The following is a 448,237-nucleotide window of genomic DNA, read 5'->3' as shown; positions in this document are numbered from 1 at the left end:
CGGATTGCGCAGAGGCGTCGCTCCGACGACGGCTGGATTCGCGCTATTCGCGATGGCGGGTGGCATCCAGGCGGCGGTCGTGAAAAATCTGAAGGTCGATAGTTTTCTGAAGGCGAATTTTGAAAATCTCGTCAAAGCGCAATTCGAATTGCAGGTCCCTGTCGAGCCCAAGACGGGGGATCGCTTCGTCTCTACTCGGTTGGGCGCGATAACGAATTTCAAGAAAGGCCGCGCCTCCTTCGATCGCGAAGGGTTCGAGGACGATGCTTTGCGCGCGGCAGAGCGCGACCTCGAGAGCATTTGCGCGCGATGGAAAAGCGCCACGCCGCCGGATGGCGCGGGGGTCGTCTTGATCGTCGGGGCGACGGACCGTCTTCCTTTGTCAGGCGAGACGAAAGCGCGTTACGAGGCCAATGCCGGTCTCGCGCGGGCGCGCGTCGAGGCCGTGAGAGCGCGTCTCGACGAGGATTGTTGGAAAGCGGGCGCGAAGGCGCCCGATCGAGACAATATTATTGCGCTCGTCTCTGGCCCGCGTGTGACGCCGTCGTCCGCGGAGATTGCGCGAGCGACGCGGCCGCTCGGAGTTCCTTCCGACCGCCGCGTCGATATCTGGCTGATGACGAGCACGTCGGCCGCACGCGAGAAGGCGGACAATGGCGGAGGCTTCGATTTTTGATCGAGTCTACAACCCGCGCCTCACTCCGCCGGCTCGGCCACGCGAGTCTCATAGTTGAGCACGGGGGCGAGCCAGCGCTCGATCTCGGCGGCGGAGACGCCCTTGCGCGCGGCGTAATCCTCCACCTGATCGCGCTCCACTTTGGCGACGCCGAAATAATGCGCCTGCGGATGCGCGAAATAGAGGCCGCTGACCGATGAGGCCGGCGTCATCGCATAGCTCTCTGTCAGCGTGACGCCGGTGCGCTTCGTCGCCTCCAGCAGGCTGAAGAGTGTCGCCTTCTCCGTATGGTCGGGCTGCGCCGGATAGCCGGGCGCCGGGCGAATGCCGCGATAATCCTCGCCGATCAGCTGCTCCGGGGTCAGCGTTTCGTCCGCCGCATAGGCCCAGAACTCGCGGCGCACGCGCGCGTGCATGCGCTCGGCGAAGGCTTCGGCCAGACGATCGGCTAGCGCCTTCACCATGATCGCCCCGTAATCGTCATTGGCGCGGGCGAAGCGCTCGGAAATCTTCGCCTCTTGCGCGCCGGCGGTGACGACGAAGGCGCCGATATAATCCGCCTTGCCGGAGCCCTCCGGCGCGACGAAATCGGCGAGCGCGACATTGGGCTTGCCGTCGCGACGCGTGAGCTGCTGGCGCAGCGTATGCAGCGTCGCGAGCCGCTCGACGCGACCCTCGCCCGTATAGAGCGCAATGTCGTCGCCCACGGCGTTGGCGGGCCAGAAGCCGATGACGGCCTTGGGATTGAACCAGCGTTCTTCCACGATGCGCGTCAGCATCGCCTGCGCATCCTCGAGCAATTGCCGCGCCGCCGGCCCGCGCTCGGGATCGTCGAGCAGAGCGGGATAGCGGCCCTTGAACTCCCATGTCTGGAAGAAGGGCGTCCAATCGATATAGGGAACCAGCTCCGCGACATCATAGGAAGCGAAGACGCGCGCGCCGAGGAATGTCGGCTTGGGCGGCGCATAGGCGGCCCAATCGATCTTCAGCGCATTGGCGCGCGCGGCGGCGAGCGAGACGCGCTGCTTGTCGGCCTGCGCGCGCGCATGAGCCTCGGCGACCTTCTCATATTCCACGCGCGTCTTGGCGACATAGTCCGCGCGCGAAGCTTGCGACATCAGCGCCTGCGCGACGCCCACGGCGCGCGAGGCGTCGGTCACATAGACCGCCTGGCCCTTGGTGTAATTGGGGCTGATCTTCACCGCCGTATGCACGCGGCTCGTCGTGGCGCCGCCGATGAGCAGCGGCGCGTCGAATCCTTCGCGCTCCAGCTCGGAAGCGACGAAGCACATTTCGTCGAGCGAGGGCGTGATGAGGCCGGAGAGGCCGATGATGTCGACCTTTTCGGCCTTCGCCGTCTCGAGAATCTTGGCGGTCGGAACCATCACGCCGAGATCGATGATCTCGAAATTATTGCAGCCGAGCACGACGCCGACGATATTCTTGCCGATGTCGTGGACGTCGCCCTTGACGGTCGCGAGAAGAATCTTGCCGGCCGAGGAGCGGCTCTCCTTATTCGCCTCCATGTAAGGCAGGAGATGCGCGACGGCCTGCTTCATCACGCGCGCCGATTTCACCACTTGCGGCAGGAACATTTTGCCCTGGCCGAAGAGATCGCCGACGACATTCATGCCGGCCATCAGCGGACCTTCGATCACATCGAGCGGACGCGTGCTCGAGAGACGCGCCTCTTCCACATCCTGCTCGATATAATCGGCGACGCCATTGACCAGCGCATATTCCAAACGCTTCTCGACGCTCGCTTCGCGCCACGCCGCGTCCTTCTCCGCCGCCTTCGCGCCCGCGCCTTTGAAGCGCTCGGCCATCTCGACGAGGCGCTCTGTCGCATCGGGGCGGCGGTTCCGCACCACATCCTCGCAGGCCTCGCGCAGCTCTGGGTCGATCTTCTCATAGACGGCGAGCTGGCCGGCGTTGACGATGCCCATATCCATCCCCGCCGCAATGGCGTGATAGAGGAAGACGGAGTGCATCGCCTCGCGCACCGGCTCATTGCCGCGGAAGGAGAAGGAGAGGTTGGACACGCCGCCGGAGACATGCGCATGCGGCAGCGTCGTCTTGATCGCGCGCGCCGCGTCGATGAAATCGACGCCGTAATTGCTGTGCTCGTCTATGCCGGTCGCGACGGCGAAGATGTTGGGATCGAAGATGATGTCCTGCGGCGGAAAGCCCACTTCCTGCGTGAGAATCTTATAGGCGCGGCCGGAGATTTCCACCTTGCGAGCGAAAGTGTCGGCCTGTCCCGCCTCGTCGAAGGCCATGACGACGACGGCGGCGCCATAGCGCTTCACCTTGGTCGCCGCCTCGATGAATTTCTCCTCGCCTTCCTTCAGCGAGATCGAGTTGACGACGCCCTTGCCCTGCAGACATTGCAGGCCGGCCTCGATCACCTCGAATTTCGACGAATCCACCATCACCGGCACGCGGGCGATATCGGGCTCGGCGGCGAGCAGATTCAAGAATTCGACCATCGCCTTTTTCGAATCGAGCAGGCCTTCGTCCATATTGACGTCGATGACCTGCGCGCCATTGGCGACCTGATCGCGCGCCACATCCAGCGCCGCGGCGTAATCGCCGGCGGTAATGAGCTTGCGGAACTTCGCCGAGCCGGTGACATTGGTGCGCTCGCCGACATTGACGAAGGGAATGTCCTTGGTCAGCGTGAAAGGCTCGAGGCCTGCGAGGCGCAGCAGCGGCGCGATCGTCGGAACAGCGCGCGGCGCGACGCCCTTCACGGCGCCGGCGATGGCGGCGATATGCGGCGGCGTCGTGCCGCAGCAGCCGCCGACGACATTGACGAGGCCGGATTTGGCGAATTCGCCGACCAGCTCGGCCATATATTCCGGGCTCTCGTCATAGAGGCCGAATTCATTGGGCAGGCCGGCGTTGGGGAAGGCGCAGATGCGCGTGTCGGCGATGCGCGAAACCTCGGCGATGTGCTGGCGCATCTCGCGCGCGCCGAGCGCGCAATTGAAGCCGATGGAGAAGGGCTTTGCGTGCGCGATCGAGTTCCAGAAGGCGGCGGCCGTCTGGCCGGAGAGCGTGCGGCCGGAAAGATCGGTGATGGTGCCGGAGATCATCACCGGAAAGCGCGTGCCGACCTTCTCGAAAGCATCCTCCACCGCATAGATCGCCGCTTTGGCGTTCAGCGTGTCGAAGATCGTCTCGATCAGGAGAATATCGGCGCCGCCCTCCAGCAGGCCGAGCGCCTCCTCGAGATAGGCGGCGCGCAGATCGTCGAAAGTGACGGCGCGAAAGCCGGGATTGGAGACATCCGGCGAGATGGACGCTGTGCGATTGGTCGGCCCCATGGAGCCGGCGACGAAGCGCGGCACGCCGGTCTCGCGCGCCACCTCGTCGGCCGCCGCGCGGGCGAGGCGCGCGCCTTCGTAATTGAGCTCATAGACGATATGCTCGAGGCCGTAATCGGCCTGCGCGATAGAGGTGCAGGAGAAAGTATTGGTCTCGATAATGTCGGCGCCGGCCTCGAGATAGGCGCGATGAATCGCCTTGATCGCCGCCGGCTGCGTCAGCGTCAGCAGATCATTGTCGCCGCGCAAATCCTTCGCATGATCCTTGAAACGCTCGCCGCGGAAATCGTCCTCGGTGAATTTGTGGCGCTGGATCATCGTGCCCATGGCGCCGTCGAGCACGAGAATGCGCTCGCTCGCCGCCTTCTCCAGCGCCGCCTGAATCTTCGGTCCGTGGGTCTTGTCGAAACTCATGCTGCGGCTTTCTCGGTGACGGGGCGCACGCCCAGAAGATGACAGATCGCGAAGACGAGATCGGCGCGATTATTGGTGTAGAAGTGGAATTCTCTCACGCCGTTCTCGGCGAGGCCCAGCACCTGCTCGGCGGCGACCGCTGCGGCGATGAGCCGGCGCGTGACGGGATCATCGTCCAATCCCTCGAAGCGATGGGCGAGCCAATCGGGCACGCTCGCGCCCGCCTTGCGCGCGAAATTCGCCGTCTGCTTGAAGTTCTGCACCGGCATGATGCCGGGCACGATCGGGATCATGATTCCCCGCGCGCGCGCCTTGTCGAGAAAGCGCAAATAAATATCGTTCTCGAAGAAGAATTGCGTGATGGCGCGCGTCGCGCCGGCGTCGATCTTGGCCTCGAGCGCATCGAGATCGTCGTCGATCGTGCGGCTCTCGGGATGACCTTCGGGATAGGTGGAGACGGAAATTTCGAAATCGCCGATGGCGCGAATGCCGCGCACCAGCTCGGTGGAGCTGCGATAGCCTTGCGGATGCGGCTCGAAGCGCGTGCCGACGCCGGTCGGCGGATCGCCGCGTAGCGCGACGATATGGCGGACGCCGGCGTTCCAATAATCGCGCACGATCTCGTCGATCTCCGCGCGCGCTGCGGAGACGCAGGTCAGATGCGCGGCGGGCAGAATGTCGGTCTCGGCGGCGAGGCGCGCGACGATATTATGCGTGCGCTCGCGCGTGGAGCCGCCGGCGCCGTAAGTGACGGAGACGAATTTGGGCTTCAAAGGCGCGAGCCGCGCGATCGACTCCCACAGCTGCGCCTCCATCTCCGGCGTCTTCGGCGGGAAGAATTCGTAAGAAATATCGAAATGGCCCGGAGGCCACAGGCTGCGATTGTCGGACATCATGCGGTCTCGAAGCTGGCTTTGGGCAAAGGATCGGCGATGACGCGAGGATCGCGCGCCAGCCACAGGGATACGGTGAGCTTCGCGCCGTCGTCGGCGGAAGGCGCGAGATCGCGATGGCGCAGAATCTCCAGCCCGGCCTGCTCCAGCAGCGTCGTGACCTCCTGCTGCGAGAAGCCGAGGCGGCGATGCGCATGCTCGTCGCGCAAGGTCTCCTCGCGATGCGGCGCGAAATCGACGACCAGCAGACGGCCGCCGGGCGCGAGCGTGCGCGCCGCCTCGCGCAGCGCGCGGCCAGGATCGTCGAGATAATGTAGAACCTGATGCACGATGACGAGATCGCAGCTGTTTCGCTCGATCGGCAGCGCATACATGTCGCCCTGGCGCAGCTGCACATTGCGCGCGCCGGCTTTTTCCAGCCGTCCGCGCGCGACGCCGAGCATTGCGGAGGAGAGATCGACGCCAATGGCCTGCTCCGCCTGCGGCGCGAACAGTTCCAGCATGCGGCCGGCGCCGGCGCCGAGATCGAGCAGGCGGCGCAGCGGCGCCTCGCCCACCGCCTCGCGCATGGCGGCCTCCACCTGCGCCTCCGGCACATGCAGCGAGCGTATGGCGTCCCATTCGGGCGCATGCTCGGCGAAATAGCGGGCGGCGGCGTCGGCGCGGGCCTGCCGCACCTCGGCGAGACGAGCGCGGTCGCCGGCGACGCGCGGGTCCAGAGGATCGAGCCAGGAGACGACGCTGCGGGCGATCTCGCCGGGCGCGTCGGCGGAGGCGAGGCGGAAGAAGGCCCAGGCCCCTTCACGGCGGCGCTCCACCAGCCCGGCCTCGACCAGCAGCTTCAAATGGCGGGACACGCGCGGCTGCGACTGGCCGAGAATGGCCACGGCCTCGCTCACCGTCAGCTCGGTCTCGGCCAGCAGGCCGAGCAGGCGCAGACGCGTCTCCTCGCCCGCCGCATTGAGCGCGGCGAGCGCGGGTTCGAGAAGAAGAGGTCGCCTCACATCGGTCATTTGGCGTCGGCCACGGGCTTCGCTGATTAGATATAAAGATATCTATATGCGTCGTCTCGTGGGAAATCAAGACGCCGTCCGCCCCGTGCGGCCGAGCTGGAAAATGCGAGCCGCCAGACATAGATGAGACCGCGTTGGGGTGAGCATGTGGCGTCGGGTAGGACATACGTCTCGAAAATCGGCGCCGCTGCCGGACGCCGCTTATGTCGAGCTGGTCGACATGGTGGCGCGGCCGGTCATGCCGGTGGCCTTCATGGGCATAGCGCTCGCCTCTGTCGGCCTGCTGCTCGCAGCGCGCAAGCACGATTGGGCGTTGCTGGCGCTGACGCTCGCCGGCGTCGCTGTGGATATAGCGAGCGTTTTCCTGGTTCTCGCCTATCAGAGGCGCGCAGCGCAGGCGACGATTCTCGCCGATGAGGCGAGGGCGTGGGAGCGCCGCTACGCCATCGGCCTCTTCTCTTTCGCGGCTCTGCTCGGCGCGATCAATGCGCGCGCGCTCATGATGCCGCATCCCCCGGAATCGTCGCTGGTGCCGATGCTGACTTCGGGCCTCGCCTTCGTCTTCGCCGGCGGCGTCGTGTCCAATGTCGCCTTCCGTCCGCGTCTTTGCGCGGTCGGCCTCGCCTTGTCGGCGACGCCGACGGTCATCGGCCTCGTCGTTCGCGCGACGGAGGCGACCGACATCCACATTCTCTTGGGCTTCGTCCTGCAGGCGGTGCTTCTTTCCGCCTTTGCCGTCGTCGGTCTCTTTTGGGCGGCCGAGACGCATGCGGCGACGCGCCGGCAGATCATCTCCAAGCTCGATTTCGCGAAAATGGCGCGGCATGACGATCTGACCGGCCTCGCCAATCGCGTCGAGCTGCGCGAGCGTTTCGACGAGGCTTCGACGCGCCTCGGGCCGAATGAATATCTGGCGATTCATTGCCTGGACCTCGACCGTTTCAAGGCCGTCAACGACGCCTATGGCCATCTGACCGGCGATCTCCTGCTCTGCGCCGTCACTGCGCGCCTGCTGACCATGGTGCGGCGGGAGGATACGGCGGCGCGGCTCGGCGGCGACGAGTTCGTCATCGTCCAGATCGGCGTCCGCCACCCGGACGAGGCGCTGCTGCTGGCGCGCCGCATCGTCCGTGTCCTCGGCGCGCCCTATGAGATCGAGGGCCGCAGCATTCAGATCGGCGTGAGCATAGGCGTCGCTCTCGCGCCTCGCGACGGGCTGACGCTCGAGCAGCTCGTCACGCGCGCCGATGCGGCGCTCTATCGGATGAAGCGCGGCGGAAGGGGAGGGGTCGTCTTCGCCGAGGAGCCGCCGCCCTCGGCCGCCAATGATTCGTGAGCGCGGAAATGGGCGCCGAAAGCTGCGGCGCCCGCCGCCCCGGCGGGATGCGTCATGCGGCAATTTCCGGCAAAGAGCCGCGCTTTCCGGCGCGTGCGATTGACACGCCGCCGGCCGCATAAGCTAATCGCCCGTCGCCGCTTTCCCGGCGTCGCCCCGAGGAGGCGAAGCAGCTCCCGTGTCGATCAAGGTCGCGCTCCACCATCTCACCCATTACAAATATGACCGGCCGGTCGCCCTCGGGCCGCAGGTGATAAGGCTGCGGCCGGCGCCGCATTGCCGCACCCGCGTGCCGAGCTATTCGCTCAAGATCGCGCCCGCCAATCATTTCATCAACTGGCAGCAGGACCCGCACGGCAATTGGCTGGCGCGCCTCGTCTTTCCAGAGAAGGCGGAGGAATTCCGCGTCGAGGTCGATCTCCATGCCGAGATCGCCGTCTACAATCCCTTCGACTTCTTCGTCGAGCCCTATGCCGAGACCTTCCCCTTCGCCTATCCAGAGGAGCTGCGCGCCGAGCTCGCCTCCTGCCTCGAGGTGGAGCCGCTCGGGCCGCTGGCCAAGGCCTTTGTCGAGAGCGTGCGTCCGCGCGAAGACATCCGGCTGGTCCCTTTCCTCGTCGAGCTCAACGCCCGCCTGCAGCGCGATATTCGCTATGTCATCCGCATGGAGCCCGGCGTGCAGACGCCGGACGAGACGCTCGCGGCCGGCACGGGCTCCTGCCGGGATTCGGCATGGCTGCTCGTGCAGGTTCTGCGCAGCCTCGGCCTCGCGGCGCGTTTCGTCTCCGGCTATCTCATCCAGCTGAAGGCGGACGTCGATCCGATCGAGGGACCGACCGGAACCGATAAGGACTTCACCGATCTGCACGCTTGGGCCGAGCTCTATGTTCCCGGCGCCGGCTGGATCGGCATGGACGCCACCTCCGGCCTCTTCTGCGGCGAGGGGCATCTGCCCTTGTGCAGCGCGCCGCATTATCGCTCCGCCGCGCCGCTCTCCGGCGTCGTCGAGCCGGCCGAGGTCGATTTCGGCTTCGAGATGTGGGTGCAGCGCATTCGCGAGGCGCCGCGCATCACCGCGCCTTTCTCGGACGAATCCTGGAGCCGGCTGGACGCTCTCGGCGAGACGGTCGATGCGGATTTGCAGGCGCAGGACGTGCGCCTCACCATGGGCGGCGAGCCGACCTTCGTCTCCATCGACGATTTCCAGGCGCCGGAATGGACGACCGCCGCCGTCGGCCCCACCAAGCGCGCCCGCGCCGATGATCTCGTGCGGCGCCTGCAGGAGCGTTTCGCCCAAGGCGGCTTCCTGCATTACGGGCAGGGCAAATGGTATCCGGGCGAGAGTCTGCCGCGTTGGGCCTTCGCCATTTATTGGCGCAAGGACGGCAAGCCGGTGTGGCGCGATCCCGAGCTGGTGACGCGCATCGGCTCGACCAAAATCCCCACCGCCCAGCAGAGCGAGGCGTTCGTCACCGATCTCTCCGAGCGTCTGGGGCTGGGGCGGCGCTATGTGATCCCGGCCTATGAAGACCCGTCGCATTGGCTGCTGAAGGAAGGCTCTCTGCCCGTCAATGTCGATCCGCTCGATTCGAAGATCGACGACGCGGAGGAGCGCGTCCGCATGTTGCGGGCCTTCGAGCGCGGCCTCGCCAATCCGGTCGGCTATGTGCTGCCCGTGCAGCGCTGGAACGCCCGCGCCGAGCGGCGCTGGGTGTCGGAGCGCTGGCCCTTGCGGCGCGGCCGGCTGTTCCTCGCACCGGGCGATTCGCCGATCGGCCTGCGCCTGCCGATCAGCTCGCTGCCCTGGATTCCGCCGAGCGCCTATCCCTATAGCTGGCAGCAGGACCCGACCGAAAAGCGCGGCCCGCTGCCGGACCCCGCGCATCTGCTGCAAATCTACGAGAGCCGCGCGCTCGACGATCGTCAGGAGGTCAGCGAGCAGTTCCAGGTCGAAGGCGCAGTGCGCACGGCCCTCGCCATAGAGCCGCGCGACGGCGTGCTCTGTGTGTTCATGCCGCCGGTCTCGACGCTCGAGGATTATCTCGAGCTGCTGACCGCCGTGGAGGCGACCGCCAAGGAGATGGACCTCCCCGTCCATATCGAGGGCTATCCGCCGCCGGTCGATCCGCGCCTCGAGGTCATAAAGGTGACGCCCGATCCCGGCGTCATAGAGGTCAACATCCATCCCGGCGACACATGGCGCGACGCCGTGGCCACCACCACGGGCCTTTACGAGGACGCGCGGCAGGCGCGGCTCACTGCCGATAAATTCCTGATCGATGGCCGCCAGACCGGCTCGGGCGGCGGCAATCATGTCGTGCTCGGCGGCCGCACGCCTTTCGATTCGCCCTTCCTGCGCCGGCCGGACCTGCTCAAGAGCCTCGTGCTCTATTGGCAGCGCCATCCTTCGCTCTCCTATCTCTTCTCGGGCCTCTTCATCGGCCCCACGAGCCAGGCGCCGCGGCTCGACGAGGCGCGTCACGATTCGCTCTATGAGATGGAGATCGCGCTCGCCAATGTGCCGGAGGCGGGGACGACGAATTTCCCGCCCTGGGTCGTCGATCGCCTGTTCCGCAATCTGCTCGTCGACGTCACCGGCAACACGCATCGCGCGGAAATCTGCATCGACAAGCTCTTTTCGCCGGACAGTCCGACAGGGCGGCTCGGCCTCGTCGAGTTCCGCAGCTTCGAGATGCCGCCGGACGCGCGCATGAGCCTCGCCCAGCAATTGCTGCTGCGCGCGCTCGTCGCCTGGTTCTGGCGCGAGCCGCAGAGCGGCGGCCTCGTGCGCTGGGGAACGGCGCTGCACGACCGCTTCATGCTGCCGCATTTCATCTGGCGCGATTTCCTCGACGTTCTCGGCGATCTGCGAGGAGGGGGCTACGCATTCGAGCCGGAATGGTTCGAGGCGCAGAAGGAGTTCCGCTGCCCGCTCGCCGGCCGCGTCGAGCATGGCGGGGTGGAGCTGGAGATACGTCAGGCGCTGGAGCCCTGGCATGTGCTGGGCGAGGAAGGCGTCGCCGGCGGCACGGCGCGCTTCGTCGATTCCTCGGTGGAGCGCGTGGAGGTGAAAGCCAAGGGCTTCGTGCCCGGCCGCCATGTCATCGCCTGCAATGGCCGTCGCGTGCCGATGACCAGCGCCGGCGCCTCGGGGGAGGCGGTGGCGGGCGTGCGCTTCAAGGCGTGGCAGCCGGCCTCCGGCATGCATCCGACCATTCCCATCCACTCGCCGCTGACCTTCGACGTCATAGATAGCTGGAGCGAGCGCTCGCTCGGGGGCTGCGTCTATCACACGGCGCATCCGGGCGGTCGCAACTACGACACGTTTCCGGTAAACTCGCATGAGGCGGAGGCTCGCAGGCTGGCGCGGTTCCAGGATCACGGCCATACGCCCGGCCGGGTGAGGCCGCCGCGCGAGGAGCCGGCGGGAGAGTTCCCGCTGACTTTGGACCTGCGGAGGAGTTGTGCCGGCTGAGCGGACGATCGATGCGAGCACGGGAGAGGCGGCGCGCCGCGTCGCCGCCTGGATCGCCCGCTATGCGCCGCCGGAGGGCGTGCCGGACGAGCTGGTCGGCCCGGACGGACGCGTGCGCCCGCATTGGGCGAGCCTGCTCGACACGCTGGGCGGCCTCAGCCGCGAGGATATCGACGATCGTTTCGCCGCCGCCGGGCGGCGCATCCGCGACATGGGCGTCTCCTATCGTGTGCTCGGCGAGACCAAGGAGCGCACCTGGCCGCTGAGCCGGCTGCCGCTGCTGCTGCCGCAGGCCGAATGGCGGGAGATCGCCGCGGGCGTCGCCCAGCGCGCCGAGCTGCTCGACATGGTGCTGCGCGACGCCTATGGCGAGCAGCGCCTCGTCAAGGAGGGCGCGCTGCCGGCGGCGGTCATCGCCGGCTCGCCGGATTACATCCGCCCGATGAGCGGCGCGACGCCGCCCGGCGGACGCTGGCTGCGCTTCTACGCCGCCGAGATCGGCCGCGGCCCGGATGGGCGCTGGTGGGTGCTGGGCGATCGCGCCCAGGCGCCCTCGGGCGCCGGCTATTCGCTGGAGAATCGGCTGGTGATGGCGCGCACCTTTCCGCGCCTCTACCGCGACATGAAGGTCGAGCGGCTCGCGCCCTTCTTCCGCGATTTTCGCAGCGCGCTCGCCAAGGCCGCGCAGCAGAAGGACCCGCGCATCTGCCTGCTGACGCCCGGCCCGTTCAGCGAATCCTATTCCGAGCAGGTGAGCCTCGCGCGCTATCTCGGCTTTCTTCTGGTCGAGGGCGCCGATCTCGTCACCAGCGAGCGCAAGCTGCATGTGCGCACCATCGCCGGGCTGAAGCGCGTCGACGTCGTGTGGCGCCGCGTCGATGCCGATTGGTGCGATCCGCTGGAGCTGAACGCCGCCTCGCAGCTCGGCGTGCCGGGCCTGCTCGACACGATCCGCGAGGGCAATGTCACCATCGCCAACATGCCGGGCGCGGGCCTCATCGAATCGCGCGCTCTGCTCTCTTTCCTGCCGGCCATCGCCCGCCGGCTGCTCGGCGAGGATCTGCGCCTCGCCAATATCGCGACATGGTGGTGCGGCCAGGACGAGGCACGCGACGCCGTGCTGGCCTCGCTGGAGGACCGCGCCGTCGCGCCCGCCTTCGGCGAGCATCTCGCCGGCTTTCCCGGCCGCCGCGTGGCGCTGGGGGCCGAGTTCGACGCCGCCGAACGCGCGCGCCTCACCGAGGCGATGCGCGCCCGCGGCATGGATTATGTCGGCCAGGAGGTCGTGCAGCTCTCGACGACGCCGGTCTGGCAGGATGGCGCGCTGGTTCCGCGCCCCTTTGCGCTGCGCGTCTTCGCCGCCGCCACGGCGGATGGTTGGCGCGTGATGCCGGGCGGCTTCTGCCGCGTGTCGGATCGTCTCGACGTGCGCGCCATCTCCATGGGGGCGGGCGCGCAATCGGCCGACGTCTGGGTGCTGGGCGACCGGCCGACCGACAATTCCACCCTGCTGCCGATGAGCGACGATGTGGAGATCGTCCGCATGGTCGGCGATCTGCCGAGCCGCGCCGCCGACAATCTCTTCTGGATGGGCCGCTATTTCGAGCGCGCCGAGGCGACGCTGCGGCTGGTGCGCTCGCTGTGCAATCGCCTCACCGAGGCGGACGCCCCCAATTACAGCGGCCGCCAGCCGATCGAGCGGCTGGAGCGCGTGCTGCTCGCCTGGGGCGCCGCGCCGACGCGCGACCCGCGCCTCTCGGCGGCCGAGCTTGCTCTCGCCGCCGCCGGCGGAACCGAGACGGCCGGCTCCGCCCTCTCCATCGCCCGCGCCGCCGAGCACGCCGCCTCCATCGTGCGCGAGCGCCTGTCGCAGGACATTTGGCATCTCGTCCGCCTGCTGGAGGCGCGGCTCGACGATTTCTCGCAAGGCCCCGCCTCGGAGCCGGAAGTGCTCGAGGGCGTCGAGCAATCGCTGCACGTGCTGGCGGCGCTCTCCGGCCTCATCGACGAGAATTTCAACCGCGTCGCCGGCTGGTGCTTTCTCGATCTCGGCAAGCGCGTCGAGCGGGCGATCAACGCCTGCCGCTTCTCCCGCCAATTCGCCGACGAGGGCGCGACCATCGACAGTCTCGACACTCTGCTCGAGCTGATCGATTCGCAAATCACCTATCGCTCCCGCTATCTCGCCGGCGCCGCTCTCGCGCCCGTGCTCGATATGGCGGTGCTCGATCCTTATAATCCGCGCTCGGTCGGCTTTCAGGTGGCCAAGATCGAGGAGCATCTCTCCTCTCTGCCGACCCTGCGTCACGACGGCTTGCTGGAGGCGCCGCGCCGTCTCGCCGTGAAATTGCGCGCCGAGATCGAGGTGGCGAACGCCGCCGAGCTGGACGCCGCCAAAATCTTCGCCATAGAGCAGCGCTTGATGAGCCTTGCGGATGCGCTCGCCTCCCGCTACTTCCTGCAGGGCTCCAACGCGGCGCATTTCGAAGAGCCGATCCGGTTAGCGTGATCTACGACATCACCCATGTGACGACCTACAGCTACGAGGCGCCCGTCGCCGCGGCGCGCTGCGCTTTGCGCCTATTGCCGCGCGACGACGCCGGCCAGCGCGTCGTCTTCGGCCGCATCGACATCACGCCCAGCCCGCACGACTGGCGCGAGCGCGTCGATTTCTACGGCAATCGCGTCGCCGAGGCGCAGCTGGACGCCCCCCATGTGAAGCTCGGCATCGCAATGAGCGCGCGCGTGCGCGTCGAGCGCGCCGCCCCGCCCGAGGAGGCGTCGACGCCGCCGTGGGAGACCGTGCGCGCAGAGGCGCTGGAGACGCCCTCGCTCGGTCCCGACGCGCCGGCGCATTTCATCTTTCCGAGCCGGCTCGCGCCCCTCTACGCGCCCGCGACGGCCTATGCGCGCGAGAGCTTTCCGCCCGGCCGGCCGATGCTGGCCGGCGCGGTGGAGCTGATGCGGCGCATCCATCGCGATTTTCTCTACGATCCCAACGCCACCCATGTCGCAATGCCGCTGGCGCAGGCCTTCGACAAGCGCAGTGGCGTCTGCCAGGATTTCACCCACATCATGATCGCGGCGCTGCGCGGGCTGGGCCTGCCGGCGGCCTATGTCAGCGGCTATATCCGCACCATACCGGCGCCCGGCGCCGCCAAGCTCGAGGGCGCCGACGCCTCCCACGCCTGGATTTCCGTCTGGTGCGGGCGCGAGTTCGGCTGGCTCGGCGTCGATCCGACCAACGCCATTCTGGCTATGAACGACCATGTGGTGATCGCGCGAGGCCGCGATTACGCTGATGTCTCGCCGATCGACGGCGTGATTTTCGCCGCCGGCAAGCAGAAGCTCGACGTCAGCGTCAGCGTCAAGCCGATAGAAGAGGCCGCCTGAGCAGGCGGTCGATCTTCGTCAGCTCGCAATGATGCAGCAGCAGCACCTCATTGGAGGCGGCGAGCTGCACGGCGCTCGCCGTATAGCCCTTGGTGGCGACGACGATTCCGCGCTCGGCCTCCTCATGGGCGATGGCGGCGACGATCTCCTGCACGGCCCTGTTGCCGACCGGCTTCGAATATTTCTTGCACTGGACGACGATCCTGCGTCCGCGCTTCTCCGCGACGATATCGACGCCTTGATCGCCGCTCAGCCGCGTCACCCGCGCGCTCCAGCGCGCCTCGCGCAGCAGGGCGGCGCAGAAATGCTCGTAATCCTCCGGGCTCATCGCCTCGCTATATTGCGGAAAGGCGATCTCCTCATAAGCGAGCACGGCGAGATGCAGCACGCCGACAAAAGCGAGCGCCATCGCCGAGGCGCCGGCGACGTGCGGCCAGAGCCAGCCCGCGGCGGCGGCGCAGACGATGATGAAGGCGAGACAACGTCTCTTTCTGCTGCGCGTCATCGCTGTCGAGATCGCCTTTCGCCCGGCCGAAAAGGGCGGCGCCGCCATGCAAGGGGAGAAAGGTTAATTTGCCGCGAAGAGGGGGCTCTTGCGGTTCCGAGACGATCGGGTGAAGACGCCCTCATGCTGAGGAGCCCGCGAAGCGGGCGTCTCGAAGCACGCGGGCGGCCTCATTGCGTCGCCGACTGGAACCTCCCCCTCGCGCTTCGAGACGCGCCCTTCGGGCGCTCCTCAGCATGAGGGGGAGAGTCGCGCAGCGGTCTCGAAGCCCTGCGACCCTCTCGCTCTGGACATGGCGCGCCATCCGAACCAAAGTGAGCCGGCTCCTGCACCGCACAAAGCCTTGGACGCCGCCTTGCCTTCCGCGCATCCCTTCATCGTCGCCCGCGATCCGCTCGCCCCGCCGCCGGGGCTCGAGGGGGCCGTCGTCGCCATCGGCAATTTCGACGGCCTGCATCGCGGCCATCGCGGCGTCATCGCCCATGCGCAGGCTCTGGCGCAAAAGCTCGGCAAGCCTTGCGCGCTGCTCACTTTCGAGCCGCATCCGGCCGATTGCTTCGCCGGAAAATCGATCATATTCCGGCTCACCCCGCCCGACGCCAAGGCCGCGCTGCTCGCCCGTCTCGGCCTCGACGGCATGGTGATCCTCACCTTCGACAAGGACTTCGCTGCGCGTCCGCCGCGAGAGTTCACCGAGGAGATTCTCCACAAGAGGCTCGGCGTCTCGGCGGCGGTGGCGGGCTATGATTTCTGCTTCGGCGCCAAGCGCGCCGGCAATCCCGAATTTCTGCGCGCCGAAGGCGAGCGCCTCGGCTTCGCCGTGGAGATCGTGCCGCGAATCACGCAGGACGAGGCCGGCAGCCTCGAGGCCGTCTCCTCCACCGCGACGCGCGAGGCGCTCGCCGCCGGCGATGTCGCGCTGGCGACCAAGCTGCTCGGCCATCCCTATTTCGTCGAGGGCGTCGTCACCCGCGGCCGGCAGCTCGGCCGCACGCTCGGCTTTCCGACCGCCAATATTGCGCTCGACCCGTCCAGCAAGCTGCGCCACGGCATTTACGCGGTGACGCTGGAAGTGGACGGCGCGCTGCGCGAAGGCGTCGCCAATTTCGGCCGCCGGCCGACGGTGGAGGCGGAGGGCGCGCCGCTGCTCGAGGTCTTCGTCTTCGATTTCGACGGCGATCTCTATGGCAAGACGGTGGAGGTGGCCTTCATCGGCTTCATCCGCGGCGAGGCGAAATTCCCCTCGCTCGACGCGCTCACCGCGCAAATGCGCGAGGACGCGGCGACGGCGCGAGAGATTCTGGCCGCGAGAGGTTGAGCCACAACGCGGACGGAGAAGCGAGCCTGAAGGCTCGCGGTCCGATGCGCGTCCTGGACCGCGAGCCTTCAGGCTCGCATCGCATCGAGGCCGATCACCCGAGCAGAGCGGCGAGAATCGCTTCGAATTCCTCTTCGAGCGCGCCGGTCGCCGCCGGCTTGCCGGCGCGGGCGTACCAATAGCCGGCGTTGCCGAGGTCGTCTTCCGTGCGATGCAGAAAGGCGTGCACCCACATGGCGTCCGCCGCGCCGGAGCTGTCGACGCATTTATGCGCGCCGTCCCTATCGCCCTTGGCGTTCTTCCACAGCGCGAGCAGCGGCGGCGAGAGGGCGGGGGGCGTCTCTGCGGCGAGGGAGGCGTGGAATTGGGCGGGGGTCATGGGGCCGATGCAGGCTGGCGATGGCGCTCCTGCGAGAGAGCGGAAGGCGTCTTCGGAAAGGCGGCGAACGCCAAGACGCATGCGGCGACTCCGCAAACGGCGATAGCGGCGATCATCGGCAGAGCCGCGCCATTGGCTGTCGCGCCGACAATGAAGGAGGCGAATGTTCCGGCGCCGAATTGCAGCGCCCCCAGCAGCGCCGAGGCCGTGCCGGAGATCGCGCCATAGGATTCCAGCGCCATGACGCTGCAGACGGGCATGACGATAGCCCTGGCGGCGATGATGACGAAGAGCGAGGCGGCGAGCATGCCGAGACTCGCGCCGCCGGCCATATCGACCGCCGCCAGCGAGACGGCCGTCGCGGCATAGACCGCGACGGAAGCGCGCACGATCGTTTGCGGCCGAAAGCGGCCCATCAGGTGCGGCACGGTCTGAGCGGCCGCGATCAGGCCGATGGAGTTGACGGCGAAGACGGCGCTATAGGCGGCGGGCGTCAGTCCGTGCAGCGAAATGAAGACGAAGGAAGAGCCGGCGAGATAGGCGAAAAATCCGGCCTGCGCGAACGCCGCCACCGCCACATAAGGGAGAAAGCGGCGGCTGGCGAGAAGATGCGCGTAATTTCGCACGGCGTCGAGCGGGCGGCTGGCGGCGCGAAGCTCTTCCATGCGGGTCTCCGGCAAGGCGATCCACACGAGGACGAGACCGGCGACGCCGAACAGCGCGAGCGCGCCGAACAGAGCCTGCCATGGCGCGACGGCGATGATCGCCGAGCCCAACAGAGGCGCGAGTATCGGCGCGACGCCGAGGACGAGCATCATCATCGCGATGAGCTTGGCGGCCGTCTGCCCCGTGTACAGGTCGCGCACGATGGCGAGGCCCATCACCATGCCGGCCGAGCCGCCGAGCCCATGGATGAAGCGCCAAGCGGCGAGCTGCTCGGCCGTCCCGGCGGTGATGCTGCCGATGGAGCCGACGATGAACAGCAGGAGTCCGGCGTAAATGACCGGCTTGCGGCCGACGGAGTCGGAGATCGGGCCGTAGAAGAGCTGGCCGATCATGAGGCCGGCGAAGAAGGACATGAGGCTGAATTGCACCTGTCCTTCGCCGACATTCAGATTCGCCGCGATCTGCGGCATGGCCGGCAGATACATATCGATCGACAGTGGTCCCAGAGCGCCGAGGGCTCCGAGTATAGGCGCGATGCGCCTGGAAGACGTGTCTCGCATGAGTGGCGTTTCACCTGTTCGCCAGGCGCTCGTTAAGCGTTCGCGCCGAGCTCGAAGGCTCGAGGAGTGGATCGAGCCGAAGGTTGAAGATGACGGATCGTCCCTATTTAGATCGATCTAAGATATATCTTTATATCGGCGGTGGTCAAGCCTTTCATTCGAGCCCCCTACCACGGAGCCCCGAACGCCTGCTATCTCTCCGCCATGACCCTCATCTACAAGCTTCTCCCCGCTTCCCTCTGGCGTGAGGCCGAGGCGGCGGGCGTTTTCGCGGGCGCCGGGATCGATCTTGCCGACGGCTATATTCATTTCTCGACGCGCGCGCAGGTCGAGGAGACGGCCGCGCGTTATTTCAATGGCGTCGCCGATCTTCTGCTCGTCGCCGTGGAAGCCGAGCCTCTCGGCGATGCGCTGAAGTGGGAGCCCTCGCGCGGCGGCGATCTCTTCCCCCATCTCTACGGAACGCTGCCGGTCGCGCGCGTCGCGAAGGTCGCGGCTTTGCCGATGCGCGCGGATGGCGGCCATGATTTCGCGGGGCTCGTCGAATGATCGAGGTTTTTTTCGGCGATCTCGCCACCGCGCTGTTCCGCCGCCTGCCGCCGGAGACGGCGCATCAGGCGACGATCGCCGCTCTGCAGCTGATGCCGGCGCCGAAGCCGCCGCGCGACGATCCGCGCCTCGCGGTCAGCGCCTTCGGCCTCGATTTTCCCAATCCGATCGGCCTCGCCGCCGGCTTCGACAAAAACGCCGAGGTTCCCGACGCCATGCTGGCCATGGGCTTCGGCTTCGCCGAGGTCGGCACGCTGACGCCCAAGCCGCAGGCCGGCAACGCGCGTCCGCGCGTGTTTCGGCTGCCCGAGGATCGCGGCATCGTCAATCGCTATGGCTTCAACAATGTCGGCCATACGCTCGCCTATGAGCGGCTGCTCGTCCGGCGCTCGCGCGGCGGAATCGTCGGCGTCAACATCGGCGCCAATAAGGACGCCGCCGACCGCATCGCCGATTATGAGCGCGGCATTGCGGCCTTCTCCGAGCTGGCGAGCTATTTCACCGTCAATGTCTCCTCGCCCAACACGCCGGGCCTGCGTGACCTGCAGGAGAAGACCGCGCTCTCGGAGCTGTTGGCGCGCGTGCTCTCGGCGCGCGAGCGGGCCAGGCGGCGACGGCCCGTATTGTTGAAGATCGCGCCGGATCTCTCGCTCGAGCAGCTCGACGACGTGGTGAGCGTCGCGCGCTCCCGCGAGATCGACGGGATGATCGTCTCCAACACGACGTTGGCGCGGCCGGAGACTTTGGCTTCGCCTTTCGCGAAGGAGGCGGGCGGGCTCTCGGGCGCGCCGCTCTTCGATCTCTCGACGAAAATGCTCGCCGAGACGTTTCTGCGCGTCGAAGGGCAGTTTCCGCTCATCGGCGTCGGCGGCGTCGATTCGGCCGCTGCGGCGCTCGCCAAGATCGAGGCCGGGGCGAGCCTGGTGCAGCTCTATAGCGCGCTGGTCTATGAGGGGCCGGGGCTGGTGGGGCGCATCAAGAGCGGGATTTTGGAGACGCTGGAGCGCGAGGGCGTGACGCTGGCGGCGCTCGTCGGACGGCGGGCGCGCGCGAAATAATGGGAGCGCCCCCTCCCTCACCCTCCCCCGCTATTCGCGGGAGAGGGAAGGCGGCGGCGTTTCGCGTAATTTTGATAACGGGCGGAATCTGCTCCCTCTCCCGCGATAGCGGGGGAGGGTCGGGGAGGGGGCCTTCCCGCGCTGACGGAGGCGAAGCATGTCGGACGACGATCCCTTCGATCTACGCCGTTTCGTCGAGGCGCAGGCTCCCGTCATCGAGATGGCGATGGCGGAGCTCGCCGCCGGGCGCAAGCGAACGCATTGGATGTGGTTCGTCTTTCCGCAGCTCGAGGGGCTGGGCTCCAGCGCCATGGCGAAGCGCTATGCGATCAGCTCGGCGGCGGAGGCGCGCGCGTTTCTCGCACATGAGATTTTGGGGGAGAGGCTGCGCGCCTGCACGCGTCTCGTTCTCGCCGCGGAGCGTCCGCTCGCCGAGATTTTCGGCGCGCCTGACGATCTCAAATTCAAATCCTCTATGACGCTCTTCGCCGAAGGGGCGCCGCAGGAGACGCTGTTCGCCGAAGCGATCGCGCGCTGCTGCGGCGGCGCGCCGGATGCGGCGACACTGCGCCGCCTCGCTCAATAGGCGGCGCGGCCCGGGACTGGGCGCGGAGGAGCGCGCAGGGCGCCGTCCGCGCCGATCTCGATGATCGGGCAGGAATAAGGGTGCGAGGGCTCGAAGGCGGGCTCATCCTCGCCGGCGCGATGGACGGCGATGCAGGCGAGCAGCGCGCCGCTCGTCAGCAGGCCGGCCGCGTCGAGATCGGCCAGCGCCGCGCGCGGCGCGACGAGGCGCAGAGGGCCGAGCGCGTCGAGCGTCGCGAGGAAATCGGCGGCGTCGAAAGGCGCGAGGAAATGCAGCGCGGCGCCGGAGAGCAGCGCGGCGAGCGGCCCGGCGACGAGGCCGCCGATCGTGCCCGGCGAGACCAGCGACAGCAGCGGCGCCGAGCCATTGACATGCGCTTTGGCGATGAGGCCGAGGCCGCCGGAGACGAGCCCCGCCTGCTCGAGGAAATGCGGCGCGCCATATTGGTCCAGCGCGCCGATCAGCACTTTTTTGCCGGGCGCGGAGCGCGTCGAGGCGGAAGAGTCATTCTCGCTGCGCGAGCGCGGACCGAAATCGACGGCGCCGTCTATGGTTCCGTCGAGCGAGCCGATGAGCCTTATCGAAGGCGCTTGCGCGGCGACGCCGAAGACCAGCTCCTCGAGGCTCTCGCCGCCGATCGAGGCCGGCGCGATGAGCGCCGCGGCCGCGACGGCGCGCGCGCCGGCCGCCAGAGCGCCGACCGAGAGGCCGAGCGGCGCCGCCACCGGCTCGAGGCCGGCGGAGATGATTCCGATGAGCGCGATCAGCGTCGCGCTGCTCGGCGCGGCGAAGAGAATGATGCGCTCGCCGGGCAGAAAATCGAAGCTGCGCAGATCGGCGCGAAAGGCGGCGACGCGGCGGTCGAGCTCGGCGTGGTCGATCGCCGCGCCGGTCGAGGCGTCGGCGGCGGCGAGGCGCATGGGGCGCAGCCGCGCCGCGCCGGCGATCAGCGCGTCGAGGCCGAACATGGTCAGCGGATGCGCGCGCGAAAGCGCGCGGCCGGAGCTGTCGGCGAGCGTCACGGCTCCGTCCTCCACCACGTCTCGAGCGTGGCGCCAAACAAGGGAGAGTAGCGGGGCAATTTCGACGGCCTCGCGATTTTCGTCGAGTGAGCGATCCATTGCGTCGAGGAGTGATAGAGCGGCACGATGTAGAAACCGGAGAGAAGCGCGCGGTCGTAGGCGCGCACGGCGGCGATGAAATCCTCGCGCCCGCGCGCGGACAGCAGCGCTGCGATGAGCGCGTCTATCGCCGGAGAGGAGGCTCCCGCGAGATTATAGGAGCCTTCTTGCGCGGCGCTTGCGGAGCCCCAGCGCATCCGCTGCTCATTGCCGGGCGAGGCGGAGGCGGTCCAGGTGCCGAACATCACGTCGAATTCGAACTTCTGGCGGCGACGCTGATATTGCACCTCGTCGACGAGGCGCACGCTCGCGGCGACGCCGATGCGCTGCAGCGAGGAGGCGAAGAACAGCGCCAGACGCTCCTGATCGCGATTGGCGACCATGATCTCGAAGGAGAGTGGATCGCCATTCTTCACCAGCCGATTGTCGACGAGCTTGTAGCCGGCCTCGCCGAGCAGCTCCAGCGCGCGGCGGGCGGGCTCGCGGTCGCGGCCGCTGCCGTCATGCACGGGCGGGCGCCAGCGCCCTTCCAGAATGTCCTCGCGCACGGCGCCGGGGAAGGGGGCGAGCAGAGCGCGCTCCGCCTCGCTGGCCGGGCGGCCGGTGGAGGCGAGCTCCGATTCGTCGAAGAAGCTCTTGGTGCGCGTGTAGAGGCCGGAATAGAGATTGGCGTTGATCCATTCGAAATCGAACATCAGGCCCAGCGCCTCGCGCAGCCGCGCGTCCTGGAACATGGGCCGGCGCGTGTTGAAGACGAAGCCTTCCATGCCCTTGGGGCCGGGGCTCGGCAGAGTCTCCACGGCGACGCGCCCGTCGCGCACGGCGGGGAAATCATAGCCGCTGGCCCAGCGCGTCGTGTTGGACTCCTCGCGATAATCGACGACGCCGGCCTTGAAGGCCTCGAACAGCGAATTGGCGTCGCGGAAATAATTCACGTCGATCTGATCGAAATTGTAGAGCCCGCGCTGCATGGGCAGGTCCTTGCCCCAATAGGCGGGGTCGCGCTTCAGCACGAGCCGCGCGCCGGGCTCCACCTCCTCGACCACATAGGGGCCGGAGCCGATCGGCGGCTTCAGCGTGGCGTCGGTGAAATGCTCGATATCGGTGGCGTGCTTCGGCAGCACGGGCAGAAAGCCGAGGATCAGCGGCAGCTCGCGATCATTGGCGCCGGTGAGGTCGAAGCTGATCGTCTGCGCGTCCGGCGTCTCGACGCGCTTGACCAGCCCATAGGCGCTGCGCTGCTGCGGACGGCCCTTGGCCTTCAGCAGATCGAAGGAGAAGCGCACATCCGCCGAGGTGAGCGGCGCGCCATCGGAGAAGCGGGCGCGCGGATCGAGACGAAAGGTCACATGCTCGCGCGAATCATCGACCTCGATCGAGCGCGCCAGCACGCCATAGACGGTGAAGGGCTCGTCGAGCGAGCGCGCCATCAGCCGCTGAATGACATTGCCCTCGAGCCCTTGCGCGGTCGAGCCGGCTTTGAGGTTGAACGGATTGAGGCTGTCGAAGGCGCCCTGCAGGCCGATTCGCAGCCGTCCGCCCTGTTTCGCCTGCGGATCGGCATAGGGCAAATGGTCGAAATCGGCCGGGAGAGCCGGCTCGCCATGCATTGCGAGGCCGTGGCTCTCGGCGGCGAGGGCGCTCGCGCCTTGCGCCCCTGCGAAGAACAAGGGGAAAAGCGTGGCGAGAATTGCGGCGCGAATCGCTCGAATCGTCATGGGCAGACCATATTCCAGGGCGGGTGGACCGGGACAAGACGTCTTGGACGGACTCGGGGTATTCACATATGTTCTTGGAAATACGAGGGCTGCGCAGGCTTGGGCGTCTCGCCGCCCGGCGCGGGGCGGTCTCGCTCGAGGCTCGCGCAGGCCGCTGGAATTCGGCGCGTCGATTTTGTATGAGGCTAGCCGTCTACCTTTCGCCCCGTCCCAGGGCGAAGACCGAGGACGGGGAGGTAAGAGGCTCTTTCCTCGCGCGAATGACGCCCCGTGCGCCCACTCGATCGTGCACTACTCGAAAGGACGACTTATGCCAATTCAATTTCCGCGGATCGTCGCTGCGGTTCTGACGGGGGCTCTCCTCGTTTCGGCGGGCGTGGCGCAGGCTCAGCAGAAGCCGGCTCCCAGGCCTGCGGCGCCGGCTCCCGCCCCCGCCGCTCCGGCTCAGTCGGCCGCCCCCGCGGCGCAGCAGCAGGCTCCGCAAGGGCCGATCAAGGCCGATCTCGTCCCCGTGCAGCCCGAGTGGACCAAGGTCTGCGGCGCGGATCAGCAGACGAAGAAGGAAATCTGCTACACGACGCGCGATTTCGGCGCTCAGGCCGATCAGCCGTTGCTGGCGCTCGCCGTCTATGACCCCAAGGGCGAGGACACCAAGATCATCCGCCTGCTGCTGCCGCCGGGCCTGCTGCTGAAGCCGGGCTTCCGCTTCGCCGTCGGCGCCGGCGCGCTGGACGCCGGCGAGTTCGAGATCTGCTTCCCCAATGGCTGCTTCGCTCAGGCGAAGGTCAAGGCGGCGCTCATCGACCAGATGAAGAAGGCCGACAAGATGACCATTGTGGTCAAGAATCAGGTCAACAATGAAGTGACCTTCCTGCTGCCGCTGACGGGCTTCGGCAAGTCCTTCGACGGCCCGCCCGTCGACCCCAAGGTCCTCGAGGAGCAGCAGAAGAAGCTGCAGGACGAGCTGCAGAAGAAGGCCGACGAAGAGCGCAAGAAGCTCGAGAGCCAGCAGAAGCCGGCCGCGCCCGCCGGGAAGTGACATTCGCAGGCGCCGGCGTTTCGATCCTCCCGATGGGGGCGAGCGCCGGGCCTCGTCCCCTCGGCCGTCATTCGAGGAGCGCAGCGACGACACACAATCCAGGGGCCGCCCCGCGGCTCTGGATTGCTTCGCTTCGCTCGCAATGACGGAGTGGGTTCGCATTCGAGATGACGCCGTCACGCCCGGCGGGCCGTCGGCCCGACCGGGAATTCAGAGCATCGACGCTTCTAGAGCGTTTCCAGTCGAAGTGGACGCCGGTTCGGCGTTGGAAGCGCGTCAAAACAAAGTCTAGAGCCTTTTCCTGTTTCAATGGGACAGGAAAAGGCTCTAGCGGCCGTCTCAGTGCCGCTTGGCCGACTTCACGCGATAATAGCCGTCGGAGGCGCGCTCGAAGGTCTCCTCGACCTGCGGATGACGCACCGGATCGCCGGAATTGTCGGGCAGGAGATTCTGCTCCGAGACATAGGCGACATATTCCGTCTCGGAATTTTCGGCGAACAAATGGTAGAAGGGCTGGTCCTTGCGCGGCCGGACTTCCTCGGGAATGGACAGCCACCATTCTTCCGTATTGGCGAATTCGGGATCGACATCGTAGATCACGCCGCGAAACGGATAGCGACGGTGCTTGACGACCTGCCCGATCGTGAATTTGGCGCTACATTCTCTCGTCATATCGATCGACGCCATTGTTACGCTGCATACCGGAGGAAACGGTAGCGCAGCGCCGCCATTGGCGTCAACGCTGTAAAGCGCGGGCGGCGGACCACCCGCGCGCAGGGCTCAGAAGCCGTAGATCGCCGCATAATCGGGATCATTGGCGGCGACCTGACGGGCGAGATCGACGACGACCTTGCACTGCTTCCAGGTGGCGTCGTCCTGCATGCGGCCGTCGATCATCACCGCGCCGGTGCCGTCCGGCATCGCCTCCAGCACGCGGCGGGCGAAGGCCACTTCCGCCGGATCGGGCGAGAAGACGCGCTTGGCGATGGCGATCTGCGTCGGATGCAGCGACCAGGCGCCCGCGCAGCCGAGCAGGAAGGCGTTGCGGAACTGCGATTCGCAGGCCGGCGAATCGGAGAAATCGCCGAAGGGACCGTAAAACGCCTTGATTCCCGCCGAGGCGCAGGCGTCGACCATCTTGGCGATGGTGTAATGCCACAAATCCTGCTGATAGGAGGGGCGCAGGCCCTGGCCCGGATCGGCGTCCGCCAGCACGCGATAATCGGGATGGCCGCCGCCGACGCGCGTCGTCTTCATCGCCCGCGAGGCGGCGAGATCGGCCGGGCCGAGGCTGATGCCATGCATGCGCGGGCTCGCCGCGGCGATGGCGTCCACATTCTTCACGCCCTCGGCCGTCTCCAGAATGGCGTGAATGAGAATGGGCTTGGTAACGCCATTGCGGGCCTCGAGCTGCGCGAGCAGCTGGTCGAGATAATGAATGTCCCAGGGCCCCTCGACCTTGGGCAGCATCACCACGTCGAGCTTATTGCCGACCGCGGCGACGATCTCGATCAGATCGTCGAGAATCCAGGGCGAGTTCAGCGAATTGATGCGCGTCCACAGGCCGGTGGAGCCGAAATCCGTGGATTTGGCCATCTCGATGAAGCCCTTGCGCGCGGCTTCCTTGGCGTCCGCCGGAATGGCGTCCTCGAGATTGCCGAGCACCACATCCACCTGACGGACGAGCTCCGGCACCTTGGCGCGCAGCTTCTCCAAATGCGGCGGCACGAAATGGATCATCCGCTCGACCTTGACCGGAAGCTCGCGCAAGGGCGCCGGCGCGCCAATGGCGAGCGGGCGGTAGAATTGATTGGGGAGTTTCATCGTGCGGCTCTTTCTCGTAAGGGAGTGGCCGCAGCGATAGCCGGTCTTTTCCGCGGAGGGAATAGGGCGCGCCTGCGCTTCCGTCCTCTCTAAGGCGAGGCTTTCGCCTCGATTTTCGCGAACTGCTAATTTTCTTCTACATGACACAATCTGCGCTTGACGCGGCGGTAACGCGCCATTAGGTTCCGCCCACTTTCGACAGGCAGTAAGTTCACGTCGTCGCAAGCGCCGCGCTCGCGACCCTTCGAACTTATACGCTGTCGGCCTCACCTGAGACTGCCAAGCAGTTGGTAATCATGGGGCGCGCGAGCGTCCTCCAGGAAGGCACGACCCCGGAAACGGGGTCCTCTGCATGAGGAGCGCCTTGGGCCGGAGGGCCGAGGGCGCTCAGCTCGCTTGCGTTCTAGCGAACGTGGGCGGGGTATTCGATTATTCGCCAATTCGCCGGGCGCGCAAATCGTGCGTCTGATCTGGAGCGAAGGAACTGGAATGCCGACGATCAGCCAGTTGATCCGCAAGCCGCGGCAACCGAAGACCTACCGCGAGAAGTCCCGCCATCTCGGGGCCTGCCCCCAGAAGCGCGGCGTCTGCACGCGCGTCTATACGACGACGCCGAAGAAGCCGAACTCGGCTCTCCGCAAGGTCGCCAAGGTGCGCCTGACCAATGGCTTCGAGGTCATCGGCTACATTCCGGGCGAGGGTCATAACCTCCAGGAGCACTCGGTGGTCATGATCCGCGGCGGCCGCGTGAAGGATCTTCCCGGCGTGCGCTATCACATTCTGCGCGGCGTGCTCGACACGCAGGGCGTCAAGGACCGCAAGCAGCGCCGTTCGAAATACGGCGCGAAGCGTCCGAAGTAAGGAGCGAGACAGATGTCGCGTCGCCATCGCGCCGAGAAGCGGGAAATCATCGAGGACGCCAAGTTCGGCGATTCCGTCGTCACCAAGTTCATGAACTCGATCATGTACGACGGCAAGAAGTCGGTCGCCGAGGCGATCGTCTATGGAGCCTTCGACATCATCGAGGCCAAGGCCAAGAGCGATCCTCTGCAGGTGTTCAAGTCGGCGCTCGAGAATGTCGCGCCGGCGATCGAGGTTCGCTCGCGGCGCGTCGGCGGCGCCACCTATCAGGTGCCGGTCGAGGTCCGCAACGAGCGCCGTCAGGCGCTGGCGATCCGCTGGATCATCACGGCGGCGCGCGCCCGCAACGACAAGACGATGGTCGATCGTCTTTCGGCGGAGCTGCTCGACGCCTCCAACAACCGCGGCAATGCGGTGAAGAAGCGCGAGGACACGCACCGCATGGCGGAAGCGAACCGCGCCTTCTCGCACTATCGCTGGTAACCCTTTTCGTCGCCCTCTGATCGAGGACATCTCAAATGCCCCGTAGCCATCCCATCGAAGACTATCGCAACTTCGGCATCATGGCCCACATCGACGCGGGCAAGACGACGACGACCGAGCGTATTCTGTACTACTCCGGCAAGAGCCATAAGATCGGCGAGGTGCATGAAGGCGCCGCGACGATGGATTGGATGGAGCAGGAGCAGGAGCGCGGCATCACGATCACGTCCGCCGCGACGACGACCTTCTGGAACGGCAAGCGCCTGAACATCATCGACACGCCCGGCCACGTCGACTTCACCATCGAGGTGGAGCGTTCGCTGCGCGTGCTCGACGGCGCCGTCTGCGTTCTCGACGGCAATCAGGGCGTCGAGCCGCAGACGGAGACCGTGTGGCGTCAGGCCGACAAATATGCGGTTCCGCGCGTCGTCTTCGTCAATAAGATGGACAAGATCGGCGCCGATTTCTATCGCTGCGTCGACGATATCGTCACCAAGGTCGGCGGCAAGCCGGTCTGCCTGCAGCTGCCGATCGGCTCCGAGAATCTGTTCAAGGGCATTGTCGATCTCGTCCGCATGAAGGCGGTGGTCTGGGACGACGAGGGTCTCGGCGCGAAATATCACGACGAAGAGATTCCGGCTGACCTGCTGGAGAAGGCGAAAGAGTATCGCACCACGCTGATCGAAGCGGCGGTCGAGCTCGACGACGACGCCATGGCCGCCTATCTCGACGGCCAGGAGCCGAGCGAGGAGACGCTGAAGCGCCTCGTCCGCAAGGCCGTGCGTTATACTGCCTTCCATCCGGTGTTCTGCGGCTCGGCCTTCAAGAACAAGGGTGTGCAGCCGCTGCTCGACGCGGTCGTCGATTATCTGCCGTCGCCCGTCGATCGCGAGGCGATCAAGGGTGTGGACATGAACACCGGCGACGAGCTGGTGCGCAATCCGTCCGACAGCGAGCCTTTCTCCATGCTCGCCTTCAAGATCATGGACGATCCCTTCGTCGGCACCATCACCTTCTGCCGCGTCTATTCCGGCAAGATCGAATCGGGCACCACCGTGCTCAACTCGACCAAGGACAAGAAAGAGCGCGTCGGCCGCATGCTGCTGATGCACGCCAATAACCGCGAGGACATCAAGGAGGCCTATGCGGGCGACATCGTCGCTCTCGCCGGCCTCAAGGAGACACGCACCGGCGACACGCTCTGCGATACTCTGAAGCCCGCGATTCTGGAGCGCATGGAGTTCCCGGAGCCGGTCATCGAGATCGCCATCGAGCCGAAGTCCAAGGCCGATCAGGAGAAGCTCGGCATCGCGCTCCAGAAGCTCGCCGCCGAGGATCCGTCCTTCCGCGTCTCGACCGATCAGGAGAGCGGCCAGACCATTCTGAAGGGAATGGGCGAGCTGCATCTCGACATCAAGGTCGATATTCTGAAGCGCACCTATAAGGTCGATGCCAATATCGGCGCGCCGCAGGTCGCCTATCGCGAGCGCCTGACGAAGCGCGTCGAGATCGACTACACGCATAAGAAGCAGACCGGCGGCACCGGCCAGTTCGCCCGCGTCATCATTATTTTCGAGCCGAACGAGCCCGGCGCCGGCAATGTCTTCGAGTCGAAGATCGTCGGCGGCTCGGTGCCGAAGGAATATATCCCCGGCGTCGAGAAGGGCATCAACAGCGTGATGGGGTCCGGCATTCTCGCGGGCTTCCCTGTCGTCGATGTCAAGGCGACGCTGATCGACGGCGGCTTCCACGACGTCGACTCGTCGGTGCTCGCCTTCGAAATCGCTTCGCGCGCCGCGTTCCGCGACGCGCTGCAGAAGGGCGGCTCGGTGCTGCTCGAGCCGATCATGAAGGTCGAGGTGGTGACGCCCGAGGAATATACGGGCTCGGTCATCGGCGACATCAACTCGCGGCGCGGGCAGATCCAAGGTCAGGACATGCGCGGCAATGCGGTCGTCGTCGATGCGATGGTGCCGCTCGCCAACATGTTCGGCTATGTCAATCAGCTGCGTTCCTTCACCCAGGGACGCGCGAACTACACGATGCAATTCGACCACTACGACCAGGTCCCCGAGGCGGAATCGAAGAAGGTTCAGGCGAAATACGCCTGATCGTCTCGACGTCGCGGAATCAGTCTCTAAAGGAGTGTGGCCATGGCCAAGGAAAAATTCTCACGCACGAAGCCGCATTGCAACATCGGCACGATCGGTCACGTGGACCATGGCAAGACGTCGCTGACGGCGGCGATCACCAAGGTTCTGGCCGAGACGGGCGGCGCGACCTTCACGGCCTATGACCAGATCGACAAGGCCCCGGAAGAGCGCGCGCGCGGCATCACCATCTCGACGGCGCATGTCGAGTATGAGACCGCCAATCGTCACTACGCCCACGTCGACTGCCCCGGCCACGCCGATTATGTGAAGAACATGATCACCGGCGCCGCGCAGATGGACGGCGCCATCCTCGTCGTCTCCGCCGCCGATGGCCCGATGCCGCAGACCCGTGAGCACATCCTGCTCGCCCGTCAGGTCGGCGTGCCGGCGCTGGTCGTGTTCCTGAACAAGGTCGACATGGTCGACGATCCCGAGCTGCTCGAGCTCGTCGAGCTCGAGGTTCGCGAGCTTCTGTCGAAATACGAGTTCCCCGGCGACGATATTCCGATCACCAAGGGCTCGGCCCTGGCGGCGCTCGAGAATAAGACGCCCGAGATCGGTCATGACGCGATCCTGAAGCTGATGCAGACGGTCGACGAATATATCCCGCAGCCGGAGCGCCCGAAGGATCAGCCCTTCCTGATGCCGGTCGAGGACGTGTTCTCGATTTCCGGCCGCGGCACGGTGGTGACGGGCCGCGTGGAGCGCGGCATCGTCAAGGTCGGCGAGGAAGTCGAGATCGTCGGCATTCGCCCGACGGTGAAGACGACCGTGACCGGCGTGGAAATGTTCCGCAAGCTGCTCGATCAGGGCGAGGCGGGCGACAATATCGGCGCGTTGCTGCGCGGCACCAAGCGCGAGGACGTGGAGCGCGGCCAGGTTCTGTCGAAGCCGGGCTCTGTGAAGCCGCACACCAAGTTCAAGGCGGAAGCCTATATTCTGACGAAGGAAGAGGGCGGCCGTCATACGCCGTTCTTCACCAACTATCGTCCGCAGTTCTACTTCCGCACGACGGACGTGACCGGCATCGTGACGCTCCCCGAGGGCGTGGAGATGGTGATGCCGGGCGACAATGTGGCGATGGAGGTGAACCTCATCGTTCCGATCGCCATGGAGGAGAAGCTGCGCTTCGCCATCCGCGAAGGCGGCCGCACCGTCGGCGCCGGCGTCGTCGCTTCGATCATCGAATAAGGAATTTGGACCGCGGGGCGTCGCGCCTCGCATTCGTAGAAACGGCCTGCGAGCCTTCACGGCTCGCGGCCCAGAGCGCGCCGCGGCTCGCGGTCCAAGAGGAAGACGCTGATGAACGGACAGAATATCCGGATTCGCCTCAAGGCGTTCGATCACCGGATTCTCGATACGTCGACGAAAGAGATCGTCTCCACCGCCAAGCGCACGGGCGCTCAGGTGCGTGGTCCGATCCCGCTGCCGACCAAGATCGAGAAGTTCACGGTGAACCGCTCGCCGCACATCGACAAGAAATCGCGTGAGCAGTTCGAGATCAGGACTCACAAGCGCGTGCTCGATATCGTCGATCCGACCCCGCAAACGGTGGACGCGCTGATGAAGCTCGATCTCGCCGCCGGCGTCGACGTCGAAATCAAGCTCTAATAAAAATGAACCGGGCGCCTCTCGCGACGAGAGCGATGCGCCTTTCGAAGGAAGAGATCATGCGGTCTGGCGTCATCGCGCAAAAGGTCGGAATGACCCGCGTCTTCACCGAAGCGGGCGAGCATGTGCCGGTCACGGTGCTGAAGCTCGACGGCTGCCAAGTCGTCGCCCATCGGACCAAGGAGCAGAACGGCTATACCGCCGTGCAGCTCGGCATCGGCCACGCCAAGGTGAAGAACGTCTCCAAGGCGGAGCGCGGCCGTTTCGCCATCGCCAAGGTCGAGCCGAAGCTGAAGCTCGCCGAGTTTCGCGTCGAGGAGACGGAGCTGCTTCCCGTCGGCGCCGAGATCACGGCCGATCATTTCGTCGTCGGCCAGTTCGTCGACGTGACCGGCACGACGATCGGCAAGGGCTTCGCCGGCGCGATGAAGCGCTGGAACTTCGGCGGTCTGCGCGCTACTCACGGCGTGTCGATCTCGCATCGCTCGCATGGTTCGACCGGCGGCCGTCAGGACCCCGGCAAGACCTTCAAGAACAAGAAAATGGCCGGGCATATGGGCGTCGACCGCGTGACCACGCAGAATCTGCGTGTCGTGCAGACCGACGTCGAGCGCGGCCTGCTGCTGGTCGAGGGCTCCGTGCCCGGACATGCCGGCGGCTGGATTTTTGTGCGCGACGCGGTGAAGCGGGCGCTGCCGGCCGAGGCGCCGCAGCCCGGCAAATATCGTCTGGCGGAAGCTCCCGCCGCGCAAGAAGACAAGAAGGAGGACTGAGCCGTGGTGCAGATCAGCGTCACGTCGTACGACGGCCAGGATGCCGGCTCGATCGAGCTGGCGGATGAGATTTTCGGGCTCGAGCCGCGCCAGGATCTCATTTTCCGCATGATCCGCTGGCAGCTCGCCAAGCGGCGCGCCGGCACGCATGCGGTGAAGAACCGCGCCGACGTCGCCCGCACGGGCAAGAAGCTGCATAAGCAGAAGGGCACGGGCGGCGCTCGTCATGGATCGCGGCGCGCGCCGCAGTTCATCGGCGGCGGTCGCGCCTTCGGTCCGGTGGTGCGCAGCCATGAGCACGACCTTCCCAAGAAGGTGCGCGTTCTCGCTCTGAAGCACGCGCTCTCGGCCAAGGCCAAGGACGGCGCCATCATCGTCTGGGAGAGCGCCTCGCTCACCGAGCCGAAGACCAAGCTGCTCAAGGCCGGTTTCGACAAGACCGGGCTTTCCAGCGCGCTCATCATCGATGGCGCGGAGCCGCAGGCCAATTTCGCGCTGGCTGCGCGCAATCTGCCGCGGATCGACGTGCTGCCGGTCCAGGGCGTCAATGTCTATGACATTCTGCGCCGGGAGAAGCTGGTGCTGACCCGCGCGGCGATCGATGCGCTGGAGGCGCGCCTGAAATGAGCAAGGATGTGCGCCACTACGACGTGATCGTCTCCCCGGTCATCACCGAGAAGGCGACGATCGCTTCCGAGCAGAACAAAGTGGTCTTCAATGTCGCCAAGACCGCCACCAAGCCGCAGATCAAGGCGGCCGTGGAGGGGCTTTTCGATGTGAAGGTCGAGGCCGTCAACACGCTGCTGCGCAAGGGCAAGCTGCGCGCCTTCAAGGGCGTGCGCGGCCGCCAGTCGGATGTGAAGAAGGCGATCGTCACGCTGGCCGAAGGCCATAAGATCGACGTGACGACGGGACTCTAAAGGCAGGCTCGAGGACAAAACCATGGCGCTGAAGACATTCAAGCCGGTCACGCCGAGCCTTCGTCAGCTCGTCATCGTCGACCGCAGCGATCTCTACAAGGGCAAGCCCGTCAAGACCCTCACCGAGGGCAAGACGTCCAAGGGCGGCCGCAACAACAATGGTCGCGTGACCGTGCGCTTCCGCGGCGGCGGCCACAAGCAGGCCTATCGCCTCGTCGACTTCAAGCGCCGCAAGCTCGATGTCGTCGGCAAGGTGGAGCGGATCGAATATGATCCGAACCGCACCGCCTTCATCGCGCTCATCCGTTATGCGGATGACGAGCTGTCCTACATTCTCGCGCCGCAGCGTCTTTCGGTCGGCGACGAGGTGATCTCGGGCGCTCAGGTCGATGTGAAGCCCGGCAACGCCATGCCGATCGGCAATATTCCGGTCGGCACGATCGTCCACAATGTCGAGATCAAGATCGGCAAAGGCGGCGCGATCGCGCGCTCGGCGGGCAATTATGCGCAGATCGTCGGCCGCGATCAGGGCTATGTGATCATTCGCCTGAACTCGGGCGAGCAGCGCCTCGTGCACGGCCAATGCTTCGCGACCATCGGCGCGGTGTCGAACCCGGACCATATGAACATCTCGCTCGGCAAGGCGGGTCGTTCGCGCTGGCTCGGCCGTCGCCCGCATAACCGCGGCGTCACCATGAACCCGGTCGACCATCCGCACGGCGGCGGCGAAGGCCGCACCTCCGGCGGCCGTCACCCGGTCACGCCCTGGGGCAAGCCGACCAAGGGCAAAAAGACCCGCACGAACAAGAAGACCGAGAAATTCATCGTGTCCTCGCGGCACGCCAAGAAGAAGAAGGGCTGATCCATGGCTCGCTCTATCTGGAAAGGCCCGTTCGTCGACGGCTATCTGCTGAAAAAGGCGGAGACCGCCCGCGCCTCGGGACGTAGCGACATCATCAAGATTTGGAGCCGTCGCTCCACCATTCTGCCGCAGTTCGTGGGTCTCACCTTCGGCGTGCACAATGGCCACAAGCATGTGCCCGTGTCGGTCAGCGAAGACATGATCGGGCACAAGTTCGGCGAATTCTCTCCGACGCGGACCTTTCATGGTCATGCGGCGGACAAGAAGTCGAAGAGGGGCTGACGAACATGTCCAAGCCGAGCAATCCGCGCGCGCTGGCCGACAATGAGGCGAAAGCCGTCGCCAACACGCTGCGCGTCTCCCCGCAGAAGCTCAATCTTCTCGCTCAGCTCATCCGCGGCAAGAAGGTGGATCGCGCTCTCGCCGATCTCGAATTCTCGCGCAAGCGCATCGCTCACGAGGTCAAGAAGACCTTGGAGAGCGCCATCGCCAACGCCGAGAACAATCACGGTCTCGACGTGGACGATCTGATCGTCGCGCAGGCCTTTGTCGGCAAGTCGCTGGTGATGCGGCGCTTCGCGGCGCGCGCCCGTGGCCGCTCGAGCCGCATCGAGAAGCCCTTCGCGAATCTGACGATCATCGTCCGCGAAGTCGAAACGCCGGCGAAAGCCTAAAGGGAGCCAACGATGGGTCAGAAGGTCAATCCGATCGGGCTGCGCCTCGGCGTCAACCGCACCTGGGACTCGCGTTGGTTCGCGAGCAAGGGCGAATACGCCAAGCTCCTGCACGAAGATCTCGCCATTCGCGCTGCGGTGGCCAAGAATCTCAAGCAGGCTGCGGTGTCTCGCATCATCATCGAGCGTCCGCACAAGAAGTGCCGCGTGACGATTCATTCGGCGCGTCCGGGCGTCGTCATCGGCAAGAAGGGCGCCGATATCGACAAGATCCGCAAGCTGGTCGGCAAGCTGACCGGCAGCGAGGTCGTGATCAACATCGTCGAGGTGCGCAAGCCCGAGGTCGAGGCCGCTCTGGTCGCCGATTCGATCGCTCAGCAGCTCGAGCGCCGCGTCGCCTTCCGTCGCGCCATGAAGCGCGCCGTGCAGTCGGCGATCCGGCTCGGGGCGCAGGGCATCCGCATCAATTGCTCGGGCCGTCTCGGCGGCGCGGAGATCGCGCGTCTGGAATGGTATCGCGAGGGCCGCGTGCCGCTGCATACGCTGCGCGCCGACGTCGACTATGGCGTCGCCACCGCTCATACCGCTTATGGCGCTTGCGGCATCAAGGTCTGGATCTTCAAGGGCGAGATCCTCGAGCATGATCCGATGGCGCAGGACAAGCGTCTGGCCGAGCAGGCCGCCGGCGGCGGTGAGCGCGAACATCATGGCGAGCGTCGCCGTCGCGAGCCGCGCGAGCCGCGCGACGCGGCCTAATTTCGAGAGTTCGACATCATGTTGCAACCCAAACGCACCAGGTTCCGCAAGGCCTTCAAAGGCCGCATTCACGGAAACGCCAAGGGCGGCTTTTCGTTGAATTTCGGGCAGTTCGGCCTCAAGGCTCTCGAGCCGGAGCGCATCACCGCGCGCCAGATCGAGGCGGCTCGCCGCGCCATGACGCGCCATATGAAGCGCGCCGGACGCGTGTGGATCCGCATCTTCCCCGACGTGCCGGTTTCCAAAAAGCCGACCGAAGTGCGCATGGGTAAGGGCAAGGGCGCGCCGGAGCTCTGGGCCGTGCGCGTGGCGCCGGGCCGCATCATGTTCGAGGTCGACGGCGTGTCCGGCGAGCTCGCGCGTGAGGCTCTGACGCTCGCCGCCGCGAAGCTGCCGATCAAGACGCGCTTCATCGAACGCATCGCCGAGTGAGGATTGCGACCATGAGCACGAACAAGCAACGCGTCTCCGACCTCCGCGCCCTCTCCTTCGACCAGCTGGACGAGGAAGTGCTGAAGCTGAAGAAAGAGCAGTTCAATCTGCGCTTCCAGCGGGCGACCGGCCAGCTCGAGAACACGGCGCGCGTGCGCGTCGTTCGTCGCGACATCGCCCGCGCCAAATCCATCGCCGCGCAGAAGCGCGCTGAACAACAGAGTTGAGAGAGCGCCAATGCCGAAGCGAATTCTCCAGGGCGTCGTCGTCAGCGACAAGCAGAACAAGACAGTGGTGGTGAAGGTGGAGCGCCGCTTCACCCATCCGCTGTTCAAGAAGACCGTTCGTCGCACGAAAAATTATCATGCGCATGACGAAGCGCAGACCTTCAAGGTCGGCGACGAGGTCACGATCGAGGAGACGGCTCCGATCTCGCGGCTGAAGCGCTGGCGAGTGGTGGAAGCCGCCGACAAGGCCTGATGAGGCCTTCAAAAAGACGAGACGAGTGAGATGGTTTTCTCGGACGAAGTCGGGGGACCGAAACCAGACCGAGACGAAAGGCGGGATAAGCCATGATACAGATGCAGACAAATCTCGATGTCGCCGATAATTCTGGCGCCCGCCGCGTCATGTGCATCAAGGTGCTGGGCGGCTCCAAGCGCAAATACGCCGGCGTCGGCGACATTATCGTCGTCTCGATCAAAGAGGCGATTCCGCGCGGTCGCGTGAAGAAGGGCGACGTGCTCAAGGCGGTCGTGGTGCGCACGGCCAAGGACATCAAGCGCGCCGACGGCTCGGTGATCCGCTTCGATTCCAATGCGGCGGTTCTGATCAACAATCAGAAGGAGCCGATCGGCACGCGCATCTTCGGACCCGTGCCGCGCGAGCTGCGCGCCAAGAACCATATGAAGATCATTTCGCTCGCGCCGGAGGTGCTGTAATGGCCGCGAAAATCAAGAAAGGCGACAAGGTCGTCGTTCTCGCCGGTCGCGACAAGGGCCGCACGGGTCAGGTGATTCAGGTGCTGCCGACGGAAGGTCGCGCCGTGGTCGAGGGCGTCAATCTCGTCAAGCGCCACCAGCGCCAGACGCGCCAGCAGGAGGCGGGGATCGTCACCAAGGCGGCGGCGCTCGACCTGTCCAACATCGCGATCGCCGATCCCAAGGACGGCAAGCCGACGCGCGTCGGTTTCAAGACTCTCGATGACGGCCGCAAGGTCCGCATCGCCAAGCGTTCGGGAGAACAGATCGATGGCTGAGGAAAAGAAGCCGAAAGCCGCCAAGGCTCCGAAGGCGGAAGGCGAGGCCAAGAAGGCCGGCAAGGCGAAATCCGCGCCCGATTCTTCTTCGCATGATGATGGCGAGCGCCGTTCGGCCGGCCCGAAGTCGCTTCCCGAGGGTGCCTATGAGGTGCGGCTGAAGAAGCACTATGACGAAGTCGTTCGCGCCAAGCTCATGGAAGAGTTCGGCTATAAGAACGCTTTCGAGGTGCCGGCGATCGAGAAAATCGTGCTGAACATGGGCGTCGGCGAGGCGGTCAACGACAGCAAGAAGGTGACGGCCGCGGCCGGCGACCTCGCGCTGATCGCGGGCCAGAAGCCGGTGGTGACGCGCGCTCGCAAGGCGATCTCGACCTTCAAGGTGCGCGAGAACATGCCGATCGGCGCCAAGGTCACGCTGCGCAAGACGCGCATGTATGAGTTTCTGGACCGTCTGATCACGATCGCGCTGCCGCGCGTTCGCGATTTCCGCGGCCTCAATCCCAAGTCCTTCGACGGACGCGGCTCCTACGCCCTCGGCATCAAGGAGCATATCGTGTTTCCCGAGATCGACTATGACAAGGCCGAGTCGATCCTCGGCATGGACGTCATCGTCGTGACGACGGCGAAGACGGACGACGAGGCGCGCGCGCTCCTGCGCGCGTTCAATTTCCCGTTCCGGCAGTGAGACGGTAAGTCTCAAACGCGGAAACCGAAGGCATAGAAAATGGCCAAGAAGAGTTCGATCGAGAACAACAAGCGCAGGGCGAAGCTCGCCAAGGCCTATGCGGGCCGCCGCGAGCGGCTGAAGGCGAAGGCGAATGACGAGGCGCTGACCGCCGAGGAGCGGTTCGAGGCGCGTCTCAAGCTCGCCGAGCTGCCGCGCAATTCCGCGGCGATTCGCATTCGCAATCGCTGCGAGGTTTCGGGACGTCCGCGCGCTTTCTACCGCAAGCTGAAGCTGTCGCGCGTGGCGCTGCGTGAGCTCGGCTCGCGCGGCCTCATTCCCGGTCTCGTGAAGTCCAGCTGGTAAGGGAGAGAGCGAATGTCGATCAGCGATCCGTTGGGCGATCTGCTCACCCGTATCCGCAATGCGCAGATGCGCCGCAAGGACAAGGTCCAGACGCCGGGCTCCCGCCTGCGCGGCCATGTTCTCGACGTGCTGAAGGAAGAAGGCTACATCCGCGGCTACACGACCACGGATTTCGGCAATGGCCGCACCGAGTTCGAGATCGAGCTGAAATATTTCGACGGCGAGCCGGTCATCAAGACGATCGAGCGCGTTTCGCGTCCAGGCCGCCGGGTCTATGCGGGCGTCGACAAGACGCCGCGTGTGGCCAATGGCCTCGGCATCACCATCGTGTCGACGCCCAAGGGCGTCATGGCCGATCACAAGGCCCGCGAGAACAATGTCGGCGGCGAGGTGCTTGCCAAGGTCTTCTGACCGAAGCTCGCAGGAATTGGGATAGGACTTCAACCATGTCTCGTATCGGCAAGAAGCCCATCATCGTGCCGGCCGGCGTGACCGCGAAGGTCGACGGCCAGCTCGTTCAGGTGAAGGGCGCGAAGGGCGAGCTGCAGTTCCGGGTTCCCGACGATGTCGCGGTGACTCAGGACGGCAATTCGATCAAGGTCGACCCGCGTTCCAACAGCAAGCGCGCCCGCGCGCTGTGGGGCACGTCGCGCGCCCAGGTGAACAATCTCGTGGTCGGCGTCACCGCCGGCTTCGAGAAGAAGCTCGAGATCAACGGCGTCGGTTACCGCGCCGCGGTCGCCGGCAAGAATCTGCAGCTCGCGCTCGGCTATTCGCACGACGTGAACTATCCGATCCCGGCCGGCATAGCGATCGTGACGCCCAAGCCCACGGAGATCACCATCTCCGGCGTGGACAAGCGCCAGGTCGGTCAGGTCGCCGCCGAGATTCGCGCGTTGCGCGGCCCGGAGCCCTATAAGGGCAAGGGCGTGAAATACGCCGGCGAATTCATCTTCCGCAAGGAAGGCAAGAAGAAGTAAGGACGCGAGCCATGGCAAAGGACGTAAATGCAGCCGCCCGGCGCAAGGCCCGGGTCCGTCGGAGCATTCGCGCGCGCGCCTATGGCCGCCCGCGTCTGTCGGTGTTCCGCTCCTCGGAGCAGATCTATGCGCAGATCATCGACGACGAGAAGGGCGTGACCATCGTCTCCGCCTCGACGCTCGAAAAGGCCAATCGCGAGACGCTGAAGACGGGCGCCAACAAGGAAGCGGCGCATCTCGTCGGCAAGCAGATCGCCGAGCGCGCGGCGGCCAAGGGCATCACGGAAGTGGTGTTCGATCGCGGCGCCTATATCTATCACGGCCGCGTGCAGGCGCTGGCCGAGGGCGCTCGCGAGGGCGGCCTGCAGTTCTGACGCTCTTCTCCCATAAGTGGGAGAAGATGTCGCGCGACGGCGCGGCGAATTCGGGCCGGCGGAGCTTGGCGGGGCGATGGCCGAAAGGCCGTCGCCGACCTTGCGTCGCGAGGCCCCTCTCCTGTATGCGGGAGAGGAACGAACCCCAAGCGAGCGGCGCTATTGCCGCGTAAGTGACGGAAGAGAAAATGGCTCGTGAACCAGAAGGCGGCCGCGGCCGCGACCGGGATCGGGACGACCGCGACAATGAGTTCGTGGATCGCCTCGTCCACATCAATCGCGTCGCCAAAGTGGTGAAGGGCGGTCGGCGTTTCGGCTTCGCCGCGCTCGTCGTCGTCGGCGATCAGAAAGGCCGCGTGGGCTATGGCCACGGCAAGGCGCGCGAAGTGCCGGAGGCGATCCGCAAGGCGACGGAAGCCGCCAAGCGCGCGCTGATCCGCGTGCCGCTGCGCGAAGGCCGCACGCTGCATCACGACGTCAACGGCCGCCATGGCGCGGGCCGAGTCGTTCTGCGCGCCGCGCCTCCCGGGACCGGCATCATCGCCGGCGGCCCGATGCGCGCCGTGTTCGAGACGCTGGGCGTTCACGACGTCGTGGCCAAGAGCCAGGGCTCCTCGAACCCCTACAACATGATTCGCGCGACGTTCGACGCGCTCGAGCGCGAGGATTCGCCGCGTTCGGTCGCCGCTCGTCGTTCTCTCAAGGTCTCCGCGCTGCAGGCGCGCCGTCAGGGCGCCGAAGCCGAAGCCGTCGACGCTTGAGGGGAGGGCTTGCGATGAGCGATAAGAAAATCACCGTCGAGCAGACCGGCAGCGCCATTGGCCGTCCCGAGCGTCAGCACAGAACGCTGACCGGTCTCGGCCTCACGCGCATCGGCAAGCGTCGCACGCTCGAGGACACGCCCGCTGTGCGCGGGATGATCGCGAAAGTCGCGCATCTCGTCAAAATCGTCGACGAGAAGTGAGGGGCGGGACAATGGTGAAGCTCAACGATCTCTCCGACAATCCCGGCTCCAGCAAGAATCGCATGCGCGTCGGCCGCGGCATCGGCTCCGGCAAGGGCAAGACCGCAGGGCGCGGCGTCAAGGGTCAGAAGGCCCGCACCGGCGTCGCTGTGAAAGGCTTCGAGGGCGGCCAGATGCCGCTGCATCGTCGCCTTCCCAAGCGCGGCTTCTACAATCCTTTCTCGACCGACTATAATGAGGTCAATCTCGGCCGCATTCAGCAGGCGCTCGAGGCGGGCAAGCTCGACGTGGCCGCTCCCGTGACGATCGAGGCGCTGATCGCCGCCGGCGTGGTCTCCAAGCCGCGCGACGGCGTGAAGATCCTCGGCAATGGCAAGCTCGAGGCGAAGCTCGCCTTCGAGGTCGCCGCCGCGTCGAAATCGGCGGTCGCCGCGATCGAGGCCGCTGGCGGCACGATCAAGCTGCTGGTCGCGACGGAAGAGCCCGCTTCGGCCTGAAGCCTCCGCCCGGCCCGCGACGCGTAGGCTGGCGCAAGCTCGAGGCGGCGCACTTTCGCCGCCTCGAGGTTAATCGTATCGACCAAAAAACTGGCGATCCGCCCATCCGTCGTGATACGGAGTCGCCTGTGCGAGCCGGCGAGAAGAGGCTAGACTTTTTTTTCGCCGACATCGTGCGATAGACATGCGCCGGGTCTTGCCCCTCGAATGGGCAGGGCCGAAAACAGAGCGCGGCGTCGCGGCGAGCAGCGCTGCGTCGCTTCGACGCTCGTCTAAAAGAAACCGCGCGGCGCGCGACGAGGGAGCCTCGCCCATGGCATCGGCAGCCGAACAGCTTGCGGCCAACGTCAATTTTTCCGCTTTCGGCAAAGCGGATGAGCTCAAAAAACGCATCTGGTTCACGCTCGGGGCGCTGATCGTCTATCGTCTCGGCACTTATGTGCCGTTGCCGGGCATCGACCCGGAGGCCTTCGCGAAGAGCTTCTTCGGCCAGTCGAAGGGCGTGCTCGAGCTGTTCAACATGTTCGCCGGCGGCGCGGTGCAGCGCAGCGCGATCTTCGCGCTCAACATCATGCCCTATATTTCCGCCTCCATCATCATTCAGCTGCTGACGACGGTGATTCCCTCGCTCGAGCAGGTGAAGAAGGAGGGCGAGCAGGGCCGCAAGGTCCTCAATCAATACACGCGCTATCTCACGGTGATTCTCGCGACCTTCCAGGCCTATGGCATGGCGATCGGCCTCGAGGGGCAGCAGGGCGTCGTCACCGAGCCCGGCCTGTTCTTCCGCCTCACGACCGTCTGCACTCTGGTCGGCGGCACCATGTTCCTGATGTGGCTCGGCGAGCAGATCACCTCGCGCGGCATCGGCAATGGCTCGTCGCTCATCATTTTCGCGGGCATTGTCGCAGCCTTTCCGGCGGCCATTCTCAGCACGCTGGAGCTCGGCAAGCAGGGCGCGATCTCGACCGGCGTCATCCTCGGCGTGATGGCGATGTCCTTCTTCGTCATCGCCTTCATCGTGTATATGGAGCGCGCGCAGCGCCGATTGCTGATCACCTATCCCAAGCGGCAGCACGGCAATCGCGTCTATGAGGGGCAGACCTCCTTCCTGCCGCTGAAGCTCAACACCTCCGGCGTCATTCCGCCGATCTTCGCCTCCTCGCTGCTTCTGCTGCCGACGACGATCGCGAATTTCTCGCAGACGCAGGGCACGGACAATATTTTCGCGACCATCTCCGCCTATTTCGGGCACGGACGGCCGCTGTATATGTTGTCCTACGTCGGGCTGATCGTGTTCTTCGCCTTCTTCTACACGGCCATCGTCTTCAATCCGACGGAGACGGCCGACAATCTGAAGAAGCATGGCGGCTTCATCCCGGGCATTCGCCCGGGCGAGCGGACGGCGAAATACATCGACGATGTGCTGATGCGCATCACCGTTCTCGGCGCCGGCTATCTCGCGGTGATCTGCCTGCTGCCGGAAATGCTGATCTCCTACGCCAATCTGCCGTTCTATTTCGGCGGCACCTCGCTGCTCATCGTCGTGAGCGTGACGATGGACACGGTGGCGCAGGTTCACGGCCATCTCCAGGCTCATCAATATGAGGGCCTGATCCGCAAGACCAAACTGCGCGGGCGACGCAAATGAGGCTGGTTCTGCTCGGACCGCCGGGCGCGGGCAAGGGCACGCAATCGGCTCGGCTCGTGGCGAAATATGCGATCCCTCAGCTCTCGACCGGCGACATGCTGCGCGCCGCTGTCGAGGCGAGGACGCCGATCGGCCTCGAGGCGAAGGAAATCATGGATCGTGGCGCGCTGGTGCCCGACGCTGTCGTCGTCGGCATCATCGGCCAGCGGATCAAGGAGAAGGACGCCGCCAATGGCTTCATTCTCGATGGTTTCCCGCGCACGGTGGCGCAGGCCGAGGCGCTCGACCGGCTGCTCGACCGCGAGGGGCTGAAGCTCGATGCGGTCATTGAGCTCAGCGTCGACGAGAATGCGCTGCTCGCCCGCATGCAGAATCGGGTCGACGAGACCCGCGCCCGTGGCGGCGAGGTGCGCGCGGACGACAATCCTTCGGCCTTCAAGACCAGGCTCGACGCCTATCGCACGCAAACGGCGCCAGTGTCCGACTATTATTCCGGCAAGGGCGAGCTGAAGCAGGTCGACGGCATGGAGCCGGTCGACGTCGTGAGCGCGGCGATCGAGCAGGCGTTGAAGCGCTGATCGTTCCCAGCGCCTTCCGCCTCGCGGTCGAGCCGCTCAGCGGAAGGCGCGGAATTCCTCATTCGCAATCGAGCTGGCGTCCGCGCAAATGGCAGCGCAGGCGCGGTCGCGCCTCCGCGTCATAATCGGTGACGATCCATTCGCCGTCGCCGCGCTCGAATGTCGCGAAGCCGAAAGTGGCGGCGACGCCGCGGCCTAGCGCGACCGTCGCCTCGCCGATCGTCGCGCCGTCGAAATTCGCCGGTATGCGCGGGTCCATGGCGGTGCCGCCGACGCCGACGATGAATTGCGCCGGCCGATCCTCCCGAAAGCTCAGAGCCTCGAAGGCGTGGAGATGACCCGACAGGATCGCCTGCACGCTCGCCGGAATAGTGTCATGGGCGGCGGCGGCCAGCGTTTCATTGATGCCGATCGTCTCGCCGATCCGCGATCGAAACAACGAGAAAATCGGCTTGTGGAACGCATACCAGACCGGGCCGGGCGCATCCTTCGCGACAGCGAGCTGGCTGCGCAAGAAAGGCAGCAGCTCTGTGTCCACGGTGCGTTCTTCGGCTTCGGTCGTGTCGAGAACATAGAGGGTCGGATCGGCGATATCGACTCGATAGGCCTGCTCGCGCTCGACGCATTGCGGAGTCTCGCCCAATGGCGAGGGCGAGAGCGCGCGCGTCCAGCCCTGGCCGGCGCGCTTGCAGATCTCGTGATTGCCGCGCACGAGCGCCAAGGGGGCGGCGCGCAGCAGAGGGTCGCCGGGCGCGAAGAAATCCGCCTTCCACGCCTCCCAATTGTCGCCATGCGGCGAGCCGGCGCAGCCCGCCATGCCGGGAAGGCACGCCGTCTCGCGATAATGATAATCGCCGACATGGATCACAATGTCCGGCGCGAATTTCGCGGCGGTCTCGACGATTCGGCGAAAGGGCCAGGCCTCGCTGGAATTGCAATCCTGGACGAATATGCCTTTGAGGCGGCAGCCCGTATCGCCGAGGACGAGCGCCTTTTCGATTCGCGTCGGCGGCGGCCGCAGCGGCGCGCCCGCGACCGTGACGCTCTGCGTTCCTTTCGGAACCGCGACCGCGCAGACGGTGATCGGGAAATCGGCTCCCGGCCGCGCGCGCAGCGCCATGGCGACGGCGCGACCGTCGATCTCGGCCGCGGGGCAGGCGTCGCTCTGCGTTATGGCGCGCGCCTGCCAGCCGTCGGCGCTCGCCTGCAGCCATTGGTAGGCGTCCCCCGCCCTCGCGGGGGCGGTGAAGGACAGCGCTGCGAGCGCGAGCATGCCCACAGCGGCCGCGGGGAGACGCTCTGCTCTTTCATTCGGGTCGAAAGCGTGGGATTTATAGGGCGTTGCCTTGGTCGAGGTCATCTTTTCGCCGGTTTCCGAAAGTTGTCTCGGGCTCGGCCGCTTCGATATCGCGTCGTGAGACGAAATCGGCGCTGGCCGGGCGCCTCGCATGGGCTCACACGGGGGAAGGATACTCCATGAAGAAGATTTTCGTGACGGCGGCGGCGCTGGCCATTGCCGCGTCGCTCGCAGGCTGCAACACGCCCGGCGAGCGCGCGGCGGGCGGCGCCCTCATCGGCGGCGCGGGCGGAGCGGCCATCGGCGCCGCGGCTTCGGGCGGCCGCGCGGGCGGCACGCTCGCGGGCGCCGCGATTGGCGCCGCGACCGGCGCCGTTGTCGGCGCGGCGACCGCCCCGCCGCAGCAGTGCGCCCGCTGGGGCTGGGATTATTACGGCAATCGCGTCTGCGTCGCCTATTACAATTACTGAGATTGCGGGGGACGCGGAGCACAGAGCTTCGCGTCCGCTTTTATTTGAGCCGTCAATTGGCGCGGGCGAGACCCAGCGCGCTGCGCAGCTCCGCCCGTGCGGCGTCTATGTCCTTGCGATAGGCGGGATCGAGCTCCATGATCGCATGCACCGCATAGGCGACGAGACGCGCCGCAGCGACATCGCTCGGGAAATGCACGCCGCAGACGAGCCGATTATGGGCGTAGTCGTCGGCCCGCGCGAGAATTTCGTCGCGACGCTCGGGGACGATGTCGATCAGCGCCAAGCCCATGAGATATCCGACCGTCGTATGGCCGCTCGGATAGGAATCGTCCTTCGCCTTGGTCTTGCAGACGGGGTGCAATGTCTTGTCGACATTGTAAGGCCGGATGCGATGGAAGGCGTCCTTGGCGGCGCCGGTATTGGCGGATTCGTCGGCCTTCAGCCGGGCGCCGAGAGCCTCGACAGCCGGCAGATTCTCCTTGCTGAATTTCTCGCCGAAGACGGTGCGATAGAGGAAGATCGTCTGATTTTCATCGTCGGCCTTGGCGCGCGCGGCCTGCTCCGCGGTGCGCGCAGCCTCGATGCGATGCAGCTCGGCGAGCTCGGCGTCGCTCGTCGGGGAATGCGGAGCGGGCGGGGTCGCGAGAATCTCGAGCGGATGGCTCTGCTCTGGCGTCACAAAGCCCTCGCGCGCGGCTGCGGGCGCGCAGAGCAGAGCGAGAACCGAAAGGAACGCGGCGGTCTTCTTCATATGGGCTGATCCCGGCGGCCGTCATTTTCGATCGCGCGCAGTCCCCGGGCCGCCCGGCCGCGCGCTCGGCGTACGGCTTTCTACCCGATATTTCTTGTCCGTGCGATGACGGCTTCGATCCTCTCTGCGCTCTTGGCGATGCGCCGGCCCGGGCCGATCTCGCGCTTCGGCAGGGCGCCCGCGATTTTTTGGCGCCGGACGAAATGCGAGACGGGTCCATCACGAATGTCCCTCATGCGCCGCAGGAGTTCGGCGCGGTGGAGAACGCTTCATGAAATTGCTCAGATTCCTCCTACTTTCGCTGTTCTGCCTCGCCTTCGCGGGGCTCGCTCGCGCCGAGACGCCGCCGCGCTACAAGGCGGTCGCCTTCGACTATTTCGTGCTCTTCGACGCCAATTCGGTGATCCCGGCGGTCGAGGCGGCCTATCCGGGCAAGGGCGTGGAATTCACCAACCTCTGGCGCGCCAAGCAGTTCGAATATTGCTTTCTGCGCTCGATCACAGGCCGCCATGCGGATTTTTTCGAGGTGACGGGCGATGCGCTCGCCTATGCGGCGCAGGCAATGAAGCTAGATCTGCCCCCGGCGACACGCGAGCGCCTCATGAATGCCTATCTGACGCTCGCTCCCTGGCCGGACACGCTGGACGCTTTGCGCCGGCTGAAGGCCGCTGGCGTGCGCGTCATCACGATCGCGAATTTCAGCGGAAAAATGCTGTCGGCCAATGCGGAGCACGCCGGCCTCACAGGCTATTTCGACGAATTGCTGAGCACGGAGGTCAATGCGACCTACAAGCCCGATCCCAAGGCCTATGCGCTGGGGATGGAGCGGCTGCATCTCGCCAAGGAGGAGATTCTCTTCGCCGCTTTCGGCAGCTGGGACGCCTACGGAGCCAAGGCTTTCGGCTATCCGACCATTTGGGTCAACCGTTTCGGCCTGCCGGCGGAAAAGCTCGGCGTCACGCCGGATGTCGTCGCCCCGGATATGAAAGCGCTGCTGGAGCTGGTTCTCGGCCGCTCGTGAGCGTCAGGCGATCTTCGCATAGACGGCGTCTATGCGCGCGCCGCGATCCGCCCCTGCGACGACGGCCAGCGTCAATCCGCTGGCCTCGGCCGCGCCGCGCGCCAAAGCCTCGAGGCGGCGCGCCTCCGCCTCATCGGGCGCGAAGGCGAAGCCGGTCGGCCCCCAGGAGGTCTGGCCGAGACCCGTGGCGCCCGCCTGCGCCAAACGCGCGAGCAGAGCTTCGACCGCCGCGCTGGTAAAGCGCCGACCGCCCTGCGCTGGCGCAAAATAGTCCCCGACGATCGCCTGAATGGCGGTGATCGCGGCGCCAAACGCCGAAAAATCCGCCTCCGCCGCCGCCGGCAGAGCCTGCATCAGCACCAGCCGGCACAATCGTCCCGCGTCCTCCTCCGAGAATGGCGGCAGCTCGGCGAAGGCCTTGCGCTCCTCGGCGCCGTGCAGGCCGATCGAGGCCGGGTCCGAGACGAGCAGAATGCGCCAATCCTGCGGGAAGGCGAGACGAGAGACCACCGGCGGAGTCATCGTGTCGGCGCCGCGGCCGCCGTCCACCACCAGCCCCCCGCGCGTGAACAGCCCAGCGCCGAGGCCCGACCGCGCGCCGCGTTGCAGCAGAGCCGCATCCGCCTCCACATTCTGTGGCAGATCCTCTATGCGGCGCAGCGCGGCCGCTATGGCCAGCGCCAGCTGCGTGCCCGAGCCGAGGCCGGAATGGGGAGGGATCGCCTCGCCAATATCGAGCCGATAGCGCTTGCCGGGCGCGAGAGCGGCGGTCGCCTTCTCGAGCAGTGCGAGCGCCCGCTCCGCATCGGGGCCGGAAGCCTCCATATTTTCAGCAGGCTGCAGCGTCAGTCGCGTCGCCGGCGCGTCAATGGAGAGGCCGAGCCCGCCGAATTTGCGGCCGAGCGCGCCATTCATGTCCAGGAAGCCGAGATGCAGTCTCGCCGCGGCGACAACGCTCACGCTGATCGGCATGGAGCCTCATTTTCGGACTTTGCGCGGAATATCCGCTATATCTCGCCTCCCGGCGCGGTTTCACGCCGTCGTCGAGGGGGCTCGCGCGCATTCGACTAGGCCGAGTAAGGCGCCGCGCGTGCGAAGGCAAGAGCTCGTGCAGTGAAGGAGAGCTCGTCCGCGCGGACGAGAGAGAGTGAACGAGCGAGAGAGGGGGACGTCATGGCCGAGGAGCGCGCATATTCGCCAGAAGAGATAACCGCTCGCCTCGCCGCCGAGCTTCCGCATTGGCGGCTCGAGAACGGCTGGATTCGGCGTAAGTTCAAGACTCACGGCTGGAAGGGCACGCTGATGGTCGTCAACACGGTCGGCCATCTCGCCGAGGCCGCCTGGCACCATCCCGACATTGCGGCTTCCTACGCCTGGGTCGAGGTGAAGCTGATGACCCATACGGCCAAGGGCGTGACCGACAAGGATTTCGAGCTGGCGCGCAAGATCGAGGACGTCGTGTCCTGGCGTCCCGGCAAGGAGGGCGGCGCGCTCGAGGGAACGCCGGAGACGGATCAGCGCTTCGCCTATATCAAATACGACTGACAGGCTCATTCCCTGGAGACGAGAGTGACGACGACGATTGAATCGTCGCGCGAGCGATTCTTTTCGCTCGTCGCGACGCGGCCGGTCATCATGGGCATCGTCAATGTGACGCCCGATTCCTTTTCCGATGGCGGCCGCTTCTTCGCGCCCGAGGCCGCGCTGGCGCAGGCGCAAAAGCTCGCCGCCGACGGCGCGGACATTGTCGATATCGGCGCCGAATCGACCCGCCCCGGCCATACGCCGCTGACCGCCGAAGAGGAGTGGAGCCGTCTCGCGCCGCTGCTCGAGACGCTGGTCGCGCAATGCGGCGTTCCGGTCTCCATCGACACCTATAAGGCGCAGACGGCGCGCCGGGCGCTCGCCGCCGGCGTGACGATCATCAATGATATCTGGGGCTTGCAGCGCGACCCCGATATGGCTCCGGCGATCGCCGAGGCCGGCGCCGGCGTCGTCGTCATGCACAATCGCGCGGAGGTCGCGCCGGATATCGACATCGTCTCCGACATGCTGTCCTTTTTCGAGCGCTCGCTGGAGATCGCCGCCGCCGCCGGCGTGCCGGAATCGCGCGTGATTCTCGATCCGGGCGTCGGCTTCGGCAAGACACGCGAGCAGGATTTCGCGGCGCTGCGGGGCGTTCCGCAGCTCATGCGATTCGGGCTGCCCGTGCTCATCGGCGTGTCGCGAAAGCGCTTGTTCGGCGCTCTGCTCGGCGCCGAGGTGGATGCGCGCCTCATCGCCACAGTGGCGGCCAATCTGATCGCGGCGCTGGAGGGCGCGCGGATTTTCCGCGTCCATGACGCCGCCGAGCACAAAGCGGCCTTCGCCGTGCTCGACACTCTGACACAGGGAAAAGCACGCATATGACGACGGCTGAAACGCGGGTCGGCTTTGGATTCGGCAGCAATCTCGGGGACAAGCCCGCCAATATTCGCCGCGCGGTCGCTCTGCTGGAGGAACGCGGGATCGCGCGCCTCGACGCCGTGTCGCGCCTCTATCGGACGCCGCCCTGGGGTGATGTCGATCAGGGCGATTTCGCCAATGCTTGCGCGCTCGGCTGGACCCGTTTGTCGCCCTATGAGCTGCTCGCCGCGGTGAAGACGATAGAAGCCGATATGGGCCGCACGCCGACGCGTCGCTGGGGACCGCGGCTGATCGACGTCGACATCCTCTTTCTCGGCGATCACACAATGGACGATCCCGAGCTCACTTTGCCGCATAAGGAGCTGTTTTCGAGAGCTTTCGTGCTGAAGCCGCTGGCGGAGATCGGCCCCGATCTGACGCTCGACGGCGCCTCGGTCGCGCGGGCGGCCGCCGAAGCGGCTGCGGAGGGGATCGGAATTTGGGAGGAAAAGTCTACGGATGCCCGATGAGCCATGGCGCCACAGTTCTCTAGGGTAGTCATGTCATCCATCTGGGCAGGGCTCCGTCCGAGCCTGGAAAATCGATCATAATGCACTGATATAATTATATATAATGATTGATAGAACAAATCTATCAATGAGCTTACGGGTGGGTTGTGGGTCCGACAAGGCGAAGCTGCCCCTGCCCAAAAAAGTTTTCGATACCACTCAATAGATTGCTATATACCACCCTATTGGATATTGTCATTACGAGGCGGAACGGAAATGGTTGCGGCTCGCCGGACGAGGGCGTTTTGGATGTTTTGGCGCTGGGAGGCGCCGGGGGGCTGGGGCTTTCGTTTCGCGCGGCGGTTTCGAGAAAAATTCGTCTCCGAGCAAAGAAGAAGAACGCCGTCGGCGGGTCCTTTTGGAGGGGTCGTCAGGCGGTGAGAACGGGAGGTCGGGAGAGCGGCGCGCCGAGGGCGAGGCCGCGGCAACGACAATCAACCGTTGGAGACGAAGGCGCGTGCCGAGCAGGGAGGCGGGACGCGGCGAAATCGCTTCGAGAATCCCTGGGAGCACTTAGGAGGAATTGAGATGAGCGTAACGACAGAGACATCGGCCGGCGCAGCCGCCGGCTCAGATGCCATCGTGGACCTGAAGGGCATGTGGATCGGCGTTGCCGTCCTCAATGTTTTCTACCTCTTCATCCGCATCTATGAGCAGATCTTCGGCTGGCGCGCGGGCCTCGACTCGTTCGCTCCCGAGTTCCAGACCTATTGGCTGACGATGCTGTGGACGGAAATTCCGCTCGAGCTCGTGGCTGGTCTGGGCCTCGCCGGCTATCTGTGGAAGACCCGCGACCGCAATGTCGACGCGGTTTCTCCGCGTGAGGAGCTTCGCCGTCACGTCGTGCTGCTGCAGTGGCTGACGGTCTACTCGGTGGCCATCTACTGGGGCGCCAGCTTCTTCACGGAGCAGGACGGCACCTGGCATATGACCGTGATTCGCGACACGGACTTCACGCCGTCGCACATCATCGAGTTCTATCTCAGCTATCCGATCTACTCGATCTTCGGCGTCGGCTCGTTCTTCTACGCCAAGACCCGCATTCCGTTCTTCGCGCACGGCTATTCGCTGGCGTTCCTGATCGTGGCCATCGGCCCGTTCATGATCATCCCGAACGTCGGCCTGAACGAGTGGGGCCACACCTTCTGGTTCATGGAAGAGCTGTTCGTCGCTCCGCTGCATTGGGGCTTCGTGTTCTTCGGCTGGATGGCGCTGGGCGTGTTCGGCGTGGTCCTTCAGATCCTGGCCGGCGTGAAGCGCCTGCTGGGCAAGGACGGCGTTGCGGCGCTGATCGGCTGATCGCAGCCTGACACTCGGCCGCCCGCTCTGCGGACGGCCGCCTCCGGCGAATGAAATTTCCGAATGCTCTCGGAACGAAGGCTTCGTTCGGACGGCCGCGCAGCGGCGGTTCGGACGGGGTCTCGGGGAGCGGGGGAGAGGGCGGCCGCCGGGGACGCAAGCTTTAAGGACAATCCGGCGCGAGAGAGCCGGAGGCAGGTCTCGAGACGCCGGCGCGAAGACGCCGGGCGGACAGACACCAAGGAGAAGAGTGATGTCTACATCGAAGAGCGGGGGGGCTATCGGGCCTTTCCATTCTGTCGCGGAAGCGGCGGGATGCGTTAAGACCTCCGATTGGCTGATTCTGACGCTGCTGTTTCTGGCAGTGCTGGGCGGCTATCATATTCACTTCATGCTGACGGCCGGCGACTGGGACTTCTGGGTCGACTGGAAAGACCGTCGTATGTGGCCGACGGTCATCCCGATCCTGGGCGTGACCTTCGCGGCTGCGGCTCAGGCGTTCCTGTGGGAGAACTTCCGTCTCCCGTTCGGCGCGACCTTCGCGGTTCTGGGTCTGCTCATCGGCGAGTGGATCAACCGTTACGTGAACTTCTGGGGCTGGACCTATTTCCCGATCAGCCTGGTGTTCCCGTCCGCTCTGGTCGTTCCGGCTCTGTGGCTGGACATCATCCTGCTGCTGTCGGGCTCCTATGTGATCACGGCTGTGGTCGGCGCCCTGGGCTGGGGTCTGCTGTTCTACCCGAACAACTGGCCGGCGATCGCCGCCTTCCATCAGGCGACGGAGCAGCATGGTCAGCTGATGTCTCTGGCTGATCTGATCGGCCTCCACTTCGTCCGCACCTCGATGCCGGAATACATCCGCATGGTCGAGCGCGGCACGCTGCGCACCTTCGGTAAGGACGTCGTGCCGGTGGCCGCGTTCTTCTCGGGCTTCGTGTCGATGCTCGTGTACTTCCTGTGGTGGTTCGTCGGTAAGTGGTACTCCACCACGAAGGTGATCACCAAGATCTGATCTGCCGCAAGGCGACGGATCGCGATCCCTCACGCGAGGAGGGGCGGCTGCGAAGGGCTCCTTAGAAGAGAGCCCGGGAGAGCCGCTCCGGCAAGGACGACAGCGGACGATCGGCCCGACGGGCCGGTCCGCGAAGAGAAACTTGGGAGGTTGTTCCATGAAACTGTTGGAGAGAATGGCCGTGCTGGCGACGGGACGCGTCGCTCGGCTCTTCGGCCTGGGCATGGCGGCTGCGGTCGCTGCGACGATGGGCTCCGTCGCTCCGGCGTCGGCGCACGGCGAGAAGTCGCAGCAGGCGTTCCTGCGCATGCGCACGCTGAACTGGTATGACGTGAAGTGGTCGAAGACGTCTCTGAACGTCAACGAGTCGCTGGTGCTTTCGGGCAAGGTGCACGTGTTCTCGGCTTGGCCGCAGGCCGTGGCGAACCCGAAGTCGTCGTTCCTGAACGCCGGCGAGCCCGGCCCGGTTCTGGTTCGCACGGCTCAGTTCATCGGCGAGCAGTTCGCTCCGCGTTCGGTTTCGCTCGAGGTTGGCAAGGACTACGCCTTCTCGATCGAGCTGAAGGCGCGCCGCGCCGGCCGTTGGCACGTCCATGCGCAGATCAACGTCGAAGGCGGCGGCCCGATCATCGGACCCGGCCAGTGGATCGAGATCAAGGGCGACATGGCCGACTTCAAGGACCCGGTCACGCTGCTGGACGGCACGACCGTGGACCTCGAGACCTACGGCATCGACCGCATCTACGCCTGGCACTTCCCGTGGATGATCGCGGCTGCGGCCTGGATCCTCTACTGGTTCTTCAAGAAGGGCCTCATCGCTTCCTACCTGCGCGTCAGCGAAGGCAAGGAAGACGAGCAGATCGGTGACGACGACCGTCGCGTCGGCGCTATCGTTCTGGCGGTGACGATCCTCGCGACGATCATCGGCTACGCTGTCACCAACAGCACCTTCCCGCGCACGATCCCGCTTCAGGCCGGCTTGCAGAAGCCGCTGACGCCGATCACCGAGGAAGGCACTGTGGGCGTCGGCTCCAAGGTCGTCACGGCCGATCTCAAGGGCGGCGTCTACAAGGTGCCGGGCCGCGAGCTGACGGTTCAGGTGAAGATCACGAACAAGACGGACGAGCCGCTGAAGCTCGGCGAGTATACGGCGGCGGGTCTCCGCTTCCTGAACCCCGACGTGTTCACGACGAAGCCGGAGTTCCCCGACTATCTGCTGGCGGACCGTGGTCTGTCGACGGATCCGACGCCGATCGCGCCGGGTGAGACGAAGACGATCGAGATCAAGGTGCAGGACGCGCGTTGGGACATCGAGCGTCTCTCCGACCTCGCCTATGACACGGACAGCCAGATCGGCGGTCTGCTGTTCTTCTTCGGCCCGTCGGGCAAGCGCTACGCCACCGAAATCGGCGGCCCGGTCATTCCGAAGTTCGTCGCCGGCGACATGCCCTGATCGAACTCTCTGAAGGCTGAAAATACCGCCGGCCGGGCCTCGCGCCCGGCCGGCTTTCTTTTTGCGATCGGGACTTTTTTCTTCCTCTTACGCGGAGCCTTGCGGGGCGCGCGATGGCGGATTAAGTGCAGTCAGAAACTCTGCGCTCACCGGGGGAAAGCGCATGCCGCGTCGTCGTATCGCGCAAAGGCTCGTGGAAACGCTCTTGCCGGCCGTTCTGGTCGCGTCGGGCGTCGTTCATTCGGCGCTGGCGCGCGGCGATCTTCTTCCCGACAAGGACAGCTGCGTTCTGAAAATCGGCCCCGAGATCATCTATTTCGCGGGCTATCAGCCGGGCGCGGCGCAGCAGAAAAAATTCTGTGAGGACGCCCCGCAATCCGGCGAAACGATCTTCGTCTTCGACTATGCGGCTCCAGAACTGCGCGAGATGAAGGCCGGCTTTCGCATCTTGCTGCCGAGCGAGACCAGCGAGGACGAGCCCAGCTCGGAATCGGCGACCGTCGCCGCGCTGCCTCCGCAAATCTATCCCAAAGGGACATTTTCTTTCGCTCATGTCTTCGCCCAGCCGGGCGATTTCGTCGGCGTCGTCACCATCGACGGCGCGGCCGGCGAGCATTGGACCGCGCGCTTTCCCTTTTCCGTCGGCAAGCGGCGTTTCGAGATCAGCCCTTATTATCTGATCGGCGCCGCCGGCTTGCTCGCATTCGTCCTATTCGTCTCCAGCCGATCGAAGCCTGCAGGCGTCCGGCGCTGACCGAATAGCGCGGCGCGCTCATCTTCTGCTGAAAAAGTATGAATTCGGCGTTTTGCGCGCCGGAGACACGGTTTACAGCATGGTGAAAATATATTAGTCCATAAAATGACTGAATTTATAGACCATAAGAGGAGACCGGTATGAGGAGCGTTTCAATCTCGCGGCGCCGCTTCGGCGCGGTGGTCATGTTCGCCGCGAGCCTGTCGATTTTCGTCGACGCGACGGCGCAGGCGGCGACCTCGCTGCTCAATGTCTCCTATGATCCCACCCGCGAGCTTTATAAGGCGATCAATCCCGCCTTCGCCGCCGATTGGAAGGCGAAGACCGGCGAGACGATCGAGCTCCAGGCCTCTCATGCCGGTTCTGGCGCGCAGGCGCGCGCGGTGATCGACGGCCTCGCGGCCGATGTCGTGACCCTGGCGCTCGCCGCCGACATAGACGCGATTGTGAACAAGACCGGCAAGATCGCGCCCGATTGGCAGAAGAAGCTGCCGAACAACGCCTCGCCCTATACTTCGACGATCGTCTTCCTGGTCCGCAAGGGCAATCCGAAGAAGATCAAGAATTGGGACGATCTCGCCAAGCCCGGCGTCGCGGTCGTCACGCCCAATCCCAAGACCTCCGGCGGCGCGCGCTGGAACTATCTCGGCGCCTGGGGCTATGCGCTCAAGAAATTCGGCGGCGACGAGGCCAAGACCAAGGAATTCGTCAAGGCCATCTATAAGAACGCCCCGGTGCTCGACACCGGCGCGCGCGGCTCGACGATCACCTTCGCTCAGCGCGGTCTCGGCGACGTGCTGATCGCCTGGGAGAACGAGGCCTTCCTCGCCTTCGAGGAATTCGGCAAGGACAAGTTCGAGATCGTCGTTCCTTCGAGCTCGATTCTCGCCGAGCCGCCGGTCGCGGTCGTCGACGGCAATGTCGACGCCAAGGGGACGCGCAAGGCCGCCGAGGCCTATGTGAATTTCCTCTACACGCCGGCTGCGCAGGCGATCATCGCCAAGAATTACTATCGCCCCGCGCATCCCGAATTCGCGGCCAAGGAAGATCTGAAGCGGCTTCCCAAGCTCGAGCTCTTCACCGTCGATCAGGTCTTCGGCGGCTGGACCAATGCGCAGAAGACGCATTTCGCCGATGGCGGCGTCTTCGACGATATTCAGAAGCAGTAAGGCGCAAGGACCTCTCATGAGCGCCGCTGCGCCCGTCGCGAACAAGAAGGCTCGGAGCTTCACGGCTCCGAGCGTCATCCCCGGATTCCGGGTGACTTTCGGCTTCACCATCTTCTATCTGAGCCTCGTCGTCCTGTTTCCTCTTTCGCTGCTGATTTTCCGCGCCTCCTCGCTCGGTCTTTCCGGCCTCTATGGAATAGCGGTGGAGCCGCGCGTCGCCGCGGCGCTGCGCACCAGCTTTTTCATCTCCTTCGCCGCCGCCGCGATCGATGTCGTTTTCGGCCTCATCGCCGCCTGGGTGCTGACGCGCTATGAATTTCCGGGCCGGCGCTTTCTCGACGCCATCGTCGATCTGCCCTTCGCCCTTCCCACGGCGGTCGCCGGCATTGCGCTCGCCGCGCTCTATGCGCCCAATGGCTGGTTGGGCGAGCCGCTCGCCGATTACGACATAAAGATCGCCTTCACGCGCTGGGGCATTCTCGTCGCCCTGGTGTTCGTCGGCCTGCCTTTCGTCGTGCGCACTGTGCAGCCGCTGCTCGCCGAGATCGACTCGGAGCTCGAGGAGGCGTCGGCGACGCTCGGCGCGAGCCGCGCGCAGACGGTGTGGCGCGTGCTGCTGCCGCCGATCCTGCCCGCCTTGCTCACTGGTTTCGCTCTGGCTTTTGCGCGGAGCGTCGGCGAATATGGCTCGGTGATCTTCATCGCCGGCAATCTCGCCTATATTTCGGAAATCGCGCCCTTGCTGATCATCGTCAAGCTCGAGCAGTTCGACTATGCGGGCGCGACGGGCATTGCGACCATCATGCTCGCGATTTCGTTTTCCGTGCTGCTGGCGATCAATCTGATCCAGGCCTGGAGCCAAAAGAGGTTCGGGCATGTCTGAGGCGACCACATCCGCGGCGCTCGCGCCCGCCGTCGCGCTCGCGCCGCCACGCAGCGTGACGGAGGAGACGCCGCTCACGCGCTATGCGCTCATCGGCGTCGCCGTGGCCTTTCTCGGCCTCTTCCTTCTGCTGCCGCTCGCGGTCGTCTTTACCGAGGCGCTGGCCAAAGGCGCAGGGGCTTTCTTCGCGACTTTCGAGGAGCCGGACGCCCGCGCGGCGATCCGCCTCACGCTCATCGTCGCGGCGATCGTCGTGCCGCTCAACGCTTCATTCGGCGTCTGCGCGGCCTGGGCCATCGCCAAATTCTCCTTTCCCGGCAAGAGCGTGCTCATCACGCTCATCGATCTGCCCTTCTCCGTCTCGCCGGTGGTGTCGGGCCTCGTCTATGTGCTGGTCTTCGGCTCGCAGGGGCTGCTCGGCCCTACATTCTCGGCCTGGGGAATTCAGGTCGTCTTCGCCATTCCCGGCATTGTTCTCGCGACGATCTTCGTCACCTTTCCCTTCGTCGCGCGCGAGCTGATCCCGCTCATGCAGGAGCAGGGGACAGTGGAGGAGGAGGCGGCGCTGACGCTCGGGGCGAGCGGCTTTCGTACTTTTCTCACGGTGACATTGCCCAACATCAAATGGGGCCTGCTCTATGGCGTGCTCCTCGCAAACGCCCGCGCCATGGGCGAGTTCGGCGCGGTTTCGGTCGTCTCCGGCCATATTCGCGGCCTGACCAACACGATACCTCTCCAGGTGGAGATCCTCTACAATGAGTATAACATCGTCTCGGCGTTCGCCCTCGCCTCCCTCCTGGCTGGGCTGGCTCTCGTCACTCTTGGAATCAAGACGCTCCTCGAATGGCGCTACGCCGGCCAAATCGCCGGTCGCCGACGTCACTGAGGAGGCGCCGCGCCCACATGGCGTGGAGATCAGGATCGAGCGCGTCGAGAAGGATTTCGGCGACTATCCCGCTTTGCGCGACGTCAATCTGACGATCGCGCCCGGCGAGCTGGTCGCGCTGCTGGGGCCGTCGGGCTCCGGCAAGACAACGCTGCTGCGGGCCATCGCCGGCCTCTCCAATCCCGATCGCGGTCGCATTCTGTTCGATTCGGAGGACGCGACCACTCTGTCGGTGCAGGAGCGGCGCGTCGGCTTCGTGTTCCAGAATTACGCGCTGTTCAAGCATCTGACCGTCGCCGACAACATCGCCTATGGGCTGAAGGTTCGCCCGCGCCGCTCGCGCCCGTCTCGCGCCGAGATCGCCGCGCGTGCGGCCGAGCTGCTGGAATTCGTGCAGCTGGACGGTCTCGGCGGACGTTATCCGGCGCAGCTTTCCGGCGGCCAGCGCCAGCGCGTGGCGCTCGCGCGCGCGCTCGCCATCGAGCCGCGCGTGCTGCTGCTCGACGAGCCCTTCGGCGCCCTCGACGCGCGCGTGCGCAAGGATCTGCGCCGCTGGCTGCGCGACGTGCATCGCCAGACCGGCCTCACCACCGTCTTCGTGACGCATGACCAGGACGAGGCGATGGAGCTCGCCGATCGCGTGGTGGTGCTGGACAAGGGCCGCATCGAGCAGATCGGCACGCCCGACGAGCTCTATGACCGGCCGGCCTCGCCCTTCGTGCTCTCCTTCGTCGGCGAGGCGCTGGCGCTGCCGGTGCAGGTCGCCGACGGCAAGGTGATCTTCCAGGGCAAGGAGCTGCACGTCTCCTCGGAAAATCTGCGCAATGGACCGGCGCGCGTCTATTTCCGCCCCGCCGACATCGCCCTGCATGGCGGCCAGATCGGCGCGCTCGAGGGTCGGGTCGAGGCGGTGCGCCGCACGGCCGCGGGCTTGCGCGCCTCCATCTCCATCCCCGGCTATGATCAGACGGTCGAGGTCGACACGGATGATCGCGCCGGCGCGACGCTCGGCAGCAATGTGCCGCTGTCGCTGAACAATGTGCGGATCTTCTCGACGGCGGCCGAGGAGACCCTCGGCGACGGCGCGGGAATATAGGGCGAGAGCCCGTGCGAATCCTTCTCCCATGCGTGAGAAGGATTTTGGCGCATGGATTGCTTGTTATGCGTGTCTGATCTGGAAGGCGACACGCGCCCTCATGCCCAGGCGAAGGACCTTCGACCTGGGAGACGGCGATGCGAGCGCCGGGACGCAGCCGCGGCATGTGTGAATGGGGCGATTTCGCGGGCGATGCGAAAGCGCTCGACGATCTTCTCGAGGCGGGGAGGTCGGGCTCCTTGCCGCCCTTTCTGCTGCTCTCGCAGCCGGGCGTCGGCGCGACGGATCAAAGGCGCTGCTCGGAGCTGTGGACGCGTGATCGGCGCGCCGCCGCGGTCGCGGCGCGGCTCGCGCTCGATTTCCAGTTCCGCCCCGCCGATGGGCGGAAAATCCGGCTCGGCTATCTCTCCAATGATTTCCACGATCACGCGACCGCGCTGCTGCTGATCGAGACGCTGGAGGCGCATGATCGCGAGCGCTTTTGCGTCAACGCCTATTCCTATGGGGCCGACGACGGCAAGAGCATGCGCCGACGCCTCGTCGGCGCTTTCGACTCTTTCGTCGACATAGAGGCGCTCTCCGATGGCGACGCCGCCCGCGCGATCCATCGCGACGAGGTGGACATTCTCATCGATCTCAAAGGCTTCACCGCCAATGCGCGCAGCGGCATTCTGATGCTGCGGCCGGCGCCCGTGCAGGTGAATTATCTCGGCTATCCCGGCACGCTCGGCGAGGATATCTGCGACTACATCATCACCGATGATTATGTGACGCCCTTCGCATCCGCCGGCGATTATTCCGAATCCTTCGCCTATATGCCGAACAGCTATCAGCCGCATGGCCGCGCCGGACCGATCGGGACGATACCGACGCGCGAGGCCATGGGCCTGCCAGAGCAGGGCGTCGTCTTCTGCTGCTTCAATCAGGCCTATAAATTCACGCCGGAGATGTTCGACGTCTGGTGCCGGCTGCTGGACGCCGTGCCGGGCAGTGTCCTTTGGCTGCTCGGCGCGCCCATGGCGGAGGGCAATCTGCGCAATGAGGCGTGGCGGCGCGGCGTGAACGGCGGCCGGCTGATCTTCGCGCCGGATATGGCGCAGGGCGAGCATCTGGCGCGACTCCAGCTCGCCGATCTGGTGCTCGACACGGCGCCATACAATGCGCACACCACGGCGAGCGATGCGCTCTGGGCGGGCGTGCCGATCGTCACCTGCAGCGGCTCGACCTTTCCTTCGCGCGTCGCCGGCAGCCTGCTGCGCGCCGTCGGCTTGACGGAGCTGATCGCCGCCGATCTCGACGATTATTTCGATCTCGCCTATCGGCTGGCGGTCGATCCCGCCCATCTCGCGGAGCTGAAGGCGAAGCTCGCGCGCAATCGCGCCGACGCGGCGCTCTTCGACGTTCCCGCCTATACGCGCGATCTCGAAGGCCTTTATCGATCCATGTGGAATCGCCGCTCCGCCGGTCTGCCGCCGGCGGCGCTGATTCCGACGGCTTGACGCCTAGTTGGAGATGTTGCCCGGGCCTTCTGGCCGCGTGGGGTCGGCGCCGAGGCCTTGCCGCCCGATCGTGCCCGAGAAATTATATCTCTGGCGTTCGCGGTCTGGTCCCGAGCCGGTCTCGGCCTTCTTCGAGACGACCGGTTGCGGCGGCAAATCTTCTGAGCGTTTCGTTTGCGCCTGCGCCACCGAGCAGATGATCGCCATGGCCAGGACGAGGGTCGATTTCGACGTGAGCATCGCTGTCTCCTTCGGAGAGGCTGGAGACCGACCGGCGCTGTCTCGAAGGCGTTCCTTCGCGCCGGCGCGGCTGCAGCATAGCAATGCGATTTGTATCAGCGGCCACAGCGCAGATTGCGGCGGCTCGTGGCGCTCGGCGCCGAAAATGGACGCGCCTGTCGCAAATCTGCGACAGGCGCGCTGAAAAGCTCTCCACCCGAAAGCCGTTGCCTCCGCCCGCGAGCGGGCGAAGGACAGGGTTTCGTCACCGAACGAGAATATTCTTGAACTGCCAGGGGTCGCTCTCGTCGATATCCTCCGGGAAGAGACCCGGACGGCCGTCGAGCGGCGTCCAATCCGTGTAGACCCCTTCGACCGGGCCGAGATAGGGCGTCTGCACCTCGAGGCAGCGGCGGAAATCCACCTCGTCGGCCTCGACAATGCCGGCGGTAGGGTTTTCCAGCGCCCACACCATGCCGGCCAGCGCGGCCGAGCTGACCTGCAGGCCGGTGGCGTTCTGATAGGGCGCCAGCTCGCGCGTCTCCTCGATGGAGAGGCGGGAGCCGTACCAATAGGCGTTCTTGGCGTGGCCGTAGAGCAGCACGCCGAGCTCGTCTATGCCGTCGACGATCTCGTTCTCGTCGAGAATCTTCCAGCTCGCCTGCATCTTGCCGGCGCGGCCGAACATCTCATGCAGCGACAGAACGGCGTCGTCGGCCGGGTGATAGGCGTAATGGCAGGTCGGCCGATAGACCACCTTGCCGGAATCGTCGCGCACCGTGAGGAAATCGGCGATCGAGATCGACTCGTTATGGGTGACGAGGAAACCGAATTGCGGCCCCGGCGTCGGCGTCCAGCTGCGCACGCGCGTATTGGCGCCCGGCGATTTCAGATAGATCGCCGCGCCGCAGCCGGAGGAATGCGTCCCTGCGATATCCGGCAGCGATTTCTCATGCGTGCCCCAGCCCAGCTCGGCCGGCTGCTGACCCTCGGAGACGAAGCCTTCCACCGACCAGGTGTTGACGAAGACGTCGCGCGGCTTGGGGGTCGTGGCGCGCTGCGTGTCGCGCTCGGCGATATGAATGCCCTTGACGCCGAGCTTTTGCGCCAGCGCGCCCCAATCGGCGCGGCTCTTGGGCTCTTCGATCTTCAGGCCGGTGTCGGCGGCGATGTTCAGCAGCGCCTGCTTCACGAACCAGGACACCATGCCGGGATTGGCGCCGCAGCAGGAGACGGCGGTCGGCCCGCCTGGATTGCGGCGACGCTCCTCCAGCACGGTCTCGCGCAGCGCGTAATTGGTGCGCGATTCATTGCCGAGGGTGGTGTCGAAATAAAAGCCGGTCCAGGGCTCCACCACCGTGTCGACATAGAGGCAGCCCAGCTCGCGGGCGAGCTTCATAATGTCGAGCGAGGAGGTGTCGACCGACAGATTGACGACGAAGCCCTGTCCCTCGCCCTTGGTGAGCAGGGGGGTGAGCACTTCGCGGTAATTGTCCTTGGTCAGCGCGACCTTCTGGAACGCAATGCCGCGAATATCCAGCATCTCGCGATGCGTATCGACAGGATCGATGACGGTGAAACGGCTCTTGTCATAGTCGAAATGGCGTTCGATGAGCGGCAAGATGCCACGTCCGATGGAGCCGAAGCCGATCAGAACGATCGGGCCGGTAATCTTCGCATGGACGGGCCAGTCTGCCATTTCGCTCACCTCTTGGAGTTCGAGACTATTGTGCGGCGCGTTACAGCAAGAGCGGCCGACATAATCAAGGAAAAACGCGGGCGGGGCGTTTTCCTTTTGCCGCTTTGCGGCAAAGAGGGCGCAGGATCAATCGGGAGAAAAACCCATTCGCGTCAGCGCCGCGGCCAGCGCCGGCTCCGGGCGCGCCCCGCTGGTGAAGATCGCGCGGGGCGCGGGCGCCGTCGTTGCGCGGTCGGGGCCGAAGCGCTCCGCCAGCAGCCGATCGGCCTGGCGCGCTATGGCGGGGGCGGGGTCGATCCATTCGACCGGCCATGGCGCGAGGCGCCGGAAAAAATCCAGCAGCAGCGGATAATGCGTGCAGGCGAGCGCGACGACATCCGTCCGCGCGTCGTCGCGCGTGACGAAGCAGGGCGCGATCTCGCGGGCGATGGCCTCCTCGGAAACAGCGGCGCCGCGCATAAATTCCTCGGCGAGCGGGGCGAGGCGCGTCGAGCCGATCAGCGTCACTGCGCAATCTTCCGCGAAGCTGGCGATGAGAGCGCGGGTGTAGTCGCGCGCCACAGTGCCGGGCGTCGCCAGCACGGAGACGAGACGCGAGCGCGAACGCTCGGCGGCGGGCTTTATCGCCGGCACCGTGCCGACGAAGGGAAGCAGCGGCCAGCGCGCCCGCAAATGCGGCAGGGCGAGAGTGGAGGCGGTGTTGCAGGCGATGACGACGAGATCGGGGGCCAGCTCGGCGATCAGCCGTTCCATCACCTCCATGACGCGCGCCACCAGCGCCGTCTCGGAGAGCGGACCATAGGGGAAGCCGGCGTCATCCGCGCAATAGAGCAGCGCCGCATGGGGGCGCAGCTTCGCGACCTCGGTGAAGACGGTGAGGCCGCCGAGCCCGGAGTCGAAGACGAGGATTTTGGGGACGGGGGGCGTCATGAGGGGCGGTCGGCTCGCAGTGTCCTGACGTCCCCGAACCTGCCCCCTCTCCCGCAAAGCGGGGGAGGGATGGGGAGGGGGCCTCTCCCCGAATAGAAACCCGTTCCCCCGCGAAGATCAACCTCGCGTCAGAACGGCAGGTTGAACACGCGCGAGGGCTCCAGCGCGCCTTCCACCACCTCGCCGAAGGCGACGGGCACGCCGCCGCAGGCCGCATAGACGACGCCGCCCGCAGGCGCGTCGCGGCCGCGCAGGATCAGCGAGCCGCCGCGCCGCAGCCGCGCCGCGGCGTCGCGATCGACGACGACGCAGGGCAGCTCGGTGAGGCCCGCCTCGACCGAGAGAAGCGCATTGGCCGCCTCGCCGCCCTCGATCTCGTCCAGCGTGTAGCTGTCCTCCTCGAGGAAAGGGCCCACCCGCGTGCGGCGCAGCGCGGTCACATGGCCGAAGCAGCCGAGCAGCCGCCCGAGATCGCGCGCGATGGAGCGCACATAGGCGCCCTTGCCGCATTCCATGACGAGCTTGGTCTCCTCCTCCGTCGCATCGACGATGGAGAGGCGATGGATGGTGACGGGGCGCGGCTTCAGCTCCACCGTCTCGCCGTCGCGCGCGAGATCATAGGCGCGCTCGCCGGCGATCTTGATGGCGGAATATTGCGGCGGCACTTGCAAAATATCGCCGAGGAAACGCGGCAGCAGCGCCTCGATCTGCGTGATCGTCGGCCGCTCCTCGCTCTCGCGCACGGATTTGCCGTCGGCGTCGTCCGTGTCGGTCTCGACGCCCCAGCGCACGGTGAAGCTATAGGCCTTCTCGCCATCTTGCACGAAAGGCACGGTCTTGGTCGCCTCGCCGAAAGCGATCGGCAATATGCCGGAGGCGAGCGGGTCCAGCGTGCCGGCGTGGCCGGCCTTCTTGCCATTATAGATGCGCTTCAAGCGCGAGACGGCGTGCGTCGAGGTCATGCCGACGGGCTTGTCGAGCACTACCCAGCCGTCGACGACGGCGCGGGTCGATTTTCTTCCGGTCATTGCTGGGCGCCGTTCTCTTCGTCTGTGGGCTGCTCGAGATCGCGGCGCACGCGCTCGGAGTTCAGCAGCGCGTCGATGCGCGCGACATTGTCGAAACTATCGTCGATGCGGAAACGCACCTCCGGGGCGAATTTGAGATTGACGCTATGGGCGATCTCGCCGCGCAGATATTTTTTGTGGCGGTCGAAAGCGCGCAGCACCTCCGGCTCGTCCTTGCCGCCGAGCGGCATGACATAGACGGTGGCGAGCTTCAAATCCGGGCTCATCGTCACGCGCGAAACGGTGACGACATGCTGCTCGAGCACGGGATCTGCGATATCCCCGCGCGAAAGCATCGAAGCGATCTGATGGCGGACGAGCTCGGCGACGCGCAACATGCGCTGCGACGGCTCCGCCCCATGGGCGTGATGGGCTCTGGACATGGATATTCGCGCTGTTCGCGCGCTCCCAACGTTGCGCGGCCGTCACTCGCTTTGCAGTCGAGGACGGCGGCGCGCCGAAGGCTTGTTGAAAGTTCTCGGTGGAGATCAGCGAGACGCGATCACAGCGTCCGCTTGATCTCCTCGACGCGATAGCACTCGATGACGTCGCCGGCGCGCATGTCCTGATAGTTCTCGAAAGCCATGCCGCACTCCTGTCCGGCCTGCACTTCCTTGACCTCGTCCTTGAAGCGCTTGAGCGTCGACAGCTTGCCCTCGTGGACGACGACATTGTCGCGGATGAGACGCACATTGGCGCCGCGCTCCACCGAGCCGTCGGTCACGCGGCAACCCGCCACCTTGCCGACCTTGGAAATGTCGAACACCTCGAGAATCTGCGCATTGCCCAGCATGGTCTCGCGCAGAGTCGGCGCCAGAAGGCCGGACATCGCCGCCTTCACATCGTCCACGAGATTGTAGATGATGTTGTAGTAGCGGATTTCAATGCCGCCGCGCTCGGAGGCCTCGCGCGCTTCCTTATGGGCGCGCACGTTGAAGCCGATGACGACGGCGTTGGACGCTTCGGCGAGGGCGATGTCGGATTCGGAGATGCCGCCGACGCCCGCATGCACGACGCGCGCGCCGACCTCGTCCGTGCCGAGCTTGTCGAGCGCCGCGACGATCGCTTCCACGGAGCCCTGCACGTCGCCCTTGATGACGAGCGGGAACTCCTTGCGGCCGGCGGTCTTCAGCTGGCTCATCATATCGGTGAGCGAGGTGCGGGCGCCGCCGCCGCGCGCGGCCAGCTTGTCGCGACGCTGACGCTCGCGATATTCGGTGATCTCGCGCGCGCGGGCTTCCGTTTCGACGACGGCGACGCGGTCGCCGGCTTCCGGCGTGCCGGAGAAGCCGAGGATCTCGACCGGGAAGGACGGGCCGGCGGTCTGCACCACGACGCCCTTGTCGTCGAGCAGCGCGCGCACGCGGCCCCATTGCGAGCCGGCGACGATGATGTCGCCGACCTCGAGCGTGCCGCGCTGCACCAGCACGGTGGCGACCGGACCACGGCCCTTGTCGAGCCGCGCCTCGATCACCGTGCCCTCGGCGGAGCGCTCGGGATTGGCCTTGAGGTCGAGCACTTCCGACTGCAGCGTGATGGCGTCGAGCAGCTTGTCGAGATTGAGCTTCTCTTTGGCGGAGACCTCTACCTCGAGCGTGTCGCCGCCGAAGGTCTCCGTCTGCACCTCATGCTGCAGCAGCTCGGTGCGCACGCGCTCGGGCTTGGCGTCGGGCTTGTCGATCTTGTTGATCGCGACGATGATCGGAACCTCCGCCGCCTTGGCGTGGTGGATCGCCTCGATCGTCTGCGGCATCACGCCGTCATCCGCCGCCACCACCAGGATCACAATGTCCGTGACCTTGGCGCCGCGGGCGCGCATGGCGGTGAAGGCCGCGTGGCCGGGGGTGTCGATGAAGGTGATCGGCGCGCCATTGGGCGCCTTCACCTGATAGGCGCCGATATGCTGCGTGATGCCGCCCGCCTCGCCAGCCACGACATTGGCGTGGCGGATCGCGTCGAGCAGCGAGGTCTTGCCGTGGTCGACATGGCCCATGATGGTGACGACCGGCGGCCGCGACTCGAGCTCGCCCTCGGCGTCGGGCTCGTCGAACAGGCCCTCCTCGACATCGGACTCGGCGACGCGCTTGACCGCATGGCCGAGCTCCTCGGCGACGAGCTGCGCCGTATCGGCGTCGATGACGTCGGTGATCTTGTGCAGCGCGCCCTGCTTCATCAGCAGGCGAATCACGTCGACGCCGCGCTCCGACATGCGGTTGGCGAGCTCCTGAATGGTGATCGTCTCCGGGAGGATGACCTCGCGGGCGATCTTCTCCTTCTGCTCGGCCTGGCCGAAGGATTTGAGGCGCTGCGTGCGGCGGCGGAACGAGGCGACAGAGCGCGTGCGCTCTTCCTGCTCGGACGTCGCGGTGGAGACGGTGAGGCGGCCGCGGTCCTTCTGCGCGCCGCCGCGCGAGGGCGTCGGACGGGGCGGCGGCGGCGGCGCCTTGACGGCGATGACGCCGACGGGACGGCGGACGACGCGCTTCTCGGCGTCTTCCGTCGCGGTCGCGGCGGGGCGGGGCGCCTCTCCGCCGGCGGTCGGAGCCGGACGCGGCTGGGCTGGGCGTGCGGTGGCGGAGGTCGGAACATGCTCGGGAGCGCCGCCTCCGGCGAGGCGACGGCGCGCCTCTTCCTCGGAACGGCGCTTCGATTCGGCGTCGCGGGCGAGGCGCTCTTCTTCCTCGCGCTTGCGGGCTTCGGCGGCGGCGCGCTCCTCGCGCTCGCGCTCCTCGCGCTCGGCGCGGGCCTTGGCTTCCGCCACCGCGCGGCGACGGTCTTCCTCCTCGCGGGTGCGGGCGTCGACCAGGGCGCGCGCGCGGGCTTCGCGCTCATCGTCGGTCAGCGCGCGCAGCACCATGCCGGCGCCGCGCTTGGGCGCAGGCTGCGGGCGCGGGGTCTCGGCTCTCGGCGGCGGGGGCGGCGGCACGGCGGCGACAGGGGCGGTCGGCGGCGCAGGCGGCGGCGGGGCTGCGGGGGCCGCCGGCGCGGCGGGCGCCGCTGTCGCCGGCTTGGTCTCGACATGTCCGGGGGCGCGACGCTTCACCTTCTCGACCACGACCACCTTGGAGCGGCCGTGGGAGAAGCTCTGGCGCACCATTCCGCCATGCTCGGTCGGACGCTGCTTCAAATGCAACGTCTTCGACGGCGTGACGGTCAGCGTCTTGTCGCCGCTGTTCTCGGTCTCGGTCTCACTCATCCAGTTTCCGATCCTCGGGCTGCGCCTGTTCGGTTGCGTCTTTCAGCGGGCCGAGCTCGTCGGTCCGCTCGCTGTTCAGAGTCTGCGCGTCGCCGGAAGCGCTCTCGCCTCTATAGGCGGCGAGGCGGCGGCAGCGCGCCAAAAAGGCTTGCGTCGGTCCGCCCGGCGCGAGGGCTGCATGTATCACATTTGTGCGGCCCAAAGCCAAATCCAATTGAAGAGAATCGAACAGAGAGATCGTCTCTGTGACCCTCTCGCCGCATCCGCGCGCCGTGGCTGCGCGTCGCGCCGCCTGGGCGAGCTTGCGGCGGCCCTCCGCCGAGCCGTCGCGCGCCTCCAGCACAGCGGCGACCGCGCCTTTCTCCAGCGCCTCGCACACTTTGCCGAAGCCGGCGACCACCGCGCCCGCCTTATTGGCCATCGCCAGCGATTGCAGGCAATCGGCCTCCAGCAGCCGATCGACCTCCGCGGGGAGCGAGGGCGAGGCCGAGACCTCGGCCTTCAATTGGCGCGAGAAGGCGCGCTTCTTCAATGCTTCGGCCACGACATCGGCGCGCGCCGTCACCCAGGCGCCGCGGCCGGGCAGGCGCGACCTGATGTCCGGCGTGAGAACGCCGTCCGGCGCGCGCACGAAGCGGATCATCCCCTCCGGCGCATCGCGCCGGCGGGTGACGATGCAAGTCCGTTCGCTCGCCTCCGCCTCTCTCATTCGCTCGCCGTCCCGTTTCGTCACTGCGCCTCGGTCTGCTGCGCCTCTGCCGGCTCCGCGGCCTCGGCTTCCGCCTCGGGCTCCGGCGCCTCGATCCAGCCGGCGCGCACGCGGGCATCCATGATCAGCGCCTCCGCCTCCTCGCGAGAAATGTCGATCCCGTCGAGGAAGCCGGTCTGCTTGACCGTCTCGCCGTCCTTCTTCTCGGTCCAGCCGACGAGATCGTCGGGCACGCAGCCGGCGAGATCCTCGATCGACTTCACGTCATTCTCGCCGAGCTTGACCAGCATCGCCGTGGTGACGCCCTCGAGCTCCTTGAGCTCGTCGAGCACGCCGAGCTCGACGCGACGCGCCTCGTTTTCCGCCTCGACCCGCTCGAGATAATTGCGGGCGCGGTTTTGAATCTCGGCCGCCGTGTCCTCGTCGAAGCCTTCGATCGTCGCCAGCTCGCCGAGATCGACGAAGGCCAGCTCCTCGACCGATTGAAAACCTTCCGAAGCGAGCAGGCGGCCGACGACCTCATCGACGTCGATGGCGTTCATGAACACTTTGGTGCGCTCGACGAACTCGCGTTGGCGGCGCTCCGATTCCTCGGCCTCGGTCAGAATGTCGATGTCCCAGCCGGTGAGCTGCGAGGCGAGACGCACATTCTGGCCGCGGCGGCCGATGGCAAGCGACAGCTGATCGTCCGGCACCACCACCTCGATGCGCGCGGAGTCTTCGTCGAGAACGACCTTCACGACCTCGGCCGGCTGCAGCGCATTGACGATGAAGGTCGCCGCATCCGCCGACCAGGGAATGATGTCGATGCGCTCGCCCTGCAATTCGCCGACGACGGCCTGCACGCGCGAGCCGCGCATGCCGACGCAGGCGCCGACCGGATCGATGGAGGAATCGCGCGAGATGACGGCGATCTTGGCGCGCGAGCCCGGATCGCGCGCGACCGACTTCACCTCGATGACGCCGTCGTAGATCTCCGGCACTTCCTGGCGGAACAGCTTGGCCATGAATTGCGGATGCGTGCGCGACAGGAAAATCTGCGGACCGCGCTGCTCGCGGCGCACGTCATAGACATAGGCGCGCACGCGATCGCCGGGACGGAAGGTCTCGCGCGGGATCATCTCGTCGCGGCGGATGATCGCCTCGCCGCGGCCGAGATCGACGATCACATTGCCATATTCGACGCGCTTCACGACGCCGTTGACGATCTCGCCGATGCGGTCCTTGAACTCTTCATATTGGCGGTCGCGCTCGGCCTCGCGCACTTTCTGCACGATGATCTGCTTGGCCGATTGCGCGGCGATGCGGCCGAAATCGAAAGGCGGCAGCGTCTCGGAAATCCAATCGCCGACCTGCGCCGCCGGATTGCGCTTGCGCGCGTCCTCGATGGAAATCTGCGTCGCGTCATTGTCGATGAGATCGACGACCAGCAGCAGACGCGAGAAGCGCACCTCGCCGCTCTTCGGATTGATCTCGGCGCGGACCTCGGTCTCCTGCCCATAGCGCGAGCGCGCGGCCTTTTGCAGCGCGTCCTCCATGGAGGCGATGACGATCGAGCGGTCGATCGATTTCTCGCGCGCGACCGCATCGGCGATCTGCAGGATTTCCAACCTGTTGGCGCTGACGGCCATATCTTGCTCCCAAAAACGTCGACCCTACGCGTCGCCGCGACGGCCGGGTCCGCTGCCTTTTTTCTTGAATCCCGTCTGCACGCCGGCCGGAACCAGCGGCTTGGCCTTGTCGCCGCGCGCCATGGCGAAACGGCCCGGCCCACGGCGGGGCCGCGTCTCCTCCCGAGGCGCGGCCTCTCCCTCCTCGCTCGGGCTGTCGTCCTCGAGCTGCGCCTTGCCGGCGCGCAGCGCCTCGCGGATCAGCGCGTCGGTCAGCATCAGCTTGGCCTCGTCGAGATCGCGCAGCGGCATTCGCACAATCTTGTCCTCGTCCGGCGGGGCGTCATTGCGCTCCAGCGTCACCACGGCGTCGCGGCCATCGCCCTCGACGGAGACGATATTGCCCCGAAAGCGCTTGCGGCCAGAGGCGAGCGGCTGCGTCAGCTCGATCTTCGCCTCATGGCCGATCGCGCGATGAAAATCCGAGACTCGCACCAGCGGGCGATCTATGCCGGGGGAGGACAGCTCCAGCCGATAGGCGTCGGAAATCACATCCTCGACGTCCAGCTCCGGCGAGAGCGCTTGGCTCGCCGCCTCGCAATCGTCGATCGTCATGGTTCCGTCGGGCCGCTCGGCCATGATCTGCAGAACCATGCCGTTCTGCGAGAGAATGCGCGCGCGCACGAGACGAAAGCCGAGCTGCGCCAGCACGGGCTCGGCGATATGGGCGATGCGCGCCGCAACGCCCGTATCGCCGCAGAGGCGCGGCTCATCGAGCAGGGAGGGCGCCTCCACGGCGCCGGCGGCGGGCGTTTCTGCCAAGCGGCTCATCCTGTCTTGCGAGAATTTCCGGCCGGTGCAAACAAAAAAGAGCGGGTCCCGGCCGGGCCCCACTCTCAAGCAGCGATCATCCGAGAATGACCGTTATGAGATAGAACGGAACGGCTTATACACCCGGATCGCCCGCCCGCGCAAGAAAAATGCTCCGCGGCGGCGCCTCGGCCCTTCGGCGGGAGCGCCGCCGGGCGTCGCGCTCGAGAAATTGTTTCGAGACTATGCGAGAAGCGATAGGCTTTCTCGCCTTGGAACGAGACGAAATAATGCAAATCCCTTTTTTCCGCGCGCTCGAGGACTCGCAGCGCATTCTCATCGCCGGCTGCGGCGGCGGTTTCGACATCGTCAGCGGCCTGCCGCTCTATGTCTTTCTGAGCAATGCGGGCAAGAGCGTCTATCTCGCCAATCTGTCCTTCGCCCGCGTCGATCTCGCCTCCCGCAAGAAGATCGGTCCCGCAGGGCGGCTTGTCGATTCCGACAGCCGCATGCAGGGCTATTTTCCCGAGCGCCATCTCGTCGACTGGCTCGCGGTCCGTGGCTGCGACCCCAAGGTCTTCACCTTCGAGAAGACCGGCGTGCGACCGTTGCGGCAATCTTATGAGGCGCTGGTCACGCTATTGAAGGTCGATACGATCATTCTCGTCGACGGCGGGACCGACAGTCTGATGAAGGGCGACGAGGCCGCGCTCGGCACGATAGAGGAGGACGCTCTCTCGATCGCCGCCGTTCATCAGCTCGAGGGCGTGCGCAAATTTCTCGTCTGCCTCGGCTTCGGCGTCGATCACTATCACGGCGTCTGCCATCACTCTTTTCTGGAGAACACAGCCGAGCTGATCCGTTCCGGCGGATATCTCGGCTGCGTCTCCGTGTCGTCGGGAACGCCGGAAGGCGACGCGCTGCTCGACGCCGTCGATTTTCTCAACGAGCGCCAGCCCAATTCCAAGAGCATCGTGGCCAAGTCGATCGCCTCGGCGATCCGCGGCGGCTTCGGAAACCGGCACGACACCGAGCGCACCAGGGGAACGGAACTGTTCATAAATGCGCTGATGGCGCTCTATTGGTGCTATGATCTCGCCGCCGTCGCCCGCGGCATGGGCTTTTACGAGGCGATCGCCGGCAGCGAGAGATTTCACGAGATAGAGGATGCGATCCGCATTCATCACGCACACGCGGAAAAGCGAGACTGGAAGAGCTTGCCGCTGTGAGCAGGTTTCGGGAATGGCGCGGCGGTCGTCCATTCTTGACCGCGCCACGGCCTTTTGTTTCACTGCGACACGGCTCGATCGGAGCCCCCGTGTCCGCGGAAAGGGCTGCGCCCGCGCTCATCTCCGAAAGGCGCTTCGAAATTCGCCCTTTCCTGTCTGATCGGCGGACGCAGACTCGGAGGAGGGGGTTCCATGTCCAGCGAACCGCGGGCCGCGCGGGCGGCCGTCCGTTTTTCTTCGCCGTTCCGGCTCAATCTCGAACAGCAACGCAAACGCGCCAAAGAGCTGCTCGCAGAGCTGCGCGCCGGCGACCGGCGATCCCTCGAGCGATTGCGGCTCCGCCATCCCTCGGCTCCGTCGTCGCAGAATGTCCGGCTGAGCGACGCGCAGCTCGTCGTCGCCCGTGAGCTCGGTCTGCCGAGCTGGCCGAAGCTCAAGGCGCATGTAGAGGCGATGGACCGCAGCTGGCGCGACATATCGCGGGGCGATGCGGCGCCGGACCGCGACATGCCGACGCTGCATTTGCGCTGCGGCCGCGACATAAAGGCGAGCCTGCGCGACGCCGGCTTCATCGGCGATTTTCTCGAATATTCCGATCCGCTCTGTCAGGGGCCGGTGCTGGACCGGGCGGACTGGCTCGACGCGCGCGCCGCTTTTCTCGCGGAGAGCTACGGCGCCGGCGTGGGTCGGAGCAAAGCGCAAATCGCCGAAGAGCTCGCCGATGGGGAGGCGGGCTTGCAGTCAGCGGCGTCTCGCTATGAGCGCATCGTCCTCTGGCTCGAGCATGATCCCTATGACCAGCTCATTCTCGCGCGTTGTCTCGCGCAATTCGCCGAGACGCCTCCGCCGCGGCTCGAGCTGATCTCGTTGGAGCGCTATCCCGGCGCCATGCGTTTCATCGGGCTGGGGCAGCTGCCGCCCGAGGCTTTGCGCCTGCTCTGGGAGGAGCGTGCGCCGATCGCCGAGGCGGGTCTGCGCGCCGGCCATGACGCGTGGCGCATGCTGCGCGCGCCCGACCCGAGCCCGCTCGCGGGATTCGCGCGCGCGGCCGCGCCGGCTCTGCCGCAGCTCGCGCGCGCCATTCGGCGCTATTGCCAGGAATTTCCCTGGTCCGACGACGGCCTCGGTCTGACGCAACGTCTCATTCTCGAGCTTTTGGCGGAGCGTCCCCACAAGGTCGGCGAGGCCTTTTCGCGTTTGCTGATGGAGCGCGAGCCGCTTCCCTGGCTCACGGATCTGATGATTCATTCCATTGTGGACGACATGAAGCGCATCGTGGAGCCGATTTTCGTGGGCTCGTTCGAGAGCGAGGATCGCAGCTGGCCCCATGAGCGTCTCACGATCACGCCGCTCGGGCGCGCTGTTCTGGCGAGGGAAACGGATTGGATGTCGCTTCGTCCGCCGTCGCGCTGGCTCGGCGGCGTCTCGATCTCCGACGCGGCGCCGTGCTGGCGCTGGAACGAGGCCCATTCGGAGTTCGCGCTCCGCTGAGCGCTCACCCCAGCAGCGCGACCAGCGGGGCGATCAGCGGCGCGTCGGCGGGCGGCATTTGCGCCGCATCGAGCTCGCTCGGCCGCATCCAGGCGAGCGCCTGGCCCTCGCGGGCGTGCGGCTCGCCGCGCCAGCGCCGGCAGAGATAGAGCGGCATCAAGAGATGAAACGACTCGTAGGCGTGGCTGGCGAAGGTCAGCGGCGCGAGATCGTCCGTCGCCGCCTCTATGCCCAGCTCCTCGGCCAGCTCGCGCACGAGCGCCTGTTCCGGCCGCTCGCCGGGGTCGAGCTTGCCGCCGGGGAACTCCCACAGGCCGGCGAGCTGCTTGCCCTGCGGACGCTGGGCGATCAGCACGCGGCCTTGCGGATCGACGAGAGCCGCGGCGACGACGAGAAGCAGAGACAAGGGGTTCCCCTCAATTGCCGGAGAGCACGACCTCGATCGGATCGGTCTCCTTGCCGGTGACGACAATCTCGTCGTACATCGCGCCGCCCTCGCTGATCAAGCCGCCCTTGGGAAGCCAAGTGAGCTGCGTCGTCACGAAATAGCGGCCCGGCGCGACCTTGTCGAAAGTGAAGCGGCCGGTCGCGCCCGCCTTGGTCGTGCGCGTGTAGGCGGCGTATTCGGCCTCCTGCGTCGGCGTCGGCATGAGCAGGGCCGGGATGAATTTGCGCTTGCCGTAGAATTGCGCGATGCGCGCTTGCGCATAGGCGGTCGCCGGGATGAGCCGCACCACCTCGCCGGCGGCGTAGCGCACATTCGTCTTGCCCTGCTGGTCGCGCAGAAAGGCCTGGCCTTCGATCGTCGCCTTGCCCTCCTGCCTGATGAAGGCGGCCTGGGCGGGATCGAAGCGCATTTCTGGCGCGGCGCTGTTGCAGGCGGAGAGAGCGAGCGGCGCGAGGGCGACGCAGAGGGCGGCGGAACGCATGGGAATGGCCTCGTTGCGGCGAATGCGCGGCCAATGTCGCCGCTTCGTCCGGCCGAGGCAAGGCTCGAGCTGTTTTTAAGGCTTCTTCTCCGGCGGTGAGAGAAAGGCGGCGGCGCAGCTCATTTCCTTGCGCCAATCGACGACATTGCTGCGCTTGTCGTAGCAATCGCGCTTGGCGATCGCTTCCTCGCAATCGGCGCCGCCCATGAACTGATAGGTGACGCAGGCGCCGACGGCGGGCGGCGCCTTCGCGTCCTTCTCGGCCGCGGGCTTCTCGGCGGGCTTCTTCTTGCCGGCGGTCTTTTTCCCGGCCTTTTTCGCTTTGGCTTTCTTGGCGGGAACGTCCACGCTCTTCTCGACCACGACGCCGGAGGCGGCGGCGTAGTCGCGCGCCTCCTCATAGGCGCCGGCGCATCCGGCCAGAGACAATGACGCGCCGAAAGCGGCAATGACCAAAAGCGGGCGGCGCAGGGGCATGATCTTCGTCTCTTCGCCTTGCCGAATCGCCATGTAAGCTAAAAACCGAAACCAATTTCGTCATCGCGCAATGGCGCCTAGGGGCTGCTGCGTGCGCGCATGCGCGCGCAGCATCTCGAGCACGTCGCGCAGGCTGGCGACGACGGCGAGGCAGAGCGCGCGCTCCTCGGCGGAGGGCTGCAGAACGTCGGGCGCCATGATCGTCATCGCGCCGGAGGCGGCGGCCGAGCGCAGGCCGGTCGGCGAATCCTCGAGCGCGAGGCAGCGCCACGGCTCCTTGCCGAGCGCGCGCGCGGCGCGCAGATAGGATTCGGGATGCGGCTTGCCGCGCTGAACATCGTCGCGCGTCACCAGCGCAGAGAAGTGCGAGAGCAGCCCGCAGCGGCTCAGATGATGCTCCGCGGTCGGCCGCCGCGAGGAGGTTGCGATGGCGAGCGGAATATTCATCGCCGTGAGATAATCGACCAGCTCGCGCGCGCCCTCTTTCAGCGGCACGCCGGAACGCGAGGCGCGGGCGACATAGGCGCCGCAGGCTTCGATGCAGGCGTCGAGCGGAAAATCGGCGCCGAAGCGCTCGATCATCATCGTCTCGCAATCCTGCATCGGCTTGCCGATCATGCGATGGCAGAAAGCCTCGGTGATCTCATGGCCGACGGCGCGGCCGGCCGCGATCCAGGCGTCGACATAGAGCCGCTCCGTGTCGAGCAGCGTGCCGTCCATGTCGAAGAGAACCGCTTCTACAGCATGGGGGAAAACCATAGGTCCGCTTCCTCGCCGCCCGAGCCGAGGCGAGTAGAAGCCGATTCTCGAAACGCTGCGATGACGAACAGGTCACGAGCGCATGTCACGCGCGCTCTTTCTCCCGCAGGCGGGAGAAAGAGCGCGCAGGAAGGAAGGGGATCAGCTGCGATAATCGCCGTTGATGGCGACATATTCCTTCGTCAGATCGCAGGTCCACACGCGCGCGGCGCCGGAGCCGAGGCCGATGTCGACATGGATGGCGATCTCGTCGCGCTTCATGATCTGCGAGACTTCCGCCTCATCGTAATCGGGATCGCGCAGGCCCTTATGGGCGACGCGAATGTCGCCGAACCATATGGCCAGCTTGTCGCGGTCGGCGGCCTCGCCGGATTTGCCGACCGCCATTACCACGCGGCCCCAATTGGCGTCCTCGCCGGCCACGGCCGTCTTCACCAGCGGCGAATTGGCGATGGAGAGGGCGATGCGCTTCGCCGCCTTGGCGCTCTCGGCGCCCATCACCGTCACCTCGACGAATTTGCGCGCGCCTTCGCCGTCCTTCACCACCTGATGCGCGAGATCGAGCAGAACCTCGTTCAGCGCGCGGCGGAAATCCTCGAGGCGGCGATCGCTCGCCTTCTCGATATGCGGGGCGCCGCGCTCGGCCGCCGCGCCGGTGGCGAAGAGCAGCAGCGTGTCCGAGGTGGAGGTGTCGCTGTCCACGGTGATGGCGTTGAACGAGCTCTGCACCGATTTCGACAACAGGCTCTGCAGAACCTCGGCGTCGATCGGCGCGTCGGTGAAGACGAAGGAGAGCATGGTCGCCATGTCGGGCGCGATCATGCCCGCGCCCTTGGCGACGCCCGCCAGGCGCACCTCGACGTCGCCGAGCTTGGCCACGCGCGTCGAGAGCTTGGGATAGGTGTCGGTGGTCATGATCGCCGAGGCGGCCTCGCGCCAGGCGTCGCCGCGCGCCTCCGTGACGAGCTTGCCCAGCACAGGCTCGAATTTCGTCGCGTCGAGCGGCTCGCCGATGACGCCTGTGGAGGCGAGGAAGACCTGCTTCTCCGGCACGCGGGCGGCCGCGGCGACGAGCTTGGCGGAGAGCTTCGCCGCCTCCTTGCCGGCCTTGCCGGTAAAGGCGTTGGCGTTGCCAGAGTTGACGAGCAGCGCCCGCGCCTTGCCGCCCTCGAGCCGCGCCCGGCACCAATCGACCGGAGCCGAGGGGCATTTGGAGCGCGTGAACACGCCGGCGACCTGCGTGCCCTCGTCGAAGAGGGCGAGCATGGCGTCGGTGCGCCCGGCGTAGCGTATGCCCGCCTGCGCCACCGCGAAGCGGACGCCGGCGATCGGCGGAATGTCGGGATAGGTCTTGGGGGCGAGCGGCGAAATGGGGGCGGCCTTGGCCATGGCTCGGTATGGGTCCTGAAAGAAGTGGGAGCGAGGAGTTGGGGGCGGTGAGCGGGGCTCGGCGAGCGCAGGGCGCGGCGAGCCGCGCTTCCTGCTCCCTACGCCCCGCTCACTACCGCCTCATGACTATTTCTTCTTCTCGGCCGGCTTGGCCTCGGCGGGCTTGTCGCCCGGCTTGGCTTCGGCCGCCGGAGCCTCTGTGCGCTCGATCTTGGCGCCCTGGCGCAGCTCGACGATGAGGTCCGACTGGGCTTTTTGCGCCACATAGCGGGAGACCTGGTCGCGCACCTGGTCCAGCGGCGGGAAGACTTTCGGGCGCTTCTCGTCCAGCTTGATGATATGCCAGCCGAATTGCGTCTTCACCGGATCGGAGATCTGCCCCGGCTCCAGCTTGAAGGCCGCCTCGCCGAATTCCGGCACCATGCGATCCTTGGTGAACCAGCCGAGATCGCCGCCCTGGGCGCCCGTGTCCTTGGACAGCTCGGTCGCGACCTTGCCGAAATCCTCGCCGCCCTTCACGCGCTTTTGCGCCGCCTTGGCCTCGTCCTCGGTCGTCACCAGAATGTGATGCGCGTGGATCTCGGTCTCGGGCTTCTGATTCTTGGCGGCCTCGTCATAGGTCTTCTTGATGGCGGCCTCGGTGGCGGCGTCCTTGGAGACCTTGCCGAGCAGCGCCTCCATCAGCGCCTTGTCGCGCAAATAGGCGAGCTTCTTGGCGAAATCCGGCGTCTCGCCGAGCTTGTCGCGCTGCGCTTTCTGCACGACGAGCTGCTCGTCGATGAGGAAATCGAGAATATAATTCTCGCGCGCCTTGCCCTCCAGCTGCCGCGGCAGACCCGCGCCCAGATCGTCGAGCGCGATTTTCACGTCTTCGTCGGTGATGTCGACGCCATTGACCTTGGCGAGGACCTTGGCCTGCGCCGGGGCCGCGCCCATCGCCAGCAGAGCGAGGACGCCGATCGCGGCGAGGACGCCCCGGCTGCCGAGACGCGTGGTCTTGAGGTGAGGCATGATGGTCTCCAACAAAAGAGCGACAGGCGGGGAGGCCTGTCGCGAACAGCGTTCCACTAGAGCAAGACTCCGCAAAGGGGAACACGGAAATTTGGGCGCGGAGACGAGGATCGGCGTCGTCTCTATGGAATTGGTCAAGATTATATTGCAAGGGTCGAGGGTCGCGCAACGCCGCTCGCGCCGTAGCCGGGAGGTTCTTCCGGCTCCGCTCGGGAAATCTCCGCCTGCGCGCGAGCCGGGGGAAACATCATGACTCTCGTTCCGCCGCTCCACGGCGACGCCGCGTCGGCCGCCTTCGAGCAGCGCCTCTACGCCAAGGTCACGCGGCGCGCGCTGCCGCTGCTCTTTCTCTGCTACATCCTCGCTTATCTCGATCGCGTGAATGTCGGCTTCGCCAAGCTGCAGATGGTCGGCGATCTGAAGTTCAGCGAGAGCGTCTACGGGCTCGGCGCCGGCGTTTTCTTCATCGGCTATTTCCTGTTCGAGATTCCGAGCAATCTGATCCTCCATCGCGTCGGCGCGCGGCGCTGGATCGCGCGCATTCTCGTCACCTGGGGGCTGGCCTCGGCGGCGACAATGCTCGTCTCGACGCCGCTCATGTTCTACGTCATGCGCTTTCTGCTCGGCGTCGCCGAGGCCGGCTTCTTTCCCGGCGCCATCCTCTATCTCACCTATTGGTTTCCCGCCGCGCGCCGTGGCCGCATCACCGCGCTGCTGATGTTGGCGGTGCCGCTCGCCGGCGTCGTCGGCGGCCCGCTCTCGGGCTGGATATTGCAGAATCTCGACGGCGTTCACGGGCTTTCGGGGTGGCGCTGGATGTTCCTCATCGAAGGGCTGCCGTCCATTGTCGTCGGCGCGATCGTCTTTTTCGCGCTCGAGGACAATATCGAAAAAGCCGGCTGGCTGTCGGACCGCGAGAAGAGGCTGCTCGCCGATAATCTCGCCGCCGATCACGCCGCCCATGCGTCCCATTCCTTCCGCGATGCGATGCGCGACGCCAAAGTCTGGATTTTATGTCTCGTCTATTTCGGAATTGTGATGGGGCTCTATGGCGTCGGTTTCTGGCTGCCGACTCTGGTCCAGGCGACGGGCGTCAGCCGGCCGCTCGACATCGGCCTCTTGTCGGCCGCGCCCTACGCCGTCGCCAGCGTCGCCATGCTCTTGGGCGGAATCAGCGCCGACAAATATCGCGAGCGTCGCTGGCATCTCGCTCTGCCTTGCGCCTTGGGCGCCGTCGGCCTCGTCGCCAGCGGGCTCTTCGCCGCCGACACGGCGACGGCGCTGATCGCGCTCACTGTGGCGAGCGCCGGCACGATGACGGCTTTGCCCTTGTTCTGGAGCTGCCCCACCGCCTTTCTGCGCGGCGTCGCCGCGGCGGGCGGCATAGCGCTCATCAATTCGGTGGGAAATCTCGCCGGTTTCGCCAGCCCCTATATGGTCGGCTTCATCAAGGATCAGACGCAGCGCGCCGATTATGGGCTCTATGCGCTGGCGCTGTTCATGGCCATGAGCGCAATTCTCGTCGTCGTCGCGATTCCGTCACGGCTCGTCGATCGCTGATGGAATGCGTCCCCTCATCCTGAGGCGCTTTTTGCGGAAGGCAAAAGCCTCGAAGGATGCTCCAGAAAGCGGCGCGGTCGGACCCTTCGAGACGCCCGCTTCGCGGGCTCCTCAGGGCGAGGGCGCTGTTTTGCTTTCGGCGCCCAGAATGGACAGGAAAATCGCCCGCGTCGCGCGCTGCGTCTCCACGATCTGCGCCTCGAGATGGGAGATATCCACCGCTTCGCCGCCGCGCAGCAGCAGCTCGACGAGGCCGCGCGGGGCATGCGCCGGATCGAAATCATTGTCGATGGAGAGCCGCAGCAATTGCGTGAGGCTCTGATAGAGGCGCGCGGCTTCGATCAATGTCGCCGCTTCATTCGGGTCCAATAGGGAGAGATCGGAAAGACGCTCCAGCGCCGGCGATGTCATCGTCGAGAGGCACGTCGGATGCGCGTTCGCATGGCGAAGCTGCAAATATTGCGCGATGAACTCCACATCGATCAGCCCGCCCGGCGCCTGCTTCAAATCCCAAAGGCTTCTCGCGGGCTTGTCGCGCTCGAGACGGGCGCGCATGTCGAGGACGTCCTGGCGCAGCTTTTCGACGTCGCGCGGACGCGTCAGCGCGGCGCTGATCGTTTCTTCGACGATCGCCGCGAAATCGCTCGGCCCGGCGACGACGCGCGCGCGCGTCAGCGCCATATGCTCCCAGCTCCACGCCTCATGCGCGTGATAATCCTCGAAGGCCTTCAGGCTCACCGCCAGCGGCCCCTTGCTGCCGGACGGCCGCAGGCGAAAATCGACCTCATAGAGCAGGCCCTGCGCCATTGGCGCAGACAGCGCGGAAATGAGCCGCTGCGTCAGCCGCGCATAATAGGCGGGCGCGGCGAGCGGGCGCTCGCCATCAGATTCCGCGTGCGGATCGGCGTCATAGAGCAGCATGAGATCGAGATCGGAGGCGGCGGTCATCTCGCGTCCGCCGAGCTTGCCCAGCGCGACCACGCAAGCGCGGCCGCCTTCGATGCGTCCATGCGCGCGCGCGAGCTCCGCCTCGACGCGCGGCAGCAGAGCGGCGATGAGGCGTTCGGCGAGCCGCGCATAGGCGAGGCCGGCCTCCGCCACAGAGAGCGCGCCGGTCAGAACGCGCACGCCGATGAGAAACTTCTGCTCCTGTCCGAAGACGCGCGCGGCGTCGAGCGCCTCCTCATAGGAGCGCGTCTCGGCGAGGCTGCGCGCGAGCGCGGCGGCGAGCTCCGATTCATCGGGCAGATGCTCGAAAAAGGCGGGCTCCAGCACGGCGTCGAGCACGCGCGGGCGCCGCGAGATGGTGGCGGCGAGCTTGGGCGCGGCCCCGGTGATCGCCGTCAGCAGGGACAGCAGCGTCGGATTGGCGAGGAGCACGGAAAACAATTGCACGCCGGCCGGAAGCCCGGCGAGCAATTTGTCGAAAGCGAGAAAGGCCTGATCTGCGTTCTCTGTCGCGGCGAGCGCCTCCAGCAGCGCCGGCGTCAGCTCGGTCAGGCGCTCGCGCGCCTTGGTGGAGCGCGTCGCGGCGTAGCGGCCGAAATGCCAGCCGCGTATCGTCTCCGTCACTGTCTTGGGATGCGCGAAGCCGAGACGCGACAGCGTTTCGAGCGTGCCGGGATCGTCCTCGCCGCCGGTGAAGACGAGATTGCCGGTTTGCGAGGAAAGCTGCGGCGCGCTCTCGAAGAGATGTGAATAATGGCCCTGCACCGTCTCGAGATGCGCGACCAGCGCCTGCGTGAAATCCTCGAGCGTGGCGAAACCGGCCATGCGCGCGATGCGCAGCGCCTCCTTCTCGTCGCGCGGCAGAATATGAGTCTGCTTGTCGGCGACCATTTGAATGCGATGCTCGATATCGCGCAGAAAGACATAAGCCGCGCGCAGCTCGTCGCGCACGCGCGGCTCGATCCATCCATTGGCGAGGAGCGCGTCGAGCGTCTCCAATGTCGCGCGGCCGCGCAATGCGGGATTGCGTCCGCCGGTGATGAGCTGCTGCGTCTGCGCGAAAAACTCGATCTCGCGAATGCCGCCGCGGCCGAGCTTGAGATCATGCCCCATCGCGGCGATCTCGCCATGGCCTTTGAAAGCGTGAATCTGCCGCTTGATCGAATGCACGTCGGCGATGGCGGCGAAATCGAAATTCTTGCGCCACACGAATGGCGAAAGCTCTTTCAGAAATGCCTCGCCGGCCAGAATGTCGCCGGCTGCCGCGCGCGCCTTGATGAAGGCGGCGCGCTCCCAATTCTGGCCCATGCTCTCATAGTAAGAGAAGGCCGCCTCGAGCGGTATGGCGATGGGCGTCGCCCCGGGGTCGGGACGCAGGCGCAGATCGACGCGGAACACATAGCCGTCGGGCGTGATCTCCGAGAGAATGCGCACCACGCGCTTCGTCATTTTGACGAAGAGGTCGACATCCTCGCTCGGCTGCGCGACGCGCGCCCGGGCGCGGTCGAAGAGGACGATGATATCTATGTCGGAAGAGTAGTTGAGCTCATAGGCGCCTTCCTTGCCCATGGCGAGGAATATCCAGCCGCAGCCGCGTTCCGGCATGCGCTGGTCATAGAGCTCGAGCTTGCCGGCGGCCGAAGCCTCGCGCAGCGTGAAGGCGATCGCCGCAGAAAGCGCGGCGTCGGCGAGGCGCGTGAGCGCGTCGGTCGCCTGCATCGTGTCCCAGGCTTTGGAGAGATCGGCGAGCGCGACCAGCAGCGCGCCCTCCTGCTTGGCGCGGCGCAATGCGCGCATCAGCTCGGCTTCGTCCGCGACGCCTTTGGCGGCGTTGCGTGTGGCCTCGACGAGCCGCGCGAGGCCGAGGTCGGGGTCGTCCGTGAGCAGACGCGCGAGCCGAGCGGGATCACGGGCGGAGAGATCGGTGAGAAAAGGCGAGGAGCCGAGGACGCCTTCGAGCAGCGGCTGCGCGCCTGCTTGCGCCGCGAGGATGGCGGCGAGCGCGCCATCGACGTCACGCTCCAGCACGCGCGCCAACGCGGCCTCGGCTCGAGCGCGGTCGATCGGCTCGACGATGCGGAGGGCGCGGGAGAGTAGGGAGCGAGCGGAATTCGTCTGCGTCATTTTTTCGTCCGTCGCCAGCGCGCCCTTCCTTCTCCCGCCAAAGGGAGAAGCGGCTGTCTTGGTGTCAAGCGGTTTTTGATCGCCATGGCTGGCCGTCCCAGATGAGGGCGTCCAGGAAAATAGCTTTCGGGGAATGGGCTCGAGCGCTTCGATCAAAGAATAGGGCGCCGTATCAAAAAGATACAATTCCACAGGCGTCGCCATGTCGCCGCGATGTCGCCTCTGGCGTTCTCGCCCGCGCGGGATTACATTGCTTTCGCGGCGCTGCGGGGTGCGTGACGGACTTTAATTCCCCGGGGCCTTATCGATCTCTAAGGGAGCTGTCCCTGGCCTTGCCCGTGGGCTCGGTCACTACGGCGCCCACCTACGTTGTAGGTTCCCGGGATCGATGTCCCACGGCTCACGCGGCCCGCGCTTTCGACATTTCGGACGAAACAACGCCCCAATGACCGTCGACGCCAAGACCGAACTGCGCCGGCGGACGCTCTCCCGCCGCGATCTCGTCTCTCATGAGGAAGCCCACGCCGCCTCGCTCGCCGTCGCCGAGCGCGCGCTGACGCTGGTGCGCCGATTCGCGCACCGCGCCGAAGCGACCGGCGAGGTCGTCTCCGTCTATTGGCCGATCCGCAGCGAGCTGAACACGCGCCCGCTGCTGGAGACTTTGGCGGCGGCGAAGATCGCCACCGCTCTGCCGGTGATGACGGCGGTGAAGCGCCCGCTGATCTTTCGCGCCTTCACGCCCGGCGACGATCTGGTGAAAGGCCCCTTCGGCCTCTCCGAGCCGGCCGAGACACAGCCCGCCTTCGATCCCGACATCGTCTTCTCGCCGCTCGCCGCCTTCGACCGCAAGGGCTATCGGCTGGGCTATGGCGGCGGCATCTATGACGCGACGCTCGCGCAGCTGCGCGCCAGGAAGCGCATCGTCGCCGTCGGCGTCGCCTACGCCTGCCAGGAGACCGATTCCGTGCCCACCGAGCCGCACGATCAGAAGCTGGATTTTCTGCTGACGGAGCGGGAGCTGATCGCGTTTTCGTGAGGCGTCGACGCGTTCGGCCGAATCTCGATGCGAAGGAATCGCGCGCCGAGATTATGCGAATGACTTCACGCTCGTCACATTCCCCATTTCTTCACGAACCAGCTCTTCACCAGATGCGCCAGCACCGAATAGCAGATCAGGAATGAGAAAATCGCCGGCCAATAGAGCGGCGGCAATGGCGTGAAGCCGAAGACGCCGGCGATCGGCGAAAAAGGAAGCGCTGCGCCGATAAGGCAGATGACGAGCGTCGTCAGCAGCAGCGCATTGCTCGCGCGGCTCTCGATGAAGGGTATCCGCGCCGTGCGGATGATATGGATGATGAGCGTCTGCGTCAGCAGCGATTCGACGAACCATCCGCTCTGAAACAGCGCCGGATCGGCCAAGGCGCCGAAGCCGTAGATCATCAGCGCGAAGGTCGCATAATCGAAGATCGAGCTGATCGGCCCGATGAAGAGCACGAATTTTGCGATATTGTCTATGTCCCAGCGGCGCGGCCGCGCGAGATATTCCTCGTCCACATTGTCGGTCGGGATCGCCGTCTGCGAGAAATCATAGAGCAGATTATTGGTGACGACCTGGATCGGCGTCATCGGCAAAAAGGGCAGGAACACGCTCGCGCCGAGCACGCTGAACATATTGCCGAAATTGGAGCTCGCGCCCATCTTGATATATTTGGTGATGTTGGCGAAGACCTTGCGGCCCTCGATCACGCCGTCGCCGAGCACGGCGAGGCTCTTCTCGAGCAGGATGATATCGGCCGTCTCCTTGGCGACGTCGACGGCCGTGTCGACCGAAATTCCGACATCGGCCGCCTTCAGCGCCGGCCCGTCATTGATGCCGTCGCCGAGATAGCCGACCACATGGCCCTTGCGATGCAGCGCGTCGATGACGCGCGCCTTTTGCGGCGGCGACAGCTTGGCGAAAACGCTCGCCTCGGCCGCCAGCGTCGACAGCTCCTCGTCGCCCATCGACTCGATCTGCGACCCCAATGCGATGCGGCCGACCTCGAGCCCGACATCCTTGCAGATCTTGCGCGTCACAATGTCATTGTCGCCGGTCAATATCTTCACCGCGACGCCGGATTTCGCGAGCGCCGCTATGGCCGGCGCCGCGCTCTCCTTGGGCGGATCGAGAAAGGCGATATAGCCGAGCAGCGTCAGCTCGCTCTCATCGGCGATGGAAAAGCTCGCCTGCTCTTGCGGCAGCTGCTTATAGGCGACGGCGACGACGCGAAAGCCGTCTGCGTTCAGCTCTTCCATCTCGCGCCGCGCCGCCTCGAGATGCGAGGGATCGAGCGCGCCGCAATCGGCGGTCGTCTCATAGCGCGACGAGATGGCGAAGAGCTCCTCCACCGCGCCTTTGCAAATGAGAAGATGCGGGCCGTCGTCGCGGCGCACGACGACGGAGAGGCGGCGCCGCTCGAAATCGAAAGGGATCTCGTCGATCTTCTCGAATTGGTGATCGGGCCGCAGCTCCTGCGCCAATTCGTGATGCTCGAGCACGGCGCGATCGAGCAGATTTTTCAGCCCCGATTGAAAATGGCTGTTGAGGAAGGCGAATTCGAGAACGCGATCGGAATCCTCGCCGAATATGTCGAGATGGCGCTTCAATATGATGCGGTCCTGCGTCAGCGTGCCGGTCTTGTCGGTGCAGAGCACATCCATCGCGCCGAAATTCTGGATGGAGACGAGCCGCTTCACGATCACCTTCTTGCGCGCTATGGCGATCGCGCCCTTGGCGAGATTGACGGTGACGATCATCGGCAGCATTTCGGGCGCCAGCCCCACGGCGACGGAGACGGCGAAAAGCAAGGCCTGCAGCCAATCGCCTTTCGTCACGCCATTGATGAGGAAAACCGCCGGCGCCATCACCGCCATGAACAAGACCATCAGCAAAGTGAAGCGCGTCACGCCTTTGTCGAAGCTCGTCTCTACGCGCGCGCCGGCCATTTTGTCGGCCAGCGCGCCGAGGCAGGTGCGCCGCCCCGTCTCGACGACGATAGCCGTCGCATAGCCGCTGACCACATTGGCGCCCATCAGCGCGAGATTTTGCGCGGCGAAAGGATCGCTGGTCGGCGCGGCATGCGCGAATTTCTCCACCGGCATGGATTCGCCGGTCAGCGCCGATTGATTGACGAAGAGATCCTTGGCCTCCAGCAGGCGCAGATCGGCGGGGATCATGTCGCCGGCCGAGAGGCGCACGATATCGCCCGGCGCGAGCCGCTCGATCGGCTCCTCGACGAAATTATCCGCCGTATGCGCGCCCGGCCGGCGCACGGAGGCGTGCGTGCGCACCATCGCCTGCAGGCGCGCGGCGGCCTCATTGGAGCGGTGCTCCTGGAAGAAGGCGAGGCCGACGCTCAGCACGACCATAGCGGCGATGACGACCGAAGCGCGCAGATCGCCGAGCGCGTAAGAGGCGACGGCGAGGGCGAGCAGCAGCGCGTTGAGCGGATTTTTTGCGCGACCGGCGAGCTCGCGCAGCAGGCCGGGGCGCCGCTCATGGGCGATGCGGTTGAGTCCGACGCGCCGCAGCCGATGCGCCGCCTCGCGCGCGCCGAGCCCCGCGCGCGAGCTGTGCAGGGAGGCGAGAACCGTCTCGGCGTCGGCCCGCGCCGCGCGCAGCAGCGCATCGTCTAGCCGCTTCTCGTGCAGGAGGCGCGTCGCCGAAAATCGATGGTTCATCTCTTGCAAATTCCAGAGTCGGGCGGGGAGCGGAAGAAGCGAGGCTGTCTCATCGCGGGCCGGCGAAGGCTCGCGGCATTGCTTCGCTATCAAGCTCAGGTCACGCTTTTTTAACCATGACGAGGCTAGCAAATTCACAAGGCGCCGTCCTCACCTCGCGCGCGTCGCGCCCCAAGGCGCGCGACCTCCTGGATCGTTCCGATATGGGACAAGCGATGACCGAGGCCGCGGCGGCGGCGCAGCAGCCCCGCTGGACATTGAACTATCCGCGGCTGCTCGAGGCGCTGTTCTGGATCACCTCCTTTTCCGGCTCGGTGGTGTTCATCGAGCCCTCGCCCTATGACGGGCTCATTCTGCTGACGCTCATCGTCTGGGTGCTCGGCGGCGTTCGCATCCATCGCGCCGTTCTGCCGGGCGTCGCCCTGCTCATGCTGTGGACGCTCGGCGGCTACATCTCGCTCATTCCCTATTGGAACGAGCCCGATCCCGTCGACTTCATGACGCATACGCTGTTCATCTCGACGACCGGCGTCTTCTATATGCTGTTCTTCTCGGAGAACACGTCGCGGCGCTTCGATCTGTGCATGAGCGGCTATGCGGCGAGTTGCATGCTCGCGGCCCTCATCGCCGTCGGCTCCTGGGCCGGCCTTTTCGGCGATCCGACGACGATGACGCTCGACGGGCGCGCCATGGCGCCTTTCAAGGACCCCAATGTGCTCGGCTCCTATATGGTGCCGGGCGTGCTCTATTTCGTGCAGCGCCTGCTGCTCGGCCGCTGGGCCTATTGGCCGGTGACGCTCGCCGGCCTCGCGCTGTCGGGCGCGGCGCTGTTCACCTCCTTCTCGCGCGGCTCCTGGGGCGCGGCGGTGGTCTCCATCGCGCTGATGACCATCATGTCGGTGATGACCGCCGATTCGCGCAAGATGCGCCTGCGCATCGGCTTCATGGCGCTCGCCGTCGTCGGCGTCGTCGCCGTGGGCGTCGGCGCGGCGCTCACCGAGCCCTCGGTGCGCGAGTTCTTCTTCAAGCGCGCGTCCGCGACGCAGGATTACGACGAAGGCCCGACCGGCCGCTTCGGCAATCAGAAGCGCTCGCTGCCCATGCTGGTGGAACGGCCCAACGGCATGGGTCCGCTGCGCTTTCGCCTCACCTTCGGCCTCGAGCCGCACAACAGCTACATCAACGCCTTCGCCTCCAATGGCTGGCTCGGCGGCTTCGCCTTTCTCGGATTGGTGCTGACGACGACTTTCGTCGGCTTCCGCCTGTCGCTGAAGCGCTCGCCCTATCTGCGGCACGGGCAGCTCATCTGGTCGGCGATGTTCGTGTTCTTTCTGCAGGCGCTGCAGATCGACATCGACCATTGGCGCTATTTCTTCATCTATCTCGGCGCTGTCTGGGGCCTCGAGGTCGGCCGCGTGAAATGGGCCGAGCGCAACGCTGCTATGGCTCGAAGCGAAGCCCGCCCATGATGACATTGGCGGTGAAGTTGGAATTCGCCGTCGAGCTGACGAGGCGCTGCCAGAAATAGCTGCCTTTGATCGAGATGGAGCGGGTGAGCTTGTATTCGAGCTTCACGCCCGCCGTGCCGACCTGCTCGAACGTGTCCGCGCCCTGGTAGTTGTTGGTCTGGTAGCTGCCGGTGGCGGTGATGGTGAAATTGCGGAACATCGCATGAGTCACATCGAATGTGACATTGCGCGAGAGCACGCCGGCCGCGCCTTGCAGCGTCGTCTCGGAGAGCGTCGTTCCGGCGCGCAGCGTCACCGTGGTGAGCGGCGTCGCCGTGTAGATGATGGCGGCGTCGATGAGCGGCCCGCGCAGGCGCGGCAGGCGCGGATCGGCGTAATCGCGCTGCGCATAGCCGCCGGAGGCTTCGCCGGTGACGAGATCGGTGATCTTGAATGTCGTGCCGGCGCGGCCGGAGACGCCGGTGCTGTCGCGCGCATAGCCGTAAGGGTCGAGCCAGCTGTCGTGGACACGCTTGTCGAGCGTCGCCTCGAGATAGGGCTTCATCGATGGCGTGAGCTCATAGGAGATGCGCGGATTGATCCCCGGATCATTATAGCTCGTGCTCATCAGATTGAGCGTCGAGCCGTCGTTGTAATAGGCGTTCTGGAATATCCAGCGATCGAAGGTTCCGCGCATCGTCACATCGAGCCGGCCGAAGCTCTGCGTCACGCCGGCCGCCGTGCCCAGCGAGACGATGAGCGGCCGATTGACGACGGTGACATTGGGCAGGCTGGTGACGAGGCCGGGCGCGCCCGGGCGCTGCGAATCGAGCGTGAACTTACCCTCGAACTTCACCTTGGTGTCGCGGGCGACGTCCCAGCGATAGAAGACATCGCCGACGCCATCGGGGCGATCGGCGTTGTCGACGCTGAAATAATCCACATAGCCGAGCCGCAGATTCCCTTGAATCTCGTCGCGGCTCCATTCCGAGCGCAGCCGCAGGCCGGCGTCGATGCGGAAATATTTCGAGCCCTGGTAGCCGGAGGTCAGGCGATTCGGGTTGGTGTCATAGCCATAGGTCGGCTCGGCATAGGGGTAGAGCCGCAGCGAGCCGACGCCGAGCCCGAGCGGCGCATAGGGATTGGGGTCGACGATAGGCTTCGGCTTCGCCGGAATTTGTGCGGGAAGCGCGACATTGGGCGGCGGCGGCCGCTCGGCCGGCAAGTCCAGCGCGCCGCGAAAGCCGCGCATGCGCAGCCTGGCCTGGCGCTTGATCTTCTCCTTCGCCTGGATGGAGGTCTTATAGGCCTCGAGCGGCGGCAGCGGATGCGCGGGGGAGAGCGGCGGCGGCTTCAAAGGCGCCGGCGGCGGATTGGGCTTGGGCAGGCGCGCGCGCACGCGCGGCAATCCGTAATTGGGCGCGCCGGAGGGGAGTTCCGGGGCGGCGCGGCGCTCCTGCGTCATCGGCTGCAAGACCGAGGGCGGCGCGGCTTCCGGCCCCGGTATGGAGGGAACGGTCGGCAGATCGCGCAGCGGGGTGATGTCGAGCGAGGAGGGCGAGAGCGTCTGGCCCTCTGCCGGACGCAGAGGCGCCACCGCCCCCGGCGCAGCCAGCGACAGGGCGATCAGCGTCGTTGCCGCGGCGCGGCTCTGAAACTTGGCGGAAGCCACTCGTTCCCTCGCGCGGACGCCCGGTCGAAGCGGGCGCGATGGAAACGAGCGTTAAGGAGTTATGGTTAACGGAGGCTTACCAGCGAAGCTCGAGACCCTGGCCTCAGTCGCCCAGCGCGGCCATATAGAGCTCGAGAATCTCTTCCTCTTCCGCGCGCTTATGCTTGTCCTGGCGGCGCAGCGAGACGATCTTGCGCATGATCTTGGGGTCGAAGCCGGTGCTCTTGGCCTCGCCATAGACGTCCTTGATATCGTCGGCGATGGCGCGCTTCTCCTCCTCGAGCCGCTCTATGCGCTCGATGAAGGAGCGCAAATGCCCCCCATTCACCTCGCCGGTCGGATCGATCCCGGCGCTGGCCTCCATCTCTCGGGCGGCGACCCTGTTGCTGGCCATGATCTTCTCCTAAAGGCTCGGGGGAACTTCGGCGCTCTGGCGAAGCCGCGCGGCGTTCGGTTCCGAGCGTCCGCGTCTATCCAGGCGCCCATGTCCAGGACGAAGGCGAGGCATGCCAAGCCGCGGACGTCGCCGTCAAGCGCGCGCGCAAATAATCCCCGCTTTCCTCCCGTCCGAGCTTGACGCCCGCCCCCGCGCCCCCGACATCAAGCCCGCAAAACCCGAAAAAAGGGGAGAGGATCCGCAAATGTACGACGCCGGCGGCGACGGCCGCCTCTATCCGGTCTCGCCGGGCCTGCCGCCGCGGGAGGCGCTGGCCGGCGTGCGCACGCGCCGCATTCTCGCCCTCTGCCTCGATTTTTTCGCCGTGGCGCTGCTGTCGGCGGCGCTGTGGCTCGGATTGCTGGTGCTGAGCTTCGGCCTCTCGGCCTTTCTGCTGCCGCCGCTGTTTCCGCTGGTGGCCTTCTTCTACAACGGCCTCACCGTCTCCGGCTGGCGGCGGGCGACGCCGGGCATGCGCGCCATGGATCTCGAGGTGCGGCTCGCCAATGGCGCGCCGGCGCCCTTCCTCAACGCGGCCGTCCAGGGCGTGCTCTTTTATGTGAGCTGGCTGTTCCCGCCGCTGCTGCTCGTCACCTTCATCACATCGGACAAGCGTTGCCTGCACGACATTCTCGCCGACGTCATCGTTTTGCGCCGCGCCGATTGAGGAGCGAAGCGAAAAAATCTTGGCGCGCCGCGGGCGTCGATTCTAATATCCCGGTCTGTCCGCGCTGGAAGGCGTCGGAGCGTGCGGTATATCGATTTCGGCGACAGGACCAGACAGCGTGACGAGAGAGCCCCGCGACGCGCCGCAATTCTATCTCACCTCGCCGGCGCCGTGCCCCTATCTCCCGGGGCGCGACGAGCGCAAGGTGTTTACCCATTTGATCGGCCGGCGCGCGCCGGCGCTCAACGACACATTGACGCAATCGGGCTTCCGCCGCTCGCAGACCATCGCCTATCGGCCGGCCTGCGAGACCTGCCGGTCCTGCGTCTCGGTGCGCGTGAAGGTCGAAGAGTTCCAGCAATCCAAAGGCTTGCGCCGGGTGGCGCGGCGCAACGCCGATCTCTTCGCCGAGGCGCGCCGCCCCCATGCGGCGAGCGAGCAATATGCGCTCTTCCGCGCCTATGTGGGCGCGCGGCACAATGACGGCGGCATGGCCGATATGAGCATGGTCGACTATCAGATGATGGTCGAGGACAGCCATGTCGAGACGCGGCTGATCGAATATCGCATGCCCGCCGAGAATGGCGGTCCGGGCCGGCTGGTCGCCTGCTGCCTGACCGACTATCTCGCCGATGGCCTGTCGATGGTCTATTCCTTCTACGATCCGTCGATGGACGAGCGCTCGCTCGGCGCCTTCATGATTCTCGACCATGTGGAACGGGTTCGCCGCGCCGCGCTGCCGCATCTCTATCTCGGCTATTGGGTCGATGGCTCCCGCAAAATGGCCTATAAGGCCCGCTTCCTGCCGCAGGAGCGGCTGGGCATGGACGGCTGGAAGCGCGTCGGCTGATTCGTTTCCCGCCGCGTTCCTGAAGGCCAGATGAACGAAGCGGCCATGCGCCGTTCAGCTTCCTCCGATTAACCTTTGCTTCGTCATCGGGAATTGCCGGCCGGCGCTCGGCGCGGCCGAAGGAAGCGAAGGAGAGCGTCCATGGGCGCGAAAATCACGAAAATCGCCGCACTCGCGGTCGCCGGCGTCATCGCTGCGACGACCATCGGCGCCGCCACTCCGGCTCTCGCCGACGGCTGGGGCCATCACGGCGGCTGGGGCCACGGCGGCGGTTGGGGCCATGGCGGCGGTTGGGGCCATGGCGGCTGGGGCCGTCCGGGCTGGGGCTATGGCGGCTATGGCTGGCGCGGCGGCCATCGCGGCTATGGCTGGGGCGCTCCGGTCGCGGCCGGCGTGCTCGGCGCCCTGGCGGTCGGCGCGATCGCCGGCGCCGCCGCGCAGCCCCATTACGGCTACTACGGCTATGGCGGCTGCTATCCGGCCAATCAGCCCGTCCTCGACGATTGGGGCAATGTCGTCGCCTATCGCCGCGTGCAGGTCTGCAACTGATTCGAGCCTGAGATTTCTTTGAATTCGGCGCCCGGTCAGCCAGGGGCGCCGATGCCCGCCGCCGCCTCCCCGCCCCCTCTCGCGCGACGGCGAGTACAGGCCTCCCGGACTCCCCTCCGGGAGGCCTTTTTCGTCAGAGACGGCGCAGCGTCAGCGCCTTGCCTTCCTTGGCGTCGCGACGCCAGAGCCCGTCGGCCTCGAGGTCGAAATGCGCTTTATGGCCCTTGCGGGCGGTGAGCGCGAGGCGGCCGCGCTCCATCGACCAGCCCACCGGATCGAAGATGACGACGCCTTGGTCGCGGCAGGCCGGCGCCAGCTGGGCGCGGAAGCCGCCCGGCCCATGGGCGCGATCGTCGAGCGTGAGCATGCAGCCCGTGTCCTTGTCGCCGGCGCGAAGGATCGCATAGCGGCCGGCGACGCTGGGCGCGGCCGCTGTCGCGGGCGCGGCCTCTATGGCGGCGAACGTCAGGCCGACGAAGGCGAGAAGCTTCGCAGAACGATGAAAAAGCGACATGGAAGGCTCCAAGGAGCATTGAGAATCGAGGAAGAATATTGCCCTGCGCGGGCCTTTCGACAAAGCCTCGAGGCGAAAAAAACGCGCGCGACGCTGTCGGAACCCGCGCGCTTTTCTCAGAACTCTTCCCCGCATGCCGGTCGCGAGGCGGAGCGCGCCGAAGCGTCGGCGGTCGATCTGTCGAGGGTTTTCATGCGCGTTTCCAAAAGTTCTGCCGCTTCCGATATTTGCCGAAGGCGCGTTAACGAATTGCTCTATCTCGGCCATTGGCCGGCCGTCGCGGCGCGACAATTCGACCGCCGCGCCCCGCGACGCTCTTGCGCTTTTGCCACTCGCGCCCCAAAGGACTAATCTCGAGCAAAAGGCCGGGGTTCGCGGCCTTCCTCCACACTGGAGCCGGCAAGATGACCAGCGCCTCTCTCGCTCTCGCCGAACGTTCGGCGCCGCGTTACACGAGCTATCCCACCGCCCCGCATTTCTCTGCGGATATCGGGCCAGAGCAGGCCGCGCGCTGGCTGGCCGAGCTCCCGTCGCAGTCCAATCTGTCGCTCTATCTGCATGTTCCTTTCTGTCCGGCGATCTGCACCTATTGCGGCTGCCACACCAAGGCGCTGCGCCAGGACGCGCCGCTGACCTCCTATAAGGAGACTCTGCTGCGCGAGATCGAGCTGGTCGCGGCCTCGACGCCGGCGCGCCATGTGCGCTCGATCCATTGGGGCGGCGGCACGCCGAGCATGCTCGGCCCCTCGCGCTTTCGCGAGGTGGCGCATGTGCTCGGCGAGCAGTTCGACATCGCCCGCGACGTCGAGCATGCGATCGAGCTCGATCCGCGTCTCGTCGACGCCGCGCTCGCCGACGCGCTGGTCGCCTCCGGCGTCAATCGCGTGTCGCTCGGCGTGCAGGATTTCAACAGCCATGTGCAGAAGGCCGCCGGCCGCGAGCAGCCTTATGAGGTGGTGGAGCGCTGCGTCTCGCTGCTGCGCGCCGCCGGGCTCGAGGCGATCAACTTCGATCTGATGTACGGCCTGCCGGAGCAGAGCGTCGAGGATGTGATCCGCACAGCGAAGCTCGCCGTGGGACTGTCGCCGAGCCGCCTCGCAGTGTTCGGCTATGCGCATGTGCCGTGGTTCGCGGTCCATCAAAAGCTGATCGATCAGGCCGCGCTCGCCGGCGCCAATGAGCGCCTCGCGCAGGCGGAGGCGGTGCGCGCGACGCTGGAAGCCGCCGGCTTCGAGACCATCGGCCTCGATCATTTCGCGCGGCCGCAGGACACGATGGCGCAGGCCGCGCGCGAAGGCCGATTGCATCGCAATTTCCAAGGCTACACGACCGACGCGGCCGATGCGCTCATCGGACTCGGCGTCTCCTCCATCGGCCGGCTGCCGCAGGGCTATGTGGGCAATATCGGCGACACCGGCAATTGGCGCCGTTCCGTCGAGGCGGAGCGCCTGCCCATCTCGCGCGGTCTCGCCTTCACCGCGGAAGACATCGCCCGCGGCGCCGTGATCGAGCGGCTGATGTGTGATTTCTCAGTGGATTTCGGCGCGATCGCCGCGGCGCATGATTTTCGCGAGGACGCATTCGACGACGCCGTGCCACGCCTTGCGACGTTGCGCGACGAAGGCCTCGTCGCGCTCGACGGACGTCGTCTCACGATCGCGCCGCGCGGCCGTCCATTCGCGCGTCTCGCCGCAGCCGCCTTCGACGCCTATCTCGAAGCGAAGGCCGCTCGGCACTCTATCGCTGTGTAGGCGGCGCACCGATCGCCGAACGAAAAAAAACGGCTGCGAGCGATGCGCGCGACGCATCGACTCGTCGCCATCGCTTGTGATATTACCGATATGTTTCTTATCCCCGGCTCAATTTCGTTCGGCCCTGGGCCGGCATTGACAAAGCGACCGTAACCTCGAATTGTCTCAATATGAAATAAGTACTATCGCCTAGGCGATTCCCCCAGCTTTCTTTGCGTCACGTCACGAGACCGCGCGAGCGTCGTCGCGTCTATCATTCCGAGGAATCAGCATAATGCTCGCATCGCCGCTCGTTCTGGTCGGAGCCGACAAGGGCGGAGTCGGCAAGACGACGGTCACGCGGCTGCTGATCGATTTTCTGCAGATGGCGAACCGCGCGGTGCGAGTCTATGACACGCAGGCGCCGACCGGCGCGCTGAAGCGCTTCTATCCCGATATCGCGCAGATCATCGACATTCGCGACGTGCGCCATCAGGCGCGTCTCGTCGAGAGCCTCACCGAACACAACGCCGTCACCATCGTCGACATAAAGGCGGGACAGCTCACGCGCACGCTGCGCTTCATGGAGGATGTCGGCCTGCTCGACGCCTCCGCGCGCGGCGAGGCGCGCGTGATGGTGCTGCATCTCATCGGCGCTTCGGTCGCCTCGCTCTCCGAGATCGAGGAGGTCGAGCCCTTCAAGAGCAAATGCGAGTATCGCATCGTCAAGAACTTCATCAACGCCTCCAACTTTTTTCAAGAGAACGCCCACTTCTCCGAACGCTATCTCGGCGAGAGCGATGCGAGCCGCGAGATCGTCGTGCCGCGTCTCGATCCGCTCGCCTATGAGGCGGTGGAGCTTACCGGGCTGCCATTTTCCGCTTTCGTGTTCGACGAGCCTGCGCGCAACGCCGAAAATCGTCCGCGCTCCTTCGTGCTGCGCGGCTATGTGCGCACATGGCTCGAACGATCATGGACCAATTTCGAGGCCGCGGGGCTACGCAGCTATGTCGCTCCCGTTTCCGAGAAAATCTAATTCCAAGAAGCCGGTAAACGGCGCAACGCAAGGAGACCACCGTGATGAAAGACTTCCGACCTGAAGAAAAGAATGTCGTCTATATCGGAGAAGGTGTGACGCTGACCGGCTCCGTCAAGGCGCAGGACACGATCGTCGTCGACGGCGCCGTCGATGGCGAGATTTCATGCAGCCAGCTGATCGTCGGCCCGTCGGGCGTCGTCAATGGCGCGATCTCCGTTTCCGACGCGGACATTTATGGCCGCATCGGCACGGACATCACCATCAAGCAGCTGCTGATCGTGCGCTCCACCGGCCGCGTCGAAGGCAAGTGGATCTATGGCGAGATCGAGGTCGAGAAGGGCGGCGTGCTGTTCGGCACGGCGGAATCGACCGAAATCCGCTCCGAGCGCAAGCCCGTGAACGCCAAGGACGACAAGGCCTCCTTCAAGAGCTTCGAGAAGCCCGCGCTGGTCGCCTCCAATGACGCCGACGCCGACGCCGCGCCCGTCACCAGCATCTCGTCGCGCGCGCTGCGCGATCGCCGCAAGGCCTGACGTTCGGAGCCGCGAGGCTCGGGACAAAATGGCTCAGGGCAAAGCCGCGCGCAACAGCTTGCCGTTGCGATTGCGCGGCAGCGAATCGAGAAAAGCGATCTGTCGCGGCCGCTTATAGGCCGCGAGATGATCCGCGCAATGGGCGAGGATATCCTCCTCGCCCAGCGTCGCGCCATCGCGCAAGATCACATAGGCTTTGATGATCGTCTGATCGTCGCGGCCCGGACGCTCCGCGACAGCGGCGTCGGCGATGAGCGGATGCGCCAGCAGGCATTTCTCTACTTCCGCCGGCGAGACGCGATAGCCGAGCGCGTTCATCACCTCATCGGCGCGGCCGTGGTGCCACATATAGCCGTCGGCGTCGAACTCGACGAGATCGCCGGAGACGAACCAGTCGCCGCGAAAGGCTTCTCTCTCTTCATCCGGCCGATTCCAATAGCGCAGCATCAAGCCCGGCTCGTCGCGGCGCACGGCGAGCACGCCGGTCTCGCCGCGGCCGAGCGGCTCGGCGCCATCCTCGCGCGGCAGAGCGGCGACGAAGCGCCCCGGCTGCGGGCGGCCCGGCGAGCCCGGCCGCACCGGCACGCTCGGCGCGCTGGAAATGAAGGTCGAAATCTCGCTCATGCCGAAGGCCTCATAGAGCTCGGTCTTGGCGCGCGCGCGCCATTCCTCGAGCAGGCTCGGCGACAGAGCGGCGCCGGCGGTGAGTCCATGCCGCAGGCTCGAGAGATCATGCGTCTCCAGCGCTGCATATTTGAGAATCTGGCGATAGACGCCGGGCACAGCGGCGAAGATGGTCGCGCGATGGCGCGCGATGAGTCGCGGCCAGACTTGCGGATCGGGACGGCCGTTGTAGAGCACCGCCGCGGCGCCATTGGCGAGCGGATCGACCACGCCGACGCCGAGCGTATAAGTCCAGTTCATCGCGCCGGCGTGCAGCATCACATCGTCGGCTGTGAGCCCCTGCCAATGCGAATACATGGGCCGCCGCGCCCAGGCGGCGCGATGCGCATGCAGCACGCCCTTGGGCCGGCTCGTCGTGCCGGAGGTGTAGACGAGATAGGCGGGATCGTCGGCCGCGGTGTCGGCGTAATCGTCCAGCGGCGCGCCTTTCGTCAGCCGCGCGAGATCCTCGCCGCGCAAGACGAAGACGCCGGCGCGCGAATGCGCTTCGCCCTCGAAATCACGGCCGAGCACCAGCGCGGTCGCGCCGCAATCTTCCAGCAGGAAGGAGGCCTCCTCGAAAGTGAGCTGCGAGGAGGCGAGCAGCGCGACATAGCCGGCGGCGATGGCGGCGAAATAGGAGAGGACCGCGCCCGCCTCATTGCCCATGCGAATCATCACCCGCGCGCCGGGCGAAAGGCCGAGATCGCGAAAGCCGGCGGCGAGCGTGCGCACGTCGCGATCGAGCGCGCCATAGGTCCAGCTCGTCTCGCTCTCGTCGCCGACGATGACGATCGCCGTCTTGTCGGGATGAATGCGCGCGTGATCGGCGATGCAATAGCGGGCGAGATTGAAGCGGGCGGGAACGGGCTCGATCATGTGCTCACTAGACTCTCGAGAGCGCGCGCCCGTCAGTCGAACAGGCTCGACACGCTCTCCTCGCGCGCCGTGCGGGCGATGGCCTCGCCGATCAGCGGACCGATCGGGATGAAGCGGATGTTGCGCGCGCCCTGCACGGCGGGCGTCGCCGCGATCGTGTCGGTCAGCACCAGCTCTTTCAGCTTGGAGGCGGCGACGCGCTCGGCCGCCGCGCCGGAGAGCACGCCATGGGTGATATAGGCGGAGACCGAGGTCGCGCCCTGCGCCAGCAGCGCCTCGGCGGCGTTGCACAGAGTGCCGCCCGAATCGACGATATCGTCGACGAGAATGCAATTGCGGCCGGTGACGTCGCCGATGATGTTCATCACCTCCGATTCGCCGGCGCGCTCGCGGCGCTTGTCGACAATGGCCAGCGGCGCGTCGATGCGCTTGGCGAGAGCGCGGGCGCGCACCACGCCGCCCGTGTCCGGCGAGACGACCATGGCGTTGGGCACTTTGGCGTGCGATTTTATGTCCGCCACCATGACCGGCGCCGCGAAGAGATTGTCGGTCGGAATGTCGAAGAAGCCCTGAATCTGCCCGGCGTGGAGATCGACGGTCAGCACGCGGTCGGCGCCCGCGCGGGTGATGAGATTGGCGACGAGCTTGGCCGAGATCGGCGTGCGCGAGGTGCCTTTGCGGTCCTGCCGCGCATAGCCGAAATAGGGGATGACCGCAGTGATGCGGCGCGCCGACGCGCGGCGCAGCGCGTCGATCATGATGAGCAGCTCCATCAGATGATCGTTCGACGGCGCGGAGGTCGACTGGACGACGAAAGTGTCCTGTCCGCGCACATTCTCCTGAATCTCGACGAAGACCTCCATATCGGCGAAGCGCCGCACCTGCGCCCGGCACAAAGGCACGTTGACATAGGCTGCGATCGTCTCGGCGAGCGCGCGATTAGAGTTGCCTGCGAGAATTTTCATCGCCGCCATCGATACGCCTCGACCCTCACCAGTGACACGGCGGCCTCTTAGCAGCGATGCGGCCGTCGGACAATACGGCAGCAATATGACACTGCTCTCTCGTCACGCCTCGCCGCGGCGGCAGACGATCTTGAGATACTCCTGCCCCTCGCGTGGCGCGAGCGTCGTGCGGGCGATCGTCGCCTGTCCGAGGAAGCCGCATTGCGCCTGGCTCGCCGCCTTCGGCCCCAGCACGACGTCTATCGCCGTCTCCGGGCGGCAATCGCTCGGCGAGAGCTTCAGCGAGCAGACGAGGATCATCACCGAATAGAGCATAGGCTTTCTCCCGCGCTCGAGGTCAAATCTCCGAGCTCGCCGTCCCCGCTCTCGCGGGGGCCGGCCGCAACCTTTCCGATGATGAAGCTAGGGCATGTTCCATGCCACTGCGATGAGATAAAAGCGACGGAGCCGCCTTCTTTCCGCTCTGAGACAAAAACTTGCGACCCTGAGACAAAAATGTCACAACTGCAGTCCTCGGCCCAGCTCTCGACGCCCTTCGTCGCCCCCACGCGCGCACGCCTCGCCGGCAGGTTGACGACACTCGTCCCGCTCGCGGCGGCCCATGCCGACGATCTCTATGCGGCGACGCATGAGCAGCCCCGCGCCGAGGAGCGCGAGGCGCTGTGGCGCTATCTCTTCATCGGCCCTTTCCCCGACCGCGCCGCCTTCCGCGCCGCCGTCGAGAGAATGGAGGCCGCGACCGACGCCGTCTGGTTCGCCGCGCTCGACGGCGACGGCCGCGCTGTCGGCTTCCAATCCTATATGAACATCGAGCCGGCCAATCGAGCCGTCGAAGTGGGCGGCGTGCTCTATTCCCCGACTCTGCAGCGCAGCGCCGCGGCGACCGAGGCGCAATATTTATTCGCCGCCCACGCCTTCGAGACGCTCGGCTGCCGCCGCTATGTTTGGAAATGCGACAACGCCAATGAGAAATCCAAGGCGGCGGCGCTACGGCTCGGCTTCTCGCCGGAAGGGCTCTTCCGCCAGCATATGATCGTCAAGGGCCGCAATCGCGACACCGCCTGGTTTTCCATGCTGGACAGCGAATGGCCGGCGCGCCGAGCCGCCTTCGAGGCTTTTCTCGAACCCGGCAATTTCGACGCCTCGGGCCGCCAGAAAACGCCGCTTTCGGCCTTGAACGGGCAGGCCCGCGCGGCAGATAGGGACTGACGGCGGCGCGGCCGAGCCAGGCTCGGACGGATTGCCTCGCCGAACGGATGATGGTTTACAATGAATTGCGAGACGTTCGCGCGGATTTGAAGTTTCCGCCGGCGGTTCTCGCGCAACGCTCTTCGGACGGTCCAAAGACAATGACGACGGCCGGCGCCAGCCTACTCAACAGCCTCGATCTGCCCAAGCCGCCGGGCGAGACGCGCGTCGTCGTGGCCATGTCCGGCGGCGTCGACTCCAGCGTGGTCGCCGCTCTGCTGCGCGAGGAAGGCTATGACGTCGTGGGCGTCACGCTGCAGCTCTACGATCATGGCGAGGCCACGCATCGCAAGGGCGCCTGCTGCGCCGGCCAGGACATTCAAGACGCGCGCCAGGTGGCGGCGCGGCTCGGCATTCCGCATTACGTGCTCGACTATGAGAGCCGCTTCCGCGAGACCGTCATCGACAATTTCGCGCAGAGCTACGCCAGCGGCGAGACGCCGGTCCCCTGCGTCGCCTGCAATCAATTCGTGAAATTCGTCGATCTTTTCGAGACCGCCAAGGACCTTGGCGCCGACGCGCTCGCCACCGGCCATTACATCGCCTCGCGCGAGGACGGCTCCGGCGGCCGCGCGCTCTATCGCGCCTTCGACGCCGCGCGCGATCAGAGCTATTTTCTCTTCGCCACGACGCGCGCGCAGCTCGATATGCTGCGCTTTCCGCTCGGCGAGTACGCCAAATCCGAGGTGCGCGATCTGGCCCGGCGCTTCGGCCTCGACATCGCCGAGAAGCCGGACAGCCAGGACATTTGCTTCGTTCCGAGCGGCCATTACACCGATCTGGTCGAGCGCCTGTCGCCCGGCGCCGCTGTGCCCGGCGACATCGTCCATGTCGATGGGCGCGTGCTCGGCCGCCATGCCGGCGTCATCCATTACACCATCGGCCAGCGGCGCGGCCTCGGCCTCGGCGCCGCCGTCTCCGGCCGCGCGGCCGAGCCGCTCTTCGTGGTGCGGCTCGACGCCGCCAAGGCGCAGGTCGTCGTCGGCCCCCGCGAGGCGCTGGAGACGCGCCGAATCGCCCTGCGCGACGTGAATTGGATCGGCGCGGGCGATCTTTCGGCTCTGCCGGCCGAGGGCCTGCCGATCTCCGCGCGCGTGCGCTCCACCCGTCCGCCGACGCCGGCGCTGCTGCGGCCGCTGCCGGGCGGCGGAGCGGAGGTCGTTTTCGAGACCGGCGAGTTCGGCGTCTCGCCGGGCCAGGCTTGCGTCTTCTATGAGCGCGACGACACGCGCGGCCGCGTGCTCGGCGGCGGCTTCATCGCGCATGCCGAGGCGGAGCCCCCCGCGCCGGAGCCGGCGCTCGAGCTCGATCGGAGTGCGTGATGAGCGATGCGCGTGGCGTTTCCGGGTTCAGCTTTTTCGAGCGCGGCCTCGATCGCCAGGCGATAGAGGCCGCCTACGCCCGCTGGGCGCCCGTCTATGATCTCGTCTTCTCCCATATGCTCGGCCCGGGCCGGCGCGCCGTGGCGACCATCGCCTCGCGCGCCGATGGGCGCATATTGGACGTCGGGGTCGGCACTGGCCTCGAGCTGCCCATGTTCCGCGACAGAGCGCGGGTCGTCGGCGTCGATCTCTCCGAGCACATGCTGCAGCGCGCCTCCGCCCGCGTCGCTCGCGAGGGGCTGAAGAATGTCGCCGGCCTCGCCCGCATGGACGCGAGCCGCCTCGCCTTCTGCGACGCCAGCTTCGCCTGCGTGGTTGCGCCCTATCTGCTGACCGTGGTGCCGGACCCGGAGGAGACGCTGGACGAGCTCGCGCGGGTGGTGCGGCCGGGCGGCGAGATCGTGCTAGTCAATCATGTCAGCTCGCCGGATTGGCCGATGTCGGCGCTGGAGCAGCTCATCGGCGAGAGCTTTTCCGTGACGCTCGGATGGCGCCCGCAATTTCCCTGGTCGATCGTCGGCGATTGGATCGACTCGCGCACCGACATGCGCCTCACCGAGCGCCGCGTGCTGCCGCCCTTCGGCCTGTTCACGCTGACGCGCATCGAACGGCTCGCCCGCTGGGGCGAGCATTCCCGCCGGCCTTATGACGAGCATCGTCGGCCCGTCGAGCACGCTTGAGCGGTCACGCCAGCTCGAGGCGCAAGCGCCGGCCGACGACCTTCGCCTCACGCGCCAGAGTGTCGAGCGTGGCGCTGTCGTTCTTCGGATCGAGCAGCCGGTCGATCTGAGCGCGGCTCGTCTCCATCATCTCGGCCATCCGCATTTTGGCGATTCCTTATCTTCTTCATTTCGGCGGCGAACTGCGCGGCGATCACTTCCTCGATCGCCGCGGCCGAGACTTCCTCCTTCGCGCGCCAGACCGGCGGCTTCTCGACGCTGTGGCCGTCGAGACTATCGAGCGACGCTCTTCCTTCGTTCGCCGCCGCGAATCCGACTATAGTCGGATTCGCGGCGCTCAAGTTACAAGGCGGCCCGACGAAGCCGGGTCGGACGAGGGCGCGCTGCGAATGGCGGCGAAAATGACAAATGACTCGCATAGGGTCGTGAGCCCTCATCCACCCCCGCTTCGCGGGGCCACCTTCTCCCACGAGTGGGAGAAGGTGCGCGCGTTCTGCGAGAGTCCGGCTCGTCACATCGAGGGAAGCTCATGACATTCGGCGCGCAGAACGAGACGGTTCGCTTTCTCATGGCGCAGGGCGAGGATGCGCAGACCATCGTCACGCACATCTCGATCGTCGTGCTGACGAAAGAGCGCGTCTATAAGCTCAAGCGCGACGTCGTCTTTCCCTATCTCGATTTTCACACGCCGCAAATTCGCCTCGCAATGTGCGAGCGCGAATATGCGCTCAATCGCCGCACGGCGCCGCAGCTCTATCTCTCCGCGCGTCGCATCACCCGTGGCGACGACGGCGCTCTCTCATTCGACGGCGATGGCGCGCTCATCGACGCCGTGGTCGAGATGCGACGCTTCGAGGAAGACAATCTGCTCGATAATCTCGCGCTCGCCGGCCGTCTCTCTGCGCCGCTGATCGAGCGCCTCGCCGAGCGCATCGCGCAATTTCACGATGGCGCGGAAGTGATCGAAGGGCGCGGCGGCGCTTCGGCGATGGCCTCGCTGCTCGATCTCGGCGACGCGAGCTCGCTCGCCAAATCGTCGGTCGTCTCGGCGCAGGAGCGTCGCGCGCTGGCCGATGAGCTGCGCGCTGCGGCGCAGACGCATGGCGCGCTGCTCGATCGTCGGCGCGACGCCGGCAAGGTGCGGCGCTGCCATGGCGATCTCACGCTGCGCAATATCTGCCTCGTCGACGGCGAGCCGACGCCTTTCGATTGCATCGAATTTTCCGACGCGCTGGCGACGGTCGATGTGCTCTACGATCTCGCCTTTCTGCTGATGGATCTGCGCCGGCGCGGGCTGGATGCGCTCGCCGCTTTCGCGCTCAATCGCTATCTCGATCATCGCGACGAGGCGGAGGGGCTGCCGCTGCTGCCCTTCTTCATGGCGCTGCGCGCCGCGATCCGCGCCGATGTCGCCGCCGCGCGCGCGCTGGACGCCGACGCCGATCACGCCGCGCTGAATGCGGAGACGCGCGATTATTTCGATCTCGCGCGCGCGCTGCTGAGTCCCGCGACGCCGCGCGTCGTCGCGATCGGCGGGCTCAGCGGCTCCGGCAAGTCCAGCGTCGCGGCGGCTTTGGCGCCGCTCGTCGGCGCCGCGCCGGGCGCGCGAACGCTCAATAGCGATCGGCTGCGCAAGAAGCTGTTCGGCGTCGCGCCGACCGCGCCGCTGCCGCAGGAGGCCTATACGGCGGCGGTCTCCGCCGAGATCTATGAGGCGATGCAGAATGAGGCGTCGCGCGTCGCCTCTTTCGGCTGGTGCGTCATCGTCGACGCCGTTTATGCGCGCGAGAGCGAGCGTGACGCGCTGGAAGCGGCGGAGAAGCGTGCGGGCGTTGCTTTCGCGGGATTTTGGCTCGAAGCCGATGGGCCGCTTCGTGTCTCGCGCGTCGGCGCGCGCAAGGGCGATGTGTCGGACGCGACGCAGGAGATAGCGGCGCGGCAGCGCAATTACGATCTCGGCGAAATGCGATGGACGCGCATCGACGCTGTGCGCGAGGTGGGCGTCATCGCGCAGGAGATCGCCGCGCGACTGCCTCTCTTGCAGCCCTCTCCCGCTTTGCAGGAGAGGGAGTAGGCCTCACGGAATCAGCACCGCCGCGCCCTGCAGACGCCCGTCCCGCAAATCCGCGAGCGCTTCATTGGCTGCGGTGAGCGGATAGCGCACGACATGCGTGTCGATTCCAACCTGTGGCGCGAGCGCCAGAAATTCGCGTGCGTCCTCGCGCGTGAGATTGGCGACGGAGACGAGACGACGCTCCTCCCACAGCCGCGCATAGGGAAAAGCGGGAATGTCGCTCATGTGAATGCCGCCGCAGACGACGGTCCCACCCTTGCGCACTGCGGCGAGCGCGCGCGGAACCAGCGCGCCGACAGGCGCGAAGATGATGGCGGCGTCGAGCTTTTCCGGCGGCGCCTCGTCGGAGCCGCCGGCCCAGACGGCGCCGAGCGAGAGCGCGAATTCACGCGCCGCCACATCGCCGGGGCGCACGAAGGCGAAGATGCGCTGTCCTCGCGCGATCGCGACTTGCGCGATGATATGCGCCGCGGCGCCGAAGCCGTAAATGCCGATGTCGCGCGCCTCGCCCGCCATCTTCAGCGCGCGCCAGCCGATGAGGCCGGCGCAGAGCAGCGGCGCAAGAGCCGCGGCATCGCCATCGGACGGCAGAGGGAAGCAATAGGAGGCGTCGGCGACCGTATGCGTGGCGTAGCCGCCGTCGCGCGTATAGCCGGTGAAGAGCGGATCGTCGCAGAGATTTTCGCGGCCGCTAGAGCAATAGGGGCAGCAGCCGCAAGTGTGGCCGAGCCAGGGGACGCCGACGCGTTCTCCAACAGAAAAGCCCGTGACGCCCGCGCCGATCGCCGCCACGCGGCCGACGATCTCATGGCCGGGAACGATCGGCAGCCTCGGATGCTCGAGCTCGCCGTCGACGACATGGAGATCGGTGCGGCAGACGCCGCAGGCCTCGACAGCGAGCAGCAATTCGCCGGAGCCGGGGCGGGGCAGGGGGCGGCGCTCGACTGCGAGCGGCGTTCCCGGCCGCCGCAGGACCATGGCGGTCATGTCCGTCATGCGATCCTCTTAGAGAAGAACATGCGGCTGTGGCCGGGCGGAAAGTCGGCGATCTCGCCGAAGCGCGTGAAGCCGAAACGCTCATAGAGCGCCGCCGCGCGTGGATCGAAGCTGTCGATGTAGAGGCCGAGGCAGGCGCGCGCGCGGGCTTCGGACTCGGCGCGGCGCAGCAGAGCGGTCCCGAGCCCCATGCCGCGACTCTCCGGCGCGACCCATAAGTGCCTTATGTAGAGCCAACGCCAATGCGAGACGCCGTTGAGCCCGCCGATCAGCGCGCCTTTCTCGTCATGGGCGATGGTGGAGAAGGGCGCCTCGTCGCGCGGGCGGAAGCGCGCGGCGATCTCGCCGCCGAGCGCCGCCGCGACGGCCGGGCTCTCGCGGGCGAGATCGTGGAAGACGACGGCGAGCGTCTCCGCGGCGGGCATGGTTTCTGCCAGCGGTTTGTCGGCAGGCGGTTTCTCGGCAGGCAGTTTCTCGGGAGGAGCTTTTTCGATCATGGACCATCTCCCGCAAAGGCGCGCCGCGGCTTTATTCTGGGCGCTCGCCGTAATTCTCGCAATCGTCCCGGCGGCTCGGGGGCGGGAGGCGGCGCGCCGCCTCGTGGATTATCGGCCTGTCTTTCTCGAATGCCATGGGCCGGAGGGCGAGAAGCGTCTCGCCATTCGCCGCATGCGGCTCGATGGCGAGACGGTCGTGCTGACGGTCGATCCGGCGACGCTGGAGACGCGCCTCGAGACGGAGAGCGTCTGGCGCTGCCTCGAGACGACCGAGGCGGAGCAGAAGGACACGCGCTTTTTGCACGCCTTGCGGCCGCGGCCGGGCGACCCCGACGAGCCGCGCCTCGCCGCCGCCGGGCGAAGCCTGTCGATCAGCGCTGGCCTCGCTCATGGGGCGGGAGCGGGCTCCTTTCTGACCGGCGATCTCTGTCCGAGCCGCCGCCCGCTCGACCGCGAATTTCTGCGCCGATTGGCCGAGCGGACCCCCGGCGCGCCGGTCGCGTTGTCCGTGTCGGGGCTGTGGATCGAGCGCCATGGCGCGGATTTCGACTGGCTGATGGGCGAGGCGGCGAATGGGGCGCTGCGAATCGACTGGGTCGGCCATTCCTACAGCCACCCTTATGTTCCCCGCCTCGCCGATGCGCAGAATTATCTGCTGCGGCCGGGCGTCGATCTCGACTCCGAGATTTTCCGGGTGGAGCGGCTGCTGATCGAGCGCGGCGCGACGCCCTCGGTGTTTTTTCGCTTTCCCGGCCTCGTCGCCGATGCGGGGCTGATGGAGGAGCTGCGCCGCCGCCATCTCATCGCGCTCGGCGCGGACGCCTGGCTGGTGCTGTCGCCGCCGCCGCGGGACGGCTCCATCGTGCTGGTGCATCCCAATGGCAATGAGCCGGCGGGGCTGCGCTTGTTCTCGAGACTGCTGGATCAGGGCCGTTTGCCGCAGCCGTTCCGGCGGATAGAGGAGGCGCCGGAGTGAGCGCGTTTTGCAAAGCCTCTCGCGCTTTGTCATAATCATCGGCGAGGAGACATGCCATGCCCAGCAACCTTTCGCTCGAGCGGGACCTGGAGAGCGCTATCGATCTTCTGGTGTCGAGCGGCCGCTATCGTTCCAAGAGCGAGGTGATCCGCGAAGGCGTCCGGCTGCTTCAAGAGCGCGAAGACCGGATGGCGAAGCTGGACGCCGCGTTGCAGCGCGGCCTCGCCGACGTGCGAGCCGGTCGCACGCATTCCGCCGACGAGGTTTTCGCCGAGCTTCGCGCCCGCTATGGCGGCCGAGCGGCTCCTCGCCAGGAATGAAGCTCGTCTTCTCGGCCGAGGCCCGCGCCGATCTTCTCCACATCGGCGATTTTATCGCGCGCGATAACCCTACGCGTGCGTTTACCTTCGTCGAAGAGCTCGAAGCGCGCTGCCGCGCATTGCCGGCGACGCCTCTGGCCTATCCTCTTCTCCCCGGACGAGAAGCGAGCGGCATTCGCCGCTTGGTCCATGGCAATTATTTGATTTTCTACCAAGTCTTGGACGAGACGGTGTTCGTCCTGCATGTCCTCTGGGGCGCCAGGGACTATGAGTCGTTGCTGTTTCCGAAGCGCTGATCCCGCCCTCTCGGGTAAGCTTCCCCTTACATTGACAAGGGTTCGGCCGCCTCTTATCTCTCGCCCGTCGTCGCGCCGCAGCCGTGAGCGCGAGCGCGCGGCCGCGCCCGCCGACCTTTCGAAAAGAAATTGGCAAATCGAAAGGAACATGTGCGAAAAGGCGGCCTCCGCCGGCTCATCGCCGGAGGCTCATCTAGAAAGGTTTGCGCATGCTCGGCGCTCTCGCCAAGAAGATTTTCGGCTCGGCCAACGACCGCCGGCTCAAGACCTATCAGCCGAAGGTCAAGGCGATCAACGCTTTGGAGCCCGAGCTCGCGGCTTTGTCCGATGAGGCGCTGCGTGGGCGCACCGCCGAGTTCCGCGAAAAGCTCGCCAATGGCGCGCGACTCGACGATCTGCTGGTCCCGGCCTTCGCCACTGTCCGCGAGGCGGCCAAGCGCGTGCTCGGCCAGAGGCATTTCGACGTCCAGCTGATCGGCGGCATGGTCCTGCACGAGGGCGCCATCGCCGAGATGCGCACCGGCGAGGGCAAGACGCTGGTCGCGACGCTCGCCGTCTATCTCAACGCGCTGCCCGGCCGCGGCGTTCATGTCGTCACCGTCAACGACTATCTCGCCCGCCGCGACGCCGAATGGATGGGCCGGGTCTATCGCTTCCTCGGCCTCAGCGTCGGCGTCATCGTCCATGATATTTCCGACGAGGACCGCGCCGAAGCCTACGCCAGCGACATCACCTATGGCACCAACAACGAGTTCGGCTTCGATTATCTGCGCGACAATATGAAGTATGAGCTGGCGCAGATGGTGCAGCGCCCGCATGTCTACGCCATCGTCGACGAGGTGGATTCGATCCTCATCGACGAGGCGCGCACGCCGCTCATCATCTCCGGCCATTCGGACGACAAATCCGATCTCTACAACGCCATCGACAAGCTGATCCCCAAGCTCGACAAGGAAGATTACGAGCTCGACGAGAAGCAGCGCACCGTCAATCTGACGGAGGCCGGCAATGAGCATATGGAGGAGCTGCTGGCCGAGGCCGGCGTGCTCGCCGACGGCGCGCTCTACGAGGCGCAGAACGTCACGCTCGTTCACCACGTCAATCAGGGCTTGCGCGCGCACAAGCTGTTTCAGCGCGACAAGGATTACATCGTCCGCAAGGGCGAGGTCGTCATCATCGACGAGTTCACTGGCCGCATGATGCCGGGCCGGCGCTATTCGGAAGGGCTGCATCAGGCGCTCGAGGCCAAGGAGCGCCAGACCGTCCAGCCGGAGAACGTGACCCTCGCCTCCATCACCTTCCAGAATTATTTCCGCCTCTATGAGAAGCTCGCCGGCATGACCGGCACGGCCTCGACGGAGGCCGACGAGTTCGCCGAGATCTACAAGCTCGACGTGGTCGAGATTCCGACCAATCGCCCGGTGCAGCGCATCGACGAGGACGACGAGGTCTATCGCACCGGCCGCGAGAAGCTCGACGCCATCGCGAGCGAGATCGAGGCGGCGAACGCCAAGATGCAGCCGCTGCTCGTCGGCACGACGTCGATCGAGAAATCCGAGCAGCTCGCCGAATTCCTGCTCTCCAAGGGCTATAAGCAGATCGACTTCTCCGAGCCGGCGAAGGCGCTCGCCAAGCTCTATGAGGCGGCGCGCAGCGGCCAGCCGTCGCGGCAGTTCGCCGTGCTCAATGCGCGCTTCCACGAGCAGGAGGCCTATATCGTCGCCGAGGCCGGCGTGCCGGGCGCGATCACCATCGCCACCAATATGGCCGGCCGCGGCACCGACATTCAGCTCGGCGGCAATATAGAGATGCGCGTCTCGCAGGAATGCGCCGGGCTCGAGGGCGCCGCCCGCGAGGCGAAGGAGGCCGAGATTCGCGCCGAGATCGCCGATTTCAAGGAGAAGGCGCTCACCGCCGGCGGCCTCTACATCATCGGCACGGAGCGTCACGAGAGCCGCCGCATCGACAATCAGCTGCGCGGCCGCTCGGGCCGTCAGGGCGATCCCGGCCGCTCGAAATTCTTCCTGTCGCTGCAGGACGATCTCATGCGCATCTTCGGCTCCGAGCGCATGGAGTCGATGCTGGTGAAGCTCGGCCTGCAGGAGGGCGAGGCGATCGTCCATCCCTGGATCAACAAGGCGCTGGAGAAGGCGCAGCACAAGGTCGAGGCGCGCAACTTCGACATTCGCAAGAACATCCTCAAGTTCGACAATGTCATGAACGACCAGCGCAAGGTGATCTTCGAGCGCCGGCGCGAGATCATGGCGGAGGAGAGCGTCGAGGAGACGGTGAACGAGATGCGCGAGGACGTGGTCGTCGAGCTCGTCGCCAAGCATATTCCGCATGACGCCTACGCCGAGGCCTGGGACGTCGAAGGCCTCTCCGAGGCGGCGCGCGCGCAGCTCAATCTCGATCTGCCGATCGAGGATTGGGCGAAGGAAGAAGGCATCGCCGACGAGGAGATCAAGGAGCGCCTGCTCGCCGCGGCGAACCAGTCCTACGCCGAGCGCGTCGAGCGCAACACCGAGCAGCTCTCGCGCATGATCGAGAAGCAGGTGGTGCTGCAGGCGCTCGATCATCTGTGGCGCGACCATCTCGTCGTGCTCGACCATCTTCGTCAGGTGATCGGCTGGCGCGGCCTGGCGCAGCGCGATCCGCTCAACGAATACAAGTCCGAGGCGCTGGAGCTGTTCCGCAGCCTGATGACGCATTGGGACGAGACCGTCACCTCGCAGCTGATGCGCGTCGAGGTCTCCTTCGAGGCGCCGCCGGCTCCGGCCGAATTGCCGCCCATGGAATATGTGCATCCCGACCCCAACGCCGCGGGCGGCGGCGGAGACGCGCTCGCCGAGCTCAACGCCCGGCTCGCCGCCGCAGATTTTTCGTCGCAGGCGACGAGCGGCGGCGCGGCGGAGGCCGAGGCCGCGCGCGATCCCGCCAATCCCGCGACCTGGGGCAAGGTCGGCCGCAACGAGGCCTGCCCTTGCGGCTCGGGCAAGAAGTTCAAGCACTGCCACGGCGCATTGGTGTGAGAAACGCGACGGGCGTGGCGAGCGGCGTTTCTCACGCTCGCTCGTCGCCGCTCGTCACTCACGACTGACGACTCTCTCTCGGAGCATTCCTCGTGTCGAAGATCGATTTCTCCAAGGTCCTCATCGCGCAAGGCGGCGGACCGACCGCCGTCATCAATCAGTCTCTCGTCGGCGCCGTGCTCGAGTCGCGCAAGTTCCGCGTGGTGGATCGCATCTATGGCGCCTATCATGGCGTGCGCGGAATCGTGAATGAGGATTTCGTCGATCTGACGCAGGAGACGACGCATAATCTCGAGATGGTCGCCTGCACGCCCTCCTCGGCGCTGGGCTCGACGCGCGACAAGCCCGATCTCAAATATTGCCACGAGATATTCGAGGTGCTGCGCGCGCATGAGATCGGCTGCTTTTTCTATATCGGCGGAAACGACAGCTCCGACACGGTGCGCATCGTTTCCGAGGAGGCGATCAAGGCCGATTATCCGCTGCGCGTCGTCCATATTCCGAAGACGATCGACAATGATCTGATGATCAACGACCACACGCCCGGCTTTCCCTCCGCGGCGCGCTGGGTCGCGCAGGCCTTCGCCGGCGCCAATCTCGACAATTGGGCGCTGCCCGGCGTCTATATCGCCGTGGTCATGGGCCGCCATGCCGGCTTTCTCACAGCGGCTTCCGCGCTCGGCAAGAAATTCCCGGACGACGGACCGCATCTCATCTATGTGCCCGAGCGCGCCTTCGACACGGAGCGTTTTCTCGCCGACGTCAAAGCGACGATGGATAAATATGGGCGTTGCGTCGTCGCGGTATCCGAAGGAATCTCCGACGAGAACCATACGCCGATCGCGGTCAAGCTCGCCGAGCAGGTGGAGAAGGACGCGCATGGCAATGTGCATCTGGGCGGCGGCGCTCTCGCCGATATGCTGACCGAGCTCGTCAAGACGAAGCTCGGCTTGAAGCGCGTGCGCGCAGACACTTTCGGCTATGTGCAGCGCAGCTTCGTCGGCTGCGTCTCCGATGTCGATCAGCGCGAGGCGCGCGAGGTGGGCGAGAAGGCGGTGCAGTTCGCGCTATGGGGCGATCGCGACGGCTCCGTGACGATTCACCGCACGGGATTCTACTCTGTGGATTATCGGCTCACGCCGCTCGTGGAGGTCGCCGGCAAGACCAAGGTGATGCCGGCGGAGTTTCTGACAGCGGATGGCACGGATGTCACTGACGCCTTCCGGCTTTATCTGCGTCCTCTGCTCGGCTCGGGAATGCCGGATGCGTACAGGCTCCGCTTGAATCCTGTCGCCAAAAAACTGAGAACGTAACGTCTCGAGACCGTCGCACATTCGGCGACGCCCTGGGTCAAGAGCTTGATTTCCAGGGAATTTACTCTTTAGAAGGGGGAGGCGCCGAGAAAAGGCGCAGGCCCTCTTCCCAAGGCGCGATTCTTGCTTGATTTATATGCGGGCGTCGTGGTTGCATTGCGGGCCGGGACTTATAGACTGGCATCCGCGGTAGACGCCGGAGGCTGGGGGACGGGGGGAGAGCGGCGGGGCGAGCCTGCTTGCACCTTTTGTTAGGCCCTCGCTGATATCGAGTGAGGTTGGTTCGATTCGCCACAGCGGGCCGATCGGTCAGGAGACGAGACATGAGCAAGGTCGGCAGCAGCGATTCGAAGAACACGCTCTACTGCTCATTTTGTGGCAAGAGCCAGCATGAGGTGCGCAAGCTCATCGCGGGCCCGACGGTTTTCATCTGCGACGAATGCGTCGAGCTGTGCATGGACATCATCCGCGAGGAGAACAAGTCCATCGTCAAGCAGCGCGACGGCATTCCGACGCCGCGCGAGATCTGCAAGGTTCTCGACGATTATGTGATCGGTCAGGCGCAGGCCAAGCGCGTGCTGTCGGTCGCCGTGCATAATCACTACAAGCGACTCAATCACGCCGCCAAGCATGGCGACGTCGAGCTGGCGAAATCCAACATTTTGCTCATCGGCCCGACGGGCGTCGGCAAGACGATGCTGGCGCAGACGCTGGCGCGCATCCTCGATGTGCCTTTCACTATGGCCGACGCCACGACGCTCACCGAGGCGGGCTATGTCGGCGAGGATGTCGAGAACATCATCCTCAAGCTGCTGCAGGCCTCCGACTACAATGTCGAGCGCGCGCAGCGCGGCATCGTCTATGTCGACGAGATCGACAAGATCTCGCGCAAATCCGACAATCCGTCGATCACGCGCGATGTGTCGGGCGAGGGCGTGCAGCAGGCGCTGCTGAAGATCATGGAAGGCACCATCGCCTCCGTGCCGCCGCAGGGCGGGCGCAAGCATCCGCAGCAGGAGTTTCTGCAGGTCGACACGACCAACATTCTCTTCATCTGCGGCGGCGCCTTCGCCGGCCTCGAGAAGATCATCTCCTCGCGCGGCCGTGGCACCTCCATCGGCTTCGGCGCCAATGTCCAGGCGCCGGACGAGCGCCGCACCGGCGATATTTTCCGCCATGTGCAGCCGGAGGATCTGCTCAAGTTCGGCCTCATCCCGGAGTTCGTCGGCCGTCTGCCGGTGATCGCCACGCTCGAGGATCTCGACGAGGAGGCGCTGAAGCGCATCCTCACCGAGCCGAAGAATGCGCTGGTCAAGCAGTATCAGCGGCTGTTCGAGATGGAGAGCACCGAGCTCACCTTCCAGGACGAGGCGCTCTCTTCCGTCGCCCGCAAGGCGATCGAGCGCCACACCGGCGCGCGCGGCCTGCGCTCCATCATGGAGGGCATTCTGCTCGACACCATGTTCGAGCTGCCGGGCCTCGAGGGCGTGGAGCAGGTCGTCATCGGCCCCGAGGTCGTCGAGGGCAAGGCGCGTCCGCTCTACATTTACGCCGAGCGTAACGAAAAGAGCGGCGGCGCCAGCGCCTGACGCTTTTTTAGGCGCGGGAGCGCGACTTCTTTCGCAGCTCCCGCCCTTTCTGCCGCATGCGTCTGTTTTTCCAGTATCTTGAATCGTTCTGCCGCTAGGCCCATTTGTTGCGTAATCGCCTTCGACGCCGTTCGCGTGTGAGCGGGTCTCTCGAAAGGCGGATTTCCGCCGGATTGTCGGGCCTGGAACTTGCTAGCGTCCCTTTAACGTCAGAAGCGTCCCTTTGCGTCAGAGCGTCGCCTCGCCCCGCCTCCTCGGCGGGGAGCGAAACGGAACAGGAAAAAAGATATGACGAACGAAAAGCGCAATTCCATCGTTCCCGGCGCAATCGAGAGTTATCCGGTTCTGCCGCTGCGCGACATAGTGGTCTTTCCGCATATGATCGTTCCGCTCTTCGTCGCGCGCGACAAGTCGATCCGCGCGCTGGAAGAGGTGACGAAGTCCGAGCGGCTCATTCTGCTCGCGACGCAGAAGAATGCGGGCGACGACGATCCGGCTCCCGACGCGATCTACTCCATCGGCACGCTCGCCTCCGTGCTGCAGCTGCTGAAGCTGCCCGACGGCACCGTCAAAGTGCTGGTGGAAGGCGTCGGCCGCGCCAAGGTGCGCAATTACACGCGCGTCGATGAATATCACGAGGCCGACGCCGAGGCGCTCGGCGACGAGATCGATCAGCCCGTCGAGGTGGAGGCGCTCGGCCGCTCCGTCATCGCCGAGTTCGACTCTTATGTGAAGCTCAACAAGAAGGTCTCGCCGGAGATCGCCGCCGCCGTCACGCAGATCGACGATTTCTCCAAGCTCGCCGACACGGTCGCCTCGCATCTCTCGGTGAAGATCGCCGAGAAGCAGGATGTGCTGGAGACGATCGCCGTCGCCAAGCGCCTGGAGAAATGCCTCGCGCTGATGGAGAGCGAAATCTCCGTGCTGCAGGTGGAGAAGCGCATCCGCACGCGCGTCAAGCGCCAGATGGAGAAGACGCAGCGCGAGTATTATCTCAACGAGCAGATGAAGGCGATCCAGAAGGAGCTGGGCGACGAGGACGGCAAGGACGATCTCGCCGAGCTCGAGGAGCGCATCAAGAACACCAAGCTCTCCAAGGAGGCGCGCGACAAGGCCGTCGCCGAGTTCAAGAAGCTGCGTCAAATGTCGCCCATGTCCGCGGAAGCGACGGTGGTGCGCAATTATCTCGACTGGCTGCTGGCGTTGCCCTGGGGCAAGAAGTCCAAGATCAAGCGCGATCTCGAGGCTGCGCAGAGCGTGCTCGACGCCGATCATTTCGGCCTCGAGAAGGTCAAGGAGCGCATTCTCGAATATCTCGCCGTGCAGAGCCGCGCCAATAAGCTGACCGGCCCGATCCTGTGCCTCGTCGGCCCGCCCGGCGTCGGCAAGACCTCGCTCGGCAAGTCGATCGCCAAGGCCACGGGCCGCGAGTTCGTGCGCATGTCGCTCGGCGGCGTGCGCGACGAGGCGGAGATCCGCGGCCATCGCCGCACCTATATCGGCTCCATGCCCGGCAAGATCATCCAGTCGATGCGCAAGGCGAAGACGTCCAACCCGCTCTTCCTGCTCGACGAGATCGACAAGATGGGCATGGACTTCCGTGGCGATCCGTCGTCCGCTCTGCTCGAGGTGCTCGATCCCGAGCAGAACGCCACTTTCGCGGATCACTATCTCGAGGTCGATTACGACCTGTCCAATGTCATGTTCGTGACGACGTCGAACACGCTGAACATCCCTGCGCCTCTGATGGACCGCATGGAGCTCATCCGCATCGCCGGCTACACGGAGGACGAGAAGGCCGAGATCGCGCGCAAGCATCTCATTCCGAATGCGGTCAAGAAGCACGGGCTCGCCGCCGACGAATGGTCGATCGACGATGAAGCGCTGCTGACGCTGGTGCGCCGCTACACGCGGGAAGCCGGCGTGCGCAATCTCGAGCGTGAGATCTCCAATCTCGCCCGCAAGGCGGTGAAGGAAATTCTGCTCTCTAAGGAGAAGGGCAAGAAGGTCCATGTCACCAATGACAACATCACCGATTATCTCGGCGTGCATAAGTTCCGCTACGGCGAGGCGGAGCTCGAGGATCAGGTGGGCGTCGTCACCGGCCTCGCCGTCACCGGCGTCGGCGGCGAGCTGCTGACGATCGAAGGCGTGATGATGCCCGGCAAGGGCAAGATGACCGTGACCGGCAATCTGCAGGATGTGATGAAGGAGTCGATCTCCGCCGCCGCATCTTACGTGCGCTCCCGCGCCGTCGATTTCGGCATCGAGCCGCCCTTGTTCGACCGCCGCGACATCCATGTGCATGTGCCGGAAGGCGCGACGCCCAAGGATGGCCCCTCGGCCGGCACGGCGATGGCGACGACGATCGTGTCGATCCTCACCGGCATTCCGGTGCGCCGCGACATCGCCATGACCGGCGAGATCACGCTGCGCGGCCGCGTGCTGCCGATCGGCGGCCTGAAGGAGAAGCTGCTCGCGGCTCTGCGCGGCGGCCTCAAGAAGGTGCTGATCCCGGAAGAGAACGCCAAGGACCTCGCCGATATTCCCGACTCGGTGAAAAATGGCCTCGAGGTCGTGCCGGTCTCGCGAATGGACGAGGTGCTCGCTCATGCGCTCGTGCGTCAGCCGACGCCGATCGTCTGGGAGGAGCCTACGGCTCAGATCGCCAAGACGGTTGTCGAGGACGACGCGGCCGGCGTGCGCGCCCACTGAAGGCTCCGGCCCCTCCGCCTGCGGCTTCGCCGCGGGGGAGGGGCCGCCGTCCTCGGGCTCGGCGGCTCGAAGCCCGGCTCGCCGGGGATTTTCCCATCATCTCGCCCATAGGCGCCCGGAATTCCAGGGATTCCGGCGCTGCCTGTTGTTCTAACCCTTGCTTTTGCTGACATTCCGGCACATCACTCCTCTGTGCCGGGTCCGAACGATTCGACGCCGCTCGATTTTCGGCGCTCAGCCCGTGTCGACGACCGGCTCCCGGCGGAAGCAGAAGGGATGAGACCATGGTCAATAAATTGGAACTGGTCGAGCATGTCGCCGAGGCGACCGAAACCTCGAAGGCCGCCGCCGCCGCCGCCATCGACGCGGTGATCGACGGCATCACCTTGGCCCTCAAGAAGGGCGAAGAGGTGCGGCTCGTCGGTTTCGGCACCTTCTCGGTCAAGAAGCGCGCGGCCGGCAAGGGCCGTAATCCCGCGACCGGCGAAGAGATCAAGATCCCCGCTTCCACGAGCGCCCGCTTCAAGCCCGGCGCCACGCTCAAAGCGGAGCTCAACAAGACCAAGTGAGCCGAGCGAGGCTGGCCTGTCGCGCCGATCTCCCCTTTCGACCGATTTCCAGGCTCGCCGCCGGGGCGCGAACGTCGCCGGCGGCATTGTCGTTTCAAAACGCCTGCGCGACGCGTCTTGCGCGGAGGGGGCGCCCTCCCGTAAACAATGCGGCGTCGATCCCGGTCGGCGCGCGGGCGGTTAGCTCAGTCGGTAGAGCGTCTCGTTTACACCGAGAGGGTCGGCGGTTCGAGTCCGTCACCGCCCACCACGCCGCGCTCCGGGAGAGGCCCCGTCATTCGGCCGCGCCGGGGTGCGCGGGAGGGCGGGAGTTGGCCGCAAGGGATGAGAGACGCAGCGCCGAGAGCATGAGCCGAAATTTCGTCCTTCTCCTCGCCCTGGCCGCATTGCTCGCGGCGCCTCCGGCCCGCGCCGAGGAGATGTCGTTCCATCTCGCGACGACGGCGAGCGCCCGCTGCGCCGACCACTGCCCGCGCGTCATCGTGGCGGAGGGCGAGATCGTCGAGGACACGGCCGACGCCTTTGTCGGTTTTCTGCGCGAGCAGGGACACGAGACCGAGCTGCGCAGCATTGTGCTGCTCGACTCGCCCGGCGGGCGCGTGCTCGCCTCCATGCAGCTCGGCCAGGCGCTGCGCCGGCTGGGCATGGCGGTGATCGTCGCGCGCGTCGAGCCGACGAGCGGGGCGCTCGTTTCCGGCCGCTGCTATTCCGCCTGCGTCTATGCGCTGATGGGCGGCCGCAAGCGGGTGATCCCGCGCCAGAGCCGCGTCGGCGTCCATCGCATGTTCAATTATGTCGATGGCGTCGATCCGACCAGCGGGGAGGTGATGCGCGAGCGCCGCTACGACGACGGCGGCATGCGCCGCACGCTCACCCGCTACAGCGATTCCATGGGCGTTAGCCGCGATCTCATCGCGCTGGCGGAGCGCACCTCGCCGGATCGCGTCCATCTTCTTTCCGCCGCCGAGATCGCCCGCTGGCGGCTCGGCTCGCCAAAGCTGTAAAAGAGCCGTCGAGCGGGGAACTCCTCGGCGCATCCATTCAACCTGCAGGATCGGTCGTTCCATGAAACATATCATCGAAGGTCTCGAGCAGCGGCGCGCCTCGGCGCGTCTCGGCGGCGGCGTCAAGCGCATCGACGCGCAGCATGCGCGCGGCAAGCTCACGGCGCGCGAGCGTATCGAGCTGCTGCTCGATCACGGCTCCTTCGAGGAGTTCGACATGTTTGTCGAACATCGCTGCGCCGATTTCGGCATGGACAAGGGCGAGAAAATTTCCGGCGACGGCGTCGTCACCGGCTGGGGCACGGTCAATGGCCGCGCCGTCTTCGTCTTCGCCAAGGACTTCACCGTTTTCGGCGGCTCGCTCTCCGAGACTCATGCGCAGAAGATCACCAAGCTGCAGGATATGGCGCTGAAGAACAGGGCGCCGATCATCGGCCTGTTCGACGCCGGCGGCGCGCGCATTCAGGAGGGCGTCGCGGCGCTCGGCGGTTATGGCGAGGTGTTCCAGCGCAATGTGATGGCCTCGGGCGTCATCCCGCAGATTTCCGTCATCATGGGTCCTTGCGCCGGCGGCGACGTCTATTCGCCGGCCATGACCGACTTCATCTTCATGGTGCGCGACACGAGCTATATGTTCGTCACCGGCCCGGACGTCGTGAAGACCGTCACCAATGAGACGGTGACGGCCGAGGAGCTCGGCGGCGCCTCGGTGCACACCACCAAGAGCTCCATCGCCGACAAGGCCTTCGACAATGACGTCGAGGCGCTGCTGCAGATGCGCCGGCTCATCGATTTCCTGCCCTCCTCCAATAAGGAGGAGCCGCCGGAGTGGCCGAGCTTCGACGAGGCCGAGCGCCTGGACGCCTCGCTCGACACCCTGGTCCCCGACAATCCGAACAAGCCCTATGATATCAAGGAGCTGATCACGAAGATCGCCGATGAGGGCGATTTCTTCGAGATTCAGGAGACGCACGCTAAGAACATCGTCGTCGGCTTCGGCCGCATCGAGGGCCGCACGGTCGGCTTCGTCGCCAATCAGCCCATGGTGCTGGCCGGCGTGCTCGACATCGACGCCTCCAAAAAGGCGGCGCGATTCGTGCGCTTCTGCGACTGCTTCAATATTCCGATCGTCACCTTCGTCGACGTTCCGGGCTTCCTGCCGGGCACGGCGCAGGAATATGGCGGCCTCATCAAGCACGGCGCGAAGCTGCTCTTCGCCTATGCCGAGGCCACTGTGCCGAAAGTGACGCTCATCACGCGCAAGGCCTTCGGCGGCGCCTATGACGTCATGGCCTCCAAGCATTTGCGCGGCGACGTCAACTACGCCTGGCCCTCGGCGCAGATCGCCGTCATGGGCGCCAAGGGAGCCGTCGAGATCATCTTCCGCGCCGATATCGGCGACGCCGAGAAGATCGCCCAGCGCACCAAGGAATATGAGGACCGCTTCCTGTCGCCCTTCGTCGCCGCCGAGCGCGGCTATATCGACGAGGTCATCATGCCGAGCGCGACGCGCAAGCGCATCGCCCGCGCGCTCGCCCTGCTGCGCCACAAGGAATTGGAAAACCCCTGGAAGAAGCACGACAATATCCCGCTCTGACCTATCCCTTCAGGTAGGTGGGCGCGCCGGCTCCCAGGGTGGGTCGGCGCGCCTTTTCGCTCGAGCGGAGAACAGCCTGCCCCGAAGGCGGGCGCCCTCCGCACAAATTCATTCCAGCGGCAGGCTTTTTTGGGTGACAAAACGCCACGGCTGTCATAATGTCCCCTTCGCCGAGCTGGCTAAAAACATATGAACGCAGAATGCGTTCGACCAATCGCTGGCTGAGGTCCAAGTCGGGGAGGACGCCGGAACTCTGCACGTCTCGCGAGACGCTCCACACTATTCTCGCGGATGGCGCCAAACGACGAGTCCGGTCAAAGGACGGGTACCAAAGAGTGGGGAGAGGCAAGGGCCGTCCCCGCTCTTTGTGTATGTAGAGCTACGATAGAGCTTTTCACTCGATAGATAGCTCCAGCCTATGAAGCGGCTCCCCGCCGCGGCAGCTCCCCCAGAGCCCACTCGCAACTTTCGGAGAAACTCAAAAATGTCCATCAAGCGGATCGGCGCCGGCGCGCGCATGAGCAAGGCCGTCGTTCATGGCGGCGTGATCTATACGGCGGGCCAGGTGGCCGAGGCGGCAAAGGGCGGCGCGGTCGCCGATCAGACGCGCGAGATTCTCGGCCTCATCGACACGATTCTGCAGGAGGCCGGCAGCGAGAAGGCGAAGATTCTCTCGGCGACGATCTATCTCGCCGACATCGCCACTTTCGCCGAGATGAATTCGGTTTGGGACGTCTGGGTCGACAAGAGCAATCCGCCGGCCCGCGCCACTGTCGAGGCGAAGCTCGTGACGCCGGATTACAAGGTCGAGATCGCAATTATCGCGGCGCTGTGACGCCGGTCAGCGGATTGTCGGGATCATAGGCGTAGCGCAGGGTCTCGAAGCGCATGGAGCGGGCGTCCATCAGCAGCAGACGCCCGACCAGCCCCTCGCCGAAGCCGACGATCTCGCGGATCACTTCCAGCGCCATCATCGCGCCGACGATTCCGGTGAGCGCGCCGAGCACGCCGGCCTCCTCGCAGCTCGGCACGGAGCCCGCCGGCGGCGGCGCGGGGAAGAGGCAGCGCAAGGTCGGGTTGGGCCGGCCCGCAGCATCGTTCTCGAAGGGACGCAGCGTCGTCAGCGAGGCGTCGAAGCCGCCGACCGCCGCTGTGACCAGCGGCTTTTTTTCATAGAAGCAGGCGTCCGAGACGAGATAGCGCGTCGCAAAATTATCGGAGCCGTCGGCGATAATGTCGTAATCCGCGATCAGCGCTCGCGCATTCTGCTCGCCGAGGCGCAGCGCATGGGACTCGACATGCACATGCGGATTGAGCCGATGGATGGCGTCCTTGGCGCTGTCCACCTTCAGCCGCCCGACGGCGGTGGTGTGATGGATCACCTGCCGCTGCAGATTGGACAGCGAGACCTCGTCGTCATCGACAATGCCCAGCGCGCCGACGCCGCCCGCCGCGAGATATTGCAGCAAAGGCGCGCCGAGCCCGCCCGCGCCGACGATCAGCACGCGCGCTTTCTTCAGCCGCTGCTGGCCCGGCCCGCCGACCTCGCGCAGAACGATATGGCGAGCGTAGCGCTCGATTTCTTCGGCCGAGAGGCTCATGTCGTTTTTCCTGCGCCGAAGCTCACGCGGCGGCTGTGCTCATCCTGGTATTTAGCAGTTTCGCGCCGAGCGTGAAATCGGAGGAGAAGATGACGCGCCAGACGCGCGGCCGGTTGACGCGCGGTCATAGAGAAGCGATAGGCTTCGCCGCGAGTCCGGTCCGGCTCCGGGTTCGGAAGGGTGGCCGAGTGGTTTAAGGCAGCGGTCTTGAAAACCGCCGTGGGGGAAACTTCACCGTGGGTTCGAATCCCACCCCTTCCGCCAGTTCAACGGCTTACGTCGATTTTTGCGTCCGCATACCGCGCAATCGGCGTGAACGGAAGCGGTTCGCTTCGACACGAGAGTCGGCACAGTTTGTTCTTATGGTGTTCGATGCGTCCTGATCGACTTGTCGGCGTCAAAGAGTGCGCTTGGCCAGTGCTTTAAAGTGGCTATTAGATTAACGCCTCGCCCCTGAGAGGCGTGGGTGGTTTACGACGTGTCGGGAACGCGGCAATGAACTCCGCACTGCGGGATCCTTTAGCCTTGCACGGACCAGGCTGCGCCTCTAGCCTTCGACCGATTCGCGGTTGGGACTGAGGTACGAAAGTGGACGCTCACATGAATGGTGCGTGCGGCCCCGAGAAGTGGCAGCGGACAGGAGCTAGCTTCGAGGCCGTTGCATGACGCTGACTCTTCAAGTCCCCGGAGGCAAAAAGACCCTTCACGACGCGCTTGTCGCCGCTGCCACTGGAGCCACAGGCGGCTTCGCCGCGTTCGCGTTCGCAACCTCTACGGGTATCGATACAGCCCTCGCTGAGCCACCTGTTCGTAAGCTATTGAGTGCTGGAGAGTTTCAGTTGGTAATCGGGCTTGACGCTATCACCGACACGGCAGCGGTCGCCGCGCTCAAGGCCGCGAAGGTCGCGCTTCCGAATGCGTCTATTTCGCTTTTCTACAATCCGAAGGGTGGCGTTCTTTATCATCCCAAGACGATTTTCTTTAAAAGGCCAGCAGGTGGGCGGTGCCTCACGGGCTCGGGTAACCTTACCCTCGGCGGCCTTCGCAATAACTGGGAAGCGTTCTGGAAGGCGGACGTATCTGTCCATGACGCGGCCGCACTTGAGGCTCAGTGGGCCCAGTGGGTGGCCGACCACAAGGACAATCTCCTTCCGGCTGATGACCCGCGAGTCATTGCGCAGGCGGCGCTCAACGCAAAGACGAGGGCGAAGATTCAGAAGGCGGTGAAGGAGACTGATGCCGAGGCGCTTGCTGCGCTGGAGGAGGGAGCAGCCGAGGCCGCCTCGTTGAACCCGTTCTTGATCGCAGAGGTGCCGAAGAACCGGCCCGGCCAGGCTGATTTCGGGATCGACACTTACCAGGGCTTCTTTGGGGTCACGATCGGCAAGCCGCGGGAAGTCACCTTCTATCAGGTCATGCCGGACGGCTCGCTTGCGGCCCCGGAGCACCGGCATGCGGTGGCAGTGAAGAGCAGCAACTACCGCTTTGAGGTCGAGGCGCTGAGTGGGCTATCGCATCCAGCCAACGATCACTTCATCCTGGTGTTCGAGCGAATTGGAAAGTCCGAGTACAGGTACGTGCTTCTGAAGCCGGGCGAGGTAGGTCACGAGAGCGTACAGAAGTTCTTGAACGACAACTACTTCGTCTCCGGCAATTCGAAGCGCAGAGTTGTCGTGACGCAGAGCGACGTCCAAGCTGCCTGGGCTGACAACCCCCTTCTTCTCCACTAGCGGCAGAGCAGCAGTACCTCGGTTGTGCCTTTCGCAGCCTTGTTCAACGACGTCGTGTTGAGCTTCATATGCTCCAGGCTCGCCAGCTGTTCTATCCGGACATCGTTGAAATGCTGCCTCGCGAGGCTGATGACCGCCTCGAGGGCCATGACCCGCGGCCGAGCCTCCACGATTGGGTCGTATCCGGAGTACGAGAGGACGAGCGGCACCCGAAGTGCGGCTACGCCGGCGAAAAGCGCCGAGAATGCTGCCGGAGCCTCGGACTTAATGCAGAATGGCGATTGGTGTCGTCCCTCTCGGTAACCACCGCGACTCTGGACGTCGCCGTTGCCGAGGTTGCTCTTCGTAATGTTGGGATCGTCGCCAAGAGATAGGGTCTCGAGGCTGTGATAGAAGCGGCTGTAGTGATCGCGCGTATATGGCGGGTCCGCGTAGACTACCGACGGCTTGAGCGCTGGCCTAGCGAGCGCCTCTCGGAAGTCTGCTCGGACGGTAGCGTGGTCGCGCCTAGTGACCGCAAGCCCGCGGTACTGCCGCAGGTAGCCCAAGAAAACCGACCGAGCCGAGAGCCCGCGCTCCGCGATAATCTTCTTGACTACGTGGCGCTTCGGTATGCCGGACTTGTCTCTGGGCCGTATCGGTTGGGCGAACTGTTTGCCGATCGAGTTTACCAGGTGGCTCGCGGTGCTCAGAGTGGCAGCCAGCAGAACCGAGCTTTGGCTATCACGCGCGAGGTTAGCGATGGCGTCCAGCTCGGCAGCTTGCGCGTAGCTGAAGTATTGGCCGCCGAAGTGTCGAACGCACACGGTGTCGGCACCTGGTAGCCCAATTGCTTCGATCCTGGTCCTCGTCTCGCGCGCGGCGCCGACGAGTAGCGAACCCGCGGCCAGCTCATCGCCACTCAGGCTTGCAAGGTTGCCCAGTTCAAGGAGCTCACACAGTGGCTCGACGTTGCCGCGTAACGCGTCCAGGGCTGCCTCATTCTCCAGCTTGATAAGCGGATCGACTGCTCGGCGGAGTATCGTTCCGCGCCGATCGTGGTCCAGCGCGGTCTCGACCGACGCCATGGACCAGGTCGGGTCGCCATTCAGGACGGCTTCCGCGAGCACTCGTGCGTATTCCTGGATGTCCACCGCCATAACTCGACGGCGTTGCGATAGGTACCGGGACACGGTCGCCGATCCGGAGAAAAGGTCGCAAACCGGGCCGCCCGACGGGTCGACGCGGTCGACGGCTCGCTCTATGGCTGTCAGGACTCGTAGCTTGCTTCCGAGATAGTGGATCGGTCGGAAGACGTAGCTAGACGCCGCGTCGCCGAACCATTCAGCCTCCCCATTGCGCGCTTTTACCGCCCTGTTTTTCGGCAAGACTTTGCTACCCTTTTAGCCCTAGACTCGAATCAGTCGACGGCCTCCGCGACGACAAGACACCGTGAGGGCTATGAGAAGCAAGTTACGAACTTCTGCAGCACCAGGCGCGCTCCCGCGCATGATGGACGAGAGCAACGGCTTCACCCGCGAGGCAAAGCTGTGCATCGGAGAGGTCCAGACGGGCAATGCCATCGTCCACGGCGAAAACCTCGCGGTCCTCGACTCTCTTGGTGCCGCGATCAAGGGACGCGTGAAGTGCATTTACATAGACCCGCCGTACAACAATGCCGAGGTGTACCGGCACTACGATGACCGGCTCGGTCGGCGCGTCTGGCTGGACCGCATGATTCATCGCATGAAGATGCTGAGGGAGACTTTGACAGTTGACGGGTCCCTCTGGGTCTCGATCGACGACAGTGAGCTGCACAACCTCAGGCAGATCGGTGACGATGTGTTCGGGTCCGAGAACTTTATCTCTTCTGTGGTTTGGAACCACCGCAAGACCAGGGAGAACCGTAGGCCGTTCTCCACGAACCATGAGTACATCCTGTGCTTCGCGAGGAGTGCAGAGGCGTTCAAGCGTTCGAGGAATCTGCTGGCCGCGCCACCGGAAATCCTCGACCGTTACAAGAACCCCGACAACGACCCGAGGGGCGCGTGGCAGTCGGTGTCCGCCAATGTCCAGGACGGTCACGCCACGAAGTCGCAATTCTACACGCTGGTTGCGCCGAACGGACGACTGCATTGCCCGCCGAAGGGGCGCTGCTGGGTTTACAACAAGCCCAAGATGGAGGCCGAAATACGTGACGGCCGCGTCTACTTCGGCCGCGACGGGAATGCTGTGCCGCGCCTTAAGAAGTATTTGAGCGAGGCGAAGATCGGGGTCGCCCCTTCGACGCTGTGGATGGCCGATGAGGTCGGCACCACGGACTCCGCGAAGAAGCACCTGATGGCGCTTCTCACGAAGGAGGCAGTATTCGATACGCCGAAGCCGGAGGGGCTGGTGCAACGCATACTCCACATCGCTAGCAACCCGGGAGACCTTATCCTCGACGCCTATTTGGGCTCCGGGACCACGGCGTCGGTCGCCATGAAGATGGGGCGCAACTTTCTGGGCATCGAGCAGGGGCCTCATATTGCCACCCACTGCGTGAATAGACTTCGGGCCGTTCGCGACGGCGAGGCGGGCGGCATCAGCGCCCTGGTCGGGTGGAAGGGCGGTGGCAGCTGTGCCTTTTACTCCCATCGGTCGAAGCTCACGCGCGTCTGAGTTAGGGCTTCCTTGCCGACATCACCAAGTCACGCGGACACGGTGCTAGCGTTTTACCTGAGCGCCTACAGGCAAAGTGGTTATTGATTGGAATGGCGAGTACGGCGGGATAGGTCAAAAGCCGAAATTCGAACGGCGCCGGTGCCCTCCTAGCTAGACGGCTACCGCAGCAAGCCTCGCGCCCGCGAGCGTCGCTTGCTGCTGCGCGACGCGAGCTCCTCCTCCTTCGCCGCACCATCGCGTCATGACGGCGTCATTCGCTCGTCGCGACCTCGATACTCCCTCTTGTTAGCCATTCCGCCGGGAGCGCGAAGGCCGGCGCCGACGCGACCCTATCAGGGAGTGGAAGTATGCAAAAAATCCATTTTAGATTTGCGGCGGGTTCGTCTGTCCTATTCGGTCTCTTCTTTGCGGTCTCGCTCGGCGCGCAGGCCCACGCCGCACCTGTTTGTCGGCTCGGCGGCGGCGTCAAGCATGTGGTGCATCTCCAGTTCGACAACGTCCATCTGCGCCGCGACAATCCGAATGTTCCCTCGGACCTCGAGCAGATGCCCAATCTGTTGAACTTCCTGGCCAAGAACGGGGTCGTCAGCGGCAATCACTACACGGGCCTCATCTCACACACGGCCGTCGATCTCGTCACGGGCATGACCGGTCTCTATCCCGATCGCAACGGCCTTCCGGTCTCCAACAGCTATCGCGTCTTCGACGGAAGCGGCCATCCGACAGGATCGCATTCGAACTTCGTCTATTGGACTGCCAAGGACGCCACCGACGGCCTGCCGGTGCTGATCTCCGACAACGGCAAGACCGCGCCGGCGCCCTGGGTCGCTTTTACCCGCGCGGGATGCGACGTCGGCGCCTTTTCGGTTGCGGACATCGATTTCGAGACGCTGCCGGGCGATATCGCCACCGTTTTCGGAACTTCGTCGACACAATATTCGACCGTCGTCGCGCAGCTCGCCTCGTCCAATCCCAAGACGAAAGCGCTTCCGGCCGCCAATTGGCTCGGCGTCGCCGTGCATTGCGCGCAGGGCAGTTCGCGCTGCAGCGCCGGCGGCCCCGATGTGCTGTCGGACGAGCCGGGCGGCTATGCAGGCTTCAGCGCGCTCTATGGCGCGAGCAATGTGCAGCCGGTGATTTCGCCCTCGGGTCCGGTCAAGGACCTCGATGGAAATGTCATCGCAGATTCTCAAGGCAACCCGGGCTTTCCGGGCTTCAATCCGACTGTTTCGCAGACTCTCGGATTTGTCGCGACCCTGCTCGAGGCCGGCGTCCCAGTGGTCTACGGCTACATTGCGCCGACCCACGATCAGCGCGGTATCTCCTCCGACACTTCGACGCCGACATTCGGTCCAGGCGAGAAGGGCTATGTCGAGCAGAACAAGATCTATGACGACGCCTTCGGAAAATTCTTCGCGCGCTTGAAGGCCGACGGCATCGACGAGACCAACACAATTTTCCTCGTCACCGCGGATGAGAACGACCATTTCGTCGGCGGAACGCCGACGCCGTCGAATTGCGATGGCGTGACGACGCCCTGTGCTTACGTCTATCCGGGCACAAATAAGCGCAGCGTCGGCGAGCTGACGGTCAATTTCGACTCGACCATTCTGTCGGAGACGGGCGCCGCCCCCTCGGCCTTCCTCGTCCATTCCGATTCGGCGCCCGTCGTCTATCTGGATGGCAATCCGGCGCCGACCGATCCGCTGACGCGTGTCTTCGAGAAGCAGATCGCCGCGCTCACTTGGGCCAATCCGCTGCCGGGCAAGGAAAGCCAAGTCGACCGGCTCGAAGCCTATGTCGCCGATCGCGCAGAGATGAAGCTGCTGCATATGCTGACGGCGAGCGAGGCGCGTAATCCGACGCTGACCCTGTTCGGCGCCGAGGATTATTTCTTCCAGACGACGAGGGGCTCCCTGCCGCTCGCGCCGCTTGGTGACTGCGCGACCAAGCCGACAGACTGCGTGTTCCAGAACAGCGGCTTCGCCTGGAACCACGGCGATGTGCAGCAAGACATCGTGCGCACCTGGTTCGGCCTCGCCGGCCCTGGGCTGAAGAAGGGCGGCCGCAACGATGCGGTGTTCACCGACCATACCGACCTGCGCCCGACTCTGATGACGCTGGTCGGTCTCTCCGACGACTACGTGCATGACGGGCGCGTCATCGTCGAGGCGATCGAGCCGCATGCGCTGTCTCGTACGCTGCGAGGCGAGTCGGGCGAAGGCTATGCTCACCTAGCGCGGGTGTACAAGCAGCTCAACGCCCCTCTCGGCGCGCTCGGCAAAGCGTCGCTCGCCGTCGCGACGCGGGCGATCAACGGCGATGACGCGTCCTACGCCGCCTTTCTCTCGATCCTTCAGCGACTGACGGCGGATCGCGATGCTCTTGCGCTCGAAATCAAGACCGCGCTCGACGGCGCCGCATTCCAGGGCCGTCGGCTGCAGGACGAGCAGGCCGAACGTCTTGCAGGGCGCGCGTCTCGTCTGATCGAAGCCGTGCGCTCCTTGCGGCGGACGCACGAGGCTCGGTGAGCGATGGCGCCGAGACCGAAAAGCTCGTTCGAGGAGCCTACCGCAGCCTTGCGTTGATGAGACGCGCCAGCCTGGCGCCCGCGAGGGCGACCTGCTGCTCCGCGATCCGCTTGGCGTCGGCCTGATAGGCGTCGGTCAGGGCGAATGGCCCTGCACCGTCGCCGATTGGCCCGATATAGACCGCCTGCTCCGCCAACTGCTCGCTCTCTTTCACCCAGGTCGCCGGATCCTCGACCGCTGCTGCAGTAGCATCGGGCAAGGGCAGGGTGGCCGCGAGGGCCTCGGCATCCGACGGGCCGCCGCGATCGCCGAGCAGGCCATCCCAATAAGCATGCAGCTTCGCCCCGCATGTGAACGCGAGGCACACCGTCTCCTTATTGCCGCCCTGATCGCCCTTCGGCATGCCGCGCGAGAACCGCGATGTCGCGTGCAGCGGCTGGTGAACATCGCCGACCAGATGGAGCAGCCACGCGAGATCGTAGGACTTCACGTCGTCACTCGCCGAATTGGACGCGAGGGTCTGACGGAACGCCTCGATCTGCGTCAGCGCGTTCGGCGCCCGAGGCGATTCGCCAGGCGTGCCGTCGGACGAGAACGGCAGGTCGACATAGTGCCAGTAGTCGTGGACAAGGTGGTCGGAATAGCCGACGTTCGCCGTCGCGTCGGTGCCGTCCTGCGCGATCGAGCCCCGCTGGTAGTTGTTGCTCCGCTTGATGTCGTCGGCCCAGGTCGCGGCATGGACGAAGGCGGCGCGATCCTGTTCCGCCGCCGGCACGCCGCGCACCCAATTGTCGAAATTCGGATTGAGCCGCAGGAGTGCGGCAGCGCGCGCTCGCGCGGCGGGCGTCAGGCGATCATAGGCGACCGCTGCGACGGTCATATGGCCCATGTCCCACCAGGCGCGGGCAGTGGTCGTCGACAGAGCGAGGAGCGCGACGGCTGAGGCGGTGCGAAGCAATGTCTTCATCATGATCATTTCCTACTGAAACGTACGCTCCGTCACCGATGCCGGCATTCCGCGACAGGCGGATGACCGCTCAGCGTGCCGGCCGTTCGGAGCGCCTTGGGCTTCCTTCCGGCCGTCTCATAGCGTAAGAACAAAAAAAGAACAACGGAGATGCCGCATGGTCCGCCGGACTTCCCGATCTGACGCCTTCGTCGACAAGCCGCGCCTCCTCGAGGAGCTGCGAGCATGCCGCGAGGCGGTCATTCGGGAGCAGACCCGGATGCGGGTCGGCGGCCCGCTCTATTACGCGGGGGAGACTGTCATTGCGGCGATAGACGCCCTAGCGCTGATGCTCACCGGGCAGCACTTCTATTTTTCAACGCCCATTGCGCCGAGCCGTCAGCCGAAATCACCGGAGTCCTCGGACGGCTCGTGAGCGGCGCGGTGGCGATTGATTGAAAGAGAGATTCGAGCGCGAACATCCGGGAAGCCAGCGCGAGCCACTCGGGAAAATTAACCTAGACCGCCGCTGTAAGACATTCTCATAACACAAAAATCTCGACTCGACACATTTTTGCTGCAATCGTTAAGCCTCAGGCAAATGCCGTGGGGACTTCCCTGCGCGGCGCGCGGGTTGTGACATGGAACCGTTTACGTCCGACCAGAAATCCCTCCATCGTAAGGCGATGGAGGATCAGGATATTCTGAGCGGCCAGTTTTGGGGCGAGCTGCGCGTGTTCCTGGCCGTCGCGAAGGCGCGCTCGTTCAACCGCGCGGCCGAAATGCTCGGGATGAGCCACCCCACGGTCAGCCGGCAGGTCAAGCGATTGCAAGACCTCATGGGGTCGCAGTTGGTCGTGCCGACGAAGCACGGCTTGATTTTCACCGAAAAGGGGGAGTTGCTCGCCCAGTCGGTCTGCAAATTAGACCAGCAGCTCTTCGCGCTCAGCAGCGGCATCAAATCAAAAGCGGGGGAAATAGAAGGCGTCGTTCGCATCAGCATTACGGACGCTCTCAGCTCGATTTTTTTGGCGCCCAGCTTAGAGGCGTTCTCCCGAGAGCATCCTAAAATTCAGGTCCATCTGAAGACGCCGTTCAACATCACGGATCTGAAGGAAAATCAGACGGACATGATGGTCGGCTTCAAAAGCGTGGACACGGGGGATTTGGCGCTTCAGCCGCTCGGAAATTTGCACTTTATTCCGATCGCCGCAAAAACCTACATTCGAAATTTCGGATTGCCGACGCAAGAAAACATCTCAAGTCACCGGTTCATCCAATCGGATTTCTACTCGGCGAGAACTGGTCTCTGGGATAGCTGGCTCGACCTTTGCGAGCGCGGCACGATCGCACACTTCTGCGATCATCCGTTCGCCTACGGCATGCTGGTCAAATCAGGGATGGGGATAGGACTGCTTGCGAGCTATACGGTTCTCGAGCCGAGTTCCGTTCCATTGAACCTCGATGCTCGGATTTCGGTGCCGATGTATTTGATCGCCGTGCGTCAGCGACTCGATTCACGTCCCGTGCGTCTCGTTTTTGATTGGCTCTCATCTGTTCTTGGACCCACCAACCCATGGTTCGGGAAAAAGTTGGAGCTGAACGCGAGGCCATCGGCCTATGACCATGGTTTCCGATTGCTATTCAATATCGACGAATGACGTCAGTGCATTCCATTTTGGGAACGATCCAGTGCGCTAAATTCCAAAATCCGCTCGACTTTTTCCATCAGGTAAGTCCGTTCGAGCGCGTCCATCCCGCTGAGGCGGTCAGATACATGCCGCTGAATCGCCTCCCAATCCGGGCCGTAGAGAGCGACGGCCTCATTGCACAGGTCAGCGAGCAGCGTGCGCTCCTGGTCCGGCGTCGTCGGGTGTTTGTCGTCTGCCATTTTTCCCGCCTTGTTCGAACGTTTTTGAACAACCGATGAAAATAAGCACTGTTCCAGGACTTTTCGCATTCATCCACTATCGGCCATGAAGTTTAGCTCACACTTTCTGGGGCTTAGGACATGGCGGACACTGGCTCTTACAACCACATTCGGGTCGAAGTTATAACCGAGTATGAACAACTCCTCCACGCTTTTGCCGTTCGCAGCATTTGCTTCATGGAGGAGCACGGCGTTCCGGCGCGTCAGACGTTCGATGGCAACGATTATCAGGCGACGCATGTGATCGCCTACGCCAATGACGAACCGATCGGAACCGCGCGTCTGAGGTGGTTTCGGGACTTCGCAAAAATGGAGCGCACCTGCTTCCGAAAGGAGCATCGCGGTCCGCGAGTCCTGCAATATTGCTCTCGGTTCATATTCGATCATGTCGCGCAGAAGGGCTACGAGCGTCTGGTCACCCATGCGAAGCCGAAATACGCGCGAATGTGGCGCAGCGTTCTGGGCTTCGAGCCGGTCGCGGACAAGGAGCCCATGCGCTTCGAAGGGGAGGCCGAGCCCTATCTCGAGCTGGTGAAATATCTCGATCCGCACCCCCGGCCTGTCTCGGATCAAGCGAGCATCGCGGTTCTCTTCAGGGTCGAAGGAAGATGGGACACCCCTTCTCAATACGAGAGCCGGACTTGAACGAAAAACTACAAGAAGACAAGACGATGGATGATTTATACCGAGAATTTTTGCAGGAACTAACGACAATTCATGTCAAAATGATCGAGCGACTATTGAAGGAAGAGCCGGCGCCGATCCTGGCTACATTCTTCATGGACTTGGGCCTGACCTACATTCGTATTTCCGACAATTTGCGAAATTCTACGACTGAAGCAGACGAGCGTAACGCATAAAGCGTAACAGTTGAGTGGAGGCGACGAGAATGGTGCGGCATGCAAAGCCAGGTAAAAATGTGAATGACGACTCTGGGATAAAGCCGATATTGAGCATGCTAGATTACATAAAGCCCGAGGTCGAGAGGATAGACCAGGCAGCATCTTACTTTATCGAAGCTGCTAGATCGCTCCTGCGTGCTCGCGCCGACTTGACTTCGCAGTGCGTTCAATGCGGAGCGATCATCAAAAGTGACGATTCTCATGCGGGAAAGTAGACGCGCTACGCTCCAAACGATCAGCGGAGAGCATTGGAATTCTGCGAGGTCCGATTGAAACGCCACTTTCTGACGACATCAGGAATCTGAGTTTCAAAGCCCGGAAACCGTTGGATGAGGTCCCGTTCGATATGAATAAGCCCGCGGCGCGCGACAACAAACGAAATCCGATCTTGTCGTAGCAGTGTGAGGGTGAATGTCAGGGCGGTGATGAGCGCGTCCTCTGGGTCTAAGCTGTCTGTATGCATGACCTATGATACTATAGCGCGGCTCAGCGAGAATTCCTGATCGGCAGCAATCCACAGCGATCTTAAAAAAGCAAGCCGCCCCACCAGTTTCACTGTTGGGGCGGACAAGAAAGCTTACGTAGTTCAGGATGGGTCGGGCTTTCGCCAAGGGATCTTCATGATCGACAAGCCGAACTTTGTGCGCTCGATGAGCCAGCGGCAAAAATCGATACCAGTCAGCCCGAGAACAAAACCTGTAAGGCCCGGGACAGCGTCCGCGGGTACGAGGGCGGGATCGACGCCGACCTGCCGATAGAGCCAGGACACCCCAGCGCTCACGAGCGGCGAGAAGATCGGGGTGCCGACGAAGCTGAAAGCGCCGCCTGCGAGTCCCGCGACGAGGCGTAGGGGCCAAGGGCCATTGAGCAGCAGAGCGCTTACCCCGGCGCCGGCCATGGAGCCGACGAGCGGTGCGACGTGATAGGTGTCTGGCTCGGACATGTCGCCCTCACTTTCTCGCCATGCCGGCGAGCCCTGCGTCTCTGGCGTGCCGCCAGCGCACATTCGCAGCGTGGCGCTCGCCGCAGCTAGTCAGCGCGACGCGATCACGGCCCCACAGCCGCTCGACCTCGCCGGCGGCGAGCGCGCGTGGCGGCAGCGGCGAGGGTTTCTCGCACGGCTTATCGAGATCGCCGGGTGCCTCGGCGCGCGCCAGCTCGCGCACCGGCTCGGTCAGGCTGCTATCGGGCGAGTCTTTCGAGGCGCATGACGCTGTCGCGAGTAAGGCAAGGGCTACGATCGAGAGCGGCGGACGCATCGACGGCTTCCTTCAGTTGGATTTCGAGATCGAGATTTTTGCGGGCGAGGGCGTTCGATTCGGCGCGGCCTGCGGCGTCGGCCGCGCCGATCGCCGATTCGCGCCGCGCATGCTCGGCGTCGGCCGCGCGTTGGAGCTCGAGGCGCAGCGCTTCCGCGCGCGCCGAGTAGGCGGCGCGCTCATTATGGCCGATGACGAGCCAAGTGAGGCCGGCGGCGACGGCGGCCGCGCCGATCGGCGTGCGGACAGCGGCGAAGAGCGCGTCGAGCGCGCCCTTCACCAGCATGGGGAGGAGGGCGAAGATCGGCATGGCGCGCCCTCAGTTGATCGACTTGCGGCGAATGGCGAGCCAGCCGGCGTAGAGCAACGGGGCGCCTATGCCGACGGCGAGCCCGATCGCAACGGATGCTCCAACGACTTCCGCGGCCGTTTTGATGATCTCGAGCATGGCGCTCACCTCCCGATATTGAGGCCGAACGCCGCGTCGTCGACGCGCGCGGCTTTGACGAGCGACGCGCCGCGCCAGGCGCGCCAGACGAAATAGGCGGCGGCGGCGGAAAGGCCGACGACGGCGAGCAGCGGCCAATAATCGCGCAGCGCCTCTAGGGCGGAGACGCCGCTCTGCACGGCCGTCGCGGCCTCTTGCGCCTGGTCGGCGACATCCTTGATCTGCGACAGAGCGGCCGTGGCGCCGGCGACGGAGACCATTGCGCCGGCGACGCCTTGCTGCGCCTGATCGGCGCCCTTGATCGTGCGCGAGCCGGCCGCGCGAAGGTCGCGCACCGAAGCCGGGGGCTCCGCTGGCTCGACGCTATCCTGCGCCGCCGTGGCGCGCGACGTCTCACGCGTCAGAGCGCGCAGCGCGCGGCGCGCGGCGGCTTGGCGATCGACCAATCCATTTTTGCCGTTATTGATGCGCTTCGTTTGCACGACGACATCGCCGCTATCCGCTGCCGGCATGGCGCCGAGCAGCACAAAGAGAGCGCACGCGCATTCGAGCGCGTGATCTGGATGCATCAGCCAGGCACTCGCGACTTCGGGCGAGACGCCAAGCTTCTTTCCCAGCTCGACGGCATTGTCGTGGCCCGTCGACTGCAAGAGGCCCTTTCCACGGTTGAGCCATCCGTCATCCGTGCCGGCGCGATTGCCCATTCTGCCGCCATAGACCTTGTTCGCCAGCGCGCGCGGATTGTGCGCGAAGAGCGCCGCGCTTTCGACAGTCGGAAAGCGCTTCGACCAGACCTCATGTAGCCGCTCGGCCGAGTAATTCAGATTTTCCTCGAGCGTCGTGAAATTCGCGGTCTCGACGCAAATATGCGCGAGCAGTGCGGCCTGGCGCCGGATCGTCGTGAAGCCCCACGTCGGGAATTGATCGTCCGCATGATCCGCGATCATGCCGATGATTGCGGCGTCCGGCTTCTTCTTCGCGCGCGGGTCTGCGGTCGCGCGGATGACGGCGTTCCAATCGGTCATTATCCACCTCTGGGAAGAGCGCGCATGGGCGCGCGAAAGCGCCGCGAGAATCGCGGGCGCGATGCTGTAATGTCAGGAAAGCGCTGGTCTATACGCGGCTTAGCCGAGCTCGGAGGTCGCCGACGACTGTGAGATGATGGAGCTGCTACGCCGTCGCAGCGACAGCTGCCTTCGCGCGGCGTTGCCAACGCTGGGCGAGACGCCGTCCTTTGGCGATCATGGGCCGTTCGATGGCGTGATACGTGACGGCGGCGAGCGCCGCTGTCACCGCCAAGACTGCGCAGAACATCAGAACGAACGATAAATTATCGTCCATGAGTTTTACGCTGCAGGCGTCGCCGCGAAGCTTGCAGATCGCGTTATTCACTTTGATCGCTGCCTCGATAATGGCGAAGTGCCAGAGATACCCTCCGTAGGAGACCTTGCCGAGCCATGCCATGGGCCTGTTTGCTATTGCCTTCGCGGCGCCGCTGCCGAGCCCGACGACCAGAGCGCCGAAGGCCGCGGCGTAGATGAAGTGGCGCCCGAAGAAGTCTTCCGTCAGGGGCATGCCGAACACGCAACATGCGGAGCCGATCACGCAGGCGACGCCAGCCGCCCTTGGGGTGACGCATTCCTGCAATGCTCGATAGGCGGCGGCGCCGATCAAGAAAGCCGGCAGCTGGCTCGGGAATGCGAAGTAGGTGAAGGATTCCAACAGATAATCACCGCCTTCGGAGCCGACGTAGGCCCGAAACCAGAAGGCCACTCCAATGGCCGCTGCGAAGGCCAGGGCGGTCGAGGCGAGCGATTTCAGGCAAGGCGCGACGAACGGGAAAATGGCGTAGAAGGCCATCTCCGCCGCGATCGACCACCCGCCAGGCACCACGCTATTGACCGTTTGCGGGGCCGCGCCATGCACAAAGGCCACTGTCGACAGAACGTCGCCCCATGAAACGCCATCGGGCGCCCAATATCTCGGGCGCAGGCCGTAGATCCCGAGGTAGGCGACGATGGCGAGCCAAAACATTGGCGCAATTCGGAAAAGTCTCCGCACATAGAATGCGCGAACGCCATCGCGCCGGGCCTCCCATGACGCCATCATGGCGAATCCGCTGACAACGAAGAAGAGCTGGACCCCGTATCGTCCGCTGCTCGCGAGCGCTTGCAGTGGGCCGGTGAAGCCGATGACGGCCTGGCTCACATGGACCGCGATCACTCCCAAGAGGGCATAGCCGCGCAGTGCGTCGATATATTCCAGGCGCTCTGCCGCGCCGCTCGGCCCGCTCATGAACTTCCTTCGATGAAATGCGAAGTCGGGGCAAGCTATGCGATTTACAGGATGTGCCGCAAGCCGGCGCTGCCCGTTTAACCCGGCGCCACACGGTTGAGGTTGCCGTCGAGATGCCAAACCATGCCGAGCCCGAGTTCGAGGCCGGTGTAAGGTGCAGTCGGCGGAGTGAACGCTCCCGTATAGTGGTCGTCGAACCAGATGGCGACTTCGTCGATCGTGCCTGCGAAGACGTAATCGCCGGGCGTAGCGAGATCGATTGTGCCGATGCCGAAGCGCGCGTTTCCGGCGATGCCGCTGACTTCGTTCATGACCGTGCCGATAAGAGCGCCGTCCAAATAGAGGGACGTGAGGAAGCGCGTGACGACAAGAGCCACATGATGCGTGTTGCCATCGGTGACGACTGGATTAGTTCCACCCCCTGACGGTCCAGTGCCGTTGACGTAGACACTGCCGCCGCCGGAAGGCGCGACGTTGCCGACCAGTTTTCCGTCCGTGGCGACGCCGATCCACCCTTTGTTAGGTTGACCGCAGATCACTTGCACCGTGCTGGGCGTGGTGGATGTTTTGAAACGCGCCTCCAGCGTCCAGATGACGCCGGGTGTGATGCTATCGTCAGGGTCAGCCGAAAAGCCATAGCCCCCGGTGAGGCTTTGACCGAAAGAGGTGGGCGACGCCGCTGCATAGGTCGGGCTCGTCCCGGTGAGCGTGGGCAACTGGTAGACAATGCCGTGGAACGAGTCAGAGAAGCGCCGACCCAAAGTCACGCTGCCGGCCTGCGTCTGGTGAACCCCGTCGATGAGATCGAGATTCATCGGCTGACTGTAAAGCGCATTGCGCGCCTTGGCGTATTCGAGCTGAGCCTGCCTGATCTCGTCACGCTGGATGTTATAGCCCCACGACGAGCTGTTGATATTCGGGATCGCGCACAGCAACAGTTGAAACTGCGAGCCGCGCACGACATTGTGAGCCTGCAGATCGGCGATAACCAGGGCCAGATAGCCGGCGTAGGTGGCTCGGTCCATACCGTTGCCAGCGTCCGTGTGACCCTGAAACCAGATGAACGCCTCGAACCCTCCAACCGCATCCAGCACGGCGCGTAGCGAGGCGACGTTGTAAGCGTCGCCGCTCGGAACCCACGTCGATATCCACGATCCTCCGACTGCGTGTCCGACGAGCGCGCAGTTGACGCCGGAAGCCGCGACCTCGCGACGCAGGAACTCAGATGCGAACGTGCTGTCATAGTTTGTGGCGTCGGCAGGAAGCGCCCACGCCGGCGAAGACACTGTGCGGGACGAATCTTCGTAGGTCGCGTAAACTGAGGCATTCGGGCTGATGGAGACGCTGAGTGATGAATTGGTCGCAGTGTCGGTTATGCGCCCAAGCATGCGAACAGCCAGCGATTGTCCGGCGAGACCGATGACGCGGCCCATGCCGATTTTCGTCATCCCGAGTTGCCACGTCGTTCCATCCCCCGACAAGTCCAGATAGAACCAGCCAGTGCGAGCATCGACGCCCTGAATATTCAGCGTCTGCGCGCCGGCGACGCGCGTCAGCGCCGCGCGCCAGGGCGCTTGCAGGATCGTCGAGCCATCTGCCGCTGAACGGCACCGCGCCCAGATTTGGCCCGGCACCGAGACGCTGGCGGTGATAGCCACCTGCCCGAAGCCGAGGCCGCCACCGCCGCCGGAAGCCGTTTGGCGCTGATAGACGCGGTAATCGGCGGCGAGCTGATCCATCGCGAATGTCGCCGGACTAAGAAAGGCGAGGTCGACATTGGTCGCGATTCCGACATCGGCGCCGATGATCTCGGCCATTTTGCGAAACAGATATTTGTTCGGGTGCAGGCCGTCCATGAACCAGACGCCGCGGTTGTTCACCGTGTCGGTTGGCGACGTCCAATAGGGCTCGACGCTCATATCGGGCGACGTCGCGCGCATGAGGTCGACGCAATGGACCTCATAGCGGTCACAGCATTCGACAACGGCCCGTCGCTTGCGTTCCCAATTTTCCGCTTGCGAATAAGCATTCGCCGAATCGATGCGCTTTTGGGGGAGCGAGGTCGCGAAGACGAGAACGGGCTTCAGCAGGGGGGCGATCTTTGCGTCACGCTCCGCCTCCGTCTCCGAGCCGGTGAGATTGGCGCGAACGCGAATATTGTCGTAGCGAGCCTTGAACTTGCGGATGATGTGGCTGATCGCTTGGATGAGCGTCGAGCCCGCATAATCAGCGCTAATATCCGTCTCTGGGACGATTGACTCGCCGGCAATGGCGCCGAAAGTGCCGACCGTGCCGGCCGCGCCGGTGTCATTGCCACCGATCAGCACCACGACAACCCTGGCGCCATAATCCCAGATGCGTTGTAGCTGAGCGTTCGCGGCGAGCTGCGCCGTCGTATAGCCCGAGAAGCCACCAGCGTAGACGCTGACGCCCGTGAGATCGGCCATCGCATCGGCGTATCCCGTATAGTCTGCGGACGAAAGACTGTCGCCGTAGAGCAGGATTTTGTCGGTCGCTTGGAGCTGCAATTGCCGCGGCGCCTTGAATGGCGCGAGCGCGAATTTGGCATTGGCCGTGGCGTTGACCTCGCCCCAGACGCGGCCGACCGTTACGGGCAGGCGGGCGGTTTGCGTCGGCGTCGGATGAAAGGAGGCCGACGCGGTCGAAATGCGCACATATGCGGTATCAGCGGGCGCGACTGCGACGCCCTCGAACAAGTAGGCCAGCAGACTGCCGACGACGCCGCCCACGACGGAGGACAAGAACGTCCCCGTCTTGTCGAAGAAGCAGATGCTGCCGACGAGCGAATGGCCCCAGAGCTTATATGTGATGGCGTCTCCGGCCTCGACGGGCAGGAGGCTCGTGCACACCCAATTCGCGTCGGATGTGAAGACGCCCGTCGGGCCGAAGTATCCGACGTTGGTGGCGTAGTCCATCAGCTCGACGGCTTGGCCGCTATCGACGCGATCAGAGAGCGCTCTCAACGCCTCCCACGTCGCCGCCGACGTCGTGACCAGCTTGACGGTTTGCGCGAGCGTCGGTTGAAACGCGGTGGACGCCGTGGAAACGCGCAGATAGGCGGAACCGGCCGGCGCGCGAATGGCGCCGTCGACCACATCGGCAAGCGGCGCCACCGAGGAGCCGATCTTGGCGGAAATGAACTGCTTGTTTGCGTCGTAAAAGCACACGTTCCCCACGGCGGAGTTGCCGTAGAGCGTGAAGATGATTGTGTCGTCCGGCGCGACCGGCAGGAAGCCGCTATAGATCCAGTTGGTGTCCGAGCTTGCGAGGACGCCGGTCGCTCCAAGATAGCCGGAGCTCGTGGCGCGGCCGATCAGCTCGACCGCCTGACCGCGCGTAGCGAGATAGAGCGGCGCTCCGCTGATCGAGCCTCTGAACGATGAGGGAACGGCGCCGAGCGTGCCGTAACAGAACCGGACGAAAGCCGTGGAAGCCGGCGCTGTGAAGGAGCCGCTATAGATCGCCGAATTCGAGGCGCTCACATGCGTCTCGAGCGCCGTCGCCGACGCATTATAGAAAGTGACGGAGGAGACGCCCGTGTTGCCGAGGCCAGAGAAGACATAGACCTCTCCGGGCGCCGCTTGCAGCATCGGCGACGAGCGCCAATTCGCGTCGGTCGTAGAAAGGGTGCCCGTAGTGGTGACGTATTGAGTAAGCGTCGCCAGCGTGGAGATATCGGCGACGATCGTTTCGGCCTTGCCGAGCTGCGCGGCGATGCTCGGGTCGATTGTCGGGTCGCCTTTCCAGCCCCATCCGCCCAAGCCATCGGACCCAAATGAGCCATTCCGGTCAATCTGGCCGCCGATATCGGCGATCGGAGATTCATCTGCGCCGGGGCTCGAATAGCGGAAGGTCGCATAGTCGACCACAGTGACGGCAACGTTGCTCGCCGCGTATCCCGATCCTCGGAGGGCGCGCACGCTGACCTTATCGCCGGTCGTCAGGCTGTGCGGCGTCTCGGTCACAATCGTCGCGATGTTGGACGCGCGGCTGCGATAAGCGGTCTTGGCGACAATGTCGGAAACAACGTCGGCGCGAACGTTTGCGGGCGCCGTCGTCACTGCGAGCATGTCGCTCTTCAGCGCAAAGATGAGCGCAGCTCCGGTCAGGATTTTCCAGGCTGTTCCGTCATAGCCGTAGAGCTGCGCTTCATCGAGCACATAGGCCGAGAAAATCGCAGTAGGCGTCGTCAACGTCCATGCCGACCCGGACCACTCGGCAACCTTCCCCGCCTGTCCGCTCCAAGCGCCTGTGGCGCCGGCCGGCACAATCCATCTTTGACCCGCCGACGGACTGACGGGAGGCGTGGTGAGCGTGCGCGATTGCACGCCCGTCACCGGCGCTTGGTAGCGCGAAAGGATCTCTGATGCGATAGAAGAGCCGAGCGCACGAAGCTCTGGTTTCGCCGGACGATTGAGCGGCGAATCCGAGACACCGGGAGTCACACGATCGCGAAACGCCGACGCGAACAGCGCCGCCAGATCAGCCATTTCAGCCTCTGCTTTTTGGATTTCGTCAGGAGACGACGATTGTCGCCATATCCGAGAAGGGGCTGACCTCGCCGTAGGGCGACGTGAGCCATGCCTCGACTTGATAGGTCCCGAGCACGAGAGCGTCCGTCTCGCGCGCCCACCGGCCGAGGATCGTATCCGCGATCGACCACGCGCTTTCTGGTGTGGTCACGCGGCGATAGTGGAAATGCGGAATCAGGACGTCATTGCCGGGGTCGGCGATCGACATCTGGATGAACTTCTGGCCGGCCACTGTGACCACCGAAAGGGTCGGCGTCGCCGGCTTATCGATCGCTGGCCCGGCAGGCACGGGAACAGCAACGGTCGGATTGACGGGATCGTTCGGCGGCGTGACGTTATCGAATGCGTCATTCGCCAGCTTGATGACCTTGATCGTTACGCGATTGAGCTGCGGCGTCACCTCGATAGGGCCGTCGAGCCAAAACTTGCCGGAAAGGCCGATCTCTGGACAGTCGAAGCGCAAGACGCGCTTGCGCCTGGCGCGGAGCAGGGACCATCCGCCTATGATCGTGCGCCGCTCTTTGCAGTTCACGCGGCGCATCGAGCGATGTGCGAGCCGATAGCTCTGCGAGAAGCTCTGTATGGCCTCGTGCTGGAGCTGGGCGACCTGCTCTCCGATCGCGTCATAGGCGGCGTCGTCGATCACCGCCGGGCCGTCGTTGTTCTGAAAATTCATCCGCGGCTCGACATAAATGCCGACGAACTTCGACGAGGCGGAATAAGCGCCGCCGACCGGATCACGCGTGACGGCCGAGACGTCGCGAAGGGTGAACGTCACATCGGGCTCGAGATCGTCATAGATCCAGTAGGCCCATTTCCCGAACTCGGTTTGATAGAAGAATCCGTCGCATGAGATATCGATGCGATCCTCGACCGCGCGGCGCTCCTCCGCCGTGTTGAACTGCATATCGCAGCGCGCCCAAGGCTCATTATCGCCGTAGAAGTTCGGCGTCGGCTCATCGCAGCGATCAGCGGCGGCCGCGAAGCTGTCCCAATCGATTTCGTCTTCGGTGTTGCGAAACCCAGCCTCGTGGGTGCGGTGCCAAGCGCGGCAGATCGCCGGATTGCGGGAATATTTCCAGGTGGATTTATCCCCGAAGCTCTGCGTCGGGTCTCGCGGATCGTAAGCGAGCGCTGCGCGCCGAACGAAGCGCCACTTCGGAAAGCCCTCGGGATAGACCTTGAAGCGATCGATCGTCTGATATTTCGTCGCCACCATATAGGCCATGGAGAGGCCGCAGCATTTGTGGTCGGCTCCCCAGTTGATGACGGTGGAGGCGTAATCCGGGCGAACGCCGAGCGGATGATCACCGAAGAATTCCCGCAAGAGCGTCGAAGGCCGGCCGGCATCGGTCGCTTTGCGGAACTCGACAAACACGCTCGGGGCCGTTCCGATCGGCAATTGCTGAATTTGGCCTTGCCAATAGATATAAGAAAAGCGCTGCGTATATTTGATTCCGGAATGCGGCCACTGCACGCCATCGCCGAAATCGACGCTGCCGATCGAGGTCGTCGGCGCGCCATAGGCATAGGCTGCGGAGCCGCTCGAGAGCGGCAGCAGCTCGTTATCGCAATACCAAGCCTCAACTCCATCGATCGGCCCGCAGTCGATGACGGCGGCCATTCCGAGCCAGCTGTTTTCCAGTTCGTAAAAGCTAAAGTCGCCACCGTCCGAGACGAGACCGAAGCCATAGAAACGATTGGCCACCGGCGATGCGCGCGTCATCATCGTCTGCGACGGCGGCAATTGCGGCAGCTGCCCCTGCTGGCGATGGCGCGGCGCGAGCGCCAGGGCGGCTCCAGCGAGCGCGCCGGTGACGATGACCGTGGCGGCGATCGTCGAGAATGTGACCGCGCCGAAGGCGGTGGCCGCTGCGGCCGGCACAGCGACCTCGACGGCCGCCGCGATCAGCGGAACGAGCAGCTGCGGCATGTCAGCCGGTTCTCCACGCTGCGAGCACGACGGGATCGCAGACGATGAGCAGCCGGCCGAACGACGCGGCGACGCAGGCGTGACGCGCGCGCATGGCGAGGGCGGGGGCCGCCTCTTCCTGAGCAATCAAGACGACGTCTCCCTCGCGGGCGTCCCGCGGCGCGATTTCGCGCGCGCCGATCGCTTCGGCGGCTGCATGCACGCCGAGCAGCATCCCGCGCCGCCAGAGCGAGAGCTGTCGCCGTCGCGAGAAGGGCACAGCTACGCCTCGCGCGCGCAAACAATCAGCCACTGGCTCGCTGCATAGAGAGTCCGCACGCAGCGGGTAGGACTCGAAAAAGGCGAGCACGTCGCCGGCGGCGTCAGGAGAAGTCGAGCGGTCGCGAATATTGCACCAACCCCACGCGCTCGAGGCCGCGGTCACCCGCATGGCGCGCGCGCTGATCGATATCGGTGATAAGGCCATGCACGGGCCGCCAGCGCATTGAGCCCAGCGGTTGCATGGTGAGAGTTATCGTCGAGGTTCCATCGTCGTGATTGAGGGACGAGGTGAGCTTGTCCATCTCGCGCGTCGCCTCGAGGCTGACGGCCGCGAGCTTCCATTCCTCGCCGGCGACGCCCGTTCCGAAGGCGAGGATGAATATCTCGGCTTTGCGCCCTCTCACCTCGTCGTCCTGGCTTTCGGCGAGCGCGAAATAGCGAGCATCGAGCCCCGAGAGAACGATCGTCGTGGTCTCTTTCGGGCGCCCATAGCCGAATTCGAGATTGCTGATCGTCCCGACGCCATTCGCGCCGAGAAAGATTCGGTCTCCGACGTCGAGCGAATAGCGACCGGGCCAAACATGCATTGTCTGGCTCTTGAAATAGAAGGTGAAGCCGAGCGTCATATGCGGCGTTGCGTGCTTGTCGTGCATCGCGAGCCAGTCATCGAGATCCATCATCACCACGTATCCTCGATGAAATCGAGCGAGACCACGCCGTGAATTCCGAGATGCAGCGATCCGAGAGTCGTGCGCGCCTGTGTGATATCGACGCGCATGCGAATGACCGGGTCATAGAGCTCGACCTCGTCCCCGGCGACGAGCGCCTCGCGCAGCGGCGGCCAAACGGAAATCATCTTGTCGCCGCTGTCATCGATCTCCTCGAGGTCGAAAATGCCGTAGCCGCGCTCCCCGAGGCCGATGAATTGACCGGCCGAGAGCAGAGCGCCGTCGGGCGGCGTCATGCGAAAGCGTGTGGTCATTTGCTCGGCCGTAGCGGCGACGACGCCGGGCGCCGATACGCCAGCGAAGAGGGACGAATCCGAGAACGTCGTTCCGTCAGAAAACGGCGTCGGATCAGATGGTGAAAGCGGAGCCCGCCGCCAGTCCCACATGGGCATATAGAGCGCGCCGCTCGTCGCGATGATGCGCAACAGGATCGCGCGATATGCGAATATTTTCCAATCATGGATCTGGATATCGACGAGGCGCATCACCCATAGGCCGGCGTCGTTGCGCACGCGTAGCGGGGCGCCAATGGCGGGGCGGGGACCTTGAACGAAGGGCGCCTCGACCATCGGCTCGATCTCCACCGGCGCCAATTGTCGCGGCCACCGCGGTAGAGCTGGATCGACGAAGTTCATGCTCGGTTTTGCCGATCCTGGACGATGTCGAGAATGTTTCGACTATAGTTTTGCAGTGCACCGGAAACCTTGTGGTCGATGAGGATGCTGATTTCCCCGTCGGTCAGGCGCTTTGCGGAGACATCGGTATCCCGCCCGCGCATATTCGTGATCTTGATGGATGTGCCGCGATCGGACGCGTGGGCCGCTGCCGCCCCGCTGCTCGCCATATCGCTGGCCATCTCGATGCCGCGCTCGCCGGCAATCCCCCATTTTCCTTCAGGGATCATGCCGCCGTCGGCGAACATCCCCGCGAACTTGTGCATCGGTGTGATTCGCGCGGGGCCGGAAATGATCTCAGGCCCGCGCTCACCGACGATTCCCCACTTGCCGGAGGGAAGGCTTCCTCCTTCCGCGAACATGCCGCCGAATAGGCTGCCGATGCCGGAGAGGAGACCGCCACCGCTGCCGCCGGCGCCGCCGGAAAACAGTCCGCCGATCGAATTCATGAGCCCAGAGAGGAGATCGCCGATCTTCGAGAACAGCTGGTCGAACACGCTCGTCAGCTTCGAGAACAGGCCGCCGAGGCGCTCGCTGACGCCATCGAAGAGACCGCCACCCTGCGGGGTGCTGGCGTCTGCCGTCGCGCCATTCTCTGACGCCCCCGACTTCGAGAGGAGAGAGCCGACCCCACCACCGGCGGCGCCCGAGACCGTGACGCTGGCGGCGGTGACGTTCATTGCGCCGACCGATTGCACCGCGCCGCCAAGTCCGAGGATAGAGCCAACGGCGCCGACGACGCCATTCTGCGCCGGGGCCGTCGCGAGCGGCGCGCCCGTTTGCGCCGGCTGCGCCGCGCCATTTCCGCCGAGGCCGAAGAGCCCCGACAGCCCGTTGAACGCCTGCCCGAACAAGCCGCCGGGCGCGCCGTTTTTGCCGGCGAGCCCGAACGCCTGTCCGAACATCCCCTCGCCAGTGAGCAGCCCGCGTAGCGCCGAGCTTTCGAGGCTCTTCAGGAGGCTGGAGAGGGTGTCCTTGAGGTTTTTGCCCTGAACGACGACCTGATCGAGCGAGCTGGCGAGCATATCGCCGAACTCGCGCGCGACGGCGTTCACTTCCTGCTGTTTCTGCTTCAGCTCGTCGAGGCGGTCTTTGTAGCGCTGCGTCGCGCCGGCGGCGGCTTCGATCTGCGCGCGCTGTGCATCGGATAGCGTCAGGCCCTCGCGGTCGGCCGTTTCTTTCGCGCGCGCGAGCGCCACGGCCTGCGCGCGCTCGACATTGCCCTTGCCCCAATTCTCGACCTCGGCGCGCGCGAGCGCCTCGGATTGTCGGAGGCTGTCCAGATAGCGCTCGATGGCGCTTTGCCGCTCACTCGCCGCTGCGCCGCGGCTCCCGCCGCCGCCTTTCGCCTCTTCGTCGAGTGCAGACCGAAGCTCGCTCTCCTTGCCGACGTATTCGGCCGAGTTCGGCGAGACGCCTTGTGTCTCCAGTTCGAATTTCTGGCGGGCGAGCTGCTTTTTGCGTTCCGAACCCTGCGCCTCCTTCGCGATTTCTGCGTCGATGCGCGCGACCTGGACTTTCAGCCGCTCGTCGGCGAGCTTCGCCTCTTCGTCGCGCAGTCCCTGATTGATCTCGCGGATTTTGGCGGCGCCGGCCTCGGTCGAGGCGACATTCGCGCGCTCTAGGTCCGCACGCTGGGCTTCGAGGGCGGCGATCGTCTCGCGGTGGCGTGCGACCTCGTCCTTATCGGCGTCATGCGTCGTGTCGATGTTCTTCTTCGTGCGATCGTAGCTTGCGCCGCCTTCGATGGCCTCGTTGGCCTTCTGTGCGGCCATGCCGTAGGCCGCGGCGTTGGCGCGCGCCTTGACGAGCTGGTCATTGAGCTGCGCGACATCGGCCGTGCCTGTCACGAATTCCTTCGTTCCTTCTTCACCAGCCTGCTTCAGGCGGTTGAGGTTCGCGGTCGCATTGCCGAGGCGCGATTCCAGGTCTTTGACCTGCCCGGTCGCGTCCGCGAATTGCGCCGACGCCGCGCGAGCGGCTGTATGCAGGGGATAGAGCTTGTCGTTCGCGTTCTGCAGCGCGTTGGAGAGGGCTTCTCCACTCAATCCCTTCGCCATCTCGGCGCGGATGGAGCGAATAGCCGAGACGGCGCCGAGGAGCTTCTGCGCGGCAGAGCTGCCGGCGAGCGCCAGCTGTTGCAGCGCGCCTTCGAAATCGCCGCTGGCGCGCGCTGCGGCAAGCGCCTCATCGGCGAGCGCGCGCGTTGTGCCGCTCAGAGAATTGTGCGCGGCGTCGAGCAGGACCGCCTCTGACTTTTGCCGCACGAAATCATCTGTGACGAGCTGGAAATAGGTCGAGGCCTGCCGCTGCGCGTTGCCGCTGTCGAGCACGCCCTGCGCCGCCTGGCGCTGGGCTGCCGTAAGGCCGAGGTTTGTGGAGATGAGCGTTTGCAGTGACTGCTCGGGCTGCTTCAGCGCGCCGACGAGCCCCTGCACCATATCGACGCCCTCGGCGCCGAAGGCGTAGCGCTCGGAGCGCGCGAGATCGGCGAATCCGGCCGCTATGTCCGTCGTGACTGCGGGAAGCTTCGCGATCTCCCCGGCGAACTGGCGCGCCTCGTCGGCGGAGAGCGCGGCGCCCTTGCCGACCACATCCCAGGCGCTGGACATTCGCGTGAGCTGCTCGGCCAAATGCCCGACGGCCTCGGTGGCGCCGCCGAACGCATTGACCTGACCGCCGAGCGATAGATCGTCGGCGAGCTGCTGCGCGGCAATATGGACTTCGCGGGCGCGCAGCTCGAGCATCGCGAATGCCGCGGCGGCAGCACCTACGGCAGCCACCGCGATCGTCGGGAGCACGCCGATTGCCGCGGTGAGCCCCTGCAGCGGATTGATGACGCGATCGATCTCGTCGCCGGAAAATCCAGTGTTATTCCATGCGAAATCACGAACGCGGTCGAGCCCGGCGTTGAATTTCTCGACGCTGACACTGGCGCGCTGAAATCCGGCCGACGCGCCATCCGCGCCCGTCGCGATTTCCTTGAGCGGGTTCCCGCGTGCGACGCCGGCTATGTCCTTTTGGAGCTTCGCGACGGATTCGCTCGCGCGGGCGACGCGCTGGCCGGCCTGCTCGAACGCCGCCCCGGTTTGCTGCCCAGCGGCGGCGGCCTGCTTGCCAGCCTCGGCCGCGCCGGCGCCCATGCTGCGGAGCTGCGTCTGCGCCTCGGCGAAGCCGGCCTTGAGGCCGGACGTGTCCGCCTGGAAGCGATAGACGATCGCGCCGACTTCGGCTTCAGCCATTGCTCTTCAGCCTCCCCTGATCGTCGAGCTGCGCGAACAGCGAGGCGACCTCCGCGCGCGTCGGCGCGGTGACGCGCCCGGCTTTCCGAACGCCGCGGCTTTCGAGATAGCCGTCGCAGGCTGCGAAGAATTCCGGCAGCGTCATGCGCCAGAAGTCATCAGGGCGCATGCGCAGATGGCCAAGGCCAATGCTCATCCAGACGCGCCAGCGCTCTCGGCCCCCAAAGGGGGGGCGGCGCCTTCCTGCGCTTCGGGCGAGGCGGCTGCTTCGAGCCCCGACGCCCGGAAGAGCGACTGGATCAGGTCGAACACCTCATTCGGGCGGAGCGTTCGCAGCGCCGCCAAACGCGCAGGCGTCAACTCGAAGTCGTTGCCGTTGAGGATCGCCTCGAGAAATTTGAGAGCCGATCTCGCGCTCACGCCCCGGCCGGCGAAAACCGGCGCCTGCTCGAAGCTATCGACTTCGAACGCGTCCTCGATTTCGGCGAGCGCGCCGAGTCCGAGGCAGATATTGAGCGTCTCCTCGCCGAGCTGCAGAGAGACCGCGCCACGGACCTTGTTCGCCATGGGCCACCTATCACAGCGAGAGGGCAGGCAGCGCGATCGCCGCGAGCGTGAGGTTCGTGATGGTCCCGCTGTTGGCGATCGTCACCGTTCCCGTTGCATCGATATAGGCCTGCGGGATCGGGATCATCTTGTCGCCCGTCGTCGCCGGAATGGTGACCTGGATCGCCGGGATGGTGACCGGCCCGACGCCGGGAACCTTGAAGCTCGTCGGAGACACCGGCTGAATGGTGACGGTGGCTGTGGCGGCATTGGTGTTCTTGGCATGCAAGAATAGGCGTTCGTTCCCCGACGCGCCCGGGATGGTATCGGACGACGTCGCGGCCTGATAGCTCGGCGTCGTGCCGCCGGGGGAGATGTTTTGAATCGTGAGGGCGGACATATCAGCGCTCCTTTAGAAAGCTGCGGCCGGGATCAGGAATAGGTGAAGGTCGGCTGGCCGCTCGACATGAGTTTGACCGTGAAGTCGGTCGCATCGTCGTAGGGACCAGACGATTCGTAGCTGTCGACGAGGAATGTCGCGTCGATCTGAATGCCCGGCGAAGCGAGCCGCATTGTCTGAAGGGTCGAGGTTGCCGCGGCTTGAAACAGCAATTTGGCGGTCGCGTCCTGCTGATATCGCCCGGACGCATCGATCTCGAGCGATTGGACGCCCGCATTGCCAAGAAATTCTTGCCAGCGGCCCTGAGAGTCGGCGGTGGTCACGTCGACGTTGGTGTTGTTCACTTTGAAGCTGCGCGTCCTCAGTCCGGCGACGGGCACGTAGCTGCCGCCGGACAGGATCGAGAGCGCCCAGAGGCGGCCTGCCTGTGCTGTCATGTTCGGATGCTCCTGCGGGAAAATTGCCGCGCTTGACCCGGCCGGCGCGGGGTTCAGGTATGGTCGACGAGCGCGCGCACGGTCACCACGCCGTGAAGCGTCGCGCCGTCGGGATCGCGATAGGGGCCGATCTCATTCGTCACGCGGATCAGCGTGCATTTGAAAGGCGACGCGAGCGTCAGGCTCGCGGTGTGCAGTGTCTGCCGGCAGAGCGCCATAATGGCGCGCGCCGTTCCGGCTTCTGGCGTCTGTGAAGCGGGCTGGTGATAGATGTTCAGGTCGAGAACGACCTCCTGCCCATCTTCCGTCGCCGTCGACCAGTCATTGGAGCGATGCGCGATTTGGACGTAAGGCGTTGGGCAGCTCGACGGCGCCCAGGTCATAACCCTGTTGCCGACGAGCATGCCGGCGAGCGCGCTATTCGCGAGGAGGGCCGAGCGGACCGCCGCGATGAGCGAATTTCCCGCGTCGAGCGGCTGTGACGCTGCCATCGGCGTGAACTATGCGCCAATAGCCCGAGCGACGGAATCGCTCGAAAGTGAACTCGGAAGAGACCTGCCTCGTCTCGCCCCATGTGCCGACGACGACAGATTCGCGGGTCGCCTCGACGAGATAGCAGTCGAGGACTTCCACGCCGAATATCGGCTCGCGTTCATTTGAGGGCGGCCTTGACATAGGCGTCGATGACCTCTGGTCCCTGGCGCCGCGCCTTGTCGCCGGCCGGTCCGAGATAGGGGCGGGCGGCCATGTCGTAGGTGCCGAATTCGAGAGCCATGGCGTAGGGCGCATCCGCCTTGAGATCAACCGTATTCGCGTCTGTTGCTTCCGCCTTGATGCTGGCGGCGAGAAAGCCGAGATCATTCGCGGGCGCCTCTCCATCCGCCGAGGCTCGGTGCATCGTGTCGCCGCGCTTATAGAGCTTGCCGGTCTTTGGACCCTTGAGGATGCTGCGCTGCGCGTCGGCCTGCGCTTTGAGCGCGAGAGCCATGAGCCCGTCGCTCGTGCCCTTCTGAATGGCCGCCATGATGTCGTTTTCGACGCCTTTGGCGATATCGTCGAGAATGTCGACCTCGATCATGCGTTGATCTCCGCCAGATAGACCGTCAGGAACTGACGCTGCTCGGTTTCGTCCGTCACGCCCTGCACATCGAACCGTCGCCCACGCCACATGACGCGGCTGTTGGTCGCGATGTCGGTGCGATAGCGGATCGTCATCTCGTAACGGCGAATCGCATCGTCGCGGCCGGCGCGCTCCACCTGGGCGGCGCTCAGCGGCCGCATCCGCGCCCAGCAGGTCGCGACCTGTGTCCATGTCGTCGTGATGTCGCCGACGCCATCGACGGTTTGCGTCTGCGCGTGGATCGTGACGCGCTCGCGCATCGCGCCGACGTTCGACGCTTTCACTGTAGCCTCACCGCCCGATACGAGCCGAGGATCGCATCGATATGGGCCGGGAGCTTGCCGACCTTGCCTTCGGCAACGGGCTCACGGTTGTCGTACCAGTGCTTGACGAGCATCTTGATCGCCAGGAGCAAATCGTCCGGCACGCCGGAGTAGGGGGCTGCGTCGAACCCGGCCGTGAAGCTGATTTCGATCGCGCTCCTCGGCGCCATGACGATCACAGGCCAGATTTTCCCGAGCACGCGCACGATGCGCCCGCGCATGTCGGAGACCTCGGTGTAATAGATCGACGGATCGACCGTGACGAAGGACCCGTAGGCGTCGCGCAGCTTCATCTGCGTGACCGCCTGAAACGGCCGCTTCGGGATTTCGATGACGCCCGACGGCGAGACCATGGAGAGCGGAGCCTCGCGGACACCATCCCACCACGGGGACGATAGACCGCCGCCGCTCGTCGAATCCGGCCAGCGATCGAAGACGGAGACCCAGCTCTGCGTGAGAAGGGCGAGCCCGGTCTCCTTTTCGACGCGCCGGCGTGCGGCGGCGATCAGCGCCGTGATCAGGATATCGTCGTCGCCGAGGTCGACGCGGGCGTAGGCCTTCGCGTCGGCCAGCGTCACAGGCTCGCTCGCCGCATCGGTGACCAGGCGAAGGCGCGCCGTTTGCGAGATCATGATTGCGGCGCAGCGGGATTGGTGGCCGGCTCGGCGGCGACCGAAGCCGCTGGAGTGGCTGCCGGGATCTGCGTAGCACTTTCGAGCGCAGCCGTGGAGGCGTCCAGATATTCGGCCGTCTTTTCGAGCAAGGCGTCGTACTCGGCCTGCTTCTTGGCGAGATCGGCCGCCAGCTGCGCCTTATCCGCCGCGAGCGAAACGATACTCGTGGCCTGCGCAATCGCGCGCTGAAGGGCGTCGCTGTGGCGCTGCGCCGCGGCGTCGTATCGGTCCTGAGCTTGGGTCATGTGGCTCTCCATTACCTTCCGTTACCTTCCATTAGGCCTTAGGCGGCTTCGGTGCGGCGCCGCTTTGCGCGGCCTTGACTGCTTCTAGGGCGGCTTTCTCTGCCGCCTCCTGGAGGGCCTGCGCCGCCGCGGCGTCCTTGGCGCGGCGCTCGGCCTCTTCGAGTGCGCCTTCCTCGGCGGCGGCGTCGGTCTTGGCGTTGCCCGTCACCACTATGGCGGCGAGCGTCTGTTTGTGGGTCAGGTCGTCGGCGAGCGCGTCGGGGACGTTGTGCTTCACCTCGTCCTTGCGCCACATCTCTGTGTCGTAGCCATTGGGGCTGACGAGCTTGTCGATCAGCATTTTGATCGTCTTGGGCATGAGAGCCTCGAAGCTTGGAAAGCGAGGCGCGCCAGATGGCTGGCGCGCGATGATGCGGCGCGGTCAGATGACCGGCATGATGTTCGGGTAGCCAAGCACGCCCCAGAGCCCGACCAGCGTGCCCGTGCCGTGCGTGCCACCGAATGTGATCGTCGCCTCGAGGTAACGCTTGGAGCCGACGTAATCGACGCGGAAGGGGTCGGTGTCGGCCGCCGCCTTGGCGGCATTGATGAGGCGCACGAAGCCATTGGCGTCCGGCGCCTGCGCGAATGCCGTGCCGGCGAGATTCTCCGCGCCGAAAAGGACAGCGTTCGCGCCGACGACGTTGAACGTCGAATTGTCGTCGGATTCGCGGAGCTTCAGCGCCAGATAGTTGGTGCCGCTGAAGGTGATGCCGCCGGCGCCGACATGGAAGGCGAGCTGAATCGCCTCCCAAATGCGCGAGTTCGTATTGCCGCGATCGATGACGACGGCGCTTGCCGACGAGGTGAGCGTTGCCTCCGCGACCAAGCGCTTCGGCTTGATGATGGAGGAGAGGTTGCGCATCATGGCGATGAGCCTTTCGAAAGAGCGTTGAGGCCGCTGGCCGAAGCCGGCGGCGGTGCTGGCGATCAGGAAACGGCGAACTTCAGCAGCTTGCCGGCCTCGAAATTGTTGATGCCGCCGCCGACGCGCTTCGTCATGTAGAACATCACGAAGGGCTTGTTCGTGAAGGGGTCGCGCAGCGTGCGAATGCCGACACGATCGACGATTCGGTAGAACTGCTTGAAGTCCGCGAAGGCGACCGAATAGGAGGACGATGCGATGTCGGGCATGTCCTCGAACTCGACGAGCGGATAGCCGTAGAAGCTCGCGGGTTGTCCATTCTGAAGGCCCGGCACCCACAGATAATCAGCGTAGAGGGTCTTCAGCTTGCGCATCGCAGCGACGGACCGACGGTTCGCGGCGAAGCGGGCGTTCGGGCGATAGATGTATTTGAGCGCCGCCACGAGGTCCGCGAACACGTCGGCGCCTTGAACGATCGGCGGGCCGGCGGCGGGCGAGGTAAAGCCGCCCGAGGTGCCGGTCGCGACATAGCCGACATTGCCCCACGACCACGAGCCGTCAGCGACGATTGGATAGGCCAGGAAGCCGGTCGGCTTCTTGCTGCCGTCGCCCTTGATGAACGCCGCTCCCTCACCCTGCGCGAAAGCGAGAGAGGCCTCTGAGGCGATCCAATTCTCGGCGTCGATATAGGTGTCGTCGAGGAAGGACTGCGAAGCGCCCGGCATCGCGAACATTTCATGGACCGGGATTTCCGACTCGGCGAGCTGTGAATTCGCGGTTGCGGTGCGGGGATCGGTCTCGCCGCTCCAGCCGAACGTCGTGCCGCGCTTATTCACGGGGAAGCGCACGCGATCGGTGCTGATCTGCGTGACGTTCGCGACCGAGCGCACGGGCGAGACCAGGATCGCGATCTCCGTCATGGTCTGTTCGATCGTCGGTAGGACCGTGAAACCACCGTCAGAGTCCGAGCCAACGGAGAGCGCCTTGGCCTCATAAGCGGCCTTGTTCGCCTCCATCAGATCGCGCGGCTTGTCGTCGCTGCCGTAGCGGCCGCGCAGATAGTCGTCGAACTTCTTGGTGTAGGCTTCGAGCTCGGGCGGCGCCGGCTTCTTCGTGTCCCTTTGGCCCTCGAAGATTGCCTTGCGCTTGATGTCGAGCAGCTCGTCCGTGAGCTTCTTTTCGACCTTGTCGATCGCGTCATTGATGCGGTCGACATGCTCCTTGAGCACGACGTCGTCGATCTTCTTCTTGCGAATCTCCTCCAGCGATTCGTCGTTCTTCTGCCGAAACGCCGCCACCGTGCTCATCAGCTCGTCGGCGAGCCGCTTGAACTCGGGGTTGGTCGGCGCGTCTTCCTTGCGCTCCAGCGGGTTGTAGCCCCCGCGGAGTCGGAAATGCTCCGTCATGTCTTCGATCCTGTGAGATCAGCGGAAGGCGGATTGCAGCTTCCGCATGGCGTCGACCACATCGGTCGACAAGGCCGCCGCCTCCGCCTCACGCGGATCGATCGCGACATTCTCGCCTGCATCGCGCAGGCGCTCTCGGAAAAACGCGACAGCCTTCACGGCGTCGCCGCGCGAGAGGCCGGCGTCACGCAGGCCCCTTTCCCATTCGCGCGGGTTGAACTCTTTCACGGTCGTCACCGTCGCCTGATCGTTCATCGGGAAGGTGACCATCGAGATTTCGAAGAGGCCGACTTCCTTGAGCTGGCGCACGCCGCTCTGCGTGAAATCGGCCTCCATCGTCTTGTAGCCGATCGACATGGAGTCGATGACGCCAGCCTTCATGAGCGCATGGCACTCGGCGGCCTGCTTGATGGACGGGACGAGCAGTGCACCTTTGACGAAGAGGCCCTTGCTGTCCTCGACCGCGTCCGTCCAAACGCCGATCGGTTGCGTTCGGTCATGCTGCCAGAGCATTTTGATGCGCGCGGCCGGGCGTTCGAGCAGGCTCCTGGTGAACGCGCCCGGCATGACGCAATCATAGCCGCTGTCGACATTGCCGAAGGTCGAGGCATAGCCTTCGAAGGTGCCATCATCCTTCACAGCCTTGGCGTCGAACTCGATCGGCAGATGCTTGAGGCCGAGCGCGTGCTTACGTTCGATCATTTCGGAATCCTTGGAACCCAAAGCGCCACACAGCGGCAATTGATGATGTTCCCGGCGCTGCCACGCGGATCGCCGGGGAAGCGCAAGTGCTCTCCGCCGACGACGAAATCGGCGTCCTTGTCGACCGTTTGCCCATCCGCTTCGGCGTGCGCCGGCCTTGTGCGGGCGTCTTCGGTCGCGCCCCACTCCTTGTCGAGCGCGAGCCCTGTCGCCTGAGCTGCTGCCTCCGAGCCGACTTGCGTGGCGGTGTGTGTCTCCGTCCGCGCGATTCCGAGGGCGCGCTTCTGTCCGATCTTGCCGCCGGTCTCGTCGCGCATTCGGCGCGCCAGCACGCGTGGCGGCTCATTCGCTTCCTTCCCGCGCTTCAGCGAGCCGCGGATCAGGCGTTTCAGCGATTGCGAGACGCGCTGCACCATCTCGGCCGCGTGATGCGAGAGCCAGTCGACGACGGTGCGCTCGGCCACATCGAAGAGCGAGAGCAGCTTCAGTTCGAGCGCAGGCTTGCCGGTTGGCTCGAACAGCGCGCCGAGCGCCTTGCCTCCCGTCAGCTCCTCGAGGACGAGTTCCGCGCTCGCCATGGCCGAGACTTGCAGCCGCGCGCGAAGCGCTTTGGCGATGGCTGGTTCGAAGCCGGCCACAACCGCGACGGCGAGATGATCCTGTCCGGTCGCGACATGCGCCGCGGCGACACGTCCGGCGCGGGCGAAAATCTTGCGAAGGTCATGCGCAAGAGCGCGTTCATGAGACGCCGCCAAGCGGATATGGCGGGCAATGCGGCGCTCACGCCGCTGGTTCCTCTGTGCCATCGTCGTCGCCGGCGCCCTCGGTGTCGTCTTCTGGCGCGGCATCGCCCTGCGGCGTCTCGCCCGTCGCCTCGAGCGGGATCAGCGCGGAGGAGACGAGAATTTGGCCGCCAGGCGCCGAACTCGGCTTGTAATCTCCGTAGCCGAGCCGCTCGCGCTTCTCGTCGATCGTCAGAATCGTTGATTTTTCGATCCTGTCCCATTCGGCCGCGCGCTCTTCGGCGAACACCTCGAGGTCGTCGGTGTCGGGCTCGATGCGGATGTCGGTGCCGAACGCCGGGGCGATCCACCACGACATGGCCCGGCACCACTGCGAGAGCAGCGGCAGGATCGTCTCGCGATACCAAGCCTTGTTCGCCTCGGCGTAGTTGGCGAAGGTGTTGTCGCCCGGGATTCCGAGGATCAGCGGCGGCACGCCGAACGCCAGCGCGATCAGGCGCGCCGAGCTGTTCAGGCCCTCCGCAAAATTCATGTCTTTCGGGCTGAAGCCCATTTCCTTCCAATCGAGCCCGCCGTCGAGCAGGAGCGGCCTGCCGGCGTTCTTCGCGCCCGAGAACGATTCTTCGAGCTCGGCCTTCAGACGCTCCCACTGCTCGTCCGTGAGCTTGTCGCTGCCTTCCTTCGGATCATAGACGAGCGCGCCGGAGGGCTGCGCGCCGTTGCGTAGGAGCGCCACATTCCAGCGCAGAGCGCCAGTGTGCGCGTCGATCGAGAACGCCGCGGGGTCGATAGAGGGAAGCCCGCGCCAGTCGTCGGTCGGGTTGTAGTCGCGGACATGCAGGACCGGGACGTTTCCTTTCGAGAGGTCGACCTCGACCGTACGCTCCTTGTCGCCGACCTTGAATGTGTATGCGGCGGCGAATCCATCGGCGCCGGGCCTCACCGCGGTCTTGGCCGGTGACCAGCGATAGAGTTCCTTCGGCCGTTTGCCGAGATCGACGCGCTCGGCGAAAAACTCGCCGGCGAGCATGAGGTCGGAGAGCGTCGCCTGGACGAAGGCCGGGCCATCCTGCGCCGGATTGGGCCGGTTGAGCAGGGCGCGCAGCTCGGGGATTTCGACCTCTTTGTCGCCGCGCATGATCGCGAGCGGCACCGCCGCTGCGGCGCGCGTCGTCTTCCAGATGCAGGCGTTGACGACGGGATTTTGCTGATAGCCCTCCGTGGCGGACTTCTCGAACGATCGGCGCGGCCACTGCGGGAGATTCAGTACTCTTGCGGATATTATCGCGCCGACGGCGGAGGCTTTCGCCTCGTAGGGAGGCGCGGCGGCCGGCGCCGAATGCAGCGCCGGCTCGATTTTTTTCGCCGCCGGCGCGTCTGTCCGGCGGCGAGAGAACGGCCACATTCAGATCACGCAGCCGCGAGAGCGCTCTCGGTCCACCAGCTCTCGACCTGTCGACCATCGCCGGCCTTGTAGCGGACGAGATAGCTCGGATTCGAATAGTCGAATTCGGCGCGCCCGACGACCGTTCCGGTCTCGCCGGACTCGACCAGCTTCACGATCTGCTTCAGCTTGAACTTCAATTCCTGCGACATGCTTCGCTCTCCAATAATGCCGGTCACAGCCGGCGAATCCTCGGCTCCGACCGATGCCCGGTCATGAGATCGGTCAACGCCCACACGGCCGCGTCGAGACGGTCTGGGCTATAGCCAGCCTCGTCGGCGTCGAAGTCCGGCGTCATGGCGCACATCTGATCCTCGAGCTTTGAGAACGATCCGACGTGATGCACGCGGCCCTGCGCGTAGATCATCGAGATAGGCTCGGCGCGGACATATTTGCCGCGCGTCGCGTGCACGGCGCGGAATGGAATTGTCGGGTCGACCTGACGCACGATCTCCTCGACCATCTCGCCGCCTTGGTTGACCTCGGCAACGACGCAGTCGGCGTTGAACATCTGATAGGCCAGCACCGCGCGCCGAGCCCATTCCGCCGGCCGATCGCCGTGCGACGAATGGTCAGCCAGCACATAGCCATGCCCGTCGGCGCAGCGGCCTGCGACGACAATTCCGCATTCGTCCGCCTTCTCGCCTGATGTCGTCGGCGGATCGATCGCGACGACGACGCGCGCGAGGTCGGGATAGGAGCGGACTCGCGTGTCATCGATAACCTTCCGGCTCCACAGCGCGCCGGGGATATCCTCGAGCAGCTCGGCGTTCAGTTCCTGCCGACCGAGACGCGTTCCCTCGTAGCGGCTGATGATCTGCCGAAAGAACCCTTCCGCGAGATTGGCGCGGTTGTCGTAGGTCGAACCCCGCGTGACGACGGTCGCGGGGTTGGCGAGCAGGTCCTTCAGAACCTGGATCGGCTTCGGCGTCGTGGTTACGACGCATTGAGGGTTTTGTCCGAGGCGCAGGCCGAACTGCAGCATGTCCCAGGTGTCTTGCGCGTACTGCCAGGCGCACAGCTCGTCGGCCCAGCCGGCGCCGAATTGCGGGCCGCGCAGCGCCTCGGGGTCTTCGCCCGAATAGAGCGTCGCGATGGCGCCGTTCTTCCAGGTCAGGCGTCGTTTCGACGGCTCGTAGTGCGGCCTATCCCACGACGGCGAGCAGGCGAGAATTCCCGACTCGCCCTCGACCATGACGTCGCGCGCGTCGCCGGCGGTGGGCGCGACGAGCGCGAGTCGTCCGCATGTCTCCTTCTTTGCTCGGACCCACTCGGCGCCGGTCTTCGTCTTTCCGAAGCCGCGCCCGGCGAGCACCAGCCAATAGGACCAATCGCCAGGCGGAGCGAGCTGCTCGGGCCGCGCCCAGGCGCACCAATCGAAGAGGAGAGCCCGCGCCTCACTCGGGCTGAGGCTCGCCAGAACCTTCGCGCGCTGTACCGGCGGCAGCGAGACGAGCGAGGCGATCAGCGAGCTTGGATCGTGCGTCGTCGACTTCGATCGGGGCACCATTCTTCCCCGTGAACTCATGCACGTCGCATTCTTTCCAGCCCATGCGCGCCTTGGCCCAGAAGATGCCGGCGGAGACGACAGGCGTCTGCTCGGCGCGGATCAGCTTGCCGTTGGCGTCGTATTGCGCGGCCGCGCCGACGGCTTGGCGGAAGAGGGACTCGGCGACCTTCGCGTTTGCCCGCACCATGCCGGTGTCGAGCTCGACGCGGAAGTGCTTGTGCAGCGTCTTGAGGTCGATCGGCCGGCCTGTCCGCGGATTGAGGAGCAGCTTGCACATGTCCTCTTGCGGAATGCCGTAGGCGGCGAAGGCCTCGACCTGTCGGCGAGTCTCCTCATTGAACTCGAGCGGCCTGGGGCCAGTTTTCGCCATTCTGTCAGTCCCGCTCCGCGAAGCGTCCCGTGAATTCTTGCCAGCGCAAAATGACCGCGGCGCAATATTTCGGGTCGAGCTCCATTCCGAAGCAGCGCCGCCCGCTCATCTCCGCCGCAATGAATGTCGTGCCGCTCCCAGCGAAAGGCTCGTAGATCGCATCGCCCTGCCGGCTATTGTTCAGGATCGGCCGCTTCATCGCCTCGACCGGCTTCTGCGTGCCATGTGAGGTGGTGCTGTCCGGCGCGCCGACGCCTCCGAGGTGCCACAGGGTCGATTGATCCCGGCCGCCGCTCCACCGAGCTTTTGCGCCCCGTCGGACGGCGTACCAGCAGGGCTCATGCTGCCAGTGATAGTCGCCGCGGCTCAAAGCGAAATGCGGCTTCGCCCAGATGATCTGAGCCCGAAGTTCGAATGACGCAGCGAGCAGACTTTCCGCGACCGTGTGCGTGTGGACACCAGCGTGCCATACGTACGCGACATCGCCGGGGAAAAGCGCCCAGGCCTCTCGCCAGTCGACTCGATCGTCGTTGGACACCTTTCCGGTGCGCGTTGTTTTCGACTGTCCAGCGCGCACTCGCCAGCTTGGGTCGTAATCGACGCCATAGGGCGGGTCGGTCACCATCAGCGTTGGCCGCTCCTCGTCAAGGAGGCGCGCAACATCGGCAGCATCTGTTGAATCCCCGCACAAGAGCCGGTGCTCGCCAAGGCGCCAGACCTCGCCGCGAGATATCTCGCCGATCGCCACGGTAGATACTGCTCTCTTCCCGATGCCCTTCGGCGCTTTGCTGTCGCGCACAGGGCGCTCCAAAAACGTCATCTCGGGAAGATCGAATCCTGTCAGCGTCAGGTCGAAGCCGATCTCACCCAGGGAAGACAGCTCGAATTTCAGAGCGTCCGGGTTCCAGCGACTTTCCTCGCCCGTCCGGTTATCGGCGAGACGATAGGCGCGCGCCTGCTCGGGCGTCAGGTCCGCCGCGACATGGACCGGAACATGCGTGAGGCCCAGGCGCTTCGCCGCGAGCAGGCGAGCATGGCCGACGACGAGCACGCCCTCCTTGTCGACGACGAGCGGCTGGCGCCAGCCGTAGGTTTCGATCGACGCCGCAACTTTTTTGATCGCGGCCTCGGGGATGATGCGCGGATTGCCCTCATACGGACGCACGCGTTCGATCGGCCAAGCCTCGACGGCCAGGTCGGTAACGGAATTTTGCATGACGATGAGCCAAGTTTCCCCGCCGTCGCGCACGGTGGCGGGGTGACCGGATGTCCGGCCGGCTTTCGGTCATGCGAGGTTACGACTCGCGGCTTGGGGCGTTGGCGCGCCCCGGCTCCCGTCCCTTTTCAGGGCTGGAGAATTGGGATTTTCGGGGATTTGGGAGGCGGAAACGATAACGCCCGGCCACTGTTTCCAGCTCCGGGCGCAAAATTTGTCGCTAACAAGATCGCTCGTTTTAGCTCCCATGTCAAGAATGTGGGCGCGGTATCGACCGACTCTGGGTGGATTCAGTTAGAAGGAACACCCACTGAATAGGGGACCGTCGTCTTCAGTCTTTGACCACCGTTGTGAAACGACTTGTTCGCTATGTCACGCCCGCTACCTTCCGTGGAGGACGTGCCTCCCAATTTTGACGGAACGCTTTGCTGCGTTGCGTTGCTCGGGCTGACGGCTTCCGCAGGCGGGGGAGCGACCATCGCCTGTGCAAATGCATTAGAGCTGATACCCACGATCAAAACAGCGATTATAACGGCTCTCATTACGAGTCCTCCGCATGTTAGTGGTTCATTTGGCAACGCGCCGCCTTGATTGCAAGCTCTCCGCTACTTGCATTTTGCATCCTTGACCTCTTTATTGCATGCGTTGCCTTGCTTGGCGCCTAGCGAGATTGCAGCGTCAGGAGTGTTCAATGTTACGTAAAACATCATGCTATGCTCTAGACTTCCAGATATGTCGGGAATAAATGGGTTTATAACCGTCGCTGTTAATGTATATCTTGCATCAATTCCGGGCTTTGCGTCCAACGTAAAAGTATAATATATCTGTCCTATGGCTATGCTTTCGGGTGTCGGAAACATTGTATGTCTATTTTTGGTAAGATCGGCGGCTTTGTCTTGTAGCCAGTGAGCAAGCGTTCGTTCTCCGACGTATATTCGTTGAAATTGTGCGTATTGTGAGTAGCTTTTTGTGTGTTCTACAAGTTGTTGAATCTCATTTGCGGCGTCGAATAGCGTTTTAGAGTTTGAATATGCGAGTGATTTATAACAATAAAAATGTTCATCTGTAGTAGGGTGATAAAAATATGCTCCTGTATATGCTGATGCTGGAGGTATTTTGGGTGTTCCCGGTTTATAAAAGTTCTTTCCTGGGCCAAGATCGGCCACCTGTGCAATTGCCATTGGAGGTGCATACTCGAATGTTCTTGTATCAGAGTATGTTGGGCCGATGTGGAATGTCCGAGAAATATTTAGGTGAGGTCGTTTCCAGTCGTTTTGGATATTTATGCCTAAATTTGTGATATTCTTAACATCGAATCCTATTGCAGCGAATTGTTTGCTATCAATCTCAATGTACGGATAATCTCTCAGAATAGAGCTTGCGTGGTCTGCATCCGATTCGTTAATTGACGTTCCAGATTTTGTTAAAATGTCATGCCATATTTGGCTTCGTAGTCTGTTTTCAACAATAAATGTTGTTACTTCGCAGCGAAGTGATTTAACAACGGTAGGAAGGTCTGGGGAAAGCTCCGCAAATGTCGATGGGTCGTCGAGCGTAAATGGGTCTAAAGCGCATGCGCTCAACGAAATCGACATCAAAAGCGACACTGGCCACGCTTTATTCTTCATAACTATCTCCAAGACAAGCATTGAAATAGCAACGTGTCACATCGCTGTGCAAAACACGCAGGTGCGACATCTTACTACAATGCCACAGCTTTAGGTGTCGCAAAAAAGCCACAGACGTAAAAATTTCTCATGATGAGAGATGCGCGATCTCGTCATACCAGCTTCGCGAGCGTTGTAAGCGCACTCCTAAACTCATGTGCAATCGATGCTTTCCCTCTCGTTGCTCCCAATCTTTCAGCTGATGCGATTTGCGTGAATGTCTGCCCCTCCCCCAAAATCGCGCGCAGGATAAGCGTCGCTCTCCCCCCACACGCAGATCGTACCTTCATCTCAAAATCGACGGCCGCCACTGCTCGATCCATCGCTTTCGCGATCATCGCCTCATGGTCTCCCACGCCGCCGATCCGCTCAGTCGACGCACACCTGCCGCCAATCCGCGCGGCCTCAAGCACGCGCTCGAACAACCGTCCGGCGTCGTATTGTTCGCGGGTAATGCGCCCATAGGCGTATTCGCGCTCCAACGTGTCGCGCGCGACATTCACAGCAACGCGCTGGCGCCGCAGCTTCTCGGCACCGACGGGGTTCGGGTCGTCGACGGCAGCGACGACGATTTCGACTTTCCCTTTCATGCGCTTCGGCGCGCGCGGCAGCGCCGGCCCGGGATGCACAGCCTCCTCGACGTGATCGTATCGCCCGTAGTTCTTGCGCTGCGCCGCCATTATGCCGCCCTCCGAACCATCTCTGTCCATGCCGGGCTCGAGATCGAGACCGCAGATCGATCGCCACCACGCCGCCACACGACGACGTCACGTCGGAACTTCGGACCGGGCAGCGCACTGCCGCCGGGACCAGGGATAGCGCGCCGCATCTCGAGCCGGACGCGCTCGGCGGACCAGCGTCGAACCGGGAACTCCCTCTGCGGGGCGCTCATGCCGCATCCTCGATTTTCGTCAGCTCGATTCCTCGCTCCGCAGCGAATTTCCGAATGGTCCCGCTCTCATCGGGCGGCGGACCCCAGACGTTCCGCATCCACGAGACGGGGGCGCGGCGCCAGCGTTCGATCGCGGCGGCGAGATTCGCCTCTGGCATTTCGACGCCGCCGAAGCCGAGCGGGATCAGGCGCTCGACCGGTCCTGCTGGAAAAGCGCCGGAGCCGAGCGATTCCACGACGATCCGCGCCCAGATTTTCCAGGTCCGAATCGGTTTCTCGCGGGGTCTCCGGGCTTCGGAGGCGAGGCACAGCGAGACGCGCTCTTGCCCGAATTTCCGAACGATTTCGACCATCGGACCGATGACGAGGTCTTGCGGCTGCGCTACGCCGAGCGCAGCGCGACAGGCGTCCTCGACGCGATCGAGTTCGGCTCTTGCGGGCGCAGCGCCGGGGTCGGGCGGCCGTTCGGCTGCAGGACGATCCGATTCCGCGGGCGCGCGGGGGACAGGGCGCTGTGCTTGGAGATTATCTATTTCTCCCTGTCCCTTGTACTGTCCCTGTCCCTTGGAGCTTGTAACAACCGCTGTCACATCGTCCGCGTGGGTCTGTGACAGTCGCTCGCCGCGCGCTTTCCTCTCTGTTACAGAGTTTGTCACTGGCTCGCTCGGCGTCTGTGACGATTGCGCCGCGCGCGGTGTTTGTTCAGTTACATCGATCGTCACTGGCGAGGATGGCCTCTGCGACAATCTCGCGGCGCGCGCTGCTTCCGTTCTGTCACGTTGGCGCTTTTTCGCCTGCCACGACTCGACCGCCTTCTCTGCGACAACGGGATGGTAGAGCCGCCCATCGCTGCACTTGATCCATTTCCAGAGCGCGCCGTCGCGGTGCTTCTTCCATTCGCCGACCGCGCGCCCGAAGCCGGCGAGATTGGACAAGATCGCATCATCGTCCGGTAGGCTCCCCGCGGGCACCTGGTGCCAGGAGGCGCACCAGAGCAGTACTGCGCAGCGGAACTCTTCGGCTGTCGCTTTGGCCGAGATGTCGCTGTCGCGCAGGCGCACAACGTCGAGCGGCATGAAGGCGAAGTCGCGTAGATCGACGTCCGGCGGCACGAGAGGGGCAGGGGTGGTGGTCACCATTTCCGCTCTCCATTGTCGAGGAACGACCGCGCGACGTCGCAATAGAGATGGACTGTCGTCGTCGGCCCGAGCCGGTTTTTCATGAGGATCACCTCGAGGTCGTTCGCCCGGGCCGCCGCGCGCTCGCACGCCTCTGCGTCGCCGTTGAGCACCTTCGGATCGCGCTGGTCATAGTAGGAGGGGCGGTGCAGGCCGATCACGACGTCGGCGTCCTGTTCGATCGAACCCGAGTCGCGCAGGTCGAACAGCTGTGGCCGCTTGTCGTCGCGCTTCTGGTTCTCGCGGCTGAGCTGGGAGAGAAGCACGACGGCGACCTCTAGGCGTTTCGCCATCGCCTTCGCGCCCTTCGTCACTTCGCCGATCTCGTCGACCTTCCTGCCGCGATATCGATCGCCGAAGCCCATGATCTGCAGATAGTCGATGAACACGACGTCGAGCGTCTTGCCGGCGCGCTCGAGGCGCTGCTTCGTGCGTTTGGCGCGGGATTCGATCTGCTCGATCGTGAGGCCGGGCGTTGCGTCGATCGTTACCGCGAATTCGTTGAATCGCTCCTCAACCTTGCGCAGCCGGTTGACCGCTTGCTCGTCGAGCGCGCCGGCGAGAATGTCGCTGTAGGCGAGCGGCGCCACGCCTGCGGCCATCGCGTTGGCCGCCATGCGGGCAGCGAGCTCGCGGCGATCGATCTCGAGCGAATAGATGTCGACCCCGAATTGTGGACGATCGTCCCGCAACCGGGCCACGCGCCGCGCGCTGGCGACGAGGAAAATGGTCTTGCCTGCGCCTGGGTTGCCGGCGACGACATAGAGGCGACCCGCGCGATAGCCGCCGCCGATGACTCGGTCCAGGTCGACGAAGCCCGTCGAGGGGATGATCCGGGCGTTGCCGGCCGCGCGGTCTTCCGCCTCTCGAATGACGTCCGCGAGGCCCGCGCCGAGGGTTGTGCGTTCGGCTTCCGCGCCGATCTGCCCGGCATTGCGCAGGGTGATAATCTGCGCGTCCAGCTCGTCGAGCGTCGCCTGCAGGCGGCCGGTCCCGGAAAAGCGAGCAGAGTCGGAGGCTGCGCGGGCAAGCGCGATTAGCTCGCGCCGCGCCCAGGCGTCTACGATCAATTCGGCATAGCCGGGGGCGTCCGCGATCGTGGTCGCCTCTCGGGCGAGGGTCGCGAGATAGGCGCGCAGCGGCGGCGCGCCCTCGGGCAATTGCAGGTTGGCCAGCTGCGCCCCGACGGTGATGAGCGAGACCTTGCGTCCGGCGCCCGCCAGCTCGAGCATGCTCGAGTAGATTCGCGCGTGAAGCTCCTCGCCGAAGTGACGAGCTTCCAGGAAGCCGACATTGGCGAGCGCGTGCTCGTTGAGGAGCAGTGCGCCGAGGAGAGCTTGCTCGGCCTCGAGGCAGATCGGGAGGGCGGCGTCTAGGGCAGGCGCGTGGGCGTTCATAGGCCGCACCCCGCTTCACAGATATCGAGCATCCCTTGGCCGCGATCCTCCGCGCTCGAAAAGTCGATTTCGGCGAGGGGACGGCGCGACGCATGCACGAACTCTTGATGGCGCATTCCTGGAGCCTGGCGGCATAGCGCATCGATCTCGACTGCGGCCGCAAAGCTGGCCGGGTCGCGCTCCTTAAGGCGACGCCACTCGAAATCTGTCCGGTTCGGACAGAAGATGCATGCGCTCTTTTCGGGCACGGGATAGTCGTGGCGGCGCAGCCATGCCACGCAATCCTGGCGCGTCATGCGCTTTTCGAGCAGCGGATGACGATGAACAGCCCAGCGCGCGAACGCGGCTCCGGCACGAACCACTTCATCGAGAGAGATTCCGATCCACACCTCGACTGTGCCCTTTGGCATGATTTGGCGCGGAAGATACCCGGCGAGCCTCCGCTGCTCCTTCTCGATTGGCTCGATCTTGAATTCTCGCGTGCATTGCCGCCGACCCCGGCCCCCATTGCCCGTGAAAAACGGCGCGCTGGCGAATCGGCGGGAGCCGCCCGGGCCCTCGGTCGCCCGAAGGCGAATGTCGTCGCTGATTTTTCGGCCGGCGCTTACGCGATGGATTGGGAAGGGCAACACGTTCCCCGACGAGAGCCATGCGACCGTCTCAAGGGTCGGCGTTGACTCGTCGCCTGTATCAGCAAAGATCGCGCAGTCCGGCATAGGGCCGATTTCGCCCTGTGCGGCCATGAGGGCAAGCGTTGTCGATTGGATGCCGGCGCCGAGCGAGAGAACGCGCAACTTCGCGCCTTCGACTGGTCCCCACGACCAGCCGCCCCGTCGTGCGCGTGGCGTGGGCGATTGCTGCGAGGTGAGCGCAAAGAGGGCTGTTGTAGTCTCGGGGTTGCGGGCGTTCATGCCGCCTCCTCCGCACGCAGCGCGGCGAGCGCACGGCGGCCGATGAACTCGGAATAGGCGGGCGGCACCGCCTGCGCCATCTCCCAGACGGTCATCCAGTCGATGCCGATGGCCCGTTGCCAGTCCTCACGAGTGCCGCGATCGACGCCCTTGTTCCTGGTCTTATGGCTCGTGTGGCCCGTATGCCCGGCGATCGTGAAGGTTCCCGGCCGCGATTCCGGACCGAAGGGCGCGCCCGGCGGCGGCGCCAGAACGAAGAAATTCATCTCGAACGCGCGCTTGCGATATGTGCTCAACCCGAACATCTCGCCGGTCAGCACCAGATCGCGGCGCAGCGGCGCGAGGGGGACATTCTCGATGCAGAAAAGCCGGCCCGAAGCCTCGAGCATGTTCCGCGTCGGCCCGACCAGATCGGGATGCTCCTCGGCGCGCCCGCGGCTCAGCGTCGCGAGCGAGTAGCGTTGGCATGGCGGACTCGCCCAGATGAAATCGAAGCTCCGCAGATCGAATGGCGGCCGCAGCGCATCCGCCTGGACGAAGCGAAATGGGTAGCGCGGGCGGGGGACGATATCGACGCCGATCACGTCGAAGCCCGCGCGATACAGGCCCATTGCGGCGCCTCCGGCGCAACAGAAGAGATCGAGGGCGAGTGGCCTTGTCATGCCGAACGCACCCGCCGACCACGTGCCACCGCCGGCTTCCGCAGCCATTCGATTTGCGGCGCGCCGCGATATCCCTTCAGCCAGACGAAGACGCCAAAATCGACCTTTCCCCCCTCGACCCTCGTCCCGGAGGCGATGGCGCTCCCTGGCGGCATAGATGGACGAGGGCAGATCGGCATGAGCTTGTAGAGCGGGGACGTTTCGAGTCGCGCTGTACGGCGATCTCCGGCGATCCAGCGCAACGGCAGGATCAGCACGACCATCATCGTCGCCCGCGTCAGGGCCAACTCGAGGAATTCCTCGGCGCGGTCGTATGGCGGATTCGATGCGACGACCTGCGGCTCTCTCCAGCCTGGCGCCGTGCTCGGACACCAGTCGTCGCCGCTGGCAAACCAATCTGCCTGGACGAGCGAAGGGCGAAGGCACAGGACGCCGCGATCATTTCGCACTGTCTGGAAATTCACGGCCTCCTTGTCGTTCCAACGCGGCACGATGTCGGACCCCAGCGCATAGAGCCCTGCCGTTTGGGCTCCGCGCAGGAGTCGCCCCCACCCGCAAGACGGATCGAGCACGACAGTTCCGACCGGGAGGTCGAGCGCGCCAAACAGAGCATTTCCGATCCATTCCGGCTCTACGTAATGGTCGAATTTGTCACGCTCCCAGACGTGACTGTTGCGCGCGCGGGCGGGTGCTTTGGTCATGGCCGCGCTGCCTTCCGAGGCCCTTCGGCCTCTCGCAGTCGAGTCAGCGTGTCGAGAATGGCCTCCTGGACGACTAGCCGCTGGGCGCGGCGCTCAATCGCCTCGGGCGAGCGTTTGAAGTTCTTGCTCTGCGCGCGCTCGAGCCAGTCTTCACCGCCGATGATGATGAGCTGGATTTCCTCGATTTGCTGGATGAGGGTCGCGCTCATGCCGCCCTCGCGCGCGTCGCTTGGCGGGCGCCAGAATTGCGCGCATCATCGATCAGTGCCTTCAGGCCGCCGATTTGCTGCGTGCCGCAAGAGCAATTAGACATTGGCGGCTTCCCCGAAGAAAACGAGATCGCGCGGAGGCACGCGCGCGTAGGTCGCGGCCGCGTAGTCGAAGAGGGCGCAGGCATCCGCCCTGTTATCGTCGCAGCAATCGCGCGGGACGTAGCCGAGCGCCTTGGCCCGATTGAGCACGGCCGCCTTGGTCTCCTTGCGCTCGCCCATGTTCGCGCGCCCGAGAAAGTGCTTTCGGACAGTCGATGGATAGGGTGCCTCGATCCGCATTCCGCGCGCCATGCCCTCGGCGACGGCGACACCGAAGCACATGATCTGCAGGATGACTGCGTCGGCGGATTTCTGTGCGGCGGGATTGAGGAAGTGCTCGATCGCGAGCATATCGAAGCGCTCGAGCGTGAAGCGGTCGCGCAGAAATGCGCGCATGTTGAATGCGGCGATCTCGGGAGGCTCGCCGGGGCGCTTCAGGCGAACGCTACCGGATTGCGGGATCGCACCGGCGTCGCCGAAGGCGAATCCGCAAACCGTCGCGATGTCGAGCGCTGCGATCCGCACTTGAAAACCTCACTGATAGCGGTAGCTGCCGGGAATTTCCTCGGCGGCTGGCTCGGGAGCCGGCTCCGACTTCTGCCGTCGCCGAGAGGGCTTCGTGGCGGTCGAATCGTCGAACTCCGCGTCGGCGCCGTGGAGCGGCTTGATCCCTTCCATGATCGCTTTGCCGTTCGCTTCCAGCTGCGCGATCTCGGCGTCGCGCTCGTCCTGCTCGGCTTTGCGCGCAAGCTCCTCGATGTCGCCGACGTGCTGCTCGCCGAAGAGGCCGTTCTTTTCGAACTCTTCGTGATAGAGGATCAGGCTGCGCCAAAATTCACGCGCTTTGAGGTCGTCCTTTTCGAACATCCGCGCGAGGCCGCAATTGAATTTGAACGCCTTGGCGTGCAGATTGCCGTTCTCCACGGCTTTGGCGATGCGTTCGCCGATTTCACCGTTGATCGACGCCACCTTGGTTTTCGATTGGTTGAATGCCTTCGCGAGAGCGATCATCTGTTTCGTGTTCGCGACCTTTGTCGCCGCCTCTTCGGTCATTTTTTCAGCCCTTCGTTAGAGAAACGAGCTTCGCCCGCAACGTCATGAGCGCGCGCAACTCGCTGTCGACCTGCTTCAAAAGTTCGCGCGCTTCGTCCGGCGTGACCTTGCCGTCGCCCATCGCCACGAAGAGCTGCGTCGTGACGCGACCGTGTTCGTGGGCCTTGTCGGCGGCGATGCGCGAGAGGTCGCCGTCGTCGATCGTGATCGGCATGAAGGCGCCGCCAGCGAGAGCCGCCAGGTCTTCGGCCGCGGCGGTCGAGCCACAGAATTCGGTGAGCTTGCGCACGAAGTCGTAGGACATCTGGTCGGGGCAGGCCGGGTCGCACAGCTCGTAGACACGCGACACCGCGCGCTCGAGCAGGAAGGCCGCGCGCTTCACGCCGCCGGCTTCGTCGACCAGTCGCGTCACGATGTCCTTCGTCGTTCCGTAGTCGCGCTGCTTTGGCATGCCCCGTAATTCCCGCGCTGCATTCTGGGTTGCCCTCCGTCCGTGCGCGTGACCTGAATCGGACGGAACGCGGGCTTTACACGCTTGCGAAAGAGCCCCGGCGCCGGAGCGCCGGGGAAGTTTGGGAGGAAACGCCCAAGGAGGGCTGCCGCACTGAGCGCTGCGGCGCGCGCCATCCGGGAGCACCCGGAACTCATGTCCGCTCGATGAGCGGCTCGTATTCTGTCGCGGCGGCGTCGCGGATCGCCTCGCCGAGGAAGGAAAAGATTGCCGTGAGCATTTCAGGCTGCCTCTTGCTCGGCGCCGAACCGGCATTCGTGCTCGGCGCGCAAGGCTGTCTCGAGGTCTTCGCCAGTGAATGCGCGAACGGCCTCTTGTTCCGACCCTACGTCGAGCTTCATGCAGATGATGCCGATCGCGGCGAGCACATCGTTGATGGTGAGCCCCTCGGCGCTGGCGATATCGCCGTAGGTTGCGCCGCTGGCGCGCAGTTCGAGCACGCGGCGTTCGTTGGGCGCGAGAGGAATGACACGGATCATCGGAGTGCTCCCGCAATCAGTGATGCGAGGAAGGTGACGACTGCAGCGTCGAACGCGAGAACGATTGTGAGGACGAGAGAGTGACGCATCATGCCGCCTCGGTCGGTTGGGCGTGGCTCGTCGGCTCGATTGGATAAATGTCCGGTCGGATTTCGTGGCGCGGAATTCCCGTCAATCGCTCGATCTCAAGAACTCGCTCGACGGGGACGCGCTGCTTGCTGCGCCAGTCTGAAATTGCATTGCGGCTGATGCCGAGACGGCGGGCGAGCGCCGCGGCGCCGCCGTAGGCCTCGATGACGCGATCAACAATCTGCATGGGAAGTCTCCGTGGGAAGGAGTGTAACTTTATGCTTCCCTTTATGTCAATCAATTCTTCCGGCGAAATTTGCCCGGACACACTTCACAATGTGTCAATGGGAACCTTGGGCGCGCGCATACAATGGGCATTGGACCGAGCCGAGCGGAATCAATCCGATCTCGCTAAGGCGGTCGGCGTATCGCGAAATTCAGTGAGCCAGTGGGTCACCGGCAAAACCGAACCCTCCGCGGGCTCGCTGAAAAAAGCGGCGGTCTATTTGAAGGTCGACGTCCATTGGCTGGCGACAGGCGAAGGAGAGCCTCTTCGACAAGGGGCGCCGAAGGGCGAATCTTCAGTCGAGCGCGATTTGGGATTGCCGGACAGCGGAGAAGCGATTCTCGAGGTCGATGTACGTGCGGGCGCCGGCGGGGGCGGCGTGCCTGCCACGGTCTATTACGTCCATGACGGCAATGGGAATGCCTACGAGGCTGAAGGAATCCGGGACCAATGGATTATCCCAAATTCCGTCGTTCGGGAGATGCTGCATGCGGCTCCCAAGCATGTACGTGTCTTTGAGGTGATCGGCGACTCGATGGAGCCGCGGCTCTTGGAGGGAGACCGGGTTTTCGTCGATATTCGCTATCGTGTGCCGAGCCCGGAAGGCATTTTTGCTCTGTGGGATGGAATCGGTGTCGTCATCAAGCGTATTCAAATTGTTAGGGGAAGTGACCCTTTGAAAATTCGAGTCATATCGGCAAACGCGCAGTATGAGCCCTATGAGGCGACGCTCGACGAAGTGAACATCATCGGCCGGTATGTCGGCCGCTTCACGGTGTCATGATGCTCGACTGGCTCTTCAACCGAAAAGCCTATTTAGCGAGACGCGCAGAATATGAGGCGCTAGTCCAGCGCGACGCGGACGATCTCATTGCGCGGTTTGGTGGAGGACAGGCTTACGCAGAAACGCTTTGTCGTGCTCTCCGAGAGCAGGAGACAATCGACGGGAATCGACCCGAGGGACACTGGTATCGCGTCCGCGAGATCATCGCGGAACGCCTCGGAATTACAATCGGGCTTACCGGTCGGGATCGGGCTCAGCATTAACGCTTCACATACGCCCTGATTTCAGTTGACATAAAGGGAAGTATCAAATTACATTGGCTCATCAACCGAGGTGAGCCATGCGTGAGATCGAGTTTCCCTTCGAAGAGCTGCCGCTCGGCAGCGTCAAGACCGTCGACGGTCTCCTCTGCCAGTTCGAGGCCTGCGCCTGGGGGCGCGCCACCATTTCCTATGGCTCCGACGACTGGGCCGTCCTCCGCATCGAAATCGACGCCTCTGCGAAGGTCGACGGCCGCTGGGTCACGCGCTCGGCGATGCTCGATCGCCGCAATCCGCTTTGGCGACTGATCGCCGACGCGCTGCGCCAGCGTGAGAACGATCGAATTCACGAGCGTATCATCGACGATATGCGCGAGGCCGGTGTCGTGCCGTGGAACCCGGCGGTCGAGCACAGCACCCTCAATCACGCTCAGACGGGAGTCTCGCGATGACGGTCCCCGTCAAGACCTCGCCGGCTTTGCGCGCCTCCGACCGTGAGCTGTTTGAAAGCCTGATCCCGGGCTTCAGCGCCATGGTCGACGGCTTCGCGGGCAAGCTCGAAGAGGCCGCGAGCAATCTTCTTTCCGACGCGATCTCCTTCCGGCGCCAGGTCGCGGGGAGTCCTTACGAGCGCCTCGTGCTCGCCGGTCGGTTGCTCGACATGTGCGAGGCCGATGCGGTCGAATTGCTGAACCGGGAAGTCGATCCGCTGACGTTCGATGACGTGCTCGCGTCGATCGAGGGGCTCGCGGGGAAGGTGCGCTCGCTCAAGGAGCGGGCGGAGCTTCCGAAGGCGGCGGAGTGACGATGATGCCGACATGCGCCGATTGCAAGCACTGGGACAACAGCGAGACCGCGCGCGGAAATGATTTCGGCGCGACTGGACTGTGCCGGCGCACGGCGCCTTCCGTCGATTTCGGCACTCGCCTGGCGGCATGGCCGTTCTCCTTCACCGACGATTGCTGTGGCGAGCATTCGCCGATCGTGCGTTGGCCGTTCGATCTGACGCACGGGCGCGATGGATTCGACGATCTTCAATTTTGAGGACTGACGACAATGCAAGAGCCGAAATTCACAAAGGAGCCGCTCCACGTCGTCGACCAGGGCGAAGGGAAATTCCCGATCGTCTGCGGCGAAGGCGGAACAGACGCCTGGGTCGCAATCGTAAACAGCGGTCCAAGCGCGATGGCAAATGCGCAGCTCTTCGCGCGGGCGGCGGCCGTCTATGACGCGCTCGCGGATATGGTCGCTGCATTCAAGCCGTTCACGGCCAAGAGCATCGGCTTCCCTGGAAGCGAGGCGCGTCTCGGGCAGGACGCGCAGATTGCGGCCCACGGGAAAGCAATCGCTGCCCTCGCCGAAGCCCGAAGGGAGATGTGACGATGTCCGGCCTCTCCCAACCCCAACGCGCCGCTGTCGAAGCCGCTGAAGCGGAAATCGCGCGCATCATCACTGCGCTCTGCGCCGAGCACGATCTCCTCGTCGAGAGCGTCGAGGCGCGTGCGGATTCAATCGAAATCGTGGCGTTCAACGTGCGGGAGATCACAGAATGACGATCGCGACGTTCCAGCAAACCTCTCTCAGCGCCGCTGCGGCCGCTGTCGTCGATCGGCTCACATCGAATGGTGTCCAGCGTGTCCCGATCGAAAGCCGAGACCAATGGCTCGCGCTGCGCCAGCAGGATGTGACCGCGTCGGCGGCGGCGGGGCTCCTTGGCGTCAGCAAATACATGACGCCGCTGCGGCTCCACATGCTCAAGACGGGCGAGCTCCAGGAAGATGGCGCGGACGACAAGATAGGCGAGGACTCGATCGAGCTTTCGCCCCTTGGCCGTGGTCTCGCGCTCGAAGAGGTCGGCGCCGATCTATTGCGGCGGTTGAAGCCTGATTGGATCGTGAGAAGATGCAAGGAATATTATCGCGATCCTGCGCTGCGCATCGGCGCCACGCCCGATCTGCTCGTCAATGACCCGGCGCGCGGCTTCGGTCTTGTGCAACAAAAATCCGTCGCGGCGATGATCTTCGAGAAGGATTGGAAAGACGAGAACGGAGAGATCGCTCCGCCGCTCGAATATTTTGTGCAGACGATCGTCGAGGCGCATATGGCCGATGCGCAGTGGGCAGCGATTGGCGCGCTCGTCGTTTCCTATGGCGTAAAATTCCAGCTCGTTCCCGTGGACATTCACGCCGGGGTCTGGGCGCGGGTCAAGCGCGAGGTCGAGGCATTCTGGGAACGCATCGAACATGGCGAGCCGCCGCCGCCCGATTTCGGCAAGGACGGCGAACTGGTTGCGAACCTCTACGCCGATGACGACGGCTCGACCGTCGACCTGTCCAGCAACCCGCGCATCGCTGAGATTGTCACACAGCGCGAGGCGCTGAAGGAACGCGAGGCCGATGGCGGCGCTGCCGCCAAGGAGCGCAAGACGCTCGATGCGGAGATCATATTTGCGCTCGGAAATGCGACGCGCGGGCGGCTTGCGGATGGACGTCTGCTGGAAGCCAAGACTGTGCGGCGCGGGGCCTATGAGGTGGCGCCGAGTTCGTATCGTACAGTTCGCATCAAAAAGGCCTGACCATGGAAGCCGAAGTCCTTTCCCCGAGCGATTACGTCGTGATCCCGGCGGCCGGCGCTCTGGCGCTCACCGTGCCCGAGGGGCGCGCGCTCGCCTTTTTCACGACGCGGAACGCGGTTGACCCCGTGCTCGCGGCGATCCGAAAGGAAATCGACGCATTCGAGGGCAATGTGGAGACCGCCAAGGGACGCAAAGAGATCGCGTCCATGGCGCACAAAATTTCGCAGAGCAAAAGCTACCTCGAGAGCGTCGGGAAAGACCTCGCGGCGGCGCAGAAGGAGATTCCGAAAAAGATCGACGCCGCGCGGAAGACGATCCGCGACACGCTCGACGCTTGGCGGGACGAGGTGCGGGCGCCGCTGACGGAGTGGGAAGAGGCGGAGGAGCGGCGCGTCGGCCGGCACAAAGAGAAAATCCAATGGCTGACGGAAACGTGCATCGGCGTTCAGGCCGTTTCCGCAGCCGATGTCCTGCGCGCCTATTTGCGCGATGTGGACTCCCTCGAAATCGGTCCGGCCTGCGAAGAGTTCATTGCCGAATATGCGGCGGCAAAGGACGGCGCCCGCACGCGCCTGACGGTCGCCATCGCCGCCGCCGAAAAGCGCGAAGCCGAGCAAGCCGAGCTGGCGCGTCTGCGCGAGGAAGCAGTCGCGCGCGAGGCCCGCGAGCGCGACGAGCGCATCGCCCGCGAGGCGGCAGAGCGTGCCCGACAGGAAACCGAGCGCAAAGCCGCCGAGGAGATTGAGCGCTGGGAAGCGGCGGCCCGCGCCGAGAGGGAAGCTATCGAGGCCAAGGCCCGCGCCGAGCGCGACGAGGCGGAGCGCCGGGAGCGCGAGACCGCGCTCAGAGCCGAGGAGGAGCGCCTCGCCGCCGAGCGCCGCGAGCTGGAATTGCGCCGGCAGGCAGAGGAGGCCGAGCAGCGCGCGAGGGCCGCCGGCCTACTCGCCAAGCAAGAATTCGAAGAGAAGCGTGCTCGCGAAACCGCCGAGGCGGTGGCTCGCGAAGCCGACCGCGAGCATCGGGCGACGATCAACAACGCGGCGGCGAAGGCGTTCGTCGAGGCCGGCTTTTCCGAAGACGATGCGCGGGCCGCGGTGATCCTGATTGCGAGCCGGTCGATCCCGCATGTCACGATCAACTATTGAAGGGTGAAAGCATCATGAGCACGCAGGTCATACGCCGAGATCAGGTCGCGGATTTCAAGTCGCAGGTCATGAACCGCGAAAGCGAGTTCCGCATGGCGCTCCCGGCGCACATTCCGGTTGAGAGATTCATGCGAGTGATCAATACGGCGGTCACCGGAAACCCGGACTTGCTCGGCGCCGATCGCGTTTCGCTGTTCCAATCGGCAATGAAGGCGGCGCAGGACGGGCTTTTGCCGGACGGCCGTGACGGCGCGCTGGTGATCTTCAAGAACAAAGTCCAATGGATGCCGATGATCGGCGGCATTCTGAAGAAGGTCCGCAACAGTGGCGAGTTGCTATCGATCAGCGCCTATGTCGCCTACTCGAACGACGAGTTCGAATATTCGCTCGGCGATGAGGAAAAGATCACGCACAAGCCGGCGCTCGACGAGCGCGGTAGGCCAAGGCTCGTTTATGCCATCGCGAAGACAAAGGACGGCGGAATCTATCGCGAGGTGATGACCGTCGCCGAGGTCGAGAAGGTTCGTGCTGTTTCTCGCGCTGGGGCTTCTGGCCCCTGGAAGGACTGGTGGGACGAAATGGCCCGCAAGACCGTCCTACGCCGGCTTTCGAAGCGCCTCCCGATGTCGAGCGATCTCGACGACCTCGTGCGCCGGGACGACGAGCTTTACGAGTTCGATACGGCGAAGACGAATGTGAAGCCCGACGATGAGATGCCGCGCAGTCTATCCGCGCGCCTCGATGCGCTCGCCGGCCCAAGCGAGCCCGCCCATGACCAGGAGACCGGCGAAATCGTGCAAGACGAATCCGAGACCGGCGCCGGGGATGCCGCAGCCCCGTCGTCGCAGGCCGCGGGAACGGACGCTGGCGAACGGGACTCCGCCGCCGCCGCTCCTGCGGCCGACCAATCCGTCGACGAGCCGGACGATCGAACCGAAGACGAAAAGCTCCTCGACGCGGCGCGCGCGAAGTCGCTCGAAGGCCGCCGCGCATTTGATGCTTGGTTCAACCGCCTGCGCCCCGAGCAGATCGATGCGCTCAACCCGCATATGAAGGGGCTGATGGCGGCGGCGAAGCAGGCGGACGGGAGAGCGTGAGAAATGGCCAGGGATCTTGACAACGACCCGCGCGTCACCGCGGCCGAAGAGGCCATCCAGAAAATCCTGCTCGACCTCGAGGAGGAGGTCGGCGCCAGCGTCGATCTCGTTGACGTCGACACGCACAATTTTTGCCAGCTGCGCACGAGCATATTCTTGAACCCCGAGAGAAAGAGGGTTTGATGGCGCTCTCGATTCCTCCCCGTCATGTAACCGACCCAGGCGCTTTGACGCCGGCCGAGGCCGAATTCTTGCGCGCGCTACAGAGCGGAGCGCGCGGTCTCGGAGAGGCCGCGGAGAGCGTCGGCATCAGTCTGAGATCAGCGCAGCGGCGCTCGAGCGTGATCTGCCAAAAGCTGGGCGTTGCAACATGGCGGGAGGCGGTCGCCCTGTGGCGAGGGCAGGCCGCATGACGGCGGAATTCGCCGCCGGCTATCGCGCCGGGCTCCTTTTCGCGATCGATCAAGCGCTGCGGGTCGCCGACGGCGTCGAGGCGCGGGCGACGACGAAGCGCGCCGACGGGGCCGCCAGTGCGCTGCGGGTGCTGGCGGAGGAGTTGCTGCGGGAGATCGGCGGAGAGGCCGAGAGGTCGGCGCTAGACCACGGAAGGGCAATCGAATGACGGAGTTTTCATCGTCCGAGAAGCTCAAGGAAGTTGAGCGCGAACTCGCACAACGTCGCCGCGTCTACCCCCGTCTGATCGACGCGAACAAGATGTCACGCGCCACGGCCGATCGGCAGACGTTGATCCTCGAAGCGATCCGCGACGATTATCGGCGCAAGGCCGAGGAAGAAAGGTTGCCTCTGTGACGACAACTGCACTCACCCTCGTGGAGCACGCGGCGCCCAGCCGATTCCCGGCGCTGCTACAGCGTCCCGACGATCGCGGCGCCATCGCGCATCTGACGCTTTCCGTCACGGAAGAGACGCCGGAAGGCGGCGGCGGCGCGCGCTGGTCGCTCAAGGGCTCGCCAGTCGTCATCGTCATGGCCGAGAAGCTGTTCTCCGGAGCGCGTTGCTCGAAGGCCCGCGACGCTATCTCATGGCCAGCGGTTGCATCGATGTTCGAAGACCTGTTGATGTTGATGCATCGCTTCCCGGTCTCGATCGGTCGTACGGCCGCGGAGTTGTGGGCGGAGCAATATTCCGACCTCATGGCGTCCTATGAAGAGCGGCTCACGCTCGCGCCGATCGGCTCACCGAAAGGCGGCGGTCGATTCAAGGGCACGCTGCGTGACTTCCAGAAGGAAGGCCTCAGCTTCATGGTTGCGCATCGTAAGACGGTGCTCGGTGACGACATGGGATTAGGAAAAACGCCCCAGGCACTGGCGCTGCTCGATCGCCTCGACGATTGGCCGGCGGTGATCATCTGCCAATCGCATGTCATGAAGCATTGGGAGCGGAAGATCGAGGAATTCCTCGAGGCGCGTGACGCGACGCGGCCGCTCGCGGGGCCGGCTGGCGCGATCTCATGGCTTTCGCTGCGTGGGATCAAGGCCGAGCGTGACACGCCGAAGGCCGATCTCTACCTCGCCCATTATCTCATCATGGGCGCCTGGGAGAATTGGCTGCGCACACGTGGCGTCCGGACGATCATCTTCGACGAATGCCAGGAGCTACGTCACCCGGGGACGAGGAAGCACGAGTCCTGCCGAACGCTCGCTCGCAGCGCGAAAACAGCCGTTGGCCTGTCGGGCACGCCGATCTACAACAAAGGAATTGAGGTCTATAACGTCTGGAACACGATCAATCGCGGCTGCCTTGGGACGAAGGTCGATTTCCAGCGGACATGGTGTGTCGAGTCGGGCGACCCGAATTTGGTCGCACAGCCGGACGCGCTGGGGACCTATCTCCGCGACCGCGGGCTCTTACTGCGTCGGACGAAGGCCGAGGTGCTCGGCGAGTTGCCGGAGAAGCAGCGCGTCATCGAACCGATCGACGCGGACAATGCGAAGTTCGCTGAGCTGCTGAAGGAAGCGGTCAAGCTCGCCAAGGATGCGGCGCTCGTCCGTGATCCCTTCGATCGCGGCAAAATGGAAGCCGAGGCGCTCGCAAAGACGAGAATGGCGACTGGCGTCGCCAAAGCGCCCGGCGTCATTGCGTTCCTGCGCGCGCTCCTCGAAGCCGAACAGCCGACGCTCGTCTTCGCGCATCACCACTCCGTCCACGACCTGATCTCGGACGCGCTCGAGGACTTCGGCCCGGTCCGGATCACTGGGCAGGAGACCATGGGCCAGAAGGACACGGCGGTGAAGCGCTTCGCGGCCGGCGACACGAACCTATGCCAAATAGCGCTCCGTGCCGCGACCGGCATCGACGGCCTTCAGGCGCGCGCCCGCGTCGTCGTCTTCGCCGAATTCGACTGGTCTCCGGCGATCCATTGGCAGGCTGAGGACCGGGCGCATCGCATGGGGCAACGAGAGAGCGTGCTCGCCTATTACCTGACGACTGATCTCGGCACAGATCCTGGAATGCTCGAGGTGCTGGCGATCAAGGAGGCGCAGGCGCTCGGCGTCATGCACGACAAGATGGAGGGCGAGGCCGACCATGCTGTCGCCCAGGCGGCCGCCGAGCGGCACAAGGCCGATATTCTCGCGATGCTCAGGGGGCAGAAATGACACCCACAACCGTTTCTCTCGTCGAAGGCCTGCGGGAGGTGATCGCGAGTGGCCGCCTGACCGAGGCTATGATCCCGGACGATTTCCATTGGCTCGAGGCGGCGCTTGAAGAAGCCGAGCGCGACCTCGCCGAGCTCGAAGACAGGCGGCGGTCGACTTCATATTTTGGCGCCGAGACGGGCGAACTCCGGGAAGCTATCGCGACCATCATCCGTTCGAACTCGTCGCCGACCTATGAGCGCGGTGGATTCCACGCCCGCAACGGCGGTCAGGCCGGCTATATCGTCTATGAGCACGATGGGCTGCCGGGAGTGCTGAGCGGAATCCTCGACTTGTTCGGCCTCGTCGATCATCCGATCGCCACCATCCCGCTGAACGAGCCCGTGCTCGTGTTCGACGCGGGGACCGGTGACGTCGCCATTATTGAACTCCGTCGGCCCGGCGAATTTCATCCTTTTGGAAATCCCCGCAATCCGCGCCCGGCGACGCACTGGCGCCGGCTTCCGCCGAAGGGGAAGCGTCCATGAAAGCGGCACTCCCGCGCTGCGCTCGCTGTGGCGCGTTCCCCAATGCAATCGACCTCGGCGCCGGCAATTGCTTCGACAGGCCGAGGGCGGCGTCGTGCCTGTGGCGTCGAGCCCTGCTTAAGTGGCGGATGCCGCGCGCGCGGGAGGTGGTGGCGAGGATCGAGGCGTGGCGGAGGCAGAAAAAAAGAAAGCGACGCAATGGTTGACTGCGCTGGCCGGGGAAGTTGGGCAATCCGCTCCTTATTTCAACTGCGGCGACCAGTGCTGCGGCCACAACGATGAGGCGCGCTGGATCATCGTCGTTTGCCTCGCGCGGAAGTGGCGGGGATCACGGTTTCAATAGAGGAGAATGATCATGGGCTTGATATCTTGGTGGAAAAGTCGCCGCGAGCGGAAAAAGGCCACTGCGGAGCGAGGCCGCGTCGCTGGAGCCTCCGCCGATGTTGCGCGCGCTTCGCGGTCGACCGAGGCGGATGGCCTCGTCGATCATCCCATGTCGCCGCTCAATGTCCTCTCGCCGCTCAATCCGCTTTCGCCCTTGAGCCCCTTGCATTCGAGCAGCGATCCTGCGCCGGCGGTGACGCATGATGATTGCTCGGCGCACAGCCATTCAACTTCGCATGATCATTCCTCGTCGTGGTCGAGCGATTGCGGATCGTCCTCGGGAAGCTTCGACTCGGGCTCGTCGTCATTCGACGGAGGCGGCTCCTTCGGCGGCGGCGGCGATTTTTGATCTAGGAGGATTTCCCGCTATGAGGACGCCCGACGCGAAGCGCATCGCCGACAAATATATCGGTCGCACTGGCGGCGCGCCCGAGCCGGCGCCGCGGATCAAAAACCCCACCCGCATCGGCGGCGAGTTTCTTGGCTCTGACAAACTCCGCCACGTAGCGGTGCTGTTCGAATTCTCAGAAACGATCATCACCAAGGGCCATCGGGGCTTCCTCAGTCGAGGCGATATGGCTGCCGCCGCTTCGGATGCGCAAAAGGCCCTTGCTCAACTTCTCGGCGTCCCGGAGAGCGATCTTCGCAGCGCGGTCGCGCTCTATCTGAAGCAGAGCCGCCCATGACCGCCGGTCGCCTCCCGTGCTGCGTCCCGTTTTGCCGGAGGACGATCGGCGCCGACAAGGGCTATTCGGAATGGGTTTGCCCGAAGCATTGGCGGCTCGTCTCGCGGGAAACCCGCGCCGCCTATGCGCTCGCGCGGCGCCGGGCGCGGAGGATCATCGCGCGCAAGCCGATCTACCGCGAGTATTGGAGGCTGCCTGCCGGTTCGCCGGCGCGGCTTTCCGCGGTCGCGATGTGGCGGCGGGTCGACTCCGTTTGGGAGCGCTGCAAGCGTCAGGCGATCGAGCGGGCGCTCGGGGGAGGGGAGGAACCGTGAGTCGCCGCGACTCTCACTCGACGCCTGTGGAGTTGGAACGCGTCCGCGCGACTGCCGCGGCCGCCATTCTTGGGTTGACCGTGCGCGGCGTCCAAGCGCTCGCTGCGCGAGGGGAGTTGCCCGGGGCGGCAAAAATCGGCAGCCTATGGACCTTCGATCCAGAGAAGCTCCGCCGGCATGTCGCGGCGAAGGAGGCCGAATGCGCGAGCCGAATCTCTATACCCGAGGCGGAGTCTTCTGGCTGCGAGCCACCGTCCGGGGAGTCGAGCATAGAGAAAGCCTACGCACGCGCGATCTCGCGACTGCGCGGCGGCTCCGGGACAAGCGGATCGAAGAGATCGCGGCGGCGCGCTGGCGCGGCGAAAGGCGCCGGACGTGGCTCGAGGCCGTGACAGAATGGGCCGAGCACGAGTCTGGACAAATCGCCCCGTCGACGGCAAAGCGCTACGCCGTCTCGCTTTCGATGGTGAAGCCGCATCTCGCCGCCTACGCGATCGAGAAGGTGGACGGGCAGGCGATAGCGACGATGATTTCGGCGCGCCGGCGGGAAGGGGCGACCCCGGCGACCGTGCGGCGTGATCTGACGGCCGTGTCGCGGGTGCTGGACTTCGCCGAGGCGATGGGCTGGCGGGAAGGCAACCCGACGCTCTCCAAGCGACGACTTCTCAAAGAAAGGCGCGACCCGATCGTTCTACCGGTCGCGCGCGACATCGAGGTCATCATCGCCGCAGCTTCGACGCGCTTCGGCGCCCTCATCCGCGCCGCGCGCCTCACCGGCTGCCGGCAGGACGAACTCGTCCAGGCAACCTGGCGGGGCTTCAACGCGCGGGGCAAAACTCTCGAGGTGATCGGGAAGGGGAACAAGCGCCGGACGATTTCTCTGTCCGAAACGGCGGCGGCACATGTGTCGGCACAGCCCGTCACACTCGGTTGTGACCTGATTTTCTGCCGGGAGGGCGGCGAGGCCTTCTCGCAAGCGGCCTCGGATTTCACCCATGTGCGTCGGGCCGTCATTGCCAAGGCGAAGAAGGAAAAGCAGGAATTTCAACGATTTCGTTTCCACGACCTCCGCCATTTGTTCGCGGTCGAAGCGCTGCGCGGCGGCATGAGCGTCTATTCGCTTTCGAAGCACCTGGGCCATACGAGCGTCAAGACGACGGAGATCTATCTCGAATTCCTGACGCCGGAGGAGGCGGCCCGCGCCAAAGAGGGGTCGGCACAAATGTCGGCACAACCACGGCGGTCTGCCTGACGGTAAATTTGAAATTTCCAAGCAAATTCAATATCATCCTAAATATGCGCGGCAGATTGCTTGTCGGTCTTGAAAACCGCCGTGGGGGAAACTTCACCGTGGGTTCGAATCCCACCCCTTCCGCCAGTGCCGCCGGTTCGGCGGGCGTGTTGTCTCGTGCCTCGCCGATTGAAATTGCGGCGTAATCTTTAGTTCTTCACCCGGGCTTTTTTTCCTCCAGAAGAATTGTCTTTCGGCGCCGCCTCTGACGGATTGTGTGAGACGCCGCGAATACCGTCGGCGATAAATATCGAAGCGGCAGAGCCTTCGAGGAGCGCGAATACGACCCAAATAACGAGCATTACTTTTGGGAACGACAACGCTGCGATGTTACCTTTGTTGTGGTCGTGAGGGTCGCCGAAAGGACGTGGGTATCTCAATTTTAGCTCGAAAAAATTTCCCGGGCACTTAATATCAGATTCAAATGAATCATAATGCCGCCTCAAATACTCTAGCTGATTTTGGGCTGCTTGAACGCCTTCATTGGTTTTTGTACAAAAAAAGATAGCCAGGGCAGACAAAAGAAACATCACCATCAGAATTCCACCGGAGAAAAAGTAGTCGACGGCGTTCTTGTCGATTTCTCTGAGCGCTGTGAGCAACACTCCCTGTGTCGCAAGAATGCCACCGCTCAGCACGATGGACCATTGGTTTCGGTAATTGATGAGATTGTTTTCCCTTTCCATGTTGCGCCACATCGCTTCGTAGATCTTGTGGAGATCGGGTGACGGGCCAGTTGGTGAGGGCGAGGGTAAGGCCGCTAAATTTTCTGGCTGTGAGTTGTTTGTCATGAATTGAACTCGGGTCGGCAAAGGGTTTGTGGCAAGTCGAGCCACTTATATTTGACGAGTAATGAATTCGGGAGTCAAGGTCATGGGGGCTCCGGCTCCAGTGGAGCAGATTTTTAACTCTGTATCATTCAACTCGGCGCGGAGCGCCCACGCCGAAACGCCTGCGGCGGCTGCCCGTAAACGCGTAGAAACGCGCGTCGCATTCGTTCTGGGTCGCGAAAGCCGCTGTCGCGCGCGATTTGCTCGATCGTGTCGGCGCCGTCTTCCAGCGCGCTCTTCGCTCTGTCGAGGCGCAGGCGCTCGATCGCCTTGGCGGGCGTCGCGCCGGTCGCGCGGGAGAAGGCGCGCGCGAAATTGCGTGGGCTCATCGCGGCCTGCGCGGCCAGCTCCTCCACGGTGAGGCGTTGGCGTAGACGCTCGCTCGCCCAGCGCAGCAGCGTCGCGAATTTGTCTTGCCTGCTCTCCAATTCCAGCAGCGCGGAAAATTGCGATTGCCCGCCCGGGCGCCGATGATAGACGACGAGCTGCCGCGCGACGGCGCGCGCGACATCCTCGCCGAGATCGTCGCCGATCATCGCCAGCGCGAGATCTATGCCCGCGGTGATTCCGGCGGAGCTCCAGATCGGCCCGTCGCGCACGAAGATCAAATCCGGCTCCAGCCGAACCTTGGGAAAGCGTCGCTGAAAATCGCCGCTGCGGCTCCAATGCGTCGTCGCTCTGCGGCCGTCGAGCAGCCCGGCCGCCGCCAGCACATAGGCGCCCGAGCATACGCTCGCCACGCGTCGCGCGCGCGTCGCTGCGCGGGCGACGAAAGCCAGCGTGTTTCTGTCCGTGGCGGCGCCGCGCGTGCCGAGGCCGCCGGCGATCAGCAGCGTGTCGCAGCGTCGCGCCGCGGCGAAGCTCGCCGCCGCCATGGCGACGCCGGACGAGGAGCGCACGAGGCCGGAAGCGGCGGCGATCGTTCGTAGCGCATAGGCGCCGGGCGCGATGCGCGCGGCGATCTCGAAAGCGGCGATCGGTCCAGCCGCATCGAGAATCTGAAAGTCGTCGAAGATCAGCAGAGCGATGATCCGCGCGCGCATGGCTCTGTCCGAAAAAGTGGGAAAACCGTCATTTGAGACAGAACCTAGCGGCGCTACTCTGCCTTCGTCAACAAGGGGAGGCTCGCAATGTCCGACCAAAGCCTGCGCATCGTCTTCGCGATTTTTCCGCGGCTCACCCAGCTCGATTTCACCGGGCCTTTCGAGGTGCTGTCGCGACTGCCCGGCGCCGAGGTCGTCGTCGCCTCGCGCGAGGGCGGCGCCGTCGCGTCCGACACGGGTCTCGAATTCGGCTCGACGCGCGCGCTCGTCGGCGTGGAGCGCTGCGATCTCCTCTGCATTCCCGGCGGTCCCGGCGTCGAGGCGGCGTCGGTCGATCGCGAATATCTGGAGCAGATCGCGCGGCTCGCGGAAGGCGCGCGCTATGTGACCTCGGTTTGCAACGGCTCGCTGCTGCTCGGCGCCGCAGGTCTTTTGCGCGGCAAGCGCGCCGCCTGCCATTGGGCCTGGCGCGATCTTCTGCCCTTGTTCGGCGCCGTTCCAGACGCCGCGCGCGTCGTGCGTGACGGCCGCGTCGTCACCGGCGGCGGCGTGACGGCGGGCATTGATTTCGCCTTGACGCTCGCGGCCGATATCGCCGGCGAGCAATTCGCGCGCGCCATTCAATTGTCGATCGAATATGCGCCGGCGCCGCCCTTCGACAGCGGGCGCCCGGAGACGGCGGGCGAAGCGCTGGTCGAATGGGTGACGCCGCGTTTCGCCGAGCGAAAGGCGCGCTTCGCGGGTTTGCATGGCTGAGCGCGGCGCGGCTTCTCCATTGCGGCTTTCTGTGCTCTATCGAGCGCTTCTGTCGCCGCAATGGATGCGCCCATGACCGCCGCCGCCACGCCTGCGCATGTCGTCATAGACGGCTTTCTCGGCGCGGCGCGCGCAGGCGAGCTGATGCAATTCGCGCTGGCGCATGAGAGCGAATTTTCGCAATCGCGTTTCTACACGGCCGAGCGCGCGGCGCGCATCGATACATCGGTGCGCGATTCGTCGCGTCTTCTCGAGCTCGGCCCGCTGCGCGCGGCTTTCGCCGCATCTGTCGATCTGGTCCTCGCGCATCTGACGCGCGAGCTGAATGCTCGTCTGCCGTCCGAAACGAAAAAAGAGATCGAGATGGTGCGCTATGGCGACGGCGGCTTTTTCAAGCGCCACGCCGATGCGCCGCCGCGGCCGGACGGACACGACAGCGTGCGGGTTCTCACGCTCGTCTATTATTTTCACGCGCTGCCACAGCGTTTCGAGGGCGGCGCGCTGCGGCTCTTTTCGACGGATGGTTTTGCGGACATAGCGCCGGCCTATGATCGTCTCGTCGCTTTTCCCTCCGCCGCATCGCATGAGGTGCGGCCGACGCACTGTGCGACAGCGCACTTTTCCGAGGGCAGGTTTTCGATCAATTGCTGGCTGAGGCGAGCGCGCGAAATCGCCGACGATTGTAGCGATCACTTGGAGCCGTTTTTGCCGCTAGGTGATCATTTTAGCGACTGAGACGGTGGATTTACGCATAGCTGCTACCCTCGACCGCATCGGCAGAGAGACGCAGGGCCTCTTCGCGTTTTTGGAGGGTCTCACTTCTCGCGACCGGGTCTCTTGCAATCTCTGGATCGGTTAACTTTAACTCTAGTGTACGACAGACTACGTTCAAATCAAACCAATCCTTCCTTGGAACTCTGGATATGTAGTCCTCAGCGGATCGCCAGTCACGCTCAGCTAAAGCAGCCCTAGCAAGAAGCTGCCAAGCGTCCCATTCGCGTCCCATTGATCGCGCTAATGCACATGTTGAAGCTAGATTTTCTAAATTACCACTTTCTACCTCACATGCGCATTGCAAAAAGTTTAAGACGGCCTTATTTGCTTTTGGCGCTTTTTTTGCTTGCTCTACATATTTAAGGGCCTCCCGAAACTGCCCTTCTCGTAAAAATCTCGATGCTTTATATATTGCATAGTCTCCGTACTCATCGCTACGGTTCTTGAGGTGTGCGACGAGGTCTTCGGCGTCAGCATGATTTCTTGTGCCTCTGAGCGCTCTTACCTTCATCATCACGAGGCCGGTATCACGTAATAATCTGGTATGAGAAATTTTATTCAATGTATCTAAGGCAAGCTTAAATTTGCCATCTCTTAGATAAATCCTTGTAAGGAGCCTTATATTTCGAAGGCGGAATCCTGATGCTTCAAGGCTCCTAGACAGGCACCGCGCTGCACCTTCGAAGTCCCGCTTCTGGTGGTAAAGATAGCTTGCCTCGATGTAATCTGCCGTTAAAAATCCTTTCTTTTTCATCAGTTTAATCATATCATCAGGGTATTCACTTAGTCGAATGCTGCTGTCGGCACCGAAAAATAAAATATTTTCTAAGCTATCGTCGGTTGTTTTCATCTTCATTGCTAATGAGGCCAATGCGTTGCATCTTTTAAAATGAACGCGAGACTCCTCTCCAACTGATCCGATGGCCTCGTAATATTCTCTCTCTATTACAGGCTCGACGCGTGCCGGGGTCAACACGCTGACAAGACGATCAGACAATTCTTCTCCAGATGAAACGACAGCGACGAGCAGCGACTCGATAAGGCCGAAATCTAATGTGCCTTCGTCGAACGATGTTTTCAGCACTAAAGATATTCTACCAAATATCTCATTGTCACCATCAGTGCTTCTGCGCCGGTAGCTACTTGAAACGACGGCCGGAACTTTATAGCGACCCATGTCAGATTGGTCAACAAGCGAAAACTCAACGAGTTCCCAAAGCTCATTTGCCAAGTTTCCGGCTATTTCATCGTTAAAAACATCCTTTATTATTTGGAAGGAAAGCTTTGGAAACCAGCATAGTAGTTTCAGGATGTGACGTTGGAGTTTCGATAGAACACCGCTATCAAACAGCTCGGCTAGGATGCGATCCTGAAATGCGGTGACTGGCTCTGGAGACGCGACGAGTGACTCGATGCTACGTCCGCTATTCACCAGATATGCCACATGGTTCGCCGTGGCAGGATGACCATGAATGTTTTTGGCAAGCTCGGGGAGCCTTTGAGCGTCCAGGTAACGGGGAGAGATGCGTTCACTGAGGATATAGGCTATTGTTTCCTGGTCAAGTTCTTCAAGTCCAAACTGTCTGACATTTTGAAGCTGCGCCATCTCTTCGCGAGGTAGTTGTCTTTCTGAGATCAAAATCAAGCGAATATTAGGTTTAAACTTGAGCTTTTGGAAAAGCGCAGAAAGCCACGGGCGAAGCACGTTTCCTCTATCCCGCAGCCCCCATCGGTGTCGGACGATCACTACCTGATTAAGGGCGGACCAATGTTCCAGCGACGCGATCAGGGTGTCGGCTTGCGCGGAAGGAATGAGTTCATTAAATGCTTTAATTTGATTTGCTGTATCAGCCTCCGAGAGTTGTCCATTAAGATCTTCTAGAAAGCGCAAGTGCCAATCCACAGCGTCGCCAGCCGCAGGAATTTCGAAAATTGGCCCACCCGGTCGCATGCCACGATAAACTTCCGTAACCAACTCGCTGGCGAGCGTTCCTCGGCCCATCCCTTGGACTCCCGTTAGTACCAGCGCGCTCACAATATGACCGGTGGATGCTGAAGCTCGCATAACGGCGAGCGCAATTTCTCTTTTTAGAGCCTCTCGGCCAGGAAATGTCTTAATCTGGTCAGGAAATGCATCTTTGAGATATTTAGCATAAAGGAATTGGATTGACCTTACAGTGTCATTTGGCCGAAATTCACTAGTAGTTGTCATGTAGCGTGTCATCCATGGCGGCAATGTTTTATAGTCAGAGCCATTCAACGGACAAACAAGTATACGTGTTGTCGGATGAACTATAGCCTGAACTTCAGCCAAGGATTTCTCAAAATCAACCCATGCGCTTCTGCTATTAGTTGAATGGAACAAAACAAACAATCCAGCATTTGAAACGCCCGCCTTCATTGCGTCAAGTGTTGCATTCCCAGGAGAAATTGTCCTAATATCGTAGAAAGTTAGGGCGCTATCAAGCGCGGCTATTATTTGTTCGACATAAGCCTTATCGGCGCTCGCGTGTGACATGAAAATCGTCCCGCGAATTGGCTCACTCAGCATGGCAATCGTTCCAGAGATAGAAGAAGTGTATTTTAATATGTTAGCTCTCAAATTTGCTTTCTGCAACAAAAAGGAGCTTTACGAGCGCGCCGACTCGGTTTCGCTTGCGATGTCCCCCTCGCGTCCGCCCCCGCGAATCGCTAAAATCCCCTCCATGGCCAAATCCGACGATCTCTTCGGCGGCGCTCCGCGCAAGCCGGCCGCCGCTCCCGCCGCGAAAGCGCCCAAGGCGCCGGCGGAGTATGACGCCGATTCCATCGAGGTGCTCGAGGGCCTCGAGCCCGTCCGGCGACGGCCGGGCATGTATATCGGCGGCAAGGACGAAGCCGCCATGCATCACCTCTTCGCCGAGGTGCTGGACAACGCCATGGACGAGGCCGTCGCCGGCCACGCCAGCTTCATAGAAGTTACGCTCGAGTCCGGGGGCTGGCTGACGGTCGTCGACAATGGCCGCGGCATTCCCGTCGGCCCGCACCGGAAGTTTCCCAAGAAATCGGCGCTGGAAGTGGTCATGACCATGCTGCACGCCGGCGGCAAGTTCGACTCCGGCGCCTATCAGACCTCCGGCGGCCTGCATGGCGTCGGCGTGTCCGTGGTCAATGCGCTCTCCGAGCGGCTCGAGGTGGAGGTCGTCGCCAGTCAGCAGCTCTATCGCATGATCTTCTCGCGCGGCCTGCCGCAGGGAAAGCTCGAGCAATTGGGCCGCATCGCCAATCGCCGCGGCACCAAGGTGCGCTTCAAGCCGGATGCGGAAATCTTCGGCCCGGCGACGCATTGGCGCCCCGCGCGGCTGTTCCGCATGGCGCGCTCCAAGGCCTATCTCTTCGGCGGCGTCGAGATTCGCTGGCATTGCGCCAAAGAGCTGATCGAGCCGGGCTCGGATGTGCCGGCCGAGGCCGTGCTGCGCTTTCCCGGCGGCTTGCGCGATTATCTCGCGCGCGAGACCGAGGGCAAGGAGCTGGTCGCCGATCAGCCCTTCGTCGGCAAGGTGCAGCGCGAGGGCGGCCATGGCTCGCTCGAATGGGCCATCGCCTGGTTCGCCAATGAGGATGGCTTCTCGCACTCCTATTGCAACACGATTCCGACGCCGGACGGCGGCACGCATGAGGCGGGCTTTCGCCTCGCTCTGCTGCGCGGCTTGAAGGATCACGCCGAGCGCATCGGCCAGGCCAAGCGCGCCGCCAATGTGACGGCGGATGATCTCATGGGCCAGTCGGCGGCGATGATCTCCGTCTTCATTCGCGAGCCGGAATTTCAGGGCCAGAACAAGACGCGGCTGATGAATGTCGAGGCCTCGCGCCTCGTCGAAGGCGCGGTGCGCGACGCTTTCGACCATTGGCTCGCCGGCGCGCCGTCGCAAGCGACCAAGCTGCTCGATTTCGCGGTGGAGCGCTCCGAGGAGCGGCTTCGCCGCCGCGCCGAGAAGGAGCAGGCGAGGAAATCCCCGACGCGCAAATTGCGCCTGCCGGGCAAGCTCGCCGATTGCACCAACACGTCATCGCAAGGCTCGGAGATTTTCATCGTCGAGGGCGATTCCGCCGGCGGCTCCGCCAAGGCGGCGCGCGACCGCGCCAGTCAGGCCGTGCTGCCTCTGCGCGGCAAGATTCTCAATGTCGCATCTGCTGGCCGAGAGAAGCTCGCCGCCAATCAGCAGCTCGCCGATCTCGTGCAGGCGCTCGGCTGCGGAATCGGCTCGCATTATCGCGACGAGGATTTGCGCTACGACAAGATCATCGTGATGACCGACGCCGATGTCGACGGCGCGCATATCGCGTCGCTGCTCATCACTTTCTTCTTTCGGCAAATGCCCAAGCTCATCGACGGCGGCCATCTCTATCTCGCCGTGCCGCCGCTCTACAAGCTGACGCAAGGCGCCAAGACCGTCTATGCGCGCGACGACGCGCATCGCGACGAGCTGGTGAAGAAAGTGCTGACCGGCAAGGGCAAGATCGAGACGAGCCGCTTCAAAGGCCTCGGCGAGATGATGCCGGCGCAGCTCAAGGAAACGACGATGGACGCCAGGAAGCGCACGCTGCTCAAGGTGGTGATTGCCGGCGAGGAGCGCGAGGAGACGGCCGATTGCGTCGAGCGGCTGATGGGCGCCAAGCCCGAGGCGCGCTTCGCCTTCATTCAGGAGCGCGCCGCTTTCGCCACGGAATTGGATGTGTGACGCGGGAACCGCGGACCGGGCGGAGACGTTTACCGTTTCGTGCAATGGAGCATTGGCGACGCGTGATTTGGAAATGATTTTCTCGCCCGCTGGTGGCCATTGGGCTAAGGTCCGCGCCAGTCGAAGCGGGCGGCGGGCGTCGAGAGGTCGAGCTTGACGGACATCGACGGGAGAAGCGAGGCGTCGGCGCCGCAGCGGCGGGACGATCGCGACGAAGCTCTGGCGCTCGAGCGCATGCGAATGGCGCTCGACGCGAGCCTCACCGGAATTTGGGATTGGGACCTCGTCACCGGCGAGGTGCATCTCGACGCGCGCGTGCGCGCGCTGTGGGCGCTGCCGGACGATGCGCCGGGCAGCTTCGAGATTTTCCGCAATGCGATGCCGAAGGACGGCAAGCACAAGGACGGGAACGCGCCGACGAGCGAGGCCGTTCAGGCCGCGCTCGATCCCGGCGCGCTCGGCGATTACGAGGCGGAATATCGCGTCATCGGCCAGACCGACGGCGTCGAGCGCTGGATCGCGGTGCGCGGCCGCACTTTCTTCGAAGGCGGACGCGCCGCGCGCATCATCGGCACGGCGCGCGACATCACCGATCGCAAGCGGCGCGAGGAGCATGTCCATGTGCTGCTGCGCGAGCTGGTGCATCGCTCCAAAAATCTTCTCGCCGTGGTGCAGGCGATGGCGCGGCAGACGGCGGCGGGCGCGCCTTCGCTCGCCGATTTCCAGCGCAAGTTCGCCGCGCGCCTGCAGGCGCTCTCGATGGCGCATGATCTGCTCGTGTCGCAGGACTGGCGCGGCGCGTCCATGGTCGAGCTGGCGCGCGCGCAATTGTCCTATTGCCTCGACGTCGGCTGCGTCGAGGAGCAAACGCGCGCCGGCGGCCCCGATCTGATGCTGAAGCCGGAGGCCGCGCAGAACATCGGCCTCGCATTGCACGAGCTTTCGGTGAATGCGCTGACACATGGCTCGCTGGCGCAGCCGGACGGACGCATAGAGCTGCATTGGCGCCTCGAGGACGGGCGTTTTGTGGTGGAGTGGCGCGAGTTCGGCGGCCCGGTTGTTTCCGAGGCGCCGTCCGAAGGCTTCGGCCATAAGGTCATCAAGCGCCTCGTCGCGCAGGCGCTCGGCGGCGAGGCGAGAATCGGCTTTCCGCCCGACGGCTTCGAATGGACGCTCGCCGTGCCGGCCGCGCAAGCTCTGGCGGAGTGAAAGCGCGCTCCCCTTCTCCCACTTGTGGGAGAAGGTGGCCCTCGCGTCAGCGAGGGTCGGATGAGGGCGGCTGCGGGTTTGCTGCGCTCTGAGTCGTAAATAATGCTGTCGCGGCGCGAGCCCTCATCCGACCCGACTTCGTCGGGCCACCTTCTCCCCCTGCGCGGGAGAAGGGAGCGCGAGCCTATTTTGTTTCCGAGGGCCGAGAGGCCTCAGCGCGCGAAATACGTCTCGATGATGCGCTTGTAGATCGCCGTCAGCCCATCGACATCCGCAACGCAGGCGTGCTCGTCCACCGCATGGATCGACTCGTTGAGGAGGCCGAACTCCAGCACCGGACAATCGCGCGTGATGAAGCGCGCGTCCGAGGTTCCGCCGCTGGTCGAAAGGCCGGGGCGGCGGCCCGTCATCTCCTCGATCGCGCCGGCGACGAGCGCGCTGAAATCGCCCGGCGCGGTGAGGAAGGGCAGCGAATTGCAGGGCAGGAACTCCACCTCCACTTTCGCGCCCGACGCGGCGGTCTCGATCACGCGGCGGATTTCCGCCTGCAGCGTCTCCAGCGTCCACACATTGTTGAAGCGGATGTTGAAGCGCGCGCGCGCCTCGCCCGGAATGACATTGGCGGCCTGATTGCCGATGTCGATCGACGTCACCTCGAGATTGGAGCGGTCGAAATGCTCCGTCCCCTCGTCGAAGACGTGAGTCGACAGAGCGGTGACGATGCGCGCGACGGCGGGCGTCGGGTTTTCGGCGCGATGCGGATGGGCGGAATGGCCCTGCTTGCCGCGCACCACGAGACGCCCGTTGAGCGAGCCGCGCCGGCCGATCTTGATCGTGTCGCCGAGCTCTTTGACATTGGTCGGCTCGCCGACGATGCAATGGTCGAAGACCTCGCCATGGGCCTTCGCCCAATCGAGCATTTTCACCGTGCCATTGACGGCCGGTCCTTCCTCGTCGCCGGTGATGAGGAAGGAGATGGCGCCCTTGGGCGCGCCATGCTCCTTCACATAGTCGATGGCGGCGGCGGCGAAGGCGGCGATGCCGCCCTTCATATCGGAGGCGCCGCGGCCGAAAATCTTGCCGTCGGCGATCTCGCCGGAAAAGGGATCGAAGCGCCAGCGCTCGGGATTGCCGCTCGGCACCACATCCGTATGGCCGGCGAAGACGAGATGCGGCCGGCCCTCGCCGATCTTGGCGAAGAGATTGTCGATGTCCGGCGTGCCTTCCTCTTTGAAGACCAGCCGATGCGTGACGAAGCCCGCCTCCTTCAAGCGCTGCTCGAGCACGCCGAGCGCGCCGGCGTCGGCCGGGGTGACGGAGGGGCAGCGAAGGAGATCGCGGGTGATGGAAAGGGCGGGGGAGAGAGTCATGGACGGAAGTTAGGGAAAGCGGCGGACCTCCGCAATAGGCGCGGGGCGCTCTGTTTCATCCCGGCTTTCGGCCGGCGGCGCGCACGGCGATGAAGGACGGCTCCCTCAGGTTCCAAACGTCGACATTGGCGGGGAAGACCATGTCGCCCGGCGGCAGAATGGCGCAGCGGCCCTCGTAATCGCTGGCCTCGACGATCAGGCCGGCGTCCTCGAAAATGAGGCGCAAGGCGTCGCGGCTGAAACGGAAGAAATCATTGGGATGGGCGTGGATGGGGAAGCACTGATGCGTGCCGATCCAGAACAGGCCGCCCGGCGCCAGCACGCGGGCGATCTCCTTCGCCGCGATCCAGGGCCGCTCCAAATGCTCGAACACGGCGTTGGCGAGGAAGCAGTCGAAGGCGCCGGTCCATTGCGCGGGCAGCGCATGGAGATCGGCGACGACGTCCACATCCTGGCCCTCTCTTATATCCATCTTGAGATAGTCGGCGTCGCGCACCCAGGGAAAATTGGGGCGCGAATGCGTCGCGACGCCGAACGTCGATTGCCGCGTGCCGGCCTCCAGCACGCGCGCGGGCCGGCGCTCGCGCAGCAGATGATCGAAAACCGCCGCGACATCCGCTTCGGGCCGGTAGTCGAGCGGCGGCTTGATCTCCACCAAAAACTCGCGATCCGGCTCGCGCCCCTCGCGCGCGCCGATGCGGATGTAATGCAGCAGCGGATTCTCGCCGGAGGCGGCGACGTCGGGATAACGCGCGAGATAGCCGGTTGTCGAAAACGCCCAGCTCGGATCGCGCCCCTCCTGCGCGCCGAATTCGAGATAATGGCGCGCGGGATCGATGGCGGCGTCGCGGACGTCTGGATATCGGTAGCGATACCAGCCGGCGTTGAAGAAGCGGGACGTCTTGATCGACAACAGGTCGTAGGTGTGGCGAATGCGCCGAAAAAGCGTCTGCTTCATTTCCCAACGCGGATTTCCAACAGGAGCCGCGGACACTACAGGCGCGCGTCGGCGAATCAAGCCCGCTGTCGCCGATGCGGGCGCATTCGGGATGGCTGGCCCAAAAACTGCTTCCTCGCGGCGACGGAGACAAATGTCCGAAAGGGAACAGGAAATGTCCGAGGAGACCGGGGGCTATTTCATCGATTGGGATGGCAAGATGCGGCCCATCGGCCAGCCGGGCAAAGGGCTGCGCTGCGAGGTGGATTTGAAGGCCAAATATGTGATGGTCTTCAACAAATATGGCGGGCTCGATCACGAGTCGACCTGGTACGCCGATGAGGCGGCCGTCGCCAAGGCGGGCCTCAAGGTCGTCCACGCCGATCTCGATTCGCCGATCAAGATTTCCTCGATCGACTGATTTCGCGAGCTTTCCGCGGGGGCGGAGAGGGGGGACGGGGCGCCTGTGGCTGCGGGCGCCCCGATTTTTTTTATCCGATCCGGCGATCAGGCGCCCTGCGGATGCGCCAGCGGCGGATGCTCGACATGGCGGGCGTGCAGCCGGAACGCCAGGATCAGCTCCACAATGCCGAGCGCTATGGCGTAGATGCCGAGCCACCAGGTGAGCACCACCGCGCCGATGACCGGCGTCAGCAGCAGGAACAGGCCGAACACCACGGCCAGCAGGCCGCCCAGCGCCAGCCACCAGCGGCCGTGATCCTCCTTCAGATCGAGCGCCGAGCCGAAGGTCAGCGCGCCGCCGACGACCTCGCCCGCGCCGAACACGGCCACGAAGATGAGAGCGGTGATGCCCGGCCAGAAGGCCGCGAAGGCGCCGGCGGCGATCTTCACCAGACCAGCGAGGAAGAGAAACAGCCACGCTTCGCCCTGCCGCGCGGCGCGCACGGCGGCGACGATCGTCGCTATGCCGTCCACGGCGGCGAAAATCGCGAAGACCAGCACCAGCGACAATATCGTCACGCCGGGCTGGAACACGGCGATGAGGCCGAAGATGATCGCCGCGAGGCCGCGCAGGCCGATGGCCCACCAATTATGGGCGAGAATGGCGTTTTTCGCTTCGAGCTTGTTCAGATCGAACGGGCTGCCGCGAAACGGATCGCCGGATACGCTGCTCGTGCTCATGCTTGGCTCCTCGGAATTTCCATGCCGCGAGGCGACGGCTCGCCGACGGGGGAGCCGTCCCCCCGCATGACATTGGTCCGTTTCGCATTTCGTCCAGGCCTCCGCCGCGGACGGCGAGCCGCATCGTCACGGCGTAATTATTTTCTCGATTTTAACCAAATCGCCACCGCTTTTGCCTAAGCTTCCGATGCGGCCATTTTTTGAATTGCGGGTGACGAACGCCTGAAAGGTCGTTGATCTTGAAGAATAGTCTCATCAGAAAACTACATTCTTTGTTCAGCGTTCCGACCGACGACCTGGAGCTCGTCCGCGCGCAGTTTCGCGCCTTCGCACGGCAGATTCCGCTTCTCTATTTCATCCTGGCGACCAATGCGCTGGCGGTGATGTTCACCTTCGCGAAATTCGGCCATCCCTGGCTGTCCCTCTATGCGCCGAGCGCGCTCTGCGGCCTCTGCCTTCTGCGCGGCGTCGTCTGGTGGCGGATCGGCCGCTCGCGAGTGCCGGACGACATCGCCATCCGCCACATGCAGCGCACCAACAGGCTGGCCTTCTTCATCGCCGTGGCCTTCACCGCCTGGGGCCTGTCGCTCTACACCTTTGGCGACGGCGACGCCTATGCGAAGGCGCAGATCGTCTTCTTCCTCGCCTTGACGATGATCAGCTGCAACTTCTGCCTGATGCATCTGCGCTCGGCGGCGCTCAACGTGACCTTGGTCGGCGTCGCGCCTTTCAGCCTGTTCTTCTTCTTCGCGGACGATGGGCATTTTCGTGCGGCGTCGGTCAATCTGGCGCTCGCCGCCATCGGCATGATCGCGATATTGATGATCTATTACCGCGATTTCGCGCATCTGGTGGCCTCGCGCCGCTCGCTGGCGGAGAAGCAGGCGGAGACGCAGCGGCTCAGCGATGAGAATTCGCGGCTCGCCAATATGGACGCGCTGAGCGGCCTGCCCAATCGCCGCGCGCTGATGACGAGGCTCGACCAGTGCGGCCGTAGCGCTGGCGCGACGCCCACCGCCGTCGTCTATATCGATCTCGACGGCTTCAAGGACGTCAACGACACTTATGGACATTCGACCGGCGACCGGCTGATCGACATAGTCGCCAAGGAGCTCCTCCGCGTTCTGCCGGAGGGCGCGATGCTGGCGCGCGTCGGCGGCGACGAGTTCGCGGCGGTGATCTCGGCCGCCGAGGCCGAGCGCGCGGCGCGCGCCTTCGCCAGCAGCGCGCTCGCGGTTCTGGCGCGGCCCATCCGCATCGGCGATCGCGCGGTGCAGATCGGAGCGAGCGTCGGCGTCTGCTGCACGGAGGCGGACGGCTGCGACGCGCAGGAGCTGTTCCGCCGCGCCGATATCGCAATGTATCACGTCAAGGCCAATGGCAAATCGGGCGTGCGGATCTACACGCCCGATCTCGATCTCGAGCGCCAGCGCCAGCAGGACATAGAGGATCAGCTGCGCCGCGCCCTGCGCGCCGACGAGCTCGAGGTGGTCTATCAGCCCATCGTCGGCGCAACGGAAAATCGCGTCGTCGCCGTCGAGGCGCTGGTGCGCTGGCCGCGTCGGCCGGAGGGCGAGCTCACGCCCGATCAGTTCGTTCCGATCGCCGAGCGCAGCGGGCTCATCAATCAGCTCGGCCTGTTCGTGCTGCGCCGGGCCTGCGAGGATTTTCTCGATGTCGAGGCGATCAAGGTCGCCGTCAATGTCTCGCCCGCGCAGTTCCGCGATCCCGATTTCGAGCGCGCGGTGATGCGGACCTTGCTGGAGACCGGCTTTTCCACCGCGCGTCTCGAGCTCGAGGTGACGGAGGGCTATCTGATCGATCATCCGCAGCGGGCGGCGGCGGTGATCTCCTTCCTGAAGACGCTGGGCGTCGCCGTGGCGCTGGATGATTTCGGCGCCGGCTATACCAGCATCGCCTATCTGCAGAAATACGGCTTCGACCGCATCAAGCTGGACAAATCGCTCGTCGATCGGGTCACGATCGAGAAATCGACCGGCGTGCTCGTCGCCGGCGCCATTCACATGGCCAATGCGCTCGACATGGCGGTGACCGCCGAGGGCGTCGAGACGGAGGAGCAGGCCTATGTGCTGGGCCTCGCCGGCTGCCAGCGCCTGCAGGGCTTTCTGTTCGGCCGGCCGATGCCGCTCGGCGCTTTTCTGGCGATGGCCGCCGCCGCCGCGCCGGCGCCGACGGCGGTCTCGGCCGCTTGACGAAACGGAGGAGCCGCGCGCCTTCGATTTTTATCGGCCGCGCTGGTCCCAGGAGCCGCCCATCGTCTTCACGAGATGGATGTAGTCGAAAAGATCGCTGAGCATGAAATGGCGGTTCTCGATCGTCTTCATATGGGCGACCGTGTGAGCGTCGCCCGCGAGATAGCGGGAGGCCGTGGTTCGAAACTGCTCGGGCAGGCTGAGATTGAACGAAGAAGGCTGCGTGAGCATGCGGCAAATCTGGTCGAAGAGCAGCCGGAAGCGCTCGTCCTCCGGGTCCATGTAGACGTCCCCGAAATCCTCCTTGTAGCGGCCGAAAAGAGCGAGATAATCGTCGCTGTCGGGCTTTTGCTGCATCTTGCTCCTCCCTGCCGGCTCGAATCCCTTCGGCATGAAAGAACGGCGCCACATGCGGCGCCATTTGAGCCCGGCCCCGCAAATCCGCTATAGAGAAGCCGCCGCGCCGCAGCGGCCTTTCCCCCGAGGCGTTCCCGATCGTGACCTTTGGCGCTGCTCCCTCCCTCACTTCCGCTTTCACGCCCTTCGACGCCGGCGCGGAGGTCGTCGCCGCCGCCTTTCTCGGCGAGACGCCCGTGCTGGCGCTCGCCGACGGGCGGCTCGCCCTTCTCGAAGGCGATGCGCCTCGTCACGTCGTCGCCCATGCGGACGGCGCCATATTGGTCGCGGCGAGCGATGGGCGGCGGCTGATAACCGGCGGCGACGACGGCCTCGTCATCGCGTCCGACAGCGCCGGCGGGCTCGAGATCATCGCCGATGAGAAGGGCAAATGGATCGACGCCGTCGCCGCGCGCTTCGATGGGACGCTCGCCTGGTCCGCCGGCCGCGAACTGCGCGCGCGCACGCCAAAGGGCGAGGTCAAGTCGCTGCCGCTGCCGTCGAGCTCGCGCGGGATCGCCTTTTTTCCCAAGGGCTATCGGCTCGCCATCGCCCATTACAATGGCGTCTCGCTATGGTTCCCCAATGCGGGCGCGCCCGAGTTTCTGGAGTGGAAGGGCTCGCATCTCGACGCCGCCGTTTCGCCGGACGGCAAATTCGTGCTCACCTCCATGCAGGAGAACATGCTGCACGGCTGGCGCGTCTCTGACGGCAAGAATATGCGCATGGCCGGCTATCCGGCGAAGACCCGCTCGCTGTCTTGGTCGCATGACGGCAAATGGCTCGCCACCTCCGGCGCCGACGCCTGCGTCGTCTGGCCCTTCCAAGCCAAGGACGGGCCGATGGGCGAGGCGCCGCGCGAATGCGGCGTGCGGGCGGAGGTGAAGGTGACGCGCGTCGCCTTCCATCCGAGCGCGCTCGCCGTGGCGATCGGCTATGAGGATGGCATGGTGCTGCTCTGCCGCCTCACCGACGCCGCCGAGCTGCTGGTGCGCGCGCCGGAACCGGGAGCCCCCACGCGCATTTCGGCTCTGAGCTGGGACGCCAAGGGAACGCGGCTGCTCGTCGGCGCCGAGAATGGCGCGGCCGGCGTGCTGGCGCTGCCGAAGAAATAGGGCCAGAAGAAATAGGGCAAAGAGCGGGAGGCGAGATGGCCGCCCAAATTCCCAAGCTCCTGTCGATCGCCGGCTCCGACCCCAGCGGCGGCGCCGGCGTGCAGGGCGATCTCAAGACATTCTCGGCGCTGGGCTGCTATGGCATGGCGGCGATAACGGCGCTGACCGCGCAGAACACGCGCGGCGTCAGCCTGGTTCATCCGGTTCCCGCGCCGGTCGTCGCCGCGCAGATCGACGCCATTTTCGCCGATATAGAGGCGGATGCGGTCAAGATCGGCATGCTGGCCGAACCCGCCATCGCGCAGGCCGTGGCGGAATCGCTCGCCCGCGCCGGCGCGCGGCGCATAATCCTCGATCCCGTGCTGGTCGCGACGAGCGGCGATTCGCTCTCCTCCGCCGGGCTCATCGAAACGATGATCGCGCGGCTGTTTCCGCTCGCGGCTCTGGTCACGCCCAATCTGCCGGAGGCCGCCGCTCTGCTCGGCGCGAGTGAGGCCGCGACGCCGCAGGAGATGGCGGAGCAGGGAAGGGCGATCGTGGCGCGCGGCGCGCGCGCCGTGCTGATGAAGGGCGGGCATCTCTCGGGCGAGCCGCTCGACATTCTCGTCGCGGGCGAGGAGGTCCATGCGTTCCACGGCGCGCGCGTGGCGACGCGCAATCTTCACGGCACGGGCTGCGCGCTCTCCTCCGCCATAGCGGCGAATCTCGCGCATGGCGCCGAGCTGGTCCCGGCGATTCGCTCGGCCAAGGATTTTCTGACAGAGGCGCTCGGCGCGGCGGATGCGCTCGCGCTCGGCGGCGGGCGCGGGCCGCCGCACCTTCTCCAATCTCTCTGGAAAAGCTGAAATCAGCGCAGGATTTGCGCCGACCGCCGTCCCCTGCCGCGCAGCGAGGCGATGCTGGTGCGATCGAGGATCAGCGCCATGGCGTCGCGCACGTCCAGCATCAGATCGCGAATCGCGCAGGCATCCTCGTCCGGGCAGTCGTTGCAGCGCTGATAGGCGGTGCGGCTGGCGCAGGCGATGGGCGCGAGTGGGCCGTCGAGAATGCGGATGATCTGGCCGACGGTGATCTTGTCGGCCGGACGGGCGAGGTGATAGCCGCCGCCCTTGCCCTTCTTGCTGTTGAGAATGCCGGCGTTGCGCAATTCCAGTAGAATCGCGTCGAGGAACTTGCGCGGGATGTTGTTCTGCGTCGCCATGTCGCCGGCGAGGCACTGCCCTTCGGCGCCGGCGAGATGGATCAGCGCCTTGAGCCCGTATTTCGCTTTGTTGGACAGCATCGGTTCGCAATCTCTCCCGTCCGCGCGCCGCAGTGAGCGCGAGCCTCGCCTCCGGCAAGTCGGCAAACCCCATGGGCTCTCTCGCGATCTGCGCCTCGAGCGAGGCGTTTTCATGATGGCGAAACGCGAGGGGAGCGCGCCGAAACCCATGACGACGAAGCGGATAGAATAGATATATCGACTATCACGCAAGAAGGAAAACGCCAGCATCGAATCCGTCGCGGAGCAGAAAATTTCTGCCGCTGAAAGGGTTCCGCCGCCCCGCCCGCGCTTTTTGCGCCGCCAGCGGATCACTAATTCACTAGAATTCTAGAGTGACGCCGGCTGTCCAGACGAAGCTTTCGCGCCGGCGCGGACGCAGCCGCCCGCGCGCGGGGCGGCGGCCGGGGAAACCGTCGACGCCCATAGGATTTGTCGCTCGCCATTGTGCGTCGCACAGTCCCGCTGGACGGATCGGCGTTTCATCGTTAGGACGTGCGGCTATCCCGGAGAATGTCAATGGCGCGCACGCGCATCTGTCTCGCACGGCACGGCGAAACCAATTGGAATCTCGAGAGGCGCGTTCAGGGGCAGCTGAACATCCCCCTGAATGTGAGAGGGCTGGCGCAGGCCGAGGCGCTGGCGCGCGAGCTCGGCTCCACCCGTTTCGACCGCATCTACAGCAGCGATCTCAAGCGCGCCGTGCAGACCGTCACGCCGCTGGCGCGCCGGCTCGGCCTGCCCATAGAGACGAGCATCGCGCTGCGCGAGAAAGACGACGGCGAATGGCACGGCATGACCTTCGACGACGTCGACCGCGCCTTTCCGAGCGAGCACGCCAAGCATCGCCAGCGACAGGCGGATTTTCTCATTCCGGGCGGCGAGACGCTCGCCGCTTTCGCCGCGCGCGTCGGCGATGAGTTGACCGCCATAGCGGCGCGGCATCCGGGCGAGACGGTGCTCGTCATCGCCCATGCCGGCGTGCTGGACATTGGCTATCGCCTCGCCACTGGCCTCGGCCTCTCCGAGAAGCGCGATCCGCCGGTGCTGCACGCCGCCCCCAATTGGTTTCTCTATGAGGATGGTCGCTGGACGCTCGAGCGCTGGGCGGAGGAGGGCGCGCGCGAGCGCGTGGTCATGCCCTATGACGGGCGCAAGCTGGAGCGCCGTCCGGCGGCGCGGCTGCTGCCGCTGGACGAGCAGAATCGCGTTCTTCTGTTCCGCTATTCGACGCGCCTGTCGCCGGTGTTCGTCGAGCAGGGACATTCGCATTTCTGGGGCTCGATCGGCGGCGCCTTGGAGCCCGGCGAGACCTTCGACGCCGCCGCCCGCCGCGAGCTCGCCGAGGAGACCGGGCTCACCGGCGTCGAGATCGGCGACATCGTCTTCTCGCGCGCGTTTCCGATGCAGCTCGGCGAGGATTGGTTCCAGGCCGACGAGCGCTTCTACGCCATTCGCACGGGCGAGTTCACGCCCGACACCAGCGGCTTCACCGAGATAGAGCGCAGCGACGTGCTCGGCTGGAAATGGTGGAGCGCCGAGGAGATCGCCGCGACGCAGGAGCTGGTGTTCCCCGAGGCGCTGGATTGGCTGCTGGGGAAGATTGTGAGCTGATCTTTGCTTTGCCCTTGGACAAAAAAGCGAGCCTGAAGGCTCGCGGTCCAGGGCGCGCTGTTGGACCGCGCGAGCCTTCAGGCTCGCATAGCCACATCCTCCCTTCGATTTGCGTCAGTCGAAATCCGCCGCCGCGAACTCCGGCAGGCGCTCCGCCCGCGCCGAAAATTCCGCGAGCGCGGGAAAGTCGGCGGCCGCGAGCCGATCCGCCGCGACGCTGCGCGTGAAGCGCCAGGCGACGGCGGCGGTTATGTCCGCTTGCAGCGGGCGCGCGCCGAACAGAAATCCGTCCGCGGCCGCGGCGACTTCCGCCTCCAGCAACCGATAGGCGGCCAAAAGCTGGCCTTCGACGCGCTCGATCCAGGGCGCATGCCGCCGCTCGTCGGGACGCTTCGACTCATAGACGAGCTGCACGGTCTTCTCATTCGCCGCCAGCGCCAGTCCGATGATTCGTTGCGCGCGCAAGAAATGCTCCGGCCGTTCCGGCGTGAGCCTGCGCTCGGCGGGGACGAGACGCTCCAGATATTCGAGGATCAGAGTCGAATCGAGCAGCGTCACGCCTTCATTGGTGACCAGCGTCGGCGCCTTCACGATCGGATTGACTCCGGCGAAGGCGTCGAAATCGCGAAACACCGACAATGGCTCGTGCACGAAAGGCAGGCCGAATGCGTTCAGCGATATGGCGACGCGTCTGACATAGGGCGAATCCAGCATTCCGATGAGACGCATTTTTCAAAATCCTTCTCGCTCGCCCCGGCCCAAAGACGCCATCATTGCGATAAATGCGATAATTCGACGACCATTGCGATTTTCGCGCATAGGGCGAAAATGAGCAATCTCTGCAATGCGCCCGGCGCGGCGTCCCTTTATGCTCGAAATCCATGAAGCAGACGACACGCAATGATTATGCGCGGCGCATCGGGCGCGTCACCGAGGCGATTTTTCGCGATCCCGCGCGATCCCGCTCGCTGGAGGAGTGGGCGTCGCTCGCCAATTTCTCGCCGTTTCATTTTCATCGCATCTATCGCGCCATGCAGGGCGAAAGCGTCGCCGACACGATTCGCCGCGCCCGCCTCACCCTCGCCGCGCGGGCGCTGGCGACGAGCGCGCGCAGCGTCGCCGATATCGCATTGGAGGCGGGCTATGAGAATGCGCAGAGCTTCGCGCGCGCCTTTCGCGGCTTCGTCGCCGTGAGCCCTACGCAATTTCGCGCGACGCATCGCGCCGCCGCCGATTTCACTCTGCCTTGCCCCGTCGTCGTCACGAGAAAGGACGCAGCCATGAATGTCGAGATCGTCGAGCTGGCGCCGATCCGCGCGCATCTCCTCGAGCACAAGGGGCCGGTGGCGTCGATACCGGAGACATGGGCGGGCCTGTGGCGCTGGCATATGCAGGCGGGCCTCGCCGGACGGGCGCTCTATCCGATCGGCGTCTCCTATGGCGACCCGGAAGAAGATTGCGGCTTTCGCTATTGCGCCGGCCTGGTTTTTCCAGAGGGCGTCGCCGCTTCTGGCGAGGTGACGATCGTGGATATGGTCGGCGGGCGCTACGCCTCCTATCGGCATGTCGGCCCTTATAGCGGCATCGCCGCCGCCTTTCAGAAGCTCTATGGCGAATGGCTGCCGACGAGCGGTCATGAGCCGGATGATCGCCCCGCGCTCGAGATCTATCGCAACACGCCCTATGACGCGCCGCCGGAAGGGCTCGTCACCGATCTGCTCATTCCGGTGCGGTGACGACGGACGTCGCATTGAGCCATCGAGTGGCGAGAAGCCAGCAAATCGTGGCCGCCGCCAGCGAGGGGATCAGCAGCGTCAGGTCGAGGGCTATCAACACTCTGAACATGCGTGGCCCGGCTTCCATCATGACGCCGAAGACGATTGTGACGCAGACGTTCGCGACCAATGCGCTGAGCCAAGCGTGAAGGAAATGGCGCTTGCTGTGAGAAAGGGCCAGAAACGCAAAAAGCGCTCCGGTGAGGAACGCTATGGGGAAGCCGATCAAGAACGCCCACTTGATCCAGAATGTCGGGAATCCCACGAGTGACCTGGTCGTCGGGAATAAAGGCAGCAAACTCAGGGCGGTTCCGACGAGCGGACCGGCCAGCGCGAAGGTCGCGACTATCTTCGAGAAATTCTTCCAATACATTGCACAAATCGCTTGCTTCGCAGGTGGACGAGCGCTCGCCAGCCTCGCAATTCGTGATCGGGAAAGCTAGTGCGAAATGCGAAAACGTAGAATACGACTTTCCCCGACATCGAAAAACTGAATGCGCTTGCCGCCGGCGCGTTCGGCGATCGTCGGCCAGAAGGCGCGGGCGGCGGCGTTGTCGCGATGGAAGGACAGCTCCCACCAGCCGACGCGCGTGTGAAACGCCTGCATCGCCGCCTCGCCGCCGCAGCCGGCGCGGCGCAGATGCGGCAGCACGTAGAATTCCGCTATCGAGGCGTCGACCGGATAGCCGGAGATAGAGATGGCGTTGACGAGCGTGAAGCCGGCGGCGGCGCCGTCGGCCTCGATCACATAAGGAGAGCGGCTCGGCTCGCGCCAATAGGAATCGAGAAAGGGATAATTGTCCGGCTCGTCATAGCCCCAAGGGCCGAGCTCGACGAGATAGCGCCGCAAGAGAGCGGCGATCTCTCGCTTGTCCTCGAGCGGCGCCAGCCGCAGTCTCACATCCATGGCTCGCTTTCCTCTTGCGCCTCACGGCGCGGGATTGCTGTGCAGCTGATGAATCTCGTCGATGCGCGCTTCGATTTCCGGCGTGATCGTCACCTCGAGCGAATCCAAATCCTCCTGCAATTGCGCCATCGTCGTCGCGCCGATGATGTTGGAGGTCACGAAGGGACGCGAGGTGACGAAGGCGAGGGCGAGCTTCGCCGGCGAGACGCCGATCTCCTTCGCCAGCGCGAGATAGGCGTCGATCGCCTGCGTGACGCCGGGCTTCTCATAGCGCTGGCCGCGCTCGAACAAAGTGGTGCGCGCGCCGGCGGGACGTGCGCCATTTTGATATTTGCCGGTGAGATAGCCCTGCGCCAGCGGCGAATAAGCGAGCAGGCCGACATCTTCGCGCGTCGCGAATTCGGCGAGGCCGATCTCGAAAGTGCGATTGATGAGATTATAGGCGTTCTGGATCGAGACGACGCGCGGCCCATGGCCCTTCTCCGCCGCGCTCAGAAAGCGCGCGACGCCCCAGCTCGTCTCGTTGGAGAGCGCGACATGGCGAATCTTGCCGGCCTTCACCAGATCGGCGAGCGCCTCCAGCGTTTCCTCTATGGGGATTTCGTCGACCTTCGGCGGCGCGCGATAAATGGTTCCGCCGGCGCCGAACAGCGGCAGCGGGCGATCGGGCCAATGCAGCTGATAGAGATCGACATAATCCGTCTGCAGGCGCTTCAGCGATCCGTCGATCGCATATTCTATGTTCTTGCGATCGAGCCTGGTTCCCTCGGCGTCGGGACGCAGATAGGGGCTCTCGCTGCGGCCCGAGACTTTCGTCGCTAATATCACTCTGTCGCGGTTCTTTCGCGCCGCGAGCCAGGAGCCGATGATGCGCTCGGTCGAGCCCTGCGTCTCGGCGCGCGGCGGGATGGAATAGATTTCCGCCGTGTCGATGAAATTGACGCCGCGATCGAGCGCATGGTCGAGCTGCGCATGTCCCTCGGCCTCGGTGTTCTGCTGGCCCCATGTCATCGTGCCGAGCATGATCGCCGACACGCTGAGATCGGTGCGGCCCAATTTGCGATAATCCATTGCGTTGCGACCTTTCGTTTCAGGCGTTCTGCGTCGTCGCATCGCCGACGATGCGGCCGAGGCCGTTGGGTATGCGCGGGCTGGGCAGAACATAACGGTTGCGGTCGCGCACCATTGTGGCGACGCCCGCGAAATCGAGCTTGCCGGAACCGAGCAGCGGCAATTTGTCGACGATCATGAATTCGGCCGGGACCATCAGCTCCGACGCGCCTTTCGATTTGGCGAAGGCGAGGAATTCGGGACGCGTCGCATCCTTCTGCTGCGTCACCAGCACGATGCGCTCGCCCTTGCGCGGATCGAGCTCGCGCGCCGCCGCCGACAGCGCATTGGGCCACAGCTCCGCGGCGAGCGTCTCCACCGCGGCGAGCGAGATCATTTCGCCGCCGATCTTGGCGAAGCGCTTGGCGCGGCCCTGAATTTTTATATAGCCCTGCGCATCGACAGTGACGATGTCGCCCGTGTCGTGCCAGCCCTCCGCCGGCGGCTTCAGCACGCCGGGATCGTCGGCCAGAAGATAGCCGAGCATCACATTGGGGCCGCGCACGAAGAGACGGCCGCCCTCGGCGACGCCGGGAACAGTCTCGAGGCGCAGCTCCATGCCCGGCAGCAGCCGGCCGACGCTGCCGAAGCGGTTGAACATGGGCGTGTTGAGCGCCAGCGCCGGCGCCGTCTCGGTGACGCCATAGCCCTCGAGAATGCGAATGCCGAATTTCTCGAGATAGACCTCGCGCGTTCCCTGCTTCACCGGCTCGGCGCCGGCGATGACATAACGCAGCGAGCGGAAGTCATAAGAATGCGCGACGCGCGCATAGCCGTTGAGGAATGTGTCGGTGCCGAGCAGCACTGTGGCGTTGGCGTTGTAGACCAGCTCCGGCACGATCTTATAGTGCAGCGGCGAAGGGTAGAAATAGACCGGCACGCCGGAGACGATCGGCAGGATGAAGCCGACATTGAGGCCGAAGCAATGGAACACCGGCAGCACGCTGAACAATTTGTCGGTGCGGCCGAAGTCTATGCGCGCGGCGGCCTGGGCGGCGTTGGCGAGCAGGTTTTTGTGCGAGAGCACCACGCCCTTGGGCGCGCCTTCCGAGCCCGACGTGAAGAGAATGGCCGCCGCATCGTCGGGGCTGCGCTTCTCCAGCGGGCGCTTGTGGCGCAGCAAGGCGGAGAGCTTGTCGGCGCGCGTGATCTCGCCGCGCACATCCTCGAGATAGACGATGCGGAACTCCTTATCGAGCGCGGCGATCAGCGCGTCGAGCTTGCCCTTCTCCACAAAGGCGCGCGAGGTCAGCAGCGTCGTCGCCTGCGCGGATTTGAGGCCCGAGGCGATGTTCGCCGCGCCGGCGGTGAAATTCACCATGGCCGCGACGCGCCCGGCGCCGACGACGGCGAAGATGGTGACGCCGGCGGCGTTGGAATTGGGCAGCATGACGCCGAGCGCCTCGCCCGTCTGCGAGATGCGCTGCAGCTTGCGGCCCAGCGCATGGGCGCCGATCATGATGCGCTTATAGGTGAGCGCGCCGGCGATCGGGTCCTGGATCGCGACGCGGCCGGCGCCATGCTCGCGCGCGGCGTCGACGAGCGCCTGATGCAGCGTGCGGTCGATGGGGCTGGTGCGGAAGACGAGATCGGACATGATCTCATAGAGCGCCGCGCCGGAGGCGATGCGCCGCGCCTTGCCGCGCAATGCGGGATCGACCTCGAGCCGCGTCGGCTCCAGCACGGTCAGCGTGAATTTGGGGAAGAAGCGGCGGCGCGCCTGCTCGCGGGTCAAGCGCGAGAACATCGTCGCTTCCGGCCCCTCGATGCGCACGGGCACGACCCAGGCCCCGGATTTTTCCGCGATGAGTCCGGCGCCGTCATAGACCTTCATCAGGCTGCCGGTGACGGTGAGGCGTCCCTCCGGGAAGATGACCAGTGGATCGCCGTTGCGAACCGCATTGACCAGCGTGCGCGTGCCGAGCGGGCGCGTCGGATCGAGCGGAATGGCGCGCACATAGCGCAGGAAGGGTCGCACCCACCATTTCGTCGCGATCGTCGAGTCGATGGCGAAGACGGGATCGACCGGCAGCACGCAGAGGATCGCCGCGGCGTCGAGGAAGCTCACATGATTGAGCGCGATGATCGGATTCTTGCCCGCCCTGGCGAAATTGGCGAAGCCTTTCACCTCGAGCCGATAGAAGGCGCGGAAGATGATCGACAGGGCGTCACGAAAAGGGGAGACGACGACCGCTTTGTAGATCCATATGGCGGCGAGCGCCATGAGTCCGCCCATGCCGAGAAAGAGATCCGGCACGGAGACGCCCTTGCTCTGCAGCAGCGCGACGGCGAAGGCGCCGCCGGCCATGAAGGCGGCGTTGAGCACATTGACCGCGGCGATGATGCGCGAGCGCTCATGGGCCGGCGCATAGGCCTGCAGCGCGGCGAAGCTCGGCACGATCATCAGCCCGCCGGCGATGGCGAGAGAAGCGAGATCGATGGTCACGCGCCAGGCGCCGGAGAGCTCGAAGAATTCGGCGATCTCGAGCGGCGTCGTCGCCTCCTGCGGCGCGAGCGTCGCGAGAGTCCAGCCGAGATCGAGCGAGGCGCCGGCGATGATCGCCGCGCCGATCGCCGCCGGCAGCAGCACGATGCGTCCCGCCAGCAGGAAGGAGGCGAGGCCGGAGCCCACCGCAATGGCGATAGCGAAGACGGCGAGGAACAAAGTGACGACCAGTTCCGAGCCATGCATCACATGCGTCACCAGCGGCGCCAGCAGCGACATGGCGATGACGCCGACGAGCCAGAAAATTCCCGTCACCACGCCGACGCGCCACAGACGCTTGTCCCTCCACAGCTCACGCAGCAGCACGGCGGTGGAGCGCAGCACATTGGGATCGATGCGCAGATCGGGCGCGGCGCGCTCGGTGGGGGGAATGAGCCGCGCGGCGCCCCAGGCGGCCACGGCCGCGGCGGTGACGCCGATGGTGGTGATGATCGGCTCGCCGCCGCCATGCATGGCGAGGCCGCCGGCGATGGTGCCGGTGAGTATGGCGAGGAAGGTCGCGCCTTCCACCAGCGCATTGCCGGCCGGCAATTCCTCCTGGCGCAGATGATCGGGAAGAATGCCGTATTTCACCGGGCCGAACAGCGCGCCGAGCACGCCGAAGGAAAACAGCGCCGCGAAGAGCACGGGAACGGAAGAGAGCGCGAAGCCGGCGACGGCGATCAGCGCCGCGCCCATCTCGACGAATTTCAAGCGCCGCGCGACCAGCGCCTTGTCGTATTTGTCGGCGATCTGTCCGCCGAGCGCAGAGAGAACGAAATAGGGCGCGATGAAAATGGCGCCGGCCAGCGTGACGAGCGACTCGCCCTCATGCCCGCCGATCTTGAACAATATGAGCAGAACCAGCGCGTTCTTCAGGAAATTATCGTTGAAGGCGGCGAAGAACTGGCACCAGAACAAAGGCGCGAAACGTTTGGTGAGGAGCAGATTGTCGGACATGTGAGAAATTCCGTCGGCGCGCGGCGAGAACATGAAGGTTTCGCCGATTCTGTTTAAGGATGGGTTGGTCGGCGGGCGTTGCGCGCCCGCACATATTACGCCGCGAGAGAGGCTCGCGGCGATGAGATTTTAGGATCGGGCGGCCCCCTCCCTCACCCTCCCCCGCTCTGCGGGAGAGGGAAGGCGGCAAACGCTACGCGAAATCTCCATGAAACGCGCAATCCGCCCCCTCTCCCGCGGAGCGGGGGAGGGTCGGGGAGGGGGCGTCGCACTTTCATCGAAAAGGCGGCTTGAACATTCGCGGCCTCCTGCTATGAACATCGTTCAGGGGCGACCATAGCACGATCTGAACAGCGCTCAAGAGAAAAATGAACGACGTTCAAAAAACTGACTCCAGCGCCGCGGAGCGCTCCGCGTCCAAGACCTCCACGCGCCGCGCCGATCTGCGCGCGCGGCTGGTGGCGGCGGGCCGCGCCGCGATCGCCGAGGGCGGGCTGCAGAATTTGAGGGCGCGCGATCTCGCCGCCGCCGCGGGCTGCGCCGTGGGCGCCATCTACAATGTGTTCGACGATCTCGACGATCTGATCCTGCGCATCGGCGCGGATACGCTCGCGCATCTGGAGCAGGGCCTCGCCGCGCCGCCCGGCCCCGCGCCGGAGCCGGCGGAGGAGCTGCTGCGCCTGTCGCGCTTCTATCTCTCCTTCGCCCGCGCCAATAAGGCGCTGTGGCGGGCGCTGTTCGAGCACAGGCTCGCCGGCGGCCGTCCCGCGCCGGCCTGGTATCTCGAGGATCAGGGCCGGCTTTTCGCTCTGGTCGAGGCGCCCTTGGCGCGGCTGCTGCCGGACGAGCCGGCGGCCTCGCGCGCGCTGCTGGCGCGCACCTTGTTCTCCGCCGTGCATGGCGTCGTCTCGCTCGGCCTCGAGGAGAAGCTCGCGCCAATGTCGGAGGCGGCGCTGGAGGGCGAGCTCGAGCGGCTGGTGCGCGCCTTCGCGGGCGGATTGACCATTCGGCGGCCGGGCGAAGACCCCTGGAAAGATTGATTTCGAGCTATGGCTTGCCTTCCAGAGCCCGACCTGAAATATCGGGTTTGGGAAGTTTAGAGCGCTATCCGACCCAATTGGATCGGATAGCGCTCTAAACGTCTCTCACTGGGCGCGAATTCTGATCGATCGAACGATTCCGTTCGATCGGAAAGCGCGTTAAAAGGCGCCTCGACCCATGCTGCTGTTTCTGCTCTTTTTGGTCGCGATGTGGGCGGGCGCGCAAAATGCGCTGGCCGGCGGCGGCTCCTTTCTCACTCTGCCGACTCTCATGCTCACCGGCATGGACGCCCGCGCCGCCAATGTCACCTCCTGCGTCGCGCTGTTTCCCGCGCAGATCGCCACCGGCTGGGCGGGCCGCGATCTCTCGCGCGGGGCGGCGGGCCTCGGCCTGCGCACGCTGTTCATCATCAGCATCGTCGGCGGGGCGGTGGGCGCGGTCATCCTGCTGCTGACGCCGCCGGCCTTCTTCGCCAAGCTCGTTCCCTGGCTGGTGCTGTTCGCGACCGTGGTGTTCGCCTATGGCAGCTTTCTGCGCAAGCCGGGCGAGGCCGATGCGCAACTTTCGACGCGTGGCGCCGGCGTGGCGCAATTTCTCATCTCGGTCTATGGCGGCTATTTCGGCGGCGGCATCGGCTTTCTGATGGTCGCGGCGCTGACCATGGCGGGGCAGAATGTGCGCATCGCCGCCGCGACCAAAAACGTGCTCGCCGCGGTGATGAACGCCTCCGCCGTGGCGATCTTCCTGTTCTCGCCGGATCTGCACCTCGCGCAGGCGCTCGTCACCTCGCTCGGCGCCACCATAGGCGGGGTCGTGGGCGCGCGCATGCTGCATCACATACCGGATAATTGGCTGCGCATTATCGTGGTCATCATCGGCGCGCTCTTGACCTTCGGCTTGTTCCAGCGCGCGCCGTGAGGCGTTTCGTCGCCGCCGATGGCCGCGAGGCATGGCTGGTCGGCGGGCGTGGCCTTCTTATCTAACCGCATCGGCGAAGCGCCGGCGCATAGGCCGCGGCGCGAAAAGTCGATGGAGGCCGAACTGTCCGACAATCGCAATCGAAGCGCCGCTGTGGCGGCCGCGACCCCCGCCGCTGGCGAGGATTATGACAAGCTCGGGCGCGACGCGCTCGTCTCGCTTTTGCGCAGCGTCATCGAGCAGCGCGACGACGTGCTCTCCAAATATGAGGCGATGGCGGTGCAGGTGGACGAGTCGACCCGCGAGATCGACGACGCCCAGCTCGAGGCCAGGCGCAATGCGCAAAAGGCCGACGGCGACGCCCGCAAGGCGCAAGAGGCCGAAAAGCGCGCCGCCGATCTGCAGCGCCAGCTCGACGACGAGCGCCGCGCCAAGGCGACTCTCGCGGGAGATTTCGCGCGTTATCGCGACAAGGTGACGAGCACGCCGGTGGACGAGCCCTGGAGTCAGCTCTGGCGCGCGATCTCGCAGATCGTCGCGGACGCCGTCGCCTGGGCGCGCGCCAAGATTCCGGCGGACAGCCAATTCCTGCCCTGGTTCGACAAGGGCGTCGATTTCGCCAAGGCCACGGGCCGGCTGCTCGGCGAATGGAGCGTCGCGCTCTATGATTGGGCGCGTCCGCGGGCCATCGAGGGCTATGAATGGGCGAGGCCGCGCGCGATCGATCTGTGGAAAAGGGTGAAAACCGAGATCGAGCGGCGGACCGGCCCGGCAAAATCGTAAAAGGGCGCTGAAAAGCGCCTTTCGGCAAGCGTCGGCACGGCTGGTAAAGCGCGCGCCAATGCGTTAGATTCGCGACATGTACGCCCGTCGCGCCCTCGTCGCCGCCACCCTCTGCGCCACGCTCGGCCTCGCCTCCGCGGCGCAGGCGGCGGCCGCGCGCGGCGCCGTTCTCGCCTGCCGCGATCAAGCGGACATAAAACGCGCCTTCCGCCCGGCCTCGGACAAGGCCGCCAAGGACGACCCCGCCTATTTTCGCGGCAAGCTCCAGGCCGGCCAATGCGTGCAGCTCATGCGCGATCAGAAGGTTGACGTCGATCAGCGCGACGGCCCGCTGTGGTGCGTGCGCCCGTCCGGTGCGCTGGATTGCTTCTGGACGATCGATCGGGCGATCGAGCTCTACCCCGCGCCGCCCCTTCAGCCGGGCGAGCAGCCGTCCAAGAAAAAGGGCTGAATCGGCTTCCTGCGACGCGGCAACGCGCTTCCCTCGAGTTGGTCTGCGGCCTCTCGACTGGTAGAACTGTGCCGGTTACGTAATGATTCTCGCCCCAGGGAGCGACGGAAGCCATGATCCAGCCGACGAAATGGTGGATCGGCCTGCCCGTGCTGGCCGCCTTGTTCACGATCGTCGCGACGTCGGACGTCGAGAAGATCGAAAAAGATTTGGGCGACCGCGTGCGCGCGGCGCTCGACAAATCCCCCGGCGCTGTCGAAGGCGCGCGCGTCGATGTGGACGGGCGCGACATTCGCCTGTCCGGCGTCGCCCTCGCGCCCGCCGCCGTCGCCGAGGCCGTCCGCAGCGTCGAATTGCAAGAGGGCGTGCGCTCGGTCGCGGACGCCACGACGCCGCCGCCCTTCGCCCAGCCTTTCGCCTTTGCGCTCGAGCGCAAGGGCAAGACGCTCGCGCTCTCCGGCAATGCGCCCGTCCCCGGCGAGCGCGTCGCGATTCGCGACGCGGCCGCGGGCAGAGGCCTCGAGCTTGCCGACGCCTCCATCTCGGCGCTGGGCGCGCCCAAGAATTACGCCGCGCTCGCGGCCTATGGCGTCGCTCTGCTGGACGCCATAGGCGACGGCAGAGTGACGGTCAGCGACGCTTCGCTGTCCGTCACCGGCGCCGCCGCCAGCTTCGATGGCTATGATCGCGCCGAGGCGGCGCTGAAAGCCCCGCCCGAGGGCGTCGCGGTGAAGGCGGAGATCGCGCCGCCGCGCGTCTCGCCCTTCGTCTGGAGCGCCGCCAAGGCCGGCGAGCTCGTCTCGCTGTTCGGCTATGCGCCGAGCGAGACGACGCGCGAGGCGCTGTTCACCGAGGCGGCCAGCCTCGGCAAGGCCAGCGATCAGACGCGCGTCGCCGGCGGCGCGCCCGGCGATTTCGCCGCAGCGGCCGGCGCCGCTCTGCGCGAGCTCGCCAAGCTCTCCAGCGGCAAGGCCTCCATCGCCGATGGCGTCGTCTCCATCGAGGGCGCGGGCAAGACCAATGTCGGCGCCTCGGCCGTCGAGGCGAGCCTGCGCGCGGCGCTGCCGAAGAGCTTCGGCCTCGGCAAGGTGAGCGTGGCGGCGGGCGCGGTCTCGCCTTTCGTCTTCACCGCGCGCAAGCAGGAGAGCGGTCTGGCGCTCGCCGGCTTCGCGCCGGACGCGGCGACGCGCGCGCGCATCGCCGAGCAGGCGAAGCGTGATTTCGGCGATGCGGTGGAGGTCGATCTCGCCATAGCGGATGGCGCGCCCAAGGGATTCGCCGAGGCGGCGAGCGTGGCGTTGCGGGCGCTGGCGCGGCTCGACGCGGGCGTCGCGGCGCTGTCCGACCGCAAGCTGGCGCTGGAAGGCGCGGCCTATAACGCCAAGGCGCAATATGACATTCGCGCCCGGCTCTTCCGCGAGCTGCCGGAAGGCTATGAGAACGCCGCGCGGCTCGGCCTCGCGACCAAGGACGAAATTCCGCCGACGCGCCTCTACGCCGCTCTGTCGGAGACGGCGGCTCGAGGGCTCACTTTCGGCGCGGACAATTCGATCGCGGAAACATCCCTCCCGGTCGTCGACGCGCTCGCCTATGTGCTGCTGCGCAGCCCGGGCGCCGCCGTCGATATCGTCGGGCTGTTCGCCGGCGCGGGCTCGAATGCGGAGAATGAGGCCGTCGGCCTGCGTCGCGCCGAGGCCGTTCGCAATTATCTCATCGAGGCGGGGGTCGAAGCGGCGCGACTCTCCGCCTCGGGCGCTGCGGCGGTCGACGAGAGCGGCCGTCGCATCGAATTCTCGATCCGGTGATCCGGGGCTTTCGAGGGAGAACGCCCATGCTCTATCTGCTCGCCGCCTCCACGCAATGGCTCGCCGCCGCGCTCGCGCTGGGGCTCGTCATCGGCTTTTGGACGACGAAAAAAGAGGCCGGCGCGATATTCGCCGGCCATGGCGTCGTGGTGGCCTCGGCCTTCGCGCTCGCCGGCGGCTTTTTGCTCGCCAATCTGCAGACCATTCCCGGCCGCAACGGCCTCCTCTTCGAATTGGGGCTGCTGCTCGCCACGGCCTATCTGATCGGCCTGCCCTTCGGCGGCGGGGTCAGGCTGCTGTTCGGCGCCGCGGCTCCGGCCGCGCCGGCGAAGCGGAAGCCGCATGCGGATGTCTCCCATGTCGCGCTGCGCGGCGCCGCGGCGACGCTGGCGGAAAATGCGCCGGCTCCCGCTCCTGAGCCGATCGCCGCAGCCGAGCCGCCCGCGCCGGAAACCGCGCTCACCGAGGCGCCGGCTCCGGTCGCCGAGCCGCGCCGTCGCGCTGGAGCGCCGCGTCCCGCCGAGAGCGAGCGCAAGACGCCGGGCCAGCGGCCGGAGGGGCTGCCGGGACCGCGCGGCGGCCGCGCCGACGATCTCACCAAGATCAAAGGTCTCGGACCCAAGAGCGTCGAGAAGCTGCACGGGCTCGGCGTCTATCATTTCGATCAGATCGCCGCTTGGTCCTCCGAGAATGTCGCCTGGATCGGCGCGACGCTCGCGGTTCCCGGCCGTCCCGAGCGCGGCCGCTGGGTGGCGCAGGCCAAGGAGCTCGCCGCGGCGACGGAACGGGCGCAGGCCGAATGAGAATCGCGCATCTTCTCGGCGCCTCGCTGCTGCTCTGCCTCGCCTCTGTGGAAGCGCCGGCGCAGGACATGCTGCGCAATGTCGATCTCGCCCAGCCCGCCTATTCGCAGTCCGAGTTCACGCGCGCCGACATAGAAGCGCGCCTCGCGGCGACCAAGCCGGGCGAGACGCTCGATCTCTCCATGCGCAGCCTCAACGGGCTCGATCTTTCCGGCCTCGATCTCTCAGGCGTCAATCTGCGCGCCGCGCGGCTGGTGAAGGCGCGGCTCGCCGAGACCAAGCTCGACGGCGCCATTCTCGATCAGGCCTGGCTGCTGGAGGCCGATCTCTCCGGCGCCAGCCTGCGCGGCGCGCATGTCTTCGCGGCGCAGCTGCAGCGCGCTCGCGCCGAGGGCGCCGATTTCTCCAAGAGCCGGCTCGCCGCCGATCTCTCGGGCGCCGATCTGCGCGGCGCCTCCTTCCGCGGCGCGGATATGTCCGCCGATATGAAGAACCAGTCCATGGGGCTGATGCGCGCCGTGCTGCGTTCCGCCAAGCTCGACGGCGCGCATTTCGACGGCGCAGATCTCTCCCGCGCCGACATGCGTTATGCGCGGGCGCCCGGCGCGATCTTCGACAAGGCCTCGCTGAAGGATGTCGACGCCGCCGGCGCCGATCTCACCGGCGCGCGCTTCGAGGGAACCCGGGCCGAGGGCCTGTCGCTCGATTCCGTGCGCATCGACAGGGGCGCGGCCGCGACGCTGAAAGGCGCGGTCGATTTGGATCGCGCCTATCTGCAATAGCTTTGGCGACGCGCCGAGGCGAAAGACCATAGGGGCGGGGGCTGCCCGATCGCGCCGCCGCCATAGATGAACGAAGGGCGATGACCAGAGAACCCTTCCGCATCGGCGTCGATCTCGGCGGCACCAAGACAGAGGCGATCGCCATGGGTCCCATGGGCGAGACGCTGGCGCGCCGGCGCGCGCCGACGCCCGCGCATGATTACGCCGCCGTTCTGGCGACCATCGGCGGCCTCGTGCTCGATCTCGAGCGCGAGATCGGCGGGCGCGGCAGCGTCGGCGTCGGCACGCCGGGCGTCATCTCTCCGCGCACCGGCCTCGTGAAAAACTCCAACACGACGGGGCTCAACGGCAGACCGCTCGACAAGGATCTCGCGGCGCTGCTCGAGCGCCCGGTGCGGCTCGAGAATGACGCCAATTGCTTCGCCCTGTCGGAGGCCGTGGACGGCGCCGGGGCGGGGGCGCGCGTGGTCTTCGGCGTGATATTGGGAACGGGAGTCGGCGGCGGCGTCGTCGTCGATGGCGAGGTTCTGCAGGGCGTCAACAAGGTGGCGGGCGAATGGGGCCATACGCCGTTGCCCTGGATGACGCCGGACGAATTTCCCGGGCGGCTCTGCTATTGTGGCCATTATGGCTGCGTGGAGACTTTTCTCGCCGGCCCGGCGCTCGCCTATGATTATGGCCAGCGCAGCGGCACCGAGGCGAGCGGCGAGGAGATCGCCGCGCGCGCCGCGGCGGGCGAGGCGGCGGCGCGCCATGCGCTGGAAGTCTATCGAGACCGCCTGTCGCGCGCGCTGGCGGGCATCGTCAATCTGCTCGATCCAGATGTGATCGTGCTCGGCGGCGGCGTGTCCAATATCGATTTCATCTATGAGGGCCTGCGCGATCTGGTCGAGAAGCAGGCGTTCTCGGACGCCATCGACACGCGCATATTGCGCAATGTGCATGGCGACTCGGGCGGTGTGCGCGGCGCGGCCTGGCTGTGGGGCGGGCCGGACCGCGAGAGCTGACGCGCTTTTTCTGATAGGATGGGCGGCGTTCCGTTTCTCGGGAGCCGTTCATGTCGAATTTGCGATGCGTTGAATTAAAGGCCTTCGTGCCGGCGAAGGATTTCGAGCTCTCAAAGCGCTTCTATCAGGAATTGGGTTTCACGCTCGCCTCGGACGGCGATGGCGTCGCCTATTTCCATCACGAGACTGTGAGCTTCCTGCTGCAGAATTTCTACGTGAAGGAATTCGCCGAGAATCTGATGCTGCATCTGCTGGTCGAGGATGTCGACGCGTGGAAGGCGAAGGTCGATGAGAGCGGGATCGGCGCGCGCTATGGCGTCAAAATCTCGGATGTGCAGCGCCAGCCATGGCGGATGCGCGATTTCACATTGGTCGATCCGTCAGGCGTGTTGTGGCGGATCGGGCAGAATGTGGAGTGAGGGGGCTCGCCCTTCAGCGTGTGAATTTCATCGCGGCGAACAGGAAGCCGCCGAGGGCGAGTTGCGTCACGATCAGCCAGCGGAGAATATCGACCTTCAAATCGGCGGCGGTGGTCGCAATCTTGGCTTCGAGCTTCTGCTCCGAGGCCCGCAGCTCCATCTGAAGAGCCGCCAAATCGGCCTTGGTGGTGAACTCCTGGCTCGACGCCTCGGCGAAAGCCTCCGCCGCGGCTTTCGCTTGAGCGTGCGAAAAGCCGCCGGACTCGAGCTTCTCGACGAATTTCAGCGTATCGAATGTGATGGTGGCGCTCATGAGCCCAAGATAGATCGAAGCGCGTCGGAAGAAAAGGCGCCGATCAGCCGGCCGTAGAGCGCCCGCGGACGCGCTACCCCTCCATCGCCTCCAGCTCCGCGATCAGCCCCTCGATCATCTCGAGCCCTATGCCCCAAAAGGCGGGATCGCGCGCGTCGAGACCGAAGGGGGCGAGCAGCTCATTATAGGGCTTGGCGCCGCCGGCCTCGAGCAGGCCGAAATAGCGCTCGGCGAAGCCCGTCTCCGCCTTTTGATAGACGCCATAGAGCGAGTTCACGAGACAATCGCCGAAGGCGTAGGCGTAGACATAGAAGGGCGAATGCACGAAATGCGGAATATAGGCCCAGAAGGATTCGTATCCTTCGCCGAGCCGAATGGCCGGGCCGAGACTGTCGCTCTGCACGCTCATCCACAGCTCGCAGAGCTTGTCGGCGGTCAGCTCGCCCTTCTTGCGCTCGGTGTGCACCTTGCGCTCGAAGGAATAGAAAGCGATCTGCCGCACCACAGTGTTGAGCATGTCCTCCACTTTGGAGGCGAGCAGCGCGCGCTTCTTCTCGACGTCGGTCGTCTGCGCCAAGAGCGAGCGGAAGGTCAGCATCTCGCCGAAGACGGAGGCCGTCTCGGCGAGCGTCAGCGGCGTCGGCGCCATCAGCGCGCCTTGGCGCGAGGCCAGCACCTGATGCACGCCATGGCCGAGCTCATGGGCCAGCGTCATCACATCGCGCGTCTTGCCCTGGAAATTGACCAGAACATAAGGATGCGCCGACGGCACGGTCGGATGCGCGAAGGCGCCGGGCGCCTTGCCCGGCCGCACCGGCGCGTCGATCCAGCTCTTGTCGAAGAAGCGCGAGGCGATCTCCGCCATTTGCGGCGCGAAGCCGCTATAGGCCGTGAGAACGATGTCGCGCGCCTCGTCCCAGCTGTAATTATGCGAGGGGACGGAGGGGAGCGGCGCATTGCGGTCCCAATAGTCCAGCGCCTCCTTGCCGAACCATTTGGCCTTGAGCTTGTAATAGCGATGCGACAGCTTGGGATGCGCTTTCGTCACGCTTTCCACCAGCGCCGCGACGACTTCGGGCTCGACGCGGTTGGAGAGATGGCGCGAATCGGCGACATCCTCGAAGCCGCGCCAACGATCGCCGATCTCCTTGTCCTTGGCGAGCGTGTTGGTGACGAGCGCGAAGGTGCGCAGATTGGCTTTCAGCGTCGCGCCGACGGCGAGCGCGGCTTCGCGCCGCACCTCCTCGCGCGTATCCTGCATTAAATTGAGCGCAGGCTCGATCGTCAGCTCCTTGCCGCCGATCGAAAAGCGCAGCGAGGCGATGGTCTCGTCGAAAAGGCGGTTCCAGGCGGCGCGGCCGGTGACGGATTTCTCGTGGAAGAGACGCTCCAGCTCGTCGGAGAGCTCATAGGGCTTCTCCATGCGAATATCTTCGAGCCAGGGCTTCCAATGCGCGAGCGGCGCCTTCGCCGCCGCGGCGTCGAGAATTGCGTCGTCGATGCGGTTCAGCTCGAGCTGGAAGAACAGCAGCTGCGTGGAAATTTCGGTGATCTTGTCCTGAATGTCGCCATAGAATTTGGCGCGCGCGGGGTCGGTGGTGTCGCCGGCGTAGACCAGACCCGCATAGGACATGATTCGGCCCAACAGGTCCTGTAGCGCCTCATAGCGCCGCACGGCCTCGCCGAGCGTCTCGCTCGCCGTCGCGCCGCTCGCGATCTCGCTCAGGCGGCCGCGATAGGCGGCCGCGAAGGCCGAGGCCTCCTTCTCCGCCGCCGCAATGTCGGCGGCCAGCGCCGGCGAATCCGGCGCGGCGTAGAGATCGGCGAGATTCCATTCGGGGAGCGCGGGGCCGGGGCCGCCGGCCTCGGCCTCGGAGACGGCGTCGCGAAGAGGGGCTTGGACGCGGGCGTGAAGATGCGGCATGGTTCGAACCGGGAGTTGAGGATGAAGGGCGCTTCGCCGAATATCGGGCACGGGACGGAAAAAATGCAAGTCGCAGGCCGCCGAGCCGCTGGCCGCGCAGGAGCTTTTCTCGTCCCCGGCCTTCGGATTCGTCCCGACGGCGAGGCTCACGTTAACGACGCCTTTACCCTGATCTCCGAGCATGGCCGGAAGGTGGCGTCGTCCACATCCTCTATTGCACGCCGCGGATCGTCGCGATCCGCCCGAGCCCACGCCGCGCAGGCCTAAGAGATTTCAAGAGGATCAATGACTTCTACGATTCTGATCGCCGACGACGATCCGGTCCAGCGCCGCTTGCTCGAGGCTTCGGCGCGGCGCTTCGGCTATGAGGTGGAGACTGTCGAGGGCGGCGAGCAGGCGCTGGCGCGGCTGACGCAGAATGGCGCGACGCCGGTCGATCTGCTGATTCTCGATCTCGTCATGCCCGATCTCGACGGCATGGGCGTGCTGACGCGCCTGCGCGACCTCAAGATCGACGTGCCCGTCATCGTGCAGACGGCGAATGGCTCCATAGAGACGGTGATCTCGGCCATGCGCGCCGGCGCGCATGATTTCGTCGTGAAGCCGGTCGGCGCCGAGCGTCTGCAGGTCTCCATCAAGAATGCGTTGTCGGCCGACGCGCTGGCGGGCGAACTGCGCCGCGTCAATCGCCGCAGGGACGGCGCGCTGACCTTCCGCGATCTGGTCTCGCGCAGCGAGGAGATGGCGCGCGTCATTCGCCTCGGCGAGCGCGCCGCCCATTCCAATATTCCCGTGCTCATCGAGGGCGAGTCGGGCGTCGGCAAGGAGATCGTCGCGCGCGCCATTCAGGGCGGCTCGGATCGCCGCGGCAAGGCCTTCGTCACGGTCAATTGCGGGGCGCTGCCGGCCAATCTCGTCGAATCCATTCTCTTCGGCCATGAGAAGGGAGCCTTCACCGGCGCGACCGAGAAGCATGCGGGCAAATTCCTCGAGGCCAATGGCGGCACGCTCTTCCTCGACGAGATCGGCGAATTGCCGCTGGAGACGCAGGTGAAGCTGCTGCGCGCCCTGCAGGAGGGGGAGATCGATCCCGTCGGCGCCAAGCGTCCGGTGCGGGTCGACATTCGCCTCATCTCGGCGACGAATCAGAATCTGATCGAGCAGGTGAAGCGCGGCCAGTTCCGCGAGGATCTGTTCTACCGGCTCAACGTCTTCCCCATCACCATTCCGCCGCTGCGCGCGCGCCGCGACGATATCGGCGATCTGGCGCGCCGCTTCGCCATCCGCTTCGCGGCGGAGGAGAACAAGCGCCTGCGCGGCATATCGCATGAGGCGACGACGCTGCTGGCGAGCTACGACTGGCCGGGCAATGTCCGCCAGCTCGAGAACGCCGTCTTCCGCGCCGTGGTGCTGGCCGACGGCGACGAGCTGACGGTCAACGAGTTCCCGCAGATCGCCGCCCATGTGGAGGGCTTTTCCGCCCGCGTGCCGCCGGCGCCCGCGCCCGTCTCGGCCGGCCCCGCGCCGGAGCGGGAGATCGTGCGCGTCGAGATTCGCGATCCCAATGTGATGGCGCTTCTCGGCCCGCATGGCGACATGCGCCGTCTCGAGGAGCTGGAGGCCGAGGTCATCAAATTCGCCCTCGTCCATTATCGCGGGCAGATGTCGGAGATTGCGCGTCGTCTGGGCATAGGCCGCTCGACGCTCTACCGCAAAATGAAGGAGTACGGGCTCGGCGAGGAGATGGACGAGAATGTCGACGCCGCCTGAAGAGGCGAAGGCGCCGCGAATTTAGGCGTTTCCCGGCTTGCCCAAAAAAGCGCGCGCGGCCATTCTGCGGCCCAGAATGCACCGCGCGCTCTCGGGCGCCGGCGCGCAGAACGGAGACCTTCTCAGTCATGTCCGAGCTCTATGATATCGAAGCGCGCACGATCGACGGCGAAACCGTCAAGATCGGCGACTACGCCGGCAAGGTGATCCTGATCGTCAATGTGGCGAGCCGATGCGGCTTCACGCTGCAATACAATGGCCTCGAGGCGATCTGGAACGAGAACCGCGACAAGGGGTTCGTCATTCTCGGCTTCCCTTGCAACCAGTTCAGCAATCAGGAGCCGGGAACGGACGAGGAGATCAAGACCTTCTGCTCCACCCGCTTCATCGTGACCTTCCCGCTGTTCAGCAAGATCGAGGTGAATGGCGAAAATCAGCACCCGCTCTACAAGCTGCTGAAGGAGAAGGACCCGGGTCCGGCGGAAGACGTGAAGTGGAACTTCACCAAATTCCTCATCGACCGCAAGGGCAATGTGGTGAAGCGCTTCCAGGCCACCAACACGCCGCGCCAGATGGAGCCCGACATTCACGCCCTGCTCGCCGAGGCCTGAGAGGCGGAAAGCGCCCGCCATCGGCTCTAGATGCCGGCGGGCGCGGTGACGAAAGCGCGAGTCTGCGCCATATTGGCCGAGTGGCTCCGCCGATCCGCCGTTCAGCGGCGGTTTCGGGGAGCCCCTCGCGCGCCGCGATCGAGGCGAATATGTCGAGAGGTCGCCTCGGCCATGAGCCCTGTCCGCGAGAATCGCGTCCATGATTTCGAAGCGCGTCGCTTGAACGGCGAAAGCGTGAGCCTCGCCGATTGGGCCGGCCAGGCGCTGCTGATCGTCAATGTCGCGAGCAAATGCGGCTTCACCCCGCAATATCAGGGGCTCGAGGAGCTGTGGCGCGCCTATCGCGACCGTGGCTTCGCCGTGCTCGGCTTTCCCTGCAATCAGTTCGGCCATCAGGAGCCCGGCGACGAGGCCGCCATCGGCGCCTTCTGCTCGGCGAGCTATGACGTCACTTTTCCGCTCTTCGCCAAGATCGACGTGAATGGCGAAAATGCGCATCCGCTCTATCGTTTCTTGAAGGCGCAGGCGCCCGGAGTTTTCGGCACGCAGGCGATCAAATGGAATTTCACCAAATTTCTCGTCGATCGAAACGGCCGCGTCGTGAAGCGCTATGCGCCGACCGATCGGCCGCAGGTGATCGCGGCGGATATAGAGACGCTTCTGGCGGAGGCTGCATGACCATCGCGATCGATATTGCGCGCCGCGACAATGGCGCTCCCAATACCCTCACCTTCGATGTCGTGGTGCGTGACGCCGCGAGCAAGTCGCGCCATCGCGTGACCATGTCGCGCGTGCTCGCCGAGCGATTGGGCGGCGGCGTCTCCAGCGCCGAGCAATGTCTCGACGCGGCCTTTCGATTCCTGCTCGAGCGCGAGCCCAAGGAGCAGATTCTCGGGCAATTCGATGTGAGCGTGATCTCGCTGTATTTTCCCGAATTCGAGCGCGAGCTGCCCAAATATTTGGCGTGAGCGGTCAGCGCTCGTCGCGCGGCGCCCTTATCGTTTCGCCGGGCTTCAGCCGCCGCGGATCGAGCCCCGGATTGGCGGCGAGAATTTCCTTCCAGCGCGCGCCGTCGCCATAGAGCTTCACGGCGATGTCGTGCAGCGTGTCGCCCGCGGCGATGCGATAGAGGTCGTCATGCGCGATGGAGCGCGCGCTCGGCCTTTCGCCCGCCGGCGTTTGCGGCGGCGGCGTCGTCGTCGCGGCGACGGCCGGAGCGGGCGCGTCCCGCACGTCGAACTCGCCGCGCAGCATGCCCATCCAGCAGCTCCAATGAATGACGCCGGCCGCGCGCGGCGTGAACTCGATCGTCTGGACGCCGGGCTTCACGTCGAATTGGAGATCGAGGCTCGGAACGACGATGCGGCGATTGCAGCTGGTGATTTCTTTTCCGTCGATCACCCAATGCACGGGGACGCCCGCGATGAGCGAGAAGCGATTGGGCGAGAAGCCCGTGACCACGACATCCATCTCGATCGTCTGATAGGCGCCGCGCGGCTGCGGTTCCGAAGCCTGCGGCCCCACAGCGGGCGCGGCTGCCGGCGCAGGGGAGGGCGCAGGCGCGGGCGAGAGAATCGAGCGTTCGGCCGCGCCGCGCAATGTTCCGATCATGGATTGCAGATCATAGCCCCAGCCGGTGAGGATCATGCCGCGATTGATCATCACCGCGCCGAGCGCGACGACGATTGCGCCCGAGGCCATCAGCAGGCGATGCGTCAGCGAGGCGGAGACGAGAGTCGACAGCGCGCCGAAGCTCAGCATGACAGGCAGCGTGCCGAGCCCGAAGGCGAGCAGCATTTTCGCGCCCTCGAGCGCGCTGCCGGTTCCCGCCGCCATCACATACATCGCCTGCAGCGGCCCGCAGGCGATCATCAGCCCGTTGAAGAGGCCGATGACGAACGGCCGATGCGAGCCCGCCGCGCGCCGGTCGACAGAGCGCTGCAAGGGCGCGGGCAGAGCGAAGCGAAAGCGGCGCAGCGGCGCGAAAAGGCCGAGCATGTTGAGGCCGAAGACGATGAGAAAAGCGCCGGCCGCGACGCCGGCGACGCCGCGCAGCATGGGCGTGAAGGCGATGAAGGCGCCGACGAGGCCGAACAAGGCGCCGATCGCCGTGTAGGAGATCGTCTTGCCCGCGCCATAGAGCAGATGCGAGCGATAGGACGGGCGCCCCAGCCGCGCGTCATCGGCCGCATAGCTCAGCACCAAGCCGCCGCACATGCCGATGCAATGAAAGCCGGTGAGCAGGCCGAGCAGGAAAATCAGCTCGAGGCTCATATGGCGGCCGATGTCCGGCGCGCCGGCCTCGCCGATCCAATGCGTGTCGATGAAGATCAGCAGAGCGACGCCGGCGAGGCCGAGCAGCACGCCGAGAATCTTGCCGAGGCGGCCGCCGCCGGGCTCCTCCATGGGGACGGCGCGATAGCCCTGGCGCTCGACCGCCGCGCGGATCGCCTTCGGCGTGACGGCGGCGGGGTCATAGACCACGCTCACGCGCTCGGTCGGATAATCGGCCTTCGCGCTCGCGACGCCGGGAAGCTCGCCGACGGCGCGCTCGATGGCCCGCTCGCAGCCGTGGCAATGCATCCCGCGCGCGCGAAAGCCGAGTGTCGCAGAGCCGACGCTCGCCTCCTCCATCCGCCGCTCTCCTTTTCAAATCATATCTGTCCGAGCGCAGGCTCGGGAAAAGGCGCCTGCGACGGAGCGGCGCTGCGACTTTTTGTCTCGGGAGCGGGCGGAGCGGCCACGGCGAAGGCGAGGCCAGGCCATCGGGCCGCGCTCATGTTTTCTCGCCATGGCGCATGACTGCATTTAATTTGGCGACTTGGGAATGCTGTCGTAAGGTCATAAAAGCGACACGCGCCGTCGACGCGGGAAATGTGTCTCCCGCGGCCGGCTGACGGTCCGTCGGAGGTCGTCGATGAAAGTGAATTACAAGCCCTTCATGATATTCGCGATAGTCGCGCTGCTCGCCGTCGCTCTGGCCATGCTGTTCGATCAGCGCAACCAGCGCAGCGCCGGACGCGACATCAACTTCAGCGAATTGCTGGCGCAGATCGATCTCGGCCGCGTCCATGACGTGACCATCGCCGGCAATGAGATCAGCGGGCATTTCGCGGATAATCGCTCCTTCACCACTTACGCGCCCAATGATCCGTCGCTGGTGCAGCGGCTGACCGCGAAGAATGTCGCCATCAGCGCGCGTCCCGCGAGTGACGGCGGCGGCTGGTGGATGACCTTGTTCTTGAATGCGCTGCCGCTCATCGCCTTTCTCGGCGTGTGGATTTTCCTCGCCCGCCAGATGCAGGGCGGCGCCGGCGGCCGCGCGCTCGGCTTCGGCAAGTCCAAGGCCAAGCTGCTGACGGAAACGCAGGGCCGCGTCACTTTCGAGGATGTCGCCGGCGTCGACGAGGCCAAGGAAGATTTGCAGGAGATCGTCGAGTTCCTGCGTGATCCGCAGAAGTTCCAGCGCCTCGGCGGACGCATTCCGCGCGGCGTGCTGCTCGTCGGCCCGCCCGGCACGGGTAAGACTTTGCTCGCCCGCGCCATCGCCGGCGAAGCCAACGTCCCCTTCTTCACTATCTCCGGCTCGGACTTCGTCGAAATGTTCGTCGGCGTCGGCGCCTCCCGCGTGCGCGACATGTTCGAGCAGGCGAAGAAGAACGCGCCCTGCATCATCTTCGTCGATGAGATCGACGCGGTGGGTCGTCACCGCGGCGCTGGCCTCGGCGGCGGCAATGACGAGCGCGAGCAGACCTTGAACCAGCTGCTCGTCGAGATGGACGGTTTCGAGGCCAATGAGGGCATCATCCTCATCGCCGCGACCAACCGCCCCGACGTGCTCGATCCGGCGCTGATGCGTCCCGGCCGCTTCGATCGCCAGATCAATGTGCCGAACCCGGACTTCATCGGCCGCGAGAAGATCCTCAAGGTTCACGCCCGCAAGGTGCCGCTGGCGCCGGATGTGGATCTGAAGGTCGTCGCGCGCGGCACGCCGGGCTTCTCGGGCGCCGATCTGATGAACCTCGTCAATGAGGCCGCTCTGCTGGCGGCGCGTCGCAGCAAGCGCATCGTCACGCGGCAGGAGTTCGAGGATTCGCGCGACAAGATCATGATGGGCGCCGAGCGTCGCACTCTCGTGATGACGGAGGAGGAGAAGCGCCTCACCGCCTTCCACGAGGGCGGCCATGCGCTGGTGCAGCTCAACATGCCGGGCTCTATCCCGATCCACAAGGCGACGATCATCCCGCGCGGCCGCGCGCTGGGCATGGTGCAGGGCCTGCCGGAGCGCGATCAGATCTCGCAGAGCTATGAGCAGCTCAAAGCCATGCTCGCATTGGCGATGGGCGGGCGCGTGGCGGAGGAACTCGTCTTCGGCCACGACAAGGTGACGTCGGGCGCCGCGAGCGACATTCAGCAATGCACGCGCATCGCGCGGGCGATGGTGACGCAGCTCGGCTTCTCCGACAAGCTCGGCACAGTGGCTTACGCCGAGCCGCAGCAGGAGCAGTTCCTCGGCTATTCGATGGGCCGCACGCAGACGCTCTCCGAGGCGACGCAGCAGACGATCGACGCGGAAGTGCGCCGCCTGGTGCAGGAAGGCTATGACGACGCCAAGCGCATCCTCACCGAGAAGCGCGGCGATCTCGACGTGCTGGCCAATGGCCTGCTCGAATTCGAGACGCTGACCGGCGACGAGCTGATCGGCCTGCTGCAGGGCAAGACGCCCGTGCGCGAGGATGTGCCGCCGGCGTCGCCGCCCGCGCGTCCCTCGCCCGTGCCGACGGCCGGCGCGCGTCCCTCGCCAGAGCCGGACGCCGATGGGCTGGAGCCGCATCCGGTGTGATCGGATTTCCTCGAAAGCAAAAAAGCCCGGCGTGAGCCGGGCTTTCTTTTTTCGCGCCTCTCGATGGGGCTCTTGCCTCAGCGTCCCGCCGCGCGCAGCCCGGCGATGCAGCGCGCGAGATTGACGCGCGCGATCGCGTCCCATGCCGCGCACGTCTCCGCGCGGCGAAACACCGGCCTGTCGCCCTGCGCCAGCCCCTCCAGCATCTTCGCTTGATTGGCGGCGAATTCGGCTTCTTCGACGCCGATGGATTCCGAGCGAATCTTCTGCGTGTTGGCGGCGAAGATTTCCCAAGGCGCGGCGAGCGGGCTGAGATCGAGATCGACGAAGAGATCGAGATCGCCGGAGAAGCCCGCGTAATGCTCTGTCGTCGCGCGCGCGCCGGCGTGATCGGACGTCGCCATCACCAGATCTTCGACGGCCTGCGCCTCGCTTCCCGCGAGAATCGTGTGGCGGCGGAAGGCGGCGACGCTGTCGCGCACATTCTGCCGGTCGAGCCGCGTCTTGCCATCCGGGTCGCGCGCCTGATGCACGGCGTCGTGCCAGAAGATGGCGGCGGCGATGAGATCGGGCCGCGTGGCGAGCGAATCGAAACGCTCGAGCCCTGTGAGCAGCTCGTCGATATGCGCCCAGCTGTGATAGGCGCGATGCGGCTGGCGATAGGCTTGGTCGAGCGCCTCATAGGCGCCCGGCTCATGCGCTTCCGCGATTCGCCGCCAATAGCGCAGCCTGCGCGCTTCGTCTGCATTTTCCACTGTCGCGCCCGTCATTTGCTGTCCATCTTCCAAATGGGCGCGCCTCCCGTCCTCGCCGGCGGAGCCGCCTCGAAAGCCGCAAATCGCTGTTCCATGGCCATATAGCAACCACCCCAATGCGGCTCTGCCGACGCCCTCAAATCCGCCGCTACGACGCGGGCGCGGGCGAAGTCCCATTCGGCATGATAGCGCATCATCGTCATATGTTCGTCACGCCATGCGGCGAAAGCGGCGCTCGCCGCGAAGCTCTCGTCTCCGACGAGCGCATAGATGCGCGTCGGCGTCGAGCGTCCGACGACTTGCGCCGTGCCGAGATCGAGCCAGGCGAAGTCAGCGGCGGCGTCGCGCAAATCGCCGGAAGCGAGAATATCCACGCGGAACCATTTACACAGTCCTTCCAGCCGCGATGTGAGATTCACCACGTCCCCGAGAATCGAATAGTCGAAGCGGCGCGCCGAGCCCATGTTGCCGACGCTGCAAGGCCCCAGATTGAGGCCTATGCCCATCGCCGCCTTGCGATAGTCGCGCCGTTCGCGATCGGCCTCGGCGGCGCGCTCGCCGTTGAAGCGCGCGAGCGCGGCGCGCATGTCGAGCGCGGCGTGAACGGCCTTGCGCGGATGATCGGCGACATCGAGCGGCGCATTCCAGAACGCCATGACGGCGTCGCCGATATATTTGTCGACCGTGCCCTCGCGATCGAGAATGGCGTCGGTCATCGGCGTCAGATAGGCGTTCATGAAATGTGTGAGCTCTTGCGCGCTCAGCCCCTCCGAGATGGTCGAGAAATCGCGCAGATCGGAGAACAATACGGTGAGCTCGCGCGTCTCGCCGCCCAGCACCAGCCGCTCGGGGTGCTCGACGAGGCGCTCGACCACGGCGGGCGCGATGAATTTGCCGAAAGCCATATGCACATGGCGCCGCGCGGCTTGATCCTGGCGCCATAGCGCGACGGCGCCGACGCCATAGGCGAGCGCGGCCGAGAGGCTGGGGAAAGCGGCGTCGATCAGCAGGCCGGCGCGGTCGAAGGCGAAAAAGGACGCGGCGAAGAGCGCGCCGATCAAGCCGGTCGTGGCGAGCGCCGAGACCAATGGCGCGACCAGCGGCAGCAGCGCGGCGATGAGGAGGAAGGCGGCGCCGGCGACGACGAGCTCGAGGCCATTGGCCCAGTCGGGCCGCGACAGCAGCGCGCCCGAGAGCAGCGATTCGAGAATTTGCGCATGAATCTCGACGCCCGGAATGGTCGGCTGCAGCGGCGTCGCGCGAATATCGCCGAGCCCGACGGCGGTGGTGCCGATGAAGACGATGCGCCCGTCTATCTCCTCGCGCGGGACGCGATCCTCGAGGAGGGCCGCCGCCGAGACGAGACGTTGCGGCGCCGCGGCGCCATAGCGCGGGCGAATATCCGCTGCGGCGCCGGCGGCGATCTCGAAGGCGCCCACCTTGACCGCATTGACGCCGGTCTGGCGTCCGAAGGCGGTCTCGCCGCTGGCGTTGGAGGAGCGGATGATGATCGTCGAGGCGCCCTGGGCGACGCGCAGCGCCTCGAGGGCGAGGGAGGGCGTGACGCCGCCGGGGCCGAGCGCGAGCAGCGGAATGCGGCGCACCACGCCGTCGCGATCGGGCGCCCAATTGGTCGCGCCGAGGCCGCGCGCCGCCTCCGCCAGCTCCGCGATCGGCGCGATGGCGGCGGGGAAGGCGGCGAGAAAGGCGGAAGGATCGTCGCCGGCCATGGCGACGCCCGCCTTTTGCGGCGGCGCGCGCTTTTGCCCGGCGCCGGAGAGGGTGAGGCCGAGCGCCGTCGGCGCGGCGGCGATGGATTGCGCGAAGATTTGATCGTTGGGAATGGCGCCCGCGGCGATGGCGGCGATCTGCGTCTTGGCGGGCCCCTCCGGCAGGCGTCGCGCATAATGATCGAGGCTGGTCTGATCCGCCTCGGCGAATACGATATCGAAAGCGACGGCCGCCGCGCCCGCCTCGACGAGCTTGTCGAGCAGAGCGGCGAGGCGCGTGCGCGGCCAGGGCCATTGTCCGAAGACGGAGAGGCTGTCCTCGTCCACCGCGATCACGCGCACGGGAAGGCCCGGATCATAAGGGCGCGGGGCGAGGCGCTGATAGGAGTCGAAGACGAAATTGCGCAGATCGTCCAGCGCGGGCGGCTGCAGCCGGCCGAGGGCGACGACGCCGAGCGCCGCGGCGGCCGTCGCGAGAAAATAGGCGGGCCTGCGTCGCCGCGACCGCTTCAATCGCGCCTCCCTTGTGCGTCCGTCGCGGGCGCGAGATGTTCGCCGAAGGCGCGGGTCACGCTGACTCGAAACGCCTCGGGACGCAAGCCGAGCCGGCGCGCGCGGAGACACAGTTCGGCGGTCGCCGACGGTCCCCGAACCGCGAGAGGCGCGACGAGTCGGAGGCGGGACGCATCGTCGCCAGCCTGTCGATGACGCCGAGGGCGGCGTCGAGCGCCATCCCGTCCGGCGGCGCGGCCCGGAAGCGCGGCGCGCCGCGCGGAACCGAGAGGAAGCGGCGCAGCACCAGCAGCAATTCGGCGGCGAGGCGGGTCGCGCCTATGTCGAGCGCCCGGCGCAGGTCGGAGACAATGAGATCGCGCACGAAATCCGCGCCGCGATCGCAGAGCATCAGATAGCTCTCATAGAGGGATTGATGAAAGGGCGAGGGCGCGGCGCCGGCGATCATCTCATGGGGAGCGAGCCCGCAGAGCTCGGCGCAACGCGAAAGAGGGATGAGGGCGAAGGACATTGCGGGCTCGTCTGGCGGGTTGGGCGCTCCTGTCGAGCGCGTATCGCCATATTAGGCCGGCGCGCGGCCGCGTATATGTGCGAGAGCGCACAAAGACGCGCTCAGCCGGCCTGCTCGAGGCAGGCGGTCAGACGCTGCTCCAGCGTCGAGGGGCGCAGCAGCACCAGCCCGCCGCGGATCTTCTCGGCGAGGCCCTCGTGGATCATCGCCTGCACCTCGCGATTGACCTGCTCGCGCCGGCAGCCGATGCGCGCGGCGAGATCATGTTGCAGCGGCGGCGGCGAGATGATCGACTGGCCCTCATGGCCCTTGCGCGGCAGGGCCAGCCGCAGCAGCTCGGCATAGAGCCGGTGGCGCAGATCGAGCACGGAGCGCTCGAACAGCCGCGAGTTGAGATCGCGAATGCGCTTCGTCAGCAGGCGCAGCACTTTCTCGCAGACGGCCGGCTGGCTGAACAGCACGGTCTTGAACACGCTCGACGGCATGATGCACAGCTCGGATTTGGTCAGAGCCGAGACATTGGCGGAGCGCTCGGCCCCGTCGATGGCCGCCATCTCCCCGAAAATCTGGCCGGGATGGAGGTCGCAGAGAATGACCTCCTTGCCCGCCGGCGTGCGGATGAGCACGCGCAGATCGCCGGCGACGATGAAATAGACGTCGGTCGAGCGGTCGTCGTAATCGACGACCAGCTCGCGCTCGTCCACGCGCCGCCAAACGCATTTGCGGGCGATCCGCTCCGCCTCGGCGGGGTCGAGCCCCTCGAAATAAGCAATGCGCAACAAAGAATTCGACACGGTATCGCCCCGCCCAGAGCCACCATCGCAATTTGATGAGTATTTCGTCTCGCGTCGAGGGGCAAGCGCTCAATGTTCGTGGACATAGTTTCCGGGCGCGGCGCAGAGCGGCGGAAAGCCGCGCGTCGCGGCTCCCATTGGCGGCGGCGAAACGCGCTCCGCCGAGCCGCGGGCGGCGAGCCATTCCGCCCAGAGCGGCCACCAGGAGCCTTCCTCCCGCCGCGCCGCGGCCAGCCATTTGTCGGCCGAGACATAATGGTCCCCGGCCCGGCGCAGGCCGACATGAAAGGCGCGGCCGCGATGGCCGGGCTCCGAGACGACGCCGGCGTTATGGCCGCCGGAGGTGAGCGCGAAGGTCAGCTCATTGTCGGTGAAGAGATGGACTTTGTACACCGAGCGCCAGGGCGCGATATGGTCGGTCTCCGTGCCGATGACGAACATCGGCGCGGAAATATCCTTCAGCGCCACCACCTCGCCGTCCACGGCGTAGCGGCCGGCGGTGAGGCGGTTCTCCAGGAACAGCCCGCGCAAATATTGCGAATGCATTCGATAGGGCATGCGCGTCTGATCGGCGCTCCAGGCCATCAGATCATTGGGCTTCTGCCGCTCGCCGAGCAGATATTCGCGCACCGCCTTGGCCCAGACCAGCTCATTGGAGCGCAGCGCCGCGAAGGCGCCGGCCATTTGCCGCGTGTCGAGCACGCCCTGGTCCCACATCATGTCTTCGAGAAAAGCGACCTGGGCGGCGTCGACGAACAGCATCAGCTCGCCCGGCTCGCTGAAATCGGTCTGCGCGGCGAGCAGAGTGATGCTGGCGAGGCGCTCGTCGTGATCGCGCGCCATGGCCGCCGCCGTGATGGAGAGCAGCGTGCCGCCGAGGCAATAGCCGCAGCCATGGACCTTGCGGCCGGGCAGCACGGCGTCGATCGCGTTCAGCGCGGCGAGCACGCCGGAGACGCGGTAATCGTCGAAGGAGAGATCGCGATCTTCCGGCGTCGGATTGCGCCAGGAAATCATGAAGACGGTAAAGCCCTGCGCGACGAGATAGCGCGCCAGCGAATTCTGCGGCCGCAGATCGAGCACGTAATATTTCATGATCCAGGCCGGGACGATCAATATCGGCTCGGCGTGGACGGTCTCTGTCGTGGGGCCATATTGGATGAGCTCGATCAGCTCATTGCGGAAGATCACCTCGCCCGGCGTCGCCGCCACATCGATTCCGACGCGAAAGCCATTGCCGCCATTGGGCTTGTTCAGAAGCGCGCGCGTATAGTCCTCGATGAAGTTTTCCGCGCCGCGCAGGAGATTGGCGCCGCCCTCCTTCATCGTGCGGTCGATGACCGTGGGATTGAGCCAGAAGGCGTTGGAGGGCGAGAACAGCGCCAGCCATTGCTGCGCCATGAAGGCGACGCGGGCGGCGTCATTGGGCGTCATGCCGCGCGCCTCGCGCGTCGCCTGCCGCCACCAATGCTCGCTCGCGAGAAAGCCCTGCTTCCAAAAGGCGAAAGGCGGCGCGTCCCAGGCGGGATCATCGAAGCGCTTGTCGAAAGGCGCGGGCGCGAAGGGCCCCGAGACGGCCTCGCCGCGCGCCGCATGAGCGACGAATTGGGCGTATCGGGCGGCGTCCTGCATCGCGGCGAGCGAGAGCTCGATTTGCCGGCCGGGCGCGCGGGAGAGATGCGTCGCCCAATCGAGCCAGGCCGACATTTGCGCCAGCGGAGAGACGCCTTGCGTGAAGCGCGCCGCAAAGGCGCGGGCCGCGCGATCCAGCGTGTCGAAGGAGGGGATGTCGCCGCTATGGTCGATCTCCCGCGGCGTCGCATCTGCGAGCGGCGGCGTGACGACGGCGGGGGAGACGATGTTCATCGCGGTCGCTCCTGTGGCGGTGAGGGCTAATGTCGACGCGAAATTGATGAAATGATCGTGACGGCGCGCGCAGGGCAATGTAGGACGCCGCCTCTCTGCGTCGAAATCTAAGCCCTGAGCCGGAATTGCGCCATGCGCGATCTGCCGCGCCTGGAGAAAGGGCGCCGCCACCGCATTGCGTCATTGCTCGCTGGCAAATTTCATCTCTATGTCGCGATTCGCAGGACGAAGGCGTCGGCGATCCTTTCGCCTGCCCGATCAGAAATCCATGCGTGCAGACGATCGACGTCGCGCTCCGCCGCGGGCGTGAAGACGACTTTCGGCACGGCTTATCGCCCCGCTGCGCGCCGCGCCTTTAACCGTGCGAGCAATTCTTCGGCCGGAACGGCCTTCGAGGGATCGGCGAGATATTCCGCATGGCCGGGGACGACGACATCGCGCAGCCATGTCTCGAGCGAAGCGTCACGCTCCAGCAGAGCCTGCACGCCCTCGCTCATCAATTCGCTCGCCGAGTCGTATTCGCCGCGGCGCAGCTTCTCTTCCACGACCTCGGCCATGTCGGGCGGCAAGGTGACGCTGAATTGCTGCTTGGCGGCCATGGTGGATCTCCTGCTCGGAGCTTAGCAGAGCCGGGCGGCCGCGCCTATCTCTCCCTACGGCGCTCGCAGCTCGTGCACGCTGAACAGCGCCTCCGCATCTGTCCACACGCGGCCGGGCGCCCAGCCGGCGTCGCTCGCGGTGACGCGGAACTCGTCCACGCCATATTTGTAGCAGTCTTCCGTATGGATCGTCTCGCCGCGCGAGAAGGCGAAGTCGCGGCCGCCGATCTTCGCAGTCTGGCGGCGGCGGCTGACGAGGCGCATTTCTATGCGGCCGGCGCGCGCGTCATAGATCGCCTGATGGCAAAAGCCGGAGAGATCGAAGCCGCCGCCGAGCTCGCGATTTATGCGCGCGAGGAGATTGAGATTGAAGGCCGCCGTCACGCCATGCGCGTCATTATAGGCGGCGATGAGGCGCGACGGGTCTTTCTTCAAATCGACGCCGACGATGAGCCGTCCGCCCGGCCCGAGCAATACGCGCATGGCCAGCAGCAATGCGCGCGCTTCGTCCGGCGTGAAATTGCCGATCGTCGAGCCGGGAAAGAAGCCGATGCGGCGTCGATCGGCGAGCGCCGCGGGCAGTGGCGCCGGCCGCGAGAAATCGGCGACGATGGGGCAGACGCGCAAATGCGGAAAGCGCGCAGAAAGACGCGCGCGCGCTTTCTCCAGCGCGCTGGCGCAGACGTCGATCGGCGCATAGAGCGCGAGGCGCGGCGCGCGCTCGAGCAATAGTTCGGTCTTGCGGCTGGAGCCGGAGCCGAACTCGACCAGCGCCGAGTCCGCATCGGCGCCGCCGAGCATCTCCTCGCCATGCGCGGCGAGAATGTCCGTCTCCACGCGCGTCGGATAATAATCCGGCAGCCGCGTGATCTCGTCGAACAGCTCGCTGCCCGCCGCATCGTAGAAATAGAGACAGGAGAGGCGCTTCTCTGCGCGCGAGAGCCCGTCGAGCACATCCGCCGCGAAGCCGTGGCCCTTCGGCTCCGAAGGCGTCGCGCGATCGATATCATTGGTCATCGGCCCACATCCCTGGCGAGGCGCAGGCCGGCGAACAGCCAGCGCTGGCGCGCATGGAGGAAGTTGCGATAGCTGGCGCGAATATGGCTCTGCGGCGTCGCGCAGCCGCCGCCGCGCAGCACATGCTGGTCGCACATGAATTTGGCGTTGTATTCGCCTATGGCGCCGGCCGGCCGACGATAGCCGGGGTAGGGGAGATAGGCGCCGCCCGTCCATTCCCACACATCGCCGAACAGCTGGCGCGCATGGCCTTGAAAATTCTCCGACGGCGGCAGCGGGCGCAGCGCGTCGTTCTCGAGCAGATTGCCGGCGATCGGCTCCTGCTGCGCCACCGTCTCCCATTCGAATTCGCTGGGCAGGCGCGCGCCGGCCCAGCGGGCGAAGGCGTCGGCCTCGTAGAAGCTCACATGGACGACCGGAGCGGCGGGCTCCAGCGGCCGCAAGCCTTCGAGCGTCATGGCGAGCCAGAGGTCGCCGCGCCGCTCCCAATAGGCCGGCGCCTCCCAGCCTTCGCGCTGGATCGTCTCCCAGCCGTCGAAGAGCCAGAAGGCGGGATCGCCATAGCCGCCATCCTCGATGAACTCCAGCCATTCGGCGTTGGTCACGGGCCGATCGGCGATCTCGAAAGGATGGATCAGCGCATCATGGCGCGGCGTCTCATTGTCGAAGGCGAAACCTCGATCGAAGGCGAAATGCTCATCGTCCGCGTCGCTTCCGATGCGCACGATTCCGCCCGCGTAGCCGATCCAGCGCAGCGGCTCCGGCAGGCCGCAAAGGGCGCGCGGCGGCGCCGCGCGATAGGCCGGCCGCAGCGGATTGGCGGCGAAGAGCGCGAGAATGTCGCTGAGGATCAGCTCCTGATGCTGCTGCTCATGCTGCAGGCCGAGCTCCAGCAGCCGCGCCGCCTCGCTCTGCGGCGCGAGGCCGAGGTCGAAGAGCCGCTCCAGCGCCGCCTCGACATGGCGGCGATAGGCCATGACGCGCTCGAGCGTGGGCTGGCTCAGCAGGCCGCGCTGCGGCCGCGGCTGCCGGGAGCCGGCGCCCTCGTAATAGGAGTTGAAGCAATAGGCGAAGGCGGGATCGAAGAGACGATAGCCGGGCAGAAAGCGCGTCAGCACGAAGTTCTCGAAGAACCAGCTCGTATGGGCGAGATGCCATTTCGTGGGGCTCGCCTCCTCTATCGCCTGCGCCGCCATATCCTCGGGGCCGAGCGGCGCGGCGAGCGCCAGAGTGCGCGCGCGCGTCGCCGCGAGCCGGGCGCGAAATGTTTCGAGGGGAGGCTCGCCATGGGGCGGCGAAGCGAAATCCGTTCGCGCCATCGGCCGCGTCGCCATCGGCTCTCATCCTGGGCAAAGGTCGCGCCGCTGCGGCGCCTCGAGCAGCCGGCATATAGGCCGCGCCGCCGCCCCGGCAATCCGCGCCGCCGCGCCGGCGAGGCTCGTGCGAAGGCGCACAGCCGCGCCGGGTGGCGCCTCCTATGCTCCTCTCACGCTCGATGAGACGAGAGCGCGAAGCGAGGGGACGGGGCCATGAAGACCGAAATCATCAGCAGCGAAACGTCGATCGAGATCATCCGCCGCGCCATGGAGGCCAAGGGCGGTCTGCCGGTCGCCGCGGCGAGCCTTTCCGCCGAGGCCGATCTCTACGCCGCCGGGCTCTCGCCCTTCTGCGCCATTCAGGTGATGCTGTGGCTCGAGGCGAAGCTCGGCGTGGAGTTTCCGAAGTCCATGCTGCAGCGCCGCAGCATGGCGACCATGGCGACGATCGCCGCTCTCATCGGCGATCTGCTGCAGGCCGAGGCCCGCCCGCGGGCGGCGTGATCACCGCACTACGACGCGGGCGCCTTTGGCGACGCGCTTGTAGAGATCGATCACATCCGCATTGAGCATGCGGATGCAGCCGGAAGAGACCGCGCGTCCTATGCTCTCCGGCTCATTGGTTCCGTGAATGCGGAACAAAGTGTCCTTCTGCCCCTGGAACAGATACAGCGCCCGCGCGCCGAGCGGATTTCTCAAGCCCCCGTCCATATGCTCGGGCAGATCGGGGCGGCGCTCCAGCATTTCCGGCGGTGGCGTCCAGCCCGGCCAGAAGGCCTTGCGGCCGATCTTCGCTTCGCCCTTCCAGGCGAAGCCCGTGCGGCCGACGCCGATCGCATATTCCACCGCCTTGCCGTCCTCGAGCGAGAGATAGAGACGCCGCGCGCGCGTGTCGATCGTCAGCGTGCCGGGCTCCTCGGCGGTGGGGTCGCCGATGAAGCGCCGCCGCGTCTGCCGCATGTCGACATCGTCGTCATAGTCGATCGGCGTCGAATAATTCGGATCGGCGTCGGGCGGCAGGGCGGCGAGGCGCTCCCGATCGCGATCGTCACGCTCGCGATTTTCCCTGGCGCGCGCTCGCGGGGCGTCGCGGCGCTCCTCGTCGAACGGCCAATTGGCGCGCGCGCGCTGGCGGCGCGGCTGCGCCTCGTAGTCGGGATCGGCTGTCGCGCCATTTTGCGTCGACTCCGGCCAGAAATAATATTGCGCGGTCGCCGCGCTCGCATTGGCCAGCAGGGCGGCGACGCCGAGGACGAGACGTAGACGAAGCGACATGATGGTCTTTCCGATCGATTCCGACGCTCTTTGTCGAAGACGAAAAAGGCGAAAAGCGGAACGGCGCCGCGACGATGGCGCATCCCCGCCCATGAGCCATATGGAGCGCCGGCGCGGGCGTGACAGGGCCGGCCGACTCGTCGTCGATCATCGCAGAGCCGGGGGCCAAAAGCCACGCTCGTGCCGAAAATGAAAGGACGCGGAAACGAAAAAAGCCCGGCGGCTCGCCGGGCTCTCTCGTCTCGGGGAAAATTGAACGAGGCGCGCTACTTCGGCTGCGGCACGATGCGGAGATAGGGCTTGGGCGCCTTCCAGCCCTCGGGATAGATCGTCTTCGCCTCATCGTCGGAGACCGAGCCGGCGATGATGACGTCGTCGCCCTGCTTCCAATTCACCGGCGTCGCGACGCGATGCTTGGCGGTCAGCTGGATTGAATCCAGCACGCGGATCACCTCGTCGAAATTGCGGCCCGTCGTCATGGGATAGGCGATGACGAGCTTGATCTTCTTGTCCGGCCCGATGATGAACACATTGCGCACGGTCAGATTGTCGGCCGGCGTGCGCGTCGCGGAATCGCCGGAGGCGGCCGCCGGCAACATGCCATAGAGCTTGGAGACATTGAGATCGGCGTCGCCGATGACCGGATAATTCGGCGCCGCGCCTTGGGTTTCTTCTATGTCCTTGGCCCAGGCGGCGTGATTGTCGACCTTGTCGACGCTGAGCCCGATGACCTTGGTTCCGCGCTTGTCGAATTCGGCTTTCACCTTGGCGAGATAGCCGAGCTCTGTCGTGCAGACGGGGGTGAAGTCCTTGGGATGCGAGAACAGGACGACATAAGAATCGCCGATCCAATCATGGAACTTGATGCGTCCCTCGGTCGTGTCGGCTTCGAAATCCGGCGCTGCTTCGCCAATTTGGAGCGGCATATGCGGTACTCCTCGCTCGATGTTCGAACCCACTTCGAGTCGTCGCTGTCGAGATTTGCGGCGGCTGCGCGATCGTGTGCAGAAATCATACCGAAGGAGAAACGGCCTTCAATGCGAATTTTGTCGGCATTTGTACTATGCTGAAACCTTCTCTTTTTCATGACGGCTGCGACATGAGCTGCCGACATCGCGTCGAGACGGAGAATGGCTCCGTCTCATATCGATGAAGAGAAAGAATTTCTTTCTTTCTGCCTCGGATTTCGTCTTGTCGCATCTGCGACAGAGGGCGCGGCGATTGTCAGGGTTCCGCATCCGCCTGACGCGACGGCTCGGCCGCGGCGAAGGCGGGATGGGCGAGGCAATGCGCCTCCACGGCGAGAAGCTTCGGCAGCGTCTCGAGCGGCGTCGAGAAGCGCCGCGCCGCGAAGAGCTGCGGCACGAGGCAAACGTCGGCGAGCGTCGGCTGCGCGCCGAAGCAGAAGGGGCCGGGCTCGACGAGCCGCTCCACCGCCTCGAGCCCGCCCTGCAGAGCCCAATGATGGACCCAGGCGTCGACGCCGGAGTCGTCCTGCCCCAGCCGCTCGCGCAAATAGTCCAGCACACGGCGATTGTTCAGCGGATGAATGTCGCAGGCGATGGCCAGCGCGACTCCGCGGACCTTGGCCGCGAGCAGCGGATCTTTCGGCGTCAGCAGCGGCTGCGGCGCGAGCGCGTCGAGATAATCGATGATCGCCAATGATTGGGTGAGGATCGTCCCATCGTCCAGCTCGAGCGCCGGCGCGAGGCCTTGCGGATTCTTCGCGAGATAATCGGCGCGGCGCTGCTCGCCGCGCGCGAGATGCACGGGGATTCGCTCGAGATTCAAGCCCTTCAGCTCGATCGCGATGCGCACGCGATAGGCGGCCGAGGAGCGGAAATAATCATAGAGCTTCATCGCCGTCGTCTCCGCCGTCCGCTCTGGAATCGCAGGTCGCGCGCAATATGTTGAAGGAGTGCGCCATTCGCAAGGAGGCCGCAATGTCGCCTTCGCCGGAAAATCCGATGGGGACGGATGGTTTCGAATTCGTCGAGTTCGCCCATCCCGAGCCGGCGAAGCTCGCGGCTCTGCTCGAGCAGATGGGCTTCGTCGCCGTCGCGCGCCATCGCTCCAAAGATGTGACGCTCTATCGCCAGGGCGATGTGAATTATGTGCTCAACGCCGAGCCGGACAGCTTCGCCGCGGATTTCGCCCGCACGCATGGGCCTTGCGCCTGCGCCATGGGCTTTCGCGTGGCGGATGCGCGCCTCGCCTATGAGCGCGCGCTCGCCTTGGGCGCGAGCGCGGCGGAGACGAAGATCGGGCCGATGGAATTGAAGATTCCGGCGCTCGTCGGCGTCGGCGGCGCATTGATCTATCTCGTCGATCGCTATGGCGAGCGTGGCTCGATCTTCGACGTCGATTTTCGCTGGACCGGCGCGCGCGATCCGCATCCCGAAGGCGTTGGCCTCACCGTCATCGATCACCTCACCCATAATGTCTTTCGCGGCCATATGGACGAATGGGCCGGTTGGTACGAGCGCTTCTTCTCCTTTCGGCAGATTCGCTATTTCGACATAGAGGGCAAGCTCACCGGCCTGCATTCGCGCGCCATGACCAGCCCCTGCGGGAAGATACGAATTCCGATCAACGAGAGCGTCGACGACAAGAGTCAGATCGAGGAATATCTCGTCGCTTATCGGGGAGAAGGCATTCAGCATGTCGCCTGCGCCTGCGACGACATTTATCGCACGGTGACGGCGCTGCGGGCGCGCGGGCTGCAATTCATGCCGGCGCCGCCGGATTCTTATTACGCGCGTGTCGAGGAGCGGCTTCCCGGCCATGGCGAGCGGCTGGAGCGCTTGCGCGAGCTGGGCATTCTCATCGACGGCGAGGGACGCAAGCTGCTGTTGCAGATTTTCTCGAAGACGGTGATCGGGCCGATCTTCTTCGAGTTCATCGAGCGCAAGGGCGACGAGGGATTCGGCGAAGGTAATTTCCGCGCTCTGTTCCAGTCGATCGAGGACGATCAGGTGAAGCGCGGCGTGCTGCGCGCGGGAGGGTGAGGGGTTTCGACGCTGCGCGGAACCCACCTCCCCCTCAAGGGGGGAGGTCGACCGCCGAAGGCGGGCGGGAGGGGGTGACGCCCGCATCTCGGGAAGCGACCCCACCCCGGACCGCTTTGCGGTCCGACCTTCCTCCTGAAGGGGAGGGTGGAGCGCGCACCGCTATTCGGAGATTGAGCCATGACTCTCCGCTACATGTCCGGCTTCGGCAATGAGTTCGCCAGCGAGGCGCTGCCGGGCGCTCTGCCGATCGGGCAGAACTCGCCGCAGCATTGCCCCTATAAGCTCTATGCGGAGCAATTGTCGGGCTCGCCCTTCACCGCGCCGCGCGGAGCCAACACGCGCAGCTGGCTCTATCGCATTCGCCCGTCGGTGCGGCATTTCGGGCGTTTCGAGCGGCTCGAGCTTCCCTTTTGGACGAGCGCGCCTTCGCGCGAGGAGCATGATCTGCCGCTCGGCCGCTATCGTTGGGGGCCGCCGCCCATGCCCGATGGCGCGGTCACTTTTCTCGCCGGCGTGCGCATGATGACGACGGCCGGCGACGTCGATGCGCAGAGCGGCATGGCGGCGGGGCTCTATTTCGTCACGTGCTCGATGACCGATGATTATTTCTACGACGCCGACGGCGAATTGCTGCTGCTGCCGCAAGAGGGCGCGCTGCGCCTCGTCACCGAATTCGGCGCGATGGAGATCGCGCCCGGCAAGATCGGCGTCGTTCCGCGCGGCGTGAAATTCAAGGCGGAGCCGATCGCCGGGCCGGCGCGCGGGTATCTCTGCGAAAATTACGGCGCGCCTTTCACTCTGCCGAATCGCGGGCCGATCGGCGCCAATTGCCTCGCCAACGCCCGCGATTTCGAGACGCCCGTCGCGGCTTTCGAGGACGTCGAGCGGCCGTGCCGGCTCACGGTGAAATGGGGCGGCAAATTTTTCATCTGCGGGCTCGATCATTCGCCGCTCGACGTCGTCGCCTGGCATGGCGATTACGCGCCCTACAAATATGATCTTCGGCGCTTCGCGCCGGTCGGCGCTCTGCTCTTCGACCATCCCGATCCGTCGATCTTCTGCGTGCTGACGGCGCCCTCGGAGCGCGAAGGGACGGCCAATATCGATTTTCTGATCTTCCCCGAGCGCTGGCTCGTCGCCGAGCATACGTTTCGTCCGCCCTGGTTCCATATGAATGTGATGAGCGAATTCATGGGGCTGATCTATGGGCGCTACGACGCCAAGGCGGAGGGGTTCGCGCCCGGCGGCGTCTCGCTGCACAACAGCATGCTGCCGCATGGGCCGGATGCGCAGAGCTTCGCGCAGGCGAGCGCGGAGGCGCTGGCCCCGCAAAAGCTCGAGGGGACGCTCGCCTTCATGCTGGAGACGCGGCTGCCGCAGCATGTGACGCGCTACGCCGCGCGGCTCGAGACATATCAGAACGACTATGCCGATTGCTGGGCGGGGCTCGCGCGCCGCTTCGACGGGACGCCGTGAGGACAAGCGATGAAGCTCGCTTCTTTGAAAGCCGGACGCGACGGCAGGCTCGTCGTCGTCTCGCGGGATTTGACGCGCGCCACGCAGGCGGCGGCGGTCGCGCCCACTCTGCAGGCGGCGCTCGACGATTGGCCGCGCGCCGCGCCGCGGCTCGCCGAGATCGCCGAGCGGCTGGAGGCGGGGCTGCTCCCGTCCTTTCGCTTTCGCGAGCATGAGTGCGCGTCGCCGCTGCCGCGCGCCTATCAATGGGCCGACGGCTCGGCCTATGTGAATCACGTCGCTCTGGTGCGCAAGGCGCGCGGCGTGGAGATGCCGCCCTCCTTTTGGAGCGATCCGCTGATCTATCAGGGCGGCTCGGACGGGTTTCTCGGCCCGCGCGATCCCATCGCTTTTCTCGAGGAGAAATTCGGCCTCGATCTCGAGGCGGAGGTCGCCGTCGTCGCCGACGATGTTCCGCTCGGCGTGGACGCCCGGTCGGCGCGCGCCCATATCGCGCTCGTCATGCTGGCCAATGACGTGACCTTGCGCGGCCTCACCGCCGGCGAGCTGGCCAAGGGCTTCGGCTTTTTCCAATCCAAGCCCGCCTCGGCCTTTTCTCCTGTCGCCGTGACGCCGGACGAGCTCGGCGCGTCATGGGACGGCGGGCGGCTCTCCGCGCCGCTGCTGTCCTTCGTCAATGGCGCGCCGCTCGGCCGGCCCGACGCCGGCGTCGACATGACCTTCGATTTCGGCTGCCTCATCGCCCATGCGGCGCGCACGCGCGCGCTCGGCGCCGGCGCCATCATCGGCTCCGGCACTGTGTCGAATCGCGCCGCCGACGGCGGGCCGGGCCTGCCGATCGCCGATGGAGGGGTGGGCTATTCCTGCCTCGCCGAGCAGCGCGTCGTCGAGAGTCTCCTCGGCGGCGCGGCGCGCACGCGATTTCTGCTGCCGGGCGACCGCATCCGCATAGAGATGCGCGACGCCGCGGGTCACTCGATCTTCGGCGCGATCGAGCAGGAGGTGGTCGCGGCCAGCGAGATTTAGGGAGACGTTGGGGGATGGTTCGCCCAAGGGCGGCGCTCCCTCCGGGGGAGAAGGGAGCGCCGCGCAGTGGCGGCCGACAAGAGAAGCGAGGCGGCATGGACCGCGTTTGGTCCGCTCGGCGCTCGCTCGAAAGGCGCAGCTCGTCGGAGGGAGGTCCGATCTCCGCCTTTTTCGAGTCGGTCGACAGATTCCGCGAGCCTCGCCGGCCCTGAACCGCTTTTCCGTCGCATGTCCCGCCTCGCATCGGGGGGAGATTCCGCGCCTCGGGGAAAGGCGCGTCGAGGACGAGACATGGGCGACGCAATTGCGGGGTCCGCCATCTGAGACGGCGAGCGCTCGCGGAAGTCCGCTCGAATTGTCGCCGCTCCCGGGAGAAGAGCGCGACAATTCGTGTTTCTTGTTCCTGTGGCCTACGTGACGCCCGCGCTCAGACGCGAGAGAAACGAGGAACGAAGCTTAGGAGACAAGCCGGACGCAGAGCGTCCGGGAGGGCCGCATCGACATCAGACGAAGGCAGGCGGCGCTCGCGAGCGGAGATTGTCCGGGCTCTCATCGAGGTCCCGACCGAGGCGAGAGGCGAAATCGAAACGCGTGGAAATCTCGAAACGATAAACGATATGCGTGATGGTCGCCGGCAAGGTCGGCGCCGCGCTGGCGACGCAGGCGTCGCAGCAGACGACGAAGGGCGTCTTGGGCGCGCCATGGGACTTTTGGAAATCCTGGCAGAAAGCGGCGCGATCCTCGAAGACGCTGACGCCCGCTCCCCCATGGCCGCGATGCGACGCGAAGCCCAGCGCGCCGACGATGATCGTCAGCGTATAGAGCCCCAGCGCCAGTCGCCGGAAAAAGGTCGAGCGTAATCTATCGGCCATGGTGAATGAGAGTTGCACTCATCATTGTCAGAGTCAAGGAGAGCGCGAGCGGCGCTTCACCAAGAAAAGCCGCGCAGCTCGAAGGATCGGGCGATGGAGAGGCCGGCGGTGAATTGATTGCGGGAGCCGATCTCGTTCGGAATCGGGCTCGCGCCGACGCTGCCGGTCAGCCGCTGCAGGCCGCCGTAAATGGTGGCGTTGGTGTCCTTGGTGAAATCATAGCGGAAGGTGGCGAGCCCGCCCGCGGCGGTGAAGCCGCCATTGGCCTCATAGGGCTCGATGCGGCCATTGGCCAGAGATTCGAACGGCGTCACCGAGAAATAGGCGTTGGCGTATCGATTGTCGCCGAGGCTGAGGCGCGGTCCGAAGGAGAGCGTCGCGCGGCCGTCGCCGCCATAGACGTCGGCCCCCAGCGAGGCGACGAAGCCCTTGTGCCCGTCTATGCCCTGCCGCAGCTCGGCGCGCGTGCGGAAATGCTCGCCCTGATATTCGGCGAAGCCGCCGATCTCATGAGTGAGCTCGACAGTGTGCACGCCGGTGAGCCCGTCGCGCTGTCCGCGCTTGAACACGAAATTCGCCACAGGACCGGCGCGAAAGCCGTTGTAGTCGAGAATGGCGAAGCCGAATCCATCGTCGGGCGTCGAGAACAGCTCCGGCTCGCCGATGCGTCGGAAGCTGATCGAGGGAAACGGATAAGGACGCAGCGTGCCAGAGCCCGGAAAGCTCGGCGTCAGCGCGCCCATGACGCCCACCGTCACGATCCAACCTTGATCCGCCGCGGCGAATATGGGGGCGGGGGGCTCCTGCGCGCGCAGATCTCCAGTGCGCAAGTCCCCGGTGCGCAGGTCTTGCGCGCGGACGTCTTGCGTGCGGACGTCTTGCGCGCGCGGCTCGTCGGCATGCGCAAAAGGGGCTGCGCCGGCAAGGCCGACACAGGCGAGAAGGCCGATCATCGCGGCGCGGGCGCGAGGCATGGCGGAACCCTCCTTGCAGCGTAACCAATTCGTCATCATTATCAGCCGCCGGCCGAAGCTGCCAAGTCCGTGGAGACGCGGCCTCTTTTTCGCCGCTATGCATCCACCGGGCGCGATCGGAGCGGAGCGATGGAAAAGGACAGGCTGGCCGCTTTCAGCGACGGCGTCGTCGCGATCATCGTCACCATAATGGTCCTGGAGCTGAAGGCGCCGCATAGCGCGGATTGGTCGGCGCTCATTCCGCTGGCTCCGACTTTCGCCAGCTATGCGCTCAGCTTCGTCTATGTCGCCATCTATTGGAACAATCACCATCATCTGCTCTACGCCGTCTCGCGGGTGGATGGCCGCGTGCTGTGGGCCAACATGCATCTGCTGTTCTGGCTGTCGCTCATCCCCTTCGCCACCGCTTGGATGGCCGACAATGATTTCGCCCGCGCGCCCACCATTCTCTACGGGCTCACGCTGCTGCTGCCGGCGATCGCTTATTATCTGCTGACATTGGCGATATTGCGGGCGGACGGCCCGGCCTCGCCGCTCGCCGGCGCGCTCGGCCGCGAAGTGAAGGGCAGAGCGTCGATCGCGCTGTATTTTTGCGCCATCGCAGGGGGATATTTCGTCTCGCCGCTGCTGGCGCTCGCCATTTATGTGGGCGTGGCGATCATGTGGTTCGCGCCCGATCCGCGCATAGAGAGGACCGTCGCCGGCTCACGAGATCAGCGATAGATCCAGGCGTTGCGGGACAGCACGCCCTCGCCGCCCATCAGCCGCACGGCGGCGTCGCGCACCAGCGCCATCGGCCCGGAGAAATGGCAATTGGCGCCTTGCTCGCGTGAGGCGCGCTGAACGCGGGTCGCCCGCTCGATTCGCGCCGCTTGATAGGCCGCGAGCGCCGTCCCTGCTTCCGCGCGCGCATCGGTGAAGGCGTGGCCGAGCGCTGCGGCGTCCTCTATCGCCTGCGCCGCGCCCTGGGCGAGGAAGGGCACCATGGGATGCGCGGCGTCGCCGAGCAGCGCCACGCGGCCGCGGCCCCAGCGCGTGAGCTCCGGCCGGGCGTAGAGCGGCCAGCGTCGCCAAGCGTCGCCGGCCTCGAGCAGCGCGCGCAGATCGCGGCTCCAGCGCGAAAAGCCCATCGCCTGGACCAGTTCCTCGCCGGAGCGCGTCTCGGCGATGGGGCCGCGATCGGCGCGATCCTCGACAATGGCGACGGCGCTGACGATGCTCGCGTCACGCAGCGGATAATGGACGACATGTCCGCCCGGCCCGAGCCAAATGTGAGTCTCGCGCTCGCGCAGGGCGGCGGGCGCCGAATCGATCGGCATCAGCGTCCGCCAGGCGGTGAGCCGCGCCGAACGGGGCGCGTCGTCTGCGAGGAGGTCGAGCGCATCGCGAATCGTCGAGCGCAGCCCATCGGCGCCGATCAGCGCCGCCGCCTCCAGCGTCGCCTCGCCGATCGCCGGCCGCACGCAATCCGCATCCTGCGTGAAGCCCGCGCAGCGCGCGGCGATGCGCGTCTCGACGCCGAGGCGCTGCGCCTCGTCGAGCAGCGCCTTCTGCAGATCGGCGCGATGGAACACGCGAAAGGGCGCGCCCCAGCGGTCGCGCGCCTCGGCGAGCGGCAGGCGCGCCAGCACGGCGCCGTCGGCGGCGCGGCGAATATTGAGGGCGCGCGGCTCGAGGGCGACGGCGTCCAGCGCCGGCCGCATGCCGAAACCCTGCAGAATTCGCCCGGCGTTGGGCGAGATTTGCAGGCCGGCGCCCACTTCCTCTATGCGCTCGGCCTGCTCGAGGACGAGCGTCCTTTTGCCGGCGCGCGCCAGGGCGATCGCCGCGGCGAGCCCGCCTATGCCGGCGCCGACGACGATGAAGGGAGCGCCCATTCGCGCGGCGTCAGGCGGTCGGGTCGAGGACGGTCTCGGAATGATAGACGCATTCGGCCGGATCGGCCGCGCCATGGCCGAGGGCGGCGTCGAACACATAATGCGTCGAGCAATAGGGACAGACCGCCTCGTCCGCCGCGCCCATGTCGATGAAGACATGCGGATGGTCGAAGGGCGGCAGCGCGCCGATGCACATGAATTCCTTGGAGCCGACCGTGATCTTGGCGACGCCCGGCTGATTGTGGAAGTGCGGTGTGGAATCGTGCGACATGGCGGGGAATCCCTCGAGCGGTCGGTTGGCTGCGCGCAGCTATATTGGAGCCGCGCGGTTTTGGGTAGGGGGAGGAAGGTCGCGGGGGAGGGGAACGGGCGAACGAGCGGCCGAACAGAAAAGTAAGAAATGCCATAAGCTATTGAATATATAGGAAAAAATTAATTGGGAGTGAGCAAATGTCAGAGACGAGCGTCGACGACGATCGAGTGCGCCAGTTCATTGTTTGGGCCGAGCATCGCTCTTACGGCTGGGTCGACAAGAATCGAGCAGACCTGTTGGCGGGAGATCAAAATGGAGCTTTGATTCCAGAAGTAAAGCGCTATGCGATTTGGCAATTATTGATGGAGCAGCGTCGAAAGCCGCTGTATGATGGAGACTACGATCTCGCGGCGGCGGAATGGTACAGCTATATCAAATTTGTGACGGCGAGTTCTGGCGATAACGCAGCGCATGTCGCCGTCACCGCCTATTACTATCTCAAGCGCGCAGTTCCGAACATCGTCCGGCAAAAATTGCGAACCGACAAGAATCATCCCGTTCTGAACGCTAATAAAGGCGTTCGCCGCTGGGGCCACCAGGGGGTCGCGGATGGCGTCGAGATCTGGAAGCAAGATCACCCAGGGGAGCAATTGCGAACGGGAGCATCCGCGCGATCGACCGCGCCGTTCGTTCTCGAAAAGGCCGGATTGAGCGATGCGACCGCACAGAAAATAGGAAGAGGGATCGGCGATTATTTGCAGTCGCATCCTGCAGCGACCACGAGCGCGGGCGACTATGGACGGCGATAGACGGTGTCTATGCCGAACTTCGACCGAAAGGATTTGGCGGAAGCCTAAGTCGTGTATCTGAATTCGGGCAAGGGCGACCCCGCCCGGCCGCGGGGGGAAGAGTCGTCAAAGCCGGGCAGGTCGAAACCCGATGGGAGAGCAGGGCGACTCCCTCACCCCCGCACCCGCACATACTCCCCCGGCGCGTCGCAGAGCGGCTTCAGCTTCCCGTCGCCGGGGATGCGCGCCGGCACGCGCTGCGGCGCTTGCGCGGTGATCCAGGCCAGCCAGTCGCCCCACCAGGAGCCCTTGTTCTCATGGGCGGTCTTCGCCCAATCCTCATAGAGGCCCACGGGCGGGCCGCCGGTCCAATATTGATATTTGTTCTTGGCCGGCGGATTGACCACGCCCGCTATATGGCCGGCGCCGGCGAGCACATAGCGCACCTCGCCGCCGAAATATTTCGCGCCGGTGAAGACGGAGCGCGCCGGCGCGATGTGGTCTTCCTTGGCGGCGAGCTCATAGATCGGAATCTTCACCTTGCGCAGATTGAGCGTGACGCCGTCTATGACCATGCGGCCCTGCGACAGCGCATTCTCTATGTAGCAATAGCGCAGATAGAAGAGATGGTTCGCGCGCGGGATGCGCGTGCAATCGGAGTTCCAGGTGAGGAGATCGAAAGCCGCCGGCTCGACGCCCTTCATGTAATTGTTGACGAAATAGGTCCAGAACAATTCATTCGGACGCAGAAGATTGAAGGTCGTCGCCATTTTGACGCCTTCGAGATAGCCGGTGCGCGACATGGCCTCGTCGAGCGCGGCGAGGCGCGCCTCGTCGATGAAGACCTGCATGTCGCCGGCGTCGGTGAAATCCACCTGCGTCGCCAAAAAGGTCACGCTGTCGATGCGATCGTCGCCCTTTTCGGCCATATAGGCGAGCGTGGCGGCGAGCATTGTGCCGCCGACGCAATAGCCGGCCGCCGCCACATGTTTCGCGCCCGTCGCCTGCTGCACCGCGTCCAGCGCGGCGAGCACGCCTTCCTTCATATAGGCGTCGAAGCCCTTCTCCGCCTGGCTCTCGTCGGGATTGACCCAGGAGATGACGAAGACGGTGAGGCCCTGCGCCGTCGCCCAACGCACGAAGCTCTTCTCGCGATTGAGATCGAGCACATAGAATTTGTTGATCCAGGGCGGCACGATCAGCAGCGGGCGCTCATAGACTGTCTCTGTCGACGGCGCGTATTGGATGAGCTCCATCACCGGCGTGCGATAGACGACCTTGCCGGGTGTCGTCGCCATATCGACGCCGAGCTCGAACTTGCTCTCGTCGCTCTGACGCAGCTTCAGCATGCCGTGGCCGGCGGAGAGATCCTCGGTCAGCATCTTCATGCCGCGCACGAGATTCTCGCCGCGCGCGTCGAGAGTGGCGCGCAGTAGCTCGGGATTTGTCGCGACGAAATTGGAGGGCGACAGCGCGCTGGCGACGAGCCGCGTATAGAAGGCCGCCTTGGCCTTCACCTGCGGGTCGAGCCCTTCTGTGCGCTCCACTGCGTCGCCGGCCCAGCGCGTCGTCAGCGCATAGGATTGGCGCAGCCAGTCGAAGAAGGGATTGTCGTTCCACTCCGGCGCCGCGAAGCGCTTGTCATTGGGGTCCGGCGGCACGATCGGCGGCGTGTCCTCGCCGGAGAAGCGGCGCAGCGTCTGGCTCCAAATATCGGTGAGGCCGGCGACGAGCGTCGCCTGGGCGGCGTAGGCCTGATCCGGCTTGGCCATCCAGCGCTCGGCGACGACGCCCAGCGTCTTGACGGCGTCGGCGACATTGCTGGCCAGCTCGCTGCGCGTGTCGCCGGGCTCCATTCCGCCTATGGCGGCGGCGAGCGCCTTGCGGCCCTGATCGACGAGCCGCGCCAGATTCTCCGCGAAAATCTCGAAATCATGAGCGTTGGGCGCGGCCGTGGTCAGAGCCGGCGGCTTTTGCCGCGCGGCGGCCGGCGCGGGCTGGGGCTCCGGCTCCGGCGCCCGGCGCGCCAGCCGGTCGACGAGCAGGCGACGCTGCTCCTCGGACAATTCCTCCACCGCGCCGGCCAGCAGCGCGGCCGCGGCCTCGAGCGCGGCGTGACGATCGGCCTCTGCATCCTTTGCGACAGCGGGGCGGGGCGCCGGCGCGGCTACGGCCGGGGCGGGCTTCTTCGGTTTTGCTTTCGCCGCCGGTTTCGCCGGAGCCGCCGCCACCGGCTTTTTCACCGCGCCACCGCCTTTGGGCGCGCGGCCCTCCAGCGTGAGCGTCGACGTTCGCTCGCCTGCCGCGGCGCGCCCCTTCGGCGCCGCTGGCGCGGCTCGGGGCTCGACCCGGGGCTCGGCCTCGGGCTCGGCCGCGGCGTGAAGCGGCGGCCGCCGTTTGGCTCCGGCTGGCGAACGTCTTTGTGCGGTCATGGGCTGTCCTGTCCTCGGCGGCTTCGCGCCGCCGGCCTCGTCTCTTCCTTAGAGCATATCCCGCAAAGGTTCGGAAACCGTCTCTCGCGGAGAAAAGCGCTTCCTCCAATACTTAAGCGCGGCGATGCGTCGCGGAAGGGCGGGAGCCCCTAATTCGGCGCCCCCTTATCAAAGCCGCATTGTCGCACTATGACGGAGGCCAGCCTCTGGAGAAGCCGATGATTTGCCGCCTCGCGATCTGCCTCGCCCTGTTCGCCGTCGCCGCGGGCGGCGCGCGCGCGCAGGAAGCGGGGTCCGAGACCGCGGGCGAGTCGGTCGGCAAATTCTTCGAGGGAATGGAGATGCGGCGTCCGCCGCCGGCCCCGGCCGATTTCGTCGAGCGCTCGCGCAATGGGGCGACCGGCTACACGCCCTTCGCCGCGCCGACTCCGGCGGCCGACGTCAAGAAAGACGTCAAGAAGAGCGCCGCCCGCGCCGCCGAGCTCGAGAAAGAGCTCATCGCCGCCGCGGCCGCCAATCGCGCCCGCGGCGCCCGCGTCAAAATTCCCGACGCGCCGAAAGAGCGGCGCGCCGAGACGAAACAGCGCCAGAGTGCGCAATAGCGCGCTAGATTCTTTCGTCGGACGCGAATTCTGGTCGTTTCGAACATTCGTTCGAGCGGACAGCGCTCTAGCTCTTTCGAAAGGGTTTCGCGCCACACTCGTCCGCCGCGCCTCGAAATGGGGTCGGCGGAGCTTTCAACGGAAATAGGCGATGTCGGACTTCTATCGCATCAAGCGGCTTCCCCCTTATGTTTTCGAGCAGGTCAATCGGCTCAAGGCCAAGGCGCGCGCCGGCGGCGCCGATATCATCGATCTCGGCATGGGCAATCCCGATCTGCCCGCGCCGCGCCATGTGATCGAGAAGCTGGTCGAGACGGCCGGCCGTCCGCGCACTGATCGCTATTCGGCCTCCAAGGGCATCGCCGGTCTGCGCCGCGCCCAGGCCGGCTATTACGAGCGCCGCTTCGGCGTGAAGCTCGATCCCGAGACGCAGGTGGTGGCGACGCTCGGCTCCAAGGAAGGCTTCGCCAATATGGCGCAGGCGATCACCGCGCCCGGCGACGTGATCCTTGCGCCCAATCCGTCCTATCCCATTCACGCCTTCGGCTTTCTGATGGCCGGCGGCGTCATCCGCTCCGTGCCGGCCGATCCGACGCCGCAGCTCTTCCATGCGCTGGAAAAGGCGGTCGCCCATTCCATTCCCAAGCCCATCGCCATCGTCGTCTGCTATCCGGCCAATCCGACGGCCACGGTCGCCTCGCTGGATTTCTACAAGGATCTCGTCGCCTTCGCGAAGCGGCACGACATATTCGTGCTCTCCGACATCGCCTATGCGGAGGTCTATTTCGACGATAATCCGCCGCCGTCGATCCTGCAGGTCAATGGCGCGATCGACATAGCCGTCGAATTCTCGTCTCTGTCGAAGACCTTCTCCATGGCCGGCTGGCGCATCGGCTTCGCCGTCGGCAATGAGCGCCTCTGCGCCGCGCTGGCGCGGGTGAAGAGCTATCTCGACTATGGCGCCTTCACGCCGGTGCAGGTGGCGGCGACCGCGGCGCTCAACGGCCCGGACGATTGCATCAAGGAGATGCGCGCCATCTATAAGAAGCGCCGCGACGTGATGGTGGAGAGCTTCGCGCAGGCTGGCTGGCCGATCCCGGCGCCTTCCGCGTCGATGTTCGTCTGGGCGCCGATCCCGGAACGCTTTTCCGGCATGACCAGCCTCGAATTTTCCAAGCTCCTCATCGAGAAGGCGGATGTCGCCGTCGCGCCGGGCGTCGGCTTCGGCGAGCATGGCGAAGGCTATCTGCGTCTCGCTCTGGTCGAGAATGAGCAGCGCATTCGCCAGGCGGCGCGCAATCTGCGCCGCTTCTTCGAGGGCGCGGAGACGACGCTGCACAATGTCGTGCCGCTGCAGGCGCGCGGCTGACGCAGTGAAGGGGAGGGCGGCATGGTTCGCATTTTCGTGGCGATGGCCGCCATTCTCGCCGCCGGCGCGGCTCTCGCGCGGGACGAGCCGCAAGACAAGCAGCAAGACAAGCCGCAGCACACGCAGATCGAGCGCGGCCGCGCCATCGCCAAGGCCAATTGCAGCCGCTGTCATGCGACCGGGACGCGAGGCAAGAGCCCCAATCCGGCCTCACCGCCCTTCCGCACGCTGACCAAGAAATATCCGCTCGAAAATCTCGAGGAGGCGCTGGCCGAAGGCATCGTCGTCGGCCATGGCGGGCTGGACATGCCGCGCTTCGAATTCTCGCCGGCGCAAATCGAGGCGCTGCTCGACTATATTGCGTCGATCCAGCGCAAGTGACGCGCGTGGCGCGAGGCGCATGCGCGCCGGCGCATTGCATGATTTCTTAATGCCTGCTGCGTAATTTCGTCGCATGGAGGATCGAGCGCATGCGGCGGGCATGCGCCCGAAGGCATGACGCCGTTTCTTCATTCCGGCGCCGATCCGGCTGTGCTCGATCGCGGAAGATCTCCGCGAGCCGTCTCTCTCCCATCCGACATTCGCCGCCAGGACATTCATCGTCTCCGAGCGGCTCTTCTCCCGGAGGCACTTCATGCGCCTGTCGATTTCTCGCGCCGCGAGCCTGCTCGCCGCCGTCGCTTTTCTCGCTTTCCTCGCAACCGCCGGCGCCGGGCGCTATATTCTCGACGAGCTGCGCATCGGCGGACACGCCTATCAGACGATCGCCGCGGGCAAGGATCTCGTCGCGGACGCGCTGCCGCCTCCGTTCTCCCTTTTGGAAGCCTATCTCGATGTCGAGCTCGCCGCGACCTACAGGATCGACGCGCGCGAGGCGAAGGCGCGCCTCGCTTCCTTGCGCAAGCAATATGAGGAGCGCCGCGCCTTCTGGTCCAAGTCGAAGCTGCTGCCGGCCGAGCTGTTGACGCTCGCCAAAGGGCCGGCGACCGAGACGGCCGACGCCTTCTGGCGTGAGATCGACGCGTTTCTTCCGGCGCTCGAGCGCGGCGACGGCGCCGGCGTGGCCGCCTCGATGGATCGGCTCGACGCCGGCTTCAGCGCCTATCGCGCATTCGAGACGCGCCAAGTCGAAGCGGCGAACGCTTTCGCCGCTTCGACGGAGAAGGACGCCGCTCTGCTCGGCGATCGCTCCGACATTGCGAGCCTCGCTGCCACGATCGCTATTTTGTGCCTTCTCGCCGGCGCGGGCCTGATCGCCCATCGCCACGTCGTGAGGCCGATCGTCACGCTCGCCAATTACACGTCCAGGCTCGCGCGCGGCCAGACATTGGACAAGCCGCCCGTGATGAGCCGCAGCGACGAGATCGGCGAAATGCGGGATGCGATCGCCATATTCCGCGACAAGCTCGAGGAGGTGCGTCTCGCCGAGACGCGCGCCGCCGAGCAGAACGCCGCCGCCGCCGCCAAGCTGGAAGAAAAAGCCGCCGGCGCGAAATGGTATATCGAGAACCGCGACTTCTTCTTCGCCGAATACACCGCCGCCATGGAGCGCCTCGCCGAGGGCGATCTCGAGGTGCGGCTCGAGAAGGAGTTCATCAAGGATTACGAGAAGCTCCGCGCGCGCTTCAACGCCGCTGTGGAGCGCATGCAGCACACGCTGCGCGGCATTGTGACGACGAGCGGCGCGATCGGCTCCAGCACGCGCGAGATCGCCCGCGCGGCGGAAGATTTGTCGCAGCGCAACGAGCAGCAGGCGGCGACTCTGGCGCAGACGGCCGCGGCCGTCGGCCAGATCACCGACACGGTGCGCAAGGCGGCCGAGAGCGTCGTCCATGCGCGCGAGATCGTCGGCGACGCCAAATCGGACGCGATCAAGGGCGAGAAGATCGTCGGCGACGCCATAGAGGCGATGGGCGGCATAGAGAAATCATCCGAGCAGATCGGCCAGATCATCGGCGTCATCGACGAGATCGCCTTCCAGACCAATCTCCTCGCGCTCAACGCCGGCGTCGAGGCGGCGCGCGCGGGCGAGGCCGGCCGCGGCTTCGCCGTGGTGGCGACGGAAGTGCGCTCGCTCGCCCAGCGCTCGGCGGAGGCCGCCAAGGAGATCAAGGATCTCATCGCCGCCTCCAACACGCGCGTGCAGGATGGCGTCGCGCTGGTGGCCGAGACCGGCGCCTCGCTGCATCGCATCGTCGAGCAGGTCAATCGCATCGACGTCGTCGTCACCGGCATAGCGTCGAGCGCGGAGGCGCAATCGACCGGCCTGCGCGAGGTGAACACGGCGGTGCAGGAGATCGATCAGGTCACGCAGAAGAACGCCGCAATGTCCGAGGAGACCAATGCGGCGACGCGTTCGCTCGCCGAGGACAGCGCCGAGCTGGTGCAGCTCGTCGCGCGCTTCAAGATCGGCGAGGTCGAGACGCGCGCGCCCTCGCGGCCCATGCTGAAGCGCGTCGCGACCACGCGCTCCGGCTCCGCCGTGCGCAAGGAGGCGCCGCAGGAGGAGGAGTGGGCCGAGTTCTGAGGCCCGCTCCCGTCACGAAACCTTACGTCACACGCGGAACTACGCCCTCTCCCGCATAGCGGGGGAGGGTCCGGGAGGGGGCTTCGTCACCCCCGATTCAGCGCCCGAAGCCGCCGCCTCCGCCTCCGCTCCCGCCGCCGCCGAAGCCGCCCCCGCCATAGCCGCCGCCGAAACCGCCGCCGCTCCTGCCGGGGAAGCCGCCGCCCTCGTTCGGCGACGGCGATTGCGGCGCGGCGCTCGGCGTCTGCGCATGCGCCAGCTCCTCCTGGAAGACGCGGCAGCTCTTCTTGCGGTCATAGCGCGCGAAGAAAGGGCTCGGAAAGGCGAGGAATTCCGCGCGGGTGACGCGGCCTTTTCCGGCCATGTCGAAATAGTCGAAGGTCGCCGCGTGAAACACCGGGCTGAGGCGCGGAATGACCTCGAAATCCTGCGCGTCGATGAAGCCGCGCTTGCGCTTGTCGGCGAGGCGGAACATGCGCTCGAGATATTGCTTCCACTGCTCGCAAGTATAGACGCCTCCGGCGCCGCCCCATTCGCTCGACGTGGCGAGCACATCGTCCGGCCCGCCGCCTCCGCCCGCGCGTGGCGCGTCTGCTGGAACGCCGCGCGAGCGATGCTGCGCGAGCGCCGCGCTCGAAACCATGGCCAATAGTCCGACCGTCGCGAGCCGGATCGCCGCATGCCGCATGAGATGACCTCCAAGCCTGGCGCCGTCTCGCCCGCGGCGAGAGCTGGCGGTTCTGCAATAGCACGGCCTTTGTGCGGGCGGCGCGGTTTTCCGCGGCAGACGAAAGCGCCGCGCCGCGCTATAGACGCCTTCCCCGCAGGGACGGAGCCGCCGCGCCATGCCGAGAATCCTAAAGCTTTTTCTGCCGCTCATTCTCTTCTGCGACTTGCTCTTCTGCGCCTTGCCGGCGCGCGCGCAGGAGCGCGCCATGGAGCGCTCCATCGTTCCGCTGAATGTGGTCCATGGCGCCGATGACGGCGGCCGCGCCTATGTCACCATGCGCTTCGGCAATGTGATGGGGCCGATGCGGCTGGACACGGCCGCCTCCACCAGCCGCATCAGGCTCGCGCCCTGGAACGCCGGCTTTCCGGCGCTGGGCGCCAGCGTGTCCACCAGCGCCTCGGGCGTCGCTTCCCGCTGCGAGGATGTGGAGGCGGCTAATGTCGAGCTGAAGGCGGCGCAGGGCAATAATATCGGCCGGGCCAAATATCGCGTCACCCGCTGCGCGACCTCGGACGGCGACGATCTGCTCGGCCTCGATTTCTTCCAAGGCGCGCGCTTCTCGCTCGATCTTACGGGCGGCGAGATGGTCTTCTTTCCCGAGAGCGACGGCGCCGATTGGCGGCCCTTCCGCAGGCTGTGGCCGGATCAGAAGCTCGTCGGCCTCGAGGCGCGCCTCGGCAAGACGGAGGCGGTCGGGCTCTTCGACACGGGAGCCGAAATCTCCGCCGTCGATCGCCGCTTTCTGGAGCGGCACAAGGGGCTGTTCGTCCCGGTGAAGAAAAAGGCCAAGGTGAGCGAGGCCTCCGGCAAGAAGATCGACGCGAAGGTCTATAAGGTCAAGGAGATAGACATAGGCGCGGGACGCGTGCTGAAGGACGTCGTCTTCGTCTCCTATGATTTCGGCCCATTGCGCGAGGCGCTCGGCGGCGAGGCGGCGATCATCCTCGGCTTCGATGTGCTGAGCCGGTTTCGCTGGGAGCTGGATTTCGGGGCGGAGGGGCCGCGGTGGAGGGTTGTGGGGAGGTAGCTTCTTTCTTCGAGAGCGCTTTTCGTCGCTCGACTTTCCTATTTGGATGCTGCATCGGGATCGCAAAGCGTCGCGTCGGGCGGCGTAGATAGTTGCATTTTCACGAGAATTTTGCATTATTTCTGTAATGTGTCGCTCGTGAGAGCGTTTCTCGGCCGTGTCGTCGACGCATTTTTCAAATATTTCGACGGCGACTTCAAAAAGAGATAGTCGATGAGCGTTTCGAGTTCGGATCGAAAAACTGTGTTGATCATCGGCGCTTCCTCGGGCATCGGAAAATGCTGCGCGGAACGGCTGGCGGCTTCGGGCTGGCGCGTTTTCGGCGTATCGAGGTCTGCGCCGCCGGCGGAGGCTTATGAAACGCTGCGCATCGACATAGACGATGACGACTCCGTCCGCGACGGCGTGGCGCTCATTCTCGAGAAAAGCGGTCGCATCGACGCTGTCGTCAATAGCGGGGGCGTCAGCACGCGCGGATCGGTCGAGGATGTTCCTATGGCGGAAGCCCGGCAAATCATGGAGACGAACTTATTCGGCGTGCTGAGGGTGTGCCAGGCGACGCTGCCCGCCATTCGCGCCAGCAAGGGCGTCATCGTCAACATCAGCTCCTTCGGCGGATTGATCGGCACTCAGTTCGGAGGCCATTACGCCGCCTCCAAATTCGCTGTTCGCGGCTTGACGGAAAGCCTGCGTCGGGAACTGGCCCCCTCGGGCGTCCGGGTGGTCGATGTGTCGCCGGGCCTGTTCAAGACGCGGATGACGGAGAATGTCGTCATCTCGGAGGGGACGCTGCATGGCGCCTATGCCGGAGATTTCGCCAAGTTTCTGAAAGGCAAAGACAAGTTTATGAAGAACATGTCAACGCCGGAGCCCGTCGCCGTGCTGATCGAGGAGATTCTGTCCGGCGACCATCCGAAAGGCTATTATTTCGTGGGGCCGTTTTTCCAGCGCATCATGCTGGTTTTGAAGAAAATTCTGCCTCAGAGCGCGTTCGACGCGCTGATCGCCAGAGCGCTCGGGTGAGGGTTCGTCCCGCCGCGGTCCTCGCGCCCTGGCCGCCCTTTGCGCCGGCCGCGGCTTTTCGCTAATAGTCTGAAGGAGCCGTCAGAGGAAAGAAATGTCCCAAATTCCCGACTTCAGCAAAATCGCCTTCGCTCCCGTCGCCGCGACCCCGAAGGAGGCCGCCGAGCCGCGCCGCTGGCTGACGCCCGAGGGCATAGAAGTCAAGAATTCCTACGGGCCGCAGGACATAGACGGGCTCTCCTTCATCGACGGCTATCCCGGCGTCGCGCCTTACGTGCGCGGGCCTTATCCGACCATGTATGTCGCCCAGCCCTGGACCATCCGCCAATATGCGGGCTTCTCCACGGCGGAGGATTCCAACGCCTTCTATCGCCGCAATCTCGCGGCGGGGCAGAAGGGCCTCTCCATCGCCTTCGATCTCGCCACCCATCGCGGCTATGACAGCGATCATCCGCGCGTTTCCGGCGATGTCGGCATGGCGGGCGTCGCCATCGATTCCATCTATGACATGCGCACTTTGTTCGACGGCATTCCGCTCGAGCAGATGAGCGTGTCGATGACGATGAACGGCGCCGTTCTTCCGGTGCTCGCTCTGTTCATCGTGGCGGGCGAGGAGCAGGGCGTGCCGCCGGCGCAGCTCACCGGCACGATTCAGAACGACATCCTCAAAGAATTCATGGTGCGCAACACCTATATCTACCCGCCGTTTCCGTCGATGCGCATCGTCTCGGACATATTCGCCTACACCAGCAAGAATATGCCGAAGTTCAACTCCATCTCCATCTCCGGCTATCACATGCAGGAGGCGGGCGCCTCGGCCGATCTGGAATTGGGCTACACGCTCGCCGATGGCGTCGAATATGTGCGCGCCGGCGTCGCCGCGGGGCTCGATATCGACGCTTTCGCGCCGCGGCTCTCCTTCTTCTTCGCCATCGGCATGAATTTCTTCATGGAGGTGGCGAAGCTGCGCGCCGCGCGCCTGTTGTGGGCGCGGCTGATGAAGGATCTCGGCGCCAAAACCGAGAAGAGCATGACTCTGCGCACCCATTGCCAGACGTCCGGCTGGTCGCTCACCGCGCAGGATGTGTACGTCAACGCCATCCGCACCAGCGTCGAGGCGATGGCGGCGACGCAAGGCCATACGCAATCGTTGCACACAAATGCGCTGGACGAGGCGCTGGCGCTGCCGACCGACTTCTCCGCGCGCATCGCTCGCAACACGCAAATTGTTTTGCAGGAGGAGAGCGGCACCACGCGCATCATCGATCCTTGGGGCGGCTCCTTCTATGTCGAGAAGCTGACCGCCGAGCTGGCCGAGGCGGCGTGGAAGCATATAGAGGAGATCGAGAGCCTCGGCGGCATGGCCAAGGCGATCGCCGCCGGCCTGCCCAAGCAGCGCATCGAGGAAGTCGCCGCCAAGACGCAGGCGCGCATCGACACGGGACAGCAGGTCGTCGTCGGCGTGAATAAGTTCCGCCCCGACAATGACGTCGCCCCGGATGTGCTGAAGGTCGACAATTCCGCCGTGCGCGCCGCGCAGATCGCCAAGCTCCAGCGCCTGCGCGCCGAGCGTGACGAAGCCAAGACGCAAGCCGCGCTCGATGCGCTGACGGAAGGCGCCAAGGGCGACGGCAATCTGCTGGCGCTGGCGATCGAGGCCGCGCGCGCCAAGGCCAGCGTCGGCGAAATCTCTTATGCGCTCGAGAAAGTCTTCGACCGCCATAAGCCCAAGGCCAATGTGATCTCCGGCGTCTATGCGCGCGAGGCGGGCGCCGATTGCGACAAGGTCGCGCGCGTGCGCGGCATGACGGCGGCCTTCGCCGAGAATGAAAAGCGCAAGCCGAAGATACTCGTCGCCAAGCTCGGCCAGGACGGCCATGATCGCGGCCAGAAGGTCATCGCCTCCGCCTTCACGGATTTGGGCTTCGAGGTGGTGATCGGCGATCTCTTCGCGACGCCGGAGGAAGTAGCGAAGCGCGCCGCGGAAGAGAAGGTCCATATCGTCGGCGTGAACACGATGACCGCCGGCCATCTCGCTCTGACGCCGGAATTGCGCGACGCGCTGAAGGCGGCCGGACGCGAGGAGGTGATGATGGTCGTCGGCGGCGTCATTCCCGAGCAGGATTTCCAGGCGCTCTATGACGCCGGCGCCGCCGCGATCTTCCCGCCCGGCACCAATATTCCCGAAGCCGCCGAGAAAGTGCTGCAAGAGCTGAACGTCCGCCTCGGCTATGCGCAGCGGGAGACCGTTCGGCAGTAGGCTCATGAAGCGAGCCTGAAGGCTCGCGGTCCAGGGAGCGCTTTGGACCGCGAGCCTTCAGGCTCGCATCATTTTACACTCTGAATCTTGTCAGCCCGAGGCCGCCTCTGCGGCCGGATCGCCGGGCTCCGTCTCCCAAGCGACGCCGGGAATGGCGACGATGCGCCAGCCGCGCTGGTCCAGACGGCAGACGATCGCCTGCCGCTCCTCCATATAGGCGAGCAGCCGCCGCGCCCGTCCCGGCGAGCGCGTGCCATAGGCGCTGGCGACATCGGCGTCGGACGGGCAGGGGCGATGGTCGAAGGCCGCGCGCGCCAGCGAGAGAAAAACGCCCTGCATATCCTCCGGCAGCGCGCCGGCCATTGCGAGAACCTCGGCCCAGGGCGAATCCTCGGACTCGGCTTCCGCCAGCTCTATGCCGGCATGGGCCACGGCGAGGCGACGGCGGAAGGCGGGCAGGCTCAAGGGCTCGCCGCCGATGCGGCGAATGCGGCAGCGCACCAGAAAATCCTGATAGAGCACGGCGATGGTGCGGAAATTGGCGTCGCTGTCGCTCAAAATCTCGCGCAGCGCCGAATCGATCGCGGCCTGACGCTGTTCGGGCGAAATGCTCGGCGGCGGCTCGGCGGCGGGCGGCGCCGGCGGCGCGCTGCGGGCGAGCCGCGCCAGCACATCGGCGGTCGGCGCGGGCGGCGGCGGCCGGCGCGGCGCCTCGAAGCGCGCTTCATTGGCGCCGGGCGTGAAAATGAGATGCGCGTCATCGGCGCCGGCCTCCGGCAGCGGCAGCAGCCGGGGGCTGACATTGCGCGCCGAAGTTTCCACCGGGCCGATGCGAACGGGCAGCGGACGGCGCGCCATGGCCGGGCCGAGCGCGACGAAATTGCCGCTCTGCAGATCGCGGAACATTTCCGCCTGCCGCCGCTCCATGCCGAGCAGATCGGCGGCGCGCGCCATGTCAATGTCGAGGAAGGTGCGTCCCATGAGGAAATTGGACGCTTCCGCCGCGACATTCTTGGCGAGCTTGGCGAGCCGCTGCGTGGCGATGACGCCGGCGAGACCGCGCTTGCGGCCGCGGCACATCAGATTGGTCATGGCGCCGAGCGAGGCCTTGCGCGCCTCGTCCGACACTTCGCCCGCGACGGCGGGCGCGAAGAGCTGCGCCTCGTCGACCACGACGAGCAGCGGATACCATTGGTCGCGCTCGGCGTCGAAGAGCCCGCCGAGAAAAGCGGCGGCGGCGTGCATCTGCTGTTCGGCGTCCAGCCCCTCGAGATCGAGCACCACGGAGACGCGGTGCTGGCGGGCGCGCGCGGCGATGCGGGTGAGATCGGCGATGCCGCAGCGGGCGTCCACCACCACATGGCCATAACGCTCGGCCAGCGTGACGAAATCGCCTTCGGGATCGATGATTGCCTGCTGCACCCAGGGCGCGCTCTGCTCCAGCAGGCGGCGTAGCAGATGCGATTTGCCGGAGCCGGAATTGCCCTGCACCAGAAGGCGGGTCGCCAGCAGCTCCTCGAGATCGAGCGTCGCGACGCCGCCATCGGCGCGGGTCCCGAGATCGATGGAAACCTTGGCGGGCGCCGTCATCTCGGCGCCGCTCCGGCCGTGAAGGAGGGAAGGATCATGGCGCGGACTTAAACATCGATTCGCGCCGCGCGTTCAACCGCGCCGCTGCGCCTGTGGACAAGAGCGCGCCCGGCGCGGTTTCTCTCCGCCTCGCGCTTTGTGATCGGCCGCGTCGCCGCTTGACATGGCCCATAGTGTTCCGTATACGTTCTCTTGTTCGTCAAATGTTCCTTGCGTGCGTAAACAAGTCCCCTAGAGTTGTAAGTAGCTGCGTCGCATCGAGGCTCGCGGTCGCGAGGCGCCCCAGTGTCGCGCATGGGCGTCTCGCGCCGCGAGCCGAAGCGAGACCGGCGAGACGCCGGCTGCGGGGCCGGCAAGGAGATCATCGCCATGGCGAGCTCGGCGAAACGTCTGATCGAGAAATCGGAGAAGAGCGACTGGCGCCGGGCGGCGCAGCTGAGTCGCGAGGCGATCGGCGCGGTCGTGAATTTTTCCAGCGAGGAGCGTCCGATCGTCGATCCAGCGCGGCGGCGCGGACGCGGCGCGCTCTCCAATGAGAGCGGGCGTTTCGAGCGTGAGCGGCGCGTCGAGACCGACGACGGATGGAATGGGCTGGAGGAGCTCGGCGAGTTCCACACCAATGTCCATGCCGAGCGGGCGAAGACGATCATCACGCGCAACGACTCGCCGGATATTTCCTTCGACCGCTCCATCAATCCCTATCGCGGCTGCGAGCATGGCTGCGTCTATTGCTATGCGCGTCCCAGCCACGCCTATATGGGCCTTTCGCCGGGCCTCGATTTCGAGACGGAGATTTTCGTCAAGGAAGGCGCGGCGCAATTGCTCGAGCGCGAATTGTCGGCGCGCAATTATTCGCCCAAGACCATCGCCATCGGCGCCAACACCGATCCCTATCAGCCGCTCGAGAAGCGCTATCGCGTCACGCGCGGCCTGCTCGAGGTGGCGAGCCGCGCCGATCATCCGATCGGCATTGTGACGAAATCCTCTCTGGTCGTTCGCGACATCGACATTCTCGCGCCCATGGCGCGCAAGGGGCTGGTCAAGGTCGCGATCTCGATGACGACGCTCGATCCAGCCTTGGCGCGGGCGATGGAGCCGCGCGCCGCCTCGCCGGAGCGGCGGCTCGCCACGATCGAGCGGCTGGCCGAGGCGGGAATTCCGGTCGCGGTTCTGGTCGCGCCGATCATTCCGGCGATCAATGACGCCGAGATCGAGACCCTATTGACGCGCGCCCATGCCGCCGGCGCGCGCGAGGCCGGCTATGTGATGCTGCGGCTGCCGCTCGAGCTGCGCGAATTGTTCAGCGAATGGCTCGTCACCCATTTTCCGGCCAAGGCGCGGCATGTGCTTTCGCTGGTGCGCTCGGCGCGCGACGGCAAGCTCTACGACCCTTCCTTCGACAAGCGCATGAGCGGCGACGGCCCCTACGCCTGGATGATCGGCCGTCGTTTCGAGCTGGCGGCGCAGCGTCTCGGCTTCTCCCGCACGCGGCTGCGCGCCGATCTGTTCCGGCCGCCGCGCAGCGACGCCGAGCAGCTGAGCCTCTTTTAAAAAAAGCGCGCCGGGGCCGATTGCTCCGGCTCCGCCGCTGTGTTTGTTTCAGCCGCCCTTTTTCGACGAGCCGAGCGAGCATGCCTCCCCATTTTCTCACCGAGACGCGCGTCCTGCGCGGCGGCGCTCGACCCATCGCCGGCGTCGACGAGGTCGGGCGCGGGCCGCTCGCCGGCCCGGTCGCGGCCGCGGCCGTGATTCTCGATCCTGACCGGCTGCCGGACGGCGTCGACGATTCGAAGGCTCTGTCCGCCAAGGCGCGGGACGCCGCCTTCGAGCGAATCGCCTCCAGCGCGCTCGCCATCGGCGTCGCTTTCGCCAGCGTCGAGGAGATCGATCGGCTGAACATTCGCCGCGCCGCGCTGCTGGCCATGGCGCGCGCCGTCGCCGCGCTTCATATCGCGCCGGGCTTCGTGCTGGTCGACGGCCGCGACCTGCCCGAGCTCGCCTGTCCGGGCGAGGCGATCGTGAAAGGAGACGCGCTCTCTCTTTCTATCGCCGCCGCGTCGATTGTCGCCAAGGTCGCGCGCGACAGCCAGATGCGCCGGCTCGCCCGGCTCTATCCCCATTACGGATTCGAGACCAACGCCGGCTATGGCACGCGCGAGCATCTCGCCGCTCTCGAAACCCATGGGCCGACGCCCTTTCACCGCATGAGCTTCGCGCCGCTGCGGGAGCCGCGCGCGCCGCGCCGCGAGGTAGCCGCCCTCTGACCGCCTGTCATGAGCGTTCGTAAATATCTGGTGAAAATGGAATTTCTTAACGAAGGCGTGCGGAAAAGAGACAGCCGCGCACGGGCTTTCTAAACCCGGCTTTTACCGCGATCGGGCAATGTTCGCATCGTTGGTTGCGTAGCCGGTGATTGTTCATGAGTAGCGCGCGCGTCGGGGCGGCCCGCCCCAAGTCCCAGATAAAGGTCTCGCGTACTGGGACGTCGAATTACGGGTCGCCTCGCGCGATGTCGCGTAACGAGGTCGTCGTCGGCGACAGCGTCGAGGTCATGCTCGGCCTGCCGGAGGCGAGCGTCGATCTCGTTTTCGCCGACCCTCCCTACAATCTCCAGCTGGCCAATCGGCTCACCCGGCCGGACCAGAGCGTCGTCGACGCGGTCGACGATGATTGGGACAAATTCGCCGATTTCGCCGCTTATGACGCCTTCACCCGCGACTGGCTGGCGGCGGCGCGGCGGGCGATGAAGCCCAACGCCACTATTTTCGTCATCGGCTCCTATCACAATATATTCCGCGTCGGCGCGATCATGCAGGACCTCGGGTTCTGGATCCTGAACGACATCGTGTGGCGGAAGAACAATCCGATGCCGAATTTCCGCGGCCGTCGCTTCACCAATGCGCATGAGACGCTGATCTGGGCGGCGCGCGACGCTTCGGCGCGCAATTACACATTCCACTACGACGCCTTGAAGGCCGGCAATGAGGATTGCCAGATGCGCTCGGACTGGCTGCTGCCGATCTGCTCGGGCGGCGAGCGTCTCAAGGATTCGAGCGGCCGCAAGACGCATCCGACGCAAAAGCCCGAGGCTCTGCTCGCCCGCATCATGCTCGCCGCGACCAATCCCGGCGATCTCGTGCTCGATCCTTTCTTCGGATCCGGCACGACGGGCGCGGCGGCGCGTCTGCTCGGCCGCGACTATCTCGGCATAGAGCGCGAGCCGGTCTATGCCGCCGCGGCGCGTGCGCGCATAGCGGCGATCTCGCCGCTGCCGGCCGAGGCCGTGGCGCCGGCGCCCTCCAAGCGCAATGAGCCGCGGATCGCTTTCGCCAGCGTCGTCGAGGCCGGCCTCGTCGCCCCGGGCGCGACGCTCACCGACGCCAAAGGACGCCACAAGGCGGTGGTGCGGGCGGACGGCGCTTTGTCGATCGGCGCCATCGTCGGCTCCATTCACAAGACGGGCGCCTTGGTGCAGGGCCTTCCCGCCTGCAATGGCTGGACCTTCTGGCATTTCGAATCGGGCGAGGGCCTCGCGCCGATCGATGATTTGCGCGCGGTCGCCCGCGCGCGTCTGCGCGACGCCGCGGAATAGTCGCGAGAGCGACGACCCGCGGCGCGGCGCGAGCCGCGGGAAGACGCATGCGACTGCAAAATATTTTCGTCGATCTGCCGGAAAAAGCCGAGGAGGAGCAGTTTCTACCGCTGCTCGCCGCTCCGAACATGCGCGTCGAGCGCATCGTCTCCTTCGGCCAGGCGAGCCCGCCCGGATTTTGGCACGATCAGGACGAGGCGGAATGGGTGATCCTGCTCGCCGGCTCGGCGGGACTGCGCTTCGAGGGGCGTGACGAGGTGCTGACGCTCGCCCCCGGCGATTATCTCGAGATCGCCGCGCATCGCCGACACCGCGTCGAATGGACGGATGAGAGCTTGCCGACCGTCTGGCTCGCTGTCCATTTTCGCGCCGAGGGCGCCTGACGCTGCGACAAAAGGCTGAAAACCGTCACTGTTATATACGTGACAATATAGGTGCGCTTCCTGCCCGCCGTGTCGGAAAATTCGATAGAGCCCTGAAATCAAATCGGTAAATAAATGCCATAGCGCTGGCGCGCGGCTTGCTATCCCCTGGTGAGATCAGGAGTGAGCGATGCGCCCTCGACACGAATTCGAGACGCCGCGGCGGAAACGACCGCTGGCTGTCATATTGGGAACGAATGAGATCGCATCGGCGGTCGCCGTGCATATGAATCGGATCGGCTGGGCCTGCGTGCTGAGCCACGACGCCTTCCCGCCCGTCATCCGTCGTCAGATGGCCTTTCACGATTGCCTCTATGGCGAGCGCATCACGCTCGACGGGGTCGAGGCCGAGCGCGCCGATTCGACGATGGAGCTGGTGGAGATCCTCGACTACACGACCAAGGTCGCGGTGACGCCGCTGCAGTTTCACGATCTCGCGGCGGTTCGCACGGCCCATGCGCTGGTCGATGCGCGCATGCAGAAATATCGCGCGACGCCCGACCTGCGGCATCTCGCCAAAGTCGCGGTCGGCCTCGGGCCGAACTTCGCCGTCGGCCACAATTGCGACGTGGCGATCGAGACCAAGCCGTCGCAGGCCGGCCTCATCGTTCACGAGGGCGCGACCGAGCCGGCCGACCATGTGCCGAACCGCCTCGGCGATGTCGGCGAGGAGCGTTTCGTCTATTCGAGCAAGCCCGGCCTGTGGCATTCGGCGATCGATATCGGCGTCCGCGTGTTCAAGGATTTCGTCGTCGGCCATTTGGATGGCGAGCCGGTGACGGCGCCGCTGGATGGCGTGCTGCGCGGCGTCGTCCGCGACGGCCTCCAGATTCCGGCCGGGTGCAAGCTGCTGGAGATCGATCCGCGCGGCCGCTCCGCGAAATGGACGGGCATAGACGAGCGATCCGGTCTGGTCGCGAGCGCCGTGGGCCGCGCGATCCGCATCGAGCTCGCCAAGCGCGATGCGACGCCGGTCGAGGGGCCCTTCGTCGCCCACTGACAATCCTGTTGCCAATGTGACAGGATCGTCGTCTTTCAGCTATATTTTGTTCGATACAGATCGCGGCGTCGCAGGAGGCGCGGAACGATGCGAACAGAAGTGGATGCGCCGCAGGTCGGCGTTATTTTGAAGCTGCCCAATGGCGGAGTTCTCGCTCCGGCCGATCTCGAGCTGATCGACGCGCTGCGCAAGGAACGCTCGATCATCGGCGCGAGTCGGGCGCTCGGCCTATCCTATCGCAAGTGCTGGCTGTCGGTGGATGCGCTCAATCGGACCTTCGAAAGTCCGGTGGTGGCGACCTTTCCCGGCCGGCGCGAGGGCGGGGCGGAGATCACGCCTTTCGGCGAAAGGCTGGTGGGCGTCTACCGCTCGATCGAGCGTCACGCGGCCAATTCGGCCAAGCGAACGCTGGACGAGATCATCGGCGCGCTCGACTGGTCCTATCAGAAGTCGGCCACTGACGCGGAAGCGGAGCCTCGTCGGGATCGAGCGTCCGGCCGCTGACGGCGACCGTCTTGATCATCGCCCAGGCCGAGAGTCCCTCGACCAGAGCGAGCCGCTCGACCGATTCATGCGTGATCAGCGCGTCCACATGGGCTCCGCCGAGCGAAAGCCGCGCGCGGGTGAAGGGCGGCGGCAGAAAGTCCAGCTCGACGATGGCGCCGGGAAGGCGATTGAGTATGGAGACGTCCATCGGCCGCGAGAGGGCGATGGAGACGTCGCGCGCGTCGATCTCCACCTCTATCGCGGTTCCCACGACGGCGTCGACCAGAGGCACGCGCAATTCCCCGCCGGCGAAAAGCAGCGTGGAGAGGCCCAAATCCGGGTCGTGCCGCAGCACGCGCGCCGGGAAAATCGAGACGTAATGGTGGGTCTGCGCAAAGAGCGGCGATGTCTTGTCCAGCATGATCGCTGAACTAGCGAGAAATGCGCCAATCTCACATTTTAGTAAGAAAAGCGGCCGTTTTGGCGCTGGAAAGGCGTTTTTTCGCGCTTTTTCGCTCTAGGGGCGGACGCCGCTCGGCGGCGCCCGCTTCGAAGGATCAGTTCGGGTTGCGAGCGGCGATCGCCTCATATTCCGCGCGGGTCAGGCGGAAATAGCCGCGGCCGCCGGCGCGCGTCTCGAACTTGGAGCCAGCGCGCTTGCACAGCAGCGTGAACCAGGCCTGCTTGTCGAGATGAGCGGGAAGGCCGTTGATTTCCCAGACGGTCGTATCGGGGCGGAAGCGCACCATGATAATGACGGTGTCGCCGACCGCGGTCGCGACGCTGGCGTCCTTTTCCACCGGCTCGACAGCCGCGGGAATATTCGCGACAACATGGCCGGCTTCGGTCGTGGCGTCTGAAGAAACATTCGGTTGCACATCGTCCTCCATATTCGCCGGCTCGCGGCGTTCTCCGACTTGTCGGGCCATCGACGGGCCGGCCGAGCCGGCGTCTCCGCCCGAGACCTTTCTTCCTATGCGAGCCGTATACCAAACTATATTGCAAAAGTTCCAGACTGGCGGTCCGCCCCTGCGGCATTCGGGCGCAGCGCGCCCAGGCGGCGCGCGCCGGTCCGGCTGGCGCCGATTTCGCGACAAAGGCCAGATTCTTGCTAGGGTCCACAATCCCTCTTCACCTCAGCCGAAGTGAGCCCGTCATGTCAGAGAGACATTCCTGCGTTCTCGTTCTCGGCATCGGCGAAACCGCATCCGCCATAGCGCGCGAGCTGTTCCTCGCCGATCATATCGTCGCCGTCCACGAGGCCGCTCCGCCGCCCGATCTCCGCCGCAAGATGACGTTTTCGGACGCTTGGTTCGACGGCTCCTGCGTTCTGGAGGGCGTGGAGGCGCGCCGCGCCGATCTCGTCGCCGAATTCATGCTCGGCCTGCGCAGCCGCATGTTCGTGCCGGTGCTGACGCATCCGCTCAACGAAATTCTGGAGCGCTGGCCTTGGGAGGTCGTCGTCGATGCGGAGATGAATCCGCGCAAGGACCCGTTCTCCGTCAAAAATCTCGCCGGCCTCACCATTGGCGTCGCGCCTGGCTCGATCCCGGGCGAGAGCTGCGATCTCGCCATAGACGCCTATGGCAAGGATCCGGGCGCGATAAGGCGTCCTGGCGAAGGCCCCGGCCCGAGCTGCGAGGCGGATCCGCCGGAGGCGGAGCCCGTGCGCGCGCCCGTCGCTGGGCTCTTCAAGATGTACAAGGACATAGGCAATATCGTCGAGGCGGGAGAGGCGTTCGGCGAGATCGACGGCGCTCCCGTGCCGGCTCCCTATGGCGGCCGCATTCGCGGCATCATCAAGCAGGGCAGGGCGGTCGCCAAAGGCACGCCGCTCGCCGACATCGCCGCCTCGACCGGCGCTCAGGTGGCCGGCATGACCGCGCGCAACCGACTCATCGCGCGCGGCGTCTCCTTCGCGATCGAGATGCAGGCGGAAGGCTGGACGCCCTTTTCCTGGGACGCGTTTCTGGAGGGCGGCGGCGGCCTCTCGATCTGAGCGGCCGCCCTACCGCTTCAGTGCGGGGGCAGGCGCGAGGGCTTGCCATCCGCGCCAGTGAAGGGAAACAGCCCGCCTTGGAAGCATTGTGACATATGTGTCGCTTTGGCGATGGCCTCCTCGGCCTGAGCCGAGGGGAGATACTCGCGCGCCGATTGCGTGAACAGCTCCACCCAGCGGGCGAAATGCTCCGGCTCGACGGGCAGGTTGATGTGAACGGCGAAAGGATGGCCTTGGTAGCGATCGGTGCCGAGCAGCGACTTGGACCAGAAATTCGCGATGATATCGAGATGCTGGTCGAGCTCCGGGATCGCGCTGAAGATCGGCCCGAGCAGCGGATCGGCCAGGCCTTTGTCGTAGAAGGCGCGCACGCAGGTCGTGATCGCGGCCTCGAGCGTCGTCGGCTCGGCGGTCGCCTCGGTGGAAGCTGACATCGTCTCTCCTCCTATTCCTTTGGCGATACAGCAATGCGGGCGCCAGCGCGCGCTCCGCCAGAGTCTTTGTTTTTGACGCGTCTCCAGCCGAACCGGCGGCCGCTGCGGCAGGAGACGCGCTAATCCGCGTTGAAGCGCACGGCGCCCGATTGCGAGATGTCATAGCCGCCGAGCCGCGCGGCGCGTTCCTGAAACGCCTCGCTCGCGCAAAAACGCATGAGCGTCTGCCAGGGCGGATCGAAATAGGCTTTGCGCCAGACCACGAGATCGAAGCGCTCGACGATTTGCGGCGCGAAATCGAGGCCGAACTGGCGCGCGCAGGCCTCGAGGCCGAGGCCGACGTCGGCGCCGCCGGCGGCGATGGCCGAGGCGAGATCGGTCTCCGAGCGCTCCACGGCGGGAACAAGGCGCAAATGCGCGCGCTTCATCCCCGCCTGCGCGAGCAGCTGGGTGAGCACGAGCTCGCTGCCGGCCTCGGGCTGGCGGGATTGGAAGGCGAGGTCGCGCACATCGGCGAGCCCGTCGATGCGGCGGGGGAGGCCCTTGCGAAACATCAGCCCGCGGCGGCGCTTGGCCCATTCCATGACGACGATCGGCTCGCCCGCGAGCCGTCTCTGCACCGTTTCGACGTTCCAGCCGTCCTCCGGCTCTGGAATATGCAGCCCGGCGGCGATGCAGCCGCCCGTGGCCGCGCGCTCCAGCCCGTCCAGCGCGCCGTCGAGCAGCGCCGCGACGCCGCAGCGCGATTCGCGCAGCGCCCATTCGAGCAGCGGATCATGGCCGCCGGCGACGACGAGCGGGCGCGCAGCCGCGCCTTCGCCGCGCGGAGCCCGGCCGCTCGCGCCCGCGGCCAGCCACTCCTCGATCTCGAGGCGCGGAAACAGCAGCTTTCCAGTGACGCGGCGCACCGGCAGCGCGCCTTCCGCGGCGAGGTCATAGACCTTGCGCTCCTTGACGCGCAGCAGCGCGGCGAGCTCCCGCGTGGTGAGAAATTCAGACATTGTGCGTTTTTTCCGAGACGCGGAAAATTAACATAGTCGACCTTCGTCGACAATCGCCCGCTCATCCCTGTCATTGCCCAGGGGGCGCGCTCCGGCGCTGGGCGTCATCTGTTATTCTTATGTGAAATCATGTGAAAGACTCACAAATAGGCAAAATATATGCATAAGTAAGACAAGGCTCACCTGTCGGGGCCGATCATCGGAGCAGTTCTCATGGTCAAAATGGCAAGTCTGGCGTTCGTCGCCGCTTTTCTCTCGCTGAATTTCACGCCCGCCTTCGCAGAGGCTCCTGCGGCCGATAAGGCGACCGGCTCCAAGACCGTGACCGTGTTCGCCGCGGCGAGCCTGAAAAATGCGCTGGACGAGGCCGCCGCCGCCTTCAAGAAAAAGGCGGGCGTCGAGGTCACCATCAGCTATGCGGCCTCCCTGCCGCTCGCCAAGCAGATCGAATCGGGCGCGCCGGCGGATATTTTCATTTCGGCCGACACCGCCTCCGCCGATTATCTCTCCTCCCGTGGGCTGCTGAAGGAGGGCTCGCGCGTCGATCTGCTCGGCAACAGCCTCGTCGTCATCGCGCCCAAGGTCGCCAGCACGAAGAAGATCACGCTGGACAAGGCCTCGCTGCTCGGCGCGCTCGGCGACAGCGGCCGCATCGCCACCGGCGATCCGGCCTCCGTGCCTGTGGGCAAATACGCCAAGGCGGCGCTGCAGAAGCTCGGCCTGTGGGAAGATTTGGAATCGCGTTTCGCCTTCGCCGAGAATGTGCGCGCCGCGCTTCTCTTCGTCGCGCGCGACGAGGCGCCGCTCGGCATCGTCTATCTGACCGACGCCTATTCGGATCCCAAGGTCTCGGTCGTCGCGACCTTCCCGGCCTCCTCGCATCCGCCGATCGTCTATCCCATCGCGCTGACCGCCTCCTCGACCAGCGACTCGGCGGCGAAATTCTTCGCCTTTCTGAAGGGACTGGAGGCCGCCGGCTTCTACAAGAAGCAGGGCTTCGCCGTTCTGCGCTGAATCGGCTTTCCCTCGCCGCCGCTCCCAGTCTATCCTTCGGCGGCGAGGGAACCATGACCGTAGCGCATAATCCCAAAGAGCTTTCGCGGACGGCCGCGCCGTTTCGCCTCGATCGCAACCTTCTCGCCGAGCTGGCGGAGGCGGCGTTGGCCGCAGCGCGCCGCGCTGGCGCGAGCTACGCCGACATACGCCTCGGCGAGACGCGCCGCCAATTCATCCAGGCCAAGGAAGAACGGCTCGACGAATTTTTCGAGAGCGCCAGCCCCGGCTTCGGCCTGCGCGTGCTCGTCGACGGCTGCTGGGGCTTTTACGGCGCGCGCTCGCTGGAGCGAGGCGCCCTGGCCGCGGCGGTGGAGCGCGCGATTCACAACGCCCGCGCCGTCGCGCCGATCCGCGTCACGCCCGTGCGGCTCGAGGAGACCGAGCCGCATGTCGCCGAATGGATCATGCCGCTCGGCGTCGATCCTTTCGCGGTCGATGCGCCCGTCAAGGTCGAGCGCCTCGTGGCGGTCAACGCCGCGGCGCTGGCGGCGGGCGCGGATTATTGCGTCTCCTCCTTCGCCTTCGCCACGGAGGAGCGGCTCTTCGCCGATAGCCGTGGCAGCCGCATCTTTCAGTCGCGCACACGCACGCAGCCCTCTTTCGAGGTCACGCTGATCGACAAGGCCTCCGGCCGTTTCGCGACGCGCGAGAGCCTCGCGCCGGCGCGCGCCGCCGGCTGGGATTATGCGCTCTCCTGCGATCTTCTCGGCGAGGCGCGTCAGGCGGTCGAGGATGCGCGCCAAAAGCTCTACGCCAAGCCTGTCGAGGCGGGCGTGACGGATGTGGTCATCGATCCCACCAATCTCTGGCTCACCATTCACGAGACGGTCGGCCATTCGACAGAGCTCGATCGCGCGCTCGGCTGGGAAGCGAATTTCGCCGGCACCTCTTTCGTCAAGCCGCATATGTTGAACAATCTGCGCTTCGGCAGCGAGCTGATGACGATCAAGGCCGATCGCTCGCAGGAGGGCGGGCTCGCCAGCATCGCCTTCGACGACGATGGCGCGCCGCGCGCGCGCGCGGAATTCGAGATCGTCTCCAAAGGCGTGTTTCGCAATTATCAAATGGCGATGGGACAGGCGCATCTCATCGGCGCAGAGCGCTCCAATGGCTGCGCCTATGCGGATGATCCGACCGCTTTCCCCATTCAGCGCATGCCCAATATCTCGCTCGCGCCCAATCCTGAGGCCTGCGCGCTCGAGGAGCTGATCGGCGGCGTCGAGAAGGGACTCTATATCGTCGGTGCGGGAAGCTGGAGCATCGACCAGCAGCGCGACAATTTCCAATTCGGCGGGCAGATGTTCTACGAGATAAGGGACGGCAAGCTCGGCGAGCCGGTGCGCGACGCGGCATATCAAGGCCGCACGGTTTCGTTCTGGAATTCGCTCGACGGACTCGGCGACGCCTCCACCTATCGGCTCTGCGGCACATTCACTTGCGGCAAGGCGGAGCCGATGCAGCTCGCGCCGGTCTCGCATGGAGCGCCGGCGGCGCGCTTCCGCGGCGTGACGGTGCTGAACACGGCGCGCGACTGAAGGCCCCCTCCCTCGCCCTCCCCCGCTGCGCGGGAGAGGGAAGGCGGCGAGGTGACGCGAACCATCGATGAAGCGCGAAAGCTGCTCCCTCTCCCGCGAAGCGGGGGAGGGCTGGGGAGGGGGCGCGCGCATCTTCGCCTTCTTCGACGCGCGCGCGACAGTCAGAATTTGAGCTTCACCCCTCCGATGAATGCGCGCGGCGAGCCGGCGATGATCGATGCGCCGGTCGAATTGGCGAGCAATATCGCCGGCGTTTGCACGGCGGTTCCCGTCATCAGCGTGTTGGTCAGCACATTGGCGCCGGCGACATAGGTGCGGTCGAAGAGATTCTTCACATCGAAATAGACCTCTATGTTCTTCACATAGCTGTCCTCTATGGCGCGGCTGTAATGCACGTTGAGATTGACGAGCCCATAGCCCGGGACCGACGTCAGATTGGCGTTGTCGATCGTGTAGGAGCTCTTGAACACATATTCGACGAAAGCGCCGAGCCCTTTGAGATCGCCGTCTGGAATGTCATAGCCGGCGCGGCTCGTCAGAGTATGCGTCGGCACATTGGGGATGCGATTACCGGCGCGATTATAGGAGACGGTGGATGAGAGATTGTCCCAGAAATTGGTGAAATACTGGTCGTTATAAGCATAGGCCGCGATGAGGCGCCAACCGTCGAAGGGTCGCCAATCGACGCTCGCCTCGACGCCGCGATGAATCGAGGAGGGCGCATTGAGCTGATAGCTGACGAGTCCATTCGCCTGCGTGAGAATCTCGTTGCGGAACCATTCGTGATAGAGCGTGACGCTCGCCGTCAGATTTTTCGCCGGCGTCCAATCGACGCCGAGATCGACGCCCATATTGGTCTGCGCCTTCAGCGACGTATTATTGCCCGCGCCGGTCGGCGTATTGGTGAGATACATGAAGTTCGGCGTGCCATAGCCCGTCGCATAGCGCGCGCGGAACTGCCATTCCGGGCTGTAGCGATAGGTGAGCGAAGCCTCCGGCGCCGTGTTCCAATAGTCATTGTCGACGCCGATCTGCGTCGGCCGCGTCATGGTTCCATTATTGGCGTAATTATAGACGGTGTAGACGCCGGAGATTCTGTTCCAATTGGAGCTGAAGCCGATCGCCGCGGTTATCTGCGGCGTCAGCGCGATTTCTTCACGCGCGCGAAGGCCGATATTGGAGTGATTGGATTCGATATTGCCGACCGCGCCGCCGATCGCGCCGTAATTCCATACATTGGGAACCTGCGAATAGAGCGGATTGTCGCTCTTCAGAGCGTCATAGAAGAAGCCGAGATAATGCGTCGCCGGCAGGCCGAAGATCGCGCCATGATTGGTGATGTCGGTGGAGGCGCTGACGCCATAGGACGGACCGCGGATCGCCACCGGCCCGCCGAGACCGCCGAAAACGGCGGGGCCGACTTTCGGCGGCGGCCAGGTGCTGTTGATGTAATCGAGATAATCATAGGTGAATTGCGTGCGCCATGTCGTAGCGTTGTCGAAGTCGTGCTCATAGCGCAGGCCGACGATGTCGCGCATCACATGCCAATGCGTGCCGAGCTGCCAGACGCTCTGATTGACGAGCCCCGAGGCGCCGCTGGTGAAGGCGCCATTCGCCGGCACATAGAGATTGTTGCAGAAGGGAAGATTGGCGGGCGTCGCTATGCGGCAATCGACAGTCTTGCCATAGGGATTTTTGTAGAATTGCGTCAGCGAGCTGCGATTCATGAATTCCGCGAAGGAACTGCTGGCGAGAAATTTGAACGTCAGCCGATCGGTCGGAACTGGCGTCCATGTCGCCAGCACCTTGCCTTGATCGAACTCATGCGCGCCGCGGGCGAGATAGCCGTCGCCGCGCGTGTCGGAGCCGAAGATCGCAATGTCGAAATCGCCGAGATCGCGATCCGTGATCTTTTTTCCGGCGCGCAGATAATTGTTGAAATAGCCGAAGCTGCCGAATTCCGATCCGGTCTCGACGCCGTCGATCTCCTTGCCGGTCAGGCTGCGGAAATTGATCGCGCCGCCATAGGCGTAATTGCCGAACATAGCGGAGGAGGGACCGCGATAGACATCGACGCCGGAGAAGGAATGCGGGTCCAGCATGTCGGTGCGGCCATTGCCGTCCGCGGTGACGATGGGAAATCCATCCTCATAGAGCATGATATTGCGGACGGTGAAAGGATAGGTCATGCCGAGCCGATTGCCGGAGCCGCGGATCGACGGCATCAGCTCGCGCGGCATCGTGCCTTGCGAGATGGAGACGCCGGGACTGTATTGCAGCATGTCTTGCACTGTCTGCATCGGCGTCGTTTCGAGGAATTTGTGATCGACGGTCGTCACCGTCTGCCCGGGCGGATCGCGATAGATCGGCTGCTGCGCGCGCTCGGCGTCGAAGCCCGGCGCATTGGAGGCGCCGCTCGCGCGCTTCTGCTCCGCGCCGATGTCGATGGGCGGCAGCTCTTCGCCGCTGGCGTCGGTCATGGTTCCGCGCGCGGCCTGCGCGAGAATGATGGAGACGGAACGGCCATTCTCCGACAAGCGATAGGAGAGGCCGGTTCCAAAGAGCAGCCGGTCGAGCCCTTCGCGCACCGAATAGGCGCCGACGACGCCGCGCGTTCTCATCGCCTCGGTGAGGCCGACGTCGAAGACGATATGCAGGCCGCTGCGGTCCGCGAAAGCGTTGAGCGCCGTCTCCATGGCGCCGGCGGGAATGCGATAGTCGCGCAGCGCGCCGTCGCGCTCCTGCGGCGAGATGGAGGCCTGCGCGCTCGTCACCGGAGCCTCTGCGCCGAGCGTCATCGCGCTCAGCGCCAAGGCGATCGCCGTCGAACTCATATTCACGCCCTCGCCTGCCGACTTCTTCCTCGCCATGGCCATTTCGTCCCGCCGTCGCAACGCCCGCCATAGAGTTCGGGCTCTCGGGAACAGGACGCGGCAGGCGGAAAAAGCGGAACCTCCGTCGCGCGAAAAAATTCGCGGGCCGATGAAGCGTTCAAATTCAATACAGCAGGATCAGATAGCGGGTGACATGGATGGCGCGCAGGCCGAGCGAGGCCTCTATCTCCGCCAAGGATTGCAGCGCGTCCTCCTCTGCGCCGAAGACGCCGGAGATGCGCCGCGCGCAGATCGCGCGATCGACGCAATAGATATAGCCGCGATGATAGCGGCCGAGCGCGGCGAGCACATCGCCGAGCGGCTGCCGATTGACGATGAGCTTGCCGCGTCGCCAGGCGGTCGCCATGTCGATATCGACGCTCATCGGCGCATGCGCCGGCGCATCGCGTTCGAATGCGGTCTGCTGGCCTTCCTCGACGATGGTGGTCTTGCCGCCGCTGGCGACGCCGACGCGATGTTCCGTCACAGTGACGCGCGCGCCGCCTCTTTCCAGCGCGACGTCGAAAGCGGTGCCGAGCGCCGTCACGCGGCCCTCGCCGGCCTCGACGACAAAGGGGCGCGAAGCGTCGGGCGCGACGTCGAACCAGGCTTCGCCGGAAAGGAGCCGGAGCCGTCGCTCGCCCGCCGAATAGCGCAAGGCGATGGCGGAGCGCGAGTCGAGCAGGGCATGCGAGCCGTCGTCCAGCGTCACCAGGCGCTTCTCGCCGACGCCGGTGATGTGATCGGCCTCGAGCCGCAGGACGATCTCGTCATAAGAGGCGAAGACCGCGACCGCCGCCGCCGCGGCGAAGGCGAGGGCCGCGGCTCTCATCCCGCGCGCGGCGCGCGGCGTCGGCCGCATGCGGCGAGCCGGGCTCATGCCGGCGAGATGGCCGTACATATGCAGCACCTCGTCGAAGGCGGCGGCGTTGGCCGGCTCGGCGCGCCACGCCTCGAAGGCGGCCGTCTCCTCCGCCGAGAGCCGTCCCTCGCGCTGGCGCACGAACCATTCGATCGCGGCGTCCCCGGCTTCGTCCGGCGCGGGTTCTGTCGCCTTGTCTGCGGTCATCTCTCCATCCGTCCTCGCGGCGCCGCGCGGCCCGATGCTATAGATGACGCGGCGCCGGCGCGAGACGGAACCTCGAAGCGGGAAAAAATCACTCGGTCTCGCTCCGCAGCGCAGCGCGGCAGGCGCGCAGCGCGACGCTGACATGCTTGCGCGCCATGCGGTCGGATATGTCCATCCGCCGCGCCACCTCGGCGAGCGGAACGTCATGATAGATGTGCAGCTCGAAGGCCTCGCGGCAGCGCGGCGGCAATGTCGCCATGGCCGCTTTCAGCAGCGCCGAGCGCCGCTCATAGTCGAGCCGCTCCTCGATCGGCGTTTCCGGCGCCGGCGGGTCGATCACATAGTCGCCGAATTGGAGACGACCCTCCTCAGTCTTGCGGCGGCGGGCGAAATCGCGGGCCAGATTGACCGCGATCTGCTTGAGAAAGGCCGGCGGGTCCTCGATGGTCTCGGGCCGATCATGGCGGACCATGCGCAGGAACGTCTCCTGCAGCAGATCCGGCGCATCGACGGCGCCGACCTTGCGCACGAGAAAGCCGAAGAGATCGCGCTTATGGGCGAGAAACAGCTCGCGGAGCCGCCACGGTTTGGCGTCCGCAGGCCGATCGCCGCGCGACGAGATCGATCGAGACAAAGTGGAACGCCCTGGCTGGCGCGCGAGCGCGATTGATCCGAAAGGTCGAGGCCGGCCGCTCGCCCGAGGGGCGGCGGCATTCGATTTTCAGACCGATGGCGGCGCGCGCGAGGACCATGAGCTCGCCCAGCCGAGCGGCGGCGCGCGCGGCGACAGCCCCCGCGCGCCTATGCTGGCCACCCCGTTCGGCGGCGGCAGGAGAGGCGCGGCGATGGGCGCGATGGCGGGCGGTTCTGCGCCTCGATCCGAGCACAGGACGCAATGATGCTCGCCGGCGTGATGGGCGAGGGGCGCTCCGTCGCCGTCGCGGGCGGCTGCGCAGAGCGCGTCGGCCGAGAGAGTGGGGGAGAGGCCGATGGCCCCATGCGCCCGCGCTGTCGCGCCGAGCAGGGCGATGGCCTGCAATAGGGCGAGAATCACCGTTGCGCAGGCGAGGAGCCGGCGCGCCGGGCGGCGCATGGAGGAGATTGTCCTCATCGGCGGCAAAAATAGGTCCGCTGGAATTCCCGGGTCAATGATCGGGCGCCGGCGCGGCCGAATATCGGAGCCGCTGTTGCGCGGCGGCCACAGTCGCGGCCGCGCCGGACGCTTTCGAATGGAGGACAACCATCTTATCATGCGACCGCCGGCCGCCGCCGGACCCGTCGAATGAGAAAGGCCGGCCATGTTCCTGACGCGAGACGACGCCCTCGCCCTCGCCGATCGTCTGCGGTCCCTGTCCGCGGCGGACTCCTGCGTGATCCATATCGAGGGCGAGGAGGCGCAGAGCCTGCGCTTCGCCGGCGGCGGCGTCACCACCAATGTCGCGACGGCGCATGTGAAAACGCGCATCGAGTCGCATGTCGGCGGCCGCGTCGGCTCGGTCTCGGTCGGCGGGCTCGATCGGGAGGCGCTCGCCCGCGCCGTGGCGCGCTCGGAGGAGATCGCGCGCCTGTTGCCGGCGGACCCTGAATTTCTGTCGCCGCTCGGCGCGCAGGTCTATTCTGAGAGCGCCCGCTATGACGAGGCGACCGGAGCGCTCGATCTCGCCTTTCTCGCCGAGGCGAGCGCGCGCGTCGTCGCCGAGGGAACGGCGCGGGGCGTGAACATGTTCGGCTGCGCGGCGGGGGGGCGCCGCTTCTCGGCGCTGGCCTCGAGCGCCGGACTCTTCGCCTATGATCGCGAGAGCTTCGTCGATCTCTCGACCACCGCGCGCCACAAGAGCGACGGCTGGTCCGGCTGGGCAGGCGCGCGGCATTTTTCGGTCGCGCAGCTCGATCCCGCCGACATCGGCCGCCGCGCCGCGCTGAAAGCGGCGCGCGACGAGGAGCCGCTCGATCTCGAGCCCGGCCGCTATACGGTGATATTGGAGCCGACAGCGGTGGGCGAGCTGGCGCAATGGCTGATGTGGATGCTGCGCGCCCGCCCGGCCGACGAGGGCCGTAGCTTCTTCTCGCGCGCCGGCGGCGGAACCAAGCTCGGCGAGGCTCTGTTCAGCGCCGATTTCTCGCTGCGCTCCGATCCGCGCGACCCGATCGCGCCAGAGGCGCCCTTCGGCGAGGAGGGCCTCGCGCAAGAGGCGCGGCTGTGGGTGGACAAGGGCGTGCTGAAGACGCTCGCGCGTCCGCGCTATTGGGCGCAGAAATCCGGCGCCGAGGCCATTCCCGCGGCGCATAATTTCACCGTCGCCGGCGGCGCGACGAGCCTCGAGGAGATGATCCGCGGCGTGCGGCGCGGCATATTGGTGACGCGCTTCTGGTACACCAATATGGTCGAGCCGCGCAGCCTGCTGCTCACCGGGCTGACGCGCGACGGCAATTTCCTCATCGAGAATGGCGCGGTCGTCGCGCCCGTGCGCAACATGCGCTTCAACGAGAATCTCCACGGCGCCTTCTCGCGCATAGCGGCGATCGGCGCGAGCGAGCGCGTGAAGACCGAGATGGGCGGCGCCGCGATCTCGGCCCCGCCCATGCTGATCGAAGGTTTCGAGTTCTCGTCGAAGTCGAGCGGGATTTGACCAGTCGTCAGCGAAAGCTCACGAGGCGTGCGGCGCCTCGTCATAGGATTTCTCTTCCACGATCAGAGAGCCGCAGGCGAGGTTGATGCGCTTCTTCAGCGCCGCGCGATGGTCGTTGCGCTGATAGACGCTGCGCGCCAGCGCGACGAATTGCGGGCCGAAATCGCTGCGCTTCTCGCAATTGCGAATATCGTCCTCTATGTTCCACAGCGCGAGATTGGTCTCCTCCAGCTCGCGCGCCAGCGCATCCAGCGCGCCGCCGACGAAGCCGCGCTCGTCGCGCAGTCCTTGCAGCAGAGCCAGCTCGCGCGCCACATTGGCGCGCTTTTCGGCGTCGGCGATCTTGCGCGCCTTGATCTCCAGAATCGTGATGCGATCGATCAGCTCGCCGACCGAGCCGGGGATGAGAATGGCGTCCGCTTCGGCCGGCCGCGCCTGTGGCGCCGCGAGGGCTTCCAGCTCGCGCGCGATGCGCGCGAAGACATCGCTCCAATCGCCGCGCTGCGCCTGACGGAACAGCCGCGCGCTGTGATACCAGGGGCTGTCCTCGCGCTCCAATTGCCAGCGCCATTCCGGCGCATGCTTGATCGCGATCCACACCGGCTTGCCGAGCGCGCCGGCGAGATGGGCGATGGATGTGTCGATCGTCACGACGAGATCGAGATTGGCGATCACCGCCGCCGTATCGACGAAGGCGTCGGCGCCGGCGTCGAAATCCTCGCCGAAGGACATGACGCGCATGGGCGCGTCGCGCAATTGATCGGCGCCGAAATTCTTCTGCAGGCTGTAGAGCCGCACGCCGGGAATGGCGCCGAGCGGCGCGAAAGCCGAGAGCGGCGCGGCGCGCGCATGGTCGGAGCGCGAATGCGCGCTGCCTTGCCAGGCGATGCCGACCTTCAATCCTTCGCCCGAGAGACGCTCGCGCCACAGCGCCACGCGTTCCGGCTCCGCAGAAAGATAGGAGCCGCCCGGTATCGTCTCCGCGCGCGTGCCGAAGGCGTGCGGCAGGCTGCACAGAGTGACGCAATAATCATAGGCCGCATCCTGCGCCGGAGCGGCGATGATCTCGACGCTCTCGCCGAGGCCGCGCATCAAGCGCTGCAGCGCGGGGCGGCAATGATAGGCGACCTTCGCGCCCGCCCTCGCCAGCAAGGGCGCATAGCGGATGAATTGCAGCGCGTCGCCGAGGCCCGCCTCGTCGAGAATGAGGATGGATTTGCCGGCCAGCGGCTCGCCGCGCCATTCCGGCCAGCGATAGGCGATCTCGGTCTTGGGGCGGTCGTCGAGCACCCAGCGATGCTCGAAAAGATCGAGGCCCTGCTCGAACTCGCCGTGCAGCAGCAGCAGCGTGCCCTTATTGGCTTTCGTCTCCGCATGGCGCGGATCGATCTCGAGCGCGCGGTCGAATTCGACGCGCGCCTCCTCGAAGCGGCCGAGCTCCTTCAGCACGATGCCGCGGCCGCAATGCACGTCCGGCTCATTGTCGGCGAGGCGCAGCGCCGTGTCGAAAGAGGCGAGGGCGTTGTCGAGATCGGAGCGGCGCATCTCCACCATGCCGCGGCAGCGCCAGGCGAGCGCGAATGTCGGATCGGCGGCGATGGCGGCGAGCGCGCAAGCCTGCGCCTCCTCGAGCCGGCCGAGCTCGAACAGGCACATGCCGCGATTGGTGAGCAGCTTCGGGTCCTGCGGCGCGCGCGCGAGGGCTTCGTCGAATATTGCGAGCGCGGCGGCGTAGCGCTTGGTTTCGTGCAGCGCATTGGCCTTGGTCAGCAGCGCCGGAACATGGCCGGGCGCAAGGCTCAGCACAGTGTCGCAGAAGGAGACGGCCTCCTCGAAGAGGCGCAGAGCGACGAGCGCCGCGAGCGCGCCATCGGCGGCGTCGAGACAAGTGGGATCGAGCGCGAAGGCGCGCGCGAAGCAATCGAGCGCGTCCTCATGCCGCGCGAGCCGCGCGAGCGAAACGGCCTTGTTGCGCAGCGGCGCGGGATCGGCGGGCAGAAGCGCGATGGCGCGATCGTAATCTTCGATCGCGCGCGCATCCTCGCCGATCGCATGCAGCGACAGGCCGCGATTGGCGAAGCCCTGCGCATGGCCGGGCGCGCGCGCCAGCAATTGCCCATAGGCTTCGACAGCCTCGCCGCTGCGTCCCGTCATTTGCAGCGCGACGCCGTAATTCAGCCAGCCCTCGACATTGCCGGGATCGAGCTGCAGCGATCGCGCGTGATCGGCGATCGCGGCCTCCGGCCGTCCAGATTTTTGCAACGCCACCGCGCGACCGTAGAGCGCCTGCGCATGATCGGGCTCGATGGCGATCGCCTTGCCGAAATGATCGATCGCCGCTTCGTGCTGTCCGACCGAGACGCGGACGAGCCCGGCGAGATAGCTCGCGAAAGCATTTCGATCGACCAGCGCGCGGGATGCGTCGATTTTACGCAGCGCGGTCGTGAGGTCGTCCGCGCGCAGGCTCGCCATGAGATCGGCGAGCAATTCGCTCGCATCGGCGGGCCGCGGCGTCGCGGCCAGATGTCGTTTCTGCTGTTTCGATTTCAATGAGCTGGCCTCGACGCAGAGGGACGAAGCTTTCGACTAGCGAGGCGAGCTTGTCTCGGACTGACGTCCAATATTTTATAGACGTTATAATGTTGCGTGCGACAACACGGTGCGATGCAGCGATGAAATTGTGACGCGTTAGTAATGCCTAAACTTCCCGGATAGCTTAATCGTTACCGATCAGGATTCGCGAATCGATTCGCCTTTTCGGGGACGAGTCGTATTCGGCGTTTAACGAATTGCGGGAGCAAAAGATGGCCGAGCCTTCCAAGAGCAGCGCGTCTCTGAACGACAGTCTGGCGTTCATGGAGATGAACGAGGCGGCTCGCGGCGCCTTGCGCCAGGCCAAGCCAGTCATCGCGAAGGCTCTCGGCCCGGCTCTCGACGCATTTTACGACAAGGTTCGCGGCGACGCGAAATTACGCGGCTTCTTCTCCGACGAGCGCCATATGGCGGCGGCGAAAGCCGCGCAGATGCGTCATTGGTCGCAGATCACCGAGGCCGAGTTCGGCGTGGAATATGTGCGCATGGTGACGGCCGTCGGCCAGGCGCACGCCCGCATCGGCTTGGAGCCGAGCTTCTATATCTCCGCTTATGCGCTCATCACCGAGCGTCTGATTCAGGCCATTGTCGAGGATAATCTCTCGGGCTCCATGCTGGCCGGCAAGGCGCGCGTCGATCGCACCTCCCGCTGCGTCGCCGCGCTCGCCAAGGCCGTCTTCCTCGACATGAATCTCTCCGTGTCCGTCTATCTCGACGTGCTGCGCGAGGAGCGCCGCACCGCCGAGGCGCAGCGCGCCGACGCCGAGGCGCATCAGCGCCATGCGCTCGATGTGATGGCGAATGCGCTCGAGGAGCTCGCGCGCGGCGATCTGCAGCGGCGCGTCGTCGACAAGCTCGACGGCGGCTTCGACAAGATCAAGGAAGACTTCAACAACGCCGCCGCCAAGCTCGCCACCGCCTTCGCCGATGTGGGCGCCTCGGCGAGCGCGATCCGCTCTTCCAGCGTCGAGATCGCCAAGGCGTCCGACAATCTCGCGCGCCGCACCGAGGCGCAAGCCGCCAATCTCGAGGAGACGGCCGCCGCGCTCGAGGAGATCACTGCGACGGTGAACAAGACCGCCGACAGCACGCGCCATGCGAGCGAGGTCTTCGATGTGACGCGCTCCGACGCCGAGAAGGGCGGCGCCATTGTGCGCGACGCCGTGGAGGCGATGCGGCGCATCGAGAATTCGACGCGCGACATCGGCAAGATCATCGGCGTGATCGACGAGATCGCCTTTCAGACCAATCTTCTCGCGCTCAATGCCGGCGTCGAGGCGGCGCGCGCTGGCGAGGCGGGACGCGGCTTCGCCGTCGTCGCCTCGGAAGTGCGCGCGCTGGCGCAGCGCTCGGCGGAGGCGGCCAAGGAGATCAAGGCGCTGATCGCCGCCTCGACCTCGCAGGTCGAGAATGGCGTGGTGCTGGTGACGGAGACGGGCGCGGCGCTGGAGCGCATCGTCTCGCAGGTCGGCGAGGTGAGCCGCGTCGTGACCGACATCGCCGCCGGCTCGCGCGAGCAGGCGACGGGCCTCACCGAGGTCAATCGCGCTGTCGGCCAGCTCGACAGCATGACGCAGCAGAACGCCACAATGGTCGAGGAGACGACGGCGGCGAGCCACAGCCTCAGCCATGAGGCGGAAGAGCTCGCGAGCCTCATTTCCGTCTTCCGCATCGAGCGCGGCGAGGGCGCGCGTCCGGCGTCCGCTCCGCGCGCGAGCGAGCGGCGTGTCGAGGCTCCGGCTCCGGCGCGGCGGCGCGCCGCTTCCGCCGGCGGCCGCGGCGCCTCGGCTCCGGCCGCGGACGAGGGCTGGGAAGAGTTCTGATCGTTCGAATGCAGACAAAATATAGGCCGCTTCTTTCTCAATATGCGCCAGAGGATTGATCTGGCGCATATTTTTTTGCGCCGCTGGCATAGTAGAACAAAAGAGCGCGCTAAGTAGTTTCCACAGGAAGCCTGCCGGCCGCGCCTGTCTTACAAGCCACCGAATCCCTAAGCGAGGCGCGAGCTCTCGCCTCTTGAAGCGCGTCGTCGACGGCTCGAAGGCGACGTCCGCAAATCGCGCGGTCCGCAGCGGCGCCGTGGTGGGAAAGACCTTCCCGGCTCGGGCGCCTCATGACGCCCGCGTCTTGGAAGGGGAGAGGAAGTCGGTGGACGAGCAAGGCGACCAGCTTCAGGATATCGAGGATCTGCGTCGGCTTCTTCTCGAGGCCGGGCAGAGCCGCGAGCGTCTCGGAGCGCGAACGGCGCCGGCTGCGTCCTCCGCGCCCAGCGAGGGCGTCGAGCATTTCTGCCGTCGTCTGCTCGAGCAGATGCGCGAGGGCTCCATCGAGCTTTCGCCCGACGGCGTGATCCTGCATTGCAATCGCCAGTTTCGCGAGATGATCGGCCGCCCGGCGGCGCAGCTCATCGGCGACAGCATTCTCGATCATATCGCGCCCGATCAGGCCGAGCGTTTCGTCGCCTTTTTCGCGGCGCCGGAGGCGGCGAGCCGCGAGTTCGAGATTCGCCGCGCCGACGGCTCGCTGCTGTCGGCGAGCGTCGAGCTGGGCGCGCCGGCGGAGGATGCGCGGCCGCGCCTCGCCATCGTCACCGATCTCACCCAGATGAAATGGATGGAGCGCTCCTTCGCCGCCAATGAGGCGTTGCGCGAGCGCGAGAAATGGTCGCGGCTCGCCGTGGCCGCCGGCGGCGTCGGCATTTTCGACGTGGATCTTCTCACCGGGACGAGCCGCTTCTCCGTCACCATGCACGAGATTTTGGGATTGGCGCCGGATCAGACGCTCTGCTTCGCCGAGGCGGACGCCATGCTGGTCGAGGCGGACAAAGGCGATTTCGAGCGCAAGTTTCTCGAGGCCTGCGCGGGCGCCAAGAATGGCGAGTGGAGCCATGAGATGCGCATCAGGCGCATGGACGGCGCCTTGCGCTGGATCGCTCTCGCCGGACAATTCGAGTTCCGCCGCACTTCGCGCGGCGTCGTCGCGACGCGCGCGATCGGCGCGGCGATCGATGTGACCGACCGCCGCGAGATCGAGGATTCTCTGCGGCGCAGCAATGAGCGCCTGCGCCTCGCGCTCGCGGCCGGCGCGATCGGCAGCTGGGAATACGACGTCGCCGCCGACGTCACCGAGGCCGATCAGAAATATCGCGAGATCTATGGCTTTCCAGCAGATCAGCCGCTTTCGCCGGATGTGGTCTTCGCCATAGTGCATGAGGATGATGTCGCTTCGGTGCGCCAATCGGTGCGCTCGGCGATCGATCCGCATGGCGAGGGGCGCTATCAGGCGGAGTTTCGCATTCGCAGAAAGCGCGACGGCGCTCTGCGCTGGATCGCTTGTCGCGCGGAGGCCTTGGTCGAGAATGGCCGCACCGTGCGGCTCATTGGCGTCGTCAGCGACATCACCGAGAAAAAGGCGATCGAGGCCGAATTGCGCGAGAAGGCGCGGCTCGCCGATCAGCTCGCCGGCGTCGCCGCCTCCGTGCCCGGCCTCATCGCCTCTTATCGGCTCGGCCCGGACGGCAAGGCGTCGATGCCCTACGCCTCGCCCAATGTGGAAGACATTTACGGCATGGACGCCGAGACATTGCGGCAGGGCGTCGACGGCAAATTCGCGCGCGTTCATCCCGACGATCTTCCGCATGTTCTCGCCAGCATCGCCGAATCGGCGCGCTCGATGAGCGTATGGCGCGAGAGCTATCGCTATAATCATCCGCGCAAGGGCTGGATATGGGTGGATGCGCAGTCGAAGCCGACGCGCGAGCCCGATGGCGCGACTCTGTGGCACGGCTATCTGCAGGACGTCACCGAGCGCAAGCGCATAGAGCAGGCGCTGGTGGACAAGGAGGCGCGCCTCTACGCCACGGTGGAAGGCGCGCATGACGCCATTCTCACCGTCGATGAGAAAGGCGCGATCCAATCGCTCAACTCCGCCGCCGTGCGCATGTTCGGCTATGCGGAGGCGGAGGCGATCGGCGCGCATGTCGAGACCTTGGTGCCCGTGCGCCTCTTCGGCGGCCGCAAGGCCGGCGCCGGCGCCTGCTTCATGGACGGGCGGGAGTCGCTCGGCAATGTCGTGGAGACGCAGGGCCGTCGCAAGGACGGCGGCTTGTTTCCCGTCGATCTCGCGGTCAGCGAAGCCTCCTATCATGGATGCCGGCTCTATATCGCCTTCATCCGCGACCTCACCGAGCGGCGCAAGATCGAGGCGCGCATGCAGAAGCTGCACGCCGAGCGGCTGGATGCGGTGGGCGAGCTCGCGGCCGGCCTCGCGCATGAGCTCAATCAGCCGCTCTCGGCGACGGCCATCTATCTGAAGGCGGCGCGCCGCCTGCTGCAAATGCCGGTCGAGCAGCGCCCCGCCAATGTGGAGGACGCGCTCGACAACGCTGCGACGCAAATCGTGCGCGCCGGCCAGATCATCGCGCATCTGCGCGAGTTCATCTCGCGCGGCGAGCCGGACAAGACATTGCAGAATCTGCACGACATTCTCGATGAGGCGCATGAGCTCGTCATCGTCGAAGCCAAGCAGTCCAACATAAATGTCGTCTTGCGCCTCGACGCCGCCGATGATCGCATTCTCGCCGATCGTGTGCAGATCAAGCAGGTGCTGGTCAATCTCATGCGCAATGCGCGCGATGCGATGAGCGCCTCGCGCACGCGCAGGATGACGATCTCGACCGCGCTCTGCGGCCGCTCCATGGTGCGGCTCGACGTCGCCGACACGGGCGCCGGCCTCTCCGAGGAAGCGCGCGGGAGCCTCTTCGAGCCCTTTGCGACGACGAAGCCCAACGGCCTCGGCGTCGGCCTCACCATCGCGCGTTCGATCGTCGAGGCGCATTACGGAAAAATCTGGGCCGGTCCCAATAGCGACGGCGGCGCGACATTCAGCTTCACGCTGCCGCTGGCCGCGATGGAGGAGGAAGAGTGAGCGAGCCGACCGTGCATGTCATCGACGACGACGCCGCCGTGCGCGACGCGCTGCGCTTGCTGTTGCGAACCGAAGGCCATGAGGTGACGACGCATGGATCGGCGGTCGATTTTCTCGCCGGAGTCGATCGCGCCGCCACGGGCTGCATCGTCACCGACGTCCGCATGCCGGAGATGACCGGCATAGAGCTGCTGCTGAAGGTGAAGAACATGGGGCTGTCGCTGCCCGTGGTGGTGATCTCCGCCCATGCCGATGTGCCGCTCGCCGTGCAGGCGATGAAGGAGGGCGCGCTCGATCTTCTCGAGAAGCCCTTCACCGATGAATCGCTGCTCTCCGCCGTGCGTCAGGCGCTCGCTTATGACAGCGGCAAGCGCGCGCGCGATCTGCAGGCGCAGGAGATACAGCGCCGGCTCACCACGCTGACGAGCCGCGAGAACGAGGTGCTCGCCGCTCTGCTGCGCGGCCAGCCCAATAAGATCATCGCTCACGAGCTCGGCATCAGCGTGCGCACGGTGGAGGTGCATCGCGCCAATGTGATGGCCAAGATGCAGGCCGGCAGCCTGCCGGAGCTGGTGCGCATGTCGCTGGTGCAGGCGCCGCGGGCGGAGCGCGAGGCGGAGAGCCAGAGCGCGGAGACGGGCCAGCCCAATGGCGAGGCGACGAGCGAGAGATGACGCGGCGAGCGCCGGCTCTGCATTATCCATAAGTAGAAATTCACGAGATTTCACGCAGGCCTCGAAAGACCGGCGAGGCCGCATTTTGGAACGGACCCCACCGTGTTTCGATCGTCGATCCTCGACCCGCGACCAAGGGCCATATTGGTTTGCATCGCCGAGAGGCGCCATCCGCGCGAGCCGGACGCGCTCGAGACATCCGGCGCGCGGCTGCTGCGGCGATGGGAGGCCGCCGGCCTGCCGACAGTCTTCGTGGAGCGCGATCTCGCTCTGCAGCGGGCGGGCGCCGCCGTCGCGGGCGAGACTTCGCTGCGCGCCGAGGCGCCGTCGCTGCTGCGCGACGCCGGCTTTCTGCGGCTGTTCGAGGGCCTCGGCGGTCCGCTGCTGATTCTGCTCGGCGACGCGCTCGGCGATCTCGCTCTGGAGACCGCGATCGATGGATTTCTCGCCGGCCATCCGATCATAGTGGTGAAGGACGCCGCGCTCTTTCCGCAGGGCGCGGCGGAGGAGAGCGTCGCCGCGCGCGCCGCCGCTCTGCCGCTCCTCTCCTGCTTCGCGCGGCTGATGGGGGCGGAGGAGCTGGCGCGGGAGTGGACAGGCGACGACTGATCCCCTGCGATGGCGCAGCGCGCGCTTGTCTCGGCGCGCGCCTTGGGCCAGTCTCCCGCTGCGGCGCAATAGGGCGAGGCAGGGGAGTAGAGCATGGATATCAAGGAGCGGCTCCGGGACATTCTAGAGCGCGCCAAGCGCATCATATCGTCGCCCAAGACGGAGTGGGCGGCGATCGAGGCGGAGCAGACGACCGCGCTCGATCTCTATCGCAATTACATCCTCTATCTGGCGGCGGTGCCGGCCATCGCCAATTTCCTCGGCGGCTGGCTGTTCGGCTTCTCGCGCGGCTCCAATGTCGTGCATTACTCCTTTTTCACCGGCCTCATCCGCGCGGCGCTGCAATATGGGCTCGGCCTGCCGCTGCTCTATGGCGTGGCTCTGGTGATCTCGATGCTGGCGCCCAGCTTCGAGGGCAAGCGCGACGATCTGCGCGCGCTGAAGCTCATCGCCTATTCCTACACGCCCATCTGGCTCGCCGAAATATTCGGCCTCGTTCCGGGCCTGCGCTGGCTCGACGTGCTCGGCGTCTTCGCCGTTTACCTCTTCTATGTCGGTGTCTCGCGAATGATGCGCAGCAAGGAGGAATATTCGGACGTCTACACGGCGGCGGCCCTGGTGCTCGGCATTGCGACATCGTTTCTGCACGGGCTTATCGTCCATATGCTGGTCCCGACGCCGACCGTGTGAGGCGGGGGCGTTGCGCTCCCTCTAGAGTCATTCCGGTTCAGATCGAACCGGAATGACTCTCATCTCTTTGCTCGGTCGTGTTTTCTTCACGCGAACCGATGGTTCTGATGCGCGACGGCTTCCCAATAGGATTATCGTCCGGCCGCGCCGATGCGCCCGGCGTCTCGTGGCGGCGGGGGAGGAGGGCGGCTCGGGACGCTCCGACCCCTTTCGGCCGCAGCGTTCCACTATCTGAGGAACGCGCCCTTGCGTCAGCGGGAGCGAGGGAAGGGTAGGAATATGTTCAGGATGCGTCGAGGGCCGACATAGAAGCGATTTGGCTCTCGAGCCGAGGTGACGCCAGCGCATCGCCCGCTCGCGGGCGGTCGAATGCGCGATCCTCCTCGCCTCACGGCGTCCTCACGGAGCCAGGAACGAGGCGCCTTGTGTTGCGAGCCCCGTAAATTTGCGCCGGCCGCTCACGGCGCGTCGATCTCGCAAACGCGATCGGTTGTCGATCGGCCGCGGAACATGATGGCTTTACCGCCGGCGTCGACCATGTGGAAAAGGCCTTGATCTGTGAGGAAATACCAAGCGGTCGTCGGCGCGCCGGCGAATTCGCGCGTCGGATCGCCGGCTGTCACGCGGTCGAGCCGCTGGCCCGCCTTGGCGACCAGGGCGCGAATGAGCTTCATGTAGCGGGGCGCGGCGGCCTCGGCGGCGGCGACGCGCGCGGCGCGATCGGGAAGCTGCTCGCCGCGCCGCCGGACCTCCGCCGCTATGCGCTCCGCGCTCGCCGGCGCGAGGGCGGGATGCGCGCGGAGCCACGCGCGGTTGAGACCTCGCAAATCCTCTGTCTTGTCCAAACCGAAAAAGCGATCGTCTATCGCTTCGAGCACGGCGCGTTCGGCGCTCTTGCCGTAATCATGGATCGTCGTCGCGAGGAATTTCTTCAGCCGCGCCTCGCCCAGCGAATCGACGAGGCGGACCCCCTCCTCGAACAGCGAGAGATGCTTTTTCGCTCCGATCGCCGCCAGACCTTCGCGGATCAACCGCACCGAATCGACATGCCAGCGCGAATTGAGTACGAATTGCGGGAAGCCGCCATTCTCCATCTGCGCCAGATAATAATCGACCTCGTAGCTGCGCAGCGCCTCCTGCGACATTTCGTCGAAGCGAATATGTTGCGCCAACAAATCGTTGAGGAAATCGATATTGGCCTGGACGATGTCATAGTCTGGATCGGTGGAGTCGACCGCGCTCTCGTCGACGACGATTGCGTTTTTGTCGGTGATCGAAATCATTTTGCGCTCCGTCGCAACGATAGGGTGTGTCAAATTGGCGGCGCCGTTCTCAATGCGCGGATGCGCCTCGGCGCCAGCGCTCATTGATAAAAGGATGCCGGAATGAATCGCGAGATCACGAAGCCATCCTTGCATAAATGTGTCTCCAGCAGCCTATTCTAGCTCGAATTCGAGATCGTCGCACATCTTCGCCGCTGGATGCTTCAAGAAAATCGCAGAGTGAACGGGAATGTTCTCCGATCGGGCGACGGCCGCCGCCCGATCGGCTAGAATGCGTCATGACGATCAAAATCTACATCGACGGCGACGCATGCCCTGTGAAAGACGAGACCTATAAGGTCGCGTCTCGCTATGGGTTGCAGACTTTCGTCGTCTCCAACAGCTTCATGCAAATTCCGCGATCGCCGCTGATCTCGAGGATCATCGTCGAGGCGGGGGCCGACGCGGCGGATGATTGGATCGCCGAGCAGGTCGCCGCCGGAGATGTGGTCGTCACCGCCGATATTCCTTTGGCCGCGCGTGTATTGGCGAAGGACGCGCACGCCATCGCGCCCTATGGCCGCGCCTTCACCAAGGATTCGATCGGTCTGGCGCTCGCGCAGCGCTCGCTCATGGAGCATATACGCTCGACGGGCGAGGCCACCGGCGGGCCGCCGCCGTTTTCTTCGGCCGCCCGGTCGCAGTTCCTTCAGGCCCTGGACCAGGCCATCGCCAGAGAGCAGAGGCGGCGGCGATAGGCCGGCGCCCGCCCCATTTCACCGAATCGCTCCCCTCCTATAGATTGCCGCGCTCCATTCACCGCCGGCTCCCTTCATGCGCGTTCGCCGTCTCGATCCCATTCTCGTCGATCGCATCGCCGCCGGCGAGGTGATCGAGCGGCCGGCCTCCGCCGTCAAGGAGCTGGTCGAGAATGCGCTCGACGCCGGCGCCTCGCGCATCGACGTCGCCATAGAGGCGGGCGGGCGGCGGCTCATTCGCGTGATCGACGATGGCTGTGGGATGAGCGCCGAGGATTTGGCGCTCGCCGTCGAGCGTCACGCCACCTCGAAAATCCCCGATGGCGATCTGACCGCCATAGCGACGCTCGGCTTTCGCGGCGAGGCGCTGCCCTCCATCGCCGCCGTCGCCGATCTGACGATCGACGCGCGCGCCGCCGGCGCCGAGGTCGGCGCGCAGATCAGGGTGGAGGCGGGCGAGAAGCGCGGGCTCAAGCCCAGCAATTGGCCCAAGGGCGCGCGGGTGGAGGCGCGCGATCTCTTCGCGGCGACGCCGGCGCGGCTCAAATTTTTGAAAACTGAGCGGGCGGAGACGGCGGCGGTCGCCGATGTGGTCAAACGGCTGGCCATGGCCAATCCGGCCGTGCGCTTCTCCTTCGCGACGGATATGGGCGCTTCTTTCGATTATCCCGCCTGCGGTGACTCCGAGGAGGGGCGGGCGCGGCGCATCGCCCAGGCGCTGGGGACGGAATTCGCCGATAATGCGATCGCGCTGCATGCGGAGCGCGAGGCGTTTCGCCTCGAGGGGCTCGCCGGCCTGCCGACCTTTCATCGCGCCAATGCGCTGATGCAATATGTCTATGTGAACGGCCGCCCGGTGCGCGACAGACTGTTCTCCGGGGCGATACGCGCCGCTTATCTCGATTTTCTCTCGCATGACCGCCATCCGGCGCTGGCGCTGTTCTTGGAATGCGATCCGCGCGTCGTCGATGTGAATGTCCATCCGGCCAAGGCGGAGGTGCGCTTTTCCGATCCCGGCCGCGCGCGCGGCCTCGTGGTGGGCGCGCTGAAGGAGGCGCTGGCCTCGGCGCTCCATCGCAGCGCCGACACGCCGGCCCGCGCGGCGCTGGATGTGCTGGCCGAGCGGGCCAGAACGGCGCCCGGGCGGGATTGGTCGCCCACGTCCGGCGGCGGCTTCTCTTCCTTCGGCGGCCCGCCGCGCAGCCGACCGCTAGACTGGGATTTGCGCCGCTCGCCCAGCGCTCCGGCCGGCTTCGCGGAGCCGCCGCAAGCGGCTTTCGACGTCGGCCCGCCGGCGGCCGACTCGCGGCCCGCCGCCGCGCCGCCCGTGGCCGCCGCTGTGGAAAACCCGCTCGGCGCGGCGCGGGCGCAGCTGCACGAGACTTATATCGTCGCGCAGACCAAGGACGGGCTGGTCATCGTCGATCAGCACGCCGCGCATGAGCGGCTCGTCTATGAGAAATTGAAGGCGCAGCGGGAGGCGGAGGGCGTCGCCCGCCAACTGCTGCTGGTTCCGCGCGTCGTCGAGCTGGATGCGACGCGGCTCGACGCGCTGCTGTCGGCGCAGGAGGAGCTGTCCGCCCTCGGCCTGGCGCTGGAGCCCTTCGGCCCGGGCGCCGCGCTGGTGCGGGAGACGCCGGCGGCGCTCGGCGACATAGATGTCGGACGGCTCGTCGAGGATATCGCCGATCTCCTCGCCGAGGAGGGCGACGCGCGTGGGTTGACGCGGCGGCTCGATGCGCTTTTGTCGCGCGTCGCCTGTCATCATTCGGTGCGCGCCGGCCGCCGGCTGACGGCGGAGGAGATGAACGCCCTGCTGCGCGAGATGGAGAAAACGCCGGGCGCCGGCCAGTGCAATCACGGCCGGCCGACCTATGTGGAGCTGAAGCTCGCCGACATAGAGAAGCTGTTCGGGCGCGGCTGAGGGGCGGAAGACGCGGAAAAACCCTTAAGTCCGGGCGCGGCCGAGCGCTTTGATTTCAGGGCGGCGACGTGGCATTGTCGCGGCGCGACATTCGGCCCTCCCGAAGGGAAATGACAGCGCCCGAGCCAGAGCGAAGGAACGCCGCGCCTTGATCGAACAAGCGATGTTTTTCGCGCTCGGGTTCCTCGCGGCCGGGCTGTTCACGCTGATGTTCCTGCCCGCCTTCTGGCGGCGGGCCATGCGTCTGTCGTTGCGCCGGCTGAATATGCTGACGCCGCTCTCGATCGAGAAAATGGTGGCGGAGCGCGATCTGCTGCGCGGCGAGCTGGCCGTGCGCTATCGCCGGCTCGAGCAGCAGATGGCGGCGGTCCGCTCCACCAAGACGCAGGACATGGTCGAGATCGGCCGCAACGCCGCCCGCGTCGCGCAGCTCGACGGCGCGTTGACGCAGGCTCTCGCCCGCGGCGATGAATTCGAGCGCAAGTTCAATGAGACCAGCGGCTTCCTCGAGGAACGCACGGCGCTGCTGCAATCGACGGAAACCGCGCTGCACGACATGACCGATCGCGTCGAGACGCTGATCTATAATCTGCGCAATGTGGAGATGGACAAGGAGCAGCTCGCCCGCCTCAGCCAGGAGAGCCGCGCCGAGGTCGCGACCCATGAGTCGAGCATCGCCAGCCTGCATGTGCAGAACGCCGAGCTGCGCCAGCGGCTGGAGGCGCTGCAGACGGAATTCGCCGCCGCCTCCGCCGTGGCGGAGCGCCTCTCCGCCGTCGACGGCGTGCTGGCGCGCACGACGCGCGAGCTCGACGCCGCCGTGCTGGAGACCGCCGATCTGAAAAAGGATCTCGACGAGACCCGCGCGCGGCTGGCGGCGCTGGAGCACAGCTCCTCGGCCGAGATCGCGCATCTCGAGGCGGCTCTGCGCGTCGCCCGCGCCGAGGAGCGCGACCATGCCGACCGGCTGGAGGCCGCGCGTTCCGACAATGCGCTGCTGCAAGGGACGATGGACGCGCTGCGCAAGGAGCACGCGAGCCTGCGCGAGACGATCGCCGCGACGGCGCCGGCGGCGGCGCCCGCCGAGGCGGCGGCGACCGGCGACCGCGAGGTGCTGGTGCTGCGTCAGGCGATCGTCGATCTCGGCGTGCGAATGGCGGAGATCGCCGCGGCCACCGCCGCCGATGCGGGCGAGGCCGCCCAGTCGAAGCGGGCCTGAGCGGGGCTTTCGCGGCCCCGCTCGGCTTTTCCGAGCATTCAGTGCTGCGGCGGCAGCTTGCCTTCCGGCGTCGCCTTGTCGACGACCTTGGGCAAATATTCGGCCAGCGCCGCCGAGACCTTGTCCAGCGGAATGCCGAATTTATTGCCGAGCTCCTTCACGCGATCGGAGCCGAGCGTCTGCTGCACCTGCTCCGCGGAGATGGGCAGATTGGGGCCGGTGCCGACCCAGGACTTCACCTTCTCGCCATAGCCGCTCTTCTCGAAGTCCTTGATGACATTCTCCAATCCGCCGCGCTTTTCGATATAGCCGTTGATCAGAGAGGCGAGCTCGACGCCGATCGCGCCGCCGATGATTCCGTCCAGCAGACCCATTTTTCGTCCTCCTTGGCAAAAGCCGGAGCGCCGCGACCCCGAGGGGCCACGGCGACGCTGCTCACTTAGGGCGCGCCCCGGCCGCGTCGATACGGCGCGACGCCGCGAAGGGGCGGGACGATGGCCGCAGCCGACGAATTGACGCGGAGGCCTCGGCTCGGCTAGGGTTTTTGCCTATCTTCCGAGATTTGCATTTCAGGGAAGGGGCGCGGGTGGAAAGCAAGCCGAAAGTCTTGTTTCCGCTGGACCCCGAGGATTGGCACGGCCATGCGTCGGAAACGCTCTGGGCCGAGCCGGTCGAGGGAAGCGAGTGGACGCGGTTTCGGCTGCTGAATTCTCCCTATTTCGTGACCGGCGTGTCGTTCCGCGACATTGTGATCGCCGTCCCCAGGGCTGATGGCCGGCTTTTCGATTTCAAAGGCTTGGCGAGGAGCGGCGGCCATTCGACCTATATGCTGCTGATCGACGGCGAGGAGGTTCTGGCCGGCTCCGACTGGCGGCTGCTCAAGGCGATGGGCTGCTCCTACGAGAGCATGCATATGGACCTCAATGTCGGGCGCAAGCTGCTGCTGAGCGTCGATATTCCAGACAGTGTCGATATCGCCGCCGCGCATGCGATCATCGCGGCGGGCGAGTCCAAAGGCTTCTGGCTCTATCAGATCGGCTCCACCACTTTCGAGGACGAGACGCGGCTGCTCTCCTGAGCGGCGACGGTCGAGCGGCGAAAGCGCGAGGCCGCGTTTTCACGCTGCTTCGCCTTCCTTTATTTCCGCGCGGGGCCGGCGTATATGACGCGGCGAAGCCCCGCGGGGCAGGAAAGCGGAATTTCAAGGGCCGGGACGATGGCGGGACATAGTCAGTTCAAGAACATCATGCATAAGAAGGGCAAGCAGGACGCGATCCGCTCCAAGCTCTTCTCCAAGCTCGCCCGCGAAATCACCGTCGCCGCCAAAATGGGCCTGCCCGACCCCAATATGAACGCCCGCCTGCGCGCCGCCGTGCTCGCGGCCCGCGCCGAGAACATGCCCAAGGACAATATCGAGCGCGCCATCAAAAAGGCCTCGGGCGCCGACGCCGAGAATTACGACGAGGTGCGCTACGAGGGCTATGCGCCGGGCGGCGTCGCCGTCATCATCGAGGCGCTGACCGACAATCGCAATCGCACCGCTGGCGAGGTTCGCTCCTATTTCACCAAGGCGGGCGGCGCGCTGGCGGAGACGGGCGCCGTCTCCTTCATGTTCGATCGCGTCGGCCTCATCGAGTTTCCGCGCAAGGCGGCCTCCGAGGACGCGATCATGGAAGCGGCGATCGAGGCGGGAGCCGAAGACGTCTCCTCTGGCGAGGAGACGCATGAGATCATCACCTCGCTCGAGGGCCTGCGCGACGTCGCCAAGGCGCTGGAGGCCAAGTTCGGCGAGCCGAAAAAGGCCGCGCTGGTGTGGCGGCCGCAGAATTCCGTCGCCGTCGACGATGAGGCGGGCGAGAAAATCCTCAAGCTGATCGGCGCCCTCGAGGACAATGACGACGTGCAGAACGTCTACGCCAATTTCGAGGTGTCGGACGCTCTGGTCGCCAAGCTGTCGGGCTGACGGGCTCTCGGGCCGACGAGCTCTCGCGCCGAGAGACGAGAATGGATGCGAGCCTGAAGGCTCGCGGTCCATCGGCATTCTGGACCGCGAGCCTTCAGGCTCGCTTCGATGGTGGGGGAGGGGCGGTCAGTCCGCCTCTTCCAAATGCTCGATCGGCAACCCGTTCACCTGCGCGATGAGCACGGGCGAGGCCTTGAAGGTCAGCACCTTGCGCGAGCAGATCGGCGCCTCCACGCCGGTCTTGGGATTGCGGCCGATCCGTTCGCGCTTGGCGCGGACGTTGAAGCTGCCGAATGAGCGCAGCTTGACCGATTCCCCCCGCACCAGGGCTTCGCTGATCTCCTCGAATGTGGCGTCGAGGATTTGGCGGGCTTCGGCGCGCGACAGCGTTGGACAACAGCTGTACACGGCCTCGCGCAGGGACGCCCGCGTCAAAGTGCGCCCTGGCTCGATTTTCTTCGTCATGCTACGGATACGGGCGCAAGCCTGCCCGCTTCGCGGCTCGTGGTTCGCGAGGCCATTATTTTTGCTCCCCCCTTCTGCCGGCGCCTTTTGGCGGCGCTATCCTGTTTTCTGGATTGTCGGCAGTCTAAACAATAATGTAGCCACACTTTGCCGAATCGCGCAAGAGCGCCTGGGATTTCCCCTGAAGGCTCCGCTGGTTAGATCGTAAACGCAGCGCCGCCGCCCGCTCAGCCGGGCAGGCTGACCCTATGGCTCGCGACGGGAATCATGGCGCGGACCTTACGGATGCGATCGCGGTCGATTCGCGTCGAGACGAGGCCGACGCCCTCCGAAGCGCGGGCGACCACATGGCCCCACGGGTCGGCGATCAGCGAATTGCCATAGCTCGCGCGGGTCTCATGCCCCGCCTTATGCGCGCCGGTCTGATTCGGGGCGCAGAAGTAGGCCTGAATCTCGATCGCCCGGGCGCGGGCCAGCACCTCCCAATGATCCTTGCCGGTGACGAGGGTGAAGGCGGAGGGCAGGGCGACGATATCCGCGCCCTTGTCGGCCAGCGCCTGGAAAAGATAGGGAAAGCGCAGATCGTAGCAAATGGCGCAGCCTATGGTGAGGCCTTCGCAATCATAGGTGACGACCGCATCGCCGGGCTTGAAGGCGGCGCTCTCGCGATATTGCGCGCCGTCCGGGGCGGTGATGTCGAACATGTGAATCTTGCGGTAGCGCGCCACTTCCGCGCCGCTGCGGTCGAAGGCGACCGTGGTGTTGTGGAGGCGCTCCTCGCCGGGGATCTTCTCCAGAATGGAGCCGGCGTGGATGAAGACGCCATATTCGCGGGCGAGAGCGCTGCAGAGCGAATAGGCGGGGCCGCCGGGCAGCTCCTCGGCGGCGGCGGCCTTGTCGGCGCGATTGCCGCCGATGAAGTCGAAAACCTCCGGCAGACAGATCCAGTCCGGCCGCTCCTCGCGAACGGCTTGGTCGATGAGCGCCCGGGCGGTGGCGAGATTGGCGGGTTTGTCGCTGACCGAGTTCATCTGGACCAGGGTGACTTTCATCGCTTCACGTCTCGCGGGCTGGAAGGGGGCGGCGTCGCCGCCATGGGAGGCGGCATTCTAGACCGGCGCGGCGATCGCGAAACGCGGAAATTTTCGCGCCCCTTCCTGCATTTCAGCATTGCATTGGCGCGACGATGCTTCTAGTTTCCGCCCCGCCGACGTGCCGCCATAGCTCAGTTGGTTAGAGCACCAGATTGTGGATCTGGGGGTCCCCCGTTCAAGTCGGGGTGGCGGTACCATCAAATCAGTGATTTGCAGGGTTGAAGCGCCGGTCGCGCTCCCCGGAAGACGAATCGCCGAGCGAGATCCGCCTCTCCGAATCTATCCCCAGTCTGGTCCATCCCCGCGCAGGCGGGGCGCGAAGGCGCATGTGGCATTTGAGCAACAACCAAGGAATTTTATGGCTAAAATGTTGACATCGGATTCGCGCGGGCTTCCGATAACGTCATGGTGGCGCTTCCGCTGAGCATGAGGAGATGGGCGAGCCGATTTGCGGCGGCGGCGCTCGCGTGCCTTCTTCTGTCGGAGGCTCTGAGCTTCGTCATCACCGCGACGAGGCATGCCGCCGTCTCGAACGGCGACGTCGTCGCGGCGGCGGAACTTTGCGACGCCCGGCTCGACGCCAGCGGCAATCCTCCCGCGCATCCCGAGAGCGAGCACGGCTGCGCTCTCTGTATCGTCTGCGCCCGCGATCTGACCTTCGACGCCGTCGGGCTTCTGGCGAGCGTTGTCATCGTCCTGGCGCCTCGGCCGAACGATGCGCCGGCGCGGTTCGACAGCGCCGATCCGGCGCCGTCGCCTCCAGGCTGGACCAGCTCCTGGTCATCGCGGGCGCCTCCCCGTTTTTCCTGACCCATTTAACGCGGTCCCGCGACCGCATCTCCTCGTCCTGGCGTGCGCCGACCAGCCGCGCTCCGACGGTCTCGATGGCTTCGCTCGCCTTTCCGTTGGTCGATCCCGCTCTGTCGGGTGGACGGCGTGAAAGTCCGATCGATCGATCAAAAGCATTGCGAAGATGGCCGACAACGCCCCCCCGTCGCTCCGCGTGGCGCTCGCGCGCCATGGACAAAGCCTGTTGCGATTCTTGACGCGCCGCGTCGGATCGCAGGCCGCGCCCGATCTCGCGCAAGAGGCGCTTCTGCGCGTGCTGCGCCATGGCGAGCATGCGACCATTCTCGAGCCGGCGGCGCTGCTCCAGTCGACCGCCGCCAATCTCGCCAGGGATTTTGCGCGCCGTCGCCGGGCGGAAGAGAAATACCGCGACTATGACCAGACATTGGATGAGTTCGCCTCGTCCGCGCCTGCGCCGGATGCGCGCCTCGAGGCCGAGGAGCTGATGGACCGGCTTCAGGCCGCCGTCGAGAGCTTGCCGTCCCGGTGCCGGCAAGTCTTCATGATGCGCCGGTTCGAGAATCTGCATCAGGAAGAAATCGCGCGCCGGCTGGGCATTTCCCGCAACATGGTCGAAAAGCACATGCGTCTCGCCGTCCGGCGGCTTCAAGAAACCCTGGACTGACTTTTTTTCGCCGGACGCCTCCCGTTTTCGGCGCATCTCGCGTCATATGCTATCGGGGGAGGGGCTTGCTCCGATCGCCGCCCGCCGATGAGAGGCGATCGGCGGCGGAATCATGTGGAGTGGTGGAATTCCGACCATGCGCGATATCGCCCCCGATGCATCGAAGCGCGAGCGCCGCGACGCCGCCGGGGATTGGTGGGTGCGCCTCGACGCCGGCGCGCTGTCGCCGTCGGAATTGGCGGCGTTTCGCGCGTGGCTCACATCCGATCCGGCGAATGAAGCGGCCTTCGAGGAAGTCTGTGATCTTTGGGGCGCCTCCGAGCAGCTGCGTCGACGGCTGCTCCCGCCCATCGCCCATTCGAGCCCGCCCGGCCGCTATCACAAATGGACGCGCCCTGCCGCGGCCCTCGCGACGGCGCTGCTGGCGCTGAGCCTCGTCTTCGACAACCTCTCTCTGCTCTGGCGCGCCGACGTCCGCACCGGAAAAGGCGAGATCACGACCGTCACTCTGCCGGACGGCTCGCGCGCGCATTTGAATGCGGATTCGGCGCTTTCGCTGGATTATGCGGGCGGCCGCAGGCGCATCGCGCTGTTGGCGGGCGAAGCTTGGTTCGAAGTCGAGAAAGACCCGAGCCGCCCCTTCACGGTCGAGACGATCGGCGGAACCATCACCGCGCGCGGGACGGCCTTCGACGTCTCGACCAATAGGGCGCGGACGGAAGTCACCGTCACGGAGCACAGCGTCGAGGTCGAGAGCAAGGGGCGAGCGGTCATCGTCGAGGTTGGACAACAGACCGCCTTCGGCCCGGACCTTCCGGCGCTCGCGCCGTACAGCGCCGATCCCGACGGCGTGACCGCTTGGCGGCGCGGGAAGCTGATCGTCAAGGACCAGTCGCTCGGCGAGGTGATCGATGCGCTGGGGCGCTATCACCATGGCCTCGTCGTCATCGCCGGTCGAACGATCCGCGACCGGCGGGTGAGCGGCGTCTTTCAGGCCGATCACCCGCTCGACGCTCTGAAGACGATCGAGAAATCGCTCGGTCTGCGCGCTGTTCGCCTCACCGATTATCTGATCGTGCTGTATTCGTGACCTGAGAGACGCCGCCGAAAATTTCTCATCGCCACGACCTCCTGTTTTCGTCCCCCCATGCGTCGAATGCGATACGGGCCGAATGACGCCCGAAGCGATCGATAGCGGAGGGGGCCGAAATGTCTCGCAAGATGAGATGGTTGTTCGTAGGCGGGGCGCCGGCTTCGGCCATGACGGCGGTGGGCTTGATTCTCGCCGGCTCCACCTTTGCGCTCGACGCCTCGCCAGCCAGGGCTTACGCGACGCCGCAGACATATGACATTCCCGGCGGTCCCATGACGGACGCGCTGAACCGGCTCGCCGATATGAGCGGCGCGCAGCTCGCCTATGACGCCGCTCTCACCCGCTCCATCAAATCGCGCGGCGTGTCGGGAAAGCGCACGCTCCCCGAGGCTCTCGACGAGCTGCTGGCCGGAACCGGCCTCGGCTATAAATTCGATCCCACGGGCGAATATGTCGCGATCATGCTGGCGCAGGCGGACAATGGCGTGCGCAGCGACGCCGGCGCGGAGCCTCTGCCGCCGATCGACATCGGCGCGGAGCGGCCACGGGCGGACGGGCCCGGCAACGGCAAGCCGGTCCTCACGCCACAAAACAGCTACGTCGTGCGAAACGCCTCCACGGCGACCAAGACCGACACGCCGGTCATGAACACGCCGATCAATGTACAGACGATCACCGAGAAGGCGCTTCAAGATCAGCAGGCGATCACGCTCGGCGAGGCTTTGCGCAACGTCAGCGGCGTCACCGTGCCGGGCGGCGGCGCCGCGAGTTCGTCCGAGCGCGGCGGCTATATTTTCGTGCGCGGCTTCGCGACCACCGACATTTATCGCGATGGCTTTCGAGTCGCCCCCGGCGGCGCTCAGCTCTTCGACGCGGTCAGCTCGCGGCAGCTCGTCAATGTCCAGAGCGTCGAGGTTCTCAAAGGCCCGGCGGCCATCCTCTACGGACGCTCGGAGCCCGGCGGCATCATCAATCTCACCACCAAGGACCCAGAGGACACGCCGCATTATTCGATTGGTCAGCAAATCGGCTCGCTCGCGCTCTACCGGACCACGGCGAGCGCCACAGGCCCTTTGACGCAGGACAAATCGATCCTCTACCGGCTCGATGCGTCCTATGAGAACAATGGCGCGCCTTTCGGCTCATTCGTCGACGACACGCATTCGACGAATTTTTTTATCGCTCCGGTCGTCAAATGGAATTTGGACGAAGCGACTTCGCTGAAGGCCGAATTCGAATATGCCGATGACAAGTCGAGCTTCCACAGCTGGCTCACGCCGCGTTTCAATGGATCGTACATCACGATACCGCGCAATGTGAATTATGCGACGCCAGACTCGGAGCATATGCCCACTGTTCTCGGCTCTTTGACTCTCGCGCACAAATTCGATGAAGACTGGTCGATCAAGGAGCGTGTGGTCTACAATCATAGCTATACGAGCAATGGCGTCTCGGCCGCCCCCTTCACCGCGGTTCCCGGCACGAATGGCGCTCAATTGATCACGGCGAGCGTCGGAGGGGGCTCCGGCGAGATGTCGACGATCTCGACCAATCTCGATGTTGTCGGCCATTTCGATACACTCACAGTCCGACATACGCTGTTGCTCGGCGGCGATTATTATCGGACGAGCAGCACGGCCAATGGCTATTTCTTCCTCCCCGGCGGCTTCACGACGATCAATTCCGCCTTTCCGCTTTTTCCGGGCGTCCCGACGACGTCGATATTCGTGTCGAACCCGCTCCTGCCGTTTCCGATTCCCGTCTCTTTGAGCACGCTCTTTCCACCGACTTCGACAATCGGATTCAATCGGCAAGACACGGCCGGGCTCTACGTCCAAGACCAGTTGGAGCTGCCCTACGGCTTTCACATATTGGCCGGAGCGCGATATCAGAAAATCTATCAGACGAGCTCGTCGGCGGTCAGCACGGGGGTGCTCGCGTCCTATCCCTATCCGCTGCGGCAGAGCGGCTCGCCGCTCGAGGAGGCCAAGGTGACGCCGCGCTTCGGCCTGCTCTGGCGTCCGCAGCAATGGGTGAGCCTCTATGGCAATTACACGGAAGGCTTTGCGCCGAACACCGGGAATGTCTTCCCCGGAACGCTGGCGCCGCCATCGAGCGCCGTGAGCTGGGAGGCCGGCGCCAAATTCGAGTTCTTCGATGGAGCTCTGCGCGCCGCCGCCGATTATTACAGCCTGGTCAAGACGAATATTCCGGTAACCGATACGGATGTGACGCACCGCTGCAATGGCGCAAATTGCGTCCTTTTGAGCGGCGAGGCGCGCAGCCAGGGGCCGGAGCTCGATATACAGGGCACGCTGCTGCCCGGCTGGAACATCATCGTCAATTACACGAACCAAGATGTGCGCGTCACCAAGGGCGCGTCGCGCGGCAACGGCCAGAGCGGTCTGCAGCCCGGTCAACGCTTCCCCAATGTGCCGCGCAATCTCGCGAGCCTGTGGAGCACCTATGAATTTCAGGATGGCGTCCTGCAGGGCCTGAAGCTCGGCGCCGGCTACACCTATCACGGCTCGCAGCCGGTCTATGATCAGACCGGCGGCATTCCCGGCATTATTCCGCTCACCGCGTCCTGGGGAACGGTCGATCTGATGGCCGCCTATCGCTTCGTCGTCGATGGCGTGAAAACAACGGCGCAGATCAACGTCACCAATCTCTTCGACAGAACCTATTACACGGATGCGACCGCCGCCCCGGCGACGGCGGGAATATCGGTCGGCTCGTTCCGAGCTTATGGAGCGCCATTTGCCGTTTCCGGCCAGCTGCGCGTCGAATTCTAGCGCCGTCCGATCGAACGGATTCGTTCGATCGATCAGAATTCACTCTGATGGGAGGATCGCCTTGTTCATCGAAAGGATTTGACGGCCATGATCCGCAATATCTTCGTCGTCCTGCATCGTTGGATCGGCTTGGCGATGGCGGTCTTCCTCGTCATCGTCGGTCTCACCGGCAGCCTGCTCGCCTTTCATCAAGAGCTGGATCATGTCTTCGCCCGCCAATTTTACGTCACGCCGCGGCCCGGCGTTCCGCCGCTCGATCTCGCGACGCTGATGGAGCGCGCTCCGCTCATTTCCCATGCGCGGATCGTCGGCGCGCAATGGAACGGAGTCGATCAAGCCCAGATCAATTACCTGCCCGAGAAAGATCCGGCCACGGACAGGCCCTATGATCTGGGGTTCACCCAATTCTATGTCGACCCCTGGACCGGCGCTGAGCTCGGAAGGCGCACGATCGGCGATTATTCCAAAAGCAGCAATGTCATGCGCTTCATTTACAAGCTGCATGTCGCGCTGCTCGTTTCAGGTCCGGGCACTCTCATTCTCGGCATCGTCGCCGTGCTGTGGACGCTCGACTGCTTCAATGGATTTTATCTCACCCTTCCCGTCTCCCTTTCCGCTTTCTGGCGGAAATGGAAGACGGCGTGGGTCGTCAAGCGCGGCGCCGGCTTTTATCGGCTCAATCTCGATCTGCATCGGGCGAGTGGTCTGTGGCTCTGGCCCATGCTGCTCGTCTTCGCCTGGTCGAGCGTGATGTTCAATCTGCGGCCGGTCTATGATTGGACGATGTCGAAATTCATGGCGCATTCCTCGCTTCTCGAGGAGGCCATGAAGCTGAAGGATTTGCCCCAGCCGGCGGCAAAGCCTGTCCCCGTGATCGGAGCGCGCGCCGCCTTCGAGGCCGCCCGGCGCCTCGCCGCCGAGCAAGCGAGGGCAGGGGGCTTCGAGGCGCCGGAGCCCTCGATGTTCGCCTATATGGACAAGATGGGCGTCTATGTATACGGCGCGCGCGGCGCGGCTCCCCAGGAGGGCTTTCTGGAAGGGCGCCCGACTCTCGTCACGATCGACGGCGACACCGGAGCGCCGGCCGATGTTCCTTTTCTCCGTCTGACGGAGAAGCAGGACATCGTCGATCGCTGGCTCGTCGCGCTGCATGTGGCGAGCGTGTTCGGCCTGCCGTACAAGATCTTCGTCTGCGTTCTCGGCCTCGTCGTCGCCATGCTGTCGGCGACCGGCGTTTACATCTGGTGGAAGAAGAGACGGGCGCGCCGCTTCCACGAGAAGCAGCGAGCCCGCGGCGCCGCGCCGACGGAGCCGACCGCGGCCGAATGACGGCGAATGTCCCTTAAACCGACGATGCGAGATTTTCCCCCGGGCGCCTGTCGTTGAAAAGATCATGTCAGGTTCGATCGATATAAGTCGAACGCGAAGCGAATGTGTCCTCGCGAGACTTCTTTCGATGTCGAGCGAATAGCAGCGGGCGGTTGCGCGTCTCGTCTATGCGCGTCGGTCGATTGGCGGTGAAAGCGGGTCATGGCGGCGTTCTTTTCCTTGCGGGGCTTCGACAAAAAAAATCGATATGCGATTTTGGCCGCGTTCGGCCTCGCGGCCTATCTCGCTGCGCGATTCCTCTTCGCCCCCGCGTCGATCGGCTATGTCACTGAAAAAGCCGCCCGCGTCGATCTCGAGACGAGCGTGCTCGCGACGGGCGCCTTGCAGGCGACGCGTCAGGTCGATGTCGGCACGCGCGTCACCGGGCAGCTGAAGTCGCTGAGGGTCGCCCTGGGCGATCATGTCCACGCGGGCGATCTGCTCGCGATCATCGATCCGGTTCTGCCGGAGAATGATCTGCGTTCCCAGCAGGCCAATCTCGCGCGTCTCGAGGCCGACCGCCGGGCGGCGATCGCGCGCCAGAAAAAATCGAAGCTCGAATTCGATCGGCAGAAGGGCATGATCCGGGGCGACGCGACCTCGCGCCGCGATCTCGAGGCGGCCGAGCAGCAATTGATCGCCGATGAGGAATCGATCGCCTCGCTCGATGCGCAGATCGCGCAGGCCCGCGCGCAGATCGAGATCGCCGCGACCAATCTCGCCTACACGAAGATCACCGCGCCGATCGACGGCGACGTCGTCGCCATTCTGACCCGCGAAGGCCAGACCGTCGTCGCCTCCCAGACCGTGCCGGTCATATTGAAGCTCGCCGATCTCGACGCGATGACCGTCAAGACGCAAATCTCCGAAGGCGATGTGACGCGCGTGCGCGTCGGCCAATCCGTCTCCTTCTCGATCTTGAGCGAGCCGGACAGGAGCTTTTCCGGTGTACTGCGCGCGGTCGAGCCGGCGCCGCAGAGCTATTCTGAGCCGGCTGCGATGGCTTCCGCATCTTCCTCCTCGACCACCGGTCCGGCGAGCGCGGTGTTCTACAATGCGCTGTTCGACGTCGCGAATGTCGACCGTCTGCTGCGCATCGGCATGACGGCGCAAGTCTCGATCCGGCTCGGCGACGCGCGCAATGTTCTGGCCATTCCTGTCGGCGCCTTGCGGGAGAAGATCGCCGACGGCCGCTATCGCGTGCGCGTCATCGACCGCTCTGGCGTCGCGACGCGCAGCATTCGGACCGGGGTCAATAATCACATTCAAGTCGAGGTGATCGACGGTCTCGCCGAGGGCGAGGAGGTCGTCGTCGGCGAGCGTCTCGGCTCGTCGGCGCGCGGAGCAAAGGACGAGCCATGAGCGACGCACCTTTTCTGCGATTGCGCGCCGTCTCCCGCCGCTATCGCGTCGGCGGCCAGGATGTGAATGCGCTCCGCGCCATCGATCTCGACATCGCCTCGGGCGAGATGATCGCGCTCGTCGGCGCCTCCGGCTCCGGCAAATCGACCTTGATGAATATTCTCGGCTGCCTCGATCGACCCAATTCCGGCATCTACAGCGTCGCCGGACGCGACACGTCGAAGCTCGATCCTGATGAGACCGCCGCCTTGCGCTGCGCCTATTTCGGCTTCGTCTTCCAGCGCTATCATTTGCTGTCGCAGCTGACCGCCAGGGACAATGTGGAGATTCCGGCAGTCTACGCCGGCGCGGGCGCCGCCGAACGACATGCCCGCGCCACCGAGCTGCTGACCCGTCTCGGCCTCGGCGAAAGGCTCGATCATCTGCCCAACGAGCTGTCCGGCGGCCAGCAGCAGCGCGTCAGCATCGCGCGCGCGCTGATGAATGGCGGCGCCGTCATTCTCGCGGACGAGCCGACCGGCGCGCTCGACAGCGCGACCGGCGAGGAGATGATGAAAATCTTGCTCGCGCTCAACGCTCAGGGGCATACGCTGATCATCGCGACGCATGATCACCGGGTCGCCGCACATGCGAAGCGAATTATCGAAATGGCGGACGGCGTCATTGTCGGCGATCGCGCCATCGCACATGAGGCCGGGCCGGCGTCGCCGGAGCCCGCGATCTCGACGATCCGTCCCTCGCCATGGATCCGCTACCTCGACGCAGCGCGAATGGCTTTCTTGTCGTTGCGGGCGCATCGGCTGCGCACCGCCTTGACCGCGCTCGGCGTCATCATCGGCGTCTTCGCCGTCGTCATGACCGTCGCCCTCGGCGACAATGCGCAGCGTTTCCTGGAGAAATCCCTCGAAGCGGTGGGCGCGAAGCAATTCGAAATCGAGCCGGGACAGCAATATGGCGACCCCCGCGCCGAACGGCTGCAAACTCTGACCGTTCAGGACCTCGACGCGCTCCGCCGACAATATTACGTCCGCAGCGCCAGTCCGAGACAAACGACATCGTCCTTGTTGCGATATGGCTCGTCGAGCGGGCTCGCGACGATCTGGGGCGTCGGCGAGAGCTATTTCGACGTCAAATCTCTCGCGATCGTCGCAGGGGTGGCCTTCGATGCGGAAGACGTCGCCCGACAGGCGCAAGTCATCGTCATCGACGAGAATGTCCAGCGACAGTTTTTCGGCTCGGAGTCTCCGCTCGGCAAGACGGTCTATATCGGCAATCTGCCATGCATGATCATCGGCGTCGTCGGCCATGTCGAGGGACGGCTTCAGCAAAGCTCGGATAGCAAGCTCAATGTCTGGGTCCCGTTCACGGTCGTCTCGACCAGGCTGACCGGCCGCCAGCATCTCCAGAACATTTTCCTGCGATTGCGCGCCGATCAATCGACGGAGATCGCCGAGCGCAGAATGACCGACCTGCTCTCGGAGCGGCATCGGACAAAGGACTTTGTCGTGTGGAACCTCGACGAGGTGAGCAAGACGACCGAAAATCTCGTCCTGGTCATGTCGCTCGTATTCGCCACGATCGGAGCGATCTCGCTCGTCGTGGGCGGCGTCGGGGTGATGAACATCATGCTGGTGTCGGCGGCGGAACGCGCCAAGGAGATCGGCATACGCATCGCCGTCGGCGCGCGGCGAGCCGACATCCGCGATCAGTTTCTCACCGAAGCGATCGCCGCATGCCTGCTCGGCGCTGCGGGCGGCGTCGCGATCTCTGTGGCCATCGGATTCGTCCTCGCATGGTTGTCGCCGAAGGGATTTGAATTCGCCTTGTCCGGCCGTGCCGTCGCCATCGCCGTCGGTTGCGCGGCGCTGACCGGCGTCGTCGCCGGCTATGCGCCGGCGCGCAAGGCCGCGCGGCTCGATCCCGTGGAGGCGCTCGCCCGTGACTGACGCGAATCTCCTCATTCGCCGCGGCCGAGCAGGACGACGCGTCCTAGGAGTCGCGCTCGCGAGCATGACGCTCTCCGCCTGCGCGGTCGGCCCGGATTACACGCCCGTTCCCGCGCCGGACGCGACGCGATTCACGCGCGAGCCGACCGTCTCGCCCGGCAATGGACAGAGCTTCGCGCAAGGCGCGGAGGCGCCGCCGCAATGGTGGAAGGCTTATCGCTCCGAGGCGCTGGACGCGCTCGTCGAGGAGGCCCTCGCGAAAAGCCCGACGCTCGAGGCGGCGGAGGCGGCGATACGCGCGGCGGATGCGACGGTGAGCGCGCAGGAGGGGGCGTTTTTTCCGCAGGTTTCGGGAATGTCGAGTTCGACCCGGTCGAGAGCCGCCGGCGGCGCGCCGACCAATCTGTTCACCAAGCAATTGAACGCCTCCTTCACGTCGGATATTTGGGGCGCCAATGCGAGGGCCGTCGAATCGCTCGCGGCGCAAGCCGAGCGTGCGCGCCTGCAATTGGCGGCGGCCCGACTGACGCTCGCCCATGACGTCGTCGTCGCGGCGATCGAGGAGGCCTCGCTGCGCAGCCAGATCGCCACGACTCAGAAGCTGGTGGCGATCCAGCAGGAAAATCTCTCGCTGCTCACCTTGCAGCATTCTCTCGGCGCCGCCTCCGGGCTCGATCTCGCGTCTCAGGAGGCCGCGCTGGCGCAGACGCGCCAGTCGCTCCCCGGACTCGAGGGGCGGCTCGCCGCGCAGCGCAATCGCCTGACCGCGCTCGTCGGCCGCTATCCGTCACAGGAGATCGACGAGACCTTCGCGCTCTCCGAATTGGCGCTTCCCAAGGAGCTTCCGCTGCGTCTGCCGGCGCAGGTCGTCGAAAAACGGCCAGACATATTGCAGGCGGCGACGGATGTGCATGGAGCGAGCGCGGATGTCGGCGTGGCGCTCGCCGCCCGCCTCCCCAATGTGACGCTCACCGCCGACACAGGAGCCAGCGCGCTGAAGCTCGCGCAATTATTCGCGCCGGGAACGGGCTTCTATACGCTCGCGGGAACGGTCTCGCAGCCGATTTTTCAGGGAATGACGCTGCTGAACCGCCAGCGCGCCGCCGAGGCGCGGCTCGAGGAGGCGAAAGCGCGCTATCGCGAGACGATGATCGGCGCGTTCCAGAATGTCGCCGACAGCCTGCGGGCGCTTCAAGCCGACGCGCGCTCGGTGCGCGACGCGCGCCTCGCAGAAGCCGCCGCGCGGCGCTTCCTCGACCAGACGCGCGCGCAACGCAAATATGGCGGCGTCTCGCAGCTCGCCGTCTTGACCGCGCAACAGTCTTATCTCAACGCCTCTATGGCCCGCGTCCGCGCCGAGGCGAGCCGCCTCTCCGACGTCGCGGCGCTGTTCACGGCGACCGGCGGATAAGCGCCGCCGAAGCGGTCTCCATATTCGCGTCCGAAGGAGCCCCTTTCGAGCGCGGAGTCTCCACAGTTCCGCCTTCGCTCGTTGCGACGGAGCGAAATGCGTATGTCGACAGGACCATGTCAGCCTCGCGGCGCTAGCCTCCCTCGAGCGATTGCTTCATCTATTTCTCGGTGCGGCCATGATCCGAAACATCCTCGTCTTCCTCCACCGCTGGATCGGTCTGTCGATGGCGGGGTTCCTCGTCGTCGTCGGCCTCACCGGCAGCCTGCTCGCCTTCGACAAGGAGCTCGAGCGGGTTTTCGCGGCCAAGCTCTACGCCGCGCCGCGGCCGGGCGTTCCGCCGCTCGATCTCGCGACGCTGATGGAGCGCGCGCCGGCCATTCCCAATGCGCGCGTCGCCGGCGCGACATGGAATGGCGTCGATCAGGCGGGGATCAACTATCAGCCCGAGATCGATCCCGCGACCAAAAAGCCCTATGAGCTCGGCTTCAACCAATTCTTCGTCGATCCCTGGACGGGCGCCGAGCTCGGACGACGGACCCGAGGCGACATTTCCGAAGGCATGATCAATTTCATGCCATTCGTCCTGAAATTGCACGACGCCTTGCTCGTCCGCGGCGCGGGCACGCTGATCCTCGGCATAGTGGCCGTCTTTTGGACGCTCGACTGCTTCAACGGCTTCTATCTCACTCTGCCGGTCTCCCTCACGGGCTTCTGGCGGAAATGGAAGGCCGCCTGGCTCATCAAGCGCGGCGCCGGCGCCTATCGGCTCAATTTCGATCTGCACCGGGCGAGCGGCCTCTGGCTCTGGCCGATCTTGCTCGTCTTCGCCTGGTCGAGCGTGATGTTCAATCTGCGGCCCGTCTATGATTGGACGATGTCGAAGCTGATGGAGCATCACTCCATGCTCGACGATCTGCGCGCGATGATGGAGAAGCCGAGACGCGCGGCGAACGCCGCTCCCACGCTCGAACTGCGCGCCGGGCTCGAGACCGCGCAGCGTCTCGCGGAGGAGCAGGCCAGGAAAAATGGGCGACCCGCGCCGGACCAGCCGACGACCTTCGCCTATATCGACAAGATGGGCGTCTATTTCTACGTCGCGCGGAGCAGCGGCGACGCGCATGACGGCTTTCTCGAAGAAAATCCGACCCTCGTCATTCTCGACGGCGACACTGGCGCGCCGGTGGACCTGCCCTTGCTCGCCGCCGGGACGACGACGCGGGATCTGATCGACCGCTGGCTCGGCGCCTTGCACATGGCGCATGTGTTCGGTCTTCCCTACAAGATCTTCGTCTGCGCGCTCGGCCTCGTCATCGCCATGCTGTCCGCCACCGGCGTCTATATCTGGTGGAAGAAACGCAAGGCGCGGCGCTTCCGCAAGACGCAGGCGGTCTCCCTCGGAAAACCGCTAGAAGCGGCCGTCATCGACTGATGCGCGCGAGATCGCTCTTTCCTTCGGCGAGCCGAAATCTATAGCGGAGCCTGTGGTCGACAGGCGGCGGTCGGCGGCTCCAGTCTCGTCAGCCGCACTTCGAAGGTCGCGCCGCCTCCGAGCGTTTCCTTCATCGTGACGGAGCCGCCGTGAAGCTGCGCGAGCTCGCGGACGATCGCCAGCCCGAGCCCCGTTCCCGGCGTCGCTTCGCTCTTGCGCCAGAACGCTTCGAAGACGGCCTCGCGGTCGGCCTTTTCGACGCCTGCGCCATGATCGACGATCGAGATCGAGGCGTCTGCTCCGACGCTCACCAGCACCATTCCGCCGGCCGGCTCGGCGCGCAGCGCATTGTCGACGAGATTGGCGACGATCGTCTCGATGGCGCGCCGGCTGCCTCTCACCAGAACGCGCTCGCGCGGCGCTTCGAACTCGATTTGACGCCCTGCCTTGAGGGCGAGGAGCGTATGATCGGCGACCTGGGCCTGCGCCGCCTCCACGAGATCGACCTCCTGGTTCATCTCCTCGGGCCGTTCGCCGAGACGGCTCGCCACCAGAAGCTGCTCGACGATGTTGCGGATGCGTCGCACGTCTCGCTTGATCTCCACATCGAAGTCCGGCTTGCGCGGCGCGTCGATCCGCGCGTTCAAGACGGCGACCGGCGTGCGCAGCTCATGAGCGGCGTTGGCGATGAAGCGGCGCTGACGCGCGACGCCCGCGTCGACTCTCGCCAGGGCGGCGTTCACCGCGACGACGAGCGGCATGATCTCGACCGGCACAGCCGCCGTCTCCAATCGCTGGTCGAGCGAGTCGAGGTCGATTCGCTCGGCGGAGGCGACGGCGCGTCCGAGCGGCGCCACGCCGTGACGCACGACCAGCAGCGCCATCGCCACCGACCCGACGATCAGAGGCGAAAACAGCAAAAGCGTGGTGTGAGAGAGGAAGCCGTCCAGCGCATTTTTGATGTTGAAGATCAGGTCGCCGGGCCCGTAGACATAGCCATAGACGGCCAGCATGGCGTCGCCCGCCGGCGTCGCCTGCATCTTCATATAGCCTTGTCGATGATCGCCGCCGTCATCGGCGATATGGAATTTCGTCGAATCGATCTGAATACGGTCGACATGGCTCAGATATGCGACGAGCTTAGGATCGGACCCCGCGATCGGCCGGCGCGACGTCGGATCGAAGGCCGCAAATCGAAAGCTCGGCCTTTCGCGCGCGTAGTCGCGCAAGTCGGCGCTCGGCTCGATGCGGCGCTCGCCGTCTGCGGATCGAACGATCGATTGCGCGAGCAGGCTGCGCGCATGATATTCCGAATAGGCGTCGAGCTCCGAGGCCGCGCTGTGGGTCGATCCGAGCTGATTGTAGAACAGCGCTCCGAGAAATGTCGCGAGCAGCAACGCCAGCTCCACGACGATCAGCGAGGCGATCAGCCGACGCGTGATGGACGGATGGCCCTTCACGGCTGCGTCTCGGTGAGGATATATCCGATGCCGCGGGCCGGGTAGATGCTCGTTCCCGCCTTCGCGTCGCCGAGGCGCTTGCGCAAGCGCGACACCAGCACATCGAGCGAGTTCGGCAGCGTATCCTCGTCGAGGCCATAGACCTCGCCCATGAGCACGCTGCGCGAGACGACGCGGCCGACGCGGCGAATGAGCGCCTCGAGCAGAGCGAGCTCACGTCCATGCAGCACCAAGGCGCGGCCGCCGACGCTGGCGTTGCGGGTGGCGAGATCGAAGGACAGCGCGCCGACGGCGATGGGAGGAGAGATCTCGCAACCGGGACGCCTGAGGCTCGCGCGTATGCGCGCCAGCAGCTCCTCGGTGTCGAAGGGCTTGATCAGATAGTCATCGGCGCCGCTATCGAGCCCCTCGACCCTGTCGCTGGCCCCGTCGAGCGCAGTGACGACGAGAACGCGTATGCCCGGTCGCGTCCTTCTCAGCTGGGGCACGATCGACAAGCCGTCGCCGTCCGGCAGGCGCCGATCCAGCAAGACGAGATCGTAAGGAAATTGTCGCACGGATTCGACGGCGTCGTCGAGCGAGCCGACGCGATCGACGACCAATCCCGCGCCGCGCATCTGATCGACGAGCAATTGCGCGAGATCGGCCTCGTCCTCGACGAGCAAGATGGTCATGTCGCCAAACCCCGCTAGAGAGAATTCATGGCTCCGATCCTCCTCGCGGCGAGCTCAGGCGGCGAGGGCGTTGCAATTTCTAGAGTGTTTTCGAGCGAAGTGGGAATCTGTTCGCGGGCACAACACCACAGCCGGCCGCCGCCTCCGATTTTTGCGATTCGCCGCTCATCGCCCCGACCGGCCGAAGCCGGGGTTCGGCGCGCCGCCGCCGCTGCCGAAGCCGCCCGGCCCGGAAGGAAAGCCCGGACCGACGGGACCCGTCGGGATTGCAGGAGTCCCATAGCCGCGCGGCGCGGCCGAAGAGTCGAGGCCGGACGGAAATTCGACGCCGACGCCGGGGGATGTGTCGGCGGGCCGGCGCGTCGGGCTCGGCGGCTCCGGGATCTCGCGCTGCTCCTTGGCGGCGCCGCGCTTGCCGAGCGTCTCGCTCGTCGTCAGCGAGCGGATCGACCAGCCGCCCGCCGATGTCGCGTCTATGTCGACGACGGCGCGCGCCACGCCCTGGAAGGAAAGGTCATGGCCGCCGCCGAGCGACAGGCCGCTCGCGGTCTTCACTGTCGCGCCGCGCCGCTCGAGATAGGTCTCCACCAGAAAATTGCTCGGCCCGCGCGGGAGCCAGGCGTCGGCGGATGTCGAGATCACGTCCAGCGTTCCATCCGCAGCCGCGCCGCGCACCAATATGCGTTGGCCGAGCATGGCCTCCGCGACGCCGGACAGGGTTTGTGCGCCGATGGCGAGCCGTCGATCCGCCGCGCGCGTGACGACGCCGGCGAGCTGGGCGGCGCCGGGCTCCACGCGCTCCACGAGGCTCGCGACGATCGTCTGATCCGGCAGGCGAAGGCCGCTCACCGCCACATGCTGGCCGATGGCGAAGGCGCTCGGCTTCTCGATCCTGGCGCCGCGCCCGAATTCGATTCTTTGGCCGAGAACGCGCAAGCCATGGTCGAAGACTTGCTCCACCGGCCCGACGACCTCGCGCAAAATCTGAATTTTATTCGTCGTCGATCGTCCGCCGTCGTCGACGGCCACCAGCGAGACGACATGGCCGATGCGCAGATCGCCGACGCTCGCCGCGTGGCCGTCGATGCGCACGTCCGCGTCCGCGGGATAGGAGATGCGAAGCCCGTTGACGATGATGCTGCCGAAAGCGCGAATGGTTCCGACGACGCCGGTTCCGCCAATGCCATTGTCGCGGTCGGGAATGACGGAAATATAGCCGGTCCCGCCAATGCCATTGTCCTTGGGCTTGTCGCCCGCGGCCTGGACGCGCGTCACGGCGGAAGAGAGCAACGAGGCGAGCAGGCTCGCCAATTGCCGTCGAGTCGGATGGCGGAACGGGCTCACGCGCGCGCGCCCTTCTTTCCGCTCGCCGGCTCGCTCGACGGCCGCTCGTCCTCGCGATAGACATAGACGCCGAAGGTCCAGCGCCAGCGTCCTTCCTCGTCGCTGCGCTGGAGCGTCTGCGCCTCGCGATTGGCCGCGATCAGCCCTTCCATCGCCAGCTCGCGCGACAGCGCCTCGAGACGCCGCGCGCCATCTTCCGAGAGGCCTTCATAATGAACGGCGCGCTCCATGAAGGGCGCCGGCTCCTGAACGATATTGGCGGCCGCCGCCGCTATGTGATCGTGGAGATTGCGGCCGAAATAGTAGAGCTGACGTTCGTCGCCCTTGTCGGGCGCGATGGCCGCCTCGCCGAGCACGACGCGTCCATCCGCATCCAGCGAGACGATCTTGCGATCGAGCCATTCGTCGAGCACGGCGCGCGGCCGCACGTCGCGCGTCACTTCCTCGACCAGCGATTCGAAGGTCGGACCGCGGCCCGGCGATCCGGCGCGCCGCAGCGGCGCCGGGGCGCCTTTCCGATCGGCGAAGCGCCGGTCGCCGAGCCATAGAGCGACGATTTGCGAGGTGCGCGAGACGCTGGCGGGAACGGTCCGCACCGGCGCGCCGGCCTCTCGGAGGCGGCGGACCTCCTTGCGGTGAATGCCGGTGAGCAGGCTGATGCGGCTGTCGGTCTGCTCCTTGTCCGGCAGAGCGCAGTCGTGAACCGCGACATTCACATAGAGCTCGCGCAGCAGCTCGCAGAGCGCGGGAAATGTCACGCCATAGCGAATCAGCAGCCGCACGAGCGGACGCAGCAGCCGGGCGATCGGCTGTTGCAGGCGCGCGGCGTCGGTAAGCCCATTGTCCTCGCTATCGGCCATGATCGAATCTAACCCGCGACGCCGTGGGACACAATCCCACGCGCTCTTGACAGTCTGGATTTTTGTTCGCAGAGTGCGTGGGATATTTTCCCACGCCGCGCGAAGGGTCGGCGGATATGGGCGAATGTCACGCTCGAAACGCGCTTTCTCGACCAATTGCCGATGACGGCTGTGGTCGAAAGGCGCGAGGCGGCGGCGATCGTCGGAGCATTCGGGAAACTTCGAGCCATGAACATGCATGCAACGCCGGATTTTCTGAAAGACGCAGCCTCGGCCCGGCTCGCCGAAGACATGGCGCGACAGCAGGACATGGCGCGACAGCAGGACATGGCGCGACAGCAGGATGAGGCGACGCGGATCGCGCTCTATCTCGCTGCGCAGATTCAGAAAGAGCATTTCGAGCTGCATCGCCAGCGCGTCGCCGGCGCCATCGATCCCGTCACCGCGCATTGCTATCTGAAGATCAAGGAATTCGTCTGGACCATGACGCGTCTGCTCGGCCTCGCGCATCTGCACGACGGCACGCGCAAGCGCATTCCCGCGCCGCGGCATCCTCTGAATCCGCTCGGCGAGAACGACCCCACTCGCGCCATTCTCGACTCCGCCTCGCCGCGCCTCTTCATCGATGTGACGCCGACCTATCGGCATGGCGGCAATCAGGGAATTCAACGCGTCGTTCGTGAGATCGCCAAGCGTTCCATGCGCGGCGAGGGCGCGCTTCCCGTGGTGATCGCCAATGGTCGGCTCGCGCCTTTCTTCGAGCGCCGCGCGCCGCTGCCGACGATAGAATTTCGCAAGGGCGACAAATTCCTGATCTTGGATGCGAGCTGGCAGGCGACGGGCGAATATGTTCCGATCATCGAAAAGCTGACGGCCGCGGGCGGACAGCTCGTCACTCTGGTCTATGATCTCATCCCGCTGACGCAGCCGCTCAGCGTCGCCGCGCCGATGACGGATCAATTCAGGACATGGTTCGAATCCATCGTGCTGAAGAGCGATCGCATCCTCTGCATATCGCGCAGCGTGGCCGATGACGTCGTCGCCTATATCTCGCGCGAAGGCGCGCGGACGAAGCCGGATCTGCGCGTCGGCTGGTGGCGCCTCGGCGCGGATTTCGACGAGCAGGCCGAAAAATCCGTGTCCGCCGAGGCGCGGGCGATAGCGGCCGACGAGACGCCTTTCTTTTTGAGCGTCGGCACGCTCGAGCCCAGAAAAGCCTATCCGATCGCGCTCGAAGCCTTCGATCTTCTGTGGCGCTCCAATGTCCTCGACGCGCGCTATGTCATCATCGGCCGTCCCGGCTGGCAGAGCGAGGCGCTTCAGCGCGAGATCAGAGAACATCCAGAGTTCGGTCGCCGTCTCTTCTGGCTGAACGATGCGAGCGACGCCGATCTTCGCCATTGTTATGAGCGCGCGCGCGGCTTGATCTTTCCGTCCATGGTCGAAGGATTCGGCCTGCCGCTCGTCGAGGCCGGCCGGCGCGGAGTTCCCGTCATCGCCTCGGATATTCCGGTGTTTCGCGAAATCGCCGGCCCTGACGTCCGCTATTTCGATCTTCTCGATTCGGTCGATCTCGCGCGCGAGATTCTGCGTCTCGCGCGCGAGGCGCCGATGCGCGGCGAAGCCTCCTATCTCACATGGGACGACGCCGCGGATGCGCTGCTGAAGCTGGTGACGAATGACGCCTATCAGGCGCGAATCGCCGGCGCGGCCAGCGATTTTTGCAACATGCCGCAACAGGAGCCTTCATGAATCTATCGGTCATCATGATGATCCAGCCGCTGATCGAGAAAGCCGACGGCGTTCTCCGGCTCTTGGGCAATGGGCTCGTCGTCATCGACCTCGCCGGCTTTCTGCTTATCCTCGGAGCTCTCGTCTTCGAGCTATTTTGACGCCGCCGCCAGAGCGGCGCATGCGGTTGCGAGACAGAAAATGCGAAGCGCAATATTCATCGACGGCGCGAATCTTCATCTGACGGTCAGCTGTCTCGGCATAGAGCTCGATTACGCCCGGCTGCTACGGACGCTGCGCGGAAAGGCGTCCTCCGCTCAGGCCTTCTATTATGTGGCGTTGAGCGACACGCAAGCCAATGGCTCCATAAATCGGCTGACGGACTGGCTCGCCTATAATGGATATATCGTCGTCGCGAAGCCGATCGCCGAAACGATCGACGGCTTCGGCCGGCGACGGTTCAAAGGCAGCATAGACGTCGATCTCGCCGTCGCCGCCATGGCGATGGCCGAACGTGTCGATGCGATGACATTGGTGTCGGGCAATGGCGCTTATCGATCGCTGATCGGCGCCGTTCAGCGCAAGGGCGTGCGCGTCTCCGTCGCGTCCACGATCAAGACGCACCCGCCGATCATCGCCGAGGAGCTGCGGCGCCAGGCCGATGACTTCATCGATATCGGCGCCATAGCGGATAAGATTAGACGCGTCTCCATCGCGAATGTCGGTTTGATCGAAGCGGCCGAGGAGAGCGCTGGCGATCACGCGGACGCCTTTGCGTCTCCTGCGGGAAGGAAGATCGCGAGCAGCCCGATCAGCGGCAGGAAAGAGCAGATCTGATAGACGAATTCTATGCTCGTGCGATCCGCGAGCGCGCCCAGCGCCGCTGCGCCGAGTCCGCTCATGCCGAAGGCGAAGCCGAAGAAGAGGCCGGAGACTGCGCCGATGCGATTGGGCGTCAGCTCCTGCGCATAGACGAGAATCGCCGGAAAGGCCGAGGACAGCATGAAGCCGATCACCGCGCTGAGGCCGACCGTCGCCGGCAGGCCGACATAGGGCAGGGCGAGCGTGAAGGGCAGGACGCCGAGAATGGAGCCCCAGATCACGCGCTTGCGGCCGAGCCGATCGCCCACCGCGCCGCCGATGACCGTGCCTCCCGCCGATGTGGCGAGAAAGACGAACAGATAGATTTGCGAGTCCCGCGGCGACGTGTCGAAACGGCTCATCAGATAAAAGACATAATAATTGCTGAGCCCGGCGAGATAGACGAATTTCGAGAACATCAGCGCGATGAGCACAGCGAGCGTGCGGCGGCGTTGCGCGGGCGAGAGGCCGGCGCTCCCGCGCGTCGCCGCGCTGGACCGGGTCCGCGCATGGCCATTGCTGCGAATCCAATGTCCGAGCGGCGTCACCACGCAAATGCCGGCGAGCGCGACGAGCGCGAACCAGGCGAGGCTGCTCTGTCCGCGCGGCAGAATGAAGAATGCGGCGAGCAATGGTCCGAGCGAGGAGCCGAAATTTCCGCCCACCTGAAACAGCGATTGCGCGAGGCCATGCGCGCCGCCCGAGGCGATGCGGGCGATGCGCGAGGATTCGGGATGGAAGATGGAGGAGCCGACGCCGAGCAGCGCCGCCGCCGCGAGCAGCGCCGGATAGCTCGGCGCGAAGGCGAGGCCGAGCAGGCCGCACAGCGTCGATCCCATGCCGACGACCAGCGAGAAGGGTTGCGGGCGGCGATCGGTGTAGAGGCCGACCAGCGGCTGCAGCAGCGAGGCGGTGATCTGATAGGTGAGGCTGAGCAGGCCGATCTGCCCGAAATCGAGATCGAACCCGCCCTTCAGCAGCGGATAGATCGCCGGCAGCAGCGACTGCATCATATCGTTCAGAAAATGGGAGAAGCTGATCGCGCCCAGCACGGGAAATGCGGGCGCGCCGGCCTCCGGCCGATCGGCGACGGATCTGCTCAAGGGGACGCCTTTCTCCCTCGGCGCGCGAGACCGCGGCTGGAGAGGGAATTCCGACTCGGGGCTCACGCCGTCCGAGGCGGCGAGTCATAAAAGGCGAAGCCTTCGTCGTCCACCCGAAGAGGCGTCGCTGAGGGGAGGAAAATCGACGCGGCGCGCGCGTCGCCGCGCGATTTTTCTCTCTTTGCTCTCGCCGGAGAGAATAAGCGGCCCCGCCAAAAAATCGCTTGTCGGCGCGGGCCGCATATGTCTATTTCCTAGTATATTGGTCAGTTAATGGAGCCTCCCGACGATGCCTAAGATCGCCCGCGCCTCCCTCGTTCTCGTCGCGAGCGTTTTCGCTCTCGCGGCCGCGGCGCAGCAGCGCCCCGACTTCAGCAAGGTCGAAATCAAGACGACGCAGCTCGCGCCGAATTTCCATGTTCTGGAAGGGCAGGGCGGCGCGATCAGCGTGCTGAGCGGCCCCGAGGGCGTGCTGCTCGTCGACTCGCAATTCGCGCCGCTGACCGACAAGATCGTCGAGGCGATCAAGAAGATCTCCGACAAGCCGATCCGCTTCCTCGTCAATACGCATGTGCATGGCGACCATGTGGGCGGCAATGAGAATCTGGCCAAGTCCGGCGCGCTGATCTTCGCGCGCGATCAGCTGCGCGCCCGCCTTCAGAATCCCAATCCGGCTGCGGATGGAACGCCCGGCAAGCCCGCCGTGGCCGAGGCGCTGCCTGTCGTCACCTATGACAATCAGGTCACCATTCATATCGACGGCGAGCATGTGCGGCTCATTCCCATCCGCAACGCGCATACGGATGGCGACACGCTGGTCTTCTTCCCCGAGCACGACATTCTCGCGGTCGGCGATTATTTCCGCAGCACGGGCTATCCGGTCGTCGATCTCAACAATGGCGGCACGCTCGCCGGCATCATAGACGGGCTCGGCGCCACCATCGGCCGCGCCGGCCCCAACACCAAGGTCGTGCCCGGCCATGGCCCGATCGTCGGTCGCGATGCGCTCATCGCCCAGCGCGATCTCATCATCGCCGTGCGCGACAAGGTCGCCGCGCTCGTCGATCAGGGCAAGACGCTGGAGGAGACCATCGCCGCCAAGCCGACGGCCGAGTTCGACGCCAAGGTTCCGAATGCGGAGCAGAGCTCCGAGCGCTTCGTCAAATGGCTCTACGCCGAGGTCAAGGCGGCCAAGACCAAGACGGCGGCGCGCTGAACCGAGACGATTTCACCTCGACGCGAAGGCGGCCGGCGACGGCCGCCTTCGGCTTATTTGCGGCCCGCTCTCGACGCCGGCCCCGCCGCTGCGGGCGGCGGCCGCGCTCTGACGAGCGTTGACCCTCGGCGCCGTCGGGACGATAGTGCGGCAACGACTCCGCGCAAATGCGGCAAGCGCCTGTTTTCCCTATGAGAGGTTAGAAGATGTCCGCCTATGTGAAAATCGAGACTGTGTCTTTCGGCGAGGCGGAGCGACGCCTGGCGACGGCTTCGGAGGACGGCGGCAAACCTCTCGTCCTCGTTGCTCTCGCCGGCGCCAAGCTGCGCTTCGGCTCCGAGTCGGAGACCATTCTCAAAGAGGCGCTCCCGCAGCTGACCCGCGCCGCCGCCGCGGCGAAATTCACCGGCAAGCGCGGAACCTCGCTCGATCTCTATGCGCCGCAGGGGCTTCCCACCGTCGGCCGCCTGCTGGTCATCGGCGTCGGCGCCGCCGCGGAGGGCGATGCGGCCGATAAGGCCGAGATCTTCGACGATTTCCTCGGCCTCGGTGGCCAGCTGGCCGCCAAGCTCGGCCAGGGCCAGAATGCGCTCGTCGTCTTCGATCCGCCGGAGGCCCCGGCCGATCCCGCCGCTGCGGCCGGCCAATTCGCGCTCGGCGCGGAGCTGCGCGCCTATAAGTTCGATCTCTACCGCACCAAAAAGAAAAAGGACGATACGGAGCGCGACGGCGCGAGCGACATAGCGCTCGCCATCGCCGACCCGGACGCCGCGCGCGCCGCGGTCGGGCAATCGCTCGGTCTCGCCGAGGGCGTCGTCATCGCCCGCGATCTCGTCAATGAGCCGGCCAATGTCCTCTATCCAGAGGAATTCGCGCGCCGCGCCGCCAAGCTCGCCGCTCTCGGCGTCGAGGTGGAGATTCTCGATGTTCCGGCGCTGCAGGCGCTGGGCTTCCGCGCGCTGCTCGGCGTCGGCCAAGGCTCCGCGCATCCGAGCCGCGTGGTGGTGCTGCGCTGGAACGGCGGCGCCCCCGGCGCGCAGCCCATCGCCTTTGTCGGCAAGGGCGTCTGCTTCGACACGGGCGGCATCTCCATCAAGCCCGCCGCCAGCATGGAGGATATGAAGGGCGACATGGCCGGCGCCGCGGCCGTGACCGGCCTTCTCCACGCGCTCGCCACGCGCAAGGCCAAGGCCAATGTCATCGGCGTGCTCGGCCTCGTCGAGAACATGCCCTCGGGAGAGGCGCAGCGGCCGGGCGACATCGTCACCTCGCTCTCCGGCCAGACCATCGAGATCATCAACACCGATGCGGAAGGGCGCCTCGTGCTCGCCGACGCGCTCTGGCATGTGAAGGAGAAATACAAGCCAGCCTTCATCATCGATCTGGCGACGCTGACCGGCGCCATTCTGGTGGCGCTAGGCCAGGAGCACGCCGGCCTCTTCTCCAACAATGACGAGCTGGCGGGCCGCATTCTCGAGGCGGGCAAGGCGACCGGCGAGAAGCTGTGGCGGCTGCCGATGGGGCCGGCCTATGACAAGCTCGTCGATTCGAAATTCGCCGATATGAAGAACACGGGCGGCCGCCACGCCGGCTCGATCACGGCGGCGCAATTTCTGGAGCGATTCGTCGACAAGACGCCATGGGCGCATCTCGACATCGCCGGCACGGGCATGGGCTCCCCGGCCTCCGACATCAACCAGAGCTGGGCTTCCGGCTGGGGCGTGCGGCTGCTGGACCGTCTGGTGAAGGATTATTACGAGGCCTGACGAGAAGGCCGCCCCGCCGGGCTTCGGCGGGGCGGCGAAAGACGCGCGATTTGGTTCCGATAACCTCTTGCTCGACCGACCGGAGCAGTCTATAGACCCCCTCGTCCGCTCCCTTCGTCTAGTGGCCCAGGACGTCGCCCTCTCACGGCGAAAACACCGGTTCGAGTCCGGTAGGGAGCGCCAAGAAAATCAAGCAGTCATGGCTGGAAGTCGCGCCCAAGTGGGCTGCGCGCCCGATAAGCGTCGGCCAGCCCTGGCCGCATTCAGCCGTGGACTCTCGCGGCTCGAGCGAGATCATATTCGTAACGCGAATAGCCGACTTCCTCGCGCATCGTGGCGCGCAGTCCGGGCGCCGTGACGCGCCGGCCGAGCGGCGCGAATGACCGAGGCCTCGTATCGGGGACGGATTCGCCGCGGAGCAGGAAGCGAGCCCACGTGAAACGGCGCTCGCATCGGGCGGGGGAGGCCGATCGCCTCCCGGCGGAGCGATGGCGAGGAAGACTCCTCGAATTCCTGTGAAGGGAGCGTTGGCGGGCAGGCGCTTCGCCCAGGAAAAGCCTCGAGCCGGGGGCAGCTTGCACAGGCCGCCGATCGACCCTGGCGCCGGCCTCGGCTTGCGCCGCGGCGGCGGAGCGTCTAGCCAAGCGGCTCGGATCAGCCGCGCCCGGGCGGGGCGCATCGGGGGGAAGGGCGACGACGGGCGATGGCGATTGGTTCTGCGCGACATGTGCCGGCGTCGTCGCGCCGCGCGAGGGCGGCATGATCGGCGTCACCATCACGCGCTATCTCGCCGCGCGCTTCACCCGGACGATCATGGCGATCTTCGTCACCATGTTCTGTCTCATGTTCGTCGTCTATTTCGTGGAGCTGCTGCGCCGCGCCGGCGACGTGCCGCAGGCGGGCGCCGGCACGGTGGCGCTGATGACGCTGCTGCGCGTCCCCGCGACGGCGGAGATGATTCTCCCCTTCGCCGTGCTGTTCGGCTCCATGGCGACCTTCGTCGATCTCACCCGCAAGCTCGAGCTGGTGGTGGCCCGCGCCGCCGGCATGTCGGTCTGGCAGTTCCTGCTGCCGCCGGCCCTGGTGGCGGCGGCGATCGGGGTCGTCTCGGTCACGCTCTACAATCCTGTCTCCGCCATGATGAAGATGCGCTCCGACCAGATGGAGCTCGACCTTTTCGGCGTCGAGGGCAGCGTGCGCATCGATCACGGCAAATGGTTCCGCCTCAATGGCGTCGACGGCCAGGCGATCATGCATGCGGTCGATGTGCGGGCGGGTGGGCTCGCGCTCGACGGCGTCAGCGTCAATGTCTATCAGAAGGACGGAGTCTTTCTCGAGCGCGTCGAGGCGCAGCGGGCGCGGCTGCAAGCCGGCGTCTTCGTGCTCGAGGACGCCCGCGTCAGCGCGCCGGGCGAGGAATCGCGGGCCGTCGGCTCCTATCTGCTGGCCACCGATCTGACGCCCGAGCAGCTCGCCTCGGCCGCCACGCCGCCGCAGGGGGCGCCCTTCTGGGATCTGCCGCGGCTCGGCGACAGCAGCCGCGACGCCGGCCTCGACCCGACCGGCTATGCGCTGCAATTCCAGACGCTTCTGGCGCGTCCGCTGCTGCTCGTCGCCATGGTTCTCGTGGCCGCTTCCTTTTCATTAAGATTCTTTCGATTTGGCGGAATCGCGCGGACCATTTCGGGTGGCGTCGCGTCGGGCTTCGTGCTTTATATCGGCACGAAAATCTTTTCCGATCTGGGTGGCGCAGGCGTCATCAGCCCGCTCGTCGCTGCTTGGTCGCCTGCTCTCGTCGGAAGCATGTTGGGTGCGCTCGCTCTCTTGCATTCGGAGGACGGCTGATGGGCCTTCGCCGTCGTCGCCGCACTCGCGAACATAGGCCAAGCGTGGAGCGCCTCCGCTCCGCGCCGGCTGTGTCGCGTCGCGTCTCCTGGGTCCTGCCTGTCCTTTTTCCGGCCCTCGCGGCCTTTCTCGCCGCCGCGCCCATCACGGCGCGCGCGCAGCCTGTGGCCGCGCCGCCGGCGGAGAGCGCGCAGCGCATGGTGGTGGAGGCCAAGGAGCTCGCCTATGACGAGCGCCGCAATGTCGTCACCGCGCTCGGCTCCGTGCAGATCTATTACAAGGGCCGCGTGCTGGAGGCGGATCGCGTCGTCTATGACCGCAACACGCAGCGCGTCTTCGCCGAGGGCCACGCCAAGCTGACGGAGAAGGACGGAACGGTCGCCTATGCCGAGCGCTTCGACTTCACCGACGACTTCAAGAACGGCTTCATCGAAAGCCTGCAGGTCGAGAGCGCCGAAAGCACGCATTTCACCGCGCCTCACGCCGAGCGCACGGGCGAGGTCATGACCTTCGACCAGGGCGCCTATACCGCCTGCGACGCCTGCCAGGACGATCCGACCAAGCCGCGGCTGTGGACGGTGCACGCCAAGCGCATCATTCACGACAATGACGAGAAGGTGATCTATTACGAGGACGCCTCGCTCGAGCTGTTCGGGACGCCGATCGCCTATATCCCCTATTTCTGGTCGGCCGATCCCTCGGTCAAGCGCAAGTCCGGCTTCCTCAATCCGCAGCTGACCTATCGCCAGCAGCTCGGCTTCGGCGTCGGCGTGCCCTATTATTGGGCGATCGCGCCGGATTACGACCTCACCATCACGCCGACGGGCTTCACCCGGCAGGGGCCGTTCCTCTCGGCCGAGTTCCGTCAGCGGATGGAGAACGGCTCTTACATCATCCGCGCCGAGGGCACGCATGTCAGCGACCCCAGCGCCTTCACCATCGCGCCCTATGGCGCGCGCAACGAGCGTTGGCGCGGCTCGGTCTATTCGAATGGCGAATTCGCGCTCAACGACAATTGGCGCTTCGGCTGGGACGTCACCGCGCTCAGCGATCGCTATTTCCTGCAGGACTACAAGCAGTACAACAGCTTCCTGCAGAACTACTTCTTCCGCGAGGCGTCCTCCACCGTCTATCTGACGGGGCAGGGGCCGCGCAGCTATTTCGATCTGCGCGGCTATTACTTCCAGGGCCTGTCGGCGACCGACGTGCAGGCGCAGCAGCCGGTCGTGCATCCGCTGCTCGACTATAATCGCGCATTCGACGTCGATCCGGCCAAGACCTTCGGCATAGGCGGCCAGATCACGCTGGACGCCAATTTCACCAGCACCTCGGCCAGCATCGCCAATTACGAGTCGATTCAGCCGCGCACGCTCGATTCGGTCTACGGCCTCTACAATGTCTGCCAGCTCTACTCGCCCTCGGCGGACCCTTATAAGAGCGGCTGCCTGCTGCGCGGCGTCGGCGGCAATTACGAGCATGCGACGGCGATGGCCTCCTGGCAGCGCCGGATCATCGATCCGCTCGGCGGCGTCTGGGCGCCTTTCGCCTTCACCCGTGTGACGGGCTCTTATCTCAACTACGACACCAATAATTCCTACGCCGCCTACAACAGCTATTGGCAGCCGATTCCCAATTCGGCGCAATCGCTGTTCGTCAATGGCTCGGACAGCGTGTTTCGCGGTCAGGCGACGCCGGGCGGCGGCGTCGAATGGCGCTATCCCATTCTGGCGCGCAGCAGTCTCGGCGACCTCGTCGTCGAGCCGATCGCTCAGCTGGTGGCGCGGCCGAACCAGACGTCGATTCCCTCGCTCGTCAACATGGACGCGCAGAGCCTGGTCTTCGACGATTCCAACCTGTTCGAATGGAGCAAATATTCCGGCTACGACCGTTTCGAGACCGGCACGCGCGTCAATTACGGCGGCCAGGCGACCATGACCTTCGCCAATGGCGGCTTCATCAACGCGCTCGCCGGCCAGTCGCGGCAGCTCGCCGGCAAGAACGGCTATTCGACCGCGGATGCGGCCAATGTGGGCCTCTCCTCCGGCCTCGACACGCGCACCTCGGACTGGGTCGGCCGCCTCGCTATCGCGCCCTCCTCATTCTTCAGCATCGTCGGCAAGGGGCGTTTCGATCCAGACGGATTGCGCGGCCGGCGCATCGACGTCGTCGCCTCGTTCAAGCTCGATCCGCTCACCGTCAACCTGCAATACGCCAATTACGCCTCGCAGCCCGTCATCGGCTTCGACCAGCGCCGGCAAGGCTTGTCGGTGAACGGCCGCTACGACATCACCAAGAATTATTTTCTCACCGGCTCCGCCACTTTCGACATGAGCCGCTATCTCTACAATTCCTTGACCGTCTCGCCGGCGACGAATATCACGCTGACGGGCAGCACCATCACGGGATCGGCTCCGCTGTTCTCGGTCGCCGCGCTGGGCCTGGGGGGCGGCTACAAGGACGAGTGCACCACCTTCTCCATCAATTATTCGTCGGTCTTCCAAGGGAACACCTCCACCGGTCTCTCGCGGAACCAGACGATCATGGTGTCGTTGCAATTGCGCACGCTGGGCGACGCCAAGTTCAACTATGGGCTCGGCTCGCTCCAGCTCAACGACGGCGTGCGCACTCAGCCCTGACGAGCGAACGTCGTGACGACGTTGCCGAACCCTTCGAGGAGTTTCCCATGCCGATGCGGCTCGCCCAAATCTTCGACCAGAGCGCTCTGGCCCGCGCCGCGGCAGCCGCGGTCATCGGCCTCGTCGCCGTCGCCGCCCCGCTGCGCGCCGAGACGGCCGTTCCGCAAAAGGCCGAGATCGAGAAGATCGTCCACGATTATCTGATGGCCAATCCCGAGGTGATTCGCGACGCCATAGACGAGCTCGACCGCCGCCAGAAGGTCGCCGAAGCCGATTCGCGGCAAAAGGCCGTGACCCAGGGCGCGGACAAATTGTTCAACTCCGCCAGCCAGGCGGTGATCGGCAATCCGTCCGGCGACGTCACTCTGGTCGAGTTCTTCGATTACAATTGCGGCTACTGCAAGCGCGCGCTGGACGATGTCTCCAAGCTGATCGAGGGCGACCCCAAGCTGCGCGTCGTGCTGAAGGACTTCCCGGTTCTCGGCGCCGGCTCGGTCGAGGCGGCCGAGATCGCGACCGCCGCGCGGCTGCAGCTCAAGCCCGAGAAATTCTATGAATTCCACCGCAAGCTGCTGAACACGCGCGGCGCCGTCGGCAAGGCCCAGGCCATCGCCGTCGCCAAGGAGCTCGGCGTCGACACCGCCAAGCTCGAGAAAGATTCCAAGAGCCCCGAGGTCAAGGCCGCGATCAAGGAGGTCATGGAGCTGGCCGACAGCCTCAATCTGACCGGCACGCCCTCCTGGGTGCTGGGCAAGGAGGTGATCGTCGGCGCGGTCGGCTTCCAGCCGCTCAAAACCAAGATCGAGAATACCCGCAAATGTGGCAAGACCGTCTGCTGACGGAGGCGGGGCTTCCTTCGCGGCGGCAATGAGGCTAGAAGGGGCGCGCCGGCGCGGCGCGCGCCCTTCGTCAGGACCCTTTATGCCCGCCGTCCATGTTCTAAACGGTCCAAATCTCAATCTGCTGGGGACGCGCGAGCCCGACGTCTACGGCCGCGCGACGCTCGACGACATAAAAACGCGGCTGGCCGAGATTTGCGCCGCCCGCGGGATCGAGCTCTTGTTCCGGCAGTCCAATCACGAGGGCGACCTCGTGGATTGGATACAGGAGGCGGGCAAGGCCGGCGCGCCGGTCATTCTCAACGCCGGAGCCTTCACCCACACGTCGATCGCCCTCCATGACGCCATAAAGGGCTCGGGAGCGACGGTCGTCGAGGTGCATCTCTCCAATGTGCACGCACGGGAGAGCTTTCGACATCACTCCTTCATCGCGCCTGTGGCTCGCGGCGTCATCGCCGGTTTCGGAGCCGATTCCTATGTGCTGGCGCTGAACGCATTGTTCGATCGAGAAGAAAGAAAGACCTGAGCAATCATGGCGCGCAAAGTCCAGACTCGTCGCACCACTACCCCCGCCGCAAAACCGAAAGCCGCCGCCGCCGGAGCCGCCGGCGTCGACACCGAGCTGCTGCGTGAGATCGCGCGTCTGCTCGGCGAGAGCGATCTGACAGAGATCGAGGTCCAGAAGGGCGATCTGCGCATTCGCGCCGCGCGCACGCCGGCCGCGCCCGCCCATGCGACCATCGCTCTGCCGGCCGCCGCCTATGCGCCCGCGCCCGTCGCCGCGCCGGCGCCCGCCGCGCGTCCGGCCGCGGCCCCCGCCGCCGCGCCGGCCGAGCATGCCGATGCGCTGAAATCGCCCATGGTCGGCACCGCCTATCTGCGCCCGAGCCCGGACGCCAAGCCTTTCGTCGAGGTCGGCGCCCGCGTCACCGCCGGCGACAAGCTGCTGCTGATCGAGGCGATGAAGACCTTCAACGACATTGTCGCGCCCAAGGGCGGCGTGGTGACGGCCATTTTGGTCGAAGACGGACAGCCGGTCGAATATGGCGAACCGCTCCTCGTGATCGAGTAGGTCGCCCATGTTCGACAAAATCCTCATCGCCAATCGCGGCGAGATCGCGCTTCGCATTCTGCGCGCCGCCAAGGAGCTCGGCATCGCCACAGTGGCCGTGCATTCGACGGCCGACGCCGACGCCATGCATGTGAAGCTCGCGGACGAATCGGTCTGCATCGGCCCGCCGGCGGCGCGCGAATCCTATCTCAACATTCCGGCGCTGCTGTCCGCCTGCGAGATCACCGGCGCCGACGCCGTGCATCCGGGCTATGGCTTTCTCTCGGAGAACGCCCGTTTCGCCGAGATCGTCTCCGAGCACGGCCTCACTTTCATCGGCCCCAAGGCCGAGCATATTCGCCTGATGGGCGACAAGATCGAGGCCAAGGCGACGGCGAAGCGCCTCGGCATCCCCTGCGTGCCCGGCTCCGACGGCCCCATCGCCGACGGCAAGGAAGGCGCGAAAGTCGCCGCGAAGATCGGCTATCCGGTGCTGGTGAAAGCGGCCTCCGGCGGCGGCGGCCGCGGCATGAAGGTCGCCCGCAGCGAGGCGGAGCTGCATTCCGCCATCTCCACCGCGCGCGCGGAGGCCAAAGCCGCCTTCGGCGACGACACCGTTTATCTCGAGAAATATCTCGACAAGCCGCGCCATATCGAGATTCAGATTTTCGGCGACGGCAAGGGGCAGGCGATCCATCTCGGCGAGCGCGATTGCTCGCTGCAGCGCCGTCACCAAAAAGTGTGGGAGGAGAGCCCTTCGCCCGCGCTCAATGACGAGCAGCGCGCCGAGATCGGCGAGATTTGCGCCAAGGCGATGCGCGAGATGCATTACGCCGGGGCCGGGACGATCGAGTTCCTCTATGAGAACGGCTCCTTCTATTTCATCGAGATGAACACGCGCATCCAGGTCGAGCATCCGGTGACGGAGGCCGTGACCGGCGTCGATCTCGTCAGCGAGCAGATCAGAGTCGCCGCCGGCTCGCCTCTGTCGCTGCGGCAGGAGGACATCTGGTTCTGGGGCCATGCGATCGAATGCCGCGTGAACGCCGAGCATCCGTCGAGCTTTCGGCCTTCGCCCGGACGCATCGCCTATTATCATCCGCCGGGCGGCGTCGGCGTGCGCGTCGATTCCTCCGCCTATCAGGGCTACACGATCCCGCCCAATTACGATTCGCTGATCGGCAAGCTCATCGTCCACGGCCGCAACCGCACCGAGGCGCTGATGCGGCTTCGGCGCTCGCTGGACGAGTTCATCATCGACGGCGTGGACACGACGCTGCCGCTGTTCCGCACGCTGGTGCGCAACGCCGATGTGCAGAACGGCGTCTATGACATCCACTGGCTCGAGCACTTTCTGGCGACGGGCGGCATAGACCCGAGCTTCTGATCAGCGCGCCTTGCGGCGGCCGGGCAGGGCGCAAACGGCGGCGAGCGCGGTCTCCAGCTCCGCGCTGCCGGCGGCTTTCGCGGCCTCGCGCAGCAGCCGCCATTGGCCGGCGTCGGACCAGCGCAGAAACTGCCGATAGACCGAGCTCCAATTGCCATAGCGCGGCGGCAGCGCCCGCCAGGCCGCCCCCGTCCGCGCGATCCACAGCACGCCGTCCACGACGCGGCGGTGGTCGCGCGGCGGCCGCCCGCGCTTGGCTCCCGTCTCGATGACGAAGCCCGCGCAGAGCGCCCATTCGTCATCGTCCAGCCGTCCATCGATCACAAAGGTCTCCGCGCGCCGTCGCGGCGCGAAAGCGCGTCGCTGGCGCTTTCGGCGAGAGGGCTGCGTTCCCTCCTATAGCGGCTGCGCTCGCGGCGTATCCCCCGAATGGAGGAGATGCGATCAGGGCAGCGTCGCGCCCGACAGCAGGCGCACCAGCTCCACCTGACGCGACACGCCGGTCTTGGCGAATATGGCGCGCAGCTGCGAGCGAATCGTCTCGCCCGAGACGCCATGCTCGCGCGCGATGTCGGAGATGGCGCGGCCCGCGGCGATGGCGCGGGCGACGCGCGCCTCCGCGGGGGTGAGGTCGAACAGCCCTTGCAGCAGGCTGGCGCTGGGCGCGGCGCCGACGGCGAGCTCGGTGACGATCAGCAGCACATCACCGGCCGCGAATACATCCTGGGCGGCGCCGCGGATCGGCGCGAGATGCAGGACCAACGGCGCTCCGCCCTCGCGCGCGGGCACGGGCAGCGATTGCACGCCGGCCGGCGCGCCGACGATGCGCAGCCGGGCGAGCGCCTGCGCGAACAGCGCATCGGCGCGCGGATCGGCGATGACGGCGCGCTCGCGCCGATCCTGCACCAGCGACGGCACGAAGCGCGCGAAGAGATCATTGGCGAGCAGCAGCCGATGCGTGCGCGACAGCACGGCCGCCGGCAGCCCGAGCGCGCGCATCGTCTCCGCGGCGGCGCGCGCCCGCTCGAGGCCGAGCCGCGCCGCGATCAGCGCCGCGCGGGCGAGATGGCCGCCGATCGCATCCAGAGCGTCGAGCATTGCGCGATCGAAAGGGCCGTCGACGAAGCGCCTCTCCCAGCTGAAGATCAGCATGTCGCCCGAGGGCGGGACGGCGATGCGGCCGGCGCACCAGCCGAGCCCGACGCCGCGCAGATAGGCGTAGGTCGGATCGGCGTCCATTTCCTCGGGCGAGAACAGCTCATGGTCGCTGACGAAGCCTGCGGCGCCGAAGGCGAGCCCGCGCGCCGGCCGCGGATTGCGCGCCGCCCATCCCTGCGCGACGAAATCCGCGAACATGGGCGCGATGCGCGGCGATGCGGTCCAGCCGGAAAATTGCGAATTGGCCGCGAAGAGAATGCCGCCGAAAGAGCCGCTGCCCGTCGAGATGGCGTCCAGCACCTCCGGCCACAGCTCTGGAACGACCGCGGCCTCGTAGATGCGATCGGCCAGGCGTTCGAATTGCGGCGGCGCTGAGCTGTGCATGGTTGAAATCCGTGGCGGGAACAAGCGATGGATGCAATATATCCGCCACGCAGCTTCGAATATGAGACGGTCTGGCGCGCATTTTCATGCAGGCGGCGCGCGCGCCGAATAATCGTCGCTCCGCGACCGGCCACGCCGTCAGAATGCGGCTCAGGCCTCGCGCAGCAGCTCGTCGAAATAGGCGATGGTGCGCAGCAGCCCCTCGCGCAATTGAATGGTCGGTCCCCAGCCGAGCAGGCGCTCCGCCGCGGAAATATCCGGCCGGCGCTGCTTGGGATCGTCCGCCGGCAGCGGCTCGAAAACGAGCTTGGAGGAGGAGCCGGTGAGGTCGATCACCTGCTCGGCCAGCTGCCGAATGGTGAACTCGTTCGGATTGCCGATGTTGATGGGCCCGACGATGTCGTCGGGCGAATTCATGAGCGCGGTGAAGCCGCTGATGAGATCATCGACATAGCAGAAGGAGCGCGTCTGCTGGCCTTCGCCATAGATGGTGATCGGCTCGCCCTTGAGCGCCTGCACGATGAAATTGGAGACGACGCGCCCGTCGCGGGCGTGCATGCGCGGCCCGTAAGTATTGAAGATGCGCACGACTTTGATCTTCAGCCTGTGCTGCCGATGATAGTCGAAGAACAAGGTCTCGGCGCAGCGCTTTCCTTCGTCATAGCAGGCGCGCGGCCCCAGCGGATTGACGTTGCCCCAATAGGATTCCGGCTGCGGATGCACGGAAGGGTCGCCGTAGACCTCCGATGTGGAGGCCTGAAACACCTTGACCTTCAGCCGTTTGGCGAGGCCGAGCATGTTGATCGCGCCGATCACGCTGGTCTTGGTCGTCTGCACCGGATCGAACTGATAATGGATCGGCGACGCAGGGCAGGCGAGATTGTAGATCTCGTCGACCTCGACGAAGAGCGGAAAGGTGATGTCGTGGCGCAGCAGCTCGAAATTATTGTGATCGAGCAGATGATGGACGTTTCTGCGCTGGCCGGTAAAGAAATTGTCGACGCAGAGGACTTCGTGTCCCGCCGCCAGCAGCCGCTCGCAAAGATGAGAGCCGAGAAAGCCCGCGCCACCCGTAACGAGAATTCTGCGGCTTTCCATGCGAGCGCCCTGCACAGCCTCGAAAAGCAGCGTTCTCGAATGGCGATTCGTGGCGGCGCTGCAGTTTCAGATAGCACCTCGTTCTGGCCTGCGCAACGCCGCCGCTCGCGCCGCAAGAGCATGCGCCAACGCCGCTATTGCGGCCGGAAAACAGGCTTGCGATGCTGTTCCAGCCTTCGGGGAATGGGTAGAGCCGCGGGCGCGCCATCCCGCATTCGTAACGGCGAGAGGGTCCCGAGGAAGGAGCGCGGGAGATGATCACCGTCTTTGGCGAAGGGCGAGGGTTCCGGGTCGTCTGGCTGCTGGAGGAGATGGGGCTCCCCTATCGTCTGCGGCCGGTGGATTTGCTCGCCGGCGTCGATCGAGACGCGGAGTTTCTCGCCATCAATCCGGCCGGCTTCATCCCCGCGATCCAGGACGGCGACGCTGTCATGGTGGAATCGATCGCGATCATGGAATATCTGATTGCGCGCTATGGGCCGACGCCGCTCGCGCCGGGCTCGAGCGATCCCGCCTTCCCCGCCTATCAGCAGTTCCTTCACCTCGGCGAGGCCGGCCTCGCAATGCCGATGTATCTGGCCGTCGTGAGCCGCAATCTCGCGCCGGAGGCGGAACGGCGGAACTGGGGCGCCCGCAAGGCGCTGGAAATCTTCGAGAGCCGGCTGCAGCTGGTCAGGCGCCGCCTCGCGAGCGCATCCTATCTCGCCGGCGAGGGCTTCACTGCGGCGGATATTTCCGTGACCTACGCGCTGGAGTTCGCCGAGCGGACCGGGTGCTTCGTTCTCGGCGAGGTCGAGCGGGCCTATGTCGCCCGCATCACCCGGCGCGACGCCTATGCGCGGGCGATGGAGGCGTGTCCCGCCACCAAGGCGTGGGTGGAAGAGGTCGCCGCCGGGCGCTGACCGCGCATCGCCGCCGCCCGCCGCAGGCGCGCGCTCACGGCGCCTTCGCCAGCCGCCACAGCCACAGGCACAAGCCGAGCAGCACGATGAGCGCGATCGCGCTCGGCCACAGCGGCATGGCCGTTCCGCTGACCTGAATTTCCGGCTGGGTCGCCAGCCGCCCCGCCTGTCCGAGCGCCATCAGGCCGAAAATGACCGCCGCCACTTTCAATCCGGTGATCTGTGAGTGCATCGCTTCGTCCTCCAGAAATCCTCGGAGGGGTCATATAAAAGCGCGGGCGGCGGGGAAAAGGGCGCGCCGCATTGCGGCCCGGCCTCGCTCGGCCTATCTGCAGGTCACATGTAGCGGAGGCTTCGATGCGGCAGCCGGCGATTTTCATCTCTCACGGCGGCGGCCCTTGCTTTTGGGTGGACGGACCCATGGCCCGCGCCTTCGATGGGCTGAAGGCCTATCTCGGCGAATTGCTCGCCTCTCTGCCGGAGCGTCCGCGCGCGATTCTCATCGTCTCGGGGCATTGGGAGGAGAAGCGCATCACTCTCGGCGCGGCGAAAGCGCCGGGCATGATCTTCGATTATTACGGCTTCCCCGAGCACACCTATCGCCTGAGCTATCCTGCGCCCGGCGCGCCGGAGCTGGCCGAGCAGGCGCGGGGCCTCTTGGCGAGCCATGGCGTCGATGTCGCGCTCGATACGACGCGCGGCTTCGACCATGGCGTCTTCGTGCCCATGCTGATCGTCGATCCCGGCGCGACGATTCCGGTTCTCACCTTATCGCTCCGCGGCGATCTCGATCCCGCCTTTCACATCGGCGTCGGCGCGGCGCTCGCGCCTCTGCGCGATGAGGGCGTTCTCATCCTCGGCAGCGGCAACAGCTTCCACAATCTGCGCACCTTCTTCGATGGCGAAGCGAAGGCCGCAGCCGGCTTCGACGCCTGGCTGTCAGAGGCCGTGACGAAGCCGAGCGCAGAGGAGCGCAATGCGCTGCTCGCGCAGTGGAGCGCGGCGCCTTTCGCGCGCGCGTGCCACCCGCGCGAGGAGCATCTTCTGCCGCTGATGGTCGTCGCCGGCGCCGCAGGGGTGGACGCCGGACGCCGCGTCTTTCGCGATGCGATCATGGGCAAGGCGATTTCCGGCTTCGCCTTCGGCTGAGCGCGCGGCTCGGCCGCTCACGCGGCGTCGCGCGCTTCCGCCGGCCCGAAATGATCGAGATAGCGCGCGTCGATCTCGGCGACGCGCATGATGACGAACACATCCGTCGTGTTGAACTTGCGATCGACCACGGCGCCGTCGCCGAATTTGGCGCCGCAGCGCAGATAGCCTTTTATCAGCGGCGGCAGCGCGCTCATCGCCTTGCGCGGATCGACGGCCTCTTTCGCCAGCATCTCCATCGGCACATGCAATTCGCGCCGCGCGCTCACGCGCCAATCTTCGTCGGCGCGCGCATGATGCGCGAGAAAGCTCAGCGCCGCCGCATGGGCCAGCGGATTGGCGCCCTCGAGGCTCGCGCAGCCGATCATCGCATCGATGCGGTGATGCCGCACATAAGCGAGTATGCCGCGCCACAAGAGCTCGATCGTGCGCTTGCCGCGATATTGCTCGAGCACGCAGGAGCGGCCGAGCTCGAGAAAGCGCGCTCCGCCGTGACGGGCGAGCAGCGGCGCGACGTCATATTCGCCGGCCGAGTAGAATCCGCCCTTCTTCTCCGCGACATCGCCGCGCAGCAGGCGATAGGCGCCGACGACCTTGGGCTTGATCTTGCCGAAACGGTTGCGCGCCGCATGATCGATGACGATGAGATGATCGCAGAATTTGTCGAAGCGATCGGCGTCGCGCCGCGTGATCGCGGCCTTGGCGTCGGGAATTGCGCCGCCCTTGCGGAAGAAAACCTTGAAGCGCAGCCTTTGCGCCTTGCGGATTTCCTTCTTGCTGCAGGCGAGCCGCACCTCGAGCGAGCCGAGCAGCGCGAGCGGGCCTTCGAGCCCGCCATGCTTCTTCTTTTTCGGCTTCAGCAGATTTTGCGGCTTCAGCAGGGGAAAGGCGCCTGCGATGATCTTGCGGCCGGCGTCGGCGTGGATCGCCCACATGTCGCGTATCGTCTCCGCTCGTGTCGCGCTCGCGCTTTTCGAGCGCTTGCGATCGACGCCTTAGATCACGAGGGGGCGAAGCTTTTGTGACGACGCGCGGCGTTTGGACCGCGAGCCTTCAAGCGCGCATCGCGCGCAAACAGCTCTCGGGAGACGGCGCGCGACGATGCGCGCCGTCTCGTTCGTCTTTCCTCAGCGCCGATGCGTCTCGGCCTGCGGTCCGCCCAGCAGCGGCGTTATTCGACGCACGGTCACGCGGCGATTCTCGCGCGAGGGGCCTTGCGTCTGCACTTTGAGATATTGCTCGCCATAGCCTTGCGTCGTCAGATTTTCCGGCGGCACGCCGAAGTCGCGCGACAATATCGTCGCCACCGCCTGCGCGCGGCGATCGGAGAGCGACAGATTGTCGACGTCCGAGCCCACCGCATCCGTATGGCCTTCGATCAGAAAGACCTCGGCGGGATTGCGCTTGATCGCCTCGTTGAGCGCTTCCGCGACGGTTATGAGGCGCTGCGCCTGATCCGGCGTGATCGCCCAGGAGCCCGTGTCGAAATTGATCGTGTCGATATCGACGCTGCGCGTGTAGGCGCGCACGGACGGGCTGTAGCGAATCTCGTCGAGCGTGTAGCGGCGCGGCATGGGCGCGAGCGGCGGCGCCGTCAGCGTCTCATAGACGAGACGCTCGTCGGCGGCGCCGTAGTCGACGACATAAGCGTCCGGCGCGATCTCGACCGGCGGCGGCGGCAGCACGACCACCTCCTCCGCATAGCCGCGCGGCGGACCGCGGAAGCCATTGTCGATGAGGATGACCTCGCGGCCGTCGGGGAAGCGGCGCAAGCGGCGCAGCAGCACGCCATTGGCGTCCGTGTAGGTCAGCACCTCGCCGCCGTCGCGGCGGGCGTAGACGCTCACATATTCCTCGCCGTGACGCTCGCTGCGCAGATTGCCGCCGAGGTCGCGGAAACGCTCGTTCTCGTCGTGACGGATGAAGGCGCCGCCGCCCTCGCGCACGATGGTGCGGCCGGGCTCCTGCACGACCAGCACGCCGTCGCGCTCGAATTGCTGGCGACGCGCATGCACATCGTCGAGCCGATGCGCGCCGGGCTGGCTCAGCACGAAGCCGCCGACGAGGCCGGCCGCCGCGCCGATCGCGGCCGCTGCGGCCGGCGACACGCGTGGTCCGCCGCCGGCCGGCGGGGCGCCATAGGGCGGCGGAGCGCCGGGGGGCGAGGCGGCGGGCGGCGCGCCATAGGCGGCGCCAGACGGGGGAGGGCCGCCCGCCGGCGGAGCGCCATAGGCGGCTCCTCCAGCCTGCGGCGGAACATGCTGAGGGGCGCCGGCGCCGGGAGGCGCGCCGGGCGGGACCGCGCCTTGCTGTCCGGGCGGTGGCAGGAAGCGTCCGCCAGCGCCTGCGGGCGGCGCGCCGGCGTGGTCTCCGGCCGGGACGCCGCCGGGCGGCGGGCCATTGGGGCGCGGCGCGGCGCCGGGCTGGGCCGTGGACGGCAGGAAGCCTCCGCCCTGCGCCGGCGCTCCGGCCGGCGCCTGGCCATGCGGCGCCGGCGTCTCGGGCGCGCCGCCGGCGGCGGGAGCGGGATGCGGCCCACCGAGATGAGCCGGCGCGCCATTCGCGCCATTGGGCGGAAGGCCTTGGCCGCCTCCGACCGGTGGGGCGGCGGAATGCGCCGGCGGAGCCGGGACGGCGGGCGCAGGCTGCTGTCCGATGGCGGGCGTGACGATCGGAGCGGCCGGCGGGATACGCGCGGCTGGCGCCCCTGCGCCTGCGCCATGGTCGCCGCTCAGAGCGGGAGCAGGGGGGCGGCCGGCGGCGGGAGCGGGACTCTCGTGGGGGACGGCCGGCGAGGGGCTGTGGGCGGCGGCCGGATTGGCCGGCGCGATCGGATGGGGAGTGGGAATGGGCGCAGGCGCCGCCGTGGGATGCGGCGGCGGCGCTTGCCGAATCGGCGCGGCCTGCTGCGGCGGATGGATGATGGCCGGAGCCGGAGGGACGGGCGGCGCGGCGCGCAGCTGCGGGCGGGGCGTCGGCGGGGCGCCGGCTCCCGGATAGGGGGCGGGCGGCGGCGCGGAGGGCGCATGCTGAGCGGGAGCCGGATGGAAAGCGGGCGGGGCCCCCGGGGCGGGGCGGGGGGCGGGCGCCGGCTGGGCGGGCCGCTGCGCCGGCGGGCGCTTTTCATGATTGGGCTCGAAGCCCTGCGGCGCGGCCTGGGCCAGCAGCAGAGTCTCGGCGGCCGTCGCCGGCGCGAGTCCGGCTTGCGGGCCGAGCGCCAGCGACGGCGTCATCAGCCCCGCGAGCAGCAAATTTTTTCGTCTCGACATTGTGTTCTCCCGTCAAGGGCGTGAGCTATCGCAATCCCCGCGCTGCCGTTGTGGCCCGCGGGCGGGGCGAAATTTTTTCTTTTTTGTGGCTATGGCGGAGCGCGGTCAGATCGCCTCGCGGGCGCCGTCGGCGCGGCGGGAGGCGTCGATCGCCTCGAGGATGGTCCGCGACAGGGCGTCGAACTCGACCGGCTTGGTCAGCAGGAAATCGACGCCCGCCCCGCGCGCGGCGCGCTCGTCCTCCTCGAGCGCGCTGGCGGTGAGCGCGATGATCGGCAGGCGCGGCGCGCCCATGCGCGCCTCCTCCGCTCGAATGAGGCGCGTCGCCTCGAGGCCGTCGAGCTCGGGCATGAAAACGTCCATCAATATGGCGTCGAAGGGCCGCAGCCGTCCGCCGATGGAGGAGCGCGCCAGCTCGACGGCGCGCGCGCCATCCTCCGCGCGCGTGACCAGCGCGCCGAGCTTCTCGAGATGGCGGCAGACGATCAGCGCATTGACGTCGTTGTCCTCGGCGACGAGCATACGGCGGCCGGCGAGCGTGCGCTCGGGCGCGACGTAATCCGCGTCGTTGCGGGACGGCGGCGGGGCGGCGGACAGGCGCTCGACCAGCGAGGCGGCGCGCACCGGCTTCACCAGCCAGCCGTCGAAATGGCGCAGCGCCGCCTCGCCGAAGGCGCGCCGCTCCATGGGCGAGAACATCAGGAACACGCGGCCGGCGCCGGCGCGGCGCGCCTCGTCGGCGAGACGCTCGGTCGCCGCCTCACCGAAGGCGCAATCGACGATGACGGCGTCGAAACCTCCGTCGGGCTCGTCGCCGAGGCGGCGGGCGCCGCTCGTCTCCTCCCGCGCGATCTCGGTCTGCGCGCCGGCGGCGCGCAAAATCTCGGCCATGAACGGGCCTTCGAAGATCGTCGGCGAGACGATGAGGACGCGCGAGCCGGCGAGCGGCCGCTTGCGCTCGCGCGTGCGGTCGTCGAAGAGCGCATGCGGCCCGCGCGGCAGGGTGAAGGCGAAGACCGCGCCGGCGCCGGCCTGCTCCTCTATCTCCAGCCGGCCGCCCATCAGCGCGGCGAGATGGCGGGAGATGGCGAGGCCGAGGCCGGTGCCGCCATGGCGCCGCGTCGACGAGCCGTCGCCCTGCTCGAACTCCTCGAAAATGATCTCGCGCGCCGCCGGGGCCACGCCCGGCCCGGTGTCGGCGACGCGAAACGCCAGCGCGCCCTTGGCGTCGCGCTCGACGCGCAGGCCGACGCCGCCGCTCGCGGTGAAATTCACGGCGTTGCCGGCGAGATTGACCAGCACCTGGCGCACGCGCGCGGCGTCGCCGGCCACGATCTCCGGCGCGTCCGGCGCGATATAGCTCGCGATCTCGAGATGCTTGGCCTGGGCGCGCGGCGCCAGCAGCTCCACGACGCCCTCGACGAGCGGCGTCAGCGCGAAAGGCTCGACCGAAAGCTCGATCTTGCCGGCCTCGATCTTGGAGAAGTCCAGAATATCGTCGATGAGCTGGGCGAGCGAGCGGCCGGAGGCGGCGATCGCCTCGACATAGCTCGCCTGCTCGGCGTCGAGCCGCGTCGCCGCCAGCAATTGCGCGAGGCCGAGCACGCCATTGAGCGGCGTGCGGATCTCATGGCTCACCGTGGCGAGAAAACGCGATTTGGCCTGGCTCGCCGCCTCGGCGCGATCACGCGCGGCGGCGGCGGCGCGCAGCTCCCAGATTTCGTCGCGCAATCCTTCGAGCTCGGTCTCGACCGCCCGGCGCCGGCGCGCCCGCCGCGCGCGGGAGAGCCATAGCCAGACGGCGGGGGCCAGAACGGCGAAAAAGGCGAGAAGGCCGAAAACGCAAGGCGGAACAGCAGGCATGCGGGCGGTCCAAGGACATTCGACGAAGATGCAATTATTCCACGGCAATCGACAGAAAAGTGTGAACCGGGCTCAGGCGGCGACGCGGGCTCCGGCGCCGCCGCGATAGGCGAGCGCTTCGGCGAGATGGCGGCGCGCTATGGCGTCCGAGCCGTCGAGATCGGCGATGGTGCGGGCGAGCTTCAGCGCGCGATGAAATCCGCGCGCCGAGAGGCCGAGACGCTCGGCCGCCTCGCGAATCAGCGCCGTTCCAGAGGCATCGAGCGCGGCGGCCTTCTCGATCGCGCTGGCCGGCGCGCTGGCGTTTGTGGTGGAGCCGGGAAGGCCGAGCGCCGCATAGCGTCGGCCTTGCCGCTCGCGCGCCGCGGCGACGCGCGCAGCCACCTCGGCGGAGCCTTCGGCCGGCGGCGGCAGCACGAGATCGGCCGCCGAGACCGCCGGAACCTCGATCCTGAGGTCGAAACGGTCGATCAGCGGGCCGGAGAGCCGCGCCTGATATTGAGCGATACAGCGCTCGTTGGGCTGGCGGCGGCAGGCGAAGCCCGGCTCCAGCGCATGGCCGCAGCGGCAGGGGTTCATCGCCGCGACGAGCTGAAAGCGGGCCGGATAGACGGCGCGGTGATTGGCGCGGGAGACGGCGACCTCGCCCGTCTCCAGCGGCTGGCGCAGGCCGTCGAGCGCCTGCGCCAGAAACTCCGGCAGCTCGTCGAGGAACAGCACGCCATTATGGGCGAGCGAGATCTCGCCCGGGCGCGCATGGGAGCCGCCGCCGACCAGCGCCGGCATGGAGGCGGAATGATGCGGCGCGCGAAACGGGCGCCGATCGGTGAGCTCGCCGCCGGCGATCTCGCCCGCGACGGAATGGATCATCGAGACTTCCAGAAGCTCGCGCGGCGACAGCGGCGGCAGAATAGAGGGAAGCCGCGCCGCCAGCATGGATTTGCCGGCGCCGGGCGGGCCGTTCATCAGCAGATTATGGCCGCCGGCGGCCGCGATCTCCAGCGCCCGCTTGGCGCTCTCCTGGCCTTTTATGTCGGAGAGATCCGGCAGCGCCGTGGCCGCCGCGCGCACGGCCGGCTCCGGCCGCGAGAGCGCCTGCACGCCTTTGAGATGATTGACGAGCTGGATCAGCGAGCGCGGCGCGATCACCTCCATGTCGCTCGACGCCCAGGCCGCCTCCGGCCCGCATTGGCGCGGGCAGATGAGCCCATGGCCGCGCATGTTGGCGGCGACCGCGGCGGGCAGCACGCCGGCGACCGGCGCGATCGCCCCGTCGAGCCCCAATTCGCCGAGCACGGTGAAGCCGTCCAGCGCGTCCGAGGGAATGGCGCCGATCGCCGCCATCACGCCGAGCGCGATCGGCAGATCGTAATGGCTGCCCTCCTTGGGCATGTCGGCCGGCGCGAGATTGACGGTGATGCGCTTGGCCGGCAGGGCGAGGCCGGAGGCGACCAGCGCCGCCCGCACCCGCTCCCGCGATTCGGCGACCGCTTTGTCGGCGAGGCCGACCAGGGTGAAAACGACATTGCCGCTGGCGATCTGCACCTGGACGTCGACGGGCTTGGCCTCGATGCCCTCGAAGGCGACCGTCGCGACTCTGACCACCATGACGAAAGCTCCGAGACCCCGATATCGCTCTGACGCAACCGCCGCCATAGTAGACGCGCGATTTCGCCCTCGCAAGAACAATATGAGAACGAAAATTGGCCATGCTTCGGCAACCGGGTGCTAACCGGCGAGAGCTAGTCTGGGGCCGGTTTCAGCATCGGCAATTTCGGCTCTCGCGAAAGCGTCGCCATCGTGCGGCCGCGCTCTCGTGAGCTAAAGCGTTTTGCGATCGGCCGTTCGATCGATCGGAATTCGCGCCGGGGGATACGCCTCGAGAGCGCAAAAGGGCTTCGCCCGAGAGATGGGGTCGGCGATATGTCTCAGATGAATCGGATGACGACGGCGCTCGGCGCCGCGGCTTTGGCTCTGGCGATCGGCTTCGGCGCGCCAAAGGCGCTGGCGGCCGAATGCGGGCGCAATGGCGAGGGCTTCGAGGCCTGGCTCGCGGGCTTCGAGAAGGAGGCCGTTGCGGCGGGAATCTCCAAGGCGGCGATCGATTCGTCGCTGCGCGACGTCTATTACGACCGCTCGGTGATCTCGCATGATCGCGGGCAGAAAGTGTTCCGCCAGACCTTCGAGCAATTCTCCGCGCGCATGGCCAATTCCTTCCGCGTGAGCAAGGGGCGCGCGCTGCTGCAGAAGCATGCGGCGCTGTTCAAGCGCATCGAGCAGAAATATGGCGTGCCGGGGCCGGTCATCGTCGCCATTTGGGGGCTGGAGACGGATTTCGGCTCCTATCTCGGCGATTTCGCGACGATTCGCGCGCTGGCGACGCTCGCCTATGATTGCCGCCGCGCCGACAAGTTCCGCGCCGAGCTGCTGGACGCGCTGCGCATCGTGGAGCGCGGCGATCTCGATCCCGCGCAAATGCGCGGCGCCTGGGCCGGCGAGATCGGCCAGACGCAGTTCATGCCCTCGTCCTATCTGAAATTCGCGGTGGATTTCGACGGCGACGGCAAGCGCGATCTCGTTCACAATACGGCGGATGTGCTCGCCTCCACCGCCAATTTTCTGCATGGCTATGGGTGGAAGCCGGGCGCCGGCTGGGACGAGGGCGAGCCGAATTTTCCGGCGCTGCTCGAATGGAACAAGGCGAAGGTCTATTCCAAGACCATCGCCCTGCTCGCCGATAAGATCAAAGGCGACACGCGCGCATCGGGAATCGGCGATCCTGTCGAGACGGCGCGATGAGCGGCTGCCTCCCGCGGCCGGCGGAGGATCATTCCGCCGGCTCGGCCTCCGCCGTCTTCAGCGAATGGATCGGCCGGTGCCGTAGATAGATGAAGAACATGGCGATGACGCCGACGCCCATCAGCAGATAGAGCGGCAGCGTGCGCATGAAGCTCTTGCCCACGGAAAAGGGAAAGCGCGACACCCAGCGCTCGCCATGCTCGCCGGTCACGGTCACTATGCCGACGAAATAGCCCGCATCGGGGAAGTCGTGCTCGAAATTGATCGTGCCGGTCGGGTAGGTGCGCGGGCCGCGATAGGCGACGGTCGCAGCGTCCAGATCGGCGTTCTCCTTCTCCTCGCCGCCGATATCCTTGACGATTCTGATCTCCACCGCCATGTCGCGCAGCTCGTCCTGCTCGGCGTCGAGCGCGATGATCATATGGCCGGTCGCCGGAATGTCCTCGCAGAACTCGTTCTTGGAGGCGTCCGGCATATAGCCGGTGAAGTTCATTATGTCCGGGCCGACATAGAGCCGGCATCGCCCCTCGGCGGAGCCGAGCCGGCCATGGGCGGAGGCGGGCGTCCCCGCGCCGAGAAGCGTCATCAGCAGGACGAGAAGAACGGGCGGCGCGGAACGAGTCGCAGGACGCAGAAACCCATCGATCGACCGCCAGAACGGGGCAAGACCGCTGTCGGACATGATGATTCCCCCATGGAGCATGTGTTGCGGGCCTCGTTCCGTGGGCGCTTTCGCTCCGACGACGAAGCGAGAGCCGGTTCGGCCGACCCGGTCGCTCGCCGCCTGCGACAATGCGGCATGTTAGCGCATTCTTCGCGAGCGGCAAGAGCGTGCGCGGGCTCGGCTTTTGTCCGCCTCCCGGCATAGAATTGCGGCGCGGCTCCGCATCCTATACTGCGTCTTTTGCTTGTGTTTTGCTGGACATGGCGTGAACTTTGCGGCTCTGCGTCCGCGGACTCTTGTTTTTCCGCGGGCCTCACGCCATATTCGACGGCGAGGACCGCGCCGATTGGCCGGATGCACCGGGCCGCGCGGCCTTTTTCGAGAGGATGCTATGTCCAATTTCGACCGCAACACGAGCTTCGGCTACCGGGGCGGCGTCTCCAGAGCCGGCACGGCCGAGATCGACGAGGGCCTGCGCGCCTATATGCTCGGCGTCTATAATTACATGGTCCTGGGTCTCGGCGTGACCGGCGTCGTCGCGCTCGGCACGCATATGCTCGCCGTCGCCAAGGAAGGCGGCCGGCAGATCGCGCTCACGCCCTTCGGCCAGATGCTCTACACGAGCCCGCTGAAATGGGCGGTGATGCTGGCGCCGCTGGCCTTCGTCTTCTTTCTCGGCTATCGCGCCGACCGCATCTCCGCGGCGACGGCTCGCAACCTGTTCCTCGCCTTCTCGGCGGTGATGGGCCTGTCGATGTCGTCGATCATGATCGTCTTCACGGGCGCGTCGATCGCCAAGGTGTTCTTCATCACCGCGGCGGCCTTCGGCGGCCTTAGCCTCTATGGCTATACGACGAAGCGCGATCTCTCGGCCTTCGGCTCCTTCCTGGTGATGGGCCTTTGGGGCCTCGTGCTGGCGAGCCTCGTCAATCTGTTCTTCCAGAGCAGCGCGATGCAGTTCGCTCTGTCGATCCTGTCGGTGTTCATCTTCGCGGGCCTCACCGCCTGGGACACGCAGTCGATCAAGGACGGCTATTATCAGAACGCCGGCTATGGCCAGGAGATGGTGCAGAAGCAGAGCATCTTCGGCGCTCTGTCGCTCTATCTCGACTTCATCAACATGTTCCAGTCGCTGCTCTACCTCTTCGGCGAGCGCAACGACTGATCGGATCACAGATCCGATCCGGGATAAAGGAAGGCCCCGCTCCGGCGGGGCCTTTTCTTTTTGTCAGTCGCGCACCAATTCCAGCTTCTTTTGCAGCACGGCGACGACGCGCGCGAGATCATGTCCGCGGCGCATGACGAGGCCGCCGGCGGCGACGACGCAATAGGCGCCTTGACGGCGCGCCAGCTCGGGATTTTTCTCGATGCGATAGAGCGGCGCCTCGCTGGCGCGGCGAAAGATCGAGAACACCGCTTTGGCGGGCGAGAAATCGATGGCGTAATCGCGCCACTCGCCGGCGGCGACCTTGGCGCCATAGAGATCGAGCAGCAGTCGCAGCTCGTGTCGGTCGAAGGACACGAGCGGAGCGCTGCGCTCGGGCGCGCCTCTGGCGCGTTCGGTTTCATTGCTCGCGCGGCCTGCCACGACGGAGAGCAGGCCGCGCCGCCGGCTGGGATCGGTCGTCTCCGTCTCGCTCATGCCGTTTTCCCCGATTTTCTCGGGCATGATCGCGCGGCGAATGCGCGAGAGCAAGACAAAGATGACAATGAGACGACGACGTCCATGCGCGCGAAGCCGAGATTTCACATTTTCGCCAATATCGAGCCCCTTGTCCGCCAAAGGAGCTGACCAATATCTAGCCCATTGCCTCGACACGCTCGGGAAGCGGTTTTTCCGGATTTCGTCAGCCCCCCAGCCCCCCGGAAGGGCGCTTTTCGAGCACTGTGAGTTCGTGGCGATGGACGGGCCGGCCGGGCGACGCTCGGGCGGCCCGTCTTGTTTTCGGCTTCTCTCTCGTTTTCGACTTCTCTCTCCTGCTCTCGCAAGTCGCGCGGCCTTCGAGGCCCGATTGCGGCCGTCTGGATTTCAGCTGTCTTGCAACTTCGCGGACGATCCCCGATATCACAGGCGCGTTCCGCTCGAGGCGGCTCGGCGGACGCCATTGCCGATCAATGACGATCTCTATATCCCGGCCAGAGCCAGCGCGCCGTCGGCCACGCTTTCATTTGCGGAAAGCGGCGCGCGCGGCGGGAGCCGACAGAAAAGCGGAGACGACGCCCGTGAACGACCACGCCGAGACCCAGACGACCGAGCGCAGCGATTACGGCTTTCAGGCCGATGTCGCGCGGCTCCTGGAGCTCATGACGCATTCTGTCTATTCGGAGCGCGATATTTTCTTGCGCGAGCTCGTGTCCAATTCGGCGGACGCGATCGAGAAGCTGCGCTTCGAGACAGTGGCGAACGAAGGGCTGGCGGCGCAGGCCGGCGCGCCGCTCGTCACCATCGCGCTCGACAAGGAGGCGCGCACGCTCAGCGTCGCGGACAATGGCGTCGGCATGTCGCGCGAGGATCTCGTCGCCGCGCTCGGCACCATCGCCAGCTCCGGCACGCGCGCCTTTCTCGACGATCTCGAGGCCAAGGGCGGCGCCGACAAGGGCGGCTCGCTGATCGGGCGTTTCGGCATCGGCTTTTATTCCGCCTTCATGGTCGCCGACCGCATAGAGGTGGCGACGCGTCGCGCCGGCGCGTCCGAAGCCTTTCTGTGGACGTCGGAAGGCAAGGGCTCGTTCCAGATCGCGCCGCTCGCCGTGGAGGATGCGCCTACCGTCGGCACCAAGGTGACGCTGCATCTCAATGCGGAATCGGAGGAGTTTCTCGAGCCCTATCGCATCGAGCAGATTTTGCGCGAGCATTCCGGCGCCATAGCGATACCGATCGATCTCGTCGAGGAGAAGGGCAAGGAGCCGCGTCGCCTCACCGACGGCGTGGCGCTGTGGACGCGGCCGAAATCGGAAATCAGCGAGCAGGACTATAAGGATTTCTATCAGCAGATCTCCGGCCAGTTCGACGAGCCGGCGCTCACCATTCATTGGCGCGCGGAAGGGCGCACCGAATATACGGTGCTCGCTTTCGCGCCCGGCTCGCGGCCTTATGATCTCTTCGATCCGCAGCGCAAGAGCCGCTCCAAGCTCTATGTGCGCCGCGTGCTGATCTCGCGCGAGGCCGATCTTCTGCCGCCCTGGCTGCGCTTCATGCGCATCGTCGTCGACAGCGCCGATCTGCCGCTCAACGTCTCGCGCGAGATGGTGCAGAACAATCCGATTCTCGGCGCCATCCGCAAGGCGATCGGCACGCGCGTGCTGAAGGAGCTCGCCGATCTCGCCGCCAATGACGCGGAGAAATTCGCATCCGTGTGGAAGAATTTCGGCGCCGTCATCAAGGAGGGCCTGCATGAGGACCCGGCGCGCCGCGACGAGATTTTCGCCATTGCGCGCTTTGCGACGTCGCAGCATCAGGACGGCGGGCGCAGCCTGAAGGATTATGTGGAAAATCTGCGGCCCAATCAGACCGCGATCTATTACATCACGGGCGACGACAAGAAGCGTCTCGCCTCCAGCCCGCAGGTGGAAGGCTATCGCGCCAAGGGCATAGACGTTCTGCTGCTGGACGATCCGGTCGATTCCTTCTGGGTGACGAGCGCCGTCGGCTATGACGGCAAGCCGTTCAAATCGGTGACGCAGGGCGCCGCGGACATAGACGCCGTGCCGGCGCCGGAAGGCTCCGAGACGCCGCCCGCCGAGGCGAGCGCCGATGTCGCGCTGCTCACCGCCGTGCTGAAGGAGACGCTCGCCGAGCATATCGACGATGTGCGCGTCTCCACTCGGCTGCGCGAAAGTCCCGCCTGTCTCATCGCCGCCGATCACGGCTTCGATCTGCAGCTCGCGCGCATGCTGCAGGAGAGCGGCAATAAGGGCGTCTTCGGCAAGCCGGTGCTCGAGATCAATCCCAGCCATGAGGCGGTGCTGGCGCTCGCGCAAAAGGCCAAGGCCGATCGCGCCGGCGCGGAGGACGGCTTGTGGCTGCTGCTCGACACGGCGCGCATCGCCGATGGCGAGGCGCCGCTCGACGCCGCCGCCTTCGCCAAGCGCGTCGCCGCTCTGCTGGCCAAGAGCTGACGCGGCCGCATGATCGCTCCCGCGCTCGAGGATGCGCGCCGCGCCGCGGCGCTCGAGGAGGTCGCGGCCTTTCTCGAGCGCAACGGGATAGAGGATGCGCGCCGCGACGCGCGCGCGCTTCTATTCGCCGCCGGCGGCTTTGGCGCGGCGGAGCTGCTGCTCGAGCCGATGGCGCAGCTGAGCGAGGCGGGGCGCGCAGCCTTGCGCGATTCCGCACGGCGCCGCGCGGCGCGCGAGCCGGTGTCGCGCATTCTCGGCGCGCGCGGCTTTTGGACTCAGGATGTCGTCGTCGCGCCGGGCGTGCTCGATCCGCGCCCGGATACGGAAACGCTGATCGAGCTTTCGCTCGAGCTGATGCGCGAGCGGCGGCGCGACTCTCTGCTGATTCTCGAGCTCGGCGTCGGCTCGGGCGCCGTTCTCTGCGCCTTGCTCTCGGAATTTCCTGCAGCGCGGGCGATCGGCGTCGATCTTTCCGCGGAGGCTTGCGCCGCCGCCGCGCTCAATCTCTCGCGCTGCGGCTTTGCGAATCGCGCCTCATTGCTGCGCGGGCGTTGGGCCGATGCGCTCGCCGCGCGCTTCGATCTCATCGTCTCCAACCCGCCTTATATCGCCAGCGGCGAATTGGATGCGCTCGAGCCGGAGGTGCGTCTTTATGATCCGCGCCTCGCGCTCGACGGCGGCGTCGATGGCCTTTCCTGCTATCGCGAGATCATCGACGATCTGCCGCGCCTGCTGGCCGAGCGGGGCGCGGCCGTGCTCGAGGCGGGCGACGGCCAGGCGCGCAGCGTCGCCGCGCTGATGGCGGAGAAGGGCCTCGAGCCGGCCGGAATTCGCAAGGACGCCGGCGGGCGCGAGCGCGCCGTCGCGGCGCGTCGTCGCAGCTGACGCATCCGCTGGTCGTGACAAATTGGCTACACCTCCTATTTATGTGAGGGACGGAACATTCGCGCCCTTGGCGAGGCGGCTGCGGTGGACTATAGTCGCTCGCGAAAAGACGCTGAACGTCGTGAGCGACGCCGAGCGCGGATGAGGGGGAATACGGCCGGGTCCCCGAATTAGCCGATGGCGCGCATCCCGCGCCGCAGGGGCCGGAGTCCGGCGCAGCCGCTCGAACCAGACAAGACGATGCGAGAAGACTGCATGGTCGAATGTTCGGCGCGACACGGAATGTGATCGAGCAATCGAGCGTGAGCGACGGTTTCGTGATCGGGCTGTGACCGCGAAGACGGCGTGAGACACGCAGCTGCGCTCGCCGCGAGCCGAACCTTTCGCCGCCTCTCGAGGCTGCGCGGTGTGGGATTCGGCGCCGAGCGTGACGCTCGAGTGAATTCGCTCGGGTGAAAAATGAGAATTCGGCGCAGGCCGTTCCATCAGGACGCCGCGCCGGCCGCGCGATCCATGCCGGGATCGCGCAAGCGACAGAACGGATAGACGCGCCGCTCGAGGTCGAGCGGAGCCGCTCCGTTGGATCGGGCTCTTGCGGCAATGGCCGCGCCCGGCTTCCGCCTCTGACGCAGTTTCGAGCGTTCGTCCCTTTCGGCGCGTTCCGCCGAAGCACGACGCCGAGCCGGCAAAGCGTAAGGACCTTCTCGGGGATATTCGATGAGACCAGGACAGAATAAACGCATCCGCGGCCGTAATGGCGGCCGAAAAGGACCCAATCCCCTCACGCGTTCCTACGAGTCGAACGGTCCCGACGTCAAAATCCGCGGCACGGCGCAGCATGTCGCCGAGAAATATCTCCAGCTCGCCCGAGACGCGCAATCCTCCGGCGACACCATCATGGCCGAGAGCCTGCTCCAGCACGCCGAGCATTATTTCCGCCTGATCGCCGCGGCTCAGGCCGCGCAGCAGCAGGCGCAGGGCGGCTATGGCGGCCGGCCCTATGAGACATCGGACTCTGATGTCGATGACGATGACGATTTCAGCGGCATTTCGGATCGCTTCGCGCCGCTGTCCGAGCGTCTGCCGCAGACCGCCGGCTATCAGCCGCCGCCGCAGCAGCCCTATGCGTCCGCGCCTTATGCGCAGCCGGCGCCGCAGCCGCAATTCGCGCCGCAGCCGCAGCCGCAACCCTATGAGGAGCGCCCGATCGGCGATCGCGCCGGCGGCGAGCAGCCGCGCTACGAGCGCCAGCCGCGTCAGGATCGCGGCGGGCAAGACCGTGGTGGACAAGATCGCGGCGGCTTCCGCGATCGTCGCGACCGCAACAATGGCAATGGCGGCGAGGCGAACGCCGAGGGCGGCGGCGAGCGTCCGCATCGCCAGAATTTCGACCGCAATCGCGAGCGTCGCTTCCCGCCGCGCGTGCAGCCCGCCGCGCAGGAGGAGGCGCCCGCCGCCGCCCTGCCGTCCTTCATCACCGCCGCGCCGATTCGCGCCGCCGGGCCGGAGGAGGGCGAGGCTTTCGCGCGCTCCGAGCGCGCCGTCGTTCGCGAGCATGAGGAAGCCGCCGCCGGCTTTCATCTGAACCAGCGCCGCCGCCGCCGCACGCGCGCGCAGGGCGAGGAGGCGAATGGCAATGTCGCCGACGAGTCGCCGCGGACGGGCGAGCTGCCGCTCGCCGATTGACCTAACGAGAATTCCCTCGCGCTCCAGTCGTCGCACCCTCTTTTCGAGCGCGAGGGTCTTTCCCATATCGGCCGTGAAGGTCGCCGCAAGGGGCCGTTTTCACGCCATATAGGGACGAGGCGCGCCGCTTTGCGTGGCGTCTCGAGACCGGAGGGTTTCCATGAATTTCGACAAATACACGACGCGCGCGCAGGGCTTCGTGCAGGCCGCGCTGTCGCTCGCGACGCGTGAGGGCAATCCGCAGCTCACGCCCGAGCATGTGTTGAAAGTTCTGCTCGACGATGAGCAGGGTCTGTCCGCCGGCCTCATCGATCGCGCCGGCGGCCGCTCGCGCGAAGCGCTGACGAAAACCGAAGCCGCGCTCGCCAAGCTGCCGAAAGTTTCCGGCGGCGGCGCCGGACAGCCTTCGCTCAATCAGGCCACCGCGCGGCTCTTCGACAATGCCGAGAAGCTCGCGCAAAAGGCCAGCGATTCTTACGTCACCGTCGAGCGTCTGCTGCTCGCTCTCGCGCTCGAGAAGGGGACCGAGGCCGCACGCATTTTGAGCGAGGCGGGCGTGACGCCGCAGACGCTCAATTCCGCGATCGAAGATTTGCGCAAGGGCCGCACGGCGGATTCGTCTTCGGCCGAGAGCGCCTATGATTCGCTGAAGAAATATGCGCGCGATCTCACCGAGGCCGCGCGGGAGGGCAAGCTCGATCCGGTGATCGGCCGCGACGAGGAAATTCGCCGCACCATTCAGGTTCTGTCGCGCCGCACCAAGAACAATCCCGTGCTGATCGGCGAGCCCGGCGTCGGCAAGACTGCGATCATCGAGGGGCTGGCGCTGCGCATCGTCAATGGCGACGTGCCGGAATCGCTGCAGGACAAGAAGCTGCTCGCGCTCGACATGGGCGCGCTGATCGCCGGCGCGAAATATCGCGGCGAGTTCGAGGAGCGCTTGAAAGCCGTGCTCAATGAGATCACCGCCGCGCAGGGCGGGATCATTCTCTTCATCGACGAGATGCATACGCTGGTCGGCGCCGGCAAGGCGGATGGCGCGATGGACGCCTCCAATCTGCTGAAGCCCGCATTGGCGCGCGGCGAATTGCATTGCGTCGGCGCCACCACGCTCGACGAATATCGCAAGCATGTGGAGAAGGACGCGGCGCTGGCGCGGCGCTTCCAGCCGGTGTTCGTCGATGAGCCGACAGTGGAGGACACCATCTCCATTCTGCGCGGGCTGAAAGAGAAATACGAGATGCACCATGGCGTGCGCGTCACCGACGCCGCGATCGTGGCGGCCGCGACGCTCTCCAATCGCTACATCTCGGATCGGTTTTTGCCGGACAAGGCGATCGATCTCGTCGATGAGGCGGGCTCGCGGCTGCGCATGCAGATCGACTCCAAGCCCGAGGAATTAGACGAGCTCGACAGGCGCATCATTCAGCTGCGCATAGAGCAGGAGGCTCTGCGCAAGGAGACCGATCCGGCCTCGAAGGATCGGCTCGCCAAATTGGAGACCGAGCTCGCCGAGCTGACCGAGAAATCATCGGCGCTCACGCAGCGCTGGAAATCCGAGAAGGACAAGCTCGGCCATGCGCAAAAGCTGAAAGAGCAGCTGGAGAACGCGCGCAATGAGCTGGCGCAGGCGCAGCGCCGCGGCGAGTTTCAGCGCGCCGGCGAGCTGGCCTATGGTCTCATCCCCGATCTCGAGCGCAAGCTCGCCTCGAGCGAGAAAGAGGGCGCGCAGAAAATGCTCGAGGAGGAGGTCACTCCCGAGCATGTGGCGCAGGTCGTCTCGCGCTGGACCGGCATTCCGGTCGATAAAATGCTCGAGGGCGAGCGCGAGAAGCTTCTCCATATGGAGGACGAGCTGGCGCGTCGCGTCGTCGGGCAGAAGGAGGCGGTCGCCGCCGTCTCGACGGCGGTGCGCCGCGCGCGCGCCGGATTGCAGGATCCCAATCGCCCGATCGGCTCCTTCATCTTCCTGGGGCCGACAGGCGTGGGCAAGACGGAGCTGACCAAGGCGCTGGCGAATTTCCTCTTCGACGACGAGACCGCTTTGGTGCGGCTCGACATGTCGGAATATATGGAGAAGCATTCGGTCGCGCGTCTCATCGGCGCGCCTCCCGGCTATGTCGGCTATGAGGAGGGCGGCGCGCTCACCGAGGCCGTGCGGCGTCGGCCCTATCAGGTCGTGCTGTTCGACGAGATCGAGAAGGCGCATCCCGATGTGTTCAACGTGCTGCTGCAGGTGCTGGACGACGGCCGCCTGACCGACGGCCAGGGCCGCACGGTGGACTTCAAGAACACGCTCATCATCATGACGTCCAATCTCGGCGCCGAATTCCTGGTGATGCAGCAGGAGGGCGAGGATTCCTCCGCCGTGCATGACGAGGTGATGCAGGTGGTGCGGTCGCACTTCCGGCCGGAGTTCCTGAACCGCGTCGACGAGATCATTCTGTTCCATCGCCTGCGGCGCGAGGATATGGGCGCGATCGTCGATATTCAGATCAAGCGGCTGCAAAAGCTGCTGGACGATCGCAAGATCACGCTGAAGCTGGACGAGAAGGCGCGCGCGCTGCTCGCCGCCAAGGGCTACGACCCCGCCTATGGCGCGCGTCCGCTGAAGCGCGTGATCCAGAAGGAACTGCAGGACCCGCTCGCCGAGGCGCTGCTCGGCGGCGACATAGCGGATGGCTCGACCGTGTGGGTCTCGACCGACAGTCAAGGGCTGACGCTGGATGGGCGGCCGATCGGACGGCGGAGCTTCGGGGCCGAAAAGGCGGCGTGAGCAATGGGATGAGATGGGGGCGCGGAATGCGCCCTCATCCGACCCTCGCTGACGCGAGGGCCACTTTCTCCCGCTCGCGGGAGAAGGGCCGCGGCGTCTAAATTCCTGTCGTCTTTCAAGAAGAGGCGTTCTCCTTCTCCCACTCGTGGGAGAAGGTGGCCCTCGCGTCAGCGAGGGTCGGATGAGGGGCCGGCGCGCAACTTGCTTCCCGCGACAGCGGAGGCGCGCGATGAAATTCTATATGACGCCGGGGTCCTGCTCGACCGGAATTCACATTCTGCTCGAGGAGATCGGCCTCGTGTTCGAGGCCTATATCCTCAATCTGCCGCGGGGCGATCATTTGAAGCCCGAATATCTCGCCATCAACCCGCATGGCACGATTCCGACGCTGGTGCGCGACGATGGCACGGCGCTCTGCGATTTTGTCTCGATCGCGACATGGCTCGCCGAGACCTATCCGCGCCGCAAGCTGCTGCCCGAGGACCTCGCCGGCAAGGAGCGGGCGATGGAAGTGCTCAATTTCGCCACGCGCTACATTCATGGCGAGGGCTTCCGCCGTGTCTTCACGCCGGAGCGCTACGCCGTCGCCGGCGACATAGAGGCGGTGAAGGCGCAGGGGCGCGAGATCGTCGCCGAGGCGCTGCTGAAAGTGAGCGGCGAGCTCGACGGCAAGAATTATGCGGCGGGCGCCTTCTCCATCGCCGACGCCGGCCTGTTCTATGTGGAGTTCTGGGCCGACAAGATCGGCATGGAGCTGCCCGTCAATTGCCGCGCCCATTACGAGCTGATGAAGACGCGGCCGACTGTGCGGCAGGTGCTGGCCGAGGAAGGCTATCGCTGAGCCTTCGCCTTCGCGCGCGACAACTTGCCGCAGGAGAGAGTCCGAGGGCGCCTTGACCCTTCGCTGGCGCTCCCCTAGCGTGAAGGCTCGCAGCTCGGAGAAGGCGGCCCGTGCAAGTCGAGACCCACAAGATCTTCAGAATGGAGAGAGCCGTCGTCGGCATGCTGACGGCTGCTGTTCTTCTGCTGCAGATCGTGGCGGTCGGCTTCGCCACCGGGGCCATGGCGAAGCAGAGCGCTTTCGGCGTCGTCTGCGTCACCGCTCAATCGGCTTCTCCCTCCTCTGACACCACGCCTGTCGAGAAGCATGTCGGCCCTTGCTGCATGCTCCATTGCAGCGCGGCGGCCGAGGTCGAGGGCTCCGACGCCGTGGTCATCGTCCTCGCTTTCGACTTCCCGGCGGCGTCTCCGCCGGCGTTCGACGCTCGGACGGCCGAGGCCGCCGCCGCGCCGCCGGAACTGAGGCCCCTCTCGCCACGCGCGCCACCCGCCGTCTTCGCCTGATCCCATTTGACATCGGGGGCGCGTTTTGCCGTCCTCGAGCCGGGAGCAGGCCGCGTCCGACGATCGAAGCGCTCTCTCGCCGCCGATCGCGACGCCTGAAAGCGGGTTTTGAGAGCGATCGGCTCTTCCCCGTCCTTCCATCGACGAATTTCCGCCCGTGTCTCGCCGAGCGATCGCGCGTCTTTATCGCGTGAGCTCGCGGAGCCGAGGGCGATCCCATCGGCGCAGCGCCCATAAGACGGCGCGCGCCTCTCCTCTTCACTCGGAAGCTCTCCTCCGAGTGGGGCTCCCAACTTTCAACCCCGCCCGATGACGATGGTCTCGGGCGGGTCTTTTTTTTTAAGAGGGCGAAGTCAGGCCGCGGCGGCGGTGACGCGATTGCGGCCGCCGCTCTTCGACTCATAGAGCGCCTTGTCGGCGCGCCGCAGCAGCGCCTCGGCGTTGGCGTCCTTGCCGCGCTCGGCGATGCCGATCGAGGTGGTGACGGGAATGGTGCGGCCGCTGCGGTCGATGCAGAAGGGCTCGGACTGTATGGCGGCGCGCACGCGCTCGGCCACTTTGGCGGCGACGACCAGCGGCGTGTCCGGCATGACGATGACGAATTCCTCGCCGCCGAGGCGGCAGATGAGATCGGCGCTGCGCACCACGCGCTTCATGCGCTGCGCGAAATGCTTCAGCACCTCGTCGCCGGCGTCATGGCCATGCGTGTCGTTGACCGATTTGAAATGATCGATGTCGAGCATCATCAGCGTCAGTGCGCGGCCCTTATGAGCGGCCTGGTCGAGCAGAGCGGAGAGATGCGTCTCGAGATAGCGCCTGTTGTTGAGGCCGGTCAGCGAATCGACGGCGGCGAGCTCGATGGCGGCCTGAAGGTCGGAGCGCAGGCTGTCGGCGTAGCGCTTGCGGCGCAGCTGGCTGCGCACGCGGGCGACCAGCTCGTTGCGATCGACCGGCCGAACGATATAGTCGTTCACGCCGAGATCGAGCCCGCGCAATATGCGGCTGCGATCGTCCATATCGGCCATGACGAGAATGGGCAGCGCGCGCGTGCGCTCGAGCGAGCGAATCTGGCTGCAGAAGCGCAGCGCGTCGAAGCCATTGAGATCGAGGCTGACGGCGATGAGATCGAAATTCCCTTCCGCGGCGCGGAACAGCGCGTCCTGCGGATCGGAAACGATCGTCACCTCATGCTGATCGCGCAGCGCCATGGTGATTCGCTCGGCCGAGCCGCCGCGATCCTCGAGCACGAGAATGCGGCCGTTCTTGCCGGCGTCCGCCATTGCGCGCGCGCCCTTGTCGCCGAGGCCGAGGCTGGCGGACGTGTCCGCGCGGGCGCGCAATTCGTCGAGCATCACCTTGAGGCGGGCGAGCGAGCGAACGCGCGCGATGAGCGCGATCTCGTCGACGGGCTTGGTGAGGAAGTCGTCGGCGCCGGCCTCGAGGCCGCGCAGGCGATCGGCCGGCTGGTCGAGCGCCGTGACCATCACCACCGGAATATGCGCGGTGAGAGGATCGGCCTTCAGGCGCTTGCACACCTCGAAGCCGTCCATGCCCGGCATCATCACGTCCAGCAGCACGATGTCGCAACGTTCCTCGCGGCAGAGCGCGATCGCCTCCGGCCCATTGGTCGTCGAGAGGACGTCGAAATATTCGGCCGTCAGACGCGCCTCGAGCAATTTGATATTGGGCAGAAGATCATCGACGATCAGAATGCGTGCGGTCATGACGCTCGGCCTCTCACCTGTCCGCCAAAAATGCGTTCACTGTTTCCAGAAAGCGGGCCACGGAAATCGGCTTCGAGAGATAGGCCTCGCAGCCGCCCTGGCGAATTTTCTCCTCGTCCCCCTTCATCGCGAAGGCGGTGATCGCGATGATGGGAATGGACCGCAGCTGCTCGTCGTCCTTGATCCAGCGCGTGACCTCGAGACCCGAGATCTCCGGCAGCTGAATGTCCATCAATATGAGGTCCGGCGAGTGGCTGCGCGCCAGCGCGATCGCCTCGACGCCGCTCTTGGTCTGCAGCGTCGAATGCCCATTGGCCTCGAGGAGATCGTTGAAGAGCTTCATGTTGAGCTCGTTATCCTCTACGATGAGGACTGTTTTGGGCATTGGCTCCGCTCTCGCGATTCTGCTCTCGTTTCGGCGCGGCTCGCGCCCATTGGCGTCTCGTTCCCGGAGGCGGCGGCGGAAGGTTCCGTCTCGTCTCGAAATCGAAAGCCGGTGCGTTCGAAGACGATCTCGCCTTCGGGTTAGCAGATGAAGATTGATGAAATGAAAATCGAAAAGACTAGACACCGTCTCGGTGGCGAAAAGCGGGCGGCGGCGCCCTCGAAATCGGAAGCGCAGTCTATCGCTTTGCGATCATTGGTTTTTCTGGCTGCGGATGATGATCGCATGGGGCGTTTTCTGGCGCTCACCGGCGTCGATCCCGGCGATATTCGCGCGCTGATGGGCGAGGAAGGCTTTCAGATCGCTCTGCTCGCGCATATTTGCGGCGACGAGCCGCTGCTCATCGATTTCGCCAGCGGAGAAAATATTTCGCCCGAAAGCGTCGTCGCGGCGCTGATGGCGCTGTCCGGCCCCATAATGGATTGAGGCGCGAAAGCGGCGCAACGAGGTCGAGGCGCCGAATCGCCCCGTTTTTCGTCATGATTGCCCATCATCCAGGCTCTCCGCCCCCGCTTTGGCGACGATGCCGTCCTGGAAGGACTGCACGCCGGAGACGCCGATCGCGCCCACGATATCGCCGCGAAAGACGAGCGGCAGGCCGCCTTCCACCGCCGTGATCCCGGGCAGGCTGAGCATGGCGACGCGGCCGCCGGCGACGATATCCTCGAGCGCCTTGCTCGGACGCTTGAACAAAGCCGCGGTGCGCGCCTTTTGCGTCGCGATCTCGGCGGAGGCGGGCTGCGTTCCGTCGATGCGCTGCAAAAGCACGAGATGGCCGCCCTCGTCGACGATGGCGACGACGACGCTCCAGCCGTTCTTCACCGCTTCGGCCTCCGCCGCGGCGGCGACGCGTCTGGCGTCGGCGAGAGTGAGCGCAAATCTGGTCTTCATCTCTATAGGATCCCTTGCCTTCGCGGCCGCGGCGAGCGGCGGGCTTGCGCGCCGGCGCCTGCTCGAATAGGGAGGTAACGAGCACGAAACGGCCGGCGCGCGCAAGCCGGCCGCAGCGCCGAGCCACAGTTTCGGCATTTTCAGCGAGACCGCATGTCCCTTCTCATGCCGCTGCCCGAGCAGGCGATATTGGCGCGCCGCGAGGAGCTGCTGGCGCGCCTGCGCGCCATTCTGCCCGCCGCCAATGTCATCGCCGACGAGACCGCGCGCCGCGCCTATGAATGCGACGCGCTGGTCATGTATCGTGCGCTGCCGCTGGTCGTGGCGCTGCCGGAGACGGTGGCGCAGGTGAGCGCGATCATGGCGCTGGCGCAGGAGATGAATGTGAAAGTGGTGCCGCGCGGCGCCGGCACCTCGCTCTCCGGCGGCGCGCTGCCGCTCGAGGACGGCATTCTGCTCGGAATGTCCAAGTTCAACCGCATATTGGAGGTCGATTTCGAGAATCGCTGCGCACGCGTGCAGCCCGGCGTGCAAAATCTCGCCATTTCGAAAGCCGTCGAATATGCGGGCTTCTATTATGCGCCCGATCCCTCCTCGCAGATCGCCTGCACCATAGGCGGCAATGTCGGCGAGAACGCCGGCGGCGTGCATTGCCTGAAATATGGGCTGACCACCAATAATATTCTCGGCCTCGAGATGGTGATGATGGGCGGCGAGGTGCTGCGCCTCGGCGGCAAGCATCTGGACAGCGAGCTCTATGATCTCATGGGGCTGATGACGGGCTCGGAAGGGCTGCTCGGCGTGGTGACGGAAGTGACGGTGCGGCTGCTGCAAAAGCCGGTTTCCGCGCGCGGCCTGCTGCTCGCTTTTCCGACTGTGGAGGCCGGCGCGCGTTGCGTCGGCGCCATTATCGCGCGCGGCATTATTCCGGGCGGGCTCGAGATGATGGACGCCGCTACCATCGGCGCGGTCGAGAGCTTCCAGCCTTGCGGCTATCCGCTGGACGCCGGCGCCATCGTCATTGTGGAGCTGGACGGCACGCCGGCGGAGGTCGATCATCTCGTCGCCATCGTCGAGAGCATCGCCCGAGACGAAGGCGCGACGCAGACGCGAATCTCGCAGAACGAGGCGGAGCGGCTGCGCTTTTGGGCCGGGCGCAAAAACGCCTTCCCGGCGGTGAGCTGCATCGGCCCGGATTATCTTTGCATGGACGGCACGATCCCGCGCGGCCGTCTGCCGGAAGTGCTCACGCGCATGGATGGGCTGGCGAAGTTTCACGGGCTTCGCGTCGCCAATGTGTTCCATGCCGGCGACGGCAATCTGCATCCGCTCATTCTCTATGACGCGTCCAAGGAGGGCGATATCGAACGCGCCGAAAAGCTCGGCGCCGATATTCTCCGCCTTTGCGTCGAGGTCGGCGGCGTGCTGACCGGCGAGCATGGCGTCGGCGTCGAGAAGCGCGATCTGATGGGCGAAATGTTCGACGAGACCGATCTCGCGCAGCAGCAGCGCGTCAAATGCGCCTTCGATCCGCAGCACAGGCTCAATCCGGGAAAAGTGTTTCCGACTCTGCATCGCTGCGCCGAGCTCGGCATGATGCATGTGCAGAGCGGCAAGCTGCCATTCCCAGAGCTGCCGAGGTTTTGATGACGCCGGCCGCCTTCCAACAATCTTCGCGTGCGCCCCTTCTCCCACTCGTGGGAGAAGGGGGCCCGGCGCAGCCGGGTCGGATGAGGGTCCGCGCAAAATTCGCGCGCTCGAACGAGAAGACGATGTTTTTTCGCAAACGGTCGAGGACCCTCATCCGACCCCGCTTTGCGGGGCCACCTTCTCCCACGAGTGGGAGAAGGACTCGCGCGCCGCGACTCGGGAGCAGCGTCCTATGCCGCTGACTCCCAGAGACGAAGCAGACGTTGTCGAGGCCATCCGCGCCGCGCTCGCTCGAGATGCGCCTTTGTCGATCGAAGGCCATGGCTCCAAAGCCGGGCTCGGCCGCGCGACGCAGCGCGAGCGCGTGCTCTCGCTCGCCGCGCTCACCGGCGTCACGCTCTATGAGCCGCAGGAGCTGGTGCTCACCGCTCGCGCCGGCACGCCTTTGCGTGAGATCGTCGCTCTGCTCGACGCGCAAAATCAGCAATTGGCCTTCGAGCCGTTGGATCATGCGGCGCTGCTCGGCGGCGCGCGCGACGACGCCACCATAGGCGGCGTCATCGCGACCAACGCCTCCGGCCCGCGACGCATAAAGGCGGGCGCTGCGCGCGATCATCTGCTCGGCTTTCGCAGCGTCACCGGCCGCGGCGAGATCGTGAAATCCGGCGGCCGCGTGATGAAGAATGTCACCGGCTATGATCTCTCCAAGCTCGTCGCCAGCTCCTATGGCACGCTCGCCGCGCTCACCGAGCTGACGCTGAAGGTGCTGCCAAAGGCGGAGACGGAGGAGACCTTGCTGCTCTCCGGCCTCGGCGCCGAAAAGGGCCTCGCAGGGCTGCGCAAGGCGTCCGGCTCGCCTTATGAAGTGTCGAGCCTCGCCTATGATCCGCAGGCCGACGCCGCTGCGCTGCGGCTCGAAGGGCCTCGCATTTCGGTCACGACGCGCCGCGACGATCTCACGCGCTTTCTCGCCGATTTCGGCGGCGCGACGAGCGTTCTCGCAGCAGACGAAAGCCGCGCATTCTGGTCGCGCCTTCGCGACGCCGAGCCGATCGCGGGGGAGGGCGTCATATGGCGCGTCTCGCTCGCGCCGACGGACGGTTTTGCCTTCGTCGAGCGGCTGCGCGGCGCCGGCGCGCCGATCGTCGCGCATGTCTATGATTGGGCCGGCGGCCTCGTCTGGCTGCGCCTCGACACGGCGGCCGACGCCCATGCGACGGCCATTCGCGCCATCGTCGATGCGCTCGGCGGCCATGCGACGCTGATCCGCGCCGACGCCGATATTCGCGCGCGCGTCGATGTGTTTCATCCGCAGCCCGCCGCTCTCGCCGCGCTGACGCGGCGCGTGAAGGAGGCGTTCGATCCGCGCTTCATTCTGGAGCGCGGCCGCTTGCGCGCGGAGTTCTGAACGAGACGATGCTGACGCAATTCTCACCCGAGCTTCTGGCCGATTCTGACATGGCGCAGTCGGAGAAAATCCTGCGCGCCTGCGTGCATTGCGGCTTCTGCACGGCGACATGCCCGACCTATCTGCTCACTGGCGACGAGCTCGATTCTCCGCGCGGACGCATCTATCTCATGAAGGAGATGCTGGAGAACGGCCGCGCCGCAGACGAGCGCACCGTGCGCCATGTGGACCGCTGCCTCTCCTGCCTCTCCTGCATGACCACATGTCCGTCGAGCGTGCATTACATGCATCTCGTCGATCATGCCCGCGCGCATATTGAGAAGACCTATCGGCGTCCGCTGCTCGATCGCCTGCTGCGCGCGACGCTGGCCTTTGTGCTGACGCGGCCGGCGTTGTTTCGCCAGTCCATGCGCGCCGCGGCGTTGGCGCGTCCTTTCGCCGGCCTGCTGCCGCGGCGTCTGCGAGACATGATCGCAATGGCGCCGGCGCATTTACCTGCGCCTTCGCCGATCGATCGCCCGCAAATCATCGCCGCGCAGGGCGCGCGCAAAATGCGCGTCGCTCTGCTGAGCGGCTGCGCGCAGACCGTGCTCGATACGAAAATTCATGAAGCGACCGCGCGTCTGCTGACGCGGCTCGGCGCGGAAATCGTGGTGGCGGAGGGCGCCGGCTGTTGCGGCGCGCTGCCGCATCATCTCGGCAGGAGCGCGGACTCACATGCGCTCGCGCGCCGCAATATCGAGGCCTGGACGCGCGAGATCGAGCGCGACGGGCTCGATCATATCGTCATCGACACATCCGGTTGCGGGACCACAGTCAAAGATTATGGCCATATGTTCCGCGACGATCCCGCGCTCGCGGAAAAGGCCGCGCGCATCGCCGCAATGACGCGCGACGTGACAGAGGTGATCGCCGCGCTCGATTTCGCGCCAATGGTCGATGTCGGACGTCTGCGCGTCGCCTATCATTCCGCCTGCTCATTGCAGCATGGGCAGAAGATCGCCGATCTGCCGATGGAGCTGCTGCGCCGCGCCGGCTTCGACGTCGTTCCCGTTCCCGAGAGCCATATCTGCTGCGGCTCGGCGGGAACTTACAATCTGTTGCAGGGCGAGCTGGCGAGCGCGCTACGCGAGCGCAAGGTCGCCAATATCGAGTCGGTCGCGCCGCAGGCGATCGCTGCGGGCAATCTCGGCTGCATGATTCAGATCGGGCAGGGGACGGAAATCCCGATCACCCATACCGTGCAATTGCTCGATTGGGCGAGCGGCGGGCCGAAGCCATTTCCGTCATCGCGAGCGTAGCGAAGCGATCCAGGGGCCGCCGCGCGGCTCTGGATCGCTTCGTCGCTGCGCTCCTCGCGATGACAGCGCCTCAGCGCAAAAAGCCGACGATATCCTTCACCGCATCCATATTCGTGCGCGCCAGCTCGCGCGCCCGCGCGGAGCCGTCGCGCAGCACATCGTCGATATAGGCTGCGTCCGCTGTCAGTCTGCGCATTTCGGCGGTGATCGGCGAGAGCTTCGCCACGGCGAGGTCGACGAGAGCGACCTTGAAGGTCGAGAAATTGGAGCCGCCGAATTCGCCGAGCACATCGGCTTTCGTGCGCTGCGACAGCGCCGCGAAAATGCCGACGAGATTATCCGCCTCGGGGCGTCCCTCGAGGCCCTTTTCTTCGGAAGGAAGAGCATCGGGGTCGGTCTTGGCCTTGCGCACTTTTTGCGCGATCTGGTCGGCGTCGTCGGAGAGATTTATGCGCGAATAATCGGACGCGTCCGATTTCGACATTTTCTTCGTGCCGTCGCGCAGGCTCATCACCCGCGTCGCCGGGCCGGAGATCAGCGGCTCCGGCAGCGGAAAGAAAGCGTCGTTGAAGCCGTTGCGCGCGATCGATTCGGCGAAGTCATTGTTGAACTTCTGCGCAATGTCGCGGGCGAGCTCCAAATGCTGCTTCTGATCCTCGCCGACCGGCACATGGGTGGCGCGATAGAGCAGAATGTCGGCGGCCATCAGCACCGGATAGTCCAAGAGGCCCATGGAGGCGTTCTCGCGATCCTTGCCGGCCTTGTCCTTGAACTGCGTCATGCGATTGAGCCAGCCGATGCGGGCGACGCAATTCAAGACCCACGCCAGCTCGGCGTGCTCGGCCACCTGGCTCTGATTGAAGACGATGTTCTTCTTGGGGTCAATGCCGCAGGCGATGAAGGCCGCGGCGATCTCGCGCGTGTTGTTGCGCAGCGCGACCGGGTCCTGCGGCACGGTGATGGCGTGCAGGTCCACGACGCAATAGAGGCAGTCGAAGCTCTGCTGCAGCTCGACGAATTTGACGATCGCGCCGAGATAATTGCCGAGATGCAGATTGCCGGTGGACTGCACGCCGGAGAAGACGCGCTGCGGAAAGCTGGTCATGAGGAGCGCCGAGTGGTTGAGGCCGGCGGCCCTTATGACAATGCGGGCGCCCGAGCGCAAGAACCCGAGCGCAACTATCCCGCCTCAGCCCCGCTCGGCCGCCGCCCAGGCCTCATAGCCGCCGTCGAGGCTGTAGACCTCGGCAAAGCCCATATCGGCGAAGATGCGGGCGTAGGACTGGCTGGAATTGCCGTGATAGCAGCAGACGATGACCGGCCTGTCCTTCGGCGTCTCGAAGAGATAATAGGTCATATCGTCCTGGGAGGCGTTCTCCGCGCCCTCTATATGGCCGCGCGCGAAGGATTGCGGATCGCGCACGTCGAGGACGAGCGTCTCGCCGCGGCTCATCACGTCGCGCGCGGCGGCGACGTCGATCCTGCGAAAATCTTGCGCCATTGTTCGGTCTCGCGCTTCTATAGGCGCCCTCGGCGCCGCTCTGGCCGCGCCTTGCGAAGACGGTGCCAACCGGCCGAGCGAGAAGAGGCGTTTCCACCTCCCCCTCGAGGGTCCTGAAGGTTCCTTGGTTTGGCGGGGCGCTCGGGTGAAGGTTTCCTCTTCCTGAGGAGCCGCGAAGCGGCGTCTCGAAGGACGAGGAAACCTTCATGCGCGGCCATCTGGAGCTCCCCCTTCGTGCTTCGAGACGCGCCCTTCGGGCGCTCCTCAGCATGAGGGGGAGGATTGTGGGCCTTCACCCGATCCCTTTGCTTGGTTCGCCGCCCGCTCTCGACAATCGGCGCCGCCTCGTGTATTGCGGCGCGTCCAAATCAAAACAGCGTCCCGAAACGCTCGCCACGCCATCCGGCGCAAGGCGAAACGGCAGGAGTTTTTCATGCCCTCCATCATCGAGCAACTCGACGCCGAGCAATCGGCCCGCCTTCTCGAAGGCAAGTCGATCCCGGAATTCCGCCCCGGCGACACCGTCATCGTCAATGTGAAGGTGAAGGAAGGCGACCGCTCCCGCATCCAGGCCTATGAGGGCGTGGTGATCTCCCGTCAGGGCGGCGGCCTCAACGAGGCCTTCACCGTCCGCAAGATTTCCTATGGCGAGGGCGTGGAGCGCGTGTTCCCTCTCCATTCGCCGCTGGTCGACTCGATCAAGCTGGTCCGTCGCGGCAAGGTCCGCCGCGCCAAGCTCTATTATCTGCGCGACCGTCGCGGCAAGTCCGCCCGCATCGCCGAGCGCATCGACAATAAGGCCAAGGCCAAGGACAAGCCGGCCCCCGCGGCCGAGTAAGGCTCCCGGAGCCTTTCCCGACATTGCGAGTTTGGCGGAGCGATCCGGCGGCAGCCGCAGGATCGCTTTCGTCGTCTCTATGTGAGAGAATCGATGAGCAAAGTCCTGTTCTGGGATTTCGAGGGCGTCGTCGCGCGTCGCGCGCCGGATTGGCGGCTCGTGGAGGGCGCGGCGGAGACGCTGGAGGCGCTGGCCGCCAAGGGCTGGACCCATATCGCCTTCGCCGCGGGGATGCAGGACCTCGCCGCCGTGGCGGAAGGGCTGGGCCTCGCCGGCAAATTCGCCGGGCTCCATGACGCCGGCGAGGGCGCGGAGCCGTTGGCGCGGGCGATAGAGGCCGCGCGGCCTTTCGATCAGGCTTTCGTCATCGCCGCCAGCGTGGCCGGCGCCGTGCTGCCGGCGCGGGCGGCGGTGGTTCCGTCCATTCTGGTCGGCGACGCCTCGCCGCTCGCGCAATTCTGCTGCGAATCGCCGTCGGAGATCGAGCTGGCGCTCGAAACCTGGACGTCGATGCGGCGGTCTTTCTTCGTCGAGCCGTGACGCCAGCGCTTGCTGAAGCTCAGCCGCCCGAGGAATCGAGCGGCGCATTCAATATCCATCTGTGGCCGAAGGGATCGCGCAGCGCCGCGTAGCGCGTGCCCCAGAAGGTGTTGGTCGGCTGCGTCTCGACCTTGGCGCCGAGCTGGGTCGCGCGGGTGACGATCTCGTCCACCTCATGCGCCTTGTCATATTCCAGGCTCACCGAGGCGGTGACCTGCTCGCCCGGCAGCGGCATGCGGGCGTGGCCCAATTCTGGAAAGACGTCGGCCAGCATGACGGAGCCGCCATTGATGGCGAGCTCGCAATGGGCGATGCGCATTCCATCCACGGAAGGCATCAGCGCCCTTTGCTGCGCGCCGAAAGCGGCGGTGTAGAAAGCGATCGCGCCGGCGGCCGGCGAGACGGTGAGATAGGGCGCGACCCTCGGGCGCTGCATGTCATTCCCTCGCCGGTGTTTCCCCAGGGACGATCTCGTCGCCCCAATCTTTCTTTTTTATAGGCGCGTAAGCCGCTTTATCGCGCTTCGCCACCGTAACTTCTTCGATTCCCGCCACAGAGCAAAGCTTTATCCTTAATCCATGCTTTAGAACCTCCGGCCGCGCCAGCAGGCGAGCCGGGGCCGGCGCGATCGCCGCTTCCTCTCTCGTCGCCACGAGATAGGCGAATTTCTCGTCCTCGAAGGGCGCGTCGGCGCCTTTGAGCAGCTTATGGTCGCGCGAGCGGGCGAGCCGCACCGAGAAATGGCACCAGTCCGGCGGCTGCAGCGGGCAGGGGGCCGAATGCGGGCAGGGCAGCGAGACGCGCGCGCCCGCGGCGACGAGCCGCGCCCGCATGCGCATCAGCCGCGCATGATCGCGCGGCGTGCCGGGCTCGACGATGACCAGCGCGCCGGAGCAATTTGCCCAGGCGGCGTCCACGGCGCGGTCGAGGCTGCTTTCCGCGATCTCGGTCAGCGCATAGCTGGCGACGACGAGATCGAAAGGCGCGCCGAGCTCGGGCGGCGCGGAAAGATCGCCGGCGACGATTCGCGCCTTCTCCAACGCCGCGCCGGCGAGCCGGCTGGCGAGCGCGAGAAAGGGCTCGCTGCGGTCGAGCAGCGTATTCTCGTCGACTTGCGGCCAGAGCGCGCGGGCGGCGAGGCTCGCGGTCCCGAGGCCGGCGCCGAGGTCCAGCATGCGCCGCGGCGAAAAATCCGGCGCCTTTTCGGCCAGCCGGCCGAGAATATGGATGGTCGCGGCATAGGTCGCCGGAAGCCGGTAGAGGGCGTAGGCGAGAGCGTCGTCCTCGCAGAGGATCGCCTGCGCCGTCGTCCCGCCGGAGCGATAGAGCGCGGAAATGCGCGCCGCCCGCTCCGCCAGCGCTCGGCGCGAGCGCTCGTCCAATAGGCGTTCCAGCGCCGCCGTCAGCTCCTGTGGCGGCGCCGTCGATATTCGCGTCACGTCGAAGAGACCTCCCGCTGGGGCGTCGCCGAGATTACATGCTTCCAAGCCGCCCATGTTGCGAGTAGAACAGCCTACCCGGTTCGGTCGAGGCCGAATTACGGTTCTTTTTACGGCTCGGAGCAGGAACGAGACAAATGGCAGGACGCCCGCGCACGCTCTACGACAAGATCTGGGACGATCATGTGGTTCACGAGCAGGAGGACGGCGCGTCCCTCATCTACATCGATCGCCATCTGATCCATGAGGTGACGAGCCCGCAGGCCTTCGAGGGGCTGCGCACCTCTGGCCGCAAGGTCCGCGCGCCGGGCAAGACGTTGGCCGTCGTCGACCATAATGTGCCGACGACCGACCGCTCGCTGCCGATCACCGATCCCGAGAGCAAGGCGCAGGTCGAGCAGCTCGCCATCAACGCCGCGGAATTCGGCGTCGAGTATTACAATGAGCATGATTCGCGTCAGGGCGTCGTGCATATCGTCGGCCCGGAGCAGGGCTTCACCCTGCCCGGCACGACGATCGTCTGCGGCGACAGCCACACCTCCACCCATGGCGCCTTCGGCGCGCTCGCCCATGGCATCGGCACCTCCGAGGTGGAGCATGTTCTGGCGACGCAGACGCTGATCCAGAAAAAGGCCGCCAACATGCTGGTGCGCGTCGACGGCAAGCTGGCCGAGGGCGCGACCGCCAAGGACATAATTCTCGCCATCATTGGCGAGATCGGCACCGCCGGCGGCACCGGCCATGTGATCGAATATGCGGGCGAGGCGATCCGCGACCTCTCGATCGAGGGCCGCATGACCGTCTGCAACATGTCGATCGAAGGCGGCGCCCGAGCCGGCCTCGTCGCGCCGGACGAGAAGACCTATGAATATCTCCGCGGCCGGCCCAAGGCCCCGCAGGGCGAGGTCTTCGACGCCGCCGTCCGCTATTGGGAGACGCTGCGCTCCGACGAGGGCGCGCATTACGACCGCGTGATCGTGCTCGACGCCGCCGCCCTGCCGCCGACCCTCACCTGGGGCACCTCGCCCGAGGATGTGATGCCGATCACCGGCCTGGTGCCGACGCCGGACAGCGTCGACAATCCGGCCAAGCGTCAGGCCATCGCTCGCGCGCTCGACTATATGGGCCTCAAGGGCGGCGAGAAGGCCAGCGACATCGCCATCGATCGCGTCTTCATCGGCTCCTGCACCAACGGCCGCATCGAGGATTTGCGCGCCGCCGCGGCGGTCATCGCCGGCAAGCAGATCAACGCCAAGGTCAACGCCATCGTCGTGCCGGGCTCCGGCCTCGTGAAGGCGCAGGCGGAGGCGGAGGGGCTGGACAAGGTGTTCACCGCCGCCGGCTTCGAATGGCGCGAGCCGGGCTGCTCCATGTGCCTCGCCATGAACCCGGACCGCCTCGCGCCCGGCGAGCGCTGCGCCTCGACCTCGAACCGCAATTTCGAGGGCCGTCAGGGCTTCAAGGGCCGCACCCATCTCGTGTCGCCGGCCATGGCGGCGGCGGCGGCCATCGCCGGCCATTTCGTGGATGTCCGCAGCTGGAGGTAAGTCTCGATGGCCGCGCCTCTCGACGACAGCGTTCTCGCGGGGCTGCGCGCCCCTTCGCTCGAGGATCTCGAGGTTCTGGCCGATGCGGCCTTCGCATCGCTGCCGTCGCGTTTCACGCGGCTCTGCGAAGGGCTCGTGATCCATGTCGAGGATTTCCCGGACGAGGAAATCCTCGAGGAGATGGAATGCGAGACGGAGTTCGATCTGCTGGGGCTGTTCCGCGGCCAGGGCCTCGCCCAGCGCGAGGCCGCGGCGCAGACGGGCGAGCCGCCCAATATGATCTGGCTCTATCGCCGTCCGATCATCGACTTTTGGGCGGATGGCGAGGACACTCTGCAAGAGATCATCACCCATGTCCTCGTGCATGAGATCGGCCATCACTTCGGCCTCTCCGACGAGGATATGGAGGAGATCGAGCAGAAGGCGGGGTGAGCCTCACTCCGGCGGCGCAGGGAAGCGCAGCTCGCAGCGCAGGCCCTTCGCGCCGGGCTCTATGATGGCGGCGCCGCCGAGCTGCTGACCGAGCGAGCGCACCAGCTTATGCCCATAGCCGAGGTCCATCGCTTCCGTGGAGGCCGGGCCGACGCCATCATCCTCCACTGTCAGGACGAGATTTTCGCCGTCGCGCGTCAGCCGCACCTTCACCGTCCCGGCGCGCTCGTCGGGAAACGCATGTTTCAGCGCATTGACGACGAGCTCGTTGACGATCAGCGCGACCGAGCGCGCATCATCCATCTCCAGCGCGCAATCCGCCACCTCGGTCCGCAGCGCGATCGGCCGCACGCCGATCATCGCGAGCCGAAGATTGGCGCAGAGGTCGTCGATGAGCGGCCTCATCCACACGGCGCGCGCCCCGTCGTGCTGGAGCAGCGCATAGACGCGGCTCACCACGGCGACCCGGCTCGCCGCCGCCAGCAATGGGGCGCGCGCATCGTCGCCCTCGAGCGCGCGCGCCTCCATCTGCAGCATGGAGCAGACGAATTGCAGGTCGTTCTTCGTGCGATGCGCCATTTCCTGGAGATAGAGCTTCCTCAATCGCTCGGTCTTGGTCGCCAGCGCGTGAGCGACGGCGGTCTCGCCGCCGCGTCGGTCGATCGCGCCGGCGAGCTCCTGCATCACGAAGACGATGGCGAGAGCGACGCCGATGAACAGAACCAGAGCCAAGGCCTCGGCCGGGTCCGAGACGGCGAAGCCTTCGCCAGGAAACAGAAAATAGGCGGCGAGCGCCGCGCCGAAGGCCGCCGACCAGCCGCCCGCCTCGCCGCCGAAGAGCAGAGCCGAGAACATGACGGCGGGGACGAAGAGGAGCAGCTGTCCCGGCGGCAATTTCTCGCGCAGCGATAGGTGCAGCGCGAGCGCGCCCAAAGAGAGGCACGTCGCTCCGAGAAAGCGCGCCCAGATGGGCAGCGCCCGCGAGCGCGCGGCCAGCGCGAGAAGCTCATGCATGGTGAGGTCTCATTCGTGAGCGCGGCTGTCAGCTCGGCAGCCGCATCGTCACCTCGAATGTAGCGCCCTGCAGCGGCTGCGACCGCGCGATCAGCGTCCAGCCATGGCGATCGGCGATGGTTTTGCAGATCGCGAGCCCGATTCCCGTACCCGGATATTCGGCCTTGCTGTGCAGACGCTTGAACGGCTCGAAAATGGCGCTCGCATATTTCGCCTCGAAGCCGACGCCGTCGTCGGAGACGGAGAGGCGCAGCGCAGAGTCCTCGACATGGCCGTGGATGGCGATGCGGGGCGTCTCGCCCTGGCGGCGGAATTTTATCGCATTGCTGACGAGATTATGCATGAGCCGCGCGAATTGCGGCGGGTCCGCCTCGAATTCCACGCAGGGCGCGTCGAGGCTGACATCAGCGCCCGATTCCTCGATCAGCTCGGAGAGATCGGCCAGAGCGGATTGAATCTCGACGCGCAGATTGCGCCGCTGCAGCTTGAGCGGCGCCTCGACGATGCGCGAATAGACCAGCAGATCCTCGACCAGCTCGCGCGCGCGCAGCGCCGAGCCGCGCATCACCTCGCTCGCATAGGAAATGTCCTTCTGATCGGAGGAGGCGACGGCGGCGTCGAGCATTTGCGAGAAGGCGACGATCTTGCGCAGCGGCTCCTGCAGATCATGCGAGGCGACATAGGCGAAGCGGGCGAGCCGCTCATTGACGCGCTCGAGCTCGACGATGCGCTGCTCCAGCGCCCGCTCGGCCGCGAGCCGGGCGGCCTCCTCGCGGCGACGCTCGGTCACGTCCTGCGCATAGCCGTGCCAGACGGTGGAGCCGTCGGCCTGGCGCACCGGCTGCGCCTGCGTCTCCAGCCAGATCGTCCCCTTGGAGGGATGGTCGTAGCGGAACTCCTCGCGCAGCAGCGTCATCTGCGCCGCAGAGCGGGCGAAGCTGGCGCGCATGCGCTCGGCGTCGTCCCCGTGGATGCGGCGGAGCATGGGCGCGGCGTTGTCGCAAATCTCCTCCGGCGCGACGCCGAAGACATTGCGCACATTCTCCGCGAGATAGGGGCAGGAGCTGAAGCCGCCGGTGTCGAGCCGGAAGGAGAAGACGACGCCGGGCGCCGCCAGCGCGACATTGCCGAACTGCTCGACGAGGCGCGCATTCTGCGCCGCGAGCCGCTCCATGGCGCGGAGCGTCTCCAGATTGTCGACATGGGTCAGCGTGCGCTGAAAGGCTTCGCCGACGATGATGATGAACGCATCCGTCGTCAGAAAGGCGGCGAAGGCCAGCGCATCCTCGAGCCCGTCCACCGGCGCGAGCCAGAATTGAATGACGGCGACAATGACGAGCAGGGCCGTCACGCCGGACGCCGCGCCGCCGACGAAGGAGGCGACGAGCAGGGGAAGATGGAAGGTGAGATAGAGATGGCCGCCGCTCTCGCCGGTGATGACCATGCGCCAGCCGACGGCCGCCGCCGCCGCGAGCAGCCCGATGGCGATGCGCCAGGAGAGCGGCGAGCGATACCAGCGCGCGACCCGCGGCGCGAGCGCGACGATGAGCGCCCGCAAGCGGCCGCGCTCGGCGTGGGGGAGATCGGAGCTCGCCGCGGTCGGCGGCATTTTGAGGCTCGGCATGCTTCGGCTCGCTCGCATCCGCGGACATCGAAGCGGCGCGCTTCGCTTGGCGCGGATGCGTCCTCGAGGGTCCTGCCGGGAATTATTCTTCCCGACGGAAAGGGCGCGGCGGGCGCCGGGCCTGCGCGCCCTATGCGCGCGCTCTCGGGCTCATTTATGACCGAAAGCGGCGCATGGAAGCGCCTGCGACGATAAGCCCATCACGACGATGAGCGCATCACAAGGCGCGGCTGCCGGGCGTCTGGTCCTTCGCATAATTGGTGCCGAAGACATAATCCCACCAGATCGCATGGACGCCGAAGCCGCGTTCTGGATCGCGGAAATGATGCAGCATGTGCAGGCGGCGCACCAGATGGCCGAGCTTGGACTTGGGCTGGCCGTGATGCGTCCAATAATGCACGCAGTCATAGAGCACATAGCCGGCGATGAAGCCCGCGAGCATGGGCCACGCGAAATCGCCGCCGAAGACGAGGCGGATGAGCGAGAGCGCGATCAGCATGATCGGCGTCGACAGCAGCGGCGGCATGACGAGCCGCAGCGGATCGCTCGGATAGATGTGATGCACGCCATGGATGAGGAATTGGAAGCGCGGCCCGAGCCCGAAGGGCAGCGGAAACACCGTATGGAACAGGAAGCGATGGCCGAAATATTCGGTCAGCGTCCAGGCGATGTAGCCGGCGACGAAGGCGAGGAGAATATAGCCCGCGCTCGCATAATTGCTCGCATAGGCGAGGAGCCAGAGGATGATCGGCCCATAGACGAGCGGCGGGGTCAGATGGTGGACGCGCGAATATTTGTCGAGAAGGTCGCTCTCGAAGAGGCGCGGCGAGGCGTCGAGCGCCTCGTTTTCAATGGCAGTCATGGGAAACTCTACTCCGCCGGGACGGGAACGAGCTGCGCGGCGCTGGCGACCTCCACATTGGCGGAGCGCGTCTGCAGCGAATAGCGCGGGTCGAAGACGAAAGTGACGAGCAGGGCGAACCACGAATAATGGGCGCCGAGCGGCTTGTAGAACTCCGGCGCCATTTCGGTGAGCTCCGGCAGGCGGCGCCAGGGTATCTCGTGAAAGTCGTGATGCTCGTTGTGATAGCCGATGTTGAGCGCGACCTTGTTGAGCGGGCCGTAATAGTCGAACGTGCCCTGATTGGGGCCGAAGGCGAAATGCTCCTGCACCCAGCGCGCGCTCAGAGGATGCAGCCCGCCGACCGAGAACCAGAAGGACAGGATCAGATAGAGCAGCGCATTGGCGCCGAAGGCCCAGAGCACGAAGATGTCGAAGATCAGGATGACGGCCGTGTTGATATAGGTCCAAAAGCCCATGAAAGGCACAGTGCCCTTGAGCCGCGACAGGCGCGCCAGCTGGATCGCCGGGAAGAAGAACAGCCACAGCGCCTTGCGCCATGTGCTATTGCCCACCCACTCCACCTCCCAATGGCTCGGAATGTCGGCGTCGTAATCATAGGCCGACAGATGCGAGTGATGCTTGATGTGATAGCAGCGAAAGCCCATCGCCGTCGGAAAGGCGTTGGGGAGATCGGCGAGCAAAGCGGTGAGCTTGTTGTAGAGCGTGTTCTCGAACACGCAATTATGGATCGCGTCGTGAATGGCGACGAAAGCCGCGTGATTGGCGAAGGCGCCGACGCAAATCGCCAGCAGCAATGTCAGCGGCCAATAGGAGAGGCCGAGCCAGCCGAGAACGGCGGCGATCGTCAGCTGGCCGGCGAATATCCCAGCGGTGATCTTGAAAGTGAGATCGTCCTTGCCGAACAGCGTCCTCACCTCGGGATGCGCCTCGAGAATGAGGCGGCGACGCTCCACATGCGAGCGGTCGGCGGAGGACGTCGAAGAAATCGAGATGACATTCATGGCGTCGCCTCTTCTCTCACAGCCTCGGTTGCAGCGGGCGGAGCGCCCGCCACGCGCTTCTCATAAATGCGATGAATCTTGTCGATCTTGCCGCCGAACATTTCGATCGGCTTGCGCATGCCCATATTGTCCTCGAGCACCCAGCCGGCCTCGAGGGCGACGATGCTGGCGTCGACGCAGCTGCGCCGGCGCATATCCTCGATCAGCGACAGCAGGATCGCGCCGCCCGTCGCGCTGTTCTGCAGCGTCTTGCGCGTGCCGAGCAGCAGCAGGCGCGCGGTCGAGAATTTGTGCTTGCGGATGCGCGAGATCAGCTTGAGCCAATTGAAGGGCAGCAGCTTGCCGTCGAAATCGGCGGTGATCTCGTGCAGATTGGGCAGCGCCACCGCGAAGGAGACCGGCGCGCCGTCGAATTCGAGCACAATGCCGAATTCCGGCGGCATCACATATTTCATGAGGTCCGCGAAGCCGTCGAGCTCGTCCTTGCCGAGCGGCACGAAGCCCCAATTGTCGCGCCAGCCGTCATTGAACAGATCGGACATCAGAGCGGTTTCGCCCTGCTTCAGATGATCGCGATCGAGCTGACGAATCTTCAGCCGGTCGCGCCATTCGGGGCGGGCGGCGATGCGGCGCTCCTTGCTGAGATCCTGCTCGGCGGAGAGATGCCGATAGGAGACCAGATCCTTCGCCTTGTCATAGCCGAGCGCCTCGATCAGCCGCGACAGATAGGGAGGATGCCAAGGCGTCAGATACATGGGCGTCGCTTCGAAGCCCTCGATCAGCACGCCGCTCTCGCCATTGATATCCGGCGAGAAGGGGCCGACGATGGTCTCGGCCCCGCGCGCGCGCAGCCATTCCTCCGCCGCCTGCGTCAGCGCGCGCACGACCTCTATGTCGTCGATGGCGTCGAGCGAGCCGAATTGCCAGCGCGAGGTGGAGACGGGCTGAATCGTCTTATAGACCTGCGCGCCGATGCGGCCGACCCATTTGCCGTCCTTGCGCGCCAGAAACTCCTGCGCCTCGACATGCTGGAAATGCGGATTGAGCTTGTGGCTGTAGAGATTCCAGCGCTCGGCGTCGAGCGACGGCGCGAAGCCCTCGTGGCCCTTATAGATGAGACGCGGAAGCTTGCAGAAGGTCAGGAATCGCGAAAGATTATCGACGGGAATAATCTCGATGCCGGCCATAGCGAACACCTATCGAGCTAGAGGAGCGAGCGAAAGCGGGCATATCGACGCGGGAAAGGGAAAGCGCGGGGAGCGGCCGCAGCCGCGCCCTCACAGGCTCGCGCCCGCCATCGCCTTTTTCACCAATTCATGCGCCTCCGCGGCCACCGGCGGCAGATCGCGCAGCGCGTCGAGCACAGCGCGAATCTCATCCTCGGAATGATTGGCGGAGAGGAAGAAACGCAGACGCGGCTGGTCCTTGGGCACGCCGATCTGCACGATCGGCGGCACATAGAAGCCGAGGCCGAGCAGATGCTGCGAGGCCCACATGGTCTCGACGCTGTCCTGGAACAGAATCGGCACCACGCCGCGGCCGATCGCCGGCCCGGTGCTCAGCCCATTGGCGTGGGCGTAATCGCGGAAGAATTCGGCGTTGCGCGCCAGCTTGCCGACGCGCCAGCTCTCCTCCTGCATCAGCTGCAGGGCGGTGCGCGCCGAAGCGAGAATCACCGGCGAGAGGCCGACGCTGTAGACGAAGCCCGGCAGAGTGTAGCGGAACCAGTCGATGACCGGCTTTTTCGCGCAGACGAAGCCGCCGCAGGAGGCGAGAGTCTTCGACATGGTGCCGACGACGAGATCGAGCCGGCCGGGATCGACGCCCTGCAGCTCGGCGAGGCCGCGGCCCGTCTCGCCCAGCACGCCGAGCGAATGCGCTTCATCGACCATCAGCCAGGCGTCGTGGCGATCTTTCAGCTCCACGAGGCGCGGCAGATCGGCGGTGTCGCCGTCCATGCTGTAGATGCCCTCGACGACGATGAGCACATGGCGGAAGTCCTGGCGCTTCTTGGCGAGGAGATGATCCAGATGCTCGAAGTCGTTGTGGCGGAACTTGATGACCTCGGCCGGCGAGGCCTCGCAGCCGGCGACGATGCTGTTGTGGGCGAGTTCGTCGATGAACAGAGCGTCGCGCTTGCCGAGCAGCCAGGAGATGGTCGTCACATTGGCGAGATAGCCGGAGACCAGCGTCAGCGCCGCCTCCATGCCGAGAAATTCGGCGATCTCCGCCTCGAAGGGCTTGTGAGTCGAGCGCTCGCCGCCGACGAGGCGCGAGGCCAGCGCGCCGACGCCGAGCCGATGCAGCTCGCGATCGGCCTCCTCCAGAATCTTGGGGTGATTGGCGAGGCCGAGATAGTCGTAATTGGCGAAGCTGACGAAATGCGTCCCTTTCGCCTCGAAATCGGCGCGAAGCCGATCGATCTGCGCGAAGAAGGGATCGTGATATTGGAGGAGCGCATTGCCGGCGAAACGAAATCGTCTCGATGCGTAGTCCGAAAGGCTGTTATGCTTCGCCACTTAGTGCGTCATCCCTCGAGTCTGCGGCCGCGCGCGCGTCTCGCGGCGCCGCATTGGAAGAGGACGCCCGATTCCTCGGAACGTCCGCGGTCGGCCCGCAGGCTTAGCACCCTTCGGCGCCAGAGCGCCAGCGAAAGCATCGTGGCGCGGGGGAAGTCCTCCTCCGCCGGCGCGCGGGAGGCGGGGATTTCCCCTGCGGCGGAGTTGCTCTATTGGCTCTGGCGATGACAGACATTCCGCATCCGCCCTCCCGTCCCCATGCCGAGCGCGCCTCCGCCCTGCGCCTTCGGGTGGAGGATCTCGCCGTCGCCCGCGGCGGGCGGCGCGTGCTCGCGGGCCTCGGCTTCTCCCTTTCGAGCGGCGAGGCGCTGATCGTCACTGGTCGCAATGGGGCCGGCAAATCGACGCTTTTGCGTGCGCTCGCCGGGCTTTTGCCGCGCCTTTCCGGCAGCGTCGCGATCGAGGGCGCCGCGGAGGCGGAGGAGCCGGCGACGCTGCTCCATTATCTCGCCCATGCCGATGGGCTGAAGGCGCCGCTCACCGCCCGCGAGAATCTGGAGTTCTGGGCGCAATTTCTGGGCGAGGAGCCGGATCGCCGCAGCCTCCCGCCGGCCGAGGCGCTGGAGCGCGTCGGGCTCGCGCATCTCTCCGAGACGCCGGTCGCCATGCTCTCCGCCGGGCAGAAGCGCCGCATCGCGCTGGCTCGCCTGCTGGTGGTCTTCCGGCCGCTCTGGCTGCTGGACGAGCCGACCAGCGCGCTCGACGCCGCCTCGCGGACGCGGCTCGCGCGGCTGATGACGGAGCATCGCGCGCTCGGCGGAATGATCATCGCCGCCACGCATGAGCCGCTCGGCCTCGAGGACGCGCGCGAGCTGGCGCTGGGAGCGAATTCGTGAATTCTCCGCTTGTCGCATTGTTCTTGCGCGATTTGCGCGTCGCCCGCCGCATCGGCGGCTCGGCGACCATGGGCGTCGTGTTTTTTCTGGTGATGGTGTCGATCGCGCCTTTCGCCATCGGACCGGACCCCAATCTTCTCGCCCGCATCGGCCCGGCGATCTTGTGGATCGCGGCGCTGCTGGCCAGCCTTCTCTGCCTCGATCGGCTGTTTCAAGCCGATCTCGAGGATGGCTCGCTCGATCTCTTTCACCTCGGCCGCGCGCCGCTCGAGCTGGCGGTTCTGGTGAAATGCGCCGCTCATTGGGTGACGACCGGCCTGCCGCTGACGCTGGCGGCCCCCTTTCTCGGCCTGATGCTGCAGCAGGAGGAGACGGCGCTCGTCGCCGTCACGATCACGCTTCTGGCCGGCACGCCGGCGCTGACGCTGATCGGCGCCATAGGCGCGGCGGCGACGGTGACATTGCGCCGCGGCGGCCTGCTGATGGCGCTGCTGGTGCTGCCGTTGACGATTCCTGTGCTGATTTTCGGAGTGTCGGCGGCGGAGGCGGCGACGGGCGGCACAGTGTCCTTCTTCGCGCCCTTCGCGATTCTATGCGCGATCAGCCTGGCGTCGCTGGCGCTCTGCCCTTTCGCCGCGGCGGCGGCGCTGCGGAGCGTGGGGGAGTAGAGGCGTCACTCTCTGGCCAGCAAAGCCGTTATGCTATCGATGAAGCGTGTCGCCGCAATGATCGCCTCTTCGGCGTCAGCGGGCGTGACATCGGCGCCGGGACCAGCGCCATAGTCGCTGATTTCCTTGTAAATATAGGCTTTGGCGAGGAATTTCGGCAGCGACTTGTCGATCGCTCCGCTGTCTTTCGCCAGCCGCGCGAACTCGGCTCTCGCGCCGGAATGGGTCTTCACGCTCTTGCCGGTCGCTTCCATGATGTAGGCTTCGGCGGCATGGAAGGCGGCGTAATAGGCGCAGCGAGCGGCGACCTTGACGAGCCCGATGGCGGCGATCTTGCGGGCGTCGCTCAGATCTTCGCGCGCCTTTTCGAGAAGGTGGGCGGCTTCCGCCTTCACAGATCGACGCCTTCGCGTCGGAGTTCTCCCATCAGCGCGGTCGGCTCGCGATAGGCCGCGGCGATGAAGGGCAGGGCGTTGATGACAGCGCCCGTGTCGTAGAGAATATCTGTCTCGATCTCGGCGATCCGATCCGCTTCTCGCCCGACGCTCTCCATATCCGTCAGAAAGATCGCGACGTCGTAATCGGAATCCGGTCGTGCGTCGCCGCGGGCGCGCGATCCGAACAGCACGACTCTTTGCAGCCGTGCGCCGTAAGCCTCGTCGAGCGCGGCGCGGAAGCGGCTCATGATCGGATCGAATGTCGTCGTCATCCTCCGAACGTCGCTCCCGCCCCGCGTCAGTACAACCCGCCCGTCCCGCTGCCCACCTGCTTGTCCACATCCTGCGCGGCGCCGGACTGCAATCCGCCGTCGCTGCCGGCCGGGGAATAGGAGTCCGGCGGCGCGGTGCCGGGCTTGAAGGCCTCGAGGATGGAGCCGGCGCCCTTGGAGCGCAGGCCCGAATGCGGATCGACCGAGATCAGCTTTATGCCCGGCGGCACGCGGAAGGGCACGTCGGGCTTGTCTTTCAGCGCCACCATCATGAAATCGCGGAAGATCGGCGCGGCGTAGGTCGCCGCCTGCGCGCTCTTGCCCTCGCCGACGGGGCGGGGGCGGTCGTAGCCGATATAGACGCCGACGGCGAGATCGGGCGAGAAGCCGACGAACCAGAGATCCTTGGCCTCGTTGGTGGTGCCGGTCTTGCCGGCGAGATGCTTGCCCACCGCCTTGATCGACTGGCCGGTGCCGCGTTCGATGACGCCTTCCATGATGGAAGTGATCTGATAGGCGGTCAGCGGATCGAGCACCTGCTCGCGCTTGTCGATGAGCTTGGGCTCGTTCTGGCTCTCCCATTTGGGGGCGTCGCAGCCCAGGCATTGGCGCTCGTCATGGCGATAGATCGTCTTGCCCCAGCGGTCCTGAATGCGGTCGATCAGCGTCGCCTTCACCCGCTTGCCGCCATTGCACAGCATGGAATAGGCGGTGACCATGCGCATCACCGTCGTCTCGCCGGCGCCGAGCGACATGGGCAGATAGAGCGGCATGTCGTCGTAAATGCCGAAGCGCTTGGCGTATTCGGCGATCAGCGGCATGCCGACGTCCTTGGCGAGGCGCACCGTCATCATATTCTTGGAGTGCTCGACGCCATAGCGCAGCGGATGCGCGCCAGTGCCGTGCGCGCCCTCGAAATTCTCCGGCGTCCAGCTCTCGCCATTGGCCTGCACGATGGTGATCGGCTCGTCGAGAATGGAGGAGGAGGGCGTGTAGCCATTGTCCAGCGCCGTGGCGTAGACGAAGGGCTTGAAGGAGGAGCCCGGCTGGCGCAGCGCCTGCGTCGCGCGGTTGAACTCCGACTGATCGTAGGAGAAGCCGCCGACCATGGCGAAGACGCGGCCCGTATACGGGTCCATCGCCACCATGGCGCCGGAGATTTCCGGGATTTGGCGCAGCCGATACTGCCCCGGCCGGCCCGCGAGCGGCTCGACATAAATGACGTCGCCCGGCGTCACCGCGGCGCGAATGCTGCGGCCGGCCCAGCGCATGCCTTCTTGCGAGAGCTGGCCGGTCTCGCGCTCGCGCGCCACCTCGCCGGATTTCTCGCGCCCGGGCTGCAGGCCGATGCGGGCGAAGCTGTCGTTCGTCTCCAGCACCACGGCGAGGCGCCAGGGCTTCACATCGCCGAGCGCGGGAATATCGGCGAGCGGCAGGCCCCAATCATAGGAGATGTCGATATGGCGCATCGGGCCGCGGAAGCCATGCGCCTCGTCGAAGCGCACCAGGCCGTCGGCCAGCGCCTTGCGCGTGATGGCCTGCATCTTGGGGTCGAGCGTCGAGCGCACCGAGAGGCCGCCCTCATAGAGCTTCTTGTCCCCGTATTTGTCGAGCAGCTCGCGGCGCACCTCCTCGGCGAAATAGCCGGCGACATAGGTGTTGGGCGAGGTGACGCGCGGATTGACGCCGAGCGGCTCGGTCTTGGCCTTGTCGCCGTCCTTCTGCGAGACGAAGCCGTCGGCGACCATGCGGTCGATGACGTAATTGCGGCGCTCAAGCGCGCGGTCGCGATGCTGGAAGGGATGGTAGTTGTTGGGCGCCTTGGGCAGAGCGGCGAGATAGGCCGCCTCCGGTATCGTCAGCTCATAGACCGATTTGTTGAAATAGTTCAGCGCCGCGGCGGCGACGCCGTAATTGCCGAGACCGAGATAGATCTCGTTGAGATAGAGCTCGAGGATGCGGTCCTTGGGATAGGCCGCCTCTATGCGGAAGGAGATCAGCGCCTCTCTGATCTTGCGCTCGAAGCTGCGCTCATTGCCGACGAGGAAGTTCTTGGCCACCTGCTGGGTGATGGTGGAGGCGCCCTGCATGTGCCGGCCGCCCTGGGCGAGGATCGAGGCCGCGCGGGCGATGCCTTCGAAATCGACGCCATTATGCGTGTAGAAATTCTTGTCCTCGGCCGAGATGAAGGCCTGCTTGACGAGCGGCGGAATCGCCGCGCTCGGCAGGAACAGCCGGCGCTCGCGCGAATATTCGGCGAGGATGGAGCCGTCGTTGGCGTGGATGCGCGTCGTGACGGGCGGCTCGTAATTGCGCAATTGCGCCGTGTCCGGCAGATCCTTCGAGAATATGTAGACGACGCCGGCCGCCGCCGTCACGGCGATCAGGAAGACGATGGCGCCGGTCGCGAAGAGGAAGCCGAAGAACCGGACGAGCAGACGCATGAAGGATGATCCTCGAGGGAGACGCGTTGCTGTGAAATCTGGCGCGCTGCGCGCCGATGGCGTCCCGTTTAGAGCATATTTTGTCGTGACGGAAACCGAATCGGCCTCCCGCCATCCCCATCCTTAGCCCAATTTTTATGTTTTATTGTGGGCGTTGCGTCGTGGCCACGGCCTGAGACGGCGCGCTGGCCTGAAGCTGCGCCGGCTCCCGGCGCTCGTCGAAATAGCGCTCGATCGCCTGCGCGGTGGCCTCTGCGGCGCGCTCGCGCCATTCCGGCGACAGCATGCGCGAGAGGTCGCGCGCGCTGGACAAATAGCCGAGCTCCAGCAGGACGGACGGAATATCGAAGGCTTTCAGCACGACGAAGCCGGCGGAGCGGCTCGGATTCTTGTTGAGATGGCCGACCGTCTGCCAATAGGCGATCAGCGTGCGGGCGAAGACATGGCTATAGGCGCGCGTCTCGCGGCGGGTGAGATCGTAGAGAATGTCGCCGACTTCGCCCGCGTCCTCGGATTTGCGCTCGAGCCCGGCGGCGCGATCGGCGAAATTCTCCTTCTCGGCGATCTTGGCGGCCTCCGAGTCGGAGGCGCGGGCGGAGACGGTGTAGACCGTCGCTCCCTCGACGCTGGTCTCGCCCAGCGTATCGGCGTGGATCGAAAGGAACAGCTCCGCTCCGGCCTGACGCGCGACGCGCACGCGCTCGTCGAGCGCCATGAAGGCGTCCTCATTGCGGGTGAGGAGCACGCGCAGCTTGCCGTCCGCCTCGAGCTTGCCCTTCAGCGCGCGGGCGAATTCGAGGACGATGGTCTTCTCCTGCTCGCCATGCGGGCCGGCGGCGCCGACATCGACGCCGCCATGGCCGGGGTCGATGACCAGCAGAGGCTTGGCGTCGGCCGTGGGCGCCGGCGGCTCGGCCGCGGGGGCGGTGGCGGCGGAAACGGTAGGGGCGAGCCGGGCCGCCTCTGCGGCGAAGCTCGCGGCGTCGGTCGGCTCGAGCTCGACGACGAGGCGCGGGGAGCCGAGCTTCGAATCGCTCTCGGCGCGAAGGATTTTGGCCGGCCGCGCGAGATCGACGACGATTCGCGAGCGTCCTGGCGCGAAATGGCCGAATCGGAAGGAGGTCACGAGATCGTCGCCGCCGCGCTTGTCCTTGGCCGGGCGGCCGACCTCCGGGTCGAGACGGAAGGCCATTTCGGGGAGATCGACGACGATTCGATAAGGGTCGGCGACGGGAAAGACGCTCGGCTTCACCTCCGCCGTCGTCTCGAAGACAAGACGGGCGCGGTCCTTCTGCTGCTCCAAGCGGACGGCGATGGCAGAGACAGGCTCGGGCGCGACGGGTCCGGCTGCTGCGGGCGCGCCGGAGAGGGCGAGGGCGAGGGCCGCCGCGGCAAAGCGCAGCGCAGGCGCACGTCGCCCGCCTCTCCGCGAAGGCCCGGCCCCCGTCGGTCGCATCTCGTCCATGTTCTGAATCGCCCCGCTCACGCGTTCGCCCGATAATAATATGGCGTGGCTCGCGCATGCGCGCGAGCCCGGAATCTTTCTGAGGATATCTGGTTAACGCGACGTTAGCGCCCGTCCCGATCGCCGTTGCATGAGGCGATCGATCGGAAATCATTCGGAAAATGGCGGCCCGCGCATTTTTGTGCGGAGGGGATCGCCAGCCTGTGGGCGGAGCCGCCGGCCAACTTGCGGTGTCGCCTTCGAGACATTATGTATGGAACCGTTCCGTGGAAGGGTTCGAAATGCGCCTCGCGCAATTTCGGCGTCTCACGGCGCCGGGAATCGTCTCGGGACGGACGGCGCGTTTTTCCACGGAGCGAATTACGTTCGAATGCACGCCTCGCGCGCGGGTTCCGAACGGGCGGGCGCCGCCGTAAGGCGCTGTGACATAAGGTTTTTGTGACGAGCTCATGGCGAAGTCCATGACATGCCGCCAATCGAGGCCCCGCTCCGCGCGAGAGTATCGCGCGCCGGCGGACGAATCGATTCGCGCTGTCGCGCCGAGCCGTCGTCACTTCGGCTCCTGGTCGGTCCCGCTTCGGCGGCCGGTCGGGCCTCTCGCCCAGTTCGCCGGCGGTCGCGCCGGTTCGCGTATCCGATGTTTCGCGATCGACACCAACTCCCAGAAGACACGCGTCGACGCTCCGACGCTTCGCCGGACCGCGGTCGCATCGTCCCTCACCGGACGTTCGCTCGAGACCGCCGGCGTCGCCTCGCGTCGCGCCGCAAAGAGTTTCTCATGGCCAACAAAATGCTCATCGACGCCTCCCACCCGGAGGAAACCCGCGTAGTCGTGCTACGTGGCAATCGCGTTCAGGAATTCGACTTCGAAGCCGCCGACAAAAGGCCTTTGCGCGGCAATATTTATCTCGCCAAGGTCACGCGTGTGGAGCCGTCGCTCCAGGCCGCCTTCGTGGATTACGGCGGCAATCGTCACGGCTTTCTGGCCTTCGCCGAAATTCATCCCGATTATTATCAGATTCCCGTCGCCGATCGGATCGCTCTGCTCGAGGAGGAGAGCCGCGTCCATCAGCAGGAAGACGAGGAGCCGCGTTCCCATGGCGGTGGTGGCGGCGGAGGCCGTCGCCGCTCGCGCCGTCGCCATTCCGACGGCGCCGAGAAGCGCGCCAATTCCGATGAGGTGATCTCCGAAAGCGCTCCCGAGAACGAGCAGACCGACGCCGCCGAGCAGTCGGCGCCGGCCGCGGAGGAGAGCCGCGCCGAGAACGCGGAATCCGAATCCGCCGCAGCCGAGAGCTTCTCGGCCGAGTCGCGCCCGCTGGAGGCCGTCGAGGCCGAGCCGATCTCCATCGATCCGCAGGGCTTCGGCGTCGTCGAGGCCGGCCATGCCGAGGAAGCGCCGGCCGAGCCGGCCGAGGCCGATCACGAGGTCAAGGCCCGCCGCCAGGACGAGCGCGATGAAGAGCATGAGGCCGAGCGCGAGGAGGCCGAGGCCCGCCGCCGCGACGACGACCATGACGACGAGGAAGAGCACGAGGACGAGGAAGAGCACGTCGAGCATATCGGCGGCGACGCGATGGAAGAGGTGCCGCACCGGCCCTCGCGCTCACGCCGTCAGTATAAGATCCAGGAGGTCATCAAGCGCCGCCAGGTTCTGCTCGTACAGGTCGTCAAGGAGGAGCGCGGCAACAAGGGCGCGGCGCTGACCACCTATCTCTCGCTCGCCGGCCGTTATTCCGTGCTGATGCCCAACACCGCGCGCGGCGGCGGCATCTCCCGCAAGATCACCGACGGCGCCGATCGCAAGCGCCTGAAGGAGATCGTGCAGGAGCTCGAGGTGCCGGAAGGCATGGGCGTCATTCTGCGCACCGCCGGCGCGACGCGCACCAAGGCCGAGGTCAAGCGCGACTTCGAATATCTGCTGCGCATGTGGGAGAGCGTGCGCGAATTGACGCTGCGCTCCAGCGCGCCGACCCTCGTCTATGAGGAAGGCTCGCTCATCAAGCGCGCCATTCGCGATCTCTACGGCCGCGACGTCGAGGAGGTCATCGTCTCCGGCGAGGAGTCCTATCGCGAGGCGAAGGACTTCATGCGCATGCTCATTCCGAGCCACGCCAAGAACGTCCGCCTCTATCGCGATCCCAATCCGATCTTCGCCTCCGCCGGCGCCGAGGCGCAGCTCGACGCGCTGTTCTCCAATCAGGTGACGCTGAAGTCGGGCGGCTATCTCGTCATCAATCAGACCGAGGCGCTGGTCGCCATAGACGTGAACTCGGGACGCTCCACCCGCGAGCACAATATCGAGGACACGGCGCTGCGCACCAATCTGGAGGCGGCCGATGAGGTCGCCCGCCAGCTGCGCCTGCGCGATCTCGCCGGCCTCATCGTCGTCGATTTCATCGACATGGAAGAGAGCCGCAACAATCGCGCCGTCGAGCGCCGCCTGAAGGACGCGCTGAAGAACGACCGCGCCCGCATTCAGGTGGGCCGCATCTCGCATTTCGGCCTGCTCGAAATGTCGCGCCAGCGCATTCGCGCCGGCGTGCTCGAGGGCTCGACTGTGCCTTGCCCGCATTGCGCCGGCGCCGGCACGGTGCGCTCCACCGCCTCCATCGCGCTGCATGTGCTGCGCGTGCTCGAGGATGCGCTCATCAAGAGCGCGGCGCATGACATCATCCTGCGCACGCGCACTGTGGTCGCGCTCTATATTCTCAATCAGAAGCGCAGCCATCTGCAGGCTTTGGAGCGCCGTTTCGGCGTCGCCATCACCGTCTCCGCCGACGACAGCCTGACCGGCACCTCCTATCATGCGCTGGAGCGCGGCGAGCCGGCCACCGGCGTGCGCGAGCTTCCGGCTCAGACCGCGCTGCGCGTCGATTCGCTCGCCGATCTCGAGGATGAGATCGAGGTCGAGGCCGAGGCGTCCGCCGAGGAAGACGAGATCGTCGAGCGCCGGCCCGAGGTCGCGCGCCGCGAGGAGAGAACCGCGCGTCCGCCCTTCGTCGAGGAAGAGGGCGAGGGCGAGGACCAGCCGCGGGCGCGCCGTCGGCGTCGTCGGCGCGGACGCGGCGGCGGACTCTCCGGCGGAGAAGCGCCGGCGCCGGGCGCCGAGCAGCCGTCCGACGAAGGCCTCGCCATTGTCGCGGAGATCGACGGCGTTCCCACCGCGCCGGCCAATGAGGTTCCGCGTCCCGCCGAACGCGGCAGCCGCGGCGGACGCGGTCGCCGCGCCGGCCGTTGGACGCGCTCCTCGCCGCTGCCGCCCGAATTTCGCGAGCAGGGCGCTTTCCCGCTCGACGAGGGCGTCGCCGAAACTGCCGTTTCCGCGGCCGAGGCGCATATTCCGTCCTATGAGACGAGCGAGGCGGCTCCGGCTCCTGTCGTGACGGAGGCGGCTCCCGTCGCCCCGATCGCCGAGGCTCCGGCGCCGGCCGAATCGGCTCCGCCGGCGGAGGCCGTCGCTCCGAGCGCGCCGGCTCCCGAGGCTCTTTCGGCGGCTCCGGCTCCCGCTCCTGCGGCACCTGCGCCGGAGCCTGTGGCTCCGCCCGCTCCCATCGTGCATGAGGCCGCGGCTCCGCCGGCGCCGCCGCGCGAGCCGACCGAGACGATCATCACCGAGGCCGACCCCAATCGCCCGAAGAAGGGCGGCTGGTGGCAGCGCGCCAAGGCCTCGCTCGGCGGCGAGTGACGAAAAGCGCATGACAAAAAAGCGCGGCGGGCCGCTGGCCCGCCGCGCTTTTCTTTTGCGCGCGTGTTTTGATTTCGAGCCGGCGATCGCTGTCAGATGGTCGGTCTCGGCGCGCCGAGCCAGGCTGCGAGACGATCGAGGCCGAGCCGCACCTCGCTCTCCGCTCCGGCGTAGGAGAAACGCAGCGTTCGCTTGCCGCGCGCGCGATCGAAATCGATTCCGGGCGTGACGGCGACGCCGGCCTCCTCCAGCATTCTTTTGCAGAAGGCGGCCGAATCCGCGGAAAAGCGCGAGATGTCGGCGTAGATGTAGAAGGCGCCGTCCGGCGGCGCGAAATCGCTGAAGCCCAAGCGCGGCAGACGCTCCAGCAAGAGCGCGCGGCTGCGCGCATAGCCGGCCTTCACCGCCTCGAGCTCCGCTTTCGCCTCGAAGGCCTCGAGCGCGGCGATCTGCGCCAGCGTCGGCGCCGAAATGGCGAGCGATTGCTGCAGCCGCTCCATCGGTCGCACCAGGGATTCGGGCGCCGCCAGCCAGCCGAGCCGCCAGCCGGTCATCGCATAATATTTCGAGAAGCTGTTCACGACGACGGCGTTGCGCGAATGCGCCAGCGCGGTCTCGCAAGCGCGCTCGTAGGAGAGGCCGTGATAAATCTCGTCGGAGACGAAGAGAATTCCGGCGTCCTCGCAGAAGGCGCAGATTTTTTCGAATTCGTCGCTCGGAATCATCGCGCCGGTGGGATTGGCCGGGCTCGCCAGCAGAGCGCCATCGAGGCGCTTTGCGCGATGCGCCGCCTCCAGCAGAGCGGCGGTCGGCGAATAGAGCGTCTCTGCGCCGACATCGATCAGCACGGGCTCGAGGCCGAGCGAGGCGAGAATATTCGCGTAGGCCGGATAGCCGGGCACCGTCATGGCGATGCGCGCGCCCGGATCGAAACCGGCGAGAAAGGCCAAGAGAAATGCGCCCGACGATCCCGTCGTGACGATGACGCGCTCCGGCGAGACGTCGACGCCATAGGCCTCGCCATAATGGCGCGCGATGCGCTGGCGCAGCGCTGGGCGGCCGAGCGCCTCTGCATAGCCGATGGCGCCTTGGGCGAGCGCGCGCGCCGCGGCCTCGCGCACGGCGAGCGGCGCCGGCGCGCCGGGCTCGCCCAGCTCCATATGGACGATGCGGCGGCCCTGCCGCTCGAGCTCACGCGTTTCGCTCAGCACATCCATCGCGATGAAGGGCGCGATGGCGCTGCGCTTGGAAGGGGAGGGGGGCGTCGTCATGCGATCAGCATAGCAGCGACGAATATGACATTCGTGGGGCGCGCCGCTGCGCTCTCGTTCGGCTAACGCGCGAAGCCGCGCTGACGCAGCAGCGCATCGACATTCGGCATGCGGCCGCGAAAGGCGACATAGGCGTCCGCCGGGTCCTGCGTTCCGCCGGCGGCATAGATGTGACGGCGCAAGCGCTCCGCAATGTCGGGCGCGAAAGGATCGCCGGCCTCGAGGAACGCCTCATAGGCGTCGGCGTCCAGCGTCTCCGCCCAGAGATAGGAGTAATAGCCGGCCGAATAGCCGTCGCCGGCGAAGACATGAGTGAAATGCGGCGTCCTGTGCCGCATGATGATCTCTTCCGGCATCGATATGCGCGCGAGGCTCTCGCGCTCGAAGGCAAGCGCGTCAAAGCTCTCGTCGATCGCGCTTTCGTGCAGATCGAGATCGACATAGGCGGAGGCGCAGAATTCGACGCTGGCGAAGCCCTGATTGAAGTGCCGCGACTTTTGGATGCGCTCGAGCAATTCCTCCGGCATTGGCGCGCCTGTCTCGGCGTGGCGCGCGAAGCCGCGGAGAATTTCCGGCTCCAGCAGCCAATGCTCATAGAGCTGCGAGGGCAGCTCGACGAAATCGCGCGCGACATTGGTGCCGGCGACGAGCGGATAGGTGACGTCCGACAACATGCCGTGCAGCGCATGGCCGAACTCGTGAAACAGCGTGCGCGCGTCGTCGAGGCTGAGCAGAGTCGGCGCGCCATCGGGCGCGCGCGAGAAGTTCAGCACATTGACGATGATGGGACGAATGCGTTCGTCGAGATTCTCCTGGCCGCGAAACTCGGACATCCAGGCGCCGCCGCGCTTGGAGGGCCGCGCGAAATAATCGCCGAGGAAGAGCGCGACATGCTCGCCCTTCGCATCGCGAACGTCGAAGGCGCGCACGCTCGGGTGATAGAGATCGAGTCCTTCCACCTCGACGAAGGAGAGGCCGAACAGTCGTTTCGCGACATGGAAGGCGGCGGCGATCATCTGATCCAGCTGGAAATAGGGACGCAGCTCCGCCTGGTCGAGATCATAGCGCTCCTTGCGCACGCGCTCGGCGTAATGGCGCCAGTCGGCGGCGCCGATCGCGACATTGGCGCCGTCGCGTTCGGCGAGCGCTTGCAGATCGTCGCGCTCCGCCTTCGCCGCCGCGAGCGCCGGCGCCCAGACACGATCCAAGAGCTCGCGCACCGCTGTCGGCGTCTTCGCCATCGTGTCGTCGAGCTTATAGGCGGCGAAATTGGCGAAGCCATTGAGCCGCGCGCGCTCCTCGCGCAGGCGCAAAATCTCGGCGATCAGCGCGCGATTGTCGGTCGCGCCGCCCGTCTCGCCGCGGCTGGCCCAGGCGCGAAAAGCGGTCTCGCGCAGATCGCGGCGCGTCGAGCTCTGCAGAAAAATCTCGACGCTCGAGCGCGCGAGGGTGACGCCATATTTGCCCGGCGCGCCGCGCTCTTGCGCGACTTGCGCGGCCGAGGCGCGGAAGTCTTCCGACAGCCCGTCGAGATCGCTCTCGTCGAGCAGCAGCAGATAATCGGCCTCGTCGGCGAGCACATTCTGCGCGAAGGATGTGGTGAGATTGGCGAGGCGCTCGGATATTTCCGCCATGCGGCGCTTCGCCGTCTCGTCGAGCTTGGCGCCCGCGCGCAGGAAGCGCTTATGCGTCAGCTCCAGCACGCGCGCCTGCTCCTCGGTCAGCGCCAGCGCGTCGCGGCGCGCATGGAGCGCATCGACGCGCGAGAACAGCGCGGCGTTCAGCAATATCTCATTCTCGTGCCGCGCCAGCGCGCCGGATATGTCGCGCTCGATCTCCTGCAGCTCGGGCGTGGTGTCGGTCGCGGCGAGATTCCAGAAGACGCCGCCGACGCGCGCCAGAAGGCGGCCGGAGCGCTCGAGAGCTGCGATCGTGTTCTCGAAATCGGGCGGCGCGGGATCGTCGGCGATGCGCGCGATCTCCGCCAGATTTTCCGCCATGGCGGCCGCGAAGGCGGGGCGATAGTGCTCGGCCTTCAGCGCGCCGAAGGCCGGCAGGCCGAAAGCTTCGGTCGAGGCAAAGAGCAGCGGATTTTCGGTCGTCATCGGATCCCTCGGTCTTTGCGGGGAGATTTAAGGGCTCGGACGCCGCCGCGCCAGCCGACTCGGCGGTTGTCGTCGATCCTTTAGTAGTGTAGTAGATTTATAGACTGAATATAATGAGGGCGACGGTTTCCGCCGCCTGTCGAAGGAGCGGCGCGGTGACGCAAGCAAAGCAGGGGCCGCATGCAGGAAACGGGTCCGAGCCGAGCGGATTTCCGCAGCTCGGCCGCATCGTCGCGGAGCTCGGCGAATTGCGTCGCGCCTCGCAGAAGCGCCGCTATCGCGATGGGCGCCTGCCCGAGCTGCCCTCGCGCGAGGCGACGATCGAGATCATCGAGGGGCTCGCGGCGAGCCTCTATCCGCGCCATTTCGGTCCGCCGGAGCTGACCACCGACAGCGCCGACGGCTTCGTGCTCTACACGCTGGACAAGAGCCTGCGCGCCCTGCGCGAGCAGGTGCGGCGCGAGCTGCAATTGCTGGCCAATGGCTCGGATGACGGAACCATCGACCATCGCCCGCGCGCGCATGAGATCGTCGACGCTTTCGCGCAGGCGCTGCCGCTGATACGGGCGCTGCTCGACACCGATATTCGCGCCGCCTATGAGGGCGATCCCGCGGCCAAGAGCCTCGACGAGGTGGTGTTCTCCTATCCCGGCCTTTCGGCGATCATTCGCCACAGGCTCGCGCATCGTCTCTATCTGCTCGGCGCGCCCATGCTCGCGCGGCTCGTGTCGGAGATCGCGCATTCGGCGACGGGAATCGACATTCATCCGGGCGCGGAGATCGGCGAAGGCTTCTTCATCGATCACGGCACCGGCGTCGTCATCGGCGAGACCGCGGTCATCGGCAGGAATGTGCGGCTCTATCAGGCGGTGACGCTGGGCGCCAAACGATTCGAGGTCGATGAGACCGGCGCGCTGGTGAAGGGCGGCGCGCGTCATCCGATCATCGAGGACGATGTGGTGATCTACGCCGGCGCCACAGTGCTCGGCCGCATCACCATCGGTCGCGGCTCCGTCATCGGCGGCAATGTCTGGCTGACGCATGGCGTGCCGGCGGGCAGCAATGTCACGCAGGCGAAGCCGCTGAGCGAATCCTTCACCTTCGGCGCCGGCATCTGAGCGTCACGGCGTCAGCGCGGCGGCGGTCGGCGCAGGCTCGTCCTTCGCTTCTATGTCGCCTGCGGCGTCATGCGCGGAGAGCGCCGAGCACAGCGCCGCGGCATTGTCCCATGTGCATGTGGTCGCGCCGATTCCGCGCGTGCATGTGCATCGGTAGAGCACGCCCGCGACGCATCGCGTGGCGCCTGAGTCGCTCGTCGATCGACAATCCTGGGCGGCGGCGGCGCTCGCGGCGATCACAATGGCGGCCGTGAGGCTCCTCATCGGATAAATCATGACGGATGCTCCGAAGATGTCGGCGGATCGACATCGGGCTATCTATCGCGTCGCCGAAGGGGTTCAATACGCGTCGACTCGTCGCGCCCGCGACCCGCGCGAATCGCGTTCCCCGACCATGCGAGAGGAGACGTCATGATTCGTGATTACGTCAGCCACGCCGCCAATGAGCGCACGTTTCTCGCATGGGTGCGGACCGGCGTCGCGATCATGGCGCTCGGCTTCGTGATCGAGAAATTCGATCTTTTCGTGCATACGATCAGCGCCACGCTACCGGAGGTAGAGCGCGGCCCGATCTTGCGGCGTTTCGAAAAATTGTCGGGACCATTGACGAGTTGGGGAGGCGGCGGCCTGCTGGTGCTCGGAGGAGTCGCGCTGATCGTCGTCGCAACCGTGCGTTTCATTCACACGCGGCGTCTCATCGCCGATGAGGCGCAGCATGGCTTCGACGCGGGGACGGCGGAGCTCGTCGTGCTCGCCGCGCTGCTGCTGCTCGGCGCGGGCTTCGTCGTCTATCTCGCGATCGGCTGACGCGGCGCGACGATCGCGCGCGCCTCACCGCCCATGCGTGCCGGTCGCGCGATGGTCTTCCTCGAACGACTCGATGGGCGCCTGCTCCACCGGCGTCTCCTGCCGCTGCGGCGCGCGCGCCGGCCGGCCTTCCTGCTCGGCGCGGCGGAACTCCTCATATCCCTCATAGATCGGCGCGAGCAGGCCGTTGCATTCCGAACGGTGCAATTTCGTCTTGTGCATGAGACTCTCGACGATGCGCTCCTGCTCCTTTTGCAAATGGCGCAGCCGCATCGCCGTCACCGATTGCAGCTCCTCGAAGATGGAGAAGCTCAGCCGCTGCTTCTCCTCCTCGGAGAGCGAGGCCGTGTAGTGCGTCTTGTGCATGAAAGACTGCGCCAGACGAAACGCCGTGTTCATGTTGCGGTCGTCGATCCCGTCCTGCGGCGGCGCGCCGAGGAAGATGTGCTCGGCGATTCGCGGCGCCAGCGCGCGCATCGCATGCAGCGCGTCCTTGTCGGCCGGAGTGGCGAGGTCATTGATGAAATGGGCGACGCCCTTCTCCTGCTCGAATTGCACGTCGGCGAGCCAGAGATCGGAGCCCGTGCGTCCAGAGCCGCGAAACAGCGACACGCTCTGCGTGCGCAAGCCGCCGGTCGCCGAGATCAGCATGATGCCGGCGGCGCGCGTCGCCGTGCGGCGGCGTCCCGACGTGTCGGGATCGGCAGGAGTCATGCGCTTGCTAACGGCGCGGCGCAGCGCGCGCGCGGCCTTCTCGGCGCGCAGGCGCTCGGCCTCTATGCGCTGCTGCTCGCGCAGCTCGGCGAGCGCCTGCTCGCGCGCCGCCATCGCCGCCGCGTCTATCGTCGACGTCTCCGCCTTGCTCGGCTTCGCCTTGCGTCGCGTATGCGCGATATAGGTGCCCACGCCGCTCCTCCGCAGAGCGCTCGGCTCATCGATCGCGATCCGCTGAAATGTCGCGAGCGTCCGAGGCGCAGGAGAAACGCTAGCGCCGAAGACGACGGCTTCGCGATTGTGGAGAGTCCCCTTGTGGCGACCACGCAATCCGGCGCGGGGAGGGGCGCCGCGGGCCTGGCGGCGGCTGCGTCCATCGCTTTGCGACGGCCGGGAAAACCCGATATATTCCTATTTACCTAGTCATATTCATCAATTAAATTTCGCGGCGTCTTTTTCCTGCCGTCGGCGGAACCGCCGCCGCGGCCATTCAGCGCGATGCGGAGCGTCCCGAATGTCGAAATTGCTCTTTCTTCACAGATGGGTGGGCGTCGTATTGGCGCTGTTCATGCTCGTCTGGTTCTCCACCGGATTATCCATCGCCTTCATCGGCTCGCCGACGATCGACCGTGCGCAGAGGCTGGCGCATGCGCCGGCGCTTCTGCCGCAGGACGGGTGGCTCTCGCTGGGCGAGGCGCTGAGCGCCAGCGCCGCAGCGCGCGCGCAGGCCGTCAAGGACGGCGGCGAGGCTGTCGGCGGCGGCATGGGACATGGCGGGGGCATGGGAGGCGGCGGCCATCATGCGCATGGCGGCGCCAAGGCGGAGCCCGGCCTCTCCGATGCACGGCTGCAGCGCGTGGGCGATGAGCCGATCTGGCTGGTCGAGGACGACGCCGGCCGGCGTTTCGCCCTTTCTGCGACCAATGGCGCGCTCGTCGATTTCGATCCGCAGGCGGCGGAGCGCATCGCGCGCGACTGGCTCGGCGCGCCCTCGCTGCTCTATCTCGACACGGTGGAAGCGGCCGTCGGCCTGCGCAACGCCGAGACGCTGAAGCCGTTTCATCGATTCGCGACGGGAGATGGCGCGGGCACGCAGATCATCGTCTCGGCGCGCACGGGCGAGGTCGCGCAAGTCTCGACGCGGGTCGAGCGCGCTTTCATCTACGCCGGCAATTGGCTGCATCTCTTCCGCTGGCTGGATGTGCTCGGCGCCGGCGAATATCGGCGCGACGCGCTCACCTATGTCGGATTTTTCGCCGCCATCGGCGCCTTCAGCGGCGTCGTCATCGGCTGGATCAAATGGAAGCCGGGATTTTTCGGCCGTCCGACCTATGCGCGCGGGCGCACGCAGCCCTATCGCGAGCCCTGGCTGAAATATCATTTTTGGGCCGGGCTCATCGGCGGGACTTTCGCTTTCTTCTGGGCGGCGAGCGGCTTTCTCTCCACCAATCCGGGGCAGATTTTCTCGCAGGCCACAGCGAGCCGGGAGGAGCTGGCGCGCTATCGCGGCGCCGCGCTTCCGCAGGCCGTCGTCGATTGGCGGCCCACCGCCGCGCTCGGCCTCTCCGCCGATGTCGTCGAGCTCGCCTGGAGCCGTCTCGGCGAGGAGGCGCTGCTGCTCGCGCAATCGCGTGACGGCGCGCGCCGCGCCGTCGCCGTTCCGGGCGCCGTCGCCGGCCTCGGCGAGACGTCGATTCTCGCCGCCGCGACTCGGCTGAAGGAGGGCGGCGCCATCGCCGGCGCCGAGACGCTCGCCGACTATGATTCCTATTATTTCGCCAATCATCGGCAGACGGCGCTCGACAAGCCCTTGCCCGTGCTGCGCGTCGATTTCGCCGACCCCGAGCATACGTCGCTCTATGTCGATCCGGCGGATGGCCGCCTGCTCGCGAAATTCGACACGAGCCGGCGCGTCTATCGCTGGGTCTATTCGGCCGTCCATCATTGGGACTTCGGCTGGTTCCGCAATCATTGGCTGTGGTGGGGCTGGATGGGCGTCTGGGTCTCCTTCGGCGTCGTGCTCAGCGCCAGCGCCGTGGTGCTGGCGTGGCGGCGCCTGCGACGCTCCCTTCCTGTTCCCGAGCCGGCGAGCGGGGAACGGCGCGCCAGACGCGCCGCCCAAACCGCCTAACGCGCGTCCGCTCTATCCCGAACTCTTTATTTTCATCATAGGGTTGAGAGAAAAATGCCCCGTCTCCGAAAGGAGGCGGGGCATTTTTTTTCGCGCAGGGAGCCGCCTGTTGCGGCGGCGCCACAGGCCTTGCGCGAAAGGCCGCCGCTCGCCGGCGAGGGTGAGCGAAGCTGTTGACGTCCCCTACGAAATCTACGTAGTCTATAGATATTATACGTAAGCGCGCCATGGGGGAGCGCTGCGTAAACCGTCGCCGTGGCTCCGCGAGGGGCCGCGTGCGACGGGACATGGGGAAACTGTGGTGATGTCGAGAGCGAGTGGAGAGAAGAGAGAGTCGCGTGCGAGCTTGTTGCGCAGCGTCGGCTTCGCCTCATTGGCGGCGGCGGGCGTTCTGGTCTTTGGAGCCGGCCCGGCGGCCACGCAATCGGCGCCCGCGCCGGCCGCTGACGCCAATAATGCGGCCGCCGCGGCAGCCGCCAATGCGCAGGTCGACGATGTGACCGTGACCGCGCGACTGCGTGAGGAGAAAGCCCAGGACGTGCCGCTGCCGGTCAGCGTCGTCGGCAGAAAGACCGCCGAGCGCGAGCATATCGAGCGTCTGGGCGATTTCGCGCAGAAAGTGCCGAACTTCGTTCCCTATGTCACCAATCCGCGCACATCCGCCATGTCGATCCGCGGCATTTCCGGCATTTCCGGCGGCGCGGACGGCTCGGAATCGGCGGTCGGACTCATCGTAGACAATGTGTTCTACACGCATGTCGGCTTCCAATGGGCGGATTTCGTCGATCTGCAGAGCCTCGAAGTGGCGCGCGGCCCGCAGGGCACGCTGCTCGGCAAGAACACCACGGTCGGCGCCGTCGTCATCCATACGCAGCTGCCGTCCTTCACGCCGGAGGCCAGTTTCGAGACCTCCTTCGCCAATCGCAGCCGCATCATAGAGAAGGCGAATATCAGCGGCCCGATCATCGACGACAAGCTCGCCTATCGCGTCACCTTCTTTCTCGACAAGAGCGACGGCGCGATCAATGACGCGCTCACCGGCGCTGATCTGCTCAACAATAATCGCTGGGGCGTGCGCGGCCAGCTCTATTATGTCGGCGACAATTTCACCGATCGCCTGATCTTCGATCGCCTGCGCTCCGACGAGTACAATAATTACAGCGGCGTCATCGGCAATACCTTCCCGGTCTGGGCCAATGGCGCGATCAACACGACCTATGCGCAAAATCTCGCGTCGCGCCTGCACATTCCCTTTCTCGTCAACAGCCCCTATGCGCCGGTGCTGTCGCGCCTCGGCAATCTCGATCAGCGCACGACGGGCGTGTCGAACGAGATCAATGTGCAGATCGGCGACAACACGCTCACGGCGATCTCCGCCTGGCGCGAGTTCATCCTGCATCCGCGCAACTCGCTCGGCAATAATTACACGCAGATCAGCGGCAACGCCTTCGATGTGAAGGTGGATCAATATTCGCAGGAGGTTCGCCTCGCCTCGCCCAAGGATCAGACCATCGAATGGCAGGTCGGCGTCTATGCGTTGCACGAGGCCGTCTCGTCCTATCAGCACACGGACTATGGCTATCAGGCGTCGCAATGGCTGCTCAATAATTTCAACGCCGATCCGGCGCTGCTCAACGGAACCTCCGAGCATACGGACGGCAAGGCGCGCACCTTCAGCCTCGCGGAATTCGGCCAGGCGACTTGGCATATCGACGAGCAATGGGCGCTGACCGCGGGTCTGCGCGACACATTCGAGATCAGAGAGGGTTCGGATTTCGGCTGGGCGAGCGGCGTCTACACGAGCGCGCAGGCGGCGGCGATGCAGACCGCGGCCGGCACCACCTTCTTCGACACGGGTGGACGCAAGGCCACGCGCAACTCGCTCTCGGGCCTCGTCAATCCGTCCTATAAATACAGCGACAACATTCTGTTCTACGGCTCGGCGGCGCGCGGCGAGAAGTCTGGCGCCATCAACACGGCCGCTCTGCCCGTGTTCGACAGCAAGCAGAATTTCAAGGAGTGGCAGCCGGTCGTCACCAAGCCGGAGGTGTCGTGGGACTATGAGCTCGGCGTCAAGACCAATTGGCTCGACAATAAGCTCATCCTCAACGGCAATCTCTATTGGAACGACATCTACGACTTCCAGTCGATATTGGTGAACACCGCCATCGTCGATGTGACGGGCGTGCCGTTGCGCAAGACCTATCTCGGCAATATCGGCCATGTGCGTCTGCGCGGCTTCGAGTTCGACGGCCGTTGGAATCCGGTCGAGCGCTTGTGGATCACCTTCTCGGGCGCTCTCACCGATGCGCGCTACGTCAATTACAAGAACGCCGCGCCGCCGCCGGATTGGACTTGGCCGGCCTCGCTCAATGTGAATGGCGTCGCCGCGCCGCTCTCGGTCGATCTTTCCGGCCAGCGCATCACCGGCGGCGTCGCCGGCAATAGCCCGGTCGCGCCTTACTCCTTCAATATCGGCGTCAATTACGAGCTTCCGCTCGGCCGCATATTCGAAGGGATCGGCGGCTTCGCCGACGTGCCGGTCACAGCCTTCACCTACGGCAATCTCGCCTGGAAATACAAGACGCAGCTATCACAGCCGGGCTCCATCTATTCGGTGTTCCAGCCCTCCTATTCGATCGTGAATTTCGGCATCGGCCTAAGGACCGACGACGAGCGCTACAGCCTGCATTTTTGGGCGAAGAATCTCTTCGACCAGCGTTACGTGACCGCGCAGACCATCGGCACGGCGACGACCACGGGCTCGGCTCCTCAGACGGTGACTTTCGGCGATAACGCCTTCCGCGCTTACGGGGCGACTTTGAAAGTAAAGCTCTACTGACGAGCTGAAAGCATGAGGAGTTGGATAATGTCGAATTGGACGAGAAGCTTCCGCACGATCGCCGCCCTCGCGGCGGCGCTCGCGGCGGGCGGGGCGGCGGCGGCGGATCTGCCGTCGACCAAATCCGCGCCTGTCCCGCCGCCGGCGCCGGTCTTCAGCTGGCAGGGCGCCTATATCGGCGCCTATGCCGGCGCGCTGCTGGGCGAGGGGACCTTCACCTATTTCCGCGAGTCGCCGCTGCGCGGCTCGGGCTTCGTCGGCGGCGGCACGCTCGGCTATAATTGGCAATGGTCGCCGACCATCGTCCTCGGCCTCGAGGCCGATTTCGGCTATCGCGGCGCGATCAACGCCGAGACGGGCGGCTTCAACACGCCGAGCCCGACCGATACGGGCGTGTTCGGCACATTCCGTGGCCGCGCGGGCTACGCCTTCACGCCGAAATGGATCCTCTACGGGACCGCAGGCTTCGCCTATGGGACGGATTTTGCGCCGGGCGGCTTCACCTCGAATCTACCCGTGACGATCGGTCAGCTCTCCACGGGCACGACCGTTCGCGCCGGCTGGACCGCGGGCGCCGGCTTCGAATACGCCTGGTCGGACAAGATCTCGGTGAAGGGCGAATATCTCTACACGCAGCTCGCCGACTCGGGCGTCAGCTATTCCACCAATTTCGGCGCCGTGCCGCTCACCGTGAAGAGCGCCGGCCATATCGTGCGCGGCGGCCTCAATTATCACTTCACGACGCCCGCCGCTCCTACGGTCGCGCCGATCGTGACCAAATAAGGCGTCGGTCCTCGCCGAGCCCGCGGCCTCTCCCGGCCGCGGGCGCGTCAATGAAGGGCCGCGCCGCTCCATTCGGCGCCGAGCATGGCCAGAACGGAGACGAGCAGCAAAACGCCGGCGAGACGCGAGAGATTGCGGCTGGCCGTCGGCTCCGGCGTCCAGCGCCGGGCGCCATAGCTCGCCGCATGGGCGAGCGCGGAATAGAGCGTCAGGCACAGGAAGCTCGTGGTCCAGCCATAGACGAGCGCATGCCGCCAGAACGGTCCGTCCGCGGCGTCGAAAAACTGCGGCAGTATCGCGAAATAGAACAAGAGCCCCTTTGGATTGAGCAGGCTGGTGCCGACGCCGGCCGAAAAGGCCGCCCAATCCGTGCGCTCCCGGCCGCGGCTCGGCGCCCCGAAGCCGCCGTCAGAGCGGATGAGCCGAAAGGCCAGCCAGGAGAGATAGGCGACGCCGATATATTTGAGGGCGAGGAACAGCGCCGGAAAAGCCGCGAAAACGAGCTGAAAGCCGGCCGCCACCAAAAGAGTGAGCAGCGCATAGCCGAAGGCTATGCCGGCGGCGGAGAAGCGGCCCGCCCGCGCGCCGGAAGCCAGCGCCCGGCCGAGCACATAGAGCATGTCCGGCCCCGGAACCGCGATGAGGCTGACCACCGTCGCCACGAAAACCAGATAACGGCCGCTCATGTCCTCACGCGCCTCCTTAAAGCGACCCGCATGAGCCTCGCCGCGGGCGCTCGCGTCAAGGGACGCCGCCGCCGCGACGCTTCCGGCGGTTGACAAAATTTCCCAAGGGCCGTTTGTGGACAAGAGCGGCGTGCTGCGTCAGTGATCTCGAGGCGCCGGCAAGCGCGCTATTTGTCGCAGCGACGCGAAGGCCGCTTGCGGTCTCACGCCAAACTGCTCAAAACAGGCGCGCCCATCGCGGATGGATTTGTTTCCATTCGCGTTACGAGCCGAGAGGCAGGGGCCAGGGTCGAACTCGCGAGAGAGGTTCCAGAAAGTGAGCAATGCGACAAAGGCGGAGCCGAACCGCCGGGATATTTTGTTCCTCGCCACGGGCGCGGCGGCGACGGTCGCAGCGGGCGCCGCCGTATGGCCGTTGATCGCGCAGATGAATCCAGACGCTTCGACATTGGCGCTGGCCTCGACGGAGCTCGACATCTCGGCAATTCCCGAGGGGCAGATCGTCACCGTCAAATGGCGCGGCAAGCCGGTCTTCGTGCGGCATCGCACTCGCCAAGAGATCGAGGCCGCGCAGAATGTCCCGCTCGCCGAGCTGCCCGATCCGCAAGCCGATTCGGCGCGCGTGAAGAAGGCCGAATGGCTCGTCGTCGTCGGCGTCTGCACCCATTTGGGCTGCATCCCCACCGGCCATGAGGGCGAGTTCCACGGCTGGTTCTGCCCGTGCCACGGCTCCACCTACGACACCTCCGGCCGCATTCGCAGCGGTCCGGCTCCGACCAATCTCGAAGTGCCCGACTACGCCTTCCTGAGCGACACCAAGATCAAGATCGGCTGATCGCGGCCTCGCCGTCCCAACTTCCGAGACCACCATCCATGACCGGACATTCGACCTACACGCCGAAGAGCGGCTTTGCGCGCTGGCTCGAGCGGCGCCTGCCGATCCTCGGCTTCATCCACGAATCCTTCGTCGCCTATCCCGTTCCGAAGAACCTCAACTATCTTTGGACATTCGGCGCGATCCTCTCCTTCATGCTGGTCGCGCAGATTGTGACCGGCATCGTTCTGGCGATGCACTACACGCCGGAGACGACGCTCGCCTTCGATTCGATCGAGCACATCATGCGCGATGTGAATTGGGGCTGGGCGCTGCGCTATGCGCACGCCAACGGCGCCTCCATGTTCTTCCTCGCCGTCTATATCCACATCTTCCGCGGCATGTATTACGGCTCCTACAAGGAGCCGCGCGAGGTGCTGTGGATCCTCGGCGTCGTGATCTTCATGCTGATGATGGCGACGGGCTTCCTCGGCTATGTGCTGCCTTGGGGCCAGATGTCCTTCTGGGCGGCGACGGTGATCACGAATCTCTTCACCGCCATTCCCTATGTGGGCAATTCCATCACCACCTGGCTGCTCGGCGGCTATTCGGTCGACAACGCCACGCTCAACCGCTTCTTCGCGCTGCATTACCTCCTGCCCTTCGTCATCGTGGCCATCGTGGGCCTGCATGTCTGGGCGCTGCATGTGACGGGGCAGAACAATCCGACGGGCGTCGAGGTGAAGGACATAAAGAAGGAGACCGTGCCTTTCACGCCCTATGCGACGCTGAAGGATTCTGTCGGCCTCGTCATCTTCATCGTGCTCTACGCCTGGCTCACCTTCTTCGCGCCCAACTACACCGGCCATCCCGATAATTACATCGAGGCCAATCCGCTGGTGACGCCGCCGCATATCGTGCCGGAATGGTATTTCCTGCCCTTCTATGCGATATTGCGCGCCATCCCCAACAAGCTCGTCGGCGTCATCGCGCTGTTTTCCTCCATTCTCATCGTGGCGGCGCTGCCCTGGCTCGACACGTCGAAGGTGCGTTCGGGCGTCTATCGTCCGACCTTCAAGAAGTTCTACTGGGTCTTCGTCTTCGTGTCGGTCGGCCTCGGCTATCTCGGCGCGCAGCCGGCGGAGGGCGTCTATCTCATCGCCGCCCGCATATTGATGGCCTATTACTTCCTGCACTTCCTCGTCGTGCTGCCGCTTCTCGGCAAATATGAGCAGACCCTGCCGGAGCCGCGGTCGATCGCCGCCTCGCTCGGCGAGGCCGCCACCGAGGAGGAGAAGCCCCATGCGTGACGGTCAGCGAGCATCGATCATGAAATCGGTCAAATCCCTCGTGATGGCGGCGGCCTTGGTCGGCGCCGCGGGCGCCGCTGTGGCGGAGGAGGGCGGCGCGCATTCGCAGCCCAAGCCGCCGCGCCAGCAATGGAGCTTCGCCGGCGCCTTCGGCAGCTTCGATCAGGCGCAGCTGAAGCGCGGCTTCAAGGTCTATAAGGAAGTCTGCGCGAGCTGCCATTCGCTCTCGCGCGTCGCCTTCCGCAATCTCGCCGAGAAGGGCGGGCCGGAGCTCTCCGAGGCGCAGGCCAAGGAGATCGCCGAAAGCTATAAGATCAAGGACGGGCCGAATGACGCGGGCGATTATTTCGAGCGTCCCGGCCGGCTGAGCGACCATTTCCCGCCGCCCTTCCCCAATGAGCAGGCGGCGCGCGCGGCGATGAACGGCGCCTATCCGCCGGACATGTCCGTGCTCGCCAAGGCGCGCGGCTATTCGCGCGGCTTCCCGCTGTTCCTCGCCGACGCGCTGCCGGGCTTCTCCTATCAGGAGCACGGCGTCGATTACATCGTCGCTCTGCTCGGGGGCTACACGGATGCGCCGCATGGCGTGGAGCTGCCGCCCGGCCAATATTACAACGTCTATATGACCGGCCATCGCATCGGCATGCCGCCGCCGCTCTCCGACGGCGTCGTGACCTATGACGACGGAGCGCCGCAGACGGTGGATCAATATGCGAAGGACATCGCCGCTTTCCTGATGTGGACCGCCGAGCCGCATCTCGAGGAGCGCAAGTCGATCGGGCTGAAGATCGTCGGCTTTCTGATCGTGCTGTCCTTCCTGGTCTATTTCACCAAGCGCAAGATCTGGGCGAACGTCCACCATTGACGCGACGCAGCGACGCGATCCCGCGAGATCGCGTCGCCGCTCACCCCTGCAAAAACGCCCGCACGCCATCGGCGACGAATTGCACGGCGAGGGCGGCGAGCAGCACGCCCAGCAATCGCGTCAGCACGACATTGGCCGCCGTGCCGAAGAATTGCGCCACCTCTCCCGCGATCAGGCAAAAGACCAGGCAAATCGCCATTATGCCGGCGATCACCGCGATCAGGCTCGCGAGGAGCGTCACATCGCCATGCGCGTCGCCGGCGAGCAGCACGGTCGCGGTGATGGCGCCGGGGCCGGCCATCAGCGGAATGGCCAGCGGATAGGCGGCAAGATGGTGCACATGCTCGGCCAGCGCTTTTTCCGCCGCCTTGGAGTCGCGCTGAATGCGCACGCCGAACACCATTTCAGAGGCGATCGAAAATAAGAGAAATCCGCCCGCGATGCGGAAGGCGGGAATGGAAATGCCCATCGCGCCGAGCAGACGCTGACCGATCAGCGCCGAGCCCGCGAGAATGGCCAGCGCATAGACGGCGGCGCGAAAGGCGATGGCGCGCTTCATCGGCGCCTCGAGCCCCGATGTCGCGGCGACGAAGACCGGCGCGAGGCCGAGCGGCTCCACGACGACGAGCAGCGTCACAAAGGCCGAGACGAGATAGTCGAGATCCATCCCGGCCTCCGGTGGGCGAGCGTCGCGGAGGCAGATAGCGCCCCGCGGGCGAAGCGCCAGCCGCGCGTCGCAGCTCGCGCCGCCTGCGCGCCGCTCAGTTGATGCTCACCGCCATCTCCGCCGGCGGATCGAGAATGCTGCAGAGCTGGAGCAGCTGCTCTCGCGTCCAAGTCGTTTCGCCTTCGGTGCATCGGTAGAACTGATTGATATGAGTCCCGTTGTAACCGAAGCAATAGCGCTCGTGATTGTAGTCTACATAGCGTCGTCCGCCGGGCTGACTGCCGACATCGACATTTCCGATGACGTTCTGCAACAGCAGGCCGACGCTTTGTAGCGTGGCTCCCTCGTCGAAGAACCCAGTGCGGTCGGCCAGCGGCGCCTCCTTGTATTTTTTCGGGTCGAAATAAGCGTAGGTGTGGCGTGTCATAAAATGGTGGAGGGCGTAGGTCCTGAATCTCGGATGAAAGCCATTGGGAAACTGCTTGCCGTCATTGGTGGTCGATAGGGTCTCGAATTTGAACTTCTTCAGAAACGCCCACGGCCAGCTCGTCTGATATTTGACGGCCCAAACGGCGAACTCGCTATTGCGGGCGATGAATTTCGGAAGCTCGCTCTCGTTCCAATGATCCGCCATGAACTGAAAGACCTGCAGCGGCGCAACGCCGACGCCGTTCGCTTGGCACCTCGCGACGATGCCGAAGACTTTCTCGACCTTGAGCCGGTGCAGATTTTCCCAGAACGGCTCGCAGGCCGTCAAAATCGTGGAAGCCGGAATAGTCGTCTGCTTGAACAGCACGTCCAAATGGGCGGAAGGAATCTTGACGAGCTTCGCCGCTGTGTCGGATTGGCAGCACCAGAGCTTCGCATAGGCTTTTCGTTTGGACGTGTCTTCCAGCATCTTCCATTTCGGCAGCATGGAGAGCCAATAGTCCGCATAGGCCGTGCAGGCGAGCGCGTCGACGCTGGTCGTTCGATAGGAGAAGAAGCTCTCCACCGCGAGGAGGAAGCTCGATGCGTTGAACGGCTCCGCATGCGCGGCGTTGAAAAGAGCGATCTGATGGGTTTTCGTCTGCGGCAGCGCCGTCGGAAACACGGCGACGGCGTTTTTCTCGAGGATGCGGCGCTCGACGCGCTGCTCGAGCGTTTTGAAATAGGTTTCGACGTCCTTTTCCGCTCTCACCGCAGCCTTCGTGGCGCGGCTTTTGGCGCCGATTTTCTTGTCGGCCGCATTTGTCGCGGCCTCATTCGCCTCCTGATGCAGCTGCTGCAGGATTCCCACGAGCTGCTTCTCGACGGCGGTCAGCTCGGCGATCGGAATCTGCCGCGCCGTGCAAGCCTTGACCCCGCTGACGCCGAGGCTCTGCTGGCGCTGCGCGACCTGGTGACTGCGGAAGGCGCGCTGTATCGTCACCGCCGCCTGTTCTCGCTTCGTCTTTTCCTGCTGCAAATCATTCAGCAGAGCGCTGTAGATCGTGCCGGAGGAATGTTTGGCGAACAGGGCGACCAGCCCTTCCGCGCCGTCCAATAGCTCGATCGCCGCATTCAGCTCCACGAGGCCGCCGGAAATGGCGCGCCGCAGGCGGCCCTGCATCTCGCGGTCCTGCCTGTCGAGCAGCGTCTTATAATCTTCGGGCTCGTAGCCGGACTGCCACATTGCGAAGACGATGTGCATCATCGTCGCCAGGCCCTTGTTGGTGAGCGAATGTTCTGAAACGACGTCGGCAATCCCCCGTGGCATGGTCCTCTCCTTCGAAATCCTCGGCCGATCTCGCCGAACGGTTTCGATCCTAGGAGGAGGGGGCGCGACGCCGATGTGGCTTAAGTCACGAAGCGAGCGCGAGCTCGGCATTGGCGCGATGGATTGTTCGCGCCCCGCCACTCTGCTAAGACGCAGTCGTCATCGAGGGAAAGGACCGCGGACGAGAGGATGCTCTTTTACGAACCGCTGTTCCTGTTTCTCTTCGCGCCCGCGGTCTATGGCCTCTATCTGCTCGTCGGCGGCAATCGCGGCGCGCGTCTCGCCATTCTGCTCGCGGCGAGCCTTTTCTTCTACGCCTGGAGCGAGCCGCTCTTCGTCTTCGTCGTGCTCGGCTCGGCCTTCGCCGATGTCTTCATCGCGCGCCGCATAGCCGCGCTTCCGCCGGACGATAAATCGCGCAAGCTCTGGCTCGCGCTCGGCGTCTCCGCCAATCTCGGCCTGCTCGTCTATTTCAAATATGCGGGCTTTCTCGTCGCCAATCTCGACGTGATCTTGCGCGCGCTCACAATGCCGGGGCTCGCCTTCGCCTCGGTCGCGCTGCCGATCGGCGTCTCCTTCATCGTCTTCGAGAAGATCACCTTTCTCGTCGATGTGCATCGCGGCGTGACCAAACCGGCGCAGAGCCTCTCGCTCTACGCTTTCTATGTGTTCTTCTTCCCCAAGCTGCTCGCCGGGCCGATCGTGAAATATCACGATATCGCCGAGCAATTGGCGCGGTTCCGCCATGCGACCAGCGAGGATTTCACGGAAGGCTTCGCGCGCTTCATGCTCGGCGTCGGCAAGAAGCTGCTCATCGCCGACACGCTCGCCGGCGGCGCTGATCTCGTCTTCTCGCAAGACGCGTCGCGCATCGGCTTTCTCGACGCATGGGCGGGCGTGCTGTTCTTCACCTTCCAGATCTATTTCGATTTCTCCGGCTATTCCGACATGGCGATCGGCCTCGCGCGCATGTTCGGCTTTCGTCTGCAGGAGAATTTCGACATGCCCTATGTGGCGGCGAGCGTCACCGAATTCTGGCGCCGTTGGCACATGTCGCTCACCTCCTGGATTCGCGACTATCTCTACATTCCGCTCGGCGGCAATCGGCGCGGAGAGCTGCGCACGCATGTCAATCTCTGGCTCTGCTTCTTCGCCTCGGGCCTGTGGCACGGTGCGGCTTGGACCTATGTCGCCTGGGGCGCGTATAATGGCCTCTTCCTGGTGCTCGATCGGCTCTTCCTCCTCGATTGGCTGAAGCGCCGCCCAGTCTTCCTCGTCAATCTTCTGACCTTCCTTGTCGTGACGATCGGTTGGACCGTGTTTCGCGCTTCGTCGCTCGAGCAGGCGGGCGCCTTCTATCTCGCAATGGCGCGGCCTTTCGCGGGCGGCGGCGAGCCGGTCGCTATTCCCGCCTATCACTTCGTCGTGCTCTCTATAGCGGCGGCGATCTGCCTTTCGCAGCGGCTCTATCTCTCCTTCGGCGACAGGCTCTCCTCGAGCCTGCTGGCGCAGCGTCACGCTTTCGCGCTCAACGCTGTTCTGGCGCTGCTCTTCGTCTGCGCCGTCGGCAAGGGCCTCGCCGATCCGTTCAAGCCCTTCATCTATTTCCGGTTCTGAACGATGCGCCGCACGCTTCTGCATCGTCTGCCAATCTACGCCGCCGCCGGCGCCGTCCTGTTCTTCTTTCTCGCGAGCCTTTGGAATTACGCGGTCGAGCGCGACTATCCGAAATTGCGGCTGCGCAGCGCAAATCCGCTCGCCGGCGTCGCCAAGCCGTCGCCGACGCAGGTTTCGCTCGAGAAAATCCTCTCCGGCGAGACGCAGAAGAGCTTCTCCGACAATCTCGCGCAATCGCTGCCGGTGTTTCCCTTCGCGGTGCGCGCGCGCAATCAGCTGCTTTATTCGCTGTTCGGGGCCTCGGGAGCGAGCGGCCTCGTCATCGGGCGCGACGCGCAATTGTTCGAGCGTTTCTATATCGATGAATTCTGCCGCCGCGATGCGCCGCCGAGCGCGGCGACGCTGGCGCGCTGGGCGCAGCGCGTCGCCGAGAACGAGGCCGCCGCCCATGCGCGCGGAAAAGGCTTCGCCTATGTGATCTCGCCGTCCAAGGCCTCGCAATATCCGCAATATTTTCCCGCCGGGATGAAATGCCCGGCGCAGGCGCGCGGAACCATCGACAAGCTCGCGCCCTATCGTGCGGCGCTAGAGGCGCGCGGGCTGCGCTTCGTCGATTCGCCGGCGCTGCTCGAGGCGCGCAAAAAGGATTTCGACATCGACTTCTTTCCGCGCGGCGGCACGCATTGGAATCTGCTCGGCGCCGCGCTGGCGACGCGCGAAGCGACGCGCCTCATCGGAGAAGAGGCGGGCCTCGGCCTCTTCGATTTCGATTGGCGCCGCGACAATGTCGCTTTGGGAACGGATCGCGATCTGCTCGATCTGCTCAATCTTCTCTGGCCCGATCCGCACTATCCCGTCGCGACCATTTTGCGCGCGCCCGACGCCAAGGCCCAATGCGCGCGTGGGCCCAAGCTGCTCGCGCTCGGCGGCAGCTTCGTGCGCGAGATCATCGTGTCTCTCGCGCAGGCGCCGTGTCCGCCGCAGATCGATTATTGGTTCTCCATGCGGCTCGCCAATGACGACTTCGATCTCGTCCGCTATCACACCGCGCCGGGCGAGACCGGCAATGGCGAGCGGCGTACGGCCGATCTCGCCGAGCTGCGCGCCAGCGCGGAAGAGGCCGACGCCATTCTGCTCGAGGAGAACGAGGCCAATATCGGCACGCTGAGCCAGGTGGAAAATCTCTGGCGCGCGCTGCATCCGGCGGAAGTGGCGAAGTAGCGAATAGCGAATAGCGAATAGTAAGAAGCTCTACTCGCTATTCGCTATCAGCTCCTCACGCGCGTCCCGCCAAGCGCGCATATTCGCCAAAGACGATCTCGCGGCCATAGGCGCGCTCCAATCGACGCACGGTAAAGTGTCCGCGCGCCAGCGATTGGAAATGCCGTGTGAAGGCGATATTGACCGCCGCGCCGCCCAGAGCGCCGAGCACGGGCGCCGCCTGCGCCGCGGCCTTTTGCGAGACGACGACGCCGAAGCGCGTCGAAATTTGCGCGATGAGCCGCGCCAGCACCGGCGCCGTCTCGTCGGCGACGGCGGTCGCGGCGACATAATGCGCGGCGTCGCTCACCGTTTTGGCGAGCAGGCCGCGAATGGCGAGATAGCCGCCCTCGAGGAGATTGCCTTCCTCCGCATGGCCGCCGAGCGCGAAGACTTGCAGACAGGCGATCGTCGCCTCTGGATCGGCGAGGTCCTCGCCCTCGCTGCGGGCGATGTCGGCGATCGAACGCAGCATGATGACGGTGGAGACCGGCAGCTCGATCGGCAGGCTGACGAGGCCGATGGCGCCGCCGATCGCGCCGCTCGCCGCGGCGAGGCGTAGATGCAGCCGCGAGGCGTCGCGCGCCGGGGCGGCGGGATCGAGGCTCGAGATGGCGACGCGCAGGGCCGATTTGATGCCGCGGCGGGTCGCGCTCGCGGCCACTTCCTGCAGCGCTGTCGGAATGATGCGGCCGGCGAAGCCGATCTGTCGTCCGGCGAGCGTGGTGAGCCGCTGGGCGAAGCTCTCGCGCTCCAGAATTTCGACGGCCGCTTGCAGGGCGGCGCGGTCGGCCTCCGTCATCGGCCGCTCGATCACGACGGGAAGTCCCTGCGACACGCTTGCTTTTCCTCTCCGATCGCTCCCGCCCCGGCCGCTAAGATCGGATGAAAAAGCCTGCGCCGCAAGGGCGAGCGCGGCCTTGTGCGGGCGCGCACTTTCAGAGCGCCTTCGCTGTCCTTATGTGACGGCGAAGCACAAGACGGGCTTTCGAAGCGCCGCGTATATCGTCCCGCTGAGGGCGGGGGGCGCGGCGAAAATTGGGAGGTGGCTATGACGAATTATCTGAAGACTCTCTTTCGCGTGGCGGCGGCGCCGGTCGGCGTTGCGGCTCTGTTGGCGACGCTCGCGCCGGTCTCCGCCTCGGCGCATGGCCGCGCCGGCGTGCTGGAATGCAAGCTCTCCGGCGACAAGGTCGCCATCATCGTCGAGGAGCGGACGGTCGATTGCCTCTTCGAGGATGAGAGCGGCGCGCCGCCGGTCCATTATATCGGCAGCGTCACAAATGTCGGCGCGGTGATCGGAGTCGGCGGTCCGGGCGAGCTCGCCTGGGGCGTTGTTGCGGCCAGCGGCGCGACGGGCCCGGGCGCTCTCGCCGGCGATTATGTCGGCGCGCATGGCTCTTTCGCGCTCGGCGTCGGCGGCGGCGGCTCGGTTCTCGTCGGCGGCTCCAATGACACTGTGACGCTGCAGCCGATTTCGGTCGAGGCGAATACCGGCCTCATTCTCTCGGCCGGCGTCGGCCATCTCAGCCTGCGCTACGCGCCGGAGCCGGTCGGTCGCCACGGCCGCCATCACGGCCGTTTCTGCCACCGACATCACCATCACCATCATCATCATCATCATCACCACCATCACCACCATCACCACTGAAGGTGAGGCGGAGCGGCGTGGGCGCCTTTCGGGCGCTCACGCGAAATCGATGACGCTGTCGGTCGGAAAATCGTAGAGCTTGCCGGTCTCGGTCCAATCCGGGCGGCACAGAGCGACGAGCTTGGGCGCCAGATCTTCCGGCGTGCGCAGCGTCATCGGATCTTCGCCCGGCATTGCGGCGGCGCGCATCTGCGTGCGCAGCGGGCCGGGGTTGGCGAGCATCACCTTCACTTGTGAGGTGTTCTGCGTCTCGGCGGCGTAAGTGCGGCCGAGCGCGTTCAGCGCCGCCTTGGTGACGGCGTAAGGCCCCCAATAGGGCTTGATGCGATGCGCCGCGCCGGAGGTGACGAACACCGCGCGTCCGGCGTCCGACGAGCGCAAGAGAACGTCCATTGCGCGAATGAGCCGCCAATTGGCGGTGACATTCACGTCGAAGAGTCGGCTCCATTGCGGCGGATCGACATGGGCGAGCGGCGACACCGGGCCGAGCAGGCCGGCGTTGCCGACCAGAATGTCGAGCTTCTTCCAGCGCTCGTGAATGCAGGCGCCGAGCCGGTCGAGATTGTCGAACTCGGTGACGTCGAGCGGGACGATGGTCGCCTGGCCGCCGAAGCCGGTGATCTCGTCATAGAGGAATTCGAGCGCGCCTTGCCCGCGCGCCAGCGCGACGACATGCGCGCCCTCGCGCGCGAGAGCGACGGCGAGCGCGCGGCCTATGCCGCGCGAAGCGCCGGTGACGAGGGCGACGCGGCCTTCCAGTGTCATGCGAAAATATCCTTCAGCGCGAGGTCGAGGCCCGGCGGATCGAGCCTTATCGACCCTTCGGTCACGGTCTCTTCCCGCATTGCCGCCGCGCCGTCACGGCGGCAATGCGTCACGGCGCGGCGGGCGAGGTCGACGATGAGATAATGGGCGAGGCTCGCCGCACGGAAATAGCCCTTCCGCTTCACGCTCTCGGCACCTGCGTCGGAGGAGGGGCCGAGAACCGTGACCACGACGATGGGGGCGGGGGCCAGCGCGTCTTCCGTCGCGATGGGAGCGCCGCAATTCACCAGAATGTCGGGCTCATAGACATTTTGCGCGTCCACGGCGACGCCCAGGCCGCCGACATAGGCTTCGCAAGGCGCGCCGGCGCGGACCAGAGCCTCGGCGATCGCGCGCCAGATCTTGCCCTTGGCCGCCACATGCTCGGACGGCTCGCGCGGCAGAGGAATGATCTCGCCATCGATGAGCTCGTAGCGGCCTTCCTCATGCCGCTCCGTCCAGGCGAGGAAGTCCGCTATCGTCATCGGCTCGCGGGCGGGCGCTGTCATGAGCGCCTATCTAGCACGGAGCAGGCGAAACACGAGGGTCAGATTATTGGCCGGCATTTCCACGATGCGCGGCTCGGAAAACCCGTTTTTCTGCGCGCAGGCGATCACTGTCTCTATGTCGCGCACGCCCCAGGCGGGATTGCTGGCGCGCAGGCTGGCGTCGAACTCCTCATTGCTCGGCGCGGTATGGGCGCCGCCGCGCTTATAGGGGCCGTAGAGGCAGACCGGCGCGCCCTCTGGCAGCATCGCCGCCGCCGTGGCGAAGAGGCTCTCCGTCGACTCCCAAGGCGAGATATGGATCATGTTGATGCAGACGATCGCATCCGCCTTCGTGACCGGCCAGGGCAGCTGCGTCGCATCCAGCGCGAGCGGCGCGCGCAGATTGGGTAGCGCCATCGCCGAGACCCAGGCGGCGACGCTCTCCCGCGCTCTCTCGTCGCGGTCGGTCGGCTGAAACACGAGGCCCGGCAGATGGGTCGCGAAATGCGCGGAATGCTCGCCCGTGCCGCTGGCGATCTCCAGCACGAGCCCTTCCGCTGGCAGCTCCGCGCGCAGCACGTCGAGGATCGGTCCGCGATTGCGCGCGGCGGCGGGGGCGTAGAGGCGCTTGTCGTCTGCTTCCGGCGTCATGAGAGCCCTTTCGAGCGCGTGCAAAGCAAGAGCGGGGCCGCGCCGTCTCGGCCGCGATGTCATCAGGCATACACGAAGGAGCAATAGGGGCAACCGAGCGGCAAAGCTTCAGGCGCTCACCAGAGGAAGCCCCTAAAATGAAAAGACGTCTCTTGGCCTCGGCGGCTTTCGCCGGCGCCTTCGGCATTGCGCCGTCCGTCGCCATGGCGCAATCGGCGACGAATATCGCCAACGCCAATCTGCTCTCCGGCTTCAGCCTCTTGGACAACACGCCGGCAGGCGTCGCCGTGCTCAATCAAAATCTCGCCACCGCGATCGGCATCAACAATAATTCCTCCGCCGCTGTGCGGGCGCAGGCGATTTCCGACAATACGATCGCCTCGCTCGTCGGCTCCATGCAGAACGGCATGTCGGTGGCGGACGGCCTCGGCTCCAATCTTTTCGCCGTCTTCGCGACGAAGAATTCCGTCGCCGCCAATTTCACCGCGACGAGCCTCTCGACGAATTTCTCGAGCCTCTTCACCCAGATCAACACGCTCATCACGGCGGGCGACTCGGCCTTCACCAAGAATTATTTCGCCAATGGCAGCACGGACGGAAATCCGGCGCATCAGGCGGTCGGCGTCTCGCTGCCGGCGGGCGGCCAGTTCAATGTCTATGACAAGGCCTATAATCCGCTGCCCGCCAACGCCAACACGGTCGGCGACAGCCGCCCCGCGCAGGTCGCGCCCACGCAGATTCAGACCTTCGTCGCCAATGACTATTTCGGCGTCTCGACCAATTCCGCCACGGCGATCATTCCGACGCTGAAGAGCAACGCCTCCTTCCCGAGCGGCCATTCCACCTATGGCTTCACCTCGAGCCTGCTGCTCGCGATCATGGTTCCCGAGCGCTATCAGCAGCTCATCACGCGCGGCGCCGAATTCGGCAACAGCCGCATCGTGCTCGGCGCGCATTATCCGCTCGACGTCATCGGCGCGCGCATCCAGACCTATTATGATCTGGTGCAGATATTGAACGGCAACCCCGCCTACGCCAATCAGACCGTGCCCGGCCTGCTCGGCGGAACCATCACCACCACCAGCGATTTCCCGGCGCTCTTTTCCGCTGCGCAGAGCGATCTTCGCACGCTGCTGAGCACATGCACCGGCGGGATCGCCGCTTGCGCGACGACATCGGCGACCGACCGCTTCAGCAGCATCTCGACCGACAAGGCCAATTACACCTATTGGCTGACCTATGGCCTCTCGCCCGTCGGCCCGACCAATCTGGCGCCGGTCGTTCCCGTCGGCGCGGAAGTGCTGATCGCCAGCCGCTTTCCCTATCTCACCACGGCGCAGCTGCGCGACGTGCTGGCGACGACGGAGCTCGCCTCCGGCCAGCCGCTCGACGACGGCTCGGGCTATGCGCGGCTCAATCTCTTCGCCGCGGCGGATGGCTATGGCTCCTTCGGCTCGCAAGTCTCCGTGACGATGAATGCGGCGCTCGGCGGCTTCAACGCGAAGGATTCGTGGAACAACGACATTTCCGGCGCGGGCGGCCTCACGCTGAACGGAACCGGCCGTCTGACGCTCACTGGAGCGGACACTTACACGGGCCCGACCATCGTCAATGGCGGCACGCTGGAGATTGCGGGCTCCATCGTCTCGGCGAGCACGGTCAATGCGGGCGGAACGCTGGCCGGTGCCGGAACAGTCGGCAATGTGACGGTGAATTCGGGCGGAACGCTCGCGCCGGGCGCCGTCGACTCCATCGGAACGCTGACAGTGAAGGGCGCGCTCGCCTTCCAGCCGGGCTCGATCTATTCGGTGCGCGCGACGCCGCTGCTCGCGGATCGCGCCAATGTCACCGGGGCGGCCTCGCTCAACGGCTCGGTGAATGTGCTCGCCGGCTCAGGCCTCTATCTGCCGAGCACGTCCTACACCATCCTCAGCGCACAGGGCGGCGTTTCGGGGAGCTTCTCCAGCGTCGGAACCAATCTCGCCTTTCTGACGCCGCGGCTCGGCTATGACGCGAATAATGTCTATCTGAGCTTGAACCGCAATGATCTCGCCTTCGGCGCGGTGGCGGCCACCGCCAATCAGCGCGCCGTGGCCAATGCGCTGACGGCGGCGAGCGTCGGCCCCTATGGCGCAACGGGCGCGAGCCTGTTCAACACGCTCTATCTGCAGACGGCGCAGGGCGCGCAAGCGAGCTTCGATGCGTTGAGCGGCGCCGGCCTCGCGGGCGCGCAATCGACGGCGATCCATGTCGGCGCTCTGGCGAGCTCTGCGATCGCCGATCAGGCCGCCTTCTGGCGCTCCGGCGAGATGAGCGACGTCACCGGAATCACCTCGCGCGAGAGCGTTTCCGGCGCGCTCAATTATGCGAAGCTCGAATCGCGCAAAGGCCCCATCGTCGTGAAGAGCCCGCCGGTCTTCACCCGCACTTGGCGCGCCTGGGGCTCCTTCTTCGGCGGCGCCGTGGACACCTCGGCGGACGCTGGCCTCGGAGCGCCTTCCGCCAAGGCCAATTACTACGGCGGAATCATCGGCCTCGATTATCAGATCGATCCGAACTGGCTGCTCGGCGTCGCCGCCGGCGGCAGCGCGTCCAGCTTCAGCGTCGGATCGCAGCAGACGAGCGGCGACGTCACCGCCTTCCACGGCGGCGTCTACACGAGCTATCTCTTCGGCCGCTCCTATGTCGAATTGAGCGAGACGTTCAGCGTCTTCCAGAATTCGACGACGCGCACGGCCGGCGGCTTCGGCTTCCTGCCCTATGACAAGCTCACGGCGGATTTCTCCTCGCGCGAATATCGCACGCGCGGCGAGATCGGCCATGGCTATGACATCGGCCGCGTGAAGCTGACGCCCTTCGCCGCGGCGGAGGTCGCCTTCTACGAATCCGACGCCTTCACCGAGAAGGGCCTCAATCCGGCGAGCCCGCTTACGCTGACGAACAGAGGCCAGTCGACGACCTCGCTGCCGACCTTCCTCGGCCTGCGCTTCTCCGACAGCTTCCGCCTCGACAATGGTTGGCGCGTCACGCCGACGGGCAGCGTCGCCTGGGTGCATGAGTTCTTCCCGCAGCGACGCCTCGCCAATACGCTGGTCGCGCTGCCGGGGGCGAGCTTCTCCGTCTTCGGTCCGCGGGAGGCCTATAATCTCGCGCAGATCAAGGCCGGCGCGCAGCTCTATCTCGAGGATCGCCTGGCGCTCTTCGTGGATTTTCAGGGCGAGTTTTCGGATTTGACGCGCAGCTATGGCGGCAAGGGCGGGCTGAAATACAGCTGGTGAATGATCGGCTACGCCTCCCCCGAATTTCGGGGGAGGCGGTTTGCGCGCCGCAGGCGCTCATTCGCTCCGCGGATTCGTTATCTCTAAATCGAGATCAGCGAAAGACGAGCCGCATCTCGTCGCCAGCGCAATTCCGGCGATCTATGCGCTCAGCTCGCCTCCGCCAGCAGCGACAGCTGCGTGCGCACGCGCTCCTCGGTCACGTCGGTGAGCGTCGTCGGATAGTCGCCCGTGAAGCAATGGTCGGTGAATTGTGGCCGCACGGGATCGCGCTTGTCCTCGCCCATGGCGCGGTAGATGCCGTCGATCGAGAGAAAGGCGAGGCTGTCCGAGCCGATATATTGCCGCATCTCCTCGAGCGTATGCGTCGCGGCGAGCAGCTTCTCCTTCTGCGGCGTGTCGATGCCGTAATAATCGGGATTGGTGATCGGCGGCGAGGAGATGAGGAAATGCACCTCGCGCGCGCCGGCGTCGCGCATCATCTGCACGATCTTGACCGAAGTGGTGCCGCGCACGATCGAATCGTCGATCAGTATCACCCGCTTGCCGGCGACGACGGAGCGATTGGCGCTGTGCTTCAGGCGCACGCCGATCTCGCGCACGGTCTGCGTCGGCTGAATGAAGGTGCGGCCGACGTAGTGATTGCGGATGATGCCGAGCTCGAAGGGAATGCCCGACTCGCGCGCATAGCCGAGCGCCGCCGGCACGCCGGAATCGGGCACGGGCACGACGACGTCGGCCTCGATCCTCCGCTCACGGGCGAGCTCCGCGCCCATGGCCTTGCGCACCTCATAGACGGGGCGGCCGTGGACGATGGAATCGGGACGCGCGAAATAGATATATTCGAAGATGCAGGGACGCATCGGCTGCGACGGGAAGGGCTTGACGCTCTCCAGCCCTTCCTCCGAGATGATGACGACCTCGCCATTCTCGACGTCGCGGACGAAGCGCGCGCCGATGATGTCCAGCGCGCAGGTCTCCGAGGCGAGAATATATTTGCCGTCCAGCTCGCCGATGACGAGCGGGCGAATGCCCAGCGGATCGCGCGCGCCGATCAGCTTCTTGTTGGAGAGCACGACGAGCGCATAGGCCCCCTCTATGGAGCGCAGCGCCTCGATGAAGCGCTCGACCAGCCGCGTCTTGCGGCTGCGCGCCACGAGATGGAGAATCACCTCCGTGTCGGAGGTCGATTGGAAGATCGCGCCTTCCTCGATCAGATCGCGCCGCAGCGTATGGGCGTTGGTGAGATTGCCATTGTGGCCGATGGCGAAGCCGCCCGTGTTGAGCTCGGCGAACAGAGGCTGCACATTGCGCAGGATCGTCTCGCCGGTGGTGGCGTAGCGGACATGGCCGATCGCCGAATTGCCGGGCAGGCGCTTGATCGTGGCTTCATGCGAGAAATGATCGCCGACGAGGCCGAGGCGGCGCTCCGAGTTGAAGCGCTTGCCGTCGAAGGCGACGATGCCCGCCGCCTCCTGTCCGCGATGCTGCAGGGCGTGCAGCCCGAGCGCGGTCAGAACCGTCGCCTCTGGATGATCGAATATGCCGAAGACGCCGCAATATTCGCGGAGCCGATCGCCGTCGAGATCATCGTCGGACATGGTCGACATGGAAGGACGTTCGCCGCCGCCGCCCAGGTCAGAACCGTTCATTCGTCGCTTCTCCTCAGGCGTCGTCACGTCGACGCTTTACGCTCACCGCGCTTTTCGCCCCGAGACCAGGGCGTCGAGCTTTTGCTGGTCGTTCGAGCCATATGTGGCGACGGACGGCCGATTTGTAAGATCGCCGCGCTTTTCGGGCGCGGTCTCGGCGTCGCTCTTGCCGGCGTCGCCGTCGGACTCGGCCGGCGGCTCTTCCGCGCCGACGCCCTTCTTCGTCTTGATCTTGGCGACCAGCCCCTCGATGTCGTCGGGCAGATATTCCCGCAGCTTGTCGCCGGAGGCCTGCAGCACCGGCTTGGTGCGGGCGTTCTTGATCCACTCCGGCTGGCTCGCGTCCGGCACCAGCCAAGCATAGAACAAAAAGGCCACCACGGCGAGCAGCAAGCCGCGCGCCGCGCCGAATAGGAAGCCCAGCGTGCGGTCCAGCGCGCCGATCTTGGAGTCGAGAATGACGTCCGAGAGCTTTACGGTGAACAAGGACACGACCACCAGCGTTGCGAAGAACACGACCGCCGCCGCCGCGAGGTTTCGTATGTTTTCCTTCGGCAGATAGGTCGCCAGATATGGCGAGACGAAGTGATACAAATAATATGCCGCGGCTGCGGCCGCCACCCAGGACAAAATGGCCAGAACCTCGCGCGTGAAGCCGCGCAGCAGCGCGAGCAGGCCCGAGACCAGCACCACTATGGTGACGGCGAGATCGAGATAGGACGGCATGTGCAAGGCCTCTCGTGTTTCGTCTTCTCTAGAGCGCGGTCGCGCGCCCTAACGTGAATCCCTTGGGTCGCGCCCGGCGCTCGGGCGGCGCTGCGAAGGCGCCGCCGAAGCTCGAGGCCGGCGCGTTCGTCGTCGCCGTCGGAATCTCGGCGCAGAGTATAAGGGAGTGGCCCAAATTCGTCACGTCCCGGCGCGGGCGGCGCCGTTTGTCCACAAGCGCGCGCGATGCGCGCTACAAACCCCGCGATTGCGGCATTTGCGAGAAGGGTGGCGCGGGAGGCGTGCGGAGGAAGCGGGGCGGCCGCCGCATGGGCTCAGGCGGCGCGGCGAATCTCCCCCAGGGTGGAGGCGGCGATCATCAGCGCCATGCCGTGCAGACGCGCCTCGTCGCGGCCTTGCCAGCGGCGCAGGATCACGCGGAAGAGCTCGTCCATCACGGTCTCGTCTATGGCCTCGAGCGAGCGCTCTTCTATATTGGCGCGGCGGGCGAGCAGAACGAGATCGTTGCGGGCGTCGCGCGCCAATAGCGGCTCGCCCTCGAGCAGGCTGCGCCACATGCGGCAATGCTGCCGTCCCAGAGCGTCCCACATTTGTCGACGTCCTCGAAACCAGGCCTCATAGACACTGAATATTCGATCCGCGACTAATGGCTCACTCCAGCGGGCGATTTCTCTGCTCGTCTCCGCAAATTCCCGAGATTGCATTGGTCGGCCTCGTGGAAACTTGAAAAACGTGTGATTCGCTGAATGAAATCATTATTGCGCGTGGTTAATTTTCTGCAACCATCCCCGGCGGGCGCTGCACCGATTATTCTGCGTCTACGTCGTCATTCCTGTGATGTTTGTTGAGGGAGACAAGTAAAAACACCTATTCGTCAGGGCTGTGGCTACGTATTCTGAGTGGAGGGCAAAGAGGCGCGCGGGGCCGAGCCGGTCGTTCGGCGCGTGCGAAAAGCCTTTTTACGGCTTCAGCTCTGCCGCTGTGGGCGTCCGCGCTCGCGCGCGCCGACCGAATCTTTCGCAATGTCGGCGACCAGCGCGGCGACATGGCCGCAATGCGACAAAGCGACTCCCGACGCTTTGTCGTCTTCGCTCGTCTGCTGGGCTTGCGGCAGCACGGCGCGGCGAAAGCCGAGCTTGCCCGCCTCTTTGAGACGCGCGCCGGCGTGAATGACCGGCCGCACCGCGCCCGAGAGCGCGATCTCGCCGAAAAACAGCAGCTCGGCGGGCAGAGTGGCGCCGGTCAACGAGGAGACGAGCGCCGCCGCCGCGGCGAGATCGGCGGCAGGCTCATCGGCGCGCAGCCCGCCGGCGACATTGAGATAGACGTCGTGCATGCCGAGCTTCAGTCCGGCATGGGCCTCCAGCACAGCGAGAATCATCGACAGCCGATTCGAATCGAAGCCGACGACGGCGCGGCGCGGCGTGCCGAGCGAGGTGGGCGCGACCAGCGCCTGAATCTCCACCAGCATGGGGCGCTGGCCTTCCATGCCGGCCAGCACGGCGGCGCCCGGAGCGGCGGCGTCGCGGCCGGCGAGAAACAGGGCGGAGGGGTTGGCGACCTCGGCGAGGCCGGCGCCGGTCATCTCGAAGACGCCGATCTCTCCGGTCGCGCCGAATCGGTTCTTGGAGGCGCGCAGCATGCGGAAGTGATGCGCGCTGTCGCCCTCGAAGGAGAGCACGGCGTCGACCATATGCTCGACGACGCGCGGGCCGGCGACCTGGCCGTCCTTGGTGACATGGCCGACGAGAATGACGGTGGAGCCGCTGAGCTTGGCGTGGCGCAGCAGCGCCTGGGCGCTGGCGCGCACCTGCGTCACCGTGCCGGGCGCCGAATCGGCCGCCTCCGTATGCATGGTCTGGATCGAATCGATGACGATCAGCGCCGCGCGCTTGCCGGTGGAGCAGGTGGCGAGAATATCCTCGACCTGCGTGGCGCCGGCGAGCTCGACCGGCGCGTCGGAAAGGCCGAGCCGCTCGGCGCGCAGCCGCACCTGCGCCGCGGCCTCCTCGCCCGAAATATAGATGACGCGCTCGCCCCGTCGCGCGAGGGCCGCGCAGGCCTGGATCAGCAGCGTCGATTTGCCGATGCCCGGCTCGCCGCCGAGCAGCGCCACCGAGCCGGGCACGAAGCCGCCGCCGGTCACGCGGTCGAATTCTTCTATGCCGGTGGCGATGCGCGGGGCGGGGCTTGCGTCGCCGGCCAGCGCCTCCAGCGCGAAAGGCCGGCCGCGCCCGACTCGCGCCGTCGGACCGAAGCCGCCGCCGGCGCCGCCATTCTCCTCGACGATCGTGTTCCACTCGTTGCAGGATTCGCAGCGGCCCTGCCAGCGGTTCGTCACAGCTCCGCAGCTCTGGCAGACGAAGCTCTGGCGGGCTTTAGCCATTGCGCGCTTCGCCCTCTCCCGACATGGCCGGCAGAAGCGCCAGCGGCGCCAGAGCGGCGGCGGCGGCGCAGCCATAGGCGAAGCCTTGGCCGCTCGCCTCGGCCAGCGCGCCGAAGGCCACATTGCCAGCGATCACCGCCACGGCGTTGGCGAGGCCGAAGACGCCGAAGCCGGTGGCGCGCAAATGCGCCGGCGCGGCGCGGGCAATCAGCGCCGAAAAGGCCACTTGCGCCAGCGCAATATGCAGGCCCCAGAGCGCGATCCCGACGAAGACGAAGGAAAGGTCCTGCGAGGCGGCGAGCGCGGCCTCCGAGATCGCCAGAGTCACGCTCGCGGCGACGAGCAGGCGGCGCTCGCTCCAGCGATCGACGAGCTTGCCGGCCGGATAGGCGGCGATCATGGCGACGAAGGACATGGCCACCAGCGTCAGCGGCGCGAAGGCGATGCGCAAGCCCGCGCCTGTCGCCCGCAGCACGAGAAAGGCTTCGCCCACGCGCGCGGCGGCGAGCAGGGCGCCGAATGTGAGCAGCAGCCAGAAGGCGCGCGGCAGATCGGAAAAGCCCGCGAGCAGCGCCTTGCGCCCCGTGGCGGGCGGGCGCGTCTCCTCCGGCTCGTGAACGAAGACGGCGAGAACCAGCACGCAGATCAGCGCCGGCAGGCAGGCGATCCAAAAGACGAAGCGCGTGTCGTCATGCGTCGCCAGCATCAATGCGATCGCCGCCAGCGGGCCGATGACCGCGCCGACCGTGTCGAGCGTCTGGCGCAGGCCATAGGCGGCGCCGCGCTGCTCCGGCGTGGTGACGTCGGCGATCAGCGCATCGCGCGGCGCGCCGCGCAATCCTTTGCCGACGCGGTCGAGCACGCGCGCCGCGATCACCTCCGCCGCGCCGCTGGCGAGCGGAAAGATCGGCTTAGTCGCCGCGGCGAGGCCGTAACCGAAGAGCGCCAGCCCTTTGCGGCGGCCGATCATGTCCGAGACGCGGCCGGAGACGACCTTGACGGCGAGCGCCGTCGCTTCCGCCGCGCCTTCGATCCAGCCGATCTCGGCGATGGCGACGCCGAGCGTTCCGGCGAGATAGACCGGCAGCAGCGCATGGATCATCTCGGACGAGAAATCCATGAACAGCGAGGTAACGCCCAGCGCCCAGACAGCGGTGGGCATGGACGCTCGCTCGACCGTCTGCGCAGAGTCTCTGGCTCGCTCGCTCATGGCGCGCTTCTACGTCGCCGATCGCGGCCTCGGCAAGCGAAACGATCCGGCGTCGCTCGACGAGAAGCGCTAATCCTCTGCGTCGTGACGCCCGTTGATGCGTCCACGCAGCACATTGGATGCTTTGAACATCACGACGCGGCGCGCGGTGATCGGCGCCGAGGCGCCCGTCTTCGGATTGCGTCCGACGCGCTCGCCCTTGGAGCGAATATGAAAGGAGCCGAAGGAGGAGAGCTTCACATCCTCGCCGGAGACGATGGCGTTGAAAATCTCCGACAGCACGGCTTCGACGAACTCGCCGGACTCGGCGCGCGAGAGGCCGATGCGGCGATGTACGGCGTCCGCGAGATCGGCGCGCGTCACCGTGTGATGTCCCTGTGAGGTTGGAATCTCGGAAATGACGTTTTCGTCCCGGGAAAGGTCTTCGACTGCCGGCGGGGCTTTTTCTGAAACATTTTGCGACATGATCGGCCTTATCGATTCAAAACGAAACTAACATCGTCGAGCTCGACTTCTTTTTCTGGTTTGTGACAACTCTCGCGCGAGGCGGGTTCGTCGCGGATGATCGCAACAGGGCGCCGCAGGCCCCGTTCGCGAGGAGCGAAAAACTCAATTTGATTATTTTTCAGAAACTACGACGAAAATCAAGCGCAGGTTGCAGTTTCACGACCGGGATTTCGTGGCGCCTCACCAGCGGATGAGCGCCGAACCCCATGTGAATCCGCCGCCGACCGCTTCGAGCATCACGAGATCGTCACGCTTGATGCGTCCGTCGTCGCGCGCGACCGACAGTGCGAGGGGGATGGAGGCGGCCGATGTGTTGCCGTGCAAATGCACTGTGGCGACGACCTTTTCCGGCGCGATTCCGAGCTTCGTCGCCGACATGTCGATGATGCGGCGATTGGCCTGATGCGGCACGAACCAGGAGAGATCCGTCGCGGTGAAACCCGTCGCCGCAAAGGCGTCCGTAACGACATCCGTTACCATGCCGACGGCGAAGCGGAAGACTTCTTTGCCTTCCATGCGCAAATGCCCGACCGTTCCCGTCGAGGAGGGGCCGCCGTCGACATGCAGTTTCGCGCGATGGCGTCCGTCCGAGCGCAAATGCGTCGTCAATATGCCGCGCTCTGCGAGCGAGCCTTCGCTCTCGCGCGCCTCGAGCACAATGGCGCCGGCGCCGTCGCCGAACAGCACGCAGGTCGTGCGATCGGTCCAGTCGAGAATGCGCGAGAATGTCTCTGCGCCGATCACCAGCGCGCGCTTATGCGAGCCGGAGCGAAGAAACTTCTCCGCCGTCGTCAGCGCATAGACGAAACCCGAGCATACCGCCTGAAGATCGAAGGCGGCGCCGTGCGTCATGCCGAGCGCGGCCTGAATCTGCGTCGCCGTCGAAGGGAAAGTATAGTCGGGCGTCGATGTGCCGACGATGACGAGATCGATATCCTCCGGGCCGAGGCCGGCGTCGGCCAGCGCGGCGCGCGCCGCTTTCTCGCCGAGCATGGAGGTCGTCTCGCCGGGCGCGGCGATGTGACGCTCCTTTATGCCGGTGCGCTGCGTGATCCATTCGTCGCTGGTGTCGACCTTGGCGGCGAGCTCCTCATTGGTGAGGATGCGGCTCGGCAAATAGCTGCCGAGGCCGACGACGACAGAGCGCAGAGGGCGCTGGATAAGAGTCACTGAGCGGCTTCCTGGTCGTCGCGGCGGCTCGAGGCCAGCATGTCGCGGATCTTGGAGAGCAGGCCTTGATGCGCCATCTCATAGCCGATCTCGACCGCGCGGGCGAAGGCGAGCGCATCGGCGCCGCCATGGCTCTTGATGACGATCCCCTCGAGGCCGAGAAACACGCCGCCATTGATGTTGCGAACGTCTGCTTTGGCGCGCAGCTCGCGAAAAGCGCTACGAGCGAGCAGATAACCGAGCATGGCGAGCCAGGACTTGCCGATCGCCTCCTTGAGATACTGCATGACCTGCGTCGCAGTGCCTTCAGCGGTCTTGAGCGCAATATTGCCCGAGTAGCCCTCCGTGACCACGACGTCGACGACGCCTTGGCCGATCTCGTCGCCCTCGACGAAGCCCCGATAGTCCAGATTGGGAAGGTCCGCCTCCTTCAGAAGGCTCGAGGCGGCTTTGACCTCCTCATTGCCCTTGATGTCCTCTTTGCCGACGTTGAGCAGGCCCACGCTCGGCCGATCGAGCTCGAAAAGGGCGCGCGACATCGCCGAGCCCATAACGGCGAGATTGACGAGATGGCGCGCGTCCGCGCCGATGGAGGCGCCGACGTCGAGCACGATGGAATAGCCGCGCGCCGTCGGCGCCGGCCACAAGCTGGCCAGCGCCGGACGCTCGATCTTGGCCATTGTGTGCAGGCAGACCTTGGCCATGGCCATCAGCGCGCCCGTGTTGCCGGCGGAGATGGCGACATCGGCCTCGCCCTTCTTCACCGCCTCGATCGCCTGCCACATGGAGGAGACGCGACGGCCGGAGCGCAGCGCCTGGCTCGGCTTGTCGTCCATGCGGACGGCGACGTCGCAGTGACGGACGGTCACGACATGGGCGAGGCGCGGATGCGCGGCCAGCTCGGCGCGAATCTGCCCTTCGTCGCCGAACAGCAGAAAGCTGCTGTCGGGATGACGATCGTGAGCGATGGCGGCGCCGGCGATGGTGACTTTCGGACCATGATCGCCGCCCATGGCGTCCAACGCTATGCGAATGGGCTGCGCCATTCTGCCTCGTCTCCCGAACTGAATACGAATTGCGAATGTCCGCGCGGCCCGCAACGCTCCGCCCCACGGGTCCGCCGAACGCGCGAAAGATGCGGCGAAGCGGAGCCGCTATGGTCCGCTTCTGCCCTCGGTTCCGAGCGATTTCTCGTCGGGGACCGGGCTCGCCGCCGGCCCAAGGCGCCAGCGGCTGACGAATTGCCATTTGCGCGGCGCCAGCGCAAGAGCAATTCCTGCCGTCGCTCCAGCTTCCCACGAGCGAGCCGGTCTCGACGCATCGTCGCATGCCGCCGAATCTACAGGCTCTCCATCACGCTTTTGCAAAGCCGGGCTCAGCTTCGGCGACCCTTGCCGAGCGCGTCGCGCAGGCCGGCGAAGGGCGAGACTTTCGCCGGCGGCTTTTCTTCCTCTTCACTCTCTTCCAGCGGAGCGAAGCGCGCGCCGGGCTTGCGCGGATAGGGATCGAGCGCCAGCGCGAGAAATTCCGCGACGATGGCGCCGAGATCGATTCGCCCGTCGATGAGCGGATCGGGCGCGTCCTCGTCGAGATCGGCGATGTGCCGGCTTCCTCTCGGCTCCTTTTGCTCCTCCGGCTCGGCCTCGCGCCGGCGACGCGACATGCGCTCCGTCGGGGGCGGGGCGGCGGGGGCGGCCTCCGGCGCGAAGGATACGTCTATGGGCTCCACGACGCGGGCGTCGAATTCCTCGAGCGTCACCACGCAGGTCTGGCGAACGTCGGCGGTGAGCTCGCCGGCGACGCGCAGGCCGCCGCGGCCCGCGCGCGTCACTTTCAGCTTCGCCTCGAGACGGCTCAGCGCGACGAGATCGTCTGTTTCGGCGAGGGCCGTGCGCTCGGCGGCGTCGGCGGAGATGGTCAGCTCCAGCCCGTCCTCGGGAACGTCCGTGGCGGCGAGCGGGCGCGAGAACGGGGTTTCGGGCAATTGCAGATCGTCGCTCATTCGCCGCTCCTTCTCCTCGGACGTCGCCGCTTCGGCCGACAATATGAAATATAGATGGGCGCCGCGCCCATTGGTCGAAGCTTCGCCATTTTCCGGCCATTGATACGGTCGAAGAGGCCCCGACGCCAGCCCGAGCGTTGCGCCGGAGGCGTCGCTGCTTGCTTTCGCGAAGAGCGAGAGTTAGGCAAGCTCGAACATTGTCGCGACAAAGGTCGGCCTCGGGAGAGGCGCAGCGCGGAGAGAAAAATGCGGTCTCGGGTTTCGCTCGTCGTCGTCTCGCGGCAGGCCCGCCGCCTCGCCGCCCTCGCTCTGCTGGCGGCGCCGCTCGCCGGGTGCCTCGGCTATGACGGCGTCATCAATCGCGGCGCCGTCATCGACGAGCGCAAGGCCGCGCAGGTGAAGATCGGCTTGCCGGCCCCGCAAGTGCTGGCTCTGCTCGGCACGCCGTCGACGACATCGACGATCGGCGGCGACGCCTGGTACTATTTCAGCCAGCGCATAGAGCGCGAGCTGGCCTTCCTGCCGCCCGAGGTCGCCGATCAGCACATTCTCGCCGTCTATTTCGACAAGTCGAAAAAGGTCCAGCGCATCGCCGATTATGGGCTGAAGGACGGCAAGGTCGTCGATTTCATCAGCCGCACGACGCCCACGGCCGGGGCCGAGTTCAATTTCGTGCGCAATATGCTGGCGAAGCTGACCAGCTTCTGACGATTTGGAAAAAATCTTAGCTTTTTCAATCGTAAGCGTGGCTGTGTCGATTCGGCGCAAATGTGGCGGGCGAATCGGCCCGCCGGCTCCGTACGTAGCCGATCGCTTCATTTTTAAGGGCTTGTGGGAAATGCGGAGCCCCGCCGGATTGTGACGCGCGCGTGACGCGCGCAGTCGATTTTTCGCCCCTCGCGGTTGCTAGCCTCTGTCTCGTCCAAACAACAGCGAGGAATGAAACAGAGTGTCTTTCGAAGCGATAGCTCCTGCCGTTCGCGGCGAAGCGTCGGCGCCGAAATGGTCGCGCTTTCTGCCCGTGCTCAACCGCGCAGACGCGGACCGCCCCCTCACGGGGGCCGACGGATCCGTTCACATGCTCCTTCGCGCTTTCGCCATAGCGACGGCTCTCGCCTTCGCCCTGGTGGCCGCGTTGCTCTCTATGCCAGATGGCTGGGGCCGGTTCAGACTGTCCGAGGCGTCGCGAGCCGGGGCGCAGAGCCGCCGGGCGCCGCCGCCCTTGTTCTTTCTGACCAATCGCGGCCTCACCGATCAGCCTCTCGACGCCGACGCCGCCGAGGCCATGGGCGAGGCGGTGAAAGCGTGGTCCGGCGCCGCCGACGTCGCCAATGAGGCGCAGGCGAGCCTCTCCGGCGCTCCGGCTGTGCTGCAATTCGGCCCCGTGCGCGTCGCCCGCGCCATTGTCGAGCATGTGGTGCAGGCGGCCAAAACCACCGGCTCCGATCCGGCCATGCTGATGGCGATCGCCGACAAGGAGTCGAGCTTCGCGCCCAAGGCCAAGGCCAGCACCTCCTCGGCGAGCGGGCTTTTCCAGTTCATCGATTCGACCTGGCTGAAGGCCGTGCGCATGTTCGGCCGCAGCTATGGCCAGGAGGCGGCGGCGCAGGCGATCGACGGCGACTATCGCGTCGCGCCGCAGAAGCGCTCCGAGATTCTGGCCATGCGCAATGATCCGTATCTTTCCGCGGTCTTCGCCGCCGAGATGCTGAAGCATGACGGCGAGCGCATCGCCGAGCGCCTCGGCCGTCCGCTGACCGTGGGCGAGACCTATCTCATCCACTTCCTGGGGCCGGACGACGCCGCCCGCTTCATGGCGAAGGTGGAGGAGGCGCCCAACACGCCGGCCGCCAAGCTGCTGCCGCGGCCCGCTCGCGCCAATAAGCCGATCTTCTTCGCCCGCGAGGGCAAGAAGATGAAGCCGAAATCGGTGAGCGAGGTTCACGAGGCCTTCGAGACGATGATGGGCCAGCGCTCCAATCGCTACAAGGGCGTGGAGCAGCACCTGCCGGGTGGGGCGCTCGCCTATACGGAGTGAGCCTCCATCAGGAGAAGACTCGAGAAAGGCGGCCGCGAGGGCCGCCTTTTTTGTCGCTACTTGCGCCAGCGCTCCGCCGCCGCATCGTCCTTGGCCTTGGCCTCGACCCAGTCGCCGACGCCGCCGTCGGCGCGATGCTCCTTCTTCCAGAAGGGCGCTCTGGTCTTCAGATAGTCCATCAGAAACTCCGCCGCGGCGAAGGCCTCGCCGCGATGGCGCGCGGCCGTGATGACGAGCACGATTCGCTCGCCCGGCAGAATGCGCCCATGGCGATGGATGATCGTGAGCGCCGAGAGCGGCCAGCGGGCGAGCGCCTCCTCGGCGACGCGGGCGATCTCCTCCTCGGCCATGCCGGGATAATGCTCGAGCTCCAGCGCCGCGAGCGTTCCGTCCTCGTCGCGGCAGAGGCCGGTGAAGGAGACGATCGCGCCAATGTCGCGGCGGCCGTCCTCGATCAGCGCGGCTTCATGCGCCGGATCGAAGGGGGCGGATTGGATGCGGATTGTGAGCATAGCGAGCAGCCGCCGAGGATCAGGGAAGGCCGAGGACAAATTCGACCGATCGCTTCATGCAGAGCGCGGCCGCAGCGGCGTCATAGTCTGGAAGATCGCGGTCCAAGAAGTAATGTCCGGCATTGTCGTATCGATGCAATTGCAGAGCCGCGTTTTCCGCCGCCGCGGCCCATTGCGTAAAGAAGCTCTCGTCGTCGAAAGGGTCCGGCCGAGCGATATGGGCCGAGACCGGAAGACCGCATCTCGGCGGCTTCATCCATGGCGCCACCCCCGAAATGAGAAGCGCTCCGGGCATATGGGGACGATTTTTCCAGACGCGGCCGACCAGAAACGCTCCGAAAGATATTCCGGCCAGAACGGCGTCCGCCGGGGCGTCCTCGAGCGCTCGCTCGGCTCTTTCGAGGATGAGCGCGTCGCCGATTTCGTCCTTCGCCCGAAATCCGTCCTCATAGGTTTTCGCCACGCGTCCGGCGAAGAGATCGGGAAGAAATACGGACGCGCCCTCGCGCTCGAAGGCGTCGGCGATCTCGCGCTCTGCTCGTCGAAGGCCGAGAATGGAATGAAAGAGAACGACGCTCCTTTTGACAGGCATCCTAATTCTCCACGCGCCGTCACATGAGAAATTGCCATTTGCCCATGACCGGCGGCGAGCCGGCGCGTCGAGCGGCGCTCTCTCACCCTCCGGTCATCGGCGGAAAAAAAGCGATCTCGCGCGCTCCGGCGATGGGCGTCTCATGGCGCACATGGGCCTTGTCGATCGCCGTGCGAATGACGGCGGCGTTCTCGAACGCCAGAGCATAGGCCTCGTCGCGCGACTTCAGCCAGCCGATGAGCTCGCCGACGGTCTCGACCTCTGGGGGAGGGGAGAGCTCCTCCTCGGCGCGGCCGATTCGCTCGCGCACCCAGGCGAAATAGAGAGCCTTCATCGCGCCTCGTCCGTTCCGAAATGCGCCCAGCCGGCTCTCATATAGTCATAGCCGGTGTAGAGCGTCAGCAGCGCGGCGATCCACAGCAGCACGCTGCCGATATTGACGGTGCCGGGCAGCACCAGCTCGCCGGCGCGGCCGGCGATGAAGAAGCCGAGCGCGAAGAGCTGCAGCGTCGTCTTCCATTTGGCGATGGCGCTGACCGGCAGCGGCACTTTCAGCTCTGCGAGATATTCGCGCAGGCCGGAGACCAGAATCTCGCGGCACAGGATGATGAGCGCCGCCCAGATCGTCGGCCCGGAAATGGTCTGGTCGGCGACCACCATCAGCAGCGTGGCGGCGACGAGAAGCTTGTCGGCTATGGGATCGAGCATGGCGCCGAGCGACGACTGCTGCGCCCAGGCGCGGGCGAGATAGCCGTCGAAGAAATCGGTGATGCCGGCGGCGGTGAAGACGCCGAGCGCCGTCCAGCGCATCCAATGCTCGTCGGGCCATTGCAAGAGTCCCGCGACCACGGGCACGGCGACGAGCCGGCCATAGGTCAGAATATTGGGCAGGGAGAGCGCGCGCCCGCGGCGCGGCGGAATGGCCGTCGATGTCATGCCGCGAAGGAACATGGCGAGCGCCTCCCTTGTCAATAGAAGAGACGGGCTCCTCGCCGCCGCCGCGCGCTTCCGCCGCCGGTCCGATCTCCTGCGCAGCGGCGGGAAGCTTCGGCAAAACCGGCATTTTGCCGCTCGGTCAGCGCCGACGAGACCGTCGCCGAGCCGCGCACAAATTTTAGACGCTCGTCGTCTCAGCCGCCGCGCTGGAAATGATCGAAGACGAGCCGCGCCGTCGCCTTGTTCACGCCCGGCACATTCTCGAGGTCGCAGAGCGCGGCTCCGGCCACCGCCTTGGCGGTGCCGAAGGCGAGCAGCAGCGCCCTTTTGCGCGCGGGCCCCACGCCCGCGATCTCGTCGAGCGGGTTCTTGGCGAATTCCTTCTTGCGCCGCGCACGATGCGTGCCGATGGCGAAGCGATGCGCCTCGTCGCGCAGGCGCTGCACGAAATAGAGCGCCGGATCATGCGGCGGCAGGCGGAAGGGCTCGCGTCCCTCGACGAAAAACATCTCGCGGCCGGCGTTGCGGTCGGCGCCCTTGGCGATGGAGGCGATGGTCACGCCCTCGAGGCCGATCTCCGCCGCGACGGCGCGCGCCGCGTCGAATTGTCCGCGGCCGCCGTCGATAATCACGAGATCGGGCTTCGACGGAAAAGCGTCCGGCGCCTCTTCCTCCGGCTTTTCTGCGTCCTTCGCGATTCGGGCGAAGCGGCGCGCCAGCACCTCCCGCATCATGCCGTAATCGTCGCCGGGCGTGATCTCGGCGCTCTTTATGTTGAAGGTGCGGTAATGCGTCTTCATGAAGCCGGTCGGCCCGGCGACGATCATCGCGCCTATGGCCTGCTGGCCGCCCGTATGGGAATTGTCATAGACCTCGACGCGGCGCGGCGGCTTCTCCATGCCGAACATTTCTCCGAGCGCGACGAGCAGCTTCTCCTGGCTGGCGTCCTCGGTGAGCTTGCGCGTCAGCGTCTGCTTGGCGTTGGTTTGCGCATGCTCGACCAGCTCGCGCTTCTCGCCGCGCTGGGGCGTCGCGATCTCCACCTTGCGGCCGAGCTTGTCCGACAGCGCTTCCGTCAACAGCTCACGATCCTCGATCGCATGGGAGAGCAGCACCAGAGGCGCCGGCGGATGCTCGCCATAAAATTGCGCGAGGAAGGAGCCGAGCACTTCTTCTTCCGACAGACTCTGATCGGCGCGCGGGAAATAGGCGCGATCGCCCCAATTCTGAAACGCGCGGAAGAAAAACGCCTCGATGCAGAAGCGGCCCGCCTCCTTGGCGATGGCGAAGACGTCGGCCTCCTCGACGCTGCGCGGATTGACCCCTTGCGTGCCTTGAATGAGCGACAGCGCGGAGATGCGGTCGCGCAGCCGCGCGGCGCGCTCGAACTCGAGCTTCTCGGCCGCTGCGGTCATTTCGGTCGCGAGCTGCTCGCGCACGGAGCGGCTCTTGCCGGTGAGGAAGTCGTGCGCCTCCTGCACCAGCACGGAATAATCCGCGATCGAGATCTCGCCCGTGCAAGGGCCGGCGCAGCGCTTGATCTGATAGAGCAGGCAGGGCCGCGTGCGATTCTCGTAGAACGAATCGGTGCAGGAGCGCAGCAGAAACGCCCGCTGCAGCGCATTGAGCGCGCGCCCCACCGCGCCGGCGTTGGCGAAGGGGCCGAAATAATCGCCCTTGCGCGAGCGCGCGCCGCGATGCTTGGCGATCTGTGGCGCGTCATGATCGCGCGCGATGAGAATATAGGGAAAGCTCTTGTCGTCGCGCATCAGCACGTTGAAGCGCGGCTTCATCTGCTTGATGAGATTGGTCTCGAGCAGCAGAGCTTCGGTCTCGGTCTCGACCGAGATGAACATCATCGAGGCGGTGGCCGAGATCATGCGCGCGATGCGGTTCACATGGCCGGCGAGGCGCGTGTAGCTCGCTATGCGCTTGCGGACATTCTTGGCCTTGCCGACATAGAGCACCTCGCCATTCTCGGCGATCATGCGATAGACGCCCGGCCCGTTGGGCGCGTTCTTCCAATAGGATTTGATGACCGAGACGCCGCGCTTGACGCTCTCCGGCGTGTCGGCGGCGAGCTCGGGCGGAGCGGCGCCTTCGGCCTCCTCCGCGAGGTCCTCTTCCTCATCGAGGGTTTCGGGAAGGTCGGGCGTATCGCTCATGCGGCGAGATTTATGCCCGGCGCGCGCGATTGGGAAGAGCGAGTGAAGGGTATCGATGGAGCGAGAAGAGGCTCCCGGAGAGGCGTTTCTACCTCCCCCTCGAGGGGGGAGGTCGAGCGCCGAAGGCGATCGGGAGGGGGTGTTTCCGCCGAGTCTTCTTCGTGGAACCCCACCCCGTCCGGCTTCGCCAGCCGACCCTCCCCCTAAAGGGGAGGGTGAGGCGCCCAATTCGGCGTTCACCCGATCGCCCCGGAGGCCGTGGGCTGTGGCGCGCGCCGGCCTATTTCTCCTCGCGTAGGGAGGAGGCCCCATGCCCAAAGGCCATGCGCCGCGCCTGATCTTCTGGGTCGCGATTCTGCTGTTCGCTCTCGCGGCGGCGCTGTCGCTCTTTTATTACCTGTCGCCGCGGGCGACCTTGCGCATCACCACCGGCCCGGCGACGTCGCCGGCCCAGCGCGCCATCTCCACCTTCATTCATGTCGTCTCGGGGACGCATCCTTTCCTCCGCGTGGAGGAGGTCCCGGTCGCCGATCTTACGGCCAGCTCCAAGGCGCTCGAGGAGCGCAAGGTCAATCTCGCCATTGTGCGCACCGATGTCGCGGCGCCCTCCAATGGCCAGACCATCGCCATTCTGCGCCGCGACGTGGTGGCGATCGTGCTGCCGCACGGCTCGCCGATCAAGGACGCCGCCGGCCTCGCCCGCAAGACCATCGCCGTGCCGGAGGGCGCGCTGCAGACGGAAAATCAGCATGCGCTCGATGAAATCCTCGCCTATTTCGACGTTCCGGCGGCGAGCGTGAAGCGCCTCGTCCTGCCGCTCGGCGAGATCGGCCCGGCCTTGCGCGCGGGCCGCGCGGCGGCGGCGCTGGCGGTCGGGCCGATCGGGCCGGGGCAGGCGGTGGATGTCGTCGCCTCCATCGCCAAGGCGATGAAGAGCCCGCCCCAGCTCCTGCCGATGGATCAGGCGGACGCGCTGGTGAAGCGCTTTCCGGGCTTCGAATCTGTGGATATCCCCGAAGGCGCCTTCAAGGCGCATCCGCCCGTGCCCGACGATACGGTGAAGGGCCTCGCCGTCACCTATCGGCTGGTCGCGCCTTTCTCTATGCTGAATGTCGTCGCCGGGGCGATCGGCCGCTCCATTTTCAAGACCAAGGCCAAGCTCGCCGCCCTGTCGCCGGGCGGCGCGCAGATCGAGGCGCCCGATCTCGATTCGCAGAATCCGCTGCTGCCGGTCCATCCCGGCGTCGCCGCCTACCTCGCGAGCGGCGATCAGAGCTTTTTCGATTCGCTCCAGCAATATTTCTACATCATCGGCATTCCGCTGAGCCTTTTGGGCTCGCTCGTCGCCGTGCTGCTCGGCCTATGGAACAATCGGCGGCTCGTGCAGGACCAAAATCGCGTTTTCCGCCTGCTGACCCTCGCCGACGAGGCGCTGACCGCCGACAGCGCCGGCCTCGAGCGGATCGAGACGGAATTTCGCGGGCTCGTCGCCGATTGCGTCAACAAGCTCGCGGATGGCGAGACGGCGGCGGATCAATATCCTGTTTCGTCGCTCGCCATAGACCATGCGCGGCGCTCGATCGAACGTAGGAAGGACGGGCTGCGGGCGGCATGACCCGCGCGCCGGGCTCGCTATAATGTCGTCCGTTTCGAGCAGAGGATTTCCGACATGGCTTCGCTCATCCGAGATTTCACCTGCGCCTGCGGGCGCGTGCGCTGCGAGGCGGTCGGCGAGCCGATCGTCAGCGCCGTCTGCTATTGCTCCGATTGCCAGGAGGGCGGCCGCAGGATCGAATCTCTGCCCCATGCCCATCTCCTGCGCGATCCAGACGGCGGCACGCCTTACCTCACCTATCGCGACGACCGTTTTCGCTGCGTCGCGGGCGCGGATCTGCTCGAGGATCACCGGCTGAAGCCCGATTCGCCGACCCGAAGAGTGGTCGCCTCCTGCTGCAGCACGGGCATGTTCCTGAAATTCGATCCGGGCTTCTGGGTTTCCACCTATCGGCTGCGCTATGTCGGCGATCTGCCGCCCATAGAAATGCGAACCAAGGTCGCGCGCCGGCGCTCCGCGCTGCCGCTGCCGCAGGACGCGCCGAGCTATCGCGGCTTCCCGCTGCGGCTCTTCGGGCGGCTGATCGCGGCGCGGCTCGCCATGGCATTGGGCCGATAGGGCGGCGGAAACGCGGCTGCGGGAGTGAAACCTTTTGCGATCCGCGCTATGTTGTCGCGGGGGAGGCGCGTCGGCAGCCGAGGCGCGACAAAAATTTCGGGGATAGCTCGGTGATCGAGGACCAGCGCGAAGCGTCCGGCCGGCGGCGGCTCAACGCGACACTCATCGACCTGATCATCCGGCTCGGCGCGCTCGGCGCGCTCGCCTATTGGTCCTTCCTGCTGGTGCGGCCCTTCGTCACCATCGTGACCTGGAGCGCCATTCTCGCCGTGGCGCTCTATCCCATCTTCGAATGGATGAGCGTCCGGCTCGGCGGCCGCCGGCGGCTGGCGGCGACGATCATCACTTTTCTCGGCCTGCTCTTCGTCATCGGGCCGGCGACCTGGCTCGGCCTCGGCGTCGTCGACGGCCTGCGCGCGCTCGCCGATCGAATCGACGCCGGCGGCGTCTGGGTGCCGCCGCCGCCCGAGACCTTGCGCACTTGGCCCTTCGTCGGCGAATCGGCGTACGAATTCTGGGAACTCGCCTCCACCAATCTGCGCAGCGCGCTCGCGCAGGCGCTGCCGCAGCTCAAGCCCTATGGCGAGATCGCGTTGGACGCGACCAAGAACGCCGGCGCCGGCGTGTTCAAATTCCTGATCTCGGTCATTATCGCCGGCTTTCTGTTCGCGCCCGGGCCGGCGCTGGTGCGCGCCATCAAGACCGCGGTGACGCGCATCGATTCGAAACGCGCCGAGCATTTCGTCGAGCTCGCCGGCTCGACGATCCGCACCGTCTCGCGGGGCGTCATCGGCGTGTCGCTGCTGCAGGCGGCGATCGGCGGCCTCGGCCTGCAGCTCGCCGGCGCGCCGGGCGCGAGCCTGCTGACCCTGTGCATATTGGTGCTCGCCATCGTCCAGATCGGGCCGCTGATGGTGGTGGTTCCCTCCATCATCTGGGCCTGGACGGAGATGCAGACGCTGCCGGCGCTGCTCTTCACCTGCTGCATGTTGACGGTGACGCTGGTCGACAATGTGCTGAAGCCCATCGTCATCGCGCGCGGGCTCACGACGCCGCTGCTGGTCATTATCGTCGGCGTCATCGGCGGCGTGCTGGTGCATGGAATCATTGGCCTTTTCGTCGGCCCAGTGGTGCTCGCCGTCGCCTGGGAGCTGCTCAGCGCCTGGGCAGGGGACAGCAAGGGCGGCGCCCTCGTCCCATCGGCGGGCGAGGCCGCTCCCGAGCCCCGCGTGATCGAGCCGCCCGCCGCCGGCTCGATCGTCCACGCCCCGGAGCGCTGAAGCGCGCGACGGAGCAAAAGGCGAGGTTCACAAATCGGCCGTACTCGATTAGGGTCCGGCGCGGATTTGCGCGTCCCGGCTTCGATCCCATATTGATGAGCGCCCGCTTCGCAAGCGGGCCTTTCGCTATCCGAGGTCCGCTAACGGCCTCTGAAGAAGGAACCACATGGCCAAGGAAGAACTGTTGGAGTTTCCCGGAGTCGTCACCGAGCTGCTGCCCAGCGCGATGTTTCGGGTCAAGCTCGAGAACGAGCACGAGATCATCGCCCATACGGCCGGCAAGATGCGCAAGAACCGCATCCGTGTGCTCACCGGGGACAAGGTTCTCGTGGAGATGACGCCCTATGACCTCACCAAAGGGCGGATTACCTATCGTTTCAAATAATTTCGATTTATGGCGGAGCCGATCGTCTTGACGTCCCACCCGACCGACACGCGGCCCAAGCTGGTGCTGGCCTCTGCCTCGCCCCGCAGGCTCGAGCTGCTGCAGCAGATCGGCCTCGACGCCGACGCTCTGCTGCCGACCGACATAGACGAGACTCCGCAGCGCAACGAGCTGCCGCGCAGCCTCGCCCAGCGTCTCGCCGGCGAGAAGGCCGCCGCGGCCATAAAGATAAGGGCCTATCAGCCCCATCTCGAGGGCAGCTATGTGCTCGCGGCCGACACTGTGGTGGCCGTGGGGCGGCGAATCCTGCCCAAATGCGAGGACATAGAGCAGGCCGAGGATTGCCTGCGCCTGCTCTCCGGCCGCCAGCATAGGGTTTTTACGGGCGTCACGCTGATCACCCCGCGCGGGGCCGAGCGCCGTCGCCTGGTCGAATCGCGCCTGCGCTTCAAGCGCCTATCCTCGACCGAGATCGACGCCTATCTCGCGTCCGGCGAATGGCGCGGCAAGGCGGGCGGCTATGCGATTCAAGGGCTCGCGGGCGCTTTCGCGGTGCGGCTCATCGGCTCCTATTCGGCCGTCGTCGGCCTGCCGCTCTATGAGACCGCCGCGCTGCTGGCCGGCGAGGGCTATCCGGTGCTGACGCCCTGGTTCGAGCGGGCGTGAGCCCTTACCCGCCGATATAGACCCGCTCATAGCGCCGGCCGAGCCGCGTCAAAATCTCATAGCCGATGGTGCCGCAGCGCAGCGCCAGCTCGTCGACGCCGATCGTCTCGCCCAAAAGCTCGGCGCTCTGGCCGCGATAGACCGAGCCTTCGGGGACGTCGGTCACGTCCAGCATGACGAAATCCATCGACACGCGGCCGACGATCGGGCAGCGCCGTCCGGCGACGATCGCCTCCGGGGCGGGCCGGCCCGGGCCGGCGACGGCGGCCGGAAAGCCGTCGCCATAGCCGAGGCCGAGCGTCGCCAGCCGCGTCGGCCGCGTCGCGGTCCACACGCCGTCATAGCCGACGCTCTCGCCGGCCTCGATCAGGCGCGTCGCCAGAATCGGGGCCTCGAGCCGGGCGACGGTTCGCATCGGATTGGGCGCCGCCGGCGTCGGATTGCCGCCGTAGAGGGCGTAGCCGGGGCGCAGAAGATCGTAATGCGGCTTCTGCTCCAGAAAGATTCCCGAGGAATTGCTGAGCGAGGCCGGCACGCCGGGGAAAGCGCGCCGCGCCGTCTCGAAAGCGGCGATCTGCGCCGCATTGCGCGGGTCCTCGGCCCATTGCGCGCAGACGAAATGGCTCATCGTCAGCGTGAGGTCTATGTCCTGCGCCGCCGTGGCCGCGGCCTCGGCGTCGTGCAGCGAGAGTCCCAGCCGATTCATGCCGGTGTCGAATTGCAGCGCGGCCGGCAGGCGGCGGCCGATGGAGCGGCCGAATGCCGCCCATTCGCGGATTTCCTCGAGCGAGGCCAGAACCGGGCGCAGCCGCCCCGCGGCGAGCGCGCGGGCGCCGCCGGGCGGCAGGCCCTCGAGCACATAGACGATGGCGCGCGGCGCGACGGCGCGGATGCGCTCGCCTTCCCCGGCGGTGGCGACGAAAAAGCTGCGGCAGCCGGCGGCGGCCAGCGCGCGCACGGTCGGCTCGGCGCCCAATCCATAAGCGTCGGCTTTGACCACGGCCGCGCATTCGCTCGCGCTGGCGCGCGCGGCGAGCCGTCGCCAATTGGCGACGAGGGCGGCAAGATCGATGGTGAGCGTCGCCCCCGCGCGCGCCTCGGCGGGGGCGGTCTCATTCAGGGGCGCTCGGGCCGAACGGTCGAATCTCATGAGACAATATTCTAGCGCCGGAGCATGGCGTTCGCATGGCCAATTGCATGCGCCATGCCCCGGCGTCGTTAATTTTGGCGATTTGCCGCGTCGATCGCGTCAGCGGCGGGGCAGATTCACGCCCGAATCGACCATCTGCCGCGGGGCGGGAGTCCCGAGGCGGGCGGTCGGATCGGCCGGGGGCCGCGGCGCGCCGAGGCGTACGGCCGGATCGGGCCGGGGCGCGCCCAGCGAGATGCGGACGAGATCGGCGACGCTCTTGACGCGCATCTTGGTCATGATGTGCGAGCGATGCGTCTCCACCGTGCGGGCGCTGATGCCGAGCTCATGGGCGATGACCTTGTTGAGCTTGCCCTCGACGAGGCCGGCGAGCACGTCGTTCTCACGATTGGTGAGCGTGGCGAGACGGCCGGGCGTGGTCCGCGCGCGGCCGCGATAGGCGCGGTGGTCGATGCGGCGGGTCAGCGCCTGCTGCACCGAAGCGAGCAGCTTCGCCTCATTGATAGGCAGCTCGAGCAGATCGAACGCGCCTTCCTTCATCACTTGGATCGCGCCACGCACATTGGCCTGCGCGGTGACGACGATGATCGGCAATTCGACCCGCCGCGCCTTGGCGTCTCTCAACAGCTCGATCCCGATCATATCGGGCATGTCCACATAGATGATGACGCAGCCGCGGCTGTCGGTCTCGACGGCTTCGAAGAAGCGTCCCGCGTCCTCATGGAGGCGGAGGTGAAAATCCGCCTTGTCCAGGGCGCTCGTCAGAGACGAGCGGATGATCGGATCGACGTTCAAGATATGGATGGTTTCACTGTAATTCATAGATCGCTCGCGAGATGAGTTGACGAAAAAGTCATTCGACGAGACCAGCGAACTCAAGCCGCCGACAAAATAGTCGGCAGTCCGACGTCACGGCAACACGACGCTTACTCGGGGCGCCGACGCAACATTACGAACTCTCGAGCCACGCAGACCAACCTCGACGCTCAACGCTACTCGACACGTCCGCAGCCGGTGAGAAAAAGCCGGCTCCGAACGACGATGCGCCGGCTGGTCCCGGGCAACGTCGGCGGGCGCATGTTAACAGATCGTAACGCACGCGCCACGTTTTTCGACTCGAATCCTACGCATCGGCGCATCGATTGCGTCGAGCGTCGCGACGCGTTACGTAAGTCATGCGTCCTTTCGCCGCGATGCACGAGTCACGAAATGCTTGGCGCTTCCGTTCGGATACGTGTGTTGCAGCGGCGACGCGATTGAATTATCAGTCCAGCCGAGCCTCGAGCGGAGAGAAACTGAAAATGGCCGACGCCGATCCTGTGAGCGAGAGCCTCGCCGCCGCGCGGCCGCTCTCTCCCCATCTGACGATCTACAAGCCCATCCTCACAATGGCGATGTCGATCGCGCATCGCATCACCGGCGCTGCGCTCTATGTCGGCGCGCTTCTGCTCGCGCTCTATTTCCTCGGATTGGCGCTCGGTCCTTCGGCCTTCGAGGCAGTGTCCTGGATCGCCAATTCTCTCGTCGGGCGGATCTTCGTTCTGCTGTTCAGCTGGGCGCTGTTTCATCATCTGCTCGGCGGCGTGCGTCACGCGATATGGGATCGCGGCCTCTATCTCGATCGCGATGGCCGCGAGCTGCTGGCCAAGGCGACCTTGGGCGGCGGCGTGGCGCTGACGGCGCTCTTGTGGATCGCATCCTCGCTCTTCGGCTGAGACTGCGGCGGCGCTCGTCGCGCTATAATCGAACTAGATCGATGGAGAAACCGATATGTCGAGATTCCAGAGCGGCCGCAGCGGCAAGGGAGACGCCTTCGTCTCGGATCGCTCCGGCTCGCTGCATGCGCTCGCCATGCGGCACAGCGCGCGCGCGCTGGCGCCGCTCGCTCTGCTCTCGATTTGGCAAATCGTCGGTCTCGTCGGCAAGCCCTATGAGGCCGCGCGCGCAGAGATCGGAAGGCCGCTGCCGGCCATAGCGCTCATCGCCTTCATCGTCGTCGTCGCCTATCACGCGCGGCTCGGCGTGGAGAACATCATCGAGGATTATGTTCACGACGAAGCGCTGAAGGCGAAGGCGCTCATCGTCAACAAATGGCTGGTGATCGCGATCGCGGCGATCTGGACGCTCGCCATAATGATCATCGCCGCGCCGCGCTGACGCGCGTTCGCGCTCGGGCGCTCTTTCGACGAGGATTGGGAATGGCTGCGAACGGCAAGACGACGGTGAACATCGGGGGCAGGGCCTATCCGATCGTCGATCATACATTCGACGTCGTCGTCGTCGGCGCGGGCGGCGCGGGACTGCGCGCCGTCGTCGGCTGCGCCAAGGCGGGGCTGAAGGCCGCCTGCATCACAAAAGTGTTTCCCACACGTTCGCATACGGTGGCGGCGCAGGGCGGCGTCGCCGCGGCGCTGGCCAATATGGGGCCGGACGATTGGAAATGGCACATGTACGACACCGTCAAGGGCTCCGACTGGCTCGGAGACCAAGACGCGATCGAATATCTCTGCCGCAACGCGCCGCAAGCCGTCTATGAGCTCGAGCATTGGGGCGTGCCCTTCTCGCGCACCGAGGACGGACGCATCTATCAGCGGCCCTTCGGCGGCATGACGACGGATTACGGCAGAGGCCCGCCCGCGCAGCGCACTTGCGCCGCCGCCGACCGCACCGGCCATGCGATGCTGCATACGCTCTACGGGCAGGCGCTGCGTCACGACACGGAATTCTTCGTCGAATATTTCGCCATCGATCTCATCGTCGATGCGGAGGGCGCTGTGCGCGGCGTCGTCTGCTTGAAGCTCGACGACGGCACGATCCATCGTTTCCGCGCCGCGCTCACCGTGCTGGCGACGGGCGGCTATGGCCGCACCTATCTCTCCGCGACCTCGGCGCACACATGCACGGGCGACGGCGGCGGCATGGCGCTGCGCGCCGGCCTGCCCTTGCAGGATATGGAATTCGTGCAATTCCATCCGACCGGCATTTATGGCGCGGGCTGCTTGATTACCGAGGGCGCGCGCGGCGAGGGCGGCTATCTGACGAATAGCGAGGGCGAGCGCTTCATGGAGCGCTATGCGCCGTCGGTGAAAGATCTCGCGCCGCGCGACATGGTCTCACGCGCGATGACGGTGGAGATTCGCGAGGGCCGCGGCGTCGGCAAATTGAAGGATCACATCCATCTGCATCTCGAGCATTTGGACCCTGCGATCCTGCATGAGCGCCTGCCGGGCATTTCCGAGAGCGCGAAGATTTTCGCCGGCGTCGATGTGACGCGCGAGCCCATTCCGGTGCTGCCGACCGTGCATTACAACATGGGCGGCATACCGACGAATTTTCACGGCGAGGCGCTGCGCCGCGTCGGCGACAATCCAGATGTCGTCGTGCCGGGCCTGATGGCGATCGGCGAGGCGGCTTGCGTCTCCGTGCATGGCGCCAATCGTCTCGGCTCCAATTCGCTGGTCGATCTCGTGGTCTTCGGCCGCGCCGCCGGCCAGCGCGCCGCCGAGCTGGTGAAGCCCGGCCAGACGCAGCCGGAGCTGCCCGCCGATTCCGCCGAGCTCGCGCTATCGCGTCTCGACGCGCGGCGCTTCGCCTCCGGCTCGATCGCGACCGCCGATCTGCGGCTCGAGATGCAGCGCGTGATGCAATCGCATTGCGCCGTCTATCGCGCCGGCGAGGTGCTGGAGGAGGGATCGCAGGCGATCCATGCGGTGTGGAAGAAGAGCGACGACGTCAAGGTTTCGGATCGCTCGCTGATCTGGAACTCCGATCTCGTCGAGACGCTGGAATATGACAATCTCATCGTCCAGGCCGTGGTGACGATGGATTCGGCGAAGAACCGCACCGAATCCCGCGGCGCCCACGCCCGCGAGGATTTCCCCAACCGCGACGACGCCGATTGGATGAAGCACACGCTCTCGACGATCGACGAGGCGGGCAAGAGCGTCGCGATCGACTACCGCCCGGTGCACAGCTACACGCTGTCCAATGAGGTGGCTTACATCGAGCCGAAGGCGCGAGTGTATTGAGCGCGTGATCGTCGGCTTCGAAGCCGCATAGAATGCGAGTGGACAAATCATGGTCGAATTCGTCCTTCCCAAATCCTCCCGCCCCGTCGAGGGCAAGGTCTGGCCGCGGCCCGAGGGCGCGAGCCGGGTGAGGGAGTTCCGCATCTATCGCTTCGACCCCGATGAGGCGTCGAACCCGCGCATAGACACTTATTACGTCGATCTCGACGATTGCGGGCCGATGGTTCTCGACGCGATCATCTGGATCAAGAACAAGATCGATCCGACGCTCACCTTCCGCCGCTCCTGCCGCGAGGGCATTTGCGGCTCCTGCGCGATGAATATCGACGGGCTCAACACGCTCGCCTGCACCAAGGGCATGGATGAGATCGAGGGGGCGATAAAGCTCTATCCGCTGCCGCATATGCCGGTGGTGAAGGATCTCGTGCCCGATCTCGCCGATTTCTACGCCCAGCACGCCGCCATCGAGCCCTGGCTGCAGACGGTGACGCCGGAGCCGGAGAAGGAATGGCTGCAGGCGCCGGACGACCGCCGCAAGCTCGACGGGCTCTATGAGTGCATTCTCTGCGCCTGCTGCTCCACCTCCTGCCCCAGCTATTGGTGGAACCGGGACCGATTCCTGGGCCCGGCGGCGCTGCTGCAAGCCTATCGCTGGGTGGTGGACAGCCGCGACGAATCGACGGCCGAGCGCGTCGCCTATGTCGACGACGCCTTCCGCCTCTATCGCTGCCACACGATTCTGAACTGCTCCAACGCCTGTCCGAAGAGCCTGTTGCCGGGGACCGCCATCGCCGAGCTCAAAAATCTGGCCATCGCGCAGACGACCGGCGAGTGAGGAAAACGGAGCCGGCGCCGTAATGGCGCCTGTTTTTGTGCGCAATCTTCGCCTCGGGATCGCCGGAACTTGTCTTTTTTCCGGCCTGGGAGCATTTTGGAGCTGATGCTCGAGGAGTAGCCGCCATGCGATCGCGCCTTCTTCTGGCCGCCGCTATTTTCGCCTTTTCGTCCGCGCTGCCGCTCTCCGCGGGGGCGGAGGATGCGCTCGACCCCAGCCGGCTGGACACGTCCGCCGCCGGAGCTGCCAAGGCGAAGCCGAAGAAAAACAAACAGCAGCAACAGGCTACGGCTGGTCAGCCGGCCGCGCCCGGCAAGCCGCCGGCCAAGGCCGAGAACCGCCAATTCGGCGAGCTCGAGGGCTGGTCGCCGGGCAAATCCCCGCCCAAGAAGAAAGACAAAGAGGACGAAGGCTCGCGTTTCGGCAAGGCGCCGGTGAGCATGGGCAATAACGGCAATATGTCTGTCGGCATGCCCTTCTGATTCCGTCTGCCGCGGCGCCCGCCGCCGTGGCCGAGCTGCGAGATTCGATGCGAAGCCGCTCCGTGGCCGAATGGCCAGCGGGGCCGCTTCGCTATTCTCGTCCATTCCCTCGACAAATGGCGCGCCCGCCGTCATAAGCGGGCAAAAGGAGTTCCATCCCATGGGTTACAAGGTCGCCGTCGCGGGCGCCACGGGCAATGTGGGCCGCGAGATGCTCGACATTCTGGCGGAGCGCCGCTTTCCGGTCTCGGAAGTGGTCGCGCTGGCTTCGTCCCGCTCCATCGGGACGGAAGTGTCGTTCGGCGACAAGATTCTCAAATGCCGTCATCTCGACACTTATGATTTCTCGGACACGGACATTTGTCTGATGTCGGCGGGCGGCGACGTCGCGCGCGAATGGGCGCCGCGCATCGGCGCGAAGGGCTGCGTCGTCATCGACAACAGCTCCGCCTGGCGCATGGACCCGGATGTTCCGCTGGTGGTGCCGGAGGTCAACGCCGACGCCGCGGCAGGCTTCACGAAGAAGCACATCATCGCCAATCCCAATTGCTCCACCGCGCAGCTGGTCGTGGCGCTGAAGCCGCTGCACGACGCCGCCAAGATCAAGCGCGTCGTGGTCTCGACCTATCAATCCGTCTCGGGCGCGGGCAAGGAGGGCATGGACGAGCTGTTCTCGCAGACGCGCTCCGTCTTCGTTTCCGATCCTCTGGAATCGAAGAAATTCCCCAAGCGCATCGCCTTCAACCTCATTCCGCAGATCGACGTCTTCATGGAGGACGGCTTCACCAAGGAAGAGTGGAAGATGGTGGTGGAGACGAAGAAGATTTTGGACCCCAAGATCAAGCTCGTCGCCACTTGCGTGCGCGTGCCGGTGTTCATCGGCCATAGCGAGGCGATCAATATCGAGTTCGAGAATCCGCTGTCGCCGGAGGATGCGCGCAATATTCTGCGCGAGGCGCCCGGCGTGCTCGTCATCGATAAGCACGAGCCCGGCGGCTACATCACGCCGCATGAGGCCGCCGGCGAGGACGCGACCTATATCTCGCGCATTCGCGACGATCCGACCGTGGAGAATGGCCTCGTTTTGTGGTGCGTCTCCGACAATCTGCGCAAGGGCGCGGCGCTGAATGCGGTGCAGATCGCCGAAGTGCTGGCGAACCGCAAGCTCATCACGCCGAAGCAGAAGGCGGCCTGAAGGCGCGGCTCCTGCGCGCGACGAGCGCGGGAGCCTCGATCTTCGAGGCGAGGGCGTCGGGCGCGAGCGCTTTCGTCGCTTCGTCGACGCTGCGAAACAAGCGGCCTTCGCCGAGAGTCTCCATCACGCCGAAGCGCGTCAGCGCCTCATGCGCGCGCACGGATTCCAACCGCGCTATGGCGAAATCCGCGCCCGCAGCGCGGCAATCCTCGATCGCCTGCCGCAATATGCGCGCCGCCGTATAGTCGATCTCGACGATATTGCTCGCCTCCAGCACGACGAGCTTCGGCTTCTCCTCGATCGCCTCGCGCAAATCGCTCTGGAAGCCATAGGCGTTGAGAAAAGACAGCGGCGCTTGAAAGGCAGTCACCAGCACGCCCTCGAGGCGCTCTCCTCGAGATTCGTTGGAGCTGGATGCGCAAGGCCACCACACCGAGCTTCCCGGCAGGCGCGCGAAAGTGATGAGCCGCGAGCGCGTCGTCGTCCACACGCCATGCAGCAGCGACGCGAGAATTGAGAGCGACACGCCCGTCTGCACCGGCAGCGCGACGACGGCCGCCATGGTCAGCGCGACGAGCGCGAACTCGCCATGTGTCTTGGAATAAATGTCGCGCATCACATGCAGGCGGAAAATGCGCGCGGCGATGAACATCAGCACGCCGGCGAGCGCGGCGTTGGGCACATGCTCGAGCAAGGAGGCGCCGAACAGCATCAGCGCCGCTATGACCAGCGCCGCGACGATCGACGCGAGCTGCGAGCGCCCGCCTGTCGCCGTAACAATCGCCGTGCGCGGCGGCGAGGCGTCGACGGCGAAGGCGCCGACCAGCCCCGCCAGCAGACAGCCTGCGCCGACGCCGAGATAATCGCGATCGACATCCGGCGCGCGGCCCTCCTCATTGGGAAAGGAGCGTGAGGTCGCCGCCGTCTGCACCATGATGACGACCGAGATGATGATGGCGAGGCCGACGATATGGGGAAGATCGGCGGGCGCGATCTCGGGAAAGCGCGGGTGCGGAAATTCCGCCGAGACCTTGCCGAGCACGGCGACGCCGCTTTCCTCGAGATGGAAATAGCGCACCGCGAAAGCGGCGCCGGCGAGCGCGATGAGCGCGGCCGGCAGCTTGGGGCTGATCTTCTCGCCGATGACAATGGTCGTGAGCGCGCCGAGGCCGATGGCGATGGCCGCGGGATTGGCCTCGCGCCAATGCTTCGCCATTTCGGCGACGCGATAGAATTCACTGCCTTCGACGCTCGGCAGGCCGATGAGCGCGGGCAGCTGCGAGATGAAGATGTGAATGGAGATGCCGGCGAGAAAGCCTGTCGTCACCGGAACGGAGAGAAGATCTGCGACCCAGCCGGCGCGCAGCAGAAAGCCGAGCGCGAGTATGCCGCCGACCAGCAGAGCGAGAAAGGAGGCGAGCGCCATGAATTGCGGCGAGCCGCGCGTCGCCAGCAGCGCGAGAGCGCCGGCGAAGATCGGCGCGATCGTCGAATCCGCGCCGGAGGAGAGGAAGCGGCTGGAGCCGAACGCCGCGAAGGCGAGCGAGCCGGCGAGAAAGGCGAAGAAGCCGATCTGCGGCGGAAAGCCGGCGAGCCGCGCCGTCGCCATCTGCTCCGGTATGGCGATGGCCGCCAGCGTCAGCCCGGCCGCTATGTCGTAGCGCAGCACGGCCTGCGGCAGGGAGGGGAAGAACGGCCAAGCGCGTTTCGGCCGAGACGGGTTTTGCTGAGACATTGATGAAATCCGGGGCGAGCCTGCCCCGAATCTAGGGCGTGACGCTCGAACCGTGAGGCTGGACGAGGCGCGATTGTCGCGCTCATCGATCTCCGGCGCAATTTTTTAAAAAAAACGCCGAGGGCGCGCAAAAAAATGCCTCACCTCGCGAGAAGCTCGAAGCGGCCGTCCGAGCCGGCCCGACGAAAGGTCGTTTTCGGTCGCCCCTCCGTATCGATCGACTCGGCCGACGAGAATGGCGCAGCCGACCGAAATGGACGGTTCGGGTAGGTCTCAGCATCGCCTGAAGGAGTAGGGATCAGGTAGGCAACTGAGCCACGCCCGGAAACTGCGCAGCGATCCCGCTCGCCATCAGAGCGCGCATTTGGAACAGCGCGTGCGAGACGGTCGGAGCGGAGGCCGCGGCCTCTCGCCGCCCATGCGCAGGGGGCGGCCGGCCGCGCCATCGGCTATTTCGGGCGAGAGGCTCATGCGCGGCTCTGTCGGACGGCTGCGCGGCTTTCGTCCCGCCTGCGCCGCGCGCGCCGGCCTCGCGACGCTGCGCTTCCTTCAATTCGGCCTCGGTCGCCCGAAGAATTGACGCGCCGCGTCAACGATGCGCGCGTCCGGCGCTTGACGAGCCGCGACTCAAAATGCTCAACGTGCGCGAGCGGCGTCCGCCGGCGCCAGCCCGACCAATCAGGAGAACGATATGACGACGGAGATCGTGATCGTTTCCGCGGCGCGCACAGCTGTGGGATCGTTCAACGGAGCTTTCGGTTCAACGCCCGCCCATGAATTGGGCGCGGTCGCTGTCAAGGCCGCTATCGAGCGCGCCAAATTGGAGGCCGCCGACGTCGACGAGGTCATCCTGGGCCAGGTGCTGGGCGCCGCGCAGGGACAGAACCCGGCGCGTCAGGCCGCCATCAAGGCGGGCGTGCCGCAGGACAAGACCGCTTTCGGCATCAATCAAGTGTGCGGCTCGGGCCTGCGCGCCGTGGCGCTCGCCGCGCAGCAGATTCAGTCGGGCGACGCGAGCATCATCGTCGCCGGCGGCCAGGAGTCCATGTCGCTGTCGCAGCACTCGGCTCACATGCGCGCCGGCACCAAGATGGGCGATGTGAAGTTCGTCGACACGATGATCGTCGACGGCCTCACCGACGCCTTCAATAATTACCACATGGGCATCACGGCCGAGAACGTCGCTGCCAAGTGGCAGATCAGCCGCGCCGAGCAGGACGCTTTCGCCGTCGCCTCGCAGAACAAGGCCGAGGCGGCGCAGAAGGCCGGCAAGTTCAAGGACGAGATCGTCCCCTTCACCGTCTCGACCCGCAAGGGCGACGTGATCGTCGATCAGGACGAATACATCAAGCATGGCGTGACGCTCGAGGGCGTCGCCAAGCTGAAACCGGCCTTCACGAAGGACGGCACGGTGACGGCGGCCAACGCCTCCGGCCTCAATGACGGCGCGGCGGCGCTCGTCATCATGACGGCGGCGGAAGCGGCCAAGCGCGGCCTCACGCCGCTCGCCCGCATCGCCTCCTGGGCGACCGCCGGCGTCGATCCGTCGATCATGGGCTCCGGCCCGATCCCGGCCTCGCGCAAGGCGCTGGAGAAGGCCGGCTGGAAGATCTCCGACCTCGATCTCGTCGAGGCCAATGAGGCTTTCGCCGCGCAGGCTCTCGCCGTGAACAAGGACCTCGGCTGGGATCCGTCGATCGTCAACGTCAATGGCGGCGCCATCGCCATCGGCCATCCGATCGGCGCCTCGGGCGCGCGCATTCTGACGACGCTGCTCTATGAGCTCGGACGCCGCGGCGGCAAGCGTGGCCTCGCCACGCTCTGCATCGGCGGCGGCATGGGCGTCGCCCTGACGATCGAGCGCTAAATATAAAAAAAGACCGCGAGCCTTCGGGCTCGCATCATGGGCCGCGAGCCTGAAGGCTCGCGGTCCGGTTTTCCAAAAATTCGATGAAGGAGGACGAGGTGGGCAGAACAGCGGTTGTGACGGGCGGCACGCGCGGCATCGGCGAGGCGATTTCCAAGGCTTTGAAGGCGGCCGGCTATAATGTCGCCGCGACTTACGCCGGCAATGACGAGGCGGCGAACAAGTTCAAGGCGGACACCGGCATTCCGGTCTATAAGTTCGACGTGTCGGACTATGAAGCCAGCGCCGCCGCCATCGCGCAGATCGAGAAGGATCTGGGCGCGGTCGATGTGCTCGTGAACAACGCCGGCATCACCAAGGACCGTCTGTTCCACAAGATGGAGCTGGCGCAGTGGCAGGCGGTGATCAACACCAACCTCAACTCGCTGTTCAACGTCACCCGCCCCGTCATCAACGGCATGCGTGACCGCGGTTTTGGCCGCATCATCGTCATCTCGTCGATCAACGGCCAGAAGGGCCAGGCCGGCCAGACGAACTATTCCGCCTCCAAGGCCGGCGACATCGGCTTCGTCAAGGCGCTGGCGCAGGAGAGCGCTTCCAAGGGCATCACCGTCAACGCCATCGCGCCCGGCTATATCGCCACGGAGATGGTGAAGGCCGTGCCGCAGGACGTGCTCGACAAGCACATCATTCCTTACATCGCCGTCGGCCGCCTCGGCGAGCCGGAGGAGATCGCCCGCGCCGTGGTGTTCCTCGCCTCGGACGACGCCGGCTTCATCACCGGCTCGACGCTGACCATCAATGGCGGCCAGTATCTGACCTGACCGGAGCGTTCCAGCTCGTCTTGCGAATCGCCTCGCGCCGTTTTCGTCTTCTTCCTTCTCCCCGCAGGCGGGGAGAAGGCGAGGATGGGAGGCTCGGGGCGTTTTCCGTCTGTGGCCCGATCACTCTTCGTCCGGCTCCTCCAGCCGATCGTCGGCCAGCGGCAGGGTGAAGCTCAGACGCGCGCCGCCGCCGGGGTTCTGCTCCGCCCACAGCTTCCCGTAATGCGCCTCCACGATCGCGCGTGAGACCGCGAGGCCGACGCCGAGACCATGCTTCTTTGTCGAGGTGAAGGGCTCGAACAGCTCATTCGCCATTTCCTCGGCGAGGCCCGCGCCCGTGTCGACGATATCGGTGCGGATCATGCCGCTCTCGTCGAGCCGGGTGGAGATGACGAGCTCGCGCTTCTCGGCGCCCTGCATCGCCTCCAGCGCATTGCGCTTCAGATTGACCAGCACCTGACGAATCTGCACGCGATCGACGATCACCGCGTCATCCTCCGCCGCGAGATCGAGCGTGGTGACGACCTTGACATGATTGCGCGCCATGTCGGTGAAGGCGCAGGCGTCGCGGATGATGTCGTGCAGCCGCTGCTGAGTCTTGTCCGGCTCGGCGCGCGTCACGAAGCCGCGCAAATGGCTGATGATCTGCGCCGCGCGCGTCACTTGCGCGACGGCGCTGTCGAGGATCGGCTCGAGATCGGCGCTCGCGGACTCGGCGCGTCTCAGCACGCGGCGCGCGGCGCTGAGATAGGTGGAGATCGCCGAGAGCGGCTGATTGATCTCATGCGCGACATTCGCCGCCATTTGCGCCATCAGATCGAGCCTGTCGGAGCGGAGCTTGCGCATCTGCGCCTCGGCCCGCCGGCGTTCGGTGAGATCGCGCAGGAACAGCACGAGCAGCCGCTCGCCGTCATGCCCCGCCTCGCTGACGGAGAGCTCCAGCGGAAATAGCGAGCCATCCTTGTGGCGGCCGATCCGCTCTGGCTCCGCCGCCGTGGGCGCCGCCCCGTCTGCGCCCAGCGTCGCGAAGCGAGGGTCGTGGAAGGGCTCCGGGAACAGAATATCGACCGGACGCCCGATCGCTTCCGCCGCCTCATGGCCGAAGAGCCGCGTCGCCGCGGAATTGATAGCGTGAATGAGGCCTTCGCCGTCGATGATGACGATCGCGTCGACCGCGCCTTCGACGATCGCGCGAAGGCGCGCCTCGCTCGCGCGGCGCTCCTGCTCGGCGCGCGAGCGCTCGCTGAGATCGCTGAGCATTACCGCATAGCCGTAGAGATTGTCGGAATCGTCGCGCAGCGGCGCGATCAGCTCCTCGGCGGGAAAGACCGAGCCGTCCCGGCGCCGGCGCGGCTCATGGCGCTTGACGACGCCCTGCGCCACGAGAGCGCCGAGCTCCTCTTGCGTGTCGGAGGATTGAAGGATCGACAGGCGGCGCCCCAAAATCTCGTCGCGGCTCCAGCCGGTGATGCGTTCGGCCGCCTCGCTCCAGGCGACGATGCGCTCCTGCCGGTCCAGCGAGAAGATCGCCGAGGCCGGCGCGCCTTCGGCCAGCAGGCGAAAATGCTCCTCGCTCTGCCGCAGCGCCTTGCGCGCGCGCTCATAGTCGAGGCTCTTGATCGTCTCCCACCGGCCGCCGCGGCGGATCAGCGCGAATTCATGCCGGGCGATCACCTCGACGATCTCCGGCGCGCCGATCAGATTCAGAGAATAGGAGCAGAGCGTCAGCATGCGCACCGAGCCGTGCATGGCGGCGAGCCCGGTCTCATAGGTCATGAAGATCGACCAGTCCGAGGCGTCGATGTCGAAGACATTGCCGCTGGCGCGCAATCCGTCGAAGCCGGCCCGCAGCGCCGCGTCATGGGCCGAGCGCCAATCGTCCAGCAGGCGGCCGCCGTCCAGCCGGTCATTGCGCAGATACCATTCCTCGGGCGGCAGAATGTCGATTCTGCCCGCCGCGAGATCGGCCTCGAGATCGGGAACCAGAGTCGCGAGGCGCGCCTTGGCGGCCGCAACGGTCAGCGGCGGCGAGGCGATCCATATGCAGCGCTCATTGGCGGCGAGGCCCGCCGCGAAATAGGGGGCGACGATGTCGAGCAGATCGTCGACATCATCGAAGAATTGGCAGAAATGCGTGCCCCAAGGCATTTCTCCGGCGCCCTCTATGCCAGAGGGGCGCGACAGCCGCTCGCTCCGCGACCGTAGAGTCACGAATTCCGTCGCGGTCTCAGCCTGCATCTATTCATTCCAGTATGTGCCGCCGCCATCTCCGGTCTGCGGGACGCGCCCGCGCGCCTTCGATCCGCCAATCGGATGGGACCAAATGCGAACATTGCCAAAATGGGACAATGTTTCGTCGTCACCTGTGCCGATCAAGAACTGCGCCACAGGCGACCGTCCCGAAACGAGCCGAAGCTTCGCCATTCACGATGGCTGCGCTCAGTGGCTGGCGGCGCTGCGCGCGGCGACGACCTCATGCGCCTGACGTCCGACCACCTCGGTCAGATGATCGAACGTCGCCTCGAAGAATCCGGCGCCCGATGTGGCCGAGCGCAGCTCGACGATGAGATCGCCGATCTCCGCCTCCGGGATGAGCGCGTCGAGCTCGTCCCAGCCTTCCCATCCCGGGCGCGGCCCAAATCCCAATATCTGTCCGCGCCGCGCCGAGACAATGCCCGTCGCGCGAGAGACGGCCTCGCTCGGCGCGAATATCGCCACGGAGAGCATGGGCTCGAGCAGAACCGGCTCCGCTCGGCCCAGCGCCTCGATCATGCCGATGCGCGCCGCCGTGCGGAAGGCCATGTCGGAGGAATCGACGCTATGATAGGAGCCGTCGACCAGCACAGCCTCCACATCGACGACGGGAAAACCGAGCGGTCCGCGCGCCAAAGCGTCCCGGCAGCCGGACTCGACCGAAGAGAAGTATTGTTTTGGCACAGTGCCGCCATGGACGCGCTCGGCGAAAGCGAAGCCTTCGCCGCGTCCGCGCGGCGCCACTTCCAGCACCACATCGCCGAATTGCCCATGGCCGCCGGACTGTTTCTTGTGGCGGCCGCGCACGCTCACCGGATGGCGGATCGTCTCCTTATAGCCGATGGCGGGAGCGTGAGTGGAGACGGTCACGCCAAAGCGCGTGGCGAGGCGTTCCAAAGCGACACGAATATGCATCTCGCCCTGGCCGAGCAGCTTCATCTCGCCGAGCGCTTGGTCATGCAGGAAGACGAGCGAAGGGTCCTCGTCGATGAGCTTGGCGAGCGCGGCGGCGAGGCGCATCTCGTCCTTGCGATCGCCGACCGACAGCGCCAGCGCATAGACAGGGCGCGGCGCGGCCAGCGGCGCCGGGGCGGGCGGCGCGCCGGCGCGGGCGTCCTGCAGCGCCTCGCCGGCGGCGATCCCGTCGAGCCGGCCGAAAGCCACGGTCTCGCCCGCCTCGGCCGTGGCCTGGCGCGTCGCCGTGGCGCCGAGCAGGGAGGAGACGCCGTTGATCTTCTCCTCCGCGCCGGACGAGCCGATCACCGTCTGACCGTCCGAGAAGGAGCCGCGCAGCACGCGCGCTAGCGACAGCTTGCCGCCATGCGGCGTATGGATGGAGCGGAACACATGGGCGAGGGCGGGGCCGGAATCGGCGACGCCGAGCCGCGCTCTGGTCGCGGCGACGCTCGGCGCCTCGTGGCGCAAGGCTTTCAGCAGCCGCGTCACGCCAGCGCCGCGCTCCGCCGAGCCGATGAACACGGGCGCGACATGGCCGAAGCGCAGCTCCTTGGCGAGATCGTCGAAAATCTGGTCGCGCGGCGGCTCAATGTCGCTGAGCAATTCCTCCATCAGCGTGTCGTCGTAATCGGCGAGCCGCTCCAGCATGGAATAGCGCGCTTCCTTCTCCAGTACGGCGTCGCCATCTTGCATTGCGACGACCTCGGAGGGGGCGTGCTCGCGATAGACATAGGCGCGCTCCAGCGCGAGATCGATGAAGCCGACGGCGATGCCATTGTTCCAGAGCGGGATTTGCCGCAGCAGCAGCGGCGTGCGCGAGGCCGATTGCAGCAGGGCGAGCGAGTCGCGCAGATTGCCGGTGGCGGAGTCGATCTTGTTGAGGAACAGAAAATGCGGTACGCGTGCCTCTTCCACCGCGCGCAGCGCGAGCTGCAAGGCGGGCAGCTTGCGCGGATCGGATTCGGCGACGACGATGGCGGCGTCGGCGACGGCGAGGACGCGGCGTTGCTCATGCGCGAATTCGACCGAGCCGGGACAATCGACGAAAGTGTAGCGATCGCCGAGATAATCGGCGCGGCCGATGTTGCATTCGACGCTCATCGCATGGGCGCGCGCTTCCGGCGAGGCGTCGCCGATGGTGGAGCCGTCGCGCACCAGCCCTTGCCGCTGCACGGCGCCGCAGCGCGCGAGCAGGCATTCGAAGAGGCTGGTCTTGCCGCTCTGAAAAGGGCCGACAAGCGCGATCAGTCGCGCGCCTTCGGCTCGCGCCGCGCCGGACGTTCTCGTTTCACTCATGTCCCGCTCCCGTTCCCGGCGCCGGCGAGTGGAAACCTTGTCGGCTCCGTCGAGGTTGATGCTCCCACCACATGGGTCGCCGCGCAAGCGCTGAAAAGCGCTGCAGCGCCGCATAGATGCGCGGGAGCCGCGAGCTAAGCGAGGCGAGGCGAGCCGGCGCCGCTCCACTCGATCCAGCGACCGTGGAAATCGGCGCGGCCGAGCGCAAGGCTCTCGCCGCCCGGCCAGAGCGTCAGCGTGAGAGCTGCGGAGCGCGTATCTCCGTCGGCTTCCATTTGCAGCCGCGCCAGCGGCGCCTCATGGCTCGCTGCGGCGCCCGCCGCCTCGAGAGCGGCCGTGGCGCGGCGCTTGGTCTCGAGCGGCAAATATTGCCAGACGACGGTGTGATAGACGAAGCGCGCGACCTTGGGGAGAGGCGGAGCGACGAGCCGCGCCGTGAGCCAATCGCCGGCGTCGGCGCGCGCGACGCGCTCGCGATGCAGAGCGGCGAGGGCGAGCGCTGTCTCCATGCGCGCGAGACGTGCGTCCTGATCCGGCCAGACATAGGCGAGCAGCCGCGCGCGATGCTCGGCGTCGCCGGGATCGAGCGGATCGACGTCGCAGCCGGCGCGCGAAACGATATTCAGAGGCGCGTCGAGCGACGGCGCCGCGCCGCGCCAATCACAGGCGAGGCGAAGAGACGCGGCGGGATCGCCGAAAGCGCCGACGCGCAGATCATATCCATAGCGATCGAAATGCAGATTGAGGCCGGCGCTGGCGCCGATCTCGAACGTCTCCAGCGGCAGGCCCGTCGCCGCGGCGACGATCAGCGCGCCGCCGAGAATGACGCTGGAGCGCCCTGTTTCATTGGTCTGCGGCGGGCGATCGAGAAAGCCCGCCAAAAAATCATCATGGGCCTCTATCGCGTGGGCGATCTCGCGCGCGAGCCGCGCTTCGTCGAGCGCATGGGGCGGATAGGCGGCGGCGAGCTCCGGCGCTTTTCCCGATCGCGCCAGAAAATGCAGCGCGCCGCAAGCGCGCAGCGCTAGCGCATCGGCCTTGGCGCGCGGACCCCAAGAGGAGATTCTGCGGCCGAAGGCGCTGCGCTCGTCGAGCCCGGCGGCGAGCGTCTCGCAGAGCGCGGCGGTGAAGGGCGAGGCGAGATGGCGGCACGCCTTCGCTTGGAAATCAAAGGCGTCGGCGATCTCGTCGGGCGGGCGTTTCGTCATTTCTCCGAGGCCTCCATAGGCGATTTTCGTAATCCGACGCGGCGGCGAGAAATCGGTCGTTCCTGCGCTCAATTATGCGATAATTCACTTTGGCGCGATCTCAACCTCCGTTCGCGAAGCGGCCGAAAGTCATTCGGAGCAAATTCGCTCTGGCGCGCGGAGAATGAAAGATCGTCGGTTCGAGGAGGCTGAGCGTGACGCAAAATTTTCATCGCAGACAGTTTCTGGGCGCGGCGGCGACGACCAGCGTCGCATTGGCCGCCGGCGCGGCGCGCGCCGAGGAGCAAGCCGCCGCGGCGAAGCGCGCCGCCGTCGTCCATCAGCCGAAGCCGATGGCCTTCGATCCTCAGCGCGTCGAAGGAATGTCGGAGAAGATTCTCGTCTCGCATTACGAAAATAATTACATCGGCGCGGTGAAGCGGTTGAACGCGATCCTCGATCAGCTCTCTGGCCTCGATTTCGACAAAGCCCCTGGATTTCAGATCAACGGGCTGAAGCGCGAAGAGCTGATCGCCGCCAACTCGATGATCCTGCACGAAGTCTATTTCGCCGGGCTCGGCGCTTCGGGCAAGCCGGGGGCGGCGCTCGCCGCGGCGCTCGATCGTGATTTCGGCTCCTTCGATCGCTGGCGCGCCGAATTCGTCGCCATGGGAAAGGCGCTCGGCGGCGGCTCCGGCTGGGTGGTTCTGTCCTATGACAAGCATGGCGGGCGGCTGGTCAACAGCTGGGCGAACGATCATACGCAATGTCTGGCGGGCGGCGATCCGATCTTCGTGCTCGACATGTTCGAGCATGCCTATCAGATGGATCTCGGCGCGAAAGCGGCCGATTACGTCAAGATCGTCATGGCGGCGGCCGGCTGGTCCAACGCCGATCGTCTCTTCGAGAAATACAGCAGAACCTGACCGCCTGCCGCCGTGGGCGGGCGGCCCGCCCGGCTTCCACTCGCGGCCGAACCGCGTTAGTAAGGCCGCTTCTCTAGCAAGGAGCCTTCATGCGGCCGAGCAAACGCGCGCCAGACGAAATGCGTCCCGTCAGTTTCGAACGGGGCGTCGCCCGCTACGCCGAGGGCTCGTGCCTCGTCAAATTCGGCAACACGCATGTCCTATGCGCCGCGACGCTCGAGGACAAGCCGCCGCCGTGGCTGCGCGGGCAGGGGCGGGGCTGGGTGACGGCGGAATACGCCATGCTGCCGCGCGCCACCCATACGCGCACGCGCCGCGAGTCGACATCCGGCAAGCCCTCCGGCCGCACGCAGGAGATTCAGCGCCTCATCGGCCGCTCGCTGCGCGCCGTCACCAATTTGCCGGCGCTCGGCGAGCGTCAGATCGTCGTCGATTGCGACGTCATCCAGGCGGACGGCGGCACGCGCACGGCCTCCATCACCGGCGCCTGGCTGGCGCTGCATGATTGCTTCCAATGGATGCGCTCGCGCTCCATCATCAAGGACAATCCGTTGCGCGATCATGTCGCCGCCGTCTCCTGCGGCGTCTGCAACGGCGCTCCGGTGATCGATCTCGATTACACGGAGGACTCGACCGCCGAGACCGACGCCAATTTCGTCATCACCGGCTCGGGCGGGCTCGTCGAGGTGCAGGCGACGGCGGAAGTCGCCGTCTTCTCCGAGGACAATCTCGGCTCCATGCTGACGCTGGCGCGTGGCGGCATTGAGAAGCTCGTGCAATTGCAGAAGGCGGCGCTGGCGTGACGCGCAGAATCGAAGGTCGTCTCGTCATCGCGACGCATAATCCCGGCAAGCTCTGGGAGCTGCGCCAGCTGCTCGATCCGCATGGCGTCGACGCCGTCTCCGCCGGCGAGCTCGGCGTTGCCGAGCCGGAGGAGACGGAGACGACCTTCGCCGGCAATGCGCTTTTGAAAGCGCGCGCCTCCTGCGCGGCGACCGGCCTGCCGGCCTTCGCCGACGACTCCGGTCTCTGCGTCGATGCGCTGGATGGCGCGCCGGGCGTCTATTCGGCGCGCTGGGGCGGCGATAATCGCGATTTCGCCGCCGCCATCCGCCGCGTCGAGCGCGAGCTGAATGAGCGCGGCGCGACGGCGCCTTTCGCCGCGCATTTCATCTGCGCGCTCGCCATCGTCTGGCCGGACGGCCATACGGAAGAGTTCGAGGGTCGCGTCGATGGCGTGCTGGTGTTTCCGCCGCGCGGCGAGAAGGGCTTCGGCTATGATCCGATCTTTCTGCCGGACGGATTGGATCGCACCTTCGGCGAGATGATGTCGGCCGAAAAGCACGCGCTGCCGGGCGACGGCTCGCGCGCGCTGTCGCATCGCGCTCGCGCCTTTCAGGCGCTGGCGCGCGCCTGCCTCGCCTGACATGGAAAAGCCCCTGCGCGCTGCGGCGGGCGGGGGCTTCGTGAAGGACGCGCGCTTCAGCGCAATAAAATCTCCACCCGCCGATTCTCCGCCCGGCTCGCCGGATCGTCGCCCGCAATGATGGGCTGCTCGTCGCCGACGCCGGCGCTGGTCAGCCGCTCGCGGGAGACGCCGATGCGGCGCAGATAGTCGAAGACCGCGCGAGCGCGGCGCTGCGACAAATCGCGCTTGTCCTCGGGCGAGCCGACAGAGTCCGAATGGC

Annotated in this window: 428 protein-coding genes, 4 tRNA genes, 1 other RNA gene and 1 pseudogene (2 of these 434 running past the window's edge); 236 read left to right on the top strand and 198 right to left on the bottom strand. The window is 65.6% G+C overall.

Features of this window, described 5'->3' with window-relative positions; genetic code table 11:
- Positions 1–676, top strand: the 3' portion of a protein-coding gene (locus tag METLW4_RS0113065; protein WP_018266662.1) for a hypothetical protein. 413 nt of this gene lie to the left of the window's left edge; only the last 676 of its 1,089 coding nucleotides appear in the window; its start codon lies off the left edge, out of view; it ends in the stop codon at positions 674–676.
- Positions 677–696: 20 nt separating this feature from the next.
- On the opposite strand, the gene metH is transcribed toward METLW4_RS0113065, so the two are convergent.
- Genes metH through METLW4_RS0113050 form a run of 3 tightly spaced genes read right to left on the bottom strand, consistent with a single transcriptional unit; the run spans position 697 to position 6,325 of the window.
- Positions 697–4,419, bottom strand: a complete 3,723-nt coding sequence (gene metH, locus METLW4_RS0113060) for a methionine synthase (protein WP_018266661.1) — start codon at positions 4,417–4,419, stop codon at positions 697–699.
- Positions 4,416–5,312 (bottom strand): methylenetetrahydrofolate reductase [NAD(P)H], encoded by an 897-nt coding sequence (gene metF, locus METLW4_RS0113055; RefSeq protein ID WP_018266660.1) that lies wholly within the window; start codon positions 5,310–5,312, stop codon positions 4,416–4,418. Before metF ends, metH begins: the two co-directional genes overlap by 4 nt.
- A complete protein-coding gene (locus tag METLW4_RS0113050; protein ID WP_018266659.1) occupies positions 5,312–6,325 on the bottom strand; it encodes an ArsR/SmtB family transcription factor in 1,014 nt (337 codons plus the stop codon). Before METLW4_RS0113050 ends, metF begins: the two co-directional genes overlap by 1 nt.
- A 145-nt stretch (positions 6,326–6,470) precedes the next feature.
- Between METLW4_RS0113050 and METLW4_RS0113045 the strand changes: the two genes are divergently transcribed.
- From METLW4_RS0113045 to METLW4_RS0113030, 4 genes are all read left to right on the top strand, one after another.
- Positions 6,471–7,661: a GGDEF domain-containing protein gene (locus tag METLW4_RS0113045; RefSeq protein ID WP_018266658.1), complete on the top strand. Its 1,191-nt coding sequence runs from the start codon at positions 6,471–6,473 to the stop codon at positions 7,659–7,661.
- A gap of 178 nt (positions 7,662–7,839) precedes the next feature.
- Positions 7,840–11,136, top strand: a complete 3,297-nt coding sequence (locus METLW4_RS0113040; protein ID WP_018266657.1) for a transglutaminase family protein — start codon at positions 7,840–7,842, stop codon at positions 11,134–11,136.
- The gene (locus METLW4_RS0113035; protein ID WP_018266656.1) at positions 11,126–13,645 is read left to right on the top strand and encodes a circularly permuted type 2 ATP-grasp protein; all 2,520 of its coding nucleotides are present in this window, start codon (positions 11,126–11,128) and stop codon (positions 13,643–13,645) included. The genes METLW4_RS0113040 and METLW4_RS0113035 overlap by 11 nt, the downstream gene beginning before the upstream one ends.
- A complete protein-coding gene (locus METLW4_RS0113030; RefSeq protein ID WP_018266655.1) occupies positions 13,642–14,529 on the top strand; it encodes a transglutaminase family protein in 888 nt (295 codons plus the stop codon). The genes METLW4_RS0113035 and METLW4_RS0113030 overlap by 4 nt, the downstream gene beginning before the upstream one ends.
- Here the strand turns inward: METLW4_RS0113030 and METLW4_RS0113025 are convergent.
- A complete protein-coding gene (locus METLW4_RS0113025; protein ID WP_043332724.1) occupies positions 14,504–15,034 on the bottom strand; it encodes a restriction endonuclease in 531 nt (176 codons plus the stop codon). The genes METLW4_RS0113030 and METLW4_RS0113025 overlap by 26 nt on opposite strands.
- Before the next feature lie 343 nt (positions 15,035–15,377).
- Between METLW4_RS0113025 and METLW4_RS0113020 the strand changes: the two genes are divergently transcribed.
- A complete protein-coding gene (locus METLW4_RS0113020) occupies positions 15,378–16,352 on the top strand; it encodes a bifunctional riboflavin kinase/FAD synthetase (RefSeq protein WP_018266653.1) in 975 nt (324 codons plus the stop codon).
- Between the two features lie 94 nt (positions 16,353–16,446).
- Here the strand turns inward: METLW4_RS0113020 and METLW4_RS0113015 are convergent, their stop codons facing one another.
- Positions 16,447–16,731, bottom strand: coding sequence for a hypothetical protein (locus METLW4_RS0113015; RefSeq protein ID WP_018266652.1), 285 nt, complete (start codon positions 16,729–16,731; stop codon positions 16,447–16,449).
- Complete coding sequence (locus tag METLW4_RS0113010) at positions 16,728–17,957, bottom strand: multidrug effflux MFS transporter (RefSeq protein ID WP_026191481.1); 1,230 nt, start codon at positions 17,955–17,957, stop codon at positions 16,728–16,730. Before METLW4_RS0113010 ends, METLW4_RS0113015 begins: the two co-directional genes overlap by 4 nt.
- A 204-nt stretch (positions 17,958–18,161) precedes the next feature.
- Here METLW4_RS0113010 and METLW4_RS0113005 point away from each other — a divergent pair, with 204 nt between their 5' ends.
- The 3 genes from METLW4_RS0113005 to METLW4_RS0112995 all read left to right on the top strand — a co-directional run bounded on the left by METLW4_RS0113005 (position 18,162) and on the right by METLW4_RS0112995 (position 20,150).
- A complete protein-coding gene (locus METLW4_RS0113005; protein ID WP_026191480.1) occupies positions 18,162–18,506 on the top strand; it encodes a DUF952 domain-containing protein in 345 nt (114 codons plus the stop codon).
- The gene (locus METLW4_RS0113000) at positions 18,503–19,564 is read left to right on the top strand and encodes a quinone-dependent dihydroorotate dehydrogenase (RefSeq protein WP_018266649.1); all 1,062 of its coding nucleotides are present in this window, start codon (positions 18,503–18,505) and stop codon (positions 19,562–19,564) included. Before METLW4_RS0113005 ends, METLW4_RS0113000 begins: the two co-directional genes overlap by 4 nt.
- A 157-nt stretch (positions 19,565–19,721) precedes the next feature.
- Positions 19,722–20,150: a DUF1810 domain-containing protein gene (locus METLW4_RS0112995; protein WP_018266648.1), complete on the top strand. Its 429-nt coding sequence runs from the start codon at positions 19,722–19,724 to the stop codon at positions 20,148–20,150.
- Here the strand turns inward: METLW4_RS0112995 and METLW4_RS0112990 are convergent.
- Both METLW4_RS0112990 and METLW4_RS0112985 read right to left on the bottom strand, forming a co-directional pair.
- Positions 20,144–21,172 (bottom strand): AMP-dependent synthetase, encoded by a 1,029-nt coding sequence (locus METLW4_RS0112990; protein WP_198290215.1) that lies wholly within the window; start codon positions 21,170–21,172, stop codon positions 20,144–20,146. The two genes, METLW4_RS0112995 and METLW4_RS0112990, sit on opposite strands and share 7 nt — an antisense overlap.
- Positions 21,169–22,989 (bottom strand): extracellular solute-binding protein, encoded by a 1,821-nt coding sequence (locus METLW4_RS0112985; RefSeq protein ID WP_018266646.1) that lies wholly within the window; start codon positions 22,987–22,989, stop codon positions 21,169–21,171. The genes METLW4_RS0112990 and METLW4_RS0112985 overlap by 4 nt, the downstream gene beginning before the upstream one ends.
- A gap of 310 nt (positions 22,990–23,299) precedes the next feature.
- Here METLW4_RS0112985 and METLW4_RS0112980 point away from each other — a divergent pair, with 310 nt between their 5' ends.
- The gene (locus METLW4_RS0112980) at positions 23,300–24,028 is read left to right on the top strand and encodes an invasion associated locus B family protein (protein ID WP_018266645.1); all 729 of its coding nucleotides are present in this window, start codon (positions 23,300–23,302) and stop codon (positions 24,026–24,028) included.
- 339 nt (positions 24,029–24,367) lie between these two features.
- Here METLW4_RS0112980 and hspQ read toward each other — a convergent pair whose 3' ends face one another.
- Together hspQ and METLW4_RS0112970 are read right to left on the bottom strand one after the other, a co-directional pair.
- Positions 24,368–24,700, bottom strand: a complete 333-nt coding sequence (gene hspQ, locus METLW4_RS0112975; RefSeq protein WP_026191479.1) for a heat shock protein HspQ — start codon at positions 24,698–24,700, stop codon at positions 24,368–24,370.
- Between the two features lie 108 nt (positions 24,701–24,808).
- Positions 24,809–25,852, bottom strand: a complete 1,044-nt coding sequence (locus METLW4_RS0112970) for an HpcH/HpaI aldolase/citrate lyase family protein (protein WP_018266643.1) — start codon at positions 25,850–25,852, stop codon at positions 24,809–24,811.
- 489 nt (positions 25,853–26,341) lie between these two features.
- On the opposite strand from METLW4_RS0112970, the gene rpsL reads away from it, so the two are divergent.
- The 27 genes from rpsL (at position 26,342) to METLW4_RS0112835 (ending at position 42,709) form a co-directional block, all read left to right on the top strand.
- Positions 26,342–26,713 carry a 30S ribosomal protein S12 gene (gene rpsL / locus METLW4_RS0112965; RefSeq protein ID WP_003610013.1) on the top strand — a complete coding sequence of 124 codons (372 nt, stop codon included), beginning with the start codon at positions 26,342–26,344 and terminating at the stop codon, positions 26,711–26,713.
- A 12-nt stretch (positions 26,714–26,725) separates the two neighbouring features.
- On the top strand, positions 26,726–27,196 hold the full coding sequence (gene rpsG, locus METLW4_RS0112960) for a 30S ribosomal protein S7 (RefSeq protein WP_018266642.1): 471 nt from the start codon (positions 26,726–26,728) through the stop codon (positions 27,194–27,196).
- A 35-nt stretch (positions 27,197–27,231) separates the two neighbouring features.
- Positions 27,232–29,307: an elongation factor G gene (gene fusA / locus METLW4_RS0112955; protein WP_018266641.1), complete on the top strand. Its 2,076-nt coding sequence runs from the start codon at positions 27,232–27,234 to the stop codon at positions 29,305–29,307.
- 42 nt (positions 29,308–29,349) lie between these two features.
- Positions 29,350–30,540, top strand: coding sequence for an elongation factor Tu (gene tuf, locus METLW4_RS0112950; protein ID WP_018265311.1), 1,191 nt, complete (start codon positions 29,350–29,352; stop codon positions 30,538–30,540).
- A 111-nt stretch (positions 30,541–30,651) separates the two neighbouring features.
- A complete protein-coding gene (rpsJ, locus tag METLW4_RS0112945; RefSeq protein ID WP_003613511.1) occupies positions 30,652–30,960 on the top strand; it encodes a 30S ribosomal protein S10 in 309 nt (102 codons plus the stop codon).
- Between the two features lie 59 nt (positions 30,961–31,019).
- Positions 31,020–31,733 (top strand): 50S ribosomal protein L3, encoded by a 714-nt coding sequence (rplC, locus tag METLW4_RS0112940; protein WP_026191478.1) that lies wholly within the window; start codon positions 31,020–31,022, stop codon positions 31,731–31,733.
- Positions 31,734–31,739: 6 nt separating this feature from the next.
- A complete protein-coding gene (gene rplD / locus METLW4_RS0112935) occupies positions 31,740–32,360 on the top strand; it encodes a 50S ribosomal protein L4 (RefSeq protein WP_026191477.1) in 621 nt (206 codons plus the stop codon).
- The gene (locus METLW4_RS0112930; protein WP_018266638.1) at positions 32,357–32,653 is read left to right on the top strand and encodes a 50S ribosomal protein L23; all 297 of its coding nucleotides are present in this window, start codon (positions 32,357–32,359) and stop codon (positions 32,651–32,653) included. Before rplD ends, METLW4_RS0112930 begins: the two co-directional genes overlap by 4 nt.
- A 22-nt stretch (positions 32,654–32,675) precedes the next feature.
- Positions 32,676–33,515 (top strand): 50S ribosomal protein L2, encoded by an 840-nt coding sequence (gene rplB / locus METLW4_RS0112925; protein ID WP_018266637.1) that lies wholly within the window; start codon positions 32,676–32,678, stop codon positions 33,513–33,515.
- Positions 33,516–33,518: 3 nt separating this feature from the next.
- Positions 33,519–33,797, top strand: coding sequence for a 30S ribosomal protein S19 (gene rpsS / locus METLW4_RS0112920; protein WP_018266636.1), 279 nt, complete (start codon positions 33,519–33,521; stop codon positions 33,795–33,797).
- A 5-nt stretch (positions 33,798–33,802) separates the two neighbouring features.
- A complete protein-coding gene (gene rplV, locus METLW4_RS0112915) occupies positions 33,803–34,189 on the top strand; it encodes a 50S ribosomal protein L22 (protein WP_018266635.1) in 387 nt (128 codons plus the stop codon).
- Between the two features lie 12 nt (positions 34,190–34,201).
- Positions 34,202–34,945: a 30S ribosomal protein S3 gene (gene rpsC, locus METLW4_RS0112910; protein ID WP_018266634.1), complete on the top strand. Its 744-nt coding sequence runs from the start codon at positions 34,202–34,204 to the stop codon at positions 34,943–34,945.
- A gap of 18 nt (positions 34,946–34,963) precedes the next feature.
- Complete coding sequence (gene rplP, locus METLW4_RS0112905) at positions 34,964–35,377, top strand: 50S ribosomal protein L16 (protein WP_018266633.1); 414 nt, start codon at positions 34,964–34,966, stop codon at positions 35,375–35,377.
- Between the two features lie 11 nt (positions 35,378–35,388).
- Complete coding sequence (rpmC, locus tag METLW4_RS0112900) at positions 35,389–35,604, top strand: 50S ribosomal protein L29 (protein WP_018266632.1); 216 nt, start codon at positions 35,389–35,391, stop codon at positions 35,602–35,604.
- Positions 35,605–35,614: 10 nt separating this feature from the next.
- On the top strand, positions 35,615–35,857 hold the full coding sequence (gene rpsQ, locus METLW4_RS0112895; RefSeq protein ID WP_018266631.1) for a 30S ribosomal protein S17: 243 nt from the start codon (positions 35,615–35,617) through the stop codon (positions 35,855–35,857).
- A 92-nt stretch (positions 35,858–35,949) separates the two neighbouring features.
- Positions 35,950–36,318, top strand: coding sequence for a 50S ribosomal protein L14 (gene rplN, locus METLW4_RS0112890; RefSeq protein ID WP_018266630.1), 369 nt, complete (start codon positions 35,950–35,952; stop codon positions 36,316–36,318).
- On the top strand, positions 36,318–36,635 hold the full coding sequence (gene rplX / locus METLW4_RS0112885) for a 50S ribosomal protein L24 (protein WP_018266629.1): 318 nt from the start codon (positions 36,318–36,320) through the stop codon (positions 36,633–36,635). Before rplN ends, rplX begins: the two co-directional genes overlap by 1 nt.
- A complete protein-coding gene (gene rplE, locus METLW4_RS0112880) occupies positions 36,628–37,323 on the top strand; it encodes a 50S ribosomal protein L5 (RefSeq protein WP_018266628.1) in 696 nt (231 codons plus the stop codon). The genes rplX and rplE overlap by 8 nt, the downstream gene beginning before the upstream one ends.
- A 39-nt stretch (positions 37,324–37,362) precedes the next feature.
- Positions 37,363–37,668: a 30S ribosomal protein S14 gene (gene rpsN / locus METLW4_RS0112875; protein ID WP_018266627.1), complete on the top strand. Its 306-nt coding sequence runs from the start codon at positions 37,363–37,365 to the stop codon at positions 37,666–37,668.
- 12 nt (positions 37,669–37,680) lie between these two features.
- The gene (gene rpsH / locus METLW4_RS0112870; protein WP_018266626.1) at positions 37,681–38,079 is read left to right on the top strand and encodes a 30S ribosomal protein S8; all 399 of its coding nucleotides are present in this window, start codon (positions 37,681–37,683) and stop codon (positions 38,077–38,079) included.
- 35 nt (positions 38,080–38,114) lie between these two features.
- Positions 38,115–38,648 (top strand): 50S ribosomal protein L6, encoded by a 534-nt coding sequence (gene rplF / locus METLW4_RS0112865; RefSeq protein WP_018266625.1) that lies wholly within the window; start codon positions 38,115–38,117, stop codon positions 38,646–38,648.
- A gap of 11 nt (positions 38,649–38,659) precedes the next feature.
- Positions 38,660–39,022, top strand: a complete 363-nt coding sequence (gene rplR, locus METLW4_RS0112860; RefSeq protein WP_018266624.1) for a 50S ribosomal protein L18 — start codon at positions 38,660–38,662, stop codon at positions 39,020–39,022.
- Positions 39,023–39,210: 188 nt separating this feature from the next.
- Positions 39,211–39,783, top strand: a complete 573-nt coding sequence (gene rpsE / locus METLW4_RS0112855; protein ID WP_018266623.1) for a 30S ribosomal protein S5 — start codon at positions 39,211–39,213, stop codon at positions 39,781–39,783.
- A 14-nt stretch (positions 39,784–39,797) separates the two neighbouring features.
- Positions 39,798–39,986 (top strand): 50S ribosomal protein L30, encoded by a 189-nt coding sequence (gene rpmD, locus METLW4_RS0112850; RefSeq protein WP_018266622.1) that lies wholly within the window; start codon positions 39,798–39,800, stop codon positions 39,984–39,986.
- A gap of 14 nt (positions 39,987–40,000) precedes the next feature.
- Positions 40,001–40,483, top strand: coding sequence for a 50S ribosomal protein L15 (gene rplO, locus METLW4_RS0112845; protein ID WP_026191476.1), 483 nt, complete (start codon positions 40,001–40,003; stop codon positions 40,481–40,483).
- A gap of 313 nt (positions 40,484–40,796) precedes the next feature.
- Positions 40,797–42,131: a preprotein translocase subunit SecY gene (gene secY, locus METLW4_RS0112840; protein WP_018266620.1), complete on the top strand. Its 1,335-nt coding sequence runs from the start codon at positions 40,797–40,799 to the stop codon at positions 42,129–42,131.
- Positions 42,128–42,709: an adenylate kinase gene (locus METLW4_RS0112835; protein ID WP_018266619.1), complete on the top strand. Its 582-nt coding sequence runs from the start codon at positions 42,128–42,130 to the stop codon at positions 42,707–42,709. The genes secY and METLW4_RS0112835 overlap by 4 nt, the downstream gene beginning before the upstream one ends.
- 58 nt (positions 42,710–42,767) lie before the next feature.
- Here METLW4_RS0112835 and METLW4_RS0112830 read toward each other — a convergent pair whose 3' ends face one another.
- Positions 42,768–44,069 carry a metallophosphoesterase family protein gene (locus METLW4_RS0112830; protein ID WP_018266618.1) on the bottom strand — a complete coding sequence of 434 codons (1,302 nt, stop codon included), beginning with the start codon at positions 44,067–44,069 and terminating at the stop codon, positions 42,768–42,770.
- Between the two features lie 116 nt (positions 44,070–44,185).
- Between METLW4_RS0112830 and METLW4_RS0112825 the strand changes: the two genes are divergently transcribed.
- Positions 44,186–44,476: a hypothetical protein gene (locus METLW4_RS0112825; RefSeq protein WP_018266617.1), complete on the top strand. Its 291-nt coding sequence runs from the start codon at positions 44,186–44,188 to the stop codon at positions 44,474–44,476.
- Positions 44,477–44,528: 52 nt separating this feature from the next.
- Here the strand turns inward: METLW4_RS0112825 and METLW4_RS0112820 are convergent, their stop codons facing one another.
- Positions 44,529–45,230 carry an acid phosphatase gene (locus METLW4_RS0112820; RefSeq protein WP_018266616.1) on the bottom strand — a complete coding sequence of 234 codons (702 nt, stop codon included), beginning with the start codon at positions 45,228–45,230 and terminating at the stop codon, positions 44,529–44,531.
- A gap of 271 nt (positions 45,231–45,501) precedes the next feature.
- Between METLW4_RS0112820 and METLW4_RS0112810 the strand changes: the two genes are divergently transcribed.
- Positions 45,502–46,251, top strand: a complete 750-nt coding sequence (locus METLW4_RS0112810) for a haloacid dehalogenase type II (RefSeq protein ID WP_018266614.1) — start codon at positions 45,502–45,504, stop codon at positions 46,249–46,251.
- Positions 46,252–46,254: 3 nt separating this feature from the next.
- On the opposite strand, the gene METLW4_RS0112805 is transcribed toward METLW4_RS0112810, so the two are convergent.
- Positions 46,255–47,223 carry a beta-ribofuranosylaminobenzene 5'-phosphate synthase family protein gene (locus METLW4_RS0112805; protein ID WP_018266613.1) on the bottom strand — a complete coding sequence of 323 codons (969 nt, stop codon included), beginning with the start codon at positions 47,221–47,223 and terminating at the stop codon, positions 46,255–46,257.
- A 201-nt stretch (positions 47,224–47,424) separates the two neighbouring features.
- Between METLW4_RS0112805 and METLW4_RS0112800 the strand changes: the two genes are divergently transcribed.
- The 12 genes from METLW4_RS0112800 to METLW4_RS0112745 all read left to right on the top strand — a co-directional run bounded on the left by METLW4_RS0112800 (position 47,425) and on the right by METLW4_RS0112745 (position 59,256).
- Positions 47,425–47,796, top strand: coding sequence for a 4a-hydroxytetrahydrobiopterin dehydratase (locus tag METLW4_RS0112800; protein ID WP_018266612.1), 372 nt, complete (start codon positions 47,425–47,427; stop codon positions 47,794–47,796).
- A 90-nt stretch (positions 47,797–47,886) separates the two neighbouring features.
- On the top strand, positions 47,887–48,660 hold the full coding sequence (gene folP, locus METLW4_RS0112795) for a dihydropteroate synthase (protein WP_018266611.1): 774 nt from the start codon (positions 47,887–47,889) through the stop codon (positions 48,658–48,660).
- Positions 48,657–49,166, top strand: a complete 510-nt coding sequence (gene folK / locus METLW4_RS0112790; RefSeq protein WP_018266610.1) for a 2-amino-4-hydroxy-6-hydroxymethyldihydropteridine diphosphokinase — start codon at positions 48,657–48,659, stop codon at positions 49,164–49,166. The genes folP and folK overlap by 4 nt, the downstream gene beginning before the upstream one ends.
- Positions 49,167–49,733: 567 nt before the next feature.
- The gene (gene amoC / locus METLW4_RS0112785) at positions 49,734–50,504 is read left to right on the top strand and encodes a bacterial ammonia monooxygenase, subunit AmoC (RefSeq protein ID WP_018265151.1); all 771 of its coding nucleotides are present in this window, start codon (positions 49,734–49,736) and stop codon (positions 50,502–50,504) included.
- A 253-nt stretch (positions 50,505–50,757) separates the two neighbouring features.
- Positions 50,758–51,516, top strand: coding sequence for a bacterial ammonia monooxygenase, subunit AmoA (amoA, locus tag METLW4_RS0112780; RefSeq protein WP_018265152.1), 759 nt, complete (start codon positions 50,758–50,760; stop codon positions 51,514–51,516).
- A gap of 157 nt (positions 51,517–51,673) precedes the next feature.
- The gene (gene amoB, locus METLW4_RS0112775; protein ID WP_018265153.1) at positions 51,674–52,969 is read left to right on the top strand and encodes a bacterial ammonia monooxygenase, subunit AmoB; all 1,296 of its coding nucleotides are present in this window, start codon (positions 51,674–51,676) and stop codon (positions 52,967–52,969) included.
- Positions 52,970–53,132: 163 nt separating this feature from the next.
- Positions 53,133–53,723: a hypothetical protein gene (locus METLW4_RS0112770; RefSeq protein WP_018266609.1), complete on the top strand. Its 591-nt coding sequence runs from the start codon at positions 53,133–53,135 to the stop codon at positions 53,721–53,723.
- Positions 53,724–53,908: 185 nt separating this feature from the next.
- Positions 53,909–54,892 (top strand): sulfate ABC transporter substrate-binding protein, encoded by a 984-nt coding sequence (locus METLW4_RS0112765; RefSeq protein ID WP_018266608.1) that lies wholly within the window; start codon positions 53,909–53,911, stop codon positions 54,890–54,892.
- A gap of 16 nt (positions 54,893–54,908) precedes the next feature.
- Positions 54,909–55,775, top strand: a complete 867-nt coding sequence (cysT, locus tag METLW4_RS0112760; RefSeq protein ID WP_018266607.1) for a sulfate ABC transporter permease subunit CysT — start codon at positions 54,909–54,911, stop codon at positions 55,773–55,775.
- Entirely contained in the window at positions 55,768–56,661 is an 894-nt protein-coding gene (gene cysW / locus METLW4_RS0112755) for a sulfate ABC transporter permease subunit CysW (RefSeq protein ID WP_018266606.1), read from the top strand. Before cysT ends, cysW begins: the two co-directional genes overlap by 8 nt.
- 22 nt (positions 56,662–56,683) lie before the next feature.
- Positions 56,684–57,757 carry a sulfate/molybdate ABC transporter ATP-binding protein gene (locus METLW4_RS0112750; RefSeq protein WP_018266605.1) on the top strand — a complete coding sequence of 358 codons (1,074 nt, stop codon included), beginning with the start codon at positions 56,684–56,686 and terminating at the stop codon, positions 57,755–57,757.
- Between the two features lie 137 nt (positions 57,758–57,894).
- Complete coding sequence (locus tag METLW4_RS0112745) at positions 57,895–59,256, top strand: O-linked N-acetylglucosamine transferase, SPINDLY family protein (RefSeq protein WP_157235110.1); 1,362 nt, start codon at positions 57,895–57,897, stop codon at positions 59,254–59,256.
- A 3-nt stretch (positions 59,257–59,259) separates the two neighbouring features.
- Here METLW4_RS0112745 and METLW4_RS0112740 read toward each other — a convergent pair whose 3' ends face one another.
- The 9 genes from METLW4_RS0112740 to rimP all read right to left on the bottom strand — a co-directional run bounded on the left by METLW4_RS0112740 (position 59,260) and on the right by rimP (position 69,517).
- A complete protein-coding gene (locus METLW4_RS0112740) occupies positions 59,260–59,496 on the bottom strand; it encodes a hypothetical protein (protein ID WP_157235108.1) in 237 nt (78 codons plus the stop codon).
- Between the two features lie 244 nt (positions 59,497–59,740).
- Positions 59,741–61,174, bottom strand: a complete 1,434-nt coding sequence (locus METLW4_RS0112730; protein ID WP_018266601.1) for a homospermidine synthase — start codon at positions 61,172–61,174, stop codon at positions 59,741–59,743.
- Between the two features lie 126 nt (positions 61,175–61,300).
- Positions 61,301–62,104: a glutamate racemase gene (gene murI / locus METLW4_RS0112725; protein ID WP_018266600.1), complete on the bottom strand. Its 804-nt coding sequence runs from the start codon at positions 62,102–62,104 to the stop codon at positions 61,301–61,303.
- A gap of 128 nt (positions 62,105–62,232) precedes the next feature.
- Positions 62,233–63,132, bottom strand: coding sequence for a tRNA pseudouridine(55) synthase TruB (gene truB / locus METLW4_RS0112720; RefSeq protein WP_018266599.1), 900 nt, complete (start codon positions 63,130–63,132; stop codon positions 62,233–62,235).
- Entirely contained in the window at positions 63,129–63,554 is a 426-nt protein-coding gene (gene rbfA / locus METLW4_RS0112715) for a 30S ribosome-binding factor RbfA (protein WP_026191473.1), read from the bottom strand. The genes truB and rbfA overlap by 4 nt, the downstream gene beginning before the upstream one ends.
- Before the next feature lie 119 nt (positions 63,555–63,673).
- Positions 63,674–66,367, bottom strand: coding sequence for a translation initiation factor IF-2 (gene infB / locus METLW4_RS0112710; protein ID WP_018266597.1), 2,694 nt, complete (start codon positions 66,365–66,367; stop codon positions 63,674–63,676).
- Positions 66,360–67,100: an RNA-binding protein gene (locus METLW4_RS24845; protein ID WP_245258449.1), complete on the bottom strand. Its 741-nt coding sequence runs from the start codon at positions 67,098–67,100 to the stop codon at positions 66,360–66,362. The genes infB and METLW4_RS24845 overlap by 8 nt, the downstream gene beginning before the upstream one ends.
- Positions 67,097–68,707: a transcription termination factor NusA gene (nusA, locus tag METLW4_RS0112700; RefSeq protein WP_018266595.1), complete on the bottom strand. Its 1,611-nt coding sequence runs from the start codon at positions 68,705–68,707 to the stop codon at positions 67,097–67,099. Before nusA ends, METLW4_RS24845 begins: the two co-directional genes overlap by 4 nt.
- A gap of 24 nt (positions 68,708–68,731) precedes the next feature.
- Complete coding sequence (gene rimP, locus METLW4_RS0112695; protein ID WP_018266594.1) at positions 68,732–69,517, bottom strand: ribosome maturation factor RimP; 786 nt, start codon at positions 69,515–69,517, stop codon at positions 68,732–68,734.
- 269 nt (positions 69,518–69,786) lie between these two features.
- Between rimP and METLW4_RS0112690 the strand changes: the two genes are divergently transcribed.
- Together METLW4_RS0112690 and METLW4_RS0112685 are read left to right on the top strand one after the other, a co-directional pair.
- Positions 69,787–70,725, top strand: coding sequence for a DUF1152 domain-containing protein (locus METLW4_RS0112690; RefSeq protein WP_157235106.1), 939 nt, complete (start codon positions 69,787–69,789; stop codon positions 70,723–70,725).
- Positions 70,726–70,917: 192 nt separating this feature from the next.
- Positions 70,918–72,216, top strand: coding sequence for a DUF1835 domain-containing protein (locus METLW4_RS0112685; protein WP_018266592.1), 1,299 nt, complete (start codon positions 70,918–70,920; stop codon positions 72,214–72,216).
- Between the two features lie 4 nt (positions 72,217–72,220).
- Here METLW4_RS0112685 and mutT read toward each other — a convergent pair whose 3' ends face one another.
- From mutT to METLW4_RS0112655, 6 genes are all read right to left on the bottom strand, one after another.
- The gene (mutT, locus tag METLW4_RS0112680; RefSeq protein ID WP_018266591.1) at positions 72,221–72,622 is read right to left on the bottom strand and encodes an 8-oxo-dGTP diphosphatase MutT; all 402 of its coding nucleotides are present in this window, start codon (positions 72,620–72,622) and stop codon (positions 72,221–72,223) included.
- A 10-nt stretch (positions 72,623–72,632) separates the two neighbouring features.
- On the bottom strand, positions 72,633–73,145 hold the full coding sequence (locus tag METLW4_RS0112675) for a hypothetical protein (RefSeq protein ID WP_018266590.1): 513 nt from the start codon (positions 73,143–73,145) through the stop codon (positions 72,633–72,635).
- Between the two features lie 75 nt (positions 73,146–73,220).
- Entirely contained in the window at positions 73,221–73,622 is a 402-nt protein-coding gene (locus METLW4_RS0112670) for a hypothetical protein (protein WP_157235104.1), read from the bottom strand.
- 60 nt (positions 73,623–73,682) lie between these two features.
- Positions 73,683–74,381, bottom strand: a complete 699-nt coding sequence (locus METLW4_RS24840; RefSeq protein ID WP_018266588.1) for an HAD family hydrolase — start codon at positions 74,379–74,381, stop codon at positions 73,683–73,685.
- Positions 74,382–74,522: 141 nt separating this feature from the next.
- Entirely contained in the window at positions 74,523–75,770 is a 1,248-nt protein-coding gene (gene argJ, locus METLW4_RS0112660) for a bifunctional glutamate N-acetyltransferase/amino-acid acetyltransferase ArgJ (protein ID WP_018266587.1), read from the bottom strand.
- A 126-nt stretch (positions 75,771–75,896) separates the two neighbouring features.
- A complete protein-coding gene (locus tag METLW4_RS0112655) occupies positions 75,897–76,781 on the bottom strand; it encodes a peptidylprolyl isomerase (protein ID WP_026191470.1) in 885 nt (294 codons plus the stop codon).
- 249 nt (positions 76,782–77,030) lie between these two features.
- Between METLW4_RS0112655 and METLW4_RS0112650 the strand changes: the two genes are divergently transcribed.
- On the top strand, positions 77,031–78,341 hold the full coding sequence (locus tag METLW4_RS0112650) for an MFS transporter (protein ID WP_018266585.1): 1,311 nt from the start codon (positions 77,031–77,033) through the stop codon (positions 78,339–78,341).
- 111 nt (positions 78,342–78,452) lie between these two features.
- Here the strand turns inward: METLW4_RS0112650 and METLW4_RS0112645 are convergent, their stop codons facing one another.
- Entirely contained in the window at positions 78,453–81,413 is a 2,961-nt protein-coding gene (locus METLW4_RS0112645) for a bifunctional [glutamine synthetase] adenylyltransferase/[glutamine synthetase]-adenylyl-L-tyrosine phosphorylase (RefSeq protein WP_026191468.1), read from the bottom strand.
- A gap of 258 nt (positions 81,414–81,671) precedes the next feature.
- On the opposite strand from METLW4_RS0112645, the gene ssrS reads away from it, so the two are divergent.
- Positions 81,672–81,827: non-coding RNA, 6S RNA (gene ssrS, locus METLW4_RS27050), on the top strand.
- A gap of 31 nt (positions 81,828–81,858) precedes the next feature.
- On the top strand, positions 81,859–82,449 hold the full coding sequence (locus METLW4_RS0112640; RefSeq protein ID WP_018266583.1) for a 5-formyltetrahydrofolate cyclo-ligase: 591 nt from the start codon (positions 81,859–81,861) through the stop codon (positions 82,447–82,449).
- Between the two features lie 74 nt (positions 82,450–82,523).
- Here METLW4_RS0112640 and mgtA read toward each other — a convergent pair whose 3' ends face one another.
- A complete protein-coding gene (mgtA, locus tag METLW4_RS0112635; protein WP_051079675.1) occupies positions 82,524–85,133 on the bottom strand; it encodes a magnesium-translocating P-type ATPase in 2,610 nt (869 codons plus the stop codon).
- Positions 85,134–85,336: 203 nt separating this feature from the next.
- Between mgtA and METLW4_RS0112630 the strand changes: the two genes are divergently transcribed.
- Positions 85,337–86,602 (top strand): O-antigen ligase family protein, encoded by a 1,266-nt coding sequence (locus tag METLW4_RS0112630; RefSeq protein WP_157235102.1) that lies wholly within the window; start codon positions 85,337–85,339, stop codon positions 86,600–86,602.
- On the opposite strand, the gene METLW4_RS0112625 is transcribed toward METLW4_RS0112630, so the two are convergent.
- Together METLW4_RS0112625 and METLW4_RS0112620 are read right to left on the bottom strand one after the other, a co-directional pair.
- Positions 86,574–88,253: an outer membrane beta-barrel protein gene (locus METLW4_RS0112625; RefSeq protein WP_018266580.1), complete on the bottom strand. Its 1,680-nt coding sequence runs from the start codon at positions 88,251–88,253 to the stop codon at positions 86,574–86,576. The two genes, METLW4_RS0112630 and METLW4_RS0112625, sit on opposite strands and share 29 nt — an antisense overlap.
- A 103-nt stretch (positions 88,254–88,356) precedes the next feature.
- Positions 88,357–88,617 carry a DUF2312 domain-containing protein gene (locus METLW4_RS0112620; RefSeq protein ID WP_018266579.1) on the bottom strand — a complete coding sequence of 87 codons (261 nt, stop codon included), beginning with the start codon at positions 88,615–88,617 and terminating at the stop codon, positions 88,357–88,359.
- Positions 88,618–88,894: 277 nt separating this feature from the next.
- Here METLW4_RS0112620 and METLW4_RS0112615 point away from each other — a divergent pair, with 277 nt between their 5' ends.
- From METLW4_RS0112615 to METLW4_RS0112605, 3 genes are all read left to right on the top strand, one after another.
- Positions 88,895–89,356, top strand: a complete 462-nt coding sequence (locus METLW4_RS0112615) for an RDD family protein (RefSeq protein WP_018266578.1) — start codon at positions 88,895–88,897, stop codon at positions 89,354–89,356.
- A gap of 118 nt (positions 89,357–89,474) precedes the next feature.
- Positions 89,475–90,206, top strand: coding sequence for an arginyltransferase (locus METLW4_RS0112610; protein ID WP_018266577.1), 732 nt, complete (start codon positions 89,475–89,477; stop codon positions 90,204–90,206).
- Positions 90,207–90,347: 141 nt separating this feature from the next.
- Positions 90,348–90,755, top strand: a complete 408-nt coding sequence (locus tag METLW4_RS0112605) for a hypothetical protein (protein ID WP_018266576.1) — start codon at positions 90,348–90,350, stop codon at positions 90,753–90,755.
- A 133-nt stretch (positions 90,756–90,888) separates the two neighbouring features.
- On the opposite strand, the gene METLW4_RS0112600 is transcribed toward METLW4_RS0112605, so the two are convergent.
- Positions 90,889–91,269, bottom strand: a complete 381-nt coding sequence (locus tag METLW4_RS0112600) for an AprI/Inh family metalloprotease inhibitor (RefSeq protein WP_026191466.1) — start codon at positions 91,267–91,269, stop codon at positions 90,889–90,891.
- 404 nt (positions 91,270–91,673) lie between these two features.
- Between METLW4_RS0112600 and hemN the strand changes: the two genes are divergently transcribed.
- From hemN to METLW4_RS26540, 3 genes are all read left to right on the top strand, one after another.
- Complete coding sequence (hemN, locus tag METLW4_RS0112595) at positions 91,674–93,020, top strand: oxygen-independent coproporphyrinogen III oxidase (RefSeq protein ID WP_018266574.1); 1,347 nt, start codon at positions 91,674–91,676, stop codon at positions 93,018–93,020.
- A 274-nt stretch (positions 93,021–93,294) separates the two neighbouring features.
- Positions 93,295–94,035, top strand: coding sequence for an ATP-binding protein (locus METLW4_RS0112590; protein ID WP_018266573.1), 741 nt, complete (start codon positions 93,295–93,297; stop codon positions 94,033–94,035).
- A gap of 44 nt (positions 94,036–94,079) precedes the next feature.
- Entirely contained in the window at positions 94,080–94,571 is a 492-nt protein-coding gene (locus tag METLW4_RS26540; RefSeq protein ID WP_018266572.1) for a bactofilin family protein, read from the top strand.
- 33 nt (positions 94,572–94,604) lie between these two features.
- Here the strand turns inward: METLW4_RS26540 and METLW4_RS0112580 are convergent, their stop codons facing one another.
- The 3 genes from METLW4_RS0112580 to METLW4_RS0112570 all read right to left on the bottom strand — a co-directional run bounded on the left by METLW4_RS0112580 (position 94,605) and on the right by METLW4_RS0112570 (position 97,393).
- Positions 94,605–96,113 carry an acyl-CoA synthetase gene (locus METLW4_RS0112580; protein ID WP_018266571.1) on the bottom strand — a complete coding sequence of 503 codons (1,509 nt, stop codon included), beginning with the start codon at positions 96,111–96,113 and terminating at the stop codon, positions 94,605–94,607.
- Between the two features lie 32 nt (positions 96,114–96,145).
- Entirely contained in the window at positions 96,146–97,087 is a 942-nt protein-coding gene (locus METLW4_RS0112575; RefSeq protein WP_018266570.1) for a ribose-phosphate pyrophosphokinase, read from the bottom strand.
- 93 nt (positions 97,088–97,180) lie between these two features.
- The gene (locus METLW4_RS0112570) at positions 97,181–97,393 is read right to left on the bottom strand and encodes a hypothetical protein (protein WP_018266569.1); all 213 of its coding nucleotides are present in this window, start codon (positions 97,391–97,393) and stop codon (positions 97,181–97,183) included.
- Between the two features lie 180 nt (positions 97,394–97,573).
- Here METLW4_RS0112570 and METLW4_RS0112565 point away from each other — a divergent pair, with 180 nt between their 5' ends.
- From METLW4_RS0112565 to METLW4_RS0112555, 3 genes are all read left to right on the top strand, one after another.
- Positions 97,574–98,287: a GNAT family N-acetyltransferase gene (locus tag METLW4_RS0112565; protein ID WP_018266568.1), complete on the top strand. Its 714-nt coding sequence runs from the start codon at positions 97,574–97,576 to the stop codon at positions 98,285–98,287.
- Between the two features lie 140 nt (positions 98,288–98,427).
- Complete coding sequence (mnmA, locus tag METLW4_RS0112560; RefSeq protein ID WP_051079674.1) at positions 98,428–99,648, top strand: tRNA 2-thiouridine(34) synthase MnmA; 1,221 nt, start codon at positions 98,428–98,430, stop codon at positions 99,646–99,648.
- Positions 99,648–100,388, top strand: coding sequence for a class I SAM-dependent methyltransferase (locus tag METLW4_RS0112555; protein WP_018266566.1), 741 nt, complete (start codon positions 99,648–99,650; stop codon positions 100,386–100,388). Before mnmA ends, METLW4_RS0112555 begins: the two co-directional genes overlap by 1 nt.
- Before the next feature lie 4 nt (positions 100,389–100,392).
- On the opposite strand, the gene METLW4_RS28550 is transcribed toward METLW4_RS0112555, so the two are convergent.
- The gene (locus METLW4_RS28550; RefSeq protein WP_245258448.1) at positions 100,393–100,533 is read right to left on the bottom strand and encodes a hypothetical protein; all 141 of its coding nucleotides are present in this window, start codon (positions 100,531–100,533) and stop codon (positions 100,393–100,395) included.
- Between the two features lie 384 nt (positions 100,534–100,917).
- On the opposite strand from METLW4_RS28550, the gene METLW4_RS0112545 reads away from it, so the two are divergent.
- The gene (locus tag METLW4_RS0112545) at positions 100,918–102,462 is read left to right on the top strand and encodes a bifunctional aminoglycoside phosphotransferase/ATP-binding protein (protein WP_018266564.1); all 1,545 of its coding nucleotides are present in this window, start codon (positions 100,918–100,920) and stop codon (positions 102,460–102,462) included.
- 3 nt (positions 102,463–102,465) lie between these two features.
- Here METLW4_RS0112545 and METLW4_RS0112540 read toward each other — a convergent pair whose 3' ends face one another.
- Both METLW4_RS0112540 and METLW4_RS0112535 read right to left on the bottom strand, forming a co-directional pair.
- Positions 102,466–103,449: a zinc-dependent alcohol dehydrogenase family protein gene (locus METLW4_RS0112540; RefSeq protein ID WP_371212330.1), complete on the bottom strand. Its 984-nt coding sequence runs from the start codon at positions 103,447–103,449 to the stop codon at positions 102,466–102,468.
- Positions 103,450–103,454: 5 nt separating this feature from the next.
- A complete protein-coding gene (locus METLW4_RS0112535; RefSeq protein WP_018266562.1) occupies positions 103,455–103,883 on the bottom strand; it encodes a GNAT family N-acetyltransferase in 429 nt (142 codons plus the stop codon).
- 70 nt (positions 103,884–103,953) lie between these two features.
- Between METLW4_RS0112535 and METLW4_RS0112530 the strand changes: the two genes are divergently transcribed.
- The 12 genes from METLW4_RS0112530 to METLW4_RS0112475 all read left to right on the top strand — a co-directional run bounded on the left by METLW4_RS0112530 (position 103,954) and on the right by METLW4_RS0112475 (position 118,201).
- Positions 103,954–104,931: a polysaccharide deacetylase family protein gene (locus METLW4_RS0112530; protein WP_018266561.1), complete on the top strand. Its 978-nt coding sequence runs from the start codon at positions 103,954–103,956 to the stop codon at positions 104,929–104,931.
- A 56-nt stretch (positions 104,932–104,987) separates the two neighbouring features.
- Entirely contained in the window at positions 104,988–105,251 is a 264-nt protein-coding gene (locus METLW4_RS0112525) for a type II toxin-antitoxin system ParD family antitoxin (RefSeq protein ID WP_018266560.1), read from the top strand.
- The gene (locus METLW4_RS0112520) at positions 105,248–105,547 is read left to right on the top strand and encodes a type II toxin-antitoxin system RelE/ParE family toxin (protein WP_018266559.1); all 300 of its coding nucleotides are present in this window, start codon (positions 105,248–105,250) and stop codon (positions 105,545–105,547) included. The genes METLW4_RS0112525 and METLW4_RS0112520 overlap by 4 nt, the downstream gene beginning before the upstream one ends.
- 209 nt (positions 105,548–105,756) lie before the next feature.
- Positions 105,757–108,579 (top strand): preprotein translocase subunit SecA, encoded by a 2,823-nt coding sequence (gene secA, locus METLW4_RS0112515; RefSeq protein WP_018266558.1) that lies wholly within the window; start codon positions 105,757–105,759, stop codon positions 108,577–108,579.
- Between the two features lie 92 nt (positions 108,580–108,671).
- The gene (locus tag METLW4_RS0112510; protein WP_018266557.1) at positions 108,672–109,892 is read left to right on the top strand and encodes a 6-phosphofructokinase; all 1,221 of its coding nucleotides are present in this window, start codon (positions 108,672–108,674) and stop codon (positions 109,890–109,892) included.
- A 323-nt stretch (positions 109,893–110,215) separates the two neighbouring features.
- Entirely contained in the window at positions 110,216–111,481 is a 1,266-nt protein-coding gene (clpX, locus tag METLW4_RS0112505) for an ATP-dependent Clp protease ATP-binding subunit ClpX (RefSeq protein WP_018266556.1), read from the top strand.
- Positions 111,482–111,769: 288 nt separating this feature from the next.
- Entirely contained in the window at positions 111,770–114,196 is a 2,427-nt protein-coding gene (lon, locus tag METLW4_RS0112500) for an endopeptidase La (RefSeq protein ID WP_018266555.1), read from the top strand.
- A 284-nt stretch (positions 114,197–114,480) separates the two neighbouring features.
- The gene (locus tag METLW4_RS0112495; protein WP_018266554.1) at positions 114,481–114,765 is read left to right on the top strand and encodes an HU family DNA-binding protein; all 285 of its coding nucleotides are present in this window, start codon (positions 114,481–114,483) and stop codon (positions 114,763–114,765) included.
- A 174-nt stretch (positions 114,766–114,939) separates the two neighbouring features.
- Positions 114,940–115,015, top strand: a tRNA-Val gene (locus METLW4_RS0112490).
- A 97-nt stretch (positions 115,016–115,112) separates the two neighbouring features.
- Positions 115,113–115,769, top strand: a complete 657-nt coding sequence (locus METLW4_RS0112485; RefSeq protein WP_018266553.1) for a hypothetical protein — start codon at positions 115,113–115,115, stop codon at positions 115,767–115,769.
- A 61-nt stretch (positions 115,770–115,830) separates the two neighbouring features.
- Entirely contained in the window at positions 115,831–117,366 is a 1,536-nt protein-coding gene (locus tag METLW4_RS0112480) for an acyl-CoA carboxylase subunit beta (RefSeq protein WP_018266552.1), read from the top strand.
- 484 nt (positions 117,367–117,850) lie between these two features.
- The gene (locus METLW4_RS0112475) at positions 117,851–118,201 is read left to right on the top strand and encodes a RidA family protein (protein WP_018266551.1); all 351 of its coding nucleotides are present in this window, start codon (positions 117,851–117,853) and stop codon (positions 118,199–118,201) included.
- Here METLW4_RS0112475 and METLW4_RS0112470 read toward each other — a convergent pair.
- Positions 118,185–118,967: a HesA/MoeB/ThiF family protein gene (locus tag METLW4_RS0112470; protein WP_018266550.1), complete on the bottom strand. Its 783-nt coding sequence runs from the start codon at positions 118,965–118,967 to the stop codon at positions 118,185–118,187. The genes METLW4_RS0112475 and METLW4_RS0112470 overlap by 17 nt on opposite strands.
- Positions 118,968–119,141: 174 nt before the next feature.
- Between METLW4_RS0112470 and METLW4_RS0112465 the strand changes: the two genes are divergently transcribed.
- Together METLW4_RS0112465 and METLW4_RS0112460 are read left to right on the top strand one after the other, a co-directional pair.
- Positions 119,142–119,231: transfer RNA gene (locus tag METLW4_RS0112465), tRNA-Ser, on the top strand.
- Positions 119,232–119,629: 398 nt separating this feature from the next.
- Positions 119,630–120,697, top strand: a complete 1,068-nt coding sequence (locus METLW4_RS0112460) for a phospholipase D family protein (protein ID WP_018266549.1) — start codon at positions 119,630–119,632, stop codon at positions 120,695–120,697.
- On the opposite strand, the gene METLW4_RS26530 is transcribed toward METLW4_RS0112460, so the two are convergent.
- On the bottom strand, positions 120,694–122,064 hold the full coding sequence (locus tag METLW4_RS26530) for a DNA adenine methylase (RefSeq protein ID WP_083919269.1): 1,371 nt from the start codon (positions 122,062–122,064) through the stop codon (positions 120,694–120,696). The genes METLW4_RS0112460 and METLW4_RS26530 overlap by 4 nt on opposite strands.
- A 121-nt stretch (positions 122,065–122,185) precedes the next feature.
- Between METLW4_RS26530 and METLW4_RS0112450 the strand changes: the two genes are divergently transcribed.
- Positions 122,186–123,337, top strand: a complete 1,152-nt coding sequence (locus METLW4_RS0112450; protein ID WP_018266547.1) for a site-specific DNA-methyltransferase — start codon at positions 122,186–122,188, stop codon at positions 123,335–123,337.
- A 350-nt stretch (positions 123,338–123,687) separates the two neighbouring features.
- A complete protein-coding gene (locus METLW4_RS0112445) occupies positions 123,688–125,871 on the top strand; it encodes a hypothetical protein (RefSeq protein ID WP_018266546.1) in 2,184 nt (727 codons plus the stop codon).
- A gap of 37 nt (positions 125,872–125,908) precedes the next feature.
- Here the strand turns inward: METLW4_RS0112445 and METLW4_RS0112440 are convergent, their stop codons facing one another.
- Positions 125,909–126,841: a S1/P1 nuclease gene (locus METLW4_RS0112440; protein ID WP_245258447.1), complete on the bottom strand. Its 933-nt coding sequence runs from the start codon at positions 126,839–126,841 to the stop codon at positions 125,909–125,911.
- Between the two features lie 154 nt (positions 126,842–126,995).
- Here METLW4_RS0112440 and METLW4_RS0112435 point away from each other — a divergent pair, with 154 nt between their 5' ends.
- Positions 126,996–127,253 (top strand): hypothetical protein, encoded by a 258-nt coding sequence (locus METLW4_RS0112435; protein WP_018266544.1) that lies wholly within the window; start codon positions 126,996–126,998, stop codon positions 127,251–127,253.
- Positions 127,254–127,458: 205 nt separating this feature from the next.
- On the top strand, positions 127,459–128,478 hold the full coding sequence (locus METLW4_RS0112430) for a LysR family transcriptional regulator (RefSeq protein ID WP_018266543.1): 1,020 nt from the start codon (positions 127,459–127,461) through the stop codon (positions 128,476–128,478).
- 2 nt (positions 128,479–128,480) lie between these two features.
- Here METLW4_RS0112430 and METLW4_RS0112425 read toward each other — a convergent pair whose 3' ends face one another.
- On the bottom strand, positions 128,481–128,708 hold the full coding sequence (locus METLW4_RS0112425) for a hypothetical protein (protein ID WP_018266542.1): 228 nt from the start codon (positions 128,706–128,708) through the stop codon (positions 128,481–128,483).
- 120 nt (positions 128,709–128,828) lie between these two features.
- Between METLW4_RS0112425 and METLW4_RS0112420 the strand changes: the two genes are divergently transcribed.
- The gene (locus tag METLW4_RS0112420; RefSeq protein ID WP_026191463.1) at positions 128,829–129,392 is read left to right on the top strand and encodes a GNAT family N-acetyltransferase; all 564 of its coding nucleotides are present in this window, start codon (positions 128,829–128,831) and stop codon (positions 129,390–129,392) included.
- Complete coding sequence (locus METLW4_RS0112415; RefSeq protein WP_157235100.1) at positions 129,389–129,607, top strand: hypothetical protein; 219 nt, start codon at positions 129,389–129,391, stop codon at positions 129,605–129,607. The genes METLW4_RS0112420 and METLW4_RS0112415 overlap by 4 nt, the downstream gene beginning before the upstream one ends.
- A 628-nt stretch (positions 129,608–130,235) precedes the next feature.
- Here the strand turns inward: METLW4_RS0112415 and METLW4_RS0112405 are convergent.
- From METLW4_RS0112405 to METLW4_RS0112180, 44 genes are all read right to left on the bottom strand, one after another.
- Entirely contained in the window at positions 130,236–130,592 is a 357-nt protein-coding gene (locus METLW4_RS0112405; RefSeq protein WP_018266538.1) for a hypothetical protein, read from the bottom strand.
- A gap of 7 nt (positions 130,593–130,599) precedes the next feature.
- Positions 130,600–130,815, bottom strand: a complete 216-nt coding sequence (locus METLW4_RS24820) for a hypothetical protein (protein ID WP_018266537.1) — start codon at positions 130,813–130,815, stop codon at positions 130,600–130,602.
- A gap of 16 nt (positions 130,816–130,831) precedes the next feature.
- Positions 130,832–131,218 (bottom strand): hypothetical protein, encoded by a 387-nt coding sequence (locus METLW4_RS0112395; protein ID WP_018266536.1) that lies wholly within the window; start codon positions 131,216–131,218, stop codon positions 130,832–130,834.
- A gap of 9 nt (positions 131,219–131,227) precedes the next feature.
- Positions 131,228–131,356, bottom strand: a complete 129-nt coding sequence (locus tag METLW4_RS28775) for a hypothetical protein (protein WP_256377841.1) — start codon at positions 131,354–131,356, stop codon at positions 131,228–131,230.
- A gap of 5 nt (positions 131,357–131,361) precedes the next feature.
- Positions 131,362–132,381 (bottom strand): hypothetical protein, encoded by a 1,020-nt coding sequence (locus METLW4_RS26525; protein WP_018266534.1) that lies wholly within the window; start codon positions 132,379–132,381, stop codon positions 131,362–131,364.
- 145 nt (positions 132,382–132,526) lie between these two features.
- Positions 132,527–133,651 carry an acyltransferase family protein gene (locus tag METLW4_RS0112380; protein WP_018266533.1) on the bottom strand — a complete coding sequence of 375 codons (1,125 nt, stop codon included), beginning with the start codon at positions 133,649–133,651 and terminating at the stop codon, positions 132,527–132,529.
- Positions 133,652–133,728: 77 nt separating this feature from the next.
- The gene (locus METLW4_RS0112375) at positions 133,729–138,162 is read right to left on the bottom strand and encodes a DUF2793 domain-containing protein (RefSeq protein WP_083919268.1); all 4,434 of its coding nucleotides are present in this window, start codon (positions 138,160–138,162) and stop codon (positions 133,729–133,731) included.
- Between the two features lie 25 nt (positions 138,163–138,187).
- Positions 138,188–140,137 (bottom strand): hypothetical protein, encoded by a 1,950-nt coding sequence (locus tag METLW4_RS0112370; protein ID WP_018266531.1) that lies wholly within the window; start codon positions 140,135–140,137, stop codon positions 138,188–138,190.
- A gap of 1 nt (position 140,138) precedes the next feature.
- Positions 140,139–140,351 (bottom strand): hypothetical protein, encoded by a 213-nt coding sequence (locus tag METLW4_RS0112365; protein ID WP_018266530.1) that lies wholly within the window; start codon positions 140,349–140,351, stop codon positions 140,139–140,141.
- A 148-nt stretch (positions 140,352–140,499) separates the two neighbouring features.
- Positions 140,500–141,078: a hypothetical protein gene (locus METLW4_RS0112360; RefSeq protein WP_018266529.1), complete on the bottom strand. Its 579-nt coding sequence runs from the start codon at positions 141,076–141,078 to the stop codon at positions 140,500–140,502.
- Positions 141,078–141,695, bottom strand: a complete 618-nt coding sequence (locus METLW4_RS0112355; RefSeq protein ID WP_157235098.1) for a hypothetical protein — start codon at positions 141,693–141,695, stop codon at positions 141,078–141,080. The genes METLW4_RS0112360 and METLW4_RS0112355 overlap by 1 nt, the downstream gene beginning before the upstream one ends.
- 62 nt (positions 141,696–141,757) lie before the next feature.
- The gene (locus METLW4_RS0112350) at positions 141,758–145,042 is read right to left on the bottom strand and encodes a hypothetical protein (protein WP_020493740.1); all 3,285 of its coding nucleotides are present in this window, start codon (positions 145,040–145,042) and stop codon (positions 141,758–141,760) included.
- Positions 145,035–145,238, bottom strand: a complete 204-nt coding sequence (locus tag METLW4_RS24810; protein WP_018266527.1) for a phage tail assembly chaperone — start codon at positions 145,236–145,238, stop codon at positions 145,035–145,037. Before METLW4_RS24810 ends, METLW4_RS0112350 begins: the two co-directional genes overlap by 8 nt.
- Positions 145,235–145,609, bottom strand: coding sequence for a GTA-gp10 family protein (locus METLW4_RS26520; protein ID WP_018266526.1), 375 nt, complete (start codon positions 145,607–145,609; stop codon positions 145,235–145,237). The genes METLW4_RS24810 and METLW4_RS26520 overlap by 4 nt, the downstream gene beginning before the upstream one ends.
- Before the next feature lie 10 nt (positions 145,610–145,619).
- Positions 145,620–145,988 (bottom strand): hypothetical protein, encoded by a 369-nt coding sequence (locus tag METLW4_RS0112335; protein ID WP_018266525.1) that lies wholly within the window; start codon positions 145,986–145,988, stop codon positions 145,620–145,622.
- Between the two features lie 32 nt (positions 145,989–146,020).
- On the bottom strand, positions 146,021–146,425 hold the full coding sequence (locus tag METLW4_RS0112330; protein ID WP_018266524.1) for a phage tail tube protein: 405 nt from the start codon (positions 146,423–146,425) through the stop codon (positions 146,021–146,023).
- Positions 146,426–146,478: 53 nt separating this feature from the next.
- Positions 146,479–146,916: a DUF3168 domain-containing protein gene (locus tag METLW4_RS24800; protein WP_043331837.1), complete on the bottom strand. Its 438-nt coding sequence runs from the start codon at positions 146,914–146,916 to the stop codon at positions 146,479–146,481.
- Between the two features lie 161 nt (positions 146,917–147,077).
- Complete coding sequence (locus METLW4_RS26515; protein ID WP_018266521.1) at positions 147,078–147,503, bottom strand: hypothetical protein; 426 nt, start codon at positions 147,501–147,503, stop codon at positions 147,078–147,080.
- A complete protein-coding gene (locus METLW4_RS0112310; protein WP_018266520.1) occupies positions 147,500–147,829 on the bottom strand; it encodes a phage head closure protein in 330 nt (109 codons plus the stop codon). The genes METLW4_RS26515 and METLW4_RS0112310 overlap by 4 nt, the downstream gene beginning before the upstream one ends.
- Positions 147,826–148,500, bottom strand: a complete 675-nt coding sequence (locus tag METLW4_RS0112305) for a head-tail connector protein (protein WP_018266519.1) — start codon at positions 148,498–148,500, stop codon at positions 147,826–147,828. The genes METLW4_RS0112310 and METLW4_RS0112305 overlap by 4 nt, the downstream gene beginning before the upstream one ends.
- Positions 148,497–148,787 carry a hypothetical protein gene (locus METLW4_RS0112300; RefSeq protein ID WP_157235096.1) on the bottom strand — a complete coding sequence of 97 codons (291 nt, stop codon included), beginning with the start codon at positions 148,785–148,787 and terminating at the stop codon, positions 148,497–148,499. Before METLW4_RS0112300 ends, METLW4_RS0112305 begins: the two co-directional genes overlap by 4 nt.
- A 31-nt stretch (positions 148,788–148,818) precedes the next feature.
- Positions 148,819–149,145 (bottom strand): hypothetical protein, encoded by a 327-nt coding sequence (locus METLW4_RS0112295; RefSeq protein WP_018266517.1) that lies wholly within the window; start codon positions 149,143–149,145, stop codon positions 148,819–148,821.
- A 63-nt stretch (positions 149,146–149,208) separates the two neighbouring features.
- Positions 149,209–149,694 (bottom strand): hypothetical protein, encoded by a 486-nt coding sequence (locus METLW4_RS24790; protein WP_018266516.1) that lies wholly within the window; start codon positions 149,692–149,694, stop codon positions 149,209–149,211.
- A 62-nt stretch (positions 149,695–149,756) separates the two neighbouring features.
- Positions 149,757–151,097 carry a phage major capsid protein gene (locus METLW4_RS0112285; protein WP_018266515.1) on the bottom strand — a complete coding sequence of 447 codons (1,341 nt, stop codon included), beginning with the start codon at positions 151,095–151,097 and terminating at the stop codon, positions 149,757–149,759.
- Between the two features lie 18 nt (positions 151,098–151,115).
- Complete coding sequence (locus tag METLW4_RS24785; protein ID WP_018266514.1) at positions 151,116–151,799, bottom strand: HK97 family phage prohead protease; 684 nt, start codon at positions 151,797–151,799, stop codon at positions 151,116–151,118.
- Positions 151,796–152,605, bottom strand: a complete 810-nt coding sequence (locus METLW4_RS26510; protein ID WP_085983239.1) for a phage minor head protein — start codon at positions 152,603–152,605, stop codon at positions 151,796–151,798. Before METLW4_RS26510 ends, METLW4_RS24785 begins: the two co-directional genes overlap by 4 nt.
- A complete protein-coding gene (locus tag METLW4_RS24775) occupies positions 152,580–153,947 on the bottom strand; it encodes a phage portal protein (protein WP_018266512.1) in 1,368 nt (455 codons plus the stop codon). The genes METLW4_RS26510 and METLW4_RS24775 overlap by 26 nt, the downstream gene beginning before the upstream one ends.
- A gap of 5 nt (positions 153,948–153,952) precedes the next feature.
- Positions 153,953–154,138: a hypothetical protein gene (locus METLW4_RS0112265; RefSeq protein WP_018266511.1), complete on the bottom strand. Its 186-nt coding sequence runs from the start codon at positions 154,136–154,138 to the stop codon at positions 153,953–153,955.
- A gap of 23 nt (positions 154,139–154,161) precedes the next feature.
- Complete coding sequence (locus tag METLW4_RS0112260; protein ID WP_018266510.1) at positions 154,162–155,301, bottom strand: DNA-packaging protein; 1,140 nt, start codon at positions 155,299–155,301, stop codon at positions 154,162–154,164.
- An 82-nt stretch (positions 155,302–155,383) separates the two neighbouring features.
- Positions 155,384–155,866, bottom strand: coding sequence for a hypothetical protein (locus tag METLW4_RS24770; protein WP_018266509.1), 483 nt, complete (start codon positions 155,864–155,866; stop codon positions 155,384–155,386).
- A gap of 4 nt (positions 155,867–155,870) precedes the next feature.
- Positions 155,871–157,082 (bottom strand): DNA modification methylase, encoded by a 1,212-nt coding sequence (locus tag METLW4_RS0112250; RefSeq protein WP_051079673.1) that lies wholly within the window; start codon positions 157,080–157,082, stop codon positions 155,871–155,873.
- Between the two features lie 605 nt (positions 157,083–157,687).
- Positions 157,688–158,710, bottom strand: coding sequence for a hypothetical protein (locus tag METLW4_RS27810; RefSeq protein ID WP_157235094.1), 1,023 nt, complete (start codon positions 158,708–158,710; stop codon positions 157,688–157,690).
- Between the two features lie 152 nt (positions 158,711–158,862).
- The gene (locus METLW4_RS0112245) at positions 158,863–159,429 is read right to left on the bottom strand and encodes a hypothetical protein (protein WP_157235092.1); all 567 of its coding nucleotides are present in this window, start codon (positions 159,427–159,429) and stop codon (positions 158,863–158,865) included.
- 208 nt (positions 159,430–159,637) lie between these two features.
- Positions 159,638–160,780 carry a DUF1376 domain-containing protein gene (locus METLW4_RS27045; RefSeq protein WP_083919265.1) on the bottom strand — a complete coding sequence of 381 codons (1,143 nt, stop codon included), beginning with the start codon at positions 160,778–160,780 and terminating at the stop codon, positions 159,638–159,640.
- Entirely contained in the window at positions 160,774–162,216 is a 1,443-nt protein-coding gene (locus tag METLW4_RS0112230) for a replicative DNA helicase (protein ID WP_018266504.1), read from the bottom strand. The genes METLW4_RS27045 and METLW4_RS0112230 overlap by 7 nt, the downstream gene beginning before the upstream one ends.
- Entirely contained in the window at positions 162,213–163,127 is a 915-nt protein-coding gene (locus METLW4_RS0112225; protein WP_026191460.1) for a hypothetical protein, read from the bottom strand. The genes METLW4_RS0112230 and METLW4_RS0112225 overlap by 4 nt, the downstream gene beginning before the upstream one ends.
- Positions 163,124–163,837: a DNA cytosine methyltransferase gene (locus METLW4_RS0112220; protein ID WP_198290191.1), complete on the bottom strand. Its 714-nt coding sequence runs from the start codon at positions 163,835–163,837 to the stop codon at positions 163,124–163,126. The genes METLW4_RS0112225 and METLW4_RS0112220 overlap by 4 nt, the downstream gene beginning before the upstream one ends.
- Positions 163,786–164,490, bottom strand: coding sequence for an SAM-dependent methyltransferase (locus tag METLW4_RS0112215; protein ID WP_018266501.1), 705 nt, complete (start codon positions 164,488–164,490; stop codon positions 163,786–163,788). Before METLW4_RS0112215 ends, METLW4_RS0112220 begins: the two co-directional genes overlap by 52 nt.
- Positions 164,487–164,699 (bottom strand): hypothetical protein, encoded by a 213-nt coding sequence (locus tag METLW4_RS0112210; RefSeq protein WP_018266500.1) that lies wholly within the window; start codon positions 164,697–164,699, stop codon positions 164,487–164,489. Before METLW4_RS0112210 ends, METLW4_RS0112215 begins: the two co-directional genes overlap by 4 nt.
- 96 nt (positions 164,700–164,795) lie before the next feature.
- Entirely contained in the window at positions 164,796–165,326 is a 531-nt protein-coding gene (locus METLW4_RS0112205; RefSeq protein ID WP_018266499.1) for a hypothetical protein, read from the bottom strand.
- Positions 165,327–165,335: 9 nt separating this feature from the next.
- On the bottom strand, positions 165,336–165,854 hold the full coding sequence (locus METLW4_RS0112200) for a hypothetical protein (RefSeq protein ID WP_018266498.1): 519 nt from the start codon (positions 165,852–165,854) through the stop codon (positions 165,336–165,338).
- Between the two features lie 4 nt (positions 165,855–165,858).
- Positions 165,859–166,305: a phage regulatory CII family protein gene (locus METLW4_RS0112195; RefSeq protein ID WP_018266497.1), complete on the bottom strand. Its 447-nt coding sequence runs from the start codon at positions 166,303–166,305 to the stop codon at positions 165,859–165,861.
- A gap of 281 nt (positions 166,306–166,586) precedes the next feature.
- Positions 166,587–166,844, bottom strand: coding sequence for a LuxR C-terminal-related transcriptional regulator (locus tag METLW4_RS0112185; protein WP_018266496.1), 258 nt, complete (start codon positions 166,842–166,844; stop codon positions 166,587–166,589).
- An 88-nt stretch (positions 166,845–166,932) separates the two neighbouring features.
- A complete protein-coding gene (locus tag METLW4_RS0112180; protein WP_018266495.1) occupies positions 166,933–167,160 on the bottom strand; it encodes a transcriptional regulator in 228 nt (75 codons plus the stop codon).
- Positions 167,161–167,191: 31 nt separating this feature from the next.
- On the opposite strand from METLW4_RS0112180, the gene METLW4_RS26495 reads away from it, so the two are divergent.
- The 18 genes from METLW4_RS26495 (at position 167,192) to METLW4_RS0112075 (ending at position 178,841) form a co-directional block, all read left to right on the top strand.
- A complete protein-coding gene (locus METLW4_RS26495) occupies positions 167,192–167,983 on the top strand; it encodes an XRE family transcriptional regulator (protein WP_198290190.1) in 792 nt (263 codons plus the stop codon).
- A 340-nt stretch (positions 167,984–168,323) separates the two neighbouring features.
- Positions 168,324–168,695, top strand: coding sequence for a hypothetical protein (locus METLW4_RS0112165; RefSeq protein WP_018266492.1), 372 nt, complete (start codon positions 168,324–168,326; stop codon positions 168,693–168,695).
- Positions 168,696–168,721: 26 nt separating this feature from the next.
- Positions 168,722–169,048, top strand: coding sequence for a hypothetical protein (locus METLW4_RS0112160; protein ID WP_157235090.1), 327 nt, complete (start codon positions 168,722–168,724; stop codon positions 169,046–169,048).
- Positions 169,049–169,050: 2 nt separating this feature from the next.
- Positions 169,051–169,287, top strand: a complete 237-nt coding sequence (locus METLW4_RS0112155) for a hypothetical protein (RefSeq protein WP_043331834.1) — start codon at positions 169,051–169,053, stop codon at positions 169,285–169,287.
- Between the two features lie 12 nt (positions 169,288–169,299).
- Complete coding sequence (locus tag METLW4_RS0112150) at positions 169,300–169,623, top strand: hypothetical protein (RefSeq protein WP_018266489.1); 324 nt, start codon at positions 169,300–169,302, stop codon at positions 169,621–169,623.
- Positions 169,624–169,625: 2 nt separating this feature from the next.
- Entirely contained in the window at positions 169,626–169,796 is a 171-nt protein-coding gene (locus METLW4_RS27805) for a hypothetical protein (RefSeq protein ID WP_018266488.1), read from the top strand.
- The gene (locus tag METLW4_RS0112140) at positions 169,793–170,818 is read left to right on the top strand and encodes a YqaJ viral recombinase family protein (RefSeq protein ID WP_018266487.1); all 1,026 of its coding nucleotides are present in this window, start codon (positions 169,793–169,795) and stop codon (positions 170,816–170,818) included. The genes METLW4_RS27805 and METLW4_RS0112140 overlap by 4 nt, the downstream gene beginning before the upstream one ends.
- Positions 170,819–171,165: 347 nt before the next feature.
- A complete protein-coding gene (locus METLW4_RS0112135) occupies positions 171,166–171,963 on the top strand; it encodes a hypothetical protein (protein WP_198290189.1) in 798 nt (265 codons plus the stop codon).
- A gap of 14 nt (positions 171,964–171,977) precedes the next feature.
- The gene (locus tag METLW4_RS28315) at positions 171,978–173,060 is read left to right on the top strand and encodes a recombinase RecT (RefSeq protein WP_083919316.1); all 1,083 of its coding nucleotides are present in this window, start codon (positions 171,978–171,980) and stop codon (positions 173,058–173,060) included.
- 3 nt (positions 173,061–173,063) lie between these two features.
- Positions 173,064–173,243, top strand: coding sequence for a hypothetical protein (locus METLW4_RS0112125; RefSeq protein WP_018266484.1), 180 nt, complete (start codon positions 173,064–173,066; stop codon positions 173,241–173,243).
- A 226-nt stretch (positions 173,244–173,469) separates the two neighbouring features.
- Complete coding sequence (locus METLW4_RS0112115) at positions 173,470–173,682, top strand: hypothetical protein (protein WP_018266482.1); 213 nt, start codon at positions 173,470–173,472, stop codon at positions 173,680–173,682.
- On the top strand, positions 173,679–173,870 hold the full coding sequence (locus tag METLW4_RS0112110; protein ID WP_018266481.1) for a hypothetical protein: 192 nt from the start codon (positions 173,679–173,681) through the stop codon (positions 173,868–173,870). Before METLW4_RS0112115 ends, METLW4_RS0112110 begins: the two co-directional genes overlap by 4 nt.
- Entirely contained in the window at positions 173,867–175,678 is a 1,812-nt protein-coding gene (locus METLW4_RS0112105; protein WP_245258446.1) for an SNF2-related protein, read from the top strand. The genes METLW4_RS0112110 and METLW4_RS0112105 overlap by 4 nt, the downstream gene beginning before the upstream one ends.
- Positions 175,675–176,205, top strand: coding sequence for a hypothetical protein (locus METLW4_RS0112100; RefSeq protein ID WP_157235088.1), 531 nt, complete (start codon positions 175,675–175,677; stop codon positions 176,203–176,205). The genes METLW4_RS0112105 and METLW4_RS0112100 overlap by 4 nt, the downstream gene beginning before the upstream one ends.
- A 355-nt stretch (positions 176,206–176,560) precedes the next feature.
- Complete coding sequence (locus METLW4_RS28310) at positions 176,561–176,938, top strand: hypothetical protein (RefSeq protein WP_198290188.1); 378 nt, start codon at positions 176,561–176,563, stop codon at positions 176,936–176,938.
- Between the two features lie 19 nt (positions 176,939–176,957).
- A complete protein-coding gene (locus METLW4_RS0112085) occupies positions 176,958–177,275 on the top strand; it encodes a hypothetical protein (RefSeq protein WP_018266477.1) in 318 nt (105 codons plus the stop codon).
- Positions 177,272–177,589 (top strand): hypothetical protein, encoded by a 318-nt coding sequence (locus tag METLW4_RS27790; protein WP_018266476.1) that lies wholly within the window; start codon positions 177,272–177,274, stop codon positions 177,587–177,589. The genes METLW4_RS0112085 and METLW4_RS27790 overlap by 4 nt, the downstream gene beginning before the upstream one ends.
- A 199-nt stretch (positions 177,590–177,788) precedes the next feature.
- Entirely contained in the window at positions 177,789–178,841 is a 1,053-nt protein-coding gene (locus tag METLW4_RS0112075) for a tyrosine-type recombinase/integrase (protein WP_018266475.1), read from the top strand.
- Between the two features lie 188 nt (positions 178,842–179,029).
- On the opposite strand, the gene METLW4_RS0112070 is transcribed toward METLW4_RS0112075, so the two are convergent.
- Positions 179,030–179,671 (bottom strand): hypothetical protein, encoded by a 642-nt coding sequence (locus METLW4_RS0112070; protein WP_198290187.1) that lies wholly within the window; start codon positions 179,669–179,671, stop codon positions 179,030–179,032.
- 128 nt (positions 179,672–179,799) lie between these two features.
- Positions 179,800–180,741, bottom strand: coding sequence for a GlxA family transcriptional regulator (locus METLW4_RS0112065; RefSeq protein ID WP_026191456.1), 942 nt, complete (start codon positions 180,739–180,741; stop codon positions 179,800–179,802).
- Between the two features lie 99 nt (positions 180,742–180,840).
- On the opposite strand from METLW4_RS0112065, the gene METLW4_RS0112060 reads away from it, so the two are divergent.
- Together METLW4_RS0112060 and METLW4_RS26485 are read left to right on the top strand one after the other, a co-directional pair.
- The gene (locus METLW4_RS0112060; RefSeq protein ID WP_018266472.1) at positions 180,841–181,509 is read left to right on the top strand and encodes a DJ-1/PfpI family protein; all 669 of its coding nucleotides are present in this window, start codon (positions 180,841–180,843) and stop codon (positions 181,507–181,509) included.
- A gap of 72 nt (positions 181,510–181,581) precedes the next feature.
- Complete coding sequence (locus METLW4_RS26485; protein WP_157235086.1) at positions 181,582–182,244, top strand: 2OG-Fe(II) oxygenase; 663 nt, start codon at positions 181,582–181,584, stop codon at positions 182,242–182,244.
- Positions 182,245–182,254: 10 nt separating this feature from the next.
- Here METLW4_RS26485 and METLW4_RS27785 read toward each other — a convergent pair whose 3' ends face one another.
- Entirely contained in the window at positions 182,255–184,834 is a 2,580-nt protein-coding gene (locus METLW4_RS27785; RefSeq protein WP_157235084.1) for a TIR domain-containing protein, read from the bottom strand.
- A gap of 154 nt (positions 184,835–184,988) precedes the next feature.
- On the opposite strand from METLW4_RS27785, the gene parE reads away from it, so the two are divergent.
- Both parE and METLW4_RS0112040 read left to right on the top strand, forming a co-directional pair.
- A complete protein-coding gene (gene parE / locus METLW4_RS0112045) occupies positions 184,989–187,004 on the top strand; it encodes a DNA topoisomerase IV subunit B (protein ID WP_018266469.1) in 2,016 nt (671 codons plus the stop codon).
- Positions 187,005–187,157: 153 nt separating this feature from the next.
- Positions 187,158–188,213 carry a sensor histidine kinase gene (locus tag METLW4_RS0112040; RefSeq protein WP_018266468.1) on the top strand — a complete coding sequence of 352 codons (1,056 nt, stop codon included), beginning with the start codon at positions 187,158–187,160 and terminating at the stop codon, positions 188,211–188,213.
- A 212-nt stretch (positions 188,214–188,425) separates the two neighbouring features.
- On the opposite strand, the gene dapE is transcribed toward METLW4_RS0112040, so the two are convergent.
- Both dapE and METLW4_RS0112030 read right to left on the bottom strand, forming a co-directional pair.
- Positions 188,426–189,583 carry a succinyl-diaminopimelate desuccinylase gene (dapE, locus tag METLW4_RS0112035; protein ID WP_018266467.1) on the bottom strand — a complete coding sequence of 386 codons (1,158 nt, stop codon included), beginning with the start codon at positions 189,581–189,583 and terminating at the stop codon, positions 188,426–188,428.
- A 55-nt stretch (positions 189,584–189,638) separates the two neighbouring features.
- The gene (locus tag METLW4_RS0112030; RefSeq protein WP_018266466.1) at positions 189,639–190,541 is read right to left on the bottom strand and encodes a methyltransferase domain-containing protein; all 903 of its coding nucleotides are present in this window, start codon (positions 190,539–190,541) and stop codon (positions 189,639–189,641) included.
- Positions 190,542–190,695: 154 nt separating this feature from the next.
- On the opposite strand from METLW4_RS0112030, the gene METLW4_RS0112025 reads away from it, so the two are divergent.
- Positions 190,696–190,941 carry a hypothetical protein gene (locus tag METLW4_RS0112025; RefSeq protein ID WP_018266465.1) on the top strand — a complete coding sequence of 82 codons (246 nt, stop codon included), beginning with the start codon at positions 190,696–190,698 and terminating at the stop codon, positions 190,939–190,941.
- An 86-nt stretch (positions 190,942–191,027) separates the two neighbouring features.
- On the opposite strand, the gene METLW4_RS0112020 is transcribed toward METLW4_RS0112025, so the two are convergent.
- Positions 191,028–191,663, bottom strand: a complete 636-nt coding sequence (locus METLW4_RS0112020; RefSeq protein ID WP_018266464.1) for an HdeD family acid-resistance protein — start codon at positions 191,661–191,663, stop codon at positions 191,028–191,030.
- Between the two features lie 239 nt (positions 191,664–191,902).
- Between METLW4_RS0112020 and METLW4_RS0112015 the strand changes: the two genes are divergently transcribed.
- Positions 191,903–193,876: a putative bifunctional diguanylate cyclase/phosphodiesterase gene (locus METLW4_RS0112015; RefSeq protein WP_157235082.1), complete on the top strand. Its 1,974-nt coding sequence runs from the start codon at positions 191,903–191,905 to the stop codon at positions 193,874–193,876.
- Between the two features lie 30 nt (positions 193,877–193,906).
- On the opposite strand, the gene METLW4_RS0112010 is transcribed toward METLW4_RS0112015, so the two are convergent.
- Positions 193,907–194,233 carry a hypothetical protein gene (locus tag METLW4_RS0112010; protein ID WP_018266462.1) on the bottom strand — a complete coding sequence of 109 codons (327 nt, stop codon included), beginning with the start codon at positions 194,231–194,233 and terminating at the stop codon, positions 193,907–193,909.
- A gap of 140 nt (positions 194,234–194,373) precedes the next feature.
- Between METLW4_RS0112010 and METLW4_RS0112005 the strand changes: the two genes are divergently transcribed.
- Positions 194,374–195,387, top strand: a complete 1,014-nt coding sequence (locus METLW4_RS0112005) for a WD40 repeat domain-containing protein (RefSeq protein ID WP_018266461.1) — start codon at positions 194,374–194,376, stop codon at positions 195,385–195,387.
- Between the two features lie 35 nt (positions 195,388–195,422).
- Positions 195,423–196,232: a bifunctional hydroxymethylpyrimidine kinase/phosphomethylpyrimidine kinase gene (gene thiD / locus METLW4_RS0112000; RefSeq protein WP_018266460.1), complete on the top strand. Its 810-nt coding sequence runs from the start codon at positions 195,423–195,425 to the stop codon at positions 196,230–196,232.
- Positions 196,233–196,234: 2 nt separating this feature from the next.
- Here thiD and METLW4_RS0111995 read toward each other — a convergent pair whose 3' ends face one another.
- On the bottom strand, positions 196,235–196,669 hold the full coding sequence (locus tag METLW4_RS0111995) for an RrF2 family transcriptional regulator (protein ID WP_018266459.1): 435 nt from the start codon (positions 196,667–196,669) through the stop codon (positions 196,235–196,237).
- 498 nt (positions 196,670–197,167) lie between these two features.
- On the opposite strand from METLW4_RS0111995, the gene METLW4_RS0111985 reads away from it, so the two are divergent.
- Entirely contained in the window at positions 197,168–198,262 is a 1,095-nt protein-coding gene (locus METLW4_RS0111985) for a histidine phosphatase family protein (protein ID WP_018266457.1), read from the top strand.
- Positions 198,263–198,376: 114 nt separating this feature from the next.
- Here the strand turns inward: METLW4_RS0111985 and METLW4_RS0111980 are convergent, their stop codons facing one another.
- Positions 198,377–198,991, bottom strand: a complete 615-nt coding sequence (locus METLW4_RS0111980) for a glutathione S-transferase family protein (RefSeq protein ID WP_018266456.1) — start codon at positions 198,989–198,991, stop codon at positions 198,377–198,379.
- A gap of 152 nt (positions 198,992–199,143) precedes the next feature.
- Here METLW4_RS0111980 and METLW4_RS0111975 point away from each other — a divergent pair, with 152 nt between their 5' ends.
- Entirely contained in the window at positions 199,144–199,998 is an 855-nt protein-coding gene (locus tag METLW4_RS0111975) for an AraC family transcriptional regulator (protein WP_018266455.1), read from the top strand.
- Here METLW4_RS0111975 and METLW4_RS0111970 read toward each other — a convergent pair.
- The 4 genes from METLW4_RS0111970 to METLW4_RS0111955 form a co-directional block, all read right to left on the bottom strand.
- A complete protein-coding gene (locus METLW4_RS0111970; RefSeq protein WP_018266454.1) occupies positions 199,982–200,410 on the bottom strand; it encodes a hypothetical protein in 429 nt (142 codons plus the stop codon). The two genes, METLW4_RS0111975 and METLW4_RS0111970, sit on opposite strands and share 17 nt — an antisense overlap.
- Positions 200,411–200,476: 66 nt before the next feature.
- Positions 200,477–200,944: a GNAT family N-acetyltransferase gene (locus METLW4_RS0111965; protein WP_018266453.1), complete on the bottom strand. Its 468-nt coding sequence runs from the start codon at positions 200,942–200,944 to the stop codon at positions 200,477–200,479.
- 21 nt (positions 200,945–200,965) lie between these two features.
- Positions 200,966–202,015 carry an NADP(H)-dependent aldo-keto reductase gene (locus tag METLW4_RS0111960; protein ID WP_018266452.1) on the bottom strand — a complete coding sequence of 350 codons (1,050 nt, stop codon included), beginning with the start codon at positions 202,013–202,015 and terminating at the stop codon, positions 200,966–200,968.
- A 19-nt stretch (positions 202,016–202,034) separates the two neighbouring features.
- On the bottom strand, positions 202,035–205,499 hold the full coding sequence (locus METLW4_RS0111955) for an acyl-[ACP]--phospholipid O-acyltransferase (RefSeq protein ID WP_043332676.1): 3,465 nt from the start codon (positions 205,497–205,499) through the stop codon (positions 202,035–202,037).
- Between the two features lie 368 nt (positions 205,500–205,867).
- Between METLW4_RS0111955 and METLW4_RS0111950 the strand changes: the two genes are divergently transcribed.
- The 9 genes from METLW4_RS0111950 (at position 205,868) to METLW4_RS0111910 (ending at position 213,508) form a co-directional block, all read left to right on the top strand.
- Positions 205,868–206,539, top strand: coding sequence for a TetR-like C-terminal domain-containing protein (locus METLW4_RS0111950; RefSeq protein WP_018266450.1), 672 nt, complete (start codon positions 205,868–205,870; stop codon positions 206,537–206,539).
- A 178-nt stretch (positions 206,540–206,717) separates the two neighbouring features.
- Positions 206,718–207,458, top strand: coding sequence for a sulfite exporter TauE/SafE family protein (locus tag METLW4_RS0111945; RefSeq protein ID WP_018266449.1), 741 nt, complete (start codon positions 206,718–206,720; stop codon positions 207,456–207,458).
- 111 nt (positions 207,459–207,569) lie between these two features.
- The gene (locus METLW4_RS0111940) at positions 207,570–208,241 is read left to right on the top strand and encodes a hypothetical protein (RefSeq protein WP_245258445.1); all 672 of its coding nucleotides are present in this window, start codon (positions 207,570–207,572) and stop codon (positions 208,239–208,241) included.
- A gap of 76 nt (positions 208,242–208,317) precedes the next feature.
- The gene (locus METLW4_RS0111935; RefSeq protein ID WP_018266447.1) at positions 208,318–208,692 is read left to right on the top strand and encodes a hypothetical protein; all 375 of its coding nucleotides are present in this window, start codon (positions 208,318–208,320) and stop codon (positions 208,690–208,692) included.
- A gap of 113 nt (positions 208,693–208,805) precedes the next feature.
- Complete coding sequence (locus tag METLW4_RS0111930) at positions 208,806–210,497, top strand: OmpA family protein (RefSeq protein WP_018266446.1); 1,692 nt, start codon at positions 208,806–208,808, stop codon at positions 210,495–210,497.
- Positions 210,498–210,523: 26 nt separating this feature from the next.
- Complete coding sequence (locus METLW4_RS24725) at positions 210,524–211,300, top strand: hypothetical protein (RefSeq protein WP_043331833.1); 777 nt, start codon at positions 210,524–210,526, stop codon at positions 211,298–211,300.
- Positions 211,297–212,082: a pentapeptide repeat-containing protein gene (locus METLW4_RS0111920; protein ID WP_018266445.1), complete on the top strand. Its 786-nt coding sequence runs from the start codon at positions 211,297–211,299 to the stop codon at positions 212,080–212,082. Before METLW4_RS24725 ends, METLW4_RS0111920 begins: the two co-directional genes overlap by 4 nt.
- Positions 212,083–212,162: 80 nt before the next feature.
- Positions 212,163–213,089 carry an ROK family protein gene (locus METLW4_RS0111915; RefSeq protein ID WP_018266444.1) on the top strand — a complete coding sequence of 309 codons (927 nt, stop codon included), beginning with the start codon at positions 212,163–212,165 and terminating at the stop codon, positions 213,087–213,089.
- 50 nt (positions 213,090–213,139) lie between these two features.
- The gene (locus METLW4_RS0111910; RefSeq protein ID WP_018266443.1) at positions 213,140–213,508 is read left to right on the top strand and encodes a VOC family protein; all 369 of its coding nucleotides are present in this window, start codon (positions 213,140–213,142) and stop codon (positions 213,506–213,508) included.
- 13 nt (positions 213,509–213,521) lie between these two features.
- Here METLW4_RS0111910 and METLW4_RS0111905 read toward each other — a convergent pair whose 3' ends face one another.
- Entirely contained in the window at positions 213,522–213,821 is a 300-nt protein-coding gene (locus METLW4_RS0111905) for a DUF1640 domain-containing protein (RefSeq protein ID WP_018266442.1), read from the bottom strand.
- Positions 213,822–213,894: 73 nt separating this feature from the next.
- Positions 213,895–215,745 carry a M3 family oligoendopeptidase gene (locus METLW4_RS0111900; RefSeq protein ID WP_018266441.1) on the bottom strand — a complete coding sequence of 617 codons (1,851 nt, stop codon included), beginning with the start codon at positions 215,743–215,745 and terminating at the stop codon, positions 213,895–213,897.
- A gap of 285 nt (positions 215,746–216,030) precedes the next feature.
- On the opposite strand from METLW4_RS0111900, the gene METLW4_RS0111895 reads away from it, so the two are divergent.
- The 4 genes from METLW4_RS0111895 to METLW4_RS0111880 all read left to right on the top strand — a co-directional run bounded on the left by METLW4_RS0111895 (position 216,031) and on the right by METLW4_RS0111880 (position 219,094).
- Positions 216,031–217,515: a sigma-54-dependent transcriptional regulator gene (locus METLW4_RS0111895; RefSeq protein ID WP_018266440.1), complete on the top strand. Its 1,485-nt coding sequence runs from the start codon at positions 216,031–216,033 to the stop codon at positions 217,513–217,515.
- Positions 217,516–217,643: 128 nt separating this feature from the next.
- Positions 217,644–218,126 carry a glutathione peroxidase gene (locus tag METLW4_RS0111890; RefSeq protein WP_018266439.1) on the top strand — a complete coding sequence of 161 codons (483 nt, stop codon included), beginning with the start codon at positions 217,644–217,646 and terminating at the stop codon, positions 218,124–218,126.
- Between the two features lie 171 nt (positions 218,127–218,297).
- Entirely contained in the window at positions 218,298–218,804 is a 507-nt protein-coding gene (locus METLW4_RS0111885; protein ID WP_018266438.1) for a glutathione peroxidase, read from the top strand.
- Positions 218,801–219,094, top strand: coding sequence for a hypothetical protein (locus METLW4_RS0111880; RefSeq protein ID WP_018266437.1), 294 nt, complete (start codon positions 218,801–218,803; stop codon positions 219,092–219,094). Before METLW4_RS0111885 ends, METLW4_RS0111880 begins: the two co-directional genes overlap by 4 nt.
- A 4-nt stretch (positions 219,095–219,098) precedes the next feature.
- Here METLW4_RS0111880 and METLW4_RS0111875 read toward each other — a convergent pair whose 3' ends face one another.
- Positions 219,099–220,760: an urease accessory protein UreH domain-containing protein gene (locus tag METLW4_RS0111875; protein ID WP_018266436.1), complete on the bottom strand. Its 1,662-nt coding sequence runs from the start codon at positions 220,758–220,760 to the stop codon at positions 219,099–219,101.
- 283 nt (positions 220,761–221,043) lie between these two features.
- Between METLW4_RS0111875 and ftsH the strand changes: the two genes are divergently transcribed.
- The gene (gene ftsH, locus METLW4_RS0111870) at positions 221,044–222,969 is read left to right on the top strand and encodes an ATP-dependent zinc metalloprotease FtsH (RefSeq protein ID WP_018266435.1); all 1,926 of its coding nucleotides are present in this window, start codon (positions 221,044–221,046) and stop codon (positions 222,967–222,969) included.
- Between the two features lie 77 nt (positions 222,970–223,046).
- Here ftsH and METLW4_RS0111865 read toward each other — a convergent pair whose 3' ends face one another.
- The 8 genes from METLW4_RS0111865 to egtB all read right to left on the bottom strand — a co-directional run bounded on the left by METLW4_RS0111865 (position 223,047) and on the right by egtB (position 232,088).
- Complete coding sequence (locus tag METLW4_RS0111865; protein WP_018266434.1) at positions 223,047–223,739, bottom strand: HD domain-containing protein; 693 nt, start codon at positions 223,737–223,739, stop codon at positions 223,047–223,049.
- Positions 223,736–225,967, bottom strand: a complete 2,232-nt coding sequence (locus METLW4_RS0111860; RefSeq protein ID WP_018266433.1) for a CHASE2 domain-containing protein — start codon at positions 225,965–225,967, stop codon at positions 223,736–223,738. Before METLW4_RS0111860 ends, METLW4_RS0111865 begins: the two co-directional genes overlap by 4 nt.
- Before the next feature lie 55 nt (positions 225,968–226,022).
- Positions 226,023–226,478, bottom strand: coding sequence for a hypothetical protein (locus tag METLW4_RS28305; RefSeq protein WP_018266432.1), 456 nt, complete (start codon positions 226,476–226,478; stop codon positions 226,023–226,025).
- Positions 226,479–226,579: 101 nt separating this feature from the next.
- Entirely contained in the window at positions 226,580–227,272 is a 693-nt protein-coding gene (locus METLW4_RS0111850; protein ID WP_051079633.1) for a Crp/Fnr family transcriptional regulator, read from the bottom strand.
- 69 nt (positions 227,273–227,341) lie between these two features.
- Positions 227,342–229,138 carry a PHA/PHB synthase family protein gene (locus METLW4_RS0111845; RefSeq protein WP_157235080.1) on the bottom strand — a complete coding sequence of 599 codons (1,797 nt, stop codon included), beginning with the start codon at positions 229,136–229,138 and terminating at the stop codon, positions 227,342–227,344.
- Positions 229,139–229,467: 329 nt separating this feature from the next.
- Complete coding sequence (locus tag METLW4_RS0111835) at positions 229,468–229,737, bottom strand: ribbon-helix-helix domain-containing protein (RefSeq protein ID WP_018266428.1); 270 nt, start codon at positions 229,735–229,737, stop codon at positions 229,468–229,470.
- A 54-nt stretch (positions 229,738–229,791) separates the two neighbouring features.
- Entirely contained in the window at positions 229,792–230,754 is a 963-nt protein-coding gene (egtD, locus tag METLW4_RS0111830) for an L-histidine N(alpha)-methyltransferase (protein ID WP_018266427.1), read from the bottom strand.
- Positions 230,751–232,088: an ergothioneine biosynthesis protein EgtB gene (gene egtB / locus METLW4_RS0111825; RefSeq protein ID WP_018266426.1), complete on the bottom strand. Its 1,338-nt coding sequence runs from the start codon at positions 232,086–232,088 to the stop codon at positions 230,751–230,753. Before egtB ends, egtD begins: the two co-directional genes overlap by 4 nt.
- A gap of 195 nt (positions 232,089–232,283) precedes the next feature.
- On the opposite strand from egtB, the gene METLW4_RS0111820 reads away from it, so the two are divergent.
- Positions 232,284–232,574, top strand: coding sequence for a phosphopantetheine-binding protein (locus METLW4_RS0111820; protein ID WP_018266425.1), 291 nt, complete (start codon positions 232,284–232,286; stop codon positions 232,572–232,574).
- On the opposite strand, the gene METLW4_RS0111815 is transcribed toward METLW4_RS0111820, so the two are convergent.
- The 3 genes from METLW4_RS0111815 to maiA all read right to left on the bottom strand — a co-directional run bounded on the left by METLW4_RS0111815 (position 232,575) and on the right by maiA (position 235,205).
- The gene (locus METLW4_RS0111815; protein WP_018266424.1) at positions 232,575–233,345 is read right to left on the bottom strand and encodes a L,D-transpeptidase; all 771 of its coding nucleotides are present in this window, start codon (positions 233,343–233,345) and stop codon (positions 232,575–232,577) included.
- 266 nt (positions 233,346–233,611) lie between these two features.
- Positions 233,612–234,271, bottom strand: a complete 660-nt coding sequence (locus METLW4_RS0111810; protein ID WP_018266423.1) for a peroxiredoxin — start codon at positions 234,269–234,271, stop codon at positions 233,612–233,614.
- 298 nt (positions 234,272–234,569) lie between these two features.
- Positions 234,570–235,205, bottom strand: coding sequence for a maleylacetoacetate isomerase (gene maiA, locus METLW4_RS0111805; protein ID WP_018266422.1), 636 nt, complete (start codon positions 235,203–235,205; stop codon positions 234,570–234,572).
- Positions 235,206–235,288: 83 nt separating this feature from the next.
- On the opposite strand from maiA, the gene hppD reads away from it, so the two are divergent.
- The 3 genes from hppD to METLW4_RS0111790 all read left to right on the top strand — a co-directional run bounded on the left by hppD (position 235,289) and on the right by METLW4_RS0111790 (position 238,858).
- Positions 235,289–236,353, top strand: a complete 1,065-nt coding sequence (gene hppD, locus METLW4_RS0111800) for a 4-hydroxyphenylpyruvate dioxygenase (protein ID WP_026191452.1) — start codon at positions 235,289–235,291, stop codon at positions 236,351–236,353.
- A 180-nt stretch (positions 236,354–236,533) separates the two neighbouring features.
- Entirely contained in the window at positions 236,534–237,832 is a 1,299-nt protein-coding gene (hmgA, locus tag METLW4_RS0111795) for a homogentisate 1,2-dioxygenase (RefSeq protein WP_018266420.1), read from the top strand.
- 9 nt (positions 237,833–237,841) lie between these two features.
- Positions 237,842–238,858, top strand: coding sequence for a fumarylacetoacetate hydrolase family protein (locus tag METLW4_RS0111790; protein WP_018266419.1), 1,017 nt, complete (start codon positions 237,842–237,844; stop codon positions 238,856–238,858).
- 503 nt (positions 238,859–239,361) lie between these two features.
- On the opposite strand, the gene METLW4_RS0111785 is transcribed toward METLW4_RS0111790, so the two are convergent.
- Positions 239,362–239,748: a hypothetical protein gene (locus METLW4_RS0111785; RefSeq protein WP_018266418.1), complete on the bottom strand. Its 387-nt coding sequence runs from the start codon at positions 239,746–239,748 to the stop codon at positions 239,362–239,364.
- Between the two features lie 38 nt (positions 239,749–239,786).
- Positions 239,787–240,704 (bottom strand): MipA/OmpV family protein, encoded by a 918-nt coding sequence (locus METLW4_RS0111780; RefSeq protein WP_245258444.1) that lies wholly within the window; start codon positions 240,702–240,704, stop codon positions 239,787–239,789.
- 129 nt (positions 240,705–240,833) lie between these two features.
- Here METLW4_RS0111780 and METLW4_RS0111775 point away from each other — a divergent pair, with 129 nt between their 5' ends.
- Positions 240,834–241,427: a TMEM175 family protein gene (locus tag METLW4_RS0111775; protein WP_018266416.1), complete on the top strand. Its 594-nt coding sequence runs from the start codon at positions 240,834–240,836 to the stop codon at positions 241,425–241,427.
- Here METLW4_RS0111775 and METLW4_RS0111770 read toward each other — a convergent pair.
- A complete protein-coding gene (locus tag METLW4_RS0111770; RefSeq protein ID WP_018266415.1) occupies positions 241,418–242,581 on the bottom strand; it encodes an FAD-dependent monooxygenase in 1,164 nt (387 codons plus the stop codon). The genes METLW4_RS0111775 and METLW4_RS0111770 overlap by 10 nt on opposite strands.
- A 10-nt stretch (positions 242,582–242,591) precedes the next feature.
- Complete coding sequence (locus METLW4_RS0111765) at positions 242,592–242,852, bottom strand: zinc-finger domain-containing protein (protein ID WP_018266414.1); 261 nt, start codon at positions 242,850–242,852, stop codon at positions 242,592–242,594.
- A 179-nt stretch (positions 242,853–243,031) separates the two neighbouring features.
- On the opposite strand from METLW4_RS0111765, the gene METLW4_RS0111760 reads away from it, so the two are divergent.
- Entirely contained in the window at positions 243,032–243,643 is a 612-nt protein-coding gene (locus METLW4_RS0111760; protein WP_157235078.1) for a hypothetical protein, read from the top strand.
- Positions 243,644–243,795: 152 nt separating this feature from the next.
- Here METLW4_RS0111760 and METLW4_RS24715 read toward each other — a convergent pair whose 3' ends face one another.
- Positions 243,796–246,054: a PHA/PHB synthase family protein gene (locus METLW4_RS24715; protein ID WP_018266412.1), complete on the bottom strand. Its 2,259-nt coding sequence runs from the start codon at positions 246,052–246,054 to the stop codon at positions 243,796–243,798.
- Between the two features lie 218 nt (positions 246,055–246,272).
- On the opposite strand from METLW4_RS24715, the gene METLW4_RS28300 reads away from it, so the two are divergent.
- The 4 genes from METLW4_RS28300 to METLW4_RS0111735 all read left to right on the top strand — a co-directional run bounded on the left by METLW4_RS28300 (position 246,273) and on the right by METLW4_RS0111735 (position 250,552).
- Entirely contained in the window at positions 246,273–246,656 is a 384-nt protein-coding gene (locus METLW4_RS28300; protein WP_018266411.1) for a hypothetical protein, read from the top strand.
- Positions 246,657–246,807: 151 nt separating this feature from the next.
- Complete coding sequence (locus tag METLW4_RS0111745; RefSeq protein ID WP_018266410.1) at positions 246,808–248,025, top strand: LL-diaminopimelate aminotransferase; 1,218 nt, start codon at positions 246,808–246,810, stop codon at positions 248,023–248,025.
- 21 nt (positions 248,026–248,046) lie between these two features.
- Positions 248,047–248,406: a c-type cytochrome gene (locus METLW4_RS0111740; protein WP_018266409.1), complete on the top strand. Its 360-nt coding sequence runs from the start codon at positions 248,047–248,049 to the stop codon at positions 248,404–248,406.
- A 253-nt stretch (positions 248,407–248,659) separates the two neighbouring features.
- A complete protein-coding gene (locus METLW4_RS0111735; RefSeq protein WP_018266408.1) occupies positions 248,660–250,552 on the top strand; it encodes a methyl-accepting chemotaxis protein in 1,893 nt (630 codons plus the stop codon).
- Between the two features lie 97 nt (positions 250,553–250,649).
- Here METLW4_RS0111735 and METLW4_RS0111730 read toward each other — a convergent pair whose 3' ends face one another.
- Positions 250,650–251,240 (bottom strand): EF-hand domain-containing protein, encoded by a 591-nt coding sequence (locus tag METLW4_RS0111730; protein WP_018266407.1) that lies wholly within the window; start codon positions 251,238–251,240, stop codon positions 250,650–250,652.
- 157 nt (positions 251,241–251,397) lie between these two features.
- Here METLW4_RS0111730 and METLW4_RS0111725 point away from each other — a divergent pair, with 157 nt between their 5' ends.
- The 3 genes from METLW4_RS0111725 to scpA all read left to right on the top strand — a co-directional run bounded on the left by METLW4_RS0111725 (position 251,398) and on the right by scpA (position 255,592).
- The gene (locus tag METLW4_RS0111725) at positions 251,398–252,309 is read left to right on the top strand and encodes a retropepsin-like aspartic protease (RefSeq protein ID WP_018266406.1); all 912 of its coding nucleotides are present in this window, start codon (positions 251,398–251,400) and stop codon (positions 252,307–252,309) included.
- A gap of 213 nt (positions 252,310–252,522) precedes the next feature.
- Positions 252,523–253,332: an SDR family oxidoreductase gene (locus tag METLW4_RS0111715; protein WP_026191451.1), complete on the top strand. Its 810-nt coding sequence runs from the start codon at positions 252,523–252,525 to the stop codon at positions 253,330–253,332.
- A gap of 94 nt (positions 253,333–253,426) precedes the next feature.
- Complete coding sequence (gene scpA, locus METLW4_RS0111710) at positions 253,427–255,592, top strand: methylmalonyl-CoA mutase (protein ID WP_018266403.1); 2,166 nt, start codon at positions 253,427–253,429, stop codon at positions 255,590–255,592.
- A 90-nt stretch (positions 255,593–255,682) separates the two neighbouring features.
- Here the strand turns inward: scpA and METLW4_RS24705 are convergent, their stop codons facing one another.
- A complete protein-coding gene (locus tag METLW4_RS24705; RefSeq protein WP_018266402.1) occupies positions 255,683–257,182 on the bottom strand; it encodes an ATP-binding protein in 1,500 nt (499 codons plus the stop codon).
- 369 nt (positions 257,183–257,551) lie between these two features.
- Between METLW4_RS24705 and METLW4_RS0111700 the strand changes: the two genes are divergently transcribed.
- The 6 genes from METLW4_RS0111700 (at position 257,552) to METLW4_RS0111675 (ending at position 262,700) form a co-directional block, all read left to right on the top strand.
- Entirely contained in the window at positions 257,552–258,733 is a 1,182-nt protein-coding gene (locus tag METLW4_RS0111700; RefSeq protein ID WP_083919314.1) for a PA0069 family radical SAM protein, read from the top strand.
- 80 nt (positions 258,734–258,813) lie between these two features.
- On the top strand, positions 258,814–259,446 hold the full coding sequence (locus METLW4_RS0111695) for a ribonuclease HII (RefSeq protein ID WP_018266400.1): 633 nt from the start codon (positions 258,814–258,816) through the stop codon (positions 259,444–259,446).
- Positions 259,447–259,601: 155 nt separating this feature from the next.
- Positions 259,602–260,774: a site-specific DNA-methyltransferase gene (locus METLW4_RS0111690; RefSeq protein WP_026191450.1), complete on the top strand. Its 1,173-nt coding sequence runs from the start codon at positions 259,602–259,604 to the stop codon at positions 260,772–260,774.
- A 47-nt stretch (positions 260,775–260,821) separates the two neighbouring features.
- Positions 260,822–261,157, top strand: a complete 336-nt coding sequence (locus METLW4_RS0111685) for a cupin domain-containing protein (RefSeq protein WP_018266398.1) — start codon at positions 260,822–260,824, stop codon at positions 261,155–261,157.
- A gap of 169 nt (positions 261,158–261,326) precedes the next feature.
- Positions 261,327–262,196 carry a xanthine dehydrogenase gene (locus METLW4_RS0111680; protein ID WP_051079632.1) on the top strand — a complete coding sequence of 290 codons (870 nt, stop codon included), beginning with the start codon at positions 261,327–261,329 and terminating at the stop codon, positions 262,194–262,196.
- Between the two features lie 87 nt (positions 262,197–262,283).
- Positions 262,284–262,700, top strand: coding sequence for a winged helix-turn-helix domain-containing protein (locus tag METLW4_RS0111675; RefSeq protein ID WP_018266396.1), 417 nt, complete (start codon positions 262,284–262,286; stop codon positions 262,698–262,700).
- Here METLW4_RS0111675 and METLW4_RS0111670 read toward each other — a convergent pair.
- Both METLW4_RS0111670 and METLW4_RS28295 read right to left on the bottom strand, forming a co-directional pair.
- A complete protein-coding gene (locus METLW4_RS0111670) occupies positions 262,615–263,103 on the bottom strand; it encodes a TOBE domain-containing protein (RefSeq protein ID WP_018266395.1) in 489 nt (162 codons plus the stop codon). The genes METLW4_RS0111675 and METLW4_RS0111670 overlap by 86 nt on opposite strands.
- Before the next feature lie 136 nt (positions 263,104–263,239).
- The gene (locus METLW4_RS28295; protein ID WP_198290186.1) at positions 263,240–263,560 is read right to left on the bottom strand and encodes a hypothetical protein; all 321 of its coding nucleotides are present in this window, start codon (positions 263,558–263,560) and stop codon (positions 263,240–263,242) included.
- A gap of 278 nt (positions 263,561–263,838) precedes the next feature.
- On the opposite strand from METLW4_RS28295, the gene METLW4_RS0111660 reads away from it, so the two are divergent.
- Entirely contained in the window at positions 263,839–264,681 is an 843-nt protein-coding gene (locus tag METLW4_RS0111660) for a hypothetical protein (protein WP_018266393.1), read from the top strand.
- Between the two features lie 17 nt (positions 264,682–264,698).
- Here METLW4_RS0111660 and METLW4_RS0111655 read toward each other — a convergent pair whose 3' ends face one another.
- Together METLW4_RS0111655 and METLW4_RS0111650 are read right to left on the bottom strand one after the other, a co-directional pair.
- The gene (locus METLW4_RS0111655) at positions 264,699–265,115 is read right to left on the bottom strand and encodes a group III truncated hemoglobin (RefSeq protein ID WP_018266392.1); all 417 of its coding nucleotides are present in this window, start codon (positions 265,113–265,115) and stop codon (positions 264,699–264,701) included.
- 119 nt (positions 265,116–265,234) lie between these two features.
- A complete protein-coding gene (locus METLW4_RS0111650) occupies positions 265,235–266,116 on the bottom strand; it encodes a helix-turn-helix transcriptional regulator (protein WP_018266391.1) in 882 nt (293 codons plus the stop codon).
- A gap of 213 nt (positions 266,117–266,329) precedes the next feature.
- Between METLW4_RS0111650 and modA the strand changes: the two genes are divergently transcribed.
- Both modA and METLW4_RS0111640 read left to right on the top strand, forming a co-directional pair.
- Positions 266,330–267,130 carry a molybdate ABC transporter substrate-binding protein gene (gene modA / locus METLW4_RS0111645; RefSeq protein ID WP_018266390.1) on the top strand — a complete coding sequence of 267 codons (801 nt, stop codon included), beginning with the start codon at positions 266,330–266,332 and terminating at the stop codon, positions 267,128–267,130.
- A 53-nt stretch (positions 267,131–267,183) separates the two neighbouring features.
- On the top strand, positions 267,184–268,707 hold the full coding sequence (locus METLW4_RS0111640; protein WP_018266389.1) for a TldD/PmbA family protein: 1,524 nt from the start codon (positions 267,184–267,186) through the stop codon (positions 268,705–268,707).
- A gap of 161 nt (positions 268,708–268,868) precedes the next feature.
- Here METLW4_RS0111640 and METLW4_RS0111635 read toward each other — a convergent pair whose 3' ends face one another.
- From METLW4_RS0111635 to METLW4_RS27775, 4 genes are all read right to left on the bottom strand, one after another.
- Positions 268,869–271,577, bottom strand: coding sequence for a TonB-dependent receptor domain-containing protein (locus tag METLW4_RS0111635; RefSeq protein WP_245258443.1), 2,709 nt, complete (start codon positions 271,575–271,577; stop codon positions 268,869–268,871).
- Between the two features lie 127 nt (positions 271,578–271,704).
- Positions 271,705–272,649: a FecR family protein gene (locus METLW4_RS0111630; protein WP_026191447.1), complete on the bottom strand. Its 945-nt coding sequence runs from the start codon at positions 272,647–272,649 to the stop codon at positions 271,705–271,707.
- Positions 272,650–272,737: 88 nt separating this feature from the next.
- Positions 272,738–273,283, bottom strand: coding sequence for an RNA polymerase sigma factor (locus METLW4_RS0111625; RefSeq protein ID WP_018266386.1), 546 nt, complete (start codon positions 273,281–273,283; stop codon positions 272,738–272,740).
- Between the two features lie 87 nt (positions 273,284–273,370).
- Positions 273,371–273,742 carry a hypothetical protein gene (locus METLW4_RS27775; protein WP_157235074.1) on the bottom strand — a complete coding sequence of 124 codons (372 nt, stop codon included), beginning with the start codon at positions 273,740–273,742 and terminating at the stop codon, positions 273,371–273,373.
- Between the two features lie 205 nt (positions 273,743–273,947).
- Between METLW4_RS27775 and METLW4_RS0111615 the strand changes: the two genes are divergently transcribed.
- A complete protein-coding gene (locus tag METLW4_RS0111615) occupies positions 273,948–275,279 on the top strand; it encodes a TldD/PmbA family protein (RefSeq protein WP_018266384.1) in 1,332 nt (443 codons plus the stop codon).
- Positions 275,280–275,297: 18 nt separating this feature from the next.
- Here METLW4_RS0111615 and METLW4_RS0111610 read toward each other — a convergent pair whose 3' ends face one another.
- On the bottom strand, positions 275,298–277,829 hold the full coding sequence (locus tag METLW4_RS0111610) for a tetratricopeptide repeat protein (protein ID WP_018266383.1): 2,532 nt from the start codon (positions 277,827–277,829) through the stop codon (positions 275,298–275,300).
- A 254-nt stretch (positions 277,830–278,083) separates the two neighbouring features.
- Here METLW4_RS0111610 and METLW4_RS0111605 point away from each other — a divergent pair, with 254 nt between their 5' ends.
- The 5 genes from METLW4_RS0111605 (at position 278,084) to METLW4_RS0111585 (ending at position 284,770) form a co-directional block, all read left to right on the top strand.
- A complete protein-coding gene (locus METLW4_RS0111605; protein ID WP_018266382.1) occupies positions 278,084–279,694 on the top strand; it encodes a globin-coupled sensor protein in 1,611 nt (536 codons plus the stop codon).
- A 325-nt stretch (positions 279,695–280,019) separates the two neighbouring features.
- The gene (locus tag METLW4_RS0111600; protein ID WP_245258442.1) at positions 280,020–282,797 is read left to right on the top strand and encodes a PAS domain S-box protein; all 2,778 of its coding nucleotides are present in this window, start codon (positions 280,020–280,022) and stop codon (positions 282,795–282,797) included.
- Positions 282,794–283,471, top strand: a complete 678-nt coding sequence (gene fixJ, locus METLW4_RS0111595; protein ID WP_018266380.1) for a response regulator FixJ — start codon at positions 282,794–282,796, stop codon at positions 283,469–283,471. The genes METLW4_RS0111600 and fixJ overlap by 4 nt, the downstream gene beginning before the upstream one ends.
- A 144-nt stretch (positions 283,472–283,615) precedes the next feature.
- On the top strand, positions 283,616–284,080 hold the full coding sequence (locus METLW4_RS0111590) for a hypothetical protein (protein WP_018266379.1): 465 nt from the start codon (positions 283,616–283,618) through the stop codon (positions 284,078–284,080).
- Positions 284,081–284,173: 93 nt separating this feature from the next.
- A complete protein-coding gene (locus tag METLW4_RS0111585; RefSeq protein ID WP_018266378.1) occupies positions 284,174–284,770 on the top strand; it encodes a Yip1 family protein in 597 nt (198 codons plus the stop codon).
- A 458-nt stretch (positions 284,771–285,228) separates the two neighbouring features.
- Here METLW4_RS0111585 and METLW4_RS24695 read toward each other — a convergent pair whose 3' ends face one another.
- Positions 285,229–286,053, bottom strand: a complete 825-nt coding sequence (locus METLW4_RS24695) for a DMP19 family protein (RefSeq protein WP_157235072.1) — start codon at positions 286,051–286,053, stop codon at positions 285,229–285,231.
- Between the two features lie 278 nt (positions 286,054–286,331).
- On the opposite strand from METLW4_RS24695, the gene METLW4_RS0111575 reads away from it, so the two are divergent.
- The 3 genes from METLW4_RS0111575 to METLW4_RS0111565 all read left to right on the top strand — a co-directional run bounded on the left by METLW4_RS0111575 (position 286,332) and on the right by METLW4_RS0111565 (position 289,933).
- Positions 286,332–286,790, top strand: coding sequence for a YaiI/YqxD family protein (locus METLW4_RS0111575; protein ID WP_018266376.1), 459 nt, complete (start codon positions 286,332–286,334; stop codon positions 286,788–286,790).
- A gap of 76 nt (positions 286,791–286,866) precedes the next feature.
- Entirely contained in the window at positions 286,867–288,714 is a 1,848-nt protein-coding gene (gene mutL, locus METLW4_RS0111570; RefSeq protein ID WP_018266375.1) for a DNA mismatch repair endonuclease MutL, read from the top strand.
- Between the two features lie 148 nt (positions 288,715–288,862).
- Entirely contained in the window at positions 288,863–289,933 is a 1,071-nt protein-coding gene (locus tag METLW4_RS0111565) for a hypothetical protein (protein ID WP_026191446.1), read from the top strand.
- 38 nt (positions 289,934–289,971) lie between these two features.
- Here the strand turns inward: METLW4_RS0111565 and METLW4_RS0111560 are convergent.
- Positions 289,972–290,310 (bottom strand): annotated as a pseudogene (locus METLW4_RS0111560) (YidB family protein); the annotation flags it as partial.
- A gap of 209 nt (positions 290,311–290,519) precedes the next feature.
- Here METLW4_RS0111560 and METLW4_RS24690 point away from each other — a divergent pair.
- Together METLW4_RS24690 and METLW4_RS0111550 are read left to right on the top strand one after the other, a co-directional pair.
- Positions 290,520–291,011, top strand: coding sequence for a DUF4265 domain-containing protein (locus METLW4_RS24690; RefSeq protein ID WP_018266372.1), 492 nt, complete (start codon positions 290,520–290,522; stop codon positions 291,009–291,011).
- Between the two features lie 138 nt (positions 291,012–291,149).
- Entirely contained in the window at positions 291,150–291,896 is a 747-nt protein-coding gene (locus METLW4_RS0111550; protein WP_018266371.1) for a YebC/PmpR family DNA-binding transcriptional regulator, read from the top strand.
- 126 nt (positions 291,897–292,022) lie between these two features.
- On the opposite strand, the gene METLW4_RS0111545 is transcribed toward METLW4_RS0111550, so the two are convergent.
- Positions 292,023–292,361 carry an integration host factor subunit alpha gene (locus METLW4_RS0111545; RefSeq protein WP_018266370.1) on the bottom strand — a complete coding sequence of 113 codons (339 nt, stop codon included), beginning with the start codon at positions 292,359–292,361 and terminating at the stop codon, positions 292,023–292,025.
- A 227-nt stretch (positions 292,362–292,588) separates the two neighbouring features.
- Positions 292,589–293,413 carry a carbon-nitrogen hydrolase family protein gene (locus METLW4_RS0111540; protein ID WP_018266369.1) on the bottom strand — a complete coding sequence of 275 codons (825 nt, stop codon included), beginning with the start codon at positions 293,411–293,413 and terminating at the stop codon, positions 292,589–292,591.
- Between the two features lie 162 nt (positions 293,414–293,575).
- On the opposite strand from METLW4_RS0111540, the gene METLW4_RS0111535 reads away from it, so the two are divergent.
- The 10 genes from METLW4_RS0111535 to METLW4_RS0111490 all read left to right on the top strand — a co-directional run bounded on the left by METLW4_RS0111535 (position 293,576) and on the right by METLW4_RS0111490 (position 306,336).
- A tRNA-His gene (locus METLW4_RS0111535) sits at positions 293,576–293,652 on the top strand.
- A 208-nt stretch (positions 293,653–293,860) separates the two neighbouring features.
- Positions 293,861–294,265, top strand: coding sequence for a DUF2946 family protein (locus METLW4_RS0111530; protein WP_018266368.1), 405 nt, complete (start codon positions 293,861–293,863; stop codon positions 294,263–294,265).
- A 163-nt stretch (positions 294,266–294,428) separates the two neighbouring features.
- A complete protein-coding gene (locus METLW4_RS0111525; protein WP_018266367.1) occupies positions 294,429–294,929 on the top strand; it encodes an RNA polymerase sigma factor in 501 nt (166 codons plus the stop codon).
- Positions 294,930–295,065: 136 nt separating this feature from the next.
- Complete coding sequence (locus tag METLW4_RS0111520) at positions 295,066–296,019, top strand: FecR family protein (protein WP_018266366.1); 954 nt, start codon at positions 295,066–295,068, stop codon at positions 296,017–296,019.
- A gap of 119 nt (positions 296,020–296,138) precedes the next feature.
- The gene (locus tag METLW4_RS24685; RefSeq protein WP_018266365.1) at positions 296,139–298,817 is read left to right on the top strand and encodes a TonB-dependent siderophore receptor; all 2,679 of its coding nucleotides are present in this window, start codon (positions 296,139–296,141) and stop codon (positions 298,815–298,817) included.
- A gap of 87 nt (positions 298,818–298,904) precedes the next feature.
- Positions 298,905–300,146 carry a PepSY-associated TM helix domain-containing protein gene (locus METLW4_RS0111510; protein WP_018266364.1) on the top strand — a complete coding sequence of 414 codons (1,242 nt, stop codon included), beginning with the start codon at positions 298,905–298,907 and terminating at the stop codon, positions 300,144–300,146.
- A gap of 255 nt (positions 300,147–300,401) precedes the next feature.
- Positions 300,402–301,547 carry an efflux RND transporter periplasmic adaptor subunit gene (locus METLW4_RS0111505; RefSeq protein WP_245258440.1) on the top strand — a complete coding sequence of 382 codons (1,146 nt, stop codon included), beginning with the start codon at positions 300,402–300,404 and terminating at the stop codon, positions 301,545–301,547.
- Positions 301,544–303,493: a MacB family efflux pump subunit gene (locus tag METLW4_RS0111500; protein ID WP_018266362.1), complete on the top strand. Its 1,950-nt coding sequence runs from the start codon at positions 301,544–301,546 to the stop codon at positions 303,491–303,493. The genes METLW4_RS0111505 and METLW4_RS0111500 overlap by 4 nt, the downstream gene beginning before the upstream one ends.
- Positions 303,494–303,557: 64 nt before the next feature.
- A complete protein-coding gene (locus tag METLW4_RS0111495) occupies positions 303,558–304,904 on the top strand; it encodes an efflux transporter outer membrane subunit (protein WP_018266361.1) in 1,347 nt (448 codons plus the stop codon).
- 178 nt (positions 304,905–305,082) lie between these two features.
- Entirely contained in the window at positions 305,083–306,336 is a 1,254-nt protein-coding gene (locus METLW4_RS0111490) for a PepSY-associated TM helix domain-containing protein (protein WP_018266360.1), read from the top strand.
- Between the two features lie 38 nt (positions 306,337–306,374).
- On the opposite strand, the gene METLW4_RS24680 is transcribed toward METLW4_RS0111490, so the two are convergent.
- The 4 genes from METLW4_RS24680 to METLW4_RS0111470 all read right to left on the bottom strand — a co-directional run bounded on the left by METLW4_RS24680 (position 306,375) and on the right by METLW4_RS0111470 (position 310,674).
- Positions 306,375–307,796, bottom strand: a complete 1,422-nt coding sequence (locus tag METLW4_RS24680; RefSeq protein ID WP_018266359.1) for a sensor histidine kinase — start codon at positions 307,794–307,796, stop codon at positions 306,375–306,377.
- Positions 307,793–308,470, bottom strand: a complete 678-nt coding sequence (locus tag METLW4_RS0111480) for a response regulator transcription factor (RefSeq protein ID WP_018266358.1) — start codon at positions 308,468–308,470, stop codon at positions 307,793–307,795. Before METLW4_RS0111480 ends, METLW4_RS24680 begins: the two co-directional genes overlap by 4 nt.
- 165 nt (positions 308,471–308,635) lie before the next feature.
- Positions 308,636–309,814 carry a DUF5666 domain-containing protein gene (locus METLW4_RS24675; protein WP_157235068.1) on the bottom strand — a complete coding sequence of 393 codons (1,179 nt, stop codon included), beginning with the start codon at positions 309,812–309,814 and terminating at the stop codon, positions 308,636–308,638.
- The gene (locus METLW4_RS0111470) at positions 309,811–310,674 is read right to left on the bottom strand and encodes a DUF6502 family protein (protein ID WP_018266356.1); all 864 of its coding nucleotides are present in this window, start codon (positions 310,672–310,674) and stop codon (positions 309,811–309,813) included. The genes METLW4_RS24675 and METLW4_RS0111470 overlap by 4 nt, the downstream gene beginning before the upstream one ends.
- A 228-nt stretch (positions 310,675–310,902) precedes the next feature.
- Between METLW4_RS0111470 and METLW4_RS0111465 the strand changes: the two genes are divergently transcribed.
- Genes METLW4_RS0111465 through METLW4_RS24670 form a run of 3 tightly spaced genes read left to right on the top strand, consistent with a single transcriptional unit; the run spans position 310,903 to position 313,242 of the window.
- On the top strand, positions 310,903–312,426 hold the full coding sequence (locus METLW4_RS0111465; RefSeq protein ID WP_245258439.1) for a glycosyltransferase family 4 protein: 1,524 nt from the start codon (positions 310,903–310,905) through the stop codon (positions 312,424–312,426).
- Positions 312,423–312,566 (top strand): hypothetical protein, encoded by a 144-nt coding sequence (locus METLW4_RS27770; protein ID WP_018266354.1) that lies wholly within the window; start codon positions 312,423–312,425, stop codon positions 312,564–312,566. The genes METLW4_RS0111465 and METLW4_RS27770 overlap by 4 nt, the downstream gene beginning before the upstream one ends.
- Before the next feature lie 40 nt (positions 312,567–312,606).
- Positions 312,607–313,242 carry a LabA-like NYN domain-containing protein gene (locus METLW4_RS24670; protein ID WP_018266353.1) on the top strand — a complete coding sequence of 212 codons (636 nt, stop codon included), beginning with the start codon at positions 312,607–312,609 and terminating at the stop codon, positions 313,240–313,242.
- Here METLW4_RS24670 and METLW4_RS0111450 read toward each other — a convergent pair.
- Positions 313,164–314,369, bottom strand: a complete 1,206-nt coding sequence (locus METLW4_RS0111450) for an MFS transporter (RefSeq protein WP_018266352.1) — start codon at positions 314,367–314,369, stop codon at positions 313,164–313,166. The genes METLW4_RS24670 and METLW4_RS0111450 overlap by 79 nt on opposite strands.
- Positions 314,370–314,658: 289 nt before the next feature.
- Between METLW4_RS0111450 and METLW4_RS0111445 the strand changes: the two genes are divergently transcribed.
- The 9 genes from METLW4_RS0111445 (at position 314,659) to accC (ending at position 325,109) form a co-directional block, all read left to right on the top strand.
- Positions 314,659–315,585, top strand: coding sequence for an MBL fold metallo-hydrolase (locus METLW4_RS0111445; RefSeq protein WP_018266351.1), 927 nt, complete (start codon positions 314,659–314,661; stop codon positions 315,583–315,585).
- Between the two features lie 206 nt (positions 315,586–315,791).
- On the top strand, positions 315,792–317,351 hold the full coding sequence (locus METLW4_RS0111440) for a leucyl aminopeptidase (protein WP_018266350.1): 1,560 nt from the start codon (positions 315,792–315,794) through the stop codon (positions 317,349–317,351).
- Between the two features lie 107 nt (positions 317,352–317,458).
- Positions 317,459–317,534, top strand: a tRNA-Glu gene (locus tag METLW4_RS0111435).
- Between the two features lie 576 nt (positions 317,535–318,110).
- The gene (gene lptG / locus METLW4_RS0111430) at positions 318,111–319,196 is read left to right on the top strand and encodes an LPS export ABC transporter permease LptG (RefSeq protein WP_018266349.1); all 1,086 of its coding nucleotides are present in this window, start codon (positions 318,111–318,113) and stop codon (positions 319,194–319,196) included.
- On the top strand, positions 319,196–321,832 hold the full coding sequence (locus METLW4_RS0111425) for an LPS-assembly protein LptD (protein ID WP_083919261.1): 2,637 nt from the start codon (positions 319,196–319,198) through the stop codon (positions 321,830–321,832). Before lptG ends, METLW4_RS0111425 begins: the two co-directional genes overlap by 1 nt.
- 47 nt (positions 321,833–321,879) lie before the next feature.
- A complete protein-coding gene (locus METLW4_RS0111420) occupies positions 321,880–322,671 on the top strand; it encodes a DsbA family protein (RefSeq protein WP_018266347.1) in 792 nt (263 codons plus the stop codon).
- An 82-nt stretch (positions 322,672–322,753) separates the two neighbouring features.
- A complete protein-coding gene (aroQ, locus tag METLW4_RS0111415; protein ID WP_018266346.1) occupies positions 322,754–323,197 on the top strand; it encodes a type II 3-dehydroquinate dehydratase in 444 nt (147 codons plus the stop codon).
- 6 nt (positions 323,198–323,203) lie between these two features.
- Entirely contained in the window at positions 323,204–323,743 is a 540-nt protein-coding gene (accB, locus tag METLW4_RS0111410) for an acetyl-CoA carboxylase biotin carboxyl carrier protein (RefSeq protein ID WP_018266345.1), read from the top strand.
- Between the two features lie 7 nt (positions 323,744–323,750).
- Positions 323,751–325,109 carry an acetyl-CoA carboxylase biotin carboxylase subunit gene (gene accC / locus METLW4_RS0111405; protein ID WP_018266344.1) on the top strand — a complete coding sequence of 453 codons (1,359 nt, stop codon included), beginning with the start codon at positions 323,751–323,753 and terminating at the stop codon, positions 325,107–325,109.
- On the opposite strand, the gene METLW4_RS28545 is transcribed toward accC, so the two are convergent.
- From METLW4_RS28545 to METLW4_RS0111390, 3 genes are all read right to left on the bottom strand, one after another.
- Complete coding sequence (locus METLW4_RS28545) at positions 325,110–325,433, bottom strand: transposase (protein ID WP_018266343.1); 324 nt, start codon at positions 325,431–325,433, stop codon at positions 325,110–325,112.
- A 120-nt stretch (positions 325,434–325,553) separates the two neighbouring features.
- A complete protein-coding gene (locus METLW4_RS0111395; RefSeq protein WP_018266342.1) occupies positions 325,554–326,651 on the bottom strand; it encodes a helix-turn-helix transcriptional regulator in 1,098 nt (365 codons plus the stop codon).
- 150 nt (positions 326,652–326,801) lie between these two features.
- Positions 326,802–327,749 carry a UDP-glucuronic acid decarboxylase family protein gene (locus METLW4_RS0111390; RefSeq protein WP_018266341.1) on the bottom strand — a complete coding sequence of 316 codons (948 nt, stop codon included), beginning with the start codon at positions 327,747–327,749 and terminating at the stop codon, positions 326,802–326,804.
- A 254-nt stretch (positions 327,750–328,003) separates the two neighbouring features.
- Between METLW4_RS0111390 and METLW4_RS0111385 the strand changes: the two genes are divergently transcribed.
- A complete protein-coding gene (locus tag METLW4_RS0111385) occupies positions 328,004–328,651 on the top strand; it encodes a glutathione S-transferase family protein (RefSeq protein WP_018266340.1) in 648 nt (215 codons plus the stop codon).
- Between the two features lie 34 nt (positions 328,652–328,685).
- Here the strand turns inward: METLW4_RS0111385 and METLW4_RS24660 are convergent, their stop codons facing one another.
- Entirely contained in the window at positions 328,686–328,883 is a 198-nt protein-coding gene (locus tag METLW4_RS24660; RefSeq protein WP_043331831.1) for a hypothetical protein, read from the bottom strand.
- A 125-nt stretch (positions 328,884–329,008) separates the two neighbouring features.
- Here METLW4_RS24660 and METLW4_RS0111375 point away from each other — a divergent pair, with 125 nt between their 5' ends.
- Positions 329,009–329,800 carry a DODA-type extradiol aromatic ring-opening family dioxygenase gene (locus tag METLW4_RS0111375; RefSeq protein WP_018266338.1) on the top strand — a complete coding sequence of 264 codons (792 nt, stop codon included), beginning with the start codon at positions 329,009–329,011 and terminating at the stop codon, positions 329,798–329,800.
- 17 nt (positions 329,801–329,817) lie between these two features.
- Here METLW4_RS0111375 and METLW4_RS0111370 read toward each other — a convergent pair whose 3' ends face one another.
- The 4 genes from METLW4_RS0111370 to METLW4_RS0111355 all read right to left on the bottom strand — a co-directional run bounded on the left by METLW4_RS0111370 (position 329,818) and on the right by METLW4_RS0111355 (position 336,540).
- Positions 329,818–330,735, bottom strand: a complete 918-nt coding sequence (locus tag METLW4_RS0111370) for a GNAT family N-acetyltransferase (RefSeq protein ID WP_018266337.1) — start codon at positions 330,733–330,735, stop codon at positions 329,818–329,820.
- 192 nt (positions 330,736–330,927) lie between these two features.
- Positions 330,928–333,069, bottom strand: a complete 2,142-nt coding sequence (locus METLW4_RS28830) for an OmpA family protein (RefSeq protein ID WP_018266336.1) — start codon at positions 333,067–333,069, stop codon at positions 330,928–330,930.
- A gap of 105 nt (positions 333,070–333,174) precedes the next feature.
- Complete coding sequence (locus tag METLW4_RS0111360; protein WP_018266335.1) at positions 333,175–334,932, bottom strand: ATP-binding protein; 1,758 nt, start codon at positions 334,930–334,932, stop codon at positions 333,175–333,177.
- Positions 334,933–335,004: 72 nt separating this feature from the next.
- A complete protein-coding gene (locus tag METLW4_RS0111355) occupies positions 335,005–336,540 on the bottom strand; it encodes a YifB family Mg chelatase-like AAA ATPase (protein WP_018266334.1) in 1,536 nt (511 codons plus the stop codon).
- Between the two features lie 324 nt (positions 336,541–336,864).
- On the opposite strand from METLW4_RS0111355, the gene METLW4_RS0111350 reads away from it, so the two are divergent.
- On the top strand, positions 336,865–337,731 hold the full coding sequence (locus METLW4_RS0111350) for a lytic murein transglycosylase (protein ID WP_018266333.1): 867 nt from the start codon (positions 336,865–336,867) through the stop codon (positions 337,729–337,731).
- Positions 337,732–337,759: 28 nt separating this feature from the next.
- Here METLW4_RS0111350 and METLW4_RS0111345 read toward each other — a convergent pair whose 3' ends face one another.
- Positions 337,760–338,413, bottom strand: coding sequence for a hypothetical protein (locus METLW4_RS0111345; protein ID WP_157235066.1), 654 nt, complete (start codon positions 338,411–338,413; stop codon positions 337,760–337,762).
- A gap of 373 nt (positions 338,414–338,786) precedes the next feature.
- On the opposite strand from METLW4_RS0111345, the gene METLW4_RS0111340 reads away from it, so the two are divergent.
- Complete coding sequence (locus tag METLW4_RS0111340) at positions 338,787–339,560, top strand: Bax inhibitor-1/YccA family protein (protein WP_018266331.1); 774 nt, start codon at positions 338,787–338,789, stop codon at positions 339,558–339,560.
- Between the two features lie 63 nt (positions 339,561–339,623).
- Here METLW4_RS0111340 and METLW4_RS0111335 read toward each other — a convergent pair whose 3' ends face one another.
- A complete protein-coding gene (locus METLW4_RS0111335; protein WP_026191442.1) occupies positions 339,624–340,037 on the bottom strand; it encodes a DUF2794 domain-containing protein in 414 nt (137 codons plus the stop codon).
- 527 nt (positions 340,038–340,564) lie between these two features.
- On the opposite strand from METLW4_RS0111335, the gene htpG reads away from it, so the two are divergent.
- From htpG to METLW4_RS0111305, 6 genes are all read left to right on the top strand, one after another.
- The gene (htpG, locus tag METLW4_RS0111330) at positions 340,565–342,514 is read left to right on the top strand and encodes a molecular chaperone HtpG (RefSeq protein ID WP_018266329.1); all 1,950 of its coding nucleotides are present in this window, start codon (positions 340,565–340,567) and stop codon (positions 342,512–342,514) included.
- 9 nt (positions 342,515–342,523) lie between these two features.
- A complete protein-coding gene (gene prmC / locus METLW4_RS0111325; RefSeq protein ID WP_018266328.1) occupies positions 342,524–343,399 on the top strand; it encodes a peptide chain release factor N(5)-glutamine methyltransferase in 876 nt (291 codons plus the stop codon).
- A 717-nt stretch (positions 343,400–344,116) separates the two neighbouring features.
- The gene (locus tag METLW4_RS0111320) at positions 344,117–345,085 is read left to right on the top strand and encodes a DUF4167 domain-containing protein (protein WP_018266327.1); all 969 of its coding nucleotides are present in this window, start codon (positions 344,117–344,119) and stop codon (positions 345,083–345,085) included.
- 160 nt (positions 345,086–345,245) lie between these two features.
- Positions 345,246–347,861 (top strand): ATP-dependent chaperone ClpB, encoded by a 2,616-nt coding sequence (clpB, locus tag METLW4_RS0111315; RefSeq protein ID WP_018266326.1) that lies wholly within the window; start codon positions 345,246–345,248, stop codon positions 347,859–347,861.
- A 229-nt stretch (positions 347,862–348,090) separates the two neighbouring features.
- On the top strand, positions 348,091–348,702 hold the full coding sequence (locus METLW4_RS0111310; protein WP_018266325.1) for a glutathione S-transferase family protein: 612 nt from the start codon (positions 348,091–348,093) through the stop codon (positions 348,700–348,702).
- A 140-nt stretch (positions 348,703–348,842) separates the two neighbouring features.
- On the top strand, positions 348,843–349,205 hold the full coding sequence (locus METLW4_RS0111305; protein ID WP_018266324.1) for a hypothetical protein: 363 nt from the start codon (positions 348,843–348,845) through the stop codon (positions 349,203–349,205).
- A gap of 353 nt (positions 349,206–349,558) precedes the next feature.
- On the opposite strand, the gene METLW4_RS0111300 is transcribed toward METLW4_RS0111305, so the two are convergent.
- Positions 349,559–350,929: a PleD family two-component system response regulator gene (locus METLW4_RS0111300; protein ID WP_018266323.1), complete on the bottom strand. Its 1,371-nt coding sequence runs from the start codon at positions 350,927–350,929 to the stop codon at positions 349,559–349,561.
- A gap of 13 nt (positions 350,930–350,942) precedes the next feature.
- The gene (locus METLW4_RS0111295; protein ID WP_018266322.1) at positions 350,943–351,314 is read right to left on the bottom strand and encodes a response regulator; all 372 of its coding nucleotides are present in this window, start codon (positions 351,312–351,314) and stop codon (positions 350,943–350,945) included.
- 147 nt (positions 351,315–351,461) lie between these two features.
- On the opposite strand from METLW4_RS0111295, the gene METLW4_RS28770 reads away from it, so the two are divergent.
- Positions 351,462–351,800 (top strand): DUF3572 domain-containing protein, encoded by a 339-nt coding sequence (locus METLW4_RS28770; protein ID WP_018266321.1) that lies wholly within the window; start codon positions 351,462–351,464, stop codon positions 351,798–351,800.
- Positions 351,801–351,851: 51 nt separating this feature from the next.
- Here METLW4_RS28770 and METLW4_RS0111285 read toward each other — a convergent pair whose 3' ends face one another.
- Positions 351,852–352,265, bottom strand: a complete 414-nt coding sequence (locus METLW4_RS0111285; protein WP_018266320.1) for a GlcG/HbpS family heme-binding protein — start codon at positions 352,263–352,265, stop codon at positions 351,852–351,854.
- Positions 352,266–352,418: 153 nt separating this feature from the next.
- On the opposite strand from METLW4_RS0111285, the gene METLW4_RS0111280 reads away from it, so the two are divergent.
- The 3 genes from METLW4_RS0111280 (at position 352,419) to glcF (ending at position 356,624) form a co-directional block, all read left to right on the top strand.
- Complete coding sequence (locus METLW4_RS0111280) at positions 352,419–353,912, top strand: FAD-linked oxidase C-terminal domain-containing protein (RefSeq protein WP_018266319.1); 1,494 nt, start codon at positions 352,419–352,421, stop codon at positions 353,910–353,912.
- A 235-nt stretch (positions 353,913–354,147) separates the two neighbouring features.
- Positions 354,148–355,323: a glycolate oxidase subunit GlcE gene (gene glcE, locus METLW4_RS0111275; RefSeq protein ID WP_018266318.1), complete on the top strand. Its 1,176-nt coding sequence runs from the start codon at positions 354,148–354,150 to the stop codon at positions 355,321–355,323.
- Positions 355,324–355,331: 8 nt separating this feature from the next.
- Positions 355,332–356,624 carry a glycolate oxidase subunit GlcF gene (gene glcF, locus METLW4_RS0111270; RefSeq protein ID WP_018266317.1) on the top strand — a complete coding sequence of 431 codons (1,293 nt, stop codon included), beginning with the start codon at positions 355,332–355,334 and terminating at the stop codon, positions 356,622–356,624.
- Between the two features lie 70 nt (positions 356,625–356,694).
- Here glcF and trpS read toward each other — a convergent pair whose 3' ends face one another.
- Both trpS and glpE read right to left on the bottom strand, forming a co-directional pair.
- A complete protein-coding gene (gene trpS / locus METLW4_RS0111265) occupies positions 356,695–357,729 on the bottom strand; it encodes a tryptophan--tRNA ligase (protein ID WP_018266316.1) in 1,035 nt (344 codons plus the stop codon).
- A gap of 84 nt (positions 357,730–357,813) precedes the next feature.
- Complete coding sequence (glpE, locus tag METLW4_RS0111260) at positions 357,814–358,125, bottom strand: thiosulfate sulfurtransferase GlpE (RefSeq protein ID WP_018266315.1); 312 nt, start codon at positions 358,123–358,125, stop codon at positions 357,814–357,816.
- Positions 358,126–358,558: 433 nt separating this feature from the next.
- On the opposite strand from glpE, the gene rplS reads away from it, so the two are divergent.
- Entirely contained in the window at positions 358,559–358,963 is a 405-nt protein-coding gene (gene rplS, locus METLW4_RS0111255) for a 50S ribosomal protein L19 (RefSeq protein ID WP_018266314.1), read from the top strand.
- Positions 358,964–359,056: 93 nt separating this feature from the next.
- Positions 359,057–359,503: a hypothetical protein gene (locus METLW4_RS0111250; protein WP_018266313.1), complete on the top strand. Its 447-nt coding sequence runs from the start codon at positions 359,057–359,059 to the stop codon at positions 359,501–359,503.
- Positions 359,504–359,522: 19 nt separating this feature from the next.
- Here METLW4_RS0111250 and METLW4_RS0111245 read toward each other — a convergent pair whose 3' ends face one another.
- Together METLW4_RS0111245 and METLW4_RS0111240 are read right to left on the bottom strand one after the other, a co-directional pair.
- Positions 359,523–359,939, bottom strand: coding sequence for a VOC family protein (locus METLW4_RS0111245; protein WP_018266312.1), 417 nt, complete (start codon positions 359,937–359,939; stop codon positions 359,523–359,525).
- Position 359,940: 1 nt separating this feature from the next.
- Complete coding sequence (locus METLW4_RS0111240) at positions 359,941–360,942, bottom strand: small ribosomal subunit Rsm22 family protein (protein ID WP_157235060.1); 1,002 nt, start codon at positions 360,940–360,942, stop codon at positions 359,941–359,943.
- Between the two features lie 137 nt (positions 360,943–361,079).
- On the opposite strand from METLW4_RS0111240, the gene leuC reads away from it, so the two are divergent.
- Together leuC and METLW4_RS0111230 are read left to right on the top strand one after the other, a co-directional pair.
- Positions 361,080–362,489 carry a 3-isopropylmalate dehydratase large subunit gene (gene leuC / locus METLW4_RS0111235; RefSeq protein WP_018266310.1) on the top strand — a complete coding sequence of 470 codons (1,410 nt, stop codon included), beginning with the start codon at positions 361,080–361,082 and terminating at the stop codon, positions 362,487–362,489.
- Between the two features lie 6 nt (positions 362,490–362,495).
- A complete protein-coding gene (locus METLW4_RS0111230; RefSeq protein WP_018266309.1) occupies positions 362,496–362,921 on the top strand; it encodes a metallopeptidase family protein in 426 nt (141 codons plus the stop codon).
- Positions 362,922–362,924: 3 nt separating this feature from the next.
- Here METLW4_RS0111230 and METLW4_RS0111225 read toward each other — a convergent pair whose 3' ends face one another.
- The 6 genes from METLW4_RS0111225 to METLW4_RS0111200 form a co-directional block, all read right to left on the bottom strand.
- Positions 362,925–363,935, bottom strand: coding sequence for a sensor histidine kinase (locus METLW4_RS0111225; protein WP_018266308.1), 1,011 nt, complete (start codon positions 363,933–363,935; stop codon positions 362,925–362,927).
- A 28-nt stretch (positions 363,936–363,963) separates the two neighbouring features.
- Complete coding sequence (locus METLW4_RS26475) at positions 363,964–365,559, bottom strand: sensor histidine kinase (RefSeq protein WP_018266307.1); 1,596 nt, start codon at positions 365,557–365,559, stop codon at positions 363,964–363,966.
- A 217-nt stretch (positions 365,560–365,776) separates the two neighbouring features.
- Positions 365,777–366,421 (bottom strand): sterol desaturase family protein, encoded by a 645-nt coding sequence (locus tag METLW4_RS0111215; RefSeq protein WP_018266306.1) that lies wholly within the window; start codon positions 366,419–366,421, stop codon positions 365,777–365,779.
- A gap of 8 nt (positions 366,422–366,429) precedes the next feature.
- The gene (locus METLW4_RS0111210; protein WP_018266305.1) at positions 366,430–367,425 is read right to left on the bottom strand and encodes a fatty acid desaturase; all 996 of its coding nucleotides are present in this window, start codon (positions 367,423–367,425) and stop codon (positions 366,430–366,432) included.
- Complete coding sequence (locus METLW4_RS0111205; protein WP_018266304.1) at positions 367,422–368,612, bottom strand: hypothetical protein; 1,191 nt, start codon at positions 368,610–368,612, stop codon at positions 367,422–367,424. Before METLW4_RS0111205 ends, METLW4_RS0111210 begins: the two co-directional genes overlap by 4 nt.
- 90 nt (positions 368,613–368,702) lie before the next feature.
- Positions 368,703–369,944 (bottom strand): aminotransferase class I/II-fold pyridoxal phosphate-dependent enzyme, encoded by a 1,242-nt coding sequence (locus METLW4_RS0111200; RefSeq protein ID WP_018266303.1) that lies wholly within the window; start codon positions 369,942–369,944, stop codon positions 368,703–368,705.
- A gap of 224 nt (positions 369,945–370,168) precedes the next feature.
- Here METLW4_RS0111200 and ccmA point away from each other — a divergent pair, with 224 nt between their 5' ends.
- Positions 370,169–370,840 (top strand): heme ABC exporter ATP-binding protein CcmA, encoded by a 672-nt coding sequence (ccmA, locus tag METLW4_RS0111195; protein ID WP_198033114.1) that lies wholly within the window; start codon positions 370,169–370,171, stop codon positions 370,838–370,840.
- Positions 370,837–371,508 (top strand): heme exporter protein CcmB, encoded by a 672-nt coding sequence (ccmB, locus tag METLW4_RS0111190; RefSeq protein WP_018266301.1) that lies wholly within the window; start codon positions 370,837–370,839, stop codon positions 371,506–371,508. The genes ccmA and ccmB overlap by 4 nt, the downstream gene beginning before the upstream one ends.
- Positions 371,509–371,513: 5 nt before the next feature.
- Here the strand turns inward: ccmB and METLW4_RS0111185 are convergent, their stop codons facing one another.
- From METLW4_RS0111185 to METLW4_RS0111170, 4 genes are all read right to left on the bottom strand, one after another.
- Positions 371,514–371,903, bottom strand: a complete 390-nt coding sequence (locus tag METLW4_RS0111185; RefSeq protein ID WP_018266300.1) for a HEPN domain-containing protein — start codon at positions 371,901–371,903, stop codon at positions 371,514–371,516.
- Positions 371,900–372,217, bottom strand: coding sequence for a nucleotidyltransferase domain-containing protein (locus METLW4_RS0111180; protein ID WP_018266299.1), 318 nt, complete (start codon positions 372,215–372,217; stop codon positions 371,900–371,902). The genes METLW4_RS0111185 and METLW4_RS0111180 overlap by 4 nt, the downstream gene beginning before the upstream one ends.
- A gap of 26 nt (positions 372,218–372,243) precedes the next feature.
- On the bottom strand, positions 372,244–374,661 hold the full coding sequence (locus METLW4_RS0111175; protein ID WP_018266298.1) for a penicillin-binding protein 1A: 2,418 nt from the start codon (positions 374,659–374,661) through the stop codon (positions 372,244–372,246).
- 142 nt (positions 374,662–374,803) lie between these two features.
- On the bottom strand, positions 374,804–376,126 hold the full coding sequence (locus METLW4_RS0111170) for an N-acetylmuramoyl-L-alanine amidase (RefSeq protein WP_245258435.1): 1,323 nt from the start codon (positions 376,124–376,126) through the stop codon (positions 374,804–374,806).
- 778 nt (positions 376,127–376,904) lie between these two features.
- On the opposite strand from METLW4_RS0111170, the gene METLW4_RS0111160 reads away from it, so the two are divergent.
- Entirely contained in the window at positions 376,905–379,814 is a 2,910-nt protein-coding gene (locus METLW4_RS0111160; protein WP_018266295.1) for an Rne/Rng family ribonuclease, read from the top strand.
- A 92-nt stretch (positions 379,815–379,906) separates the two neighbouring features.
- Here METLW4_RS0111160 and METLW4_RS0111155 read toward each other — a convergent pair whose 3' ends face one another.
- Together METLW4_RS0111155 and METLW4_RS0111150 are read right to left on the bottom strand one after the other, a co-directional pair.
- Positions 379,907–381,085 carry an aminotransferase class I/II-fold pyridoxal phosphate-dependent enzyme gene (locus METLW4_RS0111155; RefSeq protein ID WP_018266294.1) on the bottom strand — a complete coding sequence of 393 codons (1,179 nt, stop codon included), beginning with the start codon at positions 381,083–381,085 and terminating at the stop codon, positions 379,907–379,909.
- Positions 381,086–381,147: 62 nt separating this feature from the next.
- Positions 381,148–383,190, bottom strand: coding sequence for a M3 family metallopeptidase (locus tag METLW4_RS0111150; RefSeq protein WP_018266293.1), 2,043 nt, complete (start codon positions 383,188–383,190; stop codon positions 381,148–381,150).
- A 155-nt stretch (positions 383,191–383,345) separates the two neighbouring features.
- On the opposite strand from METLW4_RS0111150, the gene epsC reads away from it, so the two are divergent.
- Complete coding sequence (epsC, locus tag METLW4_RS0111145; RefSeq protein ID WP_018266292.1) at positions 383,346–384,308, top strand: serine O-acetyltransferase EpsC; 963 nt, start codon at positions 383,346–383,348, stop codon at positions 384,306–384,308.
- A 3-nt stretch (positions 384,309–384,311) separates the two neighbouring features.
- Here epsC and METLW4_RS0111140 read toward each other — a convergent pair whose 3' ends face one another.
- A complete protein-coding gene (locus METLW4_RS0111140) occupies positions 384,312–384,584 on the bottom strand; it encodes a hypothetical protein (protein WP_018266291.1) in 273 nt (90 codons plus the stop codon).
- Between the two features lie 135 nt (positions 384,585–384,719).
- Between METLW4_RS0111140 and METLW4_RS0111135 the strand changes: the two genes are divergently transcribed.
- Complete coding sequence (locus tag METLW4_RS0111135) at positions 384,720–385,115, top strand: YidH family protein (RefSeq protein WP_018266290.1); 396 nt, start codon at positions 384,720–384,722, stop codon at positions 385,113–385,115.
- A gap of 24 nt (positions 385,116–385,139) precedes the next feature.
- Here METLW4_RS0111135 and METLW4_RS0111130 read toward each other — a convergent pair whose 3' ends face one another.
- Positions 385,140–386,021 carry a hypothetical protein gene (locus tag METLW4_RS0111130; RefSeq protein WP_018266289.1) on the bottom strand — a complete coding sequence of 294 codons (882 nt, stop codon included), beginning with the start codon at positions 386,019–386,021 and terminating at the stop codon, positions 385,140–385,142.
- A gap of 322 nt (positions 386,022–386,343) precedes the next feature.
- On the opposite strand from METLW4_RS0111130, the gene METLW4_RS24645 reads away from it, so the two are divergent.
- From METLW4_RS24645 to METLW4_RS0111115, 3 genes are all read left to right on the top strand, one after another.
- Positions 386,344–387,960 (top strand): PepSY domain-containing protein, encoded by a 1,617-nt coding sequence (locus tag METLW4_RS24645; protein WP_083919259.1) that lies wholly within the window; start codon positions 386,344–386,346, stop codon positions 387,958–387,960.
- A 304-nt stretch (positions 387,961–388,264) separates the two neighbouring features.
- Positions 388,265–390,802: a TonB-dependent receptor gene (locus METLW4_RS0111120; protein ID WP_157235058.1), complete on the top strand. Its 2,538-nt coding sequence runs from the start codon at positions 388,265–388,267 to the stop codon at positions 390,800–390,802.
- A gap of 27 nt (positions 390,803–390,829) precedes the next feature.
- Entirely contained in the window at positions 390,830–391,585 is a 756-nt protein-coding gene (locus METLW4_RS0111115; protein WP_018266286.1) for an outer membrane protein, read from the top strand.
- A 47-nt stretch (positions 391,586–391,632) separates the two neighbouring features.
- Here the strand turns inward: METLW4_RS0111115 and METLW4_RS0111110 are convergent, their stop codons facing one another.
- Positions 391,633–392,271, bottom strand: coding sequence for a LysE family translocator (locus tag METLW4_RS0111110; protein WP_018266285.1), 639 nt, complete (start codon positions 392,269–392,271; stop codon positions 391,633–391,635).
- Positions 392,272–392,587: 316 nt separating this feature from the next.
- On the opposite strand from METLW4_RS0111110, the gene petA reads away from it, so the two are divergent.
- From petA to METLW4_RS0111095, 3 genes are read left to right on the top strand one after another with little or no spacing between them, the layout of a single operon-like run.
- Positions 392,588–393,106 carry a ubiquinol-cytochrome c reductase iron-sulfur subunit gene (gene petA, locus METLW4_RS0111105; RefSeq protein WP_018266284.1) on the top strand — a complete coding sequence of 173 codons (519 nt, stop codon included), beginning with the start codon at positions 392,588–392,590 and terminating at the stop codon, positions 393,104–393,106.
- Positions 393,107–393,144: 38 nt separating this feature from the next.
- Positions 393,145–394,395: a cytochrome b gene (locus tag METLW4_RS0111100; RefSeq protein ID WP_018266283.1), complete on the top strand. Its 1,251-nt coding sequence runs from the start codon at positions 393,145–393,147 to the stop codon at positions 394,393–394,395.
- Positions 394,388–395,260, top strand: coding sequence for a cytochrome c1 (locus METLW4_RS0111095; RefSeq protein ID WP_245258434.1), 873 nt, complete (start codon positions 394,388–394,390; stop codon positions 395,258–395,260). The genes METLW4_RS0111100 and METLW4_RS0111095 overlap by 8 nt, the downstream gene beginning before the upstream one ends.
- 40 nt (positions 395,261–395,300) lie before the next feature.
- Here METLW4_RS0111095 and METLW4_RS0111090 read toward each other — a convergent pair whose 3' ends face one another.
- Complete coding sequence (locus METLW4_RS0111090) at positions 395,301–395,927, bottom strand: MarC family protein (RefSeq protein WP_018266281.1); 627 nt, start codon at positions 395,925–395,927, stop codon at positions 395,301–395,303.
- A gap of 94 nt (positions 395,928–396,021) precedes the next feature.
- Positions 396,022–397,665 (bottom strand): hypothetical protein, encoded by a 1,644-nt coding sequence (locus METLW4_RS0111085; protein WP_157235056.1) that lies wholly within the window; start codon positions 397,663–397,665, stop codon positions 396,022–396,024.
- A gap of 189 nt (positions 397,666–397,854) precedes the next feature.
- On the opposite strand from METLW4_RS0111085, the gene METLW4_RS0111080 reads away from it, so the two are divergent.
- Positions 397,855–399,282, top strand: coding sequence for an MBOAT family O-acyltransferase (locus METLW4_RS0111080; RefSeq protein WP_018266279.1), 1,428 nt, complete (start codon positions 397,855–397,857; stop codon positions 399,280–399,282).
- Between the two features lie 3 nt (positions 399,283–399,285).
- Complete coding sequence (locus METLW4_RS0111075; RefSeq protein WP_018266278.1) at positions 399,286–400,503, top strand: alginate O-acetyltransferase AlgX-related protein; 1,218 nt, start codon at positions 399,286–399,288, stop codon at positions 400,501–400,503.
- Between the two features lie 55 nt (positions 400,504–400,558).
- Here the strand turns inward: METLW4_RS0111075 and METLW4_RS24640 are convergent, their stop codons facing one another.
- Positions 400,559–401,344 (bottom strand): EcsC family protein, encoded by a 786-nt coding sequence (locus tag METLW4_RS24640; RefSeq protein ID WP_051079669.1) that lies wholly within the window; start codon positions 401,342–401,344, stop codon positions 400,559–400,561.
- Positions 401,345–401,593: 249 nt separating this feature from the next.
- On the opposite strand from METLW4_RS24640, the gene METLW4_RS0111065 reads away from it, so the two are divergent.
- Positions 401,594–402,193, top strand: a complete 600-nt coding sequence (locus tag METLW4_RS0111065) for a DUF992 domain-containing protein (RefSeq protein ID WP_018266276.1) — start codon at positions 401,594–401,596, stop codon at positions 402,191–402,193.
- A 36-nt stretch (positions 402,194–402,229) separates the two neighbouring features.
- On the opposite strand, the gene METLW4_RS0111060 is transcribed toward METLW4_RS0111065, so the two are convergent.
- From METLW4_RS0111060 to METLW4_RS0111050, 3 genes are read right to left on the bottom strand one after another with little or no spacing between them, the layout of a single operon-like run.
- Complete coding sequence (locus METLW4_RS0111060) at positions 402,230–402,958, bottom strand: SDR family NAD(P)-dependent oxidoreductase (protein ID WP_018266275.1); 729 nt, start codon at positions 402,956–402,958, stop codon at positions 402,230–402,232.
- Positions 402,955–403,506 (bottom strand): Uma2 family endonuclease, encoded by a 552-nt coding sequence (locus METLW4_RS0111055; RefSeq protein WP_018266274.1) that lies wholly within the window; start codon positions 403,504–403,506, stop codon positions 402,955–402,957. The genes METLW4_RS0111060 and METLW4_RS0111055 overlap by 4 nt, the downstream gene beginning before the upstream one ends.
- Positions 403,507–403,512: 6 nt before the next feature.
- Positions 403,513–404,136, bottom strand: coding sequence for a DUF938 domain-containing protein (locus METLW4_RS0111050; RefSeq protein WP_018266273.1), 624 nt, complete (start codon positions 404,134–404,136; stop codon positions 403,513–403,515).
- Between the two features lie 137 nt (positions 404,137–404,273).
- On the opposite strand from METLW4_RS0111050, the gene METLW4_RS26470 reads away from it, so the two are divergent.
- Complete coding sequence (locus METLW4_RS26470) at positions 404,274–407,414, top strand: autotransporter family protein (RefSeq protein WP_018266272.1); 3,141 nt, start codon at positions 404,274–404,276, stop codon at positions 407,412–407,414.
- 149 nt (positions 407,415–407,563) lie between these two features.
- Here METLW4_RS26470 and purF read toward each other — a convergent pair whose 3' ends face one another.
- The 5 genes from purF to METLW4_RS0111015 form a co-directional block, all read right to left on the bottom strand.
- Positions 407,564–409,024: an amidophosphoribosyltransferase gene (gene purF / locus METLW4_RS0111040; protein WP_018266271.1), complete on the bottom strand. Its 1,461-nt coding sequence runs from the start codon at positions 409,022–409,024 to the stop codon at positions 407,564–407,566.
- A gap of 84 nt (positions 409,025–409,108) precedes the next feature.
- A complete protein-coding gene (locus tag METLW4_RS0111035; RefSeq protein WP_018266270.1) occupies positions 409,109–409,792 on the bottom strand; it encodes a CvpA family protein in 684 nt (227 codons plus the stop codon).
- Between the two features lie 314 nt (positions 409,793–410,106).
- Positions 410,107–410,382, bottom strand: a complete 276-nt coding sequence (locus tag METLW4_RS0111025) for a hypothetical protein (protein WP_108918117.1) — start codon at positions 410,380–410,382, stop codon at positions 410,107–410,109.
- Positions 410,383–410,759: 377 nt separating this feature from the next.
- Complete coding sequence (gene radA, locus METLW4_RS0111020) at positions 410,760–412,178, bottom strand: DNA repair protein RadA (protein ID WP_018266267.1); 1,419 nt, start codon at positions 412,176–412,178, stop codon at positions 410,760–410,762.
- Positions 412,171–413,340 (bottom strand): MFS transporter, encoded by a 1,170-nt coding sequence (locus tag METLW4_RS0111015; RefSeq protein WP_018266266.1) that lies wholly within the window; start codon positions 413,338–413,340, stop codon positions 412,171–412,173. Before METLW4_RS0111015 ends, radA begins: the two co-directional genes overlap by 8 nt.
- Here METLW4_RS0111015 and METLW4_RS28765 point away from each other — a divergent pair.
- The gene (locus METLW4_RS28765; protein WP_018266265.1) at positions 413,339–413,461 is read left to right on the top strand and encodes a hypothetical protein; all 123 of its coding nucleotides are present in this window, start codon (positions 413,339–413,341) and stop codon (positions 413,459–413,461) included. The genes METLW4_RS0111015 and METLW4_RS28765 overlap by 2 nt on opposite strands.
- Here METLW4_RS28765 and METLW4_RS0111005 read toward each other — a convergent pair.
- From METLW4_RS0111005 to METLW4_RS0110990, 4 genes are all read right to left on the bottom strand, one after another.
- Complete coding sequence (locus METLW4_RS0111005) at positions 413,458–413,853, bottom strand: integration host factor subunit alpha (protein ID WP_018266264.1); 396 nt, start codon at positions 413,851–413,853, stop codon at positions 413,458–413,460. The genes METLW4_RS28765 and METLW4_RS0111005 overlap by 4 nt on opposite strands.
- Before the next feature lie 222 nt (positions 413,854–414,075).
- Positions 414,076–415,065, bottom strand: coding sequence for a beta-ketoacyl-ACP synthase III (locus METLW4_RS0111000; protein ID WP_018266263.1), 990 nt, complete (start codon positions 415,063–415,065; stop codon positions 414,076–414,078).
- Positions 415,062–416,111, bottom strand: coding sequence for a phosphate acyltransferase PlsX (plsX, locus tag METLW4_RS0110995; protein WP_018266262.1), 1,050 nt, complete (start codon positions 416,109–416,111; stop codon positions 415,062–415,064). Before plsX ends, METLW4_RS0111000 begins: the two co-directional genes overlap by 4 nt.
- Before the next feature lie 329 nt (positions 416,112–416,440).
- Positions 416,441–417,067, bottom strand: coding sequence for a YceD family protein (locus tag METLW4_RS0110990; RefSeq protein ID WP_043332618.1), 627 nt, complete (start codon positions 417,065–417,067; stop codon positions 416,441–416,443).
- A gap of 246 nt (positions 417,068–417,313) precedes the next feature.
- Here METLW4_RS0110990 and METLW4_RS0110985 point away from each other — a divergent pair, with 246 nt between their 5' ends.
- The gene (locus METLW4_RS0110985; RefSeq protein ID WP_018266260.1) at positions 417,314–417,775 is read left to right on the top strand and encodes an outer membrane protein assembly factor BamE; all 462 of its coding nucleotides are present in this window, start codon (positions 417,314–417,316) and stop codon (positions 417,773–417,775) included.
- A 370-nt stretch (positions 417,776–418,145) separates the two neighbouring features.
- Positions 418,146–419,105: a transglycosylase SLT domain-containing protein gene (locus METLW4_RS0110980; protein ID WP_245258433.1), complete on the top strand. Its 960-nt coding sequence runs from the start codon at positions 418,146–418,148 to the stop codon at positions 419,103–419,105.
- A 56-nt stretch (positions 419,106–419,161) separates the two neighbouring features.
- On the opposite strand, the gene METLW4_RS0110975 is transcribed toward METLW4_RS0110980, so the two are convergent.
- The 5 genes from METLW4_RS0110975 to uvrC form a co-directional block, all read right to left on the bottom strand.
- Positions 419,162–419,617 (bottom strand): molybdenum cofactor biosynthesis protein MoaE, encoded by a 456-nt coding sequence (locus METLW4_RS0110975; protein ID WP_018266258.1) that lies wholly within the window; start codon positions 419,615–419,617, stop codon positions 419,162–419,164.
- 19 nt (positions 419,618–419,636) lie between these two features.
- Positions 419,637–420,209: a dienelactone hydrolase family protein gene (locus tag METLW4_RS0110970; RefSeq protein WP_018266257.1), complete on the bottom strand. Its 573-nt coding sequence runs from the start codon at positions 420,207–420,209 to the stop codon at positions 419,637–419,639.
- 82 nt (positions 420,210–420,291) lie between these two features.
- A complete protein-coding gene (gene moaD / locus METLW4_RS0110965; protein WP_018266256.1) occupies positions 420,292–420,543 on the bottom strand; it encodes a molybdopterin converting factor subunit 1 in 252 nt (83 codons plus the stop codon).
- Positions 420,540–421,160 (bottom strand): CDP-diacylglycerol--glycerol-3-phosphate 3-phosphatidyltransferase, encoded by a 621-nt coding sequence (pgsA, locus tag METLW4_RS0110960; protein ID WP_018266255.1) that lies wholly within the window; start codon positions 421,158–421,160, stop codon positions 420,540–420,542. Before pgsA ends, moaD begins: the two co-directional genes overlap by 4 nt.
- 179 nt (positions 421,161–421,339) lie before the next feature.
- On the bottom strand, positions 421,340–423,310 hold the full coding sequence (uvrC, locus tag METLW4_RS0110950) for an excinuclease ABC subunit UvrC (RefSeq protein ID WP_018266253.1): 1,971 nt from the start codon (positions 423,308–423,310) through the stop codon (positions 421,340–421,342).
- A 310-nt stretch (positions 423,311–423,620) separates the two neighbouring features.
- On the opposite strand from uvrC, the gene METLW4_RS0110945 reads away from it, so the two are divergent.
- The 5 genes from METLW4_RS0110945 (at position 423,621) to METLW4_RS0110925 (ending at position 427,814) form a co-directional block, all read left to right on the top strand.
- Complete coding sequence (locus tag METLW4_RS0110945; protein WP_018266252.1) at positions 423,621–424,925, top strand: TAXI family TRAP transporter solute-binding subunit; 1,305 nt, start codon at positions 423,621–423,623, stop codon at positions 424,923–424,925.
- A 54-nt stretch (positions 424,926–424,979) separates the two neighbouring features.
- Positions 424,980–425,483, top strand: a complete 504-nt coding sequence (locus METLW4_RS0110940) for a GFA family protein (RefSeq protein WP_018266251.1) — start codon at positions 424,980–424,982, stop codon at positions 425,481–425,483.
- 110 nt (positions 425,484–425,593) lie between these two features.
- Positions 425,594–426,763, top strand: coding sequence for an AI-2E family transporter (locus METLW4_RS0110935; RefSeq protein WP_018266250.1), 1,170 nt, complete (start codon positions 425,594–425,596; stop codon positions 426,761–426,763).
- A gap of 166 nt (positions 426,764–426,929) precedes the next feature.
- Positions 426,930–427,148, top strand: coding sequence for a translation initiation factor IF-1 (gene infA, locus METLW4_RS0110930; protein ID WP_018266249.1), 219 nt, complete (start codon positions 426,930–426,932; stop codon positions 427,146–427,148).
- Positions 427,149–427,157: 9 nt separating this feature from the next.
- Positions 427,158–427,814, top strand: coding sequence for a Maf-like protein (locus tag METLW4_RS0110925; protein ID WP_018266248.1), 657 nt, complete (start codon positions 427,158–427,160; stop codon positions 427,812–427,814).
- Between the two features lie 4 nt (positions 427,815–427,818).
- Here the strand turns inward: METLW4_RS0110925 and alr are convergent, their stop codons facing one another.
- Positions 427,819–428,964 (bottom strand): alanine racemase, encoded by a 1,146-nt coding sequence (gene alr, locus METLW4_RS0110920; protein WP_018266247.1) that lies wholly within the window; start codon positions 428,962–428,964, stop codon positions 427,819–427,821.
- 99 nt (positions 428,965–429,063) lie between these two features.
- The gene (locus METLW4_RS0110915; protein WP_018266246.1) at positions 429,064–429,786 is read right to left on the bottom strand and encodes a response regulator transcription factor; all 723 of its coding nucleotides are present in this window, start codon (positions 429,784–429,786) and stop codon (positions 429,064–429,066) included.
- Between the two features lie 479 nt (positions 429,787–430,265).
- On the opposite strand from METLW4_RS0110915, the gene sdhC reads away from it, so the two are divergent.
- The 6 genes from sdhC (at position 430,266) to METLW4_RS0110885 (ending at position 435,504) form a co-directional block, all read left to right on the top strand.
- Positions 430,266–430,679: a succinate dehydrogenase, cytochrome b556 subunit gene (gene sdhC, locus METLW4_RS0110910; RefSeq protein ID WP_018266245.1), complete on the top strand. Its 414-nt coding sequence runs from the start codon at positions 430,266–430,268 to the stop codon at positions 430,677–430,679.
- 55 nt (positions 430,680–430,734) lie between these two features.
- Positions 430,735–431,121 carry a succinate dehydrogenase, hydrophobic membrane anchor protein gene (gene sdhD / locus METLW4_RS0110905; RefSeq protein WP_018266244.1) on the top strand — a complete coding sequence of 129 codons (387 nt, stop codon included), beginning with the start codon at positions 430,735–430,737 and terminating at the stop codon, positions 431,119–431,121.
- A 41-nt stretch (positions 431,122–431,162) separates the two neighbouring features.
- Positions 431,163–432,992: a succinate dehydrogenase flavoprotein subunit gene (gene sdhA, locus METLW4_RS0110900; protein WP_018266243.1), complete on the top strand. Its 1,830-nt coding sequence runs from the start codon at positions 431,163–431,165 to the stop codon at positions 432,990–432,992.
- A 49-nt stretch (positions 432,993–433,041) separates the two neighbouring features.
- Entirely contained in the window at positions 433,042–433,827 is a 786-nt protein-coding gene (locus METLW4_RS0110895) for a succinate dehydrogenase iron-sulfur subunit (RefSeq protein ID WP_018266242.1), read from the top strand.
- A gap of 125 nt (positions 433,828–433,952) precedes the next feature.
- Complete coding sequence (locus METLW4_RS28290; RefSeq protein ID WP_018266241.1) at positions 433,953–434,309, top strand: hypothetical protein; 357 nt, start codon at positions 433,953–433,955, stop codon at positions 434,307–434,309.
- Positions 434,310–434,469: 160 nt separating this feature from the next.
- Positions 434,470–435,504, top strand: a complete 1,035-nt coding sequence (locus METLW4_RS0110885) for an aspartate-semialdehyde dehydrogenase (protein WP_026191433.1) — start codon at positions 434,470–434,472, stop codon at positions 435,502–435,504.
- On the opposite strand, the gene METLW4_RS24630 is transcribed toward METLW4_RS0110885, so the two are convergent.
- A complete protein-coding gene (locus METLW4_RS24630) occupies positions 435,479–437,239 on the bottom strand; it encodes a SulP family inorganic anion transporter (RefSeq protein WP_157235054.1) in 1,761 nt (586 codons plus the stop codon). The genes METLW4_RS0110885 and METLW4_RS24630 overlap by 26 nt on opposite strands.
- A 691-nt stretch (positions 437,240–437,930) precedes the next feature.
- Here METLW4_RS24630 and METLW4_RS0110870 point away from each other — a divergent pair.
- Positions 437,931–439,106, top strand: a complete 1,176-nt coding sequence (locus METLW4_RS0110870; RefSeq protein WP_018266236.1) for an acetyl-CoA C-acetyltransferase — start codon at positions 437,931–437,933, stop codon at positions 439,104–439,106.
- A gap of 98 nt (positions 439,107–439,204) precedes the next feature.
- Positions 439,205–439,930: an acetoacetyl-CoA reductase gene (phbB, locus tag METLW4_RS0110865; protein ID WP_026191432.1), complete on the top strand. Its 726-nt coding sequence runs from the start codon at positions 439,205–439,207 to the stop codon at positions 439,928–439,930.
- A 120-nt stretch (positions 439,931–440,050) separates the two neighbouring features.
- On the opposite strand, the gene METLW4_RS26465 is transcribed toward phbB, so the two are convergent.
- From METLW4_RS26465 to METLW4_RS0110845, 3 genes are all read right to left on the bottom strand, one after another.
- Complete coding sequence (locus METLW4_RS26465; protein ID WP_026191431.1) at positions 440,051–442,168, bottom strand: PAS domain S-box protein; 2,118 nt, start codon at positions 442,166–442,168, stop codon at positions 440,051–440,053.
- 201 nt (positions 442,169–442,369) lie between these two features.
- On the bottom strand, positions 442,370–444,436 hold the full coding sequence (locus tag METLW4_RS0110850; protein WP_018266233.1) for an elongation factor G: 2,067 nt from the start codon (positions 444,434–444,436) through the stop codon (positions 442,370–442,372).
- A 134-nt stretch (positions 444,437–444,570) separates the two neighbouring features.
- Entirely contained in the window at positions 444,571–445,644 is a 1,074-nt protein-coding gene (locus tag METLW4_RS0110845; protein WP_026191429.1) for a DUF2332 domain-containing protein, read from the bottom strand.
- A gap of 194 nt (positions 445,645–445,838) precedes the next feature.
- Here METLW4_RS0110845 and METLW4_RS0110840 point away from each other — a divergent pair, with 194 nt between their 5' ends.
- From METLW4_RS0110840 to rdgB, 3 genes are all read left to right on the top strand, one after another.
- Entirely contained in the window at positions 445,839–446,549 is a 711-nt protein-coding gene (locus METLW4_RS0110840) for a superoxide dismutase (RefSeq protein WP_018266231.1), read from the top strand.
- Between the two features lie 89 nt (positions 446,550–446,638).
- The gene (gene rph, locus METLW4_RS0110835; RefSeq protein WP_018266230.1) at positions 446,639–447,352 is read left to right on the top strand and encodes a ribonuclease PH; all 714 of its coding nucleotides are present in this window, start codon (positions 446,639–446,641) and stop codon (positions 447,350–447,352) included.
- The gene (rdgB, locus tag METLW4_RS0110830) at positions 447,349–447,975 is read left to right on the top strand and encodes an RdgB/HAM1 family non-canonical purine NTP pyrophosphatase (protein ID WP_018266229.1); all 627 of its coding nucleotides are present in this window, start codon (positions 447,349–447,351) and stop codon (positions 447,973–447,975) included. The genes rph and rdgB overlap by 4 nt, the downstream gene beginning before the upstream one ends.
- 56 nt (positions 447,976–448,031) lie before the next feature.
- On the opposite strand, the gene METLW4_RS0110825 is transcribed toward rdgB, so the two are convergent.
- Positions 448,032–448,237: the 3' end of an OmpA family protein gene (locus tag METLW4_RS0110825; RefSeq protein ID WP_018266228.1), read on the bottom strand. The gene runs 1,024 nt beyond the window's last position; only the last 206 of its 1,230 coding nucleotides appear in the window; its start codon lies off the right edge, out of view — the gene reads right to left on this strand; it ends in the stop codon at positions 448,032–448,034.

Source organism: Methylosinus sp. LW4, assembly GCF_000379125.1.
GTDB lineage: Bacteria > Pseudomonadota > Alphaproteobacteria > Rhizobiales > Beijerinckiaceae > Methylosinus.
Note: the sequence above shows the minus strand (reverse complement) of the source record. Positions and strands in the feature narration are given on the sequence as shown.

Excerpts from the sequence above, each read along its gene's own strand:
- metH (WP_018266661.1), bottom strand. The coding sequence starts at position 4,419 with ATGAGTTTCGACAAGACCCACGGACCGAAGATTCAGGCGGCGCTGGAG.
- metF (WP_018266660.1), bottom strand. The coding sequence starts at position 5,312 with ATGTCCGACAATCGCAGCCTGTGGCCTCCGGGCCATTTCGATATTTCT.
- METLW4_RS0113050 (WP_018266659.1), bottom strand. The coding sequence starts at position 6,325 with ATGACCGATGTGAGGCGACCTCTTCTTCTCGAACCCGCGCTCGCCGCG.
- METLW4_RS0113045 (WP_018266658.1), top strand. The coding sequence starts at position 6,471 with ATGTGGCGTCGGGTAGGACATACGTCTCGAAAATCGGCGCCGCTGCCG.
- METLW4_RS0113025 (WP_043332724.1), bottom strand. The coding sequence starts at position 15,034 with ATGACGCGCAGCAGAAAGAGACGTTGTCTCGCCTTCATCATCGTCTGC.
- METLW4_RS0113015 (WP_018266652.1), bottom strand. The coding sequence starts at position 16,731 with ATGACCCCCGCCCAATTCCACGCCTCCCTCGCCGCAGAGACGCCCCCC.
- METLW4_RS0113010 (WP_026191481.1), bottom strand. The coding sequence starts at position 17,957 with ATGCGAGACACGTCTTCCAGGCGCATCGCGCCTATACTCGGAGCCCTC.
- METLW4_RS0113005 (WP_026191480.1), top strand. The coding sequence starts at position 18,162 with ATGACCCTCATCTACAAGCTTCTCCCCGCTTCCCTCTGGCGTGAGGCC.
- METLW4_RS0113000 (WP_018266649.1), top strand. The coding sequence starts at position 18,503 with ATGATCGAGGTTTTTTTCGGCGATCTCGCCACCGCGCTGTTCCGCCGC.
- METLW4_RS0112995 (WP_018266648.1), top strand. The coding sequence starts at position 19,722 with ATGTCGGACGACGATCCCTTCGATCTACGCCGTTTCGTCGAGGCGCAG.
- METLW4_RS0112985 (WP_018266646.1), bottom strand. The coding sequence starts at position 22,989 with ATGACGATTCGAGCGATTCGCGCCGCAATTCTCGCCACGCTTTTCCCC.
- METLW4_RS0112980 (WP_018266645.1), top strand. The coding sequence starts at position 23,300 with ATGCCAATTCAATTTCCGCGGATCGTCGCTGCGGTTCTGACGGGGGCT.
- hspQ (WP_026191479.1), bottom strand. The coding sequence starts at position 24,700 with ATGACGAGAGAATGTAGCGCCAAATTCACGATCGGGCAGGTCGTCAAG.
- METLW4_RS0112970 (WP_018266643.1), bottom strand. The coding sequence starts at position 25,852 with ATGAAACTCCCCAATCAATTCTACCGCCCGCTCGCCATTGGCGCGCCG.
- rpsL (WP_003610013.1), top strand. The coding sequence starts at position 26,342 with ATGCCGACGATCAGCCAGTTGATCCGCAAGCCGCGGCAACCGAAGACC.
- rpsG (WP_018266642.1), top strand. The coding sequence starts at position 26,726 with ATGTCGCGTCGCCATCGCGCCGAGAAGCGGGAAATCATCGAGGACGCC.
- fusA (WP_018266641.1), top strand. The coding sequence starts at position 27,232 with ATGCCCCGTAGCCATCCCATCGAAGACTATCGCAACTTCGGCATCATG.
- tuf (WP_018265311.1), top strand. The coding sequence starts at position 29,350 with ATGGCCAAGGAAAAATTCTCACGCACGAAGCCGCATTGCAACATCGGC.
- rpsJ (WP_003613511.1), top strand. The coding sequence starts at position 30,652 with ATGAACGGACAGAATATCCGGATTCGCCTCAAGGCGTTCGATCACCGG.
- rplC (WP_026191478.1), top strand. The coding sequence starts at position 31,020 with ATGCGGTCTGGCGTCATCGCGCAAAAGGTCGGAATGACCCGCGTCTTC.
- METLW4_RS0112930 (WP_018266638.1), top strand. The coding sequence starts at position 32,357 with ATGAGCAAGGATGTGCGCCACTACGACGTGATCGTCTCCCCGGTCATC.
- rplB (WP_018266637.1), top strand. The coding sequence starts at position 32,676 with ATGGCGCTGAAGACATTCAAGCCGGTCACGCCGAGCCTTCGTCAGCTC.
- rpsS (WP_018266636.1), top strand. The coding sequence starts at position 33,519 with ATGGCTCGCTCTATCTGGAAAGGCCCGTTCGTCGACGGCTATCTGCTG.
- rplV (WP_018266635.1), top strand. The coding sequence starts at position 33,803 with ATGTCCAAGCCGAGCAATCCGCGCGCGCTGGCCGACAATGAGGCGAAA.
- rpsC (WP_018266634.1), top strand. The coding sequence starts at position 34,202 with ATGGGTCAGAAGGTCAATCCGATCGGGCTGCGCCTCGGCGTCAACCGC.
- rplP (WP_018266633.1), top strand. The coding sequence starts at position 34,964 with ATGTTGCAACCCAAACGCACCAGGTTCCGCAAGGCCTTCAAAGGCCGC.
- rpmC (WP_018266632.1), top strand. The coding sequence starts at position 35,389 with ATGAGCACGAACAAGCAACGCGTCTCCGACCTCCGCGCCCTCTCCTTC.
- rpsQ (WP_018266631.1), top strand. The coding sequence starts at position 35,615 with ATGCCGAAGCGAATTCTCCAGGGCGTCGTCGTCAGCGACAAGCAGAAC.
- rplN (WP_018266630.1), top strand. The coding sequence starts at position 35,950 with ATGATACAGATGCAGACAAATCTCGATGTCGCCGATAATTCTGGCGCC.
- rplX (WP_018266629.1), top strand. The coding sequence starts at position 36,318 with ATGGCCGCGAAAATCAAGAAAGGCGACAAGGTCGTCGTTCTCGCCGGT.
- rplE (WP_018266628.1), top strand. The coding sequence starts at position 36,628 with ATGGCTGAGGAAAAGAAGCCGAAAGCCGCCAAGGCTCCGAAGGCGGAA.
- rpsN (WP_018266627.1), top strand. The coding sequence starts at position 37,363 with ATGGCCAAGAAGAGTTCGATCGAGAACAACAAGCGCAGGGCGAAGCTC.
- rpsH (WP_018266626.1), top strand. The coding sequence starts at position 37,681 with ATGTCGATCAGCGATCCGTTGGGCGATCTGCTCACCCGTATCCGCAAT.
- rplF (WP_018266625.1), top strand. The coding sequence starts at position 38,115 with ATGTCTCGTATCGGCAAGAAGCCCATCATCGTGCCGGCCGGCGTGACC.
- rplR (WP_018266624.1), top strand. The coding sequence starts at position 38,660 with ATGGCAAAGGACGTAAATGCAGCCGCCCGGCGCAAGGCCCGGGTCCGT.
- rpsE (WP_018266623.1), top strand. The coding sequence starts at position 39,211 with ATGGCTCGTGAACCAGAAGGCGGCCGCGGCCGCGACCGGGATCGGGAC.
- rpmD (WP_018266622.1), top strand. The coding sequence starts at position 39,798 with ATGAGCGATAAGAAAATCACCGTCGAGCAGACCGGCAGCGCCATTGGC.
- secY (WP_018266620.1), top strand. The coding sequence starts at position 40,797 with ATGGCATCGGCAGCCGAACAGCTTGCGGCCAACGTCAATTTTTCCGCT.
- METLW4_RS0112835 (WP_018266619.1), top strand. The coding sequence starts at position 42,128 with ATGAGGCTGGTTCTGCTCGGACCGCCGGGCGCGGGCAAGGGCACGCAA.
- METLW4_RS0112830 (WP_018266618.1), bottom strand. The coding sequence starts at position 44,069 with ATGACCTCGACCAAGGCAACGCCCTATAAATCCCACGCTTTCGACCCG.
- METLW4_RS0112825 (WP_018266617.1), top strand. The coding sequence starts at position 44,186 with ATGAAGAAGATTTTCGTGACGGCGGCGGCGCTGGCCATTGCCGCGTCG.
- METLW4_RS0112820 (WP_018266616.1), bottom strand. The coding sequence starts at position 45,230 with ATGAAGAAGACCGCCGCGTTCCTTTCGGTTCTCGCTCTGCTCTGCGCG.
- METLW4_RS0112810 (WP_018266614.1), top strand. The coding sequence starts at position 45,502 with ATGAAATTGCTCAGATTCCTCCTACTTTCGCTGTTCTGCCTCGCCTTC.
- METLW4_RS0112805 (WP_018266613.1), bottom strand. The coding sequence starts at position 47,223 with ATGCCGATCAGCGTGAGCGTTGTCGCCGCGGCGAGACTGCATCTCGGC.
- METLW4_RS0112800 (WP_018266612.1), top strand. The coding sequence starts at position 47,425 with ATGGCCGAGGAGCGCGCATATTCGCCAGAAGAGATAACCGCTCGCCTC.
- folP (WP_018266611.1), top strand. The coding sequence starts at position 47,887 with ATGGGCATCGTCAATGTGACGCCCGATTCCTTTTCCGATGGCGGCCGC.
- folK (WP_018266610.1), top strand. The coding sequence starts at position 48,657 with ATGACGACGGCTGAAACGCGGGTCGGCTTTGGATTCGGCAGCAATCTC.
- amoC (WP_018265151.1), top strand. The coding sequence starts at position 49,734 with ATGAGCGTAACGACAGAGACATCGGCCGGCGCAGCCGCCGGCTCAGAT.
- amoA (WP_018265152.1), top strand. The coding sequence starts at position 50,758 with ATGTCTACATCGAAGAGCGGGGGGGCTATCGGGCCTTTCCATTCTGTC.
- amoB (WP_018265153.1), top strand. The coding sequence starts at position 51,674 with ATGAAACTGTTGGAGAGAATGGCCGTGCTGGCGACGGGACGCGTCGCT.
- METLW4_RS0112770 (WP_018266609.1), top strand. The coding sequence starts at position 53,133 with ATGCCGCGTCGTCGTATCGCGCAAAGGCTCGTGGAAACGCTCTTGCCG.
- METLW4_RS0112765 (WP_018266608.1), top strand. The coding sequence starts at position 53,909 with ATGTTCGCCGCGAGCCTGTCGATTTTCGTCGACGCGACGGCGCAGGCG.
- cysT (WP_018266607.1), top strand. The coding sequence starts at position 54,909 with ATGAGCGCCGCTGCGCCCGTCGCGAACAAGAAGGCTCGGAGCTTCACG.
- cysW (WP_018266606.1), top strand. The coding sequence starts at position 55,768 with ATGTCTGAGGCGACCACATCCGCGGCGCTCGCGCCCGCCGTCGCGCTC.
- METLW4_RS0112745 (WP_157235110.1), top strand. The coding sequence starts at position 57,895 with ATGCGAGCGCCGGGACGCAGCCGCGGCATGTGTGAATGGGGCGATTTC.
- METLW4_RS0112740 (WP_157235108.1), bottom strand. The coding sequence starts at position 59,496 with ATGCTCACGTCGAAATCGACCCTCGTCCTGGCCATGGCGATCATCTGC.
- METLW4_RS0112730 (WP_018266601.1), bottom strand. The coding sequence starts at position 61,174 with ATGGCAGACTGGCCCGTCCATGCGAAGATTACCGGCCCGATCGTTCTG.
- murI (WP_018266600.1), bottom strand. The coding sequence starts at position 62,104 with ATGACGCCCCCCGTCCCCAAAATCCTCGTCTTCGACTCCGGGCTCGGC.
- truB (WP_018266599.1), bottom strand. The coding sequence starts at position 63,132 with ATGACCGGAAGAAAATCGACCCGCGCCGTCGTCGACGGCTGGGTAGTG.
- rbfA (WP_026191473.1), bottom strand. The coding sequence starts at position 63,554 with ATGTCCAGAGCCCATCACGCCCATGGGGCGGAGCCGTCGCAGCGCATG.
- infB (WP_018266597.1), bottom strand. The coding sequence starts at position 66,367 with ATGAGTGAGACCGAGACCGAGAACAGCGGCGACAAGACGCTGACCGTC.
- nusA (WP_018266595.1), bottom strand. The coding sequence starts at position 68,707 with ATGGCCGTCAGCGCCAACAGGTTGGAAATCCTGCAGATCGCCGATGCG.
- rimP (WP_018266594.1), bottom strand. The coding sequence starts at position 69,517 with ATGAGCCGCTTGGCAGAAACGCCCGCCGCCGGCGCCGTGGAGGCGCCC.
- METLW4_RS0112690 (WP_157235106.1), top strand. The coding sequence starts at position 69,787 with ATGCAAATCCCTTTTTTCCGCGCGCTCGAGGACTCGCAGCGCATTCTC.
- METLW4_RS0112685 (WP_018266592.1), top strand. The coding sequence starts at position 70,918 with ATGTCCAGCGAACCGCGGGCCGCGCGGGCGGCCGTCCGTTTTTCTTCG.
- METLW4_RS0112675 (WP_018266590.1), bottom strand. The coding sequence starts at position 73,145 with ATGCGTTCCGCCGCCCTCTGCGTCGCCCTCGCGCCGCTCGCTCTCTCC.
- METLW4_RS0112670 (WP_157235104.1), bottom strand. The coding sequence starts at position 73,622 with ATGCCCCTGCGCCGCCCGCTTTTGGTCATTGCCGCTTTCGGCGCGTCA.
- METLW4_RS24840 (WP_018266588.1), bottom strand. The coding sequence starts at position 74,381 with ATGGTTTTCCCCCATGCTGTAGAAGCGGTTCTCTTCGACATGGACGGC.
- argJ (WP_018266587.1), bottom strand. The coding sequence starts at position 75,770 with ATGGCCAAGGCCGCCCCCATTTCGCCGCTCGCCCCCAAGACCTATCCC.
- METLW4_RS0112655 (WP_026191470.1), bottom strand. The coding sequence starts at position 76,781 with ATGCCTCACCTCAAGACCACGCGTCTCGGCAGCCGGGGCGTCCTCGCC.
- METLW4_RS0112650 (WP_018266585.1), top strand. The coding sequence starts at position 77,031 with ATGACTCTCGTTCCGCCGCTCCACGGCGACGCCGCGTCGGCCGCCTTC.
- METLW4_RS0112645 (WP_026191468.1), bottom strand. The coding sequence starts at position 81,413 with ATGACGCAGACGAATTCCGCTCGCTCCCTACTCTCCCGCGCCCTCCGC.
- METLW4_RS0112640 (WP_018266583.1), top strand. The coding sequence starts at position 81,859 with ATGACCGTCGACGCCAAGACCGAACTGCGCCGGCGGACGCTCTCCCGC.
- mgtA (WP_051079675.1), bottom strand. The coding sequence starts at position 85,133 with ATGAACCATCGATTTTCGGCGACGCGCCTCCTGCACGAGAAGCGGCTA.
- METLW4_RS0112630 (WP_157235102.1), top strand. The coding sequence starts at position 85,337 with ATGGGACAAGCGATGACCGAGGCCGCGGCGGCGGCGCAGCAGCCCCGC.
- METLW4_RS0112620 (WP_018266579.1), bottom strand. The coding sequence starts at position 88,617 with ATGGAGGCCAGCGCCGGGATCGATCCGACCGGCGAGGTGAATGGGGGG.
- METLW4_RS0112615 (WP_018266578.1), top strand. The coding sequence starts at position 88,895 with ATGTACGACGCCGGCGGCGACGGCCGCCTCTATCCGGTCTCGCCGGGC.
- METLW4_RS0112605 (WP_018266576.1), top strand. The coding sequence starts at position 90,348 with ATGGGCGCGAAAATCACGAAAATCGCCGCACTCGCGGTCGCCGGCGTC.
- METLW4_RS0112600 (WP_026191466.1), bottom strand. The coding sequence starts at position 91,269 with ATGTCGCTTTTTCATCGTTCTGCGAAGCTTCTCGCCTTCGTCGGCCTG.
- hemN (WP_018266574.1), top strand. The coding sequence starts at position 91,674 with ATGACCAGCGCCTCTCTCGCTCTCGCCGAACGTTCGGCGCCGCGTTAC.
- METLW4_RS0112590 (WP_018266573.1), top strand. The coding sequence starts at position 93,295 with ATGCTCGCATCGCCGCTCGTTCTGGTCGGAGCCGACAAGGGCGGAGTC.
- METLW4_RS26540 (WP_018266572.1), top strand. The coding sequence starts at position 94,080 with ATGAAAGACTTCCGACCTGAAGAAAAGAATGTCGTCTATATCGGAGAA.
- METLW4_RS0112580 (WP_018266571.1), bottom strand. The coding sequence starts at position 96,113 with ATGATCGAGCCCGTTCCCGCCCGCTTCAATCTCGCCCGCTATTGCATC.
- METLW4_RS0112575 (WP_018266570.1), bottom strand. The coding sequence starts at position 97,087 with ATGGCGGCGATGAAAATTCTCGCAGGCAACTCTAATCGCGCGCTCGCC.
- METLW4_RS0112570 (WP_018266569.1), bottom strand. The coding sequence starts at position 97,393 with ATGCTCTATTCGGTGATGATCCTCGTCTGCTCGCTGAAGCTCTCGCCG.
- METLW4_RS0112565 (WP_018266568.1), top strand. The coding sequence starts at position 97,574 with ATGTCACAACTGCAGTCCTCGGCCCAGCTCTCGACGCCCTTCGTCGCC.
- mnmA (WP_051079674.1), top strand. The coding sequence starts at position 98,428 with ATGACGACGGCCGGCGCCAGCCTACTCAACAGCCTCGATCTGCCCAAG.
- METLW4_RS0112555 (WP_018266566.1), top strand. The coding sequence starts at position 99,648 with ATGAGCGATGCGCGTGGCGTTTCCGGGTTCAGCTTTTTCGAGCGCGGC.
- METLW4_RS28550 (WP_245258448.1), bottom strand. The coding sequence starts at position 100,533 with ATGCGGATGGCCGAGATGATGGAGACGAGCCGCGCTCAGATCGACCGG.
- METLW4_RS0112545 (WP_018266564.1), top strand. The coding sequence starts at position 100,918 with ATGACATTCGGCGCGCAGAACGAGACGGTTCGCTTTCTCATGGCGCAG.
- METLW4_RS0112540 (WP_371212330.1), bottom strand. The coding sequence starts at position 103,449 with ATGACCGCCATGGTCCTGCGGCGGCCGGGAACGCCGCTCGCAGTCGAG.
- METLW4_RS0112535 (WP_018266562.1), bottom strand. The coding sequence starts at position 103,883 with ATGCCCGCCGCGGAGACGCTCGCCGTCGTCTTCCACGATCTCGCCCGC.
- METLW4_RS0112530 (WP_018266561.1), top strand. The coding sequence starts at position 103,954 with ATGGACCATCTCCCGCAAAGGCGCGCCGCGGCTTTATTCTGGGCGCTC.
- METLW4_RS0112525 (WP_018266560.1), top strand. The coding sequence starts at position 104,988 with ATGCCCAGCAACCTTTCGCTCGAGCGGGACCTGGAGAGCGCTATCGAT.
- METLW4_RS0112520 (WP_018266559.1), top strand. The coding sequence starts at position 105,248 with ATGAAGCTCGTCTTCTCGGCCGAGGCCCGCGCCGATCTTCTCCACATC.
- secA (WP_018266558.1), top strand. The coding sequence starts at position 105,757 with ATGCTCGGCGCTCTCGCCAAGAAGATTTTCGGCTCGGCCAACGACCGC.
- clpX (WP_018266556.1), top strand. The coding sequence starts at position 110,216 with ATGAGCAAGGTCGGCAGCAGCGATTCGAAGAACACGCTCTACTGCTCA.
- lon (WP_018266555.1), top strand. The coding sequence starts at position 111,770 with ATGACGAACGAAAAGCGCAATTCCATCGTTCCCGGCGCAATCGAGAGT.
- METLW4_RS0112495 (WP_018266554.1), top strand. The coding sequence starts at position 114,481 with ATGGTCAATAAATTGGAACTGGTCGAGCATGTCGCCGAGGCGACCGAA.
- METLW4_RS0112485 (WP_018266553.1), top strand. The coding sequence starts at position 115,113 with ATGAGCCGAAATTTCGTCCTTCTCCTCGCCCTGGCCGCATTGCTCGCG.
- METLW4_RS0112480 (WP_018266552.1), top strand. The coding sequence starts at position 115,831 with ATGAAACATATCATCGAAGGTCTCGAGCAGCGGCGCGCCTCGGCGCGT.
- METLW4_RS0112475 (WP_018266551.1), top strand. The coding sequence starts at position 117,851 with ATGTCCATCAAGCGGATCGGCGCCGGCGCGCGCATGAGCAAGGCCGTC.
- METLW4_RS0112470 (WP_018266550.1), bottom strand. The coding sequence starts at position 118,967 with ATGAGCCTCTCGGCCGAAGAAATCGAGCGCTACGCTCGCCATATCGTT.
- METLW4_RS0112460 (WP_018266549.1), top strand. The coding sequence starts at position 119,630 with ATGACGCTGACTCTTCAAGTCCCCGGAGGCAAAAAGACCCTTCACGAC.
- METLW4_RS0112450 (WP_018266547.1), top strand. The coding sequence starts at position 122,186 with ATGATGGACGAGAGCAACGGCTTCACCCGCGAGGCAAAGCTGTGCATC.
- METLW4_RS0112445 (WP_018266546.1), top strand. The coding sequence starts at position 123,688 with ATGCAAAAAATCCATTTTAGATTTGCGGCGGGTTCGTCTGTCCTATTC.
- METLW4_RS0112440 (WP_245258447.1), bottom strand. The coding sequence starts at position 126,841 with ATGATGAAGACATTGCTTCGCACCGCCTCAGCCGTCGCGCTCCTCGCT.
- METLW4_RS0112435 (WP_018266544.1), top strand. The coding sequence starts at position 126,996 with ATGGTCCGCCGGACTTCCCGATCTGACGCCTTCGTCGACAAGCCGCGC.
- METLW4_RS0112430 (WP_018266543.1), top strand. The coding sequence starts at position 127,459 with ATGGAACCGTTTACGTCCGACCAGAAATCCCTCCATCGTAAGGCGATG.
- METLW4_RS0112425 (WP_018266542.1), bottom strand. The coding sequence starts at position 128,708 with ATGGCAGACGACAAACACCCGACGACGCCGGACCAGGAGCGCACGCTG.
- METLW4_RS0112420 (WP_026191463.1), top strand. The coding sequence starts at position 128,829 with ATGGCGGACACTGGCTCTTACAACCACATTCGGGTCGAAGTTATAACC.
- METLW4_RS0112405 (WP_018266538.1), bottom strand. The coding sequence starts at position 130,592 with ATGTCCGAGCCAGACACCTATCACGTCGCACCGCTCGTCGGCTCCATG.
- METLW4_RS0112395 (WP_018266536.1), bottom strand. The coding sequence starts at position 131,218 with ATGCCGATCTTCGCCCTCCTCCCCATGCTGGTGAAGGGCGCGCTCGAC.
- METLW4_RS28775 (WP_256377841.1), bottom strand. The coding sequence starts at position 131,356 with ATGCTCGAGATCATCAAAACGGCCGCGGAAGTCGTTGGAGCATCCGTT.
- METLW4_RS26525 (WP_018266534.1), bottom strand. The coding sequence starts at position 132,381 with ATGACCGATTGGAACGCCGTCATCCGCGCGACCGCAGACCCGCGCGCG.
- METLW4_RS0112380 (WP_018266533.1), bottom strand. The coding sequence starts at position 133,651 with ATGAGCGGGCCGAGCGGCGCGGCAGAGCGCCTGGAATATATCGACGCA.
- METLW4_RS0112375 (WP_083919268.1), bottom strand. The coding sequence starts at position 138,162 with ATGGCTGATCTGGCGGCGCTGTTCGCGTCGGCGTTTCGCGATCGTGTG.
- METLW4_RS0112370 (WP_018266531.1), bottom strand. The coding sequence starts at position 140,137 with ATGCCGCAGCTGCTCGTTCCGCTGATCGCGGCGGCCGTCGAGGTCGCT.
- METLW4_RS0112365 (WP_018266530.1), bottom strand. The coding sequence starts at position 140,351 with ATGCTGCTCGGCGTGCATGCAGCCGCCGAAGCGATCGGCGCGCGCGAA.
- METLW4_RS0112360 (WP_018266529.1), bottom strand. The coding sequence starts at position 141,078 with ATGATGGATCTCGATGACTGGCTCGCGATGCACGACAAGCACGCAACG.
- METLW4_RS0112355 (WP_157235098.1), bottom strand. The coding sequence starts at position 141,695 with ATGGTCGAGGCGCCCTTCGTTCAAGGTCCCCGCCCCGCCATTGGCGCC.
- METLW4_RS0112350 (WP_020493740.1), bottom strand. The coding sequence starts at position 145,042 with ATGGCTGAAGCCGAAGTCGGCGCGATCGTCTATCGCTTCCAGGCGGAC.
- METLW4_RS24810 (WP_018266527.1), bottom strand. The coding sequence starts at position 145,238 with ATGAGCATTGGCCTTGGCCATCTGCGCATGCGCCCTGATGACTTCTGG.
- METLW4_RS26520 (WP_018266526.1), bottom strand. The coding sequence starts at position 145,609 with ATGGCGAACAAGGTCCGTGGCGCGGTCTCTCTGCAGCTCGGCGAGGAG.
- METLW4_RS0112335 (WP_018266525.1), bottom strand. The coding sequence starts at position 145,988 with ATGTCCGCCCTCACGATTCAAAACATCTCCCCCGGCGGCACGACGCCG.
- METLW4_RS0112330 (WP_018266524.1), bottom strand. The coding sequence starts at position 146,425 with ATGACAGCACAGGCAGGCCGCCTCTGGGCGCTCTCGATCCTGTCCGGC.
- METLW4_RS24800 (WP_043331837.1), bottom strand. The coding sequence starts at position 146,916 with ATGGCAGCGTCACAGCCGCTCGACGCGGGAAATTCGCTCATCGCGGCG.
- METLW4_RS26515 (WP_018266521.1), bottom strand. The coding sequence starts at position 147,503 with ATGATCGAGGTCGACATTCTCGACGATATCGCCAAAGGCGTCGAAAAC.
- METLW4_RS0112305 (WP_018266519.1), bottom strand. The coding sequence starts at position 148,500 with ATGATCTCGCAAACGGCGCGCCTTCGCCTGGTCACCGATGCGGCGAGC.
- METLW4_RS0112300 (WP_157235096.1), bottom strand. The coding sequence starts at position 148,787 with ATGACCCAAGCTCAGGACCGATACGACGCCGCGGCGCAGCGCCACAGC.
- METLW4_RS0112295 (WP_018266517.1), bottom strand. The coding sequence starts at position 149,145 with ATGCCCAAGACGATCAAAATGCTGATCGACAAGCTCGTCAGCCCCAAT.
- METLW4_RS24790 (WP_018266516.1), bottom strand. The coding sequence starts at position 149,694 with ATGATGCGCAACCTCTCCTCCATCATCAAGCCGAAGCGCTTGGTCGCG.
- METLW4_RS0112285 (WP_018266515.1), bottom strand. The coding sequence starts at position 151,097 with ATGACGGAGCATTTCCGACTCCGCGGGGGCTACAACCCGCTGGAGCGC.
- METLW4_RS24785 (WP_018266514.1), bottom strand. The coding sequence starts at position 151,799 with ATGATCGAACGTAAGCACGCGCTCGGCCTCAAGCATCTGCCGATCGAG.
- METLW4_RS26510 (WP_085983239.1), bottom strand. The coding sequence starts at position 152,605 with ATGGCACAGAGGAACCAGCGGCGTGAGCGCCGCATTGCCCGCCATATC.
- METLW4_RS24775 (WP_018266512.1), bottom strand. The coding sequence starts at position 153,947 with ATGTGGCCGTTCTCTCGCCGCCGGACAGACGCGCCGGCGGCGAAAAAA.
- METLW4_RS0112265 (WP_018266511.1), bottom strand. The coding sequence starts at position 154,138 with ATGTCGCAGGAATTGAAGTTCAAGCTGAAGCAGATCGTGAAGCTGGTC.
- METLW4_RS24770 (WP_018266509.1), bottom strand. The coding sequence starts at position 155,866 with ATGGCGAAAACTGGCCCCAGGCCGCTCGAGTTCAATGAGGAGACTCGC.
- METLW4_RS0112250 (WP_051079673.1), bottom strand. The coding sequence starts at position 157,082 with ATGCAAAATTCCGTTACCGACCTGGCCGTCGAGGCTTGGCCGATCGAA.
- METLW4_RS27810 (WP_157235094.1), bottom strand. The coding sequence starts at position 158,710 with ATGAAGAATAAAGCGTGGCCAGTGTCGCTTTTGATGTCGATTTCGTTG.
- METLW4_RS0112245 (WP_157235092.1), bottom strand. The coding sequence starts at position 159,429 with ATGGCGGCGCAGCGCAAGAACTACGGGCGATACGATCACGTCGAGGAG.
- METLW4_RS27045 (WP_083919265.1), bottom strand. The coding sequence starts at position 160,780 with ATGGTGACCACCACCCCTGCCCCTCTCGTGCCGCCGGACGTCGATCTA.
- METLW4_RS0112230 (WP_018266504.1), bottom strand. The coding sequence starts at position 162,216 with ATGAACGCCCACGCGCCTGCCCTAGACGCCGCCCTCCCGATCTGCCTC.
- METLW4_RS0112225 (WP_026191460.1), bottom strand. The coding sequence starts at position 163,127 with ATGAACGCCCGCAACCCCGAGACTACAACAGCCCTCTTTGCGCTCACC.
- METLW4_RS0112220 (WP_198290191.1), bottom strand. The coding sequence starts at position 163,837 with ATGGCTGCGGAAGCCGGCGGTGGCACGTGGTCGGCGGGTGCGTTCGGC.
- METLW4_RS0112215 (WP_018266501.1), bottom strand. The coding sequence starts at position 164,490 with ATGACCAAAGCACCCGCCCGCGCGCGCAACAGTCACGTCTGGGAGCGT.
- METLW4_RS0112210 (WP_018266500.1), bottom strand. The coding sequence starts at position 164,699 with ATGAGCGCGACCCTCATCCAGCAAATCGAGGAAATCCAGCTCATCATC.
- METLW4_RS0112200 (WP_018266498.1), bottom strand. The coding sequence starts at position 165,854 with ATGACCGAAGAGGCGGCGACAAAGGTCGCGAACACGAAACAGATGATC.
- METLW4_RS0112195 (WP_018266497.1), bottom strand. The coding sequence starts at position 166,305 with ATGCCAAAGCAGCGCGACTACGGAACGACGAAGGACATCGTGACGCGA.
- METLW4_RS0112185 (WP_018266496.1), bottom strand. The coding sequence starts at position 166,844 with ATGATCCGTGTCATTCCTCTCGCGCCCAACGAACGCCGCGTGCTCGAA.
- METLW4_RS0112180 (WP_018266495.1), bottom strand. The coding sequence starts at position 167,160 with ATGCAGATTGTTGATCGCGTCATCGAGGCCTACGGCGGCGCCGCGGCG.
- METLW4_RS26495 (WP_198290190.1), top strand. The coding sequence starts at position 167,192 with ATGCTTCCCTTTATGTCAATCAATTCTTCCGGCGAAATTTGCCCGGAC.
- METLW4_RS0112165 (WP_018266492.1), top strand. The coding sequence starts at position 168,324 with ATGCGTGAGATCGAGTTTCCCTTCGAAGAGCTGCCGCTCGGCAGCGTC.
- METLW4_RS0112155 (WP_043331834.1), top strand. The coding sequence starts at position 169,051 with ATGATGCCGACATGCGCCGATTGCAAGCACTGGGACAACAGCGAGACC.
- METLW4_RS0112150 (WP_018266489.1), top strand. The coding sequence starts at position 169,300 with ATGCAAGAGCCGAAATTCACAAAGGAGCCGCTCCACGTCGTCGACCAG.
- METLW4_RS27805 (WP_018266488.1), top strand. The coding sequence starts at position 169,626 with ATGTCCGGCCTCTCCCAACCCCAACGCGCCGCTGTCGAAGCCGCTGAA.
- METLW4_RS0112140 (WP_018266487.1), top strand. The coding sequence starts at position 169,793 with ATGACGATCGCGACGTTCCAGCAAACCTCTCTCAGCGCCGCTGCGGCC.
- METLW4_RS28315 (WP_083919316.1), top strand. The coding sequence starts at position 171,978 with ATGAGCACGCAGGTCATACGCCGAGATCAGGTCGCGGATTTCAAGTCG.
- METLW4_RS0112125 (WP_018266484.1), top strand. The coding sequence starts at position 173,064 with ATGGCCAGGGATCTTGACAACGACCCGCGCGTCACCGCGGCCGAAGAG.
- METLW4_RS0112115 (WP_018266482.1), top strand. The coding sequence starts at position 173,470 with ATGACGGCGGAATTCGCCGCCGGCTATCGCGCCGGGCTCCTTTTCGCG.
- METLW4_RS0112110 (WP_018266481.1), top strand. The coding sequence starts at position 173,679 with ATGACGGAGTTTTCATCGTCCGAGAAGCTCAAGGAAGTTGAGCGCGAA.
- METLW4_RS0112100 (WP_157235088.1), top strand. The coding sequence starts at position 175,675 with ATGACACCCACAACCGTTTCTCTCGTCGAAGGCCTGCGGGAGGTGATC.
- METLW4_RS28310 (WP_198290188.1), top strand. The coding sequence starts at position 176,561 with ATGGGCTTGATATCTTGGTGGAAAAGTCGCCGCGAGCGGAAAAAGGCC.
- METLW4_RS0112085 (WP_018266477.1), top strand. The coding sequence starts at position 176,958 with ATGAGGACGCCCGACGCGAAGCGCATCGCCGACAAATATATCGGTCGC.
- METLW4_RS27790 (WP_018266476.1), top strand. The coding sequence starts at position 177,272 with ATGACCGCCGGTCGCCTCCCGTGCTGCGTCCCGTTTTGCCGGAGGACG.
- METLW4_RS0112075 (WP_018266475.1), top strand. The coding sequence starts at position 177,789 with ATGCGCGAGCCGAATCTCTATACCCGAGGCGGAGTCTTCTGGCTGCGA.
- METLW4_RS0112070 (WP_198290187.1), bottom strand. The coding sequence starts at position 179,671 with ATGACAAACAACTCACAGCCAGAAAATTTAGCGGCCTTACCCTCGCCC.
- METLW4_RS0112060 (WP_018266472.1), top strand. The coding sequence starts at position 180,841 with ATGTCCGACCAAAGCCTGCGCATCGTCTTCGCGATTTTTCCGCGGCTC.
- METLW4_RS26485 (WP_157235086.1), top strand. The coding sequence starts at position 181,582 with ATGACCGCCGCCGCCACGCCTGCGCATGTCGTCATAGACGGCTTTCTC.
- METLW4_RS27785 (WP_157235084.1), bottom strand. The coding sequence starts at position 184,834 with ATGCTGAGTGAGCCAATTCGCGGGACGATTTTCATGTCACACGCGAGC.
- parE (WP_018266469.1), top strand. The coding sequence starts at position 184,989 with ATGGCCAAATCCGACGATCTCTTCGGCGGCGCTCCGCGCAAGCCGGCC.
- dapE (WP_018266467.1), bottom strand. The coding sequence starts at position 189,583 with ATGACTCTCTCCCCCGCCCTTTCCATCACCCGCGATCTCCTTCGCTGC.
- METLW4_RS0112030 (WP_018266466.1), bottom strand. The coding sequence starts at position 190,541 with ATGAAGCAGACGCTTTTTCGGCGCATTCGCCACACCTACGACCTGTTG.
- METLW4_RS0112025 (WP_018266465.1), top strand. The coding sequence starts at position 190,696 with ATGTCCGAGGAGACCGGGGGCTATTTCATCGATTGGGATGGCAAGATG.
- METLW4_RS0112020 (WP_018266464.1), bottom strand. The coding sequence starts at position 191,663 with ATGAGCACGAGCAGCGTATCCGGCGATCCGTTTCGCGGCAGCCCGTTC.
- METLW4_RS0112010 (WP_018266462.1), bottom strand. The coding sequence starts at position 194,233 with ATGCAGCAAAAGCCCGACAGCGACGATTATCTCGCTCTTTTCGGCCGC.
- thiD (WP_018266460.1), top strand. The coding sequence starts at position 195,423 with ATGGCCGCCCAAATTCCCAAGCTCCTGTCGATCGCCGGCTCCGACCCC.
- METLW4_RS0111995 (WP_018266459.1), bottom strand. The coding sequence starts at position 196,669 with ATGCTGTCCAACAAAGCGAAATACGGGCTCAAGGCGCTGATCCATCTC.
- METLW4_RS0111985 (WP_018266457.1), top strand. The coding sequence starts at position 197,168 with ATGGCGCGCACGCGCATCTGTCTCGCACGGCACGGCGAAACCAATTGG.
- METLW4_RS0111980 (WP_018266456.1), bottom strand. The coding sequence starts at position 198,991 with ATGCGTCTCATCGGAATGCTGGATTCGCCCTATGTCAGACGCGTCGCC.
- METLW4_RS0111975 (WP_018266455.1), top strand. The coding sequence starts at position 199,144 with ATGAAGCAGACGACACGCAATGATTATGCGCGGCGCATCGGGCGCGTC.
- METLW4_RS0111970 (WP_018266454.1), bottom strand. The coding sequence starts at position 200,410 with ATGTATTGGAAGAATTTCTCGAAGATAGTCGCGACCTTCGCGCTGGCC.
- METLW4_RS0111965 (WP_018266453.1), bottom strand. The coding sequence starts at position 200,944 with ATGGATGTGAGACTGCGGCTGGCGCCGCTCGAGGACAAGCGAGAGATC.
- METLW4_RS0111960 (WP_018266452.1), bottom strand. The coding sequence starts at position 202,015 with ATGGATTATCGCAAATTGGGCCGCACCGATCTCAGCGTGTCGGCGATC.
- METLW4_RS0111955 (WP_043332676.1), bottom strand. The coding sequence starts at position 205,499 with ATGTCCGACAATCTGCTCCTCACCAAACGTTTCGCGCCTTTGTTCTGG.
- METLW4_RS0111950 (WP_018266450.1), top strand. The coding sequence starts at position 205,868 with ATGAACGACGTTCAAAAAACTGACTCCAGCGCCGCGGAGCGCTCCGCG.
- METLW4_RS0111945 (WP_018266449.1), top strand. The coding sequence starts at position 206,718 with ATGCTGCTGTTTCTGCTCTTTTTGGTCGCGATGTGGGCGGGCGCGCAA.
- METLW4_RS0111940 (WP_245258445.1), top strand. The coding sequence starts at position 207,570 with ATGGAGGCCGAACTGTCCGACAATCGCAATCGAAGCGCCGCTGTGGCG.
- METLW4_RS0111935 (WP_018266447.1), top strand. The coding sequence starts at position 208,318 with ATGTACGCCCGTCGCGCCCTCGTCGCCGCCACCCTCTGCGCCACGCTC.
- METLW4_RS0111930 (WP_018266446.1), top strand. The coding sequence starts at position 208,806 with ATGATCCAGCCGACGAAATGGTGGATCGGCCTGCCCGTGCTGGCCGCC.
- METLW4_RS24725 (WP_043331833.1), top strand. The coding sequence starts at position 210,524 with ATGCTCTATCTGCTCGCCGCCTCCACGCAATGGCTCGCCGCCGCGCTC.
- METLW4_RS0111920 (WP_018266445.1), top strand. The coding sequence starts at position 211,297 with ATGAGAATCGCGCATCTTCTCGGCGCCTCGCTGCTGCTCTGCCTCGCC.
- METLW4_RS0111915 (WP_018266444.1), top strand. The coding sequence starts at position 212,163 with ATGACCAGAGAACCCTTCCGCATCGGCGTCGATCTCGGCGGCACCAAG.
- METLW4_RS0111910 (WP_018266443.1), top strand. The coding sequence starts at position 213,140 with ATGTCGAATTTGCGATGCGTTGAATTAAAGGCCTTCGTGCCGGCGAAG.
- METLW4_RS0111905 (WP_018266442.1), bottom strand. The coding sequence starts at position 213,821 with ATGAGCGCCACCATCACATTCGATACGCTGAAATTCGTCGAGAAGCTC.
- METLW4_RS0111900 (WP_018266441.1), bottom strand. The coding sequence starts at position 215,745 with ATGCCGCATCTTCACGCCCGCGTCCAAGCCCCTCTTCGCGACGCCGTC.
- METLW4_RS0111895 (WP_018266440.1), top strand. The coding sequence starts at position 216,031 with ATGACTTCTACGATTCTGATCGCCGACGACGATCCGGTCCAGCGCCGC.
- METLW4_RS0111890 (WP_018266439.1), top strand. The coding sequence starts at position 217,644 with ATGTCCGAGCTCTATGATATCGAAGCGCGCACGATCGACGGCGAAACC.
- METLW4_RS0111885 (WP_018266438.1), top strand. The coding sequence starts at position 218,298 with ATGAGCCCTGTCCGCGAGAATCGCGTCCATGATTTCGAAGCGCGTCGC.
- METLW4_RS0111880 (WP_018266437.1), top strand. The coding sequence starts at position 218,801 with ATGACCATCGCGATCGATATTGCGCGCCGCGACAATGGCGCTCCCAAT.
- METLW4_RS0111875 (WP_018266436.1), bottom strand. The coding sequence starts at position 220,760 with ATGGAGGAGGCGAGCGTCGGCTCTGCGACACTCGGCTTTCGCGCGCGC.
- ftsH (WP_018266435.1), top strand. The coding sequence starts at position 221,044 with ATGAAAGTGAATTACAAGCCCTTCATGATATTCGCGATAGTCGCGCTG.
- METLW4_RS0111865 (WP_018266434.1), bottom strand. The coding sequence starts at position 223,739 with ATGACGGGCGCGACAGTGGAAAATGCAGACGAAGCGCGCAGGCTGCGC.
- METLW4_RS28305 (WP_018266432.1), bottom strand. The coding sequence starts at position 226,478 with ATGTCCTTCGCCCTCATCCCTCTTTCGCGTTGCGCCGAGCTCTGCGGG.
- METLW4_RS0111845 (WP_157235080.1), bottom strand. The coding sequence starts at position 229,138 with ATGAACATCGTCTCCCCCGCCGTCGTCACGCCGCCGCTCGCAGATGCG.
- METLW4_RS0111835 (WP_018266428.1), bottom strand. The coding sequence starts at position 229,737 with ATGGCCGCCAAGCAGCAATTCAGCGTCACCTTGCCGCCCGACATGGCC.
- egtD (WP_018266427.1), bottom strand. The coding sequence starts at position 230,754 with ATGACCAATGATATCGATCGCGCGACGCCTTCGGAGCCGAAGGGCCAC.
- egtB (WP_018266426.1), bottom strand. The coding sequence starts at position 232,088 with ATGGCGACGCGGCCGATGGCGCGAACGGATTTCGCTTCGCCGCCCCAT.
- METLW4_RS0111820 (WP_018266425.1), top strand. The coding sequence starts at position 232,284 with ATGAAGACCGAAATCATCAGCAGCGAAACGTCGATCGAGATCATCCGC.
- METLW4_RS0111815 (WP_018266424.1), bottom strand. The coding sequence starts at position 233,345 with ATGTCGCTTCGTCTACGTCTCGTCCTCGGCGTCGCCGCCCTGCTGGCC.
- METLW4_RS0111810 (WP_018266423.1), bottom strand. The coding sequence starts at position 234,271 with ATGCCGCTCCAAATTGGCGAAGCAGCGCCGGATTTCGAAGCCGACACG.
- maiA (WP_018266422.1), bottom strand. The coding sequence starts at position 235,205 with ATGAAGCTCTATGATTATTTCCGCTCCTCGGCCGCCTATCGCGTGCGC.
- hppD (WP_026191452.1), top strand. The coding sequence starts at position 235,289 with ATGTCGCCTTCGCCGGAAAATCCGATGGGGACGGATGGTTTCGAATTC.
- hmgA (WP_018266420.1), top strand. The coding sequence starts at position 236,534 with ATGACTCTCCGCTACATGTCCGGCTTCGGCAATGAGTTCGCCAGCGAG.
- METLW4_RS0111790 (WP_018266419.1), top strand. The coding sequence starts at position 237,842 with ATGAAGCTCGCTTCTTTGAAAGCCGGACGCGACGGCAGGCTCGTCGTC.
- METLW4_RS0111780 (WP_245258444.1), bottom strand. The coding sequence starts at position 240,704 with ATGCCTCGCGCCCGCGCCGCGATGATCGGCCTTCTCGCCTGTGTCGGC.
- METLW4_RS0111775 (WP_018266416.1), top strand. The coding sequence starts at position 240,834 with ATGGAAAAGGACAGGCTGGCCGCTTTCAGCGACGGCGTCGTCGCGATC.
- METLW4_RS0111770 (WP_018266415.1), bottom strand. The coding sequence starts at position 242,581 with ATGGGCGCTCCCTTCATCGTCGTCGGCGCCGGCATAGGCGGGCTCGCC.
- METLW4_RS0111765 (WP_018266414.1), bottom strand. The coding sequence starts at position 242,852 with ATGTCGCACGATTCCACACCGCACTTCCACAATCAGCCGGGCGTCGCC.
- METLW4_RS0111760 (WP_157235078.1), top strand. The coding sequence starts at position 243,032 with ATGTCAGAGACGAGCGTCGACGACGATCGAGTGCGCCAGTTCATTGTT.
- METLW4_RS24715 (WP_018266412.1), bottom strand. The coding sequence starts at position 246,054 with ATGACCGCACAAAGACGTTCGCCAGCCGGAGCCAAACGGCGGCCGCCG.
- METLW4_RS28300 (WP_018266411.1), top strand. The coding sequence starts at position 246,273 with ATGATTTGCCGCCTCGCGATCTGCCTCGCCCTGTTCGCCGTCGCCGCG.
- METLW4_RS0111745 (WP_018266410.1), top strand. The coding sequence starts at position 246,808 with ATGTCGGACTTCTATCGCATCAAGCGGCTTCCCCCTTATGTTTTCGAG.
- METLW4_RS0111740 (WP_018266409.1), top strand. The coding sequence starts at position 248,047 with ATGGTTCGCATTTTCGTGGCGATGGCCGCCATTCTCGCCGCCGGCGCG.
- METLW4_RS0111735 (WP_018266408.1), top strand. The coding sequence starts at position 248,660 with ATGCGCCTGTCGATTTCTCGCGCCGCGAGCCTGCTCGCCGCCGTCGCT.
- METLW4_RS0111730 (WP_018266407.1), bottom strand. The coding sequence starts at position 251,240 with ATGCGGCATGCGGCGATCCGGCTCGCGACGGTCGGACTATTGGCCATG.
- METLW4_RS0111725 (WP_018266406.1), top strand. The coding sequence starts at position 251,398 with ATGCCGAGAATCCTAAAGCTTTTTCTGCCGCTCATTCTCTTCTGCGAC.
- METLW4_RS0111715 (WP_026191451.1), top strand. The coding sequence starts at position 252,523 with ATGAGCGTTTCGAGTTCGGATCGAAAAACTGTGTTGATCATCGGCGCT.
- scpA (WP_018266403.1), top strand. The coding sequence starts at position 253,427 with ATGTCCCAAATTCCCGACTTCAGCAAAATCGCCTTCGCTCCCGTCGCC.
- METLW4_RS24705 (WP_018266402.1), bottom strand. The coding sequence starts at position 257,182 with ATGACGGCGCCCGCCAAGGTTTCCATCGATCTCGGGACCCGCGCCGAT.
- METLW4_RS0111700 (WP_083919314.1), top strand. The coding sequence starts at position 257,552 with ATGGCGAGCTCGGCGAAACGTCTGATCGAGAAATCGGAGAAGAGCGAC.
- METLW4_RS0111695 (WP_018266400.1), top strand. The coding sequence starts at position 258,814 with ATGCCTCCCCATTTTCTCACCGAGACGCGCGTCCTGCGCGGCGGCGCT.
- METLW4_RS0111690 (WP_026191450.1), top strand. The coding sequence starts at position 259,602 with ATGAGTAGCGCGCGCGTCGGGGCGGCCCGCCCCAAGTCCCAGATAAAG.
- METLW4_RS0111685 (WP_018266398.1), top strand. The coding sequence starts at position 260,822 with ATGCGACTGCAAAATATTTTCGTCGATCTGCCGGAAAAAGCCGAGGAG.
- METLW4_RS0111680 (WP_051079632.1), top strand. The coding sequence starts at position 261,327 with ATGCGCCCTCGACACGAATTCGAGACGCCGCGGCGGAAACGACCGCTG.
- METLW4_RS0111675 (WP_018266396.1), top strand. The coding sequence starts at position 262,284 with ATGCGAACAGAAGTGGATGCGCCGCAGGTCGGCGTTATTTTGAAGCTG.
- METLW4_RS0111670 (WP_018266395.1), bottom strand. The coding sequence starts at position 263,103 with ATGCTGGACAAGACATCGCCGCTCTTTGCGCAGACCCACCATTACGTC.
- METLW4_RS0111660 (WP_018266393.1), top strand. The coding sequence starts at position 263,839 with ATGTCAGAGAGACATTCCTGCGTTCTCGTTCTCGGCATCGGCGAAACC.
- METLW4_RS0111655 (WP_018266392.1), bottom strand. The coding sequence starts at position 265,115 with ATGTCAGCTTCCACCGAGGCGACCGCCGAGCCGACGACGCTCGAGGCC.
- METLW4_RS0111650 (WP_018266391.1), bottom strand. The coding sequence starts at position 266,116 with ATGTCTGAATTTCTCACCACGCGGGAGCTCGCCGCGCTGCTGCGCGTC.
- modA (WP_018266390.1), top strand. The coding sequence starts at position 266,330 with ATGGTCAAAATGGCAAGTCTGGCGTTCGTCGCCGCTTTTCTCTCGCTG.
- METLW4_RS0111640 (WP_018266389.1), top strand. The coding sequence starts at position 267,184 with ATGACCGTAGCGCATAATCCCAAAGAGCTTTCGCGGACGGCCGCGCCG.
- METLW4_RS0111635 (WP_245258443.1), bottom strand. The coding sequence starts at position 271,577 with ATGGCGAGGAAGAAGTCGGCAGGCGAGGGCGTGAATATGAGTTCGACG.
- METLW4_RS0111630 (WP_026191447.1), bottom strand. The coding sequence starts at position 272,649 with ATGACCGCAGACAAGGCGACAGAACCCGCGCCGGACGAAGCCGGGGAC.
- METLW4_RS27775 (WP_157235074.1), bottom strand. The coding sequence starts at position 273,742 with ATGCGCCGCCCGGCGCGCCGGCTCCTCGCCTGCGCAACGGTGATTCTC.
- METLW4_RS0111615 (WP_018266384.1), top strand. The coding sequence starts at position 273,948 with ATGTTCCTGACGCGAGACGACGCCCTCGCCCTCGCCGATCGTCTGCGG.
- METLW4_RS0111605 (WP_018266382.1), top strand. The coding sequence starts at position 278,084 with ATGGCCGAGCCTTCCAAGAGCAGCGCGTCTCTGAACGACAGTCTGGCG.
- METLW4_RS0111585 (WP_018266378.1), top strand. The coding sequence starts at position 284,174 with ATGGATATCAAGGAGCGGCTCCGGGACATTCTAGAGCGCGCCAAGCGC.
- METLW4_RS24695 (WP_157235072.1), bottom strand. The coding sequence starts at position 286,053 with ATGATTTCGATCACCGACAAAAACGCAATCGTCGTCGACGAGAGCGCG.
- METLW4_RS0111575 (WP_018266376.1), top strand. The coding sequence starts at position 286,332 with ATGACGATCAAAATCTACATCGACGGCGACGCATGCCCTGTGAAAGAC.
- mutL (WP_018266375.1), top strand. The coding sequence starts at position 286,867 with ATGCGCGTTCGCCGTCTCGATCCCATTCTCGTCGATCGCATCGCCGCC.
- METLW4_RS0111550 (WP_018266371.1), top strand. The coding sequence starts at position 291,150 with ATGGCGGGACATAGTCAGTTCAAGAACATCATGCATAAGAAGGGCAAG.
- METLW4_RS0111545 (WP_018266370.1), bottom strand. The coding sequence starts at position 292,361 with ATGACGAAGAAAATCGAGCCAGGGCGCACTTTGACGCGGGCGTCCCTG.
- METLW4_RS0111540 (WP_018266369.1), bottom strand. The coding sequence starts at position 293,413 with ATGAAAGTCACCCTGGTCCAGATGAACTCGGTCAGCGACAAACCCGCC.
- METLW4_RS0111530 (WP_018266368.1), top strand. The coding sequence starts at position 293,861 with ATGGTGGCGCTTCCGCTGAGCATGAGGAGATGGGCGAGCCGATTTGCG.
- METLW4_RS0111525 (WP_018266367.1), top strand. The coding sequence starts at position 294,429 with ATGGCCGACAACGCCCCCCCGTCGCTCCGCGTGGCGCTCGCGCGCCAT.
- METLW4_RS0111520 (WP_018266366.1), top strand. The coding sequence starts at position 295,066 with ATGCGCGATATCGCCCCCGATGCATCGAAGCGCGAGCGCCGCGACGCC.
- METLW4_RS24685 (WP_018266365.1), top strand. The coding sequence starts at position 296,139 with ATGTCTCGCAAGATGAGATGGTTGTTCGTAGGCGGGGCGCCGGCTTCG.
- METLW4_RS0111510 (WP_018266364.1), top strand. The coding sequence starts at position 298,905 with ATGATCCGCAATATCTTCGTCGTCCTGCATCGTTGGATCGGCTTGGCG.
- METLW4_RS0111500 (WP_018266362.1), top strand. The coding sequence starts at position 301,544 with ATGAGCGACGCACCTTTTCTGCGATTGCGCGCCGTCTCCCGCCGCTAT.
- METLW4_RS0111495 (WP_018266361.1), top strand. The coding sequence starts at position 303,558 with ATGACGCTCTCCGCCTGCGCGGTCGGCCCGGATTACACGCCCGTTCCC.
- METLW4_RS0111490 (WP_018266360.1), top strand. The coding sequence starts at position 305,083 with ATGATCCGAAACATCCTCGTCTTCCTCCACCGCTGGATCGGTCTGTCG.
- METLW4_RS0111480 (WP_018266358.1), bottom strand. The coding sequence starts at position 308,470 with ATGACCATCTTGCTCGTCGAGGACGAGGCCGATCTCGCGCAATTGCTC.
- METLW4_RS0111470 (WP_018266356.1), bottom strand. The coding sequence starts at position 310,674 with ATGGCCGATAGCGAGGACAATGGGCTTACCGACGCCGCGCGCCTGCAA.
- METLW4_RS0111465 (WP_245258439.1), top strand. The coding sequence starts at position 310,903 with ATGAACATGCATGCAACGCCGGATTTTCTGAAAGACGCAGCCTCGGCC.
- METLW4_RS27770 (WP_018266354.1), top strand. The coding sequence starts at position 312,423 with ATGAATCTATCGGTCATCATGATGATCCAGCCGCTGATCGAGAAAGCC.
- METLW4_RS24670 (WP_018266353.1), top strand. The coding sequence starts at position 312,607 with ATGCGAAGCGCAATATTCATCGACGGCGCGAATCTTCATCTGACGGTC.
- METLW4_RS0111445 (WP_018266351.1), top strand. The coding sequence starts at position 314,659 with ATGCCTAAGATCGCCCGCGCCTCCCTCGTTCTCGTCGCGAGCGTTTTC.
- METLW4_RS0111440 (WP_018266350.1), top strand. The coding sequence starts at position 315,792 with ATGTCCGCCTATGTGAAAATCGAGACTGTGTCTTTCGGCGAGGCGGAG.
- lptG (WP_018266349.1), top strand. The coding sequence starts at position 318,111 with ATGATCGGCGTCACCATCACGCGCTATCTCGCCGCGCGCTTCACCCGG.
- METLW4_RS0111425 (WP_083919261.1), top strand. The coding sequence starts at position 319,196 with ATGGGCCTTCGCCGTCGTCGCCGCACTCGCGAACATAGGCCAAGCGTG.
- METLW4_RS0111420 (WP_018266347.1), top strand. The coding sequence starts at position 321,880 with ATGCCGATGCGGCTCGCCCAAATCTTCGACCAGAGCGCTCTGGCCCGC.
- aroQ (WP_018266346.1), top strand. The coding sequence starts at position 322,754 with ATGCCCGCCGTCCATGTTCTAAACGGTCCAAATCTCAATCTGCTGGGG.
- accB (WP_018266345.1), top strand. The coding sequence starts at position 323,204 with ATGGCGCGCAAAGTCCAGACTCGTCGCACCACTACCCCCGCCGCAAAA.
- accC (WP_018266344.1), top strand. The coding sequence starts at position 323,751 with ATGTTCGACAAAATCCTCATCGCCAATCGCGGCGAGATCGCGCTTCGC.
- METLW4_RS0111395 (WP_018266342.1), bottom strand. The coding sequence starts at position 326,651 with ATGCACAGCTCAGCGCCGCCGCAATTCGAACGCCTGGCCGATCGCATC.
- METLW4_RS0111390 (WP_018266341.1), bottom strand. The coding sequence starts at position 327,749 with ATGGAAAGCCGCAGAATTCTCGTTACGGGTGGCGCGGGCTTTCTCGGC.
- METLW4_RS0111385 (WP_018266340.1), top strand. The coding sequence starts at position 328,004 with ATGATCACCGTCTTTGGCGAAGGGCGAGGGTTCCGGGTCGTCTGGCTG.
- METLW4_RS24660 (WP_043331831.1), bottom strand. The coding sequence starts at position 328,883 with ATGCACTCACAGATCACCGGATTGAAAGTGGCGGCGGTCATTTTCGGC.
- METLW4_RS0111375 (WP_018266338.1), top strand. The coding sequence starts at position 329,009 with ATGCGGCAGCCGGCGATTTTCATCTCTCACGGCGGCGGCCCTTGCTTT.
- METLW4_RS0111370 (WP_018266337.1), bottom strand. The coding sequence starts at position 330,735 with ATGTGGGCGATCCACGCCGACGCCGGCCGCAAGATCATCGCAGGCGCC.
- METLW4_RS28830 (WP_018266336.1), bottom strand. The coding sequence starts at position 333,069 with ATGTCGAGACGAAAAAATTTGCTGCTCGCGGGGCTGATGACGCCGTCG.
- METLW4_RS0111360 (WP_018266335.1), bottom strand. The coding sequence starts at position 334,932 with ATGCCTGCTGTTCCGCCTTGCGTTTTCGGCCTTCTCGCCTTTTTCGCC.
- METLW4_RS0111355 (WP_018266334.1), bottom strand. The coding sequence starts at position 336,540 with ATGGTGGTCAGAGTCGCGACGGTCGCCTTCGAGGGCATCGAGGCCAAG.
- METLW4_RS0111350 (WP_018266333.1), top strand. The coding sequence starts at position 336,865 with ATGAATCGGATGACGACGGCGCTCGGCGCCGCGGCTTTGGCTCTGGCG.
- METLW4_RS0111345 (WP_157235066.1), bottom strand. The coding sequence starts at position 338,413 with ATGTCCGACAGCGGTCTTGCCCCGTTCTGGCGGTCGATCGATGGGTTT.
- METLW4_RS0111340 (WP_018266331.1), top strand. The coding sequence starts at position 338,787 with ATGTCCAATTTCGACCGCAACACGAGCTTCGGCTACCGGGGCGGCGTC.
- METLW4_RS0111335 (WP_026191442.1), bottom strand. The coding sequence starts at position 340,037 with ATGAGCGAGACGGAGACGACCGATCCCAGCCGGCGGCGCGGCCTGCTC.
- prmC (WP_018266328.1), top strand. The coding sequence starts at position 342,524 with ATGATCGCTCCCGCGCTCGAGGATGCGCGCCGCGCCGCGGCGCTCGAG.
- METLW4_RS0111320 (WP_018266327.1), top strand. The coding sequence starts at position 344,117 with ATGAGACCAGGACAGAATAAACGCATCCGCGGCCGTAATGGCGGCCGA.
- clpB (WP_018266326.1), top strand. The coding sequence starts at position 345,246 with ATGAATTTCGACAAATACACGACGCGCGCGCAGGGCTTCGTGCAGGCC.
- METLW4_RS0111310 (WP_018266325.1), top strand. The coding sequence starts at position 348,091 with ATGAAATTCTATATGACGCCGGGGTCCTGCTCGACCGGAATTCACATT.
- METLW4_RS0111305 (WP_018266324.1), top strand. The coding sequence starts at position 348,843 with ATGGAGAGAGCCGTCGTCGGCATGCTGACGGCTGCTGTTCTTCTGCTG.
- METLW4_RS0111300 (WP_018266323.1), bottom strand. The coding sequence starts at position 350,929 with ATGACCGCACGCATTCTGATCGTCGATGATCTTCTGCCCAATATCAAA.
- METLW4_RS0111295 (WP_018266322.1), bottom strand. The coding sequence starts at position 351,314 with ATGCCCAAAACAGTCCTCATCGTAGAGGATAACGAGCTCAACATGAAG.
- METLW4_RS28770 (WP_018266321.1), top strand. The coding sequence starts at position 351,462 with ATGAAGATTGATGAAATGAAAATCGAAAAGACTAGACACCGTCTCGGT.
- METLW4_RS0111285 (WP_018266320.1), bottom strand. The coding sequence starts at position 352,265 with ATGAAGACCAGATTTGCGCTCACTCTCGCCGACGCCAGACGCGTCGCC.
- METLW4_RS0111280 (WP_018266319.1), top strand. The coding sequence starts at position 352,419 with ATGTCCCTTCTCATGCCGCTGCCCGAGCAGGCGATATTGGCGCGCCGC.
- glcE (WP_018266318.1), top strand. The coding sequence starts at position 354,148 with ATGCCGCTGACTCCCAGAGACGAAGCAGACGTTGTCGAGGCCATCCGC.
- glcF (WP_018266317.1), top strand. The coding sequence starts at position 355,332 with ATGCTGACGCAATTCTCACCCGAGCTTCTGGCCGATTCTGACATGGCG.
- trpS (WP_018266316.1), bottom strand. The coding sequence starts at position 357,729 with ATGACCAGCTTTCCGCAGCGCGTCTTCTCCGGCGTGCAGTCCACCGGC.
- glpE (WP_018266315.1), bottom strand. The coding sequence starts at position 358,125 with ATGGCGCAAGATTTTCGCAGGATCGACGTCGCCGCCGCGCGCGACGTG.
- rplS (WP_018266314.1), top strand. The coding sequence starts at position 358,559 with ATGCCCTCCATCATCGAGCAACTCGACGCCGAGCAATCGGCCCGCCTT.
- METLW4_RS0111250 (WP_018266313.1), top strand. The coding sequence starts at position 359,057 with ATGAGCAAAGTCCTGTTCTGGGATTTCGAGGGCGTCGTCGCGCGTCGC.
- METLW4_RS0111245 (WP_018266312.1), bottom strand. The coding sequence starts at position 359,939 with ATGCAGCGCCCGAGGGTCGCGCCCTATCTCACCGTCTCGCCGGCCGCC.
- leuC (WP_018266310.1), top strand. The coding sequence starts at position 361,080 with ATGGCAGGACGCCCGCGCACGCTCTACGACAAGATCTGGGACGATCAT.
- METLW4_RS0111230 (WP_018266309.1), top strand. The coding sequence starts at position 362,496 with ATGGCCGCGCCTCTCGACGACAGCGTTCTCGCGGGGCTGCGCGCCCCT.
- METLW4_RS0111225 (WP_018266308.1), bottom strand. The coding sequence starts at position 363,935 with ATGCATGAGCTTCTCGCGCTGGCCGCGCGCTCGCGGGCGCTGCCCATC.
- METLW4_RS26475 (WP_018266307.1), bottom strand. The coding sequence starts at position 365,559 with ATGCCGAGCCTCAAAATGCCGCCGACCGCGGCGAGCTCCGATCTCCCC.
- METLW4_RS0111215 (WP_018266306.1), bottom strand. The coding sequence starts at position 366,421 with ATGACTGCCATTGAAAACGAGGCGCTCGACGCCTCGCCGCGCCTCTTC.
- METLW4_RS0111210 (WP_018266305.1), bottom strand. The coding sequence starts at position 367,425 with ATGAATGTCATCTCGATTTCTTCGACGTCCTCCGCCGACCGCTCGCAT.
- METLW4_RS0111205 (WP_018266304.1), bottom strand. The coding sequence starts at position 368,612 with ATGGCCGGCATCGAGATTATTCCCGTCGATAATCTTTCGCGATTCCTG.
- ccmA (WP_198033114.1), top strand. The coding sequence starts at position 370,169 with ATGACAGACATTCCGCATCCGCCCTCCCGTCCCCATGCCGAGCGCGCC.
- METLW4_RS0111180 (WP_018266299.1), bottom strand. The coding sequence starts at position 372,217 with ATGACGACGACATTCGATCCGATCATGAGCCGCTTCCGCGCCGCGCTC.
- METLW4_RS0111175 (WP_018266298.1), bottom strand. The coding sequence starts at position 374,661 with ATGCGTCTGCTCGTCCGGTTCTTCGGCTTCCTCTTCGCGACCGGCGCC.
- METLW4_RS0111170 (WP_245258435.1), bottom strand. The coding sequence starts at position 376,126 with ATGGACGAGATGCGACCGACGGGGGCCGGGCCTTCGCGGAGAGGCGGG.
- METLW4_RS0111160 (WP_018266295.1), top strand. The coding sequence starts at position 376,905 with ATGGCCAACAAAATGCTCATCGACGCCTCCCACCCGGAGGAAACCCGC.
- METLW4_RS0111155 (WP_018266294.1), bottom strand. The coding sequence starts at position 381,085 with ATGACGACGCCCCCCTCCCCTTCCAAGCGCAGCGCCATCGCGCCCTTC.
- METLW4_RS0111150 (WP_018266293.1), bottom strand. The coding sequence starts at position 383,190 with ATGACGACCGAAAATCCGCTGCTCTTTGCCTCGACCGAAGCTTTCGGC.
- METLW4_RS0111140 (WP_018266291.1), bottom strand. The coding sequence starts at position 384,584 with ATGATTTATCCGATGAGGAGCCTCACGGCCGCCATTGTGATCGCCGCG.
- METLW4_RS0111135 (WP_018266290.1), top strand. The coding sequence starts at position 384,720 with ATGATTCGTGATTACGTCAGCCACGCCGCCAATGAGCGCACGTTTCTC.
- METLW4_RS24645 (WP_083919259.1), top strand. The coding sequence starts at position 386,344 with ATGTCGAAATTGCTCTTTCTTCACAGATGGGTGGGCGTCGTATTGGCG.
- METLW4_RS0111120 (WP_157235058.1), top strand. The coding sequence starts at position 388,265 with ATGTCGAGAGCGAGTGGAGAGAAGAGAGAGTCGCGTGCGAGCTTGTTG.
- METLW4_RS0111115 (WP_018266286.1), top strand. The coding sequence starts at position 390,830 with ATGTCGAATTGGACGAGAAGCTTCCGCACGATCGCCGCCCTCGCGGCG.
- METLW4_RS0111110 (WP_018266285.1), bottom strand. The coding sequence starts at position 392,271 with ATGAGCGGCCGTTATCTGGTTTTCGTGGCGACGGTGGTCAGCCTCATC.
- METLW4_RS0111100 (WP_018266283.1), top strand. The coding sequence starts at position 393,145 with ATGACCGGACATTCGACCTACACGCCGAAGAGCGGCTTTGCGCGCTGG.
- METLW4_RS0111095 (WP_245258434.1), top strand. The coding sequence starts at position 394,388 with ATGCGTGACGGTCAGCGAGCATCGATCATGAAATCGGTCAAATCCCTC.
- METLW4_RS0111090 (WP_018266281.1), bottom strand. The coding sequence starts at position 395,927 with ATGGATCTCGACTATCTCGTCTCGGCCTTTGTGACGCTGCTCGTCGTC.
- METLW4_RS0111085 (WP_157235056.1), bottom strand. The coding sequence starts at position 397,665 with ATGCCACGGGGGATTGCCGACGTCGTTTCAGAACATTCGCTCACCAAC.
- METLW4_RS0111080 (WP_018266279.1), top strand. The coding sequence starts at position 397,855 with ATGCTCTTTTACGAACCGCTGTTCCTGTTTCTCTTCGCGCCCGCGGTC.
- METLW4_RS0111075 (WP_018266278.1), top strand. The coding sequence starts at position 399,286 with ATGCGCCGCACGCTTCTGCATCGTCTGCCAATCTACGCCGCCGCCGGC.
- METLW4_RS24640 (WP_051079669.1), bottom strand. The coding sequence starts at position 401,344 with ATGACGGAGGCCGACCGCGCCGCCCTGCAAGCGGCCGTCGAAATTCTG.
- METLW4_RS0111065 (WP_018266276.1), top strand. The coding sequence starts at position 401,594 with ATGACGAATTATCTGAAGACTCTCTTTCGCGTGGCGGCGGCGCCGGTC.
- METLW4_RS0111060 (WP_018266275.1), bottom strand. The coding sequence starts at position 402,958 with ATGACACTGGAAGGCCGCGTCGCCCTCGTCACCGGCGCTTCGCGCGGC.
- METLW4_RS0111055 (WP_018266274.1), bottom strand. The coding sequence starts at position 403,506 with ATGACAGCGCCCGCCCGCGAGCCGATGACGATAGCGGACTTCCTCGCC.
- METLW4_RS0111050 (WP_018266273.1), bottom strand. The coding sequence starts at position 404,136 with ATGACGCCGGAAGCAGACGACAAGCGCCTCTACGCCCCCGCCGCCGCG.
- METLW4_RS26470 (WP_018266272.1), top strand. The coding sequence starts at position 404,274 with ATGAAAAGACGTCTCTTGGCCTCGGCGGCTTTCGCCGGCGCCTTCGGC.
- purF (WP_018266271.1), bottom strand. The coding sequence starts at position 409,024 with ATGTCGACCATGTCCGACGATGATCTCGACGGCGATCGGCTCCGCGAA.
- METLW4_RS0111035 (WP_018266270.1), bottom strand. The coding sequence starts at position 409,792 with ATGCCGTCCTATCTCGATCTCGCCGTCACCATAGTGGTGCTGGTCTCG.
- METLW4_RS0111025 (WP_108918117.1), bottom strand. The coding sequence starts at position 410,382 with ATGTGGGACGCTCTGGGACGGCAGCATTGCCGCATGTGGCGCAGCCTG.
- radA (WP_018266267.1), bottom strand. The coding sequence starts at position 412,178 with ATGGCTAAAGCCCGCCAGAGCTTCGTCTGCCAGAGCTGCGGAGCTGTG.
- METLW4_RS28765 (WP_018266265.1), top strand. The coding sequence starts at position 413,339 with ATGGACGCTCGCTCGACCGTCTGCGCAGAGTCTCTGGCTCGCTCGCTC.
- METLW4_RS0111015 (WP_018266266.1), bottom strand. The coding sequence starts at position 413,340 with ATGCCCACCGCTGTCTGGGCGCTGGGCGTTACCTCGCTGTTCATGGAT.
- METLW4_RS0111005 (WP_018266264.1), bottom strand. The coding sequence starts at position 413,853 with ATGTCGCAAAATGTTTCAGAAAAAGCCCCGCCGGCAGTCGAAGACCTT.
- plsX (WP_018266262.1), bottom strand. The coding sequence starts at position 416,111 with ATGGCGCAGCCCATTCGCATAGCGTTGGACGCCATGGGCGGCGATCAT.
- METLW4_RS0110990 (WP_043332618.1), bottom strand. The coding sequence starts at position 417,067 with ATGAGCGACGATCTGCAATTGCCCGAAACCCCGTTCTCGCGCCCGCTC.
- METLW4_RS0110985 (WP_018266260.1), top strand. The coding sequence starts at position 417,314 with ATGCGGTCTCGGGTTTCGCTCGTCGTCGTCTCGCGGCAGGCCCGCCGC.
- METLW4_RS0110980 (WP_245258433.1), top strand. The coding sequence starts at position 418,146 with ATGCTCCTTCGCGCTTTCGCCATAGCGACGGCTCTCGCCTTCGCCCTG.
- METLW4_RS0110975 (WP_018266258.1), bottom strand. The coding sequence starts at position 419,617 with ATGCTCACAATCCGCATCCAATCCGCCCCCTTCGATCCGGCGCATGAA.
- METLW4_RS0110970 (WP_018266257.1), bottom strand. The coding sequence starts at position 420,209 with ATGCCTGTCAAAAGGAGCGTCGTTCTCTTTCATTCCATTCTCGGCCTT.
- moaD (WP_018266256.1), bottom strand. The coding sequence starts at position 420,543 with ATGAAGGCTCTCTATTTCGCCTGGGTGCGCGAGCGAATCGGCCGCGCC.
- pgsA (WP_018266255.1), bottom strand. The coding sequence starts at position 421,160 with ATGTTCCTTCGCGGCATGACATCGACGGCCATTCCGCCGCGCCGCGGG.
- uvrC (WP_018266253.1), bottom strand. The coding sequence starts at position 423,310 with ATGAGCGATACGCCCGACCTTCCCGAAACCCTCGATGAGGAAGAGGAC.
- METLW4_RS0110945 (WP_018266252.1), top strand. The coding sequence starts at position 423,621 with ATGCCCAAAGGCCATGCGCCGCGCCTGATCTTCTGGGTCGCGATTCTG.
- METLW4_RS0110940 (WP_018266251.1), top strand. The coding sequence starts at position 424,980 with ATGGCTTCGCTCATCCGAGATTTCACCTGCGCCTGCGGGCGCGTGCGC.
- infA (WP_018266249.1), top strand. The coding sequence starts at position 426,930 with ATGGCCAAGGAAGAACTGTTGGAGTTTCCCGGAGTCGTCACCGAGCTG.
- METLW4_RS0110925 (WP_018266248.1), top strand. The coding sequence starts at position 427,158 with ATGGCGGAGCCGATCGTCTTGACGTCCCACCCGACCGACACGCGGCCC.
- alr (WP_018266247.1), bottom strand. The coding sequence starts at position 428,964 with ATGAGATTCGACCGTTCGGCCCGAGCGCCCCTGAATGAGACCGCCCCC.
- METLW4_RS0110915 (WP_018266246.1), bottom strand. The coding sequence starts at position 429,786 with ATGAATTACAGTGAAACCATCCATATCTTGAACGTCGATCCGATCATC.
- sdhC (WP_018266245.1), top strand. The coding sequence starts at position 430,266 with ATGGCCGACGCCGATCCTGTGAGCGAGAGCCTCGCCGCCGCGCGGCCG.
- sdhD (WP_018266244.1), top strand. The coding sequence starts at position 430,735 with ATGTCGAGATTCCAGAGCGGCCGCAGCGGCAAGGGAGACGCCTTCGTC.
- sdhA (WP_018266243.1), top strand. The coding sequence starts at position 431,163 with ATGGCTGCGAACGGCAAGACGACGGTGAACATCGGGGGCAGGGCCTAT.
- METLW4_RS0110895 (WP_018266242.1), top strand. The coding sequence starts at position 433,042 with ATGGTCGAATTCGTCCTTCCCAAATCCTCCCGCCCCGTCGAGGGCAAG.
- METLW4_RS28290 (WP_018266241.1), top strand. The coding sequence starts at position 433,953 with ATGCGATCGCGCCTTCTTCTGGCCGCCGCTATTTTCGCCTTTTCGTCC.
- METLW4_RS0110885 (WP_026191433.1), top strand. The coding sequence starts at position 434,470 with ATGGGTTACAAGGTCGCCGTCGCGGGCGCCACGGGCAATGTGGGCCGC.
- METLW4_RS24630 (WP_157235054.1), bottom strand. The coding sequence starts at position 437,239 with ATGTCTCAGCAAAACCCGTCTCGGCCGAAACGCGCTTGGCCGTTCTTC.
- METLW4_RS0110870 (WP_018266236.1), top strand. The coding sequence starts at position 437,931 with ATGACGACGGAGATCGTGATCGTTTCCGCGGCGCGCACAGCTGTGGGA.
- METLW4_RS26465 (WP_026191431.1), bottom strand. The coding sequence starts at position 442,168 with ATGCAGGCTGAGACCGCGACGGAATTCGTGACTCTACGGTCGCGGAGC.
- METLW4_RS0110850 (WP_018266233.1), bottom strand. The coding sequence starts at position 444,436 with ATGAGTGAAACGAGAACGTCCGGCGCGGCGCGAGCCGAAGGCGCGCGA.
- METLW4_RS0110845 (WP_026191429.1), bottom strand. The coding sequence starts at position 445,644 with ATGACGAAACGCCCGCCCGACGAGATCGCCGACGCCTTTGATTTCCAA.
- rph (WP_018266230.1), top strand. The coding sequence starts at position 446,639 with ATGCGGCCGAGCAAACGCGCGCCAGACGAAATGCGTCCCGTCAGTTTC.